Origin of the sequence: Streptomyces hundungensis (assembly GCF_003627815.1) — a bacterium.
Lineage (GTDB): Bacteria > Actinomycetota > Actinomycetes > Streptomycetales > Streptomycetaceae > Streptomyces > Streptomyces hundungensis_A.
The window spans coordinates 6,456,617-6,913,981 of sequence record NZ_CP032698.1 but is presented as its reverse complement, the minus strand read 5'-3'; the positions used below and the strand labels follow the sequence as shown (position 1 = coordinate 6,913,981).

At 71.6% G+C, this 457,365-nt stretch carries 403 protein-coding genes, 1 tRNA gene, 3 rRNA genes, 8 pseudogenes and 1 riboswitch (2 of these 416 only partly in view); of the genes and pseudogenes, 154 read left to right on the top strand and 261 right to left on the bottom strand.

Annotated features, from left to right (window positions below):
- The 7 genes from cobT to DWB77_RS30655 all read right to left on the bottom strand — a co-directional run.
- Positions 1–526 carry the beginning of a nicotinate-nucleotide--dimethylbenzimidazole phosphoribosyltransferase gene (cobT, locus tag DWB77_RS30685; protein ID WP_120725109.1) on the bottom strand. The gene continues 2,981 nt to the left of window position 1, outside the view, so the window shows 526 of its 3,507 coding nt (coding positions 1–526); it begins with the start codon at positions 524–526; its stop codon lies off the left edge, out of view.
- 340 nt (positions 527–866) lie between these two features.
- Positions 867–2,081 carry a precorrin-6y C5,15-methyltransferase (decarboxylating) subunit CbiE gene (gene cbiE / locus DWB77_RS30680; protein WP_120725107.1) on the bottom strand — a complete coding sequence of 405 codons (1,215 nt, stop codon included), beginning with the start codon at positions 2,079–2,081 and terminating at the stop codon, positions 867–869.
- Positions 2,082–2,236: 155 nt separating this feature from the next.
- Positions 2,237–2,893, bottom strand: a complete 657-nt coding sequence (locus tag DWB77_RS30675) for a GNAT family N-acetyltransferase (RefSeq protein WP_120725105.1) — start codon at positions 2,891–2,893, stop codon at positions 2,237–2,239.
- 184 nt (positions 2,894–3,077) lie between these two features.
- The gene (locus DWB77_RS30670) at positions 3,078–3,929 is read right to left on the bottom strand and encodes a MetQ/NlpA family ABC transporter substrate-binding protein (RefSeq protein WP_120725103.1); all 852 of its coding nucleotides are present in this window, start codon (positions 3,927–3,929) and stop codon (positions 3,078–3,080) included.
- A 69-nt stretch (positions 3,930–3,998) separates the two neighbouring features.
- On the bottom strand, positions 3,999–4,667 hold the full coding sequence (locus DWB77_RS30665; RefSeq protein WP_120725101.1) for a methionine ABC transporter permease: 669 nt from the start codon (positions 4,665–4,667) through the stop codon (positions 3,999–4,001).
- Positions 4,664–5,719: a methionine ABC transporter ATP-binding protein gene (locus tag DWB77_RS30660; RefSeq protein WP_120725099.1), complete on the bottom strand. Its 1,056-nt coding sequence runs from the start codon at positions 5,717–5,719 to the stop codon at positions 4,664–4,666. Before DWB77_RS30660 ends, DWB77_RS30665 begins: the two co-directional genes overlap by 4 nt.
- Positions 5,720–6,083: 364 nt before the next feature.
- The gene (locus DWB77_RS30655) at positions 6,084–6,731 is read right to left on the bottom strand and encodes an HAD-IA family hydrolase (RefSeq protein ID WP_120725097.1); all 648 of its coding nucleotides are present in this window, start codon (positions 6,729–6,731) and stop codon (positions 6,084–6,086) included.
- A gap of 71 nt (positions 6,732–6,802) precedes the next feature.
- Here DWB77_RS30655 and DWB77_RS30650 point away from each other — a divergent pair, with 71 nt between their 5' ends.
- Positions 6,803–7,162 (top strand): hypothetical protein, encoded by a 360-nt coding sequence (locus DWB77_RS30650; RefSeq protein ID WP_120725095.1) that lies wholly within the window; start codon positions 6,803–6,805, stop codon positions 7,160–7,162.
- A gap of 2 nt (positions 7,163–7,164) precedes the next feature.
- Entirely contained in the window at positions 7,165–7,581 is a 417-nt protein-coding gene (locus tag DWB77_RS30645) for a hypothetical protein (RefSeq protein ID WP_246033686.1), read from the top strand.
- Between the two features lie 3 nt (positions 7,582–7,584).
- Here the strand turns inward: DWB77_RS30645 and DWB77_RS30640 are convergent, their stop codons facing one another.
- The 3 genes from DWB77_RS30640 to DWB77_RS30630 form a co-directional block, all read right to left on the bottom strand.
- Positions 7,585–8,088, bottom strand: a complete 504-nt coding sequence (locus tag DWB77_RS30640) for a GNAT family N-acetyltransferase (protein ID WP_120725093.1) — start codon at positions 8,086–8,088, stop codon at positions 7,585–7,587.
- Positions 8,089–8,124: 36 nt separating this feature from the next.
- Positions 8,125–8,628 (bottom strand): sigma factor, encoded by a 504-nt coding sequence (locus DWB77_RS30635; protein WP_120725091.1) that lies wholly within the window; start codon positions 8,626–8,628, stop codon positions 8,125–8,127.
- Positions 8,629–8,711: 83 nt separating this feature from the next.
- A complete protein-coding gene (locus tag DWB77_RS30630) occupies positions 8,712–9,869 on the bottom strand; it encodes a glycerophosphodiester phosphodiesterase (RefSeq protein WP_120725089.1) in 1,158 nt (385 codons plus the stop codon).
- A gap of 333 nt (positions 9,870–10,202) precedes the next feature.
- On the opposite strand from DWB77_RS30630, the gene DWB77_RS30625 reads away from it, so the two are divergent.
- On the top strand, positions 10,203–10,823 hold the full coding sequence (locus DWB77_RS30625) for a lysophospholipid acyltransferase family protein (RefSeq protein ID WP_246033685.1): 621 nt from the start codon (positions 10,203–10,205) through the stop codon (positions 10,821–10,823).
- Between the two features lie 553 nt (positions 10,824–11,376).
- On the opposite strand, the gene DWB77_RS30620 is transcribed toward DWB77_RS30625, so the two are convergent.
- From DWB77_RS30620 to argH, 3 genes are all read right to left on the bottom strand, one after another.
- Positions 11,377–12,870 (bottom strand): MFS transporter, encoded by a 1,494-nt coding sequence (locus tag DWB77_RS30620; protein ID WP_120728443.1) that lies wholly within the window; start codon positions 12,868–12,870, stop codon positions 11,377–11,379.
- A 38-nt stretch (positions 12,871–12,908) separates the two neighbouring features.
- The gene (locus DWB77_RS30615) at positions 12,909–13,460 is read right to left on the bottom strand and encodes a TetR/AcrR family transcriptional regulator (protein WP_120725085.1); all 552 of its coding nucleotides are present in this window, start codon (positions 13,458–13,460) and stop codon (positions 12,909–12,911) included.
- Between the two features lie 69 nt (positions 13,461–13,529).
- Positions 13,530–14,957 (bottom strand): argininosuccinate lyase, encoded by a 1,428-nt coding sequence (argH, locus tag DWB77_RS30610; RefSeq protein ID WP_120725083.1) that lies wholly within the window; start codon positions 14,955–14,957, stop codon positions 13,530–13,532.
- A 249-nt stretch (positions 14,958–15,206) separates the two neighbouring features.
- On the opposite strand from argH, the gene DWB77_RS30605 reads away from it, so the two are divergent.
- On the top strand, positions 15,207–15,896 hold the full coding sequence (locus tag DWB77_RS30605; protein WP_120725081.1) for a L,D-transpeptidase family protein: 690 nt from the start codon (positions 15,207–15,209) through the stop codon (positions 15,894–15,896).
- 48 nt (positions 15,897–15,944) lie between these two features.
- Here the strand turns inward: DWB77_RS30605 and DWB77_RS30600 are convergent, their stop codons facing one another.
- The 5 genes from DWB77_RS30600 to argC are packed head-to-tail and all read right to left on the bottom strand — an operon-like array spanning position 15,945 to position 20,790.
- Positions 15,945–16,487 carry an arginine repressor gene (locus DWB77_RS30600; RefSeq protein ID WP_053723584.1) on the bottom strand — a complete coding sequence of 181 codons (543 nt, stop codon included), beginning with the start codon at positions 16,485–16,487 and terminating at the stop codon, positions 15,945–15,947.
- A 7-nt stretch (positions 16,488–16,494) separates the two neighbouring features.
- Positions 16,495–17,691, bottom strand: a complete 1,197-nt coding sequence (locus DWB77_RS30595; RefSeq protein ID WP_120725079.1) for an acetylornithine transaminase — start codon at positions 17,689–17,691, stop codon at positions 16,495–16,497.
- Positions 17,688–18,608, bottom strand: a complete 921-nt coding sequence (gene argB / locus DWB77_RS30590) for an acetylglutamate kinase (protein WP_120725077.1) — start codon at positions 18,606–18,608, stop codon at positions 17,688–17,690. Before argB ends, DWB77_RS30595 begins: the two co-directional genes overlap by 4 nt.
- Entirely contained in the window at positions 18,605–19,762 is a 1,158-nt protein-coding gene (argJ, locus tag DWB77_RS30585; RefSeq protein WP_120725075.1) for a bifunctional glutamate N-acetyltransferase/amino-acid acetyltransferase ArgJ, read from the bottom strand. The genes argB and argJ overlap by 4 nt, the downstream gene beginning before the upstream one ends.
- Entirely contained in the window at positions 19,759–20,790 is a 1,032-nt protein-coding gene (gene argC, locus DWB77_RS30580; protein ID WP_120725074.1) for an N-acetyl-gamma-glutamyl-phosphate reductase, read from the bottom strand. Before argC ends, argJ begins: the two co-directional genes overlap by 4 nt.
- Before the next feature lie 172 nt (positions 20,791–20,962).
- Between argC and DWB77_RS30575 the strand changes: the two genes are divergently transcribed.
- The 3 genes from DWB77_RS30575 (at position 20,963) to DWB77_RS30565 (ending at position 23,483) form a co-directional block, all read left to right on the top strand.
- The gene (locus DWB77_RS30575; protein WP_120725072.1) at positions 20,963–21,181 is read left to right on the top strand and encodes a DUF397 domain-containing protein; all 219 of its coding nucleotides are present in this window, start codon (positions 20,963–20,965) and stop codon (positions 21,179–21,181) included.
- A gap of 43 nt (positions 21,182–21,224) precedes the next feature.
- The gene (gene sigJ, locus DWB77_RS30570; protein ID WP_120725070.1) at positions 21,225–22,169 is read left to right on the top strand and encodes an RNA polymerase sigma factor SigJ; all 945 of its coding nucleotides are present in this window, start codon (positions 21,225–21,227) and stop codon (positions 22,167–22,169) included.
- A gap of 105 nt (positions 22,170–22,274) precedes the next feature.
- Positions 22,275–23,483 (top strand): NAD(P)/FAD-dependent oxidoreductase, encoded by a 1,209-nt coding sequence (locus DWB77_RS30565; protein ID WP_120725068.1) that lies wholly within the window; start codon positions 22,275–22,277, stop codon positions 23,481–23,483.
- 60 nt (positions 23,484–23,543) lie between these two features.
- On the opposite strand, the gene DWB77_RS30560 is transcribed toward DWB77_RS30565, so the two are convergent.
- The 4 genes from DWB77_RS30560 to DWB77_RS30545 all read right to left on the bottom strand — a co-directional run bounded on the left by DWB77_RS30560 (position 23,544) and on the right by DWB77_RS30545 (position 27,268).
- Positions 23,544–24,803: an RNA polymerase sigma factor gene (locus tag DWB77_RS30560; RefSeq protein ID WP_120725066.1), complete on the bottom strand. Its 1,260-nt coding sequence runs from the start codon at positions 24,801–24,803 to the stop codon at positions 23,544–23,546.
- Positions 24,800–25,165: a YciI family protein gene (locus DWB77_RS30555; protein ID WP_120725064.1), complete on the bottom strand. Its 366-nt coding sequence runs from the start codon at positions 25,163–25,165 to the stop codon at positions 24,800–24,802. The genes DWB77_RS30560 and DWB77_RS30555 overlap by 4 nt, the downstream gene beginning before the upstream one ends.
- A gap of 141 nt (positions 25,166–25,306) precedes the next feature.
- Positions 25,307–25,738 (bottom strand): GNAT family N-acetyltransferase, encoded by a 432-nt coding sequence (locus DWB77_RS30550; protein ID WP_120728441.1) that lies wholly within the window; start codon positions 25,736–25,738, stop codon positions 25,307–25,309.
- Between the two features lie 78 nt (positions 25,739–25,816).
- Positions 25,817–27,268, bottom strand: coding sequence for a PLP-dependent aminotransferase family protein (locus tag DWB77_RS30545; RefSeq protein WP_120725062.1), 1,452 nt, complete (start codon positions 27,266–27,268; stop codon positions 25,817–25,819).
- Here DWB77_RS30545 and DWB77_RS30540 point away from each other — a divergent pair.
- Positions 27,267–28,193, top strand: coding sequence for a DMT family transporter (locus tag DWB77_RS30540; protein WP_120725060.1), 927 nt, complete (start codon positions 27,267–27,269; stop codon positions 28,191–28,193). The two genes, DWB77_RS30545 and DWB77_RS30540, sit on opposite strands and share 2 nt — an antisense overlap.
- Positions 28,194–28,271: 78 nt before the next feature.
- Here the strand turns inward: DWB77_RS30540 and DWB77_RS30535 are convergent, their stop codons facing one another.
- A complete protein-coding gene (locus DWB77_RS30535; protein WP_428985164.1) occupies positions 28,272–29,573 on the bottom strand; it encodes a glycoside hydrolase family 10 protein in 1,302 nt (433 codons plus the stop codon).
- A 165-nt stretch (positions 29,574–29,738) separates the two neighbouring features.
- On the opposite strand from DWB77_RS30535, the gene DWB77_RS30530 reads away from it, so the two are divergent.
- Together DWB77_RS30530 and DWB77_RS30525 are read left to right on the top strand one after the other, a co-directional pair.
- Positions 29,739–30,599 (top strand): 3-hydroxybutyryl-CoA dehydrogenase, encoded by an 861-nt coding sequence (locus tag DWB77_RS30530; RefSeq protein ID WP_120725057.1) that lies wholly within the window; start codon positions 29,739–29,741, stop codon positions 30,597–30,599.
- A gap of 193 nt (positions 30,600–30,792) precedes the next feature.
- Entirely contained in the window at positions 30,793–31,050 is a 258-nt protein-coding gene (locus DWB77_RS30525; RefSeq protein WP_120725055.1) for a hypothetical protein, read from the top strand.
- 10 nt (positions 31,051–31,060) lie between these two features.
- Here the strand turns inward: DWB77_RS30525 and DWB77_RS30520 are convergent, their stop codons facing one another.
- From DWB77_RS30520 to infC, 9 genes are all read right to left on the bottom strand, one after another.
- A complete protein-coding gene (locus DWB77_RS30520) occupies positions 31,061–31,597 on the bottom strand; it encodes an NUDIX domain-containing protein (RefSeq protein WP_120725053.1) in 537 nt (178 codons plus the stop codon).
- A 51-nt stretch (positions 31,598–31,648) separates the two neighbouring features.
- Positions 31,649–32,989, bottom strand: coding sequence for a transcriptional regulator (locus DWB77_RS30515; protein ID WP_120725051.1), 1,341 nt, complete (start codon positions 32,987–32,989; stop codon positions 31,649–31,651).
- Between the two features lie 369 nt (positions 32,990–33,358).
- Positions 33,359–35,887, bottom strand: coding sequence for a phenylalanine--tRNA ligase subunit beta (gene pheT, locus DWB77_RS30510; protein WP_120725049.1), 2,529 nt, complete (start codon positions 35,885–35,887; stop codon positions 33,359–33,361).
- Positions 35,887–37,017, bottom strand: coding sequence for a phenylalanine--tRNA ligase subunit alpha (pheS, locus tag DWB77_RS30505; protein WP_120725048.1), 1,131 nt, complete (start codon positions 37,015–37,017; stop codon positions 35,887–35,889). Before pheS ends, pheT begins: the two co-directional genes overlap by 1 nt.
- A 174-nt stretch (positions 37,018–37,191) precedes the next feature.
- A complete protein-coding gene (locus DWB77_RS30500; protein ID WP_120725046.1) occupies positions 37,192–38,316 on the bottom strand; it encodes a sensor histidine kinase in 1,125 nt (374 codons plus the stop codon).
- A 53-nt stretch (positions 38,317–38,369) separates the two neighbouring features.
- The gene (locus tag DWB77_RS30495; RefSeq protein WP_120725045.1) at positions 38,370–39,224 is read right to left on the bottom strand and encodes a TrmH family RNA methyltransferase; all 855 of its coding nucleotides are present in this window, start codon (positions 39,222–39,224) and stop codon (positions 38,370–38,372) included.
- Positions 39,225–39,632: 408 nt separating this feature from the next.
- Positions 39,633–40,016, bottom strand: a complete 384-nt coding sequence (rplT, locus tag DWB77_RS30485; RefSeq protein WP_003970214.1) for a 50S ribosomal protein L20 — start codon at positions 40,014–40,016, stop codon at positions 39,633–39,635.
- A gap of 104 nt (positions 40,017–40,120) precedes the next feature.
- Positions 40,121–40,315 (bottom strand): 50S ribosomal protein L35, encoded by a 195-nt coding sequence (gene rpmI / locus DWB77_RS30480; RefSeq protein WP_053723558.1) that lies wholly within the window; start codon positions 40,313–40,315, stop codon positions 40,121–40,123.
- Positions 40,316–40,418: 103 nt separating this feature from the next.
- Positions 40,419–41,087 (bottom strand): translation initiation factor IF-3, encoded by a 669-nt coding sequence (gene infC / locus DWB77_RS30475; protein ID WP_216826929.1) that lies wholly within the window; start codon positions 41,085–41,087, stop codon positions 40,419–40,421.
- A 372-nt stretch (positions 41,088–41,459) separates the two neighbouring features.
- Between infC and DWB77_RS30470 the strand changes: the two genes are divergently transcribed.
- On the top strand, positions 41,460–41,819 hold the full coding sequence (locus DWB77_RS30470) for a DUF1844 domain-containing protein (protein WP_120725041.1): 360 nt from the start codon (positions 41,460–41,462) through the stop codon (positions 41,817–41,819).
- Positions 41,820–41,865: 46 nt separating this feature from the next.
- On the opposite strand, the gene DWB77_RS30465 is transcribed toward DWB77_RS30470, so the two are convergent.
- The 3 genes from DWB77_RS30465 to DWB77_RS30455 all read right to left on the bottom strand — a co-directional run bounded on the left by DWB77_RS30465 (position 41,866) and on the right by DWB77_RS30455 (position 45,078).
- Positions 41,866–42,594: an SseB family protein gene (locus DWB77_RS30465; RefSeq protein ID WP_120725039.1), complete on the bottom strand. Its 729-nt coding sequence runs from the start codon at positions 42,592–42,594 to the stop codon at positions 41,866–41,868.
- A gap of 49 nt (positions 42,595–42,643) precedes the next feature.
- Complete coding sequence (mycP, locus tag DWB77_RS30460; RefSeq protein ID WP_428985163.1) at positions 42,644–43,870, bottom strand: type VII secretion-associated serine protease mycosin; 1,227 nt, start codon at positions 43,868–43,870, stop codon at positions 42,644–42,646.
- Between the two features lie 152 nt (positions 43,871–44,022).
- Positions 44,023–45,078, bottom strand: coding sequence for a hypothetical protein (locus tag DWB77_RS30455; protein ID WP_120725035.1), 1,056 nt, complete (start codon positions 45,076–45,078; stop codon positions 44,023–44,025).
- Between the two features lie 193 nt (positions 45,079–45,271).
- On the opposite strand from DWB77_RS30455, the gene DWB77_RS30450 reads away from it, so the two are divergent.
- Positions 45,272–46,474, top strand: coding sequence for an amino acid deaminase/aldolase (locus tag DWB77_RS30450; protein ID WP_120725033.1), 1,203 nt, complete (start codon positions 45,272–45,274; stop codon positions 46,472–46,474).
- Between the two features lie 69 nt (positions 46,475–46,543).
- Here the strand turns inward: DWB77_RS30450 and DWB77_RS30445 are convergent, their stop codons facing one another.
- From DWB77_RS30445 to DWB77_RS30425, 5 genes are all read right to left on the bottom strand, one after another.
- A complete protein-coding gene (locus tag DWB77_RS30445) occupies positions 46,544–47,470 on the bottom strand; it encodes a DUF2510 domain-containing protein (protein WP_120725031.1) in 927 nt (308 codons plus the stop codon).
- 22 nt (positions 47,471–47,492) lie between these two features.
- On the bottom strand, positions 47,493–48,776 hold the full coding sequence (locus tag DWB77_RS30440) for a haloacid dehalogenase-like hydrolase (RefSeq protein ID WP_216826875.1): 1,284 nt from the start codon (positions 48,774–48,776) through the stop codon (positions 47,493–47,495).
- A 119-nt stretch (positions 48,777–48,895) separates the two neighbouring features.
- Positions 48,896–49,711 (bottom strand): 3-oxoacyl-ACP reductase, encoded by an 816-nt coding sequence (locus DWB77_RS30435; RefSeq protein ID WP_120725029.1) that lies wholly within the window; start codon positions 49,709–49,711, stop codon positions 48,896–48,898.
- Positions 49,712–49,717: 6 nt separating this feature from the next.
- The gene (locus DWB77_RS30430) at positions 49,718–51,088 is read right to left on the bottom strand and encodes an aldehyde dehydrogenase family protein (protein ID WP_120725027.1); all 1,371 of its coding nucleotides are present in this window, start codon (positions 51,086–51,088) and stop codon (positions 49,718–49,720) included.
- Positions 51,089–51,096: 8 nt separating this feature from the next.
- Positions 51,097–52,461 (bottom strand): glutamine synthetase family protein, encoded by a 1,365-nt coding sequence (locus tag DWB77_RS30425; protein ID WP_120725025.1) that lies wholly within the window; start codon positions 52,459–52,461, stop codon positions 51,097–51,099.
- A 77-nt stretch (positions 52,462–52,538) separates the two neighbouring features.
- On the opposite strand from DWB77_RS30425, the gene DWB77_RS30420 reads away from it, so the two are divergent.
- From DWB77_RS30420 to DWB77_RS30405, 4 genes are all read left to right on the top strand, one after another.
- Positions 52,539–53,291, top strand: a complete 753-nt coding sequence (locus DWB77_RS30420; protein ID WP_428985162.1) for a FadR/GntR family transcriptional regulator — start codon at positions 52,539–52,541, stop codon at positions 53,289–53,291.
- Between the two features lie 209 nt (positions 53,292–53,500).
- Complete coding sequence (gene eat, locus DWB77_RS30415) at positions 53,501–54,952, top strand: ethanolamine permease (protein ID WP_120725023.1); 1,452 nt, start codon at positions 53,501–53,503, stop codon at positions 54,950–54,952.
- A 28-nt stretch (positions 54,953–54,980) separates the two neighbouring features.
- Positions 54,981–55,667 carry a gamma-glutamyl-gamma-aminobutyrate hydrolase family protein gene (locus DWB77_RS30410; RefSeq protein WP_120725021.1) on the top strand — a complete coding sequence of 229 codons (687 nt, stop codon included), beginning with the start codon at positions 54,981–54,983 and terminating at the stop codon, positions 55,665–55,667.
- A gap of 307 nt (positions 55,668–55,974) precedes the next feature.
- The gene (locus DWB77_RS30405) at positions 55,975–56,658 is read left to right on the top strand and encodes a GNAT family N-acetyltransferase (protein WP_120725019.1); all 684 of its coding nucleotides are present in this window, start codon (positions 55,975–55,977) and stop codon (positions 56,656–56,658) included.
- Positions 56,659–56,691: 33 nt separating this feature from the next.
- On the opposite strand, the gene DWB77_RS30400 is transcribed toward DWB77_RS30405, so the two are convergent.
- The gene (locus tag DWB77_RS30400; protein ID WP_120725017.1) at positions 56,692–57,621 is read right to left on the bottom strand and encodes a LysR family transcriptional regulator; all 930 of its coding nucleotides are present in this window, start codon (positions 57,619–57,621) and stop codon (positions 56,692–56,694) included.
- A gap of 70 nt (positions 57,622–57,691) precedes the next feature.
- Between DWB77_RS30400 and DWB77_RS30395 the strand changes: the two genes are divergently transcribed.
- Positions 57,692–58,804, top strand: a complete 1,113-nt coding sequence (locus tag DWB77_RS30395) for a TDT family transporter (protein WP_120725016.1) — start codon at positions 57,692–57,694, stop codon at positions 58,802–58,804.
- A 14-nt stretch (positions 58,805–58,818) separates the two neighbouring features.
- Here DWB77_RS30395 and DWB77_RS30390 read toward each other — a convergent pair whose 3' ends face one another.
- From DWB77_RS30390 to DWB77_RS30375, 4 genes are all read right to left on the bottom strand, one after another.
- Entirely contained in the window at positions 58,819–59,532 is a 714-nt protein-coding gene (locus tag DWB77_RS30390) for a helical backbone metal receptor (RefSeq protein ID WP_120725014.1), read from the bottom strand.
- 31 nt (positions 59,533–59,563) lie between these two features.
- On the bottom strand, positions 59,564–60,118 hold the full coding sequence (locus DWB77_RS30385; RefSeq protein WP_120725012.1) for a helix-turn-helix domain-containing protein: 555 nt from the start codon (positions 60,116–60,118) through the stop codon (positions 59,564–59,566).
- A gap of 201 nt (positions 60,119–60,319) precedes the next feature.
- The gene (locus DWB77_RS30380) at positions 60,320–62,122 is read right to left on the bottom strand and encodes an ABC transporter permease/substrate binding protein (RefSeq protein ID WP_120725010.1); all 1,803 of its coding nucleotides are present in this window, start codon (positions 62,120–62,122) and stop codon (positions 60,320–60,322) included.
- Positions 62,115–63,218: a quaternary amine ABC transporter ATP-binding protein gene (locus DWB77_RS30375; RefSeq protein WP_120725008.1), complete on the bottom strand. Its 1,104-nt coding sequence runs from the start codon at positions 63,216–63,218 to the stop codon at positions 62,115–62,117. The genes DWB77_RS30380 and DWB77_RS30375 overlap by 8 nt, the downstream gene beginning before the upstream one ends.
- Positions 63,219–63,550: 332 nt before the next feature.
- Between DWB77_RS30375 and DWB77_RS30370 the strand changes: the two genes are divergently transcribed.
- Both DWB77_RS30370 and DWB77_RS30365 read left to right on the top strand, forming a co-directional pair.
- The gene (locus DWB77_RS30370) at positions 63,551–64,459 is read left to right on the top strand and encodes a 5'-3' exonuclease (RefSeq protein ID WP_120728435.1); all 909 of its coding nucleotides are present in this window, start codon (positions 63,551–63,553) and stop codon (positions 64,457–64,459) included.
- 116 nt (positions 64,460–64,575) lie between these two features.
- Positions 64,576–65,421, top strand: coding sequence for a siderophore-interacting protein (locus DWB77_RS30365; protein WP_174248651.1), 846 nt, complete (start codon positions 64,576–64,578; stop codon positions 65,419–65,421).
- A gap of 180 nt (positions 65,422–65,601) precedes the next feature.
- Here DWB77_RS30365 and DWB77_RS30360 read toward each other — a convergent pair whose 3' ends face one another.
- Positions 65,602–67,821, bottom strand: coding sequence for an MMPL family transporter (locus DWB77_RS30360; RefSeq protein ID WP_120725005.1), 2,220 nt, complete (start codon positions 67,819–67,821; stop codon positions 65,602–65,604).
- Between the two features lie 259 nt (positions 67,822–68,080).
- Between DWB77_RS30360 and DWB77_RS30355 the strand changes: the two genes are divergently transcribed.
- From DWB77_RS30355 to DWB77_RS30345, 3 genes are all read left to right on the top strand, one after another.
- Positions 68,081–69,667, top strand: coding sequence for a sensor histidine kinase (locus DWB77_RS30355; protein WP_216826874.1), 1,587 nt, complete (start codon positions 68,081–68,083; stop codon positions 69,665–69,667).
- On the top strand, positions 69,664–70,371 hold the full coding sequence (locus DWB77_RS30350) for a response regulator transcription factor (RefSeq protein WP_120725003.1): 708 nt from the start codon (positions 69,664–69,666) through the stop codon (positions 70,369–70,371). Before DWB77_RS30355 ends, DWB77_RS30350 begins: the two co-directional genes overlap by 4 nt.
- A 155-nt stretch (positions 70,372–70,526) precedes the next feature.
- Positions 70,527–71,408 (top strand): hypothetical protein, encoded by an 882-nt coding sequence (locus tag DWB77_RS30345; protein WP_162952644.1) that lies wholly within the window; start codon positions 70,527–70,529, stop codon positions 71,406–71,408.
- A gap of 191 nt (positions 71,409–71,599) precedes the next feature.
- On the opposite strand, the gene DWB77_RS30340 is transcribed toward DWB77_RS30345, so the two are convergent.
- From DWB77_RS30340 to DWB77_RS30285, 12 genes are all read right to left on the bottom strand, one after another.
- Positions 71,600–74,428 (bottom strand): DEAD/DEAH box helicase, encoded by a 2,829-nt coding sequence (locus DWB77_RS30340; protein ID WP_120725000.1) that lies wholly within the window; start codon positions 74,426–74,428, stop codon positions 71,600–71,602.
- Positions 74,429–74,473: 45 nt separating this feature from the next.
- Positions 74,474–75,406 (bottom strand): diacylglycerol kinase, encoded by a 933-nt coding sequence (locus tag DWB77_RS30335; RefSeq protein ID WP_120724998.1) that lies wholly within the window; start codon positions 75,404–75,406, stop codon positions 74,474–74,476.
- A 37-nt stretch (positions 75,407–75,443) separates the two neighbouring features.
- Positions 75,444–76,397, bottom strand: coding sequence for a twin-arginine translocase subunit TatC (tatC, locus tag DWB77_RS30330; RefSeq protein WP_120724996.1), 954 nt, complete (start codon positions 76,395–76,397; stop codon positions 75,444–75,446).
- Between the two features lie 70 nt (positions 76,398–76,467).
- Positions 76,468–76,752, bottom strand: a complete 285-nt coding sequence (tatA, locus tag DWB77_RS30325) for a Sec-independent protein translocase subunit TatA (RefSeq protein WP_120724994.1) — start codon at positions 76,750–76,752, stop codon at positions 76,468–76,470.
- 214 nt (positions 76,753–76,966) lie between these two features.
- Positions 76,967–77,164, bottom strand: coding sequence for a hypothetical protein (locus DWB77_RS30320; RefSeq protein WP_120724992.1), 198 nt, complete (start codon positions 77,162–77,164; stop codon positions 76,967–76,969).
- An 11-nt stretch (positions 77,165–77,175) separates the two neighbouring features.
- On the bottom strand, positions 77,176–77,430 hold the full coding sequence (locus tag DWB77_RS30315; protein WP_120724990.1) for a hypothetical protein: 255 nt from the start codon (positions 77,428–77,430) through the stop codon (positions 77,176–77,178).
- Between the two features lie 15 nt (positions 77,431–77,445).
- Complete coding sequence (locus DWB77_RS30310) at positions 77,446–78,420, bottom strand: helix-turn-helix transcriptional regulator (protein WP_120724988.1); 975 nt, start codon at positions 78,418–78,420, stop codon at positions 77,446–77,448.
- A 16-nt stretch (positions 78,421–78,436) separates the two neighbouring features.
- Entirely contained in the window at positions 78,437–79,387 is a 951-nt protein-coding gene (locus tag DWB77_RS30305; protein ID WP_120724986.1) for a helix-turn-helix transcriptional regulator, read from the bottom strand.
- A 147-nt stretch (positions 79,388–79,534) separates the two neighbouring features.
- Complete coding sequence (locus DWB77_RS30300) at positions 79,535–79,906, bottom strand: FKBP-type peptidyl-prolyl cis-trans isomerase (RefSeq protein ID WP_120724985.1); 372 nt, start codon at positions 79,904–79,906, stop codon at positions 79,535–79,537.
- Between the two features lie 40 nt (positions 79,907–79,946).
- On the bottom strand, positions 79,947–80,960 hold the full coding sequence (locus tag DWB77_RS30295; protein WP_120724983.1) for an FKBP-type peptidyl-prolyl cis-trans isomerase: 1,014 nt from the start codon (positions 80,958–80,960) through the stop codon (positions 79,947–79,949).
- A 137-nt stretch (positions 80,961–81,097) separates the two neighbouring features.
- Positions 81,098–82,459 (bottom strand): Pup--protein ligase, encoded by a 1,362-nt coding sequence (pafA, locus tag DWB77_RS30290; protein ID WP_120724981.1) that lies wholly within the window; start codon positions 82,457–82,459, stop codon positions 81,098–81,100.
- Positions 82,460–82,468: 9 nt separating this feature from the next.
- Complete coding sequence (locus DWB77_RS30285; protein WP_120724979.1) at positions 82,469–83,728, bottom strand: MFS transporter; 1,260 nt, start codon at positions 83,726–83,728, stop codon at positions 82,469–82,471.
- Between the two features lie 103 nt (positions 83,729–83,831).
- On the opposite strand from DWB77_RS30285, the gene DWB77_RS30280 reads away from it, so the two are divergent.
- Positions 83,832–84,929, top strand: coding sequence for a LacI family DNA-binding transcriptional regulator (locus tag DWB77_RS30280; RefSeq protein ID WP_246033683.1), 1,098 nt, complete (start codon positions 83,832–83,834; stop codon positions 84,927–84,929).
- A gap of 48 nt (positions 84,930–84,977) precedes the next feature.
- Here DWB77_RS30280 and prcA read toward each other — a convergent pair whose 3' ends face one another.
- The 6 genes from prcA to arc form a co-directional block, all read right to left on the bottom strand.
- Positions 84,978–85,739, bottom strand: a complete 762-nt coding sequence (gene prcA / locus DWB77_RS30275) for a proteasome subunit alpha (RefSeq protein WP_120724975.1) — start codon at positions 85,737–85,739, stop codon at positions 84,978–84,980.
- A gap of 54 nt (positions 85,740–85,793) precedes the next feature.
- A complete protein-coding gene (prcB, locus tag DWB77_RS30270) occupies positions 85,794–86,639 on the bottom strand; it encodes a proteasome subunit beta (RefSeq protein WP_120724973.1) in 846 nt (281 codons plus the stop codon).
- Positions 86,591–86,809, bottom strand: a complete 219-nt coding sequence (locus tag DWB77_RS39660; RefSeq protein WP_428985161.1) for an endonuclease VII domain-containing protein — start codon at positions 86,807–86,809, stop codon at positions 86,591–86,593. Before DWB77_RS39660 ends, prcB begins: the two co-directional genes overlap by 49 nt.
- Positions 86,810–87,121: 312 nt before the next feature.
- A complete protein-coding gene (locus tag DWB77_RS30260) occupies positions 87,122–87,340 on the bottom strand; it encodes a ubiquitin-like protein Pup (protein ID WP_016325855.1) in 219 nt (72 codons plus the stop codon).
- 133 nt (positions 87,341–87,473) lie between these two features.
- A complete protein-coding gene (dop, locus tag DWB77_RS30255) occupies positions 87,474–88,985 on the bottom strand; it encodes a depupylase/deamidase Dop (protein ID WP_120724969.1) in 1,512 nt (503 codons plus the stop codon).
- A 235-nt stretch (positions 88,986–89,220) separates the two neighbouring features.
- Positions 89,221–90,987: a proteasome ATPase gene (gene arc, locus DWB77_RS30250; protein WP_120724967.1), complete on the bottom strand. Its 1,767-nt coding sequence runs from the start codon at positions 90,985–90,987 to the stop codon at positions 89,221–89,223.
- Between the two features lie 240 nt (positions 90,988–91,227).
- Between arc and DWB77_RS30245 the strand changes: the two genes are divergently transcribed.
- Complete coding sequence (locus tag DWB77_RS30245; RefSeq protein ID WP_120724966.1) at positions 91,228–91,506, top strand: ferredoxin; 279 nt, start codon at positions 91,228–91,230, stop codon at positions 91,504–91,506.
- 53 nt (positions 91,507–91,559) lie between these two features.
- Here DWB77_RS30245 and DWB77_RS30240 read toward each other — a convergent pair whose 3' ends face one another.
- The 3 genes from DWB77_RS30240 to DWB77_RS30230 all read right to left on the bottom strand — a co-directional run bounded on the left by DWB77_RS30240 (position 91,560) and on the right by DWB77_RS30230 (position 94,532).
- Complete coding sequence (locus tag DWB77_RS30240) at positions 91,560–92,141, bottom strand: hypothetical protein (protein ID WP_120724964.1); 582 nt, start codon at positions 92,139–92,141, stop codon at positions 91,560–91,562.
- Between the two features lie 187 nt (positions 92,142–92,328).
- Positions 92,329–93,216: a tRNA (adenine-N1)-methyltransferase gene (locus tag DWB77_RS30235; RefSeq protein WP_120724962.1), complete on the bottom strand. Its 888-nt coding sequence runs from the start codon at positions 93,214–93,216 to the stop codon at positions 92,329–92,331.
- A gap of 56 nt (positions 93,217–93,272) precedes the next feature.
- A complete protein-coding gene (locus DWB77_RS30230; RefSeq protein WP_120724960.1) occupies positions 93,273–94,532 on the bottom strand; it encodes a site-2 protease family protein in 1,260 nt (419 codons plus the stop codon).
- 178 nt (positions 94,533–94,710) lie between these two features.
- Here DWB77_RS30230 and DWB77_RS30225 point away from each other — a divergent pair, with 178 nt between their 5' ends.
- From DWB77_RS30225 to DWB77_RS30215, 3 genes are all read left to right on the top strand, one after another.
- Positions 94,711–95,568, top strand: a complete 858-nt coding sequence (locus DWB77_RS30225) for a RecB family exonuclease (RefSeq protein ID WP_120724958.1) — start codon at positions 94,711–94,713, stop codon at positions 95,566–95,568.
- A gap of 127 nt (positions 95,569–95,695) precedes the next feature.
- Complete coding sequence (locus DWB77_RS30220; protein WP_120724956.1) at positions 95,696–96,367, top strand: response regulator; 672 nt, start codon at positions 95,696–95,698, stop codon at positions 96,365–96,367.
- A gap of 237 nt (positions 96,368–96,604) precedes the next feature.
- Positions 96,605–96,952, top strand: a complete 348-nt coding sequence (locus DWB77_RS30215) for a VOC family protein (RefSeq protein WP_120724954.1) — start codon at positions 96,605–96,607, stop codon at positions 96,950–96,952.
- A 32-nt stretch (positions 96,953–96,984) separates the two neighbouring features.
- On the opposite strand, the gene DWB77_RS30210 is transcribed toward DWB77_RS30215, so the two are convergent.
- The 4 genes and pseudogenes from DWB77_RS30210 to metH form a co-directional block, all read right to left on the bottom strand.
- Complete coding sequence (locus DWB77_RS30210; RefSeq protein WP_174248650.1) at positions 96,985–98,574, bottom strand: ABC transporter substrate-binding protein; 1,590 nt, start codon at positions 98,572–98,574, stop codon at positions 96,985–96,987.
- Between the two features lie 71 nt (positions 98,575–98,645).
- Positions 98,646–100,247 carry an ABC transporter substrate-binding protein gene (locus tag DWB77_RS30205; RefSeq protein WP_120724950.1) on the bottom strand — a complete coding sequence of 534 codons (1,602 nt, stop codon included), beginning with the start codon at positions 100,245–100,247 and terminating at the stop codon, positions 98,646–98,648.
- 491 nt (positions 100,248–100,738) lie between these two features.
- On the bottom strand, positions 100,739–101,479 hold the full coding sequence (locus DWB77_RS30200) for an HAD family hydrolase (protein WP_120724949.1): 741 nt from the start codon (positions 101,477–101,479) through the stop codon (positions 100,739–100,741).
- 129 nt (positions 101,480–101,608) lie between these two features.
- Positions 101,609–105,120: pseudogene (metH, locus tag DWB77_RS30195) on the bottom strand (methionine synthase).
- Positions 105,121–105,407: 287 nt separating this feature from the next.
- On the opposite strand from metH, the gene DWB77_RS30190 reads away from it, so the two are divergent.
- From DWB77_RS30190 to DWB77_RS30170, 5 genes are all read left to right on the top strand, one after another.
- Positions 105,408–106,172, top strand: a complete 765-nt coding sequence (locus DWB77_RS30190) for an IclR family transcriptional regulator (protein ID WP_120724947.1) — start codon at positions 105,408–105,410, stop codon at positions 106,170–106,172.
- A 428-nt stretch (positions 106,173–106,600) separates the two neighbouring features.
- Positions 106,601–107,377, top strand: coding sequence for an MIP/aquaporin family protein (locus DWB77_RS30185; RefSeq protein ID WP_120724945.1), 777 nt, complete (start codon positions 106,601–106,603; stop codon positions 107,375–107,377).
- A 41-nt stretch (positions 107,378–107,418) separates the two neighbouring features.
- Positions 107,419–108,945: a glycerol kinase GlpK gene (gene glpK / locus DWB77_RS30180; RefSeq protein ID WP_120724943.1), complete on the top strand. Its 1,527-nt coding sequence runs from the start codon at positions 107,419–107,421 to the stop codon at positions 108,943–108,945.
- Positions 108,946–108,950: 5 nt separating this feature from the next.
- A complete protein-coding gene (locus DWB77_RS30175) occupies positions 108,951–110,579 on the top strand; it encodes a glycerol-3-phosphate dehydrogenase/oxidase (RefSeq protein WP_120724941.1) in 1,629 nt (542 codons plus the stop codon).
- Between the two features lie 143 nt (positions 110,580–110,722).
- Positions 110,723–111,394, top strand: a complete 672-nt coding sequence (locus DWB77_RS30170) for a FadR/GntR family transcriptional regulator (RefSeq protein ID WP_120724939.1) — start codon at positions 110,723–110,725, stop codon at positions 111,392–111,394.
- Between the two features lie 57 nt (positions 111,395–111,451).
- Here DWB77_RS30170 and DWB77_RS30165 read toward each other — a convergent pair whose 3' ends face one another.
- The 6 genes from DWB77_RS30165 to DWB77_RS30140 all read right to left on the bottom strand — a co-directional run bounded on the left by DWB77_RS30165 (position 111,452) and on the right by DWB77_RS30140 (position 119,302).
- Positions 111,452–113,326, bottom strand: a complete 1,875-nt coding sequence (locus tag DWB77_RS30165) for a serine/threonine protein kinase (RefSeq protein ID WP_174248649.1) — start codon at positions 113,324–113,326, stop codon at positions 111,452–111,454.
- Positions 113,327–113,503: 177 nt separating this feature from the next.
- Positions 113,504–114,502 carry an ABC transporter permease gene (locus tag DWB77_RS30160; RefSeq protein WP_246033935.1) on the bottom strand — a complete coding sequence of 333 codons (999 nt, stop codon included), beginning with the start codon at positions 114,500–114,502 and terminating at the stop codon, positions 113,504–113,506.
- A 32-nt stretch (positions 114,503–114,534) separates the two neighbouring features.
- Complete coding sequence (locus DWB77_RS30155) at positions 114,535–116,139, bottom strand: sugar ABC transporter ATP-binding protein (RefSeq protein ID WP_120724933.1); 1,605 nt, start codon at positions 116,137–116,139, stop codon at positions 114,535–114,537.
- A 2-nt stretch (positions 116,140–116,141) separates the two neighbouring features.
- Positions 116,142–117,176 (bottom strand): sugar ABC transporter substrate-binding protein, encoded by a 1,035-nt coding sequence (locus tag DWB77_RS30150; protein ID WP_120724931.1) that lies wholly within the window; start codon positions 117,174–117,176, stop codon positions 116,142–116,144.
- Between the two features lie 33 nt (positions 117,177–117,209).
- Positions 117,210–117,986 (bottom strand): SDR family NAD(P)-dependent oxidoreductase, encoded by a 777-nt coding sequence (locus DWB77_RS30145; protein ID WP_120724929.1) that lies wholly within the window; start codon positions 117,984–117,986, stop codon positions 117,210–117,212.
- A complete protein-coding gene (locus tag DWB77_RS30140) occupies positions 117,983–119,302 on the bottom strand; it encodes an enolase C-terminal domain-like protein (protein WP_120728429.1) in 1,320 nt (439 codons plus the stop codon). The genes DWB77_RS30145 and DWB77_RS30140 overlap by 4 nt, the downstream gene beginning before the upstream one ends.
- A 363-nt stretch (positions 119,303–119,665) precedes the next feature.
- On the opposite strand from DWB77_RS30140, the gene DWB77_RS30135 reads away from it, so the two are divergent.
- Complete coding sequence (locus DWB77_RS30135) at positions 119,666–120,649, top strand: PAC2 family protein (protein ID WP_120724927.1); 984 nt, start codon at positions 119,666–119,668, stop codon at positions 120,647–120,649.
- Positions 120,650–120,737: 88 nt separating this feature from the next.
- On the top strand, positions 120,738–122,144 hold the full coding sequence (locus DWB77_RS30130; RefSeq protein WP_120724925.1) for an NADP-dependent succinic semialdehyde dehydrogenase: 1,407 nt from the start codon (positions 120,738–120,740) through the stop codon (positions 122,142–122,144).
- Between the two features lie 86 nt (positions 122,145–122,230).
- Here the strand turns inward: DWB77_RS30130 and DWB77_RS30125 are convergent, their stop codons facing one another.
- The 5 genes from DWB77_RS30125 to DWB77_RS30105 form a co-directional block, all read right to left on the bottom strand.
- Positions 122,231–125,278 (bottom strand): NPCBM/NEW2 domain-containing protein, encoded by a 3,048-nt coding sequence (locus tag DWB77_RS30125; RefSeq protein ID WP_120724923.1) that lies wholly within the window; start codon positions 125,276–125,278, stop codon positions 122,231–122,233.
- A gap of 135 nt (positions 125,279–125,413) precedes the next feature.
- Entirely contained in the window at positions 125,414–126,643 is a 1,230-nt protein-coding gene (gene mshC / locus DWB77_RS30120; protein WP_120724921.1) for a cysteine--1-D-myo-inosityl 2-amino-2-deoxy-alpha-D-glucopyranoside ligase, read from the bottom strand.
- A gap of 554 nt (positions 126,644–127,197) precedes the next feature.
- A complete protein-coding gene (locus DWB77_RS30115; protein WP_120724920.1) occupies positions 127,198–128,019 on the bottom strand; it encodes an SCO1664 family protein in 822 nt (273 codons plus the stop codon).
- Complete coding sequence (locus tag DWB77_RS30110; RefSeq protein WP_053723476.1) at positions 127,983–128,573, bottom strand: DUF3090 domain-containing protein; 591 nt, start codon at positions 128,571–128,573, stop codon at positions 127,983–127,985. Before DWB77_RS30110 ends, DWB77_RS30115 begins: the two co-directional genes overlap by 37 nt.
- 83 nt (positions 128,574–128,656) lie before the next feature.
- Positions 128,657–129,343 carry a histidine phosphatase family protein gene (locus DWB77_RS30105; RefSeq protein ID WP_120724918.1) on the bottom strand — a complete coding sequence of 229 codons (687 nt, stop codon included), beginning with the start codon at positions 129,341–129,343 and terminating at the stop codon, positions 128,657–128,659.
- Between the two features lie 59 nt (positions 129,344–129,402).
- Here DWB77_RS30105 and corA point away from each other — a divergent pair, with 59 nt between their 5' ends.
- A complete protein-coding gene (gene corA, locus DWB77_RS30100; RefSeq protein WP_120724916.1) occupies positions 129,403–130,398 on the top strand; it encodes a magnesium/cobalt transporter CorA in 996 nt (331 codons plus the stop codon).
- A 189-nt stretch (positions 130,399–130,587) separates the two neighbouring features.
- Here the strand turns inward: corA and DWB77_RS30095 are convergent, their stop codons facing one another.
- Both DWB77_RS30095 and DWB77_RS30090 read right to left on the bottom strand, forming a co-directional pair.
- Complete coding sequence (locus DWB77_RS30095; RefSeq protein WP_120724914.1) at positions 130,588–131,376, bottom strand: ferritin-like domain-containing protein; 789 nt, start codon at positions 131,374–131,376, stop codon at positions 130,588–130,590.
- A 220-nt stretch (positions 131,377–131,596) separates the two neighbouring features.
- Positions 131,597–132,652, bottom strand: coding sequence for an LLM class F420-dependent oxidoreductase (locus DWB77_RS30090; RefSeq protein WP_120724912.1), 1,056 nt, complete (start codon positions 132,650–132,652; stop codon positions 131,597–131,599).
- A gap of 168 nt (positions 132,653–132,820) precedes the next feature.
- Here DWB77_RS30090 and DWB77_RS30085 point away from each other — a divergent pair, with 168 nt between their 5' ends.
- On the top strand, positions 132,821–133,804 hold the full coding sequence (locus tag DWB77_RS30085; protein WP_120724910.1) for an aldo/keto reductase: 984 nt from the start codon (positions 132,821–132,823) through the stop codon (positions 133,802–133,804).
- Positions 133,801–136,185, top strand: a complete 2,385-nt coding sequence (locus tag DWB77_RS30080) for an ATP-dependent DNA helicase (protein ID WP_120724908.1) — start codon at positions 133,801–133,803, stop codon at positions 136,183–136,185. Before DWB77_RS30085 ends, DWB77_RS30080 begins: the two co-directional genes overlap by 4 nt.
- A 68-nt stretch (positions 136,186–136,253) precedes the next feature.
- Here DWB77_RS30080 and DWB77_RS30075 read toward each other — a convergent pair whose 3' ends face one another.
- Entirely contained in the window at positions 136,254–136,916 is a 663-nt protein-coding gene (locus DWB77_RS30075) for a hypothetical protein (protein WP_120724906.1), read from the bottom strand.
- A gap of 47 nt (positions 136,917–136,963) precedes the next feature.
- Here DWB77_RS30075 and DWB77_RS30070 point away from each other — a divergent pair, with 47 nt between their 5' ends.
- Positions 136,964–137,149: a DUF5703 family protein gene (locus tag DWB77_RS30070; protein ID WP_120724904.1), complete on the top strand. Its 186-nt coding sequence runs from the start codon at positions 136,964–136,966 to the stop codon at positions 137,147–137,149.
- 92 nt (positions 137,150–137,241) lie between these two features.
- Here the strand turns inward: DWB77_RS30070 and DWB77_RS30065 are convergent, their stop codons facing one another.
- From DWB77_RS30065 to DWB77_RS30055, 3 genes are all read right to left on the bottom strand, one after another.
- Entirely contained in the window at positions 137,242–138,159 is a 918-nt protein-coding gene (locus DWB77_RS30065; protein ID WP_120724902.1) for a chaplin, read from the bottom strand.
- Between the two features lie 139 nt (positions 138,160–138,298).
- Positions 138,299–138,532, bottom strand: coding sequence for a chaplin ChpH (gene chpH / locus DWB77_RS30060; RefSeq protein ID WP_120724900.1), 234 nt, complete (start codon positions 138,530–138,532; stop codon positions 138,299–138,301).
- Between the two features lie 214 nt (positions 138,533–138,746).
- A complete protein-coding gene (locus DWB77_RS30055) occupies positions 138,747–140,078 on the bottom strand; it encodes a M20/M25/M40 family metallo-hydrolase (protein ID WP_120724898.1) in 1,332 nt (443 codons plus the stop codon).
- Between the two features lie 186 nt (positions 140,079–140,264).
- On the opposite strand from DWB77_RS30055, the gene DWB77_RS30050 reads away from it, so the two are divergent.
- A tRNA-Leu gene (locus tag DWB77_RS30050) sits at positions 140,265–140,352 on the top strand.
- 818 nt (positions 140,353–141,170) lie between these two features.
- On the opposite strand, the gene DWB77_RS30040 is transcribed toward DWB77_RS30050, so the two are convergent.
- The 4 genes from DWB77_RS30040 to DWB77_RS30025 form a co-directional block, all read right to left on the bottom strand.
- Positions 141,171–142,004, bottom strand: a complete 834-nt coding sequence (locus tag DWB77_RS30040; RefSeq protein ID WP_120724896.1) for a helix-turn-helix domain-containing protein — start codon at positions 142,002–142,004, stop codon at positions 141,171–141,173.
- On the bottom strand, positions 141,994–142,518 hold the full coding sequence (locus tag DWB77_RS30035) for a DUF6879 family protein (protein WP_120724894.1): 525 nt from the start codon (positions 142,516–142,518) through the stop codon (positions 141,994–141,996). Before DWB77_RS30035 ends, DWB77_RS30040 begins: the two co-directional genes overlap by 11 nt.
- Positions 142,502–142,711 (bottom strand): hypothetical protein, encoded by a 210-nt coding sequence (locus DWB77_RS30030; RefSeq protein ID WP_120728427.1) that lies wholly within the window; start codon positions 142,709–142,711, stop codon positions 142,502–142,504. The genes DWB77_RS30035 and DWB77_RS30030 overlap by 17 nt, the downstream gene beginning before the upstream one ends.
- 134 nt (positions 142,712–142,845) lie before the next feature.
- The gene (locus DWB77_RS30025) at positions 142,846–143,394 is read right to left on the bottom strand and encodes a GNAT family N-acetyltransferase (RefSeq protein ID WP_246033682.1); all 549 of its coding nucleotides are present in this window, start codon (positions 143,392–143,394) and stop codon (positions 142,846–142,848) included.
- Between the two features lie 83 nt (positions 143,395–143,477).
- Here DWB77_RS30025 and DWB77_RS38485 point away from each other — a divergent pair, with 83 nt between their 5' ends.
- On the top strand, positions 143,478–144,995 hold the full coding sequence (locus DWB77_RS38485) for an HNH endonuclease (protein WP_216826873.1): 1,518 nt from the start codon (positions 143,478–143,480) through the stop codon (positions 144,993–144,995).
- Between the two features lie 159 nt (positions 144,996–145,154).
- Here the strand turns inward: DWB77_RS38485 and DWB77_RS30015 are convergent, their stop codons facing one another.
- Complete coding sequence (locus tag DWB77_RS30015; RefSeq protein ID WP_246033681.1) at positions 145,155–146,681, bottom strand: beta-ketoacyl-[acyl-carrier-protein] synthase family protein; 1,527 nt, start codon at positions 146,679–146,681, stop codon at positions 145,155–145,157.
- A gap of 195 nt (positions 146,682–146,876) precedes the next feature.
- Here DWB77_RS30015 and DWB77_RS30010 point away from each other — a divergent pair, with 195 nt between their 5' ends.
- From DWB77_RS30010 to DWB77_RS29995, 4 genes are all read left to right on the top strand, one after another.
- Positions 146,877–147,827: a pseudouridine synthase gene (locus tag DWB77_RS30010; protein ID WP_120724890.1), complete on the top strand. Its 951-nt coding sequence runs from the start codon at positions 146,877–146,879 to the stop codon at positions 147,825–147,827.
- Between the two features lie 70 nt (positions 147,828–147,897).
- A complete protein-coding gene (locus DWB77_RS30005; RefSeq protein WP_120724887.1) occupies positions 147,898–148,842 on the top strand; it encodes an aldo/keto reductase in 945 nt (314 codons plus the stop codon).
- Positions 148,839–149,159 carry an L-rhamnose mutarotase gene (locus DWB77_RS30000; protein ID WP_120724885.1) on the top strand — a complete coding sequence of 107 codons (321 nt, stop codon included), beginning with the start codon at positions 148,839–148,841 and terminating at the stop codon, positions 149,157–149,159. The genes DWB77_RS30005 and DWB77_RS30000 overlap by 4 nt, the downstream gene beginning before the upstream one ends.
- Positions 149,156–150,106, top strand: a complete 951-nt coding sequence (locus tag DWB77_RS29995) for an amidohydrolase family protein (RefSeq protein WP_246033680.1) — start codon at positions 149,156–149,158, stop codon at positions 150,104–150,106. Before DWB77_RS30000 ends, DWB77_RS29995 begins: the two co-directional genes overlap by 4 nt.
- A gap of 502 nt (positions 150,107–150,608) precedes the next feature.
- Here the strand turns inward: DWB77_RS29995 and DWB77_RS29990 are convergent.
- The 4 genes from DWB77_RS29990 to DWB77_RS29975 form a co-directional block, all read right to left on the bottom strand.
- On the bottom strand, positions 150,609–151,244 hold the full coding sequence (locus DWB77_RS29990; protein WP_120724883.1) for an MBL fold metallo-hydrolase: 636 nt from the start codon (positions 151,242–151,244) through the stop codon (positions 150,609–150,611).
- Positions 151,244–152,332 carry an S-(hydroxymethyl)mycothiol dehydrogenase gene (locus DWB77_RS29985; protein WP_120724881.1) on the bottom strand — a complete coding sequence of 363 codons (1,089 nt, stop codon included), beginning with the start codon at positions 152,330–152,332 and terminating at the stop codon, positions 151,244–151,246. Before DWB77_RS29985 ends, DWB77_RS29990 begins: the two co-directional genes overlap by 1 nt.
- Before the next feature lie 59 nt (positions 152,333–152,391).
- Positions 152,392–154,035 carry an amidohydrolase gene (locus tag DWB77_RS29980; RefSeq protein ID WP_120724879.1) on the bottom strand — a complete coding sequence of 548 codons (1,644 nt, stop codon included), beginning with the start codon at positions 154,033–154,035 and terminating at the stop codon, positions 152,392–152,394.
- A 403-nt stretch (positions 154,036–154,438) separates the two neighbouring features.
- Positions 154,439–155,992, bottom strand: a complete 1,554-nt coding sequence (locus DWB77_RS29975; protein WP_120724877.1) for an APC family permease — start codon at positions 155,990–155,992, stop codon at positions 154,439–154,441.
- Positions 155,993–156,061: 69 nt separating this feature from the next.
- Between DWB77_RS29975 and DWB77_RS29970 the strand changes: the two genes are divergently transcribed.
- Positions 156,062–156,769: a TetR/AcrR family transcriptional regulator gene (locus DWB77_RS29970; protein WP_120724875.1), complete on the top strand. Its 708-nt coding sequence runs from the start codon at positions 156,062–156,064 to the stop codon at positions 156,767–156,769.
- Positions 156,770–156,836: 67 nt separating this feature from the next.
- Here the strand turns inward: DWB77_RS29970 and DWB77_RS29965 are convergent, their stop codons facing one another.
- Positions 156,837–158,294 (bottom strand): amino acid permease, encoded by a 1,458-nt coding sequence (locus DWB77_RS29965; protein WP_120724873.1) that lies wholly within the window; start codon positions 158,292–158,294, stop codon positions 156,837–156,839.
- Positions 158,295–158,502: 208 nt separating this feature from the next.
- Positions 158,503–159,204 carry a FadR/GntR family transcriptional regulator gene (locus DWB77_RS29960; protein ID WP_120724871.1) on the bottom strand — a complete coding sequence of 234 codons (702 nt, stop codon included), beginning with the start codon at positions 159,202–159,204 and terminating at the stop codon, positions 158,503–158,505.
- A 138-nt stretch (positions 159,205–159,342) separates the two neighbouring features.
- Between DWB77_RS29960 and DWB77_RS29955 the strand changes: the two genes are divergently transcribed.
- Entirely contained in the window at positions 159,343–159,852 is a 510-nt protein-coding gene (locus DWB77_RS29955) for a gluconokinase (RefSeq protein WP_120724869.1), read from the top strand.
- 11 nt (positions 159,853–159,863) lie between these two features.
- On the top strand, positions 159,864–161,270 hold the full coding sequence (locus tag DWB77_RS29950) for a gluconate:H+ symporter (RefSeq protein ID WP_120724867.1): 1,407 nt from the start codon (positions 159,864–159,866) through the stop codon (positions 161,268–161,270).
- Here DWB77_RS29950 and DWB77_RS29945 read toward each other — a convergent pair.
- From DWB77_RS29945 to DWB77_RS29930, 4 genes are all read right to left on the bottom strand, one after another.
- A complete protein-coding gene (locus DWB77_RS29945) occupies positions 161,267–161,965 on the bottom strand; it encodes a cytochrome b/b6 domain-containing protein (RefSeq protein WP_120724865.1) in 699 nt (232 codons plus the stop codon). The two genes, DWB77_RS29950 and DWB77_RS29945, sit on opposite strands and share 4 nt — an antisense overlap.
- The gene (locus DWB77_RS29940) at positions 161,907–162,572 is read right to left on the bottom strand and encodes a molybdopterin-dependent oxidoreductase (protein ID WP_120728421.1); all 666 of its coding nucleotides are present in this window, start codon (positions 162,570–162,572) and stop codon (positions 161,907–161,909) included. Before DWB77_RS29940 ends, DWB77_RS29945 begins: the two co-directional genes overlap by 59 nt.
- Positions 162,573–162,690: 118 nt before the next feature.
- Complete coding sequence (locus DWB77_RS29935) at positions 162,691–164,244, bottom strand: APC family permease (protein ID WP_120724863.1); 1,554 nt, start codon at positions 164,242–164,244, stop codon at positions 162,691–162,693.
- A 233-nt stretch (positions 164,245–164,477) separates the two neighbouring features.
- On the bottom strand, positions 164,478–166,133 hold the full coding sequence (locus tag DWB77_RS29930) for an FAD-binding dehydrogenase (RefSeq protein ID WP_120724861.1): 1,656 nt from the start codon (positions 166,131–166,133) through the stop codon (positions 164,478–164,480).
- Positions 166,134–166,299: 166 nt separating this feature from the next.
- Between DWB77_RS29930 and DWB77_RS29925 the strand changes: the two genes are divergently transcribed.
- The 6 genes from DWB77_RS29925 to DWB77_RS29900 all read left to right on the top strand — a co-directional run bounded on the left by DWB77_RS29925 (position 166,300) and on the right by DWB77_RS29900 (position 170,969).
- The gene (locus DWB77_RS29925) at positions 166,300–167,196 is read left to right on the top strand and encodes a DMT family transporter (protein ID WP_120724860.1); all 897 of its coding nucleotides are present in this window, start codon (positions 166,300–166,302) and stop codon (positions 167,194–167,196) included.
- A 94-nt stretch (positions 167,197–167,290) separates the two neighbouring features.
- Positions 167,291–167,806, top strand: coding sequence for an NUDIX hydrolase (locus DWB77_RS29920; protein WP_120724858.1), 516 nt, complete (start codon positions 167,291–167,293; stop codon positions 167,804–167,806).
- A 25-nt stretch (positions 167,807–167,831) separates the two neighbouring features.
- Entirely contained in the window at positions 167,832–168,224 is a 393-nt protein-coding gene (locus tag DWB77_RS29915; RefSeq protein ID WP_100577397.1) for a YidH family protein, read from the top strand.
- Positions 168,224–168,544, top strand: coding sequence for a DUF202 domain-containing protein (locus DWB77_RS29910; RefSeq protein ID WP_120724856.1), 321 nt, complete (start codon positions 168,224–168,226; stop codon positions 168,542–168,544). The genes DWB77_RS29915 and DWB77_RS29910 overlap by 1 nt, the downstream gene beginning before the upstream one ends.
- A 178-nt stretch (positions 168,545–168,722) precedes the next feature.
- Positions 168,723–169,745 (top strand): phosphotransferase family protein, encoded by a 1,023-nt coding sequence (locus DWB77_RS29905; RefSeq protein WP_120724854.1) that lies wholly within the window; start codon positions 168,723–168,725, stop codon positions 169,743–169,745.
- Positions 169,746–169,754: 9 nt separating this feature from the next.
- A complete protein-coding gene (locus tag DWB77_RS29900) occupies positions 169,755–170,969 on the top strand; it encodes an acyl-CoA dehydrogenase family protein (RefSeq protein ID WP_120724852.1) in 1,215 nt (404 codons plus the stop codon).
- A 12-nt stretch (positions 170,970–170,981) separates the two neighbouring features.
- Here the strand turns inward: DWB77_RS29900 and DWB77_RS29895 are convergent, their stop codons facing one another.
- From DWB77_RS29895 to DWB77_RS29885, 3 genes are all read right to left on the bottom strand, one after another.
- A complete protein-coding gene (locus DWB77_RS29895; RefSeq protein ID WP_120724850.1) occupies positions 170,982–171,578 on the bottom strand; it encodes a TetR/AcrR family transcriptional regulator in 597 nt (198 codons plus the stop codon).
- Between the two features lie 139 nt (positions 171,579–171,717).
- Complete coding sequence (locus DWB77_RS29890; RefSeq protein WP_120728419.1) at positions 171,718–173,370, bottom strand: class I adenylate-forming enzyme family protein; 1,653 nt, start codon at positions 173,368–173,370, stop codon at positions 171,718–171,720.
- On the bottom strand, positions 173,367–174,140 hold the full coding sequence (locus DWB77_RS29885; RefSeq protein ID WP_120724848.1) for an SDR family oxidoreductase: 774 nt from the start codon (positions 174,138–174,140) through the stop codon (positions 173,367–173,369). The genes DWB77_RS29890 and DWB77_RS29885 overlap by 4 nt, the downstream gene beginning before the upstream one ends.
- An 827-nt stretch (positions 174,141–174,967) precedes the next feature.
- Here DWB77_RS29885 and DWB77_RS29880 point away from each other — a divergent pair.
- From DWB77_RS29880 to DWB77_RS29870, 3 genes are all read left to right on the top strand, one after another.
- Positions 174,968–176,215 (top strand): exo-beta-N-acetylmuramidase NamZ family protein, encoded by a 1,248-nt coding sequence (locus DWB77_RS29880; RefSeq protein ID WP_120724847.1) that lies wholly within the window; start codon positions 174,968–174,970, stop codon positions 176,213–176,215.
- A gap of 116 nt (positions 176,216–176,331) precedes the next feature.
- Positions 176,332–177,699: an erythromycin esterase family protein gene (locus DWB77_RS29875; RefSeq protein ID WP_120724845.1), complete on the top strand. Its 1,368-nt coding sequence runs from the start codon at positions 176,332–176,334 to the stop codon at positions 177,697–177,699.
- Positions 177,700–177,784: 85 nt separating this feature from the next.
- Positions 177,785–179,095 carry a serine-threonine protein kinase gene (locus DWB77_RS29870; RefSeq protein WP_174248648.1) on the top strand — a complete coding sequence of 437 codons (1,311 nt, stop codon included), beginning with the start codon at positions 177,785–177,787 and terminating at the stop codon, positions 179,093–179,095.
- 16 nt (positions 179,096–179,111) lie between these two features.
- Here DWB77_RS29870 and DWB77_RS29865 read toward each other — a convergent pair whose 3' ends face one another.
- Positions 179,112–181,946, bottom strand: coding sequence for a penicillin acylase family protein (locus DWB77_RS29865; protein ID WP_120724844.1), 2,835 nt, complete (start codon positions 181,944–181,946; stop codon positions 179,112–179,114).
- 540 nt (positions 181,947–182,486) lie between these two features.
- Between DWB77_RS29865 and DWB77_RS29860 the strand changes: the two genes are divergently transcribed.
- Entirely contained in the window at positions 182,487–183,098 is a 612-nt protein-coding gene (locus DWB77_RS29860; RefSeq protein ID WP_120724842.1) for a hypothetical protein, read from the top strand.
- A 177-nt stretch (positions 183,099–183,275) separates the two neighbouring features.
- Positions 183,276–183,983: a 3-keto-5-aminohexanoate cleavage protein gene (locus DWB77_RS29855; protein WP_120728414.1), complete on the top strand. Its 708-nt coding sequence runs from the start codon at positions 183,276–183,278 to the stop codon at positions 183,981–183,983.
- Between the two features lie 70 nt (positions 183,984–184,053).
- Here the strand turns inward: DWB77_RS29855 and soxR are convergent, their stop codons facing one another.
- Complete coding sequence (soxR, locus tag DWB77_RS29850; protein WP_120724840.1) at positions 184,054–184,515, bottom strand: redox-sensitive transcriptional activator SoxR; 462 nt, start codon at positions 184,513–184,515, stop codon at positions 184,054–184,056.
- 169 nt (positions 184,516–184,684) lie between these two features.
- On the opposite strand from soxR, the gene DWB77_RS29845 reads away from it, so the two are divergent.
- Positions 184,685–185,146, top strand: coding sequence for a MaoC family dehydratase (locus DWB77_RS29845; RefSeq protein ID WP_120724838.1), 462 nt, complete (start codon positions 184,685–184,687; stop codon positions 185,144–185,146).
- 133 nt (positions 185,147–185,279) lie between these two features.
- Here DWB77_RS29845 and DWB77_RS29840 read toward each other — a convergent pair whose 3' ends face one another.
- The 3 genes from DWB77_RS29840 to DWB77_RS29830 form a co-directional block, all read right to left on the bottom strand.
- Positions 185,280–185,915: a TetR/AcrR family transcriptional regulator gene (locus DWB77_RS29840; RefSeq protein ID WP_120724836.1), complete on the bottom strand. Its 636-nt coding sequence runs from the start codon at positions 185,913–185,915 to the stop codon at positions 185,280–185,282.
- Positions 185,916–185,986: 71 nt separating this feature from the next.
- Positions 185,987–186,274 carry a YiaA/YiaB family inner membrane protein gene (locus DWB77_RS29835; RefSeq protein WP_120728412.1) on the bottom strand — a complete coding sequence of 96 codons (288 nt, stop codon included), beginning with the start codon at positions 186,272–186,274 and terminating at the stop codon, positions 185,987–185,989.
- A gap of 79 nt (positions 186,275–186,353) precedes the next feature.
- Complete coding sequence (locus DWB77_RS29830; RefSeq protein WP_120724834.1) at positions 186,354–187,505, bottom strand: acyl-CoA dehydrogenase family protein; 1,152 nt, start codon at positions 187,503–187,505, stop codon at positions 186,354–186,356.
- Positions 187,506–187,571: 66 nt separating this feature from the next.
- Between DWB77_RS29830 and DWB77_RS29825 the strand changes: the two are divergent.
- Together DWB77_RS29825 and DWB77_RS29820 are read left to right on the top strand one after the other, a co-directional pair.
- Positions 187,572–188,212 (top strand): annotated as a pseudogene (locus tag DWB77_RS29825) (TetR/AcrR family transcriptional regulator).
- A 96-nt stretch (positions 188,213–188,308) separates the two neighbouring features.
- Positions 188,309–189,307 carry a DMT family transporter gene (locus tag DWB77_RS29820; RefSeq protein ID WP_120724832.1) on the top strand — a complete coding sequence of 333 codons (999 nt, stop codon included), beginning with the start codon at positions 188,309–188,311 and terminating at the stop codon, positions 189,305–189,307.
- Positions 189,308–189,385: 78 nt separating this feature from the next.
- Here the strand turns inward: DWB77_RS29820 and DWB77_RS29815 are convergent, their stop codons facing one another.
- The 5 genes from DWB77_RS29815 to DWB77_RS29795 all read right to left on the bottom strand — a co-directional run bounded on the left by DWB77_RS29815 (position 189,386) and on the right by DWB77_RS29795 (position 196,426).
- On the bottom strand, positions 189,386–190,465 hold the full coding sequence (locus tag DWB77_RS29815; RefSeq protein WP_120724831.1) for a Zn-dependent alcohol dehydrogenase: 1,080 nt from the start codon (positions 190,463–190,465) through the stop codon (positions 189,386–189,388).
- A 41-nt stretch (positions 190,466–190,506) separates the two neighbouring features.
- The gene (locus DWB77_RS29810; protein ID WP_120724829.1) at positions 190,507–191,901 is read right to left on the bottom strand and encodes an aldehyde dehydrogenase family protein; all 1,395 of its coding nucleotides are present in this window, start codon (positions 191,899–191,901) and stop codon (positions 190,507–190,509) included.
- 89 nt (positions 191,902–191,990) lie between these two features.
- The gene (locus DWB77_RS29805; protein ID WP_120724827.1) at positions 191,991–193,379 is read right to left on the bottom strand and encodes a CitMHS family transporter; all 1,389 of its coding nucleotides are present in this window, start codon (positions 193,377–193,379) and stop codon (positions 191,991–191,993) included.
- Between the two features lie 122 nt (positions 193,380–193,501).
- Positions 193,502–195,727 carry a molybdopterin oxidoreductase family protein gene (locus DWB77_RS29800; protein WP_120724825.1) on the bottom strand — a complete coding sequence of 742 codons (2,226 nt, stop codon included), beginning with the start codon at positions 195,725–195,727 and terminating at the stop codon, positions 193,502–193,504.
- A gap of 78 nt (positions 195,728–195,805) precedes the next feature.
- Positions 195,806–196,426: a TetR/AcrR family transcriptional regulator gene (locus tag DWB77_RS29795; protein WP_120724823.1), complete on the bottom strand. Its 621-nt coding sequence runs from the start codon at positions 196,424–196,426 to the stop codon at positions 195,806–195,808.
- 102 nt (positions 196,427–196,528) lie between these two features.
- Here DWB77_RS29795 and hmgA point away from each other — a divergent pair, with 102 nt between their 5' ends.
- The 3 genes from hmgA (at position 196,529) to DWB77_RS29780 (ending at position 199,909) form a co-directional block, all read left to right on the top strand.
- Positions 196,529–197,854, top strand: a complete 1,326-nt coding sequence (gene hmgA / locus DWB77_RS29790; protein WP_120724821.1) for a homogentisate 1,2-dioxygenase — start codon at positions 196,529–196,531, stop codon at positions 197,852–197,854.
- Positions 197,855–197,877: 23 nt separating this feature from the next.
- A complete protein-coding gene (locus DWB77_RS29785) occupies positions 197,878–198,630 on the top strand; it encodes a GntR family transcriptional regulator (RefSeq protein ID WP_120724819.1) in 753 nt (250 codons plus the stop codon).
- A 79-nt stretch (positions 198,631–198,709) separates the two neighbouring features.
- Positions 198,710–199,909 (top strand): type ISP restriction/modification enzyme, encoded by a 1,200-nt coding sequence (locus DWB77_RS29780; protein WP_120724817.1) that lies wholly within the window; start codon positions 198,710–198,712, stop codon positions 199,907–199,909.
- A 24-nt stretch (positions 199,910–199,933) separates the two neighbouring features.
- Here the strand turns inward: DWB77_RS29780 and DWB77_RS29775 are convergent, their stop codons facing one another.
- Together DWB77_RS29775 and DWB77_RS29770 are read right to left on the bottom strand one after the other, a co-directional pair.
- Positions 199,934–200,467, bottom strand: coding sequence for a GNAT family N-acetyltransferase (locus DWB77_RS29775; protein WP_120724815.1), 534 nt, complete (start codon positions 200,465–200,467; stop codon positions 199,934–199,936).
- Between the two features lie 55 nt (positions 200,468–200,522).
- Positions 200,523–201,230, bottom strand: coding sequence for a TetR/AcrR family transcriptional regulator (locus DWB77_RS29770; RefSeq protein WP_120724813.1), 708 nt, complete (start codon positions 201,228–201,230; stop codon positions 200,523–200,525).
- A 64-nt stretch (positions 201,231–201,294) separates the two neighbouring features.
- Between DWB77_RS29770 and DWB77_RS29765 the strand changes: the two genes are divergently transcribed.
- The 3 genes from DWB77_RS29765 to DWB77_RS29755 are packed head-to-tail and all read left to right on the top strand — an operon-like array spanning position 201,295 to position 204,281.
- Positions 201,295–202,257 carry an ATP-binding cassette domain-containing protein gene (locus tag DWB77_RS29765; protein ID WP_120724811.1) on the top strand — a complete coding sequence of 321 codons (963 nt, stop codon included), beginning with the start codon at positions 201,295–201,297 and terminating at the stop codon, positions 202,255–202,257.
- Positions 202,254–203,036, top strand: coding sequence for an ABC transporter permease (locus tag DWB77_RS29760; protein WP_120724809.1), 783 nt, complete (start codon positions 202,254–202,256; stop codon positions 203,034–203,036). Before DWB77_RS29765 ends, DWB77_RS29760 begins: the two co-directional genes overlap by 4 nt.
- A 48-nt stretch (positions 203,037–203,084) precedes the next feature.
- Positions 203,085–204,281 (top strand): CaiB/BaiF CoA transferase family protein, encoded by a 1,197-nt coding sequence (locus DWB77_RS29755; protein ID WP_120724807.1) that lies wholly within the window; start codon positions 203,085–203,087, stop codon positions 204,279–204,281.
- 29 nt (positions 204,282–204,310) lie between these two features.
- Here DWB77_RS29755 and DWB77_RS29750 read toward each other — a convergent pair whose 3' ends face one another.
- Positions 204,311–204,574 carry a hypothetical protein gene (locus DWB77_RS29750; RefSeq protein ID WP_120724805.1) on the bottom strand — a complete coding sequence of 88 codons (264 nt, stop codon included), beginning with the start codon at positions 204,572–204,574 and terminating at the stop codon, positions 204,311–204,313.
- 288 nt (positions 204,575–204,862) lie between these two features.
- Between DWB77_RS29750 and DWB77_RS29745 the strand changes: the two genes are divergently transcribed.
- The gene (locus DWB77_RS29745; protein WP_162952642.1) at positions 204,863–206,485 is read left to right on the top strand and encodes a serine/threonine-protein kinase; all 1,623 of its coding nucleotides are present in this window, start codon (positions 204,863–204,865) and stop codon (positions 206,483–206,485) included.
- Between the two features lie 6 nt (positions 206,486–206,491).
- On the opposite strand, the gene DWB77_RS29740 is transcribed toward DWB77_RS29745, so the two are convergent.
- Positions 206,492–207,301, bottom strand: a complete 810-nt coding sequence (locus tag DWB77_RS29740; RefSeq protein WP_120724802.1) for an SGNH/GDSL hydrolase family protein — start codon at positions 207,299–207,301, stop codon at positions 206,492–206,494.
- Between the two features lie 365 nt (positions 207,302–207,666).
- On the opposite strand from DWB77_RS29740, the gene DWB77_RS29735 reads away from it, so the two are divergent.
- Positions 207,667–208,761, top strand: coding sequence for a DUF5925 domain-containing protein (locus tag DWB77_RS29735; protein ID WP_246033679.1), 1,095 nt, complete (start codon positions 207,667–207,669; stop codon positions 208,759–208,761).
- A 78-nt stretch (positions 208,762–208,839) separates the two neighbouring features.
- Here the strand turns inward: DWB77_RS29735 and DWB77_RS29730 are convergent, their stop codons facing one another.
- Positions 208,840–209,214 carry a GntR family transcriptional regulator gene (locus DWB77_RS29730; protein WP_120724798.1) on the bottom strand — a complete coding sequence of 125 codons (375 nt, stop codon included), beginning with the start codon at positions 209,212–209,214 and terminating at the stop codon, positions 208,840–208,842.
- A gap of 183 nt (positions 209,215–209,397) precedes the next feature.
- On the opposite strand from DWB77_RS29730, the gene DWB77_RS29725 reads away from it, so the two are divergent.
- Positions 209,398–209,898, top strand: coding sequence for a DUF402 domain-containing protein (locus DWB77_RS29725; RefSeq protein WP_120724796.1), 501 nt, complete (start codon positions 209,398–209,400; stop codon positions 209,896–209,898).
- A 102-nt stretch (positions 209,899–210,000) separates the two neighbouring features.
- Here the strand turns inward: DWB77_RS29725 and DWB77_RS29720 are convergent.
- Both DWB77_RS29720 and DWB77_RS29715 read right to left on the bottom strand, forming a co-directional pair.
- Positions 210,001–210,573: pseudogene (locus DWB77_RS29720) on the bottom strand (class I SAM-dependent methyltransferase); the annotation flags it as partial.
- A 41-nt stretch (positions 210,574–210,614) separates the two neighbouring features.
- On the bottom strand, positions 210,615–211,091 hold the full coding sequence (locus DWB77_RS29715; protein WP_120724793.1) for a GNAT family N-acetyltransferase: 477 nt from the start codon (positions 211,089–211,091) through the stop codon (positions 210,615–210,617).
- A 205-nt stretch (positions 211,092–211,296) separates the two neighbouring features.
- On the opposite strand from DWB77_RS29715, the gene DWB77_RS29710 reads away from it, so the two are divergent.
- Positions 211,297–212,358, top strand: a complete 1,062-nt coding sequence (locus tag DWB77_RS29710) for a lytic polysaccharide monooxygenase auxiliary activity family 9 protein (protein WP_120724791.1) — start codon at positions 211,297–211,299, stop codon at positions 212,356–212,358.
- A 75-nt stretch (positions 212,359–212,433) separates the two neighbouring features.
- Here the strand turns inward: DWB77_RS29710 and DWB77_RS29705 are convergent, their stop codons facing one another.
- Entirely contained in the window at positions 212,434–213,294 is an 861-nt protein-coding gene (locus DWB77_RS29705) for an esterase/lipase family protein (RefSeq protein WP_120724789.1), read from the bottom strand.
- Between the two features lie 400 nt (positions 213,295–213,694).
- Here DWB77_RS29705 and DWB77_RS29700 point away from each other — a divergent pair, with 400 nt between their 5' ends.
- The gene (locus tag DWB77_RS29700; RefSeq protein WP_120724787.1) at positions 213,695–214,336 is read left to right on the top strand and encodes a hypothetical protein; all 642 of its coding nucleotides are present in this window, start codon (positions 213,695–213,697) and stop codon (positions 214,334–214,336) included.
- Between the two features lie 7 nt (positions 214,337–214,343).
- Here DWB77_RS29700 and DWB77_RS29695 read toward each other — a convergent pair whose 3' ends face one another.
- From DWB77_RS29695 to DWB77_RS29685, 3 genes are all read right to left on the bottom strand, one after another.
- Positions 214,344–215,312 carry a DNA polymerase Y family protein gene (locus DWB77_RS29695; protein WP_120728410.1) on the bottom strand — a complete coding sequence of 323 codons (969 nt, stop codon included), beginning with the start codon at positions 215,310–215,312 and terminating at the stop codon, positions 214,344–214,346.
- The gene (locus DWB77_RS29690; protein ID WP_120724785.1) at positions 215,309–218,866 is read right to left on the bottom strand and encodes a DNA polymerase III subunit alpha; all 3,558 of its coding nucleotides are present in this window, start codon (positions 218,864–218,866) and stop codon (positions 215,309–215,311) included. Before DWB77_RS29690 ends, DWB77_RS29695 begins: the two co-directional genes overlap by 4 nt.
- A gap of 118 nt (positions 218,867–218,984) precedes the next feature.
- A complete protein-coding gene (locus DWB77_RS29685) occupies positions 218,985–219,773 on the bottom strand; it encodes a VOC family protein (protein WP_120724783.1) in 789 nt (262 codons plus the stop codon).
- 162 nt (positions 219,774–219,935) lie between these two features.
- Here DWB77_RS29685 and DWB77_RS29680 point away from each other — a divergent pair, with 162 nt between their 5' ends.
- A complete protein-coding gene (locus DWB77_RS29680; RefSeq protein ID WP_120724781.1) occupies positions 219,936–220,997 on the top strand; it encodes an ABC transporter permease in 1,062 nt (353 codons plus the stop codon).
- A 17-nt stretch (positions 220,998–221,014) separates the two neighbouring features.
- Here DWB77_RS29680 and DWB77_RS29675 read toward each other — a convergent pair whose 3' ends face one another.
- The 4 genes from DWB77_RS29675 to DWB77_RS39345 form a co-directional block, all read right to left on the bottom strand.
- Complete coding sequence (locus DWB77_RS29675) at positions 221,015–221,887, bottom strand: slipin family protein (RefSeq protein ID WP_120724780.1); 873 nt, start codon at positions 221,885–221,887, stop codon at positions 221,015–221,017.
- Positions 221,888–222,035: 148 nt separating this feature from the next.
- A complete protein-coding gene (locus DWB77_RS29670) occupies positions 222,036–222,827 on the bottom strand; it encodes an aminoglycoside N(3)-acetyltransferase (protein ID WP_120724778.1) in 792 nt (263 codons plus the stop codon).
- Positions 222,808–224,997, bottom strand: coding sequence for a radical SAM/SPASM protein FxsBH, inactivated beta-hydroxylase extension form (fxsBH, locus tag DWB77_RS29665; RefSeq protein WP_174248646.1), 2,190 nt, complete (start codon positions 224,995–224,997; stop codon positions 222,808–222,810). The genes DWB77_RS29670 and fxsBH overlap by 20 nt, the downstream gene beginning before the upstream one ends.
- Before the next feature lie 139 nt (positions 224,998–225,136).
- Positions 225,137–225,262: a hypothetical protein gene (locus DWB77_RS39345; RefSeq protein ID WP_281280047.1), complete on the bottom strand. Its 126-nt coding sequence runs from the start codon at positions 225,260–225,262 to the stop codon at positions 225,137–225,139.
- Positions 225,263–225,519: 257 nt separating this feature from the next.
- Between DWB77_RS39345 and DWB77_RS29660 the strand changes: the two genes are divergently transcribed.
- Positions 225,520–226,416, top strand: a complete 897-nt coding sequence (locus DWB77_RS29660; RefSeq protein ID WP_120724776.1) for a DUF4231 domain-containing protein — start codon at positions 225,520–225,522, stop codon at positions 226,414–226,416.
- A gap of 22 nt (positions 226,417–226,438) precedes the next feature.
- Here the strand turns inward: DWB77_RS29660 and DWB77_RS29655 are convergent, their stop codons facing one another.
- Both DWB77_RS29655 and DWB77_RS29650 read right to left on the bottom strand, forming a co-directional pair.
- A complete protein-coding gene (locus DWB77_RS29655; protein ID WP_120724774.1) occupies positions 226,439–226,918 on the bottom strand; it encodes a hypothetical protein in 480 nt (159 codons plus the stop codon).
- Between the two features lie 165 nt (positions 226,919–227,083).
- Positions 227,084–227,989, bottom strand: a complete 906-nt coding sequence (locus DWB77_RS29650) for a S1 family peptidase (protein WP_120724773.1) — start codon at positions 227,987–227,989, stop codon at positions 227,084–227,086.
- Positions 227,990–228,630: 641 nt separating this feature from the next.
- Between DWB77_RS29650 and DWB77_RS29645 the strand changes: the two genes are divergently transcribed.
- Complete coding sequence (locus DWB77_RS29645) at positions 228,631–229,068, top strand: cell division protein SepF (RefSeq protein ID WP_120724771.1); 438 nt, start codon at positions 228,631–228,633, stop codon at positions 229,066–229,068.
- A 94-nt stretch (positions 229,069–229,162) separates the two neighbouring features.
- On the opposite strand, the gene DWB77_RS29640 is transcribed toward DWB77_RS29645, so the two are convergent.
- Together DWB77_RS29640 and DWB77_RS29635 are read right to left on the bottom strand one after the other, a co-directional pair.
- Complete coding sequence (locus tag DWB77_RS29640) at positions 229,163–230,356, bottom strand: acyl-CoA dehydrogenase family protein (protein ID WP_120724769.1); 1,194 nt, start codon at positions 230,354–230,356, stop codon at positions 229,163–229,165.
- Positions 230,357–230,429: 73 nt separating this feature from the next.
- The gene (locus tag DWB77_RS29635) at positions 230,430–232,109 is read right to left on the bottom strand and encodes an MFS transporter (RefSeq protein WP_120724767.1); all 1,680 of its coding nucleotides are present in this window, start codon (positions 232,107–232,109) and stop codon (positions 230,430–230,432) included.
- A gap of 500 nt (positions 232,110–232,609) precedes the next feature.
- Here DWB77_RS29635 and DWB77_RS29630 point away from each other — a divergent pair, with 500 nt between their 5' ends.
- Positions 232,610–233,626, top strand: a complete 1,017-nt coding sequence (locus tag DWB77_RS29630) for a phosphatase PAP2 family protein (protein ID WP_120724765.1) — start codon at positions 232,610–232,612, stop codon at positions 233,624–233,626.
- 133 nt (positions 233,627–233,759) lie between these two features.
- Here DWB77_RS29630 and DWB77_RS29625 read toward each other — a convergent pair whose 3' ends face one another.
- Positions 233,760–233,975, bottom strand: a complete 216-nt coding sequence (locus DWB77_RS29625) for an I78 family peptidase inhibitor (protein ID WP_120724764.1) — start codon at positions 233,973–233,975, stop codon at positions 233,760–233,762.
- A gap of 458 nt (positions 233,976–234,433) precedes the next feature.
- Between DWB77_RS29625 and ctaD the strand changes: the two genes are divergently transcribed.
- Entirely contained in the window at positions 234,434–236,158 is a 1,725-nt protein-coding gene (gene ctaD / locus DWB77_RS29620; protein WP_120724762.1) for an aa3-type cytochrome oxidase subunit I, read from the top strand.
- A 7-nt stretch (positions 236,159–236,165) separates the two neighbouring features.
- Here the strand turns inward: ctaD and DWB77_RS29615 are convergent, their stop codons facing one another.
- Both DWB77_RS29615 and DWB77_RS29610 read right to left on the bottom strand, forming a co-directional pair.
- A complete protein-coding gene (locus DWB77_RS29615) occupies positions 236,166–236,990 on the bottom strand; it encodes a hypothetical protein (RefSeq protein ID WP_120724760.1) in 825 nt (274 codons plus the stop codon).
- Entirely contained in the window at positions 236,987–238,267 is a 1,281-nt protein-coding gene (locus DWB77_RS29610) for a glycosyltransferase family 4 protein (RefSeq protein ID WP_120728406.1), read from the bottom strand. Before DWB77_RS29610 ends, DWB77_RS29615 begins: the two co-directional genes overlap by 4 nt.
- 358 nt (positions 238,268–238,625) lie before the next feature.
- Here DWB77_RS29610 and DWB77_RS29605 point away from each other — a divergent pair, with 358 nt between their 5' ends.
- Both DWB77_RS29605 and DWB77_RS29600 read left to right on the top strand, forming a co-directional pair.
- Positions 238,626–239,399: a hypothetical protein gene (locus tag DWB77_RS29605; protein WP_120724758.1), complete on the top strand. Its 774-nt coding sequence runs from the start codon at positions 238,626–238,628 to the stop codon at positions 239,397–239,399.
- Positions 239,400–239,526: 127 nt separating this feature from the next.
- Complete coding sequence (locus DWB77_RS29600) at positions 239,527–239,910, top strand: hypothetical protein (protein WP_120724756.1); 384 nt, start codon at positions 239,527–239,529, stop codon at positions 239,908–239,910.
- A 48-nt stretch (positions 239,911–239,958) separates the two neighbouring features.
- Here the strand turns inward: DWB77_RS29600 and der are convergent, their stop codons facing one another.
- The 5 genes from der to aroH all read right to left on the bottom strand — a co-directional run bounded on the left by der (position 239,959) and on the right by aroH (position 244,378).
- Positions 239,959–241,407, bottom strand: coding sequence for a ribosome biogenesis GTPase Der (gene der / locus DWB77_RS29595; RefSeq protein WP_120724754.1), 1,449 nt, complete (start codon positions 241,405–241,407; stop codon positions 239,959–239,961).
- Positions 241,408–241,477: 70 nt separating this feature from the next.
- Complete coding sequence (locus tag DWB77_RS29590) at positions 241,478–242,167, bottom strand: lysophospholipid acyltransferase family protein (protein ID WP_120724752.1); 690 nt, start codon at positions 242,165–242,167, stop codon at positions 241,478–241,480.
- Positions 242,125–242,832: a (d)CMP kinase gene (gene cmk, locus DWB77_RS29585; RefSeq protein ID WP_120724750.1), complete on the bottom strand. Its 708-nt coding sequence runs from the start codon at positions 242,830–242,832 to the stop codon at positions 242,125–242,127. Before cmk ends, DWB77_RS29590 begins: the two co-directional genes overlap by 43 nt.
- A 101-nt stretch (positions 242,833–242,933) precedes the next feature.
- Entirely contained in the window at positions 242,934–244,019 is a 1,086-nt protein-coding gene (locus DWB77_RS29580) for a prephenate dehydrogenase (protein ID WP_120724748.1), read from the bottom strand.
- On the bottom strand, positions 244,016–244,378 hold the full coding sequence (gene aroH / locus DWB77_RS29575) for a chorismate mutase (RefSeq protein ID WP_120724746.1): 363 nt from the start codon (positions 244,376–244,378) through the stop codon (positions 244,016–244,018). Before aroH ends, DWB77_RS29580 begins: the two co-directional genes overlap by 4 nt.
- 154 nt (positions 244,379–244,532) lie before the next feature.
- On the opposite strand from aroH, the gene DWB77_RS29570 reads away from it, so the two are divergent.
- From DWB77_RS29570 to DWB77_RS29560, 3 genes are all read left to right on the top strand, one after another.
- Positions 244,533–244,868 (top strand): DUF952 domain-containing protein, encoded by a 336-nt coding sequence (locus tag DWB77_RS29570; RefSeq protein WP_120724744.1) that lies wholly within the window; start codon positions 244,533–244,535, stop codon positions 244,866–244,868.
- Positions 244,869–245,121: 253 nt separating this feature from the next.
- Positions 245,122–245,625 carry a Rieske (2Fe-2S) protein gene (locus DWB77_RS29565; protein WP_120724743.1) on the top strand — a complete coding sequence of 168 codons (504 nt, stop codon included), beginning with the start codon at positions 245,122–245,124 and terminating at the stop codon, positions 245,623–245,625.
- Between the two features lie 18 nt (positions 245,626–245,643).
- Positions 245,644–246,372, top strand: coding sequence for a nucleotidyltransferase domain-containing protein (locus tag DWB77_RS29560; RefSeq protein ID WP_120728402.1), 729 nt, complete (start codon positions 245,644–245,646; stop codon positions 246,370–246,372).
- A 12-nt stretch (positions 246,373–246,384) separates the two neighbouring features.
- On the opposite strand, the gene DWB77_RS29555 is transcribed toward DWB77_RS29560, so the two are convergent.
- From DWB77_RS29555 to DWB77_RS29495, 13 genes are all read right to left on the bottom strand, one after another.
- Positions 246,385–247,398 (bottom strand): ADP-ribosylglycohydrolase family protein, encoded by a 1,014-nt coding sequence (locus DWB77_RS29555; RefSeq protein ID WP_120724741.1) that lies wholly within the window; start codon positions 247,396–247,398, stop codon positions 246,385–246,387.
- Positions 247,395–248,174 carry an NUDIX hydrolase gene (locus DWB77_RS29550; protein WP_120724739.1) on the bottom strand — a complete coding sequence of 260 codons (780 nt, stop codon included), beginning with the start codon at positions 248,172–248,174 and terminating at the stop codon, positions 247,395–247,397. The genes DWB77_RS29555 and DWB77_RS29550 overlap by 4 nt, the downstream gene beginning before the upstream one ends.
- Positions 248,171–249,253, bottom strand: a complete 1,083-nt coding sequence (locus DWB77_RS29545; RefSeq protein ID WP_120724738.1) for an AAA family ATPase — start codon at positions 249,251–249,253, stop codon at positions 248,171–248,173. The genes DWB77_RS29550 and DWB77_RS29545 overlap by 4 nt, the downstream gene beginning before the upstream one ends.
- A complete protein-coding gene (pnuC, locus tag DWB77_RS29540; RefSeq protein ID WP_342778003.1) occupies positions 249,250–249,846 on the bottom strand; it encodes a nicotinamide riboside transporter PnuC in 597 nt (198 codons plus the stop codon). Before pnuC ends, DWB77_RS29545 begins: the two co-directional genes overlap by 4 nt.
- 159 nt (positions 249,847–250,005) lie before the next feature.
- Positions 250,006–251,160 (bottom strand): pseudouridine synthase, encoded by a 1,155-nt coding sequence (locus DWB77_RS29535; protein WP_120724736.1) that lies wholly within the window; start codon positions 251,158–251,160, stop codon positions 250,006–250,008.
- The gene (scpB, locus tag DWB77_RS29530) at positions 251,160–251,780 is read right to left on the bottom strand and encodes an SMC-Scp complex subunit ScpB (protein ID WP_120724734.1); all 621 of its coding nucleotides are present in this window, start codon (positions 251,778–251,780) and stop codon (positions 251,160–251,162) included. The genes DWB77_RS29535 and scpB overlap by 1 nt, the downstream gene beginning before the upstream one ends.
- Positions 251,777–252,811, bottom strand: coding sequence for a segregation and condensation protein A (locus DWB77_RS29525; protein ID WP_120728398.1), 1,035 nt, complete (start codon positions 252,809–252,811; stop codon positions 251,777–251,779). Before DWB77_RS29525 ends, scpB begins: the two co-directional genes overlap by 4 nt.
- A 62-nt stretch (positions 252,812–252,873) precedes the next feature.
- Positions 252,874–253,395, bottom strand: a complete 522-nt coding sequence (locus DWB77_RS29520; RefSeq protein ID WP_120724732.1) for a hypothetical protein — start codon at positions 253,393–253,395, stop codon at positions 252,874–252,876.
- A complete protein-coding gene (locus tag DWB77_RS29515) occupies positions 253,392–254,543 on the bottom strand; it encodes a ParA family protein (protein WP_120724731.1) in 1,152 nt (383 codons plus the stop codon). The genes DWB77_RS29520 and DWB77_RS29515 overlap by 4 nt, the downstream gene beginning before the upstream one ends.
- Before the next feature lie 403 nt (positions 254,544–254,946).
- Positions 254,947–256,062, bottom strand: a complete 1,116-nt coding sequence (ald, locus tag DWB77_RS29510) for an alanine dehydrogenase (protein WP_120728396.1) — start codon at positions 256,060–256,062, stop codon at positions 254,947–254,949.
- Between the two features lie 164 nt (positions 256,063–256,226).
- Complete coding sequence (locus DWB77_RS29505) at positions 256,227–258,254, bottom strand: tetratricopeptide repeat protein (protein ID WP_120724729.1); 2,028 nt, start codon at positions 258,252–258,254, stop codon at positions 256,227–256,229.
- Positions 258,255–258,447: 193 nt separating this feature from the next.
- Positions 258,448–259,074 carry an NUDIX domain-containing protein gene (locus tag DWB77_RS29500; protein ID WP_120724727.1) on the bottom strand — a complete coding sequence of 209 codons (627 nt, stop codon included), beginning with the start codon at positions 259,072–259,074 and terminating at the stop codon, positions 258,448–258,450.
- Between the two features lie 88 nt (positions 259,075–259,162).
- Complete coding sequence (locus DWB77_RS29495; RefSeq protein ID WP_120724725.1) at positions 259,163–260,839, bottom strand: CTP synthase; 1,677 nt, start codon at positions 260,837–260,839, stop codon at positions 259,163–259,165.
- Positions 260,840–261,263: 424 nt separating this feature from the next.
- Here DWB77_RS29495 and DWB77_RS29490 point away from each other — a divergent pair, with 424 nt between their 5' ends.
- Positions 261,264–263,072, top strand: coding sequence for a glycoside hydrolase family 15 protein (locus DWB77_RS29490; protein ID WP_174248644.1), 1,809 nt, complete (start codon positions 261,264–261,266; stop codon positions 263,070–263,072).
- 173 nt (positions 263,073–263,245) lie between these two features.
- Positions 263,246–264,886 (top strand): PucR family transcriptional regulator, encoded by a 1,641-nt coding sequence (locus tag DWB77_RS29485; RefSeq protein WP_120724721.1) that lies wholly within the window; start codon positions 263,246–263,248, stop codon positions 264,884–264,886.
- A gap of 16 nt (positions 264,887–264,902) precedes the next feature.
- Here the strand turns inward: DWB77_RS29485 and DWB77_RS29480 are convergent, their stop codons facing one another.
- The 6 genes from DWB77_RS29480 to DWB77_RS29455 all read right to left on the bottom strand — a co-directional run bounded on the left by DWB77_RS29480 (position 264,903) and on the right by DWB77_RS29455 (position 271,468).
- A complete protein-coding gene (locus DWB77_RS29480) occupies positions 264,903–265,982 on the bottom strand; it encodes a glycosyltransferase family 4 protein (RefSeq protein ID WP_120724719.1) in 1,080 nt (359 codons plus the stop codon).
- A gap of 566 nt (positions 265,983–266,548) precedes the next feature.
- Complete coding sequence (locus tag DWB77_RS29475) at positions 266,549–267,283, bottom strand: hypothetical protein (RefSeq protein WP_120724717.1); 735 nt, start codon at positions 267,281–267,283, stop codon at positions 266,549–266,551.
- A 134-nt stretch (positions 267,284–267,417) separates the two neighbouring features.
- Positions 267,418–269,163: a DNA repair protein RecN gene (gene recN, locus DWB77_RS29470; protein ID WP_120724715.1), complete on the bottom strand. Its 1,746-nt coding sequence runs from the start codon at positions 269,161–269,163 to the stop codon at positions 267,418–267,420.
- A gap of 224 nt (positions 269,164–269,387) precedes the next feature.
- Complete coding sequence (locus DWB77_RS29465) at positions 269,388–270,317, bottom strand: NAD kinase (protein WP_120724713.1); 930 nt, start codon at positions 270,315–270,317, stop codon at positions 269,388–269,390.
- Positions 270,314–271,129: a TlyA family RNA methyltransferase gene (locus DWB77_RS29460; protein ID WP_120724711.1), complete on the bottom strand. Its 816-nt coding sequence runs from the start codon at positions 271,127–271,129 to the stop codon at positions 270,314–270,316. The genes DWB77_RS29465 and DWB77_RS29460 overlap by 4 nt, the downstream gene beginning before the upstream one ends.
- A 48-nt stretch (positions 271,130–271,177) precedes the next feature.
- Positions 271,178–271,468 carry a hypothetical protein gene (locus DWB77_RS29455; RefSeq protein WP_120724709.1) on the bottom strand — a complete coding sequence of 97 codons (291 nt, stop codon included), beginning with the start codon at positions 271,466–271,468 and terminating at the stop codon, positions 271,178–271,180.
- A gap of 42 nt (positions 271,469–271,510) precedes the next feature.
- Here DWB77_RS29455 and DWB77_RS29450 point away from each other — a divergent pair, with 42 nt between their 5' ends.
- Complete coding sequence (locus DWB77_RS29450; RefSeq protein ID WP_120724707.1) at positions 271,511–271,858, top strand: SCP2 sterol-binding domain-containing protein; 348 nt, start codon at positions 271,511–271,513, stop codon at positions 271,856–271,858.
- Positions 271,859–272,519: 661 nt separating this feature from the next.
- Here the strand turns inward: DWB77_RS29450 and DWB77_RS29445 are convergent.
- The 4 genes and pseudogenes from DWB77_RS29445 to DWB77_RS29430 form a co-directional block, all read right to left on the bottom strand.
- A complete protein-coding gene (locus DWB77_RS29445) occupies positions 272,520–273,320 on the bottom strand; it encodes an ABC transporter ATP-binding protein (RefSeq protein WP_120724705.1) in 801 nt (266 codons plus the stop codon).
- A gap of 71 nt (positions 273,321–273,391) precedes the next feature.
- Complete coding sequence (locus DWB77_RS29440; protein ID WP_120728394.1) at positions 273,392–274,366, bottom strand: FecCD family ABC transporter permease; 975 nt, start codon at positions 274,364–274,366, stop codon at positions 273,392–273,394.
- Between the two features lie 50 nt (positions 274,367–274,416).
- Entirely contained in the window at positions 274,417–275,475 is a 1,059-nt protein-coding gene (locus DWB77_RS29435; RefSeq protein ID WP_174248643.1) for an iron chelate uptake ABC transporter family permease subunit, read from the bottom strand.
- 64 nt (positions 275,476–275,539) lie between these two features.
- A pseudogene (locus tag DWB77_RS29430) lies at positions 275,540–276,564 on the bottom strand (HAD-IIA family hydrolase).
- A 72-nt stretch (positions 276,565–276,636) separates the two neighbouring features.
- Here DWB77_RS29430 and DWB77_RS29425 point away from each other — a divergent pair.
- On the top strand, positions 276,637–277,920 hold the full coding sequence (locus DWB77_RS29425) for a DUF1015 domain-containing protein (protein ID WP_120724701.1): 1,284 nt from the start codon (positions 276,637–276,639) through the stop codon (positions 277,918–277,920).
- 216 nt (positions 277,921–278,136) lie between these two features.
- Here DWB77_RS29425 and DWB77_RS38480 read toward each other — a convergent pair whose 3' ends face one another.
- The 6 genes and pseudogenes from DWB77_RS38480 to DWB77_RS29390 form a co-directional block, all read right to left on the bottom strand.
- The gene (locus DWB77_RS38480; RefSeq protein ID WP_246033933.1) at positions 278,137–279,093 is read right to left on the bottom strand and encodes a tetratricopeptide repeat protein; all 957 of its coding nucleotides are present in this window, start codon (positions 279,091–279,093) and stop codon (positions 278,137–278,139) included.
- Positions 279,094–279,165: 72 nt separating this feature from the next.
- Positions 279,166–280,428, bottom strand: a pseudogene (locus tag DWB77_RS39475) (hypothetical protein); the annotation flags it as partial.
- 331 nt (positions 280,429–280,759) lie between these two features.
- Positions 280,760–280,876, bottom strand: a 5S ribosomal RNA gene (gene rrf, locus DWB77_RS29410).
- Between the two features lie 105 nt (positions 280,877–280,981).
- Positions 280,982–284,106, bottom strand: a 23S ribosomal RNA gene (locus DWB77_RS29405).
- 289 nt (positions 284,107–284,395) lie between these two features.
- Positions 284,396–285,921, bottom strand: a 16S ribosomal RNA gene (locus tag DWB77_RS29400).
- The 16S, 23S and 5S rRNA genes sit together here, the layout of an rRNA operon.
- A 547-nt stretch (positions 285,922–286,468) precedes the next feature.
- Positions 286,469–287,110 carry a DNA-3-methyladenine glycosylase gene (locus DWB77_RS29390; RefSeq protein ID WP_120724696.1) on the bottom strand — a complete coding sequence of 214 codons (642 nt, stop codon included), beginning with the start codon at positions 287,108–287,110 and terminating at the stop codon, positions 286,469–286,471.
- A 94-nt stretch (positions 287,111–287,204) separates the two neighbouring features.
- Here DWB77_RS29390 and DWB77_RS29385 point away from each other — a divergent pair, with 94 nt between their 5' ends.
- From DWB77_RS29385 to DWB77_RS29375, 3 genes are all read left to right on the top strand, one after another.
- Positions 287,205–287,987 (top strand): sporulation protein, encoded by a 783-nt coding sequence (locus DWB77_RS29385; protein WP_120724694.1) that lies wholly within the window; start codon positions 287,205–287,207, stop codon positions 287,985–287,987.
- Between the two features lie 70 nt (positions 287,988–288,057).
- Entirely contained in the window at positions 288,058–288,594 is a 537-nt protein-coding gene (locus tag DWB77_RS29380; RefSeq protein ID WP_120724692.1) for a YbhB/YbcL family Raf kinase inhibitor-like protein, read from the top strand.
- Between the two features lie 180 nt (positions 288,595–288,774).
- On the top strand, positions 288,775–289,290 hold the full coding sequence (locus tag DWB77_RS29375; protein WP_120724690.1) for an HNH endonuclease: 516 nt from the start codon (positions 288,775–288,777) through the stop codon (positions 289,288–289,290).
- Between the two features lie 69 nt (positions 289,291–289,359).
- On the opposite strand, the gene DWB77_RS29370 is transcribed toward DWB77_RS29375, so the two are convergent.
- The 4 genes from DWB77_RS29370 to DWB77_RS29355 form a co-directional block, all read right to left on the bottom strand.
- Positions 289,360–290,133 carry a sulfite exporter TauE/SafE family protein gene (locus tag DWB77_RS29370; protein WP_174248642.1) on the bottom strand — a complete coding sequence of 258 codons (774 nt, stop codon included), beginning with the start codon at positions 290,131–290,133 and terminating at the stop codon, positions 289,360–289,362.
- Positions 290,134–290,226: 93 nt separating this feature from the next.
- On the bottom strand, positions 290,227–291,198 hold the full coding sequence (locus tag DWB77_RS29365) for an SPFH domain-containing protein (protein WP_120724688.1): 972 nt from the start codon (positions 291,196–291,198) through the stop codon (positions 290,227–290,229).
- Between the two features lie 80 nt (positions 291,199–291,278).
- Positions 291,279–291,710: an NfeD family protein gene (locus DWB77_RS29360; protein WP_120724686.1), complete on the bottom strand. Its 432-nt coding sequence runs from the start codon at positions 291,708–291,710 to the stop codon at positions 291,279–291,281.
- Positions 291,711–291,793: 83 nt separating this feature from the next.
- Positions 291,794–292,585 carry an ABC transporter ATP-binding protein gene (locus DWB77_RS29355; RefSeq protein WP_120724684.1) on the bottom strand — a complete coding sequence of 264 codons (792 nt, stop codon included), beginning with the start codon at positions 292,583–292,585 and terminating at the stop codon, positions 291,794–291,796.
- Positions 292,586–292,733: 148 nt separating this feature from the next.
- Between DWB77_RS29355 and DWB77_RS29350 the strand changes: the two genes are divergently transcribed.
- Positions 292,734–293,519, top strand: coding sequence for a hypothetical protein (locus DWB77_RS29350; protein WP_120724682.1), 786 nt, complete (start codon positions 292,734–292,736; stop codon positions 293,517–293,519).
- A 263-nt stretch (positions 293,520–293,782) separates the two neighbouring features.
- Here DWB77_RS29350 and DWB77_RS29345 read toward each other — a convergent pair whose 3' ends face one another.
- Both DWB77_RS29345 and DWB77_RS29340 read right to left on the bottom strand, forming a co-directional pair.
- Complete coding sequence (locus DWB77_RS29345; protein WP_120724680.1) at positions 293,783–294,427, bottom strand: response regulator; 645 nt, start codon at positions 294,425–294,427, stop codon at positions 293,783–293,785.
- Complete coding sequence (locus tag DWB77_RS29340; RefSeq protein WP_120724678.1) at positions 294,420–295,619, bottom strand: GAF domain-containing sensor histidine kinase; 1,200 nt, start codon at positions 295,617–295,619, stop codon at positions 294,420–294,422. Before DWB77_RS29340 ends, DWB77_RS29345 begins: the two co-directional genes overlap by 8 nt.
- Before the next feature lie 195 nt (positions 295,620–295,814).
- Here DWB77_RS29340 and DWB77_RS29335 point away from each other — a divergent pair, with 195 nt between their 5' ends.
- The 3 genes from DWB77_RS29335 (at position 295,815) to DWB77_RS29325 (ending at position 298,558) form a co-directional block, all read left to right on the top strand.
- Entirely contained in the window at positions 295,815–296,537 is a 723-nt protein-coding gene (locus DWB77_RS29335) for an SDR family NAD(P)-dependent oxidoreductase (protein WP_120728390.1), read from the top strand.
- A complete protein-coding gene (locus tag DWB77_RS29330; protein WP_120724676.1) occupies positions 296,534–297,613 on the top strand; it encodes an S-adenosylmethionine:tRNA ribosyltransferase-isomerase in 1,080 nt (359 codons plus the stop codon). Before DWB77_RS29335 ends, DWB77_RS29330 begins: the two co-directional genes overlap by 4 nt.
- Positions 297,614–297,883: 270 nt before the next feature.
- Positions 297,884–298,558 carry a transglycosylase SLT domain-containing protein gene (locus tag DWB77_RS29325; RefSeq protein WP_120724675.1) on the top strand — a complete coding sequence of 225 codons (675 nt, stop codon included), beginning with the start codon at positions 297,884–297,886 and terminating at the stop codon, positions 298,556–298,558.
- Between the two features lie 78 nt (positions 298,559–298,636).
- On the opposite strand, the gene DWB77_RS29320 is transcribed toward DWB77_RS29325, so the two are convergent.
- Positions 298,637–301,159 carry an FHA domain-containing protein gene (locus DWB77_RS29320; RefSeq protein WP_246033678.1) on the bottom strand — a complete coding sequence of 841 codons (2,523 nt, stop codon included), beginning with the start codon at positions 301,157–301,159 and terminating at the stop codon, positions 298,637–298,639.
- A gap of 347 nt (positions 301,160–301,506) precedes the next feature.
- Here DWB77_RS29320 and DWB77_RS29315 point away from each other — a divergent pair, with 347 nt between their 5' ends.
- Entirely contained in the window at positions 301,507–303,240 is a 1,734-nt protein-coding gene (locus tag DWB77_RS29315) for a streptophobe family protein (protein WP_120724672.1), read from the top strand.
- Positions 303,241–303,366: 126 nt separating this feature from the next.
- Positions 303,367–304,608, top strand: a complete 1,242-nt coding sequence (serB, locus tag DWB77_RS29310) for a phosphoserine phosphatase SerB (RefSeq protein ID WP_120724670.1) — start codon at positions 303,367–303,369, stop codon at positions 304,606–304,608.
- 76 nt (positions 304,609–304,684) lie between these two features.
- Here the strand turns inward: serB and DWB77_RS29305 are convergent, their stop codons facing one another.
- From DWB77_RS29305 to DWB77_RS29295, 4 genes are all read right to left on the bottom strand, one after another.
- On the bottom strand, positions 304,685–305,203 hold the full coding sequence (locus DWB77_RS29305) for a SixA phosphatase family protein (RefSeq protein ID WP_120724668.1): 519 nt from the start codon (positions 305,201–305,203) through the stop codon (positions 304,685–304,687).
- 95 nt (positions 305,204–305,298) lie between these two features.
- Complete coding sequence (locus tag DWB77_RS29300) at positions 305,299–305,505, bottom strand: hypothetical protein (protein ID WP_120724666.1); 207 nt, start codon at positions 305,503–305,505, stop codon at positions 305,299–305,301.
- Positions 305,506–305,779: 274 nt separating this feature from the next.
- A complete protein-coding gene (locus DWB77_RS39335; RefSeq protein WP_261711291.1) occupies positions 305,780–305,896 on the bottom strand; it encodes an SGM_5486 family transporter-associated protein in 117 nt (38 codons plus the stop codon).
- A gap of 30 nt (positions 305,897–305,926) precedes the next feature.
- On the bottom strand, positions 305,927–307,219 hold the full coding sequence (locus DWB77_RS29295; RefSeq protein ID WP_120728389.1) for a CynX/NimT family MFS transporter: 1,293 nt from the start codon (positions 307,217–307,219) through the stop codon (positions 305,927–305,929).
- 85 nt (positions 307,220–307,304) lie between these two features.
- Here DWB77_RS29295 and DWB77_RS29290 point away from each other — a divergent pair, with 85 nt between their 5' ends.
- Entirely contained in the window at positions 307,305–307,988 is a 684-nt protein-coding gene (locus DWB77_RS29290) for a FadR/GntR family transcriptional regulator (RefSeq protein WP_120724664.1), read from the top strand.
- A gap of 67 nt (positions 307,989–308,055) precedes the next feature.
- Here DWB77_RS29290 and DWB77_RS29285 read toward each other — a convergent pair whose 3' ends face one another.
- From DWB77_RS29285 to fabG, 3 genes are all read right to left on the bottom strand, one after another.
- A complete protein-coding gene (locus DWB77_RS29285) occupies positions 308,056–308,421 on the bottom strand; it encodes a hypothetical protein (protein WP_120728387.1) in 366 nt (121 codons plus the stop codon).
- A 198-nt stretch (positions 308,422–308,619) separates the two neighbouring features.
- The gene (gene fabI / locus DWB77_RS29280) at positions 308,620–309,387 is read right to left on the bottom strand and encodes an enoyl-ACP reductase FabI (protein WP_120724662.1); all 768 of its coding nucleotides are present in this window, start codon (positions 309,385–309,387) and stop codon (positions 308,620–308,622) included.
- Between the two features lie 5 nt (positions 309,388–309,392).
- Positions 309,393–310,112: a 3-oxoacyl-[acyl-carrier-protein] reductase gene (gene fabG / locus DWB77_RS29275; protein ID WP_120724660.1), complete on the bottom strand. Its 720-nt coding sequence runs from the start codon at positions 310,110–310,112 to the stop codon at positions 309,393–309,395.
- Positions 310,113–310,322: 210 nt separating this feature from the next.
- On the opposite strand from fabG, the gene DWB77_RS29270 reads away from it, so the two are divergent.
- From DWB77_RS29270 to tyrS, 3 genes are read left to right on the top strand one after another with little or no spacing between them, the layout of a single operon-like run.
- Positions 310,323–311,834 (top strand): TldD/PmbA family protein, encoded by a 1,512-nt coding sequence (locus DWB77_RS29270; RefSeq protein ID WP_120728385.1) that lies wholly within the window; start codon positions 310,323–310,325, stop codon positions 311,832–311,834.
- The gene (locus tag DWB77_RS29265; RefSeq protein ID WP_120724658.1) at positions 311,831–313,225 is read left to right on the top strand and encodes a metallopeptidase TldD-related protein; all 1,395 of its coding nucleotides are present in this window, start codon (positions 311,831–311,833) and stop codon (positions 313,223–313,225) included. Before DWB77_RS29270 ends, DWB77_RS29265 begins: the two co-directional genes overlap by 4 nt.
- 52 nt (positions 313,226–313,277) lie before the next feature.
- Positions 313,278–314,546 carry a tyrosine--tRNA ligase gene (gene tyrS / locus DWB77_RS29260; RefSeq protein ID WP_120724656.1) on the top strand — a complete coding sequence of 423 codons (1,269 nt, stop codon included), beginning with the start codon at positions 313,278–313,280 and terminating at the stop codon, positions 314,544–314,546.
- A gap of 89 nt (positions 314,547–314,635) precedes the next feature.
- Here tyrS and DWB77_RS29255 read toward each other — a convergent pair whose 3' ends face one another.
- On the bottom strand, positions 314,636–314,911 hold the full coding sequence (locus DWB77_RS29255; RefSeq protein ID WP_120724655.1) for a GlsB/YeaQ/YmgE family stress response membrane protein: 276 nt from the start codon (positions 314,909–314,911) through the stop codon (positions 314,636–314,638).
- A 213-nt stretch (positions 314,912–315,124) separates the two neighbouring features.
- Here DWB77_RS29255 and DWB77_RS29250 point away from each other — a divergent pair, with 213 nt between their 5' ends.
- Positions 315,125–315,499, top strand: coding sequence for a DUF3099 domain-containing protein (locus DWB77_RS29250; RefSeq protein WP_120728383.1), 375 nt, complete (start codon positions 315,125–315,127; stop codon positions 315,497–315,499).
- A gap of 177 nt (positions 315,500–315,676) precedes the next feature.
- On the top strand, positions 315,677–315,934 hold the full coding sequence (locus DWB77_RS29245; RefSeq protein WP_120724653.1) for a hypothetical protein: 258 nt from the start codon (positions 315,677–315,679) through the stop codon (positions 315,932–315,934).
- Here the strand turns inward: DWB77_RS29245 and moaA are convergent.
- The 3 genes from moaA to DWB77_RS29230 form a co-directional block, all read right to left on the bottom strand.
- Positions 315,917–316,906 (bottom strand): GTP 3',8-cyclase MoaA, encoded by a 990-nt coding sequence (moaA, locus tag DWB77_RS29240; RefSeq protein WP_162952639.1) that lies wholly within the window; start codon positions 316,904–316,906, stop codon positions 315,917–315,919. The genes DWB77_RS29245 and moaA overlap by 18 nt on opposite strands.
- Before the next feature lie 200 nt (positions 316,907–317,106).
- On the bottom strand, positions 317,107–318,738 hold the full coding sequence (locus DWB77_RS29235) for a solute symporter family protein (protein WP_120724649.1): 1,632 nt from the start codon (positions 318,736–318,738) through the stop codon (positions 317,107–317,109).
- Positions 318,735–319,100 (bottom strand): DUF485 domain-containing protein, encoded by a 366-nt coding sequence (locus DWB77_RS29230; protein ID WP_120724647.1) that lies wholly within the window; start codon positions 319,098–319,100, stop codon positions 318,735–318,737. Before DWB77_RS29230 ends, DWB77_RS29235 begins: the two co-directional genes overlap by 4 nt.
- 374 nt (positions 319,101–319,474) lie before the next feature.
- Between DWB77_RS29230 and DWB77_RS29225 the strand changes: the two genes are divergently transcribed.
- The gene (locus DWB77_RS29225; protein ID WP_120724645.1) at positions 319,475–321,016 is read left to right on the top strand and encodes a S8 family peptidase; all 1,542 of its coding nucleotides are present in this window, start codon (positions 319,475–319,477) and stop codon (positions 321,014–321,016) included.
- Between the two features lie 50 nt (positions 321,017–321,066).
- On the opposite strand, the gene DWB77_RS29220 is transcribed toward DWB77_RS29225, so the two are convergent.
- The 8 genes from DWB77_RS29220 to DWB77_RS29185 all read right to left on the bottom strand — a co-directional run bounded on the left by DWB77_RS29220 (position 321,067) and on the right by DWB77_RS29185 (position 328,837).
- Positions 321,067–322,110 (bottom strand): zinc-dependent alcohol dehydrogenase family protein, encoded by a 1,044-nt coding sequence (locus DWB77_RS29220; protein ID WP_120724644.1) that lies wholly within the window; start codon positions 322,108–322,110, stop codon positions 321,067–321,069.
- An 18-nt stretch (positions 322,111–322,128) separates the two neighbouring features.
- Positions 322,129–322,812 (bottom strand): lysoplasmalogenase, encoded by a 684-nt coding sequence (locus DWB77_RS29215; RefSeq protein WP_120724642.1) that lies wholly within the window; start codon positions 322,810–322,812, stop codon positions 322,129–322,131.
- On the bottom strand, positions 322,809–323,732 hold the full coding sequence (locus DWB77_RS29210; RefSeq protein WP_120724640.1) for a sterol desaturase family protein: 924 nt from the start codon (positions 323,730–323,732) through the stop codon (positions 322,809–322,811). The genes DWB77_RS29215 and DWB77_RS29210 overlap by 4 nt, the downstream gene beginning before the upstream one ends.
- A gap of 159 nt (positions 323,733–323,891) precedes the next feature.
- Positions 323,892–324,605, bottom strand: a complete 714-nt coding sequence (locus DWB77_RS29205; protein ID WP_120724638.1) for a VIT1/CCC1 transporter family protein — start codon at positions 324,603–324,605, stop codon at positions 323,892–323,894.
- Between the two features lie 24 nt (positions 324,606–324,629).
- Positions 324,630–325,856: an amidohydrolase family protein gene (locus tag DWB77_RS29200; protein WP_120724636.1), complete on the bottom strand. Its 1,227-nt coding sequence runs from the start codon at positions 325,854–325,856 to the stop codon at positions 324,630–324,632.
- On the bottom strand, positions 325,853–327,139 hold the full coding sequence (locus tag DWB77_RS29195) for an amidohydrolase family protein (RefSeq protein WP_120724634.1): 1,287 nt from the start codon (positions 327,137–327,139) through the stop codon (positions 325,853–325,855). The genes DWB77_RS29200 and DWB77_RS29195 overlap by 4 nt, the downstream gene beginning before the upstream one ends.
- A 13-nt stretch (positions 327,140–327,152) precedes the next feature.
- Positions 327,153–328,037, bottom strand: coding sequence for an SDR family NAD(P)-dependent oxidoreductase (locus DWB77_RS29190; protein ID WP_120724633.1), 885 nt, complete (start codon positions 328,035–328,037; stop codon positions 327,153–327,155).
- A 2-nt stretch (positions 328,038–328,039) separates the two neighbouring features.
- Positions 328,040–328,837, bottom strand: a complete 798-nt coding sequence (locus DWB77_RS29185; RefSeq protein WP_120724631.1) for an acetoacetate decarboxylase family protein — start codon at positions 328,835–328,837, stop codon at positions 328,040–328,042.
- Positions 328,838–328,948: 111 nt separating this feature from the next.
- On the opposite strand from DWB77_RS29185, the gene DWB77_RS29180 reads away from it, so the two are divergent.
- From DWB77_RS29180 to DWB77_RS29155, 6 genes and pseudogenes are all read left to right on the top strand, one after another.
- A complete protein-coding gene (locus DWB77_RS29180; protein ID WP_120724629.1) occupies positions 328,949–329,575 on the top strand; it encodes a TetR/AcrR family transcriptional regulator in 627 nt (208 codons plus the stop codon).
- Between the two features lie 290 nt (positions 329,576–329,865).
- Positions 329,866–330,846, top strand: coding sequence for a DEDDh family exonuclease (locus DWB77_RS29175; RefSeq protein WP_120724627.1), 981 nt, complete (start codon positions 329,866–329,868; stop codon positions 330,844–330,846).
- 53 nt (positions 330,847–330,899) lie between these two features.
- Positions 330,900–331,133 carry a hypothetical protein gene (locus DWB77_RS29170; RefSeq protein WP_114036065.1) on the top strand — a complete coding sequence of 78 codons (234 nt, stop codon included), beginning with the start codon at positions 330,900–330,902 and terminating at the stop codon, positions 331,131–331,133.
- Positions 331,134–331,225: 92 nt separating this feature from the next.
- Positions 331,226–332,017, top strand: a complete 792-nt coding sequence (locus tag DWB77_RS29165) for an SURF1 family cytochrome oxidase biogenesis protein (RefSeq protein WP_120724625.1) — start codon at positions 331,226–331,228, stop codon at positions 332,015–332,017.
- A 30-nt stretch (positions 332,018–332,047) separates the two neighbouring features.
- On the top strand, positions 332,048–333,856 hold the full coding sequence (locus DWB77_RS29160) for a glycoside hydrolase family 15 protein (protein ID WP_120724623.1): 1,809 nt from the start codon (positions 332,048–332,050) through the stop codon (positions 333,854–333,856).
- Positions 333,857–333,861: 5 nt separating this feature from the next.
- Positions 333,862–334,611 (top strand): annotated as a pseudogene (locus tag DWB77_RS29155) (SDR family oxidoreductase); the annotation flags it as partial.
- A gap of 331 nt (positions 334,612–334,942) precedes the next feature.
- Here the strand turns inward: DWB77_RS29155 and amaP are convergent.
- From amaP to DWB77_RS29130, 5 genes are all read right to left on the bottom strand, one after another.
- Positions 334,943–335,521, bottom strand: coding sequence for an alkaline shock response membrane anchor protein AmaP (amaP, locus tag DWB77_RS29150; RefSeq protein ID WP_120724619.1), 579 nt, complete (start codon positions 335,519–335,521; stop codon positions 334,943–334,945).
- Positions 335,522–335,524: 3 nt separating this feature from the next.
- Positions 335,525–336,214, bottom strand: a complete 690-nt coding sequence (locus tag DWB77_RS29145; RefSeq protein ID WP_120724617.1) for a DUF6286 domain-containing protein — start codon at positions 336,212–336,214, stop codon at positions 335,525–335,527.
- A complete protein-coding gene (locus DWB77_RS29140; RefSeq protein ID WP_120724615.1) occupies positions 336,211–336,558 on the bottom strand; it encodes an iron-sulfur cluster assembly protein in 348 nt (115 codons plus the stop codon). Before DWB77_RS29140 ends, DWB77_RS29145 begins: the two co-directional genes overlap by 4 nt.
- A 3-nt stretch (positions 336,559–336,561) precedes the next feature.
- Positions 336,562–336,753, bottom strand: a complete 192-nt coding sequence (locus DWB77_RS29135) for a hypothetical protein (RefSeq protein WP_120724613.1) — start codon at positions 336,751–336,753, stop codon at positions 336,562–336,564.
- 81 nt (positions 336,754–336,834) lie between these two features.
- The gene (locus tag DWB77_RS29130) at positions 336,835–337,338 is read right to left on the bottom strand and encodes an Asp23/Gls24 family envelope stress response protein (RefSeq protein WP_120724611.1); all 504 of its coding nucleotides are present in this window, start codon (positions 337,336–337,338) and stop codon (positions 336,835–336,837) included.
- 88 nt (positions 337,339–337,426) lie between these two features.
- Here DWB77_RS29130 and DWB77_RS29125 point away from each other — a divergent pair, with 88 nt between their 5' ends.
- Positions 337,427–338,089 (top strand): hypothetical protein, encoded by a 663-nt coding sequence (locus tag DWB77_RS29125; protein ID WP_246033676.1) that lies wholly within the window; start codon positions 337,427–337,429, stop codon positions 338,087–338,089.
- 352 nt (positions 338,090–338,441) lie between these two features.
- Here DWB77_RS29125 and DWB77_RS29120 read toward each other — a convergent pair whose 3' ends face one another.
- From DWB77_RS29120 to DWB77_RS29105, 4 genes are all read right to left on the bottom strand, one after another.
- On the bottom strand, positions 338,442–339,242 hold the full coding sequence (locus tag DWB77_RS29120; protein WP_120724607.1) for an enoyl-CoA hydratase/isomerase family protein: 801 nt from the start codon (positions 339,240–339,242) through the stop codon (positions 338,442–338,444).
- Between the two features lie 148 nt (positions 339,243–339,390).
- Positions 339,391–339,612, bottom strand: coding sequence for a helix-turn-helix domain-containing protein (locus DWB77_RS29115; RefSeq protein WP_216826872.1), 222 nt, complete (start codon positions 339,610–339,612; stop codon positions 339,391–339,393).
- Positions 339,613–339,998: 386 nt separating this feature from the next.
- On the bottom strand, positions 339,999–341,597 hold the full coding sequence (locus tag DWB77_RS29110; protein ID WP_120724605.1) for an ABC-F family ATP-binding cassette domain-containing protein: 1,599 nt from the start codon (positions 341,595–341,597) through the stop codon (positions 339,999–340,001).
- 144 nt (positions 341,598–341,741) lie between these two features.
- A complete protein-coding gene (locus DWB77_RS29105) occupies positions 341,742–342,500 on the bottom strand; it encodes a hypothetical protein (RefSeq protein ID WP_120724604.1) in 759 nt (252 codons plus the stop codon).
- Between the two features lie 146 nt (positions 342,501–342,646).
- Here DWB77_RS29105 and ypfJ point away from each other — a divergent pair, with 146 nt between their 5' ends.
- Positions 342,647–343,537 carry a KPN_02809 family neutral zinc metallopeptidase gene (ypfJ, locus tag DWB77_RS29100; protein ID WP_120724602.1) on the top strand — a complete coding sequence of 297 codons (891 nt, stop codon included), beginning with the start codon at positions 342,647–342,649 and terminating at the stop codon, positions 343,535–343,537.
- Positions 343,538–343,575: 38 nt separating this feature from the next.
- Here the strand turns inward: ypfJ and DWB77_RS29095 are convergent, their stop codons facing one another.
- From DWB77_RS29095 to DWB77_RS29085, 3 genes are all read right to left on the bottom strand, one after another.
- Complete coding sequence (locus tag DWB77_RS29095; RefSeq protein ID WP_174248641.1) at positions 343,576–344,919, bottom strand: hypothetical protein; 1,344 nt, start codon at positions 344,917–344,919, stop codon at positions 343,576–343,578.
- 372 nt (positions 344,920–345,291) lie between these two features.
- Positions 345,292–346,419 carry an alpha/beta hydrolase gene (locus tag DWB77_RS29090; protein WP_120724599.1) on the bottom strand — a complete coding sequence of 376 codons (1,128 nt, stop codon included), beginning with the start codon at positions 346,417–346,419 and terminating at the stop codon, positions 345,292–345,294.
- Between the two features lie 140 nt (positions 346,420–346,559).
- Positions 346,560–347,213 carry a class II aldolase/adducin family protein gene (locus DWB77_RS29085; RefSeq protein WP_120724597.1) on the bottom strand — a complete coding sequence of 218 codons (654 nt, stop codon included), beginning with the start codon at positions 347,211–347,213 and terminating at the stop codon, positions 346,560–346,562.
- A 105-nt stretch (positions 347,214–347,318) separates the two neighbouring features.
- On the opposite strand from DWB77_RS29085, the gene DWB77_RS29080 reads away from it, so the two are divergent.
- The 8 genes from DWB77_RS29080 to DWB77_RS29045 all read left to right on the top strand — a co-directional run bounded on the left by DWB77_RS29080 (position 347,319) and on the right by DWB77_RS29045 (position 356,681).
- Positions 347,319–348,098, top strand: a complete 780-nt coding sequence (locus tag DWB77_RS29080; RefSeq protein ID WP_120724595.1) for a lysozyme — start codon at positions 347,319–347,321, stop codon at positions 348,096–348,098.
- 141 nt (positions 348,099–348,239) lie between these two features.
- Positions 348,240–349,505, top strand: coding sequence for an inorganic phosphate transporter (locus DWB77_RS29075; RefSeq protein WP_120724593.1), 1,266 nt, complete (start codon positions 348,240–348,242; stop codon positions 349,503–349,505).
- Positions 349,506–349,537: 32 nt separating this feature from the next.
- Entirely contained in the window at positions 349,538–349,768 is a 231-nt protein-coding gene (locus DWB77_RS29070) for a hypothetical protein (RefSeq protein WP_120724591.1), read from the top strand.
- Positions 349,769–349,869: 101 nt separating this feature from the next.
- Positions 349,870–350,008: riboswitch (cobalamin riboswitch) on the top strand.
- A gap of 96 nt (positions 350,009–350,104) precedes the next feature.
- Positions 350,105–351,061, top strand: a complete 957-nt coding sequence (locus DWB77_RS29065) for a cobalamin biosynthesis protein (RefSeq protein WP_120724589.1) — start codon at positions 350,105–350,107, stop codon at positions 351,059–351,061.
- The gene (locus DWB77_RS29060) at positions 351,043–352,548 is read left to right on the top strand and encodes a cobyric acid synthase (RefSeq protein ID WP_120724587.1); all 1,506 of its coding nucleotides are present in this window, start codon (positions 351,043–351,045) and stop codon (positions 352,546–352,548) included. The genes DWB77_RS29065 and DWB77_RS29060 overlap by 19 nt, the downstream gene beginning before the upstream one ends.
- Positions 352,549–352,600: 52 nt before the next feature.
- Positions 352,601–354,667, top strand: coding sequence for a putative cobaltochelatase (locus tag DWB77_RS29055; RefSeq protein WP_120724585.1), 2,067 nt, complete (start codon positions 352,601–352,603; stop codon positions 354,665–354,667).
- Positions 354,667–355,275: a cob(I)yrinic acid a,c-diamide adenosyltransferase gene (gene cobO, locus DWB77_RS29050; protein WP_120724583.1), complete on the top strand. Its 609-nt coding sequence runs from the start codon at positions 354,667–354,669 to the stop codon at positions 355,273–355,275. The genes DWB77_RS29055 and cobO overlap by 1 nt, the downstream gene beginning before the upstream one ends.
- Entirely contained in the window at positions 355,269–356,681 is a 1,413-nt protein-coding gene (locus DWB77_RS29045) for a cobyrinate a,c-diamide synthase (protein WP_120724581.1), read from the top strand. Before cobO ends, DWB77_RS29045 begins: the two co-directional genes overlap by 7 nt.
- 5 nt (positions 356,682–356,686) lie before the next feature.
- On the opposite strand, the gene DWB77_RS29040 is transcribed toward DWB77_RS29045, so the two are convergent.
- Positions 356,687–357,409, bottom strand: coding sequence for a ZIP family metal transporter (locus DWB77_RS29040; RefSeq protein WP_120724579.1), 723 nt, complete (start codon positions 357,407–357,409; stop codon positions 356,687–356,689).
- A gap of 88 nt (positions 357,410–357,497) precedes the next feature.
- On the opposite strand from DWB77_RS29040, the gene cobC reads away from it, so the two are divergent.
- A complete protein-coding gene (cobC, locus tag DWB77_RS29035; protein ID WP_120724577.1) occupies positions 357,498–359,048 on the top strand; it encodes an Rv2231c family pyridoxal phosphate-dependent protein CobC in 1,551 nt (516 codons plus the stop codon).
- Positions 359,049–359,555: 507 nt separating this feature from the next.
- Here the strand turns inward: cobC and DWB77_RS29030 are convergent.
- The 3 genes and pseudogenes from DWB77_RS29030 to DWB77_RS29020 all read right to left on the bottom strand — a co-directional run bounded on the left by DWB77_RS29030 (position 359,556) and on the right by DWB77_RS29020 (position 362,335).
- Positions 359,556–360,497, bottom strand: coding sequence for an SCO1860 family LAETG-anchored protein (locus DWB77_RS29030; RefSeq protein WP_246033675.1), 942 nt, complete (start codon positions 360,495–360,497; stop codon positions 359,556–359,558).
- A 311-nt stretch (positions 360,498–360,808) separates the two neighbouring features.
- Positions 360,809–361,045, bottom strand: coding sequence for a hypothetical protein (locus DWB77_RS29025; RefSeq protein ID WP_216826871.1), 237 nt, complete (start codon positions 361,043–361,045; stop codon positions 360,809–360,811).
- Between the two features lie 205 nt (positions 361,046–361,250).
- Positions 361,251–362,335 (bottom strand): annotated as a pseudogene (locus tag DWB77_RS29020) (amidohydrolase family protein).
- A 113-nt stretch (positions 362,336–362,448) separates the two neighbouring features.
- Here DWB77_RS29020 and DWB77_RS29015 point away from each other — a divergent pair.
- From DWB77_RS29015 to DWB77_RS28990, 6 genes are all read left to right on the top strand, one after another.
- Positions 362,449–363,546, top strand: a complete 1,098-nt coding sequence (locus DWB77_RS29015) for a pyridoxal-phosphate-dependent aminotransferase family protein (protein WP_120728377.1) — start codon at positions 362,449–362,451, stop codon at positions 363,544–363,546.
- A 377-nt stretch (positions 363,547–363,923) separates the two neighbouring features.
- Positions 363,924–364,403 (top strand): diaminobutyrate acetyltransferase, encoded by a 480-nt coding sequence (gene ectA / locus DWB77_RS29010; protein WP_174248731.1) that lies wholly within the window; start codon positions 363,924–363,926, stop codon positions 364,401–364,403.
- Complete coding sequence (gene ectB, locus DWB77_RS29005) at positions 364,400–365,668, top strand: diaminobutyrate--2-oxoglutarate transaminase (protein ID WP_120724571.1); 1,269 nt, start codon at positions 364,400–364,402, stop codon at positions 365,666–365,668. The genes ectA and ectB overlap by 4 nt, the downstream gene beginning before the upstream one ends.
- A 61-nt stretch (positions 365,669–365,729) precedes the next feature.
- On the top strand, positions 365,730–366,134 hold the full coding sequence (locus DWB77_RS29000; protein WP_120724569.1) for an ectoine synthase: 405 nt from the start codon (positions 365,730–365,732) through the stop codon (positions 366,132–366,134).
- A 2-nt stretch (positions 366,135–366,136) separates the two neighbouring features.
- Positions 366,137–366,997, top strand: a complete 861-nt coding sequence (gene thpD / locus DWB77_RS28995) for an ectoine hydroxylase (RefSeq protein ID WP_174248640.1) — start codon at positions 366,137–366,139, stop codon at positions 366,995–366,997.
- A gap of 153 nt (positions 366,998–367,150) precedes the next feature.
- Entirely contained in the window at positions 367,151–367,819 is a 669-nt protein-coding gene (locus DWB77_RS28990) for a hypothetical protein (RefSeq protein ID WP_120724567.1), read from the top strand.
- A gap of 58 nt (positions 367,820–367,877) precedes the next feature.
- Here DWB77_RS28990 and DWB77_RS28985 read toward each other — a convergent pair whose 3' ends face one another.
- The 3 genes from DWB77_RS28985 to DWB77_RS28975 form a co-directional block, all read right to left on the bottom strand.
- Entirely contained in the window at positions 367,878–368,927 is a 1,050-nt protein-coding gene (locus tag DWB77_RS28985) for an aminotransferase class V-fold PLP-dependent enzyme (RefSeq protein WP_120724566.1), read from the bottom strand.
- Positions 368,928–369,080: 153 nt separating this feature from the next.
- Positions 369,081–369,791 (bottom strand): DsbA family oxidoreductase, encoded by a 711-nt coding sequence (locus DWB77_RS28980; RefSeq protein ID WP_120724564.1) that lies wholly within the window; start codon positions 369,789–369,791, stop codon positions 369,081–369,083.
- A 93-nt stretch (positions 369,792–369,884) separates the two neighbouring features.
- Positions 369,885–370,844 carry a GlxA family transcriptional regulator gene (locus tag DWB77_RS28975; protein WP_120724563.1) on the bottom strand — a complete coding sequence of 320 codons (960 nt, stop codon included), beginning with the start codon at positions 370,842–370,844 and terminating at the stop codon, positions 369,885–369,887.
- Positions 370,845–370,914: 70 nt separating this feature from the next.
- Here DWB77_RS28975 and DWB77_RS28970 point away from each other — a divergent pair, with 70 nt between their 5' ends.
- Positions 370,915–372,294 (top strand): MFS transporter, encoded by a 1,380-nt coding sequence (locus tag DWB77_RS28970; RefSeq protein ID WP_120724561.1) that lies wholly within the window; start codon positions 370,915–370,917, stop codon positions 372,292–372,294.
- Positions 372,295–372,633: 339 nt separating this feature from the next.
- Here the strand turns inward: DWB77_RS28970 and DWB77_RS28965 are convergent, their stop codons facing one another.
- Positions 372,634–374,163, bottom strand: coding sequence for an aldehyde dehydrogenase (NADP(+)) (locus tag DWB77_RS28965; RefSeq protein ID WP_120724559.1), 1,530 nt, complete (start codon positions 374,161–374,163; stop codon positions 372,634–372,636).
- A gap of 154 nt (positions 374,164–374,317) precedes the next feature.
- On the opposite strand from DWB77_RS28965, the gene DWB77_RS28960 reads away from it, so the two are divergent.
- The 4 genes from DWB77_RS28960 (at position 374,318) to DWB77_RS28945 (ending at position 378,501) form a co-directional block, all read left to right on the top strand.
- Complete coding sequence (locus DWB77_RS28960; RefSeq protein ID WP_120724558.1) at positions 374,318–375,088, top strand: IclR family transcriptional regulator; 771 nt, start codon at positions 374,318–374,320, stop codon at positions 375,086–375,088.
- A gap of 17 nt (positions 375,089–375,105) precedes the next feature.
- Positions 375,106–376,326 carry a sensor histidine kinase gene (locus tag DWB77_RS28955; protein ID WP_120724556.1) on the top strand — a complete coding sequence of 407 codons (1,221 nt, stop codon included), beginning with the start codon at positions 375,106–375,108 and terminating at the stop codon, positions 376,324–376,326.
- On the top strand, positions 376,323–376,976 hold the full coding sequence (locus tag DWB77_RS28950) for a response regulator transcription factor (RefSeq protein WP_120724554.1): 654 nt from the start codon (positions 376,323–376,325) through the stop codon (positions 376,974–376,976). The genes DWB77_RS28955 and DWB77_RS28950 overlap by 4 nt, the downstream gene beginning before the upstream one ends.
- 64 nt (positions 376,977–377,040) lie before the next feature.
- Complete coding sequence (locus tag DWB77_RS28945) at positions 377,041–378,501, top strand: peptidoglycan D,D-transpeptidase FtsI family protein (RefSeq protein ID WP_120724552.1); 1,461 nt, start codon at positions 377,041–377,043, stop codon at positions 378,499–378,501.
- A gap of 72 nt (positions 378,502–378,573) precedes the next feature.
- On the opposite strand, the gene DWB77_RS28940 is transcribed toward DWB77_RS28945, so the two are convergent.
- The 3 genes and pseudogenes from DWB77_RS28940 to DWB77_RS28930 all read right to left on the bottom strand — a co-directional run bounded on the left by DWB77_RS28940 (position 378,574) and on the right by DWB77_RS28930 (position 381,861).
- The gene (locus DWB77_RS28940) at positions 378,574–379,362 is read right to left on the bottom strand and encodes an HAD family acid phosphatase (protein WP_120724550.1); all 789 of its coding nucleotides are present in this window, start codon (positions 379,360–379,362) and stop codon (positions 378,574–378,576) included.
- A gap of 392 nt (positions 379,363–379,754) precedes the next feature.
- Positions 379,755–380,899: pseudogene (locus DWB77_RS28935) on the bottom strand (hypothetical protein).
- Positions 380,896–381,861 carry a 5-dehydro-4-deoxyglucarate dehydratase gene (locus DWB77_RS28930; protein WP_120724548.1) on the bottom strand — a complete coding sequence of 322 codons (966 nt, stop codon included), beginning with the start codon at positions 381,859–381,861 and terminating at the stop codon, positions 380,896–380,898. Before DWB77_RS28930 ends, DWB77_RS28935 begins: the two are co-directional and overlap by 4 nt.
- A 265-nt stretch (positions 381,862–382,126) precedes the next feature.
- Here DWB77_RS28930 and DWB77_RS28925 point away from each other — a divergent pair, with 265 nt between their 5' ends.
- From DWB77_RS28925 to DWB77_RS28915, 3 genes are all read left to right on the top strand, one after another.
- Positions 382,127–382,936: an NAD-dependent epimerase/dehydratase family protein gene (locus DWB77_RS28925; RefSeq protein WP_120724546.1), complete on the top strand. Its 810-nt coding sequence runs from the start codon at positions 382,127–382,129 to the stop codon at positions 382,934–382,936.
- An 82-nt stretch (positions 382,937–383,018) separates the two neighbouring features.
- A complete protein-coding gene (locus DWB77_RS28920) occupies positions 383,019–384,245 on the top strand; it encodes a TerD family protein (RefSeq protein ID WP_120724544.1) in 1,227 nt (408 codons plus the stop codon).
- A 162-nt stretch (positions 384,246–384,407) separates the two neighbouring features.
- Positions 384,408–385,625 (top strand): beta-ketoacyl-[acyl-carrier-protein] synthase family protein, encoded by a 1,218-nt coding sequence (locus DWB77_RS28915; protein WP_120724542.1) that lies wholly within the window; start codon positions 384,408–384,410, stop codon positions 385,623–385,625.
- Between the two features lie 22 nt (positions 385,626–385,647).
- On the opposite strand, the gene DWB77_RS28910 is transcribed toward DWB77_RS28915, so the two are convergent.
- Both DWB77_RS28910 and DWB77_RS28905 read right to left on the bottom strand, forming a co-directional pair.
- Entirely contained in the window at positions 385,648–387,234 is a 1,587-nt protein-coding gene (locus tag DWB77_RS28910; RefSeq protein WP_120724540.1) for a TROVE domain-containing protein, read from the bottom strand.
- A gap of 312 nt (positions 387,235–387,546) precedes the next feature.
- Positions 387,547–388,998 carry a hypothetical protein gene (locus tag DWB77_RS28905; RefSeq protein WP_120724538.1) on the bottom strand — a complete coding sequence of 484 codons (1,452 nt, stop codon included), beginning with the start codon at positions 388,996–388,998 and terminating at the stop codon, positions 387,547–387,549.
- Between the two features lie 318 nt (positions 388,999–389,316).
- On the opposite strand from DWB77_RS28905, the gene DWB77_RS28900 reads away from it, so the two are divergent.
- On the top strand, positions 389,317–391,152 hold the full coding sequence (locus tag DWB77_RS28900; protein ID WP_120724536.1) for an endonuclease/exonuclease/phosphatase family protein: 1,836 nt from the start codon (positions 389,317–389,319) through the stop codon (positions 391,150–391,152).
- Positions 391,153–391,215: 63 nt separating this feature from the next.
- On the opposite strand, the gene DWB77_RS28895 is transcribed toward DWB77_RS28900, so the two are convergent.
- The gene (locus DWB77_RS28895) at positions 391,216–391,950 is read right to left on the bottom strand and encodes an SDR family NAD(P)-dependent oxidoreductase (protein WP_120724534.1); all 735 of its coding nucleotides are present in this window, start codon (positions 391,948–391,950) and stop codon (positions 391,216–391,218) included.
- A 119-nt stretch (positions 391,951–392,069) separates the two neighbouring features.
- Here DWB77_RS28895 and DWB77_RS28890 point away from each other — a divergent pair, with 119 nt between their 5' ends.
- Together DWB77_RS28890 and dapA are read left to right on the top strand one after the other, a co-directional pair.
- Complete coding sequence (locus DWB77_RS28890; protein WP_216826870.1) at positions 392,070–393,635, top strand: N,N-dimethylformamidase beta subunit family domain-containing protein; 1,566 nt, start codon at positions 392,070–392,072, stop codon at positions 393,633–393,635.
- A gap of 91 nt (positions 393,636–393,726) precedes the next feature.
- Positions 393,727–394,641 (top strand): 4-hydroxy-tetrahydrodipicolinate synthase, encoded by a 915-nt coding sequence (dapA, locus tag DWB77_RS28885; protein WP_120724532.1) that lies wholly within the window; start codon positions 393,727–393,729, stop codon positions 394,639–394,641.
- A gap of 527 nt (positions 394,642–395,168) precedes the next feature.
- Here the strand turns inward: dapA and DWB77_RS28880 are convergent.
- The 3 genes from DWB77_RS28880 to DWB77_RS28870 form a co-directional block, all read right to left on the bottom strand.
- A complete protein-coding gene (locus DWB77_RS28880; protein WP_120724530.1) occupies positions 395,169–396,083 on the bottom strand; it encodes an IS982 family transposase in 915 nt (304 codons plus the stop codon).
- Positions 396,084–396,141: 58 nt separating this feature from the next.
- The gene (gene dapD / locus DWB77_RS28875) at positions 396,142–397,134 is read right to left on the bottom strand and encodes a 2,3,4,5-tetrahydropyridine-2,6-dicarboxylate N-succinyltransferase (protein ID WP_120724528.1); all 993 of its coding nucleotides are present in this window, start codon (positions 397,132–397,134) and stop codon (positions 396,142–396,144) included.
- A gap of 236 nt (positions 397,135–397,370) precedes the next feature.
- Entirely contained in the window at positions 397,371–398,093 is a 723-nt protein-coding gene (locus DWB77_RS28870; RefSeq protein WP_120724526.1) for a GntR family transcriptional regulator, read from the bottom strand.
- Positions 398,094–398,228: 135 nt separating this feature from the next.
- On the opposite strand from DWB77_RS28870, the gene DWB77_RS28865 reads away from it, so the two are divergent.
- Positions 398,229–398,453: a hypothetical protein gene (locus DWB77_RS28865; protein ID WP_120724525.1), complete on the top strand. Its 225-nt coding sequence runs from the start codon at positions 398,229–398,231 to the stop codon at positions 398,451–398,453.
- Positions 398,454–398,566: 113 nt separating this feature from the next.
- Positions 398,567–399,448, top strand: coding sequence for a winged helix-turn-helix transcriptional regulator (locus tag DWB77_RS28860; RefSeq protein ID WP_120724523.1), 882 nt, complete (start codon positions 398,567–398,569; stop codon positions 399,446–399,448).
- A gap of 43 nt (positions 399,449–399,491) precedes the next feature.
- On the opposite strand, the gene DWB77_RS28855 is transcribed toward DWB77_RS28860, so the two are convergent.
- Complete coding sequence (locus DWB77_RS28855; RefSeq protein WP_120724521.1) at positions 399,492–399,815, bottom strand: DMT family transporter; 324 nt, start codon at positions 399,813–399,815, stop codon at positions 399,492–399,494.
- Between the two features lie 407 nt (positions 399,816–400,222).
- Between DWB77_RS28855 and DWB77_RS28845 the strand changes: the two genes are divergently transcribed.
- A complete protein-coding gene (locus tag DWB77_RS28845) occupies positions 400,223–401,248 on the top strand; it encodes a hypothetical protein (protein WP_120724519.1) in 1,026 nt (341 codons plus the stop codon).
- A gap of 6 nt (positions 401,249–401,254) precedes the next feature.
- Here the strand turns inward: DWB77_RS28845 and DWB77_RS28840 are convergent, their stop codons facing one another.
- From DWB77_RS28840 to DWB77_RS28800, 9 genes are all read right to left on the bottom strand, one after another.
- Positions 401,255–402,649: a DUF3616 domain-containing protein gene (locus tag DWB77_RS28840; RefSeq protein ID WP_120724517.1), complete on the bottom strand. Its 1,395-nt coding sequence runs from the start codon at positions 402,647–402,649 to the stop codon at positions 401,255–401,257.
- Positions 402,650–402,851: 202 nt separating this feature from the next.
- Entirely contained in the window at positions 402,852–403,190 is a 339-nt protein-coding gene (locus tag DWB77_RS28835; protein ID WP_100574411.1) for a metal-sulfur cluster assembly factor, read from the bottom strand.
- Complete coding sequence (gene sufU / locus DWB77_RS28830) at positions 403,187–403,651, bottom strand: Fe-S cluster assembly sulfur transfer protein SufU (RefSeq protein ID WP_120724515.1); 465 nt, start codon at positions 403,649–403,651, stop codon at positions 403,187–403,189. Before sufU ends, DWB77_RS28835 begins: the two co-directional genes overlap by 4 nt.
- Positions 403,652–403,662: 11 nt before the next feature.
- Positions 403,663–404,934 carry a cysteine desulfurase gene (locus tag DWB77_RS28825; protein WP_120724513.1) on the bottom strand — a complete coding sequence of 424 codons (1,272 nt, stop codon included), beginning with the start codon at positions 404,932–404,934 and terminating at the stop codon, positions 403,663–403,665.
- On the bottom strand, positions 404,931–405,695 hold the full coding sequence (gene sufC / locus DWB77_RS28820; RefSeq protein ID WP_120724511.1) for a Fe-S cluster assembly ATPase SufC: 765 nt from the start codon (positions 405,693–405,695) through the stop codon (positions 404,931–404,933). The genes DWB77_RS28825 and sufC overlap by 4 nt, the downstream gene beginning before the upstream one ends.
- Positions 405,696–405,702: 7 nt before the next feature.
- Positions 405,703–406,020, bottom strand: a complete 318-nt coding sequence (locus DWB77_RS28815; protein ID WP_120724509.1) for a bifunctional 3-phenylpropionate/cinnamic acid dioxygenase ferredoxin subunit — start codon at positions 406,018–406,020, stop codon at positions 405,703–405,705.
- Positions 406,020–407,198 (bottom strand): Fe-S cluster assembly protein SufD, encoded by a 1,179-nt coding sequence (gene sufD, locus DWB77_RS28810; protein ID WP_120724507.1) that lies wholly within the window; start codon positions 407,196–407,198, stop codon positions 406,020–406,022. Before sufD ends, DWB77_RS28815 begins: the two co-directional genes overlap by 1 nt.
- Positions 407,199–407,260: 62 nt before the next feature.
- Entirely contained in the window at positions 407,261–408,682 is a 1,422-nt protein-coding gene (gene sufB, locus DWB77_RS28805) for a Fe-S cluster assembly protein SufB (RefSeq protein WP_120724505.1), read from the bottom strand.
- Entirely contained in the window at positions 408,679–409,431 is a 753-nt protein-coding gene (locus DWB77_RS28800; RefSeq protein ID WP_120724503.1) for a helix-turn-helix transcriptional regulator, read from the bottom strand. Before DWB77_RS28800 ends, sufB begins: the two co-directional genes overlap by 4 nt.
- A 171-nt stretch (positions 409,432–409,602) precedes the next feature.
- Here DWB77_RS28800 and DWB77_RS28795 point away from each other — a divergent pair, with 171 nt between their 5' ends.
- From DWB77_RS28795 to DWB77_RS28780, 4 genes are all read left to right on the top strand, one after another.
- Positions 409,603–410,406: an aminoglycoside N(3)-acetyltransferase gene (locus DWB77_RS28795; RefSeq protein WP_120724501.1), complete on the top strand. Its 804-nt coding sequence runs from the start codon at positions 409,603–409,605 to the stop codon at positions 410,404–410,406.
- A gap of 111 nt (positions 410,407–410,517) precedes the next feature.
- Positions 410,518–411,498 (top strand): ABC transporter ATP-binding protein, encoded by a 981-nt coding sequence (locus DWB77_RS28790; RefSeq protein ID WP_246033674.1) that lies wholly within the window; start codon positions 410,518–410,520, stop codon positions 411,496–411,498.
- A complete protein-coding gene (locus tag DWB77_RS28785; RefSeq protein WP_120724499.1) occupies positions 411,495–412,262 on the top strand; it encodes an ABC transporter permease in 768 nt (255 codons plus the stop codon). Before DWB77_RS28790 ends, DWB77_RS28785 begins: the two co-directional genes overlap by 4 nt.
- A 107-nt stretch (positions 412,263–412,369) precedes the next feature.
- Positions 412,370–413,365 carry a COX15/CtaA family protein gene (locus DWB77_RS28780; RefSeq protein WP_428985160.1) on the top strand — a complete coding sequence of 332 codons (996 nt, stop codon included), beginning with the start codon at positions 412,370–412,372 and terminating at the stop codon, positions 413,363–413,365.
- Here the strand turns inward: DWB77_RS28780 and DWB77_RS28775 are convergent.
- The 3 genes from DWB77_RS28775 to DWB77_RS28765 form a co-directional block, all read right to left on the bottom strand.
- On the bottom strand, positions 413,345–414,433 hold the full coding sequence (locus DWB77_RS28775; RefSeq protein ID WP_120724497.1) for an amidohydrolase: 1,089 nt from the start codon (positions 414,431–414,433) through the stop codon (positions 413,345–413,347). The two genes, DWB77_RS28780 and DWB77_RS28775, sit on opposite strands and share 21 nt — an antisense overlap.
- Positions 414,434–414,510: 77 nt before the next feature.
- Positions 414,511–414,852 (bottom strand): hypothetical protein, encoded by a 342-nt coding sequence (locus DWB77_RS28770; RefSeq protein ID WP_120724495.1) that lies wholly within the window; start codon positions 414,850–414,852, stop codon positions 414,511–414,513.
- Between the two features lie 90 nt (positions 414,853–414,942).
- Entirely contained in the window at positions 414,943–415,896 is a 954-nt protein-coding gene (locus DWB77_RS28765) for a heme o synthase (RefSeq protein ID WP_162952638.1), read from the bottom strand.
- Between the two features lie 308 nt (positions 415,897–416,204).
- On the opposite strand from DWB77_RS28765, the gene tkt reads away from it, so the two are divergent.
- From tkt to pgl, 5 genes are read left to right on the top strand one after another with little or no spacing between them, the layout of a single operon-like run.
- Positions 416,205–418,292, top strand: coding sequence for a transketolase (gene tkt / locus DWB77_RS28760; protein WP_120724493.1), 2,088 nt, complete (start codon positions 416,205–416,207; stop codon positions 418,290–418,292).
- A gap of 35 nt (positions 418,293–418,327) precedes the next feature.
- A complete protein-coding gene (gene tal, locus DWB77_RS28755; RefSeq protein ID WP_120724491.1) occupies positions 418,328–419,446 on the top strand; it encodes a transaldolase in 1,119 nt (372 codons plus the stop codon).
- Positions 419,447–419,458: 12 nt separating this feature from the next.
- On the top strand, positions 419,459–420,982 hold the full coding sequence (zwf, locus tag DWB77_RS28750; protein WP_428985202.1) for a glucose-6-phosphate dehydrogenase: 1,524 nt from the start codon (positions 419,459–419,461) through the stop codon (positions 420,980–420,982).
- Entirely contained in the window at positions 420,979–421,998 is a 1,020-nt protein-coding gene (gene opcA / locus DWB77_RS28745) for a glucose-6-phosphate dehydrogenase assembly protein OpcA (protein ID WP_120724488.1), read from the top strand. Before zwf ends, opcA begins: the two co-directional genes overlap by 4 nt.
- Positions 421,995–422,777, top strand: coding sequence for a 6-phosphogluconolactonase (gene pgl / locus DWB77_RS28740; RefSeq protein WP_120724486.1), 783 nt, complete (start codon positions 421,995–421,997; stop codon positions 422,775–422,777). The genes opcA and pgl overlap by 4 nt, the downstream gene beginning before the upstream one ends.
- Positions 422,778–422,853: 76 nt before the next feature.
- On the opposite strand, the gene pgi is transcribed toward pgl, so the two are convergent.
- The 14 genes from pgi to DWB77_RS28670 form a co-directional block, all read right to left on the bottom strand.
- Complete coding sequence (gene pgi, locus DWB77_RS28735) at positions 422,854–424,506, bottom strand: glucose-6-phosphate isomerase (protein ID WP_120728368.1); 1,653 nt, start codon at positions 424,504–424,506, stop codon at positions 422,854–422,856.
- Between the two features lie 66 nt (positions 424,507–424,572).
- A complete protein-coding gene (locus tag DWB77_RS28730) occupies positions 424,573–425,796 on the bottom strand; it encodes an MFS transporter (RefSeq protein ID WP_246033673.1) in 1,224 nt (407 codons plus the stop codon).
- A 211-nt stretch (positions 425,797–426,007) separates the two neighbouring features.
- Entirely contained in the window at positions 426,008–426,343 is a 336-nt protein-coding gene (locus DWB77_RS28725; protein WP_003976875.1) for an RNA polymerase-binding protein RbpA, read from the bottom strand.
- Positions 426,344–426,456: 113 nt separating this feature from the next.
- On the bottom strand, positions 426,457–426,690 hold the full coding sequence (gene secG / locus DWB77_RS28720) for a preprotein translocase subunit SecG (RefSeq protein ID WP_120724484.1): 234 nt from the start codon (positions 426,688–426,690) through the stop codon (positions 426,457–426,459).
- Positions 426,691–426,798: 108 nt separating this feature from the next.
- The gene (gene tpiA / locus DWB77_RS28715; RefSeq protein WP_120724482.1) at positions 426,799–427,575 is read right to left on the bottom strand and encodes a triose-phosphate isomerase; all 777 of its coding nucleotides are present in this window, start codon (positions 427,573–427,575) and stop codon (positions 426,799–426,801) included.
- 6 nt (positions 427,576–427,581) lie between these two features.
- Positions 427,582–428,793 carry a phosphoglycerate kinase gene (locus DWB77_RS28710; RefSeq protein ID WP_120724480.1) on the bottom strand — a complete coding sequence of 404 codons (1,212 nt, stop codon included), beginning with the start codon at positions 428,791–428,793 and terminating at the stop codon, positions 427,582–427,584.
- A 119-nt stretch (positions 428,794–428,912) separates the two neighbouring features.
- Complete coding sequence (gene gap / locus DWB77_RS28705) at positions 428,913–429,923, bottom strand: type I glyceraldehyde-3-phosphate dehydrogenase (RefSeq protein WP_120724478.1); 1,011 nt, start codon at positions 429,921–429,923, stop codon at positions 428,913–428,915.
- A gap of 210 nt (positions 429,924–430,133) precedes the next feature.
- Positions 430,134–433,082: a M14 family metallopeptidase gene (locus DWB77_RS28700; protein WP_120724476.1), complete on the bottom strand. Its 2,949-nt coding sequence runs from the start codon at positions 433,080–433,082 to the stop codon at positions 430,134–430,136.
- A 231-nt stretch (positions 433,083–433,313) separates the two neighbouring features.
- A complete protein-coding gene (gene whiA / locus DWB77_RS28695) occupies positions 433,314–434,303 on the bottom strand; it encodes a DNA-binding protein WhiA (RefSeq protein WP_120724474.1) in 990 nt (329 codons plus the stop codon).
- Positions 434,294–435,316: a gluconeogenesis factor YvcK family protein gene (locus DWB77_RS28690; protein WP_120724472.1), complete on the bottom strand. Its 1,023-nt coding sequence runs from the start codon at positions 435,314–435,316 to the stop codon at positions 434,294–434,296. The genes whiA and DWB77_RS28690 overlap by 10 nt, the downstream gene beginning before the upstream one ends.
- Entirely contained in the window at positions 435,313–436,257 is a 945-nt protein-coding gene (gene rapZ, locus DWB77_RS28685; RefSeq protein ID WP_174248639.1) for an RNase adapter RapZ, read from the bottom strand. Before rapZ ends, DWB77_RS28690 begins: the two co-directional genes overlap by 4 nt.
- Complete coding sequence (gene uvrC, locus DWB77_RS28680) at positions 436,254–438,422, bottom strand: excinuclease ABC subunit UvrC (RefSeq protein WP_120724470.1); 2,169 nt, start codon at positions 438,420–438,422, stop codon at positions 436,254–436,256. Before uvrC ends, rapZ begins: the two co-directional genes overlap by 4 nt.
- Positions 438,423–438,940: 518 nt before the next feature.
- Positions 438,941–439,747 carry a hypothetical protein gene (locus tag DWB77_RS28675; RefSeq protein ID WP_120728362.1) on the bottom strand — a complete coding sequence of 269 codons (807 nt, stop codon included), beginning with the start codon at positions 439,745–439,747 and terminating at the stop codon, positions 438,941–438,943.
- 5 nt (positions 439,748–439,752) lie between these two features.
- On the bottom strand, positions 439,753–440,370 hold the full coding sequence (locus tag DWB77_RS28670; RefSeq protein ID WP_120724468.1) for a papain-like cysteine protease family protein: 618 nt from the start codon (positions 440,368–440,370) through the stop codon (positions 439,753–439,755).
- A gap of 238 nt (positions 440,371–440,608) precedes the next feature.
- Here DWB77_RS28670 and DWB77_RS28665 point away from each other — a divergent pair, with 238 nt between their 5' ends.
- Entirely contained in the window at positions 440,609–441,532 is a 924-nt protein-coding gene (locus DWB77_RS28665; RefSeq protein WP_120724466.1) for a hypothetical protein, read from the top strand.
- A gap of 18 nt (positions 441,533–441,550) precedes the next feature.
- Here DWB77_RS28665 and DWB77_RS28660 read toward each other — a convergent pair whose 3' ends face one another.
- A complete protein-coding gene (locus tag DWB77_RS28660; RefSeq protein ID WP_120724464.1) occupies positions 441,551–441,979 on the bottom strand; it encodes a Rieske (2Fe-2S) protein in 429 nt (142 codons plus the stop codon).
- Positions 441,980–442,187: 208 nt separating this feature from the next.
- Here DWB77_RS28660 and DWB77_RS28655 point away from each other — a divergent pair, with 208 nt between their 5' ends.
- Positions 442,188–443,081, top strand: a complete 894-nt coding sequence (locus DWB77_RS28655; protein WP_120724462.1) for a carbohydrate kinase family protein — start codon at positions 442,188–442,190, stop codon at positions 443,079–443,081.
- A gap of 500 nt (positions 443,082–443,581) precedes the next feature.
- Here DWB77_RS28655 and uvrA read toward each other — a convergent pair whose 3' ends face one another.
- Complete coding sequence (gene uvrA, locus DWB77_RS28650) at positions 443,582–446,572, bottom strand: excinuclease ABC subunit UvrA (protein ID WP_120724460.1); 2,991 nt, start codon at positions 446,570–446,572, stop codon at positions 443,582–443,584.
- Positions 446,573–446,794: 222 nt separating this feature from the next.
- Here uvrA and DWB77_RS28645 point away from each other — a divergent pair, with 222 nt between their 5' ends.
- From DWB77_RS28645 to DWB77_RS28635, 3 genes are all read left to right on the top strand, one after another.
- A complete protein-coding gene (locus DWB77_RS28645) occupies positions 446,795–447,484 on the top strand; it encodes a maleylpyruvate isomerase family mycothiol-dependent enzyme (protein ID WP_120724458.1) in 690 nt (229 codons plus the stop codon).
- Between the two features lie 21 nt (positions 447,485–447,505).
- Positions 447,506–448,162, top strand: a complete 657-nt coding sequence (locus DWB77_RS28640) for an MBL fold metallo-hydrolase (RefSeq protein ID WP_120724456.1) — start codon at positions 447,506–447,508, stop codon at positions 448,160–448,162.
- A gap of 230 nt (positions 448,163–448,392) precedes the next feature.
- On the top strand, positions 448,393–449,673 hold the full coding sequence (locus DWB77_RS28635) for an MFS transporter (protein ID WP_120724454.1): 1,281 nt from the start codon (positions 448,393–448,395) through the stop codon (positions 449,671–449,673).
- Between the two features lie 41 nt (positions 449,674–449,714).
- On the opposite strand, the gene DWB77_RS28630 is transcribed toward DWB77_RS28635, so the two are convergent.
- The 5 genes from DWB77_RS28630 to DWB77_RS28610 all read right to left on the bottom strand — a co-directional run bounded on the left by DWB77_RS28630 (position 449,715) and on the right by DWB77_RS28610 (position 456,855).
- Positions 449,715–450,695, bottom strand: a complete 981-nt coding sequence (locus tag DWB77_RS28630; protein ID WP_120724452.1) for a TerC family protein — start codon at positions 450,693–450,695, stop codon at positions 449,715–449,717.
- 312 nt (positions 450,696–451,007) lie between these two features.
- Entirely contained in the window at positions 451,008–452,936 is a 1,929-nt protein-coding gene (locus DWB77_RS28625) for a TerD family protein (protein WP_120724450.1), read from the bottom strand.
- Between the two features lie 124 nt (positions 452,937–453,060).
- On the bottom strand, positions 453,061–453,639 hold the full coding sequence (locus tag DWB77_RS28620; protein ID WP_120724448.1) for a TerD family protein: 579 nt from the start codon (positions 453,637–453,639) through the stop codon (positions 453,061–453,063).
- 177 nt (positions 453,640–453,816) lie between these two features.
- Positions 453,817–455,940, bottom strand: coding sequence for an excinuclease ABC subunit UvrB (uvrB, locus tag DWB77_RS28615; protein ID WP_120724447.1), 2,124 nt, complete (start codon positions 455,938–455,940; stop codon positions 453,817–453,819).
- A 51-nt stretch (positions 455,941–455,991) separates the two neighbouring features.
- Positions 455,992–456,855, bottom strand: a complete 864-nt coding sequence (locus DWB77_RS28610) for an MHYT domain-containing protein (protein ID WP_120724445.1) — start codon at positions 456,853–456,855, stop codon at positions 455,992–455,994.
- Positions 456,856–457,090: 235 nt separating this feature from the next.
- Here DWB77_RS28610 and DWB77_RS28605 point away from each other — a divergent pair, with 235 nt between their 5' ends.
- Positions 457,091–457,365 carry the beginning of a methylated-DNA--[protein]-cysteine S-methyltransferase gene (locus DWB77_RS28605; RefSeq protein WP_120724443.1) on the top strand. It continues 277 nt past the right edge of the window, so 275 of the gene's 552 nt are visible here — the first part of the coding sequence; the start codon lies at positions 457,091–457,093; its stop codon lies off the right edge, out of view.

The window sequence follows — 457,365 nt, the reverse complement described above, 5'->3', positions numbered from 1 at the left end:
GCTGGGCGGCCGGCTCCTCGCGCGGGATGTCCAGATACTCGGGGCCCGCGGCCGGCGGGCCCTGGGTGCGCGCGGCCGTCGGGTTGCCCGGGGTGCCGGCCGGGCCGCGGTCGGCAAGGGAGCGTACGACGCCCCCGGAGGCGTCCGGGACCTGGGGACCGAGGTGCAGGGGGCGGCGGGACGGCGGCGCGGTGGCGGTGGGTGCCTGCGGCGCGCGGACGGCGCCGAGTTCCACCGAGCCGGTGTCACGGCCGCCGGCCTCGTGCGCGCCGGGCTCGGCCTGGCCGGGCGCGGGCGCCATGGCAGGGGCGGGCGCCTGAGCGGGAGCGGGAGCCTGGGCGGGCGCGGACTGCGGGTCGATCCAGGCGCCCTGGGCGCCCGGCATCAGCAGCAGATCGTCGTCGTCCGCGGGGTTCTCGGAGGGGTCGAGGAAGGTGTAGGCGCCGGGAGCGGGGACGCCCGGCTGTTCCACCATGCCTGCGTTCTCCGGCAGTCCCTCGCCCGGGACCTGGCCGGTGTCAGTCATGCGTACCCCTCGCCCATCTGTAGTGCTCCTTCGGCCTGCGCCCGGGGAGCCGCGCTCACGTCACGCGCGCGGCACCCGTCGCTCGCGACGAGTGCGCCGCGGTGGCGAGCTGCCCGCAGGCATCAACGACACCATGCATTGTCGCGGGCCTCCGCCGCCGTGGCGGTCCATCTCGGCCACGGACCGTGTGGGCTGCGCCACGTTGCGCGTCCCCCGGATGTGCCGTACCGCCGACGGTGCCAAAGGGGGCCCCTTTTCCGGCCTTTGACGAGGTGAGCGCCGAACGGCCGGGTGCGGTACAACGATCGGCCAGCCTACCCCCCGCGACGCGCCGGAGGAGTCACGGGGATCTTTCTTTCCGCCTTCCGGAGAGCAGGAAGGCGACCGCGCGTTCGCGCTCCGTCCAGGCGCTCGTGTCGAGGTCGACCGATTGCAGCAGCGCGCACTCGACGTCGTACCCGCCGGCGCTCAGCGCCGCTCCCACGGCCTCCGCCTCGTCCCGGGTGGCCGCGTGCGTCACGATGCGCTCCGGCCTGCGGTCGGCGCACGCCTCCACGACGGCGGCGCCGCCTCCTCCGACGCGTACGACATCGGGTTCGGGCAGCGACTCCAGGACGTGCGGGGCCCTGCCGTGGACGGCCTGGACCTGGACGCCGAAGCGGCGGGCGGTGGACTCGGTACGCGAGCAGGCCTCCGCGTCGGCGTCGACGGCGATGACGGCGGCGCCGAACCGGGCCGCCTCCGCGGACAGGGCGCCGCTGCCGCAGCCGATGTCCCAGACGAGGTCGCCGACGCGCGGCCCGAGCCGGGCGAGTTGGGCGGCGCGCAGTTCGGTGGACTCCCCCGGGCCGAGCCCAGCGCCGTACTCGCGGTCGGGCAGCGCCCAGCCGCGCGGGGCGGAGGGATAGCCGGGGGCGGGTCCGGCGAGCCAGCCGTCGCCCTCGGTGGCGGGGCCGCCGCCGAGGACGATGACCACGTTGGGGTCGCGCCAGGCGTGGTCGGCGGCGTTCTCGGAGGTGAGGACGGTGACCTGTTCGCGGTCGCTGCCGAGTTCCTCGCAGATGACGAACGTGCGGTGGACGCCTTCGAGGAGCAGCGCGAGTTCGGCGGGTCCGGCGCCCGGCGAGGTGAGGACGGCGACCTTGCCGTGGGCGCGGCAGACGTTGACGGCGCGGCGCAGGGTGCGGGGGTGGGCGACGACGATCCGGGCGTCGTCCCAGGGCATCCCGGCGCGGGCGAAGGCTCCGGCGACGGACGGGACGGCGGGCACGACCTCGACCTCGAGCCCGTGCTCGGGGTCCCTGAGGGTGCGCACCACGCCGAAGAATCCGGGGTCGCCGTCGGCGAGGACGACCGCGCTGCCGCGGTGGCCGGCGATGCGGCGGGCGGCCAGGCCCACGCTGCCGAGGCGGATGCGCTCGGCGCCGGGCGGTACTTCGGGGAGTGCGAGGTGGTGGGCGGCGCCGGCCACCAGGGTGGCCGCGGAGAGGGCGGAGGTGGCCGCGGGGGTGAGGGGCGAGCCGTCCCAGCCGATCACCGTGACGCGGTCGGCCATCTTCGTCAGACTCCAGGTGTGGTCGCGGGGCGGCGGAGGTGCCGGGGTACGGAACGAGGGTAGTCGGGGACGGTCCATACGGGCCTCGCGGCCGTCAGCGGTGGGCCGGTTCCCGACGTGCGCGGGTGGATCGGCTCCCGGCGTGCCCGGGTGGATCAGTTCCAGTCGGTGTAGGAGGCGTAACCGGCGTCCGCGAGCTGGTCGGCGATTCCGTCCAGGTCCTCCGGGAGCAGGCTCCACACGATGAGGTCGGTGCGGATGTCCGTCCAGCCGCCGTCCTCGGTCTGCGTACGCGCTATCCAGGCGTTGCGCAGCACGCCCTCGCTGATGCAGCCGATCTTCTGGGCGACCTGCTGGGAGGCGGTGTTGTCGGCGGCGGTGCGCAGTTCCAGGCGCTCGAACCGCTGGTCCCTGAACAGCCATTGCGCGGTGGCGAGCACGGCCTCTGTGGCATAGCCCTCGCCGCGCGCCCAGGGCGCCACGACATAGCCGACCTCGGTGGCCAGGGTGCGCCAGTTGGTGTTCTGGAGGTGGACGATGCCGACGAGGCGCTGGGTGAGGAACTCGGTGACCGCCAGAACGATTCCTCGGCCCTCGGTGCGCTCGCGCGGGGCGATGTGGCGGACCCAGTCGTCGGCGTCGCGGGCCGTGTAGGGGTGGGGCACCGCGGTCCAGGCGACGACCTGCTCGTCGTTCATCATCTCGATGAGCGCGGGGCTGTCGGCATCCTCGAAGGGGCGCAGCACCAGGCGGTCCGTGCTGATGGAGATGTCCGGGAACACCGGAAAGGGGGTAGTCATGTGCCGCTCCATGCCGTGGACCGCCGTGGGGACCTCGGGGCCCCTGGGGCCCGCGTGGCCCGTCAACCGATAAGGACCGTAAAGGCACAGCATGCAGCATCGGGCCGTCCGCGCGCATGGCCGGGTGGCCGTGGCGACGAAGGCCCCGGACACCTGACGGGGTGTCCGGGGCGTTCGTCCGGCCTTGCGGGGAGCGCTACTTGGCGGCGCCGAACGCGGGGACGACGGAGCCCGCGTACTTGTCGGTGATGAACTTCTTCACCTCGTCGGAGTTCAGGAGCTTCGCGAGCTTCTGGACGCGCGGGTCGTTCTCGTTGCCCTGCTTGACGGCGAGGAAGTTGGCGTAGGGATTGTTCTCCGCCTTCTCCAGGGCGAGGGCGTCCTTGGCCGGCTTGAGGTCGGCCTCGATGGCGTAGTTGCCGTTGATGACGGCGGCGTCCACGTCGTTCAGGGCGCGGGGCAGCGTGGCGGCCTCCAGCTCCTTGAACTTCAGGCCCTTGCTGTCCTTGATGTCGGAGAGCTTGGCGCCGGAGCCGGCCCCGTCCTTCAGGGTGATCAGGCCGTTGGTGGCGAGGAGTTGGAGGGCGCGGCCCTCGTTGGTGGTGTCGTTGGGGACGGCGACCGTCTGGCCGGAGGTGAGGTCCTTGAGCGACTTGACCTTGTGCGAGTAGAGGCCGAGCGGCTCCAGCTCCACGTTGACGACGGGCACGATGTGGGTGCTGTTCTTCTTGTTGAAGTCGTCGAGGTAGGGCTTGTGCTGGAAGAAGTTGGCGTCGACCTGGCCCTGCTCGGTGGCGGTGTTCGGCAGGACGTAGTCGGTGAACTCCTTCACCTCCAGCTTGAGTCCGGCCTTGGCCGCCAGGTTGTCCTTGACGTACTTCAGGATGTCGGCGTGCGGGGTCGGGGACGCCGCGACGACGAGCGCCTTGGACTCGTCGGCCTTGCCGCCGGCCGTCTTCGGGTCGGAGGAGGAGCCGCAGGCGGTGAGGCCGACGGCGAGCGCGGCGGTGACGACGGCGACAGCGGTGATCTTGGTGTTCTTACGCACGAAAAGTGCCTCTTTCCGGTGGTGCGGTGTGACGCCCGGACAAGGAGTGCGGGCCGTTGGGGAGAAGGGTCAGGAGGTCCGGCCGCGGCGGGCGAGCAGGCGTACCACGCCGTCGCCGAGCAGCTGGATCACGGTGACGATGGCGATCAGGACGGCCACCGTGATGAGCATGAAGTTGGTCTCGAAGCGCTGGTATCCGTAGGTGATGGCGACCGAGCCGAGACCGCCGCCGCCGACCGCGCCGGCCAGCGCGGAGTAGCTGACGAGGGTGATCACGGTGGTGGTGATCGCGGAGACGAGCGAGGGCAGCGCCTGCGGGAGCAGCACCTTCCACACGATGGTGGGAATGCCGCCGCCCATCGACTGGACGGCCTCGACGAGCCCGTGGTCGACCTCGCGCACGGCCGTCTCCACGAGCCGCGCGAAGAACGGGACGGCGCCGATGGAGAGCGGCACGATCATCGCGCTGGGGCCGATGAAGGTGCCGACGAGCCAGGTGGTGAAGGGGATCAGGGCGATCAGCAGGATGATGAAGGGCAGCGAGCGGCCGATGTTCACGATCACGCCGATGACCTTGTTCACCGGGCGGTTCTGGAGCAGGCCGCCGGTGTCGGTGAGCACGAGCAGCACACCGAGCGGCAGCCCGAGCCCGATGGTCACCAGGGTCGCCCAGAGCACCATGTAGAGGCTGTCGTACGTGCCCTGCGACAGCAGCGGCTGCATTTCCGACCAGCTCACTTGGCACCTTCCTCGACCAGGTCGAGCGCCTGGCTGTCGTTGGGGACGCTTGTGTCCACGACGTCCACCTGGAGGCCCTGCTCGCGCAGGAAGCCGACGGGGACGACGTTCTCCTCGTAGCGGCCGGGCAGTTCGATCCGCATCCGGCCGATCTGCTTGCCGGCGACCGTGTCCATGGCCGCGCCGAGGATCGAGATGTCGATGTTGTACGTCCGCGACAGCTGGGAGATGACCGGCTGGGTGGCGGCCTCGCCGTGGAAGGTGACGTCGATGACGGTGCGCTCGGGGCCGGTGGCCTCGCCGGTCACCGGGAAGAGTTCGGCGGCGAGTTCGGAGCCGGGGGTGGCGAGCAGTTCGTTCACCGTGCCGGACTCGATGACGCGTCCCGCGCGCATGAGCGCGGCCGAGTCGCAGACCGTCTTGACGACGTCCATCTCGTGCGTGATGAGCAGGACGGTGAGGCCGAGCTGCTGGTTGAGGTCGCGCAGGAGCTGGAGGATCGAGCGGGTGGTCTCGGGGTCGAGGGCGCTGGTCGCCTCGTCCGAGAGCAGCACCTTCGGGTCTCCGGCCAGGGCGCGGGCGATGCCGACGCGCTGCTTCTGGCCGCCGGAGAGCTGGGCGGGGTAGGCCTTGGCCTTGTCGGCGAGGCCGACCAGGTCGAGCAGTTCCAGGGCCTTGCGGGAGCGCTCCTTGCCGGAGATCCCGAGGATCTCCAGGGGCAGCTCGACGTTGTCCTGCACGGTGCGCGAGGACAGCAGGTTGAAGTGCTGGAAGACCATGCCGATGCGCGAGCGTGCCCGGCGCAGGTCCTTGCCGGCCCGTCGGCCGCGGCCGGCGAGCGCGGTCAGGTCGATGCCGTCGACGGTCACCGTGCCGGAGGTGGGGCGCTCCAGGAGGTTGACGCAGCGGATGAGGGAGGACTTGCCGGCACCGCTCTGGCCGATGACGCCGTACACCTCGCCCTCGCGCACATGCAGGTCGACGCCGTCGAGCGCGGTGACATCTCGTCCGCGCGACTGGTAGACCTTGGTCAGGCCCGTTGTGGTGATCACAGGTTTTCCGTCACTGTCGAGTGCGCGGCGCGGGGTGGGCCGGGCACGGGGCAAACGTGTTCGGGACGCGGCTCGGCCTCATCGGTGGATACCGGGGGCACGGTGCGCGGGGCAGGCCGATCCGTAGCTCGTGGTACGGAGACGGGCGCGGCCGACGTGGTCTCGCTTCGGGGCGCGAGGCTCAGGCGGGGGCCCTCAGAAGGCGCACATTCGACACAGACAACGAGCACCGGGCGTCGTGATCGCCTCGGTCGCAAGGGTGCGGCTGCTCGTCGTGGTCATGGCGCAAGTAAAGCAGAACCGGTCAGGAAGCAATCAGGGATGTCCGAATACCGGACATCCCTGGACCGCCCTGTGGACGGTCTCACTCCGCCGTGGTGATCTCCACTCCCCCGGCCGTGACCAGCGCGGAGACGGCCGACAGGTCCTTCACCACCACGTCGGCGACGAGCTCGTCGGCCCGGTGCGTTGTGGTCAAGGCCACGGTGGTCATGCCCGCGGCCCGGCCGGCCGCGAGCCCCGCCGGTGCGTCCTCGAACACCACGCAGCGGGCCGGATCCGCGCCGAGTCGGGCGGCCGCGAGCAGGAAGGGCTCGGGGTCGGGCTTGCCCCGGGTGATGTCGTCGGCCGAGACCAGGTGCTTGGAGCGGATGCCGGCCTCGCCGAGCCGGGCCTCGCCGAGCCTGCGGGTGGCGGAGGTGACCACCGCCCAGCGGTCCGCGGGGATCGAGGCGAGCAGTTCGAGGGTGCCGGGCAGCGCCACCACTCCCCCGGTGACGTCCTCCACCTCCAGCTGCTCGATCCGGGCGAGCGCGGCCGGTACGGCGTCGGCGGGCAGCAGGTCGGCGACTATCTCGGCGGCGGGGCGGCCGTGCAGCTCCACGCGGGCGAAGTCCTCGGCGGTGATCCCGTACTCCTTCGCCCACCGCGTCCAGCAGCGGGTGACGGAGTCGAGGGACGAGACGAGCGTTCCGTCGTTGTCGAACAGGAGGGCTTCGGCGTGGATCTTCATGCTTCCCGAGCCTACGGGCGGGGGTGGGGGTGAGCGCATCGGGCCTTTCGGCCCGTAATACCCTCGACCCCATGCTCGATGCCCTGACGATCGCGGTCACCACCGCCGCGCTCGCCCTCGCCGCCTGGTGCGGACTGGCCGCCTACCGGGACCAGGCCACCAAGGACTGGCACTTCATCGGCATGGCCGTGGTCGCCGTCCTCGCGCTGGCCCAGCTGGTCGTCGGGCTCGTTCAGCTCGGCCGCGGCGAGCGGCCCGAACAGGGCGTCGCGATCTTCGTCGCCTATCTGGCAGGAGCGTTCGCGGCCGTCCCGGCGGCGGGCTTCCTCTCGCTCTCCGAGCGGACCAAGTGGGGCTCGGTGACCGTGTCCGCGGGCGCCGTGGTGCTCGCCGTGCTCGAAGTGCGTCTCTACGACATCTGGGGAGGCTGACCGTGACCGAGTCCGCCACTGACACCACGCCCGCCGATCAGCTCGGCTCCGGGCCCGGCCGGGTACTCGTCTGGTTCTACGGGGTGTTCACCGTGGCCGCGGCGTCCCGCTCGATCGTCCAGATGATCATGGACTTCGGCAAGGCCCCGCTGGCGTACGTGCTGTCCGCGATCGCGGCCTGCGTCTACGGGTTCATCACGTACTCGCTGGTGCGCGGTGGCGAGAAGGCCCGCCGGGCGGCGCTGGTGTGCTGCGCGGCGGAGCTCCTCTTCGTCCTGGTCGTCGGCACCTGGACCCTGGCGGACGCCTCCGCCTTCCCCGACGCGACGGTCTGGTCGGACTACGGCATGGGCTATCTCTTCATCCCGGTGGTCCTGCCGGTCCTCGGCATGCTGTGGCTCAGGCGCGCCAAGCGCTGACGCTCACGCGCTGGCCGCGAACTCCGCGGCCGCCGCGTCCTTTTCGAGGGTGATCAGCGAGAGCCGCGCGCTCACGGCCTCGGTGGCCACGGTCGCGTATCCGTGTCTGCGGCAGAGGCGCAGGTTCGACTCGCTGCGATGGCCGCTGAACAGCCGGAACCGCTTGGCGTCGAGTTCGGCCGCGCAGTGGGCCTCGATGGCGTTGAGGAGCCGGCCGCCCAGGCCGTGCCCCTGCATCCGGGGGTGCACGATCAGCTTGTCGATGCGGCCGGTGCCGGACGCGTCCACGCGACCCCGTACCGAGGCCACGATCTCGTCGCCGAGCCGGGCCACCAGGGCGTATCCGGTGGAGAGTTCGGCCCGCAGCTCTTCCAGGGTCTGGGTCAGGGGCTGGATCGAGTAGTCGCCGTAGAGCTCGGCCTCGCGCTGATAGCACAGGAATTGCAGCTTCAGTATCTGCTCGGCATCCTGTGCGCCGGCCGCAGAGATGGTCACGCTCATGCCCATGTGTGCATGCCTCTCGCTCAACTGGTCCCCGATTGTCTACCGCTCCTTTCCCCCGTGTTCAGGAGCGGCAACCTCCGCCGCCAGCATTCTGCGCAGGCATCCCAGGCAACGGGAACGCATCGGCCCCAGGCTGCCCTGTGAGATATCCAACTCCCCTGCGATTTCCCGGTAGGTGGGGTCCTCGGGCGAGAGCAGCGCGGTCAGCAGCCGGGGGCAGTTGCCCGGGGTGCGGCCGACCGCGGCGCGCAGGGTGCGGCGCCGCTCGGCGGTGAGGGCGGAGAGTTCGGGCCCCGGCGCCGGGTCGGCGGCGGGCGCGCTGCCGTAGGGGCTCTCCCGGCGGCGCACCCGGCGGGCCCGGCGTGCCTCGGCCCGTACGGCGGTGCGCACCCAGCGCGCCGGGACCGTCGCGCCGGAGGGTCGCTGTTCCAACAGCCTGAGCCAGACGGCCTGTTCGAGGTCGGCGGCGTCGACCCCGGTGCCGGCCGCCTCCGCGGCGGCCTCGGCGGCGAGGAGCGGGCTGAGCTCTGTGACGAGATCCATGCCGGGCGGGACGCGCCCGTCGCGCCGACCGGTTTCCGCGACGGGCACTTCTCACTCGTACGGGGACGCAGGGCGCCCCGCGGTCAGCGCGCGCGGAAGTCGGCCGCGGCGAGCAGCGCGGTGTCCGCGTTGTCGGAGAACACCGCGTCGATACCGGTGGCGAAGTACGTCCTGAAGGCGCCGAAGGCGTCGCCGTAGGCGTTGGGGTCGGTGCCGCGGCGGAAGTCGGCGGGCAGGAAGGTGTTCTCGTTGCGCATCGTGTAGGGGTGCAGGATCAGCCCGTGCGCGTGCGCGTCGCGGACGAGGGTGGTCGGCCGGGTCAGCCTGCCCGCCGCGTCCTTGGGGATGATCAGGTCGAGGGTGGGGCCGATGCCCTGGGCGTACGAGGCGATCCACCTCAGGCCGGCGGGCTTGACCAGGTCGTCGACGGTACGGGGGTCGCCGCTGACCACGAAGTCCCAGGGCTTGGTGCCCGCGTTGGAAAGCAGCACCACCGAGGGAGTGTCGACCAGCTTCGCCAGGCGCTGGATGCTGCTGGGCTCGAAGGACTGGAGGAACTGCGGGGAGTCGGCGCGGTGGCGTCCGTAGCGGCGCAGCAGCGAGGCGAGCCGGTCCTCCAGGGGCAGCCCGATGCCACGGAAATAGGTGGGGTGCTTGGTCTCGGTGTGCAGCCATATCCGGCGGCCCAGGCGCCGGCCCTGCTCCTGCGCCCAGCGCAGCACCTCTTCGAAGGTGGGGACGTCCCAGCGGCCGTCGTAGAGCGTGTTGCGCTGGCGGTTGGCCGGGATGCGCTCCTTGGCGCGCAGCGTCTTGAGCTCGGCGAGGGTGAAGTCCTCGGTGAACCAGCCCGTGAGGGAGACCCCGTCGATGCTCTTGGTGGTCTTCCGGGAGGCGAACTCGGGGTGGTCCGCGACATCGGTCGTGGCCGTGATGTCGTTCTCGTGGCGGCACACCAGATGCCCGTCCTTGGTGGGCACCACGTCCTGCTCGATGACGTGCGCCCCCAGGTCGAGGGCGTGCTGGTAGGAGCCGAAGGTGTGCTCCGGGCGGTAACCGGCGGTCCCCCGGTGCCCGATGACGTACGGGACGGGAAGGTCGCGGTAGCCGGGCTCCCGGCCGTGGCGCTCGGCGGCCGAAGCCGGTGCGCCCGCGAACCCGGTGGCCGCGGTGGCGAACACGGCGGCGCCCGCCGCCCCCAGCACGCTGCGCCGTCCGGGGCTCATCCGCTCACCCTCAGTCATGAACACTCCTCAGTCATCAGGTCCCGCGCGCGTTCCCGCACGCCGGTCACGCTTTGTCCCGCACCTGCCAGGGCGAGGAGTCGAGCGTAGGCAAAGGGAGCTGAAGAAAGGGATGCTTTGGGGGTACCCGGAGGCCAACGCGGGCGGAAGTCGGCGCGAACACATGTCAACAGCGCGTATCCACTTCGTGAACCCGATGTGCGATCAGAGGTGACCCGCGAGTATCGTCCTCACCTGCACACATCCCACCCACCCAGACCCCAGACGACCCCGGAGGGCCCGTTGTCCCGCTTCGCGCTCATCAAGGCAGTGCTCGGACCGATCATGCGCCTGATGTTCCGCCCACAGGTGGAAGGCGCCGAGAACATTCCGGGCACCGGTCCAGTGATCCTCGCCGGCAACCACGTGACGTTCATCGACTCGATCGTGCTGCCCATCGTGTGCGACCGGCAGGTCTCCTTCATCGGCAAGGACGAGTACGTCACCGGCAAGGGTCTCAAGGGTCGCCTCATGGCGTGGTTCTTCACCGGGGTCGGGATGATCCCGGTCGACCGGGACGGCGCCAACGGTGGTGTGGCGGCGCTGATGACCGGCCGCCGCGTCCTGGAGAACGGCCAGATGTTCGGCATCTACCCGGAGGGCACCCGCTCCCCCGACGGCCGCCTCTACCGCGGCCGCACGGGCGTCGCCCGCCTCACCCTGATGACGGGTGCGCCGGTCGTGCCGTTCGCGATGATCGGCACGGACAAGTTGCAGCCGGGCGGTGCGGGGATGCCGCGGCCCGGCAAGGTGACGGTGCGGTTCGGGGAGCCGATGGAGTTCTCGCGCTACGAGGGCATGGACCGGGACCGCTATGTGCTGCGGGCCGTCACGGATTCGGTGATGGCGGAGGTCATGCGGCTGTCCGGGCAGGAGTACGTAGACATGTACGCCACGAAGGCCAAGGCGGCGTAAACCCTGCGGGGCACACCCCAACCCCCAGCACGCCCCGGGGACTTGCTCCCCCAGCCCTGCCAGGGGCGCGGGGAACTGCGCGACCAGCCACACACGACCCGCGGACGAAAGCGGGTTCAGGGGCGCGGGGAACTGCGCGACCAGCCACGCACGGCCCGCGGATGAAACGGGGTTAGGGGCGCGGGGAACTGCGCGAACGGCCCCCGCGGACCCGCACCCGAACCATCAGCCTCCCAGGGCGCAGCCCAATGCGTTGTCGTCTGCGGACCGTGGCGGGCTGGCCGCGCAGTTCCCCGCGCCCCCAAAGGGCATTGACGCCGAGGCCATCGCGCCCCAAAGGGCGTCACCGCCCAAGCCCCCGCACCCGTTAAGGGCGTTGACACCCAGGCCCCGCACCCGTTAAGGGCATTGACGGCCAGACCCCCGCATCCGCAAAGGCCGTTGACGCCGAAGCCATCGCGCACCAAAGGGCATTGACGCCCGGGCCCCCGCGCACCAAAGGGCGTTGACGCCCAAGCCGCAGGGTTGAAACGCGGGCAGCCCGGCCGGGAGGTCAGTCGGAGGGGGATTCCGCCAGGCGCTGGCCGCGGAGGAGGAACCACGCCGCCAGCGCCGTGGCGAAGAGGACGACCGACCCGACCGCCGCCGCCGTCTGGAACCCATCCGTGAAGGTGGCCCGAGCCGCCACGAGCATCGCGTGCGCCTGGTCCGCCGGAAGCTTCGCGGCCGCCTCCACCGCCCCGCCCAGCGAATCGTGCGCCTCCGCCGCGACGTCCGCGGGGACGCCGGCCGGGGCCTCGAAGCCCCGGTAGATGCCGGTCACCACCGAGCCGAGCAGCGCGATCCCGAGCGCCGCGCCCAGTTCGTACGCGGTCTCGGAGACCGCCGACGCCGCCCCCGCCTGCTCCTTCGGCACGCTGGAGAGGATGACGTCCGCCGTCACCGTGAAGGCCAGGCCCGCGCCGAGCCCGCCCACGAACAGGGCGATGCCGAGCGAGATGACCCGCGTGTCCGCGCCGAGCACCACGCAGGCGGCGAGGGAGAGTCCCACTGCCGCGAGTCCGCCGGCGACGGCGCTGCGTACCGAGGCCCGCCGCGCGATGGTGCCCGCCGCGAGTCCGGCCCCCACCGCACCGACCGCGGCGGGCAGTTCGATGAGCCCGGCCTCCAACGGGGAGCGGCCCTGGACCAGTTGGAGGAACTGGGAGAGGAAGAAGACGAGCCCGGACAGGCCGAGGATGGTCAGCAGGTCGGCCAGTACGGCCCCGGAGAAGCCCCGGTGGTGGAAGAGGCGGATGTCCAGGAGGGGCGAGGCGAGCGTGCGCTGACGGCGTACGAACCAGACCAGCGCGGCCACGCCGAGCACGCCCGCCGCCAGGATGTCCCAGCGGAACCCGCTGACCGCGGCCTCCTTGACGGCGTACACCACGGCGACCACGCCGACCAGGGAGAGACCGACGCTGATGAGGTCCCAGGGCCCGGGGTCCGGGTCGCGCGACTCGGGGAGCAGTTTGATGCCGACCAGCACCAGGACCGCCATCACGGGCAGGTTGATGAGGAAGACCGAGCCCCACCAGAAGTTCTCCAGGAGGAACCCGCCGACCACCGGGCCGACGGCGGCGCCCGCCGAGGCGGCCGCGCCCCAGATGCCGACGGCGAGGCTGCGTTCGCGGGGGTCGTGGAAGATGTTGCGGATCAGGGCGAGCGTGGACGGCATCAGGGTCGCGCCCGCGACGCCGAGCAGCGCCCGGGCCAGGATCATCATCTCGGGGCTTGAGGCGTAGGCGTTGAGCACGGACACCGCGCCGAACGCGACGGCGCCCATGAGCAGCAGCTTCTTGCGGCCGATGCGGTCGCCGAGGCTGCCCATGGAGACCAGCAGTCCGGCGATGACGAAGGAGTAGACGTCGCCGATCCACAGCAGCTGGGTGCCGGACGGCTTGAGGTCCTCGCTGAGGAAGGGCGTGGCGAGGCCGAGCACGGTGGCGTCGACGGCGACGAGCAGCACGGCGAGTACGAGCACCGCGAGCGCGAGCCAGCGGCCCATCGGGCCGACGGCCTGGGGCGCCCGCTGTTCGGTTGCGGTCACTTCTCCACGCTCCGCCGTACGCCGCCGAGCAGCAACTCGGCGATCATGTACTGGAAGTCCTTGGCGGCGACCCGGCCGTCCTGGACGGCCCAGGCGCCGGACCCGATCAGCCCGTACAGGGCCTCGGTGAGCCAGGCGGGGGTGAGGTCGATGCGGAACGCGCCCTGCTCCTGGCCGCGCCGGAACAGCGCGGAGACCCGGGCGTCGATGCGGGCCCAGCCCTGGTTCATCTGCTCGCCCTCGAAGAGCTGGTTCTCGGTGACCAGGAAGGCGAGCAGGCCCGCGACGGGCTCGACCGCGGCGACCAGGCGGCGCAGTGCGTCGGGTGCGCCGTCCTCGTCGAGCCTGGCCGTGTCCAGGGCGGCCTCCAGCTCGCGGATGCCGAGTTCTTCGAGCGCTCTGACCAGGGCCTCGCGCCCGGCGAAGTGGCGGTGGAGGGTGGCACGGCCGATTCCGGCCGCGCGGGCCACCTCGTCCATGGTGGCGGTGGCCTTGCGGGTGAGGAGGGCTGCGGCGGTGCGGAGTACCTGGTCTCGATCCACGGTCATGAGACAACTCTAGCCCCGATGAGACAGTGACGTCTCATCGGGGCTGGAGGGACCGCCCGCCGACCGGGGCTACTTCTTGGCGTTCGCCCAGGCGTGCTGCACCGTCAAGTCCGCCTTGACCTCGGCCAGTTGGGCCGCCACCGCGGAGGGCGCCGTGCCGCCGCGGCCGTCACGGGAGGCGAGCGCGCCCTGGACGTTGAGGACCGTACGGACCTCGGGGGTCAGGTGTTCCGAGATCTTCGCGAACTGTTCGTCGGTGAGCTCGTCGAGCTCGATGCCGTGCGCCTCGCACTCCTTGACACAACCGCCCGCGACCTCGTGCGCGACCCGGAACGGCACGCCCTGCTTGACCAGCCACTCGGCGATGTCGGTGGCGAGCGAGAAGCCGGCCGGGGCGAGCTCCTCCATGCGCTCCCGGTGGACGGTGAGCGTGGCCATCATCCCGGTGAAGGCGGGAAGCAGCAGCTCCAGCTGGTCGCAGGAGTCGAAGACCGGCTCCTTGTCCTCCTGGAGGTCCCGGTTGTACGCCAGCGGCAGCGCCTTCAGGGTCGCCATCAGGCCGGTGAGGTTGCCGATGAGACGACCCGACTTGCCCCGCGCCAGCTCCGCGATGTCCGGGTTCTTCTTCTGCGGCATGATCGAGGACCCGGTGGAGAAGGCGTCGTGCAGGGTCACGAAGGAGAACTCCTTCGTGTTCCAGATGATGACCTCCTCGGCGATCCGCGAGAGGTTCACCCCGATCATCGCCGTGATGAAGGCGAACTCGGCGACGAAGTCCCGCGAGGCCGTGCCGTCGATGGAGTTGCCGACCGAGCCGTGCTCGAAGCCGAGGTCGGCCGCGACCGCCTCCGGGTCGAGCCCGAGTGAGGACCCCGCGAGCGCCCCGGAGCCGTAGGGCGAGACCGCGGTGCGCTCGTCCCACTGACGCAGCCGCTCGGCGTCCCGGGACAGCGCCTGCACATGGGCGAGCACGTGGTGGGCGAAGAGGACCGGCTGGGCGTGCTGGAGGTGCGTACGGCCCGGCATGGCGACGTCCGGATGCGCCTCGGCGAGGCCGACCAGGGCGTCCTGGAGCTCGGCGAGCAGGCCGGCGATGGTGCGGGCGTGGTCGCGCAGATACATCCGGAAGAGCGTGGCGACCTGGTCGTTGCGGGACCGGCCGGCCCGGAGCTTGCCGCCGAGGTCGGCGCCGAGGCGCTCCAGGAGGCCGCGCTCCAGGGCGGTGTGACAGTCCTCGTCGGCGACGGTGCCGACGAACGAGCCGTCGGCGACGTCGCTCTCCAGCTGGTCGAGGCCCGCGATCATGCGCTGGAGTTCGTCGGCGGTGAGCAGGCCCGCCGTGTGGAGCGCCCGGGCGTGGGCGCGGGAGCCGGCGATGTCGTAGGGGGCGAGCCGCCAGTCGAAGTGGACCGACGCGGACAGCTTCGCCAGCGCCTCGGCGGGACCGTCGGCGAACCGGGCGCCCCAGAGCCGGACGTCACCGTTGTTGCTGCTCACAGCTCAAGCTCCTCAGAAGTGGATGTGCCGCCGCCCCGCCGCGGAGGAACGGGGAGGCGGACGTTCAACGACTCGCGCCCACCTGAGGTCGCGCGGGCGACCCTCTCGATGTTGGGCATAACTATGCAGTCCTCCGTATGTTTTGTCAACGCGTCGCCCGACCCGCGCCGACCGGCGGGCATCGCGCGTACGGAGCAACTCCGGCCGGTCCCCACGGCTGGACGGGGAGGCGGCGCATACGGTCCGGACATGCGCCTCACCGCCCTGCTCCTCGCCTCCCTGCTGGTCCCGCTCGCCGGGCCCGCGCCCACCGCGCCACTGCCCGAGCGGATGGCCCGTACCGGCCTCGGCAGCCAGCTCCTGACCGCCGAGGCGCCGACCCTCGCGGCCACCGAGGGCCGACTCACCTGGTGGGACCGGCGCGGCCGGCACTGGGTGGCGGCGGGGTCGGCGCCCGCCAGGTTCGGCGCCAAAGGCCTGGTGGAGGGCGCGAAGCGGGTCCAGGGCACCGACACCACGCCGACCGGTCTCTACGCACTGCCGTACGCCTTCGGAGTGGTGGCCGCGCCGCCCGGCACCCGCTATCCCTACCGGCGCGCGACGGACCGGTCCTGGTGGTGTCAGGACAACGACTCGCACGCCTACAACCGCTGGGTGGAGGGGCTGCCCCGGGACTGCCGGGCGAGCGAGTCCGAGCATCTGGCGGCGTACGCCACCCAGTACGCCCGGGCGCTGGTCATCGCCTTCAACTACCGGCGGCCGGTGCGCGGTCGGGGCGCCGGGATCTTCCTGCACGTCAACGGGAAGGGCGCGACGGCCGGTTGCGTGTCGGTGCCCGCCGAGGCGATGGAGCGGGTGCTGGCCTGGGCCGACCCCGCACGGTTCCCGCACATCGCGATCGGGACGGAGAGCGGACCGACCGCGATCACCCGGTACTGAATGCGCCCTGGGCGAGCGGGAGTTGGGGGCGCCGGCCCCCAACCCGGCTCAGCGGTGGTCGTTCTGGGCCAGCCGCAGCAGATGGTCGGCCAGCGCCTGGCCGCCGGAGGGGTCGCGGCTGATCAGCATCAGGGTGTCGTCGCCCGCGATGGTGCCGAGGATGTCGTGCAGTTCGGCCTGGTCGATGGCCGAGGCGAGGAACTGGGCGGCGCCCGGCGGGGTGCGCAGGACCACGAGGTTGGCGGACGCCTCGGCGGAGATGAGGAGTTCCGCGGAGAGCCTGCGCATCCGCTCCTCCTTCGCCGACTCGCCGAGCGGCGCCTTCGGGGTGCGGAAGCCGCCCTCGCTGGGCACCGCGTAGATCAGCTCGCCGCCGGTGTTGCGGATCTTGACCGCGCCCAGTTCGTCGAGGTCGCGGGAGAGCGTCGCCTGGGTGACGCTCAGCCCGTCGTCCGCGAGGAGCTTGGCGAGCTGGCTCTGGGACCGCACCGGTTGCCGGTTGAGGATGTCCACGATCCGGCGGTGGCGGGCGGTGCGGGTCTGCGGTACGGCGGGGCCGCCCGGCTCGAAGTCCTGCGCCTCGTCGGTCATCGTCGTCTCATTCTCCGGATCGTCCGTCCCCGCCTGCTGCGTCGAGAACACCGGGCAGCGCCTGGAGGAACGCGTCCACCTCCGCGTCACCGATGATGAGCGGCGGCATGAGCCGAATGACATCGGGGGCGGGTGCGTTGACCAGGAAGCCGGCATCCTGAGCCGCCTGCTGCACCCGAGGTGCGAGGGGCTCGTTGAGCACGATACCCAGCAGCAGCCCCGCACCACGGACATGGGAGACCAATGGGTGCCCCAGCGCCTCGATTCCGCCGCGCAGCCGCTCCCCGGTCCGCTTCACCCGGTCGAGGGCTCCGTCGGCCGACAGCGTGTCCAGGACGGCGAGTCCGGCGGCGCAGGCGACCGGGTTCCCGCCGAAGGTGGTGCCGTGCATTCCGGGCCGGAACAGTTCGGCCGCGGCGCCGAAGGCGACCGTCGCGCCGAGCGGGAGGCCGCCGCCGAGGCCCTTGGCCAGGGTCACGACGTCCGGGTCGACGCCCTCGTGCCGCTGGTACTCGAACCAGGCACCGGTCCGCCCGATACCGGTCTGCACCTCGTCCAGGACGAGCAGGGTCCCGGTGGCGCGGGTGATCTCCCGGGCGGCCTTGAGGTAGCCGGCCGGCGGGACGACCACGCCGATCTCGCCCTGGATCGGCTCGATGACGACGAAGGCGGTCTCCTCGGTGACGGCCGCCCGCAGCGCCTCCACGTCTCCGAAGGGAACGTGGGTGACGTCGCCGGGCAGCGGCACGAACGGCGTGCGCTTGCCCTCCTGCCCGGTCAGCGAGAGCGCGCCCATCGTGCGGCCGTGGAAGCCGCCGTGGGTGGCGACCATGTGGGTGCGCCCGGTCAGCCGGCCGAGCTTGAAGACGGCCTCGTTGGCCTCGGCACCGGAATTGCAGAAGTACACGCGGCCGGGCCGGCCGAAGAGCGTCAGGAGACGCTCGGCGAGCGCCACCGGCGGCTCCGCCACGAACAGGTTCGAGACATGGCCGAGCGAGGCGATCTGCTCGGACACCGCGGCCACGACGGCCGGATGGGCGTGACCGAGCGCGTTGACGGCGATGCCGCCCACGAAGTCGGCGTACGCGGTGCCGTCCGCGTCCCACACCGTCGCCCCGGCGCCCCGCACCAGCGAGAGCTTCGGCGTGCCGTAGTTGTCCGTCATGACCTGCTGCCAACGCTGTGCGAGTTCCTGGTTGGTCACCGCACTCCCCCTTGTCCGTCCGTCACGCCTCTGCCGTCCGGCACGACCATCGTGCCGATGCCCTCGTCGGTGAAGATCTCCAGCAGGATCGAGTGCTGGACCCGCCCGTCGATCACGCGCGCGGTGTTGACCCCGTTGCGCACCGCGAACAGGCAGCCCTCCATCTTGGGGACCATGCCGCTGGAGAGCTCGGGCAGCAGCTTCTCCAGCTGCGTGGCGGTCAGTTTGCTGATCACTTCGTCGCTGTTGGGCCAGTCCTCGTAGAGGCCCTCGACGTCGGTCAGGACCATCAGGGTCTCGGCGCCCAGCGCAGCCGCAAGTGCCGCAGCCGCCGTATCAGCATTGACGTTGTAGACATGTCCGTCGTCCTGGGAACGGGCGATCGAGGAGATGACCGGGATCCGGCCGTCGTCCAGGAGCGCCTTGATGGCGCCCGGGTCGATCGCGGTGATCTGACCGACCCGGCCGATGTCGACCAGTTCGCCGTCGATCTCCGGGCGGTGCTGGGTGGCGGTGATGGTGTGGGCGTCCTCGCCGGTCATGCCGACGGCGAGCGGCCCGTGCTGGTTGAGCAGCCCGACGAGCTCGCGCTGCACCTGCCCGGCGAGCACCATGCGCACCACGTCCATGGCCTCGGGGGTGGTGACCCTGAGGCCCGCCTTGAACTCGCTGACCAGGCCGTGTTTGTCGAGCTGCGCGCTGATCTGCGGTCCACCGCCGTGCACGACGACGGGCTTGAGGCCGGACTGGCGCAGGAACACCACATCCTGGGCGAACGCGGCCTTCAGCTCCTCGTCGACCATGGCGTTGCCGCCGAACTTGATGACGACGGTCTTGCCGTGGTGGCGGGTCAGCCAGGGCAGCGCCTCGATGAGGATCTGCGCCTTGGGCAGGGCGGTGTGTTTGCGAGTGCTCATGAGCTGTACGCGCTGTTCTCGTGGACGTAGTCGGCGGTGAGGTCATTGGCCCAGATGACGACGGGCTCGCAGTCGCCGGCCGCGAGGTCGGCGGTGATCCTGACCTCGCGGTAGCGCATGTCGACCAGGTCGCGGTCCTCGCCGAAGGAGCCGTTCTTGCAGACCCACACGTCGTTGATGGCGACGTTGAGGCGGTCCGGGTCGAAGGCGGCCTTCGTGGTGCCGATGGCGGAGAGGACCCGGCCCCAGTTGGGGTCCTCGCCGTGGATGGCGCACTTGAGGAGGTTGTTGCGGGCGATGGACCGCCCGACCTCCACGGCGTCGTCCTCGCTCGCGGCGTTGATCACCTCGATGCGGATGTCCTTGGAGGCGCCCTCGGCGTCCCCGATGAGCTGGCGCGCCAGATCGTCGCAGACGGTCCGTACGGCCTCGGCGAACTCGGCGTACGACGGGGCCAGTTGAGAGGCTCCCGAGGCGAGCAGCAGCACGGTGTCATTGGTGGACATGCAGCCGTCGGAGTCGACCCGGTCGAAGGTCTGGCGCGTGGCGTCGCGCAGCGCCTTGTCCAGGGTGGCGGCGTCCAGGTCGGCGTCGGTGGTGAGCACGACGAGCATGGTGGCGAGCCCGGGGGCGAGCATGCCGGCCCCCTTGGCCATGCCGCCGACCGTCCAGCCGCCCTGGGTGACCACGGCGGTCTTGTGGACGCTGTCAGTGGTCTTGATCGCGATGGCGGCCTTCTCGCCGCCGTGCGGGGAGAGTTCGGCGGCGGCCCGCTCGATGCCCGGCAGGAGCTTGTCCATGGGCAGCAGTACGCCGATGAGACCGGTGGACGCGACGGCGATCTCGCCCGCGCTGTGGCCTTCGAGCACCTCGGCCGCCTTCTCCGCGGTGGCGTGGGTGTCCTGGAAACCCTTGGGTCCCGTACAGGCGTTGGCACCACCGGAGTTGAGGACGACGGCGCTCACCTCGCCGCCCTTGAGCACCTGCTCCGACCAGAGGACGGGGGCGGCCTTGACGCGGTTGGAGGTGAAGACGCCTGCGGCGGCGCGGCGGGGCCCGGTGTTGACCACGAGGGCCAGGTCCGGGTTGCCGTTCTCCTTGATCCCGGCGGCGATGCCCGCCGCCGTGAACCCTTGCGCTGCCGTCACGCTCACGGCGCAACTCCGATCGTGGTCAGGCCCAGGGTCTCTTCGAACCCCAGGGCGATGTTCATGCTCTGCACCGCGCCGCCGGCGGTGCCCTTGGTGAGGTTGTCGATGGCGCTGACCGCGATGACGCGGCCCGCGCTTTCGTCGAGGGCGACCTGCACCTGAACGGCGTTGGACCCGTATACGGAGGCGGTCGCGGGCCACTGCCCCTCGGGGAGCAGGTGCACGAACGGCTCGTCCGCGAAGGCCTTCTCGTACGCGGCCCGTACGCTCTCGGCGCTCACGCCGTCCCCGGCCTTCGCGGAACAGGTAGCGAGGATGCCGCGGGACATGGGCGCGAGGGTGGGCGTGAAGGACACGGTGACGTCCCGGCCGGCCACGGCGCTCAGGTTCTGGATCATCTCGGGGGTGTGCCGGTGCCCGCCGCCGACCCCGTACGGGGACATGGAGCCCATGACCTCGCTGCCGAGCAGGTGCGGCTTGAGCGCCTTGCCCGCGCCGGAGGTGCCGGTGGCGGCGACGATGACGGCGTCGGGCTCCACGAGCCTGCTCTGGTACGCCGGGAAGAGCGCGAGGGAGACGGCCGTCGGGTAGCAACCGGGCACCGCGATCCGCCTGGTCGACCCCAACGCGGCGCGTGCGCCCGGCAGTTCGGGCAGCCCGTAGGGCCAGGAGCCGGCGTGCGCCGAGCCGTAGAACTTCTCCCAGTCCGCCGCGTCGCGGAGCCGGAAGTCGGCTCCCATGTCGACGACGAGGACATCGTCGCCGAGCCGTTCGGCGACCGCCGCGGACTGTCCGTGCGGCAGCGCGAGGAAGACGACGTCGTGCCCGGCGAGGACCTCGGCCGTGGTGGGCTCCAGGGTGCGCCCGGCGAGCGGCACGAGATGCGGCTGGAGCGAGCCGAGCAGCTGCCCGGCGTTGGAGTTCGCGGTCAGCGCCCCGATCTCGACCCCGGGGTGCCCGAGCAGCAGACGCAGCAGCTCTCCGCCCGCATACCCACTGGCCCCTGCCACTGCCGCCCGTACCGCCGCCATCGAATCCTCCTCGGTGATGGCATGACTATACGCAGCTATGCAGTTTTATGCAAAGAGTTGGTCGCCTTCACCACCCGGGTTCCCCGTTGTCGCCCGGGCTCCCCCGCCCGCGGCCGGATGTGCGCCGGGCTCGGGTGGGGCGCACGGTGGAAAGGGACGGAAGGAGACCATCATGCGCGAGCGGGATCTGTACGAGCGGGAGCTCTCGAAGGCCTTGTGGCGCAGCAGCACTTACAGCGAAGGCGGCGCCAGCTGCCTGGAGGTGGCCGACCTCGGCGGCGGGGCCGTCGCCGTGCGGGACTCCAAGGACCCCGGGCACGGCGACCTGCGCTTCGCCGGGCCGGAGTGGGCGGCCTTCCGGGAGGGGGTGCGCGACGGCCGATTCGGCTGACGGCTCTGGGCGGTCACCGGGCCGGCGGAGCTAGGATCCGGGCATGGCTCTGACCATGAGGGACGTGGACCGGTTCGAGGCCGCCAGGCCCCGGCTCGAAGCGATCGCCTACCGGCTTCTGGGCTCCGCGAGCGAGGCCGAGGACGCCGTGCAGGAGACGTTCCTGCGCTGGCAGGCCTCCGCCGTCGAGCAGATCGAGGTCCCCGAGGCCTGGCTCACCAAGGTGCTCACCCATCTGTGCCTCAACCAGCTCACGTCGGCCCGCGCGCGGCGCGAGACCTATGTGGGCCAGTGGCTGCCGGAGCCGCTGCTCGCGGGGGACCCGATGCTCGGGCCCGCCGACACCGTCGAGCAGCGCGATTCGGTCTCGTACGCGGTCCTCGCCCTTCTGGAGCGCCTGTCCCCCAACGAGCGGGCGGTGTACGTCCTGCGGGAGGCCTTCGGTTACCCGCACCGGGAGATCGCGGAGGTCCTCGACCTCACCGAGACCGCCAGTCAGCAGATCTTCCACCGGGCCAAGAAGCACGTCGCCGAGGGCAAGCCCCGCGCCGAGGTCGACGCGGCAGCGGCACGCCGGATCGTCGAGGAGTTCCTGGCCGCGGCCACCAGTGGGAGGACCGAGCCGCTGGTGCGGCTGCTCACCGCCGACGCCGTAGCGATCGGCGACGGGGGCGGGAAGGTCCCGGCGCGTGCCAAGGCCTTCGAGGGCGCGCTCGCGGTGGCGACGTTCATGCGGGGCCTGTTCAAACCCGGCAAGGCCAAGCGCGCCCTGGTCGGCGGCACGGCCGAGATCCACGCCACCACCGCCAACGGCGGCCCCGCCGTCGTGGCGGTCGTGGAGGGCCGGGTCGTCGGCGTCATGTGCCTGGATGTGGGCGCCGAGGGCATCGTCGCGTTCCGCAACCAGGTCAATCCCGACAAGCTCGAACGTGCGACCAGGAGCTGGGCGGCCACCGAGCATGGCGAGCCCCTGTTCCGCGCCTTCTGATCCGTACTCCGGCGATGGTGTGAGGTGCTTCACATCGTCTTCCTGTCAGGAACAGGCGGGCTGCCCGGTTCAAGGGGCGAAACCGCGCGAGACAGGAGCAGGGACATGCAGCACCGCATCATCGTCCTCGGAGCCGGCTATGCCGGAGCCACCGCCGCCGGGCGGCTCGCCAGGCGGCTGTACCGCGAAGACGTGGCCATCACGCTCGTCAACGCCGAGCCCGATTTCGTCGAGCGGGTGCGGTTGCACCAGCTCGCGGTCGGCCAGGGCCTCAGCCCCCGGCCTCTGAGCCTCATGTTCGCGGGCACCGGCGTCGAGCCGAGGATCGCGAGGGTCACCGGCGTCGATGTCGAGCGCGGGACCGTCACGGTGGTGGACGCGAGCGGCGCGCCCGGCGAGGAGCGCGAGCTGGAGTACGACACCCTCGTGTACGCACTCGGCAGCGGCTGGAGCGACCAGGGCGTTCCCGGCAGCGCCGAGCACGCCCACGAGATCGCCTCGCGCGCCGGGGCGCTGCGGCTGCGCGAGCGGCTGGCCCGGCTCGACGCGGGACGGTCGGTGGTCGTGGTCGGCGGCGGCCTCACCGGTCTGGAGGCCGCGACCGAGATCGCCGAGGCCCGCCCGGACCTCCAGGTCGCGCTCGCCGCACGCGGCGCCCTCGGTGACTGGTTCTCGCCCAGGGGCCGTCGTCACCTGCGGCACGTTTTCGACCGGCTCGGCATCAGCGTCCACGAGCACGCCGAGGTCACCGGCGTCCGGGACCATCGCGTCGTCCTCGCGGACGGCACTTCCATCGAGGCCGCGGTCACGGTGTGGACCACCGGCTTCGCCGTGCATCCCCTCGCCCGGGCCACCGCCCTGGAGGTCACCGAAACCGGCCGGATCGCGGTGGACGCGACGATGCGCTCGTTCTCGCACCCGAACGTGTACGCCATCGGCGACGCGGCCGAGGCGATGGGCCCGGGCGACAAGCCGCTGCGGATGTCGTGTGCCTCGGGCACACCCATGGCCTGGCAGGCCGCCGACGCGATCGCGGCCCGCCTGACCGGCGGAAACCTCCCCGACGTGCCGCTGCGCTACGTCAACCAGTGCGTCTCGCTGGGTCGCAGAGAGGGCCTCATCCAGTACGTCACCGCGGACGACCGCGCAGTGGGGGCGGCCCTGACCGGGCGCTTCGCCGCCCTCTACAAGGAGCTGGTCTGCAAGGGCGCTGCCTGGGCCGTCGCCCATCCGCTGCTGGGGATGCCGGCCCGGCGGCGCCACGTGGTGCGCGAGCCGGTCCGGTCGGCCCCGACGGTCAGGGCCTCGGCCTGACCCATCGGCCGCCCCGGCCGCCGGGACACCCCGCTCGGTCCCACCTGTCGGCCGGTGCCTTCAGACCTCCGGCCGACCGCCCACTTCCGCCAATCTCCGCTCCAGGAAGGCGCGTTCGGCCACGTTGGTGGTGCGGTCGAGCGCCTGGGCGTAGGCCAGGGCGGCTTCCTGGCCGCGGCCGAGGCGGCGCAGCAGGTCCGCACGGGTGGCGTGGAAGAGGTGGTACGCGTCGAGATCGAGCGCGTCGACGAGGGCGAGGGCCCGGCCCGGCCCCTCGGTCTCGGCGACCGCGACGGCCCGGTTGAGCGCCACGACCGGCGTGGGCGTGAGGGCGAGCAACTGGTCGTACAACAGCCGGATCTGGCGCCAGTCCGTCTCCTGTGGCGTTCGCGCGTCGCTGTGCACGGCGTTGATCGCGGCGAGGATCTGATACGGGCCCGGTCGGTCGCGGCGCAGGCAGTGGCGGACCAACTCCTGTCCTCGGGCGATCAGTTCGGGATCCCAGCGGGCGCGGTCCTGGTCGGCGAGGAGGATGAGTTCCCCGTCGGGGGTGGACCGGGCGGCCCGGCGGGACTCGGTGAGCAGCATGAGGGCGAGCAGACCGAGCGCCTCCGGTTCGTCCGGCATCAACTCGACGAGCAGCCGGCCCAGCCGCACCGCCTCCGCGCAGAGGTCCTCCCGTACGAGGTGCTCGCCCGAGCTCGCCGCGTACCCCTCGTTGAAGATCAGGTAGATCACGCCCAGGACCGCACGGAGGCGGTCGGGGAGGTCGGCCTCGCGCGGGACGCGGTACGGGATGCGGGCGTCGCGGATCTTGCCCTTGGCCCGCACCAGACGCTGGGCCATCGTCGGCTCGGGCACCAGGAAGGCGCGGGCGATCTCGGCGGTGCTGAGGCCGCCCAGGAGGCGGAGCGTCAGGGCGAGTTGGGCCGTGGGGGCGAGCGAGGGGTGGCAGCAGGTGAAGATCAGTCGGAGCCGGTCGTCGCGCACGGGGCCCTCCTCCACGGGTTCCGCGGTGGCTTCCAGCCGTTCCCGGCGGACCGCCTCGGCCTGCCGGTCCGCGCGGGTCGCCTCCCTGCGCAGCCGGTCCACGGCGCGGTTGCGGGCGGTGGTGATGATCCAGCCGGCCGGGCTGGGCGGCGTTCCGTCCCTCGGCCATCGGGCGACCGCCGTCGCGAACGCCTCCTGGACCGCCTCCTCGGCGAGGTCGATGTCCCCGAGGAGGCGGACCAGAACGGCGACCGCCCGGCCGTACTCGGCGCGGAAGACCCGTTCGATCGCGGCGTCACCCTCCGCCTCGCCGGACTCCGGTCGCCTCATTCGTCGACTTCGCCGTAGAAGGGCCGGACCTCGATCGGCAGGGTCGTCGCACGCAGCGCCTTGCGGCCCCACTCCAGGGCCGCGTCCAGGTCGGGCGCTTTCACGATGCACAGGCCGCCGAGGTACTCCTTGCTCTCGATGTACGGCCCGTCGGTGGTCAGCACCTCGCCGTTCTTGTCGCGCAGCACCGTGGCCGTACTGGGGGCCGCGAGGCCTCCGGCGAAGACCCAGGCCCCGGCGTCCTTCAGTTCCTGGTGGTAGGCCTGGAGGTTCTCGGTGATCCGTGCCATCCCCTCGGCGTCGGGCGGGGTACCCCCGGCCGGCTGGACCACGCTGAGCAGGTAGTACGCCGCGTTCGTCATCACGATCTCCTCGGACGGTGGCGGCCCCGGCGGGGCGGCCCTCACCATCTATACGAACGGGGCCCCGCCGGATCGACACGGAACGCGCACGCGCGCCGATGTTTTTCCAGCGCCCCCCCCAGCCGGCCGACCCGCGGCGGTCTACTGCACGCCGAGCGCCATCCACTTGTCCGTGGACTCCAGCGCCCGGAAGCCGATCTTCTCGTAGACCCCGTGGGCATCCGCGGTGGCCAGCAGGATCCTGCGCAGGCCGACCGGTTCCAGGTGGTCGCGCACGGCGGTCACCAGCGCCGTACCGAGGCCCTTGCCGCGCGCGCCGCGATCGACGTACACGTCGCACAGCCAGCCGAAGGTGGCGTAATCGGTGACGATCCGCGCATAGGCGACCTGCTCCCCCGAACTCCCCTCGTACGCACCGAAGTTGAGGGACGCGGCGATGGCGGCGTCCTGCTTCTCGCGGCTGCGGCCGAGCGCCCAGTACGCGTCCGTGGAGAGCCAGTGGTGGACCCGGGCCGCGTCGAGGCGTTGGGGGTCGCTGGAGATCGTGTAGTCGCCGAAGATCACTTCACTCATGACGGGAGCCTGCCAGGCGGTGGGGCGATTGTCAGTGGCGGGGGCCACGTGAAAGGACGGGCGCCAGAACGCCCCGGGTCATTGGTCCAGCGGCCGGGCGAGCACGCCGTCCAGGGCGGTGCGCAGTCTGCGGACGGCCTCGGAGATCTCCACGCGGCCCGTCACACCCGCGAAGCTGAGGCGGAGGTGGCCGGCGGTGGGTTCGGCGCTGAAGTAGGGGCGGCCGGGGGCGACGGCGACGCCCGCGCGCAGCGCCGCGGAGAGCATGGCGCTCTCGGGGAGGCCGTCGGGCAGCCGGAGCCAGAGGTGGTAGCCGCCGGAGGGAACGTGCGGCAGGGCGAGTTCGGGGAGGTGGTGCAGGACGGCGGCGGCGAGGGCCTCGCGGCGCGCGGTCAACTCGGCGGACACGGCGCGCAGATGACGGCTCCAGGCCGGGGAGCCGACGAGTTCGAGGGCGGTCTCCTGAAGGGGGCGCGGCACGAAGAACGAGTCGACGACCTGGATGGCGCGCAGCCGTTCCAGTACGGGCCCGCGGGCGGCGAGCGCGCCGACGCGCAGGCTCGGTGAGGTCGCCTTGGTGAGGGAGGAGACATGGACGACGACGCCGTCCGGGTCGTCGGCGGCGAGCGGCGCGGGCAGCGGGCCCGCGTCCTCGTGGGCGAGCCGGCGGGCGAAGTCGTCCTCGACGACGAACGCGCCGCACGCGTGCGCGATGCGGACCACTTCGCGGCCCCGGTCCGGGGCGAGCAGGGCCCCGGTCGGGTTCTGGAACAGGGGTTGGCAGACGAGGACGCGGGCGCCGGTGGCGGCGAAGGCCCGGGCGAGGAGTTCGGGGCGCAGGCCGTCACCGTCCACCGGAACGGGGACGGGGCGCAGGCCGCTGGCGCGGGCGATGGCCAGCAGGCCGGGGTAGGTGGGCGATTCGACGAGGACGGGCGCGCCGGGCGCGGCGAGCGCGCGCAGGGTGGTGGTCAGCGCGGCCTGGCCGCCCGCGGTGACCAGGACGTCCGCGGCGGTGACCCCGCCCCCGATCTCGCGGGCGAACCAGGAGCGCAGATCGGTGAGCCCCTCGACGGGCGGGCGGCTCCAGACGCCGGGGCGCCGGCCTGCCCGGCCGAGGGCCGCGGCCATGGCGCGTTCGGGCTGGAGGCCGGGGTCGAGATAGCCGCCGCTGAGGTCGATGACGCCGGTCGGCGGGACCGCGAGCGTGGCGAGGACCCCGGTGGCGTCGACGGCGCGCGGAGCGGCCTCGGTCGCGCCGTCCGCGCTGAGCGCGACCTCCTGCCACGAGGTGTCGCCGGTGCGCGGGGTGGCGTCGCGCGGCTCGGCGCGATAGGCGCCCGCGCCGGGCCGGGTGACCACGAGGCCTTCGGCGACGAGCTGGGCGAGCGCGCGCGAGACCGTCACCGGGGAGACCCGATAGCGCTCCACCAGGGCGCGACTTGACGGCAGCTTTCCACCTACCGAGTAGCGGTCCAGCTCGTTCCGCAGGGATGTTGCCAGCTCCGCCACACTGCTACGCTCATGCATGACAGCACACGATAGCGCTACTCTCCCGATGACGATAGCGGTCGACACCGAGCGCCGGATCGGTTCCGTTCTGCCGCGCGGGGGGCTGCTCGCCGCACTCGGCGTGATCTCCTTCTCCCTGACCTTCCCCGGCACCGCCTGGGGTCTGGAGAGCTTCGGCCCCTGGTCCCTGGTGTCGCTGCGCATCGCGCTGTCCGCGCTGATCGCGAGTGCGCTGCTGCTCGGGCAGCGGGTTCCGGTCCCCGACCGGGCGCACTGGGGCGGCCTCGCGGTGGTGGCGGGCGGCTCGCTCATCGGGTTCCCGCTGCTCACCACGCTCGCCCTGGAGACCTCGACGACCTCGCACGCCGCCGTGGTGATCGGGCTCCTTCCGCTGGCCACGGCCGCGCTTGGCGCGGTGCGCACCGGGCGCAGGCCCTCGCGGGCGTTCTGGACGGCCGCGCTCGCCGGGGCCGTAGTGGTCGCCGTGTTCACGGTGCAGCAGAGCGGCGGGGCGCTGTCCGCCGGGGACGTGTACCTCTTCGCCGCGCTGCTGGTCTGCGCCGCCGCCTATGTGGAGGGGGGCCGGCTCGCCGCGGTCATGCCGGGCTGGCAGGTGGTCGGCTGGGCGCTGGTGCTGTGTCTGCCGTTCGCCCTCGCAGGGTCCGCGGTGGCGCTCGCGTACGAGCCGTGGCGGCTCACCGCGCACGGCCTGGCCGGTCTGCTGTGGCTGGCGGTCGGGTCCAACTGTTTCGGCCTGTACGTCTGGTACCGGGGGCTCGCCGCGGTAGGGGTGACCAAGGCCAGCCAGCTCCAGCTCGCCCAGCCGCTGCTCACCCTCGTCTGGTCGGTGCTCCTGCTCGGCGAGCACCTGTCGCCCGCCGCCCCGCTCGCGGCGGCCGGCGTCCTGGTGTGCATCGCGGTCACCCAGCGGGCCAGGTCCTGACCCACCGCCGGCGCCCGCACGCGCGGCCCGCACCCACACCCGCGCCCGCCGCCCGTACCCGCACGCGCCGCCCGGCCCTCAGCGGGCTCGGTCCGCGTAGTGGTCGGCGACGACCCGGGCCATGGCCCCGACCCGGTCCTCCGTGACCTCCTTCGCGGCGAAGAAGCAGTGGCCGCGCACCGAGGCGTACCGTCCGGCCAGGGTCAGATGGCGGGACAGCTCCGCCGGGTCCTGCCAGGCCGAGGGCTGCGCCGGGTCGCCCGCCTTGTACAGGGCCTCGCCGATGTACAGCTCGACGCCGGTCCCCCGCACGACCTCGTCCCACCAGGGCACCAGGACCGCGTAGTCGGCCGCGGCAAGCCCGATGTTCCAGTACAGCTGGGGGCAGATGTAGTCGATGAGCTCCTCCCGCACCCAGCCGCGGGTGTCGGCGTACAGGTCGTCGTAGGTCTGGGCGCCGGCCGTCGTCGCCGAGCCCCGCGGGTCGCTCGCCGCGTTGCGCCACACCCCGAACGGGCTGATCCCGAACCGGACTTGGGGCCTGATCTCCTTGATCCTCGCGGCCGTCTCCCGCACCAGCCGGTCGATGTTGTCGCGCCGCCAGGCGGCCCGGTCGGAGAAGCCCCCGCCGTGCCGGGCGTACGCCGCGTCGTCGTCGAAGCTCTGGCCCGCCACCGGATAGGGGTAGAAGTAGTCGTCCCAGTGGACGCCGTCGATGGCGTAGCGGCGGACCGCGTCCAGCATGGCGTCCTCGACGAACCGGCGGACCTCGGGCAGGCCCGGGTTGTAGTAGAGCTTCCCTCCGTACGGGACGACCCACTCCGGGTGCACGCGTGCGGGGTGGGAGGCGATGAGACGCGCGGGGTCGGTGTGGTTGGCCACGCGGTACGGGTTGAACCAGGCGTGCAGGGCGAGCCCGCGCCGGTGCGCCTCCTCGACGGCGGTGCCCAGCGGATCCCACCCCGGCTCCTGGCCCTGCACCCCCGTCAGCCACTGGGACCACGGCTCGTACGGGGACGGCCACAGCGCGTCGGCGGTGGGGCGGACCTGAAAGACCACCGTGTTCAGGCGCCGCTCGGCCGCCCGGTCCAGATGGGCCAGGAGCTCGACCCGCTGGGCCGCGGCGGGCAGGCCCGGCCGCGAGGGCCAGTCGCGGTTCACCACGGTCGCCAGCCACACTCCGCGGAACTCGCCCCCCGTGCCGTCGCCCGCCTCCCGCCCCACCCGGGCCCGCGCCTGTGGGCGGCCCGCAGCCGCATCCCGCACGGCCCGCTCCAGGGAGCCGTCCCGGTCCGCGGCGGCCGTGCCACCCGCGGTGATCAGCCCGCTCAGCGCCCCGGCCGTGCCCGCCACGAAGCCCCGCCGCGTGATTCGCCCCACGTTCGCCCCTCGCTCAGGTCCCATGAGCCCAGGTGTACCGGACGGCGTGGCCGCCCCGGACCCACGGGCCCGCGCGCGTTCGGAGTAACGTCAGGGGCCGAAGGCGGGCGCCGGAATCACACGGGGGACCTGCCCGGGGACTTGCAGTAGAGCGAAAGGCACGATGTGACCGACATCGAACGCGTCGGAATTGTGGGCTGTGGCCAGATGGGCGCGGGCATCGCGGAGGTGTGCGCCCGCAGCGGCCTGGACGTCATGGTCGCCGAGACCACCGGCGAGGCCCTGGAGATCGGCCGCACCCGGCTGCACAACTCCCTCTCGAAGGCCGCCGAGCGCGGCAAGATCTCCGAGGAGGAGCGCGACGCGACGCTCGCCCGTCTGAGCTTCACCACCGACCTGGGCGAGTTCGCCGATCGCGATCTCGTGATCGAGGCCGTCGTGGAGAACGAGCAGGTCAAGACCGAGATCTTCCAGATCCTCGACCAGGTGGTGACCCGCCCGGACGCGATCTTGGCGTCCAACACCTCCTCCATCCCGCTGGTGAAGCTCGCCGTCGCCACCTCGCGTCCCGACCAGGTCATCGGCATCCACTTCTTCAACCCGGCCCCGGTGCAGAAGCTGGTCGAGCTGATCCCCGCGCTCACCACCTCCGAGGGCACCATCAGCCGGGCGCAGGTGCTGGTGGAGAAGGTGCTCGGCAAGCACGCCATCCGCGCCCAGGACCGTTCGGGCTTCGTGGTCAACGCGCTGCTCATCCCGTATCTGCTCTCGGCGATCCGGATGTTCGAGTCGGGCATCGCGAGCCGTGAGGACATCGACAACGGCATGGAGCTGGGCTGCGCCCACCCGATGGGTCCGCTGAAGCTGTCCGACCTCATCGGCCTGGACACCGTCGCCTCCGTCGCGGACTCGATGTACGACGAGTACAAGGAGCCCCTGTACGCCGCTCCCCCGTTGCTCCAGCGGATGGTGGACGCCGGACGCCTCGGCCGCAAGACCGGGTCCGGTTTCTACTCGTACGCCTGAGCAGGGTGGCGTACGCCGGTATACGCGGGTGTACGCCTGAGAGGCGTGGGCCGGGGCTCGCGCCGCGCACACCCGGTGTGCGACACGAGCCCGCATATGCCCATCGCACACGCTCCCGCCCCTGGTACACGGCGAGTTGACTCTGAGCCAGCACATTCCTGGCACGTCCGGAACAGGACTAAGGAGCCACACCGTGTCCACCCACTCGGGACATTCGACCAGCGTCGACGAACTGGCGGAGTTACGCCGCCGCCTGGAAGTCGGCATGGCCCACATGGACGGTCAGCTCGCGCTGCTCGCCCAGCGGGGCGAGCAGACGGAGCGTGAACTGACCGAGACGGCGGGACGGGTGGCGGCCCTCGAACATCTGAGGTGGCCGCTCCCCGCCCTCACCGTGCTGACCGCCATGGGCGCGCTCTCGCTCGCCGTCTGGCAGGCCCTGGGTCGCTAGGGTCGCGCGGCTAGCCGTCGGCCAGTCGCAGATGGTGCAGGAGGAGGAGTCCGGCCGCCATGTTGGCGGCCGGGACCTCCCCCCGGGCGACCATGTCGGGCACCAGCTTGAGGGGTATCCACTCACGGCGGGACGACTCGAAGTCGTCCTGGGGGTGGCCGATGTACTCGGCCGACTCGGACCAGAACAGATGGTGCCGGGCGTCGATGAGCCCGTTGGCGGGCTCGACGGTGAGCAGGGGTTTGAGCGGTCCCGGCCGCCAGCCGGTCTCCTCCTCCATTTCCCGGGCGGCGGCGGCCTCGATGTCCTCGCCGTCCTCGACGACTCCGGCGGCCAGTTCCCAGCCCCAGCTGTCGGTGATGAAGCGGTGCCGCCACAGCAGCAGCACCTCGTTGGCGGCGTTGACGACGGTCGCGACGGCGACCGGCCGCAGCCTGATCAGGAAGTGGTCCAGGTGTCGCCCGTCCGGAAGCGCCACGTCCGCGAGGTTGACCCGAAACCAGCGATTCTCATACACAGTTTGTTCGTTCAGATTCGTCCACTGCACGTTTCTGCCACCTTCCGACAAGTCGATGGCAATATCGCAGCAGGCTGACGGTTACAGGGGAACGCGAAGTGCCCCGTCGATCAGCTCGGCGGCCTCGTCGGCGCCCGCGCAACCGCTCGCGATCAGGTGCTCGCGCACCAGCCGCAGCCGGTCACGCAATCGCTGCGACTCCATCCCCCGGGCCCGCTCCGCCATCTCGACCGCGGTGGCCACGGCCCGGTCGGCGTCGCCCTGCCGCAGCTCGATCTGCGCGAGCATCGCAAGGCGGTGCACCCTGCCCCTGTCGTGGCAGGGTGCGTCGGCCGCGAGGGCGGCCTGTTCGCGCGCGGCCGTGAGATCGCCGAGGCTGAGCAGGGCCTCGGCCACCTGGACGTTCACCAGGCCGGGCTGGACGTAGCCGGTCTCGGCCGGCTCCTGGCCCGGCCTGATCCGCCCGGCGGCCGACTCCGCGCTCCTGATCGAGGACAGCGCGCTGTGCCCGTCTCCCAGATGCGCGTACGCCTTGCCCTGCATGGCGTGCAGATCGGCGGCGAGCGCGGGGCTCAGCCGGCCGCCGGCCGCCCGCAGGGCCGCCTCCGCGAAGGCGACCGACTGGCGGTAGTCCCGCATGAACAGGGACTGGTTGACGAGCAGCGCGATCACATAGGCCCCAAGTGCCGTGTCCCCACTGGCCTTTGCGAGCCGCAGCGCCTGATGGAAGTAACGCTGCGCCAGGCCCTGGGCGTTGGAGTCGTACGCGCAAATCCCGGCGATGGCCACCAACCCCCCGGTGGCGCGGTGGAGTTGGCGCCCGGTGGCGTCCGTGTAGCCACCGCGCAGCAGGGGGGCGGTCTCGGCGTTGAGGAAGCCGACGATGCGGGAGCGGGTCGCGATGCCGCCCGCCTTGCGGTACATCAACTCGTAGTGCTCGCGCGCCGAGCGCAGCATCTCGATGTCGGACTCGCTCACCGCGGTCTGCCCGTCGCGGGAGACATCGGTGTCCTCCGGCGGGTTCTCCCACTCCCACACGGGCATGACGGCGGGGGTTCCGGTGACGGCCGGGGCGTCCAGTATGTGGGTGCGCTGCTGTTCGTCGGAGCGCCACAGGGCGGTGGCCCGCTCGACGAATCCGGCGAGCGGCGAACCGTGTACGGGGGCCGGCCCACCCGGCACTCCGAGGCCGATGTCGTCGAGGGTGACCCGTCGGCGCAGCCGTCCCGCCAGCACCTCGCAGAGCAGATCGGGCACCTGGCCGCGCGGCCGTTGGCCCTTCAGCCACCGGGCGACCGCGGTGTGTTCGTATCTGAGTGCGAGACCTCTGGCGCGTCCCGCCTGGTTCACCCGGGCCGCGAGCCCGGCGTGGGAGATCCCCGCCTCGTCCACCAGGGAGTCGAGCAGGGTATTGGGCTGCATGGGGCCCTCCGTCGGCTCGGTGGGGCCAGCCTAATCGAGGGCGGTTCACACGGGGTGTGAAGCGAGTACCCGCATTTATGCGCCGCGCTCTCTGCCCGTGAGCGCCCCCGGTCGGTTGACTCTGAACCGCCTCCCGTTGAGGCGAACGGGCCGCCGGCTCCCCCTCGAACAGTGCGGCGGCCCGCTCCCGGCGCCGTCCGCCCTGTCCGCGCTGCCCGGCACTCCCGGCAGGGCGACGGCGCCTCACCACCCGGGCGGCCCCCTGCGCGACCCGGCCCCAACGGGCTTGGCGGCAGGGCCCGTTCACCACGACGTGAGGGGCACACCGAGAACTCCCGGTGTGCCCCTCACGTCGTGGTCTCGCGGGGATCACGCCCCGCGCAGCACCGCGCCCGTCAGCTCGCCGGCCCGGGCGACCGCGGCGTCGCGGGCGGCCGAGGCCTCCTCGACGGTCAGGGTGCGGTCGGCCGCGCGGAACCGCAGCGCATAGGCGAGCGACTTCCTTCCCTCGCCGACCTGCTCGCCGCTGAAGACGTCGAACAGGCGGATGGACTCAAGGAGTTCACCGGCGCCGGAGCGCAGCGCGTTCTCCACCGAGGCGGCCGGCACGGAGGCGTCGACGACGAGCGCCACATCCTGGGTGGCCACCGGGAAGGAGGAGATGCGCGGCGCCTGGACCACACCCTCGACGGCGCGCTCCAGGGCGTCGAGGTCGAGCTCCATCGCACAGCTGCGGGCAGGCAGAGCGAACGCCTTGACGACACGCGGGTGCAGCTCACCGGCGTGCCCGACCAGGGTCTTCACCCCACCGGGGAACACATACAGCTCGGCGCAGCGACCCGGGTGCCAGGGACCGTACTGGCCCTGCTCCACAACGAGTTCGAGCCCCGCCTCGGCGGCCACGGTACGCGCCGCCTCGACGGCGTCGGCCCAGTCGGCCGGGCGGCCCTTGCCCCACCAGCCGGCCTGCTCGCGCGCACCGGCCAGGACGGCGCCCACGTGGCGCGGCTGCACGGGCAGCACGGCGTCCAGCGCGGCGATCTCCTCGTCGGTGGGGCGGCGGTCGACGGGCAGCCGGGCCGCGACGCCCGGGTTCGGCGACGGGTGGAAGACCAGGCCCGTCTCGAAGAGCGCCAGGTCGTGGCTGCCGCGGCCGACGTTGCGGCGCAGCGTGGCAAGGAGCCCCGGAAGGAGCGTGGTGCGCAGCGCCGGCTCCTCGTCGCTGAGCGGGTTGACCAGCTTCACGACGTCGCGGTTGGGGTCCTCGGCGTCCAGCTGGAGCTGGTCGAAGACCGACTCGGCGACGAACGGGTAGCTCGGCGCCTCGGTGAACCCGGCCCCGGCGAGCGCCCGGCCGACCCTGCGGTGCAGGCGCTGACGCTCCGTCAGACCCCGTCCGGCGGGCGGCTTGGGCAGCGTGGAGGGCAGGTTGGCGTAGCCCTCCAGGCGGATGACCTCTTCGGCCAGGTCGTTCGGCTCGGTGAGGTCGGGGCGCCAGGACGGCACCGTCACGACGAGCTCGTCCTGCCCGTACGCGTCGCAGCCGACCTCCTGGAGGCGGCGTACGACGGTCTCGCGGCCGTACTCGATGCCCGCGACGCGGTCCGGGTGGTCGGCGTGCATCGCGATGGTGCGCGGTGCGGACGGCGAGACGATCTCGGTGACGCCGGCCTCGGCCGTGCCGCCCGCGAGCAGCACGAGCAGGTCGACGGTCCGCTGGGCGGCGGCGGCCGCAGCCTGCGGGTCGACGCCGCGCTCGAAGCGCTTGGACGCCTCGGAGCTCAGCTTGTGGCGGCGCGCGGTGCGGGCGATGGCGACCGCGTCGAAGTGGGCGGCCTCGATGACGACCTCGGTGGTGCCCCTGACCTCACCGGTCTCGGGGTCCGTGACCGAGTCGGCGATCTCGGTGTTGGCTCCGCCCATCACCCCGGCGAGGCCGATGGGACCCCGGCTGTCGGTGATGACGAGGTCGGCGGCGTCCAGCTTGCGCTTCGTGCCGTCCAGCGTGGTCAGCAGCTCGCCCGCCTCGGCGCGGCGCACGCCGATGGGGCCTTCGACCTGGGTGCGGTCGTAGGCGTGCAGCGGCTGGCCGAGCTCGATCATCACGTAGTTGGTGATGTCGACGGCGAGCGAGATCGGGCGCATCCCGGCCTTCTGGAGCCGGCGCTGGAGCCAGATCGGGGAGCGGGCCTCGGGGTCGAGACCGGTCACGGTGCGCGCCGTGAAGCGGTCGCAGCCGATCGGGTCGGCGACCTTGACCGGGTAGCCGTAGGAGTTGGGCGCGGGCACGTCGAGCAGCGCCGGGTCGCGCAGCGGCAGACCGTAGGCGATGGCGGTCTCGCGGGCCACGCCGCGCACCGACAGGCAGTCGCCGCGGTTGGCGGTGACCGCGATGTCCAGGACCTCGTCGACGAGTTCGAGCAGCGCGATGGCGTCGGTGCCGGCCTCGTGCTCGGGCGGCAGCACGATGATGCCGCCCGAGGGGTCCGGGCCCATGCCGAGCTCGTCGCTGGAGCAGATCATGCCGTGCGAGGTCCGGCCGTACGTCTTGCGCGCGGCGATCGCGAAGTCGCCGGGCAGCACGGCGCCGGGCAGCACCACGACCACCTTGTCGCCGACCGCGAAGTTGCGGGCGCCGCAGACGATCTCCTGCGGCTCACCGGTGCCGTTGGCCATGCCGACGTCCACGGTGCAGAAACGGATGGGCTTCTTGAAGCCCTCCAGCTCCTCGATGGTGAGGACCTTGCCGACGACGAGCGGGCCCTTGAGCCCGGCGCCGAGCTGCTCGACGGTCTCGACCTCAAGGCCTGCGTCGACGAGCTTGGCCTGCACATCGCGGCCGGTCTCGGTGGCGGGGAGGTCGACGTACTCCCGCAGCCAGGAAAGCGGGACCCGCATCAGATCTCCATCCCGAACGGCCGGGTGAACCGAACGTCACCCTCGACCATGTCTCGCATGTCTTCTACGTTGTGGCGGAACATCAGCATGCGCTCGATGCCGAAGCCGAAGGCGAATCCGCTGTACTTCTCGGGGTCCACACCGCAGGCGGTGAGCACCTTCGGGTTGACCATGCCGCAGCCGCCGAGCTCGATCCAGCCCTCGCTGGAGCAGGTGCGGCAGGGACGGTCCGGGTTGCCGACGGACGCGCCGCGGCAGACGTAACAGACCATGTCCATCTCGGCGGACGGCTCGGTGAAGGGGAAGAAGTTCGGCCGCAGCCGCGTCTCGATGCCCTCGCCGAAGAGCGCCTTGACCATGTGGTCGAGGGTGCCCTTGAGGTCGGCCATGGTCAGGCCCTCGTCCACGGCGAGCAGCTCGACCTGGCGGAAGACCGGGCTGTGCGTGGCGTCCAGCTCGTCGGTGCGGTAGACCCGGCCGGGGCAGATCACGTACACCGGCGGCTCGCGGTGGAGCAGCGAGCGGATCTGCACGGGCGAGGTGTGGGTGCGCAGCACGACGCCGGAGTTGGCGGCGCCCTCGGTGCCCTCCCGGCCCTGCACGAAGAACGTGTCGTGCTCGGTGCGGGCCGGGTGGTCCGGGCCGATGTTGAGCGCGTCGAAGGTGAACCACTCGGCCTCGGCCTCGGGGCCCTCGGCGACCTCGTAGCCCATGGCCACGAAGACGTCCTCGATGCGCTCGGAGAGCGTGGTCAGCGGGTGGCGGGCGCCGGCCGGCACACGGTCGTGGGGCAGGGTGACGTCCACCGCCTCCTCGACCAGGACCCGGGCGTCCCGCTCGTCCTCAAGCTCGGCCTGGCGGGCGGCCAGGGCCTTGTTCACGGCGCCGCGGGCCATGCCCACGAGCTTGCCGGCGGCGGCCTTGGCCTGCGGCGGCAGCGCGCCGATCTCGCGGTTGGCGAGCGAGAGGGGCGAGGTGCCACCGGTGTGCGCGGTCTTCGCCTGGGCGAGTGCGTCGAGGTCGCCGGCGGCCGCGAAGGCGGCGAGCGCCTCGTCCCGCATGCGCTCGATCTCTTCCGGTTTCAGCGCCTCGACCTCAACAGGGTCGTACGACTTGTTAGGTGCCGACATCTCTTCCCGTGCTTCCGATTGTCCCCCAGCTGACGCTGGGAGGTGCCCCCAGGCCGGGGGTCCCCGCGACCGTGACTGCGATTCCGCGATGGCGCGCGGACACAAACGCGCCAAAAGTCGAGTCTAACGGGGTGCGTGCATGCGGTTGCGCCCGTGGGCGGCTCGAAGGGCGATCTACTGGAGATACGCCGGAGCGCCGACGGGCAGGATAAATCGGAACTGGGCGCCGCCGCCGGGCCCCCGCCCGACCGCGATGGTGCCGCCGTGCGCCTCGACGATGCCCTTCACGATGTACAGGCCGAGCCCGGTCCCGCCGCGCTTGCTCCCCCGCCAGAAGCGGGTGAAGACACGGCCCATCGACTCCTCGGGGATGCCGGGACCTTCGTCGCTCACGGTGACGGCCGTTCCCTTCTCGTCGTGCTCGTCGATACGGACCGGCGCGGGCGCCACCTCAATGGTGACGGTTCCCTCGCCGTGGCGCACCGCGTTTTCCAGCAGGTTGCCGAGGATCTGGTCGATCTTGTCGGGGTCGGCCCACAGATCGGGCAGCGGCCGCTGTACGCGCACCAGGAAGCGGTCCGGGGTCTGGCCGGAGGCGACGTGGGCCTGGAGGTGGCGGCCGACGGCGGCCGGGATGTCGACCGGCTGACGGCGCACTTCGAGGCGGCCCGAGTCGATGCGCGAGATGTCCAGGAGCTCGGCGATGAGCCGGGTGACGCGGTTGGCGTCGGCGTCGACCGTCTCCAGCATGAGCCGCTTCTGGTCGTCCGTGAACCGCTCCCACTTGGCGAGCAGCGTCGCGGTGAACCCCTTGACGGAGGTCAGGGGAGAGCGCAGCTCGTGGGCGACGGTGGCGATCAGCTCGGCGTGCGACCGTTCCGTACGCCGCCGGGCCTCGGTGGAGCGCAGGCTCACCACGACCCGGCGCACGGGTCCCCTCGGACGTTCGCGTACGTAGCGCGCGGAGACCAGCACTTCGCGGCCGCCGGGCAGCAGCAGATTGCGTTCGGGCTGGCCGACCCGGATGGCGAGGCCGCCGTAGGGGTCGGTGAGCTGCCACCAGCGCCGGCCCTTGAGGTCCTCCAGGGGCAGCGCCCGCTCCAGCGGGAAGCCGACCGCCTCGTGCTTCGCGATGGCCGTGATCCGCACGGCGGCGGCGTTGAAGCAGATGACCCGGCCCGTGTCGTCGGCGACCACGATGCCGTCGGGCAGGTCGTCGGGGTCGAAGCCGAGGACGTCGGGACCGCCGGACGGACACAGCGCGATGCTGTTGCCGTTGCTGCTCATGCCGACAGCCATCCCCCTATCCCACCTCCCGAAGCGCTGAGTGGGCCCCCGGGCCCGCAACACTACTAGTACGAGGTCACGGAGCGGCACCCTCCGGCAGCACGCTGCGCACGAGCGGAGGCGTAGAGGCACACGGCCGCGGCGGTGGCGAGGTTGAGGCTTTCGGCCTTGCCGTGGATGGGCACGCGTACCACGGCGTCCGCGAGTGCGCGGGTCTCCTCGGGCAGGCCCCAGGCCTCGTTGCCGAAGATCCAGGCGGTGGGGCCGCCCATCGTTCCCGCGTCCAGCTCGGCGTCGAGGTCGTCCTCGCCCGCGCCGTCGGCCGCCAGGATGCGGACGCCCGCGTCCCGCAGCCCCTGGACGGCCTGCTCCACGGGGACGCCCACGGCGACCGGCAGATGGAAGAGCGAACCGACCGAGGCGCGCACGGACTTGGGGTTGTAGAGGTCGACGGAGGCATCGGTCAGAACGACCGCGTCGGCGCCTGCGGCGTCCGCGCAGCGCAGTACGGTGCCGGCGTTCCCGGGGTCGCGGACGTGCGCGAGCACGGCGACGAGCCGGGGCTCGGCGCGGAGGATCTCCTCGAACGGCGAGTCCAGGAAGCGGCACACGCCGACCAGGCCCTGCGGGGTGACGGTCTGCGAGACCTCGGCGAGCACCTCGTCGTCGGCGTAGTGGACGCGGGCCCCCGCCTCCAACGCGGCGGCCACGATGTCGGCGTACCGCTCGGCGGCCTCCACGGTGGCGAACAGCTCGACGAGCGTGGCCTCACCACCACTGCGATGCCCCACGGCCTCCCGAACGGCCTGCGGCCCCTCGGCGATGAACCGCCGCTCCTTCCCCCGAAAATTACGCCGCGCGAGCCGCCGTGCGGCGGCGACGCGGGGGGAGCGCGGGGAGATCAGCTCGGGGCTGGACATGTAAGCGGTCTCTCTACGAGGTGGGTCGGAAGGGACGGCCCCTGGGCGTGGGGCACCGAGCAACGCGAGCTTTCCAAGGGCCACGAGGAACCGCGCGACAGCCAAAAACGGGGTTAGGGGCGCGAGGAACTGCGCGACCAGCCACAAGCGACCCGCAGCCAAAAACGGGGTTAGGGGCGCGAGGAACTGCGCGACCAGCCACAAGCCGGCCCGCAGCCGAAAACGACGCTAGGGGCGCGGGGAACTGCGCAACAAGCCACCCACAACCCGCAGGCGAAAACGGGGGCGCAGGGGACGCAGTCCACGGAGGGGGTCCGGGGGCCAGGCACCCGGAGATGCCCGGAACGCACCCGGACCCGCAGGCCAACGGCCTGCGGGTCCGGTCCGGCTCAACCAGCCGTCAGGCGCTTACGCGGCCTTCGGAGCGTTGACATCGCTCGGAAGCGCCTTCTGGGCCACCTCGACGAGCGCCGCGAACGCGTTGGCGTCGTTGACGGCCAGCTCCGCGAGGATCTTGCGGTCCACCTCGATGTTGGCGGCCTTCAGACCCTGGATGAGGCGGTTGTAGGTCATGCCGTTCTGGCGGGCAGCGGCGTTGATGCGCTGGATCCACAGCTGACGGAAGTCGCCCTTGCGCTTCTTGCGGTCGTTGTAGTTGTAGACCAGCGAGTGGGTGACCTGCTCCTTGGCCTTGCGGTACAGGCGCGAACGCTGACCACGGTAGCCGGAGGCCGCCTCGAGAATTGCCCGGCGCTTCTTGTGGGCGTTGACTGCCCGCTTGACGCGTGCCACTTGTTAACTCCTTGTAGCGGGGCCGTGGTTGGACTCACACGACCCGAAATCGAATAGGTCCCGGTCTCGACGTTCCGCCTCCGGCGAGCGGAGGCGGAGGAACGTCACTTGCCGAGAAGCTTCTTGACCTTCTTGGCGTCGGCCGGAGCCAGGACGACCGTGCCCGTCAGCGAGCGGGTCTTCTTGGACGACTTGTGCTCGAGCAGGTGGCGCTTGCCGGCACGCTCACGGAGCACCTTGCCGGAGCCCGTGATCTTGAAGCGCTTGCTGGCACCGCTGTGCGACTTGTTCTTCGGCATAGCGCCGTTATCTCCTCGTCAGTGGCGCTCCCAGCCGGTCCGGGGACCGGCGCTCGGGAGCGTCATATGTATCGGTTGATATCCGGAACGGGCTGTCCCGGAATCAGGCCTCGGCGGGGTGTTCCTCGGCCACGGCTTCGGCGGCGGGCGCCTCGGCCACGGACTCGTCCTCGACGGACTCGTCCGACGTGGCCGCCTGACCCTGGCGCTCCGCCTTGCGGGCCGCCTGGGCCTCGCGGGCTTCGGCCATCGCCTCGGTCTTCTTCTTGTGCGGACCGAGGACCATGATCATGTTTCGGCCGTCCTGCTTCGGGCTGGACTCGACGAAGCCGAGGTCCTCCACGTCCGAAGCGAGGCGCTGGAGCAGTCGGTAGCCGAGCTCCGGCCGGGACTGCTCACGACCACGGAACATGATCGTGATCTTGACCTTGTCGCCCTGCTTGAGGAACCGGACGACGTGACCCTTTTTGGTGTCGTAGTCGTGCGGGTCGATCTTCGGCCGGAGCTTCATCTCCTTGATGACCGTGTGCGCCTGGTTCTTGCGCGCCTCACGGGCCTTCATGGCCGACTCGTACTTGAACTTCCCGTAGTCCATGAGCTTGCACACGGGCGGACGGGCGGTCGCCGCGACCTCGACCAGGTCGAGGTCATACTCCTGGGCGAGCTCCAGGGCCTTGGCAAGCGGAACAATTCCGACCTGCTCGCCGCTGGGGCCGACAAGTCGGACCTCGGGGACGCGAATCCGGTCGTTGATGCGGGGCTCGGCGCTGATGGATCCTCCTCAGTAGCACCACACGACTGTCTGGGGGACAGCCGCGTATGTCTCTAGTGACGTGACCAACCGCCGGAAGGCACAAAAAATGCCCCGGACGGACACAGGCGGGGCTCCAAGAAAACCGGAACACCGCCGCGGTCCACCGCGGGGCGCACATCGGGCGGCTCCATCGTCCGTACGGAACGATGGGGGCCACCTGACCGGAAGACCCGCCTCCCGTGAGGGTGGTCGGGTGGGAGATCGGAGCCTCCACTTGTGGGCCGGGCACACGTGCCTGGCCGGTCGTTACACAAGGCTAGCAGCAACGGGACGGGCGGGCTAATCGAGTGCGCGGGAGGAGGGGGCGCGCGCACCGCATATCGTGTGGGCATGAGTGAGACGCCCCCCAATGAAACCGCAGACTTCGACACCATGGCCCGCGACATCGCGGAGGTTCCCGCGGTCGAGGTGATCGTGACGGTCGCCGTCAACCTGATGAGCGCCGCCGCCGTGAAGCTCGGTCTGACCGAGGAGGGCGACCAGTACAAGGACCTCGACGAGGCCCGCAAGCTGGTGCACGCCCTGGCCGGGCTGCTCGACGCCGGGGCGACCGAGATCTCGTCGTTCCACGCCGCCCCGCTGCGGGACGGCCTCAAGTCGCTTCAGCTGGCGTTCCGCGAGGCGTCCATCGTGCCGGACGCGCCGGGCCAGGGCCCGGGCGAGAAGTACACGGGCGCCGTCTTCGGCTGAGCCCGCCCACCCGCCTGCCTGCCTGCCGAACGGGCCGCTCCTCACCTCACCGGGTGAAGAGCGGCTCGTTCGGCTGTGGGGCGCCGGGCGGCAGCAGAGCGAGGTCGAGGCCCTCGACGAGGCGGGCGCGCAGGGTCTCGTCGGCGGCGATCAGCTCGGCCACCCGGCGCCCCGCCTCGGCGGGCACCGCGCCCTCGGCGAGCACCAGGGCGAGCGTGCCGTCCGCGCTGCCGGGGCCGAGGTGGGCGCGGACCACGGCGGGTACGGCGGCCACCGCCGAGCGCACCGCCTCGATCACCGAGGGGTCCTGGAGCGGGTCCGCGCTGTCACGTCCCTCCGCGAGGGCGAGCAGGGCCGCGCCCTTCAGTTCGTACGCCACCGGGCCCGCGAGGTCGATGACCACGGTGTCCGCCTTCTCGTGCACGGCCGCCGCGAGGGCCTGGTGCAGCGGCACGGCGACCGGCCGGGCCGCGGGGTCCCACAGCGCCAGCGCCTCGATCGAGGTGAACGCGGGCAGCGCCGTGCGGTCGCCCGCCTTCAGCGTGGGGACCGCCATGTCGCTGGTTTTTTCGCGCTTCAGGCCGTTCTCGTCGATCTCGCTCTCGCCGAGCATCGCCACCACGGGCACGAGCAGTCTGGCCGTGCGCAGGGCGGCGAGGACCCGCGGCTCGGCCGATCGGTCCTTCGTCCAGGCGGCCAGCGCCTCGGTCAGTTCGGGGGCGGCAGTGCCGTCGTCGTCGGAGAAGCCGGAATCCGGAATGTTCTTGAGCGCCACGTCACGAGCCTAGCCGGGCCCTTTCGCCGTGCTCCCGCGGCCCGTCGGCTCAGAGCCACTCGCGCGGGGTCCTGACCCGGGTGGAGCGCCAGAGCGCCACCCCGGCGCCGAGCAGCAGGACGCCGCCGCCCGCCGAGAGGGGGGCCAGCCAGTTCGCCGGGTCGTCGGAGGCGACGGCCGCGTCCGGGCCGCCCCCGAGGTACGTCGTGCCGTACGCCGCGGACTCCGGGCGCAGCCCCGCGGGCTTCAGCTCGGCCGCGGCGGCGAGGGCGGCGGCCGGGTCGATCATGCCGTAGCCGCGGGCGTCGTCGCGGCCGCCCTCGGGGGCGTTGCGGGCGGTGTCCTCAAGGAGCTGCTTGATCTGTGCCGGGGTGAGTCCGGGGTGCGCGGCACGGACCAGGGCGACGGCGCCGGAGACGAACGCGGAGGCGGCGCTGGTGCCCCAGCCCTCGTAGTACTTGCGGTCCGGGTCGGCTATGACGACGTCCACGCCGGGGGCGCTGACGGTGGCGTACCAGCGCCGGGTGGAGAAGGAGGCGTGGGTGCCGTTCTTGTCGACGGCGGCCACCGCGATGACGCCCGGGTAGGCGGCCGGGTAGGAGATGTGGTCGCCCTGGTCGCCGCCGTTGCCCGCGGAGGCCACGACGACGGCGCCCTTGAGAAGCGCGTACTGGATCGCGGCGTCCTCGCCGGGTTCGGGGTGTGCGGACGCGCTGTCGTCGCCGAGCGAGAGGTTGATGACGTCGGCGCCGTTGTCTGCGGCCCAGCGGATGCCCGCGGCCAGGGCGCCGCCCTTGGTCTCGCGGGCCTGTTTGCGGGCCGGGTCGGTGGACTCCAGGATGACCCGGACCGGCAGGATCTTGGCCTCGGGGGCGATGCCGAGGACCCCCGCTCGGTTCCCCGTGCCGTGGCCGTGGCCCGCCACGATGCCGGCCATGGCGGTGCCGTGCCGGGCCCAGTCGCGGCTGCCCTGCCCGGCCCCGAACCCGATGAGGTCGTTGCCGGGCAGCACCTGCCCGGCGAGGTCGGGATGGCTGCCGTCGACCCCGGTGTCCAGAACGGCGACGGTGACGCCCGCGCCCTTGGTCGTACGCCACGCCTGCTCGGTGTGCATGGCCGCCAGCTCCCACTGCCGGTCCCGGATGCCGTCGGCGTGGGCCGGCGCGGCGGAGAGCAGCAGGGTGAGCACGGCCACCGAGGCGAGGGCGGCGACGCGGCGCGGCAGCCGGGGGGCGGAGCCGGCCGGAACGGACGCGGGCCAGGAGGGCGCGGTCACGCCAACGGAGGCCCCGGTCGCGGAGGTTCGGGCCCCGGTGGTTCGGGCCGCGGAGGCCCCGGTCGCAGAGGTTCGGGCCCTGGAGGTTCGGGTCCTGGAGGTTCGGGTCCCGGACGTTCCGGGCGCAGAGGTCCCGGTCGCGGAGGTTCGGTTCATGGGGCGGGCTCCGGGCTGGCGGCGGCCTTCTTGCGCAAGCCGCGTTCGACGGTGTCGGCGATGCCCTTGGCGTCATGGCCGAGACCCGATTCGGCGACGGGTCCGCTCGCGCCGCCGGCCGTGGCCTGCTCGGCGGACTGGGGGGCGGCGAAGCGGCGGCCGTCGGCGAAGCCGGAGGTGGCGGTCACCACCACGGGCGCGTCGGTGAGGACCCGGATCGTCCAGCTCGCCCGCTGCTTGTCGCCGAACGCGGCGGCGGCGGTGCCCTTGACGGGGTAGGCGCGCGGCATCAGATCGGAGCGGGCGCCCAGCTTCTCGGTGCTGAACCGGTTCGCCAGGGCGGCCATCGCGGCGGGTTCGCCCTCGGTGAAGACCAGGCCGACGGTGGTCACCCCGCTGTGGGTGGCATCGGTGTAGGTGGCGCGCACCATGCGGGCGCAGCCGACCGGTTGGAGGACCGTGAGCAGCAGCGGGTCGAGGGCGTCCGCGCATCCGCTGTCCGGCGCGACCCCGACGCGGGTCCACTCGCGGTCGGCGCCCCCGGGGCCCGCGCCTGTGCCGCGGATGGTGCGCGGGAAGAGGGTGTCGACGGGCACGCTGTGCCACAGCTCGCGGGCGGCCGTGTAGGTGTTGGTGGCGGTGGGCCCGTCGGAGTCGTGGTCGAGCCAGGTGCCGGCGGCGGCCCCGCCGATGAGGCCGGTGCCGAGCACCGCGCAGATCATCGCGGCCGCCACGCGCCCGGGCCGGCGCGCGGGCACCGGCCGCAGCGGGCCCGGCTCGTCGGAGAGCGGCTCCGGGGGGAGCAACGGCCTGGGCGGGGCGGCGGGCGGCGGGGGTATCGCGGGAGGGCGCGGGGCCGAAGGCGCGGGCGATATGGGGGTGTTGGGCAGGACCGGTCCCGGATCGATCAGGTCGAGGGCGGAGCGGAGGCGGTCCGCCGCCTCTTCGGACGTCGGTGCCGGGGCACCCGCGGCGGGGGCGTCGAAGGGCTGCGCTTGTGGTGCGGGCGGCGGTGGTTGAGGGGAGCTCGGGGGTCGTGCGTCGGTGGTCATCCGCCCCCCTTGTGCCCCTCTTGCCGTCCAGCTCAGCCCGTTACCGCCAGGGCGTCACTCTACGGGCTGATCCCGTGCGAACGCAGACCGGCCGGGATCCGCGTCCGCATCGACCCCGGCCGCCCGCCACCGCCGGGCACATCCGCCCCGTCCTCCCCTACCTTGTGGTAACCCGTTCTGGCAGGCTTCCGCCATGACACCCCGCGCCGCTGACCGCGCCCGGTACGACCGGACGACCGCTCATCTCGATGCGCCCCTGGCCATCGTCGATCTGGAGGCGTTCGACGCCAACGCGGACGACCTGGTCCGCCGGGCGGCCGGCAAGCCGATCCGGGTGGCCAGCAAGTCGGTACGGTGTCGTGCGCTCCTCGAGCGGGTGCTGACGCGGCCCGGGTTCGCCGGGATCATGTCGTTCACGCTCGCCGAGTCGCTGTGGCTGGCGCGGGCCGGGTTCGAGGACGTGCTGCTCGCCTATCCGTCCGCCGACCGGGCCCGCTTCGCCGAACTGACCTCGGACCCCAAGCTGGCCGAAGCCGTCACGGTGATGGTGGACGATCCGGCCCAGCTCGACCTCGTGGACGGGGCGCGCGAGGGCGGGGGCCTGGAGGTGCGGGTCTGTCTGGAACTGGACACCTCGCTCCAGCTGTTCGGCGGCCGGGTGCGCGTCGGTGCCCGCCGCTCCCCCCTGCGCACCCCCGCCCAACTCGCCGAGCTGGCCCGCGCGGTGGCGCGCCGACCCGGGTTCCGGCTGGTGGGTCTGATGGCGTACGAGGGTCATGTCGCCGGGGTCGGGGACGCGGTGGCGGGCAGTCCGCTGCGCTCGCGCGCGATCCGTCTGATGCAGAGCGCGGCACGCAAGGAGCTGGCGGCGCGTCGCGCCGAGGTGGTGCGTGCGGTGCGGGCGGTCGCACCGGACCTGGAGTTCGTCAACGGCGGCGGCACCGGCAGTGTGCAGCACACCGCGGCCGAGGCGGCGGTGACCGAGATCGCCGCGGGTTCGGGGCTCTACGTGCCGCGCCTCTTCGACAACTACACGTCGTTCAGCGGGCGTCCGGCCGCGCTGTTCGCCCAGCCGGTGGTGCGCCGGCCGGGTGTCGGTGTCGTCACCGTGCTCGGCGGGGGCTATCCCGCGTCGGGTGCGCCCGGCGCGGACCGGCTGCCGGTGCCGTATCTGCCGGAAGGGCTGCGCTATGACGGGCAGGAGGGCGCCGGTGAGGTGCAGACGCCGCTGCTGGGGTCCGCGGCGGACGATCTCCTGATCGGCGACAAGGTGTGGTTCCGGCACGCCAAGGCGGGTGAACTGTGCGAGCGCTTCGCGCAGTTGAGCCTCGTCGAGGGCGACCGGGTGACGGCGACCGTGCCGACGTACCGGGGTGAGGGGCAGACCTTCCTGTAGGCCCGCCGGTCACGGGGACGGAGCCTGTAGGCCCGCCGGTCACGGGGACGGAGCCTGTAGGCCCGCCGGTCACGGGGACGGAGGGGGCAGGCTGGTGCCGACTCCGCCGTTCCCGCCGCCGCCGAGGGGCACGATGCCGCGCGTGATGGTGTCCATGAGCGCGAGCGGCGGTCCGTCGGGACCCGCGTCGAAGGCGAATCGCGCGATGACCATCGCCTCGCTGCCCACCGTGGAGGGGAAGGCGAGCGACTCGACGTAACCGCCGGGTCCCGAGCCGGTCGTGACCTGCCAGCGCACCAGGTATCCGGTGCGGCCGTCGACCACCACGGGGCCGGACTTCACCTCGTGGTGCGCGGTGATGCCGTTGTAGAGGCGGGTGCCCACCGCGTCGTGGTCGTAGGCGTCGTTCGCGGCGTCCGCGATGTCGTGCCGGGCGACGGCTTCGGCGGTCTTGAGGTCGCTCGCGGTCGCCGTCGACGTGGTGACCTTGCCGTGGTGGCAGAACCCCGAGCCGCCGGGGCAGTCATAGGTGTCCTTCGTCACCATGGTGAGGAGTTCGCCCACCATGTCGTCGCTCTTCTCCCAGCCGTCCGGGATGGGCAGGGTGATGCCGTTGAGCTGGTCGACCAAGGTGTGGGGATCGTCCGAAGGCCCCGAACCAGGGCGCGCGGACGGGGAGTTGACGACCTGCGGGGCGGTGGCGCTCCTGCTCGCGCCGGTGGTGCGCGGTTCGTCGTCCGGGCCGCCGAGGACGGCGAACCCGCCGGCGACCGCGGCCGCCAGGACCACGGCGGCGAACCCGGCGACCACCAGCGGCCGGCGTCGCCGTACGGCGGGCGCGGTCACCGCGGTCACCGGCGTGACCGGCTGCGGCGGCCCGAAGGACCGGCCCGCCACCGGCCGGGTGTGGGCGCTCCAGGTGGCGCCGTCCCACCAGCGTTCGGTGCCGGGCGCGCCCGGGTCCGGGTACCAGCCGGGCGGGGTCGTCATGCTCATGGCCCACACCCTAGGACCGTGCTCAGCCGCCGTACACCGTGTCCCGCTGGTTCGGGACGACCGAGCCGTCGGCGCGGCGCACGGGGGCCGCGGTGCCGTCGTGGTCGGTGTAGCCGGTGGTCGCGCAGGGGTAGGGCGCCGCTTTTTGGCCCTTGGGCTCGATGAACATCGGGTTCACGATCCAACGGCCGTCGCTGTCGTCGTACGCCCGGCACATCAGCTCGTTCTTGTTGCGGTTCAGGACGAGCCGCAGCCCGGTGGCGTCGCGCAGGAAGGAGACGTCGGTGTCGGAGTCGCCGGCCGCGAACACCTGGCGCCTGGTGGCGGGTTGGACCTTCTCGGCGGCGGCGCCCCGCACGCCGAAGATCTCCTGGTTGATCCAGCAGCGCTTGCCGTCGATGTAGGTGATCATCGAGTCGTCGCCGTCCTTGGCGGCGCCGCAGCCCTTGAGGTGGGAGGTGATGCGGCCGTGCTCGGTGGTGGAGCGGATGCCGATGGCGTGGTCCGGCTCGACGCCCGCGCCGCGCGCCCAGGCGTCGACGACGGGCTCGGGCGAGGCGGAGGTGATCCAGACGTCGAAGCCCGCCTTCTTCAGCGTGCGGATCAGGTCGCGCTGCTGGTCGTAGTAGCGCACCCACGCCGTCGCCCTGGTGTTGCTGCCCACGGTCTGGACGGCGTCGGCCGGCGCGTTGAGGTTCTGGGTGCGGGCCGCGCTCGCGAAGGCCCTGACCTGGGCCGGGGTCCAGCCGTGCAGGAGCTGGGCGAGCCAGGCGTAGGAGGGCTCGATGGTGCGGCGGTCGTAGCCGGCGAAGGCGGGGGCGCCCTTGCCGGTCCTGCCCTCGCCGTAGACCGCGAGCATCTCATCGGCGCACCGGGTGTCGGTGGCGGTCGGCAGGGTGGTGGAGCGGCCGGCCGGGCAGGCGGCGGCGAGGGACGTCGCCGCGTCGTCGGTCAGATAGCGGCTGGTGGTGTGCCAGTCCCCGCGCACCGGGCGCTGGATCTTGGAGTTGCGCAGCAGCCAGTACATCGTGGCGTCGCCGACGTCGTTCTTGACGACGGTGTTGTCCCAGTCGAAGACTGCGACCGGCTTCTTGCCGTGGCCCGCGCCCGCACCGCACGTCCCGTAGGTGTCGATCAGGTCCTGGATGCGGGCCTGGTTGTCCCCGTACCACCCGTCGGAGACGGTCAGTTGGGGACAGTGGGGCGTCCGCGCCTCGGCGGGCTGGGCGGCGGCAAGGCCGGCGGCGGCCAGGGAGAGGGCCGCGGCGAGGACCGGCAGGCGCCGGGCGGTGCTGGACGTGGACACGCTGGCGGACTCCTGTCGTCGGGTGGATCATCGCGGACGGTAGACAGCACAGCCGGGCGTCGTGCGACGCCCGGCTGCCGGGTGGGTGACCCCGGGGTGAACAACCGGGGTGGACGGTCCTAGAGGGGGGTGACGTACGCCCCGGAGATGCCGCCGTCCACCAGGAAGTCGGTGGCGTTGATGAACGAGGAGTCGTCGCTGGCGAGGAAGGCGACGGCGGCGGCGATCTCGTCGGCCTCGGCGAACCGGCCCGCCGGAATGTGCACCAGACGGCGCGCCGCGCGCTCCGGGTCCTTGGCGAACAGCTCCTGGAGCAGCGGGGTGTTGACCGGGCCCGGGCACAGCGCGTTGACGCGAATGCCCTCGCGGGCGAACTGCACACCGAGCTCGCGGGACATGGCGAGCACGCCGCCCTTGGAGGCGGTGTAGGAGATCTGCGAGGTGGCCGCGCCCATGACGGCCACGAACGAGGCGGTGTTGATGATGGAGCCCCGGCCCTGGCGCTGCATGTACGGCAGCGCGGCCTTGCAGCACAGATAGACGGAGGTGAGGTTGACCTCCTGGACGCGGCGCCAGGCGTCGAGCCCGGTGGTGAGGATGGAGTCGTCGTCGGGCGGCGAGATGCCCGCGTTGTTGAACGCGATGTCGACGCTGCCGTAGGTGTCGAAGGCCGTCTTGAAGAGGGCCTCGACCTGCTCCTGGTCGGTGACGTCGACCCGGACGAAGGTGCCGCCGACGGCTTCGGCCGCGGCCTTTCCGGCGCGCTCGTCGATGTCGCCGCACACCACGTGGGCGCCCTCGGCGGCCAGGCGCCGGGCGGTGGCGAGGCCGATGCCGCTGCCGGCTCCGGTGATGACGGCGGTGCGGCCGACCAGGCGGCGGCAGACGGGGGTCCGGGGGGAGCCCCCCGAGGTCGTTGCGGTGTCGTCGGTCATGGGTGCTCAGGCCTCCGTGCTGATGAAGACGTTCTTGGTCTCGGTGAATGCGGTGAGGGCGTCGGGGCCGAGCTCGCGGCCGAGGCCGGACTGCTTGTAGCCGCCGAAGGGGGTCGAATAGCGCACGCTGGAATGGGAGTTGACGGAGAGGTTGCCGGCCGCGACGGCCCGCGAGACGCGCAGCGCGCGGCCCACGTCCCGGGTCCAGATCGACCCGGAGAGCCCGTACTCGGTGGCGTTGGCGAGCCGCACCGCGTCCTCCTCGTCCTCGAAGGGCAGGACGACCGCGACCGGCCCGAAGACCTCCTCGACGGCGGCGGGCGCGTCCGGGTCGAGCCCGGTCAGGACGGTCGGCGGGAACCAGAACCCGGGCCCCTCGGGCGCGCTGCCGCGCAGGCCCGGCGCGTCGTCGGCGACATAGGAGCGGACCCGCTCCAGTTGGACGCGTGAGATCAACGGGCCCATCTGCGTCTTCTCGTCCGACGGGTCGCCGACCACGATCTGCTCGATCCCGGGGCCGAGCAGGTCCATGAAGCGGTCGTACGCGGTGCGCTGGACCAGGATGCGGGTGCGGGCGCAGCAGTCCTGGCCGGAGTTGTCGAGGAAGGACATGGGGGTGGCGGCCGCGGCCGCCTCGATGTCGGCGTCCGCGAAGACGATGTTGGGGCTCTTGCCTCCGAGTTCGAGGGTCACCCGCTTCACGCGCTCGGCGCACGTGGCCATGATCTGCTTGCCGACCCGGGTCGAGCCGGTGAAGACGATCTTCGCGACGCCGGGGTGTTCCACCAGGGCGTTCCCCGCGATGGCGCCCGCTCCCGGCAGCACCTGGAAGAGGCCTTCGGGAAGCCCGGCTTCCAGGGCGAGTTCGGCCAGGCGAAGGGCGGTGAGCGGGGTGGTCTCGGCGGGCTTGAGGATCACCGCGTTGCCGGCCGCGAGCGCGGGGGCGGTTCCCCAGGCGGCGATCGGCATCGGGAAGTTCCAGGGGGCGATGACGCCGATCACGCCGAGCGGTTCGAGGAGGGTGATGTCGAGGCCTCCCGCGACCGGGATCTGACGGCCACTCAGGCGCTCCACTCCCCCGGCCGAGAAGTCGAGCAGATCGCGGACGTTGCCGGCCTCCCAGCGGGCGTTGCCGATGGTGTGGCCGGCCTCGCGCACCTCCAACCGGGCCAGTTCCTCGACGTGTTCGTCGACGAGGGCCGCGAAGCGGCGCAGCAGCCGGGCCCGGTCGGCGGGGGCCGCGGCGGCCCAGCGGTGCTGGGCGGCGCGGGCCCGTACGACCGCGGCGTCGACGTCGGCCGGGGTGGCTCCCGGGACGGTAGCGATCACTTCCTCGGTGGCCGGGTTGAGCACCTGAAGTTCGTATGCGGTGGACACGTCGTTCCTCACAGGCGTTCGAAGGAGCGGCGCAGCTCCCAGTCGGTCACCGCGGCGTCGAACGCGTCGAGCTCGACCCGCGCCATGTTGCGGTAGTGCGCCACGACCTCGTCCCCGAAGGCGGCCCGGGCGATGGGGCTGTTCTCCCACAGCTCGGCGGCCTCGCGCAGGGTGGTGGGGACGTGGGCGTAGTCGCCGGTGTAGGCGTTGCCGGTGCAGGCCTCGGGCAGCTCCAGCTTGTTCTCGATGCCGTACAGGCCGGCCGCGACGAGTCCGGCGACGGCGAGGTGCGGGTTGACGTCGCCGCCAGGGAGGCGGTTCTCGAAGCGGGTCGCGGCGCCGTGGCCGACGACGCGTAGGGCGCAGGTGCGGTTGTCGTGCCCCCAGGCGACGGCGGTGGGGGCGAAGGAGCCCGGCTGGAAGCGCTTGTAGGAGTTGATGTTCGGCGCGTACAGCAGGGAGAAGTCGCGCAGCGCGGCGAGCTGTCCGGCCAGGAAGTGGCGCATCACCGGCGACATGTGATCGGGTCCGTCGCCCGCCATCACATTGCGGCCGTCCTCATCGGTGAGCGAGAGGTGGATGTGGCAGGAGTTGCCCTCGCGCTGGTCGTACTTGGCCATGAAGGTGAGCGACACGCCCTCCTGGGCCGCGATCTCCTTGGCGCCCGTCTTGTAGATGGCGTGCTGGTCACAGGTGACCAGGGCCTCGTCGTAGCGGAAGACGATCTCGTGCTGGCCCGGGTTGCACTCGCCCTTGGCGGACTCGACGGTGAGCCCCGCGGCCTGCATCTCGTTGCGGATGCGGCGGAGGAGCGGCTCGATGCGGCCGGTGCCGAGCACCGAGTAGTCGATGTTGTACTGGTTGGCCGGGGTGAGGCCCTTGTAGCCGGCGTCCCAGGCCTGCTCGTAGCTGTCCTTGAAGACGATGAACTCCAGCTCGGTGCCGACCTGGGCGGTGTAGCCGAGCTCGGCCAGACGCTCCAGTTGGCGGCGGAGGATCTGGCGGGGGGCCGCGACGACCGGGGTGCCGTCGTTCCAGCCGAGGTCGGCGATGAGCATCGCGGTGCCCTCGTTCCAGGGCACGCGGCGCAGTGTGGCCGGGTCGGCGCGCATGGCGAAGTCGCCGTAGCCGCGCTCCCAGGACGACATCGCGTAGCCGTCGACCGTGTTCATCTCGGTGTCGACGGCGAGCAGGTAGTTGCAGCCTTCGGTGCCGTGGGCCAGGACCTCGTCGAGGAAGAATCCGGCGGCGAAGCGCTTGCCCTGCAACCGCCCTTGCATATCGGGGAAGGCGAGGACGACAGTGTCGATCTCACCGCTCGCGACGAGGGCGCGCAGCTCATCGAGCGCGAGCGGGGGTGTGCGGTCTGCCACGGGAAGCTCCTCCTTGGGTCAGCCGAGAGCCATAAGGTATGGGGTAGAACCATTGATTGGGAAGGGGAATCCACGACGTGGCGAAGAAGATCGACTCGGCGGGGCGCCCGCAGGGCCGCGCACCGGACCCGTTCGTCCCCGTGCTGCGCACCGTACGGGCCGGGAACGGCTTCGAGGAGGCGCTGGAGCAGATTCTCCAACTGCTGCGTCTGGGTCTCGTCCCGGCCGGTGAACGGCTGCCCGCCGAGCGGGAGTTGGCCGAGCGGATGGGGATCAGCCGGGTCACCCTGCGCGAGGTGCTCAAGGTGCTCCAGGACCAGGGCCTGGTGGAGAGCCGGCGCGGCCGGTACGGCGGCACGTTCGTGCTGCCCCGGCCGGACGGGGGCGGCGAGGACGAGCTGCGCCGGCGCGTCGCCTCGGTCGACGTCGAGGACATCCTGCGGTTCCGGGAGGTCCTGGAGGTCGGCGCGGCCGGGCTGTGCGCGGCGCACGGGCTCGACGGGGCCGGCGCCGAGCGCCTGCGCTCCGCGCTCACCGCCACCCACGACGCCGAACTCACCGACTACCGCCGCCAGGACACCCTGCTCCACCTCACGCTGGCCGAGCTCTCGGGTTCGCCGACGCTCACCGCCCAGTACGCGGCGGTGCGGGCCACCGTCAACGACCTCCTGGACTGCATTCCGCTCCTGGTGCGCAATCTGGAGCACTCCCAGCACCAGCACACCGCGCTGGTCGAGGCGGTGCTCGACGGCGACGCGGATGGGGCGCGCGAGGTGATGCGCGAGCACTGCGGGGGCACGGCGGCGCTGCTGCGCGGCTTCCTGACCTGAGCGGTCGGGCCGCACTCCCGCCCGGGCCGCGCTCCCACCCGGGCGAGATCGCCACCCGCGTGGCCGCCGCGCCGAGCCGGGTCGCGCGCCCCGGCGTTTTCCGTAACCGCGGTTTTACGTCCACCCCTTGCGCATCCCCCTGCCCTCCAGCAAAGGTATGCAGCCGAACCATTGACCTGATCTCTCTCGACGATCATCTGGAGCGGCTCATGGCCGAGCGCACCGACCTCCGCACCGCACCGCCCACCTCCGCCGAGGACGACTATCTGCACCGGCGCACCCTGCGGCGCGGCAGCGCCGGGTGGCTGCTGCTCACCGGGCTCGGCGTCGCCTATGTGGTCTCGGGCGACTTCTCCGGCTGGAACATCGGACTGTCCAAGGGCGGCTTCGGCGGGCTCGCCACGGCCACCGCCCTGATGGGCGTCATGTACGCCTGCCTGGTGTTCTCGCTGGCCGAGCTCTCCGCCATCCTGCCCACCGCGGGCGGCGGTTACGGCTTCGCGCGCCGGGCGCTCGGCACCTGGGGCGGCTTTCTGACCGGCACCGCGATCCTCATCGAGTACATCCTGGCGCCCGCCGCGATCTCGCTCTTCATCGGCGACTACGTCGAATCGCTCGGCCTGTTCGGGCTCACCTCCGGCTGGCCCGTGTACCTCGCCTGCTTCGCGATCTTCATCGGGATCCACTTGTGGGGCGTGGGCGAGGCGCTGCGCTTCAGCCTCGTGGTCACGGCGATCGCGGTCGCCGCCCTGCTGGTCTTCGCCGTCGGCGCCTTCACCGACTTCGACGCCTCCCGGCTCAACGACATCCCGGTGGACGCCTCCGCGCTCGGCTCCAGCACCTGGCTGCCGTTCGGGGTGCTCGGCATCTGGGCCGCGTTCCCCTTCGGCATGTGGTTCTTCCTCGGCGTCGAGGGGGTGCCGCTGGCGGCCGAGGAGGCCAAGGACCCGGTGCGCTCCATGCCGCGCGCGCTCGCCATCTCGCTTTCGGTCCTGGTGCTGCTGGCCGTGGTCACCTTCTTCGCGGCGACCGGGGCACACGGCTCGGCCGCCCTCAAGGACGCGGGCAACCCGCTGGTCGTGGCGCTCCAGGGCGACGGCGGCCCGACCGCCCTGAGCCGCTTCGTCAACTACGCGGGGCTCGCGGGCCTGGTGGCCTCGTTCTTCTCACTGATCTTCGCGGGTTCGCGCCAGCTCTTCGCCCTGTCCAGGGCGGGCTATCTGCCCCGCTTCCTCTCCCTGACCAGCCGCCGCAAGTCGCCCTATCTGGGCCTGCTGATCCCCGGCGCGATCGGCTTCGCGCTCGCGGCCTGGAGCGGCAACGGCGGCCGCATGCTGAACGTGGCGGTGTTCGGCGCCACCATCTCCTACGCCCTGATGGCCCTCTCGCACCTGGTGCTGCGCCGGCGCGAGCCGGACCTGGAGCGGCCCTACCGCACCCCCGGCGGCGTCCTGACCTCCTCCGTCGCCTTCGTCCTCGCGCTCTTCGCGCTGGTGGCCACGTTCCTGGTGGACCGGGACGCGGCCTTCATCGCGCTGGGTGTCTACGCGATCGCGCTGGCCTACTTCGCCTTCTACAGTCGCCACCGTCTGGTCGCCCACGCGCCCGAGGAGGAGTTCGCCGCCCTGGCCGCCGCCGAGGCCGAACTCGCCCGGGACTGAAACCGCCCACCGAACGGAGACCGCCGCCGTGCCCAAGCCGCTCATCGGCATCAGTACGTATCTGGAGCCCGCCCGCTGGGGCGTGTGGGACCTGCCCGCCGCCCTGCTGCCCGCCGGATACCCCCGGCTCGTCCGGGCCAGTGGCGCACTCGCCGCGATGCTGCCGCCCGACGAGGGGCCGACCGCGGCGGCCGAGGTGGTGGCGCGCCTGGACGGGCTGATCATCGCGGGCGGCGCCGATGTGGAGCCGGTCCGGTACGGGGCTGAGCCGTCGCCCCGTACCGGGCCCCCCGCCCGCGAGCGGGACGCCTGGGAACTCGCCCTGATCGACGCGGCCCTGGCCTCGGGCACCCCACTGCTCGGCATCTGCCGGGGCCTCCAGCTCCTGAACGTGGCACTCGGCGGCACGCTGGTGCAGCACCTGGACGGGCACACCGGCGGCCGGGGCGTGTTCGGCGAGCACACGGTCAAACCGGTGCCGGGCACGCTCTACGCCTCGCTCGTGCCCGAGGCGGCGGAGGTTCCGACCTACCACCACCAGTGCGTGGACCGCCTGGCGAGCCCTCTGATCGCCTCGGCCCACGCGGAGGACGGCACCGTGGAGGCGGCCGAATTGCCCGGCGCCGCCTGGGTCCTGGGCGTCCAGTGGCACCCCGAGATGGGCCGCGACACCCGCGTCACCGAGGGCCTGGTCCGGGCCGCGGCCAGGCGCTGAGACCCTGCTCGGGGCCCTGGGCGAGGGCCCTCGGCCCGGCCGGGAGGAGCGGACCGACACGCCCGGAAACCCGCGCCCCGGCGAGGGGGTGACGATTGAGGGATCGGCCGGGTATCTTCCTCTCGCCGCCCCTATCAGGCGGATTCTCCGAGACTCCTCGCCTTCACCTGGCCGCTCGTTCCTCTTCCCGCACTCGTTCCTTCCCTGGCCATTTCACGGACACATCCTGACCGTGTGTTCCTCCGTGTCCCCGCTCCCCGCCCACCGGTGGGAAAGCTCCGCCGCGCCCCGAAGGACCGAAGGCCCCGTGCCCGCACCCGTCATCCTGTCGGGCCGTTCCGTACGGCTCGAACCGCTCGCCCCCTGCCACGCTCCGGCCCTGGCCGCCGCCGCGGCGGCCGATCGGACCTCGTACGCCTTCACGCCCGTGCCGCACGGCCTGGACGCGGCGTATGCCTACATCCACAGCGCGCTGGCCGACCAGGAGGCCGGCCGGACGCTGGCGTTCGCGACCGTACGGGCCGCCGACGGCCTGGTCGTGGGCTCGACCCGGTTCTGTGAACTCGACTACTGGGACGGGCCCGTGGTGTGGCCGCCCGCGCCGCGCGGCCCGCTGACCGGCGCGGCCGACGCGGTTCCGGACGCGGCCGACATCGGCGGCACCTGGCTCTCCGCGCACGCCCAGGGCACCGGCATCAACACCGAGGCCAAGCTGCTCATGTTCCAGCACGCCTTCGACACCTGGCGGGTGCGCCGGATCTCGCTGCGCGCGGACGCCCGCAACACCCGCTCGCGGGCCGCCATCGAAGGTCTTGGCGCGGTCTGCGAGGGGGTGCGCCGGGTCCACACCCGGGGCCTGGACGGACTGGTGCGGGGCACCGCGTTCTACTCCGTACTCGACGAGGAGTGGCCGACGGTGCGCCGCACCATCGAGGAGCGCCTGGCCCGCGCCCGTCGTGAGGTCAACGGCCGCCGCCTGGTGCCTGCCTGACGGCCCGTCAGCGAGGATGGGCCGGGCGATCGGTCAGGCCGGGCGGGCGAGCGAGAGCAGATCGCGGGCGGGGCCCGCGGGCAGCGGGCCCCGGCGCCACACCGCGCGCAGATCGCGCCGCAGCCGTACGCCCTCGACCGGGATCCGCACCAGGCGCCGGGCGGCCAGCTCCTCGCCGAGGGCGAGTTCGCTGAGCACCGACGGCCCCGCCCCGCTGACCACGGACGCCTTCACCGCGGTGGTGGAGGACAGCTCGATGAGGGGTTCGGCGAGCCCGCCGTGGGCGGCCAGCGCCGCGTCCAGGACCTGGCGGGTGCCCGAGCCCTGTTCGCGCTGGATGAGCGGGGTGGCGGCCAGTTCGGCCGGCGAGAGCGGGTGCTGTCGCCGGGCCCAGGGGTGCGAGGGGGCCGCGACCACGACGAGCCGGTCGTGGCCGATGACCGCCGAGTCCAGGCCTGCGGGCACCCCCAGGCCTTCGACGAAGCCCAGGTCGGCCTCGTCGCCGAGCAGCCGCTCCGCGACCACGGCCGAGTTCCCCGCGCTCAGCGACACCGCGGTGCCCGGCCAGCGCCCGCGCAGCGCGATCAGCCAGCCTGGCAGCAGATACTCGGCGATCGTCATGCTAGCGGCGACCCGCAGCCGCGAGTCCCGGCGCCCGCGCAGCGCCTGGGCGCCCGCGTCGAAGGCCTCGGCCGCCTCCACCACGCGCCGCGCCCAGTCCGTCACGAGGACCCCCTCGGCGGTGAGCCGGGAGCCGCGCGGGGAGCGGTCGACGAGGGTGACCCCCAGAAGGCGCTCCATCGAGCGGACCCGGCTGCTCGCGGCGGGCTGGGTGATGCCGAGGTCGCGGGCGGCCCGCCCGAGGCTGCCGTAGCGGGCGACCGCGAGCAGCAGCTCCATCGCCCCCAGGTCCGGCACCCGGTGGGCGAGGGGGGCTGTGTCCTCGGGGCCGCTCACGCTCATAAACCCAGCTTATGGGCTCATAGCTCCAAGAGGCGTGGCGGGGGCCGACGGCCGCGACGAAGCTGGATGCATGGCCACCCTCACACCACCCCGCGCCCACACCCGAGCACCCGTCGCCGTCCGCCGGCCCGCACTGCGCCACCTCGGGCCGAACTGGTACGCCGCGGTCATGGGGACGGCCGTCGTCGCGAACGCGGGCGCGGGCCTGCCGTTCCACGTGCCGGGCCTTTCGGTGGTCTGGGCGCTCTCACTGGCCCTGCTCGTGGTGCTGCTGGCGGCCCGCGCCGGGCACTGGCTGCACCACCGCGACCAGGCCCGCACCCACCTCCTCGACCCCACCGTCGCGCCGTTCTACGGCTGTATGTCGATGGCGTACCTGGCCGTCGGCATCGGCTCGCTGTCCGTCGGCGCCGACCTGATCGGCGAGAGCGCGGCGGTGCCGCTCGCGTGGGTGTTGTACGGCGTGGGCACCGTGACGGGTCTGGTGGCCGCCGTGGCCGTCCCGTATCTGATGGTCGCCCGGCACGACGTCGCTCCGGGCAGCGCCTCCCCCGTCTGGTTGCTGCCCGTGGTCGCCCCCATGGTGTCGGCGACGCTCGGCCCCCTGCTCGTCCCCCACCTGCCCGCGGGTCAGGCCCGCGAGGCGATGCTGCTCGGCTCGTACGCGATGTTCGGGATGAGCCTGCTGGCGACCCTGGTCATCCTGCCCGTGGTGTTCTCGCGTCTGATCCACCGGGGCGCGCTGCCGCTCTTCCTCACCCCGACCCTGTTCCTGGTGCTCGGCCCGCTCGGCCAGTCCACCACCGCCGTGAACAAGCTGGCCGACGTGGCCGGCGGTGCGATCGGCGCCCCGTACGCCAACGGCATGGGCGCCTTCGCCGTCCTGTACGGCGTGCCGGTGATGGGCTTCGCCCTGATGTGGCTGGCGCTCGCGGTGGCCATGGTCGTCCGGGCGGCCCGGCGCGGCATGGGCTTCGCGATGACCTGGTGGGCCTTCACCTTCCCCGTCGGCACCTGTGTCACCGGCGCCGAGGGGCTCGCCCGCCACACCCAACTGCACGCCTTCGACTGGCTGGCGGTCGCCCTGTACGTCCTGCTGGTGACGGCCTGGCTGGTGGCCGGGTTCCACACCGTACGGGGGCTGGTGAACGGAAAGCTGCTCGCGGCGCCCGTGACGAAGTAAGCCCTCGTGCGCCCTTACGCGACGGTCCCGAGCGCCGCGCCGAGCACGGCCGGCGCGGTCACCAACGACGGCCCGTACCAAGTGAGTTGGCGGCCGTCCACGAGGGCGGCGGGCAGCGCGGGGAAGGCCTCGGGGCCGTCGTCGGGGGTGAAGCGGTAGGGCTCGTCGGGCAGCACGACGAGGTCGGCGCCCGCCGCGTTCAGCGCGTCGATGCTGATGCGGGGATAGCGCTCGGCGTGTCCGGCGTAGACGTTGTGCACGCCGAGCCGGGCCAGCACGTCGCCCGCGAAGGTGTCGCGGCCGAGGACCATCCAGGGGCGCCGCCAGATCGGCACGACGGCCCGGCGTCCAGGGCCCGGGCGCACCCTCGCCCACGCCCGCTCGGCGTCGTCCAGCCAGCGGGGCCGGGCGAGGCCGCAGCCGTCCACGAGGACCCGCTCCAGTTCGGCGAAGGCCCCCGGCAATGTGCGGACCTCGGTGACCAGGACGTCGAGCCCGGCGGCGCTCAGGGCGGCCAGGTCGGCGGGCCGGTTCTCCTCCTCGTTGGCGAGGACGAGATCGGGGTCGAGCGCGACGATCCGCTCCACGTCCGGGTTCTTGGTGCCCTTGACCCGGACGGCGTCGAGCCCGGCCGGATGGGTGCACCAGTCGGTGACGCCGACCAGGAGCCCGGGGGCGGTGACCGCGACCGCCTCCGTCAAGGACGGCACGAGCGAGACCACCCTCATCGGTGGCGCGCCCTCTCGCCTGCCTCGCCCATCAGTGGCGGGTCTCCTCGATGGCCTCGATGTGGTCGGCGACGGCCACGATCAGGATGCGGGTGCCGGGCAGCGCCGCCCGCCAGCGGTGGCGCACCCCGCCGGACAGACACAGGGTGTCGCCGCGCTCCAGCCGGTAGGCGCGGCCCTCGGCCTCGACCTCGGCCGCCCCGTCGGCCACGTACATGACCTCGTCGTTGCGGTGCTGGAACTCGCGACCGGTGTCCTGCTCGCCGGTGAACTCCATGGCGTGCAGTTGGTGGTGGCCGCGCAGCAGCTGCCGTACACCGGAGGTCTCGCCCTCGGGTTCGGCCCGTACGACGTCGACGGTGCGGGCGCAGTCGGCGGCGTCGTACAGCTCGCCGACGGTGGTGTTCAGGGCGTCCGCCACGCGCTGGAGGGAGCGGGCGCTGGGACGGGCGCGCTCGTTCTCGACCTGGCTGAGGAACGGCACCGAGAGGCCGCTGCGCTCGGCGACCACGGCGAGGGTGAGGCCGAGGCCGCGGCGCAGACGCCGCACCGCCACTCCGACCCGAAGAGTTTCCTTGTCGTCCATCTCCCGGGCTCCCTCCCCGTTCACCCGGTCCCGTTCGCACCGGCTGCGTGCACGTCACCCTACGCAGCTTCGGGCCCCGAGGGGACCGTCCCGCCGAGATCGTCAAGGGTCGGACGGGTGATCGGGCCGGATCCTCACGTCCGCGGTCGCGGCCGGAAGTCCGGCCGCGACCGCGGAAAGGGGAGGTGGAAGCGGGATCGGCTAGGACGCCACCGGGGTCCACTTGTCGGCCAGACCCGGGTTCTCCTTCAGCCAGTCGCGCACCGCGTCCTGCTCCTTGCCCTTGCCGGTGGACTGGATCTTCGCTTCGAGGCTGGTGAGCTGCTTCTCGTCCATGTGGAAGTTCTTCAGCCACGCGCCGACCTCGGCGTTGTCGGAGGCGAAGCCCTTGCGGGAAAGGGTGTGCACGCCGTCGCCCTTGCCCCAGACGCCCTTGGGGTCCTTGAGCTTCTTCAGGTCGTAGGTGTTGTACGCCCAGTGCGGCGACCAGAGCGGAACCACGATGGGCTCCTTCTTGGCGTACGCCCGCTTCAGCTCGGCCAGCATGCCCGGCGTCGAGCCGTCGACGACCTTGTACTCGCCGTCCAGGCCGTACCCCTTGAGGATCTTGTCCTTCAGGATGCCGGTCTCACCGGCGCTCGGCTCGATGCCGACGATCCGGTTCTGGAACTGGGAGCCCTTGCCCTTCAGGTCGGCGAGGGTGTTGACGTCCTTGACGTAGGACGGCACCGAGAGCTCCAGGGAGGTGGGCCCGTACCAGGAGCCCAGGTCCTCCAGCTTGTCCTGGTACTTCGCCCAGTACTGGGCGTGGGTGGTGGGCAGCCAGGAGTCGGTCTCGAAGTCGATCTGGCCGCCGGCCATGCCGGTGTAGAGCGCGCCCGCCTCGTACTGGCGGGCGTCCACGGTGAAGCCGCGGCGCTCCAGGAGCTCCTTCCACAGGAACGTGGAGGCGACGCCCTCGTCCCACGGGATGTAGCCGAGCGAGATCTTCTTGCCCTTGCCCACGTCCTTGGCGCCGGTGGCCGAGGCCTCGCCGGAGGAGCCGAACATGTTCATGCCGCCCGCGACGAGGGCGAGGACGACCACGCCGACGAGCGCGACGACGGGTTGCGGACGGTGGTTCCAGATCCTGAGGCCGCCGGCGCCGGACTTCGCCTTGGCCAGCGCGCGCCGGCCGAGCGGGGAGACCTGGCGGCTGAGCGCGCCGGTCATCCGGTCCAGGTACATGGCGAGCACGACGATGGAGATGCCGGCCTCGAAGCCGAGACCGATGTCGACGTTGCCGATGGCCCGGTAGACGGCGCCGCCGAGGCCGCCGCCGCCCGCCATGCCGGCGATGACGACCATGGAGAGGCTGAGCATGATCACCTGGTTGATGCCCGCCATGATGGTGGGCAGCGCCAGCGGCAGCTGGACCCGCACCAGCGTGTTGCGCGGGGTGGTGCCGAACGCCTCGGCCGCCTCGACGAGTTCACCGTCGACCTGGCGGATGCCGAGCTCCGTCATGCGCACGCCCGGGGGCAGCGAGAAGACGATGGTGGCGATGATCCCGGGGACCACGCCGACGCCGAAGAAGATGATGCCGGGGATCAGATAGACCATCGCCGGCATGGTCTGCATGAAGTCGAGGACGGGCCGCAGGACGGCGCTGACCGTCTTGGAGCGCGCGGCCCAGATGCCCAGCGGGACCGCCACGACCAGCGTCACGATCGCCGCGACCAGCACCAGCGACAGCGTCGACATGGTGTCGTCCCAGAGCTGGATCGAGTCGATCAGCGCGAAACCGGCGAAGGTGAGCACACCCGCGGACAGGCCGCGCAGCCACCAGGCGACGAGCGCGAGGATGCCCGCGAAGAGCAGCGGCTGCGGTGCGTCGAGCACCGTGTTGATGCCGTCGTACATGCCGTTGACGACCCGCGTGATGGCGTCGAACAGCCAGGAGAAGTGGCTCTGGAGGAAGGTGACGGCGCTGTCGACCCAGTCGCCGAGGTGGAGCCTAGGCATGCGTGGCCACCTCCTTCATCGAGCAGACGGCCGGGCCTTGCGTGTCGTCCCCCAGGAAGGCGATGAGCCGCTCCTGCGGCACGACGCCGAGCAGCGCGCCCTCGCGGTCCTTCACCGCGACCGGGTGCGGCACCCGGGCGGCCACGGCGCAGACGTCGGCGACGGGGGCGTCGGGCAGCACGCTCTCGCAGTCGCACTCGCCCGCGTCGGGGCGGTGCGGGACGGTCATGACGGAGACGGCGGTGAGCACCCGGGAGCGGTCGACGTCCTGGATGAACGAGCTCACGTAGTCATTGGCCGGGGTGAGCAGGATGTCCTCGGCGGTGCCGAGCTGGACTATGCGTCCGTCGCGCATCACGGCGATGTGGTCGCCGAGCCGCATGGCCTCGTTGAGGTCGTGGGTGATGAAGACGATCGTCTTCTTGAGGCGCTTTTGGATTTCGAGCAGCTGGTCCTGCATGTCGCGCCGGATCAGCGGGTCGAGCGCGCTGAAGGACTCGTCCATGAGGAGCAGGTCCGCGTCGGTGGCCAGGGCGCGGGCCAGGCCCACGCGCTGCTGCATACCGCCGGAGAGCTCGTCGGGCCAGGAGTCGCCCCAGCCCGAAAGGCCGGTCAGCTCCAGGGCCTCGGCGGCACGTTTCTCCCGCTCGGCACGGGGCACACCCTGTACCTCGAGGCCGTACGCGGCGTTCTCCAGGACGCTGCGGTGCGGGAACAACGCGAAGTGCTGGAACACCATGCTGATCTTGCTGGAGCGCACCGTACGCAGCTCGCGCGCGGGCAGGCTGGTCAGGTCCTGGCCGTCGAACAGGACCCGGCCCGAGGTGGGTTCGAGCAGCCCGTTGAGCATGCGCAGCAGGGTCGATTTCCCGGAGCCGGAGAGACCCATGACCACGAAGATCTGACCGGGTTCCACCGTGAACGAGGCGTCGATCACCGCCGCGGTCGTCCCGTCCGCACGCAGCTCGTCGCGGTCCGCGCCGCCTTCGAGCTTGCGGACGGCTTCCTCGGGTCGTCTGCCGAACACCTTGTAGAGCTGCTCGGCTTGCAGCCTGGACACATACACCTCACGGGTCGAACTGAAAACGGCCCGCATCCCCCACGGGCGGGCCGTGGAGCGGCGCGGATTCGGTCCGCAGCCCGAGAAATTGTTGAAATCCATACTTGGGTCCGCTCCGGCGACGCGCCTGCCCCCTCGGTCCGGGAGCAAACACAACAGTGACCCAGTTCACGTGTTCACGAGCGGGGGTGCGCCCGAGCGGGGCGGGCCGAGCGCGGCGGCGAGCAGCGGGGCGGGCCGAGCGCGGCGGCGAGCAGCGGGGCGGGCCGAGCGCGGCGGCGAGCAGCGGGGCGGGCCGAGCGCGGCGGCGAGCGGCGCGGTGGGTGTCAGTGGGGTGCGGCATCATCGGGGGTGTGACGCGACGCCTGATGCTCCTCGACACCTCGTCCCTCTACTACCGCGCCTATTTCGGGGTTCCCGACACGGTCAGGGCGCCGGACGGCACGCCGGTCAACGCCGTGCGCGGCCTGCTCGACTTCATCTCCCGGCTCGTCCACGACCACCGCCCGGACGACCTGGTGGCCTGTATGGACGCGGACTGGCGGCCGCAGTGGCGGGTCGACCTGATCCCTTCCTACAAGGCGCACCGGGTGGCCGAGGAGACGCCGGCCGGGCAGCCCGACGAGGAGGAGACCCCGGACACCCTGGCTCCTCAGGTCCCGGTGATCGACGCCGTCCTGGACGCGCTGGGCATCGCCCGGGTCGGCGTCGCGGGCTACGAGGCGGACGACGTCATCGGCACCCTGTCCGGCCTCGCGTCGGGCCCGGTCGACATCGTCACGGGCGACCGCGACCTGTTCCAGCTGGTCGACGACAAGCGCGGGGTGCGCGTGCTGTACCCGCGCAAGGGCGTGGGCGACTGCGACCTGGTCGACGACGAGCTGATCCGTACGAAGTACGGCGTACGGCCCGATCAGTACGCGGACTTCGCAGCCCTGCGCGGCGACACCAGCGACGGGCTGCCCGGCGTCAAGGGCATCGGCGAGAAGACGGCGGCCCAGCTCATCAACGAGTACGGCGACCTGGCGGGCGTCCGCGCGGCCGCGGCCGACCGGTTCTCCCGGCTGACCCCAGCCAAGCGCAGGGGAATCCTGGAAGCGGCCGACTATCTGGACGTCGCGCCGAAGGTGGTGCGGGTCGCGATGGACGTGGCGCTGCCCGCGTTCGACCCGACGCTGCCCTCGGAGCCGCTCGACCCGGCGACCCTGGAGGAGCTGGTGGCCCGGTGGGGCCTGGCGGGCGCGACGGGGCGGCTGCTGGCGACGCTGCACCGCTGAGCGCCCCCACCCTGGGTGCGCCGTGCCTCGGGCAGGTCCTTTTTCTCTGAGGATTCTTCCTCTTCGAGGTGTTAACTTAGGTAATCCTAAGCAATGGTGGATCAGGGGAGCGCACTGTGGCAGAACGCCCGTCTCGCAAGGCACCGAAGATCAACGAGGCGCGGGTGGTGCGCACCGAGCGCCTCACGCCGCACATGGTGCGCGTCGTACTCGGTGGCGAGTCGCTGGCCGGCTTCGGCGTCGGCGAGTACACGGATCACTACATCAAGCTGCTGTTCCCGGCGAAGGGCGTGAGCTACCCGGAGCCCTTCGACATGGAGCGGATCCGTGCCGAGTTCCCGCGCGAGCAGTGGCCGAGCACCCGCGCCTACACGGTGCGCGGCTGGGACGCCGAACTCGGCGAGCTGACCGTCGACTTCGTGGTGCACGGCGACGAGGGCCTCGCCGGGCCCTGGGCCACCCGGGTCAAGGCCGGGGAGACGGTCCGCTTCCTCGGCCCCGGCGGCGGGTACGCCCCGGACCCGGCGGCCGACTGGCATCTGCTCGTCGGCGACGAGAGCGCGCTGCCCGCGATCGCGGCGGCCATGGAGCGCATGCCGGCGGGCGCCGTGGTGCACGCCTTCGTCGAGGTGGCCGGCCCCGAGGAGGAGCAGAAGATCAGCACCCCCGACGGCACCACGGTGACCTGGCTGCACCGCGGCGACGCCACGGTGGGCTCCCAACTCGTGGGCGCGGTAAGGGACTTGGAGTTCCCGGCGGGCGAGGTGCACGCCTTCGTCCACGGCGAGGCCGGCTTCGTGAAGGAGCTGCGCGCCCTGCTCCGAGTCGAACGGAACATCCCGCGCGAGCGCCTCTCCATCTCGGGCTACTGGCGCCTGGGCCAGGACGACGACGCATGGCGCGCGGTGAAGCGGCAGTGGAACGAGCAGGTGGAGCGCGAGCAGGAGGCCGGCGCCGCGTAAGTGACTTGGCACCGCGAAGAAGACCTCGCCGGGGCCGCGTAAGTGACCTGGCGCCACGTAGACGACCTCGCCGACGCCGCGTAGGCCACACCCGGGCCGCATGCACGGCCTCGCCGGCGTCGAGCGGCGGACGCGCCGTCGGTGGGGATGCCCGCCGACGGCGCGTCTTGCGCGTCGGCCTCAGTACGACGTGACCCGCTCCGGCTCCCAGGCCGCCTCCTGCGTACGGTGCGGAGGGCGGCCCGCCCTGGCGTGGGCGGCCCCGGGGCGGACGGGCCACCACAGGCCCCGCCCCAGGAGCGCGGCCAGGGCCGGGACGAGGACCAGCGACAGGACCAGCGCGGAGAGCAGGATGCCCAGCGCCATCGCGAAGGCCATCTGCTCACTGCCCGGCATGGTGGCGAGCCCGGCGAAGGAGCCGGCCAGCACCACACCCGCCGTCGCGATGGCCGGCGCCGTGAACCGCACCGCGCGGGCGACGGCAAAGCGGGCGGACCCCGGGCGCCGCGTCTCCTCGCGGATGCGGTCGGTGATCAGGATGTTGTAGTCGGTCCCCAGCGCCACCACGAACAGGAACAGCACCAGCGGCAGGGTGAAGTTGACGCCCGGTTCGCCGAGCCCGTGCTGGAAGAGCAGGGTCGCGGCGCCGAGGGTGGCGGCGAAGCCGAGCCCGACGGAGAGCATGAGGGCCAGCGGGGCGAGCAGGCTGCGCAGGAGCAGCAGGAGGATCAGCGCGATCAGCGCGGCGGCGACCGGGAACACGACCTTCAGGTCGTGGTCGACGGCGGTCGAGATGTCGGCGAGGATCGCGGCCGTCCCGCCCACATGGGCCGAGGTCCCGGCGGGCGCGTGCTGGGCGACGGCGGCCCGGAGGGGACCCGAGGCCAGGTCGCGGGCTTCCCGGCTTCCCGGGTCGGCGGTGGGATAGAGGTCGATCCGGGCGGCGTGACGGTCCTCGTTGAGGACGGTCGGCGCGACCTTGCCCACGCCCTTGACCTCGCCGAGCGCCCGCACGAGCCCGTCGAGTCGGCCGGTGGTGAGCGTACCGCCGTCGTTGTCCGTGACGAAGACGCTGGTCGGGTCGGAGACTCCGGCCGGCAGCGTCCGCGCGATCTCGGCCGCCGTGTCCGCCGCCGCGGCCCGGGTGCCGGAGTGGCCGTGGCCGTAGTCCATGCGGATGCCGATCAGCCCGGCGGTGAGCGCACCCAGCAGCGCGACGCAGGCGAGCAGCATCGCCGCGGGACGGCGTGCGATCAGCGCCCCCAGGCGGCCGGCTCGGCCCTCGCGCGCATCCTGGCGCAGGGCCGCCTTGGAGGGCCAGAACATTCTGCGTCCGGCGGCCGCGAGCAGCGCCGGCATCAGGGTGAGACTGCCGAGCAGCATCACCAGGACCGCGGCGGCGATCGCGGGGCCGAGGGAGCGGAACTGGCCGAAGGTCGCGAGGCCCAGCGTGGCGAACGCGGCGACGATGGTGAGCGCGGCCGAAGTGATGGCGGTGCCCACCCGGGCGCAGACCTCTCCGGCCGCCTCGCGCGCCAACTGCTGGGGCCGGTCGCGCAGTTGCTCGCGGAAGCGGAACAGCAGGAACAGCAGGTAGTCGATGCCTATGCCGAGCAGAACCACATTGAGGAGGGCCGGGGTGCTCGCGTCGAGCTTGAGGCCTGTGAGCACGGCGGCCCCCGCGACGGCTCCCGCCGCCACGAAGCCGATGAAGGCGACGGCGAGCAGCGGCAGCACGGCCGCGAGCACGCTGCGGAACACCAGCACATGGAGGAGGATGATCAGCACCGTGACGAGCGCGCCGCCGATCTTGGTGGCGAGCTCGTGGGAGTCGGTGGTGTCGACGCTTTCGGCGAGCGCGCCGGTGAATCCCGTACGCATGCCCGCCTCGGCGAACTCCGTCCGGGCGGTGTCGCGGAAGGCCCGGTAGACGCCCTGTACCCCCGGGTCCGACGCATTTCCGGCGAGCTCGACGGAGAGCAGTTGGAAGCTGCCGTCGGGCGCGGTCAGGGCCGGGGCGACCCGGGGTGTCTGGGAGCGGTCGGGGACCATGAACGCCGGCATGTCGTTCTCCCGGGGCATGATCACCCGGCGGTTGCCCAGCTTCGCCGCCCCGCTCTCGATCCGCCGCCGGTCGTCGGCGCCGAGGACCTTGCCGTCGGAGCGGGCGACCAGGACCGTCACCGTGATGGCGTCGGGGTTCATCCCGAAGCGTTCCTCGGCGATGCCCAGCGCGGCGGCCGAGTCGTAGGTGCGGGGCAGGAAGTTCCCGGCCTGGTTCTGGGTGACGCGGGCGAACAGGGTCGGGGTCAGGGCGCTCAGGGCGACCCCGAGGACCGCCCACAGGGCGATCACCTTCCAGGGATGTCGGGTGGAGTATCCGGTCAGGGCGCGGATCACGAGGTCCTCCGGCGGACGGGCTTTCGTGACGTCTGCCGGGGGCTCCCGGCCTCCGTCCAGACCATCATCGCGAGGGGCCGTACGGCGTCCTGGCCAGGGAGGATCCGCGCCGGGGCCCTGGGTCCCGCCCCCGCCCCGGACCAGGACCGTGGTCCTGGTCCCGCCCCCGACCCATGGCCGGTGCCCCACCGGAGCCGCTGTGCGAGGCTGTTGCGGCGGGACAGGGGCGGACACGGACGGACACACAGGGAGACCAGCGATGCGCACGAGCCAGCAGTCCGGGCGTCCGGAGCCGGACGGCGCCCGTGAGCCGACACGCTCCGAGGGTGTACGCACTCACGCCCTCGCGGCCACCCGCACGGACACCCCGCCCCCGCTCGACCACCCCGAACCGCCCGAACCGCGAGCCGATCAGTTCGGGGGCCAAGACGATCGGCTCGGGGGCCGCGGCGATCAGCCCGAGGACCACAGCCATCAGCTCGGGGACCACAGCAATCAGCTCGGGGGGCGCGGCGATCAGCTTGAGCACCACAGCGATCGGCTCGATGGCCACGGCGAGCAGCCCGAGCACCACAGCGATCGACTCGATGGCCACAGCGAGCAGCTCGGGGGCCGCGGCGAGCAACTCCGGGGCCGCGGTGGCCGATTCGGGGGCCGTGACAAGGCCGTACGTGCCGGCGTGACCGAGCCGCCCTGGACGCGGAACGACGCGCTCGTGGCCGCCGGGGCCTGTGCGATCAATCTGCTCAGCTATGTCTTCGTCGACGATCCCGGCGGTCGGGGCGGGGCGAGCGTCGCGGGGTTCCTGCTCATCGCGCTGGGGGGCGCGCCGCTGCTCGCCCGCCGCACCTGTCCGGTGGCGGTGCTCGCCACGACCCTGGCACTCGACTCGGCGGCCTCGCTGGCCCTGCACCTGCCCACCCACTTCGGGGCCGTTCTGATCGTCGCCCTGTACTCGGTCGCCCGGGCCCGCCCCGGCCGGGTGACGGCGCTCGCGACCGTCGCCACGGTGGCGCTGACCCTGCTCTGCCAGCGCACGGGCGGGATTCCGCCGTGGCAGGCCGCCCTGTCCGCGGTCCTGTCCCCCGTGATCGTCGTCGGCGCCGCCCTCGCGGTCGGCCGCTGGCAACGGGAGGTGGACGCCAACCGCAGGCTCCTCGCCGACCGTGCGGTCGCCGACGAACGCCGCCGCATCGCACGGGAGTTGCACGACATCGTGGCCCATCACATCACCACCATGCAGCTCATGGCCGGCGGGGCCCGGGCCAACCTCGCACGGCCCGAGGTGGCCCGGGACGCCCTCGTCACCCTGGAGGCCTCCGGGCGGCTCGCGCTCGGCGAGATGCGCCAACTCCTCGACGTCCTGCGGGCCGACGACGAACCACGGGACGCGCCGTCGCGACCGCAGCCCGACGTCGACGACCTCGAACGGCTGGTGTCCGAGTCCCAACAGGCAGGCCTGGAAAGCGAGTTGAGCGTGCGGGGTGAGCGTCGCCCGCTGCCGCCGACCGTCGGCCTCACCGTGTTCAGGATCGCCCAGGAGGCGCTCACCAACGCCCGTAGGTACGCGGGCCCGGCCCGCGCCACCGTATGCCTGACCTACCGTCAGGACCGGGTCACCATCGAGGTGCGCGACGACGGTGGCGGCGCCCCGCCCATGGAGGCGGGCACGCCACGCCCGGGTGGGTACGGCCTGATCGGCATGGGCGAGCGGGTCGCCCTGCACGGCGGCACCCTCAGCGCGGGCCCGCTCCCCGAGGGGGGGTTCGCGGTGGTCGCCGAAGTTCCGGTGACCCAGGACGAGACGGCCGAGGCGGCCGTCCAGCGCGAAGGGGCGCTGCGATGAACGACTCCGGACGCGGTACGCCGCCACCGATCAGGGTGCTGATCGCGGACGACCAGCCGCTGGTGCGGCGCGGCCTGTCGCTGATCCTCTCCCCCGACCCGTCGTTCGAGGTGGTCGGCGAGGCCGAGAACGGCGCACAGGCCGTCGCCCTCGCCCGCCAACTGCGCCCGGACGTCGTGGTGATGGACATTCGGATGCCCGTCCTGGACGGGGTCGCCGCGACCGGCGAGCTCGCCACCGCCGTACCCGACTGCCGAGTCCTGGCGCTGAGCACCTTCGACATGGACGAGTACGTGGTGGGCGCCCTGCGCGCCGGGGCCTGCGGGTTCCTGCCCAAGGACAGCTCACCGGAGGATCTGGCTGCGGCGATCCGTACCGTCCACGCGGGCGATGCGGCGGTCGCGCCGCGGCTGCTCACCCGGCTGATCTCCACTTACGTCACCGCCCCGCGCGCGACGCGGCCCGCCTTCGGTGGCGCGGGCGACCTCACACCCCGGGAGGTCGAGGTGTGGCGCCTGATGGCCGGCGGCCTCGACAACGCGGGCATCTCCCTCGCCTTGGACATCAGCGTGTCCACGGTCAAGAACTACATCACCAGCATCTTCGACAAACTCGCCGTACGCGACCGCGCCCAGGCGGTCATCGCGGCCTACGAATCCGGCCTCGTCACGGCCGGGGACCCGGCGGGTGGGGAAGCGCGCTGACCGATCCGGCCCCGGCCCCTCCCCGACCGTCCTGGGTGTCCGATTGACGCGGTCCCTGGCCGACTGACGCGCTGTCGCCCGCGATACCCGTCATCGAGAAAGGTACGACTCACCGGGGCCTTATCAACTCCCTTGCCCCGCCCTACCTTTGGGGCATGGAGACTCCGCATCCCGGCCCGCCGGCGGACGTTGCGGCACCCGTGTCAGCCGGATGGCGGCTGCTGGTCGTGCCCAGCCGGACCCGGGAGCTGGCCGTCGCGCTCGGTTCGAGCATCATGGTTCCGTCGGCGATCGCCGCCCCTCTTCTGCTGGTCGCTCTGGTGGTCGCCGTGATCTCGGGGAGCGCCTTCATGTGGGGCTTTTTCTGGGTCCTGCTGGTGCTCACGGTCGTCACGGTCGTCCTGCTCGCCGCGGCCATGGTGTTCGTCACGCTCTCCACCAGGGTGCGGTGGGTCGAGCTCCAGCCCCTGGGAACTCCCGCCCAGGTCGTGATCGCCCGCTTCCTGCGATCGTCGCCCCTGGCCATGGCCGATCTGCGGCGCGTCGTCGTCATCGAGCGACTCAGCCTGGGGCAGCGACAGTCGATCAAGGTGGTGTTGCACACACGCGGCGAGACGGTGGAGTGCGAACCGGGCATGTCCGCACCGCTCTCCCGGGTCGACGCACAGGCGCTGACCGACTGGCTGACCGAGCAACTCGGCCCGGTGCAGGTGGTGGTGGAGCGCCGGACGGAGGTCAGGCGAGACTTCGTGCGCCCCGACGAGTGGTGGACCCCGTCCCGCACCGCCGAGCTGTGGCAGGTACCCGTCGACGAGGTCGCCGGCATAGCCGCCCAGCACGGCGTCGAAGCCTATGGGTACACGCCCCGGGCACACGCGCTGTACAGCCCTGGTACTTCGGCCATCGTCTATGACCCGGGGCGGGCCTACGAGGTCGCCGAAGAACTCCGCGCGGCACGCGCCAGGGGCCGGGCCAGGGCCGCCAACCGCAGGGCAGCCCCCGGCCGGGCCGAGAACGACGCACCGGATCCCCACTGATCCGGTCGTGCCGGTCCTGACCCCGCTCAAAGACCGGCCCCTCGATCCCCCCCCAACCGTGCCGCACACGGGCGAAGACGAGGACGGCCCCCGCCGGGTGGTCCGGCGGGGGCCGCTCGCGCCGCGGGCGTACGGAGGTCCGCGACGCCGAGGTCACAGGTGTCTCGGCCCACTGAGCTGTCTCGGTCGTCTCAGCCGACCGAGCTGTAGGCGACGACTCCCCTCAGGAGCGAGTCGACCGCCTTGCGGGCGTTCTTGGCGACGGTGCTGTTCTCGCGCGGCGCCGCGGCAGCGATCTGGCCGAGGACGTCGATGACCTGCTTGCACCAGCGGACGAAGTCGCCCGCGGGCATGTCGGCCTCGCGCAGCACCTCGTCCAGGCCCTTGTCGGAGGCCCATTGGTAGGCGGCCCAGGCGAAGCCGAGGTCGGGCTCGCGCTGGCCCACGCCCTCCGTCTGGTTGATCTTGTGGTGCTCTTCGAGGGCGTCGAGCCGACCCCAGATCCGCACCATTTCCCCGAGCGCGGCCTTGGCCTTGCCGGAGGGGGTCTTGGGCGCGACGGCATCGTCCGCCTGGCGCGCCTCGTACACCAACGCCGATACGCAGGCGGCGAGTTCGGGCGGGCTCAGGCCTTCCCAGATCCGTGCGCGCAGGCACTCACTGGCCAGGAGGTCGAGCTCGCCGTAGAGACGGGCCAGCCGCCTGCCGTGCTCGGTGACCTCCTCGTCGCGCAGGTAGTCCAGCTCGGTGAGCAGGGCCACGATGCGGTCGAAGGTGCGCGCGATGGTGTTGGTGCGCCCCTCGATGCGCCGCTCCAACTGCTGAGTGTCGCGCTGGAGACGGTGGTAGCGCTCGGCCCAGCGGGCGTGGTCCTCGCGCTCGTCGCACCCGTGGCAGGGGTGGGCGCGCAGGGCGGCGCGCAGCCGGGTGATCTCGCGGTCGTCGACCGCCTCCGAGCGGGCCTTGCGGTGCCGCTCGGGGACGATGTGTCCGGCCTTGGTGCGCAGCGCCGACGCCAGGTCCCGGCGGGACTGCGGGGAGCGCGCGTTGAAGGACTTCGGGACGCGCATCCGCTCCAGGGCCTCTACGGGCACCGGGAAGTCGATCGAGGCGAGCCGCTTGACCTGCCGTTCGGCGGTCAACACCAGCGGGCGGGGCCCGTCGTGCTGCTCGAAGCCGCGGTGGCCGTTGGTGCGCCCCGCGGGCAGCCCGGGGTCCAGGACCAGGGCGAGCCCGGCGAACTTGCCGGTCGGCACATGGATGATGTCGCCCGGCTTGAGCTTCTCCAGGGAGGCCGCGGCGGCCACCCGGCGCTGGGCCGCGCCGTGCTTGGCGATCTCGGTCTCGCGGTCCTTGAGGTCGCGCCGCATCCGCGCGTACTCCTCGAAGTCGCCGAGGTGGCAGCGCATGCCCTCCCGATAGCCTTCGAGGCCCTCCTCGTTGCGCTGGACCTGGCGCGAGATGCCCACGACGGACTTGTCGGCCTGGAACTGCGCGAAGGAGGTTTCGAGCAGCTCGCGCGAGCGGTGCCGGCCGAACTGCTGGACCAGGTTGACGGCCATGTTGTACGAGGGCCTGAAGCTGGAGCGCAGCGGGTAGGTGCGCGTGCCGGCCAGGCCGGCGAGGGCCGCCGGGTCCATGCCGCGCTGCCACAGGACCACCGCGTGGCCCTCGACGTCGATGCCGCGCCGCCCGGCCCGCCCGGTGAGCTGGGTGTACTCGCCGGGGGTGATGTCGGCGTGCTGCTCGCCGTTCCACTTGACGAGCTTCTCCAACACCACCGAGCGCGCGGGCATGTTGATGCCCAGGGCGAGGGTTTCGGTGGCGAACACGGCCTTCACCAGACCGCGGACGAAGAGCTCCTCCACCACCTCCTTGAAGGTGGGCAGCATTCCGGCGTGGTGGGCGGCGATGCCCCGCTCCAGGCCTTCGAGCCATTCGTAGTAGCCGAGGACGTGCAGGTCCTCGCCGGGGATGGAGGCGGTGCGCTCCTCGACGATCTCGCGGACCTTCTGGCGCCCATCCTCGTCGTTGAGCCGCAGCCCCGCGTACATGCACTGCTGGACGGCGGCCTGGCAGGCGGCGCGGCTGAAGATGAAGGTGATGGCCGGCAACAGGCCTTCGGAGTCGAGCCGTTCGATGACCTCGGGGCGGCCGGGCGTCCAGATCCGGGAGCGCGAGCGGCGCTCCCGCTCGCGGTCGGCCTCGCGCACCATCTTGCCGCGGCGCCGCTCACGCGGGTTGTACGTCCGCTGGTTCTCCATCCGCGCCATGCGCAGCAGGTCGGGGTTGACCTCGCGCCGGGCGACGCCGCGGCCGCCGTGGTCGGACTCCTCCTCGAAGAGGTCGTACATCTTGCGCCCGGCCATGACGTGCTGCCACAGCGGCACCGGCCGGTGCTCGGAGACGATCACCTGGGTGTCGCCGCGCACGGTGTCCAGCCAGTCGCCGAACTCCTCCGCGTTGGAGACCGTCGCCGAAAGGGAGACCAGCGTGACGGAGTCCGGAAGGTGGATGATCACCTCTTCCCACACGGCGCCGCGGAAGCGGTCGGAGAGGTAGTGAACCTCGTCCATGACCACATATCCGAGCCCGCTCAGGGCCTGTGAGCCCGCGTACAGCATGTTGCGGAGCACCTCGGTGGTCATCACGACCACCGGCGCGTCCGCGTTGACGCTGTTGTCGCCGGTCAGCAGGCCCACCTTGTCGGCGCCGTAGCGGCGGGCGAGGTCGGCGTACTTCTGGTTGGACAGCGCCTTGATGGGCGTGGTGTAGAAGCATTTGCGGCCCTGCCCCAGGGCCAGGTGCACGGCGAACTCGCCGACGATGGTCTTGCCGGAGCCGGTCGGGGCGGCGACGAGCACGCCCTTCCCGGCTTCGAGAGCCTGACAGGCCTCGATCTGGAACGGGTCCAGATCGAAGTCGTACAGGTCACGGAAGGGTGCGAGCGCGGTGGCTTGCTCGACGGCGCGGAGCCGGGCAGCTGCGTACGCTTCGGCTGGTGAGAGGTCCTCTGTCATCTTGTCTTCGAGCCTACCCGCCGCCTCTGACAGAGGTCGCGATCTTTATGGGAGGCCGCTGTGGACGGCCTTCCGGCCGGGTGCCGGTAGGGGTGCCAATACCCGTACGGCGCCGCGCACACACTCCGCGGTGAGCGGGAGCGGACCGAGCCGTTCCCCGTCGGCGTACCCCGTGACGCCGTCGGCGGCGAGCGTGATCGAGGCGACACGGTAGGTGGTGACCTTGGGGTGGCCGAGGTGGGTGCCCCGGTAGACCCGCGGGAAGACCTTGATGAGGGTGGCGCGCGAGCAGTCGCCGACGACGGTGACGTCGAAGAGCCCGTCGGTGAGATCGGCGTCGGCGCAGATGCGCATGCCTCCTCCGTAGGAGGAGGCGTTCCCGACCGCGACGAGAGTCGCCTCGACCTCACGGGTCTCGCCGTCGTCGAGGGTGATCTTGTACGGGATGGGCTTGAAGGCGGCGAGTTCGGCGAGCATCGCGAGGTCGTACTTGAAGCGGCCGCCGGGCCATCGCATGCGGTTGCCGCGGTCGTTGACCTTGGAGTCGAAGCCGGAGGCGAGGACCGTGGCGAACCAGCGCTCGCCGATCCGGCCGAGATCGACGTCCGTGCCGTGGCCGCCCTTGAGGGCCCGGGCCGCGAGTTCGCCGGCCCGGGCCGGGTCGCGTATCGGCAGGCCCAGCGCCCGGGCGAAGTCGTTGCCGGTGCCCGCGGCGACGACGCCGAGCGGGGTGGCGGTGCCGGCGACGGCCTGGAGCGCGAGGTTGACCATGCCGTCACCGCCGACGGCGATGAGCGCCCCGGTGCCCCCCTCGACGGCCTCCCGCACGCGGCGCAGGGCGTCGTCGGCGTCCTGCCCGAGGACGGTGCGTACGGAGAAGCCTGCGGCCCGCAACGCGGAAGCGGCCGGCTGCGCGGCGTGCGCGCCCCGGCCGCGTCCCGCGGTGGGATTGACGAAGAGGGTGATCTCGCTGGTCACCCGCCGGACCCTACAAGCTCCGGCGATCTCGTCAAGGTCAGGTGATGTCGTCGTACCCGTTGAGCTTGGCGGAGCGTCCCCCGTCGGACTGCTCGGGCAGCCCCGGCCCGGCACTCACGGGTTCGACCGCGCCGACGTCCTCGGGGGTCAGATCCAGCTCGGAGGCCTCGTCGTCGGCCGGACCGGCTTCGGCACGCTCCCTGCGCCGCTTGTCGTTCAGGATCGAGATGATCACGGCGATGAAGTACAGGCCGACGATCGGGGTGGCGAGCGAGAGCATCGAGACCGGGTCGACGGTCGGCGTCGCGAAGGCCGCGAAGACCGTCACACCCATGATCATTCCGCGCCACCAGCCCAGCATCCGGCGGCCGGTGAGAATGCCGCTGAAGTTGAGCATGACGAGGAAGAGCGGCAGCTCGAAGGAGAGGCCGAATACGATGATCATGCGCGTGACGAGGTCGATGATCTCGTTGAGCGGCAGCAGGTTGGTCACGCCCGAGGGCGTGAAGCCGAGCAGCACCTCGGCCGCCGCGGGCAGCACGTGGTACGAGAACCAGCCGCCGGCCACGAAGAGCGGGACGCCCGCCGCGACGAAGCTCAGCGAGTAGCGCCGCTCGTGCTTGTGCAGGCCCGGCGAGACGAAGGCCCACAGCTGGTAGAGCCAGACCGGGCTGGCCGCGACGACGCCCGCCACCATCGACACCTTGATCATCAGCGTGAACGGCCCCATGAGGCCGGACATCGTGATCTGGCCGCAGGTGTCCGCGTTCTTGCTGGTGAGCTCGTGGAAGTTGTCCGGGCAGCCGACCGAGCGCGTGATCGGCTTGGTGATCAGCCCGGCGATGTCCTTGTAGTAGAACGCCGCCACGATGGCGCAGAGCAGAATCGCGAACACCGCCTTGGCGAGCCGGTTGCGCAGCTCGCGAAGGTGGTCCGAGAGCGGCATCCGCCCCTCGGGGTCCCTCTGTTGTTTGCGGGCAGACTTGAGCAACCCACGTCCTCATCTCGTGCGGCAGGTCACTTTGGTCACAGAGGTGAACAGCGCCTGCTTCGGCCCGGTGTCAGCGCTGCGTGGTGTCCGTCGGCTCGTTCACCGGGCGGGCGCTGCTCACGTCACCGGGCGCCGACTGGATCGTGCGCTGGGCCGGCGGCTGCTCGCCGGGGACCGGCGGGTCGGCCGGAGCGGTCTGCTGACCGTCGGACTTCATGGCCTTGGCCTCGCTCTTGAGGATGCGGGCCGACTTGCCGAGCGACCGCGCCATGTCCGGGAGCTTCTTCGCGCCGAACAGCAGGACGACGACGATGAGGATGAGAATGATCTCGGGGGCGCCGAGCCTTCCGAACATAAGCGTTTACCTTCTCACCGAGGCTACAGAGTGGGGGCTGCTGCGGGGTGGCGACCGGACGGATGTCCGACCGCCTTACGTGCAGCGATCGTAACGCGCGGGGGTGAACGCCGGGCAATCCCCGTGCGTACTCCCGTTTGCGGACCGGGCCTCGCTTCCTGGGCCGCGTTGTGCAGCGTACCGCCCCGAAACGGGCGACATCAGAGCGCACCGGTCATCGCAGTGTTTCCCCGGCGCCCGCGAGGTCGACGGCGGCACGCTCCAGCTCCTCGGCGGCGCGATTGACCTTCCGGGTGGTGTCGGCCACTTGACGGCCGAGCCGCTGCGCCTCGACGAAGACCTTGATGGCGAGGACGCCGAGCACGGCGATCCCGAGGAAACCCAGGGCGATGGCGATCATCGGCCAGAACATGGATGCGGACCCTAGACGGTGGAGTGGAGACGGAGGGTGCGGACGCCGCCGCCGGTGAGGAGTTCGATGATGCGCTCCCCGGCCGGCTTGCGGACGGCCGAGCCGCACTCGGGGCAGGTGAAGGAGTAGAAGGTGGTGCGGCGGCTGGCGCCGATCGCGAGCCGGAGCGCGGCGGGGCCGAGCTCGAAGCGGGCCCGGCACTGCGGGCAGGCCGCCTTGAAGAGGACCGGGATCACCGGACGGGAAACACCGGGGAATACCGACATGTTCCGTGCGTCTCCTCAGCTGTGGTGGTCGGGCGCGGGCGATTCCTCATAACCGGCCAGCGCCTCACGGGCCGCGCGCCGGGCGCTCTCGGCGAGGTCGTCCGGCGTGACGATCCGGCCGTCCCGCCCGAGGCGCAGCGCCAGGCGCCGCAGCGAGGCGGGGTCGGGGGTGCGCAGCGTGATCCGCAGGCCCCCGTCGGCCAGCTCCTCGGCGCTGTCGTGCGGGTAGTACTCGGCGACCCAGCGTCCGCCGGGGCTCACCTCGACGACGACCTCGGGGTCCTCGGCGGACGGCTGGACCAGTCCCTCGGACAGGTCGCGCAGCTCCAGCTCGGGCGGCGCGGACGCCTCGTCGAGCAGCCGGATCTCGGCGACCCGGTCGAGGCGGAAGGTGCGCCGGGCCTCGGAGAGCCGGCACCACGCCTCCATGTAGGTGTGGCCGACGGCGAAGAGGCGGATCGGGTCGACCTCGCGCTCGGTGAGCTCGTCCCGGGCGGGCGAGTAGTACTTCACCCACAGCCGGCGGCGCTCGGAGATCGCCCGGTCCACCTCGGCGAAGACCCCGCCCTCGGACTCGAAGGTGACCGAGAGCCGGGAGCTGGCGCCGGCCGCCTCGCCGGCCGCCGCCTCCAGCTTGGCGGTGGCGCGCAGCAGCGCCTGCCGGTCGCCCTCGCGCAGGCCCGGCAGCGTGGAGACGGCCCGCGCGGCGACGAGCAGCGCGGTCGCCTCGTCGGCGGCGAGCCGGAGCGGCGCCGCGACGTCGTCGGGGTTGTGCCACCAGATGCGGTCGCCGTCGGTGTCGATGTCCAGGAGGTCGCCGCCCCGGAAGCTCGTGCCGCACATGGGCAGCACGTCGAGGTCGGAGATGAGTTCGTCCTCGGTGATGCCGAAGGCGCGGGCGACGTCCGCGACATGGGCGCCGGGGCGCTCCCGCAGATAGGTCACCAGCGACAGCATCCGCCGCGTCTGGTCGATGGCGTTGGCAGCCATGGTCGTACGGTCCCCCTCAGCCCTTGGCCACGGCACGCAGCCGGTCGATCACATCGGCCCGCAGATCGGCGGGTTCCAGCACGACCACATCGGGGCCGAACTCCACCAGGTGGGCATCGAGCCCGTGCCCGTACGGAATCTCCAACTCGTCCCAGCCGTCGCCGAGTTCACGTGCCGAGGTGGCCCGCGAGCGCAGCGGGTAGCCGGCGCCCGCGCGCAGCCGGATCCGCGCCGAGCGGGTCGCGGTCTCGCCCGCCCAGGTCTCCACGGTCTCGCGCACGGTGACGACATCGGGCACCGGCGCGGTGAAGGCGCCCGCGCGCGAGCGCACCCGGCCGGAGATGCGGCTGAGGCGGAAGACCCGCTCGGCGCCCCGGTCGCGGTCCCAGCCGGCCAGATACCAGTGGCCGCGCCAGCACTCCAGACCCCAGGGCTCGACGTGCCGGGCCTCGGGGCGCACGGCGGTCACCTTGCGGTAGTCGAAGATCACCGGACGGCGGTCGCGACAGGCCAGCATCAGGGGCTCGAAGGCCGCCTCGTGGACCGGGATGCGCGGTTCGATCGCACTGTGCTCATACGGATTGTCGGCTTCCGGCATCCCGGCGGCGCGCAGCTTCTGAAGTGCGCCGCTGGCCGCTCCCGCGAGCCGGGCCTGCTGCCACACGCGGGCCGCGAGCCCGAGGGCCGCGGCCTCCTCGACGTCGAGCTGGACCGGCGGCAGACGGTTGCTGTCGCGGCGGGCGAGATAGCCGGTCTCCCCGTCGAGGTTCTCCACGGTCTCGATCACCAGGCCGAGTTCCCGCAGGTCGTCCTTGTCCCGCTCGAACATCCGGTTGAAGGAGTCGTCGGATCCCGCTTCGAGATAGGCCTCGATGGACTCGCGCAGCTCCCGCTTGCTGAGTGCGCGCCGTGTCCCGAGCAGACACAACGCCAGGTTCATCAGCCGCTCGGCCTTGGCGATCGCCATCGATGCCCTACGCCCTCTCTCGTTGTGCGCTACGACCGTTGACCGTACCGCTCCGGGCTGCCGGGGCAAAAGCCGAGGGCCCATGCCGGCAGGCATGGACCCTCGGTGCGGTCGGCTCCGGTCACCCGGAACCGACCGGGGCGCGTCTCAGACGGCGACCAGGTCGCAGACGAAGATCAGCGTCTCGCCCGGGGCGATGGCGCTGCCGGCGCCGCGGTCGCCGTAGGCGAGGTGGGCGGGGATGGTCAGCCGGCGGCGGCCGCCGACCTTCATGCCCTGGATGCCCTTGTCCCAGCCCTCGATGACCTGACCGGCGCCCAGCTTGAACTCCAGCGGGTTGCCACGGTTCCAGGAGGCGTCGAACTCCTCGCCGGTGGAGAACGCCACGCCCACGTAGTGGACCTTGACGAAGTCTCCGGCCTTGGCGACGGCGCCGTCGCCCTCCCAGATCTCCTTGATCTCCAGGTCCGCCGGCGGCTGACCCTCGGGGAAGTCGATCTCGGGCTTGTCGATGCTCACGTAATGCTCCTACTAATCGCTATGGGCAACCGGAACAGTCTTACATTGCTCCGACGATGTCCACGACGAAGACCAGGGTGGAGTTCGCGGGGATGTCCTCGCCCTGCGCCTTGTCCTTGTAGCCCTGCTCCGGCGGGATGACGAGCAGCACCCGGCTGCCGACCTTCTTGCCGACCAGGCCCTTGTCCCAGCCCTCGATGACCTGGCCCTGGCCGATCACCGTCGAGAACGGGGCGCCGGTCTTCCAGGAGGTGTCGAACAGCTTCGCCTGGGGCTGACCCTCGTTGGGCTTCCAGGTGGCGCCGCTGTACTGCATGTAGACCGTCTGGCCGTTCTTGACCTCGGCGCCCTTGCCCTCGATGAGGACCTGGTCGACGAGCTTCTTCGGCGGGTCGTTCTTCGGGACGGTGATCGTGGCGGCCTCGTCCTTGTCCGCCTTGATCTGCGGCAGGTCGGACGGGATGGCGGCCTGGGTGCCCTCGACCTTCTTCGGCATCACGCTGTCGATGTCGAGGACGAAGACCAGGTTGTCGGCGGGGCCGACCCCGAGCTGCTCCTTGCCCGCGGAGCCGAACGCGGCGGCCGGCGGGGCGACGACCAGGACGCGGGCGCCGACCTTCTGGCCGAGCACCGCCTGGCTGAACGCCGGGATGTAGGTCTGCGAGCCGGCCGGAATGACCTGGGGCACGCCGTCCTTGTCATAGGAGCCGGCGAGGTCCTTGCCGCTCTTCCAGACCTTCCCGGTGTACTTGGTGACCGCCAGGTCGTCCTTCTTGACCTCGGGGCCGGTGCCCGCGGTCAGCGTCTTGATGACGAACTTCCCGCTCGGGTCGCCCTTGGGGATGGTGATCGTGGGCTTCTTGCCCGCGTCACCCTCGACGGTGGGCATCGGCGAGGCCTCGGACACCGGCTTGGGGGCCGAGGGCTGCGACGCCGAGTCGGAGGGAGAAGCGGACGCGTCCTTCTTCTTCGCTGCGTCGTCGTCACCTCCTCCGCAGGCCGCGGTGAGCATCAGGGCCGGCACGATGAGCACGGCAGCAAGTCGGCGTCGCACAGTGGTCCTCGGGGTAGCTGGAACGGTCGGAGCCGCCACTCTACGGCCCCACTCCCGTACCACAAGGCTCCGGCATGCCCGGGGGCCCCGTACGCAACCACGTACGGGGCCCCCGGAACAGCACGGCTGACGCCGGGTCACATGCCGGCGATCAGCTTCTCCACGCGGTCGTCCACCGACCGGAACGGGTCCTTGCACAACACGGTGCGCTGCGCCTGGTCGTTGAGCTTCAGATGCACCCAGTCGACCGTGAAGTCCCGGCGCTGCTCCTGGGCACGGCGGATGAAGTCGCCGCGAAGGCGGGCCCTGGTGGTCTGCGGGGGCACCGACTTGCCCTCGAAGATCTTCAGGTCGTTGCAGATCCTGGCGGCCTGCCCCTTGCGCTCCAGGAGGTAGTACAGGCCCCGCCGACGGTGGATGTCGTGGTAGGCGAGGTCTATCTGCGCCACCCGCGGATGCGACATGGTCATGTTGTTCTTGGCCCGGTACCGCTCGATGAGCTTGTACTTCATGACCCAGTCGATCTCGGTGCCGATCCGGTCGAGGTCCTCGGCCTCGATGGCGTCCAGGGTGCGGCCCCACAGTTCGAGGACCTGCTCGACGGTGCCGGTGCGGATGCCACGCCGCTCCACGAAGTCGACGGCCTTCTCGTAGTACTCGCGCTGCACTTCGAGGGCGGAGGCCTCGCGCCCGCTGGCCAGGCGCACCTTGCGCTGGCCCGTGATGTCGTGGGAGACCTCGCGGATGGCCCGGATCGGGTTCTCCAGGGTGAGGTCGCGCATGACCGTACCGGCCTCGATCATGCGCAGCACGAGGTCGGTCGCGCCGACCTTGAGCAGCATCGTCGTCTCCGACATGTTGGAGTCGCCGACGATGACGTGCAGGCGCCGGTAGCGCTCGGCGTCCGCGTGCGGCTCGTCCCGGGTGTTGATGATCGGACGCGAGCGGGTGGTGGCGGAACTGACGCCCTCCCAGATGTGCTCCGCGCGCTGGCTGACGCAGTAGACCGCGCCGCGCGGCGTCTGGAGCACCTTTCCGGCGCCGCAGATCAGCTGCCGGGTGACGAGGAACGGGATGAGGATGTCCGCGAGCCGGGAGAACTCCCCGTGCCGGGCGACCAGATAGTTCTCGTGGCAGCCGTAGGAGTTTCCCGCCGAGTCGGTGTTGTTCTTGAAGAGGTATACGTCGCCCGCGATTCCCTCCTCGTGCAGGCGGCGTTCGGCGTCGACGAGCAGGCCTTCGAGAATGCGCTCGCCGGCTTTGTCGTGCGTGACCAGTTCGGTCACGTTGTCGCATTCGGGAGTTGCGTATTCCGGATGCGATCCCACGTCAAGGTAGAGGCGGGCGCCGTTCCGCAGAAAGACGTTGCTACTGCGGCCCCATGACACAACACGGCGGAAGAGGTAGCGCGCCACTTCGTCAGGAGACAGTCGGCGCTGTCCCCTGAACGTGCACGTGACGCCGTACTCGTTCTCCAGCCCGAAAATGCGGCGGTCCATGAGGGAACATTACGCCTGATGGCCTGAGCTGAAACCGGGTTCGACGGCACGGTTTCGATCATTTTCGTCAACTCCTACCACCTGGCGCGAACCCGCGGGAGCCGCGAGCACCCTTTGCGTCGCGAGCAGGACCACCAGCGCCGCGATTCCACCGCCGCCGGCGACCGCGAAACTCGCGCCCGTTCCGCCGAGTTCGACCGCGGGACCGGCCGCAGCCGTGCCGAGCGCGGTGCCCACGCCGAAGGCCGTCACCAGCCAGGAGAACGCCTCGGTCACCGTGCCGCGCGGGGCGTGCCGGTCGACGACGATGAACGCGCAGGCGATGGACGGCGCGAGGAAGAGTCCGGAAACGACGGTGAGCGCGGCCATCGCGGGCAGCCCGGGCACGAGCGTGAGCGGCAGATAGCCGACGGCGAGCAGCGCCACGAGGATCCGCAGCCGCTTCTCGGGGGCACCGCTCCACTGCCGGGCTCCGTAGACGAGGCCGCCCAGCAGGGCGCCGAGTCCGTTGCCCGCCATCAGCCAGCCGTAGATCGTGTCGCTGCCGTGGTCGTCGGCGTAGGCGGAGGCGGCCACGATGATGGCGCCGAGCGCCAGGCCGACGAAGAAGAACGAACCGAGCAGCGCCAGCAGCCCGGGCGAGCGCAGCGCGCCGAGCCAGTGCGCCTCGCGGGGCGCCGAACGCCAGGTCCTGGACGGCCGCGAGAGGACGACGCTGAGCGCGCCGACCACCCCGAGCGCGTTGATCAGGACCAGTGCGGCGGCGGGCGACCAGAGCGCGATGGAGACGGTGACGAGCAGCGGGCCGACCGTGAACATCACCTCCTGGGCTATCGCGTCCATGGCGTACGCGGTGTGCACCTGGTCCTCGCGCTTCAGGACGCTGGGCCACAGGGCACGCAGGCCGCCCTCCAGGGGCGGTGTGGCGAGCCCCGCGACGAGGACCGCCGCGTACGCCACACCGGCGGGCCGGATGCCGACGGCGGCCGGCACGACCATGGCGAGGGCCGACAGGACGGAGGCGGGGAGCATGACGCGCGGCTGGCCGTACAGGTCGACGGCCCGCCCGAGCAGCGGCTGGCCGACGGCGGTGGCCACGCCGTAGACGGCGGTCAGGGCGCCCGCGAGCGAGTAGCTGCCGCCCTCGGCGCGGACGAAGAAGACGATCGCGATCGCGGCGGTCGCGTTCGGCAGGCGTCCGGTGAGCGTGCCCGCGAGCAGCCGCGCGGCATGCCTGGTCCGAAGGATCTCCGCGTACCCCGCCGCCATGACCACTCCTTCAGTGTTACGTATAACGTCCGACGTCATACGTACCATGTGGCGAGCGCGCGGGTCCACCCCGCGCCCCTTCGTCACCCGCCCTGGAGGACCCGTGACCAGCCCGGACGCCCCGGAATCCGTTCCGGTCCCAGCACGGGCGGGGGTGCGCGCCGCGCGCGCCGCGCTCACCGGCCGCGCCGCCGGTGCCCGTCCGCCCACCAGCCGGGACGTGGCGAGCGCCGCCGGGGTCTCCCAGGCCACCGTCTCGCTGGTCCTCGGCGACAAATGGCGGGGCCGGGTGTCCGAGCGGACCGCAGAGCTGGTCCGGGAGGCCGCACGCGAGCTCGGCTACCGCCCCAATCTCGCCGCCCGCAGCCTGCGGCTCGGCCGCACCAGGACGGCGCTGCTCGTGGTGCCGGCCATGACCAGCGAGTTCTTCGCCCAGGTCTACGCGGGCGCGGCCAAGGTCGCCGCCGAGCACGGCTTCGGCGTGGTGCTCTACCCCTCCCCCGAGGGCATCGGCCCCGCCCGCGACCCCTTCGACTCCGCGCGCACCGCACTCGACGGCGTCATCGCCTCCTCCATGGCCGCCGGCGCGCTCGCCTCCATCCGCGGCAGCGACCTGCCGCTGGTGATGCTCGACAGCGACCCCGAGGAGCCGGGGCCCGCGGCCCACGTCAACCTCGACATCGCCGACGGCGTACGGCGCCTGACGGAGCATCTGCTCGATCTCGGCCACCGCCGCTTCACCCACATCGCCGCCGATGTGGACTCCTGGACCTTCGTCGTACGGGCCCGCGCCCTCGCCGACACGCTCGCCGCGGTACCCGACGCCGAGCTGCGCACCGTGCGCGCCGGACTCAGCGTGGACGGCGGCAGACGGGCCGCACAGCGCGCCCTGCACTCCCCCGGCCCGCACCCCACCGCGCTGGTCTGCGACGACGACTTCCTGGCGGCGGGCGCCTGCAAGACCGCCCACCGGCTCGGGCTGCGCATCCCCGACGACGTGTCGGTCACCGGATTCGACGGCCTCACCCTCGCCACCGCCCTCGAACCGGAACTGACCACGCTCACCCTCCCCGCCGAACAGGTCGGCGCCCGCGGCATGGCGGCGCTGCTCGCCGTCCTGGAGGGGCGGCCCGCGGAGACCGGGGACCTGCCGGTGTCGCTGGCCGTACGGGGGTCCACGGCCGCGCCCCGGCCCGCCTGAGGCGGAACCGGGGCGCGCGAGGGACCGGGATTGCTTGAGGGGCGGGGACTACTCGTCCTCCGTCTCCTCCAGATCGTCCGAAGGGGCCTCGGTGGGCTCGGTCTTGGCGACATCGGACTGGAGCAGCCGGGAGAGCTGCCGCCCCACGATCCGCTTGAACTTCCGCTGCTGCGGCCGCGTCCGGTCCAGGACCGCGACCTCGAGACGCTCCGCGGGGATCTCCCGGTCGGCGCCATTGGTCTGGCTGGAAAGCGCCTGCACGGCCAGCCTCAGCGCCTCGGCGAGCGACATGCCGTCCTGATGGCGCTGGTCCAGGAAGGTGCTGATCTGCTCGGCATTGCCACCGACCGCGACCGAGCCGTGCTCGTCCACGATCGAGCCGTCGTGCGGCAGCCGGTAGATCTGGTCCTCTTCGGGCGTGCTGCCGACCTCGGCGACGACCAGCTCCACCTCGTACGGCTTCTCACCGACACTGGAGAAGATGGTGCCCAGCGTCTGCGCATAGACGTTGGCGAGCCCACGGGCCGTCACATCGTCACGGTCGTAGGTGTATCCGCGCAGATCCGCGTAACGGACGCCGCCGATGCGGAGGTTCTCGTACTCGTTGTACTTGCCGGCGGCCGCGAAGCCGATCCGGTCGTAGATCTCGCTGAACTTGTGCAGCGCGCGGGACGGGTTCTCACCGACGAACACGATGCCGTCGGCGTACTGGATCACAACCAGGCTGCGGCCGCGGGCGATGCCCTTGCGGGCGTACTCCGCACGGTCGGCCATGGCCTGCTGGGGTGAGACATAGAACGGGGTCGACACCGGCTAACCGTCCCTTTCTGTCAGTGGCTGGGTCATCTCGGGCCTGCGCGGGCCTCAGAGGAGGGAGGCCCGGGGGCCGTCGGGCTGCTCCAGCCGCCGTTCCAGGATGGAGCGGGCCAGCGCGGAGGACTCCGCCTCGGTGAGCCGGCGGAAGCCGTCCTCGGTGATGACGGTGACGATCGGGAAGATCCGGCGCGCCATGTCCGGGCCGCCGGTGGCCGAGTCGTCGTCGGCGGCGTCGTAGAGCGCCTGGATGACCAGGGTGGTCGTCTCCTGCTCCGTCAGGTCCTCGCGGTAGAGCTTCTTCATGGAGCCCCGGGCGAAGATGGAGCCGGAGCCGGTGGCCGCGAAGCCGTGCTCCTCGGAGCGGCCGCCGGTGACGTCGTAGGAGAAGATCCGGCCCTTCTCACGGTCCACGTCGTACCCCGCGAAGAGCGGGACCACGGCCAGGCCCTGCATGGCCATGCCCAGGTTGCCGCGGATCATCGTGGAGAGCCGGTTGGCCTTGCCCTCCAGGGAGAGCGTGGTGCCTTCGACCTTCTCGAAGTGCTCCAGCTCCAGCTGGAAGAGCTTGACCATCTCGACCGCGAGACCGGCGGTGCCGGCGATGCCGACGGCCGAGTACTCGTCGGCCGGGAACACCTTCTCGATGTCGCGCTGGGCGATCATGTTGCCCATCGTGGCCCGCCGGTCACCGGCCAGCACGACCCCGCCGGGGAAAGTCGCGGCCACGATCGTCGTGCCGTGCGGGGCTTCGACATGACCCTGCACGGGCGGCAGGACGCGCTTGCCGGGGAGCATCTCCGGCGAGTGGTCGGACAGGAAGTCCATGAATGAGGAGGAGCCGGGCGTCAGGAAGGCAGCTGGTAGACGCCCGGTGCCACGAGTGTTGGCTTCCACGAGGTTCCTTCCAAGTAGGCGGCAGCGCGACGGACGGTGTCGGGATCGTCTCCCAACTTGCCGATGGCCGAATTGCAGTTGAAGCAGAGTACGCCTCGGACCCTACCCGTCTGGTGGCAGTGATCCACGTGAACGGCGGGAGCAGAGAGGCAGGTTACGCAAGGGCCCATCTGGGACTCGGCCTTACACGACTTGCAGAGCGTTGCGAAGCCGTCTGACGACCGGCGGTTCCGGGACCACTCACTGTGCGGCTTGGTTGTTCCGCAAGTGCGGCAGAACTTGTGGCCTTCCGGGGCCGTCACCCTAGGCCGTACGTTTTTACCGCGAGCCACCTGGCGCTGCTGGTGATATGAGGCCGAGCATTCGCGACAGTAGACCTGGTACCCATCGCGGGAAGCCCTGTTTTTTGCGAAGGCTTCCCACGACAGCATCCGTTCACAGCGTGAGCACCGCTTCACCCCCGACGCGTTCACATCCGTGGACTACTGTCCACCCTTCTGAACGAAGCTTCGCACGAAGTCCTCTGCGTTCTCCTCAAGCACGTCGTCGATCTCGTCCAGAACCGAGTCCACGTCGTCCGACAACTTCTCCTGGCGCTCCTTGAGGTCCTCCGAAGCCTGCGCGTCCTGCGCCTGCTCCTCGACCTCCTCGGTGGAACGCGTCGCCTTCTGCTGTCCGCCGCCGGTGTCCTTGGTCGCCATCTACCTCACCCCGCTCGGTTCGATGTACGTGATCAGAGTCCTTGATCAGACCCTACAAGCCGGGTCCGACATCGGCCCCGCAGTTGGTGCAATGTGTGGGGCCTACCTCTGTGTTTCCCACACCTCAGGGCTTTCAGCCCCCCGAGAGCACCCGCACCAGATCTTCGGCCGTCCGGCACCGGTCCAGCAGCGCCTTCACGTGATTACGCGTTCCGCGTAGGGGCTCCAGGGTTGGCACCCGCTGGAGCGAGTCGCGGCCCGGCAGATCGAAGATGACCGAGTCCCAGGAGGCGGCCGCGACGTCGTCCGCGTACTGCTCCAGGCAGCGGCCGCGGAAGTACGCCCTGGTGTCCTCCGGGGGCTTCGTCTGGGCCCGCAGGACGCCGGGATCGTCCAGGAGGCGCTTCATCTTGCCGCGGGCCACCAGGCGGTTGTACAGGCCCTTGTCGGGCCGTACGTCGGCGTACTGGAGGTCCACCAGATGCAGGCGGGCCGCGTCCCAGTCGAGGCCGTCACGGCGCCGGTAGCCCTCCATCAGCTCCCGCTTGGCGATCCAGTCGAGCTCCCCCGACAGGCTCATCGGGTCGTTCTCCAGCCGGTTCAGGACGTCCTCCCAGCGGGCCAGGACGTCCTTGGTCTGCTCGTCTGCGTCCGCGCCGAAGCGCTCGTCGACGTACTTGCGCGCCAGCTCGAAGTACTCCATCTGAAGCTGCACCGCGGTGAGGGTGCGACCGCTGCGGAGGGTGACCAGGTGTCGCACGGTGGGGTCGTGCGAGACCTGGTGCAGGGTGCGGACCGGCTGGTCCACGGCCAGGTCGACGTTGATGAACCCGTCCTCGATCATGGAGAGGACCAGCGAGGTCGTGCCCAGCTTGAGGTAGGTGGAGATCTCCGACAGGTTGGCGTCGCCGATGATCACGTGCAGGCGGCGGTACTTCTCGGCGTCCGCGTGCGGTTCGTCGCGGGTGTTGATGATGGGGCGCTTGAGCGTCGTCTCCAGGCCGACCTCGACCTCGAAGTAGTCGGCCCGCTGGCTGATCTGGAAGCCGTGCTCGTGGCCGTCCTGGCCGATGCCGACGCGTCCGGCGCCGGTGATGACCTGGCGCGAGACGAAGAACGGGGTCAGATGGCGCACGATGTCCGAGAACGCGGTCTCCCGCTTCATCAGGTAGTTCTCGTGCGTGCCGTACGAGGCGCCCTTGTTGTCGGTGTTGTTCTTGTACAGGTGGATCGGCTGGGCGCCGGGCAGCTGGGCCGCGCGCTCGGCGGCCTCGGCCATGATGCGCTCGCCGGCCTTGTCCCACAGGACGGCGTCACGCGGGTTGGTGACCTCGGGCGAGCTGTACTCGGGGTGGGCGTGGTCGACGTACAGGCGTGCCCCGTTGGTGAGGATGACGTTGGCGAGGCCGATGTCCTCGTCGGTGAGCTGGCTGGAGTCGGCGGCCTCGCGGGCGAGGTCGAAGCCGCGGGCGTCCCGCAGCGGGTTCTCCTCCTCGAAGTCCCAGCGGGCGCGGCGCGCCCGGTGCATCGCCGCCGCGTAGGCGTTGACGATCTGGGACGAGGTGAGCATGGCATTGGCGTTGGGATGGCCGGGGACGGAGATCCCGTACTCCGTCTCGATGCCCATTACTCGCCGTACGGTCATGCGGCCCTCCTTGCCCGGCGGCGCTCCCCCGCGGGAGCGGCGCTCAAGTACCGCTGGTTCTCCGGTGCGTGTGCGGTGCCCGTCCCCGCACTGCGCGACTAGGCGGTACCGAAAAGCCTAGAACGCCTTTGCGCTCGTGGGGAGATCAATTCCGTCATTGCTCTTGCGCTGTTCGTGGCCTGAAAAGCAGTCGGCTGCGGGTGCCCGCCCGGGCACCCGCAGCCGGCCTGCCTTTTTACAGGTACTGACCGGTGTTGGCCACCGTGTCGATGGAGCGTCCGGTGTCCGCGCCCTGCTTTCCGGTGACGAGGGTGCGGATGAATACGATCCGCTCGCCCTTCTTTCCGGAAATCCTGGCCCAGTCGTCCGGGTTGGTGGTGTTCGGCAGGTCCTCGTTCTCCTTGAACTCGTCCACGCAGGCCTGGAGGAGGTGGGAGATGCGAAGGCCCTTCTGGTTCTGGTCGAGGAAGGCCTTGATGGCCATCTTCTTGGCCCGGTCCACGATGTTCTGGATCATGGCGCCGGAGTTGAAGTCCTTGAAGTAGAGGACTTCCTTGTCGCCGTTGGCGTACGTGACTTCCAGGAAGCGGTTCTCTTCGGACTCCGCGTACATCTGCTCCACCACGGACTGGATCATCGCGTGGGTGGTGCCGTCCTTGTCCCCGCCGTGTTCGGCGAGGTCGTCGGCGTGCAGCGGCAGGGAGGACCTGAGGTACTTGGCGAAGATGTCCTTCGCCGCCTCCGCGTCCGGGCGCTCGATCTTGATCTTCACATCGAGCCTGCCGGGCCGCAGGATCGCGGGGTCGATCATGTCCTCGCGATTGGAGGCGCCGATGACGATGACGTTCTCCAGGCCCTCCACGCCGTCGATCTCGGCGAGCAGCTGCGGGACGATGGTGTTCTCCACGTCCGAGCTGACGCCGGAGCCGCGGGTGCGGAAGAGCGATTCCATCTCGTCGAAGAAGACGATGACGGGGGTGCCCTCGCTCGCCTTCTCCCGGGCACGCTGGAAGACCAGACGGATGTGCCGTTCGGTCTCGCCGACGTACTTGTTGAGGAGTTCGGGGCCCTTGATGTTGAGGAAGTAGCTCTTCCCCGCGGGCTGGCCGGTCACCTCGGCGACCTTCTTGGCAAGGGAGTTGGCGACCGCCTTCGCGATCAGCGTCTTGCCGCATCCCGGCGGGCCGTAGAGCAGGATGCCCTTCGGCGGCCGCAGTTCGTGCTCCTTGAAGAGGTCGGGGTAGAGGTAGGGGAGTTCGACCGCGTCGCGGATCAGCTCGATCTGGTTGCCCAGACCGCCGATCTTGTCGTAGTCGACGTCCGGGACCTCTTCGAGGACGAGCTCCTCGACCTCGCTCTTGGGAACCACTTCGTAGACGTAGCCGGACCTGGGTTCCAGCAGGAGCGCATCGCCGGGGCGGATGGTGATGTCCAGGAGCGGCTCGGCGAGCCTCACCACCCGTTCCTCGTCGGTGTGCCCGACCACCAGGGCGCGCTCGCCGTCCTCGAGGATCTCCTTGAGGGTGACGATGTCCCCGGCGCGCTCGAACTCCATGGCCTCGACCACGTTGAGCGCTTCGTTGAGCATGACTTCCTGGCCGCGCCTCAGGTCGTCGAGTTCGACGCTGGGGCTGACGTTCACCCGGAGCTTGCGGCCCCCGGTGAAGATGTCGGCGGTGCCGTCCTCGTTGGCGTGCAGGAAGACACCGAAGCCGGCCGGCGGCTGTGCGAGCCGGTCGACCTCCTCCTTGAGGGCCACGATCTGGTCGCGGGCCTCACGGAGGGTGTTGGCGAGCCGCTCGTTCTGTGCGGACACGCCCGCCAGGCTGGTCTGCAACTCGACGATCCGCTCTTCGAGAATCCTCGTATGACGCGGAGAGTCGGCGAGCTTGCGTCGCAGGACGGCGATTTCCTGCTCTAGATAGGCAACCTGGCCGGCTGGGTCCTCAGACCCCCGCCCGGGCCGGATGCCGCGGTTGATGTCGTCGTCGTGGGCTGCCACGGTCCTCACCTCCTCCAAGGGGAGCTGGACGCTTCCTGACCCTACCTGGGCTGGTGGTGATTGAAACCCCTAGATCACAAAGACTCTGGGGTGTGTCCGATCTTCACCCTTGCGCTCTCCCTCACCACAGGGGAATACCCACCCAGCAACATCGGAAAGCGGGCGGTTGTTATCGTCGATGGAGTCAACACCCTTCAGGGCTGGCACCGATTGATTCACTCGCGCAGGAACGGCAGGCACATGAACGAGGCTCTCGAAGTCTGGATCGACCAGGACCTGTGCACCGGCGACGGCATCTGTGTCCAGTACGCGCCCGAGGTCTTCGAGCTGGACATCGACGGGCTTGCGTATGTGAAGAGTTCCGACGACGAGTTGTTGCAGTCGCCGCGGGCCACGACGCCCGTCCCGCTGCCGCTGCTCCAGGACGTCGTGGACTCGGCCAAGGAGTGCCCGGGCGACTGCATTCACGTACGTCGGGTTTCGGACAGCGTCGAGGTGTACGGCCCCGACGCGGAGTGATGTTGGGGTGACCGGACGCCGTGTCCGGTCCTCCCGGGCCGGTGTCGCGGGGCTCAGACGCCCCTCGCGGCGGCGCCGGTCGAGCGGACGAACTTCCCGCCCCGCCAGCGCCACTTGACGTCCTGGCGGACGTCGGGCCTGAAGCGCGGCACGTCGTCGGAGGAGTAGCCGAGCAGTGTGGCCGCCACCACACCGTCGTGCACCGCGAAGTCGGTGACGGTCCGCCGGTCCTCGGGATCGAGCAGTGTCGCCACCAGGCGGGGCGGCGCTCCCTTGAGGGCGGGCCGCGTCAGGACGTAGACGCCGTGCGGCGGGGTGCCGCCGCCGGCTTTGCAGTGCACGACCGCCACGGTTTCCGGCACGCCGTCGCCGTCGAGGTCTCCGGTGGCCTGTTTCTCCACCACCGTGCCCACGTTTCCACAGTCCAGGGGGTAGGTGACCGTGCCCGGATCGGGGGCGGCCACCGTCGTCAGGGGGGCGCCGGCGCCTGGGGCCGCCGTCTGGGAGGCGGTGGCCGCGTCCGGCGTCAGAAAGCCCGCGAGGGCGACCACGCCCGCCATCGCGGTCGCGGTGGCGATCCAGTGCAGGGGGCGGGCGTGGGTGTGCGCGAGCTCAGGGACGGCGGCATTCTGCACGCGGAAGGTCTCCTGTGAAGGGCGGTGCGGGTGGTGGGGTGGCCAGCATCGTGCCACACGTCACAGGTGGGCGGAATACCGGGGCAAGAGGCACAACGCAAAGGCGCCGCCGCCGAGTTCCCGTGTCGGTCCGGGAACTCGGCGGCGGCGCCGGTTCGTTGTACGAGGCCCAGCCTCAGAACTGGGGTCAGTCCTTGTTGGGGCCTTCGTAGTCGTCGCCGTACGCGCCCTTGGCGGGGCGGCGGCGGCGCATCGGGGGTTCCACGCCGTCGGCGAGGCGGCGGGCGGTGACCAGGAAGCCGGTGTGGCCGATCATCCGGTGGTCGGGGCGCACGGCCAGTCCCTCGACGTGCCAGTTGCGGATTATCGACTCCCAGGGCTGCGGCTCGGCGAAGCAGCCGATCTCGCGGATGGACTCGACGGTGCGCGAGAGCTGGGTGGTGGTGGCCACGTAGCAGCACAGGATGCCGCCGGGGACGAGCGCCTTGGAGACGGCGTCCAGGCACTCCCAGGGGGCGAGCATGTCCAGGATGACGCGGTCGACGTCGGTGTCCGACAGGTTGTCCTGGAGGTCGCCGACGGTGAGCTGCCAGGCCGGGTGGGGACCGCCGAAGTAGCGCTCCACGTTCTGCGTGGCGATCTCGGCGAAGTCCTCGCGGCGCTCGTAGGAGTGCAGCATTCCGTGGTCGCCGATGGCGCGCAGCAGGAAGGCGCTGAGCGAGCCCGAGCCGACCCCTGCCTCGACGACGCGGGCGCCGGCGAAGATGTCGGCGAAGGCCAGGATCTGCCCCGCGTCCTTGGGGTAGACCACGGCGGCGCCGCGGGGCATGGACAGGACGAAGTCGGGGAGCAGGGGGCGCAGCGCGAGGTAGGCGACGTTTCCCGTGGTACGGACAACACTGCCCTCGGGAGCACCGATCAGCTCGTCGTGCGGGAAGGAACCCTTGTGGGTGTGGAAATTCTTCCCGGCTTCGAGCGTGAAGGTGTAGTGGCGTCCCTTGGGGTCGGTGAGCTGGACCTGGTCCCCGACCTTGAAGGGCCCGCGACGGCGGGCGGCACCGGTCGGTTCGGACATACGACCAGAGTACCGGCCGTTCCAGGTCTCGAACGCCACGGCGGTGGCTGCCGGAACTAGGAGCCGGGCCGCGCCATGGCCGCGACGAATGCCTTCTCGACGTCGGCCGCGGAGAGCACCCCGTAGATCTCGCCGGTCTCCTCGACGACCAGGTACTCGCTGGCGGGGGTGGCCCGCAGGAGGTCGAGCAGGGGCTCCCCGGCGAGTTCGGCCGGGACGCGCATGCCGTCGGTGAGGTCCTGGGCGAGGCCGCTGACGGCGACCCAGGGGCGGCGGTGTTCGGGGACGCCCACGATGGCGGCCTCGCGCACCAGCGCGGTCGGGTCGCCGTGTCCGTCGACCACGACCAGGGCGCGGGCGCCCGCCTCGTTGGCGCGGCGCAGCGCCTCGGAGAGCGGGGTGGTGGACTCGACGGGGACGGCACGCCGGGTGAGGGTGCGGGCGCGCAGCTCGGGGAGGTGTTCGCGCAGCCGGGCCATCCGCAGGCTGTTGCCGGCGCCGGTCCAGATGATCGCGGCGAGGATGGCGGCGAGCAGCGCGTCGGTGACGGTGTCCATGCCGCTGACCTCGTCGGGCGAGTTGCCGAGCACCCCGGTCTGGGTGAGCATCGGCAGGCCGATGAGGACGGTGACGGCGAGGGCGCGGCCGACCCAGGCGGCGGCGATGGTGCCGGTCATGGGCTTGCCGGTGATCTTCCAGACGACGGCGCGGAGCATCCGGCCGCCGTCCAGGGGCAGGCCGGGCAGCAGGTTGAAGGCGGCCACGATGAGGTTGGAGATCATCAGGCCGGCCAGCAGGACGCCGGGGACGGTGCCGGGTTCGACGGCCTTCATGCCGAGGTAGAAGACGCCGGACAGGACGAGCGAGAGCAGGGGGCCGACGAAGGCCAGGACGAATTCGCGGCCCGGCTCCTCGGTCTCCTTCTCGATCTCGGAGACGCCGCCGAAGAACTGGAGCTGGATGCGGCGGACCGGCAGTTTGAAGCGGAGCGCGGCCACCGTGTGGGCGAGTTCGTGGACGAGTACGGAGGCGTAGAAGGCCACCGCGAAGAAGAGCGAGACGAGATAGCGGGCGGCGCCGAGTTCGGGCAGGACGCGGTCGAGCTGACCGCCGAAGACCCAGGTGATGAGGGCGGCGACCAGGAACCAGCTGGGGGCGACGTAGACGGGCACTCCGAACGGGCGGCCCATCAGGATGCCCCCGCCGGGGCCGGGGCGGGGCTGCTTGCCCTTACCCGGGCCACCACCTCGGGGCTTGTTGTCCTGTGCGCCGGACCGCGGCCGTCCGCGCTCGCCGCTCTCGCCGCTGTCTTCCACGGGTTCCCTTCGTCGGTACGATGCCTGTTCCGGGCAACCTGCCCCGGAGCCCCGGCCGGACTCTCCTCGTCCGCCGAATGTTCGCTGCATGGTGCGATGCCACGATCATGCAGGGTGAGGGCGCCCGTCGTCGATGGTATTCCGCTCGCTGTCAGTGGCGGGTCGTAGGGTCTGAGTCATGAGTGAGAGCACCGGTGGGGCCGCGGCCGCACAGCAGCCCACGTCGCTGTCGCCGTCGCGGGCGAACGACTTCATGCAGTGCCCGCTGCTGTACCGGTTCCGGGTGATCGACCGGCTGCCCGAGAAGCCGAGCGAGGCCGCCACCCGCGGCACGCTGGTGCACGCCGTCCTGGAGCGGCTTTTTGACGATCCGGCGGCCGAGCGCACCGCGCCGCGCGCCAAGTCGATGATCCCGGCGCAGTGGGACCGGTTGCTCGAAGCGAAGCCGGAGCTGACCGAGCTGTTCGCCGACGATCTTGGGGGCGAGCGGCTCAGCAAGTGGCTGGGCGAGGCCGAGCGGCTGGTGGAGCGGTGGTTCTCGCTTGAGGACCCCACCCGTCTGGAGCCGGTGGAGCGGGAGTTCTTCGTCGAGACCGAGCTGGAGTCGGGGCTGCGGCTGCGCGGTGTCATCGACCGGGTGGATGTGGCGCCCACCGGTGAGGTGCGCATCGTCGACTACAAGACGGGCAAGGCCCCGCGTCCGCAGTACGCGGAGGGCGCGCTCTTCCAGATGAAGTTCTACGCGCTGGTGGTGTGGCGGCTGAAGCAGGTCGTGCCACGGCGGCTCCAGTTGGTGTACCTGGGCAGTGGCGATGTGCTGACCTACGACCCGGTCGAGTCGGATCTCGTCCAGGTGGAGCGGAAGCTGCACGCGCTGTGGGAGGCGATCCGGCTCGCCACCGAGACGGGCCAGTGGCTGCCCCGGCCGACCAAGCTGTGCGGCTGGTGCGACCACCAGGCGGTCTGTCCGGAATTCGGGGGGACTCCCCCGGTTTACCCGCTGTCCATCACCGCGGCGCCGGAGACGGCAGGCTGAGGTACGGCCGTTCTCGGCCCGGTGCGCGTCGGGCGTGGCGGCGGCCGGTGGCCCGCGCCCGGCCGAACCCACCATCGGTGAGCAGGGCAGAATGGGCCCGGTCCAGCAATCCTGATGAGGAGTACCCGTGGCGATCCGCGTCCTACTGGTCGACGACCAGCCGCTGCTGCGCACCGGCTTCCGGATGATCCTGGAGGCCGAGCAGGACATCGCGGTGGTCGGCGAGGCCGGTGACGGTCTCCAGGCCCTCGATCAGGTGCGGGCGCTCCAGCCCGATGTGGTCCTGATGGACATCCGGATGCCGCGGATGGACGGGGTGGAGGCGACCCGCCAGATCAGCGGGCCCGGCAAGGACGGCCCCGCGAAGGTGCTCGTCCTGACCACGTTCGATCTCGACGAGTACGTCGTGGAGGCGCTGCGGGCCGGGGCGAGCGGCTTCCTTCTGAAGGACGCGCCCGCCAACGAGTTGGTGCAGGCGATCCGGGTGGTCGCGGGCGGCGAGGCGATGCTGGCGCCCTCGATCACACGCCGGCTGCTCGACAAGTACGCCGACCATCTGCCGTCCGGCGAGGAGCCGGTGCCGGACACCCTGCACACGCTGACCGACCGCGAGGTCGAGGTGCTGAAGCTGGTCGCCCGCGGGTTGTCCAACGCGGAGATCGCGGCGGATCTGTTCGTCAGCGAGACGACGGTGAAGACGCATGTGGGGCATGTGCTGACGAAGCTGGGGCTTCGGGATCGGGTGCAGGCGGCGGTCTATGCGTATGAGAGTGGGTTGGTTCGGCCCGGCGCGCAGTGACGGGGGTGGCTCCCTGAGGCACCGGGGCTCCGCCCCGGACCCCCTACCCCGGTGGTGCGGGCGTATTTCGACCACCGGTCGTGTGTGGCTGGGCGCGCAGTTCCTCGCGCCCCTGGCGGGGCGGGGGTCGGCGGGGTGGGACGACTGCGGTGGTGCCGGGACCGATGAGTTCGGGGTTCGGATGGTGTCTGTAGGAGAGACGGCATCAAGAACGCGCTCTGGAAGCAGGTGGTTCTCATGGACGTGACTCGCGTACTGATGGTCGCTCCGGTACGGGACATCGACATCGCGGTGGCCTGGTACGAGCGGCTGCTGGGGCGCCCGGCGGACCGCCGGCCGATGGCATCGCTGGCCGACTGGCATCTCACCGCGAGCGGTTGGCTCCAGGTCTTCGAGGACCCGGCCCACGCCGGCTCGACCCTGCTCAACCTGGAGGTGCCTTCGCTGGACGAGGCTCTGTCCGAGGTGGCGGAGCGCGGTCTTACGGCGGGGCCGGTGCAGACCGGCGGTGTGCGTACCCGGTTCGCCGCCCTGGAGGACCCGGACGGCAACCGCGTAACGCTGCTGGAGAACCCGGTGGCGTAGTCCCTGCCGGCGTGGCGGGGACTGCCCGCCGTTCAGCTCTTCTTGATCTCCCAGAAGCGGAAGACCGTCGAGGCGTCCAGGGTCCACTCCAGACCGGTGATTCCGGTGCGGGCCACCGCGTACTGCTTGCCCTGCCACAGCGGGAGGACGGGGAGTTCGTCGGCGACGATGTCCTGGAGCTTGGCGAAGTCCGTCTCGGTGGCGGCGCGGTCGGCGGTGGCCGCGGTCGAGGGGAGGATCTCGTCGGTGATCTGCTTGTTGGTGTAGTGGTTGGACAGCACGTTGCCCTTGCCGAAGAACGGCAGGGTGAAGTTGTCCGGGTCCGGATAGTCGGGGACCCAGCCCTTCACGTAGACGCCGTACTTGCCGGCCTCGATGTCCTTCTCGTACTGCTTGAACTCGACGGACTTCACATCGGCGTCGAACAGGTCGCTCGCGTTGAGCTGGCTCGCGATCGCCTTCAACTCCTCGTCGGTGGACGGCCCGTAGCGGCTCGGCGTGGACCACAGGGTCAGCTTGACCTTGCCGTTGATGCCCGCCGAGTGCAGGGCCGCCTTCGCCTTGGCGGGCTGTGGGCTGCCGCCGTACTCGTCGAAGAGGGCGGTGCTGTGGGCGGTGATGCCGCTCGGGACGACCGAGTACAGGGGGCTGGCGGTGGACGAGTACACGTCGCGCACCAGGGCTTCGCGGTCGACGAGGTAGGCGATCGCCTTGCGCACGCCGATCTTGCCCGCGACCGGGTCCTTCATGTTGAAGACCAGGTCCTGGACCTCGGCGCTGGTGCCCTCGATGACGTTGATGCCCTGCTTGTCGGCCGTCGTCGAGGTCTGGAGGGCGGCGATGTCCTTGGCGGTGAGGCCTCGGTAGGCGAGGTCGATGTCGCCCTTGTTGAGGGCGGCCGCCAGGTTCTTCTGGTCGCCGTGGAAGAGCTTGAGGGTCAGGCCGGAGTTCTTGGCCTTGACGGTGCCCTTGTAGGAGGAGTTGACCGAGAAGACGGCCTGCTTCTCGGCGAAGGAGTCCAGCTTGTAGACGCCGGATCCGATCGCCTTGCCGTCGGTGCGCAGCTTGTCGGCGGGGTACTGCGCGTGGTCGACGATCGAGCCGGCGCCCGAGGCGATCTTGCTGGGGAAGGTGGCGTCCGGGACCTTGAGGTGGAAGACCACCGTCTTGGCGTCCGGCGTCTCTACCTTGCCGAGAGTGGCGAGCATCGGCGCGGGACCGTTGTCGTCATTGATCTTCAGCACGCGCTCGAAGGAGTACTTGACGTCCTCGGAGGTCAGCGGGTCGCCGTTGCTGAAGGTGAGGCCGGGGCGCAGGGTGCAGCGGTAGACGGTCGAGCCGCCCTTGTCGAAGCTGCACTCCTGCGCCGCCTCGGGCTGCGGTGTGGAGCTGCCCTTGGGGAAGCTGAGCAGGGACTGGAAGACGTTGTTGAACAGCAGCCAGGAACCGGGGTCGTAACCCGAGGCGGGGTCGGTGGCCAGGATGTCGTCGGACATCCCCATGACCACCGCACCGTCGTCGCCGGACGAGGCGCCGCCCTGTTGCGTGCCGCAGCCGCTCACCAGGCCGGCCGCCACCCCCGCCGCGAGCGGGGCCGCCAGCCATCGGTTCCGTATCTTCACGCGCACGTGCCTCACAGTCATGCTCAACAAAAGGTCCGCCCGGCGCGGCAGGGCCGCGGCCGGGCCCTGCGTTACTTCTTGCCCCGCCCGAGCTCCCAGAGCTGGAGGTCGGAGGAGGAGTTGATGGCCCACTCGGTGCCGGTGATGTCGCTGCGGGCCGCGACGTACTGCTTGCCCTGCCACAGCGGGACGACCGGGACGTCGTTGGCGACGATGTCCTGGATCTGCTCGAACGTCTTGGAGGCCTGGTTGCGGTCGGCCGCCACCCGCGACTGCGGGATCAACGTGTTGCGGATGTCGTTGCTGACGTAGGGGGTGTTGAGGAAGTTGTCCTTGCCGAAGAACGGCGCGACGAAGTTGTCCGGGTCCGGGAAGTCGGGGAACCAGCCGAGGCCGTAGACCGCGTACTCGCCCTTCTTCTGCGCCGGGCGGAACTTCGACCACTCGGTGCCCTGGACGGTCGTGCTGAACAGACCGGTCGCGTTCAGCTGCGCCGACAGGTTCTTGAACTCGTCCTCGGTGATCGAACCGTAGTGGTCCTTGGTGTAGTTGAGGGTGAGCTTGACGGGCGTCTGGATTCCCGCGCTCTTCAGGATGTTCTGGGCCTTGGCCTTGCTGCTCTCGCCGTACTTGTTGAAGAACGAGTTGGTGTGCCCGGCGATCGAGGTGGGGATCAGCGAGTACAGCGGCTCGGCGGTCTGCCCGTACACCTTGCTCACCAGCTGGCTGCGGTCGATGGCCTGGGCCAGCGCCTGGCGCACCGCCTTGTTCTTCACCGACGGGTCGTCGGTGTTGAAGCCGAGGTAGCGGATCTCCAGGCCGGGCATCTCGACCAGGTTGACGTCCTTGTTCGGGCTGACCTGCATCTGCTGGATCTGCCCGGGCGTCATGGCGCGGGCCATGAGGTCGATGTCGCCCTTGGCGAGGGCGGTGCCCATCGCCTCGGCGGTCGGGAAGGAGCGCAGCTCGACCTTGTCGTTCGCGAACTTCACATCACCCTGGTAGTTCGGGTTCTTGGTGAAGGTGAACTTCACGACCTGCTCGTTCTTGACCTCGGCCTTCATGGTGTACGGCCCGGAGCCGTCCATCTCGAAGCCGTCGCGGAGCTTCTTCGGCTGGTACTTGTCCTTCGGCACGATTCCCGCGGCGGGCGTCGCGAGCTTGTACGGGAAGGTGGCGTCCGGCGTCTTCAGATGGAAGACGATCTCGCCTTCACCCTTGGTCTCCATGGTGTCGATGTTGTCCAGGAGACCGGCGGGGCCGTTGTCGTCCTTGATGTCGAGCACGCGCTGGATCGAGTACTTCACGTCATCGGCGGTCACCTTGGTGCCGTCGGCGAACTCGAGGCCGCTGCGCAGGGTGCAGCGGTAGCTCTCGTTCTCCTTGTCCGTGAAATTGCACGTGGAGGCCGCGTCGGGAACGGGCAGGCCACCGCCGCGCGGAACGTGGACGAGCGACTGCGTGCTCTGCCGCATCACGTTCCAGATGCCCGTCTCATAGGCATGCGCGGGATCGAAGGGGGCAGGGGCGTCCTTGGTTGCCACGAACTGGTCCGTGGTGCCCACGACGATGGTCTTGCCGCCGTCTCCTCCGCTCTCCGATCCGCCGCAGGCGACGAGTACGGGAGCGAGCAGGCCCACTACGGCCGACAGCACCAAAGTCTTGCGGTTCATCCTGGACGATCTCCCTTGTCCGGCACTTTGGGGTACAGCTGTGTACGGGACACTCCGCCGCGGCCGCCCGTTCGGGGCGGGGCGATCGGGCCGGGTTTGTGCGATCGGACCTGCGTTCCCGTCCACTTGGTGTGCGGCGGGGCAGATGAGGGTGCGGCGAAGTTCTCGGACGAGATTAGTGGTCGCCGCGGGAAAAGCTGGAACTGGCGTCGGCACGCGGGGAATCGGGTGGTCCGGCTCAATACCGGCCCACCGATATAGAAGTGCCGGAATGTTTCGTACACCGGCTCACCAAACGGGACACAAGGGTGCCTCCGAGGGGCCCGGAGTGTCCGGATCGGGCTCCTGTCGACCCCCCGTCGGGTGACGAACGTCACCACGGGGGTCCCTTTGACGGGGTGTGAATTCGGGCGCCCACGAGGTCACGCAAAATGAACGCCCGGCTGCGATGTGTTTCTGTCGTATTCAACGACACACGCTGGGTGAACAGATCAGTTCAGGCGGGTGATCAGCGCCCGCAGAAAGGCCAGGTCGATCTCTTCGAGAGAGTCGACCACGACGCGGCCCCCGGTGGGCGCGATGGCGGCGACCGAGGGCACCGCGACCACCCGGCAGCCGGCCGCCTCGGCGGACGCGACCCCGGTCGCGGTGTCCTCCACGACCGCGCATCTGGCCGGGTCCGCGCCGAGCCCGCGGGCCGCGATCAGATACGGGTCGGGGTGCGGCTTGGTGCGGGCCACCTCGTCGCCGGCGACGGTGAGGGCGAAGTGGGACGGGCCGAGCGAGTCCACGATCTTGTCGATGATGCGCCGGTGCGAGGCGGAGACCAGGGCGGTCGGGATGTCATGGGCGGCGAGCTCGTCGAGCAGCCGGGCGGCGCCCGGCATCAGCGGCACCCCGCGCGCGATCCGGGCCTCGAAGTGGTCGTTGAGCAGTACGGTCAGCTCGGGCATGGAGATGTCGGCGCCCGTGGCCTCGATCAGGAAGCCCGCGCTGCGCGTCATGGGGCCGCCCACCACGATGTCCCGCCACGACTCGTCCAGGACGTGCCCGAGGGTCGCGAACGCCTCGCACTCGGCCTCCCACCAGAAGCCCTCGGTGTCGACGAGGGTGCCGTCCATGTCGAGCAGGACGGCCTGGAGCGCACCGCCCTCGCCCGTCGCGCTCTGCCGCGTCCGGGTGGCGTCGAGAGCTGGGGAACCTGCGACGGCAGCGGGGACCGTACTGGTCATCGGCACACCTCCTGGAGGGACGAGAAGGCCGGCCGCCTTCCCCAGCTGGGAAAAGCGACCGGCCTCGTCTGGGCCGACCAGTGTACGTCGGACCCGCTGAACACGCGCTGAATTACCGGGGGCGCCCCGTCATCGGGCGTTGAAGTACTTGGCTTCGGGGTGGTGGATGACGATGGCGTCGGTGGACTGCTCCGGGTGGAGCTGGAACTCCTCGGAGAGGTGGACGCCGATCCGCTCCGGTTCGAGCAGCTCGGCGATCTTTGCGCGGTCCTCCAGGTCGGGGCAGGCGCCATAGCCGAGCGAGAAGCGCGCGCCGCGGTACTTCAGCGCGAACATGTCGTTCACGTCCGCGGGGTCCTCACCGGCGAAGCCGAGCTCGGAGCGCACCCGGGCGTGCCAGTACTCGGCGAGCGCCTCCGCCAACTGCACGGACAGGCCGTGCAGTTCGAGGTAGTCGCGGTAGGCGTTGGCCTCGAAGAGCTTGGCGGTCTCCTCACCGATGCGGGAGCCGACGGTGACGACCTGGAGGCCGACGACGTCGGTCTCGCCGGACTCCTCCGGGCGGAAGAAGTCCGCGAGGCACAGCCGGCGGCCGCGGCGCTGGCGGGGGAAGGTGAAGCGGGTGCGCTCGGAGCCGTCGTCGTTGAGCAGGATCAGGTCGTCGCCCTTGGACACGCACGGGAAGTAGCCGTGGACGACGGCCGCTTCCAGCAGGCCCTCGGTGTGCAGCTTGTCGAGCCAGCCGCGCAGGTGCGGGCGGCCCTCGGTCTCCACCAGCTCCTCGTACGTGGGCCCGCCCTTGCGTGCCTCCTTCAGGCCCCACTGGCCCTTGAACAGGGCGCCTTCGTCCAGCCAGGACGCGTACTCCTTGAGCGGGATGCCCTTGACGACGCGGGTGCCCCAGAACGGCGGGGTGGGCACCGGGTTGTCGGTGGCCACGTCCGAGCGGACCGAGCCCTCGGGCTCCTCGACGTCGGCCGCCGATGTCACGGGGCGCTGGGGGACGCGGCGCTGCTTGAGCTCGGGCAGTACGGCGCCGGGCACTCCGCGCTTGACGCCGATCAGGGCGTCCATGAGCCGCAGCCCCTCGAACGCGTCGCGGGCGTAGCGGACCTCGCCCTCGTAGATCTCGTGCAGGTCCTGCTCGACATAGGCCCGGGTCAGGGCCGCGCCGCCGAGGATGACCGGGTACTCGGCCGCCAGCTTGCGCTGGTTCAGCTCCTCCAGGTTCTCCTTCATGATCACGGTGGACTTGACCAGGAGGCCGGACATGCCGATGACGTCGGCGCGGTGCTCCTGCGCGGCGTCGAGGATCGCGGAGACCGGCTGCTTGATGCCGAGGTTGACGACGTTGTAGCCGTTGTTGGACAGGATGATGTCGACGAGGTTCTTGCCGATGTCGTGGACGTCGCCGCGCACGGTGGCCAGCACGATGGTGCCCTTGCCTTCGGCGTCCGACTTCTCCATGTGGGGCTCCAGATGGGCCACCGCCGTCTTCATGACCTCGGCGGACTGGAGCACGAACGGGAGCTGCATCTGGCCCGAGCCGAACAGCTCGCCGACCACCTTCATGCCGGCGAGCAGGGTGCTGTTGACGATGTCGAGGGCCGGGGTGGACTGGAGCGCCTCGTCGAGATCGGCCTCCAGACCGTTCTTCTCGCCGTCGATGATGCGGCGCTTCAGGCGCTCCTCCAGCGGCAGGGCCAGGAGTTCCTCGGCCTTGCCCGCCTTCATGGACTTCATGTTGACGCCCTCGAACAGCTCCATGAGCTTTTGGAGGGGGTCGTAGCCCTCGCTGCGCCGGTCGTAGATCAGGTCGAGGGCGACCTTGACCTGCTCGTCCTCCAGGCGCGCGATCGGCAGGATCTTGGAGGCGTGCACGATCGCCGAGTCGAGGCCGGCCTTGACGCACTCGTCGAGGAAGACGGAGTTGAGCACGACACGGGCGGCCGGGTTCAGACCGAAGGAGATGTTGGACAGGCCGAGCGTGGTCTGCACGTCCGGGTGGCGGCGCTTGAGCTCGCGGATCGCCTCGATGGTGGCGATCCCGTCCTTGCGCGACTCTTCCTGGCCGGTGCAGATGGTGAAGGTGAGGGTGTCGATGAGGATGTCCGACTCGTGCACCCCCCAGTTGCCGGTCAGGTCCTCGATGAGGCGCTCGGCGATCGCGACCTTCGTCTCGACGGTGCGGGCCTGGCCCTCCTCGTCGATGGTCAGCGCGATCAGGGCGGCGCCGTGCTCGACGGCCAGCTTGGTGACCTTCGCGAACCGCGACTCGGGCCCGTCACCGTCCTCGTAGTTGACGGAGTTGATGACCGCGCGGCCGCCCAGCTTCTCCAACCCGGCCTGGATGACGGGGAGTTCGGTGGAGTCGAGCACGATGGGCAGGGTGGAGGCGGTGGCGAAGCGGCCCGCGAGTTCGGCCATGTCGGCCACGCCGTCGCGGCCCACGTAGTCGACGCACAGGTCGAGCATGTGGGCGCCCTCGCGGATCTGGTCGCGTGCCATCTCCACACAGTCGTCCCAGCGGCCCTCCAGCATGGCCTCCCGGAACTTCTTCGAGCCGTTGGCGTTGGTGCGCTCGCCGATCGCCAGGTAGGAGGTGTCCTGGCGGAAGGGCACCGTCTGGTAGAGCGAGGCCGCGCCGGGCTCGGGGCGCGGCCGGCGCTCGCCCGGCACCGCCCCGCGCAGCCGCTCCACGACCTGGCGCAGGTGCTCGGGGTCGTACCGCAGCAGCCGCCCACCAGGGACAGGCCGTAGTCGCGGACGAAGTTCTCCTGGGCGTCGGCCAGACCTTCGGGGCCGAGCGGGAAGTGGGCGCCGTCGCGGGTCAGGACGGGCAGGCCGGCGTTGGGCATGCAGAGCAGCGGGATGCGCGAGTGCCGGGTCAGATAGCGCAGGTGCTCGCTCATCTCGGCGGGCCCGGTCGAGCAGTTCAGGCCGATCATGTCGACGCCGAGCGGTTCGAGCGCGGTCAGCGCGGCGCCGATCTCGGAGCCGAGGAGCATGGTGCCGGTCGTCTCGAAGGCGAGCGAGACCACCAGCGGCAGTTCGGCTCCGGCCGCCTCCATGGCGCGGCGGGCGCCGAGGATGGCCGACTTGGTCTGGAGCAGGTCCTGGGTGGTCTCGACGATGAGGGCGTCGGCGCCGCCCGCGATCAGCCCCTCGGCGTTGGCCTGGAAGCCGTCCCGCAGGGTGGTGTAGTCGACGTGGCCCAGGGTGGGGAGCTTGGTGCCGGGGCCGATGGAGCCGAGCACCCAGCGCTGCTGTCCGGTCGAGGCGGTGAACGCGTCGGCGACCTCGCGGGCGATGCGGGCGCCCGACTCGGAGAGCTCGAAGGCGCGCTCGGCGATGTCGTACTCGCTGAGCGCGGTGTGGTTGGCGCCGAAGGTGTTGGTCTCCACACAGTCCACGCCGACCGCGAAGTACGCCTCGTGGACCGAGCGCACGATGTCGGGCCGGGTCACGTTGAGGACCTCGTTGCACCCTTCGAGGTCCTGGAAGTCCTCCAGGGTCGGGTCCTGTGCCTGAAGCATGGTGCCCATCGCACCGTCGGCCACCACCACCCGGGAGGCGAGTGCCGCGCGGAGGGCGTCGATACGGGTCCGGCTGTCAGCGGAGGGGGTCGGCAACGAGGCCATGGTTGTGCTCCCTGGAGTGCGACGGCTGTCGGCTTTGCGCCGTCCGGAGGGAGGGCGCACGCGGCCAGCGTAACGGGCGGCCCGGGGCGGCGCGCGGCTGTATCAGGGGGCGGACGGCTCGCTCCGGGCCCCCTGACGGCGCCCCGAACTCCGGCCGGGGGCGACGGCCACGGTGACACGAGGTCGACAACGGCCGATACTGTTCAGCATTGTCGAACCAGTAGATCTCAGAGCCGGTCGCTCCAGCGGCGCCGCCGGTTCAGCAGTGCCCCAAGGGAGGGAGCGCGATGGCGCGCAACATTCAGTCGCTCGAACGGGCGGCCGCCATGCTGCGACTGCTCGCGGGGGGCGAGCGACGGCTCGGCCTCTCCGACGTGGCCTCCTCGCTGGGCCTGGCCAAGGGCACCGCACACGGCATTCTGCGCACCTTGCAGGCCGAGGGCTTCGTGGAGCAGGACCCGGCGTCGGGCCGCTACCAGCTGGGCGCCGAGCTGCTGCGCCTGGGCAACAGCTATCTGGACGTCCACGAGCTGCGGGCCCGCGCGCTGGTGTGGACGGACGACCTGGCCCGCTCCAGCGGCGAGAGCGTGTACGTGGGGGTGCTGCACCAGCAGGGCGTGCTGATCATGCACCACGTCTTCCGGCCCGACGACAGCCGGCAGGTCCTCGAAGTGGGCGCCATGCAGCCGCTGCACTCGACGGCCCTGGGCAAGGTGCTCTCGGCGTACGACCCGGTGGCCCACACCGAGGCGGTGGAGAGCGTGCGCGAGGCGTTCACCCCTCGCACGGTGACCGCCCAGGACGGCTTCGAGGGCGTACTCGACCTCATCAGGGCGCGCGGCTGGGGCTCGGACGTCGAGGAGACCTGGGAGGGCGTCGCCTCGGTGGCGGCGCCCATCCACGACCGGCGCCGGATGCCGGTCGGCGCGGTGGGGGTGACGGGCGCCGTGGAGCGGGTCTGCCAGGACGGCGAGGTGCGGCCCGAGCTGGTGGCGGCGGTGCGCGACTGCGCCCGCGCGGTCTCCCGGGACCTGGGCGCCGGGCGCTTCTAGGACCATGAGCGGGGCCTCGCGGCGGTCCGCGCGCCCGTGCCGCCGGTCGCTCCACCGTTCGCCCTGACGCGCGGCCACATGCCCCCTGGACGGCCCAGTGCGCGGGCCCGGCGTACCCCCGGCGGTATCCGCGTCCGAGGGCCCCATACCAGTACATGATCTTGCTCTCGCGCCCGGGTCGGCGTTTGGGGGTTCGTACCACCTGGTAACGATCCGGGATCCCGGTCACACAAAGTCTTGACGTCCCCATGACCGCGGACAAAACTGCCGTGCAGCGGTCGGCATTGTCGAACACCTACCGGCAATACGAGTTAGAGTGTGACAACGCCATGGGCCAGCAGCTCTCACCTGAGAGCGCGGATCACCGGAGGAATCCGGCGCTCTGCTTGTTGGGGTTTCCCCCTGGACGAAGGACAAAGGAGTCGCGGGTGTCCAGCCACGACATCTTCATCGGCGAGATCATCGGTACCGCCGTTCTCATCCTGCTGGGCGGCGGCGTGTGCGCCGCCGTCACGCTGAAGCGCTCGAAGGCGCGTAACGCCGGATGGCTCGCGATCACCTTCGGGTGGGGCTTCGCGGTGCTGACCGGCGCCTACATCTCCGCTCCCCTCTCGGGCGCCCACCTCAACCCCGCGGTGACCCTGGGTCTCGCGATCGAGGGCGGCACCAAGTGGAGCGACGTCCCCGTGTACCTCGGCGGACAGATCCTCGGCGCCATGCTCGGCGCGGTGCTGGTGTGGCTGGCCTACTACGGCCAGTTCCACGCCCATCTGACCGACCGCGAGATCGTCGGTGACGCCAAGTCCGTCGAGGCCCGAGAGAGCGAGGCCGGCCCGGTGCTCGGCGTCTTCTCGACCGGCCCGGAGATCCGCAACGTGGTCCAGAACCTCGTCACGGAGATCATCGCCACCATCGTGCTGGTTCTCGCGATCCTGACGCAGGGCCTCAACGGCGATGGCAAGGGACTCGGCGTCATCGGTGTCCTGATCACGGCGCTCGTCGTGGTCGGCATCGGCCTCTCGCTCGGTGGCCCGACGGGCTACGCGATCAACCCGGTCCGCGACCTCGGCCCGCGCATCGTGCACGCCCTGCTGCCGCTGCCCAACAAGGGCGGCTCCGACTGGGGCTACGCGTGGATCCCGGTCGTCGGCCCGCTGATCGGCGGAGCGATCGCCGGTGGCATATACAACATCGCCTTCGCCTGACGAGACGCGACGACTTCCCTTCGGACTTCCCAGGAGCACCCATGAGCGAGATCCACTCCTCCGGCCCGTTCATCGCGGCCATCGACCAGGGCACCACCTCCAGCCGCTGCATCGTCTTCGACAAGGACGGCCGGATCGTCTCGGTCGACCAGAAGGAGCACGAGCAGATCTTCCCCAAGCCGGGCTGGGTCGAGCACGACGCCACCGAGATCTGGACCAACGTCCAGGAGGTCGTGGCGGGCGCGATCGACAAGGCGGGCATCACCTCCGCCGACGTCAAGGCGATCGGCATCACCAACCAGCGTGAGACCACGCTGATGTGGGACAAGAACACCGGCGAGCCCGTGCACAACGCGCTGGTCTGGCAGGACACCCGTACCGACGCGCTCTGTCGCGAGCTCGGCCGCAACGTCGGCCAGGACCGCTTCCGCCGCCAGACCGGCCTTCCGCTCGCCTCCTACTTCGCCGGCCCCAAGGTGCGCTGGCTGCTCGACAACGTCGAGGGGCTGCGCGAGCGCGCCGAGCGCGGCGACATCCTCTTCGGCACCATGGACTCCTGGGTCATCTGGAACCTGACCGGCGGCACCGACGGCGGTGTCCACGTCACGGACGTCACCAACGCCTCGCGCACCCTCCTGATGAACCTGCACGACATGGCGTGGGACGAGAAGATCCTCCAGTCCATGGACATCCCGGCGGCCGTGCTGCCCGAGATCCGCTCCTCCGCCGAGGTGTACGGACACGCCAAGGGCGGCGTCCTGGACGGCATCCCCGTCGCCTCCGCGCTCGGTGACCAGCAGGCGGCCCTGTTCGGCCAGACCTGCTTCTCCGAGGGCGAGGCCAAGTCCACCTACGGCACCGGCACCTTCATGCTGATGAACACCGGTGACAAGCCCGTCAACTCCTACAACGGCCTGTTGACGACGGTGGGTTACCAGATCGGCGACCAGAAGCCGGTCTACGCCCTCGAAGGCTCCATCGCCGTCACCGGCTCGCTCGTCCAGTGGATGCGCGACCAGATGGGCATGATCAAGACCGCCGCTGAGATCGAGACCCTGGCCTCCTCGGTCGAGGACAACGGCGGCGCGTACTTCGTGCCGGCCTTCTCAGGCCTGTTCGCCCCGTACTGGCGCCCCGACGCCCGCGGTGTGATCGCCGGCCTCACCCGGTACGTCACCAAGGCGCACATCGCGCGCGCCGTCCTTGAGGCCACCGCCTGGCAGACCCGCGAGATCAGCGACGCCATGACGAAGGACTCCGGCGTCGAGCTGACCGCGCTCAAGGTCGACGGCGGCATGACCTCCAACAACCTGCTGATGCAGACCCTCTCGGACTTCCTGGACGCGCCGGTGGTGCGTCCGATGGTCGCCGAGACGACCTGCCTCGGCGCCGCCTACGCCGCCGGCCTCGCCGTCGGCTTCTGGCCGGACACCGACGCGCTGCGCGCCAACTGGCGCCGGGCGGCGGAATGGACCCCTCGCATGGACGCCGACAGGCGTGACAGCGAGTACAAGAGCTGGCTCAAGGCCGTAGAGCGGACCATGGGCTGGATCGAGGACGAGGAGTAATCGACATGACCACCTTGCAGAGCGTCCCTGCCCTCGGGACGCACCCGGCTTCCGGCTCCACTGTGTCTTCCTTCAAGGCAGTGGGCCGCGCCGAGACTCGGGAGCAACTGTCCAAGGCGACGTACGACCTCCTGGTCATCGGCGGCGGCATCCTGGGCATCTCCACCGCCTGGCACGCCGCGCAGTCCGGTCTGCGGGTGGCCCTGGTGGACGCCGGCGACTTCGCCGGCGCCACCTCCTCCGCCTCCTCCAAGCTGCTCCACGGCGGTCTGCGCTACTTGCAGACCGGCGCGGTGAAGCTGGTGGCGGAGAACCACTTCGAGCGGCGTGCGGTGTCCCGTCAGGTGGCCCCGCACCTCGCCAACCCGCTCACGTTCTACCTGCCGGTGTACAAGGGCGGCCCGCACGGCGCCGCCAAGCTGGGCGCGGGCGTCTTCGCCTACTCGGCGCTTTCCGCCTTCGGTGACGGCGTCGGCCACCTGCTCTCCCCCGCCAAGGCCGCGGCGGACGTGCCGGAGCTGCGCACCGACAACCTGAAGGCCGTGGCCGTGTACGGCGACGACCAGATGAACGACGCCCGCATGGCCCTGATGACGGTGCGCGCCGCCGTCGAGGCCGGCGCGGTCGTCCTCAACCACGCCGAGGTCACCGGGCTGCGCTTCACCAAGGGCCGGGTGACGGGTGCGGACCTCAAGGACCGCATGGACGGCGAGGAGTTCGGCGTCGACGCGCGGCTCGTCCTCAACGCGACCGGCCCCTGGGTCGACCACCTGCGCAAGATGGAGGACCCGAACTCGGCCCCCTCCATACGCCTCTCCAAGGGCGCGCACCTGGTCCTCAAGCGCACCGCGCCCTGGAAGGCGGCGCTGGCCACCCCGATCGACAAGTACCGGATCACCTTCGCGCTGCCGTGGGAGGACATGCTCCTGCTCGGCACCACCGACGAGGAGTTCGAGGGCGACCCGGCGGATGTGAAGGTCACCGAGGCGGACACCGCGCAGATCCTGGACGAGGCCGCGTTCTCGATCCGCGACCAGCAGCTGTCCCGCGATCTGATCACCTACTCCTTCGCCGGTCTGCGGGTCCTGCCCGGCGGTCCGGGCGACACCTCCAAGGCCAAGCGCGAGACGGTCGTCACCGAGGGCCGCGGCGGCATGCTGTCGGTGGCCGGCGGCAAGTGGACGACCTTCCGCCACATCGGCCGCACCGTGATGAAGAAGCTGGAGCAGCTGCCGGGGCACCCGCTCGGCAACGACTTCGAGCCCATCTCCGAGCTCCCCGGCAAGATGCCGCTGCCCGGCATCGCCAACCCGCGTGCCGTCGCCCACCGCCTGATGGTGGACGGCGCGTCGTCCGGCCCGCACATGGCCGCCGACACCGCCAAGCACCTGGCCACGCACTACGGTTCGCTCTCCTTCGACATCGCCCGCCTGGCCGCCGAGGACCCGGCGCTGGCCGAGCGCGTCCACCCGGACGCCCCCGAGATCTGGGCGCAGGTCGCCTACGCCCGTGACCACGAGTGGGCCGAGACCGCGGACGACGTGCTGCGGCGCCGTACGACCCTGACGATCCGGGGTCTGGCCACGGACGAGATCCGTGCCAAGGTCGACGATCTGCTCGGCGAGAAGAACTGACGGTACGTCACATAACGGCGAAGGGGCGGCTCCCGCGAGGGGCCGCCCCTTCGGCGTTCCCCGGGCACTTCGGGGAGTACGGCCGCGGCGGCCCGGGGACGCGCATAATGGGGGCCGATACATCGGATGTCTGGAGGTCGCCCATGGCTGTCACCGACGAGGCCATCGAGAAGATCAAGGAAATGATCGTCTCCGGTGCGCTGCGGCCGGGCGACCGGCTCCCCAAGGAGAGCGAACTGGCGGCGGAGCTCGGCCTGTCGCGCAACTCCCTGCGCGAGGCGGTACGGGCGCTGTCCCTCATCCGCATCCTCGACGTCCGCCAGGGCGACGGCACCTATGTCACCAGCCTGGATCCCCAGGTCCTGCTCGAGGCGATGAGCTTCGTCGTCGACTTCCACCGCGACGACACGGTCCTGGAGTTCCTCGCGGTACGCCGCATCCTGGAGCCGGCCGCCACCGCGATGGCGGCGCCCCGGATCACCGAGCCCGAACTGGCCTCGCTGGACGCGCAGTTGGCGGCCCTGGGCGATGCCCCCTCGGTGGAGGAGCTGGTCCTCGCGGACCTCGAATTCCACCGGGGCATCGTGGCGGCCTCCGGGAACTCGGTGCTGTGCTCACTGCTCGACGGGCTTTCCGGGCCCACCACCCGGGCCCGCATCTGGCGGGGCCTGACCCAGGAGGACGCGGTGGGCCGGACGCTGCGCGAACACCGGGCGATCCTGGCCGCGTTGCGGGACCGGGACGCGGAGGCGGCCCGGTCCTGGGCGACGGTGCACATCGCGAGCGTGGAGCAGTGGCTGAGGTCGACGCTCTGACCGCCCCGCGCGGCCCCTGGTGAGCCCGGGGGCCGCGCGGCACCAACGCGCCGGGCCTCAGGAGGACTTCTTGGGGTCCTCGGCGTTGCGCCAGACCGTGAGGTCCAGGGTGATGTAGGTGCTCGGGTCGTTCGCGCCCGACTTGCCGCGGTAGGTCATCACCGCGATGTGGCCCGCGTCGCTGAGCACACAGACCTCCGACCCGTCCGTGAGCTGGTCGAGGCCGACCTTGTCGGTGTAGCGGGTCTCGGCGCGGCAGGTCGCCAGCGAACCCTTCTCCGAGTTGTTCAGCACGACCAGCTTGCCGTTGTCGGTGCCGAGCTTGGTGTCGCCGAAGAGGCTGTCCCGGTAGAAGTAGAGATCTCCGTGGTTGTACATCACCCCGGCGTTGCCGCCGGAGCCGGGGCGCGGCGGGTTGTCGGCCAGCATCAGCTGGTAGTTGGCCGTCAGGTTGATGCCCTGGTACGAGGCCGGCTTGGGGTCGGAGCGCTGCTGCCCGCTGTTCTGGGAGCCGCCGGTGCTCCCGTTGCGCTTGGCGCCCGAGGAGGAGGCGGGTACGGGGGAGCTGCTCTTGGCCTTGTCGTGGGAGCCGCCCTTCGGCAGCAGAGCGCCGATGATCACGAGGCCGGCCACCGCCGCCACGATGGACCCCGCGATGATCAGGCCCTTGCGCTTGCCGTTCGCCGCGGGCGCCGGATGGCCGGGGTGGTGGCCCGGCGAAGTCGCCGGGTAGCCGGGGCCGTATCCGGGCGGCGGCGTCTGGTATCCGGGGTGGGTCTGGTATCCGGGGTGGGTCGGATAGCCGGGCTGTTGGCCGGGCGGCGGTGTCGGGTAGCCGGGTCCCATCGCGCCCGGAGCCATGGGGGCGTGCGACGGGCCCGTGGGGACGCCCTGGGTCGGCGCGGCGGCGATGCCGTGACTGGTCGGCAGGTACGCGTTCGGATGCGCGCCCTGCGTCGGGGGCTGGGCGGAGACCTCGGTGGGGGTCGGCGCGACGGCCGGCCGGGGCGGCGGGGTCTTCGCCGGTTCCGGCAGCTTCAGGCGCTCGGTGATGGAGCCCGCGACCGCCTGGGGCAGCCAGTCCTCGCCCTGGCGCAGCGGCACCGGGGAGAGGTCGTGGCACAGCTGGATGACCTCGGTCAGGGAGGGCCGGTCCGCCGGGTCACGGCTGAGGCAGCGCGTCACCAGGGGCCGCAGCTCCTCGGGCAGCGCGCTGAGGTCGGGCTCCTCGTGCACGATGCGGTACAGCACCGCGTGCGAGGACCCCTCGCCGTAGGCGGGCGCGCCGATCGCCGCGAACGCCACGATCTGGCCGAGCGCGAAGATGTCGGTGGCCGCCGTGACCGTGCCGGCGGCGGCCTGTTCGGGCGCCATGAAGGCGGGCGTGCCCACGCTGACGCCGCTGCCGGTCAGCGAGGTGGCGTCCGCCGCGCGCGCGATGCCGAAGTCGATGACGCGGGGGCCGTCGCCGGCCAGGAGCACGTTCGCCGGCTTCAGGTCACGGTGGACGATGCCCGCGCCGTGGATGACGTGCAGCGCCTCGGCGACGCCCACGGCAAGGAGCAGCACGCTGCGCAGCGGCAGCCGCCCGTGCCGGGCCACCGCGTGCGCGAGGGAGGGACCCGGCACGTAGGCCGTGGCCAGCCAGGGCTGGGTGCCCTCGGTGTCGAAGTCGATGACCGGGGCGGTGTAGAGGCCCTGCACCCGCTGGGCCGCGCGCACCTCCTGCTGGAAGCACCGCCGGAACTCGGGGTCCTCGCTGAACTCGGGCCGGATCACCTTGAGGGCGATGGGCCGGCCGCCCGGCGTGTAGGAGAGGTACACCTTGCCCATGCCGCCCGCGCCGAGGACCGCGGTCAGCCGATAGCCGCCCACCGCGTCCGGGTCGTCGGGCCTGAGCGGCTGGAAAAGGTCGGTGGAAGGTGCACTCATGAAATCCATCCCCTGTCACGGCAGTTCGGCCCGCCGGCGCCCCGAAGTCAACCGAGAGGGTACCCAACTCCGTGGCGCGTTCCGCCCCCCGGCCGCCCACCGCCCCGCGCCCGCTGCTCGGCGGGCCCCGGGGCCGGTCCCGCGGATCTTGTCCGTGACGCGCGACGCGGAGGGACCTCAATCCTGCTTCTCTCCGCTCGCGAAGCGGCTGATCACCAGGGCCACGATGATGATCGCTCCGTTGAGGAACTGGTTCCAGAGCGCGGGGACCCCGCCCAAGGTCATGACGTTGACCACCAGTTGGAGTGTGAGGACGCCCGTCAGGGCGCCGAAGAGGGTGCCCCGGCCGCCCTTCAGGGAGATACCGCCGATCACCGCGGCCGCGAACACCTGGAAGATCCAGCCGTTGCCCTGGTTCGCCGCGACCGAGCCGTAGTGCCCGGTGTAGAGGATCCCCGCGAACGCGGCCAGCAGGCCGCCGACGGCCAGCACGGTCCAGGTGACCCGGTCGACCCGGATGCCCCCCGCCCGGGCCGCCTCCGGGTTGCCGCCGATCGCGTACAGCGACCGCCCGTGGCGCAGCCACGCCAGCGCCGCCCCGCCCATCGCGAAGAGCGCGAGGCAGATCCAGACCGCGGCGGGCACGCCCAGCCAGTCCGTCATCCCGAGGTAGCGGAAGGACGGCGGCATGTCGATGATGGAGCGGCCCCCGGTGATGCCGATGTGCAGTCCGCGCAGCATCGTCAGCATCCCGAGCGTGGCGATGAAGCCGTTCACGTTCAGCCGCAGCATCAGGAAGCCGTTGAACGCGCCGATGGCCAGGCCGACCAGGAGGCAGACCGGGATCGCCGTCCAGCCGGGCAGCAGGCCGACTCCGGTGAAGCGCCCGGCCCCCGCCGAGGACGGAAGCACCAGCCACATCGCGATGACGGGCGCGATGCCGATCGTCGACTCCAGGGACAGGTCCATGCGGCCGCAGATCAGGATCAGGGCCTGTCCCAGGACGAGCAGGCTCAGCTCGGAGGACTGCTGGATGACGCTGATCAGGTTGTCCGAGGTGAGGAACACCGGCGAGACGACGAAGCCGATCACCACCAGGACGAGGATCACGGGGACCAGCGAGAAGTCGCTCCAGCGGATGTGGGAGAAGCGTCCGAGCGGGCTCGTGTCCCGCATCCCTGCCGGTGCCTCGGTCACCGTGTCGGCCATCACCGCTCCCCCTCGCCGCCGTTGGCGCCCGCCTCGTTCATGCCGTCCACACCGTGCCTGCCTTCCCCACCGTGCATGCCTTCCATCGCGGCGACCAGTTCGCCGTCGCTCCATCCGCTGTCGTACTGGGCCACGACCCGGCCGTGGAACAGGGCGAGCACCCGGTCGCACACCCTCAGGTCGTCGAGCTCGTCCGAGATGATCACCGCCGCGCTGCCCCGGTCGGCGACCTGGCGCACCACGCCGAGGAGCGCGTCCTTGGACTTCACGTCCACGCCCGCCGTGGGGCGCACCGCGACCAGCACGGCCGGTTTCCGGGCCAGGGCGCGAGCGACCACGACCTTCTGCTGGTTGCCGCCCGACAGGCCCGAGACGGGTTGCTCGGGGCCCTGGGTCCTGATGTCGAGCGAGGAGATCATCGCGCGGGCGAACTCCCGTGTCCTGGAGGGCAGTACGGTCCCCCACGGCCCGAGCTGGTCGGTGACGGTGAGCGTGGCGTTCTCGGCGACCGAACGCTCCGGCACCAGGCCCTGGCGGTGCCGGTCCTCGGGGATGTAGCCGATGCCCGCGTCCAGGGCGTGCGGCACGCTGCCCGGTCTCACCGTACGGCCGCGCACGGTGACCCGGCCGGCGGTGGCCCGGCGCATCCCGACGAGGGTCTCGCCGAGCGCCGTGTTCCCGCTGGCCGCGGCGCCGGCCACGCCGAGCACCTCACCGGGGCGCACCGCGAGGTCGAGCGGCTCGAACGCGCCGTCAAGGGCGAGCCCCCGGGTCACCAGGACCGGTTCCGCCGCCGTCGTGGCCCTGGTGGCGGCCCGCCAGGAGGAGGTGCTCGCGCCGGGCCGCTCCCCCGTCATCGCGGCGACCAGCTCGTCCTTGGGCAGGTCGGCGACGGACGCCGTCAGGATCTGGCGGGCGTCGCGGTAGACGGTGACCGTGGTGCACAGGTCGTACACCTCCTGGAGGTGGTGCGAGATGAACAGGAACGCCACGCCCTGCGACTGGAGTTCGCGGAGCTTGGTGAACAGGCGCTGGATGCCGCGCGCATCGAGCTGGGCGGTGGGCTCGTCCAGGACGATGAGCCGGGCGCCGAACGACAGGGCCCGGGCGATCTCGACGAACTGGCGCTGTTCCACGGGGAGTTCGCGTGCCCGGGCGTCCGGGTCGACGTTCACTCCGTACTCCGCGAGGAGGTCCGCGGCGCGGCGGCGCAGCCGGCTCCAGCGGATGCGCTCGCCCTCGAAGCGGTTGAGGAAGAGGTTCTCGGCGACGGTCAGGTCCGGGACGACCATGGACTTCTGGTAGACGCAGGCGATCTTGGACTGCCAGCCGGCCCGGTCCCCGAAGGCGGGCGCGGGTGCGCCGGCGAAGGTGACGGTGCCCGCGTCCGGCCGGTGCAGTCCGGTGACCACGCCGACGAGGGTGGACTTCCCGGCGCCGTTGCGTCCGACGAGGGCGTGCGACTGTCCGGGCCGGACCGTCAGGCCCACGCCGTCCAGGGCGCGGGTGGGTCCGAAGCGTTTGACGATGCCGTGGGCGTGCAGCGCGGCCGCGGGCTCGTCCGCCGCGGCCCGGGGTGCCGGTGCAGGGTGTTCGGGGGCCATCGTCAGCCCTTCCTCAGCTGGTTGGCCCACAGCGAGGCGTCGTCGACATTGGCCTTGGTGACCAGCGGGGCGGGCAGCTGGTCCTCGTATCCGTTCGGAATCTTGACGATGGTGGAGCCGTGGTCGGTGGGGCCCTCCTGGAACGTCTTGCCGTCCAGAGCGGCCTTGGCGTAGAAGAGGGCGTACTTGGCGTAGAGGTCGGCGGGCTGGGAGACGGTCGCGTCGATCTTTCCGGCCTTGATCGCGTCGAACTCCTCGGGGATGCCGTCGTTGGAGACGATCGTGATGTGCCCGGCGCTGCCCGGCGGCAACAGCCGGCCCTTCTGCTGGAGCAGGGCCAGGGTCGGCTGGAGGAAGACGCCGCCGGCCTGCATGTAGATGCCGCCGAGACCGGGGTGCCCGGCGAGGGTGGACTGGAGTTTGGCGGAGGCGATGTCGCCCTTCCAGTCGGTGGCGAGTTCGTAGACCTTGATGCCGGGGTAGCTCTTGTCCATGCAGGACTTGAAGGCCTCGGAGCGGTCGCGCCCGTTGATGGAGCTCAAGTCGCCCTGGAATTCCGCCACTTCGCCGGCGCCCTTGAGCTGCTCGCCCAGGTACTTGCATGCCTTCTCGCCGTACGCCTTGTTGTCGGCGCGCACCACCATGTAGACGTCGCCCTTGTCGGGGCGGGTGTCGACGCTGATCACGGGGATCTTGCGCCGGCTCAGGTTCTCCAGGGTCGAGGCGATCGCGCCGGTGTCCTGCGGTGCCATCACGATCGCCTTGGCGCCCAGGTCGGTCAGGGCGGTGACGTCGGAGACCAGCTTGCCGACGTCGTTCTGGGAGTCGGTGGGCGGCAGCGCGGAGACCTCGCCGGCCTTGACGCCCTGCTCGATGTAGCGCTGGTAGGAGTTCCAGAAGTCGCTGTCGCTGCGCGGCAGATCGATGCCGACCTTCTTGCCGCCCGAACCGCCGCCGGACTCGCGGTTGCAGCCGGTGAGCAGGGCCAGCGCGACAAGTGCGGCGCAGGCGGCGGCGGTTGTCGTACGCACTCTCATGGTTCCGTCCTTGGTGGATTCACGGCGGAGCTCTCAGGTACTGGGGCGCAGGCGCAGACCCTGCATGCCGCCGTCGACCGCGAGGGCCGTGCCGGTGACGGCGGCCGCGTCGGGGCTCGCGAGATAGGCGATGGCGGCGGCGACCTCGGCCGCCGAGACCAGCCGGCCCATCGGCTGGCGGGCCCGCAGCGCGGCGCGCTCGGCGTCGGGGTCGTCGGCGCGGTCGAGCAGCCGGGCGACCCAGGGGGTGTCCGCCGTGCCGGGGTTGACGCAGTTGACCCGGACTCCCTCGCGCACGTGGTCGGCGGCCATCGCGAGGGTGAGGGAGAGGACGGCGCCCTTGGCGGCGCTGTACAGGGCGCGTTGGGGAAGACCGGCGGTGGCGGCGACGGAACAGGTCTGGGTCAGGGACGCGCGGCCGGGCCGCTCCCCGGCCGCGCGTCGTAGGTGGGGCAGCGTGTGCCGGGCGACCCTGACCATGCCGACGACGTTGACGTCCAGGACGCGGTGCCATTCGGCGTCGTCGTTGTCCTCGACGGTGCCGACGGCGCCGATGCCGGCGTTGGAGACCACGGTGTGCAGGGCGCCGAACGCGGCGACGGCCCGCCCGACCGCGTCCCGTACCCCCGTGTCGTCGGTGACGTCGGCCTCCAGGGCGAGGACGCCGTCCGGGGCGCCCGCCACGTCCCGGTCGAGGACGGCGACGCGCGCGCCGCGTGCCAGGAGCAGCTCGGCGACGGCGGCGCCGATGCCGGAGGCGCCGCCGGTGACGAGCGCCGCCATGCCGTCGAAGTCCTGGGTGGGGCTCATGAGGCGACCTCCTGGGCCGGTCGGCGGGCCCGCCACAGGGGCCCGTCCGGGTAGCGGTGGGCGGCGATGCTGGCGGGGTGCATCCGGGCGGAGAAGCCCGGGGCGGTGGGGGCGCGGTAGCGGCCGGCCTCGACGACGGCGGGGGTCACGAAGTGTTCGTGGAGGTGGTCGACGTACTCGATGACCCGGTCCTCGCGGCTGGCGGAGACCGCGACGAAGTCGAACATGGCCAGGTGCTGGACGAGTTCGCACAGGCCGACGCCGCCCGCGTGCGGGCAGACCGGCACGCCGTACTTCGCGGCGAGCAGCAGGATCGCCAGGTTCTCGTTGACCCCGGCCACCCGGGCCGCGTCGATCTGGACGAAGTCGACCGCGCCCGCCTGGAGGAGCTGCTTGAACACGACGCGGTTGGCGGCGTGTTCGCCGGTGGCGACCTTCACGGGCTGCCCGGCCCGCACGGCGGCGTGCCCGAGGATGTCGTCGGGGCTGGTCGGCTCCTCGATCCAGTGCGGCTGGTACGGGGCGAGCGCCGCCATCCAGCGGATCGCGTCGGGCACGTCCCAGCGCTGGTTGGCGTCGACGGCGATGCGGATGCCGGGGCCGACGGCGGCGCGGGCAAGGCCCAGCCTGCGGACGTCGTCGTCGAGGTCGGCGCCCACCTTCAGCTTGATCTGCGCGAAGCCGTCCGCGACGGCCTCCTTGGCGAGGCGGACCAGCTTGTCGTCGTCGTACCCGAGCCAGCCGGGCGAGGTGGTGTACGCGGGATACCCCTCGGCGCGCAGCAGCCGGGCCCGCTCGGCGCGTCCGGGTTCGGCGGCGCGCAGGATGGCGAGTGCCTCCTGCCGGGTCAGCACGTCCGTCAGATAGCGGAAGTCGACGAGCGAGACCAGTTCCTCGGGGGTCATGGCGGCGAGGAACTCCCACACCGGAAGCCCCGCGATGGTGGCCGCCAGGTCCCAGGCGGCGTTGACGACGGCGCCCGCCGCCATGTGGATCACCCCCTTCTCCGGCCCCAGCCAACGGAGTTGGGAGTCATGGGTGAGGTCGTGGTGCAGGGCCGCGAGGTCCGCCGCGCCGACCGGCACGGGGCGGCCGACGACGTAGGGTCGCAGCGCCTCGATGGCGGCCGCGGTCACCTCGTTGCCGCGGCCGATGGTGAAGACGAAGCCGTGACCCTCGTGGCCGTCCTCGGTGCGCAGCACGACATAGGCGGCCGAGTAGTCGGGGTCGGGGTTCATGGCGTCCGAGCCGTCGAGCCGTTCCGAGGTGGGAAAACGGATGTCGTGTACCTCGAACGCCGTGACGCTCGGCCTCATGCACGCCCCCTGGATGAACGCATGGATCTCCCCATGGATCTGCACCTGGATCAACGCCCGGATGAACCGCTGAACGAACGTCCGCGCAACCGTCCGCGGGAAGCCCGTCCGTGTGGACATCGGATCTCTACCGGTCATCCGATGTATATCCCCGCCTGAGCGGCACCGTCCAGGGTCGTGCCGAGATTTCCGGCCCACAGCTCGGATGAATCAGGGGCGGCCACCGTCTTCGGCCCCTTCGCCGCCCCTCCCTTCCCGCGCCACTTCCGGCCCGGGAGGGCTGTGCACGGGGGCTGCGGCGGGGTAGGTCTGAAGCCGTAAGGTTGGGGCGTACACATGGGGAACTTCGTAGGGAGGCACTGGGTGATCGAGCTGGAGGGCGTTCCCGAGCTGGTCGACCCGGTCATGATCGCCGCGTTCGAGGGCTGGAACGACGCGGGCGACGCCGCCTCCTCCGCGGTCGCGCACCTGGACGGGGTATGGAAGGGCGAGGTCTTCGCGGCGCTGGACGCGGAGGACTACTACGACTTCCAGGTCAACCGGCCCACGGTGTGGCTGGACGGCGGGGTCCGCAAGGTCACCTGGCCCACCACCCGGCTCTCCGTGGTGCGGGTGGGCGGCGACAAGCCGCGCGACCTGGTGCTGGTGCGGGGCATCGAGCCGTCGATGCGCTGGCGCTCGTTCTGCAACGAGATCCTGGGCTTCGCCCATGAGCTGGGCGTGGAGATGGTGGTGGTCCTGGGCGCGCTGCTCGGCGACACCCCGCACACCCGGCCGGTGCCGGTCAGCGGTGTGACCTCCGACCCGGATCTGGCGCGGACCATGGATCTGGAGGAGACCCGGTACGAGGGCCCCACGGGCATCGTCGGCATCCTCCAGGAGGCGTGCACCCATGCGGGCGTCCCGGCGGTCAGCCTGTGGGCCGCGGTGCCGCACTACGTGTCGCAGCCGCCCAACCCGAAGGCCACGCTCGCCCTGCTCAACCGCCTGGAGGACCTGATCGACCTCAGGATTCCGCTCGGCGAGCTGGCCGAGGACGCCCGCGCCTGGCAGCTCGGCGTCGATCAACTGGCCGCCGAGGACAGCGAGGTGGCCGAGTACGTCCAGACCCTTGAGGAGGCGCGGGACACCGCGGATCTGCCCGAGGCGTCCGGTGAGGCCATCGCCCGCGAATTCGAGCGGTATCTGCGCCGGCGCGACGGCGGCCCCGGTCCGGGACAGGCCACCGCGGGCGGCCCCGCCACCGAGGCCGACGGCTCCTACCTGCGGGACACCTCCAGCGGGCGCACCCGGCCCCCCAAGCCCCCCAAGACGGACGACCCCGGCGAAGAATCCTCCGAGGAGTAGCCCGGGGCGGGGCCGACGTTCGCGTTGCGGCGCCTCCTGACGCGCGGGAAGGTCGAGGGACCAGTGCCTTCAGGAGGTGTCGTACGTCATGGCCATCGCCACGGTGAATCCGGCTACCGGTGAGACGCTCAAGAGCTTCGGGGCCATGGGGCCCGAGGAGGTCGAGCGGCGCCTGGCCGCGGCCGAGTCCGCCTTCGCCGGCTGGCGCACGACCCGCTTCGAGGAGCGCGCCCGGCTCGTGCTGCGCGCGGCGGACCTGCTCGACGTCGACCGGGACGACATCGCGCGCACCATGACGGTGGAGATGGGCAAGCCCGTCGTGGCGGCCCGCGCCGAAGCGGCGAAGTGCGCCAAGGCGCTGCGCTGGTACGCCGAGCACGCGGCCGAGCTGCTCGCCGACGAGGAGCCCTCCGCGGACGACGTCCGCGACTCGGGGGCCGAGCGGGCCCGGGTCCACTACCGGCCGCTGGGCGTGGTGCTGGCCGTGATGCCGTGGAACTTCCCGCTCTGGCAGGTCGTGCGGTTCGCGGCGCCCGCGCTGATGGCCGGCAACGTCGCCCTGCTCAAGCACGCCTCGAACGTGCCCCAGACCGCGCTGTACCTGGAGGACCTCTTCCGCCGGGCCGGGCTCCCCGAGGGCTGCTTCCAGACCCTCCTGATCGGTTCCGACGGCGTCGAGAAGGTGCTGCGCGACCCCCGGGTGGCGGCGGCCACGCTGACCGGGAGCGAGCCCGCGGGCCGCTCGGTCGCGGCGATCTGCGGCGACGAGATCAAGAAGACCGTGCTCGAACTGGGTGGCAGCGACCCCTATCTCGTGCTCGCCTCCGCCGATGTGGAGCGGGCCGCGGTGACCGCGGTGACCGCCCGCACCCAGAACAACGGCCAGTCCTGCATCGCCGCCAAGCGCTTCATCGTCCACGCCGACGTCTACGACGCCTTCGCCGAACAATTCACCGCCGGAATGCGGGAGTTGACGGTGGGCGACCCCCTGGACGAGGGCACCGCCATCGGCCCGCTGGCCAGCGAGCGGGGCCGCGCCGACCTGGAGGAGCTGGTCGAGGACGCCGTACGCAAGGGGGCGACCGCCCTGTGCGGCGGGAGCCGGCCCGAGGGGATGGACCGGGGCTGGTTCTATTCTCCGACCGTGCTAGCCGGTGTCACCGCCGACATGCGCATCCACCACGAGGAGACCTTCGGGCCGGTCGCCACGCTCTACCGGGTGCGCGACCTGGACGAAGCCCTCGCGGTCGCCAACGACACGCCGTTCGGGCTGAGTTCCAACGTCTGGACCCGCGACGACACCGAAGTCGAGCGCTGTGTACGCGACCTCCAGGCGGGCGGGGTGTTCTTCAACGGCATGACCGCCTCCCACCCGGCCCTCCCCTTCGGCGGCGTCAAGCGCTCCGGCTACGGCCGCGAGCTCTCCGGCCACGGCATCAAGGAGTTCTGCAACGCGACGACGGTGTGGTTCGGCGCGGAGCCCTCGGACTCCTGACCCACCACCCGCGAGCCGCTCCCACGTCACCCCACCACCCGAGGGCGCCGGACGGGGAACGCCCCCGCCCCGCGCCCGCCGGCCGGCTAGGCGCAGCTGAACTTGGCGCCGGCCCAGTCGCCGTGGTCACCGGACTTGGCGTTGTTGGTGTCGGTGACCTTGAGATGGACATGGCGCGCCCCGCCGAGCGCGACGTTGACCGGCACGGTCGCCGAGGCCCCGGTCACCTTCGGCGAGGTCCACAGCACCTTGCCGTCGGCCTCGACGGAGAACGCCACCTCCCCGTAGCCGTTGATCTCGTCGTCGATGCCGACGTCGGCGGTGAAGGCGGTGCACCGGCCGCCGGTGTAGACCTCGATGTCGGAGTCGGCGTGGGCTCCGATGCCCTTGGCGTAGCCGGTCCCCGCGAGCGTGAGGGGGTGGCCGTCGGCGGCCCCCGACTCGCCGTTGGAGCGGTCACGCTCCGGCGGACCGTATCCGTTGGCCGAGGTCAGCCAGACCATGTCACTGGCCCAGGTGTCGCCCGAGGGCGGCGCGGGCATCACGGAGACCGCGATCCGCTGCTGTGAACTGCCGCCGCCGTACGTGGAGTTGGCGGTCAGGGTGGATTCGCCGGGCGCGGCGTCCTTGGCCGGGGTCACCCCCACCTCGACGCGCCGGGTGGTCCCGGCCGGGATCCGGTCGAGCGCCGCCGACGGGGTCACGGTCCACCCGGCCGGCGCGGCGAGGGACACCCGTACGCCGGTGGCGTCCGCGCTCCCGGCGGTGACGTCCACGGCCACCTTGCCGGGGGCGCCCGCCGCGAGTTCCTGCCCGGTGGGGGCGGCCAGCGTGACGGCCGCGCCCGGGGCCCTGCCGCCCACGGCGCTGGTGTCCTTCAGCCGCACCTCGAACGCCCGGTCCGTGCGCAGGCTCGCGGTCTTCACCAGGACGACCCCGCCCCGGTCGCCAGCGTCGTAGAACCAGCCGGTGGCGGCCTTGTCGTACGCGGCCTTCGAATCCAGCCGCGCGAGCCGGTGGCCCTGGACCTCCACCGTGGCGGGCGCGCTCCCGGTGTGCAGGGTCAGATGGTAGGGGCGGGCCTGCTGCTTGCCCGTGAACTGCCCCTTTTCGGCGCCGACTTGAACGGTCACGTCGCCGGGTCCGCGCTGCGGGGCGAGGACGTCGGCGCGCTGGGTGGCGAAGGCGCCGGTGCGGTGGGCGCGGGTCACGCCGTCGTCCTCGTACAGCTGGAAGGACGAGCGGCCCTGGGGGTAGATGTCCCAGGCGAGCGGCGAAGAGGCGGTGCGGTCCTGGTAGGAGCGGATGCCGGGCCACATCGGCACGGCGGCCCCGGCCTTCACGAACAGGGGCAGGGTGTCGAGGGGCGCGCTGTAGCCGTCGATCGTGGTGGGGCCCTGGTAGGTGCGCCCGCTCCAGTAGTCGATCCAGGTGCCCTGGGGCAGATAGATCCCGTCGCGTACGGTCGTGTCCCGGTAGACCGGTGCGACGAGGAAGTCCTCGCCGGTCAGGAACTCGTACTTCGCGGCGTCGGTCGCCGCTTTCGGGTCGTCGGGGTATTCGAGCGCCAGCGGCCGGACCGGCCCGACGCCGGTCTTCGTGGCCTCGTGGGCGTAGGAGTACATGTACGGAAGGAGCGACTCCTTCAGCTTCAGATAGCTCCGGTTGATCGACGTGTAGGGCTCGCCGTACTGGTAGGGCTGCTTGTCGCTCGCGGCCCAGCCGTCCATGGTCATCACGGCGGGCAGGAACGACTTCCACTGGAGGTCGCGGGTGTACGTCTTGGGGCTGCCGCCGAAGATGCCGTCGATGTCCCCGCTGGTGTAGGCGAGGCCGGACAGGGTCGCGCCCGCGTAGGTCGGGATCTGCCAGCGGATGTAGTCCCAGCTGCCCGACTGGTCGCCGGACCACTGCACGCCGCAGCGCTGGGCGCCCGACCAGCTCTCCGGCGCCCAGGTGAAGCCGCGGGCGTCGCTGTTGGCCTCGATGCCCTGGTAGGCGGCCTTGCAGCCGTCGAGCGCGTGCTGGTAGCCGTCGCCGACCCAGGCGACGTCGAGCTTGGCCACGCGCTGGCCGGCCTTGACCTGGTCGGCGAGCTTGTCGAGGCCGTCCTCGGTCCACAGGCCCATGTGCATCGCGTCCTTCTGGAGACCGGCACTGGTCTCGGGAAGGTTCTCGTAGCCGCAGCCGTAGCCGTCGTTGACCAGCATCCAGCCGTTGGGCATGTCATGGGTCTTGTACGCGTCGGCGACCGCGACCGCGTCGAGGGTGTGGCGCTCACCGCGGTTGGCGTTGTGCAGATAGCAGTCGGAGTCACCGGGTTCGAGGCCGTAGACCGGCGGCAGGAACGGCTTGCCCGTCAACTGGGTGTAGTCGCCGATGACGTGCTTGGCGTCACCCGCGAAGTAGTAGGCGTCGAAGCGCTGTTCCTTGGCGCTCGTCGTGACGGGCTGCCCGAAGACGTACGTATTGGGGGCGTACGTGTTGCGGAAGACGCCGTAGCCGGCCGTCGAGAGGTAGAACGGCACGGAGTTGGGGTGCCCGCCGTCGTTCCAGTTGTCGTCGACGCTCACCTGGACGGTCCGGTCGCGGTGCGAGGTGTTGCCCCGGCCGTTCTGCATGCCGCCGCCGTAGAACTGCTCGGCCGCGCCCCGCGACAGGGTCTGGGTGGTGGTGTCCTTGGTCCAGCTCAGCGGCTTGGTCTCGGCCCAGAGCTGCGTGCCGTCCGCCTTGTACAGGGCGAAGCGCAGCGGGGACTTGAAGGCGCGCAGGGTGACTTTGGCGGTACTCAGCTCATAGCGGTCGCCCCGGTCCTTCCAGCGGGTGGCGGGCGGACTGCCCTGCGGCAGGACGATGTCGGAGCCGGTCGGGTCGGTGAAGTCGCCGTTCGGGGCGAGTTCGATGCGGAAGGTGTCGTCCGCGACGAAGCTGACGCGTGCCTCGGCCGCGCCCGCGCGCAGCGTAAAGACGGAGCCGGACGCGGCTTCGAAGCCGGTCACGTCCCCCACGGAGGTATCGGTCGGGGGGTCTGCCGCGACGTCGGCCTGGGCGCTGCCCGGACCGGCGAACACCGCGAGCAGACCGAGCACGGCCGCGCCGACGAGAGCCACTCTCGTGCGTATTGGTGATTGCATAGAGCGTGTTTAGCGCACAAACGAGCATCGGACCATGGGGTGGGCCCAGGAAACATGCGGTGGGGCCCGGGAAAAACGAAACCGCCCCCGGACTCACGCGGAGTCCAAGGGCGGTTCGGGGTCGGCGCGTTGGCGCTACAGGGCGACGCCGAGCAGGGCGTTGACCGTACGGGACACGAGACCGGGGGCGGCCTCGTCCGTGCCGCCCTCCGCGTCCTGGCGAGCGGCCCAGCGGTCGACGGCGGCCAGCGCCGAAGGGGCGTCCAGGTCGTTGGCGAGGGCCTCGCGGACCTCCTCCACCAGCGCGTCAGCGGACGGCCCGTCGGGCCGCGACACGGCGGCCCGCCAGCGCCCGAGGCGCTCGACGGCGTCCTGGAGCACCTGGTCGGTCCACTCCCAGTCGGCCCGGTAGTGGTGGGCGAGCAGCGACAGGCGGATGGCGGCGGGATCGACGCCGTCGCGGCGCAGCTTGGAGACGAAGACGAGGTTGCCCTTGGACTTGGACATCTTCTCGCCGTCCAGGGCGACCATGCCGGCGTGTACGTACGCCTTGGCGAAGGGGTGCTCGCCGGTCAGCGCCTGGGCGTGCGAGGCGCCCATCTCGTGGTGCGGGAAGACGAGGTCGGAACCGCCGCCCTGCACGTCGAAGCCCATGCCGAGGTGGTCGAGGGCGATGGCCACGCACTCGATGTGCCAGCCCGGGCGGCCACGGCCGAGCGAGGCGCCGTCCCAGCTCGGCTCGCCCTCGCGGGCGGCCATCCACAACATCGGGTCCAGCGGGTTCTTCTTGCCGGGCCGCTCGGGGTCGCCACCGCGCTCGGCGGACAGCGCGCGCATGAGCTCCGCGTCGTAGTGGGACACCTCGCCGAAGTGCGGGTCGCTCTCGACGGAGAAGTACACATCCCCTTCGAGCTCGTACGCCGCGCCCGCGTCCCGGAGCCGCTCGACGAGCGGGACGATTCCGGGTATCGCCTCGACGGCGCCGATGTAGTGCTGCGGGGGAAGCAGCCGCAGGGCGGTCATGTCCTCGCGGAACAGCGCGGTCTCGCCCTCGGCGAGCTCGACCCAGTCCTTGCCGTCGCGGATGGCTCGCTCGAGGAGGGGGTCGTCCACGTCCGTCACGTTCTGGACGTAGTGAACCTGCCGCTTGGTGTCGAGCCACACGCGCTGAACGAGGTCGAACGCGTTGTAGGTCGCCGCGTGACCCATATGGGTCGCGTCGTACGGGGTGATCCCGCAGACGTAGATACGGGCGACGGGACCGGGGTCGAGGGAGACCAGTCCGCCGGTCGCGGTGTCGTGGATCCGGAGGTCGCGGCCCTTGCCGGGCAGGGCGGGGACCTCAGAAGCGGGCCAGGCATGCATGTCTTGAGCGTAACCGGACGCACGTTCCGGATACGAACCGGATCCCGCTCTTGGCCGAATCCACCCCCTTGCACAGAACTCCCCGAACCTGCTACCCCTGGAGCTCCGCCCCAGACCCCGATCGCGCCTAAAGGGCGCTCGTCCTCAATCGCCGGACAGGCTGAAGGTGCCCCAGCACCGGCACAGCTAAGGGGCGCGGGGAACTGCGCGCCCAGCCACGCACGGTCCGCAGCCAAAAGCCCCTGGGGCTCCGCCCCAGACCCCGATCGCGCCTAAAGGGCGCTCGTCCTCAATCGCCGGACAGGCTGAGGTGGCCTGTGCTGGCCAGCACCGGTCCTGTCAGGGGCGCGGGGAACTGCGCGACCAGCCACCCACGGTCGGCAGACGAAAACGGGTTTCCAGGGGCGCGAGGAACTGCGCGAGACGCGGGCACGGTCCGCAGACGAAAGCGGGGTTAGGGGCTCGGGGAACTGCGCGAGACGCGAGCACGGGCCGCGGGTGACGGGCGGGGCGCCCCCGTCCAGGGCAGGGCGCGGCACGGCACGGCAAACCCCTCAGACCGGTGGCCAGGGAATCGCAGGCCACTCCCCCGACGGCGCGGGGTGAACCCCGCTGTCCAGGAGCGCCGCCACCCGAGCCCGCACCGCCCCCACCTCCGCCTCAGTGATCAGCGAAGCAAGCCGCACCGCAAGCACCCCCCGGGGTCGAAGGGCCTCGGCCAGGCCCTTCAAGGCGCCCACCGCCTCCGAGGTGAGCGGCTCGCCCGCCCACCCCCACAGCAGCGTCCGCAACTTGTCGTCCACGTTGAACGTGACCCCGTGGTCGATCCCGTACAGCCGCCCGTCGGGCGCGGGCAGCAGATGCCCGCCCTTGCGATCCCCGTTGTTGATCACCGCGTCGAGCACCGCGAGCCTCCGCAGCCGCTCGTCGTCGGCGTGCACGAGCAGCGCGGTGCGCCCCTCGCCGACCTCCGCGAGCGCGACCGCCTTCCAGCCCTCGGCCGGCTCCTCGTCCTCGACGAGGGCGAGCAGCCCGGAGTCGCCCTCCGCCGTCTCGATCCACAGCTGGACCATGCCCTCGCCGTAGGGGCCGTCCCGCAGCACGGTGGGCGGCACGAGGTCCCAGCCCGTCGCGCGCGACACCTCGTACGCGGCGACCTCGCGCTGGGCGAGCGTGCCGTCGGGGAAGTCCCACAGCGGCCGCTCCCCCGCGACGGGCTTGTAGACGCACTCCGCGCTCTCGTCGCCGTACGCCACCGAGCAGTACAGGACCGCGTTGGACGCCTCGCGGATCCGTCCGAGGACGGTGAGCTCACCCTTGGCGAGGAGCTCGGCCGAGGTCAGGCTCCGCGGCGGTATCCGTTCTGGCGCGGGCATACGTGTCCTTCCGGGTCGAGCGGGAGGCTGCACAGCGGGCAGGGCGGGCGGCCCGCGTTCACGACGTCGAGGGCCCGCTTGGCGAAGGCCCGGGCCTGGGCTCCGGTCAGGCGCACCCGCAGCATGGGCGGGCCGTTCTCCTCGTCCTGGAGCATGCGCTCCTCGGCCTCGGCGAGGTCGTCCTCGGTGTCGGCGTCGAGCTCGACCAGGGCCTGCGCCTCGATGATCATGCGCTGTTCGTCGCCGTCCCAGGCGAGCGCCATGGTGCCGACCCGGAACTCCTCCTCGACGGGCGAGTCGAGCGGCGCGCTGTCGGTGACGTCGGGCGGGGCGACGGCGGGCACAGGAGCGTTTCCTCCGGTCCTGCGCACGACCTCGTCGAGGAGCTCGTCGATCCGCTCGGCGAGCGCCGCGACCTGGGTCTTCTCCAGGGCGACGCTGGTGGTGCGACTGCCCGCGGACGCCTGGAGGAAGAACGTCCGGCGCCCGGGGAGCCCGACCGTGCCGGCCACGAAACGGTCCGGCGGGTCGTAGAAGAACACCTGACGGGACACGTTCTGGTCTCCCTAGTTCGGAGTTGGAGCAGTCGGAGGTGGAGCAGCGGTTTTCGGCGCGTCCACCCTACTGCGCCGAGCGATCACGGTGCTCCCGCACCGCCACCGACCTCGGCCTGTTCCTCGGCGGGGGTCGCGCGCGGCATCAGCGAGGCGAGGTCCCCGGTGTCGCCGAGCCGGACCAGGTAGGGACGCAGGCGGGTGTAGCGGATCACGGTGAGGGAACACGGTTCCACCGAGATCCGCTGAAAGAGGTCGAGATGCATGCCGAGGGCGTCCGCCACGACGGACTTGATGATGTCGCCGTGCGAGCACATGGCGTAGACCGCGTCGGGGCCGTGCTCGGCCTCGATCCGCTCGTTCCAGTCCCGTACGGCACCGACCGCGCGGGCCTGCATCGCGCGCATCGACTCGCCGCCCGGGAAGGCCGCATGGGAGGGGTGCTGCTGCACGACCTCCATGAGCGGTTCGGCGGAGAGTTCGGCGAGGGGGCGACCGGACCAGTCGCCGTAGTGGCACTCGCCGATCAGGTCCTCGGGGTGCAGCGGCAGACCGGGACGGGCGTCGAGGAGCGGCTGGACCGTCTCGCGGCAGCGTTGCAGGGGGCTGGTGACGACGGCGGCGAGTGGCACCCCCGCGAGCCGGTCGGGCAGGGCGGCGGCCTGGGCGTTGCCGCGTTCGTCGAGGGCGACGCCCGGCGTCCAGCCGGCGAGCACCCCCGCCGTGTTGGCGGTGGAACGTCCGTGACGTACGAGGATCAGCGTGGCCATGGTCGTCAGCCTAGGCGGCCGGTGCCGCCCGGATGCGGGCGGCTCCCTTTCACGGGAGAATGCGCGCAATGATCGTTGACTGCGCCATCTACCACGACGGCCGCCGCACCGAGGGCCCGAAGGATTTCTCGGACGCCCTCCGCCAGGCGCGCGCCGAAGGTGACAGCTTCCTCTGGTTGGGACTCCATGAGCCGACGGAGGAGGAGTTCGAGCTGGTCAGCACCGAGTTCGGGCTGCATTCGCTGGCGGTGGAGGATGCGCTGAAGGCGCATCAGCGGCCCAAGCTGGAGGTCTACGACGACTCGCTGTTCATGGTCCTCAAGCCGGTCGTGTACGAGCCGCGGAGCGACACGGTGTCCTCCGGTGAGCTGATGCTCTTCGTGGGCGAAAGTTTCGTCGTGAGCGTGCGGCACGGTGAGGGCGCGCCACTGAAGGTGGTGCGCCAACGCCTGGAGTCGGAGCCCGAGTTGCTCAAGCACGGGCCCACGACGGTCCTGTACGCGGTGAGCGACGCGGTCGTCGACCACTACACGGAGGTGGCGGCCGAGCTCCAGAACGACTTGGAGGAGCTCGAAGCGCAGATCTTCTCGCCCTCGGGCGGCCGCGACACGAAGGGCACCGCTTCGCGGATCTACACCTTCAAGCGGCAGCTCCAGGAGTTCCGCCGGGCGACCGGCCCGCTGGCGCAGCCGGTGCAGCGCCTCGCGAGCGCGGGGGTGCCGTTCGTGCACGCCGAGTCCCAGCCGTTCTTCCGCGACGTGGACGACCACCTGATGCGGACCAACGAGTCGGTGGAAGGCCTGGACCGGCTGCTCTCGGACATCCTCTCGGCGCATCTGGCGCAGGTCAGCGTCCGGCAGAACGACGACATGCGGAAGATCTCGGCGTGGGCGGCGATGGCGGCGGTCCCCACGATGCTGGCCGGCGTCTACGGCATGAACTTCGACCACATGCCCGAGCTCCACTGGGCGTGGAGCTACCCGGCGCTGATCGTGCTGATGGTGCTCCTGGAGCTGGGTCTGTACGGCCTGTTCAAGCGGCGCGGCTGGCTGTAGCTAGGGCCTGTCCGGCGGATCTGGTCGCCGCCGGGGTGCCTTGGCCTTGTGGTGCTGGTGAGCGGGGGGCTGGTGCGTCCAACTGCAAGGCGGAGGAGGGCGGCGACGCGGAGCGTCGGCAACCGACGACAACGCCGCAGATGGGCGTGGCAGCCCCCCGCGTCCCAGACAAGATCCGCCGGACAGGCCCTAGGCGAAGCCGGGCGCGGGGAGGGCGGGGCCGCCGAGCGCGTCGCGCCGCTGCGGCATGGCGAGGTCCACCATCCGCCGCCACCCGGCGAGGCGTTCGTAGGCGTACACGGTGTGGATGCCGGCCGCCAGGAGCGCCGCCTTGGGGCGCGGCCAGCCGAGGATGCGTCCCATGTGGGCCATGACGGCGAGGCTGACGTCGCGGTAGACGCGGATCTCGGCGAGCGCGCACCGGCGCAGCGCCCGCTGGATGGCGGGCCCGTGTCCGGCGCGGGCCAGCCGCAGCAACTCCTCGTGGCAGTACGCCAGATGGTTGTCCTCGTCGGCGGAGATCATCCGGACGGCGCGTCCCAGATCGGGATCGGCGCCGAAGTGCTTGCACAGCAGCGCCATCTGTTCCGAGGCGCGCTGCTCGGTGACGCGGCTGTGCGCGAGGTAGACCACGACGTCCCGTTCGGTGAGCGGCTCCTCGCTCCTGAGCCGCGCGTGGCCGAGCCCGATGCCGATCCGTTCGAGCAGCATCGTGTAGTTGGTGTCGTCGGGTACGTCGACGGCGCTCAGGCCCCGCTTCTTCATCAGCGCGTGGAAGATCCGCCCGTGCTTGTCCTCGTCGGCGCCGTGCCGGGCCACCTTGGGGGCGAGGGCGCGGCACTGCGGGGGAAGGAGGGCGGCGATCCGGCCGTTCTCCCAGCCGCCCTGGGACTCGCCCCCGGCCGCGATGGAGCAGAAGAGCCGGAACGACTCGTCGTGGTCGAGGATCTCCTGGAACAGGCTCTTGGCCGAGAGCATCGTTGCCGTACCTCCGGGTGCGCGCAGGACTCTGCGCAACCGAGTCAAATGCGGCGAACCGGCCGCGGCAACAGGGGTCGCGCCCCACTGGGCCGAACGAAGGAATGTGCGGTGCCCCCACCGCCGTAACCGCCCGCCGCGGCCCGGCGTTGTAGGGCATGACGGCCGTGGCGGGGAAGACCCCCCGAGCCCCCACCACGGCCGCTGAGACCAATCCCCCTTATGCGAGGTCCGCGCGCTCCAGCGCCTCGGTGCCCGCGCGCAGCGAGGCCAGCCGCTCGTCGAGCGTGAAGCCGGCCGGGGCCAGTGTGAGCGTGGTGACTCCGGCCTCGGCGTAGGCCTTCATCCGGTCGGCGATCCGCTCCACCGAGCCGAGCAGCGTGGTCGAGTCGATGAGCTGCTGCGGCACCGCCGCGCCCGCCCCCGCCTTGTCGCCGGACAGGTACTTGTCCTGGATCTCGGCGGCTTCCTTCTCGTACCCCATGCGCTGCGCGAGCTGGTTGTAGAAGTTCTGCTTGCGGCTGCCCATGCCGCCGACGTACAGCGCGGTGTATGGGCGGAACATGTCGGCGAGGGCCGGCACGTCCGCGTCGGCGCCGAGCGCGATCGGCAGCGTCGGGCAGACGTCGAAGCCCTCCATGGTCAGACCGGCCTTCTCGCGGCCCGCGCGGATGTGGGAGAGCGCGGTGGCCTCGATGTGCTCGGCGGCCGGGAAGATCAACAGCGCGCCGTCGGCGATCTCGCCGGTCTGCTCCAGGTTCTTGGGTCCGATGGCGGCGATGTAGAGCGGGATGTGCTCGCGCTCGGGGTGCACGGTCAGCTTGATGGGCTTGCCGGGGCCGCCGGGCAGCGGAAGCGTCCAGTGCTCGCCCTCGTAGGAGAGCCGCTCGCGGGTCATCGCCTTGCGGACGATCTCGACGTATTCGCGGGTGCGGGCCAGCGGCTTGTCGAACTTGACGCCGTACCAGCCCTCGGAGACCTGCGGTCCGGAGACGCCGAGGCCGAGCCGGAAACGGCCGCCGGAGAGCGAGTCCAGGGTGGCGGCCGTCATCGCGGTCATGGCGGGCTGGCGGGCGGGGATCTGGAGGATGGCGGAGCCGACGTCGATGCGCTCGGTCTGCGCGGCGACCCAGGCGAGCACGGTCGGCGCGTCCGAACCGTAGGCCTCGGCCGCCCAGCAGACGTCGTAGCCGAGCCTGTCCGCTTCCTTGGCGACGGCGAGGTTGTCGCCGTCCATTCCCGCGCCCCAGTAGCCGAGGTTGATGCCGAGCCGCATGGCCGATCCCCTTACTCGTCGTGACGCGTACGCACGCGTCCACTCCCGCGTCTTACTCATGAGTAACGTTCCTGTGCCGGGACTCTAGCGCGCGGTGGCGCGATGCGGCAGGGTCGAGTTGTCCACAGGCTCTCTCGCCGTGGGCCCCTGGCCAGTAATCTCGCGCCCATGGAGCAGAGGCATCTCGGCCGCACGGGCCTGCGCGTATCCCGGATCGGGCTCGGCACCCTGACATGGGGCCGGGACGTCGGCGAGCAGGACGCCGCCGACCTCCTGAAGGCGTTCTGGGAGGCGGGCGGCACGCTGATCGACACGGCGGACGTGTACGGCGGCGGGGACGCGGAGTATCTGCTCGGCCAGTTGATGGAGCGGCTCGTTCCGCGCCGGGATCTGGTGATCGCGACCAAGGCGGGCAGCGTGCCCGACCCCGACCGCCGCTTCGACGGCTCGCGCGGCCATCTGCTGAGCGCCCTCGACGCCTCCCTCCAGCGCCTGGGCACCGACCACGTCGACCTGTGGCAGGTGCACGCCTTCGACTGCGGCACGCCCCTGGAGGAGACCCTCCAGGCCCTCGACCTCGCGGTCAGCAGCGGCCGGGCGCGGTACGCGGGCATCTCCAACTTCAGCGGCTGGCAGCTCGCCAAGGCCGCCACCTGGCAACTCGCCGCGCCCGGTGTGCGGACCCGGCTCGCCAGCACCCAGATGGAGTACTCACTGCTCCAGCGCGGGGTGGAGCGCGAGGTCCTGCCGGCCGCCCTCGACCTGGGGGTGGGGCTGCTGCCCTCGTCGCCGCTGGGGCGGGGCGTGCTGACGGGGAAGTACCGGCACGGCACACCGGCCGATTCGCGGGGCGCTTCGGAGGGCCTTTCGGCATTTGTCGCGCCCTACCTGGACGACGCGGCGAGCCGCATCGTCGACGCCGTCTCGATAGCCGCGGACGGCCTCGCCACGACACCCCTTCAGGTGGCGCTGGCGTGGGTGAGGGACCGGCCGGGAGTGGTGGCGCCGATCGTCGGCGCGCGCAACGCGCACCAGCTCGCGGCGGCATTGTCAGTGGAGGCCCTTAGTCTTCCTGACGAGATCTGCCAGGCGCTCGACGACGTGTCGGCGCCCGTGCACCGCTATCCCGATCAGGACTGGAGCACGCTGTGACTGCGCTTCCCCAGGGCTCGGCCCCTGGATCCACGGCCGACGAACCCGCCGGGGCGGAGGTGGCACCCGACCCCGCGCAGGACACCGCCAGCACGGGCGCCGACTCCGTCGGCGAGGCCGCCGTGGAGGTCGCGGAGGGTACGGAGGACACGGAGGCATCCGGCCCGGGGACGGCCGACGCCGCTGAACCCGAGCACGAGCGCGCCGACGGCGGTCCGGACCCCGAGGCCGGTCGGCCGGAAGGTGCCGAGGCCGGCGGTGCGAGCGAGACCGGTACGGAGGACGGCGGCGAGAGCGAGACCGGGGGCGAGGCCGGCGGTGCGAGCGAGACCGGTGCCGATGAAGGCGACGGCTCGCCCGGAACCGGTGACGCCAAGGCACCCGAACTCTCCGAAGCCGCCGCCGAGTTGGCCGCGCAGCGCGAGTTGCGGGCCAGGATCGAGCAGCGCAGGGCCGAGCGGGAGGCACCCATCCCGGCCGGCACCAAACTGAGCGGGCAGGCCGCCGACCTCCTCGCGGCGGTACGGGCCGTGGAGAGCGGCGAGAAGTCCGGTACCGCCTTCTTCGCGGGCCCGCCGCCCGCCCCCCGCAGGCCCGCCCCCGGCCCCGCCCAGGAAGCGGCCCCGGCGCGGCCCCGCGCGCCCGAGCCCGCGCAGGCGCCCGCCACCTCCGCCGAGACCCTCGCCTCCGTACGGGACGTGCTGACCCGGGGTGGCGCGCCCGAGGCGCTGGCCGTGCGGGTCGCGGGCGCTCTGGGTGAACAGGCGGCGCAGCGGCTCGGCGCGGACCCCTGGCAGCTCCTCGCCGTCCCCGGAGTGCGGCCCGAGCAGGCCGACGGCTTCGCGCGGGCGCTGCTCGGCGCCGAGTGCCGGCCGGACGACGAGCGCAGGGCGGCCGCGCTTGTCGGCTGGATCCTGGAACAGGCGGCGACCCAGGGGCACACGGCGCTCTTGGCCGACGATGTGCGCAAGGCGCTGGCCGCGCGGTCGGTGCCCGATCCGGACGAGGCGGTGCAGCAGGCCGTCGCCGAGGGCGTGGTGCTGGTCTTCCAGGACGGCCTCGCGCAGGAGTCGGCCGACGTGGAAGACGCCGAGGACGCGGAGGACACCGAAGAGGCGGCGGAGCCCGCCGAGCCCGCCGAGGTGCTGCTCGGGCTCGACCGGTACGCCCTCGCCGAGGAAAGCCTCGCCGACGCTCTCGCGCGCCTGCTCAACTCCCCGGTGCGGGACGACGGTTCGGTGTGGCCGGAGGGTGGTGAGCTGGTCCGCGCGGTCGCGGCCAGTGGCCTCGTGGCGCACACCGGCGGCGAGGCCGCGCGCGCCGAGTCGGCGGCGGTGGTGACGGCGGCCGCGGCGGCCGGGCTGCGGGCCGCGGGCGCGGCGCACACCGCGGACGGACAGCGCCGACTGGCCGAACTGACCGGCCCGCTGGCCGCGTTCACGGTGGCGGGGCTGCTGTCCGGCGAGGGCCCCGGTCGGGACGCGGACGGCGCGCTCGCGCTCGACGTGCTGGTGGTGCAGGACGCGACGCAGCTCGATGTGGAGACCGCGGCCGTCCTCGTGGAGTCGCTGCCCGACGGCTGCCGCCTGGTGCTGAGCGGGGACCCCGGGGTGCTGGGGCCGGCCAGCGCGGGCCGGGTCTTCCACGATGTGCTGACCGCCCGGATCTGTCCGGTGGTGGCCTCGCGACTGCCCGACCCCGGGCCCGTCGGCGAGCTGGTCTCGGGGATCGGCATCGGCGAGCTGAACCAGGTCGAGGCGCCCGGCAAGGAGGTCGTGATCGTCCCCGTGCGGGACGCGGGCGAGGCCGTGCACCGCTGTGTGCAGCTCCTGGCGGACTCGATCCCCCGGGCGTTCGGCATCCCCGCCGAGCAGGCCCAGGTCATCACGGTGGGCCACGGCGGCTCGGCGGGCACCCGCGCCCTGAACGCGGCCCTGAAGGAGCGCCTGAACCCGGGCCCCGGCCGCTTCGGCGGTTTCGACCCCGGTGACCGGATCGCATACGCCCAGGCCCCGGGCCGTACGGTGACCGGCACGGTGATCGGGGCGGACGCGGAGGGCCTCAGGCTCGACTGCTCCGGAACGCCCGTCCTCGTACCGAAGGACAGGGTCGAGTCGGCGCTGCGGCACGGCTGGGCACTGACCGCGCACCAGGCGCTCGGAATGCGCTGGCCCGCGGTGGTCGCGGTGCTGCCAGGAGACGCGGCACAGGGGCTCAGCCGGGCCTGGGTCTACACCGCCTTCGGCCGCGCCGAGCGGCACCTCTCCGTCGTCCACGGTGTGGACCAGGCGCTCCCCCGGGCCGTCGCGGAGGTCCTCCCGGCGCCGCGCACGACGCGTCTCGTCCCGCTGCTGCACGGCCTCCTGAAGCCCGCGGAGTAGGACGGACCGACGAAAAGAGGCCGCGCACCCCGTCGGGGAGTGCGCGGCCTCTGTCGTGACGCCCGGGGTCAGGGGGTGGTGCGCAGGCCATCCTCCTCGTCGAGGTCGTCCTCCAGCTCCTCCTCGTCGAAGACGGCGCTCACGTCGAACCGGCACACCACGCGCTGGGGATCGGCGTGGTCGAAGGGCGTGCTCAGCCACTCGCCGGGTTCGGGAAGCTCGTCGGCGGCCGACACCCACAGCGTGGAGTCGCCCTCCTCCAGGCCGAACTCCTTGTGCCGGGAGGCGATTTCATCCGGTTCGTACTCGCCGAAGAGCACGCCGAGCGCCGCGTGGACGCTGCTGCCGACGGCCGGGACCGTGCTTTCGTCCGTGTCGGGGTCGAGGTCGGTGATCCGCTGGGCCTGGGCGAGCAGCCGCTGTGGCTCGGCCACCGCGTAGTCGCGCCGGATCAGGACGCTCAGGGCATGGGGTTCCTCCGGGCCCAGATAGGGCGGCAGCGAGTCGTCGGCGCCGGGGATCTCGAAGGGGGTGACCTCGTCGTAGCGGTCGTAGAGCCGCTCGTCGTAGGCCTCGGCGGCCGCGGCGAGGGCGTTGAACGCCTCGTACACCTGGGGGTCGTCGTCCCCCGTGCGGCGTTCCACCGCATCGAGGTGACGGTCCAGCGCGGCTTTGACCGCCTCGGCGGCGGCACGTACCTCGGCAGCGGTGGGCTGCGCAGCATCAGACATAGTGCAGACGCTATCCGTACCGGGCCCGTGCCCGCACAATAGATGCGATGCCGGAATACGAATTTGTCGACGTGTACGTCCCGCGCGGGGTGTCCCGCAAGGAGGCCACACGTCTGCTGACCGACCATGCCGAGTACGGACACTGGGAGTTGGACCGACTGAGTCTGCACCGGGACGGCAGCCGCAGAGTGCGGCTCCGCAGGCGGATCATCCGCCAGGTGCGAGCCACGTAGTGAACGTGGGCTCATGACGGAGCGGGCCCCGCCCGTGCGGGGCCCGCTCCGTCATGAGCGCCGAACGCGGGGGCCTCGGCGGCCCGCTGCGGCTACTGCGCGGCCCGGCCCCGGCGGTAGAGCACCGCTCCCCCGAGCAGCAGTCCCGCGGCGGCCGGAACGGCGAAGCCCATGCCGTCGGAGCCGGTGGTGGCGAGCGCGGCGGCCGGGGCGTGCGGCGCGGTCACGGCCGGGGCGACCGGAGCGCCACCCTGGGCGGGCGCGGTGGGCCGCGCGTGCTTGCCCGGCTGGTGCGCCACCGGGCTCACCGGGTGCTGGGGAACACCGGGGTACTGCGGCTGGTGCTGGCCGGGGTGCTGCGGCTGGTGCTGGCCGGGGTGGCCGGGGTGCTCCGGCTGGCCAGGGTGGCCCGGCTGCCCGGGGTTGCAGGGCGGCTGGTGCTGGCCGGGGTGGCCGGGGTGGTGCGGGGTGCCCGGGTGGTGGGGCTTGCCCGGGTGCTGCGGCTGGTGCTGGCCCGGGCGGCCGGGGTGCTGGGGGTGGCCCGGGTGAGCCGGGTGGCCCGGGTGCTGGGGGTGGCCGGGGTGGCCGCTCTCGTCGTTGACGCAGTCGTTGCCGAACACGGGGTTGCCGACGCCCACCACGTTCACGCCGTTCCCGCAGAGGTTCAGCGGTACGTCGATGGGCGCCTGGATGTGGTTGCCGGAGCCCACACCGGGCGACTGGGAGGCGTGGCCACGCGCGGCCGCTCCGCCGCTCCGGTGGCCGCCGCCCTGGTTGGCGCAGTGATCGGCGAACGCCGGATTGAGCGCGCCGACCACGTTCACCGTGTTGCCGCAGGCGTTGACCGGCACGTGCACCGGGACCTGGACGGCGTTGCCGGACAGCACGCCCGGCGAGTTCGAGGCGCCGCCCCCGGCGGCCGAGTCGGCGTGCGCCGCGCCGCTGCCCATGGCGATGACGCCGCTCGCGGCCGCCATGGTGATCAGTCCCTTGCGGGTGACCTGTCGCATAGATTCGTTCCCTGCCTTCTGCCTTCCGGAAAGCCCGGCTGCGCCGTTGCGCCCGGGCTGAAATGCCCGGCGGCCCCGGAGTGCATGGCGCGCACTCCGGGGCCGCCCGGCTCAGACCCTCATGGGTTGAGGCACAACGTCACTTGTTGACGCAGGTGTTGCCGAAGGCGGGGTTCAGCAGCCCGATCACGGAGACCGTGTTGCCGCACACGTTCACCGGCACGTGCACGGGGACCTGGACGACATTGCCGGACAGGACGCCCGGGGAGTGCACAGCGGCACCCTGGGCACCCGCATCGGCGACAGCCAGACCCGCACCCGCGAGAACCAGACCACCAGTGACAGCCGCAGCAGCGACGACCTTCTTGATCATTACTTCCTCCTTGTTGGCATATGTGCGATCCCAGCCTCGGACCGCACACCCTGTAACGAGGGAGAAGTTATGGAGCTACGAGCATATGAGTGCATTCACTCTTTTCAGTCCGCCCCGTACGTTCAAACGATTATTGGAGTGCCGAGGTCGCGCAGGTCGATACGGGAGGCCCTTCCCGAGGCGCAGGGGGCCTCTGGGGGGGGCTGAAGGGGCCTCAGGAGGCGTCGATGAACCGGTCGAGTACGCGTACGCCGAACTTCAGGCCGTCGACCGGCACCCGCTCGTCCACGCCGTGGAACATCCCGGCGAAGTCCAGCTCCGGCGGCAGCTTCAGCGGCGCGAAGCCGAAGCCGCGGATGCCGAGGTCGTCGAAGGACTTGGCGTCGGTGCCGGCCGAGAGCATGTACGGCACGGCGCGGGCGATCGGGTCCTCCGCCTGGAGCGCGGTCTGCATCGCGTCGACCAGGGCGCCGTCGAACGTGGTCTCCAGGGCCTTGTCCGCGTGCACGTCCTCGCGCCGCACCCGGGGCCCCAGGATCCGGTCCAGGTCGGCGAGGAACTCCTCCTCGTACCCCGGCAGAAAACGCCCGTCGACGTGCGCGGTGGCCTGTCCCGGAATGACGTTGACCTTGTAGCCGGCGCCCAGCTGCGTCGGGTTGGCGGTGTTCTGGAGGGAGGCGCCGATGAGCTTGGCGATGCCGCCCAGCTTGGCCAGCGTGTCGTCCATGTTCTCGGGGTCGAGTTCGGTGCCGAGCGCGTCCGAGAGCTCGTCGAGGAAGTGGCGCAGCGTCTTGGTCACCCGCACCGGGAACTTGTGCCGGCCGAGCCGCGCCACGGCCTCGGACAGCTCGGTGATGGCGTTGTCCTTGTGGATCATCGAGCCGTGTCCGGCGGTGCCGTCCACGGTCAGCTTCATCCAGTGCATGCCCTTCTGGGCGGTCTCCACCAGGTACAGCCGCAGCTTCTCGTTGACGGTGAACGAGAAGCCGCCGACCTCGCTGATCGCCTCGGTGACGCCCTCGAAGAGTTCGGGGTGCTTGTCCACCAGGAAGCGCGCCCCGTAGGTGCCGCCGGCCTCCTCGTCGGCGAGGAAGGCGAGCACGATGTCGCGCGGGGGCTTGCGGCCGCTGCGCAGCCGGTCGCGTACGACCGCCAGGGTCATCGCGTCCATGTCCTTCATGTCGACGGCGCCGCGGCCCCAGACACAGCCGTCGGCGATCTCACCGGCGAAGGGGTCGTGGGTCCAGTCGTCGGCGTTGGCCGGTACGACGTCGGTATGGCCGTGGATGAGCAGCGCGGGCCGCGAGGGGTCCTCGCCCGCGATCCGGGCCACGGTGGAGGCCCGGCCCTTGTGCGACTCGAAGATCTTCGGCTCCAGGCCGACCTCGGCGAGCTTCTCCGCGACGTACTCCGCGGCCGCGCGCTCACCGGGACCGGAGTGGTCGCCGTAGTTGCTGGTGTCGATCCTGATGAGATCGCGGCAGAGGTCGACGACCTCGTCCTCACCGGTCACGCCGCCGGTCCGGGTCGTGCTCGACTCGCTCACGCTGCTTCCTCCCGCTGTCGCTCACTGTGGTCCGCCTCCATCCTCCCCCGCGTCCCCACGCCACCCAAGGGCGGCTTCCCGCCGTCACCCGGAGTTCATGCAGGCCAGGGGGGTGATCGAGCACCCCGGGATGTTTGCTATTGTTTTCCACGTCGGAACGGGCACGGCCCGCGAGACAGACACCTTGTCCGGGTGGCGGAATGGCAGACGCGCTAGCTTGAGGTGCTAGTGCCCTTTATCGGGCGTGGGGGTTCAAGTCCCCCCTCGGACACCAGCGAAAACCCCAGTTGATCTGGGGTTTTCTGCGTTTCTGGGGTGCGGCGTGACCAGCCACGTGACCGACAGCCCGGAGAGTTCCCGGGTCGACCGCGGAACGGCTGGAGCCGACAGATCGACCGGTGACCGTCTTCACACTCTGCGGTGACGGTTTCCCCCACCCCGCCCCACGCCCCGGCACCGTGGCTCACTCCAGCGGCGGCCTGCGCGCTTCCCAGCACGCCATGCACCGCATTACCCCGGAGTGCGCGGGGTCGCGCTCCGTGCCACCACCGCACAAGGGGCATTGCCGCATGACAACTCCCTACGCCGTGACGTCGAACTCCCCCAGCTCGGCACCGGGGAGGAAGCCCGCCCACTCCTCGGCGGTGAACTCGACCATCCGGCACGTCGCGGAGTTGCGGCTGTGACCGTACCGGGAACGTTGGTCGCCACCTCGACGCACAGCGTGTTGTCGTTCTCGACTTGCACGCGCTGGACGTGCGGAATTCGAACTCGGGCCTGCGCTCAGCGTGCCCATCCCTTCGCCGCGTGAGGGTGGTTCCGTACCTCTGCCGCAGCGTCGTACGCCGCACTCCATTTCTCCGCGGCCTTGGCTTCCCCCAGCTCCTTTACGAGAGCTGCGCACACACCACACCCTTCCACCGGGGTGCAGTCATACAGATATGCCTCCACCGCTCCCGCCAACTCCACCGGCGGTCGTGGGTACTTGAGCGGACTAGTCATGGCTTCCTCTCGTCGGTGTCTCTGGCGCCCGACAAGTGTCGACCCGATACTGCATAGAACTCGCACTTATTGGCGTTGTGGGGTAAATGATCACGCGCGGCAGTCCGCGGCCCACCGGCCGAGCAAAGCTCTGACTTCGTCACCGAACAATGCGTGACGCTCGTACATGCGGAAAACTTCGAGGTGTTCCGCAATATCCCTGGCGTCCTGGAAAACGATACGGCCGGTGAATGTCTCGACAGTCGCTAGCCGTTGGTCATAGACGGTGAAGGTGTTCATGGGCCCACGACCCACAACTGTCCCTGTAGGGATGACCCCGATACGCACATTGGGCAGGTGCGAAATCGAGGCGAGCCGATCCATCTGTACGGCCATGGCTACAGGCGGGACGACGGCCCACCTGACGGCTTGTTCTGTCAGCAGGAACGTGAAATGTTTCGTGCTTTCGTAGAGGACTGCTTGCCGTTCCAGCTTCCTGGCGACCGTCTTGGTCGTGCCCACTGGAGAGTTGCTGAGGCTGGCCCTGATGTATTCAGGTGTGGCGAGGAGTCCCGTAACCATCGCAGGCAGGAAGTAGCGGAGCGCCGAGGCTTCCCCTTCAAGGCCGGCAAGCTCGGCTTGTCGCTTCTCCAGCCCTCTTCGCCATGACGCCCGCTTACCTTGCCACTCTGTATTGGCCAGCCGCGCCAGGGCGGTAACTTCGGCCAAGAGTTCCGGAGGCGCATCGAGGGCTCCAAGAATCAACTCGACATCAACAAGACCAGGGGTGACTCGACCAGTCTCGATATTGCTCAGCTTGGTCTGAGAAATATTGCAGCGCTGAGCGAGCCAGACTTGAGTACGCCCGGCTCGCTTTCGCATGCTGCGGAGAGTTTCTGCCAGGTCAGCTTTCGACTGGCCTAGCTCCTCAGGGTCAAGCGTCAAGGCCCCTCACGTACTCCTCGAAAGGTACTGCGTGCTCCAGGGCGACCCGTTTCCACTCCCGATAGGGGGCCGGATCACCTTCGTACGCTTCACGATTCATCTGAGTCCCGTCCGGGCGGAAGTTCAGGTGAGCGATGCGGGAATCGTCGAACATCCACCAGTCTCGGCCTGAGAGCGGCAACCCGAAGTCGCCGCGCGTCACATCCAAGATGCGGATGTCTTCCCCGGCAGAAATGTTTCCGGGAATGCCCCAGGCGAATTGATACCGCTGGTAGTCGGTGAGCGGCTGACGCACGATGCGGACACGTCCGATGTGCTTGCCGGATTCGATGTACCCGCGCACTCGTTCGTGCCAGCGGGCATTGTGGTCGGTGGGCTTGTCCTCACCGCGCAGGAAGCGGGCCACGTTCTCCTGCTCCTTTGGCATGGTGTACGTGGGCTGCGCCTCGAACCGCCATGCTTCGCGCTCGAAGGCGTCGAAGAAGCGGCGCCAGTCGTCACCATCCAAGAGCACGGACAGCCTCCCTCAAAATGTGCTCCGGGATCTCCACCAATCCCTCGCCCGAGGGCGGAGTGAACGCATCGGACACGTCGCCCTGGACGACGATCGAGCCGCCCTTTGTCCGGTAGACGTTCGGACAATCGTCGTCGTCACAGTTGGGTCCGCCGACGTTGCCGGTAAGGCGGGTCAGTTCCTCACGCACCAGGATTCCCTTCCTCGGACGCAGGGGCGTTCCCTGCCGCCATGAGGACGGTAGGCCGGGCCCGCATGCCAGGTCTATGGCACTTCGCCCATATTCGCGTTGTCGGGTAGACGATCTTGAGCGGGGTTTTCTGCGTATCAGGGCGGGGTGGGACGGTTCAGTCGCCAGACCACGTCGGTGCCGCTGCACGAGGGGGCGGTGGGCGGGCTTCCCGGTTCGCGCCGGACCTCGGTGAAGCCCAGCCGGCGGGGTATCGCGGCACTGGAGGCGTTGGACGCGTCGTGCGTGATTTCCAGGTACTCCACGTCCGGCAAAGTGAACATCTCCTTGACCAGGGCCGCCGTTGCCGCCGTGGCGATGCCCCGGCCGGTGGCTGCGGGGTGCAGCCAGTACCCCAGGTGCCGCCCCTGAGGTTCGGCCCCGCGATAGGTCTGGCACATGCCGAGGAGCGTGCCGTCCTTGGCGATGGCGTAGTTGTACACCTCACCGCTCGCCCACTTCGACTCGGACGCCGCGAGGAAATCACGGGTGTTCTTCGCGCTGTGGCGGGCGACCCACGACTCCCAGGGGCGCAGGTGGTCCAGGGACTCCTCGATCAACTGGTGTGCCGGAGCGAAGTCGTTCTGTCCCCGCCAGCGCCGCAGGACGAAGTCCCCGCACTCGATGAGCTGCCTCGGTCGGTCCATGGCGGCCATGGTTGCCCGTGGGGCTGTCCGCCGCAACGGCGTACGGAGAACGGGTTGTCAGTGGTGGCGGTTAGCGTGCGGTCATGGATGACGACCGACAGAAGCGGGGGCCGGCCCTGCGCGCCGGCGCCGACGGCACTGCGGGCCCGGCCCGTTCCGGGTCCGGGCGGCCCGAGGGTGGCGCACGTCCGAGGGGTGTCGCGCTCTATCACGACATGCGCGTCGAAGAGGACTTCACCAAGTGCGCCACCCGCCTCTTCTCGATCCTCAAGTCGGCCGCCGCGACCAGCCCCGGCGACCCGCGCTACGTCTATCTCGACATCCAGGGGCACCGCGACGCGGACGGCGACTACGACGCCGACGCACGGGAGATCATGCGGGAGTTCCTCCCCGGGTTCCTCGGGCCGTACCTCACGGAGATCGACACGCCGCTCTTCCACGCGAAGAACCCCGAGCCGCAGCGCGAGGACATCCCGGACGTCCTGACCATACGGGACCCCGACCGTGAACACGCCTACGACCACCGGGAGTTGCCCCTGCGCAACCGGGACAGCGAGCCCGACCGGCGCCGGTCCAGGCCGCCGGTCCGGGCCATCGCCGACTACCTCGGTCTCGATGAGCCGATCTGCCTCATCTGCTGGCAGGCGCCGGTGGAGAGGGCACATGTGGTCCCGGAGTCGCTCGGCGGCTCCAACGACGTGCGCAACTTCGCGCTGCTGTGCCCGCGCCACCACCGCGAGGCGCCCGACGTCGCGGACGCCGAGGCGTTCTGGTCCTGGGTCGACTACGCCTGTGAACGCGACGGCCACATGAAGTGGCAGGGCTTGCCGCCGGAGGTGCTGGCGCAGGCCGAACGCGTCGGCCTGCGCATCGACACGCGCGGTCCGGTGCGCAAGAGCCTGCGCCACTTCGACCGGGTCCGTGACGAACTCGTACGGCTCTACGGCTGGTGCCCGGAGGACTTCGCCGGCGGCTACCACTGGGGAGCGCTGATGGAGGAGTTCCACACCGTCATGGAGTCGGCCACCAGCACGCATTTCAACGTCCCCAAGAAGGCGTCGACCGAGGCATGGGCCTTCGAAGTGGCCCGCAGGCGCCTCCAAAAAGACGCCGGAGACGACGCCGTCGCTGGTACGGGGCATGAGCGGCGCGCGGGCGACGGGGAGCCGTCCGCGATGTCGAGCCGTCCCACGGTCGAGTTGGCGCACCTCACGGCCCGTAAGTCCTCCGCCGGCTCTGGTGCGCAGAGCCTCGTCGATGCCGCCCGGCGGGCCGACATCGCGATCGAGGCGGTGGCACTCGTGCGGGACCTCATCGACTCGACGGGCGTGGCGAGCGCCGAGGACGTGCTGCGGGGCGTACGCGAGGAAGTGGCGGACCGCACCGCTCAACTGGAGCGCCTGGCAACGGAGTTGATGGGTCAGGCGACCTGTCGGCACTGCGGCCACTCCATAGCCCGGATCGGGGACGCCGCCTGGCGCCACAGCGCTGCGGCCCCCATGTCCCGCGGCTGTCGGGCCGCGAGCTTCGACCGGAACGGCACCTGGGACGACTCCCTCGACCGCACGTGGAAGGCGACTCCGCCGAAGACGTATAGGTGAAGCCGGTGCGGATGCGTTCGCCGAGCGTAATTCCGTGGACCGGAGAACCCGTGGACCGGAGAACCCGTGGATCCGCGGGCGGGACGAGTCGCGGCGGGCCCGCCGATGCCAACTGCCGCCCCCATGGGGCGCTTTCGGCTCTCGCCGTCCGCGGTCGGCTCAGGCGCGTCTGAAGGCGAGGACCGCGTTGTGGCCGCCGAAGCCGAAGGAGTTGCTCAGGACGATGTCGCCGCAGGGTGGCAGCGGGCGGGGGGTGTCGCGGACGATGTCCAGGCCCATGCCTTCCTCGGGGTGGTCGCAGCCGACGGTCGGGGGGATGAGGCCGTCCCGCAGGGTGAGGATCGCGGCGACGGCCTCCACCGCGCCCGCTCCGCCCTGGAGGTGGCCGAGGGCGCCCTTGTTGGCGGTGACGGGGATGTCCCGGGTGTGGTCGCCGAAGAGCCGGCCGAGCGCGAGGGCCTCGGTGCGGTCGCCGTCGATGGTCGCCGTGGCGTGCGCGTTGACGTGGGCGACGTCGGCGGGTGTCGCCCCGGCGTCCGCGAGGGCGGAGCGCAGGGCTGCCTCGACGCCCCGGCCGCTCGGTTCCGGGGCCGCCATGTGGAAGGCGTCCGCGGACAGCCCCCAGCCGGCCGCCTCGCAGTAGATGCGGGCGCCGCGGGCCCGGGCGTGCTCCTCGTCCTCCAGGACCAGGATGCCGGCGCCCTCCCCCAGGACGAATCCGTCGCGGGCGTCGTCGAAGGGTCTCGACGCGTGTTCGGGCTGGTCGTTGCGGGTCGAGACGGCCCGCATCGCGGCGAACGCGGCGAGGATCTCCGGGGTGATCACCGCCTCGGTGCCGCCCGCGACCACGAGGTCGACCCGTCCGGCGCGGATGGCGTCGATGGCCTGCCCGATCGCCTCCGTTCCCGAGGCGCAGGCCGACACGAAGGTTCTGGCCTCGCCGCGGATGTCCAGGTCCTTGGATATCTGGGCGGCCGAGGCGGACGGCACGGTCATGGGGGTGGTGTACGGGGAGACCGCTCGCGGTCCGCGTTCGATGAGGGTGAGCCGGCTCTCCACCATGACGGGCGCGCCGCCGATGATCGTGCCCATGGACACTCCGGTACGGGTCGGACGCAGCCCGCTGGCGACGGTCCCGGCGGGGTCGAGTCCCGCGTCCAGCCACGCCTCGCGGGCCGCGACCAGGGCGAACTGCGCCGAGCGGTTCATCCGCCGGGCCATCGGCCTCGGCAGCAGTTCCGCGGGGTCGACCGCGGCGCGGGCCGCCAGACGCACCGGAAGCCCGTCGAAGCCCGGGCCCTCCATCACCGAGATCCCGCAGCGCCCTTCGAGCAGGCCGTGCCACAGCTCGGGCACGTCGCCTCCCAGGGGGCTCACCGCGCCGAGGCCGGTCACCACCACCCGGCGGCGCTCGGGTGCGGCCGGGCGCACCGGGTCCGGGACCTCGGCCGGGTCCACCCGCGTGGTGCGGACCACCTGGCGTTCGTAGCGCGGCAGTACGCGCTCCAAATCGGGGCCGCCGGTCAGCGGGCGCAGTTGCAGCCGGGTCCTGGTCTCGGTCGCGGGCGCGGTGCGCACCACGACGAGCCAGGGGCCGTCCGGATCCGTCGCGATGACGTCCCCGGGCACGAGTTCGCCCGTGGTGAGCAGACAGCACTTGCCGCCCATGACCGACTCTTCGCTCATCGTGAACCTTTGCCTCATTCGCGACGGATACGGATATTGCGCAGGTAATCCCTCTGGCAGCATGCCTCCGGAGCGGGAAGAAAGCAGGCCAGGGAGATTCGGCCCGTCCCCGGGGAGTACGGATGGTGCCGGAAGACACCGCGCTGACCTGGGCTTCTCTTGCCTTTGACGGGTGCGGTGGGGTTCTCTGGTTCGGTGAGACGCAGATCCAGGACCCCGGCCGCCCCGCTCGCACAGCGCGACGGCATCGATCCGGTACGTGTGCGGCTGCCCGCCGATCCGGAGGGGGCCTGGGCGACGATCGGTGATCACCTGCTGGGCCGGTTCGCCGGAGCGATCGGCGCCGAGCGGGTGGAGGCGATGCTGCGCGAGGGACGGTTCGTCGACTCCGACGGGGCGCTGAGCGGTGCGGAGGCGTACCGGGCCGGGGCGTTCGTCTGGTTCCACCGGGAGTTCGCGCCGGAGGTGCCGGTGCCGTTCGAGGTGGGGATCGTCTACCGGGACGAGCGCATCGTGATCGCGGACAAGCCGCACTTCCTGGCCGTCACACCGCGCGGCCGGCACATCACCGAGACGGCGGTGGCCCGGCTGCGGCGCGACCTCGGTCTGCCCGCGCTCCAGCCGGCCCACCGCCTCGACCGGCTGACGGCGGGCCTGGCGCTGTTCGTGGTGCGGCCCGAGGACCGGGGCGCGTACCAGAACCTGTTCAGCGGGCGCCGGGTACGCAAGGAGTACGAGGCGGTGGCCGCGTACGACCCCGGCGTGGAGCTGCCGGTGACCGTGCGGAGCCGGATCGTGAAGGAGCGCGGGGTCATCGCCGCCCGCGAGGAGGCGGGCGAGCCCAACGCCGAGAGCCGGATCGAGCTGGCCGAACGGCGCGGCACCCTCGGTCGCTACCGCCTGCTGCCCACGACGGGGCGCACCCATCAGCTACGGGTCCATATGCACCGGCTCGGCCTGCCGATCCTTCACGACCCGGTGTACCCGGTCGTCCTGCCGGAGCCCGAGCCGGAGCTCTTCGAGCGGCCCCTGCAACTGCTCGCCAGAGCGCTGGAGTTCACCGATCCGGTGGACGGCAGGGCGCACCGGTTCGAGAGCAGGCTCCGGCTCGGGGAGTGGCCCGACCCTCAGACATCGGACCAATAGGGGCCTCCAGTATGGAAATTGGGGCCTGAGGGGTGCCTGAACCCCGCAAAGGTCTGATAAATATGCGGACATGCGTGCTACCTCGCTGGGCGCGAGTCACTGTCCGGTGACCGCTCTGTCCCTGGGCGGCGCCGCCCTCGGCAACCTCTTCACGCCACTGTCCGACGAGACGGCCCGGGGCGCGGTCGACGCCGCCTGGGAGGCGGGCATCCGCTCCTTCGACACCGCCCCGCACTACGGCCTCGGTCTCTCCGAACGCCGCATGGGGCAGGCCCTGCGCGGGCGGCCCCGGGAGGCGTACACGCTCTCCACCAAGGTGGGCAGGATCCTGGAGCCCCGGGACGGCGGCGGCGACGACCTCGCCGCCGGCTTCGCCGTCCCCGCCACCCACCGGCGCCGCTGGGACTTCAGCGCGGACGGGGTGCGCCGGAGCATCGAGTCCAGCCTGGAACGCCTCGGGCTCGACCGGGTCGACATCGTCTATCTGCACGACCCGGACGACCACGCCGAGCAGGCGCTGCGCGAGGCGTACCCGGCGCTGGAACGGCTGCGCTCGGAGGGCGTCGTACGGGCCATCGGCGCGGGCATGAACCGGACGGGGCTTCTGACGCGGTTCCTGCGCGAGTCGGACGTGGACGCCGTGCTGTGTGCGGGGCGCTACTCGCTCCTCGACCAGGAGGCGGCCGACGAGCTGCTGCCGGAGGCCGCCGCGCGCGGCAAGAGCGTGGTGGTCGGCGGGGTCTTCAACTCGGGGCTGCTCGCGGATCCCCGTCCCGGCGCGACGTACGACTACGCCGCCGCTCCCCCGGAGCTCGTGGAGCGGGCGCTGAAGATCAAGGCGGTGTGCGCGGCCCACGGCGTTCCGCTGCGGGCCGCCGCGCTGGCCTTTCCCCTGCGGCACCCCGCGGTGGCCGGCGTCCTGGTCGGCGCGCGCTCGGCGGCCGAAGTCACCGACGCCGCCGCCCTGTTCGAGGCATCCGTACCCGACGCGCTCTGGGAGGAGCTGGGCCTGTGAGGGTCGCCCTGCACACCCGGGTCCGGCCCGACCGGATCGAGGAGTACGAGGCCGCGCACCGCGAGGTGCCCCAGGAGCTGACCGCCGCCATCAGGGCGGCCGGGGTCGCCTCCTGGACGATCTGGCGCAGCGGGGCCGCATTGTTCCACCTGATCGAATGCACGAATTACGCACGCTTGTTGAGCGAATTGTCGGAGCTTCCGGTGAATGTGGCGTGGCAGCTCCGCATGGGCGAGCTGCTCGATGTCGTGCACGACTATGCGGGCGAGGGGGCGGCGGAGGCGGGGCTGCCGGTGGTGTGGGAGCTGGGGCTGTGAATCCCGCCGATGCCGTCGAGGCCCGGGTGGTCCCTGAGGTCCTTGACGTCGTCGACGCGCACCATCATGTGTGGGAGCTCGGAGTGCGCGATCAGGACTGGATCCGTGGACCCGAACTCGCGCCGCTGCGCCGGGACTTCACGCTCGACGAGCTGCGCGGGGAAGCGAGGGCCGCGGGCGTGGGGGCGACCGTGCTCGTGCAGACGGTGACCGTGGCGGAGGAGACCCCCGAACTGCTGGCCCTCGCGGACGGCAGCGATCTCGTGGCGGGGGTGGTCGGCTGGACCGACCTCACCTCGCCGGGCGTCGCCGACGAGCTGGCCCGGCTGCGGGAGCTTCCCGGCGGCGACCGCCTGGTCGGGATCCGGCACCAGGTCCAGGGCGAGCGGGATCCCGCGTGGCTGCTGCGGCCCGATGTGCGGCGGGGCCTCGGTGCGGTGGCGGACGCGGGGCTCGTCCACGACCTGGTGGTCCTCCCCGGCCAGCTCCCCTCGTGCGTCCGGGCCGCCGCGCTCCATCCCGAACTCACCTTCGTACTCGACCACTTGGGGAAGCCGCCGATCGCTTCGGGCGCCCTTGAGCCCTGGTCCTCGGACGTGCGCGCGCTGGCGGCGCTGCCGAACACGGTGTGCAAGCTGTCCGGGATGGTGACGGAGGCGTCCTGGACGCGGTGGAGGCTCGCGGATCTTCGGCCGTACGCGGAGACGGTGCTCGACGCGTTTGGGGCGGGGCGGGTGATGTGGGGGTCGGACTGGCCCGTTTGCCGGCTGGCGGCGTCGTATGCGGGGGTGTTGGGGGCGGGGAGGGGGTTGGTGGCGGGGTTGGGGGTGGGTGAGCGGGGGGCGGTGTTCGGAGGGACGGCTCGGGGGGTGTACGGGTTGTCGCCTCCGGCGGGGTTCGCCCCACCCCACCCCTCCCCGAGACCCTCCGGGGGTGTGGGTGGCTGAGGCGCGCTCCCTGGGGCTCCGCCCCAGACCCCGCATCGCGCCTGAACGGCGCTCGTCCTCAAACGCCGGACGGGCTGAGGTTGCCCCTGCGGGCCAGCACCGACGCCACTCGGGCACACGCGACGCGCCGAAGACACCAGTGCGGCCCGCAGCCGATGTCACTCGGCACACGCGATGCGCCGAAGGCACCAGTGCGGGCCGGCGCCAGCCCTGCCAGGGGCGCGGGGAACTGCGCGACCAGCCACCCACGACCCGCGGACGAAAGCGGAGCTCCCTGGGGCTCCGCCCCAGACCCCGCATCGCGCCTCAAGGGCGCTCGTCCTCAAACGCCGGACGGGCTGAGGCTGCCCATGCGGGCCAGCACCGATCCGGCTAGGGGCGCGGGGAACTGCGCGAGAAGCGGGGACGGTCCGCAGGGGCGAGAGGGTTTAGGGGCGCGGGGAACTGCGCAAGACGTGCTGGGCCAGGGCCGCCCCGGGGGGGGACCCGGCGGGGGGACGGCTCAGTGGCCCCGGGCCACCCACCCCTCCAACCCCGACGCCTCCGCACCGACCGTCGTCCCACCCCCATGCCCCGTGAGGACAACCGTCTCCCCCGGCAGCGTCAGCAACCGCTCCCTGATCGAGTCGATGATCGTCGGGAAGTGGGAGAACGAGCGGCCCGTCGCTCCCGGGCCGCCGGCGAACAGGGTGTCGCCGGTGAAGACGGTGCCCAGGGCGGGGGCGTAAAGGCAGACCGCGCCCGGGGCGTGGCCGGGGGTGTGCAGGACCTTCAGGACCACGTCCGCGATCAACACCGCTTCGCCGTCGGCGAGTTCACCGTCGGGGAGCCGGTCCGGGTGGGTCAACTTCCACAGCGGCAGGTCCGCCGGGTGGAGCAGGATCGGCGCGCCCGTCGCCTCCGCCAGCGCCGGCGCCGCGTCGATGTGGTCGTTGTGGGCGTGCGTGCAGACGATCGCCCGGAGCGTGCGGCCGCCGAGCGCCGCCAGGATCGCCTCGGCGTCGTGCGCCGCGTCGATGACGACGGCCTCCTCGTCGTCCCCGACGATCCACACGTTGTTGTCGACGTCCCACGTACCGCCGTCGAGAGCGAACGTGCCGGACGTGACCAGATGATCGATACGTGCGCGAACGGACATCAGAGCACCACCACCGAACGCAGCACGTTCCCTTCCTGCATTCGCTCGAAGGCCTTCTCGACCTCGTCGAGCGCGATCGTCTCGGTGACGAACGCCCCGAGGTCGATCCGCCCCTGCTGGTGCAGATCGATCAGCATCGGGAAGTCCCGGGTCGGCAGGCAGTCGCCGTACCAGGAGGACTTCAACGCGCCACCCCGGCCGAAGACGTCCAGGAGGGGGAGCTCCAGGGTCATCTCCGGGGTCGGCACGCCGACCAGGACGACCGTGCCCGCCAGGTCGCGCGCGTAGAACGCCTGCTTGTACGTCTCGGGGTGGGCCACCGCGTCGATGACGACGTCCGCTCCGTTGCCCCCGGTCAGTTCGCGGATCGCCTCGACGGCGTCCTGGGAGCGGGAGTTGACCGTGTGCGTGGCGCCCATCGTCGTGGCCGTCGCGAGTTTGCGGTCGTCGATGTCGACGGCGATGATCCGGGCCGCGCCCGCGAGCCGGGCCCCCACGATCGCCGCGTCGCCGACGCCGCCGCAGCCGATGACCGCGACCGAGTCGCCCCGGCCGACGTTGCCGGTGTTGAGGGCCGCGCCGATGCCGGCCATCACCCCGCAGCCGAGCAGTCCCGCCACGGCCGGCGAGACGGCCGGGTCGACCTTGGTGCACTGGCCGGCCGCCACCAGCGTCTTCTCCGCGAACGCGCCGATGCCGAGCGCGGGCGACAGCTCGGCCCCTCCATCGAGGAGGGTCATCCTCTGCCGCGCGTTGTGGGTGTTGAAGCAGTACTGCGGACGGCCGCGCAGACAGGCCCGGCAACTCCCGCACACCGCACGCCAGTTGAGGATCACGAAGTCGCCGGGCGTGACGTCGGTGACGCCCTCGCCCACCGACTCCACGATCCCGGACGCCTCATGGCCGAGCAGGAAAGGGAAGTCGTCGTTGATGGCACCCTGCTTGTAGTGCAGGTCCGTGTGGCAGACGCCGCAGGCCTGGATCTTCACCACCGCCTCGCCGGGGCCCGGGTCGGGCACCACGATGGTCTCCACCCGTAGGGGCTGGTTCTTTCCCGGTGCGATGACCCCTTGGACCTGCTGCGCCATGCCGCCACTCCCTGCTGCGTACCGACCGTCGGATGAATCAGGTGAATCAGGAATACACCCTATGAGGTGGCATCGTGCACCCGTCGACCGCCGACGTAGGTCGCGAGGACCCGCGTCTCCCCGATCTCCTGTGCCGGCCCCGCGTACGGGTCCCGGTCGAGCACCGCGAGGTCGGCGAGCGCGCCCGCGCGGATCGAGCCCGTGTCGTCGAGGTGGTTCACATACGCCGTGCCCGAGGTGTACGCGGCGAAGGCGGCGGTCAGGCCGATGCGCTGCTCCGGCAGGAACACCGGACCCTTCTCGCCGGGTGCGATCCGGTTCACGGCCGTGTGGATCCCCTGCATCGGATCGGGGCTGCTCACCGGCCAGTCCGAGCCTGCCGCCACCGTCGCCCCGGAACGCAGCAGCGCCGCGAACGGGTACTGCCACCCCGCGCGTTCCGCCCCCAGGAAGGGGATGGTCAGCTCGTCCATCTGGGGTTCGTGGGAGGCCCACAGGGGCTGGATGTTGGCGGTGGCGCCCAGGGCGCGGAAGCGGTCGATGTCGTCGGGGTGGACGATCTGGAGGTGGGCGAGGTGCGGTCGGGTGTCGGTCCAGCCGTTCTTCTCGCGGGCCGCCTGCACCGCGTCGAGCGCCTCGCGCACGGCCCGGTCGCCGAGCGCGTGGAAGTGGGCCTGGAAGCCGAGCGCGTCCAACTCGGTGACGTACGAGCGCAGTTCGGCCGGGTCGACGAAGCTCGTGCCGGTGTTGGCGGTGGCGCAACCGCAGCTGTCGAGGTAGGGGCCGAGCAGGGCCGCGGTGCCGGTCTCCGCGACTCCGTCCAGCATGATCTTCACGGCTCCGGCTCGGAAGCGGCCCCCGCTCAACTCCCGGCGTCGCTCGACCAGTTCGGGGATCTGTTCGGCGCCGCGTTCGCGGTCCCACCACAGGGCGCCGACCACCCGTGCGGTCAGCGAGCCGTCGCGGGCGGCGGCCACATAGGCGTCGGCGGGGTCGTCCATCGAGCCGAAGCCGCCGATGATCGCGTCCTGCCAGGCGGTGATGCCGTACGCGTGCAGATGCGCCTGGGCGCGCAGCAGGGCCGCGAGGCGCTCCGCCGGGGTCGAGCGGGGGGTGAGCCGGCCGACCAGGTCCATGGCACCCTCCTGGAGCAGCCCGTTCGGCTCGCCCCCGGTGTCGCGCTCGATGCGGCCGTCGGCCGGGTCGGGGGTGTCCCGGGTGATCCCGGCGAGCTCCAGGGCACGGGAGTTGACCCACGCGCCGTGGTGGTCCCGGTTGGGCAGGTAGACGGGCCGGTCGGGCAGTACGCGGTCGAGGAGTTCGCGGGTGGGGCTGCCCCCTTCGAAGGCCTCCATGGACCAGCCGCCCCCGGTGATCCACTCCTGTTCCGGGTGCGCGTCGGCGTAGGCCCGTACGGCGGCCACGGTGTCGGTGGCCGTGCGCAGGCCCGTGAGGTCGCAGCGGGCCAGTTCGATGCCCGCGGACACCGGGTGGACATGGGCGTCCTGGAAGCCGGGGATCAGCAACTTGCCGGCCAGATCGACGACTTCGGTCGCCGGGCCGATCAGCTCGCGCACCTCGTCGTGGCCGACGGCGGTGATCCGGTCCCCGGTGACGGCCACGGTGGTGGCACGGGAGCGGGCGGCGTCCAGGGTCAGGACCGGGCCGCCGGTGAAGACGAGGTCGGCGGGGGCGTGGCGCATGGGGGGATCCATTCTGTGAGGGTGGGTTCGGTCGGGTGGATCGGGTCGCGTTCGGTCGGGTTGGGCTCGCGCGCCCTGGCGGGGCTGGGGCCGCAGGTGGCTGGTCGCGCAGTTCCCCGCGCCCCTAACTACTCGGCACTGGCCCGCACGGGCCACCTCAGCCCGTCCGGCGTTTGAGGACGAGCGCCGTTCAGGCGCGACCGGGGTCTGGGGCAGAGCCCCAGGGAGCTCCGCTTTCGTCCGCGGGTCGTGGGTGGCTGGTCGCGCAGTTCCCCGCGCCCCTGGCGGGGCTGGTGCTGGCCCGCATGGGCAACCTCAGCCCGTCCGGCGATTGAGGACGAGCGCCCTCAAGGCGCGAACGGGGTCTGGGGCGGAGCCCCAGGGCGGCAGGCACCGTTGGGGTTCAGGCGGTTTCGGGCGTTGCGCCGGGCGGCGGCGCCGGCTGGGACTCCGGGGGCGGCTGGCCGGGGACGAAGTAGGGGGACTTCCGCACCCACTTGGCCCAGGCCGCCGCAGCGACACCGCTGAGGACCATCACAGCGGGGCACAGCAGCATGAACCACCCGTTGTCGGGGCTGACTTCGAAGTGGTCGGCGGAGGCGTAGAACGTCCAGGCGAGGTAACCGCCGAGGCCGAGCAGGAACAGCGCGCTCAGGGCCGGGATCACGACGGCCCGCGCACCCTCGGCCACGCCGTCGCGCAGCGCACCGCGGAAGCGGCTCGCGGCGGCCAGGGCGGTCAGCGCGTAGTAGAGGGAGACGACGATCCCGATCGCGTTCACGGAGGCCAGGATCAGATCGCCGACCTTGGGGATGAGCAGCGAGAGGACGGCGATGGCCGCCGCCGCGCAGCCGATCGCGACCGTGCCGGCCGCCGGGGTCCCGTAGCGGGGGCTGACCTTGAGCCAGAGCGGGCCGAGCGTGCGGTCGCGGCTCATCGCGAACATGCCGCGCACGGTGGGGATCACCCCGGACTGGAGGGAGGCGACGGCCGAGAAGGTCAGGGCGACCAGGGGAAGGGCGGCGAGCGGTTGGCCGGCGAGCCGGTCACCGAAGAAGGTGAGGCCCTGGGCGCCGTGGCCGGTCAACTCCTCGACGGAGAGCACGCGTTGGAAGGCGAACGAGCCGAGCAGGAACAGTCCGAGCATGGTGAACAGGGTGATGAGTCCGGCTCTGGAGGCGTCCTCGGGGTCCTTGATCTCCTCGTTCACGCTGAAGGTGGACTCGAAGCCCCAGTAGCAGAAGACGGAGAGCAGCAGCCCCTGGGCGAGGGCCTGGCCGGAGGGGATGGTGAAGGGGTTCAGCCAGTCGAGGCTGAAGGGGTGGGGGCCCTCGATCAGTCCGTACCCGCAGAAGCCGAGGAGCACGGCGTACTCGAAGACCAGCAGCCACTTCTGGAGGGTGGCGGCCGAGCGGGTTCCGATGACCGCGGTGAAGGTGACGGCGATCAGGACCACGATGCCGATGGCGGTGGACTGGGCCGTGGAGTCGGGGTCGAGCCGCAGCCCGCCGAGCGTGTCCAGGCCCGCCTCGCCCGCCAGTTGGAGCAGGGCGGAGCCGGTGACGGCGGTGGTGTAGGAGAGGAAGACGACGGTCGAGACGATGCCGATCCAGCCGGTCAGGAAGCCGAGCCAGGGGCTGAGCGAACGGCCCACCCACACATAGCCGCTGCCCATGTTGGGCTCGACCTTGTTGAGCCGGGTGTAGGCGCTCGCGATGCCCAGGATCGGGAGGAACGCGAGCAGCATGACGATCGGCAGATGCAGCCCGACGGCGCTCGCGGTGACACCGAGTCCGATGCCGATGCTGGTGGTGGCCGCCGTGGAGGAGGCGGCGATGGCGACCCCGTCGACGACGCCGAGGCTCTTGCGCAGAACGGGTGGTGGGTCACTGCCGTAGGGAGTGCGCACAAGGGGCTCCTTCACCGAGGGGGCGCGTCGGCCCCGATGGCGGCACATCGAACTCCGGGTACGACGGTTGCGTCAACGCTGTTGTCATAAGGGCGCCCGGTTCGTAGGGTGCGGCCCATGAGCGAGCGAGTCGTGGCGGACGGAGAGCGGCGCCGACGGCGGCCCACCAAGGGCGGCACCGTCCTGTCCGAGGGGCTGATCGTGGAGACGGCGCTGCGGCTGATCGGTGAGCACGGCGCGGCGGCCCTGACCGTGCGCCGCCTCGGCACCGCCCTTGGCGCGGACCCCAGCGCGCTCTACCGGTACTTCCAGGACACCGACGATCTGCTGCTCGCGGTGGCGGACGAGCTCATCGGCCGCACGCTGCGCGCCTGGCGGCCGTCCGGCGAGTGGCGGGCGGACCTGCGTTCGCTCGGGCTGCGCATCCACGCCGACTACCAGGCCCATCCGCAGGCGGCGATGCTCACCTTCACCCGGGTGACCGGCCGGGTGCACGAGATGCGGTCGGTGGAGACGATCCTGGGGATCCTGCGCGAAGCCGGGTTCCCGGACGCCGAGGCGGTGCGGATATACCACGTCTTCGTCGACCAGACGCTGTCGTTCGCGGCGCTGGACGCCGCCGTGCTCACCCTGCCCGAGGAGTCCCGGGCGCTGGAGGAGCGGACCTGGCGGGACCGTTACGCGCGGCTGCCGGCCGACACCCATCCGCATGTGGCGGCGACCGCGCCGACCCTGGTGGCGGAGATGGGCCGCAGCGCCTATCCGGCCGCCCTGGACATGATGCTGGCGGCGGCCGCGGCCCGGTTGCGGCACGTACGGCCCTGAGGGGCGCGGACACGGAAGAGGGCGGCACCCCCGTGGCCGGGGATGCCGCCCTCTCAAGGCGTCGGGACTACTTCGCCGAGGCGAGCGCGACGACCCGCTTGCGCACGACGTACCAGCCGCCGACGAGCAGCGCCGCGATGATCGGCAGGCAGTAGATCGTGGTGCGGCCCACTCCCCCGCCGTACCACATCAAGAACGCGACGCTCGCGAGGAAGACCAGCGTCACGATCTGCGTGTACGGGGCCCAGGGCAGCCGGTAGGAGGGGCGTTCCAGGGCTCCCTCCTGGGCGCGGCGCCAGAACAGCAGCGAGCAGATCATGATCATCGCCCAGGTGCCGAGGATGCCGATGGAGGCGAAGTTCAGCACGATCTCGAAGGCGTCGTCGGGTACGAAGCCGTTGAGGGCGACGCCGAGGACACCGAAGAACGCGGTGAACAGGACGCCGCCGTAGGGCACCTTGCCCTTGTTCATGACGCCGACGAACTTGGGCGCGGAGCCCGCGAGCGACATCGAGCGCAGGATGCGGCCGGTGGAGTACAGGCCCGAGTTGAGGCTGGAGAGGGCCGCGGTGAGGACCACGAGGTTCATCACGCCGGCCGCGCCCGGAACGCCGACCTTGTCGAGGACGGTGACGAACGGGCTCTGGCCCTCGGAGTACTCGGTGTACGGAAGCAGCAGCGCGAGCAGGACCACCGAGCCGACGTAGAAGACGCCGACCCGCCACATGATCGAGTTGATCGCCTTGGGCAGGATCTTCTGCGGGTTCTCCGTCTCGCCGGCGGCGACACCGCACAGCTCGACCGAGGCGTACGCGAAGACGACGCCCTGGATGACGAGGAGCATGGGGAGCATGCCCATCGGGAAGATGCCGCCGTGGCTGGTGATGTTGGCGAAGCCCGGGGTGGAGCCGTCCACGTCGTGCTGGGTCACCACCAGATAGATGCCGACCAGCATGAAGGCGACCAGGGCTACGACCTTGATGATCGCGAACCAGAACTCCATCTCGCCGAAGTACTTAACCGAGATCAGGTTGGCGGTCAGGACGACGGCGAGCGCGACGAGCGCGCAGAGCCACTGCGGTACGTCGCTGAACATGGCCCAGAAGTGGGCGTAGGTCGCGGCCGCGGTGATGTCGGCGACGGCGGTGGTCGACCAGTTCAGGAAGTACAGCCAGCCCGCCGTGTAGGCGCCCTTCTCGCCCATGAACTCACGGGCGTAGGAGACGAAGGCGCCCGAGGAGGGGCGGTAGAGCACGAGCTCGCCGAGGGCCCTGACGACGAAGAAGGCGAAGACGCCGCAGACCGCGTAGGCGATCGCGAGCGAGGGGCCGGCCCCTGCCATGCGGCCGCCGGCACCGAGGAAGAGGCCGGTGCCTATCGCGCCGCCGATGGCGATCATGTTGATGTGGCGGGACTTGAGGTCCTTGCTGTAACCGGCGTCACCGGCGTCGATGTGGGGGGTACCCGGTGTCGCCCCCGCAGGGGCACTCTGGGGCTCGGCCGCAGGCATGGTGCGGTCACTCATGGAGTAGTTCGCCTTTGTGAGGGGTCATGCGGTCGTGCGGGACCGGCCGTCCTGGTGACGCGGGGCGTCACCTCGGCACGGGCCGGCGGCCCATAGTCCCGGCTGTCGGCACAGTTTGGCAGTGGCCAATGTCACGTACGGGCAGATTTGAGCTGTTTCTGAGGTAACCGAAAGGTATCCGGTGAGCGGTTTTTGTTGCTCAGGGTACCTAGGGTGCGAGGACGTCCAGTTCCTGGAGGGCGCCCACCGCGATCTCCCGGGTCAGCCGCTCGGCCTTCTCGGCGTCGCGTTCCCGGATCGCCTCGGCCACCCGCACGTGCAAAGTGACGGCGGCCGGATCGGGGTCGGGGAACATCACCTGGTGGTGGGTGCGCCCGGCGAGGACCTCGGCGACCACGTCCCCGAGCCGGGCGAACATCTCGTTGCCGGAGGCGTTGAGCACGATCCGGTGGAAGGCGACGTCGTGCACGAGGTACGCCTCCAGCCGGCGCCCCCGTGAGGTGGCCACCATCCCGAGGGCCTGCTCGGTGAGGTCGGCGCACTGTGCCGGGGTGGCCAGCCGGGCGGCGAGCCCGGCGGCGACCGGCTCGATCGCGGAGCGCAGCACGGTCAGCGAGCGGAGCTGGCGCGGCCGGTCGGCGCCCGCGAGCCGCCAGCGGATGACCTGGGGGTCGTACACGTTCCACTGCTCGGCCGGCCGTACCGTCACCCCGACCCGGCGCCGGGACTCGACCAGATGCATGGACTCCAGGACCCGGACCACTTCCCGGACAACGGTGCGCGAGACGTCGAAGCGCTGGGCGAGTTCATCGGTGCGCAGCACGCTGCCGGGCGGGTACGCACCCGCGGTGATCGCGAGACCCAGGCTGGTGAGCACATGCGTGTGGAGCCCCCGCGCCTCAGTCGTCATGGGCCAAGCCTACGGGTCACCATCGAGCGCTTAAAAGTATGACTTTTACATCACGGACTCTTGAATATGTCGTACCTAATGGGTTTGAGTGTGCGCGACGGACATCGATGTCGAAGAGGACAGCGAGGCACCACCCGTATGAACTCCCCCCTGACCATCGTCGTGATGGGTGTCGCCGGGACCGGCAAGACCACCATCGGGCCGCTGGTCGCCGAGCGCCTCGGCGTTCCCTATGCCGAGGGCGACGACTTCCACCCCGCGGCCAACGTCGCCAAGATGTCCGCGGGCATCCCGCTGGACGACGCCGACCGGTGGCCCTGGCTCGACGCGATCGGCGCCTGGGCGCACGGCCGGGCGGGCCTGGGCGGAGTCGTCAGCAGCTCCGCGCTCAAGCGGAGCTACCGCGACCGGCTGCGCGCCGCCGCCCCCGGGGTCGTCTTCCTGCACCTCACCGGCGAGCGCGGGCTCATCGAGCGGCGGATGGCCGAGCGCAAGGGCCACTTCATGCCGGCCGCGCTGCTCGACTCGCAGTTCGCCACCCTCCAGCCGCTCGGCCCCGACGAGGCCGGCGTCGCCGTCGACGTGTCCGGCACCCCCGAGGACATCGCACAGCGGGCCGCCGCCGCCCTGCGAACGCTCACCATTTAAGGATCCCCACCGTGACCAGACTCAGCGTCGAGTTCCTGGCAGCGGACGCCACGCAGCCGATCACCTCGGCCGGCAACGCCCAGTTGGGCATCGCCGTACTCGCGGGCATCGCCGTCATCGTCCTGCTCATCACCCGCTTCAAGCTGCACGCCTTCCTGGCCCTGACCATCGGCTCGCTGGCACTCGGCGCCTTCGCGGGCGCCCCGCTCGACAAGACCATCACCAGCTTCACCTCCGGGCTGGGCAGCACGGTCGCCGGAGTGGGCGTATTGATCGCGCTCGGTGCGATCCTCGGCAAGCTGCTCGCCGACTCCGGCGGCGCCGACCAGATCGTCGACACCATCTTGGCGAAGGCCGGCAAGTCCGGCGGGCGGGCGATGCCCTGGGCGATGGTGGCCATCGCCTCGATCATCGGGCTCCCGCTCTTCTTCGAGGTCGGCATCGTGCTGCTGATCCCCGTGGTGCTGCTCGTCGCCAAGCGCGGCAACTACTCGCTCATGCGGATCGGCATCCCGGCGCTGGCCGGCCTCTCCGTCATGCACGGCCTGATCCCGCCGCACCCGGGGCCGCTCGTCGCCATCGACGCGATCGGCGCCAACCTCGGAGTGACCCTCGCGCTCGGTGTCGTCGTCGCCGTCCCCACCGTGATCATCGCGGGCCCGCTGTTCTCCCGGTACGCGGCCCGCTGGGTCGACATCCCGGCTCCGGACAGGATGGTCCCCGCCCGACCGTCGGAGGATCTTCAGAAGCGGCCGAGCTTCGGCGCGACCCTCGCCACCGTGCTGCTCCCGGTCGTCCTGATGCTGGCCAAGGCGCTGGTCGACATCGTGGTCGACGACCCGAAGAACCACCTCCAGCGGGTCACCGACGTCGTCGGCTCGCCGCTCATCGCGCTGCTCGCCGCCGTCCTGGTCGCCCTCTTCACCCTGGGCCGGGCGGCCGGATTCACCAAGGAGCGGATCTCGACGACCGTCGAGAAGTCGCTCGCGCCGATCGCGGGCATCCTGCTGATCGTGGGCGCGGGCGGCGGCTTCAAGCAGACGCTGATCGATGTGGGCGTCGGCCGGATGATCCTGGACTTCTCCAAGGGCTGGGCGATCCCCTCGCTGCTCCTGGCCTGGCTGATCGCGGTGGCGATCCGGCTCGCGACGGGGTCCGCGACGGTGGCCACCATCTCCGCGGCGGGTCTGGTGGCGCCGCTGGCCGCCGACATGTCGACCGCGCACACGGCCCTGCTCGTGCTCGCCGTCGGCGCCGGTTCGCTGTTCTTCAGCCATGTGAACGACGCCGGGTTCTGGCTGGTGAAGGAGTACTTCGGGATGGACGTCGGCCAGACGGTCAAGACCTGGTCGGTGATGGAGACGATCATCTCGGTGGTGGCACTCGGCTTCGTGCTGCTGCTCTCGCTCGTCGTCTAGGTGCGGCCGGGCCCCGAACCGGCCGGGTCCGGCTCCTCGGCCAACTCCCGCTCCCACAACGGATGTTCACGCCTCGCCCAGGACCGCTCGACCGACCCGGTGCGCATGCCACGGCGTGCCTCCGGGTCGCCGATCGCCATCCACACATGTCCGGCGACGACGACGCCGACGGCCAGCGACAGCCAGTCGTGCACGAACGTGGACCCGATCCGCACCTCGATGGGCGCGAGATGGGTGAACCACATCAGCAGCCCGGTGCCCAGCATCACCAGGGCGGCCCCCGCGATCCAGCCCGCGTACACCTTCTGCCCGGCGTTGAACTTGCCCGCCGGACGCGGCTCCCGCTCCCGGCGCAGCGCGGTGCGCAGCCAGGTGCGGTCATAGGGGTGGAAGCGGTTGAGACGGCCGAGGTCCGCGCGGAACGCCCGCGAGGCCACGCCGAGCAGGACCGGTAGGGGCAGCAGCGCCCCGCAGATCTCGTGCACCCGCACCACCAGTTCGCGCCGGCCCACCGCCTCGGCGAACTGGGGGACGTACAGGATCGCCGCGGTGACCACGCAGGCGCCCATCAGCCAGGCCGTGGCCCGGTGCACCCAGCGCTGGCCGGGCGTGAACCTCCGTACGGTGCCCGGCAGTTCAGGTGGTGGGGGTGTCTTCGCGTCCGTTGGACCGGCCGACCCAGGCGTCGGTGTCATAGCCTCGCTCCTCCCAGAAGCCCCGCTCGACCGTGTGGGTCACGGTGATCCCGGACAGCCACTTCGCCGACTTGTAGAAGTACATGGGCGCCACATACAGCCGGACCGGGCCGCCGTGCGCGTGGCTGACCGGCTTGTCCTGCATGCTCAGGGCGATCAACACGTCGTCGCGGCGCGCCTGTTCGAGGGTGAGGCTCTCGCTGTACGCCCCGTCGAAGCAGGTGAAGCGGACCGCACCGGCGCCCGGGCGCACGCCCGCCGCGTCCAGGAGGCGGGACAGCTGGACCCCCGCGAAGGGGGTGCCCGGCACCCGCCATCCGGTCACGCACTGCACATCGCGCACCAGCCGTGTCTGCGGCAGCGCGCGCAGCGCGTCCAGGGTGTACGTGGCCGGCCTGGTGACCAGGCCGTCGACGGTGAGCCGGTAGTCGGCGGCGCTCTTGTCCGGCACCGAGGAGGCCACCGAGTAGTAGCGGAAGCCGCCGCCGTTGGGCAGCAGATTGGTGAGCCCCGTGGGGTCCTTGTCGGCGGCGGCGCCGAGGAAGGATTCGAGGCCGCCCTGGACGTAGCGCGCCGAGGCCACCCCGGCCACGCCGAGGCCGAGCATGCCGAGCACGAGCCGGCGCCCCACGGGTGTGCCGCGCGGGGGCGACGGTGTCGGTTCTGGTGTCACCCGTCGATTCGAACACCCGGGGGCCGGTCCTGCCAGGGGCCGCGGCCGTACGTCACCGTTCCGTCAGATGTTCCGTGGCCCGCTCCTGCCCGGTACCCGACCCGGGGGTGGTGCGGCGGGCCTCGTTGCCCCGGCCGATTCCCGCGTGCACCTCGGGCCTGCGCACCCGCAGCACCAGGCCCTGGACGAGGCCCCCCACCAGCACAAGCACCAGCAGACCGGGCAGCACCCGGCCTAGCGCGCCGTGCGGGTCGGCGCCGAGGAGCACCGGGAGCCGTTTCACGCCGTACGCGGCGATGCCGAGCAGGGCGAGCCCGGCGAGGCCCGCGGCGAGCAGCCGCCACCGCTGGGGCGCGGCCTCGCCCCGGCGCACGAAGTACACGATCGCGGAGAGGCAGGAGGCGGCCATCAGCACCACCACGCCGAGCCCGCCGAAGGCGCCCGTCCAGGCGCACATTTGGGTGACCGGGGCGGTCGGATCGCCCGGGGGCCGGCTGTCGGTGAGCGCGAAGGCCGCGACGAGGACCACCGAGATCGCCGTCCCGAGCAACGAGCCGGCCATCGGGGCCCCGCCGGCCGGGCGGGTGCGGCCGAAGCCCGCGGGCAGCAGACCCTCACGTCCCATCGCGAAGGCGTAGCGGGCGGCCACGTTGTGGAAGGCGAGCAGCGCCGCGAGGACGCCGGTCACGTACAGGACGTGGAGCACATCGGCGAAGGTGGCGCCCAGGGTGTTCCCGGCGAGGGCGAACAGAAGGCCGGACCCCTGTTTCTGGGCCGAGTCCACGATGTCCCGGGGGCCCGCCGCGAGGGTCAGCGCCCAGGAGCCGAGCACCAGGAGAGCGGTCACCGAGCCGACGGCGAGGAACAGGACGCGTCGGACGACGACCCCCGGGCGCCTGGTCTCCTCGGCGTACACCGGTGCCTGCGCGAAGCCGGTGAACGCGGCGGCGCACAGGCACAGGGCGGTGCCGACGCCGCCCCGGGCCAGCGTGTGCGGGTTGAGGGCGTGCGGCGAGAGCCGGTCGGCGGCCGGCTGGACGAGGGCCGCGGCGTCGAAGACGACGACGAGCGCGACCTCGACGAGCAGGAGCACGCCCAGCACCTTGGCGCCGAGGTCGACCCTCAGCCGGGCGAGCCCGCCGACCAGCGCCACCGCGAGCAGCGCGGGCACCCACCAGTCGATGGTGACATCGAAGCGGTGGTCGATCAGTTCGCAGACCCCGAAGCCGATCAGGCCGCCGAGGCCCGCCTGAAGCGCGCAGTAGGACGCGAGCGCCACATGGGAGGCTCCGGCGCCGACGGTGGGGCCGAGGCCGCGCGCGATGTGGGCGTAGAACGCGCCCGCGTGGTGCGCGCGGCGGCTCAGCTCGGCATAGCCGACGGTGAAGAGCGCGGACACCACGCCGAGGACGAGGAAGATCAGCGGCTGTCCGACGAGTCCCACCGTGGCGAACGCGGTGGGCATCACGGCGGCCATGACCGTCAGGGGCGCGCTCGCCGCCAGGACCGAGAACAGCAGCCCCGCGGTACCGAGGCGGTCGGCGCGCAGAGCACCGTCCTGTCCCTGGTCGGTGCTGGTCTCGGTCTCGCTGGTCCGGCTCGACATGCGCGGTGTGCCCTTTCGGAGTGCCCGGAGCGGACCGCCCCGTGGCGTCGTCCGTCGAGGGGGGCGCCGGGGCGTGGTTGTTCCCTGAACGCATGCGCGAGGGTCCCCGCCAGCAAAGCGGTGCCCGCCGTCGCACGTCAAGGCCGTTCGCCTCTTGCCGGCCCGTGAACTCGGCCCCCGCGCACAGGCGTTGGGGCCCCGGTCGGCGCCAGGAGACGGCCCTCGCCGGGTGCCTAGGAGACGGCCTTCGCCGCCGCGCGGCCCGCGGCCCGGCCCGAGAAGAGGCAGCCGCCGAGAAAGGTGCCTTCGAGCGAGCGGTAGCCGTGCACGCCACCACCGCCGAACCCGGCCGCCTCCCCCGCCGCGTACACGCCGGGCAGGGGCTCGCCGGTCGCGGTGAGCACGCGGGAGGACAGGTCGGTCTCCAGTCCGCCGAGCGATTTGCGGGTCAGGATGTGCAGCTTGACCGCGATCAGCGGGCCGGCCTTCGGGTCGAGGATGCGGTGCGGGGCCGCGGTGCGGATGAGCTTGTCGCCGAGGTAGTTGCGGGCCCCCCGGATGGCGGTGACCTGGAGGTCCTTGGTGAACGGGTTGGCGATCTCGCGGTCCCGGGCCACGATCTCGCGGCGCAGCGCCGCCTCGTCGAGGAGGGGCTCCTCGGTGAGCGCGTTCATGCCGCGCACCAGGGCGGCGAGGTCCTTCTCGACGACGAAGTCCGCGCCGCGGTCCATGAACGCCCGCACCGGGCCCGGCACATCGGCCCGGGCCCGCCCGATGACACCGCGCACGGACTTGCCGGTCAGGTCGGGGTTCTGCTCGGAGCCCGACAGCGCGAACTCCTTGCCGATGATCTTCTGGTCGAGCACGAACCACGTGTGGCCGTATCCGGTCTTCATGATGTGGTCGAGCGTGCCGAGGGTGTCGAAGCCGGGGAACAGCGGCACGGGCAGCCGGTTGCCGCGGGCGTCCAGCCAGAGCGAGGAGGGGCCGGGCAGGATGCGGATGCCGTGCCGCGCCCAGATCGGGTTCCAGTTCTGGATGCCCTCGGTGTAGTGCCACATCCGGTCGCGGTTGATGTGGTGGGCGCCGGCCTTCTCGGTGATGCCGAGCATGAGCCCGTCGACATGGGCGGGCACTCCGGACAGCAGATGCTCCGGCGGGGTGCCGAGCCGCTGGGGCCACTGGGCCCGTACGAGGTCGTGGTTGCCCCCGATGCCGCCGCTGGTCACGATGACGGCCTGCGCCGTAAGCTCGAAGGATCCGGTGACGGTCCGGGTGGACGCCGTCCCGCGTTCGGCGCCGGACGGTTCGAGGATCTCGCCGCTCACGGTGTCGACGACCCCGGCGCTGCGGCCGAGCCCGGTCACCCGATGGCGGAACCCGAACCGGACGAGCCCCCGGGCGGCGGCCTCCCGCACCCTCCGCTCGAACGGCGCGACTATGCCCGGCCCGGTGCCCCAGGTGATGTGGAAGCGGGGAACGGAGTTGCCATGGCCGTTGGCGTCGTAACCGCCCCGCTCGGCCCAGCCCACCACGGGGAAGAACCGCACCCCCTGGGCGTGCAGCCACGCCCGCTTCTCGCCGGAGGCGAAGTCGACGTAGGCCTCGGCCCACGCACGCGGCCATCGATCCTCGTCGCGGTCGAAGCCGGCCGTCCCGTACCAGTCCTGGAGCGCGAGCGCCCGGCTGTCCTTGATCCGCATGCGGCGCTGTTCGGGCGAGTCCACGAGGAAGAGCCCGCCGAACGACCAGTGGGCCTGGCCGCCGAGCGACTGCTCGGGCTCCTGGTCGAGCAGGATCACCTTCCTGCCGGCGTCCGCCAGCTCGGCGGTGGCCACCAGGCCCGCGAGCCCCGCCCCGATCACGATCACATCGGCGTCGTACGCCATGGGCCCGTCACTCCGCTCGTCCGCCACGTTACTCGTGCGTCAGATCTTGGGTGGGCGCTCATCCGGCGTCAACCGCCCGGGCCGGGGCGCCCGGGAGGCAGCCTCTCCCCAGGGGCGCTATCGTCGGCCAAGTCGGCGCCCCCCGGCCGTACTTGAGGTGCACGTCGTGTCGGTCCTGGTCCTCGTCCTCGCCGTGAGCGCAGCCTGCTGTCTGGGCTCGGGCTTCGTGCTGCAACAGAACGCGGCGCAGCACGCCCCGATCAGCGACTTCCTGTCGCCGCGGCTCCTGCTCGACCTGGTGCGGATGCCGCGCTGGCTGGCGGGGATAGGCCTGATGGTGGCGGGGATGGTGCTCAGCGCGCTCGCCCTCGGCTCGGGCGAGGTCTCCCTGGTCGAACCGCTGGTGGCGACCAACTTGTTCTTCGCCATGTGGCTGTCCCGCCTCCAGACCCGCCAGCCGCTGGGCCGCCAGGGCTGGGCGGGTCTGGCCCTGCTCGCGGGCGGGGTGACGGCGTTCATCGTGGCGGGCCAGCCGCACGGTGGCGTCGCGGAGGCGGGCGCGCTGCGGCACTGGCTGATCGTGGGTCTTGTGGTCGGCATCGCGCTGCTCATGGCGGGCCTCGCCAAACACGATCGGCTCAGCGTGGCGGCCCCCGTCCTGCTGGCCGTCGCGGCGGGCCTGCTGTACGGCCTCCAGGACGCGCTGACCCGGATCAGCGGACAGCGTCTTTCGGGCGGCGGCTGGTCGGAGCTGCTGACGAGCTGGCAGCTGTACGGGGTGATCGCGCTGGGGGTGACCGGGCTCGTCCTGGTGCAGAGCGCCTTCGAGACGGCGCCGCTGCGGATGTCGCTGCCCGCCCTGACGGCCGCCCAGCCGCTCGCCGGAATCGCCTGCGGGGTCGGCTTCCTGGGCGACCGGCTGCGTACCGACACGGGCGCGCTTGCCTGGGAGGCGGCGGGGCTCGCGGCGATCGTGACGGGGATCGTGCTGCTCGGTCTGCATCCGGCGATGCCCTCGGGCACGGCGTCCCCGGAGGAGTCCCGCGACCTCCAGCCGCACTGAGCCACCACCCGCCCGATGCCGCTGCCGGTCGGCCCGCCGACGGGCAGGGGCACCGAGCGGTCGGCGACCGGGGCGGCGGTGCTTTCATGGCCCCATGAATCCGGCTGACGAAATCCTGGACATCGTCGACGAGAACGACACCGTGATCGGCCAGGCCCGGCGCGCCGAGGTCTACGCCCGCGGACTGCGCCACCGCTGTGTGTTCATCCTGGCCCGGGACGCGGCGGGCCGGATCTTCGTGCACCGCCGCACCCCGGACAAGCTCGTCTTTCCCTCCCTGTACGACATGTTCGTGGGCGGGGTGGTCGGCGCGGGCGAGTCGTACGACGACGCGGCGCTGCGCGAGGCCGAGGAGGAACTCGGCGTCCAGGGGCTGCCCCGGCCGGCGCCCCTGTTCACGTTCCTCTACGAGAACGGCGAGCAGAGCTGGTGGTCCTCGGTGTACGAGGTGCGCTGCGAGGTACCGGTGCACCCCCAGGTGGAGGAGGTCGCCTGGCACACCTTCCTGCCGCTCGCCGAGGTGGAGCGCCGCATCGACACCTGGGAGTGGGTGCCGGACGGGCTCGCGGCCTGGCGGCGGCTGCGCGCCTCGGGGCTCGGCCCTTCCTGAGGGGCCGCCGGGTAGGGTGCGGCGGGTGATCACGATCGTGCAGACCCTGCGGCTGTGGTTCGCGCCCCAGCGCATCGGCGAGGAGGGCGAGACCCCCGACTACCGGTTCTCGCTCGCCAACGAGCGCACCTTCCTGGCCTGGATCAGGACCTCGCTCGCGCTGGTCGGCGGGGGTTTCGCGGTCGACCAGTTCCTGCCCGACCTGCGCTGGGGCGTCCGGGTCGCGCTCGCCCTCGCCCTGCTGGCGGCGGGGGTGCTGTGCGCGCTGCGGGCGGTGAACCACTGGGTGCGCTGCGAGCGGGCCATGCGGCGCGGCGAGGACCTGCCGGTCTCGCGCTTCCCCACCCTGCTGAGCCTCGCGGTCGCGGTGGTGGCCGTGGTGATGGTGGTGGTCGTCGTCTTCGGCTGGGCCGGCTGATGCCCTCGGCGGTCTCGGCGCGCGACCCCGGGCTCCAGCCGGAGCGGACCCGGCTCGCCTGGCGGCGTACCACCCTGTCCTGCACGGTGGCGGCCGTACTGGCCGCCAAACAGGCACTGCGGCAAGGGAGTTCACCGCTCGCGCTGGTCGCGGTGGCCCTCAGCGGGCTGGTGTGGCTCGGCTTCCTCGCCGTGGCGCACCGCCGCATCCAGGCCCTGAGCCACGGGGTGCGGCCCCGGATGCTGGGGGTGCGCTCGGCCGCCGCCGCGGCGCTGTGCACGGTGGCCCTGGCCTGCTTCGCCCTCGCCACGCTGTTCTGAGCGCGCCGGGCGGGACGTTGGAGACGTAGACGCGGCCGGGTGACCGCGACCCCGGTTTCCTCCGGCCGTGCCCGAGCGCTGCGCCACGCCGTAATCCGGGACTCACCCTGGACGGCATACCGACTGGTCGGTAGCGTGTCTTCGGACAGTCGCCCGACCCGTTCCGGAGGTGCCGCAGATGAGCACAGTCCCCCCGCCAGGCCTCGACCCGGAGACGCTGCGGGCCCACCTCGACCGCGTGCGGCCCGGTCTGGTGAGCGGACCGCTCACGGCCCGGCTGATCGAGGGGGGCCGCTCGAACCTGACGTATGTCGTCACGGACGGGACCGGCCAGTGGGTCGTGCGCCGGCCGCCGCTGGGGCATGTGCTCGCCACCGCGCACGACATGCGCCGCGAGCACCGGGTCATCAGCGCCCTGCACCCTACGGCCGTCCCGGTGCCGGAGCCGGTGCTGCTCTGCGAGGACGAGTCGGTGCTCGGCTCGCCGTTCTACGTCATGGAGTACGTGACCGGCACGCCCTACCGCACCGCCGAACAGCTCGCACCGCTGGGCCCCGAGCGGACCCGGGCGGCCGTGCTCGCGCTGGTCGACACGCTCGTGGAACTGCACGCGGTGGACCCGCAGGCCGTGGGGCTCGGGGACTTCGGGAGGCCCGAGGGCTTCCTCGACCGTCAACTGCGCCGCTGGGGCAAGCAGCTCGACGCCTCGCGCAACCGCGACCTGGCCGGCATCGACGAGCTGCACGCCGCCCTGGGACGCGCACTCCCCACCTCCCCCGCGCCCACCGTCATCCACGGCGACTACCGCCTGGACAACGTGCTCATCGGTGACGACGAACGGATCAAGGCGGTGCTCGACTGGGAGATGTCCACCCTGGGCGACCCGTTGACCGACCTGGGCCTCCTCGTGATGTACAGCGCGAAGCTGGAACTTCCCCACTCGCCGGTCTCGACCACGGCGGGCGCGGCCGGCCACCCCTCGCCCGCCGAGCTCATCGAGCGCTACGCGGCCCGCTCCGGCCGCGACACCTCCGCCCTCTCCTGGTACACGGCGTTCGCCTGGTTCAAGCTCGCCGTGATCCTCGAAGGCATCCACTACCGCTACACCCTGGGCCAGACGGTGGGCGCCGGGTTCGACCGCATCGGCGAACTGGTCCCCGTCTTCATCGAGCACGGCCTCACCACCCTTCAGGAAGGCTGAAAGCCCGTCATGGACTTCGCATACGACGCCCGCACCGAAGAACTGCGGGCCACGCTCCTCGCCTTCATGGACGAGTACGTCCACCCCGCCGAGGTCACCGCCCATGAGCAGCGCGCCCAGCTCGCCTCGCCGTGGGACACCCCCCAGGTGGTGGAGGACCTGAAGGCAGAGGCGCGCAGGCAGGGCCTGTGGAACCTGTTCCTCCCCGACGCCGAGCACGGCGCGGGCCTCACCAACCTCCAGTACGCCCCACTGGCCGAAATCACCGGCCGCTCCCCGCACTTGGCGCCCACCGCCCTCAACTGCGCCGCCCCCGACACCGGCAACATGGAGGCGCTCGCCCAGTTCGGCTCGGACGAGCAGAAGAAGCAGTGGCTCCAGCCGCTGCTCGCCGGTGAGATCCGTTCCGCCTTCGCGATGACCGAGCCCGAGGTCGCCTCCTCGGACGCCACCAACATCGAGACCCGCATCGAGCGGGACGGCGACGACTACGTCATCACCGGGCGCAAGTGGTACATCTCCGGCGCGATGAACCCGGACTGCGCGATCTTCATCGTGATGGGCAAGACCGACCCCGGCAACGCCGATGTGCGCCGCCAGCAGTCGATGGTCCTGGTCCCCCGCGACACCCCGGGCGTCGAGATCCGCCGCGCCATGCAGGTGTACGGCTATGAGGACCACTCCCACGGCGGTCACGCGGAGGTCGTCTTCCACGGGGCCCGGGTGCCCGCGAGCAACCTGATCGGGGAGGCCGGCGGCGGCTTCGCCATCGCGCAGGCGCGGCTGGGACCCGGCCGGATCCACCACTGCATGCGGCTGATCGGAATGGCCGAGCGGGCGATCGAGCTGATGTGCCGAAGGGCCGTGTCCCGTACGGCCTTCGGCAAGCCGATGGCTCAGCAGGGCGTGGTGCAGGAGTGGATCGCGGACGCCCGCGTCGCGGTCGAGCAGGTACGGCTGCTCGTCCTCAAGACGGCCTGGCTGATGGACACGGTGGGCAACCGCGGGGCGCACACCGAGATCCAGGCCATCAAGATCGCCACCCCGCGCACCGTCCTCGACATCATCGACAAGGCGATCCAACTGCACGGCGCGGGCGGCGTGAGCCAGGACTTCCCGCTGGCCGAACTGTGGGCCTCGGCAAGGACGTTGAGGCTCGCGGACGGGCCGGACGAGGTGCACCAGCGCTCGCTGGCCCGCCGCGAACTGAAGAAGTACCTGTAGCGACCGGGTAGTTCAGGGACGCAGGGCGCGCAGCAGCAGGTCGGCCAGATGATCGGCGACCTGCTGCTGGGTGAGCGGGCCGTCCGGGCGGTACCAGGTGGACAGGTGGTGGACCGAGCCGAAGTGGTAGTCCACCACCAGATCGGCCGGGGTGGCCGTGGAGAACACCCCGGCGTTCTGGCCCTCTTCGACGAGCGCACGGAACCGCTCGTGGTAGCGGCGGCGCTCCGCACGGACCTGCTTGTTCTTCTCCGGGCTCAGATGGTGCATCGAGCGGAAGAAGATCGCGGCGTCGTCGAGGTTGTCGATGGTGGTCACCACCACGTCGGCGGCCGCCTCGCGCAGCCTGCGCTCGATCGGCTCGTCGGCGTCGGCGAACGCGTCGAGCCGCTCCTGCTGGAGGCGCAGCACCCGGGCGTACACCTCCTGGAGCAGATCCTCCTTGGACCCGAAGTAGTGGTAGAGCGCGCCCTTGGTGACGCCGGCCGCCTCGACGATCTCCTGCACGGAGGTGCGGTCGTAGCCGTTCTCCGCGAACAGGCGGGTGGCGGCGGCGAGCAGCCGCTGGGGCACGGGGGTGGTGCCACTCGTGTCCGTCGCCTTGGCCATCGCCGCCACCTTTCTCTCGTACGTGTCTCTCGTACGCGCGTGAGGGATCGAGCCCTCGTCGTGTGCTCTTCGTGCTGTTGGTGCTGTTCGTGCTGTACCGGTCGTGCCGGGCGGGTCCGCCGGCCGGGGCCGGGGGGTACTACGCCTGGGTGCGCAGCTCCCGCCTGAGGATCTTCCCACTCGTGGTCTTGGGAAGCTCCGCCAGGATCTCCACCTCGCGGGGGTATTTGTAGGCGGCGAGCCGCTCCTTGCAGTACGCGGCGAGCTCGGCCGGGCCCGCCTCGGCGCCCGGGCGCAGACTGACGTACGCCTTGACGCTCTCCCCGCGGTAGGAATCCGGGATGCCCACGACGGCTGCCTCGCGGACCGCCGGGTGGCTGTACAGGACGTCCTCGACCTCGCGCGGCCAGACCTTGAAGCCGGACGCGTTGATCATGTCCTTCATGCGGTCGACCACATAGAGCCAGCCGTCGCGGTCCATGAACCCGATGTCGCCGGTGCGCAGTTCGCCGTCGGGAAACGCCTCGACGGTGGCTTCGGGCCGGCGCCAGTAACCGGGCACGACCTGGGGCCCGCGCACCACGATCTCCCCCTGCTCGCCGAAGGGGACCTCCTTGCCTTCGGGGCCGACGATCCGTACGACCGTCTCGGGGCCGGGCACGCCGACCGACAGGGTGCCGGAGACCGGGTCGACGGGCGCCTCCTTCTCGGGTGGCACCGAGGCACAGGGGGCGGTGCACTCGGTGAGGCCGTAGCCATTGCGGATGTACGGTCCGAAGCCCTCGCGGAACTTCTCGACGAGCGCGGGCGGCAGGGGCGCGCCGCCCGAGGAGATGAGCTTGAAGGAGGCGAAGTGCTCGGGGGTGGCTCCGGGGGTGGCCGCGAGCGCCATGAAGGCCGTGGAGGGTCCGACCGTGTAGGCGGGGCGGTGCTCGACGAACGCGTCCAGGACGACGCCCGGGTGGAAGCGGTAGGTCAGGACGAGGGTGCCCGCGTTGGCGACGCACGTCGCCAGCTCGCAGACCATGCCGGTGATGTGGAAGAGCGGAGCGAGCGCGAAGTAGCCCGCGCCCGGCGGTATCGGATGCCCGGTGCGCTGCCTCTCCGCCTGGTAGGTGATGCCGCGATGGGTGTTCATCGCGCCTTTGGGGGTCCCGCTGGTGCCGGAGGTGTAACTGATCAACGCCGTGTCCCCACCGCCGAGTTCCCGTCCCGAGGGGGCGGCGAGGCCCTGCCGGGCGACAGCGAGAAGGTCGTCGGCATCGGCGGCCACGGGCAGCCGCTCGAAGCCGAGGACCCGCTCGTCGTCGCGGCTCTGGAGGTCGAGCTCGCAGGCGGTGAGCGCGACGCGCACCGGGGAGTCGGCCGCAGTGTCGCGCAGATAGCCCTCCCAGGCGCGGTCGGAGCAGATCAGCGCGGCGGCCTCGGCGTCGTGCAGGACGTGCGCGACCTCGCCCGCCTTGTACATCGGGTTGAGCGGCACGACGGTGGCCCCGGCCTTCCACGCGCCGAGCAGGGCGATCACGAAGTGCGGGCTGTTCTGGAGCATGAGCGCGACCCGGTCGCCCCGCACCAGGCCCCGCGCGGCGAGGTGACCGGCCACGGAATCGGACAGCTCATCGACCTCGCGGTAGCTGAGCCGGCCGTCGAAGTAGGCGAGCGCGGTGTGTTCGGGGGCGCGGGCGACGGCGGCGCGGAAGGAGTCGAGCACCGTCTCCGGCGGGTCGATGTCCGCCCGCTGGGCGGCGCTGAGCTGGGAAAGCCAGGGTTTGGTCGCATAGATCGAGCTCATCCGGCGCTCGCCTCCCACTTCTGCTGAAGGTGGTTCATGCTGGTCAGCCAGCGGTCCGGGGTGGCGGCGCGGGCCGTGTAGTAGTCGGCGACCTCGGGGTGCGGCAGCACCAGGAAGCGATCCTCCGCCATCGCGGCGAAGAGCGCGTCGGCGACCTCGTCCGGCTCGATCGCGGTGGGCTTGAGCACGAGGTCACCGGCGGTCCCGGTGTCGGCCAGCATGTCGGTGCGCACCCCCTGCGGGCAGATGGCGTGGACCTGGATGCCGCGGTGGCGGTAGGTCAGCGACAGCCATTCGGCGAAGGCCAGCGCGCCGTGCTTGGTGACGCTGTACGGCGCCGCGCCGATCATCGTGAGCAGGCCGGCGGCGGAGACGGTCGACACGAAGCGGCCCCGTCCGCGCTCCAGCCAATCGGGCAGCAGCTCACGGGCCGCGCGGACGTGGGCCATCACATTGACGTCCCAGGCGGCGGCCCACACGTCCTCGGGCGCGGACTCCGAACCGCCCGAGCCCAGGCCCGCGTTGGCGCAGTAGACGTCGATGGTCCCGCCCAGGGCGTCGCGGGCGGCCCCCACGACGGTGGAGGCGTCGCCCGGCACGGCGATGGCGCCGATCTCCTCGGCGGTCCTGCGGGCCTTGTCCGCGTCCAGATCATTGACGACGACCCGGGCGCCCTGCGCCGCGAATCTACGGGCGAGGGCGGCGCCGATGCCGCCGCCCGCGCCGGTGACCACCACGGTGGTGCCCTCGGCCGTCTGTCCCGTGCTCATGGAGACCCGCCTCTCTGCGTGCCGGATGCCCCGACAGACTAACCGGTCGGTATGCCCCCCGAAACCCCCAACCCGCGAGGCCCCACGGCCTCCTCCCGACGGCCCGGGCGGCCACGGCCGGCCCCGCGCCACCACCACCCCCTACTGCCGCTCCGGCCCTGCGGCCCGTACCACTTCCCCGCGCCCCCAACCCCCTTGCGCCCTCACACCGTGCGTGGCTGATCGCGCAGTTCCCCGCGCCCCTAACCCCCTTGCGCCCTCACACCGTGCGTGGCTGATCGCGCAGTTCCCCGCGCCCCTTAGGTGCTCGGCCGTCCGCGGACCGTGCCCGCGTCCCGCGCAGTTCCCCGCGCCCCTAACCCCGCTCTCGGCCTGCGGGCCGTGGTCGCTTCTCGCACAGTTCCTCGCGCCCCTCAAAACCCGTTTTCGTCCTCGCACCGTGCGTGGCTGGTCGCGCAGTTCCCCGCGCCCCTAACCCCGCTCTCGGCCTGCGGGCCGTGGTCGCTTCTCGCGCAGTTCCTCGCGCCCCTGAAAACCCGTTTTCGGCTGCGGGTCGTGGGGGGCTGGTCGCGCAGTTCCCCGCGCCCCTAACTGCTCGGTGCGGGCCCGCGTCGGCCCCCTCAGCCCGTCCGGCGATTGAGGACGAGCGCCCTTAAGGCGCGATACGGGGTCTGGGGCGGAGCCCCAGGGGCCCGGGCTGTCCAACCCCCGTCACGGGCGGGTGGGTGGGCGAACCCGCGGGGTCTGGGGCGGAGCCCCAGGGGGTCAGGCCGTTCAACGCGCTGTACCGTGCCCACCCCACCCATCCCCCGGAGGAGGCCCCCCAAATGACCCTCCCCAGACGAACCCTCCTCACAGGAGCCCTAACCACCGGCGCCACCACCACAGCCCTCGGCACAAGCGCACCCGCGAGGGCGGCCGCCCCCACCCAAACCCGCACCGGCTTCGACCACCTCACCACCACCGCCTACACCGACCTCACCAACCAGAAGGTCGGCCTCGTCACCAACCCCACCGGAGTGACCCGAGACGTACGGCACTTCGTGGACGTCATGCACGCCGACCCCCGCGTGCACCTCGTCGCCGTCTTCGGCCCCGAACACGGCTTCCGCGGCACCGCCCAGGCCGGCGGTTCGCAGGGCCGCTACGACGATCCGGCGACCGGGCTGCCCGTGTACGACACGTACACCAAGAGCGGCCGCGCCCTCGCGGACATCTTCGGCGCCTCCGGCGTGGACACGGTCGTCTTCGACATCCAGGACGTCGGCGCCCGCTTCTACACCTACATCTGGACGCTGTACGACTGCATGGAGGCCGCGGCCCTCGCGGGCAAGAGGTTCGTGGTCCTCGACCGGCCGAACCCGGTGACGGGGCGAGCCGCGTACGGCCCGGTCCTGGACCCGGCGTTCGCCAGTTTCGTCGGACGCGTGCCCATCTCCCAGGCGCACGGGATGACCGCCGCCGAGCTCGCCCGCCTCTTCAACGCCGAGTTCCTGGGCGGGAAGGTGCGGTTGACCACCGTGCGCATGTCCGGGTGGCGGCGCTCGGACTTCTTTGACCGCACCGGCCTGCCGTGGGTGCCGCCGAGCCCCAACATGCCGACCCCGGACTCCGCCCTCGTCTACTCCGGCACCTGTCTGTTCGAAGGCACCAACCTGTCGGAGGGGCGCGGCACGACACGGTCGTTCGAGCTGCTCGGCGCCGAGGGGCTCGACGGCCGCTGGGCGGCCGCGCTCGACGCGCTCGCCCTGCCCGGCGTCCGGTTCCGCGAGGCGTACTTCGCGCCGACCTTCTCCAAGTTCGCGGGGAAGACCGTGGGAGGGGTTCAACTCCACGTCCACGAACGGAGGTTGTTCGACCCGGTCCGTACCGGCATCGCGGCCCTGGTGACCGCCAAACGCGTGTGGGCCGGCTTCGCGTGGCGTCCGGACCACTGGGTCGACAAGCTCACGGGCTCCGCCCTGGTCCGCACGATGATCGACGCCGGCGCGAGCACGGACGACATCGTCGCCGCCTGGCAGCCGGGGCTCAGGGCGTTCCGCGCCCTGCGCGCGGAGCATCTGCTGTACGACTGAGCCGCCGACAGGGGGAAGGACGTGCTGGCCGAACCCTGTGAACTGGTGCTAACCCCCGCCTCGTTGGTGGGGGTGCCACGCTGGGAAAGGGGCCTCGCGACCGACACCCTTGATCCATGAACCTCTTCACGGAAACTCTCCACCGGTCGAGGCGGTCCCCCCTGTCGGGGCGGGGGGCCGTGCTGCTCCTGCTCACCCTGTGCCTCGGCCTACTGACCACCGTGCCGCCGGCCCGCGCCGCTCCCCTCCCCGCCGGCCCCGCGCTGCCCTCCGATCCGGTACGGGAACTGGCGCGCGGCGCCGTGCCGCTGAGCGATCCGCGCCCGCTGGGCCGCATGACGGCAGGGGCGGACATCGTGGGCCTGGGCGAGGCCACGCACAACTCGCACGAGTTCTTCGCGACCAAACAGCGCGTCTTCCAGTACCTCGTCGAGCAGCGGGGTTTCACCACCTTCGCCCTTGAGGTCAGCTGGAGTTCGGGCCTGCGCGTCAATGACTACGTGCGGTACGGCAAGGGCGACCCGGAGCGCGTCGTGCACGAGGAGTTCCAGGGGTCGTACACCGTGTGGGACACCCAGGAGTATCTGGACCTGATCCGCTGGATGCGGGGCTACAACCAGCACCACCCCGCCAACCAGGTGCAGTTCATGGGGGACGACATGGGCTACGCGGGTCCGGCGCTGTTCGACCGGGTGACGGCGTACACGGCGCGGCACTACCCGAAGCTGCTGCCCGAGATCGACCGGCTCTACCGGCAGTCACGGCCCACGGCGGGCGTCGGTGACACGATGATGTCCTACCTCCGGCGCCCCATGAACGAGCGCCAACGGATGGCCGCCGACACCGCCCGCGCCTACGCCCTGCTGTCGGCGCAGCATCCGGGCGCGGACGCGGAGGCATTCGACTGGGTGGTGCAGGACGCCCGCACCATCGCGCAGACGGGTCAGCAGTTCGGCTACGACTTCGACGACCCGGAGCAGTTGCGCGCGTCCCGGGGCTACCGGGACCGGGTCATGGCGGAGAACACGCTGTGGTGGCAGCGGCACACCGGGCACCGCATGCTGTTGTCCGCGCACAACGGTCACGTCGGCTACGAGCCCACCGGCGACGGCGAATACCCGAAAATGCAGGGCGCCTTCCTCCGGGAGGCCATCGGCAGCCGGTATGTGAGCATCGGCTTCACCTTCGGGCAGGGCTCGTTCAACGCCTTCGACCTCACCGACCCGGCCGAGCCGATCCGCACCTTCTCGGTGCCTCCGCTCGGCGCGGGCAGCAACGAGGAGGTCCTGGAGCGGGTGTCGCCGCGCGACTTCTACCTGGATCTGCGTGCCGCCTCCCGGCCCGCCCGCGCCTGGCTGGCCGTGACCCGGCCGACCCGTTCCATAGGCAACGCCTGGCCGGCCGAGGTCGAACGGACCCGCCTGGGGGCCTCGTTCGACATCCTGATCCATCTGCACCGGGTGCGGGCTGCCGACCGGCTCTGACCGCCTTGGTCCTCCGTATGGTCAGCTCCCCGGTCCGGCGGGACGATGGGCTCGCTCATCGTCGAGCGGACCGGAGGTCGGGGTCATGGCGGACATCGGAGTCGAGCCGTACCGGGAGATCACCTTTGACGCGGACGGCGACGCCGATCCCGCCGAGCGCACGGCCCTGACCGGCGTGGACGCCACCGATCTGGTGCTGTTCGCGCACGGCTGGAACAACACCCCGGACACGGCCCGGGGCCTGTACCGGGCCTTCTTCGCACCGTTCCCCGCGCTGCTCTCGGGCACGTCGGGGGTACGGCTGGGGTACGGCGGGGTGACCTGGCCCTCGATCCGCTTCACGGACGAGACCATCCCGAACTTTCCGCACGCCACGCAGACCGACCCCGCACCAGGGCTCGACGAGAGGACCGTGGCCGCACTCAAAGGGTTCTTCCCCGGCCAGGACGCGGACGTCGACCGGATCGCCGCTCTGCTCGCCCAACGGCCGGACGCGCAGGAGGCGTTCGAGGAGTTCGGGCTGCTGAGCCGGCGGCTGGTGACGACCGGGGCGGGCAGAGCGGGGGCCATGGGTGACCTGGCGGCGGAGAACGGCCAGGGCGTCTCGGCCGCGATCCTCACCGACGACACGCTGACGCTGTGTCAGAGGTTCACCGCGGCCCTCGCGGACACCGGGATGCCCGTGGAGGCGGGGCCGCCGGGGCCCTCGTTCTCGATCGGTGGCTCCCTCAAGCACCTGTGGGACGGGGCGAAGGAGGTGTTGCGTCAGCTGACGTACTACGAGATGAAGCATCGGGCGGGCACAGTGGGCCAGCTCGGTCTCGGTCCCCTCATCGGCCAACTCTCCTTGTCCAGGCCGGACTTGCGCATTCATCTCGTGGGACACAGCCAGGGGGCCCGGCTGGTGGCCTTCGCCCTCAAGGGGCTGCCGCGCGGGGCGCGCAATGTGAAGTCGGTGACCTTGCTCGAAGGGGCCTTCTCCCATTACGCCTTCGCCGAGCGGCTGCCGGACGGTCTGCCGGGGGCGGGTGCGCTGAGCGACGCGCAGGACCGTGCCGACGGCCCGGTCGTGTCCTGCTACTCGCGCTCCGACACCGCACTGGGCGTCATCTACCCGCTGGCCTCCGCGCTGTCCGGGGACTACGCGAGCGAGCTGCCCGGCCTGGACCGGCGGTGGTGGGCGATCGGTCACGACGGTATCCAGGCCGTGACCCCCTGCACCACGCTCACGCTCGCCGAGGCGCTGCGCGACGGGGTGCCGGACTCGGGCTGTGTCAGTGTCGACGCGTCCTCGGTGGTGAAGGCGGGCGGGCCGCCGTCCGGGTCGCACAGCGACATCTGCCATCCGGAGCTCGCCCGGCTGGTGCTGGCCGCGGGCCGGATCGTGAGGATCTGACCCGCGGCCGCCCCGGCTAGCGGTGGCTGGGGAACTCGACGACCTGCTGGTAGGTCGGCCGGTTCTGCCAGTTGATCACCGACTGGGTGATGCCGCCCAGCGGGCGCTGGACGATGCTGTCGGCGCACCACTGGTCGCCCGCCGAACAGCCGGCGTCCCCGGGGTAGACCTGGGCCGGGGTCTTGGCGGCGGCCTGCTTGAGCGTGCCGAGCAGGCTGTCACGGCAGGCGGCCGGCTTGCCGTCGCCGCAGAAGGCGCGGCCCAGCGGGCCCTGCACGGGCTCGCCCAGGACCGTCCGCAGATCCTTGTCGACATAGCTCCACCAGCCGTACTGGAAGGCGGAGCCCGCGTGGGAGCCGGTCGGGCCGTGGCCCGCCGAGGGGGCCTCGTCGATGCCCAGGTTGGTGGTCAGGGCGTTGTAGAGCGGATCGCCGAGTCCGGGCCGGAACTCGGCCTCGACGAGCAGCGGCCACCAGGCGTCCATGAGGCGGACGGCGTCGGGGTGGGTGTAGGTGTGGGAGCCCTGAGAGGTCTCGCGGCGCTGGGTGCCGTCGGCCTTCCAGGCGTCCAACTGCTGGACGGCGGTGGCCAGTTGGGGGTCGGTCACGGGCGCGCTGTGCAGCACCTTGAGGAGTTCGGGCAGCACGTCCTCACCGCGCAGGTCGGTGACGGCGGCCTGGGCCATGGCCCGGGTCAGCGAGGAGCGGGTGACACCTCCCTGGGCGACCAGTGCCTTCACCCGGTCGTCGAGGAGGTTGGCCCGGTGCACGGAGCCGTCGCCGAAGCCGGCCGTGGAGTACTCCTTGGCCTGCTTGTTGTTCCAGGACACGTAGTAGTCCTGGCCGATCGACTGGGGGTGCTGGGCGGGCGGGGTGTAGCCGGCCGTGTTGGAGGTGGGGTCGAAGCCCTGCCATTCGTAGGCCTGCTCCGCCTTGACGGGAAGCGACGGGTCGACGTCGGGGTTGCGCACCGGGTTGAGGCCGCTGTTGTAGTAGGCGGCGGTGCGGGAGTCCGCGTAGAACCAGTTGAAGGTGTAGTCGACGGAGCGGGCCGCCTCCTGGAAGGACTGGGCGTCCTTGACGAAGGTGGGGTCGTTCATCATCTGGAAGCCGATGATCGAGTCCGCGTCGTGGCGGTAGGTGGAGCGCAGCGAGGTGTAGGCGACGGGCTTGCCGCCCACGGTGGCGCGGGCCGTGACGATGCCGTAGTTCGTGCGCCAGACCTGCATCCGGTAGGAGCCGGCCGCGGTGGTGTCGGCGACGGTCGGCTTCCAGGAGTTGGCCTTCTCCATCTTCTCCATGGGCGTGCAGGTGCCGCGGTAGAGGTAGTGGGTGGCGTCCTGGCACAGCTCCACCGCGTAGGTGTCGGTGATGTCCTGGCCCGCGGAGGTGGCCGACCAGGCGTAGTCCTGGCCGCGGCCGAGCTGGACGTACATGCCGACGCCGGCGAAGGAGGCGCCCCGGGCGCTGATGCCGGGTCCCTGGATCTCCTGGAGCATCAGCAACTGTGGCGCGAAGTAGCCGGTTTGGGGACCGAACACGGCCACGGGGTGGCCGCTCGCGGTGTGCGAGCCGGAGACCACGAGGGCGTTGGACATGCCGCGCGGCTTGCCGAGGTCGATGCCGGGCAGCACGCCGTTGTCGTACATGCCCTTCAGTGGCGCGAGCTTCGGCGGGGCCTTCACGTCCGCCTTGGCCTGGGTGTTGGCGGAGCCGGTGCGGTCGTAGACGAGCTGTTCGGGGACGACGGAGCCGGGGTCCGGCAGCGCGGTGCCCCGGGCGTTGGCGGGCTTGCCCGCGTACGGGAAGCTGGTGCCGTCGTGGACGGTGAGCACGGCCTCGGGGTCGTCGCGCTCGCGGAAGGACTCCCAGACCTTGGTGCCTTCGGCGACGCCGTACTTGGCCTGCGCGGCCTGGAGCGAGAGCGCGGCCTGCACCTCCCCGCCTCCGCCGCCGCCGAACAAGCCGCCCACGACGGAGGCGAGCGCGATCAGGTCGGTGAGCTTGAAGGGCTGGATCTCCCCCACGTTCGTTATGGAGTCGATCTTGCCGGTGAGGACGTACTCGCCGGGGAAGTAACGGCCGTCCTTGGACTGCTTGGCATAGGCGTTGATGCCGTCCACATAGGCCTGGGCGTCGGCCATGGCCTGTTCGCCGCGGGCGCCGTTGCCGGTGCGGATGCGGTCGACCTGCGCCTGGAGATCGGCCTCGGTGTACGGGGCCTGCGGCCAGAACTCCTGTTCAAGACCCTGGTTGGCGAGGGCGCCGCCCGCGAAGGAGGTGAGTTCGCCGCGTCCGATGTGCCGGAAGAGGTCCATGAGCCAGAGCCGGTCCTGGCCCGCCGCGTATCCGGCGCCGTACTCGGTGCCGTAGCGCGTGGTGCCCTTGATGTGCGGCACGCCCGTCGCCTTGTCCCGGGTGATGGTGACGTCGGGGCGGGGTGAACTGGTCGACTGTACCTGCCCGCTGGGCACCCCGAAGGAGGCGTCGTTGAAGAAGGCGTTGAGCTTGTCGTCGGTGAGCGAGGACTGGCCCGCGACCAGTGCGTCGTACTTGCCGAGCTCGTCGTCGCTGTGGGCGGGGTGGGTCCCGAACAGCTTGTTGCCGAGGATCTCGACGAGGGTGGCGTTGCCGTTGGCGCCCGGCGGCAGGATGTCGGAGCACTGCCCCTGACAGTGGTCCCCGTCGGCGGGCTCGGCGGCGCCGGCCGGGATCGCGGGTCCGAGCAGGGCGGCGGAGAGGGCGATGACGGTGGCGGCACAGGCGGCGGCTCTGCCGCGTCCGATGCCCTTGACCCGTCGAAGTCTGTTGGTGGTGGCGGCTGTTGTGAGCCGTGCGGTGCGTCGTCGCATGCGCGCTCCTAGTGGGGGCCGATGCGCCGGACGCTACTGGGGGGTACGCCGCGCCGTAAGGTGAACATGCGTCACCTTCTCCGAATCCCCACACGCCCGCCCGATCGGCTTCGCGTTCCGAAGGCGTACCACCGCACGCCGTATCCATGCCGCCTCCGTCGGTGCGCGTATCACCTTCGGACTGCGCGGTGTTGGGGGAGGTCGAGGAATACCGGTCGGGTCGTCGGGGCACAAGTGACCACGGCGAGCGGAGGTGTTGAAGGGATTCATGAGGCGTCCGACGGTGCGGATCACCTGGCGCGTTGCGAACCCTCCCGGGCCTCCCGCGACCTGGCACTTCGACCGTTCCAGCAGGTCGGCGGCGTGACCGTCGGGTATGGGCCACCTTCTGAGGAGTTCGTGAGAATCGGATTCCAACGGTTGGGACAGGGTAGGCGAATCCCCCGTAATGGACCTCATCGGAAATTCGATGGAGCCGGATCGTCTTCCGGTACGTCCATTCCTCGACGCCGAAGTACGAGCGACGGAGGTGGCAGGGCCATGGCTGGATTCCGCAGTCTGGCGAGACAGGTGCGCGACCCGAGGAACGATCTCGCGTTGCGGCGCTATTCGCTGCGCAAGTGTCTGGAGCGGTTCGCCCCCTACGGGCACCGGGCGACCTGGGACCATCTGTGCCGCAGGCACCGCATCGGGCCCGAGGACCGGGCCCCCGATCCGGCGCGGCTGGTGGCCGCGCTGGAGGAGTTGGAGGCGGCCAGGGCCGTCTGGCTCGCCTACGAAGTGGAGTTCGCGGCGCGCAGGAAGCGCGAGAAGCACGCCGGACTGCGGCGGCCGGGTTCCTTCGACGACTGGCACCGGCGCACCTGGGGCGGTTTCGGAGTGGCGTGGTGCGACGACCCCCGGACGCATCCCGTCGAACCGCTGGCCGTGGTGCTCGGCCGCATGATCGCGGCGCTGCGGGCCCAACCCGGCACGCTGTGCCCGGTGTGCCGGGAGAGTCGGCTGGTGTGGAGCCAGGACCTGTCCCACGAGCCGTGGTTCGGCCCGGTGTGCTCGGGCTGCGGGATCCTGGTGCCGCAGCCGGTACTGACCCCGGAGGCACTGTCCCGGGCCAAGGCGGCACGTCGCGGAGAACTGGCATCGGTGGCGTGAGCGGCGCGGGGGCGAGCCGACTCTCCCCCGCGGTGCCACCCGACCCCTCGCCTCCTGCGTCCTCTTCCTCCGTTCCCGATTCTTCCGTCCCCGATTCCTCCGTCCCCGGGGGATCACGATGATTCCCGTCGGCCCCTTCCGGCGTCGATGTCAGTGGGCTCTGGCACCCTCGAAGACATGATCCAGGTCTGTCTGAACGGCGCCCGCGGCGCGGCCGACGGCGCGATGGTGCCGTTGTCCCCGGCCGCCCTCGCGCGCTCCGCGGCCGATGCGGTGGCCGCCGGCGCCGCCGAGATCCACGTCCACCCCAAGACGCCCTGCGGCGACGACTCGCTCTCACCTGGTGTGGTGGGACCGGCGCTGGAGGCGATACGGGCCGTGGTGAGCGTGCCGGTGGGCGTCACCACCGGCGCCTGGGCCGAGCCCGATCCGGCGCGCCGTGTGGAGCGCGTCAAGTCCTGGACGGTGCTGCCCGACTACGCCTCGGTCAACTGGCACGAGGAGGGCGCCGAGGCGGTGGCGGCCGCGCTGCTCGACCGGGGGGTGGGCATCGAGGCGGGCATCTGGTCCGGCACCGACGCGGCCCGGCGCTTTCTCGCCTCCCCGCTCGGGCCGAGGGTGCTGCGTGTTCTGGCCGAGGTGACCGACCCCGCGCAGGGGGCCGCCGAGCCGACGGCCCGCGCCCTCCTCGCCGAGCTCGGCGCCGCGCACGGCAGGCCCGTGCTGCTGCACGGCGAGGACGACCACGCCTGGCCGGTGCTGCGTCTGGCGCTCGCGCTCGGCCTCGACACCCGCGTGGGCCTGGAGGACGTGCTGGTCCTGCCGGACGGTCAACGTGCCGCCTCCAACGCCCAGTTGGTGAGCGCGGCGCTGGGCCGCGCGTAGGTGTACCGGGCCCGCACGACACCCGGGGCCCAGCCGTTCCGCGCCCCGGCGTGCGCGACCGGCCGGAAGGTCAGGCCTTGCGTTCGGCGAGGAGGCGGGAGCCGGTCCTGCTGGTGCCGAAGACGTCGTCCGGATTGGACAGCACACAGGTGTCGAGGGACAGACAGCCGCAGCCGATGCAGTCCGAGAGATGGTCGCGCAACCGGCCCAACTGGCTTATCCGCCGGTCGAGTTCGGCACGCCAGTTCTCGGACAGGAGCGCCCAGTCCTCCTTGGTCGGGGTGCGCTCCTCGGGAAGCGCGGCCAGGGCGTCCCGGATCGTGGCCAGCGGAATGCCGACGCGCTGCGCGGCCCGGATGAAGGCGACGCGGCGCAGGGTGTCGCGGCCGTAGCGGCGCTGGTTGCCGGAGGTCCGGCGGCTGACGATCAGGCCCTTGGTCTCGTAGAAGTGCAGGGCGGACACGGCTGCGCCACTGCGCGCGGACAGCTGGCCGACCGTGAGCTCGTGGATCTTCTCTGGAATCTGCGGCACCCCTCGAACCCTACTGGCCGCCGGGCGGGCCCTCGGGGCCGCCCGGGACATCGTTGACAGGACCGGCGGTCCCGCCCATGCTGAGCTTGCTGAGCAAGCGCTTGTACAGGAGCGTGCGCAGGCGGTTTCCATGACGGTGAGAGCGTCGCGAGAGGCAGGGACCAAGGACATGGCAGAGCCGAGGATCTTCACGTCCGCCGAGGAGTTGAAGGCCGGGGTGGGCGAGCAGCTCGGGCACAGCGACTGGCTGGAGATCGACCAGAAGCGGATCGACCTGTTCGCCGACGCCACCGGCGACCACCAGTGGATCCACGTCGACCCGGCCCGGGCCGCGACCGGACCGTTCGGGACGACGATCGCGCACGGCTATCTCACCCTGTCGCTGCTGCCGACGCTGGTCCCGCAGGTCCTGCGCGTCGAAGGCATGAAGATGGGCATCAACTACGGCACGAACAAGGTCCGTTTCCCCTCCCCCGTGCCGGTCGGCTCGCGGCTGCGCGCCACCGCGGAGCTGACGGAGGTCGTGGAGGCGGGCGGCGGCGTCCAGGTCACCGCGAAGGTCACCGTCGAGCGCGAGGGCGGCGACAAGCCGGTGTGCGTGGCCGAGTCGGTCTCGCGCTACTTCTTCTGAGCGGCCCCGGATTTTTCCCGGCACCTCCCCGCCCGACGGGCCTGCCCGCCCGGCCGATGCCCCTGACCGCCGGGCCGGACCTCCCCGCCGACACCCGCCGGCCCCGCACGCCCCAAGTGCCCCCGGGCCGCCGCTACTTCTGGGCGCCCACCATGCGCAGTACGAGGTCGGCGTAGAGCGCGCCGACCTCGTCGGGCGTCCGGCGTCCCTCGGTGTTGAACCAGCGCGCCACGTCGATGCAGAGCGACAGCACGGCGAGGGTGGTGCCCGGCACGTCCGGGACGTCGAACTCGCCCGCGGCCACACCGTCGCCCAGGATGCGGCGCACCGCGGCGTCGCTCTGGCGTCGCAGTTCCACGATCTCGCCGCGGTGCTCGGCGCCGAGCGCGTCGAGCTCGTACTGGACCACGCGCGCCGTCATGTGGTGCCCCGCGTGCCAGCGGACGAAGGAGCGCACGGCGGCGGAGAGCCGCTCGGCGGCGCTGCCCTCCCCTTCGGCCGCGGACCGCAGGATCTCCAGGGCCTTGTCGTGGCCGATCCGGCTGATCCGGTGGAGCAGCTCTTCCTTGGTCTTGTAGTGGATGTAGAGCGCGGCCGGGCTCATGCCGGCCCGGCCCGCGATGTCGCGGGTGGTGGTGGCGTGGTACCCGCGCTCGGCGAAGGCCTCGACGGCGGCGACGAGCAGCCTCCTGGCGGCCTCGGGCGTGACCTCGCCCCACGGCTTCTCCTCGCCGCCGGCCGTCTCCTCGGTCACGTCAGCCGTACCCATCGCTCGCCCCTCTCGTCCGTCCGCGCTTCGTTCAGCAGGACGAACACCATACCCCGAGGGTGAGCAAGCGCTTAGAGCTTCTGGAACGGGTCGTGTTCGGCCAGGAGCTTCTCCAGGCGGGCCTGGTCGACCCGGCTGACGATCTGGCCGGCCTCCTGCCGGTCCCTGATCACCTTGGCCAGCGTGAAGGCGGAGGTGACGAGGTAGAGGACCGCCATGGCCAGGAAGGCGCGGACCCAGGCGTCCGCCTGGAGGCGGAGGATGCCGATCGCGGTGGCGACGAGCGCGATCGAGAAGGCGGCGACGGCCTGTCCGTAGTACGCCGCGGTGTTCTGCTGCTTGACCGGTGTCTCACTCATGACGGACAGCATGGAGCGGACGTGGCGTGCGCCACATCCGCTCCCGTACTCAGTACGTACTCAGATGACCCAGTGACCCTCAGAACGCCGAAATCCCGGTCTCCGCACGGCCGATGATGAGTTTCTGGATCTGGCTCGTGCCCTCGTACAGCGTCATCACCCGGGCGTCCCGCAGCAGCTTTCCGACCGGGTACTCGTCGATGTAGCCATATCCGCCGAAGACCTGGAGCGCGTTGTTGGCCGCGCGCACCGCGGCCTCGGAGGCGAACAGCTTGGCCTTGGAGGCGGCGGTCGCGAACTCCTCGCCGCGGTCGATGAGGTCGGCGACCCGCCAGGTGAGGAGCCGGGCGGCGTCCACGTCCACCGAGATGTCGCTGATCAGCTCCTGGACGAGCTGGTAGTGGGCGATCGGCTTGCCGAACTGCTCGCGTTCGCGCGCGTATCCGACGGCCGCGTCCAGGGCGGCCTGGGCGATGCCGACGCAGCCCGCCGCGACCGACATCCGCCCCTTGGCGAGCGCCGACATCGCGATCGAGAACCCCTTGCCCTCGGGGCCGAGCAGCGCGCCCGCCGGGACCCGTACGTCGTCGAGGACGAGCTCGGCGGTCGCCTGTCCGCGCAGTCCGAGCTTGCCGTGGATGGTGCGGCGGGTGAGGCCGGGGGTGTCGGTGGGGACCAGGAAGGCGGACACACCGCGGTGGCCCGGGGTGTCGTTGGTGCGGGCGAAGAGCAGCACCACATCGGCCCAGGTGCCGTTGGTGATGAACATCTTGGCGCCGTTGATCACATACGCGTCGCCGTCGCGGACCGCCTTCGTGGTGAGGTTGCCCGCGTCGGAACCGGTGCCCGGCTCGGTGAGGCCGAAGCAGCCGATGGCGTCGCCCGAGGTCAGTCGCGGCAGCCAGGCCCGCTTCTGCTCCTCATCGCCCCAGGACGCGATCGTCTTGGTGACCAGGCCGAGCGAGACGGAGACGATGCCGCGGACCGAGGAGTCGCCCCGGCCGAGTTCCTCGGTGACCAGGCAGTACGCGAGGTGGTCACCGCCCGAGCCGCCGTACTCCTCGTCGATGGTGAGCCCGAGGAAGCCGAGCGCGCCCAGCTTCTTCACGATCGATTTGTCGACGTTCTCGGAGCGGTCCCACTCGACGACGTGCGGGGTGATCTCGCGCGCGACGAACTCCTCGGCCAGCCGCCGGGCCGCCGTCTGTTCCTCGCTCAGCTCCAGGTTCATGGTGACTGCACCCCAGTTTTAATTACCACTGCTAGTTTTTGGTTGGCAGGCCCTACTATGTGCCGCATGGCCCGACCGCGCAAGCCCCTCCTGAGCACCGACCGCATCGTCGCGGCGGCGAGCGCGCTGGTGGACGCGGAGGGCCTGGCCGCCGTGTCGACCCGGCGCTTGGCCGCCGAGCTCGGGGTCAGCGGGCCCTCCCTCTACAACCACTTCCGCACCAAGGACGAGATCCTGGAAGCGGTCGCGGACGCCACCTCCGCCCAGGTCGACCTGTCGATGTTCGAGGCGGACGACGACCGCGACTGGCGTACCGCCCTGCACGACTGGGCGCTCGCCTACCGCTCCGTCCTGACCCGCCACCCCCACATCGTTCCGGTCCTGGCCCAGGGTCCCGGCCGGCGCCCGGCGGGCCTGCGGCTCGCGGACGCGGTGTTCGGCTCGATGGTCGCCGCGGGCTGGCCCCCGCCCAGGCGACCCGGATCGGCGCGCTGATGCGGTACTTCGTGATGGGGTCGGCGCTCGGCTCCTTCGCCCGCGGTTTCGTGGACGACGAGGCGGCCTACGATCCGGCGGACTATCCCCATCTCGGCCAGGCGCACCTCCTGGCCGAACGGCAGCAGGAGATCGACGAGGGCGCCTTCGAGACGGGGCTGCGGGCCCTGCTCGACGGGCTCTCCCTCCAGTACGAGGCGCTCGCCCGGTAGTCGGCCCGAACCGCCCCTCGCGCCCGGGCGCCCGGGGTGGCCGGGCCCGCCGAAAATTCGGCCGGATCCAGACCCCGCTGCGCTTACTGTCCTCGCATGACCCTGACGAACTTCTCGCCCGAGCGCCGTTCCGCTCGGCTCGCCCTGGCCGCGGTGGCGGTCTCCGTCGTGCTGTGGGCCTCGGCCTTCGTGTCGATCCGCAGCGCGGGCGCGGCCTACTCCCCCGGCGCCCTGGCCCTTGGACGGCTCCTCGCCGGGACGCTCGTGCTCGGTCTCCTGCTGCTCATACGCCGTGAAGGGCTGCCGCCGCGCGCCGCCTGGCCCGGCATCGTGGCGTCCGGAGTGCTGTGGTTCGCCTGCTACACGGTCGCCCTGCTGAACTGGGGCGAGCAGCAGGTCGACGCCGGTACCGCCGCGATGATCGTGAACATCGGCCCCATCCTCATGGCCCTGCTCGCCTCGCGCTTCCTCGGCGAGGCACTGCCGCCGCGGCTGATCGCCGGCATGGCCGTCTCCTTCGCGGGCGCGATCGCCGTGGGGCTCTCCATGTCGGGCGAGGGGCACGCCTCGGTGCTCGGGGTGGTGCTGTGCCTGGTCGCGGCGGCCACCTACGCGGCCGGAGTCGTCCTGCAAAAGCCCGCGCTGCGGCACGGCAGCCCGCTCCAAGTGACCTTCTTCGCCTGCCTGGTGGGGGCCCTGACCTGTCTGCCGTTCAGCGGGCAGCTGGTCTCGGACGCCTCGCACGCGCCGGCTTCGGCGACCCTCAACATGGTCTACCTCGGCGTCTTTCCGACCGCCCTCGCCTTCACCACCTGGGCGTACGCCCTTGCGCGCACCTCGGCCAGCCGGATGGGCGCGACGACCTATGTGGTGCCCGCCCTGGTCGTGCTGATGTCCTGGGCGGTGCTCGACGAGGTGCCGGCCGCGCTCACGCTGGTGGGCGGCGCGATCTGCCTCGCGGGTGTGGCGGTCTCCCGCTCCCGGCCCGCCGCACGCGAGGGCGGCGGTGTCGCCGCGACGGGCGTGCCCGCCCCCACCGCCGAGCCCGGAGCGGTCCCGCCCGCGCCCGACGGCTCGGCGGAGCGGGTCGACTGAGGACCGGCCGGGTCCCTCAGAACACCATGAGCTCCCGGCCGGGTCCCTCAAGACACCACCGGGACCCGGCCGGGTCCCTCAGAACACCACCAGCGCCCGGCCGCCCTTGCCCGCGAGCATGGTGTCGAAGGCGGCCGGGATGCCGTCGAGGGTGATCCGCTCGGACACCATCGAGGTGAGGTCGAGGCGGCCGGAGCGGATGTGGTCGGCCAGGACCGGAAGGTCGGCCGCGGGGTCGCAGTTGCCGTACACACAGCCCGCGAGGGTGCGGCCCCAGTGGAAGATCTCCAGGGCGTTGAAGGTGACCTGCTGGTCCTTGCCCCCGATGCCGACGACGGTGGTTCGGCCGCCGCGCCGGGTCGACTCCCAGGCGGTGCGGATGGTGACCGCGCGGCCCACGCACTCGACGGCCACATCGGTGCCGTGGCCGCCGGTGAGCCGGCGGATGTCCTTGGCCGTGGTCTCGGAGGCGACCACGTAGTCCGTCGCGCCGGCCCGGCGGGCCAGCTCCTCCTTCTCGGGGGAGACGTCGACGGCGATGATCTGCCCGGCGCCCGCGATCCGGGCGGCCTGAAGGGTGGCGAGGCCCACGCCGCCCGCGCCGAACACCGCCACGGTCTCCCCCGCGCGCACCCTCGCCGAGTGGTGGATCGCCCCGTACCCGGTGAGGACCGCGCAGCCGAGCAGCGCGGCCTCGGTGAGCGGTATCCCCTCGGGCAGCGGGATCAGGCAGTTCTCGGCGACGACGGTCTCCTCGGCGAACGCGGCCACGTTCAGGCCCGGGTGCAGCTCGGCGCCGTCCGCCGTGCGGGCGTACACGGACGCCGCGCCGTTCAGGGCGTTGACGCAGAGCCACACCTCGCCGAGCGAACACGGGTGACAACTCCCGCAGGACGGGGCCCAGTTGAGGACGACCTCGGCCCCCGGGGCGACCGAGGTGACGCCCTCGCCGACGGCGACGACGGTGCCCGCGCCCTCGTGCCCGAGGACGGCCGGGACCGGGACCCGCATGGTGCCGTTGGTGAGGGAGAGGTCGGAGTGGCAGACCCCGGCGGCGGCCAGGCGGACCCGCACCTGGCCGGGGCCCGGCTCGGGCAGGTCGATGTCGGTGATCTCCAGCGGAGAGCCGACGGCGGGCAGTACGGCGGCGCGAACCATGGCGTGCGTGACTCCTGAACGGTGGGAAGGGCTGAAGGGGCTCAGAACTGGAGCGACTTGGTCTGGAGGTACTCGGTCAGACCGTGGACGCCGAGTTCGCGGCCCACCCCCGACTGCTTGTAACCGCCGAACGGAGCGAGCGGGTTGAAGCGTCCGCCGTTGATGTCGACCTGGCCGGTGTCCATGCGGCGCGCGAAGGCCACCGCCTCCGCTTCGTCGCCCGCCCAGACGGCGCCGGCCAGGCCGTACACGGTGCCGTTGGCGATCCGCAGGGCGTCGTCCTCGTCCTCGTACCGGATGAGCGAGACGACCGGGCCGAAGATCTCCTCCTGGGCGATGGTCATCTCGGGGGTGACGTCCGCGAAGACGGTCGGCGCGACGTAGTAGCCCCGCTCCAGGGGTGCCTCGGAGCCGCCCGCCACGATGCGCGCGCCCTCCTCGACGCCCTTGTCGATGTACCCGCGCACGCGCGTCAGCTGCTTGGCGTTGACCAGTGGGCCGACGCGGTCGCCGACGGTGTACTTGGCCGCGGCGGCCGAGGCGAGCTCGACGGCCTCGTCGTACTGGTCGGCGTGGACCAGCATCCGCGTCCAGGCGCTGCACGTCTGGCCGGAGTTGCCCATGACGTTGGCAACGCCCACGTTCACGGCCTTGGCCAGGTCGGCGGAGGGCAGGATCACATTGGCGGACTTGCCGCCGAGCTCCAGGGCGACCCGCTTGACGGCGGCCCCGGCGGTGGCGCCGATCTGCCGTCCGACGGCGGTCGAGCCGGTGAAGGAGACCAGGTCGACCCCGTCGTGCTCGGCGAGTGCCTGGCCCGCGACCGGGCCGAGACCGGTGACGAGGTTGAACACCCCGGCGGGCAGGCCGATGTCGTGCACGGCCTCGGCGAAGAGCTGCGCGGTCAGGGGCGTGTCCTCGGCGGGCTTGAGGACGACCGTGCACCCCGCCGCGAGGGCGGGCGCCACCTTGTTGACGATCTGGTGCAGCGGATAGTTCCAGGGCGTGATCGCGCCGACGACGCCGACCGGCTCCAGATGGACGGTGGAGTTCCCGATCTTCTCCTCGAAGGCGTAGGAGGCGGCGAGGTCGGCGTAGGAACCGGCGACCGCGATCGGCAGTCCCGTCTGTACGGCCTGTGCGAACGGGAGCGGGGCGCCCAGTTCGGCGCTGATGGTCGCGGCTATCTCGTCCTTGCGGGCAAGCAGCCCGTCCCGCAGCGCCGCGAGCTTGGCGGCGCGCTCGGCGGGCGGGGTCGCGGCCCAGGCCGGCAGGGCGGCGCGGGCGGCCCGCACCGCGGCGTCGACGTCCTCGGCCGTGCCGGCCGGGACGTGGTCGATGAGCTGCTCGTCGACCGGGTTGAGCACGGCGATGGTGTCGCGGCCCGCGGCGGCCCGCCATTCACCGTCGATGTACATGCCGTCGTGGGCCTTCATCACATTCCTCCCGAGCTGCGCAGGCATCGTCCGCCGATCAAACTAGCGCCGTTAGTTTTTGGGCGCCAGGGGTGGCCGGCGGGACCGGCTCAGATGATGCCGAAAAGAATGCCCGCCCCCAGCACCACCATCGAGGTCAGGGCCGCCCATTTCACCGTGAACCGGGTGTGGTCGCCGAACTCCACCTTGGCCATGCCGACCAGCACGTACACCGCCGGGACCAGCGGGCTCGACATGTGCAGGGCCTGGCCGACGAGCGAGGCGCGGGCGATCTCCAGGGAGGACACCCCGTGCGCGGCGCCGGCCTCGGCGAGCACCGGCACCACACCGAAGTAGAAGCCGTCGTTCGACATGAAGTAGGTCAGAGGGATGCTGAGCACCCCGGTGACCAGGCCCATCTGCGAGCCCATGCTGTCCGGCACCACCCCGACCAGCCAGTCCGCCATGTGCTTGACCATGCCGGTGCCGTTGAGGACACCCGTGAAGACGGCGGCCGCGAAGACCATCCCGGAGACGTTGACGACGTTGTCGGCGTGGGCGGCGATGCGGGCCTTCTGGGCCGGGATGTGCGGGAAGTTGACGGTCAGGGCGAGGGCCGCGCCGATGAGGAAGAGGACCGGGATCGGCAGCCACTCCATGATCATGGAGGTGAGCAGCGCGACGGTGAGCAGCGCGTTGAACCAGTACAGCTTGGGCCGCAGGGTCTCGCGTGCGGAGTCGAGCCCCTGGAAGTCGTCGCCGTCCAACGGGCCGGTACCGGCGTCACCCACCGGGCGGTGGGGGGACGCGTCGGACCCCGAGGTGCCCACGAGCACGGCTTCGGTGCGGGGCTCCAGAACCGTCTCGATGGACTCGATGGAAAGGTGGCCCACCCGCTTGCGTTCGCGGATGCCGAGGACGTACGAGAGGACGAGCACGGCGACCAGGCCGACCGCGAGGGCCGGGATCATCGGCACGAAGATGTCGGAGGCGTCCAGCTTGAGGGCGGTGGCGGCGCGGGCGGTGGGGCCGCCCCAAGGGAGCGTGTTCATCACGCCGTTGGCCATCGCGGCGACGCCCGTCATCACCACCAGGCTCATGCCGAGCCGCTTGTACAGGGGGTACATCGCGGACACGGTGATCATGAAGGTGGTGGAGCCGTCGCCGTCGAGCGAGACGATCGCGGCGAGCAGCGCCGTGCCGACGACCACCCGCATCGGGTCGGCCTTGCAGAAGCGCAGGATGCCCCGCACGATCGGGTCGAAGAGGCCCACGTTGATCATCAGGCCGAAGTAGATGATCGCGAACATGAGCATCGCGGCGGTCGGCGCCAGCGAGCCGACGCCTTTGATGACGTAGTCGCCGAGATGGGCTCCCTTGCCGACGAAGACGCAGAAGAGAGCGGGGATCAGAACCAGCGCCGCGATCGGCGACATCTTCTTCAGCATGATCAGGACCAGGAAGGTCGCGATCATGCCGAAGCCGAGGATGGTCAGCATGGAGGACACCTAACGTTCACCCTTGAACTCCCACCAGGGGCTGGCGGTGCGGATGACGTTAGGTCGCCGTTTCGATCCTTAACAAGATGTTGACACCTGAGCAATACGAGCAAAAGTCCAGGTCACGCCAGGGGTGTGAGCTCGACGGGGAAGCCGTTGAGCACGGCGGTGCCCGACAGCGGGTCGAGCCGTGAGCCGTCCAGGAGCTGGTTGACGTTGACGCCGGGGCGTTCGGCGGCGACCGCCAGCCTGCTGCCGGGCCTGCTGTGGCCCCAGCCGTGCGGCAGGCTGACCACACCCCGGCGCACACTGTCGGTGATCTCCACCGGCGCCGTGACCGCTCCGCCGTCCGCCGTGACCCGTACGTCGGCGCCGTCGACGAGACCCAGCCGGGCCGCGTCCTCGGGGTGGATCTGGAGCGTGCACCGGTTGGAACCGCCGCTCAGGGCGGGGATGTTGTGCAGCCAGCTGTTGTTGGAGCGCAGATGGCGCCGGCCCACCAGGACCAGGGAGGCGGCCGGCTGGTCGAGTGCGGCGCGCAGTCGGGGCAGGTCGGCGGCGATGGGCGCGGGGAGCAGTTCGATGCGGCCGCTGCGGGTCCTGAGCACCTGTGCGAGGCGTGGTTTCAGCGGCCCGAGGTCGATGCCGTGGGGGTGGGCGAGCACGCGCTCCAGGGTGAGGCCGTCCGGGTCGGCGCCGAAGCCGTCGCCGTAGGGGCCGAGCCGGAGCATCAGGTCCAGGCGCCGCTCGGGGCCGCTCGCGCCGGTGAGTTCGGCGGCGAGGGCCGCCGCGTCCCGGCCGTGCACGGGTGAGTGCGGGTCGGCGACGGCCTGGGAAAGGGTGCGCTCGACGACCATCGCGTCCACGGCGTCGGGGGCGGCGCCGTGCAGGCCGCTCACCGCGAGCACGAGGCGGGCGTGGATCTCGCACTCGTCCATCCGGCCGTCGGCGAGCGGCACGGCGGGCCGGGTGTAGCGGACCTGGTCGCGGACGGCGAAGCCGTTGAAGGCGAAGTCGAAGTGGGCGCTCTGGGAGGGCGGCGGCGGGGGCAGCACGACATCGGCGTGCAGCGAGGTCTCGTTGAGGTAGGGGTCGACGCTGACCATGAAGTCGAGCCCGGCCAGCGCCCGGTCGAGGCGGTCTCCGTCGGGCGCGGACAGGACGGGGTTGGCCGCACTGGTGATGAGCGCCCGGATCCGCCCCTCGCCCGGTGTCTCGATCTCCTCGGCGAGGGCGGCGAGCGGCAGTTCGGACTTCACCTCGGGGTGGCCGGAGACCCGGCTGTGCCAGCGCCCGAGCGCGAAGCCCTTGCCGGGGCCGGCGGGCCTGGGCGTCCGGTCGGTGGCGGAGAGCGGGAAGAGGGCGCCGCCCGGCCGGTCGAGGTTGCCGGTGAGGATGTTAAGGACGTCGATGAGCCAGTTGGCCAGGGTGCCGTGCTCGACGGTGCTGCTGCCGATCCGTCCGTACACCGCCGCGGTGGGCGCGGCGGCGAGTTCGCGGGCGAGGGCGCGGATGGTGTCGGGGTCCATGTCGCACCGGGGGCCGACCCTCTCGGGCGTGAACTCCTTTACGGCGTCCGCCACTTGGGCCAGTCCTTCGAGGTGTGGCTCGGTCTCGCCCGGGGCGGTGAGCTTCTCCTCGAAGAGGACCTGGGCGATCGAGGCGAGGAGCAGCGCGTCGGTGCCGGGCCGGATCGCGATGTGCCGGTCGGCGAGTTTCGCGGTGCGGGTGCGGCGCGGGTCGACGACGGTGAGGGTGCCGCCGCGTCGGCGCAGGGCGCGCAGTTTTCCGGGGAAGTCGGGGGCGGTGCACAGGCTGCCGTTGGACTCCAGCGGGTTGGCGCCGAGCAGCAGCAGATGGCTGGTGCGGTCGAGGTCGGGCACGGGGATGGCGAACGGGTCGCCGAACAGGAGCCCGCTGGAGACGTGCTTGGGCATCTGGTCCAGGGTGCTCGCGGTGAAGAGGTTGCGGGTGCGCAGCGCCTGGAGGAGGGCGGGCGGGTAGAGGGCGCCGGCCATGGTGTGGACGTTGGGGTTGCCGAGGACCACCCCGACCGCGTTCGGCCCGTGCTCTTCGACGATCGGGCGCATCCGGGCCGCGATCAGGTCGAAGGCCTCGGCCCAGCCGGCCTCGCGCAGGACCCCGTCGCGCCGCACCAGCGGCCCGGTCAGCCGGTCGGGGTCGGCGTCCAGCTCTCCGAAGGCGGCGCCCTTGGGGCAGATGAAGCCCTGGCTGAACACGTCGTCCGCGTCCCCCCGGGCGCCGGTCACCCGGGTGCCCTCGATGGTGAGGCTCAGCCCGCAGGTGGCTTCGCAGAGCGGGCAGATACGCAGGGCGGTGCGGGACATTCGTCCTCCCAGGGCGACGGCGCGCGGGCCCTTGGAGCATACCGACCGGTAGGCATGTGCGGGAGGTCCCGGCCGGGGTCAGTCCAGGGTGCGGGCGAGATAGGCGTGCAGCAGTTGCCGGGTCTCGGCCACGATGCCCGGGTCGCCCTGGGGATCCGTACGGAAGGCGAGGCGCAGGGTGGCGTCGGCCGCCTCCACGGCGACCAGGATGACCCGGCGCAGCTCCGCGTCCAGGGTGCGGCCGAACTGGGCGGGGAGGAGTTCGGCGAGCCGGGCGGCCAGGAGGTGGTTGGCGTCGGCGTCCGGGTCGGGCACCGGCTGGGGGCCGCCGAAGTCGACCAGGTTGAACCCGGGAACCGTCTGCTTCAGCACGAGGTACTCGTCCAGGACCGCATCGACCGCGCCCCGCCAGTCGGCCGCTTCGATGGTGGCGAGGCGGGCGTTGATCATGCCGGCGTAGCGGTCGAGGTTGCGGGCGGCGAGCGCCTCGGCCATGGCGCGCTTGTTGCCGAAGAAGCGGTAGACCGAGCCGATCGGCACGCCCGCGCGTTGGGCCACGGCCCGGGTGGAGAGGTCCTCGTAGCCGGTCTCGTCGAGGAGTTCGGCACAGGCGTCGAGTATCCGGGAGAGCCGCTCGGCGCTGCGTCGCTGCACGGGCGCCCGGCGGAGGTTGGCGTGAAGATCAGGAGCAGGAGGCACCCGCCCATCATCCCCCGAGCGGCCGGTTTTCCCGTTGACGCGACCGCATCGTAATCCTACGGTTGAGCATAGGATTTCGGCACGGGAGCAGGAGAGCGCACGATGACGACACCCAGCGGCGACCAGGCGCGAAAGATCGTGGAGGGCCTCGGTCACTCCCGGGGATTCGGCAATGAGCACAGCTCGGAGGCGGTCCCCGGCGCTCTGCCGCACGGCCGCAACGCGCCGCAGCGCGCCCCGCTCGGTCTGTACGCGGAACAGCTCAGCGGTTCCGCCTTCACCGAGCCCCGCGCGAGCAACCGCCGCTCCTGGCTGTATCGAATCCGGCCATCGGCCGCCCACCCGCCGTTCACCCGGACCGACAACGGCCGGATCCGTACGGCGCCCTTCACCGAGACCGTGCCCGACCCCAACCGGCTGCGCTGGAACCCGCTGCCGGAGCCCCCGGCGGGCACCGACTGGCTGGCCGGACTGTGGACGCTGGGCGGCAACGGCGACGCGACCCAGCGCACCGGCATGGCCGTGCACCTCTACCACGCCAACTCCTCGATGGATACGAGGGTGTTCAGCGACGCGGACGGCGAGCTGTTGATCGTTCCCGAGCGCGGCGGGCTGCTCCTTCGCACCGAGCTCGGGCTGCTCGCCGCCCGCCCCGGCGAGGTCGCCCTGATCCCGCGGGGGGTGCGCTTCCGGGTCGAGCTGCTCGACGAGAGCGCCCGCGGCTACGTCTGCGAGAACTACGGCCACCCCTTCGAGCTGCCGGAACTCGGCCCGATCGGCGCCAACGGCCTCGCCAACGCGCGGGACTTCCGAGCCCCGCTGGCCGCGTACGAGGACACGGAGGGCCCGGTCGAGGTGGTCAACAAGTTCTGCGGCAACCTCTGGAGCGCCGTCTACGACCACTCGCCGCTCGACGTCGTCGCCTGGCACGGCACCCACACCCCGTACGTCTACGACCTGCGCACCTTCAATGTGATCGGCAGCATCAGCTACGACCACCCCGATCCGTCGATCTTCACGGTGCTCACCTCGCCGTCCGACACCCCGGGTCTGGCCGGCGTCGACTTCGTGGTGTTCGCGCCGCGCTGGCTGGTCGGCGAGGACACCTTCCGCCCGCCGTACTTCCACCGCAACGTGATGAGCGAGTACATGGGCCTGATCGACGGCGCCTACGACGCCAAAGCGGAGGGCTTCGTGCCCGGCGGCGGCTCGCTGCACAACATGATGTCGGCGCACGGCCCCGACCGGGAGACCTTCGACCGGGCGAGCGCCGCCGAGCTGAAGCCGCAGAAGATCGACGACGGCCTGGCCTTCATGTTCGAGACGCGCTGGCCGGTCACCGCCACCGAGCAGGCGGCGACGGCCGACCATCTCCAGCGCGGTTACGACGACGTGTGGCAGGGTCTCCAGCGCCACTTCCGCTCCTGAGCACCACCTGATACGGAATCCCTGTGACCTCCTCCTTCGCACCCGACTCCCTGCTCCTGAACCGGAAGCTGCCGCTCTGGTACCAGGTCTCCCAGTCGCTGCGCGCCTCGATACTGGGCCGCTCCCCCGACGCCTCGCTGCGGCTGCCCACCGAGGAGCAGCTCGCGGCGCACTACGGGGTGAGCGTCCTGACGATGCGTCAGGCCCTCAAGGAGCTGGAGGAGGAGGGCCTGATCAGCCGGCACCGGCGGCGCGGCACGTTCATCGAGCCGGCCGCCCGGCGCGCGTCCCCGGTCCGGCTGCTCGGCTCGATCGACGCGATCGTGGCCCAGCAGTCGGGCGAGCGCACCACGATCCTGGACCACGGCCCGGAGCCGGTCCCCGGCGACCTCGCCGAGTACTTCCCGGGCTGCGCCGAGGTCGTGGCCTATCGGCGGCTGCGCTGCGAGGAGGAGAGCGGGGAGCCCACCAACTGGGCGTACAACGCGGTGCGTCCGGAGGTGGCGGCCGCGATCGACCTCGCGGATCTGGGCCGCTGGCCGATGACGAAGGTGCTGCGGGACGCGGTGGGGGTGGACATCGCGCGCATCACGGACACCGTGGAGGCCCGGCTCGCCGATCCGGTCACCGCCGAGCTGCTCCAGGTCCCCCTGCTCTCGCCGATCCTGCACTACACGGGCGTCACCTACGACCAGGACGGCCGGGTCGTCGACGTGGCCCGCATCCACTACCGGGGTGACCGCTTCTCGTTCTCGGTCACGGTCGAGGCCCGCTGACGCGTACGCGCCGACCGCCCCCACGCGGCCCGGACCGGGCGTCGAGACCCCGACCCCGACCCGCCGGGCACCCCCTAGCATGCTGGCTGTGAGCGATGACGTGCCCCTCCTCGACGACCTGATGCCCTGGTCGGTGGCCCCGCTGCGGCTGGGGCGCGACTGGGTGATGGCGCCGGACGAGCGGACCCTGCGGTCCCGCTGGGACCTGCTCCTGCGCTCCGAACCGGCCGAGCGGGAGCGCCTGTTCGGCCCGAGCCGCTCCCGTACGCTGCGCTCGATGGTCGCCGCCCTGCCCGGCCGGAGCGCGGGCACCGGGCCGCTCGCCCAGGAGCGGGGGGTCTGTCCGGATCCGGTCCGCGTCCAGCACGGCGCCTTCGACGAGCAGTGGCTGATACCGGACCAGCGTCTGATCGACGCCGCCCGGCCGGAGCTGTGGCGGGTGGCCGACGCCCATCAGCTCTTCGCGGTCGAGCAGGCCCCGGGGGCCAGGGCGGGCGGTCCCGCGCTGACCGTCTCCGCGCTGCTGCCCGACGGGCACTGCCCCACCGGGCGCCCCGGCCGCATCCGTCCGCTCCACCGCCGGCCCGGCGGCCTCGAACCCAACCTCGCGCCGGGCCTGCTCGCCTTCCTCACCACCGCCTACGAGAGCGAGGTCACCGCGCACGACGTGCTCGCCTGGGCCGTGGCGGCCACACGGCCGAGCGCCGCCGGGTGCCTGGTGCCGCTGCCCGAGGACCCTCAACTCTGGTCCACAGGTGTGGAGTTGGGGCATCGCATGAGTGCGCTGATGACGCGGGGGGCGCACGGCGGTGACAAGCCACGACTGCCCGGCGGGCGGCGGCCCTACGTCCGGGCGGCGCTCCCGGCCCGCCCCGTGGAGCTGCGCTACGACCCCGCGGAGGAGACGCTGCACGTGGGCGACGGCGGTCGTATCTCGCCGGTTCCGTCCGAGGCCTGGGAGTTCCAGATGGGCGGGGCGCGGGTGCTGGAGTCGTGGTTCCAGCAGCGCACCAGACCCGCCGAGGCGGGCACGCTGGCCGCGGTCGGCCCGGCGCGGTGGCCCCAGGAGTGGACGTCCGACCTGCTGGAACTGATCACCGTACTGGCGCTGCTCGCCGAACTGCGGCCGTGCCAGGCCGAGTTGGCCTCGGGATCCTCGCTGACACGGGAGCGGCTCACGGCCGCCGGAGTGCTGCCCGCCCCTGCCGGGGCGCGCCGCCCGGCCTCGGTGTTCGACCACCACGAGGAGGGCCCGGGCGGCCAGTTCGCCCTGGTGTGAGCGGGACGGGCGGGACGGGCGCGCTCAGCCCTCGTACTCGGTCAGGTCGATGGTGTGGATGTGCTGCGGGGTCTTGTGCACCGGGTGCCGCACCTCGCTGGCGAGGTCCATGCCGAGCTTGCGCGAGATGTTCTCGGAGGCGGTGTTGCTCAGGTGGGTGATGCTGATGACGCCGTCCAGGCCCCGGTCCTGGAGGGCGAACTCCAAGGTGGCGTGGGCGGCTTCGGAGGCGTAGCCCTGGCCCCAGAACGGGCGGCCCAGGCGCCAGCTGATCTGTACGTCGGGCACGCCGGCGGGCTGGAACTCGGGCACGGACAGACCGGCGAAGCCGATCAGTTCACCGGAGGCGAGCAGTTCGACGGCGAAGAGGCCGAAGCCCTCCTCGTCCCACTCCTCCTCCCAGTTCTCGATGTCCTCGGCGGTCTGCTCCAGGTCGCGGACCGAGCCGTCGCCGATCCAGCGCATGACCTCCGGGTCGGCGTTGATGTCCGCCATCGGGACGAGGTCGTCGTCGGTCCAGCGGCGCAGCAGGAGGCGGGGGGTGCGGATCTCGGTCATGGGGCCATCCTGCACGGACCCGGCCCGAGCCGGAAATCCGCCGCCCGCGCCCCCGCTAGTCACCGAAGGCGTCGAGTGTCCTGGTCAGGGCCCGGACGAAGACCGCGTCGAGGTCGATGGGGCCCGAGTCCTCGGCGAAGGCGGCGGCCAGGCGGGGATAGCGGCCGGTGGCGACCTGGCCGAAGAGGTAGGCGATCCGTACGGCCTGTTCCTGCTCCGGTGTCCAGGGCAGGGAGCGGGTCCGTTCGGCGGTGGCGATCTCGTTGGCGACATACGTGGTGACGACGCCGTTCACGGAGGCGATGAGCTCCATCTTGGTGCCGTACGGCGTCTGAAGCGGGTCCAGACAGGTCATGCAGTGCTCCAGGTACCGCAGGGCATTGGGGCTGAAGCCGTACACGGGTGACATCAGACGCGGCAGCCAGGGATGGCGGTGCATCAGGGCGCGGGTCTGGTGGGCGAGGCCGAGCATGTCGGCCCGCCAGTCGCCGGTCGGCTCGCTCAGCTCGTACTCGGCGCTGACCGCGTCCACCATCAGCTCGTACAGGTCCTCCTTGCGCGGGACGTAGTTGTAGAGCGACATGGTTCCGCAGCCGAGTTCGGTGGCGACGCGGCGCATGGAGACGGCGTCGAGGCCGTCCGCGTCGGCGATCCGTACGGCGGCGGCCGCGATGTCGGCACGGCTGAATGCGGGCCTGGGGCCCCGTCCGGCGCGCTCGGGGCGCGCCCAGATCACTTCTGGTTCAGCAGGTCGCCCCGCCATGAATCATCACCTCGCCCTCCATCGTAGTTACGTACACCGTACGTAGTGCGCTATGGTGGGCCGCATGACAACTACGTACGCTGTACTTAGTGAAGGTCTGGAGAAGCGCTTCGGCGAGGTGCGGGCGCTGCGCGGCCTCGATCTCGCCGTCCCGGAGGGCACCGTCTGCGGGGTGCTCGGGCCCAATGGCGCGGGCAAGACGACCGCCGTCCGCCTGCTGACGACGCTGCTCGCGCCGGACGCGGGCTCCGCCCGGGTGGCCGGGTACGACGTGGTGCGCGAGCAGGACGCGGTGCGCCGGCACATCGGGGTGACCGGCCAGTCGACCTCCGTCGACGTCGAGCTCACCGGGCGGCAGAACCTCCGGCTCTTCGCCAAGCTGCACGGCGTGCGCGGCGCGGCGGGCCGCGGGCGCGCCGATGAACTCCTCGACCAGTTCGGCCTGTTGGACGCGGCCGACCGGGCGGCGGGCACGTACTCCGGGGGCATGCGGCGGCGCCTCGACCTCGCCGCGAGCCTGCTCACCCGCCCCCGGGTGCTCTTCCTCGACGAGCCCACCACCGGGCTCGACCCGGCCAGCCGCAACCAGATCTGGGCCGCCGTGCGCGCCCTGACCGCCGAGGGCACCACAGTGCTGCTCACCACCCAGTACCTGGAGGAGGCCGACCGGCTCGCCGACCACATCGTGCTGATCGACGAGGGCCGGGCCGCCGTGACCGGCACCCCCGCCGAACTGAAGGCCCGGATCGGGGCCTACGCCGAGATCGTGGTGGCGAGCGAGGCCGCCCTGCCCCAAGCCGCCGCCGTCCTGGACCAGTTGACGGGAGCCGAGCCCCAGCTCGATGCCCTGAGGCGGACGGTGGGAGCCGTCTCCATGGACCCGACGCTCACCCTGCCCCGCATCGTGCGCGAACTGGACGCGGCCGGGGTCCCGATCCTCGACGCGGGCCTGCGCCCGCCCACCCTCGACGAGGTGTTCCTGCGCCTCACCGACTCCGCCAACTCCCGCAAGGAGCTTGTGACATGAGTTCGCTCGCCTACGACAGCACGGCCCTGCTCGGCCGCCAGCTCCAGCGCATCAAGCACGCGCCGGGGGTGCTGATCCTCACCCAGACCATGCCGATCACGATGCTGCTGTTCTTCGGCTACGTCTTCGGCAGCGCGCTCGCGGTACCGGGCGAGCAGTACCGCGCCTATCTGGTGCCCGGCCTGGTGGTGGCGACGGCGGCCAACGGCCTGATGACCGGGATGTTCCAAGCCGCGCAGGACTCGCACCGCGGGGTGATGGACCGGCTGCGCACCCTGCCGATGAGCCGGGCCGCGGTGCCGGTCGGCCAGAGCGCGGCCGACCTGCTGACCACCGCGCTCGGCATGATTCCGCTGATGCTGGTGGGACTCGCGGTGGGCTGGCGGATCGAGCGGGGGATTGCGGGCGCGCTCGGCGCCTTCGGGCTGGTGATGCTGCTCCGCCTCGCGACGACCTGGGCGGGCTCGTTCCTCGGGCTGCTCACCCGCAGCGAGGAGGCCGCGGGCCAGCTCGGCTCGGCGACCTTCATCCTGCCGCTCCTGTCGAACGCGTACATCCCCACCGACCGGCTCCCCGGCTGGCTGCGCACCATCGCCGAGTGGAACCCGATCAGCGCGGTCGCCTCGGCCGTCCGCGACCTCTGCGGCAACGCCTCGCCCGCCGCTGACGCCGCCTGGCCCGTCGCCCACCCGGTGGCGGGCTCGCTCGCCTGGTGCGCCGTGCTGCTGGTGGTCTTCGTGCCGCTCTCGGTACGCCGCTACGCGCGCTCGGGCCGCTGAACAGCGCCAAGAAGTGACAAGGGCACCCCGCACGCGATAGGTACGGCTATGAGCACTCAGCCGCTGCCTCTCGAAGGCATCACCGTCGTCGCCGTCGAACAGGCCGTCGCCGCACCGTTCGCGACCCGTCAGCTCGCCGATCTGGGGGCCCGCGTCCTCAAGGTGGAGCGCCCCGACGGCGGCGACTTCGCGCGTGGCTACGACACCGCGGCCCGCGGCCTCGCCTCGCACTTCGTGTGGTGCAACCGGGGCAAGGAGTCGGTCGCGCTGGACCTGAAGGACCCGCGCGGCCTGGACATCGCGCACCGCCTGATCGCGGACGCCGACGTGTTTGTGCAGAACCTGGCGCAGGGCGCCGCGGCCCGGCTCGGCCTGGACGCGGCGTCGCTGTGTGCGGCGCACCCGCGGCTCGTGGCCGTCGACATATCGGGGTACGGGGCCGAGGGGCCGTACGCGCACAAGCGGGCCTACGACATGCTGGTGCAGTGCGAGGCGGGTCTGGTGTCGGTCACCGGGACCCCCGAGCAGCCCGTCAAGGCGGGGATCCCGGCCGCCGACATCGCGGCCGCCATGTACGCCTTCTCGGGCGTGCTCGCGGCCCTGGTGCGGCGCGGCACGACGGGGCGCGGCGGCCCGGTGGAGATCTCGATGCTGGAGGCGCTCACGGAGTGGCTCGGGCATCCCCTGCACCATGCGATGCACGGGGGCACCGAACCGGCGCGCACCGGTGTCGCGCACGCCGTCATCGCCCCCTACGACGCCTATGCCACGGCGGACGGCGGTCAGGTGCTGCTCTCGGTGCAGAACGACAGGGAGTGGCGCCGCCTCGCCGAACTCGTCCTGGCGCGGCCGGAGTTGGCGCACGACGCGGCCTTCGCCACCAATGCGGCACGGGTCGCGCACCGGGCCGGCACGGACGAGGCGGTGGCGAAAGTGCTGGCCGGACTCACGGCCGCCGAAGCGGTCGGCCGTCTCGAGTCGGCGGGCATCGCCTGCGCCCGCCTGAACACGGTCGACGACGTCGCCGCTCATCCGCAACTGGCGGCACGGGACCGCTGGCGGGAGGTGGAGTCACCGGTCGGAAAGCTGCGGGCGCTGCTGCCGCCCATCAATCTGGGCGGCAGTCAGGAGGCACGGATGGGTGCGGTGCCCGCGCTCGGCGAACACACCGGCACAACGCTGCGGGCCCTGGGAATGACGGACGAGCAGGTGGCAGAGTTGCGCCGGGACGGCGTGATCGCCTGAGCGGGGTACGCGTGGAGTCGGGAGTGGATTCAGCCGCGGCTGCCGAAGAGCGAGCGGCGCAGGCGCCGCAGCGGCGCGAAGAGCGAGACGCGAGCGCTCTTGCTCCTGCGGGTGTGCGCGACGTCACGCGAGGTCAGCTCCCGCATCAGCAACGTGGCCTCGGCCGCCTCGCGGTGCGGGACGGCGGGGCCGCCGAGCACCGAGAGATGGCGGTCGAGCCGCGAGCTGGTCGCGCTGCTCCCGCAGGTGATGGCAGGCACTCGCGCCCTGCTGCGCACTGTTATCTGTTCCATGTCACTCCCCACCCGTACGAGGGCACCCGGGCCCGGGCAGGTTAACCCTATCGCCCCGACATCACACTCGTGTATCCCGCCGGCGGGATTCACCTCACAGCGGCCAGGTTGACGACTACGCTCCGAATACAACTGATTCCAGGGCGAGTTGGACAGATCCCTGACGTCGCGTCACGCAGCGTCGCGACCTGTGTTCGCACGTGAGGCGCAATGCCGTTCAAGGGGGCGGCAGCGGCCCGGCCCTGGGCTAACTTGTAAGGGTTTCTCCGTCGCGGAGGGGGCCCGCCAGTGAGCGAAGTGCCGGGCAGTGAGCAGCGATTGATCGCGGGGCGCTACCGGCTCCTCTCGCCCCTGGGCCGGGGCGGCATGGGCGTGGTGTGGCGCGCGCGGGACGAGGTCCTGGGGCGCGAGGTCGCCGTCAAGGAGGTCCGAGCGCCCGCCGCGCTGGACGCCGCCGAGGAGGCACGGCTGTACGCGCGCCTGGAGCGGGAGGCGTGGGCGGCGGCCCGGGTCTCGCACCGCAATGTGGTGACGGTGTACGACGTGGCGACCGAGGACGGCCGGCCGTGGATCGTCATGGAGCTGGTGCGCGGGCTCGCCCTGTCGGACGTACTGGACGCGGAGGGGCCGTTGAGCCCGCAGCGCACCGCGCGGATCGGCGCCGAGGTGCTCGCCGCGCTGCGCTCCGCACACGACGCGGGGGTGCTGCACCGCGATGTGAAACCGGCGAACGTGCTGCTCGCCAACGACGGCCGGGTGGTCCTGACCGACTTCGGCATCGCGACGGTGGCGGGGACCCAGACGCTCACCCTGACCGGCGAAGTCGTCGGGTCGCCCGAATTCCTCGCCCCCGAGCGGGCGTTGGGGCGCACGCCCGGGCCCGCCTCGGACCTGTGGTCGCTGGGTGTGCTCCTGTACGCGGCGGTCGAGGGCAACTCCCCGTTCCGCCACGACACCCCGCTGTCCACGCTGCGGGCGGTGGTCGACGACGCACTGCCGCCGCCGCGCCGGGCGGGCCCGCTGGCTCCGGTCATCGAGGGTCTGCTGCGGAAGGACCCGGCGGAGCGACCGCCTGTCGAAGAGGCGGAGCACCAGTTGCGGCTGGTCGCGGCGGGCGGCACGGTGCGCCCGGTGCCGGGCCGCTTCGAGGCCACGACGGTGGCGGTCGGGCCGCCCGCGATGGCGCCGACGTCCGTACTGCCGCGGCCCGCGGCCGGATCCACCGGCGCCGGCACGGTCACGACCGGCGAGGACGACGGCCGTCGGCAGCACACCGGGGCGGTGGTGCTGGCCGGGGTGGTGGTGCTGCTGCTCGTGCTGGGTTTCCTGGTGTACGCGCTGGTGCGGGACAAGGGGCGCGATGACGGCGGGGGTTCGCCGAGCGCCTCGCGCGCGCCCTCCCTTCCGCACTCCGCGCCGCCCGCGACCGGCGGCGGCACGCCCGCGGGCACGTCTCCCGCCCCTTCCCCGTCCACCAGCGGCGCCTCCCCGAGCCCCTCCCCCTCGTCGCCGCCCCCGCAGTCGGTGGAGGTCGACCTGCACGTCGTGCGCGGGAGTTACCAGGGGCGCTGCCCGGCGCCGAGCGCGTCGGCGCCCTCGATGGTCGCCGCGTTCACGGTGGGCCGGACACCGGCGGACGTGGAGTACCGCTGGGTCACCCGGGACGGCCGTTCCGGCGACCCGGCCTGGCAGACGCTCTCCTTCGCCTCGGGCGGGCCGAGGACCCGGCAGGTCGCGCACACCGAGTCGCCGTCGCGCAGCGGTTCCAACGAGGTCCATGTCGAGGTGCGCGGGCCGGTGAAGGCGTCGTCCGGTGCGGTGGCGTACCGGGTGACGTGCGAGGAGGAGACCCCGACGGGCGGGGCCTCCTCCTCTTCCTCACCGACGGGCTCGGCTTCGCCCTCCGGCTGAGCGGTTTCAGGCCGCGCGGGTGAAGGCGGGCAGGTAGGCGCCGGACTGGCCGGCGGCGGTGGGGTGGTAGGACTCGCCGATGTTGGTCCACACGACGCTGTTCAGCCACGGGCTGCTGGTGCAGATCTCGTGTCCGGTGAAGCCCGAGACGACCTCGGCGAAGCTGTAGCCGTGGTCGGCCGCGCGCTTGGCGGTCACCGTGTTGAGCTCGTCGGCGGCGCCGTTGATCGCCGAACGGGACGTGTCGCTCAGGCCCGCGATGCAGCTGCCGCCGATCTTGTAGAAGTGCGGGTAGCCGATGACGACGACATGGGCGTTGGGGGCCTTGGATCTGATCGCCGAGTACACCGAGTCGAGCAGTCCGGGCAGCGTCGAGTCGACGTAGGCGCGGGCCGCCGCCACCTTGCTGAGGCAGGTGGACTCCGAGTACAGGACGCAGCTGGTCATGACGTCCGAGAAGCCGGCGTCGTTGCCTCCGATGCTGATCGAGACGAGGTCGGTGGTCGAGCTGAGCGGGCCGAGCTGGCTCGACGTCACATCACTCGTACGAGCGCCGGAACACGCGGTGAAGTTGAACGAGGCGGGTGAGTGCGCCGCCGCCCACAGGGCCGGGTAGGCCTTCGTGGAGCGCTTGCAGCTGCCGCTCGCGCTGTCGTAGCTTCCGGCTCCGACGCCGGAGGAGTACGAGTCGCCGAGCGCCACGTAGTGGGATCCGGCCGCCTGGGTTGCCGCAGCCGCCACGCCGGCCCCGGTGAGGGAAAGCGCGACCGTCAGCACGAGCGCCCATGCATAAGCCGCGATTCGGGACAGTTTCATGGAACCTCCTTGTAGCGGGTTTTCCGCCACGGCAGTGGTACCAGCCCCCACTCGGCGCGGGAAGTGTCCATGCCAAGAACAACTGACGGACATCCACGGCTATCTGGTGATCCGTCAGCAACTCGCGAGTAATCCTTCACCGGAGCACCACACTCCGCTGACAGTGTGTCAACTGCCGTGTCCCGTATGCGAATCGGCGTGGGTACAAGGCTGCCGGGGGCCCTCGACGAGGTTTCGTCCCGGGCGGCGGGTCGGTGGCAGGTGTCATTCCGGACGGTTTCGCCGGAACGGGGGCAGAACGTCCCAGGAGCGTCAACGGGACAAAACACGTGCGCACGCGGGCGCGTTGCCGGATCATGGGCGCCATGTCCGCACACCCTGAGGCCGCGCTGCCGATTCGGCTGACCATGGACGACAGCGACTCACCGTCCGACGTCGTCGACGCCCTCTTCCTCGGCCGCTTCGCCACGGGCGAGCAGCCGTTCTCGCACAGCTCCTCCATCGACCGGGTCAAGAAGGGCCTCACTCTGCTGCCGCCCGCCGCGAAGGTGCTGCGCGCCGCCCGCGACGACGACCGCAGCGCGACGCTCGCGGAGGGCCCGGGCTGGACCCTGCTCGTCTCGCGCTGGAACCGGGGCGCGGACGTCACCGTGACCGCGACCAGCGAGGAGCTGGCCGAGCAGGTACTGAAACAGGCCACCGACGGCGCCGAGGACGAGCCGGAGCCACAGCCCGAGAACGTCACGATGGGCTTCTGGTACGTGTCGCCCCGGCGCGGCCCGCACCGCACGACGCGGCAGATCGCGGCGGGCACCTGGGACGAGGTGCGGCCCAACTACACGGCGCCGGTGGCCGACGCGCTCGACCGCCTGATGAAGATGACCCCGGACGACATCGCGGGGCGGCTGCTCCTGCTGCACGGGCCGCCCGGCACCGGCAAGACCTCGGCGCTGCGCACGCTGGCCCGGTCCTGGCGCGACTGGTGCCAGGTGGACTGTGTGCTCGACCCCGAGCGGCTCTTCAACGACGTCGGCTATCTGATGGACATCGCGATCGGCGAGGACGACGGCAGCGCGAAGGGCCGCTGGCGCCTGCTGCTCCTGGAGGACTGCGACGAGTTGATCCGCGGCGAGGCCAAACACACGGCGGGCCAGGCCCTTTCGAGGCTGCTCAACCTGACCGACGGCCTGCTCGGCCAGGGCCGCAACGTGCTGGTCGGCGTCACGACCAACGAGGACCTGGAGCGCCTGCACCCGGCGGTGGTCCGGCCCGGCCGCTGTCTGGCCCGTATCGAGGTCGGCCCGCTGACCCGGTCGGAGGCGGTCGGCTGGCTCGGCACGGAGGAGGGCGTCGCCCATGACGGCGCCACCCTGGCCGAGCTGTACGCACTGCGCCGAGGCACTTCCCCGGCCTCGGTCCCGGACCAGCGCGCGGGGGCGGACGCGGGGCTGTATCTGTAGGACGCGATCTGTAGGGCGCGATCTGTAGGACGCGGAGGGGGGCGGCCGGGCCGGGGCTTCTCTCCCCGGCCCCGGGGCCTACTTGTCGTATGCCGCCCGTAGCGCTTCCTCGATCGCGGTGCGGGCCGCTTCGCGGCTCAGGCCGAGCCTGCGGGCCTCCCCCGCGTAGGTGGCGGCGGCGGCCGCGGCGAGACGCTCCGACGCGTCCCCCGCCGCCGCGATGAACGTCCCGTTGCGGCCCCGGGTCTCGATGACCCCGTCCGCCTCCAGGGCCCGGTAGGCCTTGGCCACCGTGTTCGCGGCCAGGCCGAGGTCCTCGGCGAGGCCGCGGACCGTGGGCAGCTTGAAGCCCACCGGCAGCTTCCCGGAGCGGGCCCGGTCGGCGATCTGGGCGCGCAGTTGCTCGTACGGCGCGGTGGTCGCGCCCGGGTCGATCACGATCTTCAGGGTCACCGTCCGATTCTCCCCCGCGCCGGAACCGGACGAGAACGCGCCGGGCCCCCGTTCACCCGCGCCGGGCCGACCCGGGTCCGCCCGGCGCGGGTCCGAAATGGGGAGGCGGCGGTGCCGGGCGGCCGCGTAGCGTGCGGCGGAGGTCGAGGTCGGCCCGCGCAGTCCCTGCCACGGAGGTATGTGATGTCCACGAGCTCGGCCGAGGCCGACGCCCGTATCGAGATCGTTCTGGTCAAGTCCGGTCGTACGAAGCTGCGTTACCCCGCGTCGGTGATCGCCGACGACGGAACCCGGCTGAGCGTGCGCGCGCCCTGGGCCGCGGACGGCGTCCGTGACTTCGGCTTCGTACGGTTCGAGCCCGGCGACGTCTTCACCGAGCACTACTGGCGCGACCGCTGGTACGCGGTGAAGGAGGTCCGGGACGCCGACTCGGTGCTCAAGGGCTGGTACTGCGACATCACGCGGCCCGCGGTGGTCCGGGACGGCGAGGTGCTGGCCGAGGACCTGGACCTCGACCTCTGGCTCTCGGCCGACGGCGCGACCGTACTGCGCCTGGACGAGGACGAGTTCGCCGAGAGCGGGCTCGCCGAACGCGACCCCGAGGCGGCGGCCCGCGCGCTGGCCGCCCTGGAGGAGCTCGAACTCCTCGCGAAACTGGGCCGGTTCACCTCGCTGATCGACTGAGCCGTTCCCCGGGGCCGGGGGGTCACGCGGCCCGCCGCCGCGCTGTGGGCGGCCGACCGGAGCATGCCCACCGCCCTCCCGCACCGCCGGCTGGCGTCAGGGCGCCGTGGCGACCACCACGTACCGCTCGTCGTCCACCTCGCGCCCCCACAACCGCGCGTCCCCCGAAAGACGTTCGTAGCGCGGCTCGGCGTTCAGCTGCGCGAGCGCCGCGGTGAGGCGCTCGGCGGGTATGCCGGTGCCGCCCCACACCCCCTCGACCAGGACGAGCCGGCCCCCCGGGCGCAGCAGCGACCACCAGTGCCGCAGCGCCGCCTCGTGGTCGGGCAGCGCCCACACCACGTGGCGGGCCAGCACCACGTCGAAGGCGCGCCCCTCGACGGGCGGCCGTGCCGCGTCGCCGGTCAGCACCTCGGCGCCGGTGCCGGCCAGCTTGGCGCGGGCCCGCTCGGTCATCCGGGGCGACAGGTCGACGCCCGTGACCCGAAAGCCCCGCTCGGCGGCGAGCAGCGACAGGCTGCCGGTGCCGCAGCCGAGGTCGAGGAGGTCACCCGGGCGGTCCGGCAGCCAGCCGCCGAGGCGCTCGTCCCAGGCGGTCCGCACCACGGGGTCGCGCAGGCCGTGGTCCGGCTCCCGGTCGAAGGTGTCCGCGGCGTCGTCCCAGTCGATGTCCATGCCCCGATGCTGCCAGGCACCACTGACAATCGATCCGGCGATCAGTCGCGGTCCTGGCCGGCCCCGGCGGGCGGGGCCAGCACCTTGCGGTAGTGGAAGCGGTCGTACGGGCCTCGCACCCGCCGCTCGACGAGTTCGTATCCGTACCGCGGATAGATCTTCTGGTTCTCCCACATCATCGCGTTGGTGTAGAGCCGGACTTCGGGCAGTCCGAGCGCCCGCGCGTGGTCGTCCACGAAGTGCAGCAGCCTGCGTCCCAGGCCCGTGCCCTTGACGTCGGGGTGGACGGCGATCGAGTCCAGGAAGAGATGGTCCGGCTCGGCGATCAGGACGAGCACCCCGACGACCGGGTCGCCCGCGACGAAGACCCGCCCCGCCGCCACGTCGGCCGCGTGGTCGGCCTCCATGGGGACCGGCACGACGCCGATGCGTTCGATGTAGGGGCGGTAGGCGGCGTCGGTGACCTCCTTCACCCGGGGTACGTCGTCGGGGCGGGCGAGCCGGATCTCATCGTTCATGGGGACACGGTACGTCGCGGGCGCCCGCGTTCTTAATGCGTTCTGAGTGGCCTCTTAACGCGACCATAAGGATCGCCATCACCCGCTCCCAGCAGGGGATTTCACGGTTTCGCGGGGCTAGCGTGCTGAGCGCCGGACGGGATGTCCGACCGTCGCACACCCCCACGCGCCCCATGCCCGCGCACCGTCGAAGGAGTACCTCACGATGACCTTCCCCCACCTCTCCACCGCGTCCGAGCAGCGGGTGCCGCGTCGGCGCGGGGCCGCCGCCGTCGCCGTCGCCGCCGTGGGGTTGGCGCCGCTCGCCCTGACGGGTCTCGCGGCCGGGCCCGCCGCGGCTCACGGCTCCATGACGGACCCGGTGAGCCGGGTCTCGGCCTGTTACGCGGAGGGCCCCGAGAGCCCCAAGTCGGCCGCGTGCAAGGCGGCGGTGGCGGCCGGCGGGGCGCAGGCCCTCTACGACTGGAACGGGGTGAACATGGCCAACGCCGCGGGAAAGTCGAAGCAGATCATCCCCGACGGCAAGCTGTGCAGCGGAGGCAACGACAAGTACCGGGGCCTCGACCTGCCGCGCGCGGACTGGCCGGCCACCACGCTCTCGGCGGGCGAGCACACCTTCCGCTACAAGGGGACGGCGCCGCACAAGGGGTCGTTCGCGCTGTACATCACCAAGGCCGGCTACGACCCGTCGAAGCCGCTCAAGTGGTCGGACCTGGAGGCGACCCCGTTCGCCGAGGTGGCCGACCCGCCGATGCGGGGCGGCGACTACGTCTTCGAAGGGAAGATCCCGGCTCGTTCGGGCCGCCATCTGATCTATTCGATCTGGCAGCGCTCCGACAGCCCCGAGGCCTTCTACACCTGCTCCGACGTGGTGTTCGGCAAGGACGGCGGCGCGGGCGCGCCCGCGCCGAAGGCGTCCGCGCCCACCGACCAGGAGATCGCGGACGGCGCGGCCAAGTCGACGGTCCAGCACCACCACGGCGCCGCGACGCCGGGCACCCGGCCGAGTTCCGCCCCGGCGGCGAACGCCGCGGCCCCGGGCAACCGGCCGGCGCCGGACGAGGCCGCGGCGGCCACCCCGGTCGGCCCGCCCGGCGGCGCCGCCACCGCGGACACGACCGGCACCCGCAACCTCGCGGAGACCGGCGGCGACGGCAGCACCTCCTATCTCGCCATCGGCGGCGCGGGGGCGATCGCGCTGGGCGCGGCGGCGCTGTTCGCGACGCTCCGCCGCAAGAGCCTGGCGGCCGGCCGGCACAGCCGCTGACCCGTACGGCACACCGCCCCCTCCCGGCTGCCGGGAGGGGGCGGTGGCGTGGGGCCGGGCGGTTCTACGTGGGGGTCAGCCGACGACGGAGGCGCAGGTGGTGGGGGTGGCGTGCGCCGGATCCAGCGCGTTGGCCACCTCGTGGTAGGCGACGCGGTCGGTGAGGCCGATCGCCACGTGTTCGGAGAGGTCGAGCGCGCACTTGTCCTGGATCAGGACGTTGTTGACGTCGGGACCGCTCAGGAACTGGGAGCGGTAGGGGGTGACCACCTCGTCGTACGTGGACGCGATGACCGTGTAGTGGACTCCGGGTACGGTGTCGCCGCCCTGGTTGAGCTTGGTGACGAAGGGCGAGCCGGCGATCTGGTCCGCGAGTCCGGGGGTGGCGAGCGTCAACAGGTCCTGTGCGCCGGGGAAGTAGGGCAGGAGCCGGGTCAGGCCGTCCAGCGTGGTGCCGTGGTTGTCGGGGGCGATGCCGACGAGGGCGTTGACCTTGGCGGCGCCGCCGAGGAACTTCAGGTACCAGCGCGGCATCATGCCGCCCTGGGAGTGGCCCACCAGATCGGCCTTGGCGGTGCCGGTGGCGGCGAGCACCGTGTCGACGAAGGTGGCGAGCTGGCCGGCCGACTTGTCGATGGGGCCGAGGCCGTCGAAGAGGGGGACGCCGGGGAGTTGGCCGTAGTCGAGGGAGAAGACGCAGTATCCGCGGTCGACCAGATACGGCGCGAGGGCCAGCCAGTTGTCGGTGCCGTTGCCGAAGGTGCCGTGTACGAGGACGACGGGCCGGGGGTGGGCGGCGGAGGGTCGGCAGGAGTAGTTGTTCCAGCCACTGCTCGGCGCGGACTGGGCGTGCGCGGCGGTGGCCGGGGCGAGCGAGGCCGCGGCGGCCAGCAGGAGCGCCGACAGCGGTCTGAGCACACGTTTCCAGGGCAGCATCGGGTGATCTCCTTGCGGCTCAAGGGAGTTGCGATGGGGGATTCGCCCTGCGGCCCGGACCACAAGTGAGGTGCCGTACGGGGTGATGTACGGAGCGTGCTCATGCCAAATTACGCACGGGTAGTCCAGGAGTGAAGTTACGCGTCGGTAAAAACTGCGGTGCCGGAAGGCGGCGTGCCCACGTCGGTCCTGGGCCCGTGCCCCGCCCCCCTCTCACTCCGCCTCCTCCGCCGCGGACCCCGGGCCCGGCCGCTCCGTCCCGGCCGCTCGACCACCGCGTCCCGGTTGCCGGGGGTTCGCAACGGCGGCGCCCCCTTTCGTCCCAGTCCGGTCACTTCACGCTGGGTGTCCCCGGCATCGCGGTACGTTCACGGCGAGTGTCACAGCCTTGGGGGGAACCATGCGCAAGATCCTGCTCGCGAGCGCCGCAACGGCCTGTCTCGCCCTGACCGCCTGCGGCCCGGGCGGCGGCTCCGACCACCGGCCCACCACCACCGCGCCCACACCCACGAGCACCGCCAACGGCCGCTCGGCGGCGCCGAGTTCGGGGGCCGGGGCCGAACAGGGCGCGCTGGAGTTCGGCACCCCGGTCCGGACGGTGGGGGTCAAACTCGTCGGCATCCTGGAGATCACACCGACGGCCGTCGTCCACACCCGGCAGGCGGACGGGGCGACCTCGCGGTTCGGCACCTTCGTCGTCATCACCACCAAGGACGCCTCGCTCACCGCCAACGCGGCGGACGAGGAGCCCGCCAACGGCCTGGAGCGAGGCTGGCGTTGGATGGCCGCCGGCGGCCAGGGCGTCGCCGAGAACAACGGCAACGCGTCCAAGGTCCTGGTGACCGGTCATGACGGCGTCGGCACGATCGAGCCGGGGACCTCGCAGGCGCGCTCCGAGGTCTTCGACCTGACACCGGAGCAGGCCGGGCCGGGCGGCACGCTCGTCTACACCGACGCCACCGGCAGCGAGAGCCGCTGGAGGGTCCCGGCCGCCGACGCCGGGCCCGAGGTGGCGGACGTCAAGAAGCGGCTGGCTTCCTGACCCTCGCTCAGGCCGCCTTCGACAGTGATCCCGGGATGATGGCGTGGGGGCCGAACTTGGCCCGGGCCCGGTCGGCCACCTCCTCGATGCGACGGGCCCGCTCGTCCTCGGGGGCGAACGTCAGCTGGTGCGCGGCGTGTTCGGCCGCCATGAGCCCCTCGGCGCGCAGGGAGATGCCGCGCACCCTGGCCCGTTGCAGACCGAGGGCCGAGTGGAGGGCGTAGGCCTGCTCGGCCAGCGCGGGCGAGTGGGCCGACGGCTCGCGCAGGGCGCGGGTGCGGGTGGTGGTGGACCGGTCGGCGTAGCGCACGGTGAGGCTGAGGGAACGGCACACCTGGTCGGCGCCGCGCAGCCGGACGCCCAGCTCCTCCGCGAGGGAGAGCAGCGCCCTGCGATGGCGTACCGGGTCCAACTCGTCGCGGGGGAAAGCCCGTTCGGCCGCGAGCGAGCGCGCCGAGGCGTTCGGCACGACGGGGGTGCGGTCGATGCCGCGGGCGCGCTCCTGGAGGTCGCGGCCCTGCCGGGCGCCGAGGATCCGCTGGACGGTGCCGGGCGGGGCCGCGGCGAGGCGCCCCGCCGTGTCGAGGCCGTACGCGCACAGGGTGCGGGCGGTCGAGCGGCCGACGCCGTCGAGCGCGCGGACCGGTTTCGTGGCGAGGTAGCGGTCCACCTCGTCGGGGCGCACCGTGCGGGTGGTGCCGGGTCCGGCGTCCCGGGCGGCCATCCCGGCCAGCATCGGGTTGGGCGCGAGACCGATCGCGCAGTCCAGGCCGAGGTGGGCGAGGGCGCGGACCCGCAGGACGGCGGCGAGCTGTCCGGCGTCCTGCCCGAAGTACTTCTCGGCGCCCGCGAGGTCGGCGAGGAGGCCCTCGGGTGGCAGGGCCTGGACGACCGGGGTGAGTCCCTCGGCGAGGGCGACCAGCGCGGGGAGCGCCGCTCCCGTGTCGGCGAGGACGAAGCGTGCACAGAGGATCATCCGGCGCTCCCCGGGCTCGAATGCCACAACTTCCGCCCGGTGGCGACCCCTTCGCCCGCCGGGCGCAGGTCGGCCCAGGGGTTCAGTTCATAGCCGGTGGACAGGTGGATGCGGCGGCCGTGGTCGGTGGCGGGGCCGGGCGCGGTGTCGGTCCCGGGTCCGGTGTCGGTCCCGGGTCCGGTGTCGGTCCCGGGTCCGGCCGGGGTGTCCGCCCGCGTCCCGGGTGCGGTCTCGGTGGTGGGGGCGGACGGCTCGGGCGGGGCCGCGAGGCGCGCGGAGACGGCGTCCAGGCCGCCCTCGCGGCGCAGTTCGGCGAGTTCGGCGAGGTTCCAGGCGCGGGCGCCCACCACGCTGAGGCTGCGCGGGCCGCGTCGCTGCACCACGCCCCGTACGAGGAGCAGCCAGGAGTGGAAGACGGTGTAGGCGCAGGCGTCGTGGCTGTCGTCGAAGAAGGCCAGGTCGACCAGGCCCGTGCCGTCGTCCAGGGTGCTGAAGACGACCCGCCTGCCGGAGCGGATCGGCGGGGTCTGGGTGGCCGCCTTGGCGCCCGCGACCAGGACGGTCTGTCCGTGTTCGGCCTCGCGCAGCCGCTTGGCGGAGAGGACGCCGAGCTCGTTCAGGAACGCGGTGTGGTCCTCCATCAGATGGCGGGAGGCGTCCATGCCGAGCACGCCGAGTTCGGCGCTGAGCCGCTCCGCCCCGTCCAGGTCGGGCAGCCCGGCAGGGGCTGTCAACTGGCCTCCGTCCAGCGGGAGTTGGCCGCCCGCCGCGCGGCGGGAGCCGTGCAGTTCGGACAGGTGGAGCAGCAGGTCGCGCCGGTTGGCGCCGAACGCGTCGAGCGCGCCGATCCGGGCGAGCCGTTCGGCGACCGGACGGCCGGGCCTGGCCCGCTGCCAGAAGTCGCGCAGTGAGGCGTAGGGCCGGCCGGCCTCGATGCGGGCGCTCTCGGCCTCGCTGATGCCGTGGACGTCGCAGAGGGCGAGCCGCACCCCCCAGGTACCGGACACCAGTTCGATTGTGTGGGCGACCGAGGACCGGTTCACATCCACCGGCAGGATCGGCACCCCGCGCCGCCGCGCGTCCGCGAGCAGCAGGCGCTTGGGGTACATCCCGGGGTCGTGGGTGAGCAGCCCGGCGTAGAAGGCGGCCGGGTGGTGCGCCTTGAGCCAGGCCGACTGGTAGGTCGGCACGGCGAACGCGACGGCGTGCGCCTTGCAGAAACCGTACGACCCGAAGGCCTCGACGATCTCCCAGGTGCGGGCGATCACCTCGGGCGCGTAGCCGCGCTCCTCGGCGCGCTGGGCGAACCAGACCTTGATGCCCGCCTGCGGCTCCGGGTCGGAGAGCCCGCGCCGCACCCGGTCGGCCTCGCCCCGGCCGCAGCCGGTCATGATGTTCACGATCTCGATGATCTGCTCGTGGAAGACGACCACCCCATAGGTGTCGCGCAGCGCGTCCGCCAGGTCGGGGTGGGGGAAGCGGACCGGGGCCCGGCCGTGCCGGGCCTCGATGAACGGGCGCACCATGTCGGCCGCGACCGGCCCGGGGCGGAACAGCGAGATGTCGACGACGAGGTCGTGGAAGGTGGACGGCTGGAGCCGGCCGACCAGGTCGCGCTGGCCGGGCGACTCGATCTGGAAGCAGCCCAACGTCTCGGTGGACTGGATGAGTCGATACGTCTTCTTGTCGCCCGGCGGGACCTGCGCCGGGTCGTCGAGGTCGAGCTCCTCGCCGGTGGCCCGGCCGATCTCGGCGACCGCGTGGGCCATCGCGGACTGCATCCGCACGCCGAGGACGTCCAGCTTGAGCAGGCCGAGGTCCTCCACGTCCTCCTTGTCGAACTGGGACATGGGGAAGGGGGCGCTTCCCTGGCCGTCACCCAGGGGGATCTCGCCGCTGGTGGGCACCACGGGGGTGCGGCGCAGCAGCGAGGCGTCCGAGAGGAGCACGCCGCACGGGTGCATGGCGATGCCGCGCGGCAGGGCGTCCAGCGCCTCGACGAGCTCCCAGAGCTTGCCGTACTTCTCCATCTCCCCTGCCAGGGACCGCAGTTCGGGCAGTTCCTTCAGGGCGGTGCGGGCGTCGCGGGCCCGGATGTGCGGGAAGGACTTGGCGATCTTGTCGATCACCGCCGGGTCCATGGACAGGGCGGCGCCCACGTCCCGGATGGCGTGCCGCACCCGGTAGGTCTCGGGCATGGCCACGGCGGCCACCCGCTCGGTGCCGAAGCGGTCGATGATCGCGCGGTAGACGTCGAGCCGGCGGGCCGACTCCACGTCGATGTCGATGTCGGGCAGCACCGGCCGCTGCTTGGACAGGAAGCGCTCCATCAGGAGCCCGCTCTCGACCGGATCCGCGTGGGCGATGCCGAGCAGGTGGTTGACGAGCGAGCCCGCGCCGGAGCCGCGCGCCGCGACCCGGATGCCCATCTCCCGTACGTCGTCGACGACTTGGGCGACGGTGAGGAAGTACGAGGCGAATCCCCAGTGCGCGATGATGTCCAGCTCGTGGTGCATCCGCTCCCAGTACGCGCGCCGCCCCTCGTACCCGCGCAGCACCATTCCGGCCGCGGCCCGGGAGGCGAGGACCCGCTGGGGGGTGCGGTCGGCCGCGCCGACCAGATGGGGTTCGGGGAAGTAGGCGAAGCTCTTGATGCCGAGGTCGTCCTGGGGGTCGACCAGGCATTCGGCGGCGGTCTCCTCGGTCATGGCGAGCAGCCGGTGGGCGACGTCGCGCCGCCAGCCGGCCGCCTCTGCGACCCGTTCGGCGATCTTGAACATGGCGTCCGGCCCCTTGAGCCAGCGCTCCCCGCTGTCGAACGGCGGCCGCACCGGCACCAGGCGCCGGGCCGCGTCCAGCACATCGGCGACCGGGCCCTGGCCGGGGTCGGCGTAACGGGCGGCGTTGGTCAGGACGGCGCGTACGCCCTGTTCGGCGGCGAGGCCGACGGTGCGTGCGGCGAGCCGCAGGGAGCCGGGGCCCGTCCCCGTGAGCCCGTGGTGGACGGCTTCGAGGCGGAGCGCGTCGCCGTAGAGCTCCCGCCAGGGTGCGAGCAGCTTCGCGGCCCGGTCGGGGCGCCCGGCGCTCAACGCGCGGCCGACGTCGGAGGCCGGGCCGAGCAGCACGGTGAGCCCCTGGGCGGGCAGGTCGGCGTGGGCCAGGAGGGGGCGGCCCCCGCCGGTGTGCGCGGCGCTGACCAGACGGCAGAGCTCGGCCCAGCCGGCCGCGCCGTCCCGGGCGAGGAAGGTCGCCCGGGGGGCGGATTCGTCGAGGAAGGCGCCGCCGCGCACGGGTGTGCGCCGGGCCTGGCCCCGGGCGGGCCCGGGGCCGCCGAGGTGTTCCGGCACCGCGAGCTCGGCTCCGAACAGCGGCCGGATGCCGGCCTTGGCGCAGGCCTTGGCGAAGCGGACCGTGCCCGCGAGGGTGTCCCGGTCGGTCAGCGCGAGCGCGTCCATGCCGCGTTCGACGGCACGCTCGGCCAGCCGCTCCGGGTGGGAGGCCCCGTACCGCAGGGAGAACCCGGACACGGTGTGCAGATGCGTGAAGCCGGTCATCCGCACCTCCTACCGATCCGTTCTCACCTCCCCCTCCCTTCCACCATAGACCAGTTCGAACGTGCGTGCGACACACCTGTTCGAATACCCGTCCGGGGAGCTCGGCGGGCGTTCGAGGTCAGCCCGTGGCGCTGGTGATCACCGCGAAGGGGGCGCCGAACGGGTCGAGCAGCATCGCGATCCGGCCCACCCCCGGGGCGTCCATGGCCGCGATGATGAGGGTGGCGCCGAGCCCCTGGGCGGTGGCCACCATGGCGTCGCAGTCCTCGACCTCGAAGTAGGGGTGCCACTCGGAGATCGAACCGGCGTCCAGGTTCGCCTGGGGCAGCTGCATGATGCCGCCGTGCATGGTCCGCTCGCCGCCGCCCGCGGGCCCGGCGATGGCGTAGCCGAGGCCGTCGCCCATGGGCATGTCACGGGTCTCCCACGACAGGACGCTGCCGTAGAACGCCTTCACCGCGGCCGCGTCGGTGGTGTACAGCTCGATCCAGCTGACGCTGCCGGGCTCGTTGACGAGCTCCAGGCCGTCGGTCTCCCCGGGCTCCCACACCGCGAACTCGGCGCCCGCCGGGTCGGTGAAAGCGGCCATCCGGCCCTCCGTGAAGACGTCCATCGGCGGGACGCGGACCGTGCCGCCCGCCTGCTCGACGGCCTTGGCGGTGGCGTCGGCGTCCACCGTGCGGAAGTACACCGTCCAGGCGGAGCGCGCGCCCTCCTCGGTCAGCGGACCGATCGCGCCCAGCGTCCTGCCGTCCTGGCGCAGAAAGCCGTAGCCGCCGGCCTCCGGCCCCGCGGACTGGAACCGCCAGCCGAACAGGCCGGTGTAGAAGGCGACGGCCGCGTCGATGTCGGGGGTCCCGAGGTCGAGCCAGTTCAGGCCGCCCGGTACCTGAGTGGAGGTCAGCATGGTGGTGCTCCTGTCGCGTGCGGTGCGCTGCCCGGGGCGACGGCCCCGGCTCCCGATCCCAGCGTGGCAGCGGGCGCCCCGCCCCGACAGCGGGACGCTCCGGGTCAGCCATTCGGCCCCGCCCCGCCTGCGGGGGCGCACGGTGCGGCAGAGCGTAGGGGCATGACTTTCGTCGACGAGGTGAAGACCGCCGTCTCCGTGCGGGCCGCCCTGCTGGTCATCGGCGTACTGGGGCTGATGGTCGCCTTCATCGCGTCGTACGCCGGCGCCTTCCACAACCCCGAGCCGAAGGACATCCCCTTCGCCGTGGTCGCGCCCCAGCAGATCAGCGGGCAGCTCGTCCAGCGCCTCGGGGCGCTGCCCGGCGATCCGCTCGACGTACGCACGGCCAAGGACGAGGCCGACGCCACCCGGCAGGTGCGCGACCGCAGCATCGACGGGGCCCTGCTCGTCGACCCGCGGGGCACCACCGACACGGTGCTGGTGGCGAGCGGCGGCGGCGCCTCGCTCGCGCAGGCCGTGGAGGCGATCACGACGGCGGCCGAGAAGGCACAGCAGCGCACCGTCAAGGTGGTCGACGTCGCGCCCGCGGCGCGGCAGGACTCCCGGACGCTGTCCGCGTTCTACCTCGTCGTCGGCTGGTGCGTGGGCGGCTATCTGTGCGCCGCGATCCTGGCGATCAGCGCGGGCGCCCGGCCCGCCAACACCCATCGCGCGCTGATCCGGCTCGCGGTGCTCGCGCTGTACTCGATCGCCGCGGGACTGCTCGGCGCGCTCATCATCGGGCCGGTCCTCGGTGCGCTGCCCGGCAGCTATCTGGGCCTCTCCGGGCTCGGCGCGCTGGTCGTGTTCGCGGTGGGGGCCACCACCCTCGCCTTCCAGGGCCTCGCCGGTGTCATCGGCATCGGCCTGGCGATCCTGGTCATCGTCGTGCTCGGCAATCCGAGCGCGGGCGGCGCCTACCCGTACCCGCTGCTTCCCCCGTTCTGGCGGACGATCGGGCCCGGGCTCCCTCCGGGCGCCGGCACCTGGGCGGCCCGCTCCATCGCGTACTTCAGGGGCGAGTCGATCAGCGGACCGCTCCAGGTGCTGTCGATCTGGGCGCTGCTCGGGGCCGTCGTCACGCTGGTCCTGGCCGGGTTCCGCCGCGAGTCGGGCGTCGCGCCGGTGGGCGCGGGGGCTTCTCCCGTCGCACCGGACGAGCCCAACAGGCCTGCGCCGTAAGGGAGTTGGGCGCTCCCTCACGCGCCGCCGCTGTCCTCTCCCACGATCTCGGAATGCGCCTGCGCCGCCGGCACGTCCGCGGCGGCGGGCTTCGCCGGCTCGGCCGCGGGTTTCGCCGGCTCGGCGATGGGCTGCTGGGCGCGTTCGAGGAATCGCAGGAGTTCCACCGGGAACGGCAGCACCAGCGTCGAGTTCTTCTCGGCGGCCACCGCCACCACGGTCTGCAACAGCCTCAGTTGGAGGGCGGCGGGCTGCTCCGACATCACCGCGGCCGCCTCGGCCAGCTTCTTGGAGGCCTGGAGTTCGGCGTCCGCGTTGATGACCCGCGCCCGGCGCTCGCGGTCGGCCTCGGCCTGGCGGGCCATCGAGCGCTTCATCGTCTCCGGCAGCGACACGTCCTTGATCTCGACCCGGTCGATCTGTACGCCCCACCCCATGGCCGGGCTGTCGATCATCAGCTCAAGGCCCTGGTTGAGCTTCTCCCGGTTGGACAGCAGATCGTCCAGGTCGCTCTTGCCGATGATCGAACGCAGCGAGGTCTGCGCCATCTGCGAGACCGCGAACTGGTAGTCCTCGACCTGAATGACCGCGTCCGCGGCGTCGATCACCTTGAAGTAGATCACCGCGTCGACCCGGACCGTGACGTTGTCCCGTGTGATGCCGTCCTGCGCGGGCACCGGCATCGTCACGATCTGCATGTTCACTCGGCGCAGCCGGTCGACGAAGGGCACGATCAGCGTCAGACCGGGCCCGCGCACCGAATCCCGCAGCCTGCCGAGCCGGAGCACCACTCCGCGCTCGTACTGCTTGACGACCCGCGCCGCGGCCAGCGCGTAGACGACGCCGGCTGATCCGGCGGCGATGCCGGCCGCCACCAGTGCCTCGACCATCACGGCCCCCAAGGGTCCGAATCGGACGTGTACCTCGACGGTAACTCCGTGGCTCCCCCAAAGGGAGACCCCGTACGGCAGGGAGGCCCGGTACGGCAGGGAGGCCCGGTACGGCCCCCGCCCCCGGGGCCCTCCTCGCGGCCGTCGCTCAGCGCCGTTCCCGTGCCATCCAGGCGGCCGCGTGCTCGACGGCCACACCGATCGGGAAGAGCAGCGCGTCCCGGCTGCCCAGCGGGCCGCCGCGCAGGTGCTCGGCGGGGAACGCGGCGCCGATGCGGGCGAAGTCGCTGTCGTCGAGCGCCGCGTCCCGGTACTCGAACCAGGTGGTCGCGCCGCTCTCGTCCCTGATCACCGCGCGGTAGGTGCGGCTCGGAGCCGGCAGCAGGTACTCGGCGTGGTGGAAGGCGGAGCACACCGCGAAGCCCACATTGACGAGGAGGACCTGGGCGTCGGCCGCGACGAGCTTGGCCAGGGGGGACTCCGCGCCGAAGTGGCAGTCGAGCGCATGGCCCTTCATCAGCTCGGCGGCGCGGAACCCGAGCGCCGCGAACGAGGTCTGCGGGTGATCGCTGCGGACGGCTCCCGGGGTGGTCCTGACCCGCGCGGCCAGGCGTCCCGTCCCCGGGGAGGGGGTGTGGTCGGGGTCGAAGGGCGGCATCGCGGCGCGGAAGGCGACCGGGTCGGGGGCCCGGCGCAGACGGGCCAGATGGGCCGGGGAGGTGTCGGAGTTCTCGGGGGTGAACGCGGGCACCACCAGCGTCCCCTCGGGCCCGAGCACGGTGCGCAGCGCGTCCAGGAGCACGGCGCTGCGCAGCCCGGTGCCGCGCAGCGAGGCGTGCACCAGGAGGATCCCGCCCTCCCGCACCCCGAGGGCGCGCAGTTGGCCGACCGGATCCCCCGCGGGGTGTTCTCCGGGGTGCTCAGCGGTGTTCTCGGGCACGCGCTACCTCTTCCCACTCCTGGCGCACGGTCCGCACCAGACGTTTTCCGGCGATGGTGAGTTCGGCCGCCCGCTCGAGGGCGTCCAGCGCGGAGCCGAGCTCCGCCGGGGCCGTCCCGCCGTCGAAGGCGGCCAGCGCGACCGCTTCGTACGTCTCGGCGAGCAGCCGGGAGACCGGGAGCGGCCCCCAGGGCGACGGATGCCGCCAGGCCCCGTCCATGTCGTACAGGTCCTCGACGTCCAGGAGGGCGCGCAGTTTCGCCCGGCTCCCCCCGCGCACCAGGGCGGCGGCGAGCGGGCCGTCCGCGAGGTCGAGGGGCAGCGCGAGGGCGCCGGGCCCGTGGCGCCCCACTTCGGGCCCCTCGCCCCGGGCGAGCGGTGTCAGCGTGGTGAGCAGGTCGGTCGGGGCGAGGTGCGGCACGCTCCGGTCCAGCCGGGCGCGGGCCCGCGCCACCCGGCGCCCCCACTCCCCCGCCGCGCGCGGCCCGAGCCGGGGCAGCACGGGGCTCTCGAAGCAGTCGCGGTACGGGTCGAGGTCGTCCAGGACCAAACCGTCGACCCGGGTCAACGGCCGCCAGTGCGGGCCGGGTTCGGCGGGCCGGGCGATGCGGTGCTCGGCGCCGGCGTGCCGGACCGTGAAGCCGTGGCCGGCGACGGCGACCTCGGCCACGCCCTGGTCGGCCGGGGCCGTCGGGCGCAGTTCGCCCAGGGTGGGCAGGTGCAGCCGGCCGCCGGTCCAGGGCACGGGGAGGGTGAGTTCGGCTCCGTCGTGCACGGCCGCGGCGACCGTGTACGCGGCGAGGCGGTGGGCCCTCGCCATGGCGTCGGGGTGCGCGCCGTCGAGCGCCTCCAGGGTCGCGAGCAGCCAGCGGCGGGCGTACGGGTCGGCCAGGACCGTGTCGAGCCCCGGGCCGTCGAGGCGGGTGGCGAGTTCCCAGGCCCGTGCCCAGCGCGCCCCTCCTCGCCCGTCGAGCGCCGCGTGCAGACGGGCCAGCAGCATACGGTTCAACTCAAGCCCCGCGTCGGCCAGTTGGGCCGCGCCGGGCAGGTCGGGTATCGGGGTGCGGGCCTCGATGCCGCGTACCAGGGCCATCAGGTCGGGGCAGTACACCGACGGGTTGTCGAAGCCGTGGTCCGCGTCGTAGCGGTGGGTGTAGTGGCCGCCGCCGCAGGAGCGGACGACCGGGCAGCGGCGGCACTGGTCGCCGACGCCGGACAGGCCTCGCTGGCGGGCGCGCACGCCGGGGTGGGCGGCGACCGCGTCGAAGTCGTCCCGGAACACGGAGAATCCGGTGGCGGCGGCGCCTTCGTAGGCCGACTTGAGCGAGTCGACCTGTTCCAGGGAGCCGTCGGTCTCCACCACGACGATGTCGGCGGGGGCAAGTCCCAGCGACTCGGTGAGGCTCGGGCCGCCGCGCAGGGTCGAGAGCACCGAGTCGAAGAGCCGGACCGGGACGGTGCGGCCCTGCTGGTCCCAGCGGTCGAAGACGGCGAGCAGCCAGTCGGCGTACGGGCTCGCCGAGCCGTCGGGCCGGTTCGGCGGGCTCTGCCAGGTGGCGTGCGGCAGCAGGTAGTCGATGCGGGGCGGGTCGAGCCCGACCAGCGCGTCGTGCACGGCGAGCGGGTCGTTGGCGATGTCGACGGTGCAGAGCAGACCGAGGAAGAGCGGGCGGTAGCGCGCTTGTTGGAGCAGGGCCACGGCGGCAAGGACCTGGGAATGGCTGCTGCGGCCGTCGGCGTAGCGCCGGTGACGGTCGTTGGCGGCGCGGTCGCCGTCGAGCGAGATGCCGACCTGCACGCCGAACTCCTCGAACAGGTCGAGGAAGCGCGGGCCGAGGAGCACCCCGTTGGTGTGGATGCGCAGATCGAGCCGGGCGACGGGGGTGATGGTGGCGGTCAGCTCCTCGCAGACGCGGCGCAGCCGCCCGGGCCCGGCGAGCAGGGGTTCACCGCCGTGCAGAATCACCGAAACGGAGGGGAGCCGGTGTTTTTCGGCGTGCTCGGCAAGACGTCGAGCGGTATGGGAAATGACCTGTTCGGAGACGGCTCGGGGCCGACCGCGCCAGCTCTGGTCTGCGGCTTCGTACACATAGCAGTGATCACAGGCAAGATCGCATCTGCTGTGCACTTTCAGAACGATCTCGCGGAATGGGACCAGGGGCCCTGTCATTGCGCCAGTTTAGCGAAAAGGGGAATTCGGGTGTCCGGTACGGGAGTTCGCGGGCCGCTGCCCGGGCGGGCCCGCCCGTCCCGTCCGCCACCCGCTCCCCGCCGGGCACACCCGGCGGGTGCGGGCCACCACATGCTTGTCAGAGCGCTGAGCTGAAGAGGGATCCCGCCGGGGGCCGGTGGCCGCCCGGCCCGCGCAGCACCCTGTCGAGCGCCTTGTCGGTGACCTGATCGGCGTCCCTGGAGGCCAGTTCGGCCAGGGGCACCCGGTTCTTCTTCGCGGCAGTGAATGGGGCTGTGTTTACGGAGGTTTTCACGTTCGTCCCTGGGGTGAGTGATAACCGCGCGTGGACAGTGGCACCGGCACATGCACCGTTGCAGTGTCGGCAGGACGACTTTACTCTCATCCCCACCGGCGTAAGGAGTGCGCAAAGGGAGCGCACAACTGCCGCATGGTGCAGGGATGAAAGCAAAACCGCAGACGGGGGTGCATGTGACGGCGATTCCCGGCCCATTGCAGAGCATGGTCTTCCGGAACGCGGATCTACCGGGCCTCTTCCACCACGCGGACGCGCTGGCGATCGGCCGGCAGCAGTCGGCGCTCAAGCTGACCCGGACCCAGCTCTCGCTGCTCGTCGTCGGCGCGGTCGCGGCGGCGCTGCCGGGGGTGGAGGCGGGCGGGGACTTCCAGTTGCTCAGCGCGCTGAGCGCGCTCGCGTACGCCGGGGTGCTGCTCGCCGGTTTCGGGGCGGCCCGGCGTCATGCCACCTCGCACTGGCAACTCAACCGCTCCGCAGCCGAGTTCATCAAATCGATGTGCTGGCGCTACGCCGTGCACGGAGCCCCTTTCGACCTCAACGCCCCCGATCCGGACGGGCTGTTCGTGGCCCGGGTCGAAGAGGGGCTGCGCGAGTTGAAGAAGGTGGGCTGGCGCGACCCCCGGGACGGCGCGGAGCCCCCCTCCGGGGAGTTGGTGACGCCCGGCATGCGGGAGTTACGGGGCAAGTCGTTCACCGTGCGCAAGGAGACCTACGTACGGGACCGGCTCATCGAGCAGCGCAACTGGTACCGGCGCCGCCAGGAGACCTCCCGGCGCGCCACCAGGCTGTGGTCGACGGCGATCACGCTGCTCACCCTGCTCGCCCTTGTCTTCGCCACGCTCCAGACCTTCTCGGTGGCGCGCGGGGTGGACGTGGCGGGTCTGCTGTCGGCCGCGGCCGCGGCCTGCCTCGCCTGGAGCGAGATCCGCCGTCACCAGCCGCTGATATCGGCGCACTCGCTGGTGGAGCAGGACCTGATGGAGATGCATGTGGCCATGGAGAACATGGTCACCGAACGGCAGTGGCCGCAGGCCGTGTACGAGACCGAGCGCATCGTCTCGCCCCAGCACACCGACTGGCTGGCGCGGCTGCGGAGTTGAGGCGCGGCATCGGGCGCGGAGCTCAGGCGCGCCGGGCGCCGTCGCGCCAGACGACCGTGACGGGACGGCCGAGGCCCCGGGCGTACTGCACGATGTCGCCGGTGCCGCCGAGGCCCCGGGCCGGCAGTCCGTCCCACACCGCGACGAGCCGGTCGCAGTGGTCGGCGATGTAGGCCCCGGCCGCGTAGTAGGCCTCGTCCGTGGAGTGCGGGTAGTCGAGCGCGACCTCCTGGCTCGCCCGGCGTTTGAGGCCCCGGTAGCGGGCCAGTTCGGCGGCGTTGGCGAAGCCCCTCTCGTAGTCGCCGCTCGGGATCACCACGGTGAGGGAGGCCCCGCAGTCCAGGGCGATCGAGGCGAAGAGCTGGTCGGCCCCGGTGGCGAGGCTGGACAGCGCCTCCAAGGAGCCGTCGTGGTCGCACAGCACCGCGCGCAGCCGGTCGCGGATCTCCTCGACGGCGTCGGGCGGGATGTCCCGGTGACCGGTCACTCCGATGCGCTTCACTGCGTCTCACCCCGCGTGTCCGGTTGCGGTCACCGGCGGACCCGTGTTCCGTCCCGCCCCAGCACATCCTCTCAAAACAGCGCATCACGTCCAGCCGGAAGCCCCCGTCCGGTTGCCGGTGGACGGGGGCTCGGGCGCGGGCGGCCGCCGCGGGGTGATGCCGTATCAGAACAGGGTCACGCCATAGGCGTTCATGGCTTCGACCACGGGCTGGAAGAACGTCGTACCGCCGGAGGAGCAGTTGCCGCTGCCGCCCGAGGTGAGGCCGAGCGCGGTGGAGCCGGCGTAGAGCGGGCCTCCGGAGTCGCCGGGCTCGGCGCACACGGTGGTCTTGATGAGGCCGGAGACGATGTCGCCGCTGCCGTAGTTGACCGTCTGGTTGAGCGCGGTGACCTTGCCGCTGTGGATGCCGGTGGTCGAGCCGCGCCGGGTGACGGTCTGGCCGACCGTCGGGTTGGCGGCGCTGGTGATGGGCTGGCTGCCGACCGCGCTGGGGTGCGCGAGGGAGGTGTTGGTGTACTGCACGAGGCCGTAGTCGTTGCCCGGGAAGCTGGTGCCGACCGTCGGGCCGATGCTCGTCGAGTGCGAGGAGCTGGTGTAGTAGTTCGGGTAGCCCTCGGTGCAGTGACCCGCCGTCAGGAAGTAATAGGTGGACCCCTTCTTGACGTTGAAGCCGAGCGAGCAGCGCCAGCTCGTGGTGTAGATGGCGTCGCCGCCGGAGAGCAGCTTGGTGAACTTGCCGGGGGTGCGCTCGATGCGTATCGCGCCCGCGTTGGCTCCGGCCTCGTGTCTGATTTTGTTGAGATCGGCGGCCGAGACGGTCGAGTCGGCGGTGACGACGACCTTGCCGGTGGCGCTGTCCACGCTCCAGGCGGTCCCGGCGACGTCCGCGACGCGTACGGCGTCACTGGCGGCGTTGAGCGCCGCGGCGTCGAAGGTCCGCGTGGGGGCGGCGTCGGCGTTGGGGATGGCGACGGCCACCGCGGCGAGCAGACCGGTGGCGACGGCCGCGAGCCTGGTGCGTCTCGCGAGAGTGGTGGGGGATGTGGGGGTGGTGCGCTTGATCCTCACTTCTTTTCCTCCCGAGGGGAATCGAGGGGCCCGGTAACAGGGGGGACCCCGTGAGGCGCAGCCGGGGAGGACGGCAGCGCGACGAGACGCCCAGCCGTGCTCCTGACAAGCGCTGCGGAGGAGTATTGGGGCGCCGGGACCGGCCGCGCAAGGGTGCCTACCGTGCGGGCTCGGCGGGGTCGCGCGCGCCCGGGTCGGGTGGTGCGGATGGTGCGTTCCCGGGCCCGGCCGGAAGGGCGCCGCGGCGGGCGGGAGTTGGCTGTCCGCCCCGGTGGGCCGCGCTCCGGTACCCGGGGCGGGCGCGAACTGAGCCTCCGTCAGGATTGGGGCGGGCGAAGGGGGGCACCCCCACCAGACATCGTTCTTCAGTGCGGCAGGCATCCTGTCGAGCCGCCCGTTCACCCGTACGACCGCTGCGTCACTCATGTGGAGGGACATTCATAATTTTGTTACGCCGGGTGTCGCGTACCGGGCGTATCCCAGAAGATTCCTGACGAATCGCCACATGATCTGTGCCAGTACCGTCACGAATCACCTGCGCGGCGACTATCCACTTGGCGCGGTATCCGCATCATGGACGACCATAGGGATAGGGAACTGAAGAAGACCCAAGAAGCAGACCGCAGTGAGAGGAGGCGTCCATGGGATCGGTGCGCAAGGCCAGTGCCTGGCTGGGGCTTGTCGAGGACAACGACGACCGCTACTACGACGACGAGTACACCGAGGGTGCCGCCGAGCCCGGCGAGGCCTGGGTGACCGATCCGCGGGTGCGGGTGGCCTCCGAGAGCGCCGAGGAGCAGGGCCGCCGGATCGCCACCGTCACTCCGGACGGCTTCCGGGACGCGCGCGGCATCGGCGAGCTGTTCCGCGAGGGCGTCCCGGTCATCGTCAACCTCACGGCGATGGACGCCGGTGACGCCAAGCGCGTGGTCGACTTCGCGGCCGGTCTCACCTTCGGTCTGCGCGGCTCCATCGAGCGGGTGGCGACGAGAGTCTTCCTGCTGACCCCCGCCGACACCGAGATCGTGAACGGCGAGAGCGCCGGCCGTCAGACCGGCGGCTTCTTCAACCAGAGCTGAACCGCGGTGAGTCGTCACCGAGGGCCCGGTCCGCGGCGCCCCCCGCGGACCGCGGCGAGGGGCGCCGAGCGCGGCGCCTTTCGGCCGGCCGTCCCTAGCGGAACGCGTCGAGCCCGGTGAGCGCCTTGCCCAGCACCAGCTGGTGCATCTCCACGGTGCCCTCGTAGGTCAGCACCGATTCCAGGTTCGTGGCGTGCCGCATCACCGGGTACTCCAGCGAAATCCCGTTCGCACCGAGGATGGTGCGCGAGGTGCGGCAGATCTCGATCGCCTCGCGCACGTTGTTGAGCTTGCCGAAGCTGACCTGTTCGGGGCGCAGCCGCCCCGCGTCCATGCGGCGCCCCAGATGGTGGGCGAGCAGGATCCCCTTGTGCAGTTCGAGGGCCATGTCGGCGAGCTTGGCCTGGGTGAGCTGGAAGCCGCCGATGGGCCTGCCGAACTGTTCGCGGCTCTTCGCGTACTCCACCGCCGCCTCGAACGAGGCCCGGGCCGCGCCCATCGCGCCCCAGACGATGCCGTAGCGCGCGTGCGAGAGACAGCTGAGCGGGCCCTTGAGGCCGGTGACGCCGGGCAGTACGGCGTCGGCGGGCAGCCGCACCTCGTCCATGACCAGCTCGCTGGTGACGCTGGCCCGCAGGGACCACTTGTGCTTGATCTCGGGCGCCGAGAAGCCGGGGGTGTCGGTCGGCACGGCGAAGCCGCGGATGCCGTCGTCGGTCTGGGCCCATACGACCGCGACGCCCGCCACCGAACCGTTGGTGATCCACATCTTGCGGCCGGTCAGCACCCAGTCGGCGCCGTCCTTCTTGGCGTAGGTGCGCATCCCGGCCGGGTCGGAGCCGTGGTCGGGCTCGGTCAGGCCGAAGCATCCGATGATCTCGCCCGCTGCCATGCCCGGCAGCCAGCGCCGCTTCTGCTCCTCGGAGCCGAACCGCCAGATCGCGTACATGGCCAGCGACCCCTGCACGGAGACGAGCGAGCGGATGCCGGAGTCCGCCGCCTCCAGCTCCAGACAGGCAAGGCCGTACTGGACGTTGGTGGCGCCCGCGCAGCCGTAGCCGGTCAGGGACATGCCGAGCGCGCCGATCGAGCCGAGTTCGCGGGCCAGTTCGCGGATGCCGGGCAGCTCGCCGTTCTCGTACCACTCGGCGATGTGCGGCAGGACCCGGTCGTCGGCCCAGGAGCGGACGGTCTCGCGGATCGCGAGGTCCTCGGGGCTCAGCAGGTCGTCGATGCCGAGCGGGTCGCTCGCATCGAAGGGGGGCAGCTTGGAGGAAGGAGCGGACATGAGGGCGCCTCCGCGGCTCTCGCTCAACTAAAACTAGCGGTGTTAGTTATTACCTGAGCGCTGACGTTACGGGTCAGTGTCGCGTGCGTCCAGACTCCACGGCCGCCCCGTCGGAGGGTCGCGCCGGTGCGGGCAGCTTCACGCTGAGCCGGCGCGCCGGGCGGGGCTCCGGCTCGGCCGCGGGCTCCGGCTCGGCGTCCCGGGCCTGCCCGGCCACCGAGCAGTCCATGATCCGCGGCAGCCGCAGCCCGGCCACCGCGCCCAGGAGCAGCAGCGCGGCGCTGACGAACAGCGTGACGTGCACCCCGTGCACGAAGGAGTCGCGGGCAGCGGTGCGCAGCGCGTGGCCGGCCGGCCCGCCGAGGCGGGAGGCGACGTCGTAGGCCTCGCCGAGCGAATGGGAGGCGGCGGCCGAATCGGCGGCGGGGACCCCGGCGACGGAGGCGAGGCCGGGCGCGTAGGCGGCGTTCATGACGCTGCCGAGCAGCGCGATGCCCATGCCCGCGCCGAGTTGGTAGGAGGTCTCGCCGATGGCGGCCGCGCCCCCGGCCCGCTCGGGCGGCGCCTCGCTGAGCATCGACTCATAGGCGGCGAAGAGGGTGGTCTGGAGCCCGAAGCCGAGCGTCACGAACGAGACGATCATCAGCGCCGGCCAGTCGGTCTGCCCCATCGGAACGAGGAGCAGCACGGCGGCCGCCACCAGCACGAAGCCGGTACAGACCATGCGGCGCGGGCCGAGGCGGCGCAGGGTGTACGAACCCGTCGCGCCGGCCGCCATCGCGGCGAAGGTCAGCGGCAGCATGCGCAGACCGGTCTGGAGCGGGGAGAGTCCGAGGACGAGCTGGAGGTACTGGACCGCTATGAGCTCCAGGCCGACCAGCGCCAGCATGGCGACGATGATGCAGCCGACCGAGGTCGCGAAGGCGGGCCGGGAGAACATCCGGATGTCGACGAGGGGGTGCGCGCGCCGGCGCTGCCTGCGGACGAAGAGGGTGAGCAGGGCGGCGCCGAGGCAGAGGGTCGCCAGGGTGCGCCCGTCGAGGAGGCCCGCTCCGGCGCCGAGCCGCTTCACGCCGAAGACCACGGCGAGTATGCCGACGGCCGCCATGAGCGCGCCGAGCACGTCCCACGGCCCGTCGGAGCTGCCCTTGGACTCGGGCAGGAGCCACCGGCCGAGCGGCAGGATCAGCGCCATCAGCGGGATGTTGACGAGGAAGACCGAGCCCCACCAGAAGTGCTGGACGAGGAAGCCGCCGAGCACCGGGCCGGTGGCGGCTCCGATCGCGGCGACCGCCGTCCAGATGCCGATGGCGGTGGCCCGCTCGCGGCGGTCGGGGAAGACGACGCGCAGGATGGAGAGGGTGGCGGGCATGATCATCGCGCCGCCGATGCCGAGCAGCGCGCGGGCCGCGATGAGCACCGGCGCCGAATCGGCGAGCGCGGCGACCGCGGAGGCGGCACCGAAGATCCCGTAGCCGAGGAGCAGCACCCGGCGCCGGCCCACCCGGTCGCCGAGGGTGCCGAAGAGGATGAGGAGGGCCGCGCACACCAGGGGGTAGGCGTCGACGATCCACAGGAGTTCCACGGAGCCCGGCCGCAGGTCCTCGGTGACCGAGGGGATCGCGACATGCAGGACGGTCGCGTCGAGCGCCACGAACAGCAGGCTCACACACAGGACGACGAGGATGACCCAGCGGTTGGCGCCGCCGGCCTGGGCACGGGATCGCGCACCGGTCATGGTCGTCCCTGTCATGTACGTACCTCCCAGTACTGCGGACCTTCGGTCCGGGACGGCTGCGCCGGGGCGGACCGTGCCGTCACCACTCTCGCGCTCGGTGGGCCCGGTGGACCAGTGACCAGCCCTGATCGGGGTCCTTGGGGCCCGGCATCGACGGGCGAGTGATTCGCCAGCGTACGCGAGTTCGCCCCCGGCCCGCGTGGCCCACCTCTCACGTCACGGGGGACCGCGGTGTGGTGTGCGCCACGCCCGATCCCACCATCGAGTGATCTTTACGCTCCGTACCGGACCGGTGACCGGAGGATGAATTCCCCTCACCCGCCCGGCAAACGCAATTCCGCGGGATACAAACGGCCGTTGTGGAAGCGGGACGAATGAATAGAGGACAAGGGCCCGGGGTATTCGATGGGGCCCGGGGAATAAAGGCGGGCATGAGACATACTCCACATCACATCGTCATCACAAAGACCCCGGATCGGCCTGGGCCGTCACTCACTCGCTGTAACGTCGATTGAGTGCGTACTGACCGAATCTTCGCCCGCCTGGACCGGGAGCCCGAGCCACCGAAGATAGAGATCCCGCGGATGAGCCGTCACCGCGTGGTCCTCTTCGGCGCGACGATGGCGTTCTACCTCGCCATCGTCGTCGCTGTGCTGGCCTCGTCCTGGCTCGTCGAGCTGGACTGGAAGGTCATGCTGTACCGGCCGTACGAGCAGTGGCCGCAACTGCACGCCTTCCTGGACTACTTCGTGGTCCTCGGCCAGCGCGGGCCGACCGCGGTCATGGTCATGGCCTGGCTCGGCTGGCGCTCCTGGCGCCAGCACACACTGCGGCCGCTCCTGACCCTCGGGGCGGCCCTTCTGCTGCTCAACATGACGGTCGGCGCGGTCAAGCTCGGCCTGGGACGGCTCGGTCCGCACTACGCGACGCACATAGGGTCCGCCGAACTCTTCGCCGGCGGCGACATATTTCCCTCGGGCCACACCGCCAACGCGGTCGTGACCTGGGGCATCCTCGCCTACCTCGCCACCACGCCCCGGGCCAGACGCTGGCTGTCGGTCATCTCGGCCATGGTCGCCCTGGGAGTCGGGGCGACCACCGTCTACCTGGGCACCCACTGGGTGAGCGATGTGCTCCTCGGCTGGGCGGCCGGTCTGCTCATCCTGCTCGCCCTGCCCTGGGTCGAGCCGCTGATCGCCCGCGCGGAGGCCTTCGTCTTCGCGGTGCGCGAGCGGATGCGCGAGAAGGTGCGCGAGCGCCGGCGGACCCGTGGCGCGGGCGTCCCCGTCCCGGTGCCCGCCCCCGCGGCGCCCGCGATGGTGCCGCAGCGCGGCCACGACGCGGACGACGCACCGGTGCGCGAGCCGGTCGGCGCGGCGGCCGGCGGGCGGGGACCCGGCAGGCCGCTCCCGGCCCGCCCCCACCAGCCGGCCCGCTCCGAGCGGCCCGCGGTCCTCCCCCCGGGCACCCGGCGCTCCCCGCACACCGAGCGCGCGCCGCGCACCGCCCCGGCCCGCCCCCTGGGCGGCTGACGGCACCCGGCGCACCGTACGCACACGGCACGAAGGCCCCCGGCATCAGCCGGGGGCCTTCGTCGTGCCGGGCCGTGCCCCGGCGGGAAACGCGGGGCTCCGGGGGCAGGGGGGCTGTGGGAGGGCTGCGGGGTCAGCCGTGCCAGCAGCGCCGCACGCGGCCGTTCTCGACCTCGAAGTTCAGCCGGCCCGCCAGATACTCCATGGTGATGATCGAGCCCGGTGGCAGCGACCTCACCGTGGTCCAGCCACGTGATCGGGCGAGTCGCCCGGCGTCCTCGGCGTCGAGGCCGACATAGGACTCGGGGGCGTCGTCGGGATGGGCGGAGTGGGACGGTACGGGTGCCATGCACCCCACCGTAGGCGGGCCGCCACGCGGACGGAAGCGGGGGTCCGGGCCGGCCCGGAGGCCCGCGCGAACCCCCTCGTTGTCCGCCCCCAGTGCCTCACCAGTCACACTTCTGTCACAGGATCGGGACTCGTGTTCGCCTCGAACTCCGTCACTCGTACGGGCAGTTCCTGGCCGCTCGCCCAGTTATCGCACATCGCGTTTTTGGCCACGCGAACGCATTCCTTCCATTACCGGAATTGAAGCTCGGGACCCCTGGGTAATTCCCGGTCGGCGGGCCGCGGGACGCAATGGAAAGACCGTGGCGAATTCACCGCACCCTTACACAATCCCTACGTGTGACGCCCCGCACCGCTCCCCCGTGCCGTGCGACCGGATGACGTACGCCCTCTGTCGCGCCGGCCCGGACGGCGAGCATCATGGCCCCTGGCCTGACGCCGGACACCTCAGGGGGTGCGATGGGTACGGAGACGGTGACCCCGGCGGCGAAGCCCGCACGGCCGGGCCGGCCGGGCGCGGTGGTCGTCGCCTGGCTGACCACCACCGACCACAAGAAGATCGGGCATCTCTACCTGATCACCTCGTTCGTCTTCTTCCTGATCGCCGGCGTGATGGCCCTGCTGATGCGGGCCGAACTGGCCCGCCCCGGCCTCCAGCTCATGACCAACGAGGAGTACAACCAGCTCTTCACGCTGCACGGCACGATCATGCTGCTGCTCTTCGCGACGCCGACCTTCGCCGGCTTCGCCAACGCGATCATGCCGTTGCAGATCGGCTCCCCCGATGTGGCCTTCCCGCGCCTGAACATGCTCGCCTACTGGCTGTTCCTGTTCGGCGGCCTGATCGTGCTCGGCTCGGTGCTGCTGCCGACCGGGCCCGCGAGCTTCGGCTGGTTCGCCTACGCCCCGCTCAACTCGCTCACCCGCTCCCCCGGCGCCGGCGCCGACCTGTGGATCATGGGGCTCGCGCTCTCCGGCTTCGGCACCATCCTCGGCGCGGTCAACTTCGTGACCACCATCATCGGGATGCGCGCGCCCGGCATGACGATGTTCCGGATGCCGGTCTTCACCTGGAACGTCCTGTTCACCTCGATCCTGGTGCTCATCGCGTTCCCGGTGCTCGCGGCCGCGCTGCTCGTGCTGGAGGCGGACCGCAGGTTCGGCTCGGTGGTCTTCGAGGCGCAGAACGGGGGTGCGCTGCTGTGGCAGCACCTGTTCTGGTTCTTCGGCCATCCCGAGGTCTACATCATCGCGTTGCCGTTCTTCGGCATCATCACGGAGATCATCCCGGTCTTCTCCCGCAAGCCGATCTTCGGCTACACGGCCCTGATCGGGGCGACGGCGGCCATCACGGGTCTGTCGATCGTGGTGTGGGCCCACCACATGTTCGCGACCGGCGCGGTGTTGCTGCCCTTCTTCTCGTTCATGTCGTTCCTGATCGCGGTGCCGACGGGCGTGAAGTTCTTCAACTGGACCGGCACCATGCTGAGGGGCTCCCTGAGCTTCGAGACCCCGATGCTGTGGGCGGTGGGCTTCCTGGTGAGCTTCCTGTTCGGCGGGCTCACCGGCGTCATCCTCGCCTCGCCGCCGCTGGACTTCCACGTCACCGACTCGTACTTCGTGGTGGCCCACTTCCACTACGTGGTGTTCGGCACGGTGGTCTTCGCGACCTTCGGCGGCTTCGCCTTCTGGTGGCCGAAGCTGACCGGCCGGATGCTCGACGAGCGGCTCGGCAAGCTCCACTTCTGGACGCTGTTCGTCGGCTTCCACACCACGTTCCTGGTCCAGCACTGGCTGGGCGCCCAGGGCATGCCCCGCCGGTACGCGGACTACCTGGCGGCGGACGGCTTCACGGTGCTCAACACGGTCTCCTCGATCGGCGCGTTCCTGCTCGGCCTGTCCACGCTGCCCTTCCTCTACAACATCTGGAAGACGGCGAAGTACGGCAAGAAGGTGGAGGTCGACGACCCGTGGGGATTCGGCCGCTCGCTGGAGTGGGCGACGTCGTGCCCGCCACCCCGGCACAACTTCGTGACCCTCCCGCGCATCCGCACCGAGTCCCCGGCGTTCGATCTGCACCACCCCGAGTTCGCGCCGTTCCGCGACGACGTGGAGCGGCCGCAGGAGTCGGAGCAGCCGGTGGCCGTGCGATCCGCGGACGAGCCGGGGCCCGAGGCCCGATGAGCCCGGCTCAGCTCCGCGCCGCGTCGACCCGCACGCTCAGGTCGTTCGCGCCCGTGTAGTACGGGCGCACCACCGCGGGCCCCGCCTTGGCACCCGGGTACACGAAGATCGCCTGCTTCAGCGGGACGTCGTCCAGGATGCGGGCCAGGCGCACCGCGGGCCCGTCGCCGTCGGTGAGCAGCCACAGGTCCCAGAGCCACTCCTTGGCGTCGAGCCCGTCGGCGAGCGGCGCGTACGGCAGCGTGAAGGTGAAGCCTCCGGCTTCGGCGCTCGCCGCGACCCGGTGGACGCGGCCGCCACCGCCCCGCAGCCGCGCCTCGACGGCCGCCTCGGGGCCGAGCTCCGCTCCGTAAAGCCGTCCCTGAACGGTGACGGCGCCCGCGTCCAGACCGATGGTGCCGGTCTCGGCGTGCGGTCCGCGCAGCCAGCTGCGGACGACGAGAGCGCCCGAGCGGTCGGCGTGGGGGATGCGCACGGCCACCCCGTCGGCGTCCGGTCCCGGCTCCCGGTCGACGAGCGCGCGCAGGTCCCTCAGGCCGGGCTCCAAGCGCTGTTCACCGTCGTCCCCGCCGCCCAGATACGCCTCCCAGACGCCCTCGGCGAGCTCCACCGTGCTGGGCAGCACGGCCCGCAGCAGGCCCTCGGCGGCCGGGGTCAGCGGAAGGCGCACATCGGCGCCGGGGTGCGCGCCGTGCCGGCGCAGGACGAGGGCGGCGCCCGGCCGGTCGGCCGCGGTGACGTCGAAGGTCAGGCCGCCCGCGGAGTCGGCTATGCAGTCGGCGCGCGGCGCGGCCGACCGGCCGGTGTCCGGTGACTCGGCGGTGGTGGTCATGGGGTCTGCCCTTTCCGGAGCACGGAGGCGGCCTTGTGACGCAGGGCGTACGCCCCGTCGAGGGCGGTGCTGCGGGCCCGGTGCACCGAGCCTCGGAGCGCTCCGGCGGAGCGGCTGCCGCCGCCGCGGGCACACAGCTCGTCGAAGATCGCCTCGTGGCGTTCGGCGATCCTGGCCGGGTCGAAGCGCTCGGAGTTCGCCAGGGCCGCCTTGGCCATGCGGTGGCGCAGGGCGTCGTCCTGGATCAGTTCGAGCAGCCCGGCGGCGATCGCGTCGGCGTTGCCGGTTTCGACGAGCCGGCCGTCCACGGTGTCCTCGATGATTTCGCGTGGTCCCTGGGGGCAGTCCGTGGACACGACGGGCAGTCCACAGCGCATCGCCTCGACGATGGTCATGCCGAAGGACTCGTGGCTGGAGGTGACGGCCGCGAGGGAGCCCTTGACCCACTCGCTCTCGAGATCGCCTGCCAGGCCCATGAGGAACACATGGTTGTAGAGGCCGAGATCGTCGATGAGGTTCCGCAGGGCGTCGCGTTCGTTTCCGAAGGCGTCGCCGGAGCCGTGGATGCGGAGCCGCCAGTCCGGCCGTACCGCGACCACCTGCGCGAACGCCCGCACCAGCAGGTCGTACCGCTTGACCGGGGTGAGCCGCCCCGCCGCCACCACCAGCTTGGACTCGCCCGACGCGGGCTCCACGCGGGGCGCGGGCACCGCATTCGGCACCGCGTCGACTCGGACGCCGGGAAGGCGCAGCGCCCGGTAGGCCTCGGCGTCGGCGCGGGTGACCGTGGTGATCGCGTCGAGCAGGGGGTAGCAGTGGGTGATCTCGCTGCGCAGTCGGTAGCTGTGGCCGGTGAGGGTGAGGTGCTCCTGGCCGACGCGGACGACGCCGGGCCGGGTCCCGCGCGCGATGTGCGCGTTGAGGCCGGGCCGGGTGCCGATGACGACGTCCGCCCCGGTCGTCTCCAGATGGGCGCCGATCCGGGCGTCCGTGAGACGGCTGTACTGGCTGTGGCGTCCGTCACCGCGGGGGAAGACCTTGGCGGGGCGGGCGTGCTGGGCGTGGTCGCCGTCGTATGCGGGGCTGTGCTTCCGGAGGTCGACGAGGTGCCTGAGGCGGACGCCTTCGGGGGCGGCGAGGGTGGGTTCGTCGTGGTGGCGGAAGACGGAGACGATCTCGACGTCGTGCCGTTTGGCCAGCTCACCGGCGAGGTTGAAGGTGGACCGTATGGTGCCGCCCAGGCTGTACGCGTTGTGCAGCAGAAATGAAAGGTGCATGCGCCACGCGTCCCCTCGGTCGTTGGATCGGTCGATCATCCACTTGATCATTGGCCGATCGGTTCGGTCTGGGCCGAAACACTTCGGTCAGGAACGGACTCTACTTGTCCTGCCCCTCCCCCGTACCGCGAGCCGATCACCGCCGACCGGCCCGTCCGTGGCCCGCTGCCCCAACTTCCGTGGATCTTGGACGTGTTGACGGAAAGCGACGGGCCCAGGGGCGCGTTCGCTCACGGTCGGTGACGGTTCGATTCCGTTCGCCTTCGCGCGTGACCCAGGCCGCAGATCACCCGTTGTCGTCTGTACGAGAGAAGCCGGGAACCGCCCGGCGCATCCACTCAGTTCCTAGGAGCCACCCGTGCCGCGCATGCTCGACGTCAGTGAGGACGTCCGCGCCGAGATCGGCGACGAAGAAGCCGAGCGGCTGCTCGCCGGCGAGAACGCCCCGGGCAGCTATGACTGCACCTCCTGTCGCACGCCGGGCGACTCCGAGCAGGAGCGCACCAGCACCGTCCTGTTCGTCGGCGAGGAGACCGCCGTCCTCGCCTTCGCCCACGCCAGCTGCATCCCCTCCCAGGTCGTCCAGGTCGCCGAGGAGCAGCTTCAGGGAGCCGTGCGCTCCATCACCGGCGAGGAGCCGGCCGACGCGGGCCCCGGGCAGGCCGTGCTCGGCATCACCAGCGGTCTGGTGCTGATCGAGGGCGATCTGCACCCGGCGCTCGTCGTCGAGCCGACCGGCCCGATCGCCCGGCCCGGCTCGGGCGGCACCACCGACGAATTCCTGCCGCTCCTCATCGAGCAGGGCTTCGTGCCGGTCACCGACGTGGCCCGGCTGCCCTCGGTGCTTCCGGGCTGGTCCGTGCTGCTCGCGATGGGCCAGCTGCACGCGGTCCTCCAGCCCGGCACCGGCGGCGCCGGCAGCTCGGTGTCGTGGTGGCAGGCGCACCAGCCGCTCCAGGTGACGGAGGGCTGGCGCGCGGCCGCCAACAAGTTCCAGCGCGTACTGGTCTTCGCGGCCCCGGTCGGCATGATCGGCCAGCAGCCGCGCGAGGACCTGCTCAGGGACGCCCTGGAGAAGGCCGCGGCCGACGGCCGTCTGGTGGCCGCGGCCATGCCGCTCGCCGGCACCTGAGCGGTCCTCGCGTGCCCGTCCCGCCCGGCCGGGACGGGCACGCAAGGGGCGTGGGGCGTCCCGGCCCGCGCTACCGATAAGCGGGAACACCCCGCATCCCCGGCCCGACGGGGTCGTTGGCACATACGTGCACACATACGACCCCTCCCGCCCGTACCAGTCCTCGATCCCCGCCATGCGCCCCTCGGGCGACACGGCGGGCGCCCACTCCCCCACGCCGATCTACGACGCGTTGTACTCGGAGTACCTCCGGTCCTTCCGAGCCCTCCCCGGTGACCGGTCCGGCGAGGAGAACCTCGGATTCACCGGGTTCGGCGCACTCGGCGGGTTCGGGTCGGGGATGCACGCCGTCCGCACCGGCCAGCACTCCGGCCACCAGACCCAGCACTTCCCGGCGACGTACGCCGGGAACTGGCACGTGCACCCCGCGATGAACGCGAACGGGCGGCAGCACACCGGGCAGCACCAGCTCCCGGCGGCACTGCCGCCCGGCCCCCGCAGGGGGCTGTGAAACCTCTCCCGCGAGGGAGCGACTCCCCCGCGGGCTCCCGTGGGGGAGTTACTTCTTACGGCCGCGCTTCTCGCGCACCCGCACCGAGATGTGGATCGGGGTGCCGTCGAAGCCGAACTCCTCGCGCAGCCGGCGCTCGATGAAGCGCCGGTAGCCGGCCTCGATGAAGCCCGAGGCGAACAGGACGAACCGCGGCGGCTTGGTGCCCGCCTGCGTACCGAACAGGATGCGCGGCTGCTTTCCGCCGCGGATCGGGTGCGGGTGCCCGGCGACGAGCTCGCCGAGGAAGGCGTTGAGGCGGCCGGTGGGGACCCGGGTCTCCCAGCCCGCAAGCGCCGTCTCGATCGCCGGGACCAGCTTCTCCATGTGACGGCCGGTCAGCGCGGAGACGTTGACGCGGGGTGCCCAGGCGACCTGCTGCATCTCGGTCTCGATCTCGCGCTCCAGGTAGTAGCGCCGCTCCTCGTCGAGGGTGTCCCACTTGTTGTACGCGATGACGAGCGCGCGCCCGGCCTCGACGGCCATCGTGATGATGCGCTGGTCCTGCACGGAGATCGACTCGCTGGTGTCGATGAGGACGACCGCGACCTCCGCCTTCTCGACGGCGGCGGCGGTGCGCAGCGAGGCGTAGTAGTCGGCGCCCTCCTGGAGGTGGACGCGGCGGCGGATGCCCGCCGTGTCGATGAACTTCCAGGTGATTCCGCCGAGTTCGATGAGCTCGTCGACCGGGTCGCGGGTGGTGCCGGACTGCGCGTTGACGACGACCCGGTCCTCCTTCGCGACCTGGTTCAGGAGCGAGGACTTGCCCACGTTGGGACGGCCGATGAGGGCGATGCGGCGGGGGCCGCCGACCGTGGTGCCAAAACGCTGGGCGGGGGCTTCCGGCAGCGCCTTGAGGATCTCGTCGAGCAGGTCGCCGGTGCCGCGGCCGTGCAGCGCGGAGATGGGGAACGGCTCGCCGAGGCCCAGCGACCACAGGGCCGCGGCGTCGGACTCGCCGGACATGCCGTCGACCTTGTTCGCGGCGAGCACGACGGGCTTGCCGGCCCGGCGCAGCAGCCGGACGACGGCCTCGTCGGTGTCGGTGGCGCCCACCGTGGCGTCCACGACGAAGACGACGGCGTCGGCGGCCTCGATGGCGAACTCGGCCTGGGCGGCGACGGAGGCGTCGAGCCCGAGGACGTCCTGCTCCCAGCCGCCGGTGTCGACGACCTTGAAGCGCCGGCCGGCCCACTCGGCCTCGTAGGTGACGCGGTCGCGGGTGACGCCGGGCTTGTCCTGGACGACGGCCTCGCGGCGGCCGATGATGCGGTTCACCAGGGTCGACTTGCCGACATTGGGGCGGCCGACGACGGCGAGGGCCGGGAGCGGGCCGTGGCCGGCTTCGTCGAGGGCCTCCTCGATGTCCTCGGCGTCGAAACCCTCCTCGGCGGCGAGCTCCATGAACTCCGCGTACTCGGCATCGCCGAGCGCTCCGTGTTCGTGCTGGTCGTTCATGAAGTCCGTACCTCGTTCATCGTCGTGATCGGTGGAGCGCGATCGAGCGGTCCACTACTGAAAGTCTGGCCTAGCGCCCGGTCAGGCGCCTGGCGTTCTCCAGGTGGCCGGTGAGCCGGTCCTGGATGCGGACGGTGGCCTCGTCGAGCGCCTTGCGGGTGCGGCGTCCGCTGCCGTCGCCCGCTTTGAAGGCGTCGCCGAAGACCACGTCGACGCGGCCACGCAGGGGTGGCAGCCCCTTTATCAACCGTCCGCGGCGCTCGGTGCTTCCCAGGACGGCCACCGGGACGACGGGCGCCCCCGACCGTACGGCGAAGTAGGCGAGGCCGGCCCGCAGCGAGGCGAAGTCGCCGTCGCCCCGGGTGCCCTCGGGGAAGATGCCGAGGACGCCGCCCCGCTCGAGGACGGCGAGCGCCTCGGTGATCGCGGCGCGGTCGGCGACCGTCCGGTCCACCTTGAGCTGGCCGATGCCGTGGAGGAAGGTGCCGAGGGGCCCGATGAAGGCTTCCTTCTTGATCAGGAAGTGGGTGCCGCGCGGTGCGGTGCCCATGACCATCGGGCCGTCGATGTTGTGGGAGTGGTTGACGGCGAGGATCACCGGACCGCTCGCCGGGACCCGCCAGGCGCCCAGCACCCTGGGCCTGAACAGCCCGTACATCAGGCCGACGCCGATCCGGCGCCCGATCTCCGCGCCCCGCTCGGCGACAGGTACTGCTGTCACTTGGCGGCCCGCTTCTCCTCGATGAGGGTGACGACGCACTCGATGACCTGGTCCAGGGTGAGCTCGGTGGTGTCCACCTCGACGGCGTCGTCGGCCTTGGCGAGCGGGGAGGTCTTGCGGCCGGAGTCCGCCGCGTCCCGCTTGATCAGGGCTTCCTTGGTGGCCGTCACGTCGGCGCCCTTGATCTCGCCGCTGCGGCGGGCCGCGCGCGCCTCGGGGGAGGCGGTGAGGAACACCTTCAGGTCGGCGTCGGGCAGCACGGTGGTGCCGATGTCACGGCCCTCGACCACGATGCCCTGCCCGGCGCCCGCCGCGATGTCGCGCTGGAGCTGGGTGATCAGGGCGCGCACCTCGGGGACCGCGCTGACGGCGCTGACCTTGGAGGTGACGTCCTGGGTGCGGATCGGGCCGGAGGCGTCCTCGCCGTCGACGGTGATGGTCGGCGCCGACGGGTCGGTGCCGGAGACGATCACCGGCTTGGCCGCCGCTACGGCGATCTCCGCGGGGTCGTCGATGTCGATCCCGTTGCTGATCATCCACCAGGTGATCGCCCGGTACTGGGCGCCGGTGTCCAGGTAGCTCAGCCCCAGCTTGGCGGCGACCGCCTTGGAGGTGCTGGACTTGCCGGTGCCGGAGGGGCCGTCGATGGCGACAATCACTGCTGCCGGAGCGGTCCGGGCGGCGGTTTCCACGGTGACGGACACCTTCCTGGTACGGGGCGGGGGATGCTCGGGACGCAAATCCGCCCCGTACAAGGTTACTGGCTCGTGCGAGCCCCCCGTCCCGCCCGGGCGGGACGACCGCGTCACTGCCTGAGGGACCAGCCCCGCTCGCGCAGCGCGGCACTCAGGCCGGGGGCCGCGGCCGGCTCGACCATGAGCTGGACCAGGCCCGCCTGCCGGCCGGTGGCGTGCTCGATGCGGACGTCCTCGATGTTGACCCCGGCCCGGCCCGCGTCCGCGAAGAGCCGCGCGAGACCGCCCGGCTCGTCGCTGATCAGGACGGCGACGATCTCGTACGTGGCGGGCGCCGCGCCGTGCTTGCCCGGCACCCGGACCCGGCCGGCGTTGCCGCGCCGCAGCACGTCCTCGATGCCGGCGGCGCCGCCGGCCCGCTTGTCCTCGTCGGCGGACTCCAGGGAACGCAGGGCGCGCACCGTCTCGTCGAGGTCGGCGGCGATCCCGGAGAGCACGTCGGCGACCGGGCCCGGGTTGGCGGAGAGGATCTCGACCCACATCCGGGGGTCGGAGGCCGCGATGCGGGTGACGTCGCGGATGCCCTGGCCGCACAGCCGTACCGCCGTCTCGTCGGCCGCCTCCAGGCGGGCGGCGACCATCGAGGAGACCAGCTGCGGGGTGTGCGAGACCAGCGCCACGGCGCGGTCGTGGGCGTCGGCGTCCATGACGACCGGCACGGCACGGCACAGGGCGACCAGTTCGAGCGCCAGGTTGAGCACCTCGGTGTCGGTGTCCCGGGTCGGCGTCAGCACCCAGGGCCGGCCCTCGAAGAGGTCGGCGGTGGCGGCCAGCGGACCCGAGCGCTCCTTGCCGGCCATGGGATGCGTACCGATGTAGGAGCCAAGGTCGCAGCCGAGCGAGAGCAGCTCGCGGCGCGGGCCGCCCTTGACGCTGGCCACGTCGATGTAGGCGCGGGCCACGTCGCCGCGGATCGCCCCGGCCAGGGTGGCGGCCACATGGGCGGGCGGCACGGCCACGACGGCGAGGTCGACCCGGCCACCGGGGGCCTCGTCCGTGCCGGCGCCGAGCGCGGCGGCGGTGCGGGCCTGGGCGGGGTCGTGGTCGGCGAGGTGCACGGTGATCCCGCGGCTCGCGAGGGCCAGGGCGGCGGAGGTGCCGATCAGGCCGGTACCGATGACGAGGGCGGTTCTCACTGGGCGATGTCCTTGCGCAGGGCGGCGGCGGAGCCGAGGTAGACGTGGGCGATCTCGGCGCGGTCGAGGTAGGTCTCGACGTGGGCGAGGATCCGCACCACCCGGGGCATGGCCCCGGCGACGTCGAGTTCCTGCGCACAGATCAGGGGTACGTCGGTGATGCCGAGCTGGCGCGCGGCGGCGGCCGGGAAGTCGCTGCGCAGATCGGGGGTGGCGGTGAACCAGATGCTGATGAGGTCGTCGGGGGTCAGGCCGTTGCGCTCCAGGATCTCGGTGATCAGCACGCCGACCTGCTCGTCCATGTGACCGGCTTCGTCCCGCTCCAGCTGGACGGCCCCACGGACCGCTCGTACCGCCACGACGTACTCCTCGGACTTCGGCCTTCGACTTCGTTCCCGTTCAGCGTAGTCAGCGCGGTCGGCGCACGGCGGCGGCGGTCGCCCCTCGGGACGGGTCGGCCGCCGCGCCCCGGGGGGCGTCACCGCCGGACCGGGGCTGCGGTACAACCTACGGATGATCCTGCATGTGGTTCCTCTGGACGAGTGGTCGGCCGACCCGCACCTGCCCTACCGCCCGCCCTCGCTCGCCACCGAGGGCTTCGTGCACTGCTCGGCCGACGAGGCCTCGGCGCTGGCCGTCGCCGACGCCCGCTACCGGCAGGTCCCGGGGCCGCTCCTGGTGCTGTGTGTCGAGGAGTCGGCGCTGGCCGCCGAGGTCCGCTGGGAGGGCGTGGGAAGCGTCCTGTTCCCGCATGTGTACGGGCCGGTCGAGCGGGCGGCCGTGACCGCGGTCCTGGAGGTGCGCCGGGACGCCGAGGGCCGCGCGATCGGGCTCGCGGCACGCGGCTGACCCGAGGTCGCGCGGCCGACCCGGGGTCGTGCGGCCGACCCGGGGAGCGGCTTTGCCGGTCAGGCGCCGGGCAGAGCACGCACGAGGTCCTTGCGGGACGCGCGCGCACCGCCTGAGGCAGGCACGCGCGAGAGGGACGCACGAAAGGAGGCATGGGGCCCGTCGGTGCTTCGTCCCGGGGGCCCGCCGCGCCAGGATGCTTCTGCCGCGGCCCCTTCCGGGCGCCCGGCGTGAGACCTGAGGAGTGCACACCATGGAAGCAGTCAACAGCCGTCGCACGGTTCTCGTGGCGGCGGCGGGCGCGGCGGCCCTCGCGGGTTGTTCGAACTCCGGTGACGGCGGCGGCAGTTCGACGCCCACCCCGGGCGCGCCCAGCGGCGCCGCCTCCGCCGCGCCGGACCGGTCGAGCCCGCCGGCGGCGTCCGGTGAGCCGAGCGCGTCCGGTGAGCCGAGCGCGTCCGCCGGGACCGGCCGGGTCCTCGCCCGCACCTCGGACATCCCGGTCGGCGGCGGGAAGGTCTTCGCCGACCGGAAGGTGGTCGTCACCCAGCCCGTTGCGGGCACCTTCAAGGGCTTCTCGGCGATCTGCACCCACCAGGGGTGCACGGTATCCACGGTGTCGGACGGCACCATCAACTGCCCCTGCCACGGCAGCAAGTACCGGATCGCGGACGCCTCGGTGGCGCACGGCCCGGCCCCGCGTCCGCTGCCCGCCCAGCCGATCACCGTCGATAAGGGTTCGATCCTGCTGCCCTGACCGGCGACGATGGGTGTCATGACGCCCGAAGAGCTCGTCGCCGACCACACCGTCTACTCCTGCGTCATGGGCTCGCGCGCCTTCGGCCTCGCGACCGAGGACAGCGACACCGACGTCCGCGGGATCTATCTAGCGCCCACCGCGCTGTTCTGGGGCTTCGAGAAGCCGCCGTCCCATGTCGAGGGCCCGGCCCCCGAGCAGTTCGGCTGGGAGCTGGAGCGGTTCTGCGAGCTGGCCCTGCGCGCCAACCCGAACATCCTGGAGTGCCTGCACTCCCCGCTGGTCGAGCACATCGACGCCACGGGACGCGAACTGCTCGCCCTGCGCGAGGCGTTCCTGTCCCGGCGGGCCCACCAGACGTTCGTGCGCTACGCGCTCGGCCAGCGCAAGAAGCTCGACGCCGACGTCCGCCGGTTCGGCGCGCCCCGGTGGAAGCACGCCATGCATCTGCTGCGGCTCCTGACGAGCTGCCGCGATCTGCTGCGCACCGGCGCGCTCGCCATCGACGTGGGCGCCGAACGGGAGCGCCTCCTGGCGGTCAGGCGCGGCGAGGTGTCCTGGCCCGAGGTGGAGTCCTGGATGGCCCGCCGGGCGACCGAGGCCGACGAGGCGGCCACCACCTCTCCCCTGCCGCCCGAGCCCGACCGGGCCCGGGTGGCGGAGTTCCTGTTCCGCGTGCGCCGCGAGTCGGCCCTGAAGGCGGGGGCGTACGACGACGTCGTGCGGCACGGCGTGCGTCGTGGGTGACGCCGTTTGGGCTCACGCGTCCCAGAGCGCCCCTAGGGTCAGCAGTTCGCTGCGGTACTCGATGCGCTCCGCCCACTCCTTGGGCCAGGCCGCCACCCCGAGGTGGGCGCCGACGAACGCGCCGGTCAAGCAGGCGATGGAGTCCGAATCGCCTTGGGTGCAGGCCGCCCGGCGCAGCGCGGTGAGGGGTTCGTCGGGGAAGAGCAGGAAGCAGAGCAGAGCCGTGGCGAAGGCCTCCTCGGCCACCCAGCCGTCGCCGGTGTCCAGGCAGGGGTCGGTCTCGGGCGAGGGCGCGCGGAGCGCCTTCAGTACCCGGTCGAGGGCGTCGAGGCACTCGTCCCAGCCGCGCGCGATGAAGTGGCCCGGGGTCGGGTCCTGCGCCCGCGTCCACAGGTCGCCGAGCCAGCGGTCGTGATAGCGGCTGCGGTTCTCGTAGGCGTACGAGCGCAACTGGCCGACCAGGCCCATCGGGTCGGCGCCCTGGGCGAGCAGGAACACCGCGCGGGCGGTGAGGTCGGAGGCGGCGAGGGCGGTGGGGTGGCCGTGGGTGAGGGCGGCCTGCAACTGGGCGGCGCCCGCCCGCTGTTCCTCGCTCAAACCCGGCACGAGACCGATGGGCGTGACCCGCATGTTGGCGCCGCAGCCCTTGGAGCCGAGCTGGGTGGCCTGCTGCCAGGGCAGCCCCCGGTCCAGTTGGGCGCAGGCCACCAGGCAGGTGCGGCCGGGGGCGCGGTTGTTCTCGGGCGAGTGGTACCAGTCGACGAACTCCTCGCGGACCGGCCGCTCCAGGCGCAGCGGGCCGAGCAGCCCGCGGTCCATGGCGGTACGGATGCCGCGGCCGAGGGCGAGGGTCATCTGGGTGTCGTCGGTGACGATCGCGGGTGTGGGCAGCGCCATCTCGCGCCAGGGCCCGCACTTGGCGAGGATCGCCGGCACGTCGTCGAACTCGGTGGGGAAGCCGAGGGCGTCCCCCAGTGCGAGGCCGATCAAGGCACCGGTGGCCGTCTGTCGAGCGGAACGGTTCATGTTGGTCGTCCCTCCGGGCGCATCAGGGGCGGGTGCAGCGCGGTCGCGGGGCCCGCCCGGTAGAGCGCGGCCGGTTTGCCCCGGCCGCCGGTCAGCCGCGAAGCACCTGCCACCTGCTCGACGAAGCCGGGCGTGGCCAGCACCTTGCGGCGGAAGTTGGGGCGGTCGAGCGCGGTGCCCCAGACCGTCTCGTACACCTGCTGGAGCTCGCCGAGGGTGAACTGCGGCGGGCAGAACGAGGTGGCGAGGCAGGTGTATTCGAGCTTGGCGCCGACGCGTTCGTGGGCGTCGGCGAGGATGTCGGCGTGGTCGAAGGCGAGGCGCCCGCGGGTGCCGAAGGCGACCCACTCGGCGTGCGCCGCGTCGCCGCCGCCGCGCGGTTCGGGCAGGTCGGGCACGAGCGCGGTGTACGCGACCGAGACGACCCGCATCCTGGGGTCGCGGTCCGGCTCGCTGTAGGTGCGCAGTTGTTCCAGGTGGAGGGTGGCCACCACGTCGTCCGCGAGGCCCGTCTCCTCGGCCAGTTCGCGCCGGGCCGCGAGTTCGGCGGACTCGCGCGGCAGCACGAAACCGCCGGGCAGCGCCCAGGCGCCCGCGTACGGGTCCTGGCCGCGCCGGATGAGCAGTGCGTGCAGGGCGCCCTCGCGGACCGTGAAGACGGCGAGGTCCACGGTGACGGCGAACGGCGCGAAGGCGTGCGGGTCGTATCCCTCGGGCACCTTGGCCGCCGGCTCCCGGGCGCCCCCCTCCCGGGCCCGGGGGCCGACGGCGGTCATCGCCGCTCCGGCAGCGGGTCGGCGAGCTCCCAGCCCCGGTCGAGCAGCGCGTCCACGGCGGCCACGGCGGTCGCCAGGCGTTCCTCGTGCGGGCCGCGCACTTCGATGAACTCCCGTCCGGTACGGGTGAGTTCGGCCCGGAACCGGTCGGTCATCCAGGGCCGCAGCTCCTCCTCGTCGCGCAGCCCGTCGTCCTCGAAGGGCACCCCTTCGTGGTCGGTGAGCAGCCACAGGTGGTGGGCCGCGGCCCGTTCGGCGACCGCGTCGACGCGCGGGTCGCGCCGGCCCACGTAGCGCTCGTGCCACACGGTGGTGGCGAAGGAGTCGGTGTCGCAGAACAGCACGGGCGAGCCGAGTCCGGCCGCGGCGTTCTCGCGCTCGTTCTGCCGCTCGGCGATCACCGGGAACTCGTCCGAGCCGAACTCGACGTCCTCCCAGCACGCCTGCGGGTAGCGGGCGCGCAGCGCGGCCAGCTTGCCCTCGCTGTACTCGCGTCCGTACTCCTCGACCCAGCGGGTGCGCGCCCAGACCCCGCCGCGCGCGCGGTAGTGCGCGGCGAGGGCGCGGGCCAGGGTGGTGGTGCCGGTGGACTCGGCGCCGAGCACGACCACGCGCCGGGTGAGCCAGGCCCTCACCGGCGCGTCGAGGAAGTCCCAACTGCCCACCGGGTCCTTGCGCACGGCGGTGCCGGAGACGGGGAACAGGGTGCGGTCGAGGTCGACCAGGACGTGCTCGGCGCCGAAGCGGCGGGCGAGTTCGTCGCCGTAGGACTCGGAGGTGAACACCGCGTCGACGCGCTCGGGGACGGCGCCGCGGAAGACGGCCATGTGGGCGTCCCATATCACCGGGTCGTGCAGGTCCACCCCGATGTCGTCGACGGCGCCCAGGACGCGGGCGTCCGGATGTGCCGCCCGCATCCACCGCACTCGCTCGGCCAGCGGGATCGTCTCGACGGAGGCGGCGCACACCAGCACGGTGAGCCGTTCGCAGTGGGCGGCCGCGGTGCGCACCAGGTGGTGGTGGCCGGCGTGCGGCGGATAGAACTTGCCCAGGACCAGGCCGTGTTGATGCCGCTTCACACCGTCACCTCGTCAAGTCGCCGGGGCCTGAAGCCCAGTTCGCGCCGCCAGCCCCGCAGCCCGATCAGGCACAGGGCCAGGAAGCCGACGTACAGGAGCGAGGTCGCGTAGAGCTCCTTGTAGGCGTAGAGCGGGATGTAGATCACGTCCGCCGCGATCCACAGCCACCAGGATTCGAGGAGCTTCTCGCACTGGCCGTACGTCGCCGTCAGGGACAGGGCGGTGGTGAGCGCGTCCCAGAACGGGACGGTCGAGTCGGTGGCCGCGGCGAGCAGGAACGTCAGCGCCACGGTCCCCACCGCCCCCGCCGTGAGCAGCCCCAGCCACTCGGTGCGGGTCGTGCGCCGGACCGGAAGCGTGCCGGAACCTGGTCCACCCCCGTGGGTCCAGGTCCACCAGCCGTACCCGGCGAGGGCGATGAAGACGACCTGGAGTCCGGCGTCCGCGTACAGGCCCGCCTGGAGGAAGAGCACGATGAAGAACAGGTTGTTGGCGATGCCCACCGGCCAGTTGGCGACGTGCCGGCGGGCCACCAGCCAGACGCAGAGCGCGCCGGTGACGAACCCGAGTGTCTCGGTCCAGGTGAGGGACACACCGACCTCCTTAATGGTCGCTGTGACTATAAAGAGGTCAGGGGTGGGCGCACAAGGTTGTTCAGAAGGGCGCACAAAGTTGCGGGGGCGCACACGACGCGAAAGCCCGGCTCCCCCAGGACGGGGAAGCCGGGCTCCGGCGGCGGGTGTTGGGGGTCCTTAAAGCTCGACCTCGCGCATCAGCATGCCGACCTCGGTGTTGGTGAGGCGGCGCAGCCAGCCGGACTTCTGGTCGCCGAGCCCGATCGGGCCGAACCCGACGCGCACCAGCTTCTCGACCGGGAAGCCGGCCTCGGCCATCATGCGGCGCACGATGTGCTTGCGGCCCTCGTGGAGCTCGATCTCGACGAGGTAGTTCTTGCCGGTCTGCTGGATGACGCGGAAGGCGTCGGCCCGCGCGTAACCGTCCTCCAGCTGGATGCCCTCCTTGAGCCGCTTGCCGATCTCGCGCGGCAGCGGGCCCGTGATGGCCGCCAAGTAGGTCTTCTTCACGCCGTACTTGGGGTGGGTCAGACGGTGGGCCAGCTCGCCGTGGTTGGTGAGCAGGATGATGCCCTCGGTCTCGGTGTCGAGACGGCCCACGTGGAAGAGGCGGGTCTCGCGGTTGGTGACGTAGTCACCGAGGCACTGGCGGCCGTCCGGGTCCTCCATGGTGGAGACGACGCCGGCCGGCTTGTTCAGCGCGAAGAAGAGGTACGACTGGGTGGCGACGGTGAGGCCGTCCACCTTGATCTCGTCCCGCTCGGGGTCGACGCGCTTGCCCTGTTCGAGCACGATCTCGCCGTTGACCTCGACACGGGCCTGCTCGATCAGCTCCTCGCAGGCGCGGCGCGAGCCCATGCCGGCCCTGGCCAGCACCTTCTGCAAGCGCTCGCCCTCCTGCTCGGCGCCGGGGAAGGTCTTGGGGGTCTTCACGTCCGGCTTGTCCGCGTACCGGTCCCGGTTGCGCTGCTCGATCTTGGCGTCGAGCTCGCGCGGGCGGGCCTGGCCCAGGCGCTGGCCGTGCGGGCCGCGGCGGACCGGGGTGCCGCCCTGGGGCGCCTTGGGGCCGCCCTTGGCGCCGCCGCGCGCGGAAGCGCCGCGTCCACCGCGGGGGGCGTCGCCGCCCACGTCGTAGGTGCGCTCCTCGGGGCGCAGCGGACGCGGCTTGCCGCTGCCGCTCTGGCGCGGGCCGCCGCCCTGGCGCTGGCCGTCCCGGCCACCGCCGGATCCGCCCCGGCCGCCGCCACCGCCACTGCTGCCGCGGCCGCCGCTGTTGCCACCACGGCTCCCGCCGTTGTTTCCGCTGCTGTTCCTGCCGCTGCTGCTTCGCATCACATTTCCGTCTTGTCGTCTGCGGGGGTTTCCGGCGCGTCGGGCGCGTCCGGGTCGAACGACGGCACACCCTCCAGGGTCTCGGCCTCGATCGCGTCCGCCTCGGGGAGGAAGGGCGCCAGCTCCGGGAGCTCGTCCAGGCCGCGCAGGCCCATCCGCTCCAGAAAGTGGTTCGTCGTCCTGTACAGGATCGCACCTGTTTCGGGTTCCGTGCCCGCCTCGTCGACCAGACCGCGCTGGAGCAGGGTCCGCATGACCCCGTCACAGTTGACTCCGCGCACCGCGGAGACCCGCGAGCGGCTCACCGGCTGGCGGTAGGCGACGACCGCGAGGGTCTCCAGGGCGGCCTGGGTGAGACGGGCGTGCTGGCCGTCCAGGACGAAGCCCTCGACGGCGTCGGCGTACGCGGCCCGGCTGTAGAACCGCCAGCCGCCCGCGACCAGCCGCAGCTCGAAGCCGCGGCCCTGCGCCGTGTACTCGTCGGCCAGCTCCCGCAGGGCGTCCGCCACGGCCCTTCTGGGGCGTTCCAGGACCTTGGCGAGGTGCTCCTCGCTCGCGGGCTCGTCGACGACCATCAGGACGGCTTCCAAGGCCGGCTTCAGCTCCAGCTCCTCGCTCACGCCTGCTCCTCAGTCACCACGTGGTCGAACTCGTCGGTCACCGTCGGCGTCGCATCGCCCTCGCCGCCGCTCCAGCGCACCATCAGCTCCCCCAGCGCCTCGTCCTGGTCCAGGACGACGGCCTTCTCGCGGTACAGCTCCAGAAGGGCCAGGAACCGGGCGACCACGGTGAGCGTGTCCGGGGCGTCCTCGGCGAGCACCCGGAAGCTGACCTCCCCCGCCTCGCGCAGCCGCGCCACGACGATCCCCGCCTGCTCCCGCACCGAGACCAGCGGGGCGTGGATGTGGTCGACGTACACCTGGGGCGCGGCTCTGGGCTGCATGGCCTTGACGGCGAGCTTCGCGAATCCCTCGGCGCCGACGCTGATCACCACCTCGGGCAGCAGCTCGGCGAGGCCCGGCTCCAGGCCGACGGTGCGTGGGTATCTGCGCGCCTCGCCGTCCAGGCGCTCGCTGAAGATGTCCGCGACCCGCTTGTACGCGCGGTACTGCAAGAGCCGCGCGAACAACAGGTCCCGGGCTTCGAGCAGCGCCAGATCGGCCTCGTCCTCGACCTCGGCGGCGGGCAGCAGCCGGGCGGCCTTGAGGTCGAGCAGGGTGGCCGCGACGACGAGGAACTCGGTCGTCTGGTCCAGGTCCCAGTCCGGCCCCATGGCCCTGATGTGCGCCATGAACTCGTCGGTGACCTTGGACAGGGCGACCTCGGTGACGTCCATCTTGTGCTTGGAGATCAACTGGAGGAGCAGGTCGAAGGGCCCCTCGAAGTTGGCGAGCCGAACGGTGAACCGCCCGTCATCGGGAGCTTCGGCAGGCGGCACCCCTCCAGCCCCTCCGGCGTTCGAGGAGCGGGGGTCCGGGGGCGGAGCCCCCGGTGCCACCCCCTCGGCCGCGCCCGAATCCGACCCCCGGAGGGTCTCGGGAAGGGGCGGGGCGGGGAAAAAAGAACCCGGCCCCCGCCCGAGCGCACGGCGAGCCCCCCGCGCGGCGGGAGCGTCCGGTTCGTCGGCGGGGCTGGCCAAGGGGCTTTCCAGGGGGTGTGGAGCGGGCGGTGCGAAGCGCTGGCGGCCCACGGCCGCACGGCGCAGGCTAACGGCTAACGCCCCCGAAGACGCCGTACGAGAATGCTCGCGTCGCCCCGCGACTCCAGATCGGCGAGGACGACCGCGACGGCCTCCCGCACGATCCGCCCGCGGTCGACCGCGAGCCCGTGCTCACCGCGCAGGACCAGGCGCGCGTGCTCCAGGTCCATCAGCTCCTCGGCGGAGACGTAGACGGTGATCTTCTCGTCGTGGCGCTCGCGGCCGCTGGGCCGCCGGTTGGCCGCCCGCTGGCGGCGGCGCTGCTGCGCGGTGCCGGAGCCGCCCTGCGCGGGGGTGCGCCGCGCCTTGGCGGCGTCCGCATCGGCGGCGCCGCGGCTGCGCGGTTCGCCCGAGCCGGAGTCCTCCTCGGCCGCGCCGTGCTCCGCCTCGGGGGCGGACTCGGCGGCCACGGGTTCGCTCTCGCCCGCCGGCGCCGGCACCCGCGCCTCGCCACCGGGCCCCCGCCTGGGGGTGGACGGCGAGAGCGCCATCCCCCCGGTCGTACGGAACAGTTCGTCGGCCCCGGGCAGACTCACTCGGCGTGACACCGGGCGAGCACCTCCCTGGCGAGCTGGCGGTAGGCGGCCGCGCCGACGGAGTTGGAGGCGTACGTCGTGATGGGCTCACCGGCGACCGTGGTCTCCGGGAAGCGCACCGTGCGGCCGATGACCGTGTGGTAGACGTGGTCGTCGAAGGCCTCGACCACCCGGGCCAGGACCTCGCGGCTGTGCACCGTGCGCGAGTCGTACATCGTGGCGAGGATGCCGTCCAACTCCAGGTCGGGGTTGAGGCGTTCCTGCACCTTCTCGATCGTCTCGGTCAGCAGCGCGACACCGCGCAGCGCGAAGAACTCGCACTCCAGCGGCACGATCACCTTGTGAGCCGCCGTCAGGGCGTTCACGGTGAGCAGGCCGAGCGAGGGCTGACAGTCGATCACGATGTAGTCGTAGTCCTGCATCAGCGGCTTGAGCGCCCGCTGGAGCGTGGACTCGCGCGCGACCTCGCTCACCAACTGCACCTCGGCGGCGGACAGGTCGATGTTGCTCGGCAGCAGGTCCATGTTGGGGACCGCGGTCTTGAGCAGCACCTCGTCGGCCGACATGCCCCGCTCCATGAGCAGGTTGTAGACGGTGAGGTCGAGTTCCATCGGGTTCACGCCGAGGCCGACCGACAGGGCTCCCTGCGGGTCGAAGTCGACGAGCAGCACGCGGCGTCCGTACTCCGCGAGCGCGGCACCCAGGTTGATGGTCGACGTCGTCTTGCCCACGCCGCCCTTCTGGTTGCACATCGCGATGATCTTCGCGGGACCGTGGTCGGTCAGCGGGCCCGGGATCGGGAAGTACGGCAGCGGCCGTCCGGTCGGGCCGATCCGCTCGCGGCGCTGGCGGGCAGCGTCCGGGGCGAGGGTGGCCGCGTACTCGGGGTCGGGCTCGTACTCGGCGTCGGGGTCGTAGAAGTGCCCCTGGGGCACCTCGTCAAAGTCGGCGAGAGCGGCGGTGTCCCGGCCGCTCTCGTTGCCGGCCGTGGCGTTCACGTGTAGGCCGTCCATCATCCGTGGGGCTGTCGTCATGTGCTGGGTGGGGACCATCCCCGCGTGGGCGGGGACCGGTGTGGTTTCGAAGGCGCGGACCGCGACGGAGCCGACAGCCTCGGGCCCCGAAGGGCTCAGGCCCCGTACGGACATCCCCGCAGGGACTCCGGACTGACCACCTCCGGGAGTAAATGTCGACTCATTCACAAGTCGTCTTACCTCCTTGGACGTGACCAGGAAACTTTATCGATAGGTCAGCGTGGCACCATGCCGACGGTTGGCGACTCTATGGCGTGTCACCGGTCCGCAGCAACACAATCCGCCGGACCCGGCCCGATGTGTCGGCAACCGAACACCCCGCTGTCAAGGGCGTACGGGCATCGACGCGCACGTTTCACCAGTGCGCGAAACGGTTAAAGGGTTACGTTCGAGGCGAGTTGAGCGAGTCGTTCCGGGGCGGGCGGAAGTGTCGCGACACACATCCGGCCGGACCTTGGTCGACAAGGTCCGGCCGGGTGTACGCGGTTGACGGTCCGGTTGACGAACCGCCTTTTCACTAGCCGAGAAGCGCGTGCAGCTCGACCTGCTCCAGGCCGTGGGCCTCGGCGACCGGACCGTAAACGACCTGGCCGTCATGGGTGTTGAGGCCGAGCGCGAGGGCGGCGTCGCGGCGCAGCGCCTCGACCCAGCCGTTGTTCGCCAGCGACACGATGTAGGGCAGCGTGGCGTTGGTGAGGGCGTAGGTGGAGGTGTTCGGCACCGCACCCGGCATGTTGGCCACGCAGTAGAAGACCGAGTTGTGGACCATGAAGGTCGGCTCGGCGTGGGTGGTCGGACGCGAGTCCTCGAAGCAGCCGCCCTGGTCGATGGCGATGTCGACAAGGACACTTCCGGGCTTCATCTTGGCGACGAGCTCGTTGGTGACCAGCTTCGGGGCCTTCGCGCCGGGGATGAGCACCGCGCCGATGACGAGGTCGGCCTCGACGACGGCCTTCTCCAGCTCGTAGGCGTTGGAGACGATCGTCTGCACCTTGGTGCCGAAGATCTTGTCGGCCTCGCGGAGCTTGTTGATGTCCTTGTCGAGCAGGGTCACGTGGAAGCCCATGCCGACGGCGATCTGCGTGGCGTTCCAGCCGGAGACGCCGCCGCCGATGACGACCGCCTTGCCGGCGTGGGTGCCGGGGACGCCGCCGGGCAGCACGCCGCGGCCGCCGGCCGAGCGCATCAGGTGGTAGGCGCCGACCTGCGGGGCGAGCCGGCCCGCGACCTCGGACATGGGGGCGAGCAGCGGCAGCTGGCGGCCGGCCGTCTCGACGGTCTCGTACGCGATCGCGGTGGTGCCGGACTCAAGCAGGGCGTCCGTGCACTCGCGGGAGGCGGCGAGGTGCAGGTAGGTGAAGAGCGTCTGGTCCTTGCGCAGGCGGTGGTACTCCTCCGCGATGGGCTCCTTGACCTTGAGCAGCAGGTCGGCGGTGGCCCAGACCTCGTCCGCGGTGGCGAGGATCTCCGCGCCTGCCGCGACGTACTCGGCGTCCGTGATCGAGGAGCCCACACCGGCGCTCTGCTCGACGAAGACCTGGTGGCCGTGGCGTACGAGCTCGTGCACGCCGGCGGGGGTGATGGCCACCCGGAACTCGTTGTTCTTGACCTCGCGGGGGATACCGACCTTCACGTCGATCACGGTCCTTGACTCAGGGGGGTAAACGGGGGCAATGCCATACATACCCGTACGCGAACAGGCGCACCGGGGGCACCACAGGAGGCTGCGGCTCACCCAGTCTAATGAAGGTCCTCGCGCTGTCTACCCTTACAAAGCTTTAATCTTTGGCTGAAGCACTACGGATTTCGTAGGCCGCCTGGCTCCGATGGCTCATCTTCCAACAATCGATCGGCCGTGGACCGGTGCAACCGCGCGGCCGTGGGGTCGCCGAGCCGGTCCAGGGTGTCGGCGAGACGGAGCTGGAGCGCGGCCTGGAGGCGCAGATCACCGGCGTCGCGGGCGAGCTCCACGGCCTGGCGGCAGGTGCGCAGCGATTCCTCGGGGCGCCCCGCGTACTCCTGGACCCGGGCCACCTCGCTCAACGCCCGTGCCTGGCTGGGGAGATCACCGAGCCGGCGGTATCCGGCCACCGCGGCCCGCCAGCCGCGCAGCGCCTCGCCGTAGCGGCCCGCATAGGTGTGCACGGTGGCGAGGCGCCCGTACAGCCGGGCCTCGTCGGCGCGCTCGCCCCGCGCGAGCCGCTGGGACAGGGCGCGCCCGTACCAGTCGGAGGCCCGCTGCCAGTCCCCCAGCTCCTGGTGGGCGCCGCCTACGGATTCCATCGCCCGGCCCGTCGCGTACGGGTCGTTCGCGGCGCGGCCCGCGTCCAGGGCCGCCCGGTAGCGGGCCAGGGCCTCGGTGGTCCGCCCGGTCCGCGCGTCCAGGTCGCCCAGGTTCAGCAGCGCCGCGGCCTTCTCCCGGTGCAGCTCCCGGCGCTCGGCCACGTCGAGGACCAGCTGGTGCAGGCCGTACAGCTCGGGGGCGGCGGCCTCGGCGCCCCGGTGCGCGGCGAGCGCCCGCACCAGGGCGGCCACCAGGCGCCGGGCCAGGGTGTCGAGCTCGCCGTCCTCCACCGCGAGCCGGGCGGCCGCGAGCAGCGCGGGCCGCCGGCTGCTGAGCCAGGCGTCGGCGAGGGCCGCGTTCGGGAAGCGCAGGGCGCGCGGCAGCCCCGCGAGCTTCCGGCGGGCGGGCGAGCCCTCCGGCTCGGTGACCGCGCGGCAGGACTGGAGCAGCCGGACCGTCCGCTCCAGCATCCGGGCGCGGGCCAGCTGCACCTCGCCGGGCCGGTCGACGCTTTCGCACAGCGCGCGCAGCAGCGGCGCGAGGGCGCCGGGCACCCGGTACTGCTCGGGCGCGGCCGGGTCCCTGCGCAGCAGTCCGTACGCCACGAAGTCGGTCAGCGCCGCCTGGGCGCCGGTGACCGAGCAGCCGGCGAGGGCGGAGGCGGTGTGCGCGTCGGCGAGGCCGGCGGGGGCGAGGGCGAGCAGACGCAGTATCCGCGCGGCCGGCTGCGAGAGCGATGCGTGGACGAGCCGGAAGGCGCGGGCCAACGGCTGGGCGGCGATGGGGAGTTCGGCCGTCTCGTCGGTCATGGTGCGCAGTTGTTTGGCCACGTCGGCGACGGCGGCCTTGGGGCGGGCCGCGAGCCAGCCGCCGACCAGGACCAGGGCGGCGGGCTGCCCGCCGCAGGCCTCCACGAGGGACTCCGCGGCGCGCGGATCGACGGTGACGCGCACCGCGCCGGTGTAGCCCTCCAGGAGTTCGACGGCCGACTTCACGTCGAGCCCGCCCAGGGTGCAGGGGCGCACGTCGGGGATGCCGGTGAGGGGGCCTTCCGCGGTCGCCACGACCAGGCAGCGGGAGGTGTCGGGCAGCAGGGGGCCGACCTGTTCCGCGTCGGCCGCGTCGTCCAGGAGCACGATCGCCCGGCGGCCGGTGAGCGCCCCGCGGACCAGCTCGGCCAGCTCGTCCTGGCCGGCGCCGGGCGGCGCCGGGACCTCCAGGGCGTCCAGGAGGTCCCGGGCGACCCGGTCGAGGGGGACGCGGGTCCCGCCGGGTTCGGTGAGCGTGGCGCGCACGGCGCCGTCGGGGTAGTCGTCGGCCACCTGACGGGCCAGCTCGGCGGCGAGCGCGGTGCGTCCCGATCCGGGGCGGCCCGCGATCAGCAGGACCCGGGGCCGGGGCGACTTCTTCCCTGACAGGGTGTCAAGTCCGGCCCGTTCGATGTCGGCCCGGAGTTCCTTCAACTCGCGCTGCCTGCCCAGGAATTGATGCGTGCGCTGCCCGGCGGCAGTGCCACCCACGTCCACCGCCTGATCCGTCACGGGCCACGCTCCGTCCGCCTGAGCACCTGGAGACCGTGCGGGTCTCCGCACGGGCAGTCCGAGCGTAGTTCACGCTTCGTGACCGTTTGGGTGGAGCGCGGCGGAGATGTCGCCCGATCGGATCAGCAGATTTTCAGATCGGGTGAGACCGGACGTGATCGAAGGTGATCGGCGGCTGGGAACGACGCCGGTTCTACTCCTCGAAGGGGCGGGCCGGCCAGGGCGCCCCGGCCGGGCGCAGCGCCTCGACGCCGTCGCCCCGCAGGACGGCCGACAGCGCGAGCGCGCCGACCACCAGACAGGTGTTGTGCAGCTCCCCCGCGAGCACCCCCCGCACGAGGTCGTCGAGCGGGACCCGGGCCAGCTCCATGTCGGCCTCCTCCTCGGCGACCTCGAAGCGCTCGCCGTCCGCCTCGGACAGGTCCTGCGCCAGGAAGATCCGTACGGCCTCGTCGCTGCCGCCGGGGCTCGTGAACACATCGGTCAGGACGTGCCACCGCTCGGCCTTGACGTGGGCCTCCTCGTACAGCTCGCGCTGGGCGGCGTGCAGCGGGTTCTCGCCCGGCACGTCCAGGAGTCCGGCCGGGATCTCCCAGAGCTTGTGGCGCACCGGGTGGCGGTACTGGCGCAGCACCAGGACCCGGCCCTCCTCGTCCAGGGCCAGGATCGCCACCGAGCCGGGGTGGACCTGGTAGTCGCGCTGGTGCACCGCGCCGTCGGGCATCACGACGTCGTCGGTGCGCACGCTGGTCTTGTGGCCGGTGAAGGGGGTGGCACTCGCCACGACCTGCCAGTGTTCGGCGGTGTCCTCAAGGGCCATGGCGACGTCCTCCCACAGTGCGCGTACAACAGAAACCGGGGCACGGGCCCCGCAGGACCCGTACCCCGGCAACGTTAACGTGCACGGACTACTTGGCGGGCTTGCCCGTCTTGCGCTCGACGGCCGCCTTGACCAGGCCCGCGAAGAGCGGGTGCGGGCGCGTGGGGCGCGAGCGCAGCTCCGGGTGCGCCTGCGTGGCGACCAGGTAGGGGTGCACCTCGCGCGGGTACTCGACGTACTCCACGAGCTTGTTGTCGGGCGAGGTGCCCGAGAAGACGATGCCCGCCTTCTTCTCCAGCTCCGCGCGGTAGGCGTTGTTCACCTCGTAGCGGTGGCGGTGGCGCTCCTCGACGTAGGGCTGGTCGCCGTAGGCCTCGCGGACGACGGAACCCTCGGCGAGCTTCGCCGGGTACATGCCCAGGCGCATCGTTCCGCCCAGGTCGCCCGCGCCCTCGACGTAGGCCAGCTGCTCCTCCATCGTCGAGATGACGGGGTGGGCGGTGGCGGCGTCGAACTCGGTGGAGTTGGCGTCCGGGATGCCGGCCAGGTTGCGGGCCGCCTCGATGACGATGCACTGGAGGCCCAGGCAGATGCCGAGCAGCGGCACCTTGTTCTCACGGGCGTACTGGATGGCGCCGATCTTGCCGTTCACGCCGCGGTCGCCGAAGCCGCCGGGGACCAGGATCGCGTCCACGTCGCCGAGGTTCTTCTTGGCGCCGGCCGGGGTCTTGCAGTCGTCGGAGGTGACCCACTTGACCTTGACGCGGGCCTTGTTGGCGAAGCCGCCGGCCCGCATGGCCTCGGTGATCGACAGGTACGCGTCGGGCAGGTCGATGTACTTGCCGACCAGCGCCACGGTCACCTCGTGCAGCGGGTTGTGGACCCGGTCGAGGAGGTCGTCCCACTGCGTCCAGTCCACATCGCGGAACGGCAGGTCCAGCTTGCGGACGACGTAGGCGTCCAGGCCCTCGGTGTGCAGCACCTTGGGGATGTCGTAGATCGACTTGGCGTCGATCGCGGCGACCACGGCGGCCTCGTCCACGTCGCACATCAGCGAGATCTTGCGCTTGATCGACAGCGGCACCTCGCGGTCGGCGCGCAGCACGATCGCGTCGGGCTGGATGCCGATGTTGCGCAGGGCGGCGACCGAGTGCTGGGTCGGCTTGGTCTTCAGCTCGCCGGAGGGACCGATGTAGGGCAGCAGCGAGATGTGCACCACAAACACGTTGTCGCGGCCGACCTCGTGGCGGACCTGGCGGACGGTCTCCAGGAACGGCAGCGACTCGATGTCGCCGACCGTGCCGCCGACCTCGGTGATGACCACGTCGACGTCGTCGGTCGCCATCCGGCGGATGCGGTGCTTGATCTCGTTGGTGATGTGCGGGATGACCTGCACCGTGTCGCCCAGGTACTCGCCGCGCCGCTCCTTGGCGATGACCTGCGAGTAGACCTGCCCGGTGGTCACGTTGGCGGACCCGTCGAGGTCGACGTCGAGGAACCGCTCGTAGTGGCCGATGTCCAGGTCCGTCTCGGCGCCGTCGTTGGTGACGAACACCTCACCGTGCTGGAACGGGTTCATGGTGCCCGGGTCCACGTTCAGGTACGGGTCGAGCTTCTGCATCGTGACCCGAAGGCCCCGCGCCTTGAGGAGCGCACCCAGGCTGGAGGCAGTCAGACCCTTGCCGAGGGAAGAGGCGACACCCCCGGTGACGAAGATGTGCTTGGTCGTCGTGGCTGTGCTGTTTCGAAAAGCCTTGGGCTGCATGGCCAAGAGGGGGCTCCCGTGGTCGCGATCTGGAGTGCGTGCCGGTCACCCTGTGTGGATCTTGTGCGAATCCCGCGAGATCTCAGAGGGCGCCGTCGCTGCGGTTCGGGGCTTTTTTCAGCACCCGGCCACGGGCTACCAGGGTATCAGCGCCGGGGAGAGAGCGCGTCCGGCCACGCTCTGTATGCCGCTGGTCAGCCGTGCGTACGAGCCTCACTCGTTCGGCCCAGTGGCGTTCAATGGAGGCTCAAGCGGATCACTGAGGTGCGTCGTATCCTGCTCGGACACTCGCTTGCCGAGCCACCTGGTAGCACGGCGCCACCCCGTCCGTCATCGGGAACATGCGCTCGTTGGCGAACCCTTGACCGCTGTCGCTGTAAGCGCCCCCCGGGGGCGGACATGGCCGTTCGACTGGAGATTGCACGTGGCCGGGCGCATCGAGGATTACGCACTCATCGGAGACATGCAGACCGCGGCACTGGTCTGCCGGGACGGCACGGCGGACTGGCTCTGCCTGCCCCGCTTCGACTCGCACGCCGTCTTCGCCGGACTGCTCGGCACCGAGGAACACGGTTTCTGGCGGGTCGGACCGGCACACGGTGCCGACGAAGCACCCCCGGCGGCCGACCGCCGCCGCTATCGGGGCGACTCGCTCATCCTGGAATCGGAGTGGGACACCCCGCGCGGCACGGTCCGGGTGACCGATTTCATGCCGCCGCGCGACGGCGCCCCGCAGCTGATCCGCATCGTGGAGGGGGTCACCGGCCGCGTCCAGATGCGCTCCACGCTGCGCATGCGGTTCAGTTACGGCCGGATCACCCCCTGGGTGCACAAGGTCGACGACACGCGAACCGTCGCCGTCGCGGGCCCCGACTCGGTGTGGTTCGACACCGAGGCCGAGACGTACGGCAAGAACCTCACGACCTACTCCGACTTCACCGTCTCCCCCGGTGAGCGCGTCGCGTTCACCATCAGCTGGCAGCCCTCGCACCGCGAGCCGCCCGCACTGCCAGAGCCCGAGGCGTCCCTGGAGGCGACCGAGGACTTCTGGCGCGAGTGGGTGGAGCACTGCACCTATCACGGGCCCTACCGCGAGGCGGTGGTCCGCTCCCTGATCACCCTGAAGGCGCTGACCTACGCCCCGACCGGCGGCATCGTCGCGGCCCCCACCACCTCGCTGCCCGAGACCCTCGGCGGCGAACGCAACTGGGACTACCGCTACACCTGGCTGCGGGACGCCGCGATCACGCTCTCCTCGCTGCTGCGCACCGGCTACCGCGAGGAGGCCCGCGCCTGGCGCGAGTGGCTGCTGCGGGCGGTCGCGGGCGACCCCGAGAACCTCCAGATCATGTACGGGATCGCGGGCGAGCGGGAGTTGGGCGAGACCGAACTCGACTGGCTGCCGGGATACGAGAACTCGACCCCGGTACGGGCCGGCAACGGCGCCGCCCACCAGCTCCAGCTCGACGTGTACGGCGAGGTCACCGAGGCGCTGCACCTGGCGCACATGACGGGTCTGGCCCGCAACGACTACGCCTCGCTGCTCCAGCTCAAGCTGATCCGCTACCTGGAGACCCACTGGGACCAGCCCGACGAGGGCATCTGGGAGGTGCGCGGGCCGCGCCGCCACTTCGTGCACTCCAAGGTGATGGCCTGGGTCGCGGTGGACCGCACCATCAAGCTCATCGAGTCCGGCGACGCCGACGGCCCGCTCGACAAGTGGCGCCAACTGCGCGACGACATCCACCGGGACGTCTGCGAGAAGGGCTACGACAAGGAGCGCAACACTTTCACCCAGTCCTACGGTTCGCAGGAACTGGACGCCTCCCTGCTCCTGATCCCGCAGATGGGCTTCCTGCCGCCGGACGACAAGCGGGTGATCGGCACCATCGAGGCGATCCAGCGCGAGCTGTCCACGCCGGACGGGTTCATCCTGCGCTACCCCACGACCAGCGACGACACGGACAATTTGGACGGTCTGCTGGGCGAGGAGGGCGCGTTCCTGGCCTGTTCGTTCTGGATGGCGGACGACCTCGCGATGATCGGCCGGGTGGACGAGGCCCGCAAGCTCTTCGAGAAGCTGCTGGCGCTCCGCAACGACCTGGGGCTGCTCGCGGAGGAGTGGGATCCGCACCTCCAGCGCCAGGTCGGCAACTTCCCGCAGGCCTTCAGTCACGTTCCGCTGATCGACACCGCCCTGCGGCTGACCGCCTCGGGCGCGTACGCCGGCTGACGGGTGGGCCGGCACTGGCCGGCCTTCGCCCTGCTCCGGCGTGCCGTCGGACCGCCCCGCGTGACGTAGGCCACAAAGGGCGGTTTCCGGGACGTAACCGCAGGTAGCGTCCGCCGCATGCGGTGGCGTCCCGGGGTCGGGCTCCGGGTCCCGCAGGACGAGAGGTGGGCGCAGTGGACACGCAGGGCGGCATCACCGTGCAGCGGGCGCTGGAGCTGCCGGGGCTGCGCGGGGGTCTTCCGGAGGTCGTCGCGGGCGCCGAGCGGCTCCAGCGCACGGTGCGCTGGGTGCACGCGGGCGAGGTGCCCAACATCGCCTCGCTGCTCAAGGGCGGCGAGCTGCTCCTGACGACCGGGCTCGGCCTCGGTACCCGCCCCGCCGAGCAGCGCGCTTTCGTACGACGCCTCGCCGACCGGGGCATCGCCGCCCTCGTCGTGGAGCTCGGCCCGCGCTTCGCCCGACTGCCCGCCACTCTCGTGGAGACCGCGCGGGCCGCGGGCCTCCCCCTCGTCCAGCTCCACCGCGAGGTGCCGTTCGTCACGGTGACCGAGGAGATCCACACCGAGATCGTCAACGGCCACTACGCCCTGCTGCAACGCGCCGAAGAAGTCCACCGGAGGTGCACCGAGGCGCTGCTCGGCGGCGGCGGAATCCCCCAAGTCCTCGGCATCCTGGCCGACTTCACCGCCAACCCGGTCTTCCTGGAGACCCCCGACGGGCAGCTCCTGTACGCCGCCGCCTGCGAGACCGGCGAGGCGGCCGCCGACCCGCTCCAGATCTGGGAGGGGCTGCGCGGCCAGCGCGAGGCCCGCGCCTCGGGGCCGCCCACGGGCGCGGTCCTGGTGGACGTGCCCGGCGGCGGGCCCGGCGCGGGCTCGGTGCGGGCCCGTCTGGCGCTGCTCGCGGTCGGGCCGCCCCTGCTGCCGGTGCACCGCATGGCCGCGGAGCGGGCGGCGGGCATCCTCGCGGTCGTGCTCATGCAGGCCCGCCAGGAGGAGGAGCTGGCCGCGCGCGGCCGGGGCGACTTCCTGACCGACCTCGCCGAGGGCCGCATCACCCCCGAGGACGCCCCCGCCCAGGCCAAGGTCCTCGGCTTCAAGCCCGGCGAAGGCCCGCTCCTGCCGGTCGTGATGCGGCTGGCCGCCGAGCTCGCCCCCACGGGCAACTGGGCGGTCCTGGCCCGGGCCGTCCTCGAAGAGCTGTCCTCGGTGGGCGTACCGGTCCTGCTCGGCGTACGCCCCGTCGAGGGCCGGGTGCCGCTGCTGCTGGGGCTGCGCTCGGAGTCGGAGCGCACCGCGGTCGCCGACCGGGTCGCGGCGGCCCTGCGGGCCGGCGTCGAGCGCGCCGGGCTCATGGGGGCGCGGGCCGGGACGCAGCCGGTGGTCGTGGTGGGGATGGCGGGCGGCTGGGCGGCGGCCGGCGCCGGACTCAGGCACGCGGCGGAGACCGCGGCCGCGGCCCAGGGCCTGCCCGAGCGGCCCTGGTACGACGCCCGCCGCCTCGACATCGACCTGCTGCTCTGGCGGCTGCGCGACCACCGCGACCTCGCGGCGTTCGTGGAGCGGGCGATCGGCCCGCTCCAGACCCACGACCGCGCCTCACGGCCGCCCCTGCTGCCCACCCTGGAGACCTATCTCGCACACGCGGGCCGCAAGGCGGAGACCGCCCGCGAGCTCCATCTCAACCGGCAGACCCTCTACAACCGCCTGGCCCGCATCGCGGACCTCCTCGGCACGGACCTGGACGACCCGCAGACCGTGCTCGCCCTGTCCCTGGCCCTGCGGGCCCGCCGACACGCGGGCGCGCAGGGGTAGGCGGCGTCCGGCAGGGTCAGGATCCGGCCAACTCGTCGTAGATGGCGAGGACTTGGGCCACCGTATCGTCCTCGGTGGGCCAGGTCCGGGCCTGTACTTGACCGGCCTCGGCGAGCGCGCGGCGCGCCCCGGGGTCCGCGAGGAGGCCCACCACCGCGCCGGCCAGTGCCCCGGCGTCCCCGTACGGCACGAGCAGGGCCGCGTCCCCGACCAGCTCGGGCACCCCGCCCACGGCCGTCGCGACCAGCGGCACGCCCAGGCGCAGCGCGTCCTGGGCGAGCAGCGAGCGGGCCTCCCAGCGGCTGGGCAGGACGGCGACATCGGCGGCGGCGAGCAGCGCGGTGATGTCGTCGCGCCGCCCGACGAGCCGGACCGGCAGACCCTCGCTCTCGATGCGGTGCTGCAACACGGGCCGGCCGGGGCCCTCCCCCGCGATGACGAGCAGCGGTACGGGATCCAGGTCGCGCCAGACGCGGGCGGCGTCCAGGAGCACCTCGTAGCCGCGGTGGGCGTCCAGACTGCCCACGGCCATCAGCAACGGCCGTTCCACCGCGCCGAGTTCGGCCCGTGCCTTGCCGTCGGGGAGCCCGAAGGGCGGGCGGGGCGCGGGGATCGCGACCGGGGCGAGCCGGGCGTCGCGCGCGCCACGGCTGCGGGCCCGGTCGACGAGGTCGGAGGAGGTGGCGAGCACCACCGCCGCGGCGCGCGCGACCCGGCGCTCCACCAGACGCAGCACCTGCCCGCGGGCGCCCTCGGCGTGCGAGCGGGTGTGCCAGGTGACGACCAGCGGGACGCCCTTTCTGCCGCGCAGCGCGAGGGCGGCGCGGACGGCGGCGTGCAGCCCGTGCGCGTGGACCACGCCGGCGTCGGCGCAGGCGGCCCGCAGGGCGCCGACCGACGCGGGGTCGCCGCGCCGCGCGACCGGTACGAAGCGGGCGCCGGAGGCGGCGAAGTCGTACGCCCGCTCCAGTGCCGCCGGGGCGCAGACGGTGACCCGCACACCCCGCGCGACCAGGCCGGCCGCGAGCGACCTGACGTGCGCGCTGCTGCCCGCGCTGCCGCCGCCGAGCACTTGCACCATACGCAGCTGTGACACGTGAACAGGCTCCCGGAACGGCCGAGTCGGCGGTGGAGGTCGATGATGCCCGGCCAAGGATGCCAGCCCGCACGGACGTTCCGGCACCGCTCGCGGATTCCTGCCGTGTCGCGCGGGCGGGGCCCCGCCCCCAAAACACCCCCAAGGGTGAACCAGGCAGTGGGGTTGCCCACGCCCGGCCCCCTGGGGCACCTCGCCCACCCACCCGCCCGTAAGCGCAGGGTTGGAGAGCCCGGGCCCCCTGGGGCTCCGCCCCAGACCCCGTTCGCGCCTAAAGGGCGCTCGTCCTCAATCGCCGGACAGGCTGAAGGGGTGCCCAGCGCCGAGTAGTTAGGGGCGCGGGGAACTGCGCGAGAAGCGGGCACGGTCCGCAGACGAGAACGGGGCTAGGGGCGCGGGGAACTGCGCGAGAAGCGGGCACGGTCCGCAGACGAGAGCGGGTTTCAGGGGCGCGAGGAACTGCGCAAAAGGCGTCCACGGCCCGCAGGGGCGAGCGGGTTCAGGGGCGCGGGGAACTGCGCGACCGGCCACCCGCGGCCCGCAGCCGCAAGACGCCCCCAAACCCCTCAGCCCCCCAAAACCCCCCACTCCCCCCACCCCGCAACCCCAAGCACCCCCACCGCCCCCACCACAAGCCCACCCCGCCCCGCCCCCTCCGCGAGGGCCACCCCCAGCGCCGCCCCCAGCGCATGCGCACCCCCGTCCCCGATCATCGTGCGCTCGCCGAGATCATCGGCGAGGACGGCCGCCGCCGCCCCCATCGGGACCCCCGCCGCAACCCCCCGCCACAACCCCGCCGCGCCGAGCGCGAGCACCGCGCCCGTGGCCCGGCCGGGCCGCAGGTCGATGAGGTTGACGAAATGCGCGGTGCCGGCCACGACGATCCCGGCGAGCACCTTGTCCAGGGGCCGCTCCTTGAGGAGCGCCCCGGCCACCAGCCCGGCCCCGCCGATCCCGATCAACTTGACCGCCCCGCTGGTGAGTTCACCGCCGCGCAGAGCGGCGAGGTGCGCCCGGAACCCGCGCCGGTGATCACCGCGGACGTCGTCGTACGCCCCGCACACCGCGCCCGCCCCGACCGCGAGGAGCCCGGCCGCCCGGGCCCGCGGGGCGGACAAGGTCGCGGCTCCGGCCAGCGCGCCGAGCGCGACCGCGGGCCCGGAGTACAGGTCGACGGTGCGCCCGGCATAGTTCTCGCGCTCGAAGCGGCCGTCACGCCGGGTCCTGAGCGCCGCGTAGACGCCCCGCGCCACCCCACCCGCCACACCGAACGCCCGTATCCCGCCCGCCACATCAGCCATACGGGTCACCCTACGAGAACCGCGGGGCGGCCCGTTCAGGGGCAGATCCGGGGGTGGATCCAGGCGGATCCAGAGGCGGATCCGGGGGCGGCCCGGGCGGGGATCGCCGCCCGGCCACCCGGCCGCCCAGGGGGCTAGCCGTCCGCGCGGGCCGTGGCGAGGAGTTCCTCGGCGTGCGCCCGGGCCGTCTCCGAGTCCTCCTGGCCGGCCAGCATCCGCGACAGCTCGCGCACCCGGTCCTCGCCCTCCAGAACGGTGACCCCGGACCGGGTCACCGTGCCGTCGCTGGTCTTCTCGACCAGGAGCTGGCGGTCGGCGAACGCCGCCACCTGCGGAAGGTGGGTGACGACCACGACCTGCGCCGACTTGGCGAGCTTGGCGAGCCGCCGGCCGATCTCGACCGCCGCCTTGCCGCCGACGCCCGCGTCGACCTCGTCGAAGAGATACGTCGGCACCGGGTCCGTACCGGCGAAGACGACCTCCACCGCGAGCATCACGCGCGAGAGTTCACCGCCCGACGCGCCCTTGGCGATCGGCCGGGGCGGGGCGCCCGGGTGGGGCGCGAGCAGCAGCTCGACCTCGTCGGCGCCGGTCGGTCCGTAGGCCACGGTCCGCCCGCCGACGGCCACGCCCGAAGCCTCGTCGGCGGACTCGCTCTGGCTCACCGAGAACGACACCCGCGCGTGCGGCATCGCGAGGGAGGCGAGCTCGGCGGTGACGGCTTCGGCGAACCGGGCCGCGGCCTCGGTGCGGGCATCCGTCAACTCCTGTGCCAGCACCGACAGTTCGTCGCGCAGCCCGTCCCGCTCGGCCGTGAGCTGCTCGATCCGGTCGTCGTCACCGTCGAGTTCGGTCAGGCGTGCCGCGCCCTCCTGCGCCCAGGCGAGTACGGCCGAGATGTCCTCGCCGTACTTGCGGGTCAGGGCGGTCAGGGCGGCCCGGCGTTCCTCGACGGCGGCGAGCCGCAGCGGGTCGGCGTCCAGGTCGTCGGCGTATCCGGCGAGCTCGCCCGCCACGTCGCCCAGCAGGATCGCGACCTCGCCGATGCGCTCGGCGAGCGCCGCGAGCGCCGGGTCGTGGGAGCGTACGGCGTCCAGGGCCCGGTGCGCGCCCGCGACCAGCGTCGTGGCGTCCACGCTCTCCGGGTCCTCGGGGTTGCCGGCCAGCGCGGCGTGCGCGACGGCCGCCGCCGAGGCGAGCGCCTCGGCGTGCCCGAGCCGTTCGGCCTCGGCCGCGAGCTCGGCGTCCTCGCCGGGCAGCGGTTCGACGGCGGCGATCTCGTCGAGCCCGAACCGCAGCAGATCGGCTTCCTGGGCACGCTCGCGCGCCCGGGTGATCAGCTCCTCCAGCTCGACGGCGACGGCCCGAAGCCGGCGGTAGGCGCCCGCGTACTTGGCGAGGGGGCCCGCCACCGCGTCACCCGCGTACCGGTCGAGGGCCTCGCGCTGCCTGGCCGGGCGCAGCAGCCCCTGCTGGTCGGTCTGGCCGTGCACCGCGACGAGTTCGTCGGCGAGTTCGGAGAGCACCCCGACCGGCACCGACCGCCCGCCGAGGAACGCCCGCGAGCGGCCCTCCGCCGAAACGGTACGGCTCACCAGCAGCGCACCCTCGTCGAGCTCGGCTCCGGCCTCCTCGGCCCGCAGGGTCGCCGAGCTGCCGGGCCGCAGCGCGATCCGCCCCTCGACGACCGCGGCCTTGGCGCCGATCCGCACCAGGGCGGGGTCGGCACGTCCGCCGAGCAGCAGCCCCAGGCTGGTCACGACCATGGTCTTGCCCGCGCCGGTCTCGCCGGTCACCGCGGTGAAACCGGGTGACAGCTCCACGACAGCGTCGTCGATGACCCCGAGCGACCGTATCCGCATCTCCTCCAACACGGACACGACCTTACGAGGTCCGGAGCCCTGTGTGCGACGCCCCCCGTGTCGTCACCCTCTCGTGGGGTGTGAACCGCCGGTGCGGGGGACGGCCCCGGGGTGATTGAAAAACCGGCCGGACACCCCGGCCATCCCCGCCATGGACACGACAGAAAAGATCCGCTCACGGAGGCGGCAGCACCCCCGCGCGGACGCCCCCGCCCACCACACCACCGGCTCCCCCACTCAGGTCAATGCGGTGCGCCGCGCCAACCCTGCACCGGCAACGCGAACTTGGCGACGAGACGGTCGGTGAACGAGGCGTGGTGCAGCCGCGCGAGCCGTACCGGAACGGCGCCGCGCCGCACCTCCACCCGTGCGCCCGAAGGGAGTTCGACGGTGCGTCGCCCGTCGCACCACAGCACGCCGTGCGGCGTGTGCGGCTGCACCTCGACCGCGAGCACCGAGTCGGGCGAGGTGACGAGGGGCTTGGCGAAGAGCGCGTGCGCGCTGATCGGCACCATGAGCAGCGCCTCCACCTCGGGCCACACCACGGGCCCCCCGGCCGAGAAGGCGTACGCGGTCGAACCGGTCGGCGTGGCGCACACGATGCCGTCGCAGCCGAACCCGGTCACCGGGCGGCCGTCGATCTCCAGGACGACCTCCAGCATCCGCTCGGGCGAGACCTTCTGGACGGCGGCCTCGTTGAGGGCCCAGTCCTCGTGCACCACGTCGCCGTTGTTGCGCACGACGACGTCGAGGGTCATCCGCTCCTCGACCTCGTAGGAGCGCGTCACGACACGGTCGACGACCTTGTCGAGGTCGTCGCGCTCGGCCTCCGCGAGGAAGCCGACGCGACCCAGGTTGACGCCGAGCATGGGCACCCCGGAGGCGCGGGCGAGTTCGGCGCCGCGCAGCAGGGTGCCGTCACCGCCGAGGACGATCAGCAGCTCGCAGGCGTCCAGGCATTCGGGGCTGGCGTCCTCGACGATCTCCGCCTCGGTCGGCAGCGGCAGGTCGGCCGCCTCCGCGCGCAGCACCCGTACGCCGATGCCGCTGCGCAGCAGACCCCTGACGACCAGCTCCGCGCTGCGGATGGCCGCGGGTCTTCCGGTGTGCGCGAGCAGGAACACGGTACGAGTGGCCGTGCCGCTCTGCGGGTTGTTCTCCGACGGGTTCAACGGGGTCCCTCCGCCACTGCGCGCTCCACGTCCGCAGGATCGAGCGCGGGCGCCCCGGCCCGCAGCCACAGAAAGTACTCGACGTTGCCGGACGGGCCGGGCAGCGGGCTGGCGGTCACGCCGACCACGCCGAGCCCGAGCGCCGCCGCCTGCGCCGCCACCGTCCGCACCGTCTCGGCGCGCAGTTCGGGGCTGCGCACGACGCCCCCGCTGCCGAGCCGGTCCTTGCCGATCTCGAACTGCGGCTTGACCATGAGGACCAGGTCCGCGTCGGGCGCCGAGCAGCGCACGAGGGCGGGCAGGACCAGGCCGAGCGCGATGAACGAGAGGTCGCCCACGACGAGGTCCGCCGACGCTCCGTCGAGGTCGTCGAGCGTCAACTCGCGGACGTTCGTACGGTCCTTCACGGTGACCCGTTCGTCACTCTGGAGGGACCAGGCGAGCTGTCCGTAGCCGACGTCGACGGCGACCACGTGTGCGGCCCCGGCGCGCAGCAGAACGTCGGTGAAGCCACCGGTGGAGGCGCCCGCGTCGAGGGCGCGGCGGCCCTCGACCTTCAGCCCCCGGGGGACGAACGCCTCGAAGGCCCCGGCCAGCTTGTGCCCGCCGCGCGAGACGTAGTCCGGATCGCTGTCGTCGTCGACCACCACGATGGCGGCGGCGGTCTCGACCTGGGTGGCGGACTTGGTGGCGACGGTCCTGCCGACGCTCACCCGCCCCGCGGCGATCAGCTGGGCGGCGTGCTCCCGCGACCGCGCGAGTTTCCGGCGCACCAGCTCGGCGTCGAGGCGGCGGCGTGCCACTCCTGCCACGTTCGGTTCAGCTCCTGTAGTCGTAGTGTCGGGCGGCCCGGCGGGCCGTCAGGGGCGTCGCTCGGCCAACGGCCGGGCCGGTCCGGATGTTCCCGGCGCCGCCCCCGGGGAGGGAGGGTGCCCTGGGCGGGCGTCCAGCGCGCTCAAGGAGTCGCGCAGCCCCCGGTGCACATCCTCGTACACCTCCAGGTGGCCGTCCGTACCGAGGTGGTCGACGTCGCCGAGCCGCTCGACGAGGGCGTCGACGGCGGCGTCGCCGGTGGGGGCGCGGGGCACGTCCAGGGGTACGGGGCCGCCCACCTCGGGTTCCGCCGCGTCGGGCGGCGTCGAGTCGCTCATGCCACGACGCTACCGCGAAGCCCTGGGGTACGGTCGGTCACGATGGCGACCACGGAGGAGTGCCGCGCGGCACTCGACAAACTTTCGGACAATCTGGCCCGCGCGGAGGGCGATGTGCATGCCGCCGCCGCGCTGGACCGCTCGTTGAGCTGCCACATCACGGACCTGGACGTCACGTTCTCGGGCCGGCTGAGGGGCGGCCGCGTCGAGGTGCACGACACGGTGCCGGGGGTGCCCGCGGAGCGGGCGCAGATCCGGTTGGCGATGGCGGGGGACGATCTGGTGGCGCTGGTGGGGGGCGAGCTGAACTTCGCGAAGGCGTGGGCGTCCGGGAGGGTCCGCGTGGAGGCCGGCTTCCGCGACCTCCTCCGCCTCCGCACCCTCCTCTGACCCCGGCCCCCTGCGCGGTTCCCCGCGCCCCCAACCCCTCCCACGCCTGCGGACCGTGCCCGCTTCTCGCGCAGTTCCCCGCGCCCCTAAGCCCTTCGGTCCGCGGACCGTGCGTGGCTGGTCGCGCAGTTCCCCGCGCCCCTGGCGGGACTGGTGCCGGCCCGCACCGGCATTTCCGGGCCCGTGTGCCCGAGTGGCGTCGGTGCCGGCCCGCACCGGCATTTCCGGGGCACCGCGTGTGCCCGAGTGACGTCAGTGCCGGCCCGCACCGGCATTTCCGGGGCGCCGCGTGTGCCCGAGTGACGTCAGTGCGGGCCCGCACCGGGCATTTCAGCCCGTCCGGCGATTGAGGACGAGCGCCCTCAAGGCGCGAACGGGGTCTGGGGCGGAGCCCCAGGCTTTCGGCTGCGGACCGTGCCCGCTTCTCGCGCAATTCCCCGCGCCCCTGGCGGGGCTGGTGCCGGCCCGCACCGGCATTTCCGGCGCACCGCGTGTGCCCGAGTGGTGTCGGTGCTGGCCCGCGCCGGGCATTTCAGCCCGTCCGGCGATTGAGGACGAGCGCCCTCAAGGCGCGAACGGGGTCTGGGGCAGAGCCCCAGGGAACCCGCCTCAGCCACCCACGCCCCCGGAGGGTCTCGGGAAGGGGCGGGGTGGGGAGGAATCAGCCCGTCAAAGCCGCCCGCCGCCTCCCCACCGGCACAACCAACGGCGTCCCCGTCTCAGGATCAGCGATCACCTGACACCGCACCCCGAACACCCGCTCAACCAACTCCGCCGTGACAACGGAGGACGGCTCCCCCTCCGCCACCACCTCCCCCTCCCGCATGGCAATGAGATGCGAGGCGTACCGCGCCGCCTGGTTGAGATCGTGCAGCACCGCCACCAACGTCCGCCCCTGCTCCTCATGGAGCCGCGCACACAGGTCCAGCACCTCGATCTGGTGCTGGATGTCGAGAAACGTCGTCGGCTCGTCGAGCAGCAGCAGAGGCGTCTGCTGGGCCAGCGCCATGGCGATCCAGACGCGCTGGCGCTGCCCGCCGGACAGCTCGTCGACGTACCGCTCCCCGAGCCCGCCGACCCCCGTCGCCTCCATGGACTCCTGGACGATCCGCTCGTCCTCGGGCGACCACTGCCGCAGCAGCCCCTGGTGCGGATAGCGCCCGCGCGCGACCAGGTCCCCCACCGTGATCCCGTCCGGCGCGACCGAGGACTGCGGAAGCAGCCCCAGCGTCCTGGCCACCTTCTTCGCGGGCAGCGAATGGATGCTCTGCCCGTCGAGCAGCACCTGCCCCCGGCTTGGCTTGAGCATCCGGGACAGGGCCCGCAGCAGGGTGGACTTGCCGCACGCGTTGGGCCCGACGATCACCGTGAAGGAGTGGTCGGGGATCTCGACCGACAGATCCTTGGCGATCACCCGCTGGTCGTAGCCGAGGGTGACCGATTCGGCGCTGAGGCGCTGCATGCTCGTACTCCTGCCAGAAGAACCGTGAGCCGTAAGGGAGTTGGGGCCGGGGCCGGGCCGGGGAGAGCCGCTCATATCCGCCCCGCCCGCCGCTCCGTGACGAGCAGCCACAGCAGATAGACGCCGCCGACCATGCCGGTCAGCACCCCCACCGGCAGCGTGCTCTCGCCGAACAGCCGCTGGGCGCCCCAGTCGGCGACGACCAGCAGGGTCGCGCCCATGCAGGCGGAGGCGATGACGTTGGGCCCGGTGGCGCGGGTGAGGCGGCGGGCGAGTTGGGGCGCGGTCAGCGCCACGAAGGAGATGGGCCCGGCGGCCGCGGTCGCCGAGGCGTTGAGCAGGACGGCCGCGAGCATCAGGACGGTACGGGTGCGCTGCACCGGCACGCCGAGCGCGTACGCCGCGTCGTCGCCCATCTCCAGCATCCGCAGGGGCCGCCCGTAGGCGAGGACCACCGGAAGCAGCACCGCGAACAGGGCGAGCAGCGGCCAGACCTGCGCCCAGTCCCGCCCGTCGAGGGAGCCGGTGAGCCAGACCATCGCCCGGGTGGCGTCGACCAGGGTGGACTTGGTGAGCAGATAGTGGATGCCGGCGGTGAGCATGGCGGCCGCGCCGATGCCCACCAGGACGAGCCGGTAGCCGTGCACCCCCTTCTTCCAGGCGAGGAGGTACACGGCGAGGCCGGTGGCGAGCCCTCCGATGAGCGCGCCGAGGGAGACGGCGACCGCGCCGCCGTGGAAGAACACGATGACGGTGAGGGCGCCCACCGAGGAGCCCTGTCCGAAGCCGATGACGTCCGGACTGCCCAGCGGATTGCGGGAGATGGACTGGAACAGGGCGCCGGAGATGCCGAGCGAGGCACCCACCAGGAGCGCGACCAGCACGCGCGGCAGCCGCAGTTCGTTGATGATGAAGTCCTGCGCGGGGGTGCCCGATCCGAGCAGGCTGCTTACGACGTCGCCGGGCGCGATGGTGAAGTCGCCGGTGCCGATCAGGACGACACCGGCGGCGAGTGCCACCGCGGCGAGCCCGCCGACCACGGCCATCGCGCGCGGCTCGGCCCGGAAGGAGAGGCCGCCGGGGGTACGTATCGCCTTCACAGCTGGGCCATCCTCTTGCGCCGTACGAGACGGATGAAGACGGGACCGCCGATGAGCGCGGTGACGATGCCGACCTGGAGCTCGGCGGGCCGGGTCACGACCCGTCCGACCACGTCGGAGCCGAGGAGCAGCACGGGCGAGAGCACCGCCGCGTACGGCAGGATCCACCGCAGGTCGGGCCCGGTGATGGCCCTCACGATGTGCGGCACCATCAGGCCGATGAACACGATGGGCCCGCAGGCGGCGGTCGCGGCGCCGCACAGCAGGGTGACCACGACCATGGACGCGATCCGGGTGCGGGTCAGCCGGGTGCCGAGCGCGCGGGCCGTGTCGTCGCCCAGCGCCATCGCGTTGAGGGGCCGCGCGAGCAGCAGGGCCACGACGAGCCCGACGAGGATGAACGGCGCGACCTTGCGGACGGTCGTCATGTCGGCCGCGGCCAGCGAGCCGACCTGCCAGAACCGCAGTTGGTTGAGGGCAGCGGAGTCGGTGAGCTGGACGGCGTTGATGTAGCCGTAGAGCGCGGCGCTGGCCGCGGTCCCCGCGAGCGCGAGCCGTACGGGTGTCGCGGCGCGGCTGCCGCCGAGCAGGTACACCGCCGCCGACACCACGCCGGCCCCCAGGAACGCGAACCACACATATCCGGTGAGGGAGTTGACGCCGAGGAAGCTGATGGCGGAGACCACCGCGGCGGCCGCTCCCGCGTTGACGCCGAGGATTCCCGGTTCGGCGAGCGGGTTGCGGGTGAGCGCCTGCATCACCGCGCCGGCCAGGCCGAGCGCGGCCCCCACCAGCAGCCCGAGCAGGGTCCGCGGCACCCGGACGTCATGGATGAGGACGTCGTCGGCGGTGCCGGAGGCGTGGAAGAGGCCGTGCCAGACATCGCCCGGCGCCATCGGTTTCGCGCCGATCGCGATGCTGGCGACGGCGACGAGCGCCAGCGCGCCCACGGACACGAACAGACCGGCGGCACGCACCGTACGGCGCTTCACGGTCGGGGCCGGGGGCGCGGGCGAGGTCCCGTCGCGCGGCTGAGGAGGGCTGTCTACCAACACGGAGGTTAGGTTAGCCTACCCTCCGCTGTATGTGGTCCCGGGATGTGGTCCCGGGTGCTGGGCTTCAGAGCCCCAGACGCGCCAGCACCTTCGCCGCGTCCAGCTCACAGACACCGTCCCCGGCCCGGCTCCAGGCCGCCGCGCACAGCGCCCGCAGCCCGTCCATCGCCTCCCCGTCCCCGTCGAGCGCAAACTCCCCGTCCGCGGACGCGGTCCATCCGCCACAGGTGAACCGGCCGTCCTCGCCGCCCACTTCGGGCTGCCCGGTCAGCAGACCCCGCAGATCCGCGTCGACGAAGGTGGGCCGGTGCTCGGGCCGGGCGGCCAGCAGCCGGGCGCCGTCCGTCACCCCGGTCAGCACCAGCAGCGAGTCGACCCCGCCGTTGTGCGCGCCCTCGATGTCCGTGTCGAGCCGGTCCCCGACCACCAGCGGCTTCTTCGCGCCGGTCCGCAGCACCGTCTCCCGGTGCATCGGGGCAGCGGCTTGCCCGCCACCTGCGGCTCGGCACCGGTCGCGATGCGCACGGCCTCGACCGCCGCGCCGTTGCCGGGCGCGATGCCCCGCCCGCTCGGAATCGTCAGATCCGTGTTGGACGCGAACCACGGCACCCCGCGCGCCACCGCGTAGGAGGCCTCCGCCAACCGCGACCAGGTGAAGTCCGGCCCCCCGTACCCCTGCACCACGGCGGCCGGATCGTCGTCGGCCGACTCGACCGGTACGAGCCCTCGCTCCTCCAGGGCGACTCGCAGCCCCTCACCGCCGATGAGCAACACCCTTGATCCTTCGGGCAGTTGATCGGAGACGAGCCGGGCCACCGCCTGCGCCGAGGTGATCACGTCCGTCGCCTCGGCCGGCACCCCGAGCTCGGTCAGATGCGCGGCCACCGCGTCCGGCGTCCGCAGCGCGTTGTTGGTCACGTACGCCAGGTGCATGCCACCGTCCCGCGCCTCGGCGAGCGCGTCCACGGCGTGCGCGATCGCGGCGCCGCCCGCGTAGACCACCCCGTCCAGATCCAGCAGGGCGGTGTCGTACGCCTCGTTCAGCGCCCGCTCGCTGCCGCTCGGCTTGATCCGGCCGGTCTGGCTCATCTTCATCCACTCCTCGATCGATGCTCTCCCCCCGATCATCGCGTATGCCCGAACCCCACATACCATGCACGGATGAGCACAACTGGGCGTGCGGACCCCGGGCTGCGCCTGATCCCGTTCCGCGGACTGCGCTATGTTCCCGAGCGGGTGGGCAGCCTCGCCGCCGTGACCTCGCCGCCGTACGACGTGGTCGTACGCCCCGACGGTCTGCTGCACCTGGAATCCGCCGACCCCTACAACATCGTCCGGCTGATCCTGCCGCAGGCCTCCTCACCGGCCGCCCGCAACCAGCAGGCCGCCCTCACCCTGGACGACTGGCTCGACGAGGGCGTCCTCGCCCCCGACCCCGTGCCGGCCCTGTACGTGTACGAGCAGGAGGGCGACGGCATCCTGCAACGCGGGCTGATCGGCGCCCTCGCGCTGTCCGAACCGGCCGCGGGCGTCGTCCTGCCGCACGAGGACGTGATGCCGCACGTCGTCGAGGACCGCGCGGCCCTCATGCGGACCACCGCCGCCCACTTCGAACCGCTGCTCCTGACCTACCACGGCAGCACCACACCCACCGGCGCGACCGGCGTCATCGAGCGCGCCATCGAGGGCGAGCCCCTCCTGCGCACCACCACCGAGGACGGCTTCCGCCACCGCCTGTGGGCGCTCACCGATCCGGCCGACCTCGCCGAGGTCCAGGCCGACCTCGCGGCCCACCAGGCGGTGATCGCCGACGGCCACCACCGCTGGGCCACCTATCTGCGACTGCGCGACGAGCAGGCATCGCCCGGCCCGTGGGACTTCGGCCTCGTCCTGCTCGTGGACACGGCCCGCTACCCGCTGCGGGTCCGCGCGATCCACCGCCTCCTGCACCGCGTTCCGGTCTCCAAGGCCCTCGCGGCGGTCACCGCGTCCGGCGCCTTCCGCGTCCGCACCCTCGACGTCCCGCTCCCCAGCGCCCTGGAGGCCCTCGGCGACGCGGCCTCGCGGGGCAACGCCTTCCTCCTCGCGGGCGACGGCCGCTTCCACCTTCTGGACCACCCGGACGAGGCACTGCTGGCCCGTACGATCCGCGCCGACCGGCCGCCGGCCTGGCGCTCGCTGGACGCGACGGTGCTGCACTCGACCCTGCTCGACGACATCTGGCGGATCCCGGACACGCCCGACGAGATCGCGTACATCCACGACACGGCCGCCGCCGTCGAACAGGCGGAACGCCACGGCAAGACGGCGGTCCTGATGCACCCGGTCCGCGAGGAGGTCGTACGGGACCTGGCCCGCCAGGGCGTCACCATGCCCCGCAAGTCGACCTCCTTCGGCCCGAAACCGGCCTCGGGCCTGGTCCTGCGCAGCCTGACGGTGAACTGACCCGACGCGATCCCACCCGCCGGGCCCGGTGACCGCAGCCGCGATCGCCCTACACGGGTGCCCCCTTAGGGGCGCGGGGAACTGCGCGACCAGCCCCGCACGGTCCGCAGACGAAGAAGTCGCCCCCTCCTCAGGGCACCAGAACGAAAAGAGGCGGCGCCCCGACCGGGGGCACCGCCTCTTTCCTCTTCCTCAACGCTCAGACATCACCCGACGTCAGGCGTCCTTGTCGCTCTGCTCGCTCCGGCCGCTCTTGTCGACCTTCTCGTCCTTGTCGGCCTTCTCGGCCTTGTCGGCCTTCTCGGCCTTGTCCACCGACGGAACGGCCTCGTTCGGCGCGGACTCCACCAGGTCGGCGTCAATGACCTCGTCCGCGTCGACCACCTCGGCGGCGCGGACGACATCGGAGTCGTCGCCCTCGAAGTCGTCCTCCTCCTCGCCCTCGTCGTCGAACTCAGGGGCGTCCTCGACCTCACCACGCGCCGCGTCGAGGTCGTCGTCCGCTTCGAGCTCGGCGTCCGCGTCGACGTCGTGGTTCTCGGCCATCGCGTCGACGAAGTCGACCCCGTCCAGCTCGGCGAGCCGGTCGGAGGCGTCGGTCGAGCCGTCCTTGTCCGCCTCAAGCGCCTTGGCGAACCATTCGCGGGCCTCGTCCTCACGGGTCGCGGCCAGCAGCGCGTCGGCGTACGCGTAGCGCAGTCGCGCGGTCCACGGCTGTACGGAGTTCGACGCGAGCTCGGGGCTCTGGAGGGTCACGATGGCCGCGTCCAGCTGCCCCATGTCCCGGCGCGCACCGGCCGCGACGAGACGCATCTCGACCTGGCCGGGCTTGTCGAGCTTCTGCACCTCGGGCTCGCCGGCCATCGCCAGCGCCCGCTCGGGACGACCGAGGCCGCGCTCGCAGTCCGCCATGACGGGCCACAGCTCGACCGAGCCGGTCATCCGACGCGCGGCACGGAACTCCGCGAGCGCCTCCGAATACTTCTGGGTGGCGTACGCGGCGAAGCCGGCGGCCTCGCGGACGGCGGCGACGCGGGAGGCGAGCCGCAGCGCGATGCGGGAGTAGGCGTAGGCCTGCTCGGGCTCGTCGTCGATGAGCCGCGCCACCATCACCAGGTTGCACGCCACTTCCTCGGCGAGACCCTTGGGCAGGCTCATCAGCTCCTGACGCACATCGGCGTCGATCTCGTCACCGGTGACGTCCTCGTCGATCGGCAACCGCTTGACGGGCTCGCGGTCACGATCCCGGTCCCGGTCGTCCCGACGCCCGTAGCCACCCCGGTCGTCGTCGCGACGGGGGGCCGGACGGTCCTCACGCCCACGGTAGCCACCGCGGTCGCCCCGGTCGTCACGGCGGAACCCACCACGGTCGTCGTCGCGGCGCGGAGCCGGACGGTCGTCACGCCGGGCGCCGTAGCCACCCCGGTCGTCGTCCCGACGGGGAGCCGGACGCTCATCGCGACGTCCGTACGAGCCGCCGCCAGCACCACGGTTGTCATCACGACGGAACCCACCACGGTCGTCGTCACGGCGCGGCGCCGGACGCTCATCGCGACGGAACCCGCCACGGTCGTCATCGCGGCGCGGGGCGGGACGGTCGTCGCGACGCCCGTACGAGCCGCCGCCGCCACGGTTGTCGTCACGGCGCGGCGCCGGACGGTCATCACGACGGAAACCGCCGCCACCACCGCGGTTGTCGTCACGACGGAACCCACCACGGTCATCATCGCGACGCGGGGCGGGACGGTCGTCACGACGCCCGTACGAGCTGCCGCCACCACCGCGGTTGTCGTCGCGGCGCGGGGCCGGACGGTCGTCACGACGCCCGTAGGAGCTGCCACCACCGGCAGACCCACCGCGGTTGTCATCACGACGGAACCCACCACGGTCATCGTCCCGACGCGGAGCCGGACGGTCATCACGACGCCCGAAGGAGCTGCCACCACCGGCAGACCCACCGCGGTTGTCATCACGACGGAACCCACCACGGTCATCGTCCCGACGCGGAGCCGGACGGTCATCACGACGCCCGAAGGAGCTGCCACCACCGGCAGACCCACCGCGGTTGTCATCACGACGGAACCCACCACGGTCATCGTCCCGACGCGGAGCCGGACGGTCATCACGACGCCCGAAGGAGCTGCCACCACCGGCAGACCCACCACGGTTGTCATCACGACGGAAACCGCCGCCACCACCCCGGTTGTCGTCACGACGGAAACCGCCGCCACCACCACGGTTGTCGTCACGGCGACCGTAGGAGCCGCCGCCACCACCGCGGTTGTCGTCACGGCGCGGGGCGGGACGGTCGTCACGACGCCCGAACGAGCTGCCACCACCGGCAGATCCACCCCGGTTGTCGTCACGACGGAAACCGCCGCCACCACCGCGGTTGTCATCGCGACGGAAACCACCACGGTCGTCATCGCGACGGGGGGCCGGACGGTCGTCGCGACGGCCGTACGAGCTGCCGCCGCCGGCGGGGCGACCGCCGCGGTCGTCGCGGCGGGGGTACCCACCGCCGGAGGAGCCACCGCTGGGCGCGCCACCGCGACTGTCGTCACGACGCCCGCCGTAGCAACCGCGGTCGTTGTCACGACGCGGACCGCGGTCGTCTCGGCCACCGCGGTAGCCGCCCCGGTCGCCACCATCCTGACGGCGCGGCTCGCGCTCCGGACGATCGTCGGGAGAGTTGGTGGACATCGTGACTCCTAGTCTTCGGGTACTACAGTCATTCTCGCGCAGTCGGCTGCCCGACGCGCTTCGGCAAAACAAAGCGGAAAAACAAAAAGACCCTTGGTCCCAGCGTGAACGCTGGGACCAAGGGTCCATAAATATTGTTCGGCGGCGTCCTACTCTCCCACAGGGTCCCCCCTGAAGTACCATCGGCGCTGAAAGGCTTAGCTTCCGGGTTCGGAATGTAACCGGGCGTTTCCCTAACGCTATGACCACCGAAACCCTATCGGTTTCGAGCGAACAAGCACACTTTTCAATTAAGTGGGTTCTGCTCAACCAGCAACTGTTCGTTGCTTCAGAACTAACACAGTGGACGCGAGCAACTGAGGACAAGCCCTCGGCCTATTAGTACCAGTCAGCTCCACCCGTTACCGGGCTTCCACATCTGGCCTATCAACCCAGTCGTCTACTGGGAGCCTTACCCTCTCAAGGAGGTGGGAACACTCATCTCGAAGCAGGCTTCCCGCTTAGATGCTTTCAGCGGTTATCCTTTCCGAACGTAGCCAACCAGCCATGCCCTTGGCAGGACAACTGGCACACCAGAGGTTCGTCCGTCCCGGTCCTCTCGTACTAGGGACAGCCCTTCTCAATGTTCCTGCGCGCGCAGCGGATAGGGACCGAACTGTCTCACGACGTTCTAAACCCAGCTCGCGTACCGCTTTAATGGGCGAACAGCCCAACCCTTGGGACCGACTCCAGCCCCAGGATGCGACGAGCCGACATCGAGGTGCCAAACCATCCCGTCGATATGGACTCTTGGGGAAGATCAGCCTGTTATCCCCGGGGTACCTTTTATCCGTTGAGCGACGGCGCTTCCACAAGCCACCGCCGGATCACTAGTCCCGACTTTCGTCCCTGCTCGACCCGTCGGTCTCACAGTCAAGCTCCCTTGTGCACTTACACTCAACACCTGATTGCCAACCAGGCTGAGGGAACCTTTGGGCGCCTCCGTTACTCTTTAGGAGGCAACCGCCCCAGTTAAACTACCCATCAGACACTGTCCCTGATCCGGATCACGGACCGAGGTTAGACATCCAGCACGACCAGAGTGGTATTTCAACGACGACTCCACAACCACTGGCGTGGCCGCTTCAAAGTCTCCCACCTATCCTACACAAGCCGAACCGAACACCAATATCAAACTGTAGTAAAGGTCCCGGGGTCTTTCCGTCCTGCTGCGCGAAACGAGCATCTTTACTCGTAGTGCAATTTCACCGGGCCTATGGTTGAGACAGTCGAGAAGTCGTTACGCCATTCGTGCAGGTCGGAACTTACCCGACAAGGAATTTCGCTACCTTAGGATGGTTATAGTTACCACCGCCGTTTACTGGCGCTTAAGTTCTCAGCTTCGCCACACCGAAATGTGACTAACCGGTCCCCTTAACGTTCCAGCACCGGGCAGGCGTCAGTCCGTATACATCGCCTTACGGCTTCGCACGGACCTGTGTTTTTAGTAAACAGTCGCTTCTCGCTGGTCTCTGCGGCCACCCCCAGCTCAAGCAGCAAGTGCTATCACCGGTGATGGCCCCCCTTCTCCCGAAGTTACGGGGGCATTTTGCCGAGTTCCTTAACCATAGTTCACCCGAACGCCTCGGTATTCTCTACCTGACCACCTGAGTCGGTTTAGGGTACGGGCCGCCATGAAACTCGCTAGAGGCTTTTCTCGACAGCATAGGATCATCCACTTCACCACAATCGGCTCGGCATCAGGTCTCAGCCTTAATGTGCGACGGATTTGCCTACCGCACGGCCTACACCCTTACCCCGGGACAACCACCGCCCGGGCTGGACTACCTTCCTGCGTCACCCCATCGCTTACCTACTACCACCTTGGGTCAGCGGCTCCACCACTCCCCTCAACTCCGAAGAGATCAGGGCGGCTTCACGGCCTTAGCATTAATGGGCTCGATATTGGGCGTTTCAAAGCGGGTACCGGAATATCAACCGGTTGTCCATCGACTACGCCTGTCGGCCTCGCCTTAGGTCCCGACTTACCCTGGGCAGATCAGCTTGACCCAGGAACCCTTAGTCAATCGGCGCACACGTTTCTCACGTGTGTATCGCTACTCATGCCTGCATTCTCACTCGTGAACCGTCCACCACTAGCTTCCGCTGCGGCTTCACCCGGCACACGACGCTCCCCTACCCATCCCAGCAGGCGTTGGCCCTATATGCTGGAATGACACGACTTCGGCGGTACGCTTGAGCCCCGCTACATTGTCGGCGCGGAATCACTTGACCAGTGAGCTATTACGCACTCTTTCAAGGGTGGCTGCTTCTAAGCCAACCTCCTGGTTGTCTCTGCGACTCCACATCCTTTCCCACTTAGCGTACGCTTAGGGGCCTTAGTCGATGCTCTGGGCTGTTTCCCTCTCGACCATGGAGCTTATCCCCCACAGTCTCACTGCCGCGCTCTCACTTACCGGCATTCGGAGTTTGGCTAAGGTCAGTAACCCGGTAGGGCCCATCGCCTATCCAGTGCTCTACCTCCGGCAAGAAACACACGACGCTGCACCTAAATGCATTTCGGGGAGAACCAGCTATCACGGAGTTTGATTGGCCTTTCACCCCTAACCACAGGTCATCCCCCAGGTTTTCAACCCTGGTGGGTTCGGTCCTCCACGACCTCTTACAGCCGCTTCAACCTGCCCATGGCTAGATCACTCCGCTTCGGGTCTAGAGCGTGCAACTCAATCGCCCTGTTCGGACTCGCTTTCGCTACGGCTTCCCCACACGGGTTAACCTCGCTACACACCGCTAACTCGCAGGCTCATTCTTCAAAAGGCACGCAGTCACGACGCACTGAGTAAACTCAATGCGCGACGCTCCCACGGCTTGTAGGCACACGGTTTCAGGTACTATTTCACTCCGCTCCCGCGGTACTTTTCACCATTCCCTCACGGTACTATCCGCTATCGGTCACCAGGGAATATTTAGGCTTAGCGGGTGGTCCCGCCAGATTCACACGGGATTTCTCGGGCCCCGTGCTACTTGGGTGTCTCTCAAACGAGCCGTTGATGTTTCAGCTACGGGGGTCTTACCCTCTACGCCGGACCTTTCGCATGTCCTTCGCCTACACCAACGGTTTCTGACTCGCCTCACAGCCGGCAGACTGTGAAAGAGAGATCCCACAACCCCGCATGCGCAACCCCTGCCGGGTATCACACGCATACGGTTTGGCCTCATCCGGTTTCGCTCGCCACTACTCCCGGAATCACGGTTGTTTTCTCTTCCTGAGGGTACTGAGATGTTTCACTTCCCCTCGTTCCCTCCACATACCCTATGTGTTCAGGTATGGGTGACAGCCCATGACGACTGCCGGGTTTCCCCATTCGGAAACCCCCGGATCAAAGCCTGGTTGACGGCTCCCCGGGGACTATCGTGGCCTCCCACGTCCTTCATCGGTTCCTGGTGCCAAGGCATCCACCGTGCGCCCTTAAAAACTTGGCCACAGATGCTCGCGTCCACTGTGCAGTTCTCAAACAACGACCAGCCACCCACCACCCCGAACCAACCGGTTCGAGTTCACTGGGGCCGGCACTGAAGGACTCAAGCCTTTCGGCCGTACCTTCAGATACCCAACAGCGTGCCCGGCTCTCCCCATCGTCTCGTTCCGTGTTCCACGCTCCGAAGAGCAGTACTTACGGCCCGAGTTGACCAGGAGTGCCGAATAGTCAACGTTCCACCCATGAGCTGACCGTGTAGAACATTTGTCTACAGACGGTGCTGTGCTCCTTAGAAAGGAGGTGATCCAGCCGCACCTTCCGGTACGGCTACCTTGTTACGACTTCGTCCCAATCGCCAGTCCCACCTTCGACAGCTCCCTCCCACAAGGGGTTGGGCCACCGGCTTCGGGTGTTACCGACTTTCGTGACGTGACGGGCGGTGTGTACAAGGCCCGGGAACGTATTCACCGCAGCAATGCTGATCTGCGATTACTAGCAACTCCGACTTCATGGGGTCGAGTTGCAGACCCCAATCCGAACTGAGACCGGCTTTTTGAGATTCGCTCCGCCTCGCGGCATCGCAGCTCTTTGTACCGGCCATTGTAGCACGTGTGCAGCCCAAGACATAAGGGGCATGATGACTTGACGTCGTCCCCACCTTCCTCCGAGTTGACCCCGGCAGTCTCCTGTGAGTCCCCATCACCCCGAAGGGCATGCTGGCAACACAGAACAAGGGTTGCGCTCGTTGCGGGACTTAACCCAACATCTCACGACACGAGCTGACGACAGCCATGCACCACCTGTATACCGACCACAAGGGGGCGACTATCTCTAGCCGTTTCCGGTATATGTCAAGCCTTGGTAAGGTTCTTCGCGTTGCGTCGAATTAAGCCACATGCTCCGCTGCTTGTGCGGGCCCCCGTCAATTCCTTTGAGTTTTAGCCTTGCGGCCGTACTCCCCAGGCGGGGAACTTAATGCGTTAGCTGCGGCACCGACGACGTGGAATGTCGCCAACACCTAGTTCCCAACGTTTACGGCGTGGACTACCAGGGTATCTAATCCTGTTCGCTCCCCACGCTTTCGCTCCTCAGCGTCAGTAATGGCCCAGAGATCCGCCTTCGCCACCGGTGTTCCTCCTGATATCTGCGCATTTCACCGCTACACCAGGAATTCCGATCTCCCCTACCACACTCTAGCTAGCCCGTATCGAATGCAGACCCGGGGTTAAGCCCCGGGCTTTCACATCCGACGTGACAAGCCGCCTACGAGCTCTTTACGCCCAATAATTCCGGACAACGCTTGCGCCCTACGTATTACCGCGGCTGCTGGCACGTAGTTAGCCGGCGCTTCTTCTGCAGGTACCGTCACCTTCGCTTCTTCCCTGCTGAAAGAGGTTTACAACCCGAAGGCCGTCATCCCTCACGCGGCGTCGCTGCATCAGGCTTTCGCCCATTGTGCAATATTCCCCACTGCTGCCTCCCGTAGGAGTCTGGGCCGTGTCTCAGTCCCAGTGTGGCCGGTCGCCCTCTCAGGCCGGCTACCCGTCGTCGCCTTGGTAGGCCATTACCCCACCAACAAGCTGATAGGCCGCGGGCTCATCCTTCACCGCCGGAGCTTTTAACCCCTCAAGATGCCCTGAGGAGTGTTATCCGGTATTAGACCCCGTTTCCAGGGCTTGTCCCAGAGTGAAGGGCAGATTGCCCACGTGTTACTCACCCGTTCGCCACTAATCCACCCCGAAGGGCTTCATCGTTCGACTTGCATGTGTTAAGCACGCCGCCAGCGTTCGTCCTGAGCCAGGATCAAACTCTCCATGAATGTTTACCCGTAATCGGGTGCACACATCACGTAAGAGCGGGACGGAACCACCGGAATAAGGTGGCCCGTCCACAGCGTCCTCGCTGTGTAATCGCCTGCCGACCGTGAAGGTCGACAGGACTTTTCAAAGGAACCTCGATCCACCGGAGTGGATACGGGGTTGTCAATCTGGCGTTGACTTTTGGCACGCTGTTGAGTTCTCAAGGAACGGACGCTTCCTTCGTACTCACCCTCTCGGGCTTTCCTCCGGGCGCTTCCCTTCGGTATTTCGTGTTCCCGACTCTATCAGACGCTTTCGTGTCCGATTCCCCGTCGGAATGGGGAACGCTTCGAGATCTTCGCTTTCGCGTTTCCCTTTCGGCGTGTCCACTACTTTAGCGGGTTTCCCCTGCTGTTCATAATCGAGTCATTCGAGTTCGAATTTCGGCATGCCGAAATTGAGACCCGTCAGGGTTCGATCGTAGGTAGTGGATGTCGCTTGGGGATGCTGAACAGCAGGGCCCGTCTCAAGCGGCTCGGGATACGTTAGGCGCCGCTCGAGGCCGAGTCAAGTTCGGCGTTTGCGGGGCTGATGGGCGCGATAGGGGCTCACCGTGGGGTCGTCCGAGATCCAGAAGCGCCAGGGGTGCGGAGCCCCGTCGCCGCCGACGCCGGTGCGGGGGCCGCTGCGTACCTGGTCGGGGTGGGGAGGGGTGCCCGTAAGGACGGAGAGCGGGGCCTCGGGCCCGTCGCACGCGTCCACGCCGTTCAAGGGGCGGCCGACATCGAGCGCGGTGGCCAGCCGGGCCGGGCCTTTGGCCAGTTCTTTGTCATGGCGGGCCGAGAGCCGCCGGGAGCGGGCCAGATCGGCGCCCACCACGATCTCCCCCGCCCTGAGCAGGACACCGCTCGCCCGCCCCGCCGGGCCGCACACCAGGTTGAGGCAGTGCCACATCCCGTAGGTGAAGTAGACGTACGCGTGTCCGGGCGGCCCGAACATCACGTCGTTGCGGGGCGTGCGGCCTCGGAAGGCGTGGGAACCGGGGTCGTTGGGGCCGTCGTACGCCTCGACTTCCGTCAGGCGGAGTTCGAGGGGCCCCTCGGGAGTGCGTCGTACCAGCGTGCGGCCCAGGAGATCGGGGGCGACCTCCAGGACGGGGCGGTCGAAGAAGTCCCGGGTCAGTGGCGTACGTTCGATGGCCGTGATCATGCCGTACGAGCGTACTTGACGGGCGGATGGAACCGCAGGTCGTGGCCACGCGTTCGTAGGGGCGAGATCGAGCGCGACAAGGGGAAGGACTGGCATGGGGTTCAAGCGGCTGCTGGCGAGTTTGGGGGCCGGCGGGGCTTCGGTGGAGACCGAGCTCACCGAGACCAATGTGGTGCCGGGCGGAGTCGTCCAGGGCGAGGTGCGGATCCAGGGCGGGTCGGTGGACCAGCGGATCGAGGGACTGTCGGTCGGGTTGCAGGCCCGGGTCGAGGTCGAGGGCGGTGAGCACGAGCACAAGCAGGACATCGAGTTCACCAAGCTCCGGCTCGGCGGGGCCTTCGAGGTGCGGGCGGGTGCGGTGCACGTGGTGCCGTTCGGGCTCGAAATCCCTTGGGAGACGCCGGTCACGGCCATCGACGGGCAGCAGCTGCGGGGCATGCACATCGGGGTGACGACCGAGCTGGAGATCGCGCGTGCGCTCGACTCGGGTGACCTCGACCAGATCCAGGTGCATCCGCTCCCCGCCCAGCAGGCGATCCTCGACGCGTTCATCCGGCTGGGCTTCCGCTTCAAGGGCGCGGACATGGAGAAGGGGCACATCCGCGGGACGCGGCAGCGGCTGCCCTTCTATCAGGAGATCGAGTTCTCCGCGCCGTCGCAGTACCGGGGTCTGAACGAGGTGGAGCTGACGTTCGTCGCGGACGACCGCGAGATGGACGTGATCCTGGAGATGGACAAGAAGCCGGGGCTCTTCAGCGAGGGCAGTGACTCCTACCGCTCGTTCCAGGTCGGCCTGCACGACTTCCAGGGGACGGACTGGGCGGCGTACCTCAATCAGTGGCTGGCCGAGGTCGGCGGGCGGCGGAACTGGTTCTAGGGGCGGACCCCCTAGGCTCGGTTCCGTCAGGTGACGCCGAACAGTTGATGCCGAATCAGGAGGTGCCGACGTGAGCGAGCTCAAGAGGCCGCCGCTTCCCCATGACTTCCACCCCGAGGTGCCGTCGTTCACCGTGGTGAGCGAGGACGTCGAGCCGGGTGCCGTGCTCAAGGACGCCCAGGTCTACGCGGCCGGGAACACCTCGCCGCAGCTGCGGTGGGAAGGGTTTCCGGCCGGCACGAAGAGCTTCGCGGTGACGTGCTTCGACCCCGACGCGCCCACGGGCAGCGGGTTCTGGCACTGGTCGGTGTTCGACATCCCGGCGTCGGTGACCGAGCTGCCGGCGGGCGCGGGCAGCGGTTCGTTCGAGGGGCTGCCGGTCGGCGCGGTGCAGGTGCGCAACGACTACGGGTCGAAGGAGTTCGGCGGCGCGGCGCCGCCCGCCGGGGAGACCCACCGCTACGTCTTCACGGTGTACGCGGTCGACACGGAGAAGCTGGGTCCGGACGCGGAGGCTTCTCCGGCCGTGGTCGGGTTCAATCTGCGGTTCCACACCCTGGGGCGGGCTCAGCTCATCGGTGAGTACACGGCCCCCGCGGAGAGCTGACCGTTCGTTTTCCGTTTGCCCTGCCCTGGTCTTGGAGAGATCAGGGCAGGGCATTTTTCTGTTGCCGGGACCGGAGCTCCTCCGGGCGGGGGCGCGGATATTGCGTTGTCCATCGTGGCGAGCCCGGCCAGAGTTGATCCAAGCCCGCGTCGGTGGGCCGGCGCTACGGAGGTGGGCACGATGAGGGAAACGCTGGTACTGAACGCGAGCTTCGAGCCGCTGTCGACGGTGACGTTGAACCGTGCCGTGGTGCTGGTGCTCCAGGACAAGGCCGTGGTCGAGCAGTCCCATCCGGGGCTTCGGGTGCGTGCGGCCGCCGTCGACATACCGGTGCCGCGGGTGATCCGGTTGTGCAGATACGTACGGGTGCCCTTCCGAAGACAGGCTCCGTGGTCGAGACGGGGGGTGCTGATCCGGGACCAGCACCGGTGCGCCTACTGCGGTCGGCGCGCGACGACCGTGGACCATGTGGTGCCGCGGGCGCAGGGGGGCCGGGACGGCTGGCTGAACACGGTGGCGTCCTGCGCCGAGGACAATCACCGCAAGGCGGACCGGACGCCGGAGGAGGCGGGGATGCCGCTGCTGCGGCAGCCGTTCATCCCCTCGCCCGCCGACGCGATGCTGCTGGCGATGACGTCCGGGGACCGTTCCGAGCTGCCCGACTGGCTGGCAGCGGGGGCGGCGCCGGCCGCGTAACGGGGTCGACTTCCGTGTGCGAAGCCCGCCTTCGGGGTGAAGGCGGGCTTCTTCGTGTGCGTACGGCTGCTACGTGAGCGTCAGTTGGAGGATCGCGACGATGCCGACGGCGATGATCACCGCGCGCAGCACCGCGGGCTTGAGGCGGCGGCCGACCTTCGCGCCGATCTGGCCCCCTATGGTCGAGCCGACCGCGATGAGCAGGACCGCCGTCCAGTTGAACTCGGCGACGAAGAGGAAGAAGACGGCCGCGACGCCGTTGACGACGGCGCCGAGGATGTTCTTGACGGCGTTGACGCGCTGGAGGCTGTCGGACAGGAGCAGGCCCATCAGGGACAGGTACAGGACGCCCTGGGCCGCCCCGAAGTAGCCGCCGTACATGCTGGCGAGGAAGAGGCCGACGAGCAGGGCCGCGCCGCCTTCGGGATGGGCCTCGCTGCCCCGGGCCTCGCGGCGGCGCTTGATGGTGGCGGCGAGGCGCGGCTGGAACAGGACGAGGACGAGGGCGAGTCCGACGAGGACGGGGACGATCGCGTCGAACGACGAGGACGGCAGGGCGAGCAGCAGGATCGCCCCGGCGAGCCCGCCGAGGAGCCCGGCGCCGCCGAGGCGGAGCACCCGGCCGGTCTGGCCGCGCAGTTCGTGGCGGTAGCCGATGGCCCCACTGATGGAGCCGGGGACCAGGCCCAGCGCGTTGGAGACGTTGGCGGTGATCGGTGGCAGGCCGGTGGCCAGGAGCACGGGGAAGGTGAGGAGCGTGCCGGATCCGACGATCGTGTTGATGGTGCCCGCGCCGATGCCGGCCGCGAAGACCGCGAGTGCTTCCCAGATGGACAAGGCCATCTCCTTACACGTTCAGTGAGTCGCCTCCCCGCCATGGAGGTCGAGGGGCCGCACTGATCATGCATGAACGGTGTATGGGGCAGTCAACTGCCGTCAGTCCAAGGGGGGTTGTTCGCGGCGCTCGGACGCGCCGTTGCCGGTGTTCCCGGAGTTGTTGCCGGAGTTGTTGCCGGTGTTGAAGCCGGGCATGCCGCCGCCGAGGTTGCCGAAGGCGCCGGAGAGGCCCTTGAGGGCGTCGCCGATCTCGCTGGGCACGATCCAGAGCTTGTTGGCGTCGCCCTCGGCGATCTTCGGGAGCATCTGGAGGTACTGGTAGGAGAGCAGCTTCTGGTCCGGGTCGCCGGCGTGGATGGACTCGAAGACCGTACGGATCGCCTGGGCCTCGCCCTCGGCGCGCAGGGCGGCCGCCTTGGCCTCACCTTCGGCGCGCAGGATCGCGGACTGCTTCTCACCTTCGGCGCGCAGGATCTCCGACTGCCGTACACCTTCGGCCTGGAGGATCGCGGCGCGCTTGTCGCGGTCGGCGCGCATCTGCTTCTCCATCGAGTCCTGGATGGAGGTGGGCGGCTCGATCGCCTTGAGTTCGACGCGGTTGACGCGGATGCCCCACTTGCCGGTGGCCTCGTCGAGGACGCCGCGCAGGGCCGCGTTGATCTCCTCGCGGGAGGTCAGGGTCCGCTCCAGGTCCATGCCGCCGATGATGTTGCGGAGCGTGGTGACGGTGAGCTGTTCGATGGCCTGGATGTAGCTGGCGACCTCGTAGGTGGCGGCGCGGGCGTCGGTCACCTGGTAGTAGATGACGGTGTCGATGTTGACGACCAGGTTGTCCTGGGTGATCACCGGCTGGGGCGGGAAGGGGACGACCTGTTCGCGCAGGTCGATCCGGTTGCGGATCGAGTCGATGAACGGGACGACGATGTTCAGGCCCGCGTTCAGGGTCCTGGTGTAGCGGCCGAAGCGTTCCACGATGGCCGCGCTGGCCTGCGGGATCACCTGGATGGTCTTGATCAGGGCGATGAAGACCAGCACCACCAGGATGATCAGGACGATGATGATCGGTTGCATCGCGTACCCCCGTGCCTTTCTTGCTCTCGGATGGCCCTGGAAACGTCGTGCGGTTCCGGACCCGATGATCCTGGCATGGTTCACATGACGATGGCAGTGGCTCCGTCGATCTCAACGACGTCGACCTGGTGGCCGGGTTCGTACACCTGCTCCGTGTCGAGCGCGCGAGCCGACCAGACCTCGCCGGCGAGCTTGATCCGGCCGCCGCTCCCGTCGACCCGTTCCAGGACGACGGCCTGACGGCCCTTCAACGCCTCGGTGCCGGTGGCGAGTTGGGGGTGCTGGGTGCGGTGGCGGGCGGCGATGGGGCGTACGACGCCGATGAGGGCGACCGAGACCACCACGAAGAGGAGGACCTGCGCGACGGCGCCGAGACCCAGGCTCGCGCCGATCGCGGCGGCGATCGCGCCGACCGCCATCATCCCGAACTCGGGCATGGCGGTCAGGACGAGCGGAATGCCAAGACCCGCCGCGGCTACCAGCCACCACACCCATGCCTCGATGTCCACCAGGTCATGGTAGATCCGGGCGTCCCCTCACCGACAGGGCACACGGCCCGGGCACGGGCGCGGGGCCCCGGGCACGGGGCGCGGGCTCAGCCGAGCGGGAGGCCCGTCGCCGTGTAGCGGTCGCCGCGGTGCTCGACGAGCAGCGGGAGGCCGAAGCAGAGGGAGAGGTTGCGGGAGGTGAGCTCGGTCTCCATGGGGCCGGCCGCGAGCACCTTGCCCTGGCGGATCATGAGGACGTGGGTGAAGCCGGGGGCGATTTCCTCGACGTGGTGGGTGACCATCACCATCGACGGCGCATACGGGTCGCGGGCGAGGCGGCCGAGACGGCGCACCAGGTCCTCGCGGCCGCCGAGGTCGAGGCCGGCGGCGGGCTCGTCGAGGAGGAGGAGCTCGGGGTCGGTCATCATGGCGCGCGCGATCAGGGTGCGCTTGCGCTCGCCCTCGGAGAGCGTGCCGAACTTCCGGTCCAGGAAGTCCGTCATGCCGAGCCGGTCGAGGAAGGCGCGGGCGCGGTCCTCGTCGACGGCGTCGTACTGCTCCTGCCACGTGGCGGTCATGCCGTACGCGGCGGTGAGGACGGTCTCCAGGACGGTCTGGCGCTTGGGGAGCTTGTCCGCCATGGCGACTCCGGCCATGCCGATGCGCGGGCGCAGCTCGAACACGTCGACCTTGCCGAGCTGTTCGCCGAGGATCCTGGCGGAGCCGGTGCTCGGGAAGAGGTAGCTGGAGGCGATGTTGAGGAGGGTGGTCTTGCCGGCGCCGTTGGGGCCGAGGATGACCCAGCGCTCGCCTTCCTTGACCGACCAGGAGACGTCGTCCACCAGAGCGCGTCCGTCGCGGACCACGGATACGTCCACCAGCTCCAGTACATCGCTCATGAGCGCGTTGTCTCCCCATGCCATCGTCGTGAGTTCGCGAGTGCGGTCCGGGGCGCGCCGGTGGGCGCGGTCCCCAGGGAAAACCTACGCCACTGGGGAAGTGATCCCGCCGCTAGGTCCGGTCGCGCGGCTTCCCTAGGCTGGGGGCATGTTCTCGGAACCACGTTCAGGTCGGCTGGTCGCATGGGGAAATGCCCTGTTGGCCGGAAATGTCTCGCCGGACGACGCGCAGCTCGCGATCGTAGGGGACGACGCGGTGCACCGCGTCGCGGGGCTGCCGGGCGAGTCCGCGCCCGTGGGGCTCACGCTGGCGCTCGGCCGGCTGCGCACGCTCGGGGTGGCCGGCTGGCGGCTCGCGCTCCCGGTGGCCGGCCATCCGCTGGGGCTCAGCGGACCCGCGGAGTTCAACGCGCGGGCGCTGGACGCCGAGGAGGCCGTGGTGGGGTTCGGGGCGCCGTACGGGCTCGTGCCGCAGGTGTACGAGGCGGGGCCCGCCGGGGATGTGCACGCGGAGGTCCTCTGGCACTGCCTCTCGGTGCGCGAGGCGCCGCCCGCGGACGTGCCCTCGCTCGGTGAGGCGGAGCGGGAGCTCGCGGAGGCGCTACGGGATGCGACGGCCGTGCTCACCCGGCTCGACGTGGCCGGTTCCGGTCCGCGCGCGGCCGCCGCGATCGACGCGTACCGGGCGCGGGCCGAGGGGCCCGACGAGGAGGTGCTCGCACCGGGCTATCCGCCGCGTGCGGTACGGGTGTTGGAGCTGGCGCGGCGGGTCGCGCTGCTGGTGGCGCTCGCGTACGAGAACGGGGACGGGGGGGCGGTGAGTGCCTCGGAGATCTCGGCACGGGGGGAGGCGTTGCGGCCGGTTGAGCGGGTGGCTCGGCGGGCGCGGGTTGCGGCGTACAACGCGTACGTGGAGCTGCGCGAGCGCGGCTGAACCCTCTGGGGCTCCGCCCCAGACCCCGTTCGCGCCTGAACGGCGCTCGTCCTCAAACGCCGGACAGGCTGAGGTGCGGGCCAGCACCGGTGCCGCTAAGGGGCGCGGGGAACTGCGCGACCAGCCACGCACGGCCCGCACCCGAAGGCCAAGCCTCCTGGGGCTGGGGTGCGGGCCAGCGCCGAGTGGCTAAGGGGCGCGGGGAACTGCGCGGGACGCGGGCACGGTCCGCAGGCGAAAAGGGGGGGTTCAGGGGCGCGGGGTTAGCCGGTTACGCCGTTGCGGACTGCCCATAGGGCCGCCTGCGTGCGGTCCGCGAGGTCCAGTTTCATCAGGATGTTCGAGACGTGGGTCTTGACGGTCTTCTCGGACAGCACGAGATGGCGGGCGATCTCGCGGTTGGAGCGGCCGTCGGCGATGAGCGCCAGGACCTCCTTCTCGCGTTCGGTCAGGGTCGTGCCGCGCCCGGTGCCGCCGTGTCCTTCGTCCTGGCTGAGCAGGGCCCCCGCGACCTCGGGCTGGAGCAGGACGTGCCCGGCGTGCACCGAGCGGATCGCTCCGGCCAGCGCGTCCGGGTCGACGTCCTTGTATACGTAACCGGAGGCGCCGGCGCGCAGCGCGGGTATCACCGTGCGCTGCTCGGTGAAGCTCGTGACGACGAGGACCCTCGCCGGGTTGGCGAGTTCGCGGAGCTTGCGCAGGGCCTCGATGCCGTCCGTCCCCGGCATCTTCACGTCCATCAGGACGACGTCCGGCCGCAGCTCCTCGGCGCGGGCCACGCCCTCGGCGCCGTCGGAGGCCTCCCCCACCACCTCTATGTCGTCCTGTACTTCCAGGAACGTGCGCAGCCCCCGGCGGACCACCTGGTGGTCGTCCACGAGCAGGACCCTGATCACCTTGTCAGCCACCGGGGACCTCCATCTCGATCGTGGCGCCCTCGCCGGGTGCCGATTGCACGGTGAGCCTGCCACCGACGCCGTTCGCCCGGTGCCGCATCGACACCAGGCCGAGGTGACGGCCCGCGCGCCGGACGAGGCCGGGATCGAAGCCCCGGCCGTCGTCGCTGACGCGCAGCACCGCGCCCTGGTCCCTGCGTTCCAGTACGACGTCGACCCGGCCCGCGCCGGAGTGGCGCAGCGCGTTGTGCAGGGCCTCCTGGGCGACCCGCAGCAGCGCCTCCTCCTGGGCCGGGGGCAGTGCGCGCACGCCGAGGTTGTCGAAGGTGACCCGGGCCGTGTGGGCGCGGTCCAGGACCTGGACGTGGGTGCGCAGGGTGTGCGCGAGGCCGTCCTCCTCCAGGGCCGCCGGCCTCAACTCCACGACGGCGGCGCGCAGTTCGTCGGCCGCCTCCGCCGCGAGGGCCGCGACCTGCTGGAGCTCGCCCTTGGCGCGGGCCGGGTCGCGGTCGACCAGGGCCGCGGCCGCCTGGGCGGTGAGCCGCAGCGAGAACAGCTTCTGGCTGACCGCGTCGTGCAGCTCGTGGGCGAGCCGGGAGCGCTCCTCGGCGATGGTCAGCTCGCGGCTGCGTTCGTAGAGGCGGGCGTTGGTGAGGGCGATCGCGGCGTGCTGGGCGAACAGGCGAAGGAGGTCCTCGTCGTGCTCGGTGAAGCCGCAGCGCTCGCCCCTGCGGGAGAGGGAGACCTCGGGGCAGCGCTTGTTGGCGAGGAAGAGGGCGCCGAGCGTCTCGTCCCCGTCGCGGATCGGCATGCCGAGGAAGTCGGACATGTCGGGGTGGGCCGCGGGCCAGCCCTCGAAGCGGGGGTCCTGGCGCACGTCGGCGAGGCGCTCGGCCTTCTCCTCGTGGAGCATCGCGGCGAGGATGCCGTGCTGGCGGGGCAGCGGCCCGATCGCCCGCCACTGCTCGTCGCTGATGCCGTCCACCACGAACTGGGCGAAGCCGCCGCGGTCGTCGGGGACGCCGAGCGCCGCGTACTCGGCGTCGAGCAGTTCGCGGGCGGACGCGGTGATCGTCTTGAGGACGTCCCCGACCTCCAGGTGCCGGCTCATGGCGAGCAGGGCGGTGCTCACCGCGGCGAGGCCCACGCTCGGCGAGGAGGCCCGGCCGGGCCGGGCGGCGGAGTGGGGTCCGGGACGGCTCATGTGATCACCGTACCGGCGGGGTGCGGCCCCGCGCCTCGGCCCGGGGACCAGCACCGCTTGGGTCCTGGGGCCTAGGCCGAAGGGCCTCGCCGGGGTGGGCCCCGCGTCCGAGGCGCCGCCCACGCCCCCGGCGCCACTGTGAACCCATCGACGGAGGAATTCGATGGAACTCGATGGACAGAGGGGTTGGACACCATGCCGGTCGCGATCATCACGGGCGCCTCGAAGGGGCTCGGAGCGGCACTCGCCGCGGCACTGGCCCGGCGGGGCTGGGACCTGGTCCTCGACGCGAGGACGGGACCCGTACTGGAGGAGGCGGCGCGTGGACTCGACGGGTATGGCACGAAGGTCGTGGCGCTCGCCGGAGATGTCACCGACGCCGGGCACCGGGCGGAGCTGGTGGCCGCGGCGGGGGACCTCGGCGGACTCGATCTGCTGGTGCACAACGCCTCCGCGCTGGGCGCCGAGCCGCTCGTACCCCTGGCGGAGCTGACGCTCGAAGGGCTGCGGACGGCCCTGGAGACCAATGTGGTGGCCGCGCTCGGGCTCGTGCAGGAGGCGCTGCCCCTGCTGCGGGAGGCCGCCTTCGGCGCGGTGGTGGCGGTCAGTTCGGACGCGGCGGTCGAGGCGTACCGGACCTGGGGTGGTTACGGGGCGTCGAAGGCGGCGCTCGACCAGGTGGCGGCGGTGCTCGCCGTGGAGGAGCCGGGCCTTCGGGTGTGGGCGGTGGACCCGGGCGATCTGCGCACGGACCTGTACGCGGCCGCGGTGCCGGGCGACGACTCCGGGCGGCCGGAGCCCTCGACGGTGGTGCCGGGCTTCCTGCGGCTCCTCGACGAGCGGCTGCCGAGCGGCCGCTACAGCGCGCCTTCCCTGATACCGGATCCGTCGGCGGCCGATGGGGAGGTGGCGCGGTGACGGCGCCGCTGGTGGTGCGGGTGCCCGAGGCGCTGCTGGCCTCGGTGCCCGCCGAGGTGCGCGGGGCGGGGCGCGACGACGTGCGGCTGATGGTGTCGCGCGGCACGGCGGTCACGCACCACCGGTTTCGTGAGCTGGCCGGGCAGCTGCGGGCGGGTGACGTCCTGGTGGTCAACACCTCGAGGACACTGCCCGCCGCGGTCGACGGCAGGGTCGGCGGCCGGCCGGTGGTGGTGCACTTCTCCACGCTCGGCCCGGACGGGCGCTGGGCCGTGGAGCTGCGCCGCCCGACGGCGTCGGGCAGTACGGAACGGCGCACCGGGGACCGGGCGGGCACGCGGGTGGTGCTGCCGGACGGGGAGCGCCTGGTGCTGGATGAGGCGCTGAGCCCGGACCGGCTGTGGTGGGCCCGGGTGTCGGCGGCCGACGTACCGGGGCTGATGCGGCGGCACGGGCGGCCCATTCGGTACTCCTACACCGAGCGGGACCAGCCGCTGGCGGCGTACCAGACGGTGTTCGCGCGGCCCGCGCCCGGCGGGCTCGGCTCGGCGGAGATGCCGAGTGCGGCACGGCCGTTCACCGAGGGCCTGGTCGCGGAGCTGGTGCGGCGCGGCGTGCGGTTCGCGCCGGTGGTCCTGCACACCGGGGTGGCTTCTGCGGAGGCGCACGAGCCGCCCTACCCGGAGCGCTTCGAGGTTTCGGCGGCCACGGCCCGGCTGGTGAACGCGGCCCGGGCGGACGGCGCCAGGATCGTGGCCGTGGGGACCACGGCGGTGCGCGCCCTGGAGTCGGCGGCCGGGCCCGGCCGGGTGGTGCGGGCGGCGGCGGGCTGGACGGATCTGGTGGTGACGCCGGAGCGCGGCGTGCGGGTGGTGGACGGACTGCTGACCGGCCTGCACGAGCCGGAGGCCTCCCATCTGCTGATGCTGGAGGCGATCGCGGGGCGCGAGGCGCTGGCCGTCGCCTACGACCAGGCGCTGAGCCGGCTCTACCTGTGGCACGAGTTCGGCGACGTCCACCTCATCCTTGCGGAGGAGAACCCTCACGCTGCGCATTGCTCCAGCAACGTGCGGTGAGATTGTTACGTGTCTGATGTGAGCCCGCGCATAGGACGCACATCACTTACGAAGCGGGCTAGTGGACGGATAAAGGCGGTGTGAGCCGGTCCGGAGTGGGTACGAGGCGCCTTTCGCGCGGCCCTGATCCACTACCCGGCTTCGTAAGTGGCAGCTTTGCCACCAGATTTTGCGGCCGCTAACAATGGCTCCCGTCGCACAGCACTGCGGCTCCAACGCCGCGGCGCTTCGATGCGCCGTCCCCCGCCATTCGGAAGAGGTCCAACCGCCATGCCCGAGTTCAGCAACCTGGGTCCTAGTCGTCTGCCCAAGACGCACAAGATCTCGATTGCCGGTGTCGCCGCCCTCGGCGCCGCCGCTCTCGCCCTCACGGTTCTCCCCGGCACGGGCGAGTCGGGCACGGCCGCCGCAGCCGCCGAGCCCGCCGCCTTCTCGGCGACCGTCGCCAGCACCAGGACGCTCTCCGAGAGCGTCACCAAGCAGCACGTCACCGCGGACAAGCAGGCCCAGGTCGCCGCGAAGGCGAAGGCCGCCGCGGACGCCAAGGCGAAGGCCGAGGCCGAGGCGAAGAAGCGTGACGCGGCCGCCGCCGCGAGCCGCTCCGCCGCCCGCAAGCCGGTCTACGCCAACAACCTCGACGGCTGGATCCGCCAGTCCCTCGACATCATGAAGAGCAAGGGCATCCCCGGCAGCTACGAGGGTCTGCACCGCAACATCATGCGCGAGTCGACCGGCAACCCGATGGCCATCAACGGCTGGGACATCAACGCCATCAACGGCGTCCCGTCCAAGGGCCTGCTCCAGGTCATCCAGCCGACGTTCAACGCCTACCACGTGCCCGGCACCTCGTGGAACATCTACGACCCGGTCGCCAACATCACCGCCGCCGCCAACTACGCGGCCGACAAGTACGGCTCGATGGACAACGTGAACAGCGCCTACTGATCCTTTTCCTGGCGTACGGGACGCGAGAAGGGCGGCACCCCCCACGGGGTGCCGCCCTTCTCCCGTGTCCGGGTCCGGCTACTTGCGCATGACCTCGGGCTCGTGGCGGCGCAGCAGGCGCGCGACCACGAAGCCGAGCGCGATGCCGATGACCAGCAGCACCGAGATGTCGGTGAACCACTGGGCGGCGTCGTGCTTCCAGAGCGGGTCGAGGTTGGTCGGGTCGCTCTGGTCCATCGGGCCCATCAGATGGGACAGGTCGAGCGTCGTGCCGACGCCCGCGATGGCCCAGCGCGACGGCATCAGCCAGGCGAACTGCTCAAGGCCGGGCGAGTCGTACACCTTGAACAGGATGCCGGTGAAGACGACCTGGACGATGGCGAACATGACGAGCAGCGGCATGGTCTTCTCGGAGGTCTTCACCAGCGAGGAGATGATCAGGCCGAACATCATCGAGGTGAAGCCGAGCGCGATGACGACCAGGCACATCTCGACCGCGGGCGGCATCACCAGGCCCTCGGCGGGCAGCTTGCGGGTCGAGAAGCCGATGACGCACAGGATCACGCCCTGGAAGGCGGTGATCACCCCGAGCACCAGGATCTTGGACATCAGGTATGCCGAGCGGGACAGGCCGGTGGCCCGTTCCCGTTCGTAGATGACCCGTTCCTTGATCAGTTCTCGTACGGAGTTGGCCGCGCCCGAGAAGCACATGCCGACCGCGAGGATCAGCATGATCGTGCCGGCGTCCCCGTTGAACCGGGACGGCGGCGTCGGCGGCGCGAGGCCGAACTTCGCCGGGATGACGACACTCACCGAGCCGATCACGGCCGGCAGCGCCACCGACAGGGCGAGGAAGCCCTTGTCGGATGCGATCACCGAGGTGTAGCGGCGCATCAGGGTCCACAGCTGGGAGAGCCAGCCCTGCGGCTTCGGCGGCTTCATCGACTGGGCCGGCGGCATCTGCACCGACTGCGGGGCGACGGCGTCGATGTCCGCGGCGTACATCTGGTAGTGCTGCGAGCCCTTCCAGCGGCCCGCCCAGTCGTAGTCGCGGTAGCTCTCGAAGGCGGAGAAGACATCGGCCCAGGTGCCGTAGCCGAAGAAGTTCAGCGCCTCCTCGGGCGGCCCGAAGTAGGCGACGGAGCCGCCCGGCGCCATCACCAACAGCTTGTCGCAGATCGCGAGTTCGGCCACCGAGTGGGTCACGACCAGGACGGTGCGACCGTCGTCGGCGAGGCCGCGAAGAAGCTGCATGACGTCGCGGTCCATGCCCGGGTCGAGGCCCGAGGTGGGCTCGTCGAGGAAGATCAGCGAGGGCTTGGTAAGCAGCTCCAGGGCCACCGAGACGCGCTTGCGCTGGCCACCGGAGAGGGAGGTGACCTTCTTCTCCTTGTGGATGTCCAGCTTGAGCTCGCGCAGCACCTCGTCGATGCGCTGCTGGCGCTCGTTCTCGGTGGTGTCGGCGGGGAAGCGCAGCTTGGCCGCGTACTTCAGCGCCTTCTTGACGGTCAGCTCCTTGTGCAGGATGTCGTCCTGCGGGACCAGACCGATGCGCTGGCGCAGCTCGGCGAACTGCTTGTAGAGGTTGCGGTTGTCGTAGAGGACGTCGCCCTTGTTGGCGGGCCGGTAGCCGGTGAGCGCCTTGAGGAGCGTGGACTTTCCGGAGCCCGAGGGGCCGATGACCGCGATGAGGGACTTCTCGGGGACGCCGAACGAGACGTCCTTGAGGATGTCCTTGCCGCCGTCGACCGTGACGGTCAGATGGCGGGCGGAGAAGGAGACGTCACCGGTGTCGACGAACTCCTCGAGCCGGTCGCCGACGATGCGGTACGTCGAGTGGCCGACGCCCACGATGTCCTGCGGGCCGAGCAGGACGCTGCCGCCCTTGGCGATCGGCTGGCCGTTGACATAGGTGCCGTTGTGCGAGCCGAGGTCGCGGATCTCCATCCGGCCGTCGGGCGTCGCGTGGAACTCGGCGTGGTGGCGCGAGACCTGGAGGTCGGAGACGACCAGCTCGTTCTCCAGGGCACGGCCGATGCGCATGACCCGGCCGAGCGCGACCTGGTGGAACGTGGTCGGGCTGCGGTCCCCGTAGACGGGCGGGGCGCCCGCGGCGCCGCCCTGCTGCGGGACCTGCGGCTGCGGCTGCTGTTGCCACTGCTGCTGCGGAACCTGCGGCTGTTGGGGGTGTTGCGCCTGCGGGGGGTGCTGCTGCGCCCAGCCGCCCTGCTGGGGCGGGGTCTGCTGCGGTTGCGGGTGGACGGGCGTCGCCTGCGCCTGCTGGGCGGGGGCGTGCGGTGTGCAGGCGGCGGCACCGGTGAGATTCAGCCGCGGGCCGTCGGTCGCGTTGCCGAGGTGGACCGAGGAGCCGGGGCCGATGTCCATCTGGTGGATCCGCTGGCCCCGCACATAGGTGCCGTTGGTCGATCCGTGGTCCTCGATGACCCAACTGCGGCCGCTCCAGCTGATCGTGGCATGCCGCCACGACACCCTGGCGTCGTCGACCACCAGGTCACCTTGCGGGTCCCGGCCGAGGGTGTACGACCTGGACGGATCGAGCGTCCAGGTGCTGCCATTCAATTCCAGTACGAGTTCCGGCACTCCAGCCCCACTTGTCGTCCCCCGAAAGACCTCCGCACCGGAGGCCCGTACTCCCGACACCGGGAGTCTAGGGTTGGTGAACATCGTGGGGAACTATTTCAGGCCCGGGCTCGTATCCGAAACCCGGGCCTTGTGAATTACGTGCACAGACCGGGCACAGTCCCGTCGCGGTCGTGCAACAGGGCCTCGGCGCCCGCCCGTTGACGTGGGCCAAACACCCCCCGAGAGTAGTAAGCACCCATGAGTGCGTACGGATCATGATGTCCGCCCATAAATGACCCGGCGGCGGTCGAAAATGGTCTCTCCGCTCCCAAAAGGTGCAAGTCGGCTCGTATCGGGGGGTCCTGATGAGCGTGGACGACAATGAGGTTCGGGGCGCGATCCGGTGGGGCGATGTCGTGCTCACCTCGATCGCCTCGGTGAGCTGGGCGCTGGTGGCGATGGCGGGCACGGCGGCGCTCGGGCTCCATCTGCTCGGCGCGGACGCGGCGGGGGCGCTCGGTCCGATGACGGCGGCCGTGGTGGTGCTCGGGGTGGGCGGCTCGGTCACCCCGTCCGGCGACGTCTCGGCATTCGGCCTGAGCGGCGCCCAGGCACGGACGGCCGTCGATGTCGCGCCGCTCGGCGTGGGCCTCGCGGGCGCGCTGCTGCTCGCGTTCTTCTTCCTGCGCTCGCTGCGGGCCGCCGGTACCCGGATCCGGGGCGCCGAACTGGCGGCCCGCGCGGCCGTGTTGGTGCTCGTGTTCGTCGCCGTGGTCGCCGGGCTCGCCCGGATCGGCCACGACCTGGTCACCCTCGACGGCACGGACCTCGTTCCGGGCGGCGCGAAAGTGCCGGGCATTCCCGGCATCGGGGACATCGGCGGCCTGTTGCCGGGCCGGCTCGCCGGGCTCGCGGACGCCGGGGCGAAGGTCGGCTTCCGCGTGGACACGCCCCGCTCGCTGACGGGCGCGGCCTGCTGGGTGACCGCGGTGCTGGCGATCGCCCTGCTCGCCTCGCGCCGCACCCCCCTGCCGCGCGGCTGGTCGGCGCTGCACCGAGGGGTACGGCCGGCGGTGTCCGCGCTGGTGACGGTGGCCCTGGTGGCGGTGGCGGCGGGTTTCGCGGCGGCGGCGTACGCGGCGATCGGCGACGCCCATCCGGGGCGGATCGCGGGCGCGGCGCTCCTCGGTGCGCCCAACGGGGCGTGGCTCGCGGTCCCGCTCGGCCTCTTCGTGCCGTGGAGCGGCCACGCCACGGGCACCCTCGCCACCCTGCTCCCGGACCCGCTCGGCCGGCTGCTCGACATGCGGGCCGACGAGCCGGTGACGGTGGCCCGGCTCGCCCAACTCGACGACAGAGCATGGCTGTTGGCCCTCGCGATGGCCTGTCTGATGCTGTGCGCGGGGGTGCTCGCCGCGGTCCGGACGCCGGTGGGCGGGCGTTCCGCCGGTGTTTTCGCGGGGCGGTGCGCGCTGTCGCTGGCCGCGGCCACCGCGGTGGCGCTCCCCCTGATGGTGTGGCTCACCGGAGTCTCCGCGAACGCCTCCCTCTCGGTGCTGGGCTTCGACGCGTTCGGGGCGGGCGTCGAGCTGCACGGCGACGCGGGGCTCGCCCTCGCCCTCGGCGCCGGGTGGGGGGCCGGCGCGGGCGCCCTGGGCGCGCTGCTGGCCCGGGCCTTCGGGGCGGCGGGCCGAAGGGCGGCGGCGCCGGCGGGGCTCGGCGGCGTGGACGTTCGGCGACGGTTCGCAGGGGCCAGTGGCGCGGACGTACCGCAACCGCTCGCGGACCCGGACGGCGCGGATGTACGACAACCGCTCGCGGGGCCCGGCGGCGTGGATGTACGACAACCGCTCGCGGACCCGGGCAGCGCGGACGTACCGCGACCGCGGGAGGAGCGGCCTCCTGGACCGTACGACCCGGCGCCCTCCTACCGGCCGCCGAACCCCGACACCAACCCGTATCTGAAGCTGCCGCCGGACCTGCACGGCTCCCCCACCCTGCCCGGCCCGGGGGGCGGGCCGCGACCGGCCCCTCGACCGCGCACGCCTCCGCACGAGGGCCCCCCTCCCCCGCCCGGCACACCACGGCGCGGCCCCTGAAGCGCGCCACTCCGTCGGCCGGAGCTTCACCAGGGCGGCCGTACGAGGGGCCGTACGAGGGGGCCCTGTCCGCAGGGCGGGACGGCGTGCGGGGACGGAGCGGCGTGCGGATACGGTGGGATCACCATGACGCCATCGCCCCTGCCCCCCGCCGGCCAGAACTCCGACGCCGGTCAGAGCTCTGACGTACCGACCCTCCTCGTCAAGATCTTCGGCAAGGACCGTCCCGGCATCACCGCCGGGCTCTTCGACACCCTCGCCGCCTACTCCGTCGATGTCGTGGACATCGAACAGGTCGTCTCCCGTGGCAGGCTCGTCCTGTGCGCGCTGGTCACCGAGCCGACCGTCGCCCCCCAGGGCGAACTGCGGGCCACGGTGCACAGTTGGGCCGAGTCGCTGAAGCTGGAGGCCGAGATCATCTCCGGCACCGGCGACAACAGGCCGCGCGGCAGCGGCCGTTCGCACGTCACCGTGCTCGGCCACCCGCTGACCGCCGAGTCCACGGCGGCCATAGCGGCTCGCATCGCCGGTACCGGCGGCAACATCGACCGTATCTTCCGGCTCGCCAAGTACCCCGTCACCGCCGTGGAGTTCGCGGTCTCCGGCGTGGCGACGGGAACGCTGCGCACCGCGCTCGCGACCGAGGCCGCCGCTCGTGGCGTGGACGTGGCCGTCGTCTCGGCGGGCCTGCACCGCCGGGCCCAGCGGCTCGTCGTGATGGACGTGGACTCCACGCTGATCCAGGACGAGGTGATCGAGCTCTTCGCCGCGCACGCCGGCTGCGAGGCCGAGGTCGCCGAGGTCACCGCCGCCGCGATGCGCGGCGAGCTGGACTTCGAGCAGTCGCTGCACGCCCGGGTGGCGCTGCTGCGGGGCCTGGACGTGTCGGTGGTGGACAAGGTACGGGCCGAGGTCCGGCTCACCCCGGGCGCCCGCACCCTGATCCGTACGCTGAAGGCGCTCGGCTATCAAGTGGGCGTCGTATCGGGCGGGTTCACCCAGGTCACCGACGACCTCAAGGACCGGCTCGGGCTCGACTTCGCCTCCGCCAACACCCTGGAGGTCGAGGACGGCAGGCTCACCGGCCGGGTCACGGGCGAGATCGTCGACCGGGCCGGCAAGGCGCGGCTGCTGCGGAGGTTCGCCGACGAGGCCGGGGTGCCGCTGGCCCAGACGGTGGCGATCGGTGACGGCGCCAACGACCTCGACATGCTGAACGCGGCGGGCCTCGGGGTCGCCTTCAACGCCAAGCCCGTGGTGCGCGAAGCCGCGCACACGGCGGTGAACGTGCCCTTCCTCGACACCGTGCTGTATCTGCTCGGCATCACCCGCGAAGAGGTCGAGGCGGCCGACGGCCTCGTCGACTGACACCCTCGGGCGCACAGGGGCCCCGGCGCGCGGTGTGCGCCGGGGCCCAGCCATGCGTAACGGGTCGGGCGTGCGGTCAGGCGTGCGGGGCCCAGAAGTCGACGAGCCTGGCCACGCCGTGTTCCACCGACTTCCAGGGGCCGTCGAAGGTGAGCACGGCGATGGCGCTGGTCGGGAAGCCGCTGCGGTTCATCCGCGCGAGCAGGTCACCGTCCGCGTCGCCCGAGAGCGCGTCGGCCATCGCGTGCATACCGGGGTTGTGGCCGATGAGCAGCAGGTCCTCGACGTCGTCGGGGGTCTCGTTGACCAGCGCGATCAGTTCGCCGAGCGAGGCTTCGTACATGCGGTCCTCGTAGACCGTCCTGGGGCGGTGCGCCAGTTCCTGAACGGCGAGCTTCCAGGTCTCGCGGGTCCTCACCGCGCTGGAGCACAGGGCGAGGTCGGGGGCGATGCCGGTCTCGGCCAGTCGGCGGCCGGCGACGGGGGCGTCCGCCCTGCCTCGTTCGGCGAGCGGCCGCTCGTGGTCCGACACCTGGGGCCAGTCGGCTTTCGCGTGCCTCAGAAGGACGATCCTGCGGGGTGTGTCGACGCTCATGTTTCCCAGCTTCGCATGGATCGCGCCACCGGGCGCAGGGTCTCGGATGCTCCGCCGGCGAGGGCGACGGCCGTGCTCGCGGGGGCTGTCGGGCGCTAGCGGGAGAGGGTTTCCTGGATGCGCTCGACGAGGTGGGTGAGCGTTCCGTCGGCGGACACCGCGTGGGCGTCGCCGGATCCGACCACGAGCGCGAGGAGCGCGCAGAACGCGATCGCGGGCAGCAGGACGCCCCACCACGGCAGCTTGAAGTCGATGCCACCGGCGGCCTGTTGGGTGGACCTGGGGTGGGTGTGGGCCGACATGACCGCCTCCGTGGGGGTTCCCGCTTCGAGTTCCGCGGGCGGACGGGGCGTCCGTCGCGGTACCTCAAAACCTACGGATCCGGCGGGCGTCGTCCCATCCGGTGACCCACCCACTTGACCCTGACCCTGACCCCCTAGGGGATGGTGGGGCTAGCACCACCACCCTGGCGGGCCCGGTCGTCGTCCCGACCACTGCGGGGCGACGCGGGGACGTCGTCCAGGAGACGGGCGGGCGTCGGAACGCCCTCGCGGGGGATGTGCCCCCGGGCGTCGGTCAGGGGGAGGCGAGCGTCGCGATGACGGCGACGACGACCGTGACGGCGAGCATCGCGCCGAGCACGAGCAGAAGCTTCTTGTGGCTGTTCTGCGGATTGGGTTCGAGCACTGGCATGCGGCCAGTGTCGCATCCCGGTTTGGCCCGCTATCGCCGGGCCCCGACCTCGTCCTCGATCGTGCGGTCCCGGCCCGCCAGGATGCCCACGACGATCTGCGGCACCATGAGGGCGGCCATCAGCGCGATGGGCAGGTCCCAGCCGCCGCTGCGGTCGTGCAGGAGGCCGACGAGCAGGGGGCCCGGGATGGAGAGCAGATAGCCGACGCACTGGGCGAAGGCGGAGAGGCGTACGACACCCGCGCCGGTCCGCGACCGCTTGCCGATCATCGTCAGGGCGAGCGGGAAGGCGCAGTTGGAGATGCCGAGCAGCAGCGCCCAGGCCCAGGCTCCGGAGGCCGGCGCGAGGTAGAGCCCGGCGTAGCCGGCCAGGCCGCAGGTGCCGAGCGCGACCACGATGGGGCCCTGGCTGCGCAGCCGGTTGACCAGCCAGGGGATGACGAAGCCTAGCGGCACGCCCATCACCATGGTGATGGACAGGAGCAGCCCCGCGGTGCCCGCCGATACGCCCGCGTCGCGGAAGATCGTCGGCATCCAGCCCATGGTGATGTAGGCGCCGGTCGCCTGGAGTCCGAAGAAGCAGGCCAGCGCCCAGGCGGTGCCGCTGCGGGTGATGCGCGGGGCGGGTCCCTCCTCCTGCTTGGCGCTGACGGCCGGGCTCTCGCTCCCGGAGCGGTCGCGCGCCAGCGGGATCCACGCCGCCACGGCGAGGACCGCGAGCAGCGCCCAGATGCCGAGGCCCTGGCGCCAGCTGCCGCCGAGCGCATCGGTGAGGGGCACGGTGGTGACCGCGGCGAGCGAGGTGCCGGCGGCGAGCGCCATCGAGTAGAGGCCGGTCATGGAGCCGACCCGGTCGGGGAAGTACCGCTTGACGATCACCGGCATCAGGACGTTGCTCACGGCTATGCCCATCAGGGCGAGCGCGCTGGCCGCGAGGAAGGTGACGGTGCCTCCGGCGAAGGGGCGCAGCAGCAGGCCGGCGGTGATGGCGGCCATGCCGGCGAGGACCACGGCGCCCGGGCCGAAGCGGCGGGCCAGGCGCGGCGCCATGATGCCGAACAGGGCGAAGCAGAACGCCGGCACCGAGGTGAGGACGCCCGCGATGCCGCCGCTCATGTGCAGTCCGCCGGTGACCTCCTTCATCAGGGAGCCGAGGCTGGTGATCGCGGGACGCAGGTTGACGGCGGCGAGGACCAGCGCGAGCGGTACGAGCCAGCGCGCCCACGCCGGCACCCGGGCGGAGCCGGCGGGTGCGGGGGCTTCCAGGGGCTCGGTGCGGACGGTGGGCGCGGGGCTCAGCGTGGTGGTCTCTTCGTCGGCCATGTGGTCCATCATAGAATCATGGGATGATTGGTTGTCCAATCGTTCACGATCCCCTTTTCACGCCCCACATTCGGACTGGAGCACCATGACGCTGAGCTCTCCCCGGCGGTCCGCCCTCGCCGACCAGGTGATCGCGCAGTTGCGCAACCAGATCACCTCGGGCGAGTGGCCGGTGGGCGCGCGCATCCCGACCGAGCCGGAGCTGGTCGAGCAGCTCGGGGTGGCCCGCAACACGGTCCGCGAGGCGGTGCGCGCCCTCGCGCACAACGGCCTGCTCGACATCCGTCAGGGCTCGGGCACCTATGTCGTGGCCACCAGCGAGCTGGCCGGGGTGATGCAGCGCCGGTTCGCCGACGCCGACCCCCGCCATGTGGCCGAGCTGCGCTCCACGCTGGAGTCGTCGGCGGCTCGGCTCGCCGCCCAGCGGCGCACCGAGCGCGAGCTCAAGCAGTTGGACACGCTGCTCGAACGGCGCGAGCAGGCGTGGGCCTCGGCCGACCGGGAGGCGTTCATCGCGGCCGACGCGACGCTCCACCTGGCCGTCGTCGCGGCCTCCCACAACGACGTACTGACCGAGCTGTACGCGGACCTCGGGCATCTGCTGCGCGACTGGCTGCGGGACGACGTGGGCCTCGACATGACGCCGGAGAACCACATGGACCACGCCCGGATGGTCGACGCGATCCGGACGGGCGACGCGGAGAGCGCCGCCGCCGAGGCCGCGGCCCACGCCTTCATCTGCCTGCCGGACCGCCTCGAAAAACGCTGACCGGACCGCTCGCCGCCGCGAAAGCCGCTGAGCTCACCGCTCGGGCCCGGCCCGCCGAGGCGTGCGCTCAGGACACCTTCTCGTGGGTGACCCACACCGCGCGCACGTCCTTCCAGCACCGGTCGGTGAGCCGTACGGTCTGGCCGGGCCCGACCTGCACCGGCGCCGCGTCCGCGTCGAGGTCCCACCACATCGCGCAGTCGGTGTGCAGTCGCACCCGGTCGGCGTCCGGGTAGGGGTTGTGGCAGTACGCGATCACATGCGAACCCTGCACGGAGGGGCGGCAGTCGGCGCCGAACGGCTCGGGCTTCGCCGCCGCGGGCGGGGCGTCGGGGGCCGTGGCGGCCCGCACCACCGAGGGTGCGGCGAGCCCGGCCGCCGTGGCCAGCACCAGGACGAGCAGGGCCAGGGCCCGGCGCTGGCCGACCCGCAGGGGGTGGTCGAGGAGCGGGCGCACCCGGCGGGGGTGCGCCCCGGGGGGTCGTACACGCGAAGGACGCACGCCCCCACCTCTTCCCGGCCGACTGCCCGACATGTCCGTCTCGTTCAGTCTGCGGGGAAGTCGTGGTCCACGCACGGCGGCCGCCCACCGGAAGGTTCCGGTGGGCGGCCGCGGATCGTGCGGGAGGGGTCAGGCACCCACGGCGTGCAGGCCGCCGTCGACGTGGATGATCTCGCCCGTGGTCTTCGGGAACCAGTCCGAGAGCAGCGCGACGACGCCCTTGCCGGCGGGCTCGGGGTCGGCCATGTCCCACTCCATTGGGGAGCGGTGGTTCCACACGTCGGCGAGCTCGCCGAAGCCCGGGATGGACTTCGCGGCCATGGAGCCGATCGGGCCGGCCGAGATCAGGTTGCAGCGGATCCCGTCCTTGCCCAGGTCGCGGGCCATGTAACGGGAGGTCGCCTCCAGGGCGGCCTTGGCCGGGCCCATCCAGTCGTACTGCGGCCAGGCGTACTGCGCGTCGAACGTCATGCCGACGACGGCGCTGCCCGGGCCGAGCAGCTCGCGCAGCGCCATGGTCAGCGACTTCAGCGAGAACGCCGAGACGTGCATGGCGGTGGCGACCGACTCGAACGGGGTGTTCAGGAAGTTGCCGCCGAGCGCGTCCTGCGGGGCGAAGCCGATGGAGTGGACGATGCCGTCCAGACCGCCGAGCTCGTCCTTGACCAGGCCCGCGAGCCGGTCCAGGTGCTCCTGGTTGGTCACGTCGAGCTCGATGACCTTGGCGGGCTTGGGGAGCTTCTTGGCGATGCGCTCGGTCAGGGTCGGACGCGGGAAGGCGGTGAGGATGACCTCGGCGCCCTGCTCCTGGGCCAGCTTCGCGGCGTGGAAGGCGATGGAGGACTCCAGCAGCACACCCGTGATGAGGATGCGCTTGCCCTCGAGAATTCCGCTCATGGTGATCAGTGACCCATGCCCAATCCGCCGTCAACCGGGATGACGGCTCCAGTGATGTACGAGGCGTCGTCGGAGGCGAGGAACTTCACCGCGGCGGCGATTTCCTCGGGCTGCGCGTAGCGGCCCAGCGGCACCTGGGACACGATGCCCGAGCGCTGCTCCTCGGTGAGCACCTTGGTCATGTCGGTGTCGACGAAACCGGGTGCCACGACGTTGAAAGTGATGTTCCGGGACCCGAGCTCACGCGCGAGCGACCGGGCGAAGCCGACAAGTCCCGCCTTGGAGGCGGCGTAGTTGGCCTGCCCCGCCGAGCCGAGCAGCCCGACGACGGAGGAGATCAGCACCACGCGGCCCTTCTTGGCCCGCAGCATGGCGCGGTTGGCGCGCTTGACGACCCGGAAGGTGCCGGTGAGGTTGGTGTCGAGGACGGAGGTGAAGTCGTCCTCGGACATGCGCATCAGGAGCTGGTCCTTGGTGACGCCGGCGTTGGCGACCAGGACCTCGACGGGACCGTGCTTGTCCTCGATCTCCTTGTAGGCCTGCTCCACCTGCTCGGTGTCCGTGATGTCGCACCTGACGGCCAGACAGCCCAGTTCGGTGAGCGCGGCCGGCGGCTCTCCGGAGCGGTACGTGATCGCGACCTTGTCGCCGCTCTCGGCAAAAGCGCGGGCGATGGCGAGGCCGATGCCCCGGTTACCTCCGGTGACGAGAACCGAGCGGCTCAACGGATCACCCTTTCGATAGGCGGATTCGTACTCCCCGCAAACTATCGGTACCGCCCGACTTACGAGGAATCGGGCCCTGACAGTGGCGAGGAACGAGTGCTGTCGGGTCCCTACAGAAAGGCGTAGTCAGGGAGCGGGTCGGCGGTGAATGATCGGGGGCGTCCGGTCTCATACGACAGGGAGACAGTTGTGCCATCTGGGACCCATTCCATCGACGAAGCCTTCACGGCGCTGCCCTTGCGGGCGCTCGCCGACGCGGCGCTCGCGCGGGCCCGCGCGCTCGGGGCCGATCATGCCGACTTCCGGTTCGAGCGGGTGCGCAGTGCCGCCTGGCGGCTGCGCGACGCCCGGCCGGCCGGCTCCTCGGACAGCACCGACCTCGGCTACGCGGTGCGCGTGGTGCACGGCGGGGCCTGGGGCTTCGCTTCCGGAGTCGACCTGAGCATGGACGCGGCGGCCAAGGTCGCCTCCCGGGCGGTGGCGATGGCCAAGCTGTCCGCGCAGGTCATCGCGGCCGCGGGGTCGAACGAGCGGGTCGAGCTCGCGGACGAGCCGGTGCACTCCGAGAAGACCTGGATCTCCTCCTACGAGATCGACCCCTTCTCGGTCCCGGACGAGGACAAGAGCGCGCTGCTCGCCGACTGGAGCTCCCGACTGCTGGGCGCGGACGGGGTCGAGCACGTGGACGCCTCGCTGCTCACGGTGCACGAGAACAAGTTCTACGCCGACACCGCCGGCACCGTCACCACGCAGCAGCGGGTCCGGCTGCACCCCCAGCTCACCGCGATCGCGGTGGACCGTACGACCGGCGAGTTCGACTCGATGCGCACCCTCGCGCCGCCGGCCGGGCGCGGCTGGGAGTACCTGACGGGGACCGGTTGGGACTGGAACGCCGAACTGGAGGAGATCCCTTCGCTTCTGGCCGAGAAGATGCGGGCGCCCAGCGTCGAGGGCGGCCGCTACGACCTCGTGGTGGACCCGTCCAACCTGTGGCTGACCATCCACGAGTCGATCGGCCACGCCACCGAGCTGGACCGGGCGCTCGGCTACGAGGCGGCGTACGCGGGCACCTCCTTCGCCACCTTCGACCAGCTGGGCAAGCTGGCGTACGGCTCGCGGGTCATGAACGTGACCGGTGACCGGACCGCCGAGCACGGGCTCGCCACCATCGGCTACGACGACGAGGGCGTCGCGGCGCAGTCCTGGGACCTGGTCAAGGACGGCACCCTCGTCGGGTACCAACTCGACCGCCGCATCGCCAAGTTGACCGGTCTCGGCCGCTCCAACGGCTGTGCCTTCGCCGACTCCCCCGGGCACGTCCCGGTCCAGCGGATGGCGAACGTCTCGCTCCAGCCGGACCCGGGCGGGCTCTCCACCGAGGACCTGATCGGCGGGGTGGAGCGCGGCATCTATGTGGTCGGCGACCGGTCGTGGTCCATCGACATGCAGCGCTACAACTTCCAATTCACCGGCCAGCGCTTCTTCCGCATCGAGAACGGGCGCCTCGCCGGCCAGCTCCGCGACGTCGCCTACCAGGCGACCACCACCGACTTCTGGGGCTCCATGGAGCAGGTCGGCGGCCCCGGCACCTATGTCCTGGGCGGCGCCTTCAACTGCGGCAAGGCCCAGCCGGGCCAGATCGCGGCGGTCTCCCACGGCTGCCCCTCCGCCCTGTTCCGCGGCGTCAACATTCTGAACACCACGCAGGAGGCCGGGCGATGAGCTCCCGTACGACCAAGCCGCACGAGATCGTCGAGCGGGCCCTGGAACTGTCCACCGCCGACGGCTGTGTCGTCATCGCCGACGAGCACTCCTCGGCGAATCTGCGCTGGGCCGGCAACGCGCTGACCACCAACGGCGTCACCCGCGGTCGGACCCTGACGGTGATCGCCACGGTCGACGGCGCCCAGGGCACCGCCTCCGGTGTCGTGTCGCGCTCGGCCGTCACCGCCGAGGACCTGGAGCCGCTGGTACGCGCCGCCGAGGCGGCCGCCCGGGGCGCCGGGCCCGCCGAGGACGCCCAGCCGCTGGTCGGCGGGGTCCCGGTGGCGGCCGACTTCACCGACGCCCCGGCCGAGACCTCCTCCGCCGTCTTCACCGACTTCGCGCCCGCGCTCGGCGAGGCCTTCGCGCGGGCCCGGGCCGGCGGCCGCGAGCTGTACGGCTTCGCCAACCACGAGCTCAACTCCACCTATCTGGGCACCTCCACGGGCCTGCGGCTGCGCCACGACCAGCCCAACGGCACCCTGGAGCTCAACGCCAAGTCCCCGGACCGCACGCGCTCGGCGTGGGCCGGCCGGGCGACCGCGGACTTCAAGGACGTCGACCCCGCGGCCCTCGACGAGGAGCTGGCCCGCCGGCTCGGCTGGGCCGAGCGGCGCATCGAGCTGCCCGCCGGGCGGTACGAGACGCTGCTGCCGCCGACCGCCGTGGCCGATCTGCTGATCTACCAGATCTGGTCGGCGGCGGCCCGGGACGCGGCCGAGGGCCGGACCGTGTTCTCCAAGCAGGGCGGGGGCACCCGCGTCGGCGAGACCCTGTCCCCGCTGCCGCTGACGCTGCGCAGCGACCCGAACGAGCCCGGACTGGAGTACGCGCCGTTCATGGTGGCGCACTCCTCTGGCGACACGGAGTCGGTGTTCGACAACGGGCTCCCGCTGACCGCGACCGACTGGATGCGCGAGGGCCGTCTGGAGAACCTGGTCACCACCCGGCACAGCGCCGCCCTGACCGGACTGCCGCTCGCCCCCTCGCCGGGCAACCTGATCCTGGACGGCGGCGGCGAGCGCACCCTGGACGAGATGGTCGCGGCCACCGAACGCGGACTGCTCGTGACGTGCCTGTGGTACATCCGCGAGGTGGACCCGGCGACGCTGCTCCTGACCGGTCTGACCCGGGACGGCGTGTACCTCGTCGAGAACGGCGAGGTGGTCGGCGAGGTGAACAACTTCCGCTTCAACGAGTCGCCGGTCGACCTGCTGTCACGGGCCACCGAGGCGGGACGCACCGGGCGGACGCTGCCCCGGGAGTGGAACGACTACTTCACCCGGACCGCGATGCCCGCGCTGCGCGTGCCCGACTTCAACATGAGCTCGGTCAGCCAGGGCGTGTGACCCGCCTAGACTGGCGGTTCCACCCCGTACTACGCCAAGGAGACCCAGAACCGTGACGGACATCGTCGACGAGCTGAAGTGGCGCGGGCTTTTCTCGCTGTCCACCGACGAGGACGCACTGCGCAAGGCTCTCGCGGACGGTCCCGTCACGTTCTATTGCGGCTTCGACCCGACCGCGGCCAGCCTGCACGTCGGCCACCTGGTGCAGGTGCTCACGGTCCGCCGGCTCCAGCAGGCCGGGCACCGGCCGCTGGCGCTGGTGGGCGGGGCCACCGGCCAGATCGGTGACCCGCGCCCGACCGCCGAGCGCACCCTGAACGACCCGGAGACGGTCGCGAACTGGGTGGACCGGCTGCGCGGTCAGATCGAGCCGTACCTCTCCTTCGAGGGCGAGAACGCGGCCGTGATGGTCAACAACCTGGACTGGACCGCGGGCCTGTCCGCGATCGAGTTCCTGCGGGACATCGGCAAGCACTTCCGGGTCAACAAGATGCTCACCAAGGACTCGGTGGCCCGTCGCCTGGAGTCCGAACAGGGCATCAGCTACACGGAGTTCAGCTACCAGCTGCTCCAGGGCATGGACTTCCTGGAGCTGTACCGGCGCTACGGCTGCACCCTCCAGCAGGGCGGCAGCGACCAGTGGGGCAACCTCACGGCCGGGCTCGACCTGATCCACCGCCTGGAGCCGGACGCCGAGGTGCACTGTCTGGCGACGCCGCTGATGGTCAAGGCGGACGGCACCAAGTTCGGCAAGACCGAGGGCGGGGCCGTCTGGCTCGACCCGGAGATGACCACCCCGTACGCGTTCTACCAGTTCTGGCTGAACGTGGACGACCGGGACATCTCGACGTACATGCGCATCCTCTCCTTCAAGTCCCGTGAGGAGCTGGAGGAGATCGAGCAGCTCACCGAGGAGCGCCCGCAGGCGCGCACCGCGCAGCGGGCGCTCGCCGAGGAGCTGACCACCCTGGTGCACGGCGCCGACCAGTGCGCGGCGGTCATCGCCGCGTCGAAGGCGCTGTTCGGCCAGGGCGAGCTGGCGGATCTCGACGAGGCGACGCTGGCCGCCGCCCTGTCCGAGCTGCCGAACGCGAAGGTGACCGAGCTCGGCCCGGTCACCGATCTCTTCGCCGAGGTGGGCCTGGTGGCCAGCAAGTCGGCCGCCCGGCGCACCGTGAAGGAGGGCGGCGCCTACGTGAACAACGTGAAGGTGACGGCCGAGGACGCGGTGGCCACGGCGGAGGAACTGCTGCACGGGCGCTGGCTGGTGCTGCGCCGCGGCAAGAAGAACCTGGCGGCCGTCGAGGTCGTCGGCGCCTGACCGCACCCCGCGCCCCGGCACCCACCTGGCCGGTAAGCGCCCGAAAAGGGGGCGGCTCCTTCGCGGAGCCGCCCCCTTTTTCGTGTACGTCAGGCTCTCTGCTTGTTGCCCCGCATCGCCATGTAGAGCATGTCGCCCAGGAAGACGATGACGACGGCGGCCGCGATTTGCAGGCCGTGCCGGCCCCAGTCGATGCCCTTGGTCTCGGCGATGCCGATGGCCCGGGCGATCGAGTTGCCGACGATGCCGCCGATGATGCCGAAGATGGTGGTCAGCCACAGCGGACTGTGCTGCTTGCCTGGAATGATCGCCTTGGCGATGAGACCGAGCACGAATCCCACGATGATGGCCCACAACCAGCCCATGGCTGCCTCCTTGTACGGCTCGACGTGAGCAGGTTCAGCCAGTGTCGACCCATACCCCGTACGGCGCATGTCGGACACGTCCGTACGGGGCGGGTACCGCGGCACCCGGCAGGTGGGGGCCGCCCCGGTCTCGTGCCCGGCGGAGCCCCGGCGTACGGTGGAAGCAGTCCGGGCCGGGGAGAGCCCGCCGTGGAACTCGGGTGGTGGAACGTGATGCGGAAGCAGAGCAGCGGCCAGGTCTTCCGGATCACCGGAGCCCGCCAGGGGCTCGCCGAGGACGTCCGGGGCAGGCAGCGCCGCTATGTGATCTCGATGTCGATCCGCACCCTTTCGGTGGTGCTGACGGCGGTGCTGTGGAACGTCGAGCGTCCTGTCGCCATTGTGACGCTGGCCCTCGGGGCGCTGCTGCCCTATGTGGCGGTCGTGTTCGCCAACGCGGGCCGCGAGAACGTCACTTCGCTGCCCTCCACCTTCATCCCCGCCCCCGTGCGACCGGCGCTCGGCGCCGCCCCGGTGGGTGGCTCCGCGGAACCCCCGGCGGAACCCACCGCCGGTGACCAGGAGTGGCGTTCACGCGATCACGGCTGATCCGTCACCGTCCGCGAAGCTCAGGAAAACCTCAGATCAATCATGAAGTTCCGGTGCACCACACCGGGTCCCCCATGACATACTTCGTAAGCGCTCCGCATCCCCCGTCGGAGCGACGGACCGACGCCGGGCAGCTCCCCCCGTGGCTGCTCGGCGTCGCCTTTTGTACGGGGCCGTATGCCGCACAATGTCTCTGTGAGTGACGAGACCAGCGACGAGACCCCCGTGTGTTCCGCCAAGGGCTGCCGTGCCGACGCCGTGTGGGTGCTGGCCTGGAACAACCCGAAGATCCACACCCCGGAGCGCCGCAAGACATGGCTCGCGTGCGAGGAGCACCGCGAGCACCTCTCCCAATTCCTGGGCGTACGGGGCTTCTTGAAGGATGTCGTGACGCTCGCCGAGTGGCGGTCGGCCGGGTCAGCCGCCGATCGCTGACATCGGGCGGTCGGGCTGGAGGAACGAGGGGTCGTCCAGGCCGGAACCTGCCTTCTTGCCCCACATCGCCAGCTTCCACAGCCGGGCGATCTCCTCGTCACCGGCGTCCGAGCGCAGCGCCGCGCGCAGGTCGGACTCCTCGCGGGCGAACAGACAGGTGCGCACCTGACCGTCGGCGGTGAGCCGGGTCCGGTCGCAGGCCCGGCAGAAGGGGCGGGTCACCGAGGCGATGACGCCCACGGTGTGCGGGCCGCCGTCGACCACCCAGCGCTCGGCGGGCGCGGAGCCCCGCTCGTCGTCGCCCTCGGGGGTCAGCGTGAAGCGCGTGCGCAGCGACTGGAGGATGTCGCCGGCGGTGATCATGCCGTCGCGCTTCCAGCCGTGCTGGGCGTCCAGCGGCATCTGCTCGATGAAACGGAGCTCGTAGTCGTGCTCGACGGCCCAGGCCAGCAGGTCGGGGGCCTCGTCGTCGTTGAGGCCCGGCATCAGGACCGCGTTGACCTTGACCGGGGTGAGCCCCGCGTCGCGGGCGGCCGCCATGCCGTCGATGACGTCGTGGTGGCGGTCGCGCCTGGTCAGCGTCTTGAAGACCTCGGGGCGCAGGGTGTCGAGGGAGACGTTGACGCGGTCCAGGCCCGCCGCCTTCAGGGCGGCGGCGGTGCGCTTGAGGCCGATGCCGTTGGTGGTGATCGACATCCGGGGGCGCGGCTCCAGAGCGGCGCAGCGCTCGACGATGCCGACCAGGCCCGGCCGCAGCAGCGGCTCGCCACCGGTGAAGCGGACCTCGGTCACCCCGAGGTCGGTGATGGCGATGCGGATCAGGCGGACGATCTCGTCGTCGGTCAGCAGATCGGGCTTGGCCAGCCACTGCAAGCCCTCTTCCGGCATGCAGTACGTGCACCGCAGGTTGCACCGGTCGGTCAGCGAGACACGCAGGTCAGTGGCCACACGGCCGTAAGTGTCGATGAGCACTGTGAGCCCCCTCCCCTCGTCCTCGAACATCTGCCGGATGTGTATACACCCGAGCCTACGCGAGACGTACGACAACAGGGGAGGCCGATTGTCACGAGGTGCGGCGAGGCCGTGTCGTAGGGTCCTACGACACGGCCTCGGTCGTCCGCCGTGCGGATGTACGTGGGGAGGTACGTGCGGAAGGCGGTTCGGCGGCCGGCTCAGTGGGCGCCGACGCCGGTCAGGGACTTCACCTCGAGCTCGGCGTACTTGCCGCGGTCGGACTCCTCCTTGGACAACAGCGATCCGATCCAGCCGAGCAGGAAGCCCAGCGGGATCGAGACGATGCCCGGGTTCTCCAGCGGGAACCAGTGGAAGTCGACGCCCTTGAACATCGAGGTCTTCGGGTTGCCGGAGACGACGGTCGAGAACAGCACCAGGAACACCGAGCTGAACAGGCCGCCGTAGATCGACCACAACGCGCCCTGGGTGGTGAAGCGCTTCCAGAACAGGCTGTAGAGGATGGTCGGCAGGTTGGCGGAGGCGGCCACCGCGAAGGCGAGCGCGACCAGGCCGGCCACGTTCATGTCGCGGGCGAAGGCGCCGAGCAGGATCGCCACCGCGCCGATCAGGACGGTGGCCCAGCGCGCGGCCCGCATCTCCTCCTTCTCGGTCGCCTTCCCCTTGCGGATCACATTGGCGTAGATGTCGTGCGCGAAGGAGGACGACGAGGCGAGGGTGAGACCGGCGACCACGGCGAGGATGGTCGCGAAGGCGACGGCCGAGATCACCGCGAGCAGGGTGGCGCCGCCGGTGGTGCCGACACCGCCGCCCAGGTACTCGGCGAGTTGCGGGGCGGCCGTGTTGCCGGCCGGGTTCTGCGCCTTGATGGCGGCGGGTCCCACCAGGGCGGCCGCGCCGAAGCCGAGCGCGATCGTCATCAGATAGAAGGCACCGATGATGCCGATGGCCCAGTTCACGGACTTCCGGGCGGCCTTCGCGGTCGGGACGGTGTAGAAGCGGATCAGGATGTGCGGCAGACCCGCGGTGCCGAGGACGAGGGCGATGCCCAGCGAGAGGAAGTCCAGCTTGGACGTGCCGCTGACGCCGTACTTGAGGCCGGGCTCCAGGAACGCGGCGCCCTTGCCGCTCTTGGCGGCCGCCGAGCCGAGCAGGTCGGAGATGTTGAAGTGGAACTTGAGCAGCACCATGAAGGTCATCAGGAGGGCGCCCGCGATGAGCAGCACCGCCTTGACCATCTGCACCCAGGTGGTGCCCTTCATGCCGCCGATGGTGACGTAGACGATCATCAGGACGCCGACGAGGGCGACGATGAGGATCTTGCCCGCGTCGGTGGTGATGCCCAGAAGCAGCGAGACGAGCACGCCCGCGCCCGCCATCTGCGCGAGCAGGTAGAAGATCGAGACGACGATCGTGGAGACGCCGGCCGCGGTGCGGACCGGGCGCTGACGCATCCGGTAGGCGAGCACGTCGCCCATCGTGTAGCGGCCGGAGTTGCGCAGCGGCTCGGCGACCAGGAGGAGCGCCACCAGCCAGGCGACCAGGAAGCCGATGGAGTACAGGAAGCCGTCGTAGCCGAACAGGGCGATGGCTCCGGCGATGCCGAGGAAGGACGCGGCGGACATGTAGTCGCCGGAGACCGCGAGGCCGTTCTGGAAGGCGGTGAACTGGCGGCCGCCCGCGTAGAAGTCGGAGGCGTTCTTGGTCTGCCGGCCCGCCCAGACGGTGATGGCGAGGGTCGCGGCGACGAACACCGCGAACAGGGTGATGATCAGGGGCCGGTGCTCGGTGGTCGAGGAGGCCGCGGCGAGCGGGATCAGGGCGGGGCTCATGCGTCGGCCTCCATACGGGACTTGATGGCCGCGGCCTTGGGGTCGAGCTTGGCCGTGGCGTGGCGCGAGTAGAACCAGGCGATGAGGAAGGTGGTCAGGAACTGGGCGAGGCCGAACACGAAGGCCACGTTGATGTGGCCGACGACCTTGGTCCCCATGAAGCCGCCCGCGTAGTTGGACAGCAGCACGTACAGCAGGTACCAGGTGATGAAGGCGATGGTCAGCGGGAAGGCGAACGAGCGGTGCGCGCGGCGGAGTTCACCGAATTCCGCGCTCTGCTGCTCCGCGACGAATGCCTCGGTACTGGGCTGGGCCGGGCGGTGTTCCGCCCCGGCTTCGGGCGGCGGCGCGTCGGTGGCCACGGAATCTCCTCGCGATGCGGGTACGGCGGGTACGGAAAGTTCGGACATGGGGGTCCTCGACGGGGATGGGACGCGGTCCCCCTGACAACGGCACGGAGCGCGGGCCGTCTCGGTTCAGTCCGGCCGTTTTTTGTCGCGGCGCCTTCCACCGGCGCGTTGGTCCATCGGGGCGCGCCCGGCGGGTGCCCGGCGCCCTCCGCGCTCCCCCGGGGCGACTACGCGACTTTCTTCGCGAACTCGGCGCAAGCCGTTGAACCGCCGTGATGATCAGCGATAGCTTCACTCCTCGATGCGCCCGGGGCGCCCCGCCGGCCCCGGTCGCCGTCCCTCACGTCCGTACGTACCGAGAGCTCCGCCAACCCCATGGAGACCCCATGACGTTGCACATCTCCCGTACGCGCCGCGCCGTCGCCGTCTCGGCGGGTCTGGCCACCGCCGCCGCGCTCGCGCTGCTGCCCGGCACCGCGTCGGCCGCTTCCACCGGAGCCGGGCCGGCCACCGCGCGGACCGCTTCCAGCACCGGCCCGGAGCTCAGCTACATCGTCAACGTCCGCCCCGGGCAAGGCAATTCGGCCCGGGTACGCAGAGCTGTCGAGCAGGCGGGCGGCTCGGTGCTCCAGGCGTACGACCGCATAGGCGTGCTCGTCGTGCACTCCGCCAACGCGGACTTCGCCAAGACCATCCGTACGGTCAAGGGCGTCGACTCGGCGGGCGCGACCCGGACCGCGCCGCTGCCCGCGCAGTCCACCACCGATGTGGGCACGCCGAGGAACATCACCGCCGAGGAGCTCAGGACGCTGTCCGCCAAGGCGGCGCCCGGCGAGGATCCGCTGGAGCCGTTGCAGTGGGACCTGAAGGCGATCAAGGCGGACAAGGCGCACGAGAAGACCCTGGGCAGCTCCCGGGTCACCGTCGGCGTGATCGACACGGGCGTCGACGACACCCACCCCGACATCGCCCCGAACTTCGACCGCGCCAAGTCGGTCAGCTGCATCACCGGCAAGCCCGACACCACGGACGGCGCCTGGCGTCCGTTCACCACCGGCGGCTCCCCGCACGGCACCCATGTGGCGGGCGAGATCGCGGGCGCCAAGAACGGCGTCGGCATCACCGGGGTGGCGCCCGGGGTGAAGGTCGCGGCCATCAAGGTGTCGACGCAAGGCGGCAGCTTCTTCTACACCGAGGCCGTGGTCTGCGGGTTCATGTGGGCGGCCGAGCACCACATCGACGTCACCAACAACAGCTATTACACCGACCCCTGGTACTTCAACTGCAAGAACGACCCCGACCAGAAGGCGCTGGTCGAGGCGATCACGCGGGCCTCCAAGTACGCCGAGTCCAAGGGCACGGTGAACGTGGCGGCCGCCGGCAACGAGAACTACGACTTCGCGTCCGATGCGATCACCGACCCCGCCAGCCCGAACGACTCGACGCCGGGCCGCCGGGTCGTCGACCCGCACGAGTGCCTGGACATCCCGACCCAGCTTCCCGGTGTGGTGACGGTCGCCTCGACCGGCGCCAAGGGGCTGAAGTCGTCCTTCTCGAACTACGGCCTCGGCGTGATCGACATCGCGGCGCCGGGCGGCGACTCGACCGCGTACCAGCCGCCCCAGGCCCCGGCCACCAGCGGACTGATCCTGGGCCCGGTGCCCGGCGGGAGCTGGGCGTACATGGCGGGCACGTCCATGGCGACGCCGCATGTGGTGGGCGTCGCGGCCCTGTTGAAGTCGCAGCACCCGTACGCCTCGGCGTGGGAGATCAAGGCGCTGCTCGCGCTCGGGGCGGACCGTACGCCGTGCACCACTCCGTACGACATCGACGGTGACGGCAAGGTGGACGCGGTCTGCCAGGGCGGCACGTTCTACAACGGCTTCTACGGGGCGGGCATCACCAACGCCCTCAACGCCGTTCGCTAGCAGGCGAGTTGAGGGGGCCGTCCGCGCCGCGGGCGGCCCCCTTCGGCGTGCTACGGCTTGACGAGGACCTTCAGGGCGGTGCGCTCGTCCATCGCCCGGTAGCCGTCCGGCACGCCCTCGACGGAGACGGTGAGGTCGAAGACCGGGGACGGGTCGATGGTGCCGTCGAGGATGTCGGCGAGCAGTTCGGGGATGTAGGTGCGCACGGGGGCGACGCCGCCGCGCAGCGCGATGTTGCGGTCGAACATGACGCCGAGGTCGAGGCCGGTGCCGCTGCCGTGCGGGACGCCGACATAGCCGATGGCGCCGCCGTCGCGGGTGATGTCGACCGCGGTGCGCATGGACTGCTCGGTGCCGACGGCCTCGATGACGGCGTGCGCGCCCTGGCCGCGGGTGAGTTCGCGCACCGCGTCCACGGCGGCCTCGCCGCGCTCGGCGACGACATGGGTGGCGCCGAAGAGCTTGGCGATGTCGGTACGGGCCTGGTGGCGGCCGAGCGCGATGATCCGCTCGGCGCCGAGGCGCTTGGCGGCGAGCACCCCGCACAGGCCGACGGCGCCGTCACCGACGACGGCGACGGTCGAGCCGGGGGTGACACCGGCCCCGATGGCCGCGTGGTGCCCGGTGCCCATGACGTCGGACAGGGCGAGCAGCGCGGTCAGCAGGTGGTCGTCTGATGCGGCGTCGGCGGGCAGCTTGACGAGGGTGCCGTCGGCGAACGGGACGCGGACCGCCTCGCCCTGGCCGCCGTCGGAGCCGACCGAGCCCCAGAACCCGCCCTGCGGGCAGGACGTCGTGAGACCCTCGGCGCAGAAGTCGCAGGTGCCGTCGGACCAGACGAACGGCGCGACGACGAGGTCGCCCTTGGCGAGCCCGCGCACCTCGGGCCCGGTCTCCTCGACGATGCCGAGGAACTCGTGGCCGATGCGCTGCCCCGGCTGACGCGGTGACTCGCCGCGGTACGCCCACAGGTCGCTGCCGCAGATGCAGGCCCGCAGGACGCGGACGACCGCGTCGGTGGACGTCTGGATCCTCGGGTCCGGCACCTCCTCCACCCGGATGTCGTGGGGGGCATGGATGACGGTGGCGCGCATGGTGCGGGTCCTTGCCGGTCAGGGGGTGGTTCGGGGCCTCTCACGGTACGCCTGTGCGAGAAGGGCCTGCGCGCCGAGATAGGTCAGCATGATCCAGAAGTCGGGGCGCGGGGGCTGCGGCCAGTCGGCGACGCCGGTGGCGATGAGGGTGTCGGAGAGCAGGAACAGGGCGCCGCCGAGGCCGACGAGCGGGCCGAGCCGGGAGGAGCGGTAGGCCATCCCGGTGAGCAGCAGGCTGTAGCCGGCGACCGGGATCCGCAGCCCGCCCGGCAGGTCGCCCCAGAGCGCCGCGACGGTGGCGATCAGCGCGACCCCGTAGGCGGCGCCGAGCCCAAGATGCGTTCTGCCCCGTCCGAACAGCACGAGGTAGCAGACGTGTCCGGCGGCGAAGCAGCCCATGCCGAGCAGGAAGGCGGGGTCGGCGTCCGAGAGCAGGAACACATCGCCGCCCCAGCCGCACAGCAGCGCCGCGACGAGCAGCCGGGGTCCGCCGCGCGCGTACACGTGTCCGGCGAGCAGCGGCATCAGGAGCGGCTTGGCGAGAAGGTGGCCGGGGTGCCAGTGCGCGAGCAGCGAGCCGAGGTCGAGGAGGCAGACGAGCGCGAAGGCCGCGAGGAGCGGGGTGGCCGCGCCGGGGTGCGGCGGGGCCGGCGCGTCGGCGCCCGGGTGCGTCCCGCGCGCGAGGGCGCCCGGTCGTGTCATACGGCGCGCTCCGCGACGGCGGCGGGCCCGGTGGCCGACTCGCCCGCGGCTGCGGGGACGGGCTCGGCCGGGGTGGGCGCCAACGCTGCCTTCGGCTGCCAGCCCGGGCCGCGGAAGACCCGTCCGGCACGCTCGCGCCAGGTGTGCGCGGCGCGGACGTCGCGGGCGATGGCGGCGTACTCGTGGGTGGCGACGCGCAGCGGGTTGAAGGTGGAGATGTTCTTGGTGAGCCCGAACACGGGCCGCTCGGTCTCGGGCGTGAACGAGCCGAACATCCGGTCCCAGACGATCAGGATGCCGCCGAAGTTCCGGTCCAGATAGCCGCCTTGGGAGGCGTGGTGCACCCGGTGGTGGGAGGGCGTGTTGAGGACGAACTCGAACGGCCGGGGCAGCTTGCCGACCCGCTCGGTGTGCACCCAGAACTGGTAGACGAGGTTGGCCGACGAGCAGAACGCCAGGACCGCGGGGTGCACGCCGAGCGCGATGAGCGGCACGTAGAAGGGCCACACCGTCCAGGTCGTCCAGGGCTGGCGCAGGGCGGTGGTGAGGTTGAACTTGCGGCTGGAGTGGTGCACCACGTGGCAGGCCCACAGGATCCGGATCACATGGTGGCCGCGGTGGGACCAGTAGTAGAAGAAGTCCTGCCCGAGCAGCATCAGGGGCACGGTCCACCACAGGACCGGGATGGCGAGTGGCGTCAGCGCGTAGACGGCCGTGTAGATCGCGACGATGGGAATCTTCCACAGCGCGTCGAAGACCAGGCTGCCGAGGCCCATGCCGACGCTGGTGGCGGCGTCCTTCGTCTCGTACCCGGCGGCGTCCTCGTCCGGATGGAGGCGGTAGCTCACCATCTCGACGACGGTGAGCAGCACGAAGGCGGGTATCGACCACAGCACGACATCGGGCAGGTTCGGCGACATGCCTGCACCGTAGGGGCGGGGTGGCGGCCCCCGCTAGATGTTGTTACCGACAAGTATGCGAGACGCGTTGTCAGCAGGCTTTGGCACGTTCCGCCAATCGGCGGCCTTCGGTGCGTTCCGCCCGTCGGCGCTCGGGGGTCGGCGTACGATCGCCGGCCCCTACACCCCCACCGCCCCCAGCAGCGCCCCCGCCGCATAGGTGACCCCCATCGCCACCGCGCCCCCGCCCATGTTCCGCAGGACCGCGCGGTGGGCCGGGGCCGAGCCGAGGCGGGCGCTCCACCAGCCGGTCAGGGCGAGGGCGGCGAGGACCGAGCCGACCGTCACATACAGCCGGAGCGACAAGGGCGGCAGCACGATCGCGAGGAGGGGGAGCAGCGCGCCCACCGTGAAGGCGAGGAAGCTGGCCCAGGCCGCGTGCCAGGGGTTGGTGAGCTGGTCGGGGTCGATGCCGAGCTCGACGCTGGCGTGGGCGCGCAGCGCGTCGCGTTCGGTGAGCTGGACGGCCGCCTCACGGGCCACCTCCGCGCTGAGTCCGCGCCCGGCCAACAGGCCGGTGAGTTCGGCGAGTTCGGCCTCCGGCGACTCCTTCAGCTCCCGGCGCTCCAGGGCGAGGGCGGCCTTCTCTGAGTCGCGCTGGGTGGAGACGGAGACGTACTCGCCGGCCGCCATGGACATGGAGCCGGCGAGCAGTCCGGCCAGGCCCGCAGTCAGGAGCGCGGAGCGGTCGTCGGTCGCTCCGGCCACGCCGACGACCAGGCCGGCCGTGGAGACGATGCCGTCGTTGGCGCCGAGGACCGCGGCCCGCAACCAGTTGAGCCGCGAGCCCAGCGCCCCGTTGTGCGCCTCGTCGTGCTGGTCGGATGAGCTCATGCGGGGCAGGGTCTCACCCCGTGCTCACCACACGCGCACCGACCCGCCAAGGGCGAACGCGGGGCTCGTCGCCTCGGGCGGTATCTCCTTCAGGGGCTCGGCTATCTCCGCCACCGTGGGGCCGATCCGGGCCGCGATCCGGTCGAGGAAGGGCAGGTCGAAGCCGTAGACGCGGGCCGCGTTGCCGCCGACCATCGCCGCGACCTCCTCGCTCGGCAGGCCCGCGTAGGCGATGCGCAGGCCCTCCCGGGAGAAGGGAGTGGTCCCTTCGTCGTGGGGGTAGTCGCTGCCCCACATGATCTTGTCGAGGCCGATCCGGTCCCGCAGCGGCACCTCGTGCGGGCGCATGAAGCTGGCGCCCACGAAGCAGTTCTCCCGCCACACCTGGGAGGGCCCCTTGCCCATGGACTCGGCGAGGCCGCTGCCGAACTTGGACTCCGCGGTGGAGGCCTTCGTCGCGGCCGCCACCAGACGCCCGTGGTAGTAGTCCAGCATGTCGAGCACGCCGGGGATCCAGCCCGAACCCTGCTCGGTGAGCACGAGGTTGAGGGAGGGGTGGCGTTTGAAGACCCCGCCGAAGATCAGGTGCCACAGCGCCCGGTGCGAGAACCAGGTCGTCTCCACCATGAACACCGCCCGGGCCGCCGGCTCCTCCCCCAGCGGCGGGGAGGCGGAGCCCCCGTGGTGGTTGACCGGGATGCCCAGCTCCGCACAGGCCCCCCAGATCGGGTCGTACACCTCGGAGTAGAGCTCGGGCACCCCCGAGCCCGGCGGGGCGCCCGGCAGCAGGATCCCGCCGCTCAGGCCCGCTTCCCGGGTCCGGCGGATCTCGCGTACGGCCTCCTCCACGTCGTTCAGCAGGATCTGCGCGACGCCCGCCCGGCGGCCCGGCGCCCGGGCGCAGAAGTCGGCCAGCCAGCGGTTGTGGGCGCGCAGTCCCGCCCAGCGCTGCTCGAACTCCTCGCGGGTGGGGGCGGGCGCCATGAGGGAGGCGCTCGGGAAGAACGGCGGGATGGTGTTGGGGAAGACCACTTCCGCCACGATGCCGTCCGCCTCCAGGTCGGCCACCCGGCGCTCGGAGTTCCAGTTGCGGTCGGCCGCGTCGGCCAACAGGTCCTCGTAGGGGTTGACGTAGGTGGCCGCCCACGCGTCGAAGGCCTCGTGGTACTTCGACTCCAGATAGGGCCGGTAGTCCAGGAGGTCGGCGCCGGCGTGGCAGTCCGCCGAGATGACGGTGTAGCGCTCGGTCATCGCGTCACCCCGAGGACCGGGAAGTCGTGTTCGGTCAGCCAGTGGCGGCCCACCTCGCGCGAGCGCGCCCAGGACGCCTCCACCGCCAACTGGTCCTCCGGCTGGCCGAGTTCGGCCGGGGTCGGCCCGATCCGGCGGGCGATCGGCGCGAGCTTGCCGGTGTCGAAGCCGAACACCTCGGCGGCCGCGAGGCCCAGCATCCGGCGGGTCTCGGTGACCGGAATGTCATGGAAGGTGCTCTTCAGCCACTCCCGGGTACGGGGCCAGGTGCCCTCCGGGTGGGGGAAGTCGGAGCCCCACAGGATGTTGTCGACGCCGATCTCATAGCGCTGGGCCAGTTCGCGGCGCTTGGTGTTGGTGGCGCAGATGAAGAGCTGGCGGTCCAGGTACTCGCTCGGCGGCCGCTTCAGCTCGGCGAACGGGGAGAGCTTCTTGCCGCCGTGGGCGCCGAGGTAGAGCCGGTCCATGAACCACAGCAGATTGGGCAGCCACCAGCAACCCGACTCCGCCACCCCGAATTTCAGCCCCGGGTGGCGTTCGAAGACCCCGGACCACAGCAGGAACCACAGCGGCCTCGCCGGCCACCAGGTCACCTCGCTGACGTAGATCCCCAGGTGGTCGCCGTACTCGTGGCGCGGGGCCGCGCCCGAGTGGGTCACCAGGGGCATGCCGGTCTCGGCGGCCGCCGCCCAGACGGGGTCGTAGCGGCGGTCGTGGTAGGGCGCCTTGTCCACCCACATCGAGGGGATCATCAGCGCGCCGAGCCCGGACTCCTTGGCCCGGTGGATCTCTGCGACCACCCGGTCGACCTCGCCGGTGACGGGCAACAGGGCCACCCCGCAGTGCCGTTCGGGATTGTGGCCGACGAACTCGGCGAGCCAGCGGTTGTGCGCCCGCGCGCCCGCCATGCCGAGGTCGGGGTCCTGGTCGCCGGAGAGGCCGAGGCCCACGCCGAAGGGGGCGGCGGTGCGGCTGTCGACGGCGTCCGCGTCGGGGAAGACGACCTCGGCGGCCACCCCGTCGCCGTCGAGCTCCTTGAGGCGCTGCACCGCGTCCCAACCGCCGCGCAAACCTTGCTCGTTGTCGCTGAACCAGCGGTCGGCGAAGGCCTCGTTGCGTACGCCGAGCCGGGTCATCTCCTCGCGGCGGCGCTCGCGCCCCGCGAGGAACTCGTCGAACTCCCGGTGGAAGCGGGCGTCCAGATAGGGCCGGTACTCCTCGGTGGGGAGCCCGGCGTGGCAGTCGGAGGAGATGATCAGATACGGGTCGTTCTGCGCTGTCATCGCACGTCCCTCGTCAGTCCAGAATGAAGCTTTCCAGATAGCCCGGGTTCGACCGGTCGAGCATCGACTGCGACCGGGCCCTGATCTGGCGGTCGCTGTGCTCGCCGGCGGGCAGCATCCAGAACCGGTCGGCGCGGATCCCGTCGACGACCTCCTCGGCCACCGCCTCGACCGGGGTGAACTCGATCTCCTGGCCGGCCGCCTTCATGGCGGCCTCCCACTGGTCGAGACTGCGGTAGGGGGTCCTGCGCGGGCGCTCCTTGGCGTACCGCTCGGGCCGGTTGCGGTGCGACTCCCACAGTCCGGTGCGCAGCATGTGCGGGCCGGGGAAGAGCACCGAGGCGCCCACCCTGGCGCCCTCCGCCTTCAGATGCGCGTACAGGGACTCGGTCATGGTGACGACCGCCGACTTGGTGACGGCGTACACGGAGGCGGTGGGCAGCGGGGCGATCCCGCCGTCCCCGGACGAGGTGTTGACGACGCGCCCCGGCTCACCGCCCGCGATCATGCGGGGCACGAAGGCCTGGATGCCGTGGAAGACGCCCCACACATTGACCGCGAAGGCCCACTTCCAGTCGTTGACCTCGTGCTCCCACATGCGGCCCTCGGCGCCGGAGCCGACGCCCGCGTTGTTGCACAGCACGTGCACGGCGCCGAAGGTGTCGTACGCGGCGTCCGCGAGCGCGCTCACCGAGTCCCGTTCGCTGACGTCGACGACGCGGGCGAGCACCTGGGCCCCGTCCTCGCGCAACCGCCCCGCCGCCTTCTCCAGGGCGCCCTCCTCCACGTCGGCGAGGACCACCTTGAGGCCCTCGGCGGCGAACCGCCGGGCCATCGCGAGCCCGATCCCGCTCGCGGCGCCGGTGACGACGGCGACCTGCCCCTGCCCGAGCTCCATGGTCAGACGCTCCCCTCGGGCGGCCCGTCGAGGATCTGCGCGGGGTCGTCGTAGCGCTGGTGGATGTAGGGCAACAGGGCCCGGGCGCTGACGCGTTCGGCCACCCGGCCCCGCTGGTCGGTGGTCTTCTCGCCGATGGTGATCTCGACGACGCGGCGCACCGGCAGATCGGCCACGGGGTCGTACATCGACTCGCGCAGCACCACGTCGCCGGTGATCTTCTCCAGCTTGCGCACCTTCTCGTTGCGTACGCAGTGCACGAGGACGGGGTCCGCGTCGAAGCCCTCGCCGTCCACGGCGGGCAGGAACTTGAAGTAGAAGTCGGTCTTGGTCGTCGGCTCGGGCAGCGGCAGCGGGCCGTCCACCGCGCCGCGCACCTCCACGAACGCGATGTTGTGCCGGGCGAGCGAGGCCCGGACGACCAGGCCGTCCCGCTCGACGACCACCTCGCCGAGCTTCTTGGGCTCGCCGAACACCTCGCGCCCGCCGATCAGGGCCCGTTCATGGGTCATCGGCATCACCAGCGGATACCAGCCCTCCTGCCCGTCGTGCACGGCGGCGACCGCCACCGAGCCCGCGCCGAGCGGATAGCCGGGCAGGTCGACCTTGCTGATGTTGGCCCGCACCAGCGGACGTTCGGCGGGCTTCAGCGGCGGCGGAAGGACCGCCGCGACCGCGTCGGGGTCGCTCTCCCAGACGGCCACCACACCGGTCGACCAGATGTCGGGGAGCTTGGAGCTCGCGGTGCGCGCGGCCTGGATCTCGGCCTCGGTGCGCGCCCCGTACCGTACGCGTGCCATGTCGTACCACCCTTCTCGGGCTGTTCTCCTCGGGGGGTCTGTAACACAGTTACACTGCGGCGGACGAAGGGTAAAGGGCCGTGCGGCCACAGAATTGAGGGAGTGTCAGATATGACTCGCGCGTCGCTCACCCGTGAGGAGGTCCTGCTCGCGGCCGGATCCCTGGTCAGACGGCACGGCCCGGCCGCCCTCACCATGCGGGCGCTCGCCGCCGAACTCGGCACGGCGGTCACCTCGATCTACTGGCACGTCGGCAACCGCGAGTCGCTCCTGGACGCGCTGGTCGAGCGGACCGTCGAGGAGCTGGGCGAGATCGAGCCGCGCGGGCACACCCCGGCCGCGCGGGTGATGTCGGTCGCGCGCACCCTGCGCCGCGAGCTGCGCACCCGCCCGCATCTGATCGCGATGGTGCACGAACGCGGTCTGACCGAGCGGATGTTCCTCCCCGCCCAGCAGGCCCTGGTCCACGAGATGCACGCGGCGGGGCTGCGCGGAGCGCGCGCGGCCCAGGCGGTGCGGGCCGTCCAGTTCCAGGTGGTGGGGTACGTCCTGGTCGAGCGCAACCGGGAGCGCGCACCCCTCCAGCGCCCGGCCGAGGAGGAGCTGTGGCACGCGGCCGCGGCCGAACAGGACCCGGCGCTGGCCCGCGCCCTCGGCACACCGGTGGACCAGGACCGCTTGTTCGACGACTCGGTCAAGGCCCTCGTGGCGGGACTGCTCGTAGACCCGCGGGCGTGAGGAGAGGGGATTCGCGAGCGAGAGAAAGAGGCTGCGCGAGCGGACGAGAGGGTGCGCGAGCGGACGAGAGGGGCGCGCGGGGCTCGTCCCGACCGCCCCCGGGCCGCCGGGTGGTGTGGCCCGGCCCTCATCCCGACACCCGAGGGGGTGGCTTCCGCGCGGTCCGTCGGCCACCCATATCGGCTGTTCCGGGCGCCAGTTGGGGCACCCGGCCCGGCGGGAGCCGACCCCGTGCGCCCCGTCACGACCCCGGGCGCGGCCCGCGCTGTCAGTGCGGGCCCGTATTCTCTGTGACCATGCTCGACGACCTGACGACAGCAGCGACGTGGCCGACCGCCTACCCACCGGGGTACGCGGTCGTCGACGTCGAGACCACCGGCCTCGCCCGCGACGACCGGATAATCTCGGCTGCCGTCTACCGGCTCGACGCGCAGGGCAACGTCGAGGACCACTGGTACACCCTGGTCAACCCCGAGCGCGACCCCGGCCCGGTCTGGATCCACGGGCTGACCAGTGACGTGCTCGAAGGCGCCCCCCTCTTCCCGGAGGTCGCCGAGGAGTTCGCGGCGCGGCTCGACGGACGGGTCCTGGTCGCGCACAACGCGATCTTCGACTGGCAGATGATCGCCCGCGAGTACGCGCGGGCCACCCGCACCGCACCGGTCAAGCAGCGGCTGTGCACCATCGCCCTGTCCAAGGAGCTGGCGCTGCCGCTGCCCAATCACAAACTGGAGTCGCTCGCCGCGCACTTCGGCGTCGTGCAGCAGCGCGCGCACCACGCGCTCGACGACGCGCGGGTGCTTGCCGAGGCGTTCCGGCCGAGCCTGCACGCGGCGGCGGCCGGCGGGGTGCGTCTGCCGCTGCTCGAATGCCGCCCGCTCACCGAGTGGACGGAATCCCCCGCGACCCCCCGCATCGGCTACCAGGCCTCCTACCGCGGCGGCTCGGGCACCTGGCGCGCCTCGCGCAAACGCCCCGCCTGCCCGTACCCCAACCCGGGGCGCTACGAGCCGGACCGGCCGCTCAAGCAGGGCATGCGGGTGGCGTTCTCGGGCGACACCTCCGTCGACCGCGAGCTCCTGGAGGACCGGGCCGTCGAGGCGGGGCTGCACGTGGCGACCAGCGTCTCGCGCCTCACCAGCCTGCTGGTCACCAACGATCCCGACTCGGCCACCTCCAAGACCGTCAAGGCGAAGTCGTTCGGCACGCCGGTCGTCGACGAGGCCGCCTTCACCCAACTGCTGCGGGACGTGACACCGGCAGACGGGTGAGTGCCGGGCGCGGCGCCCACCGCCCGCGCCGCCCAGAGCCCACCCTGTGGCGCATGGCACGTTGCGAGGTCTGCGGAAACGACTACGGGATGTCCTTCGAGGTGCACGCGCAGGGCGCGGTGCACGTCTTCGACTGCTTCTCGTGCGCCATCCACCGCATGGCGCCCATCTGTGAACACTGCCGGGTCCAGATCATCGGCCAGGGGGTCGAGGTCGAGGGCGCGTGGTACTGCGGAGCGCACTGCGCCCGCGCGGAGGGAAAGGCGGGCATCGTCGACAAGGTCTGACCACCCCCTCCCCCCTCCTTCCCGCCGCCCCACCCGGCACTTCCCGCCACCCCACGCGGCGCACCCCATGACCCGAGTTGTACGGTCATGGGGTGTACCGCTTCCTGTTGTCCCGGCAGTGGGTGCTCGTCACCCTCCTGGCCCTGGCTCTCATCCCCACGATGATCGAGCTGGGCTTCTGGCAGCTGCACCGGCACGAGCACAAGGTCGCCCAGAACACGATCATCGCCGACAACCTGAAGTCCCGGCCGGTCCCGGTGACCGACCTCACTTCCCCCGGCCACACCGTCCCGCACGCGGACTACTGGCGCCGGGTCACCGCCACCGGCAGCTACGACACCGCGCACGAGGTCGTCGTGCGGCGCAGGACCGCGGCCGACGGCCGGGTCGGCTACCACGTGCTCACCCCGTTCGTCCTCGACGGTGGCGGCCCGACCGTACTGGTCAACCGGGGCTGGATCGCCGACAACGGCAACCAGAGCTCCTTCCCCAGGATCCCCCCGCCGCCCGCCGGAAAGGTCACCGTCACCGGCCGCCTGATGGCCGACCAGACCACCGCGGCCAGCGGCATCAAGGACGTCAAGGGCCTGCCGCCCCGCCAGGTCATGCTGATCAGCAGCGCCCAGCAGGCGAAGGCCCTCGGGCGTACCGTCCTTGGCGGCTACATCGAGCAGACCGGGCCCGAACCCGTCGACGGCTCCCCCGAGCTGATCCCGGCCCCCGACGACAGTTCGATCGGCCCGCACATGGCGTACGCCGTCCAGTGGTGGCTGTTCTCGGCCGCGGTGCCGGTGGGCTGGTTCATCCTCGTACGGCGTGAGAAGCAGGAGCGCCAGGCCGCGGCCGCCGCGCCGGTGGTGGCGCCCGAGCCCGCGACTGCTTAGCGAATTGTCCGGCCGGGAAGACGCCTTGGCGTGACCCAACGTACTCAACGCATCGAGGACTACGCCCTCATCGGCGATCTCCAGACCGCGGCCCTGGTCGGCCGCGACGGATCCGTCGACTGGCTCTGTCTGCCCCGGTTCGACTCCGCCGCCTGCTTCACCGCGCTGCTCGGTGACGAGGACAACGGCCACTGGCGGATCGCCCCCACCGAGGCCGGCCTCTTCGGGCAGTGTTCCCGGCGCGCCTATCTGGATGATTCGCTCATCCTGGAGACCTACTGGGAGACGCGTTCCGGCACGGTGAAGGTCATCGACTTCATGCCGCAGCGCGACACGGCGCCCGACGTCGTGCGCATCGTGGAGGGGGTCAGCGGCACCGTCGAGATGTCGTCGGTCCTTCGGCTGCGCTTCGACTACGGCCATGTGGTGCCGTGGATGCGGCGCTCGGACGGGCACCGGGTGGCGATCGCGGGCCCCGACTCGGTGTGGCTGCGCAGCGAACCCGAGGTCAAGACGTGGGGCCAGCACATGAGTACGCGCTCCTCGTTCACCGTCGACAAAGGGGAGAAGGTCGCCTTCGTCCTCACCTGGCACCCCTCGCACGAACCGCGCCCCGACCTCATCGACCCGCACGAGGCGCTGGAGCAGTCCCTCGCCGACTGGCGGGAGTGGGCGGCCCGCTGCCGCTACCAGGGGCCCTACCGGGAAGCCGTGATCCGCTCCCTGATCACCCTCAAGGCGCTCACCTTCGCCCCCACCGGCGGCATCGTGGCGGCCCCCACCACCTCGCTGCCCGAAGAGCTCGGCGGCATCCGCAACTGGGACTACCGCTACTGCTGGCTGCGCGACTCCACCCTCACCCTCGAAGCGCTGCTCTCGGCCGGCTATCTGGACGAGGCGGCGCAGTGGCGTGACTGGCTGCTGCGCGCCGTCGCCGGGGACCCCGCCGACCTCCAGATCATGTACGGCCTGTCGGGCGAGCGCAGGCTCCCCGAGGTCGAACTGCCGTGGCTGAAAGGCCACTTGGAATCCGCGCCGGTACGGATCGGCAACGCGGCCGTCGAGCAGCTCCAGCTCGATGTGTACGGGGAAGTCATCGACTCGCTGTATCTGGCGCGCCAGGCGGGTCTGCACAGCGAGTCCCACGCCTGGAACCTCCAGCTCAGTCTGCTCGGCTTCCTGGAGGCGCGGTGGCGCGAACCCGACGAAGGCCTGTGGGAGGTGCGCGGGCCGCGCCGGCACTTCGTCCACTCCAAGGTGATGGCCTGGGTGGCCGCCGACCGCGCGGTCCGCACCCTGGAGGCGGAACCGGAGCTGCGCGGGGACGCCGCGCGCTGGCGCAAGATGCGCGACGAGGTCCACCGGGAGGTGTGCGAGAAGGGCTTCGACCCGGTCCGCAACACCTTCACCCAGGCGTACGGCTCGCAGGAGCTGGACGCGGCCACCCTGCTCATCCCCCGGGTCGGCTTCCTGCCGCCGGACGATCCACGCGTGGTGGGTACCGTCGACGCGGTCGCCGCCGAGCTCGGCGGCAGCGGTTTCGTACGCCGCTACAGCACCGACGACACGACCGTGGACGGGCTCCCCGGCGACGAGGGCACCTTCCTGGTCTGCTCGTTCTGGCTGGCGGACGCGCTGCGCCTGACCGGCCGGGTGAAGGAGGCACGGGACCTGTTCGAGCGGCTCCTCACCCTGCGCAACGACGTGGGGCTGCTCGCCGAGGAGTACGACCCCGGGGCCGAGCGCCATCTCGGCAACTTTCCGCAGGCCTTCAGCCACATCGGCCTGGTCGCCACCGCCTGCGCACTGGAGCCGGACGGCGAGGACGAGGCAGGATAGGCGGCATGGATCTTGGACTGAAGGACCGTGTGTACGTCGTCACCGGGGCCTCGCGGGGCCTCGGCCTGGCGTCCGCCCGCGCACTCGTCGCCGACGGCGCGAAGGTTGTCGTCAGCGGCCGTGACGAGAAGACGCTCGCCGCGGCCGCCGCTGAACTCGGCCCCGGCGCACTCCCGTTGGCGTGTGACAACGCCGACCCGGCGTCGGCGGCCCTGCTGATCGCCACCGCGCGGCGGCACTTCGGGCGCTTCGACGGGGTGCTGATCAGTGTGGGCGGTCCGGCGCCGGGCTTCGTCGCGGACAACACCGACGAGCAGTGGCAGTCGGCCTTCGAGTCGGTGTTCCTCGGCGCGGTCCGTCTCGCCCGGGCGGCGGCCGAAGAGCTGGAGGAGGGCGGGGTGATCGGCTTCGTCCTGTCCGGCTCCGTCCACGAACCGATCCCCGGCCTGACCATCTCCAACGGCCTGCGCCCGGGCCTGGCGGGCTTCGCCAAATCCCTGGCCGACGAACTCGGGCCGCGCGGCATCCGCGTGGTGGGCCTCCTGCCGGCCCGCATCGACACCGACCGGGTACGCCAGCTCGACGAACTGTCCGGCGACGCGGAGGCGACTCGCGCGGCCAACGAGTCCCGCATTCCGCTGCGGCGCTACGGGGCGCCGGAGGAGTTCGGGCGGGTGGCGGCGTTTCTGCTGTCGCCTGCGGCGTCGTATTTGACCGGGGTGATGGTGCCGGTGGATGGGGGGGTCGGAGGGGGTTCTGAGGGGGTGCCCTCCGGGGGGCGGGGGGGCCGGGGGGGGAGCCGCCTGCCAACCGCGAAACGTGCGTGGCTGGGCGCGCAGTTCCCCGCGCCCCTTAAATGCTCGGTGCGGGCCAGCGTGGGCAACCTCAGCCCGTCCGGCGATTGAGGACGAGCGCCCTTAAGGCGCGAACGGGGTCTGGGGCAGAGCCCCAGGGCGCTCCCCTTTCGGCTGCGGATCGTGCGTGGCTGGGCGCGCAGTTCCCCGCGCCCCTAACTACTCGGTGCCGAGCGCCCTTTAGGCGCGGTGCGGGGTTTGGGGCGGAGCCCCAAGGAGGGGGGGGCCGGGGTTAGTTGACGCGGCGGGGGCGGTGTTTGACGGAGCGGAAGCGTACTTCCGCCGGCAGCTCCGCGAGCCCCGCCGAGTCCCGCGCATGCGCGAGCGTCTCCCCCTCGAGCCGCCCCAGCGCCTCCCCCGGCTGCGCATGCGGCTCAAGGAGCAGCGCGACCCGCGCGGCCGGCGCGGCCCGCCGGCCGACCAGTACGACCTGGGCCCGGGCCACCCCGTCAAGCCCCTCCGCCTCACCCGCGAGCACCGACTCAAGCGCCCGCCCCCGCAGCAGCGCCCCCTCCCCGTCCCCGGAGTCCACCAGGACCTCGGCGAGCCGGGCGCGACGGAGTTGGGCAAGCAGCCACCACAGGGCGAGCAGGACGGTGAGCGCGAGCACCGCGATCACGACCGGCCACCACCAGTCCTGCTCGTGCCAGCGGATGCGACGGGACCGGCTCAGGAGTACGTCGTGCTTGGTGCCCCAGGGCCACCAGGACGGCACGTCGAGGCCGAGTCCGGCGGCCAGGGCCGCACCGCCGGCGAGGAGCAGCACGAGCCCCGCGAGGCCGAGCACCACCCGGTTGACCGTCCTCAGCATGGCTCAGCCCTTCCGTTGTGGGCGGCTCACATGGACCGCGAGCCCGGGCGGCCCGGCAAGGCCCAGCTCCCGGATGCCCGCCCCCAGCGCCGCGTCCAAGTCGGCCCGTACGTCGTCGAGTTCACGAAAGTGCGACAGGGCCCGCACCACGACCCGGGTGCGCCCCATGCGGACCCGCGCCGACTGGATGCCGGCCACCTCCATCGCCCGGTCGCGCAGCACGAGCGCCGCCGCGTCCCGGTCGAGTCCGGCGCGTACGGCCGGTGACCGGCGCCGCATCGGCAGGATGCTGCGCAGACCGGGGGTGACCGCGAGCACGATCAGCCAGACGCCGAGCAGCGCGATGGCGCCCGCGCCGGCGAGGACCGCGATGTCGTCGACCGGGTGGTCGGCCAGCCAGCCGGCGAGCCCGGAGCGCCAGCGCATCGCCGAGCGGTGGGCCCGTACGGAGGCGACGTCGTAGAGGAGGAGGCCCGCGGCGGCCAGGATCAGCAGGGCGACCAGGCCCGAGGGCACGCGCCGCGTGGACCAGAAGCGCCCGGCCCGGCCGCCCGCGCCGTCCGCGAGGACCGGCACGGCGGCGTAGTCGGCGGCCGAGGCCGACTGGCCGAGCCCGGGTTCGTCCGCGTGGGCGCCCTGCTCGATCACGGGCAGCCGCTGGGTGTTGTGGTCGCCTTCGTACGGCTCGCTCATCGGATCCTCCCCCGGTTCCCGCCCGCGTCCGTCGCGTGCAGACGCTCGATCCGCACCGCCACTTCGGGCACCTCCATCCCCGCCAACGCCCGTACGCGCTCGGCGACTTGGCGGCGTACCGCGCCGCACTGGCCGCCGAGGTCGCCGGGGTAACCGAGTTCGACACTGACGTGTACCCGCGCCGAGTCGTGGTGAACGGTGACGGAGGCGCGAGGTGGGGCGCCGTTTTCGGGGACGTGGTCCAGGGCTTCCCTGGCCGCCCGTGCGGCGATCTTCGCCACCACCCGGTCGGCGATCCGGGTGGCTCCGCGCTCGGCGGGCTCGATCCGTGCGGCCACCGCCATGGGTCAGCGCCGCCGGTCGCCGCGGTCACGCGGGCGGAAGAAGTCTCCGGGGTCGAGGTCGCCGTCCACGAAGCGGCCCACCACGAAGCCGATGGCGCCGAGCGCCGCGATCAGCAGGAAGGCCCCGAATCCGCCGAAGTATCCGGCGAAGCCGAGTGCCATGCCGGCCATCAGACCCACCACCGCCATGCTCATGCCGAACTCCTCGGTTGGACGAATGCGTCGTGTCCGTGCTGGACCTGCGGCGAAGCCGTCAGGCGTTGCTTGCCGTACGCGTTACTGGAGGCGGGATTCCGGTTCCTCGTCCTCTTCGTCGGGCAGCTTCACATCGCTGACCGCGATGTTGACCTCGACGACCTCGAGTCCGGTCATCCGCTCGACGGCGGAGATGACGTTCTCCCGCACATCGCGGGCCACCTCGGCGATGGACACGCCGTACTCCACGACGATCTCCAGGTCGAGCGCGGTCTGCACCTCGCCGACCTCGGCCTTCACCCCGCGCGTGGCGGCTGACTTCCCTCCGCCCGGCACCCGGTCCCTGACCGCGCCGAACGTACGGGACAGGCCGCTGCCCATGGCGTGGACGCCCATGACGTCCCGCGCGGCGAGGCCGGCGATCTTCTCCACGACGCCGTCGGCGATGGTGGTGCGGCCCCGGCCTCCGGGGTCCGCCGCGCCGCCCCGCTTGGTCACGGAGGTCTTCTGGGCCTGGTCGGCCGCTTCGCCCGACGGTCCGTTCCCGGGGGCGCCGGGCCTGCGCTGTGCGGTGGTGTCGCTCATGTAAGTTCGTCCCTTCGCGCTTGGACTCCATTGCCCACATTAAGTGCGGTTGCCCCGACTCGCGCCCTCGATGCGGCAGGCTGGGGGAATGACGGGTGATGCGTGGAGCGCCGGGGTACGCCGCCGGCTGGGTCTGGGTCGACTACTCGCGCTGGGCGGTCCGCAGGACGGGGTGTGGATCTCCGAACGGGCGGCTGTCTCGGTGCTGGGGGCGGTGGCGGCGGCGCTGCCGGAGCTCGCCGTGACGTCGCTGCGGTTGGCGCCGGCGGACCCCGAGGGCCGGGCGGAGCCGTTGGTCCCGGCGCCCCCGAGCGCTCTGCCGCCGGGGCCGCTGCGGCTCACCGCGCGGCTGGAGGCGCTGGGCGGGCGGCCGCTGCCGGAGCTGACGGAAAGCCTGCGCGAGGCGTTGTTCGCGGCGGCGGACGCCCGGCTCGGCCTCGACGTCTCGGACGTCGATCTCCAGGTGACGGCCCTGGTGGACGCCCTTCCGGTTCCCCCGTTCGGCGGTCCCCCGCCCGGCCCAGCCGAGCCGCCCGCGACGAAGGCGGCGACGGCCGCGCTCACCACCCCCGGCGTGGCGCATCTGACGGCCGAGCTGGGCCCGCCGGTGCAGCTCACCGAGGACCACATCCGCGTGGAGCTGGCCACGACGGGCCACCCCCTGGAGGTGGCGCGCGCGGTACGGAACGCGGTGGCGCGGGCGGTGCCGGAGGCGGCCTCCGTCGGGGTCCTGGTCACCTGGGCGGGCTGACGGGCCGCGCGGGGCGAGGCCGGGCGGGGCGGCCCGGACAGGCGGGTCGGAAGGACGAGGCCGGGCCGGGCGGGGCGGCCCGGACAGGCGGGTCGGAAGGACGAGGCCGGGCCGGGCGGGGTGGCCCGGACAGGCGGGTCGGACAGGACGAGGCCGGGCCGGGCGAGCCGGGCCCCCGGGAGCAGGTCGTCGGTCGGCGAGGCCGAACAAGGCGCGCCGAGCCCCCGGGCGGGGCGCCAGTCGGCGAGGCCCGGCAGGGCCAGCCGAACAAGGCGCGGCGGGCCCCCGGAGCAGGTCGCCAGTCGGCGAGGGCGAGCCGAACAAGGCGCGCTGGGCCCCCGGGGGCGGGGCGTCAGTCGGCGAGGCCGGCCAGGTCGCGCAGGCGCCTGGCCTGGGCGGCCCGCTCGGCGACCCGCTGCTCCTCGTAGCCGCGCCCGCTCGCGCCGCGCAGCAGCGCCTTGGTCTCGACCACGGCGTCACGCGGCGCGGACAGCAGCGCACCCGCCAAGTCCCTTACGGCCGAGTCGAGTTCATCGGCGGGCACGGCGAGGTTGGCCAGGCCGACGCGCTCGGCCTCCTCGGCCCCGACGAACCGGCCGGTCGCGCAGATCTCCAGCGCGCGGGCGTATCCGACGAGCCCGACGAGCGGGTGGGTGCCGGTGAGGTCGGGGACGAGACCGAGGCTGGTCTCGCGCATGGCGAACTGCACGTCCTGCGCGACGACCCGGAGGTCGCAGGCGAGGGCGAGCTGGAAGCCGGCACCGATGGCGTGCCCCTGGACGGCCGCGATCGACACGATGTCGTTGCGGCGCCACCAGGTGAACGCCTCCTGGTACTCGGCGATGACCGCGTCGAGTTCCGCGTCGGAACCGCGCGCGAGGTCGAGGAACGAGGGCTCGCCGTCGAAGCCTTCGGGGGTGAAGGCCTGGCGGTCGAGGCCGGCGGAGAAGGACTTGCCCTCGCCGCGCAGCACGACGACGCGCACGCTGCCCGGGAGCGACCGTCCGGCCTCTGTCAACGCCCGCCACAGAGCGGGAGACTGGGCGTTGCGCTTGGCCGGACGGGTCAGGGTCACCGTGGCGACCGCGTCGTCGACGGACAGCCGGACGCCGTCCTTGTCGAATACCTCATGTACGGATGCGGGCGTAGCCATGGGGCGCCTCCGGGTCAGTGGCCGTCAGTGAACGACCGCCTCGGCGGTCATTAAGTGACTGCACAGTAACCACCCGGTCGACCGCACGGCCGACCGGGTGGCCACCACCGGACCCGGGGGGCCACAGAAGCCGTCCGAACCGCCTCGGTCAGACCGAGGTGGCCTTCTTGCCCCGTGTCGCTCCGCCGCGTCCACGGAGAGTGACCCCGGACTCGCTGAGCATCCGGTGGACGAATCCGTAGGACCGGCCGGTTTCCTCGGCCAGCGCCCGGATGCTCGCACCGGAGTCGTACTTCTTCTTCAGGTCTGCCGCGAGCTTGTCGCGCGCGGCGCCGGTTACCCGGCTGCCCTTCTTCAGAGTCTCGGCCACCCGTGCCTCCTCATGGGAAGTGCGCTCTGGACTTCTCATGATCACCCCTTCCGCGCTTCCTGGCCACCCATTCGGCAAGGTCCGTCCAACAAGCTTGGGAGCCCGGATGGTGGACCGCGGGGGCGGAACCTCACATTCCGACTGGGCGCGGACATATCCCGGCCCGAAAGTCGAGACGAAGCGCCAGGTCAGCGCTGTGTTCCGGGTCACACACGGAAAAAGGCCCGTCCCGCAGGGGGCGGACCTTGATCGCGTACCGAACACACCGGGGGTACGAGACGCACTCACTCAGATTGAGGATCACGTCTGAGCCGAATGATCCAGAGCGAGTGGATCAGCGGATGGATCATCCACCGATCCCACCCCAGGACACCGGCCCGGGCCGGTCAGGCGAGGGCGACCAGGTCCGCGTAGTCCGGGCCCCACAGGTCCTCGACGCCGTCAGGCAGCAGGATGATGCGCTCGGGCTGGAGCGCCTCGACGGCGCCCTCGTCGTGGGTGACCAGGACGACGGCGCCCTTGTACGTCCGCAGCGCGCCGAGGATCTCCTCGCGGCTGGCCGGGTCCAGGTTGTTGGTCGGCTCGTCGAGCAGCAGGACGTTGGCGGACGAGACCACCAGGGTGGCGAGCGCGAGACGGGTCTTCTCGCCGCCGGACAGGACTCCGGCGGGCTTGTCGACGTCGTCCCCGGAGAAGAGGAACGAGCCGAGCGTCTTGCGGACCTCGACCAGGTCCAGGTCCGGCGCGGAGGAGCGCATGTTCTCCAGGACCGTGCGCTCCGGGTCGAGCGTCTCGTGCTCCTGGGCGTAGTAGCCCATCTTCAGGCCGTGGCCCGGGGTGACCTCGCCGGTGTCCGGCTTCTCGGCCCCGGCGAGCAGCCGCAGCAGGGTCGTCTTTCCGGCGCCGTTGAGGCCGAGGATGACGACCCGGGAGCCCTTGTCGATGGCCAGGTCGACATCGGTGAAGATCTCGAGCGAGCCGTACGACTTGGAGAGGCCCTCGGCGGTCAGCGGCGTCTTGCCGCAGGGCGCGGGGTCGGGGAAGCGCAGCTTGGCGACCTTGTCGGAGACGCGGACCGCCTCGAGGCCGGAGAGCAGCCGCTCGGCGCGCTTGGCCATGTTCTGCGCGGCGACGGTCTTGGTGGCCTTGGCCCGCATCTTGTCGGCCTGCGAGTTGAGGGCCGCGGCCTTCTTCTCGGCGTTCTGGCGCTCGCGCTTGCGGCGCTTCTCGTCGGCCTCGCGCTGCTGCTGGTAGAGCTTCCAGCCCATGTTGTAGACGTCGATCTGGGCGCGGTTGGCGTCCAGGTAGAAGACCTTGTTGACGACCGTCTCGACGAGGTCGACGTCGTGGGAGATCACGATGAAGCCGCCGCGGTACGTCTTGAGGTAGTCGCGCAGCCAGACGATGGAGTCGGCGTCGAGGTGGTTGGTCGGCTCGTCGAGCAGCAGGGTGTCGGCGTCCGAGAAGAGGATCCGGGCGAGCTCGATGCGGCGGCGCTGACCACCGGAGAGGGTGTGCAGCGGCTGGCCGAGCACCCGGTCGGGCAGGCCGAGGGCGGCGGCGATGGTGGCGGCCTCGGCCTCGGCGGCGTACCCGCCCTTGGTGAGGAACTCGGTCTCCAGGCGCTCGTACTTCTTCATCGCCTTCTCGCGCGTGGCGCCCTTGCCGTTCGCCATGCGCTCCTCGTTCTCGCGCATCTTGCGCAGCACCTCGTCGAGGCCGCGGGCGGACAGGACGCGGTCGCGGGCCAGCACCTCGAGGTCGCCGGTGCGCGGGTCCTGCGGCAGATAGCCGACCTCGCCCGAGCGCGTGATGGTGCCGGCGGCCGGGATGCCCTCACCGGCCAGGCACTTGGTGAGGGTGGTCTTGCCCGCGCCGTTGCGGCCGACCAGGCCGATGCGGTCGCCCTTGGCGACACGGAAGGAAGCGGACTCGATGAGGACTCGGGCGCCGGCGCGCAGCTCGATGCCGGTGGCGGTGATCACGGAAAGACTCCAGGGCGGTATGGACGGCGGACGGGACGTCATGAGGCGCCACGCGCGGCGCGTCCCCGAAGGGGGGCGGCGGGCGGCGGAGGGCGTGGAGGTCGACGCCGCCTAATGCACGAGGAGAATTGCCATGGGCCAATTCTAACTGGGCCGTGCAACCCGGTTTCCGCCGCCGTCCGCACGGCGCCCACCGGGGAGATCGTTGCCCAGCGGGGTGCGTCCGGGGGTGATCTCGCCGAGGTCGTCGACCGCGACCAGTTCCTGGCTCCAGGAGCGGGAGCCCCGGCACGGCCGCCCGAGCAGCAGCACCCCCGCGGTGTGCGCCGTGCGCGCCGGGTCGAAGGCGCATCCCTCGCGCGCGGGCAGCAGCCAGCGCAGATCGCCGTCGGCGGACCGAAAGGCGCTGATCCGCTCGGGGGTGACGACGGCCAGCATGGTGGCGTCCTCGTCGAGCGGCTGGAGCACCCCGGCGGCGCTGGCGGGCGAGGCGGCCAGCCAGGCGCCGAGGCCGGGCACCGCCCGATGCCAGCGGACCCGGCGCGCATCGCTGTCTCTACCGGTGCCGGTGCCGGTGTGCGTGCCCGTGTCCGTATGTGTGTCCGTGTCCGTGTCCGTGACCATGCCGTCGGCCCAGAGCGCGACGGTGTGGCCGGGCGCGCGGAACAGGGCGAGCGGCCGGCTGCCCCGCCTGTCGTACGTCCAGCGCGGCGCGCCGGTGCCCCGGTCGTACGCCTCGACGGCCGCGCCCCGGATCCGTACCTCCACCGGGCCGGTCGACGAGGTGGCGAAGTGGTGGAAGTGGTCGCCGTACGGGGCCCGGTCGGCGTGCTGGGCCGCGGTGACCAGCGGAAGAGCGAGTACGGCGGCGATCGCGGTCAGCGCGAGACGGGTCCGGTCCATGACGCGCCGAGCGTATCGGCCGGGGCAACAAAACAGGCGTAGCGCAATGACCTGTCCCATACTCGGGGTGACCTTTTGATACTCGGGGTGATCATGCGCGGCCCGGCCGCCCTGACCGCCCCGGTGGAACAGACGGTGGTGCGCCCATGCAGTTCGACGACGACGCCGGTCTGGACACCTCCGAGGTCAAGGACGAGCGGGGCGGGATCCCGGGGGGCCGGGCCACCGTCGGCGGCGGCATCGTCGGTGTCATCGCGCTGCTTCTGGGCCTGTTCTTCGGGGTGGGCCCGGAGCAGCTCGGCCTCTCCTCGGGCGACACCGCGCCGGGGGCGCGTTCGTCGTCGCAGGCCCAGGTGAACCAGAGCTGCCGCACCGGCTCGGACGCCAACACCAAGGACGACTGCCGCATCGTGGCGGTGGTCAACAGCGTGCAGGACTACTGGAGCCAGGAGCTTCCGCGGCGCGGCGGCAGGTACTCCCCCGCGCAGACGGTCTTCTTCACCGGCCGGGTCAACACCGCCTGCGGGGCGGCCACTTCGGCGGTCGGCCCCTTCTACTGCCCGGGTGACCGGCAGGTCTATCTCGACCTCGGCTTCTTCGACGAGCTGCGCACCAAGTTCGGCTCCAGCGGCGGCCCCTTCGCGCAGGCGTACGTGGTGGCGCACGAGTACGGCCACCACATCCAGAACCTGCTGGGCACCCTCCAGAAGTCGCAGGACGGGCGGCAGGGCGCCAACAGCAACGCGGTGAAGGTGGAGTTGCAGGCCGACTGCTACGCCGGGGTCTGGGCGCGCCACGCGACGACCACCCCGGACAAGGCCTCCGGTCGCCCGCTGATCTCCCGCCTCACCGACCAGGACATCAAGGACGGCCTGGACGCGGCGGCGGCCGTCGGGGACGACCGGATCCAGGAGAAGTTCCAGGGCCGGGTCACCCCGGAGACCTGGACGCACGGCTCGGCCCAGCAGCGCCAGCAGTGGTTCTACACGGGATACCGGACGGGCGACATGGCCCGCTGCGACACGTTCGCGCGGTGAGCCCGGGCCGCCGGGGGAGGCGGCCGCTACGCGCGTCGCTATACGGAACCGTTGTGCACCTGGAAGGCGGCGCGGCGGACCGCCTTGGCGAGGGCCGGGTCGGGGTGGGCGGCGGCGAGGGCGACCAGGACCTGCACGGTGCGCGGGTGGCCGACGGCCCGTACCTCGTCGAGCAGGGCCGGGACCGTGCCCTGCACCGCGGAGTCGAGGTGGCGTACGAGCAGTTCGCTCTCGCCGTGGTCGGCCACGGCGGCGGCCGTGTCGACCCACAGCCAGGTGGACTCCTCCCGGGTGAGCACGCCGAGGACGTCCTCCGGATCGCCGCCCTCGTGCTCGGCGAGCCAGAGCAGCGCGTAGGGGCGCAGGCACGTCTCCGTCGCGGCGGCGCGCACCGCGGCCTCGGCGGGCGCTCCCACCACGCGCAGCGCCTCGAAGGCGAGCCCGCGCAGCAGGGCGTCGTCGCCCCGGGCGACGTCGAGGAGCTCGGTGACGGCGCTGGTGACGGTGCGCGCGGCGGTCCAGGCGCGGTACTCGGCGCGGGCCGGCCCCGGGGTGAGCCCCGCGCAGCCGCGCAGCATGTCCTCGGCGGGCTGCTCGATGTTGCCGGCCGGGCTCTGGGCGGCGACGCAGATCTGCTCCAGCTTGACCCAGACCGCCCAGTTGCCGAGCGGGGTCAAGGTGGCCTGGCCCGGGCCGAGGACGAGGGCGCCGACCGCGGCGAGCCCGGTCAGGGCCCAGTCGAGCAGCGCGGGAAGGAGGGGCGGCAGGGACACCGGGTCGGCCGGCGGGCCCAGGGGCACCTCGCAGCGTTCCTCGCGGAGTTCGGCGACCCGCTGCCCGAGCAGGTCGAGCAGGGCCGGCATGAGCACGGGCCCGTTGGAGAGCTGGAGGAGCGAGAGGACCTGGGGGACGGCCTCGACCACCTCGGCGACCGCGGTCGGGGCGAAGTCCTCCGGCGCGGGGTGGACGAGGGACCACGCGTCGAACAGGGCGACCCAGCCGCGCAGCACGGCCGCGTCGTCGCGGTCCCAGGCGCGCATGCGCCAGCCCGGCCGCACGGTGGCGCCGTGCAGTTCGACGAGGCCCGCGAGTCGGGCCCGGTCCCAGCCGGCCCGCACCTGAGCGGGCGTCAGGCCCAGTGCGGCGGCGGCCCGCTCGGCGACCGGCGCGGGCAGCGGGCCCGGCCGGCCGGGGGCGGGGGCGGCGCCGCGGGCGCGCTCGGCCTCGGTCCAGCGGGCGACACGTACGGCGTCGGAGAGCACCGCTCTGGCCTGGCGGGCCAGTTCGGCGGCGGCGGGGGTGCCCGCGGGCGGGCGCGGGGCCGGCCGGGTGCGCCGGTCGGTCACGGCCCTGCGGGCGGCGGCAAGGGGTCGGGCTTGCATCGGGTGCGGAGCGCGGACAAGCCGCAGTCTGGAGTCGCGCGGCAACTTCTCATCAGGCTTCCGGGACGTCACGCATGCAGTCTTCCCGGTCACTGCCCGAAAGCCCAAACGGAACCGGCCGCCTTCGCCGGGCCCGAACGCCGGTCGGGGCCCGGTATCGGGGCGTGAGGACCCGGACGAACACACTCCGTGCCCGGACCGGAGGCCGAAGCGGAACCAGCCCCGCGCCGTCGGCGCAGGCCGCGGCCGACCGCCGGGTGGCCGGGAGTCGCCCCTTGGACGCACACCCACCGGTGACCGGTCGAAACTCCAAGCGGAATCAGCGGTGCTCGCCCGGGGCCGACGCAGCGTCACAGGGGAGCCGACGCGGCGTCACATGAGAGGGGTGAGAAAACGCCGCAGGGTTTCTTCGTAGACCGTCGGGTCGGCGTTCCACATCGAGGCGTGCGGCGCGTGCCGCACGGTGTGCAGGGTGACCAGGTCCGGCCGCCGGTCGGCCAGTTCGCGGGACGGACCCCAGGGCGCGAGCGTGTCGTCGGGGCCGTGGAAGAGCAGCGTCGGGACACGCAGTGCCCGGGGGTCGACGGCCTCCCTCAGCCGGTCGCCGTGGATGCCGGTGCGGCCCTGGGCCGCCCGGACGGCGAGCGGCAGCAGGGGGCCCGGAGTGTGGCGGGCCGCGGCGAGGGCCTTGAGGGTGAACTCCCAGTCCAGTACGGGCGAGTCGAGGACGATGCCCTCGATGCGGTCGCGCAGCGCGGAGCGGGTGGCGGCGTGCAGCGCCATCGTGGCGCCGGTGGACCAGCCGTGCAGGATGACGCGCCGGGCGCCGGAGCGCAGCGCGTAGCGGATCGCCGCGTCGACGTCACGCCACTCGGAGTCGCCGAGGTGACCGAGCCCGTCCGGGGAGCGGGGGGCGCCCTCGTCGCCGCGGTAGGCGAGGGCCAGCACGGGCAGCTGAGCGCGGTGCAGGAACTCCGCGATGTTCAGGGCGTGTTCACGGGTGGTGCCGAGGCCGTGCACCGCGATCACCCAGGTACTGCGGACCGCGGGCATCAACCAGGCGGGCAGCGGCCCGAGTTCGCCGGTGATCTCGATGTCCTGGTGGTCGAGGCCGAGGGCGGTGCTCGGGGTGCCGCGGTGCAGTTGCGGGGTGAACCGCACCCGGTCCCCCGCCACGAGCGCGCCGTGGGTGACCCGTTCCAGGCGGCGCACCACGGTGTCGGCGGTGTGCGGGGCGTCGTCGAGGATTTCGCCGACGACGGCGTGCGCCCCCTCGCCCTCCAGGCCGTACACCCCGGGCCGCAGCGCGGCGAGCGAACGGGTCAGGGTGATCCGGCCGGGGGCCGTGGCGTGCACGGTCAGCCGGGGGTCGGCGGGCAGCGGGCGGCCGGGCGCCGCCTTGAGCGCGGCGTCGCTGGCGTGGCGTCCGGCCACGATCGCTGCCGCCCCGACGCCGAGGAGTGTGGTGACGGCCGCTGCCGTCTTGGTTGCAGGACGCACTCGTACAGTCTCGGGGCGAGTGGGCCCGGATGCCAGTGGGCGGGGCCCATCGGGGGCGGGGCCAGGGCCGTTCGGGGCCGGAGTGTCCAAGGCCAGGGCTGTCCAGGGCCAGAGCTGTCCGGGGCCGGGCCGGCCCGGAGCTAGGGCTGTCCGTAGCCCCGCAGGCGCTCGGCGACCTCGTCGAGCTGGTCCCTGCTGAGCAGCGACGGCGCCCGGCCCGGCAGGGCGGAGGCGGTGAGCCAGAGTCGGCACATCCACTCCAGTTGAGCGGTGCGGTCGTAGGCCTGGGCCAGGCCGGTTCCGTAGGTGAGGGTCCCGTGGTTTCGCAGCAGGCACCCGGTGCGGTCCTCCAGGGCGCGCAGCATGTGCTCGGCCAGCTCCTCGCTGCCGTACAGGGCGTACGGGGCGACCCGGACCGGGCCGCCGAGCGCGGCCGTCATGTAGTGGACCAGGGGCAGTTCGGCGACCAGGGTGGAGACGGCGGTGGCGTGCACGGCGTGGGTGTGGACGACGGCCCGCGCGTCGGTGTGGCGGTACACGGCGAGGTGCATCGGGATCTCGCTGGTGGGCCGCAGCACGCCCCTGACCTGACGGCCTTCGAGGTCGACGGCGACGGTGTCGGCGGGGCCGAGCCGGTCGTAGGGGACGCCGGTCGGGGTGACCAGGACCAGGTCGCCGACGCGTACCGACACATTGCCCGAGGTGCCGACCACAAGACCCTCCGCGGCCGTCCTGCGCGCGGTGTCGATCAGTTCGGCCCATGCGGCGGCGATGGCCGCCTCGTCGTCGCTCATGCGGGCGATCCTGCCAGGCGGGGGCGGCCGGGACAGGGGGTGGGGCGCCACTCTTCGCTAGCCTCCGGGGGGTTTGTTCCGTACACATGAGTTTCGGGGGAATTGATGGCTCGTGATCGCGCCCGGCTGCCGCGTCGGGTCCGGGTGCGCGTGCGGGTCGCGCTCTCGGCGTTGCCGGCCTTGCTGGCGCTCGGATCCGCGGCGCTCGCGGTGCCGGCCGGGGCGAGCGCCGGACCGGCCGGCCACGACGTCTCCTCGCACCAGAGGAACGTCGACTGGGCCTCCGCGAAGAGCCGGGGAGCCTCCTTCGTCTATGTGAAGGCGACCGAGTCCACGTCGTACCGCAACCCCTACTTCGGACAGCAGTACGGCGGCGCCCGGCGGGCCGGACTGGTCCGGGGCGCCTACCACTTCGCGGTGCCCGACCAGTCCTCCGGCCGCGCCCAGGCCGACTACTTCGTACGCAACGGGGGCGGCTGGTCGGGCGACGGCTGGACGCTGCCGCCCGCCGTCGACCTGGAGCACAACCCGTACGGCAAGGACGCCAAGGGCGGCAGCGGCGCGCCGTGTTACGGACTGAGCCCGGCCGCGATGACCGACTGGATCGCCGGGTTCAGCGACGAGGTGCGGCTGCGCACCGGCCGCCGGCCGGTGATCTACACGACGACCCTCTGGTGGAACGAGTGCACCGGCCGCAGCCGGGCGTTCGGCGCGGACCACGCGCTGTGGCTGGCCCGGTACGCAGCCGCGCCGGGCGCGCTGCCGACGGGCTGGTCCTACTGGACGTTCTGGCAGCACGCCGGCGGCAGCGGGAGGCTGCCGGGTGACCAGAATCTCTTCTATGGGAGTTTTGCGCAGTTGAGGCGGTTCGCAACCGGGCGCTGAACGGCCCCGGCGCCCGGCAGGGAACAACAAAGGGGACAACAAGGGGCTACGGACACCGATGCGCCCGCCCCAGTTCACCTTCCGTTCATTCAGGTTACTTACGTTCGTCCCGCCACTGACGTCGAACGATTGCCTGGGTAAATGGAACACATCACGCTGCTGCTCGCGATTGTGATCGTGACAGCTCTAGTGTTCGATTTCACGAACGGTTTCCACGACACCGCCAACGCGATGGCCACGACCATCTCGACCGGCGCCCTGAAGCCCAAGACGGCGGTCGCCATGTCCGCCGCACTCAACCTGCTCGGCGCGTTCCTGTCGGTGGAGGTCGCCAAGACGATCTCCGGCGGGATCATCGACGAGAAGGGCATCCGCACCGAGGTCATCTTCGCGGCCCTGGTCGGTGCCATCCTCTGGAACCTGTTGACCTGGCTGCTCGGACTGCCCTCCAGCTCCTCGCACGCCCTGTTCGGCGGCCTCATCGGCGCCGCCGTGATGTCGGCGGGCTGGTCCTCGGTCAACGGCTCCACCGTCGTCACCAAGGTGCTGCTGCCCGCCGTCGCCGCACCGGTCGTCGCGGGCATCGCCGCGATGCTGGCCACCAAGCTCACGTACCGGATCAACCGGAACACCGACGAGAAGGCCACCGCCAAGGGCTACCGGGCCGGGCAGATCGCCTCGGCCGGCCTCGTCTCGCTGGCGCACGGCACCAACGACGCCCAGAAGACGATGGGCATCATCACCCTCGCCCTGGTCACCGGCGGGGTGCTGCACCCCGGTGCCAACCCCCCGCTGTGGGTCATCGTCTCGGCCGGCCTGGCCATCGCGATGGGCACCTACCTCGGCGGCTGGCGCATCATCCGCACCATGGGCAAGGGCCTGACCGAGCTCCGCCCGCCGCAGGGCTTCGCCGCTCAGACCGCCGCCGCCACCGTCATCCTGGCCTCCTCGCACATCGGCTTCTCGCTCTCCACCACCCAGGTCTGCTCGGGTTCGGTCATGGGCGCCGGAGTCGGCCGCAAGGGCGGGGTGGTCCGCTGGTCCACCGCGTCCCGGATGGCCGTCGCCTGGATCCTGACGCTGCCGGCCGCCGCACTCGTCGGCGCGGGCGCGGAGTTCCTCACCCAGCAGGGCCCCTGGGGCATCGCCGCCGTCGCCGTCCTTCTGATCGCCGGCTCGGGCACCATCTGGAAGCTGTCGCGCCGCCAGCCGGTCGACCACCACAACGTCACCGCGGACGAGATCGGCGAGGTCCCGCAGGCCGAGCCCGCCGGGGTCATCACCACCGCGATCGCCGCGGTCACCCCGCCGCCGACGCTGGCCGCCGCGACCGCCGGCCTCACAGCCACCATCCCGGCCCCTGCCCCGGTGGCCCCCGCCGACCCGCCCACCCCGGCGACGGTCTGACCCCGGTCCTCCGGCACAGCTAAGGAATCCTCATGCACATCGACTGGGCAGCCCTCGGCTCCGTGTTCGGCGTCAGCCTCGCGGTGACCGTCGGCCTGGTGGGCCTGTTCACCCTCGGCATCGTGGGCCTCACCAAGCGGGAGGCCGCGGCCTCCGGCACCGGCAACCCCGGAAGCACGGCCGTGGCCCGCACGGGTGCGTACGCCTGCTTCGCGCTCTGCGCGGCGGCCGTCGCGTACGGGATCTTCCTGATCGTCGCCTGACCCACGGGCACCATCCGAACCGCCCTCCGGCCCGCGCCGGAGGGCGGTCGCATGCCCGGCCGCACGCTCTCTCGCGCCGCAGGTCAACGGCAAGTTGACGGGTGTTCTCGGCGCGTGGTGGACTGCACCGGCCAGCTACGGCGGCAGAAGAGGAAGCCGGTGCGAATCCGGCGCGGTCCCGCCACTGTCACCGGGGAGAGATCCCCGTGAGCCAGGAACTCTCACCGCCGGTCACGTCGAACCAGGGCGCGGACACCCTGAGTGAGGACATACCGCCATGTGTGCCTGCCTGCCCAGCCCTGCCGGTCCTTCCCGCCCCGCCCTGGCGCGCTGAGGATGCGGGCCGATCGCACCTTCGCCTACGGCGCCGCCGCCGGACTCGTCGCCGACCTCCTGCTCGGCGATCCGCGCCGCGGCCATCCGGTCGCCGCGTTCGGCCGGGCGGCCGGTGCCGTCGAACGTCTCCTGTGGCGCGACCACCGCGGCCGGGGCGCCCTGCACACCCTGGTGTGCGCGGGTGGCGCCGCCGGCGCCGCGGCCCTGGTCTCCCGTGCCGTACGCGGCCGCCCCGCAGCCTCCTTCGCACTGACCGCGGCCGCCACCTGGACGGTGGTCGGCGGCACCTCGCTCGTCCGTGAGGCGCGGGCCATCGGCGGCGCGCTTGCCGCGGGCGACGTGGAGGTGGCCCGCGAGCGGCTCCCGCATCTGTGCGGGCGCGACCCGCGGTCCCTGGACGCCGATGGCATCGCGCGCGCGGTCGTCGAGTCGGTCGCCGAGAACACCTCCGACGCCGTCGTCGGCGCCCTGGTGTGGGGTGCGCTAGCGGGCGTGCCCGGGCTCGTGGGCTTCCGCGCGGTCAACACCCTGGACGCGATGGTCGGGCACAAGTCGCCCCGGTACCGCCGCTACGGCTGGGCCTCGGCGCGGCTCGACGACGTGGCGGGCTGGCCCGGCGCACGCGTCACCGCGGGTCTCGCGGCGCTCGCGGGCCCCGACACCCGGGGCGCGTTCCGCGCCTGGCGCGCCGACGCCGACCGGCACCCCAGCCCCAACGCGGGCCCCGTGGAAGCCGCGTTCGCGGGCGCGCTCGGCGTACGGCTCGGCGGCACGCTCTCGTACGCGGGACGCGTCGAGCACCGGCCGGTCCTGAACGCGTCGGGGCGGCCCGTCGAGGTCGCCGACATCGAACGTGCGGTACGGCTCTCGCGCACGGTGGGCCTGCTGACGCTGGCCTGCGCCGTGGTTGCGGGGGCCGCTGTGAGAAAGGGACGTACATGGGTGGCGGGCTGCTGATCGCGGGCACGACCTCCGACGCGGGCAAGAGCGTCGTCACGGCCGGGATCTGCCGCTGGCTGGTGCGCCGGGGCGTCAAGGTCGCGCCCTTCAAGGGGCAGAACATGTCGCTCAACTCGTTCGTGACGCGCGAGGGCGCGGAGATCGGCCGGGCCCAGGCGATGCAGGCACAGGCGGCGCGCGTGGAGCCGACCGCGCTGATGAACCCGGTGCTGCTCAAGCCGGGCAGCGACCGTTCCAGTCAGGTCGTCCTGATGGGGAAGCCGGTCGGCGAGCTGAGCGCCCGCGGCTACCACGGGGGACGCCAGCAGGCGCTGCTCGGCACCGTCCTGGAGTGCCTTGCGGAGCTGCGGGGCACCTATGACGCGGTGATCTGCGAGGGGGCGGGCAGCCCGGCCGAGATCAATCTGCGGCGTACCGACATCGTCAACATGGGCATCGCGCGGGCCGCGCGGCTGCCCGTGGTCGTGGTCGGCGACATCGACCGGGGCGGGGTGTTCGCCTCGTTCTTCGGGACGACGGCGCTGCTGAGCCCCGAGGACCAGGCGCTGGTCGCGGGGTACGTCGTCAACAAGTTCCGGGGCGACGTGACGCTTCTGGAGCCCGGCATCGAGATGCTGCGCGGCCTCACCGGACGGCACACCTACGGGATCCTGCCGTACGCCCATGGCCTCGGCATCGACGAGGAGGACGGCCTCAGGGTCTCGATGCGCGGGGCCGTGCGGGAGTCGGTGGTGGCGCCGCCGGTCGGCGAGGACGTGCTGCGGGTCGCGGTCTGCGCGGTGCCGCTGATGTCCAACTTCACCGATGTGGACGCGCTCGCGGCCGAGCCCGGCGTGGTCGTGCGGTTCGTGGACCGGCCCGAGGAACTCCTCGACGCCGACCTGGTGGTGGTGCCCGGAACCCGCGGCACGGTCCGCGCCCTGGAGTGGCTGCGCGAACGGGGCCTCGCGGCCGAAATTGCCCGCCGGGCGGCCGCGGGCCGCCCGGTCCTCGGCATCTGCGGCGGCTTCCAGCTCCTCGGCGAGCACATCGAGGACGACGTCGAGTCGAAGGCGGGCTCGGTCGCCGGCCTTCGGCTGCTGCCCGTACGCGTGCGGTTCGCGGCCGACAAGACCCTGGCGCGGCCCGTCGGCGAGGCCCTGGGCGAACGCGTCGAGGGGTACGAGATCCATCACGGGGTGGCCCAAGTCCTGGGCGGCGAGGCCTTCTTGGACGGATGCCGGGTCGGCTCCGTCTGGGGCACCCACTGGCACGGCTCCCTGGAGAGCGACGGGTTCAGACGGCGCTTCCTCGAACGGGTCGCGCGCGACGCGGGCCGCCGGTTCGTGCCCGCGCCCGACACCTCGTTCGGGGTGTTGCGCGAGGAACAGCTCGACCGGCTCGGCGACCTGATCGAGGAACACGCCGACACCGACGCCCTGTTGCGCCTGATCGAGCAGGGCCCGCCCGCCGGGTTGCCCTTCATCCCGCCGGGGGCGCCGTGACCGCCCCCGCCCGTACGCCGCGTACCGCACCAATCCGAGGAGAGATCGGCCCATGAGCACCCGGTATCCGTTCACCGCCGTCGTCGGCATGGACGACCTGCGGCTCGCGCTGCTCCTGAACGCCGTCAGCCCGGCTGTGGGAGGGGTCCTGGTCCGGGGCGAGAAGGGCACCGCCAAGAGCACCGCGGTCCGCGCGCTCGCGGACCTGCTGCCCGAGGTGGCGGTCGTGCCGGGCTGCCGCTTCAGCTGCGACCCGGCCGCGCCCGACCCGCAGTGCCCGGACGGGCCGCACGAGAGCGGCCCCGGCACGGCCCGTGCCGCCCGCATGGTGGAGCTTCCGGTGGGCGCCTCCGAGGACCGTCTGGTGGGCGCCCTCGACATCGAACGGGCGCTGGGCGAGGGCGTGAAGGCCTTCGAGCCGGGCCTGCTCGCGGACGCCCACCGCGGCATCCTCTACGTCGACGAAGTCAACCTGCTCCACGACCACCTCATCGACCTCCTCCTCGACGCCGCCGCCATGGGGTCGTCCTATGTGGAGCGTGAGGGCGTCTCGGTGCGGCACGCCGCGCGGTTCCTGCTGGTCGGCACGATGAACCCCGAAGAGGGCGAGCTGCGGCCGCAGTTGCTCGACCGGTTCGGCCTGACCGTCGAGGTCGCGGCCTCACGCGAGCCCGCCCAGCGCGTCGAAGTGGTGCGGCGCCGGCTCGCCCACGACGACGACCCGGCCGCGTTCGCCGGGCGCTGGGCGGACGAGGAGAGCGCGCTGCGCCAACGGATCGTCGCGGCACGGGAGTTGCTCCCCTCCGTGACGCTCGGAGACGCGGTGCTGCTCCAGATCGCGGCCACCTGCGCCGCGTTCGAGGTCGACGGCATGCGCGCCGACATCGTGATGGCGCGCACCGCCACCGCGCTCGCCGCGTGGGCGGGCCGTACGGAGGTGACCAGCGACGACGTCCGCCAGGCCGCGCTGCTGGCGCTGCCGCACCGGCGCAGGCGCAACCCGTTCGACGCGCCGGGCCTCGACCAGGACAAGCTCGACGAGACCCTGGAGCAGTTCCAGGGCGAGGACGAGGGCGACGACGATCCGGACCCGGGCCCCGAGGGCCCCGGCGGCGGGGGCGGGGGCGGAGGCGGGGTGCCGCCGCAGGGCGACTCCCCCGAGAGCCCGGCCGACTCCCCCGACGCGTCCGAGCCGTCGGAGCCGTCGGAGCCGGCCGGGTCCCCGGACTCCCCCGACGCGGTGGAGCCGCCCGCCTCACCCGTCCCCAGTGGCCCCGGCGAGCGCGCCGCGGTGAAGTCCGCCGAGCCGTTCCGCACGAAGATGCTGAGCGTGCCCGGCCTCGGCGAGGGCGCGGCCGGCCGGCGCTCGCGGGCCCGCACCGAGCACGGCAGGACCACCGGCTCGCGCCGCCCCCAAGGGGCCCTCACCAAGCTGCACTTGACGGCGACGGTGCAGGCGGCCGCCCCCCATCAGCGGGCGCGCGGACGGGTGGGCCGCGGTCTCGTGGTGCGCCGTGACGATCTGCGCCAGGCGACCCGCGAGGGCCGCGAGGGCAACCTCGTCCTCTTCGTGGTGGACGCGTCCGGGTCGATGGCGGCCCGCCGGCGCATGAGCGCGGTCAAGGGAGCGGTGCTCTCGCTGCTTCTCGACGCCTACCAGCGCCGCGACAAGGTCGGTCTGATCACCTTCCGCGGCAAGGAGGCCGAGCTCGCGCTGCCGCCCACCTCGTCGGTGGACGCGGCCGCCGCCCGGCTCGAAACGCTGCCGACCGGCGGGCGCACCCCCCTCGCGGCGGGGCTCCTCAGGGCCCACGACGTGCTGCGGGTGGAGCGGCTGCGCGATCCTTCGCGCCGTCCGCTCCTCGTGGTCGTCACCGACGGCCGGGCCACGGGCGGCCCCGAGCCGGTGGCGCTCGCGGGGCGGGCCGCCCGGCTGCACGCCGCCGAGGGCATCGCGTCGGTGGTCGTGGACTGCGAGTCGGGCATGGTGCGGCTGGGGCTCGCGGGGGAGCTCGCGCGTGAACTCGGCGGCAGCGCCGTCACGTTGGACGAGTTGCGGGCGGACTCCATCGCCGGCCTCGTCAAGGATGTCCAGGGAACTTCGAGGAGGGCCGCTTAATGCCGCAGGGACAGGTCAGTGTCGTACCCGAGGACGGTCTGACGACACGTCAGCGACGCAACAGGCACCTGGTCATGGTGCACACCGGCGTCGGCAAGGGGAAGTCGACGGCCGCGTTCGGGATGGCTCTGCGCGCCTGGAACCAGGGCTGGCCGGTCGGGGTGTTCCAGTTCGTGAAGTCGGCGAAGTGGAAGGTCGGCGAGGAGAACGCGCTGAAGGTGCTCGGGGCGTCCGGCGAGGGCGGCCCCGTCGACTGGCACAAGATGGGCGAGGGCTGGTCGTGGATCCAGCGCGAGACCGCCGAGGGCGAGCCGACCCACGAGGAGAAGGCCCGCGAGGGCTGGGAGCAGGTCAAGCGCGACCTGGCCGCCGAGACGTACAAGTTCTACGTCCTCGACGAGTTCGCCTATCTGCTGCACTGGGGCTGGGTCGACGTCGACGAGGTCGTCTCGGTGCTCCGCGACCGTCCGGGCACCCAGCATGTGGTGATCACCGGCCGCAACGCCCCTGAACAACTGGTGGAGTTCGCGGATCTGGTCACGGACATGTCCAAGGTCAAGCACCCGATGGACGCCGGTCAGAAGGGCCAGCGGGGCATCGAGTGGTAGCACGTCTCGTCATCGCCGCCCCGGCGTCGGGCAGCGGCAAGACCACCGTCACGACGGGCCTGATGGCCGCGTTCACGGGCGCCGGGCTCACCGTGTCCCCGCACAAGGTCGGCCCGGACTACATCGACCCCGGCTACCACTCCCTGGCGACCGGGCGCCCCGGACGCAACCTCGACGCGTACATGTGCGGGCCCGAGCTCGTGGCCCCGCTGTTCGCGCACGGGGCCCAGGGGTGCGACCTCGCCGTGGTGGAGGGCGTGATGGGCCTGTACGACGGGGCGAGCGGTCTCGGCGAACTCGCCTCCACCGCGCAGGTCGCCAAGCTGCTGCGCGCACCGGTGGTGCTCGTCGTGGACGCCTCCTCGCAGTCGCGGTCGGTGGCCGCGCTGGTGCACGGCTTCGTGTCCTGGGACCCCGAGGTGCGCGTCGGCGGGGTGATCCTCAACAAGGTCGGCTCCGACCGGCACGAGGCGCTGCTGCGCGAGGCCATGGAGGACGTGGGGGTTCCCGTCCTCGGCGCGCTGCGCCGCGCGCCCCAGGTCGACACGCCGTCGCGCCATCTGGGCCTGGTCCCGGTCGCGGAGCGCCGCACCGACGCGGTGGACGCGGTGGCGGCGATGGGCGAGCAGGTGCGGCAGGGCTGCGATCTGGAGGGCCTGCTCGCACTGGCCCGCACCGCGCCGCCGCTGGGGGTGGAGGCGTGGGAGCCGGGCACCATCCAGCCCCTCCGGCGTTCGGAGAGCGGGGGTCCGGGGGCGGAGCACCCGGTCCAGGAAGGGGCGGGGTGGGGAAGAAGCGCCGCGCGGCGGCCCGTCATCGCCGTCGCGGGCGGATCCGCGTTCACCTTCTCCTACGCCGAGAACACCGAACTGCTCACCGCCGCCGGCGCCGAGGTCGTCACCTTCGACCCCCTCAAGGACGAGCAACTCCCGCCGGACACCGACGGGTTGGTGATAGGCGGCGGCTTCCCCGAGGTGTACGCCGCCGAGCTGTCCGCCAACGAACGGCTCCGCAAGGCCGTCGCCGAGCTCGCCCGTTCGGGGGCGCCGGTGGCCGCCGAGTGCGCGGGGCTGCTGTATCTGGCGCGCTCCCTCGACGGGCAGCCGATGTGCGGGGTGCTCGACGCGGACGCGCGGATGTCGGGCCGGCTCACGCTGGGCTATCGGGAGGCGGTGGCGGTGCGGGACAACAGCCTGGCCGCCGCCGGGACGAGGCTGCGCGGCCACGAGTTCCACCGCACCGTCATCGAGCCGGGCGCGGGCGCCGACCCCGCCTGGGGCCTGGTGCACCCGGAACGCCGCTTCGAGGGCTTCGTCCAGGGCGGTGTGCACGCGAGCTATCTGCACACCCACTGGGCGGCCCGCCCGGAGGTGGCCCACCGGTTCGCCGGGGCCTGCGCGCGATGACGTACTCAGCCGGCGACGCCCACCACCAGCCAGATGAACCCCACGCCCGCGACGGTGCACAGCAGCGTGGAGAGGGCGGGGTGCTCGTGGTGGGCCTCGGGGAGGATCTCGGCGGCGGCCAGATACAGGAGCACGCCGCCGAAGAACCCCAGATAGCTGCCGAGCAGCTGCTCCGGAAGGGTGAAGAGCAGGGTCGAGGCGGCGCCCACCATCGGCGCCAGCGCGTCCGCGAACAGCATCGCGAGCGCCTTGCGCTTCTCGTTCCCGTACAGACTGGTGATCGTGTACGTGTTGAAGCCGTCGGCGAAGTCGTGGGTGATGACGGCGAGCGCCACGGCGACGCCCATCCCGGCGCCGACCTGGAAGGCCGCGCCGATCGCGACGCCGTCCATGAGGCTGTGCCCGACCATCGCCGAGGCGACGGTGACGCCGACCTGCGGGGCCCGGTGCTCGCCCGCGCCGTGGGCGGCCTGGCGCACGGCGAGCACCCGCTCGACGACGTGCGCGAACAGGAAGCCGCCCACGAACAGGAGCAGGGCGCGGGGCACCCCGAAAAGGTCCTCGCCGGCCGCGTCCAGGGCTTCGGGCAGCAGGTCGAGCCCGACCACGCCGAGCATGAGTCCGCCCGCGAGCCCGAGCACCAGATGGCGCCGGTCGGTGACCCGCTGGGCGGTCCAGCCGCCGACCAGAGTCATCAGGAACGCGCCGAGCGCGACGAATACCGCCATGCGCCCTTGCTAACCGACGGGGCCCGCACTCCGCACGTCCACACCGGGGCCCGCCGCCGCCCCGGGGCGGCCTGAGAGGATCCCCGTCATGGCCGACGACGCCGCCTCGCCCGCCCGCGCCGCCGGGGAGCCGGCCCCTCTCGTGGTGGGCGTCGGCGCCTCCCGGGGGGTCCCCGCGGGCGAGGTGCTCGCGCTGATCGAGGCCGCTCTCGACGAGGCGGGACTCGGACGGCCGGCCGTCGTCGAGCTGGCCACCGTCGAAACCAAGGCGCGCGAACCGGGGCTCCTCGGCGCCGCGGCCCGGCTCGGGGTGCCGCTGGTCGGGTATCCGGCCCGTGAGCTGGCGGCCGTCCCCGTGCCGCACCGCTCGGCCGCCGCCCTCGCCGCGGTCGGCACCCCCTCCGTCGCGGAGGCCGCGGCCCTGGCGGGGGGCGGGGAACTGCTGGTCCCCAAGCGGAAGTCGAGCCCCGAGGGGCGCCCGGCCGGGGCGACGTGTGCGATCGTACGTCGGCCCCACCTCCGGCCGAACGCCGAGCAGGGCGACGGACCCCCCACGAGGAGCGAGGAAGCCATGTCCATCCCCACCACCGAGTCCCCCCACGATCTGCGCCACCACGGTGACGCGGAGGTCCGTGACGACGGCGGCGAGCTGACCGATCTCGCGGTCAATGTGCGCACCGGTACTCCCCCGGCCTGGCTGCGCGAGCGGATCGCCGATTCGCTGACCGCCCTCGCCGCCTATCCGGACGGCCGCTCCGCGCGTGCGGCGGTGGCCGACCGGCACGGCGTGGCCCCGGAGCGGGTGCTGTTGACGTCGGGCGCGGCCGAGGCGTTCGTGCTGCTCGCCCGCGCCCTGACGGTCCGTCATCCCGTGGTGGTGCACCCGCAGTTCACCGAGCCGGAGGCGGCGCTGCGCGATGCCGGGCACGCGGTACGGCGGGTCCTGCTGCGCGCCGAGGACGGCTTCCGGCTCGACCCCGCGCTCGTTCCCGAGGAGGCGGACCTGGTGGTGGTCGGCAACCCGACCAACCCCACCTCCGTCCTGCACCCGGCCGATGTCCTGGCCCAACTCGCGCGCCCGGGGCGGACATTGGTGGTGGACGAGGCGTTCATGGACGCGGTGCCGGGCGAGCGCGAGGCGCTGGCAGGCCGCACCGATCTGCCCGGTCTCGTCGTGCTGCGCAGCCTGACCAAGACGTGGGGCCTGGCGGGGCTGCGGATCGGTTATGTGCTGGCCGAGCCGGAGACGATCGCGGCCCTCCAGCAGGCCCAGCCGCTGTGGCCGGTGTCGACTCCGGCCCTGGTCGCGGCGGGCGCGTGCATGGAGCCCCGGGCGCTGGCGGAGGCCGAGGCGGCGGCCGTGCGGGGCGCCGAGGACCGGGCGCATCTGCTCGCGGGGCTCGCGGAGTTCGAGGAGGTGCGGGCGGTGGAGGCGGCCGAGGGGCCGTTCGTGCTCGTACGGATCGAGGGGGCGGATCGGGTGCGTCAGCGGCTCCGTACGCTCGGCTTCGCGGCTCGGCGGGGCGATACGTTTCCCGGGCTCGGCCCGGATTGGCTGCGGCTCGCGGTGCGGGACCGCACCACGACCAACCGCTTCCTCCAAGCCCTGGACCAGTCCCTGACCCTGACCCACCCCTAGCCCCCTCCGCCCACGGGGGGTTGGCCGGCCCGTGCCTGCCGGGGCTCGGCCCCAGCCCCTAGGCACCTCGCCCACCCACCCACCCGTGCAGCGAGCTGAAAGGTCCGGCCCCTGGGGCTCCGCCCCAGACCCCAGCGCGTTTGCCCACCCACCCGCCCGTAGGCGCGGGGTTGGATGGCTCCGGGCCCCCTGGGGCTCCGCCCCAGACCCCGTTCGCGCCTAAAGGGCGCTCGTCCTCAATCTCCCCCAAGGCCTTAAGGGCCAGGGGGGACCCCCATGACAGGCTGAGGTGCTGGCCAGCGCCGAGCATTTAAGGGGCGCGGGGAACTGCGCGACCAGCCACGCACGGCCCGCAGACGAAAACGGGTTTTTCGGGGGCGCGGGGAACTGCGCAAGAAGCGACCACGGCCCGCAGGCCGAGAGCGGGTTCAGGGGCGCGGGGAACTGCGCAAAAAGGCCCCACCCTCGGGTGGGCCGGGGTCGCGGCCCCGCTCCCCGCCCACCCCCTCACCCCCGCCCGCCGCGCACGCGAACAAGCACACCCGCCCCACCCACGAGCAACACCACCGCCCCGCCCACCAAATAGGGGGCGACCGACCCCCCACCCGTCCGAGCCAGTTCACCGTCGGAGACACCCCGCGCCGATACCCCGCTCGCGACCACCGGCGGCACCGTGGCGGACCGCGGCCCGGCCGGCACCTGCGGGGTCCGACACGTCGCCTCGGCCAGCGCGACCTCGCCCTTGACGTCGGCGACGTTCAGATCGAGCGGGTTGACCGAGACCGCAAGCCGCAGCGCGACCGCCGCCGCGGTGCGCGACGTGGTCGTGGCCCGCGAAAGGTCGAGGGTGACCTCGCCAACCCCCGGCACCCGCACCCGCGTCGTGCCGCCCGTCGACACGGTGACCTTCTTGCCGAGTACGGTCACCGCGCCCAGCACATTGGACGTGGCGACGGGCGCCCGGCCCGCCGCGCAGACCGCACTCGACGTCACCTCCCCCACCTCGATGAGCGAGAGCAGCGGAAGCCCGGGCAGGTGCAGCCGGGCGTGGACCAGCCGCGCCGAGGCCTCCGTCTTCTTCGCGTCGACGCTCGCCCGGGCGGTGGCGACGTCCGCCTTCAGCACGTCGACGGGCCGACCCCCGCCGACCCCGTCCAGCTTCACGGTCAGCGCGGTCTTCTCGGCCCCGGCGGGCGCCGAGACCTCGTTGAGCGTGGCTTTCAACGGCACGTCGACGGCCTTGTCGAGCAGGGAGACGTCGAGCCCGGTACGCAGCACCACGGCCCCCGCCCGGCCACCCCCGTCGCCCTCCACGCCGGTGGAGCCGGCGGCGTGCGCGGGCGCGGCGAGCAGGAACGGCCCGGCGGTGAGCGCCGCGCAGGCCGCGATGGCGGCGGACCGGCGGACGAGAGGACCGTGCGCGGGCAGGCGGAAGTTGTCGCTGTTCACGATGGTGGAACCCCCACAGGAGACATGGCAGCCCGGGCGCCCGCCACGGGGACTCGTGGGACTCGTGCGAATCGAGGGGCGCGCCGGCGACTTGGGACACCGCATCTTTACGCACGGAGAGTGAACTGACCGTCACACGAAGGGAGTTCACCCCAAGGGGTGGTTTCCGCCCGCACATTCGATTCCCCTGCCACCCCCACCCCCTTCGTCACCCCCGCAACCACCCTCCACTCCCCACACCGCCCCGCCCCCGGCGTACGCGTAAAGAATCCCAACGACCCGGCCGCACTGGACGTAACGGGCGGTCAACTTCAGGGCGTTCCGTGCAGAAGCGAGATCAGCTGGTCCAGTACGGCTCCTCCGCTCGTGCGCAGACCGTCGTGCTGGTAGGCGTCGGTGATCCAGGGCCGCAGTCCGCGGATGGCACCGGCGGTGCCGATCGCCAGGTCCCGGTCGAGGTACATGTCGTCCTGGTAGATCGCGGCGGCGACGGGCACGGTGTTGGCGCCCAGGCGGTCGACGTCGTAGAGGGCGGGACGTGCGGCCAAGCGACGCGCTCGGTGAGGGATCGGGCCTGTCGCTCCGCGCCTCACTCGGCCCCCACCGCCCGGCCGGGGCCCACGACTATGCGCGCTCCCCCAACTCCCGCGCTCGTGCGGCCCGTTGGTCCCGGGCGCCCGCGATGCGCCTCCGAAAGCCGCTGCCCCGGAGGCCGATCCACCTCAACTCACCTAGCCTAGCGGCCAGTTGAGGTCAGCCCACCACCCGCCCGCGCAACACCACACGGCTGGGCGCCGCGAGGACCCGGACGTCCGCTCGGGGGTCCTGGTCGTAGAGCACCAGGTCGGCGGGGGCGCCCTCCTCCAGGGCGGGGCGGCCCAGCCAGGAGCGGGCCCCCACGTCGTCGCGGAGAGCGCGTCGAGCGCCGGGATGCCCGCCTTGACCAGTTCGGCGACCTCGGCGGCGACCAGGCCGTGGGCGAGGGAGCCTCCCGCGTCGGTGCCGACGAAGACGGGTACGCCCGCGTCGTAGGCCGAGCGCACCGTGTCGTAACGGCGCGCGTGCAACTGCCGCATGTGGCCGGCCCATTGGGGGAACTTCGCCTCGCCGCCGTCGGCCATGTGCGGGAACGTGGCGATGTTGACCAGGGTCGGCACGATCGCGACGCCCCGCTCGGCGAAGAGCGGGATGGTGTCCTCGGTCAGGCCGGTGGCGTGCTCGATGCAGTCGATGCCCGCCTCGACCAGGTCCCTGAGCGAGTCCTCGGCGAAGCAGTGCGCGGTGACCCGGGCGCCGAGCCGGTGGGCCTCGGCGATGGCGGCCTCGACCTCGCCGCGCGGCCAGCAGGGGGTGAGGTCGCCGACCTCCCGGTCGATCCAGTCGCCGACCAGTTTGACCCAGCCGTCCCCGCGCCGCGCCTCCCGCGCGATGTAGGCGACGAGGTCGCCGGGCTCGATCTCATGGGCGTAGTTGCGGATGTAGCGCCGGGTGCGCGCGATGTGGCGGCCCGCCCTGATGATCTTCGGCAGGTCCTCGCGGTCGTCGATCCAGCGGGTGTCGGAGGGCGAACCCGCGTCACGGATCAGCAGGGTTCCGGCCTCCCGGTCGGTCAGGGCCTGCTTCTCGCTCACCTCGTCGGGCACCGGACCGTGCTGGTCGAGGCCCACGTGGCAGTGCGCGTCGACGAGGCCCGGCAGCGCCCAGCCGGTCAGGGTGAGTGCCTCGCCCGGGGGCCGCTCGTAGGTGATCCGCCCGTCCACGGCCCACAGTTCGTCCCGTACGTCCTCGGGCCCGGCCAGGACGCGCCCCTTCACATGCAGCACCATGCGATCGCTCATGGTCAGCACTGTACGAGGGTCTGGGTAGTCTCCCTCCAGAGGATCGAACACCGGGCTCGAACCCCGGCCCGAGCCTCGCCGTGACCCCCGAGCCGACCGAAGAAGGCACCCCCGTGACACACCCGCTCCTGGACCTGGCCCCGCTGACCGCCGACCACTTCGCGGCGATCGAGCGACGGGTGGCCGCCCTGCTCGCCACCGGTCAGGACGTGGTGATCATGCAGGGTGAGGCGCTGCTCCCGCTGGAGGGCTGCATCCGGGGCGCGGCGCATCCCGGCTCCACCGCGCTCAACGTCGTGACCGGCCCCTATGGGCAGACCTTCGGCAACTGGCTGCGCGACTGCGGGGCCCATGTGGTCGATCTGGAGGTGCCGTTCCACACGGCGGTCACCGCGGAGCAGATCGATCGTGCGCTCACCGATCACCCGGAGATCGATTTCGTTTCGCTCGTTCACGCGGAGGCGGCGACCGGCAATACGAACCCGGTCGCGGAGATCGGCGAGGTGGTGCGCCGGCACGGCGCCCTGTTCATGCTGGACGCGGTGGCGTCGGTGGCCGCCGAGCCGCTCCGGGTGGACGACTGGGGCGTGGACCTGTGTGTGATCGGCGCGCAGAAGGCGATGGGCGGCCCGGCCGGCGCCTCGGCGGTCTCGGTCAGCGCCCGCGCCTGGGAGCGCATCGCCGCCAACCCGAACGCGCCGCGCCGCTCCTACCTCTCGCTCCTCGACTGGAAGGAGCGCTGGATCGACGGCGGCCGCAAGGCCCTGCTGCACGCGCCCGCCCAGCTGGAGATGCTCGCCCTGGAGGCCTGCGTGGAGCGCATCGAGTCCGAGGGCCTGACGGCCGTGATGGCCCGGCACGCCTCGGCCGCGGCGGCGACCCGGGCGGGCGCGCTCGCGCTCGGCGGCGGGCTCGCGCCGTATGTCCACGAGGCGGCGGACGCGGCTCCGGTCGCCACGACGCTGCGTACCCCCGACGGGGTGGACGCCGGCGCGCTGGTCGCCGCGGCGCTCGCGGCCGATCCGTCGCTGCCGTTGATCGCCGGCGGCGGGGCGCTGGCCTCGACCATGATCCGGGTCAACCACTACGGGGTGGACGCCACGCGCGGCGCCGTCCAGTCCTCGCTCGCGGCGCTGGGTGCGGCGCTCGGCGAGCGCGGTGTCGCGGTGGACCTCGAAGCTGCCCGCAGGGCCGTTTCCGAAACCTGGTGACACCTTTTCCGCGACCCTGAGACGCGTAAAGCACAACTGAAGCACAGCCCAAGCACAACTGAATTCCACAAAACGTTCCACATAACGGGAAGCTGCTTATCCACCGCAGCTTCCCGTTTTCTTCTGCCCCGGCTTACCGAAGTCAAACACCTGAGTTTCAGCACGGTTTCCCGGCGGTCACAAGGGTGTGATCGACTCCACAACCACGCCCTTTTGTCCGGTAATTACCGGACAAACCGGTTCGCGCGCATGCTCGCGTGATAACACGAACGGCTTCCCTGCACACCCCCTGGCGGGAATGCGATTTCAATTTCCGATCGGTAAATTCCCTCGGCATGACCGCCGCGCAAACAGCAGTCCGTATCGAAAACCCACGAGTGGAGGACGGAGCCGCGATCTGGCGTATCGCCCGTGACTCCGAGGTGCTCGACCTCAACTCCTCGTACAGCTATCTGCTCTGGTGCCGCGACTTCGCCAGGACGTCCGTGGTGGCCCGGGACGACGACGGCGCGCCCATCGCGTTCATCACCGGCTACGTACGGCCGGACCGTCCGGGCACCCTCGTCGTGTGGCAGGTCGCCGTCGACCACGCCCACCGGGGCCAGGGGCTCGCGGGGCTGCTGCTCGAAGCGCTGACCGCGAAGGTGTCCACCTCGCACGGGGTGACCTGGCTGGAGACGACGGTCTCGCCGGACAACACCCCCTCCGACCGCCTCTTCGCCTCGTACGCCAAGCGCCGCGGCGCCAGCCTCGACCGTGAGCTCCTCTTCGACGCGGGCCTCTTCCCCGACGACGGGCACCAGCCCGAAGTCCTCTACCGAATCGGCCCCCTCCACCCCCAGGGAGAATCGCTGTGACCATCACCCCGCCCGCCCTCAGTGTCTTCGAGTCGCTCGAATCGGAGGTACGCAGCTACTGCCGCGGCTGGCCCGCCGTGTTCGACCGCGCGCAGGGTGCCCGCCTCACCGACGAGGACGGCCACAGCTATCTGGATTTCTTCGCCGGAGCCGGCTCACTCAACTACGGGCACAACAACCCGGTCCTGAAACGGGCGTTGCTCGACTACATCGAGCGGGACGGCATCACCCACGGCCTCGACATGGCGACCACCGCGAAACGGGCGTTCCTCGAAACGTTCCAGAACGTGATCCTGCGCCCGCGCGATCTGCCGTACAAGGTGATGTTCCCCGGCCCGACCGGCACCAACGCCGTCGAGTCCGCGCTGAAGCTGGCCCGCAAGGTGAAGGGCCGCGAGTCGATCGTCTCCTTCACCAACGCCTTCCACGGCATGTCGCTCGGCTCGCTCGCCGTCACCGGCAACGCCTTCAAGCGGGCCGGCGCCGGCATCCCGCTGGTGCACGGCACGCCGATGCCGTTCGACAACTACCTCGACGGCCGGGTGCCCGACTTCCTGTGGTTCGAGCGGCTCCTGGAGGACCAGGGCTCCGGCCTCAACAAGCCGGCCGCGGTGATCGTGGAGACCGTGCAGGGCGAGGGCGGCATCAACGTGGCGCGGCCCGAGTGGCTGCGCGCGCTCGCCGACCTGTGCCGCCGCCGCGACATGCTGCTGATCGTCGACGACATCCAGATGGGCTGCGGCCGCACCGGCGCCTTCTTCTCCTTCGAGGAGGCGGGCATCGTGCCGGACATCGTCACCGTCTCCAAGTCGATCAGCGGCTACGGCCTGCCGATGTCGTTGTGCCTGTTCAAGGGCGAGCTCGACGTGTGGGAGCCCGGCGAGCACAACGGCACCTTCCGCGGCAACAACCCGGCGTTCGTCACCGCGACCGCGGCACTCGACGCCTACTGGGCCGACGGCCAGATGGAGAAGCACACCCTGGCCCGCGGCGAGCAGGTCGAGCAGGCGCTGCTCGCGCTCTGCACCGAGCACGGCCGGCTCGGCGCGAGCTACCGGGGCCGCGGCCTGGTGTGGGGCCTGGAGTTCGCGGACCCCGCGCGCGCCTCCGAGGTCTGTGCCCGCGCCTTCGAGCTGGGTCTGCTCCTGGAGACCTCCGGCCCCAAGAGCGAGGTGGTCAAGCTGCTTCCGCCGCTGACCATCACCCCGGACGAGCTGGACGAGGGGCTGCGCTCGCTGGCCCGCGCGGTCGCCGCGACCGTCTGACCCAGCCGCCCGACCGGCGCCACAGATCCGACCGACGTAGACAGAAAGGCAGCAACTCACCGTGATTGTCCGCTCGTTCAAGGACATCGAGAACACCGACCGCCATGTGAAGGCCGCCTCCGGCACCTGGGAGAGCAAGCGGATCGTCCTCGCGAAGGAGAAGGTCGGTTTCTCGCTGCACGAGACCGTCCTGTACGCGGGCACCGAGACCTCCATGTGGTACGCCAACCACATCGAGGCCGTGCTGTGCACCGAGGGCGAGGCCGAGCTCACCAACGAGGAGACCGGCGAGACCCACTGGATCGAGCCGGGCACCATGTACCTCCTGGACGGCCACGAGCGCCACACGCTGCGCCCCAAGACCGACTTCCGCTGCGTCTGCGTCTTCAACCCGCCGGTCACCGGACGGGAGGACCACGACGAGAACGGCGTCTACCCGCTGCTGACCGAACCCGAGGAGGGCTGACCATGACCGTCCAGGATCTCTACCCCACGCGTGGCTCCGCCGAGGTGATCACGCCCCGCCAGGACCCGGTCGTCTGGGGACCGTCCGAAGGACTCGAATCGTTCGAGCAGGACGGCTTCCTCTCGATCCAGGACCTGCTGTCGGATGACGAAGTGGCGCTCTATCGCTCGGAACTTGAGCGATTGATCGCCGATCCCGCCATCCGTGCCGATGAGCGGTCGATCATCGAACCGCAGTCGCAGTCCGTGCGTTCGGTCTTCGAAGTGCACCGGATCAGTGAGGTGTTCGCGCGCCTGGTGCGGGACGAGCGTGTGGTGGGCACGGCGCGCCGCATCCTCGGTTCGGACGTGTACGTCCATCAGTCCCGGATCAATGTGAAGCCCGGCTTCGGCGCCTCCGGCTTCTACTGGCACTCGGACTTCGAGACCTGGCACGCCGAGGACGGTCTGCCGCGGATGCGTACGGTGTCGGTCTCGATCGCGCTGACCGAGAACCACGACACCAACGGCGGCCTGATGATCATGCCCGGCTCGCACCGGGACTTCCTCGGCTGCGAGGGCGCCACGCCGAAGGACAACTACAAGAAGTCCCTTCAGATGCAGGACGCGGGAACGCCGTCCGACGAGGCGCTCACCAAGATGGCAGACCGCCACGGCATCCAGTTGTTCACGGGCCGGGCCGGTTCGGCGACCTGGTTCGACTGCAACGCGATGCACGGCTCCGGGGACAACATCACCCCGTTCCCGCGCAGCAACGTGTTCATCGTCTTCAACAGTGTGGAGAACACCGCGGTGGAGCCCTTCGCCGCGCCGATCCGCCGCCCGGAGTTCATCGGGGCGAGGGACTTCACGCCGGTGCGCTGAACGACCTTCAGGCCGGGGGTCCGGGGACACCTCCCCGGACCCCCGGCCTGGGAGCCGTATCGGCGCCGCCCCCACGGGTCCGGTTCACCCGGACCGGTCCCCGGGCCCGTTGCGCACAGGTGGGTCCACAGAGATCGTTGGTACGGTCCCTCCATGTCCCTGGTCGATAAAACTCCCCGAACTCCCGTCACCGCCGCCGACGTCGAGCACGCGGTGCGGCTGTCCGTGACCGCGCTGCGCGCCGGGCTCGCCGCTGACTGGAGCGTGCCGGCCGGTTCGCTGGAGTGGGACTGCTGGGAGACCGTGGAACACCTCTCGGACGACCTCTTCGCCTACGCCGTACAACTCGGCCCCGCCCAGCCCCCGCTGGACGGCGAGGTGCCCTACCTGTGGGAGGCCAAGCGCCCCGGCGGCCCCCGCAACGCGGTGCACGCCGACCGCGCGGCCGGTCCGGCCGGCCTCTTGCAGACGCTGGAGGCGAGCGGCGCCCTGCTCACCGCGATGGTCCGCACCACCCCGCCCGAGGTGCGCGCCTACCACGGCTTCGGCGTCTCCGACCCCGAGGGGTTCGGCGCGATGGGCATCGTGGAGACCCTGCTGCACACCCATGACGTCGCCGAGGGCCTCGGCCTGACCTGGGCCGCTCCGGCCGGACTCTGCGACCGGGTACTGGCCCGGCTCTTCCGGGACGTACCCGAGGACCAGGACCGCTGGCGGGTGCTGTTGTGGGCATCGGGCCGGGCGGACCTGCCGGGCCGGCCCCGTCCGGACACCTGGCGCTGGTACGGCGAGCCGGTCGGCGCGGGCGCGGCCACCCCCTGAGCCTCCCCGAGAACGACCTACGCAGGCCGGGAGCCGACCGCCCGGCCGCTCTCCCCCGTCAGCGGGCGGGCAGCAGCTCCAGGAGCCGGTCCACGTCCTCGGCCGCGGTGTACAGGTGGAAGGACGCCCGCATGTTGCCGGCCCGGTTGGACAACTCGACGCCGACGCCGCTCAGTTCCTCCTGACGGTGGCCGAGGCCGGGCACCGAGACGATCGCGGAGCCGGGCGCGGCCACCGGCTCGTGCCCGAGCGGGGCGAGCCCGGCACGGAAGCGGTCGGCGAGCGCGGTGTTGTGCGCGTGGATGCGTTCGATGCCGAGTTCCTCGACGAGGGCCAGCGAGTGCCGGGCCCCGGTGTACGAGAACAGGGCGGGACTCTCGTCGAACCGCCGCGCGGAGTGGGCGAGTTCCTCGATCGGGCCGTAGCAGGAGTCCCAGGGCCGCTCGCCCGCGACCCAGCCCGCGAAGATCGGGTTCAGGCCGCCGAGGTCGTCGGGGACGGTCAGGAAGGCGACTCCGCGCGGGGTGGTGAGCCACTTGAAGCCGACGGCCACGGTGTAGTCGTACGCCCCCGCATCGAGGGGGTACCAGCCCGCGCCCTGGGACATGTCGACGAGGGTCCGGGCGCCGTGGGCGCGGGCGGCGTCACGGATGGCGCCGAGGTCGGCGATCCGGCCGTCGGCGGACTGGACCGCGCTGACCGCGACCAGCGCGGTACCCGGCCGCACCGCCTCGGCCAGGCGCTCCAGCGGGGTGGTGCGCACCTTCAGGTCCTGGCGCATGTGGAACGGATTCACCACGGAGCTGAAGTCGGCCTCCGCGAGGAGGACTTCGGCCCCTTCGGGCAGCGAGGCGGCGACGAGCCCGGCGTAGACGGCGACGGAGGCGCCGGCCGCCACGCGTCGCACGGGGACGCCGACGATCCGGGCGTACGCGGCGCGAGACGCCTCCACGTCGGCGAACATGTCGGTGGGGCGGCCGGCGGCCGATGCGGCCAGGGCCTCACTCATGGCGGTCACGGCCCGGGCGGGGAGCAGCCCGGTGCTCGCGGTGTTGAGGTAGGTGGTCTGCGGCGCGAACTCGCCGCGCGCGAGGGAGTCCAGTTCCATGGCTCCACACTGAATCCCCGGCATTCCCAAGTCAATTGGGTAAAATTGACCGATACACCCAAGCGATCCTTATGTATCGGCCGCCGTGTCCGCACCGCGGAGGCTCGGCCGCGGTGCGTCGACAGCGGATCCTCAACCCGCGCGGGATCGCCGTCAGCGGCGCGGAACCTCGCACCCCTCGGGCCCGCACGCCTCCGCGTCGCCCTCGATCGTCTTGAGGGCCGGGGTGTGCGCCTGCCAGGCCTGTTCGAGGGCGCGGGTGAAGACCTCGGCGGGCTGGCCGCCGGAGATCCCGTACGTCCGGTCGAGCACGAAGAACGGGACGGCGTTCGCGCCGAGCTCGGCCGCCTCGCGCTCGTCGGCGCGCACCGCGTCGGCATAGGCGTCCTGGTCGGCGAGGACCGTACGCGCCTCCGCCTCGTCCAGGCCCGCCGCGACCGCGATCTCGACCAGGACCTCGGCGTCGAAGACGGAACGCTCCTCGGCGAAGTTGGCCCGGTAGGCGAGGTCGAGCAGCTCGTTCTGGCGCCCGCGCTCCTTGGCCAGGTGCAGCAGCCGGTGGATGTCGAAGGTGTTGCCGTGGTCACGGCCGTCGGCGAGGTAGCCGAGCCCCTCGGCGTGCGCGTTGGAGGCGACGTTCGCCTCCATCTGCCGAGCCTCTTCCAGGGTGCGGCCGTACTTCTCGGCGAGCATCGGGATCACCGGGCCGACGTCGCCCTTGGGCCGGTTCGGGTCGAGCTCGAAGGAGCGGTGGACCACCTCGACATCGTCCCGGTGGGCGAAGTCGGCCAGGCCCTTCTCGAAGCGGGCCTTGCCGATGTAGCACCACGGGCAGGCGATGTCGCTCCAGATCTCGACGCGCATGTCACTTCTCTCACGTTGTTGAAGGCTGTACGTCCCCCACAACGCGCACGCCCCGTGCCCCATTCCCGCCCCCTTCCCACCGGGTCGGCCCGCTCAGGCCGCCGTGGTGAGTCTGGTGAAGGCGGCCCGGTAGGCGCTCGGGGTGAGACCGGTGCGGCGTACGAGGTGGGCGCGGAGGGAGTCCGCGCTGCCCAGGCCGCTCGCTTCGGCGATCCGGTCCATGGGGAGCGTGGTCGTCTCCAGGAGTTCCTTGGCGCGCTCCACGCGCTGGTGCAGCAGCCATTGCAGCGGGCTGACCCCGCTCTCGGCGTGGAAGCGGCGCGTCAGGGTGCGTACGCTCACGCCGGCGTGCCGGGCCAGGTCGGTGAGGGTGAGCGGCTTGTCGAGGTTGCGCATCGCCCAGCCCCGGGTGTCCGCGCAGACCACCCCGCGCTCCGCGGGCAGCGGGGTCTGGGTGAACTGGGTCTGTCCGCCCGGGCGGACCGGCGCGACCAGCGCCTGGCGGGCCACCGCGTTGGCCGCGGCGGCGCCGTAGTCGCCACGGATGATGTGCAGGCACAGATCGATGCCGGCCGCGTACCCGGAGGACGTCATGACATTGCCGTCCTGGACGTACAGGACATCGCCCTGGAGATCGAGCGCGGGGTAACGCCTGCGCAGTTCCTCGGCCAGCTCCCAGTAGGTGGTGGCGCTGCGCCCGTCGAGCAGTCCCGCCTCGGCGAGCACGAAGGCACCGCTACAGATGGAGGCGATGCGTACGCCCCGCGCGGCGGCCGCCCCGACCGCGGCCACCGTGCGCGGATCGGGCTCGTAGCGCCGGCCCGTCCCCGCGACCAGGACCGTGTCGGCGTCCTCCACCGCGTCCAGGCCCCGGCCCACATACAGGTCGAGCCCTCCGGTCGTGGCGACCGGGCCGGGCTCGGGGGTGCACACGACCACCTCGTACGCCGGTCGCCCCTCGACCTCCACCTTGCCGAAGAGCAGCTCGGGGATGGCGAGGTTGAACAGGGAGACGGGCGAGGGCGCGATCACGGCGACCCGGTGCAGCGGCATGGCCAGAACCTCCGGACGTATGGCATTCGGGCCACTACTGTACGCCCCGGGCGCCCGCCAGGCTGGGGGCATGTCACCGAACGCCTCCCTCCAAATCTCGCCCACCGAACGCCGGTTGACCCCGCGGGCGCCGCGCGTCTCCTCCCCCGCCCTCACCCTGACGGCCGCCCTGCTCGGCTTCGCCCTGATCACCCTGGACGCCTCCGTGGTGAACGTCGCCCTGCCCGCGGTCGGCACTGATCTCGGCGGCGGCATGTCCGGCCTCCAGTGGGTGGTGGACGCCTACACCCTCGCCTTCGCCGCCCTGATGCTGTCGACCGGCGCCTTCGCCGACCGGGTCGGCTCGGCGAGGGCGTACGCGCTCGGCACGGTCGTCTTCACCCTGGCCTCCGCGGCCTGCGGCCTGGCCCCGACCCTCGGGGCGCTGATCGGCGCGCGCGTCCTCCAGGGTGTGGCGGCCGCGGTGGTCCTGCCCGCCTCGCTCGCCCTGGTACGCCAGGCCTACCCGGACCCGGAGCGCGGGGCCAGGGCGGTGGCGCTGTGGGCGGCCGGGGGCTCGGTGGCCGTCGCGCTCGGCCCGGTCGCGGGCGGCGCGCTGACCACGCTGTGGGAGTGGCGGGGCATCTTCTACATCAACCTGCCGCTCGGACTCGCCGCCCTCGCCCTCACCACCCGCGCCCCGCGCACCGGACGCCGGCCCGCGCCCCTGGACCTGCCGGGTCAGCTCGCGGCCGCCGTGGCGCTCGCCGCGCTCGCCTTCGCGGTGATCGAGCACGGCACGGTACGGATCGTGGCGGGCCTCCTCGCGCCGGCGGCCGGGGTCGCGTTCTGGTGGATCGAGCGCCGCGCCGCGCACCCGGTGGTGCCGTTCGGCCTGTTCCGCGGCCGGACCGTGGCCGTCGCCCTGGGCGCGGGCGCCACGGCCAGCGTGGCGTTCTACGGCGTGATCTTCGCCTTCAGTCTCTACTTCCAGCGGGTGCGCGGTGAGTCCGCGCTGACGGCCGGGCTGATGTTCCTGCCGATGACGGCGCTGATCCCGGTCATGAACGTGCTGTCGGGCAAGCTGTCCAACCGCTTCGGGCCGCGCGTGCCGATGCTGGCCGGTCAAATCATCGCGCTGGCCGGTTTGTTGATGCTGCTGCTCGCCGACGAGCGGACCCCCACGCTGCTCGCCGCGTTCCTGCTGGTCCCCCTCGCGCTCGGCTGCGGCCTTGCGGTGCCGGCGCTGACCGCCGCCATGATGGAGGCGCTGCCGCGGGAGCGGGCGGGGCTTGCGGCGGGGGTGCTCAATGCCGGGCGGCAGGTTGCGGGGGCGCTCAGCATCGCGGTGTTCGGTGCGCTGGTGGGGGGTGGGGTGGGGTTCGTGCCGGGGTTGCGGGTGAGTCTGCTGATCGCGGCGGCCCTGCTCGCCCTCTCCGCCCTGACGACACTACGACTCCGCCGCCCCTGACCCCGTGCCCCGGTCCCCCTGGGGCTCCGCCCCAGACCCCGTATCGCGCCTGAACGGCGCTCGTCCTCAAACGCCGGACGGGCTGAGGTGGCCCGTGCTGGCCAGCACCGAGCCTTTAAGGGGCGCGGGGAACTGCGCGACCAGCCACACACGGCCCGCAGCCGAAAACGGATTTTGGGGGCGCGGGGAACTGCGCAAAAAGCGGGCACGGCCCGCGGCCGAAAGCGGGGTTAGGGGCGCGGGGAACTGCGCGAAAGGGGGCCGCGGACCGCGCGGGTCAGGGTGGATGGGCCGGCCCGAACGGCCGTGGGGCTAAGGGCCGTTCGGGGCGGCGCGGGGTTATCCCGGGGTGCCGTTCACGCGACGCGGCAACCCCAGCGGATTGTCGTCCCGCAACTCCGGCGGCAGCAGCGCCTGCGGAGTCGACTGGTAGGTGACCGGCCGCAGCCAGCGCTCCACCGCGGTCGCGCCGACCGACGTCGAGGTGGAGGTGGACGCGGGGTACGGACCGCCGTGGTGCTGCGCGGGGGCGACCGCGACACCGGTGGGCCAGCCGTCGACGAGGACACGGCCCGCCAAGTGGGTCAGTTCCGCGAGGAGTTGGTCCCCGGAGCCCTCACCCCGCGCCTCCGCCGAGGAGAGCTGAAGGGTCGCGGTGAGGTTGCCCGGCAGCCGGGAGAGCACCGCGCCGATCTCCGCCTCGTCCGCGTACCGGGCGACGACGGTGACCGGTCCGAAGCACTCCTCCAGGAGCAGATCGTGCTCGCCCTCCTCCGCCAGCAGCGCCGCCGGCACGGTCAGAAAGCCGCCGCTCACCGTGTGCTCGCCGCCCGCGCCGGGCGTGACCGGGGCCTCGACCCCGGGCAGCGCGGCCCGTTCGGAGACACCGGCGACGAACGCGTCGCGCATGCGGTGGTCGAGCATGACGTTGGCGTCGGTGTCGCTGACGGCGGCCGTCAGGGCCTTGAGCAGGGCGTCGCCCGCCTCGCCCCGCGGGGCGAGCACGAAGCCGGGCTTGGTGCAGAACTGGCCGACCCCCAGGGTCATCGAGGCGCCGAGCCCGGCCCCGATCTGCTCGCCGCGCTCCTCGGCGGCGGCGGCCGTCACCACGACGGGGTTGAGGGAGCCGAGCTCGCCGTGGAAGGGGATGGGCGCGGGGCGCGCGGCCGCCGCGTCGAACAGGGCGCGCCCGCCGCGCACCGAGCCGGTGAAGCCGGCCGCCGACACCAGCGGGTGGCGTACGAGTTCGACGCCCGCGGTGAAGCCGTGCACCAGGACGACGACGTCCTCGGGCAGGCCGACCCGGGCCGCCGCGCGGCGCAGGAGCGAGACGCAGAGCTCGGAGGTGGCCGGGTGGTCGGGGTGCGCCTTGACCACGACGGGGCAGCCGGCCGCGAGCGCGCTCGCGGTGTCGCCGCCGGGGACGGAGAAGGCGAGCGGGAAGTTGGAGGCGGAGTAGACGGCGACGACCCCGAGCGGGACCTTGATCCGCCTGAGGTCGGGCCAGGGCGGCGTCCGGGACGCGTCGGCGTGGTCGATGCGTATGTCGAGGAAGGCGCCTTCCTCGACGGCCTCGGCGAACGCCCTCAACTGGGCGGTGGTCCGCGCCAGTTCGCCGCGGAGGCGGACCGGGCCGAGCGCCGTCTCGGCGTCGGCGGCCTCCACCACGTGGTCGGCGGAGGCGTCCAGGAGGTCGGCCGCGGTCCTCAGGAGGACGGCGCGTACGCTCAGGTCGGCCAGCGCCCCGCGGGTGGCCCAGGCGGCCCGGACCGCCTGATCGACCTCTTCGGGCGTGGCTTCGACCGCAACCTCTTCACGCGGCTTCCCCGTACGGGGGTCGACACTCCAGACTGGTGCTGCTGCGCTCACCGCGTTGTCCTTCCACTGCCCGGTCCGCTCCTGCCACCCACCAGGACTTGTTCGGTATTCTGAACAGAGTTCCCGATGCTGAATATGCTGGGACTCTATTAACGGGCGTTCCGCCTTGGCAAGAAGCCTCGGCGAGAAGGAGCGGGGTGCTGGGATGTCGGCTGCCGATTCAGGTGGAGCACAGGTCAAGTCCGCGGTGCGGACGGTCGAGTTGCTCGAGTATTTCGCAGGACGGCCCGGAATGCACTCCCTCGCCGCGGTCCAGGAGGCGGTGGGCTACCCGAAGTCCAGTCTGTACATGCTCCTTCGCACCCTGGTGGAGCTCGGCTGGGTGGAGACCGACGCCACGGGCACCCGGTACGGCATCGGCGTCCGCGCCCTGCTGGTGGGCACCTCCTACATCGACGGCGACGAGGTGGTGGCGGCGGCCCGCCCCACCCTGGACCGCCTCTCGGACGACACCACCGAGACCATCCACCTCGCCCGCCTCGACGGCACGAACGTGGTCTATCTCGCCACCCGCCAGTCGCAGCACTACCTGCGCCCGTTCACCCGGGTCGGCCGCCGGCTCCCCGCCCACTCCACCTCGCTCGGCAAGGCGCTGCTCGCCACCCACAGCGACGAGCAGGTGCGCAAACTGCTCCCGGAGAACCTCCAGCAGCTCACCGAGCACACCATCACCGACCGGGAGAAGCTCATCGAGGAGCTGCACCTCGTCCGGGAGCAGGGCTACGCGGTGGACCGCGAGGAGAACACGCTCGGGCTGCGCTGCTTCGGTGTCGCGATCCCGTACCGCACCCCGGCGCGCGACGCGATCAGCTGCTCGGTGCCGGTGGCCCGGCTCACCCCGGCGCACGAACAGATGGTGAAGGACGCCCTGTTCGACGCGCGGGACCGCCTGACGCTGGCCACCCGTCGGCTCTGAAGGCTCGTCACGCCGTGATGCGCGCGCTGTTCGGTGCCCGGGCGCGGCACCGCTGGGTCCATCTGGTCATCGGCGGGGCCCTGTTGATGCCGTACTTCCTCGTTGGCACGGTCGTCGTGAGCCCTGTGGCGGGCGGCGTCAGCCCGTTCACGTCCTTCCCGCTCGCGCTCGTGTCGTTCGCCGTCGCGCTGCCGTTCGCCGCCGTGTCCGGTCTCGTGCCGATCGCCCGGCCGCTGCTGGTGTTCGGCGTCCGGGCGCTGGGCGGGGTGGATCCGGCGGCGCTCGCCGACGGGCCCGCCCGCTCCTGGGAGGCCCGGCTGCGCGTCTCCGCCTGGTACACCACGCATGTCGCGGTGGGCGGGATCCTGAGCGGGATGAGCCTGGCGCTGCCCCCGTTCACCGTGTTCCTGATCGTGCTGCCCTTCTTCCCGGGCCTGCGCCACACCGCGTACAGCAGCGGCGGCCCGCTCTCCACCGGCTGGGGCATCGCGCTCGCCCCGATGGCGGGGATCGCGATGCTGTTCGGCCTCGCGGCGTGTTCGGCGGCGGCCGGGGCGCTGCTCGCCCGGCTCGCGCCGCTCCTGCTCGGGCCCGCTCCCGCCGACCGGCTGGCCGCCGCCGAGCGGCAGGCGGCGGAGCTGGCCGTGCGCAACCGGCTCGCCCGCGAGCTGCACGACTCGGTGGGCCACGCCCTGAGCGCGGTCACCCTTCAGGCCTCGGCCGCCCGCCGCGTCCTGGACTCGGACCGCGCGTTCGTGCGCGAGGCCCTCGCCGCCATCGAGGAGACCGCCCGGCGTACGGTGGACGAACTCGACTCCGTACTGGGCCTGTTGCGCCAGGACGACGGGGATCCGGCCACCCCGGACCTCGCCGCCTTGCAGGGGCTGGTGTCCCGCACGGGCCTGAAGGTGGCGTACTCCCTGGAGGGCGATCCATCCTCGGTGCCCGAACTCGTCTCGCGGGAGGCGTACCGGATCGTCCAGGAGGGACTGAGCAACGCCCTGCGCCACGGCGGGAGTTCACCCGTCGCCCTGCAAGTCGCCGTCGGCGACGGAGAGTTGGTCCTGGTGATGGAGAACCCCCTGCCGTCTCGGGCGCCGGTGGTGCGCCCCGGCGGCGGACGCGGCCTGCGCGGGATAGCGGAACGGGCCGCGCTGCTCGGCGGGCACGCGTCGGCCGGCACCGAGGACGGCCGCTGGCGGCTGCGTGCGTGCCTTCCGCTGGGCGGTGCGCGATGAGCGGCACGGTCCGGGTGGTGGTGGCCGACGACGAGCGGATGGTGCGCACCGCGCTGCGGGTGATCATCGACGCGGAGCCGGATCTGGAGGTGGTCGGCGAGGCCACGACGGGCGCCGAGGCCGTCGCGGTGGTTTGCGACCGGCTGCCCGACGTGGTCCTGATGGATGTGCGGATGCCGGAGATCGACGGGATCCGCGCCACCGAGCAGATCCTGGCCACGCTCGCGGCGCCGCCGAGGATCGTGGTGGTCACCACCTTCGAGAACGACAGTTACGTCTATGACGCGCTGCGCGCCGGCGCCTCCGGGTTCCTGCTGAAGCGGGCCGCCGCCGAGGAGCTGATCCAGGCGGTCCGTCTGGTCGCCCGCAGCGACTCGCTCCTGTTCCCGGCGAAGGTCCGCGAGCTGGCCGCCCGGCACGCGCCCGAGCAGGCCGCCCCGGCCTGGACGGCCCGGCTCACCGAGCGGGAGGCACAGGTGCTCCGGCTGATGGCGACCGGCCTCACCAACGCGGAGATCGCCGACCGGATGGGCGTGGGGCCGGCCACGGTGAAGACCCATGTCGCCTCCGTGCTGGCCAAGACGGGCACCCGCGACCGCACCCAGGCGGTGATCGCGGCGTATGAGTCGGGCTTCGTCCGGCCCCGATGAAGGTTTCCTGAGAAACCGGGACAACAGGAACTCCACGCTCCGGCCCGTCCGTCCTGCATACGGGATGAACAAGACAATCAGGCGCGCCTCGGTCTTCTGTCTGCTGATGGTGCTCGCCCTCCTCGGTCGAGCCACCTATGTGCAGTTCTACGAAGGCCAGGCCCTCGCGGACGACAAGCTGAACCGGCGGAACACCATCGCGGAGTACGCGCAGCCGCTCGGGGACATCATCGTGGCCGGTTCGCCGGTCACCGACTCGAAAAGGACGAAGAGCGGCGACCTCGCCTACCAGCGCGGCTACAAGGACGGGCCGCTGTACGCGCCCGTCACCGGCTTCGCGTCACAGGCGTACGGATCGACGCAGCTGGAGGGGATCTACTCCAAGGTCCTCGACGGCAGCGACCCGCGCATGCAGAACCCCCTGGACGCGCTCACCCGGCAGCGGTCGCCCGGCGGCGACGTGTTGACGACGATCGACCCGGCGGTGCAGAAGGCCGGCTATCAGGCGCTCGGCAACAAGGAGGGCGCGGCCGTCGCGATGGACCCGAAGACCGGCCGCATCCTCGGCATGGTCTCCACGCCGTCCTACGATCCCTCGAAGATCGCGGGGTCCTCGTCGGCGGACGGTGCGGCCTGGAAGCAGTTGGAGCAGGACCCGAGCAAGCCGATGCTCAACCGGGCGCTGCGCCAACCGCTGGCGCCGGGCTCCACGTTCAAGCTGGTGGTGGCGTCGGCCGCGCTGGAGAACGGGCTGTACTCCTCGATCGACGAGAACACCGCGAGCCCCAACCCGTACCGGATGCCGGGCACCACCACGGATCTGCGCAACGAGTCGGCGTCCGCGCCCTGCGAGAACGCCTCGATCCGTACGGCGCTCGAATACTCCTGCAACAACGTGTTCGGCAAGATGGCCGTGGACCTGGGCCAGGACAAGGTGCGGGCCATGGCCGAGAAGTTCGGCTTCAACGACGCCGAGCTGGACGTGCCGGTCCGCGCGGCGACGAGCGTGTACCCGAAGAACATGGACAAGTCGTCGACGGCGCTCTCGGGCATCGGCCAGTTCGATGTGACCGCGACCCCGATGCAGATGGCCATGGTGTCGGCCGCCCTTGCCAACGACGGCGTCATGTCCTCGCCCCATATGGTGTCCAAGGTGACCGACTCCAAGGGGAGCACGCTCCAGTCCTACCCGGACTCGGACGGCACCAGGATCCTGTCCTCGAAGACGGCGCGGGCGATGTACAGCGCGATGATCTCGGTCGTCACCGACGGCACCGGGTCCAACGCGAAGATCGACGGCCTGGAGGTCGGTGCCAAGACGGGCACGGCCCAGCACGGCGTGGACAACTCCAAGAAGCCGTACGCCTGGTTCACCTCGTTCGCCAAGGACCCGGCGACCGGCAAGGACGTCGCGGTGGCCGTGGTCATCCAGGACTCCGACGCCGACCGCTCCGAGGTCAGCGGCAACGGCCTGGCGGGCCCGGTCGCCCGGGCGATGATGAAGGCCGCGCTGGCGTCCGACTGACGCGGTGGAACCCGGCCCGGGGCGCGCGTGGACGGCGGGCGCCCCGGACCGGAGCGGGGCGGGACGGGCGGGTTACGGCAGGAAGTACATCGGGTTCGGGATCTTGTACGTCTTGTCGGCGTGGCCGCCCGAGAGGTCGGTGTACTGGTCGCCGAGGTTGGCCACGATGTGGTAGCCGAGCGACTCTATGTGCTTGCGGGTGCCCGCCTTGTAGTCCACCGTCGAGCAGGTCCAGGTGGGCTTGCCGCAGCTCAGGTAGGCCGGCGCGTTGACCTTGTCCTTGAGGAAGAAGTGCGCGGGGTCGACGGGGACGTTGTAGCCGGCCTTGGTCAGGTTGACGGCGCTGGCGTCGCGCTGCGAGACGTCGCGTCCGGTCAGGAAGAAGACCGTGACGCCGTTCTTGGCCGCGTAGTTGACCAGGTCCGGCATGCCGAACACGGCGATCGAGCGTGCGCTCTGTACGTACGCGTCGAAAGCGGCGGCGTTGTAGGCGAAGCCGTTCTTCTTCTCGTAGTCGTACGTCAGCAGCGTCGTGTCGTCGACGTCGAGCACGATGGCGGGCTTGCGGCCGTCCCACCCCGGGTGCTCGGCGGCGTGCTTGATCTGCCGCTTGGCGCGGGCCTCGATGTCGGCGACCTGCTTGGCGTAGTTGCTCGTGGGCGACGCCTGGTAGCTCCCGGAGGCGTCGGGGGCGCCGCCGTAGTACGCGTTAATCTTGTCTTCGACCTTGGTGACATTGGGGATCTCGCGGTCCGACTTCGGCGCGGCGTTGTCGGCGGAGGCGGCGCCGACGCCGTAGAAGGCGACACCGGTCACGGCGAACGCGGCGGCGGTGGCGGCGGCTTTGGTAAGAGTGCGCATGGCCGCCTGTCTACGCGCATCACACGCGCCCCGCCAGGGCAAACCCCCAAATCTTTGCCGCACCGTGTCCTACCGGGGGTAGGGGGCGGGGGGTTGGGGGCGGGCCAGCACGGGGCCCCCTGCGGGGTGGCTCGGGGGGGTGCGGGGTGGGCCACCGCCGGGCCCCCTGCGGGGTGGCTCGCGGGGGTGGGGGTGGGGCATCACCGAGCCCTGCGGGGTGGCTCGGGGGGGCGGGGTGGGCCTCCACCGAACCCTGCGGGGTGGCTTGCGCAGTTCCCCGCGCCCCTAACTACTCGGTGCCGGCCAGCACCTCAGCCCGTCCGGCGATTGAGGACGAGCGCCGTTGAGGCGCGATACGGGGTCTGGGGCGGAGCCCCAGCCCGCGCCGGGCATCAGCCCGGGACGCCCGATCTCCGCACCATCGCCAGATCCCCGTCCGAAGCCAACCCCACGTGATAGAGCCGAAGTTCCGTCGCCCCACCCCCCCGCACCCGCTCCGCCTCCTCCCCAGCGCCCCCGGCCTCCCCCCCATCCCCGACACCACCGTGACATTCGCGGCGATCACCGAACCCCCCGCCGCCCGCGCGGCGAACCCCCGCAGCAGCTCCGTCCCGCCCGCCCCGCCCGGCACCACCACCCCATCGGCCACGCCAAGAACGTGCCCGGCGTCGACGCCCACGTTCGCCCCGCACCGATCCGGCCGGGGATCCGCGTGCAGCAGCACCTGGAACCCCGCCCCCGCCCGCCCCCGTACCGCCGCGACGGCCGCCTCCTGGAGCTCCTGGGCGACGCGCGTGCGGAACGGCAGCGTGGCCGCGAGGAGCTCCGCGCCGGACGGGTCCAGCGGGCCACCCCGCCACACCGGCTCCAGCGCCCGCCGCACCCACTCCCTCAACTCCTCGGTCTTCAGGCCCACTTCCTCGTAGCCGTACCCGCAGGAGGGACAGAAGCAGAGCGACATCAGGTACTGCGCGGTGTCCTCCAGGGCCACCCCCGCGATCTTGTCGTGGCCGTGCAGATGGGCGAGGCCGTACCAGCCACAGGATTCCAGCTCGACCCCGAGGGCCCCGGGCCGCACCGCCGCCTCGGCCGCGAGGGCGACGAGGTAGCCCCGGACCCGGGGTTGAGCGATGCAGGGGGCCCAGGGGTAGCGGTCGCCGTAGGCGTTGACCACGGACGTCGCGGGGTGTTCCGCGCCGAGCCGGGAGTTGTGCGCGAGCACCACCCAGGAGTGCACGTCGAGCCCGGCCGCCGCGAGCGCTTGAGCGGCCTGTCCGAAGGCATCGCCGGGCGCCCAGGACCCGGAAGCGTACGGCCTCAAGTCCCGTCCCCGCCAGTACAGTTCGCTCGGCGGATAGAGCACTGCCGCATGCTCGGCGGTGACGATGCGGTGGCCGGGGTGACGTGGCGTCAGGGCGCGGGTCGAGTGGTAGGCGGAGGCCAGCGTCACCTGCCGGACCCCGAGGTCCGCGATGCGCGCCGGGGCGTCCGGATCGCCCAGGACGTCCCAGGGGTAGAGAAACGCGGAGGTCTTCACACGCCCGCCCCACGAACACCGGCCGCACCGGACGTACCCAACAGCGCCCGCCCCCGCTCGATCAGCGCGGCGAGCTGCTTGATGTGGTCGTCGTCGGGCTCGGTCAGTGGGGGGCGGACCTCGCCGACGTCCAGGCCGCCGAGCCGTACGCCCGCCTTGACCAGCGAAACGGCGTACCCACGGCCCTGGTTGCGCAGTTCGACGAGCGGCACGAAGAAGCCGTCGAGCAGCCGGTTGGCCAGGGCGTCGTCGCCGGATTCGAGGGCCCGGTGGAAGGCGAGCGCGATGTCGGGGGCGAAACAGAAGACGGCCGAGGAGTAGAGGGTGATGCCGATGCCCCGATAGGCGAGACCGGTGAGTTCGGCGGTGGGCAGGCCGTTGAAGTACAGCGGGGCAAGGCCCGCGGAGCGTACGGCGCTGACGATGCGCTGCATCAGGTCGAGGTCGCCCAGGCCGTCCTTGAAGCCGATGATGCCGTCGACACGGGCCAGCGCGACGGCGGTCTCGGGGGTGAGGACCGCGTTGTCGCGCTGGTAGACGATGACGTCGAGCGAGGTCGCCCCGGCCAGCTCGGTGTAGTGGCTCAGCAGGCCCGCCTGGTCCGGGACGACGAGGTAGGGCGGCATCGCGAGCAGCCCGTCCGCGCCGGCCTCCTCGGCAAGCCGCGCGTACTGGACGGCGAGGGCGGTGCCGTATCCGGCGCCGGCCACCACCGGGACGCGGCCCGCGCTCTCCTCGACGGCGGCGGCGACGCAGTCCCGGAACTCCTGCGGGGTCAGGGCGTGGAACTCCCCCGTCCCGCAGCAGGCGAAGACCGCGGTCGCGCCCGCCTCGATGCCCTGGCGCACATGCACCCGGAAGGTGTCGAGGTCGAGGCTCCCGTCCGGCCCGTACGCGGTCACGGGGAAGAATAGGGGTCCGCTGACGTGAGTGAGACGGGCGGCGAGCGGGGCTGAGGTCACGGGTGCTCCCTGGGCAAGGACCGTCGTGCACAATTCTGACTGGCGTCTATATTTCTGAACGCCTCAACGCTAAGGCAGCGCCCTTGCGCAGGTCAAGGCGAACAACCCCGACCCGCAAGCGGATTGAGCCCATGGCGCGCCCCTTGACGTGGTTCGGGCGCGCTCCCTAGCGTGTCCACGCATGTGAATGATGTCCATGGATGCATCGGGTCGACGAACGGTGCCCCCTGATCCGCCCGGACAGCCCGCACCCCGAGGAGAGCCCATGCCCCGACCCCGCACCGTCCTGCTCACCGGCGCCGCCGGCGGGCTCGGCACCCTGATGCGCGGGCTGCTTCCGGCGTACGGATACGAGCTGCGCCTCCTGGACGTGCTGCCGATCCCGGACGAGCCGGCCGCCATCACCGCCGACCTCGCCGACAAGGACGCGCTGCGTGCGGCCGTGCACGGGGTCGACGCGGTGCTCCATCTGGCCGGGATCTCCCTCGAAGCGTCCTTCGACAAGATCCTGCGGGCCAACATCGAAGGCACGTACAACCTTTATGAGGCGGCGCGCGCGGAGGGCGTGCGGCGGATCGTGTTCGCCTCCTCCAACCACGCGGTCGGCTTCACCCCCCGCCCGATGGGCACGGACCCGCTCATCCCGGTCGCCACTCCGCACCGCCCCGACACCTTCTACGGCCTGTCCAAGGCCTTCGGCGAGGATCTGGCGCAGTTCTACTGGGACAAGCACGGCCTGGAGACCGTCTCGGTGCGCATCGGCTCCTGCTTCGCCGAGCCCACCTCCGTACGGATGCTGTCGGTCTGGATGAGCCCGGACGACGGGGCCCGGCTGTTCGACGCGGCCCTGACGGCCGAGCGCGTGGGGCACACCGTGGTGTACGGCTCGTCCGCCAACACCCGCCTGTGGTGGGACCTTGCCTCGGCACGGGCCCTGGGCTACGAGCCACGGGACGACTCCGAGCCGTACGCCGAAAAACTCCTCGCCGAACAGGGCGAACTCGACCCGGAAAGGCCCGAGCACGCCTGCCTCGGCGGCCACTTCACCACCGACCCGCCGATCTGGCCGCACTGACCTCCCCGCGCGAAAGGAACGCGGCGGCGACATTCGGCCGAGGTTCAAGGAACCGCAAAGCCGCGCCGCTCGTTTCCGGGGCATGACCGCAATGACCCCCGGCTCGAACCTTCCGCTCCCGACCACCCGCGTGACGGTGGACGTCACCGCCCCCGTGCGGCTCGACGTCTCGGGCCTGCTGCTCACCGCCGACGGCAAGGTGCGCTCGGACGACGACTTCATCTTCTACAACCAGCCGCAGGGCCCCGGCGTCACCCACCGCTCCGGCGGCGGGTCCGCGGCCGACGCGATCGTCGTCGACACCGCCGCCGTGCCGCCCGGCATCGAGAAGATCGTGGTGACCGCCAGTCCGGACGCGGCGGGCCAGACCTTCCAGGGCATCGAGCCCACCGCCACCCTGCGCAACGGCGACGACGGCAGCGTGATCGCCTCCTTCACGCCCCCGCGCCTCGGCAGCGAGACGGCGCTGGTGGTCATGGAGATCTATCTGCGCGGCGGCGCCTGGAAGGCCCGCGCGGTGGGGCAGGGGTACGCCAACGGCCTCGCCGGGATCGCCACGGACTTCGGCGTCTCGGTATCGGAGCCCGCCACACCCGCCGCGCCCTCCGCACCGACCACACCCACCGCGCCGCCGATGCCGTCCACCCCTCCGGCCGATCCGCGCCTCGCGGCCCCCGCCCCGACCCCGGCGGCTCCCGCGGCACCGGCCGCCCCCGCTCCGACGGCCGGCGGAAAGATCAACCTGGACAAGGGCCGGGTCAACCTCCAGAAGAACCAGACGGTGTCCCTGGTCAAGGGCGGCCGCCCGCTGCTCTCCCAGGTCAAGATGGGTCTTGGCTGGGAGCCCGCGTTCCGCGGCAAGGACATCGACCTGGACGCCTCGGTGATCGCCTACGGCCCGCAGCGCAACCACCTGGACACCTGCTACTTCGGCAAGCTCTCCATCCTGAACGGCGCCATCAAGCACTCCGGCGACAACCTGACGGGCGAGGGCGCGGGTGACGACGAGGTGATCGTGGTCGACCTCGGCCGCATCCCCGCCGAGGCCACCGGCCTGGTCTTCACCGTGAACTCCTTCTCCGGCCAGAAGTTCAGCGAGGTCGCCAAGGCGTACTGCCGGTTGATCGACGCGGCGAGCGGCGAGGAGCTCGTGCGCTTCGACCTGACCGGCGCGGAGCCGCAGACCGGCGTCATGATGGCGAAATTGATCAAGCAGTTCTCGGGCGAGTGGGAGATGACGGGGCTCGGCAGCTTTGTGAAGTCCCGTACGGCGCGCGGCATGGTGAAGCCGGGGGCGGAGGCTCTGTAGCGGCGCCGGAGGGCGGATCCTTCGACGACCGAGCGCGGCGGGGCCCCGGGTCCCGCCCTCCGCATCGCACATCCGCCCTATAGGAACCCCACAAACCCTCCGGGACAAATCGCTACCTTGACGCTCTCACCGCGGCCTCCGTTCGGCTGACAGGGTCGAGGCATGAATGATCTTGGAGAAGTACTCGTCACCGGTCTCGGCGCCCTCACCCCGCTCGGCGCCGATGCCACCACCACCTGGGCAGCCATGCTGGCCGGCACCTCCGGAGTGCGGCGGTTGGAGGAGGACTGGGCGGCGGAGCTGCCCGTATCGGTGGCGGCCGGCCTCGCCGTGGACCCCCTGTCGCTGCTGGCCCGGGTCGAGGCACGCAAGCTTGATCATTGTGAACAACTCGCGATGATCACCTGCCGTGAGGCCTGGCAGGACGCGGGCGCCCCGGAGGTGGCTCCGGAACGGCTGGCGGTGGTGATCGGTACCGGCGCCGGTGGCGTGCTGAGCACCCTGAACCAGGACGACACGTTCGAGAAGAGCGGCTCCCGGCGCCTCTCCCCGTACGCCGTGCCGATGCTCATGCCGAACGGGCCGGCCGCCTGGGTGTCGATGGAGCTCGGCGCGCTGGGCGGGGCCCGCACCCCGGTCAGCGCCTGCGCCTCCGGTGCCGAGGCGATCGCGATGGGCCTGGACCTGATCCGTGCGGGCCGCGCCGATGTGGTGGTGGCCGGTGGCACCGAGGCCTGTCTGCACCCCTTCACGCTCGCCGCGTTCGCGCAGATGAAGGCCCTGTCGACCGAGGACAAGGATCCGGCGGCGGTGTCGCGCCCCTTCGATGTGGACCGCAGCGGTTTCGTGATGGGCGAGGGGGCGGGGCTGCTCGTCCTGGAGCGGGCGGAGTTCGCGCGGGCGCGGGGCGCGCGGGTGTACGGGTCGGTGGCGGGCGCGGCCGTGACGTCCAGCGCGGACCACATCACCGCCTCGGACGTGGCCGGGCAGGTACGGGCCATCGAAAACGCGCTGCGCGACGCCGAGTTGGGCCGCTCCGACATCGGCGTCGTGCACGCGCACGCCACCTCCACCCCGCCGGGCGACCTCGCCGAGGCGCAGGCGGTGGCCCGGGCCATCGGCACGCATCCGGTGGTCACCGCGACCAAGTCGATGACGGGGCACATGTTCGGCGCCTCCGGTGCGATCGGCGCGATGGCGGCGCTGCTGGCGCTGTACGACGGCACGGTGCCGGCCACACGCAACCTGGACCGCCTCGATCCGGCGGTCACCCTGGATGTGGTCGCGGGCGAGAACCGCACCGGCTCCTGGGACGCGGCGCTCGCCAACTCCTTCGGTTTCGGCGGGCACAACGTGAGCCTGGTGCTCAAGCGGGCCTGAGCACCAGGCGTGAGGGCGGCCGTCAGCCCCGCTGCCACGGCCAGTCGGCCGAGCGGCCCGCCTCCAGCAGCGGCACCATGCGGAACGCCGCGTCGGTCAGGCCCCCGAAGACATGCCGGTGGGCCGTGCCCGACGGGCCGTGCCCGGTCCGGTATCCGGCCAGGTTCCAGGTGTAGACGGGCACCTGCGCCGGGATCTGCTCCGTCGGGCCGCCGTCGCGGTGGTGGGCGCTCTGTTCGTCGGTCACGATCAGCACCCGGTCGTGGCCCCGGTAGTGCCGGCGGACCGCTTCGGTGGTGCGGGTGCCGCCGAGGTCGCCGAAGCGCGCCAGGACCTTCAGGACGGACTCCTCCGTCCGGTACGCCACGGGTGCGCTGTGGGAGCCGAACTGCACGAGGTCCGCGTCGTCGGCCCGTACCGCGAGCGCCGTACCGAAGATCGCGGCGGCGTCGGCCCGGTTGAGCCGGGAGCGGTCCGAGAGCGGCGCCCACATCGAGCCCGAGCGGTCGACCAGGATCAGGGTGCGGCCGCCGAGCGCGGGCACGTTGGCCAGCGAGTGGCCGAGCGCCCGCTCCAGCGGGTAGGACCAGCGCAGCGAAGGCGCGTGGCGGTGGGCGGCGAGGTAGCGGAACGGGAACTGCCGTGACGCGGCGACGACTTCGGGGTCGGAGATCTTCGCCGCCACCCGTGCGGCGACCTCGTCCGAGACGCCCGCCGCATCGAAGTTGCGCAGGTTGCGCACGAGCGCCATCGGGCCCATTGACGGAATGACCGCCTCCCAGGCCCGCTTGTCCATCGGCCCCTGCAACCAGCCCGCGAGCGCCTCCCAGGTCAGCCCGGCGGCGGCCAGCCGCTCGGCGCCGTCGGGGGCGTGCAGCACCGCGCGGCGGCGCTCCTTGACCGGCAGCGCCATCAGCGCCCGGTGCGCGCTCAGTACGGAGTTGCCGGGCGGTGGCACCGCCGTGTCCGGGTGGTGCCGCCGGTCCAGCGCGTACCGGAACAGCTCGCCCTGCCACGGCTTGGCCGGGTCGGGCGCCGCGTGCACCAGGTTGAGGATGTCGCCGAAGCGGTACCCCTTGGACGCGGTGTCGTACTTGAGCAGCGCCCTGCCGCTGTACAGACGGCGTACGGCGTCGGCGATGCCGCGCTTCACGGGCTTGGGCACGTTGCGGCCGTAGCGGGACGTCCAGTAGCCGAGCAGTTCGCCGGGCTCGTCGGGGCGCAGCAGCACGGAGGCGATGACAGCGCGGTTGGCGGGGCCGTCGGCGGCGCCCGCGTCGAGGCGCGCCTTGACGTATTCGGCGGCGCCGACGAGGGAGGCGGTCCGCAGCCCGCCCTCGCCGCGCAGCCAGCCGAGCAGGCCCGCGGTCCACTCGGGGTCCTCTACGGCGAGCCCGCGCACCAGCGTGGCGAACCGGTCGTCGCGGTCCGCACCGGACTCGTAAAAGCTCTGCTGGGAAACGAAGTTGGCGACGGCGAGCAGGAACAGTTCCGAGCGGGCGTCCCGCAGGTGGCCGCGGCCGCCCTCGTGGGTGGGGGCGAGGACGCCGGTGGACGCCACCGGCGAGGTGGTGCGCGCGGTGGTGGCGCGCGTGTTGAACCGAGCCATGGTGAATGGCCTCCCGAGATCGGATGCGGCGACGGCGCATTTCATACGAGGAAGGAGCCGTTGCCTGCGCACCGGGACGAGTTCGACCCTAGGCGCGGGGTGCGAAGGCCCGCCACGGATTTTCACGGGCGCGGGCAGGGGCGGATGCGTGGGCGCGACCTTCACGGGGCCCGGCGGCACCGGCCCGAACGAAGCTCAACTCGCTGCCGCACAGCCCGAGTTGGCGGACACGGAGCGTCCGGGCATGACTCCGCCCGGCGGCCGTGGAGGACGCCGGGCGGAGAAGAGGGCGAGAGGGCGAGTGCGGGAAGGTCAGGTGCGGGAGCGGGCCTTGAAGGCCGCCTTGCGGGCCTCCTTGGCGGTGGACTTGTCGGGGTGGAGGCGTCCCATCGCCTCCAGGACGTCCGCCGTCGCGGGGTGCTCCACCCGCCAGGCCGCGTCGAAGAACCCGCTGTGCTGGCCGACCAGGCCCTCGACGAGTTCCTGGAGCTCCTCCAGGTCGCCCTCGACCGCGAGTTGGGCCGCGATGGTGTCGATGGCCAACCAGAAGATCATGGTCTCGGAGGGCGGCGGCACGTCGGGGGCGCCGCGCTCGGCGAGCCACACCCGGGCCAGGCCTCCGAGTTCGGGGTCGGGAAGGACCGCGCGCACGGCGGGTTCGGCCGAGGCTCCGGTCAGGGCGAGCGCCTGCTGGCAGTGCAGCCGTCGCAGCGGGGCGCCGGCGTCGCCACCCCGGGCGGCCGCGAGCAACTCCCCGGCCGCTTCGGCCGGTTCGCGCCGGGCCAGCCACTGCTCGGTCTCGGCGCGGGCGGAGAGTTCGGGGAAGTAGGCGATGCCGTCGAGCAGCGCGTCGGCGCCCTTGTCGGCCAGGTCGCCGACGGCCGGCGCGTCCACGCCCGCCTCCAGCATCCGGGCCCGTACGCCGTAGAGGCCGAGCGGGGTCAGCCGGACCATGCCGTAGCGGGACACGTCCTCGTCGTCGACGGGCGGGGTGGGCTCGTCGCCGACCTCGGCCATCAGCGCCTCGTCGACGGGCTCGTACTCGACCAGGCCGATCGGCTCCAGGATCCGGAACTGGTCGTCGAGGCGCATCATCGCGTCGGAGACCTGCTCCAGGATGTCGTCGGTGGGCTCCCCCATGTCGTCGGGGACGATCATCGAGGCGGCGAGCGCGGGCAGCGGCACGGGCCCCTGTGAGGTGCCGGACTCGCTGACGGTGAGCAGATACAGGTTGCCGAGGACGCCTTCGAGGAAGTCGGCCTCCTCCTCGGGGTCCCATTCGAGGCGCTCGAAGTCGATCTCGCCGTCCTCGCCGACGAGGTCGGCGAAGTCGTCGATGACCGGGGCGGTGGCGTCGGCGAAGATCACGTCGAAGGCGTCGAGCCAGAGGGCGAGGACGTCGTGCGGCGATCCGGCGGTGAGCAGGGACAGGTTCTCGCCGGCGGAGGCGGTGCCCTCGGCGTCGTCGTCCTCGCCGGCGGCCGGGGCGTCCTCGATGTCGACGAGGCCGGTGTCGACCGCGACCCGCCAGGCCTCGCTCGCGTACGCCGGGCCGTCCTGGTCGTCCCCCAGGCCGAGTTCCGCGGCGGCCGCGGGCAGCTGCTCCTCGACGAGTTCGCCGCCCGCACCGACCCGGGTTTCGGGTCCGGCCCAGCGGGCGAGCCGCACGGCGCGGGCGAGCAGCGGGGCGGACAGGGCCTCCCGGGCCAGCTCCGCCTCGGAGTTCAGCCGTACCGGCGGCAGGGTGGGGCGGTCTCCGGACATCTGGGGGTACTCCTCGGCCGTACGGTCTGGGCGCTCCGGTCCCACTGGGTCAGCGGTGGGCGAGCGGCACCCAGCGTAGACGCATTTCACCGGGTTTCGTTGCGCCGGCCGTGCGCTCGGCCGCCGACGCCCCGGCCGCGGGGCTCACCGTGGGCCGGCCGCGACGGGCACCGCGCCCGGCGCACCGGAGATTCACTTACTCGTCAGTAGTCGTCCACCGCGAACTCTTGACAACTCACCACCCCAGACAAGAGATTGACGCGCGTAGAACCGCACCGCCGCACGCACCTTTCCTCCCTCATCACCCGGAGTACGTGAATGCCCGTTCCCAGAACCGCCGCCGTGTCCGCCGTGGTCGCCGCAGCGCTCGCCGCAGGCCTGATCTCTGCCGCCTCCTCGCAGGCGGCCCCCGCCGCCCCCGTGCCGGCGAAGATCCATGACGTCCAGGGCACCACCCGGATATCGCCGCTGGCCGGCCAGCAGGTCACGGGCGTGACCGGCGTGGTCACCGGTGTGCGCGCCTATGGCTCCTCCAAGGGCTTCTGGTTCCAGGACACCGCGCCCGACAAGAACCCCGCCACCAGCGAGGGCATCTTCGTCTTCACCGGCTCCAACCCGACCGTCGCGGTGGGCGACGCGGTGGACGTCTCCGCCACCGTCACCGAGTACGTTCCCGGCGGGCTCTCCTCGGGCAACCAGTCGCTGACCCAGCTCTCGAAGCCGACCGTGACGGTCCTGTCCTCGGGCAACGCGGTGCCCGCTCCGGTCGTCATCACCGCGCGCTCGGTGCCCGACCGGTACACGCCGAACGGCGACCCGGCGGCCGGCAACAGCGTCAACGGCCTCGCCCTGCGCCCCAAGACGTACGCCACGGACTACTACGAGTCCCTGGAGGGCATGAACGTCCGCATCGGCACCTCGCGGGTCGTCGGCGCCACCGACCCGTACTCCGAGCTGTGGGTCACGGTGAAGCCCCACGAGAACCGGACCGCGCGCGGCGGCTCCCTGTACGCCTCGTACACCGACCAGAACACCGGCCGGCTCCAGATCCAGAGCCTGATGCCGAAGGACCAGCAGCCCTTCCCCACCGCGAACGTCGGCGACACGCTGACCGGGACCACCGAAGGCCCCCTGGACTTCAACCAGTTCGGCGGCTACACGATCACGGCGCGCACCCTCGGCACGGTCAAGGACAACGGCCTCAAGCGCGAGATCACCCGCAAGCAGCGCACGGGCGAGCTGGCGGTGGCCACGTACAACGTGGAGAACCTGGACCCGTCCGACCCGCAGTCCAAGTTCGACGCGCTGGCGCAGGGCGTGGTGACCAACCTGGCCTCGCCGGACGTCGTGGCCCTGGAGGAGATCCAGGACAACAACGGCGCCAAGAACGACGGCACGGTGGACGCCTCGGCGACCGTAAGGAAGTTCACGGACGCGATCGTCGCCGCGGGTGGCCCGGCCTATCAGTGGCGTTCGATCGACCCGGAGAACAACAAGGACGGCGGCGAGCCCGGCGGCAACATCCGCCAGGGCTTCCTGTTCAACCCGGCCAGGGTCTCCTTCACCGACCGCCCCGGCGGCGACTACAAGACCGCCGTCGCCGTCACCGGCACCAAGGGCCACCCGGCGCTCACCGTCTCCCCCGGCCGGATCGACCCGGCCAACCCGGCATGGCAGGACAGCCGCAAGCCGCTGGCCGGCGAGTTCGTGTTCAAGGGCAGGACGGTCTTCGTGATCGCCAACCACTTCGCGTCGAAGGGTGGCGACGAGGGCCTGCTCTCCCAGCACCAGCCGGTGCCGCGCTCCTCGGAGACCAAGCGGCTCCAGCAGGCGCAGGCCGTCAACGCCTTCGTGAAGCAGCTGCTCGCGGTCGACAAGCACGCGGACGTGCTGGCGCTCGGCGACATCAACGACTTCGACTTCTCGGGCACCACCAAGGCCCTGGAGGACGGCGGCGCGCTGCGCTCGGCCTACCGGACGCTGCCGAAGAAGGAGCGCTACTCCTACGTGTACCAGGGCAACACCCAGGTCCTGGACCAGATCCTGACCAGCCCCGCCGTCCGTGGCTTCGACTACGACAGCGTGCACATCAACGCGGAGTTCGCGAACCAGACCAGCGACCACGACCCGCAGGTCATCCGCTTCCGCCCGTAGCGGGTGGCGTCCGGACCGGGAGGTTTTCCTCCTCCCGGTCCGGACGGCCCCCCTGGACCGGGCTCACACGAGGTTGCCGCCGCCGTCCACGAACACGACCTCGCCCGTGATGTACGGGGCGTCGACGAGGTGGGCGATGGCGTCGGCCACGTCCTCGGCGCTTCCGGTACGGCGCAGTGGCACCACGCTCTCCACGTGCCGCTTGGTGTCGGCGAAGCCTTCGGCGCCCTCGTACCAGGGGGTCTCGATGAAGCCGGGCGCCACCGCGTTGACGCGGACCTCGGGGCCGAGCGTCTTGGCGAGCAGCCGCGTCATGTGGTTCACCGCCGCCTTGGAGACGGCGTAGGGGATGGAGCTGCCGTTCGGCCGGACGCCCGCCTGCGAGGACACGTTGACGACGGCGCCGGAGCCGCTCGCCTTCAAGTGCGGGGCGGCGGCGGTGATGGTCTGCCACACGCCGAGGACGTTGACGTCGAAGATGTCCCGCCAGACCTCGGGGCTCGCGGCCGCGAGGTCGTCGTGCGGGATGAAGCGGGTGGTGCCGGCGCTGTTGACCAGGATGTCGAGCCGCCCGAAGGCGTCGATGACGCCCTGGACCAGCCGCTCGGCCTCCCCGTCGACCGAGACGTCCGCCTGGATGTAGCGGGCGCCGGGCAGTTCGGCGGCGAGTTCCTCCCCCGCCTCGGGCGACCGGGAGTTGATCACGACGCGGACCCCGGACGCGGCGAGCCGGCGGGCGGTGGCGGCGCCGATGCCGGAGGAGGAGCCGGTGATCAGTGCGACACGTGCTGCGCTCATACTGCTGTTTTCCTCAATCGCGGTTTTCAGCCGCGCCCGCGCCCGATCATGCCACGGCCGGGTGCGGCTCCCGCACACTTGGTCCCCGCAGGGACCGGACGGCAGAGCGGAGTTGTGCGATGGACCGCGCGGCATTCAGTCGCAGGGCCTTCCTCGGGGCGGCCGGCGTGGCCGCCACGGCGGGAGCGGCGGGAACGGCGGGCTGTGCGCCCGGCGGTGACCGGGGCGGCAAGGACGCCGCCACCCACTCCCCCTCCCCCCAACCGCCGGCGCAGGAGAACGACCGCCCGGGGACCGCGAGTTGGCGGCTCACCGGGCGCGGCGCCGAGCACGAGGTCGAGGGCTACGCGGACCGTACGAGCGTGGCGCCCGGCGACTCCTTCCGCCTCCATGTGCACACCACCGCGAAGACGTATCGCGCCGAGGCGTTCCGGATGGGCTGGTACGGGGGCGCCCTGGCCCGCAAAGTGTGGGAGTCGGGGCCGCTGAAGGGCATACGCCAATCCCCCGCGAAGGTCGATCCGGGAACGTACACGGTCACGGCGGCCCACTGGTCGCCCGGCCCCGAGATCACGACCGGAAACTGGCCCGAGGGCTCGTACCTGATCCGCCTCACCGCCGACAGCGGCGGCCAGCGCTACGTCCCGGTCACCGTCAGGTCGGCCACCACCCGGGGCCGGGTGGTGATCGTCAACGCGGTCGCGACCTGGCAGGCGTACAACGAATGGGGCGGCCACAGCCTCTACAACGGCCCGAGCGGCGACGACGGGGACCGCTCGCGCGCGGTGAGCTGCGACCGGCCCTACCACCAGGACGGCGACGGCCTCTTCCTCACCTATGAGCAGCCGGTGGTGGCGCTGGCGGAGAAGCTGGGCCTGAACCCGGCGTACGTCACGAACATGGACATCGACCGCGACCCACGCCTACTCGACGGGTCAACTGCCGTGCTGTCTTTGGGACATGACGAATACTGGACGCAGGCGATGCGCGACCGGGTCACGGCCGTGCGCGACCGGGGCACGAACATAGCCTTCCTCGGCGCGAACGCCTGCTTCCGCCGCATACGCCTGGAGAACACCGCGCTCGGCGATCACCGCCTGATCGTCTGCTACAAGAACGACTGGCCCAAGGACCCGGGCCGCCGCGAGGGCGAACCTCCCACCACCAACTTCCGCGAGCCCCCGCACGCCCAGCCGGAGAGCTCCCTGACCGGCACGTTGTACGAGTCGAACCCGACCACCGCCGACTATGTGGTCACCTCCCCCGACCACTGGCTGTTCGAAGGGACGGGCGTCCAGCGGGGCGCGAAGTTCCCGGGCCTGGTGGGCACGGAGTACGACCGGGCGAACGGCACGGAGACGACGCCGCGCCCGATGGAGGTGATATCCCACTCGCCCCTGACCTGTCGAGGAGTACGCTCCTTCGCCAACTCGGCGTATTACACGGCGAGTTCGGGGGCGAGCGTCTTCAACACGGGGACGATGCGATGGGTGCAGTCGACGGTGGGGGCGGGCGGCCACGGCATCGACGGGACGACGGCGACGTTCACGTCGAGGGTCACGGAGAATCTGCTGCGCGCCTTCGCGGCGGGCCCGGCGGGCCGCAGGCATCCGGCGAAGGACAACCTGGATTCCTTCCACCCGTACGCGGGGGATCCGACGTGGTCGAAGCGGAACTTGTGGTGACGGGGGCCGGGCACTCTTCAGCAGAGCTAATCCCAGAACCCAGACAATCTAAGTAGACGTTAACCGTAGGGCGGGGCAAAACTGCCCACCCATGAAGACAACTTTCGGGCGGGCGCTGTGCGCCATGGTCACGCCGTTCACCGCCTCGTACGAACTCGATCTTCCGGCCGCGCAGGAGCTGGCCGCGCACCTGGTCGACAACGGCTGCGACGGGCTTGTCCTGAACGGCACGACCGGCGAGTCGCCGACGACGTCCGACGAGGAGAAGACCGCGCTGGTACGGGCCGTGGTGGAGGCGGTCGGCGACCGGGCCGCGGTCGTGGCGGGCGTGGGCAGCGCGTCGACCGCCCACACCGTGGAGCTGGCCCGGGCGGCCGAACGGGCGGGCGCGGACGGCCTGTTGGTGGTGACCCCGTACTACAGCCGGCCCCCGCAGGACGCGGTGGAGGCCCACTTCCGCACGGTGGCCGACGCGACGGGGCTGCCGGTGATGCTGTACGACATCCCGGGCCGCACGGGCACGCGCATCGAGGTCGACACGATGCTGCGGCTCGCGGAGCACGAGCGTGTCGTGGCGGTGAAGGACTGCGCGTACGACCTGCTCGGCTCGACCAAGGTGATCGGCCGTACGGCGCTGGCGTACTACTCGGGGTGCGAGGAGCTGAACCTTCCGCTGTACGCGGTGGGGGGCGCGGGCTATGTGAGCACGGTCGCGAACGTGGCGCCGGGGCCGCTGCGGGCGGTGCTGGACGCGTACGACGCGGGGGCGCCGGCCGAGGCGGCTCGCCTCAACCAACTGGTGCTGCCGCTGGTGGAGTTGATGATGGCGTCCGGCCTGCCGGGCACGGTAACGGCCAAGTCCCTCCTGAACCTGCCGGTCCGGGCGCCCCTCCTTCCGGCGTCCCCGGGGGAGGTTGCGCGGCTGGGGGTGGCGCGGGATGTGGTGCTTGCGGGGAGTGCGGGGCCGGGGGGTGCGGGGTATGTGCGCAGTTCCCCGCGCCCCTAACCGGCCCTTGGCTGCTTTGGCTGCGGGCCGTGGGTGGCTGGGCGCGCAGTTCCCCGCGCCCCTGAAAAGGGCGCTTGGGCTTGGCGGATTCGTCCGGGGTGGGCAAACCCGCACGGGGGTCCAGGGGGCGGAGCCCCCGGCGGGGGCAAGGGGCGGAGCCCCTGGAACCTCGCCTTCCCACCCCCGTCACGGGCGGGCGGGCGGGCAAACCCCACGGGGGTCCAGGGGGCAAAGCCCCCGGCCGGGGCAAGGGGCGGAGCCCCTGGAACCTCGCCTTCTCACCCCCGTCACGGGCGGGCGGGTGGGCAAACCCCACGGGGGTCCAGGGGGCAGAGCCCCCGGCCGGCGCAGGGGCGGAGCCCCTGGAGCCCGACCTTTCCACCCCCGTCACGGGCGGGCGGCTGGGCAAACCCCCACGGAGGCAACCCCGGGCGGACGCACGGCAGGGGTCCGGGGGTGGACCCCCGGTGACGCCGACTGCCGGGCGACTCCGGCTAGATGAATGAGTCCAAGGGGTGTGGTTGCGGTCAGTGATCGTAGGCAGTCAGTGATCGTTTGACTGGCTGTCCGGTCTTGTCGTTGTGCCAGATCGCCGCTGTGAGTGCGAGGATCCGGCACAGGACGCGGACCGCGACCGCGGCCGGGCTCTTGCCGCCATGTCGCTCCAGGTCGAGCTGCCCTTTGAAGGTCTGGTTGATCGACTCGATCACTTGCCGCAGCGGCTTGAACAGGTGCGCCCCGGCCCGCTCGGTCTCCCCCTTGCGGGCCGGCCGCAGCAACTCGAAGTGACGCTCAGCAAGGTCGTGCTCGAACTCGCGGCCGTAGTAGTTCTTGTCGCCGATGATCGTCTGGCCGGGATGGGAGACGGCAACGTCGGGCGCGGTGTCGAGCATGTCGCGCAGCGTTTCGCGTTCATCGGCCTTCGCGCCGGTGAGCGCGAACAGGATCGGCAGTCCGCCGAGCGTGCACACCAAATGCAGCCGCAGCCCCCAGAAGTACCGGGAATGCGACGCGCAGTAGCCGTACTGGGCCCAGCCGGCCAGGTCCGATCGTTTGGCTGTCTCGCGCGAGCAGCCGCAGCCCACGGGGGTGGAGTCGACCAGCCACACGTCGTCGCTCCACAGCGAGGTATCCACCGCCAGGATCCGGATCATGCTGGTGACCAGCGAGGACGCGCCGCGTAACCGCTTGTTGTAGCCGGACTGCTGGGGCACATAAGGGAACAGGTGGCCGAAGTCCCGCTCGACGCGGCGCAGCCAGCGCCGCTCGGAGGTGTAACCGAGCAGCGCTGACATCACCGCGAGAGTGACCAGTTCAGCGTCACTGAGCGTAGGACCGATCCCGACGGCCGGCCGCCACGGAGCCAACCGAGGCGAAGCCTTCAACTCGTCGTCGATCCGGGCATAGAGTGCTGTCGCGAGGGTGTCTACGTCTGTCTTCACACACTGACAATGGGCACCCTCGTGCCATGTCCGCAGGCCACCCCTTGGACTCATTCATCTAGTTGTGCGCGTGCAGCACCTCGTTCAGCCCACCCCACACCGCATTGTTGGGCCGCGCCTCAACCGCCCCCGTGACGGAGTTCCGCCGGAACAGAATGTTGGACGCCCCCGACAGCTCCCGCGCCTTGACGATCTGCCCGTCCGGCATCGTCACGCGCGTACCGGCGGTGACGTACAGCCCCGCCTCGACGACGCACTCGTCCCCGAGCGCGATCCCGACGCCCGCCTCGGCCCCCACCAGGCACCGCTCCCCGATGACGATGCGGACGTTGCCGCCGCCCGAGAGCGTGCCCATCGTGGACGCGCCGCCGCCGATGTCGGAGCCATCGCCGACGACGACGCCGGCCGAGATGCGCCCCTCGACCATGGACGTGCCGAGCGTGCCGGCGTTGAAGTTGACGAAGCCTTCGTGCATGACGGTCGTGCCCTCGGCGAGGTGGGCCCCGAGGCGCACCCGGTCGGCGTCGGCGATGCGTACGCCCTTGGGCGCGACGTAGTCCGTCATGCGCGGGAACTTGTCGATGGACGTCACCTGGAGGTGCAGCCCCTCGGCGCGGGCGTTGAGGCGCACGGTCTCGACGTCGTCCACGGCGACCGGGCCGAGCGAGGTCCAGGCCACGTTGGCGAGCAGGCCGAAGAGTCCGTCGAGGTTCTGGCCGTGCGGCTTGACGAGCCGGTGGGAGAGGAGGTGCAGCCGCAGATACGCGTCGTGCGCGTCCAGCGGCTTGTCGTCGAGCGAGGCGATGACCGTGCGGACGGCGACGACCTCGACCCCGCGGCGCTCGTCGGCGCCGACGGCCTTGAGCGCACCCGCGCCGAGCAGTTCGGCGGCGCGCTCGGCGGAGAGGCGCTCGGTGCCGGCCGGGCCGGGCTCGGCCACGGTCACGAGCTCGGGGGCGGGGAACCAGGTGTCCAGGATGGTGCCGTCGGCGGCGATGGTGGCGAGTCCGGCGGCCGCGGCGCCGGTCGTAGCGGTAGTCGTGTCGGTCATGCCCCAAAACCTAACCGGCCACGACCCGCCGGGGCGAACCGGTCTCAAGTGCCGGTCCCGTGTCCGCCCCCGCCCGCGGGGCGCGGGCACCCGCCGCCGAGGTACGCGTGCCCGACGTCGCAGCCCCGGCACCGGACACCCTGCCCGTGAGCTCCGCCCTCGCGACGGCGAGATCCCGGTCCGCGCTGGACCCGCCCTCGCGAGGGCGCGCCCTTCGCGTGTCCCGCCGCCCCCGGTCAGGGTGTGTACTCGTAGCCGATCGTGAACCGTGGCGGGAGGCACCACTCCCCGTACTCGATGACACCCTCGTCGTCGGACCAGCGGTGGACGCCCGCCAGCACCGGAGCGCCCACCGGCAGGGCCAGGGCGCTTGCCTCGCGGGCGTCGGCCTGGCGGGCGTGCATGTCGTCCCTGGCGTGTGTGATCGTGCGGCCCGTCGCTTCCAGAATCCTGGCCGTGAGCCCGTGGTTCCGGCCGGGCGAGGTGTTGAGCAGGTCCGGCACCAGGACGGCGAACGGCGCCGGGTACCACGTCACGGCGAACACGGTGCGGGTCTTGCCGCGCCCGGCGAGCCACTCCCTCCGGATGACTTGGTCCCCGGCCTCCAGGTCGAGGAGGTCCGCGACGTACAGCGGCGGCTTGACGAGTTCGGCCGCCGTCACCCGCGACGTCTCGCCGTCGGCAAGGAAACTCCTGACCCGCTGCACGCGCTCCAGGCGGTCCTTGGGCGTGAGGGTCCACACGGGATCGTCCGCCACGAACGTTCCACGCGGGGTGGTCCTGATGTACCCCTCGACCTGGAGCGCCTGTAGTGCGCGCGACACCGTGGCCGCGGCGGTCTGCCAGTTGCCGGCGATCTCCCGGTTGGTCGGCAACCGGTCCCCCGGCCCGAGCTCCCCCGACATGATCCGTTCGCGGAAGTGGCCGGCGATCTTCGTGAACGTCTTCTCTCCGGGCATCTGCCGTTCTCCTCACGGGAGTTGAGCCGTCCTGGCACTCGGCACCCTAGTGCACTCGCCACCCTTGTGGAGTGCTTCCAACACTTCGGAGACTGCACTAGTACACAGACGAGTGAGGACGAGGGGAGCACCCGAATGTTCGCGAGCCAACCACCCGGGACCGGCTATTACACGATGCCGCTCGCAGAGGCACCGCCCCAGGACGCCGAGGAGTGCGGAGCGTGTACCGCCCTCACCGCGCGGCTCCGCCTGGCGGTGCGGGAACGCGACCAGTCGGCCGAGGTCGACGCCCGTGTGCGGATCAGGCGACACATGCGTCAGGAACACGACACGGAGATCCCGCTCCCGTCGACCCCTTGAGGCAGCGGGTTCCCAGAGGGAACTGACTATGGCAGCATGATCCCCGCAGGTCGGCGGCGCGCGAGCCACTCGGGGAGCCATTCCGGCGCCCAGCCCCGCGAAAGGATGGGCACATGCCCCAACGCACTCGGCTCGACGGCGAGCACTGCGCCATCGCCCAGGCCCTGGACGTGGTGGGCGACTGGTGGACCCTGCTGATCGTGCGCGACGCGGCGCGCGGGGTGCACCGCTTCGACGCGCTCCAGCGAGAGCTCGGCATGTCCCGCAAGGTCCTCGCCGAACGGCTGAAGCTCCTGGTGGAGTGCGGGGTTCTGGTGCGCGAGCCGTACCAGGAGCGCCCGGTGCGCCACGAGTACCGGCTCACCCCGCACGGCCGCGCCCTGCTGCCCGTACTGATCGCGCTCCAGGACTGGGGAGACACCTGGGTGCTGGGAGAAGGAGAGACGATGGCCACCTCGACCGAGACGTCCGGCGAGACCGAGCGGGTCCGGGAGCTGGTCGGCACCCGGGTGCCGGAGCTCCAACTGACCGATTTCAACGGGGAGTTGACGGACCCGGTCGCGCCCTCGGCCCCGTACACGGTCCTGTACTGCTTCCCCGGCGCCTACGCCCGCGCCGAGTCCTACCCGCCCGGCTGGGCCCAGATCCCCGGCGCTCGCGGCTGCACCCTGGAGTCCTGCACCTTCCGCGACCAGCTGGCCGAGTTCACCGCCGCGGGTGCGAGCGTGCGCGGGGTGTCGACCCAACGCCCGGACGAGCAAAGGGCGTTCGCCGACAAGGAGGCCCTGCGCTTCCGGTTGCTCTCGGACGCCGGTCTCGACCTGACGGCGGCGTTGCGGCTGCCCACCTTCCGCGTGGCGGGGGTGACCCGGCTCAAGCGCCTGACCCTGGTGGTCGACCGGGACCGTACGGTGGTCGAGGCGATCTATCCGATCACCGACATCGAGGCGAGCGTGCGGGCCGCGCTCGCGGCGGTCCTGCGCGCCGGTGCCTGAAGCGGCACTCGGTGAGCGCGCCCGCCGAGGCGCGCCCGCCGCCTCAGTGCGCCGCGCCACCCAGGTTGAGCAGCACCACTCCGCCGATGATGAGGGCGATCCCGGCGATCTTGGCGGCGGTCATCGCCTCGCCCATGAACACCATGCCGACGGCGGCGATGACCGCCGTGCCCACGCCGGACCAGATCGCGTACGCGGTGCCCACGGACAGGGACTTCAGCGTCAGCGACAGGAGGAAGAACGCGAGCAGATAGCCGACGCCGGTGATCAGTGAGGGCCAGAGCCTGGTGAACCCCTCGCTGTACTTCAGCGCGGATGTCGCGACGATCTCCGAACCGATGGCGCAGGCGAGCAGGACGTAGGGCATGCGTCCAGGATATGAGCGCACGCGCGGCCGGGGAGCAGTGCCCGGAGGCGGTTGCCGCCGTCCAGGGCGCAACGGCGGGCCCTCGGCGGGCTCCCGTTGTTCCGGCCGGGTCACAGAGCACGCCCCGAGCCGAAGCCGCAGGCCGCGCGGGCTACGGTAAGGCGATCGATCAGGGGACGGGACGTGCGGAGACGTACGGGAAGTGTGAGGTCGCGGTGGCGCAGGACATGGGGTGGGGGCCCGGAGCCCAGGGCGGACCGCCGGGGCCCCCGCCGGGACCGCCGGGGCCCCCGCCGGGACCGCCGGGGCCCCCGCCGGGACCGCCGGGACCGCCGCCGGGCTGGGGCTTCCAGGGTGGGCCGCCCGGGCCGCCGCCGGGCTGGGGGCCGGGCTGGGGCGGTGGCTGGATGCCGCCCCCGCCGAAGCCGGGTGTCATTCCGCTCGGGCCGCTGAGCCTCGGCGACATCCTCGGCGGCGCCTTCTCGGCCCTGGGCCGCCACTGGAAGCAGCTCTTCGGGATGGCCCTCGTGGCGTACGGGCTCGCGGCGTTGGCGATGTGCGGGGCGGCGGCGATCGCCGTGGCCGCCGTGCACGACCATCTCGTCCTGGTCTTCGACACCACCGGCCGGGTGGCCCCGGCGCGCTCCGACGTGCAGCCGGTGGTGATCGCGGGGGCCGTCGTCGTGGTCGTCGCGATGGTGATGTGGCTCGTCGCGATGGCCTGGGTGTACTCGGCCGTCCCGGCCGTGCTCCAGGACGCGGTCCTGGGCCGCAGCACCACCTTCGCCACCGTGTGGCGCAAGGCGTGGTCCAGGTTCCCCGCCGTGCTCGGCGTGGTGGCGGTCCAGTGGGCGGCCATGCTGGCCATGGCGCTCCTGTTCGTGGTGGCGCCGACGGCGATGTTCCTGTCGACCTCCCGCCACCACGCCCCGTCGCCCGTGCCGATGCTCCTGTTCGCCCTGGCCGCCCTCGTCCTGATGCCGGTCGGCACCTGGCTGTGGGTGCGCTACGGCTTCGCCCCCGCGATCGCGGTGCTGGAGAAGCAGCGCCCCGTGCAGGCGCTGCGCCGCTCGGCCCACCTGGTCAAGGACGCCTGGTGGCGGAGCTTCGGCATCCTGATCCTCGTCACCATGATGAGCGGCGTGATCGGCTACTTCATTCAACTGCCGTTCACCTACGGCGGGTTGTTCGCGGCGATGCCCCTGACCCTGGGCGACCACTCGACCGGCGGCCTGGTCTCGGCCGTCGCCATCATCGTGGTGCTGTATCTGGTCGGCATGGTGATCAGCCAGTTCGTGTCGACCACGCTGCCCCAACTCGCCGCCGGTCTGCTCTACATCGACCAGCGAGTGCGCCGCGAGGACCTGGCGCCCGCGCTGGCGGACGCGGCCGGCGTCCCGCGGGCACCGGCCGGCCCGACGGGCACCTGGTAGTCCGGGTCAGCCGGTGACCGTGAACCACGTGGCCCGGGACTTCTTCCACTCGGGGTGGAGGAGGTCCTTGGCCTCGGTGCCGTCGCCGTAGAGGTCGGCCGAGCCGTCGTCGGTGATGAACTGCGCCTTGGCGCCCGCCTGGTTCAGGTCCGGGACGTCCACCACGGCCTCCCAGCCGCCCGGGTCACTGGTCGGCAGGTCGGCCCGCTTGACGGGGGCGTGCTGGGCCACTCCGTCCCAGGAGTAGACCGCGTACGGGTCGGAGTTGTCGTCCGCGGCCCAGGAGCCGGCCACGATCAGATACTGGTCGGCCGCGTTCTTGCGGATGTCGCGGATGCTGAGCCCACCGAGGTCGAGCTGGATGGCGGCGCCGAACACCGGCTTGGCGCCGCTAGCGAGGACCTTGTCGAAGTTGGTGACGGGCACGATCAGCGCCTTGCCGCCGTCGACCGGCGGCGCGAGCGGCGCCCGGAACCCTATGTACGCGGTGCTGGTGGAGCCGGGCGCGAACTCCAGGCCCTCCACGTTGAACCCGTCGATCTGCTTGGGCGCCTGGCCGTCGGCGGTCGCGGCCGCGAAGCCGAAGCGGTCCCCGTTGGCGTGGTCCCAGGCGACGAGTCCGTCCCGCAGCTTCTTGTACGAGCCGCCGAGCGTGAGGCGGGTCGCGGCGCCCGAGCCGGTGACGGTGGTCGTGAAGACGGTGTTGCGGTCCGCCTTGTACGCGCCGTCCTTGTTGTTGCCGAGCGAGCCGGTCCAGTAGATGGTGTCGCCGACCCGGGCCGCGCCCTCGATGTCGATCTCCTTCGACACCCCGAGCGCAGAGCTGAAGTCCCAGCTCCGCACGGGCGCTCCGGAGGCCGAACGGTCGTACAGGCGCAGCGTGTTGGACTCGTCGTCGGCGACGACCGCATAGCCGCCCCCGACGTCCACGGCGGCCGATGCGTCGCTGGAGCCGGTGAGGTAGCGGGTGTCGGCGGCGCCCTGCACGGCGGCGGAGGCGGCGTAGTGCAGCGTCTTGGTGGCGCTCTTGCCGCCGAGTCCGGTGACCTTGAGGGTGAGGTCGGTGTAGCCGCGCCCGTGCGCGGTCACGGACAGCTGCCGGGCGGCGCCGGTCCCGGTGACCTGAACGTCCCCGGTGCCGGCCACGGACGACGTGGAGCTCGCCGAGGCGGCCACGGTGAGCGCCGAGGCGTCGGCCCCGCTCTGCCCGACGGTCACGGTGACGACCGGGTCCCCGGTGGCGCCCACGGCTCCGGACAGGTAGGAGGCCGAGAGCCCGATGGTCGGGGTCCCGTAACTCACCGCGTGCGCCGGGGGGTTGAGCCCCAGGCCGGCCAGCGCGAGGACTCCGGAGGCGGCCGCGACGGCCTTGGTACGGCGGAGCGGCGGGTGATGCGGCACGGGGAGGCCTCTCGTCGGCGGGGTGTCGTCGAGTAGGTTCCGGCCGTCCCGCCACGCGCGGGCGTACGCGATCCGTACAGCAGACGAACGTCAGCCGATCAGCAGCCGCCCGCCCCTGGCACCTGGAACCCGTTTCCGGCACCCTGCCATGCGAAGGCCCCCGGCACCAGAGGTGCCGGGGGCCTCGACGTGCGGGCGGAGCTCAGACGTTGAAGCCCAGCGCGCGCAGCTGCTCGCGGCCGTCGTCCGTGATCTTGTCCGGGCCCCACGGCGGCATCCAGACCCAGTTGATCTTCAGCTCGCTGGCGATGCCGTCGGTCGCCGACTTCGCCTGGTCCTCGATCACATCGGTCAGCGGGCAGGCCGCCGACGTCAGGGTCATGTCCAGCGTGACGACGTTGGAGTCGTCGATGTGGATGCCGTAGATGAGGCCGAGGTTGACGACGTCGATGCCCAGCTCGGGGTCGACGACGTCGTACAGCGCCTCGCGGATCTCTTCTTCGGTCGCCGGCTTGATCGCCGCCTGTGCGTTCTCGGTCATGCCGTCTTCCTTTCGGCGACGTCGCCCAGAGCCTGGGCCGTCGCGTCCTTCCACGCCATCCAGCTCAGCAGAGCACACTTCACACGGGCCGGGTACTTGGAGACGCCGGCGAAGGCCACCGCGTCCTCAAGGACCTCCTCCATCGCGTCGTCGGGCTCCAACTGGCCCTTGGACTGCATCAGCTCCAGGAAGGTCTCCTGGATCCGCTGCGCGTCGGCCAGCTCCTTGCCGACCAGCAGGTCGTTGAGGACCGAGGCGCTGGCCTGGCTGATCGAGCAGCCCTGGCCCTCGTACGAGACGTCCTCGATGCGCGAGCCGTCGTACTTCACCCGCAGGGTGATCTCGTCGCCGCACGTCGGGTTCACGTGGTGCACCTCGGCGTCACCGTCCCGCAAGCCCCGGCCGTGCGGGTGCTTGTAGTGGTCCAGGATGACGTCCTGGTACATCGAATCAAGCTTCACGTCGGTAACCCCTAGCCGAAGAAGTTTCGTACGTGCTCCAAGCCGTCCACCAGGGCGTCGACCTCGGCGGGCGTGGAGTACAGATAGAAAGACGCTCGCGTGGTCGCGGGAATTCCGTAGCGCAGGCACACCGGGCGCGCACAGTGGTGGCCGACGCGGACCGCGATGCCCTCCTCGTCGAGGACCTGGCCCACGTCGTGCGGGTGGATGTCCCCGAGCGTGAAGGAGATCGCCGCGCCGCGGTCCTCGGCCGTGGTGGGGCCGATGATCCGCAGATCGGGCACCTCCAGGAGGCGCTTGACCGCGTACTCGGTGATCGCGTGCTCATGCGCGGCGATCTTGTCCATGCCGATCGCCGAGAGGTAGTCCACCGCGGCGCCCAGGCCCACGGCCTGCGCGATCGGGGGCGTGCCCGCCTCGAACTTGTGCGGCGCCGGGGCGTAGGTGGAGGAGTGCATCGAGACCGTCTCGATCATCTCGCCGCCACCGAGGAACGGCGGCAGGTCCTCCAGGAGCTCCTGGCGGCCCCACAGGACGCCGATGCCGGTCGGGCCGCACATCTTGTGGCCGGTGAAGGCCACGAAGTCGGCCTGGAGCGCCTGTACGTCCAGCGGCATGTGCGGGGCGGCCTGCGAGGCGTCGATGCAGACCAGCGCGCCGACCTGCTGCGCGCGGCGGACGATCGCCTCGACCGGGTTGTGGGTGCCGAGCAGGTTGGAGACGAGCGTGAAGGAGACGATCTTCGTCTTCTCGGTGATGATCTCGTCGATGTTCGACAGGTCGAGCCGGCCGTCGTCGGTCAGGCCGAACCACCTCAGCTTCGCGCCGGTGCGCTGCGCGAGCAGCTGCCACGGCACGATGTTGGAGTGGTGCTCCATCTCCGTGATGACGATCTCGGTCTCGTTGTCCACGCGGTAGGGCTCGTCGGCCCAACCCAGCATGTTGGCAACGAGGTTGAGCGACTCCGAGGCGTTCTTGGTGAAGATGACCTCGTCGCGGCTGGGCGCGTTGATGAACCGGGCGACCTTGTCACGGGCGCCCTCGTACAGCGCCGTGGCCTCCTCCGCCACCAGGTACACGCCACGGTGGACGTTGGCGTTGTGCCGCTCGTAGTACTCGTTGAGCGCGTCGAGCACCTGGCGCGGCTTCTGCGAGGTCGCCGCGGAGTCGAGGTAGACGATCTTCTTCCCGTCGTGGACCACACGGTCCAGCAAGGGGAAGTCCTTGCGGATCGCCTCGTCCAGGAGAGCGGACTGAGTGAGGAGGCCCGGCAGCTGTGTCACTCGGAAGCGCCACCCTTCGTGTACGACTCGTAGCCCTCGGCCTCGAGCTTGTCGGCGAGCTCGGCGCCGCCGGACTCGACGACGCGGCCGCCCGCGAAGACGTGGACGTAGTCGGGCTTCACGTAGCGCAGGATGCGGGTGTAGTGGGTCACCAGGAGGGTGCCGACCTCGCCGTTCTCACGGACGCGGTTGATGCCCTCGGAGACCTGGCGCAGCGCGTCGACGTCGAGGCCGGAGTCGGTCTCGTCGAGGATCGCGATCTTCGGCTTGAGGAGCTCCAGCTGGAGGATCTCGTGGCGCTTCTTCTCACCGCCGGAGAAGCCCTCGTTGACGTTGCGCTCGGCGAAGGCCGGGTCCATCTGGAGCTGCTCCATCGCGGACTTGACCTCCTTCACCCAGGTGCGCAGCTTGGGGGCCTCGCCGCGGATCGCGGTGGCGGAGGTGCGCAGGAAGTTGGAGACCGAGACGCCGGGGACCTCGACCGGGTACTGCATGGCGAGGAAGAGGCCGGCGCGGGCGCGCTCGTCGACGGACATCTCCAGGACGTCCTCGCCGTCGAGCGTGACGGTGCCGCTGGTGATCGTGTACTTGGGGTGCCCGGCCAGCGAGTACGCCAGGGTCGACTTGCCGGAGCCGTTGGGGCCCATGATGGCGTGGGTCTCGCCCTGCTTCACGGTCAGGTCGACGCCCTTGAGGATCTCGCGGGGGCCGTTCTCGGCCTCGACGGAGACGTGCAGGTCGCGGATTTCAAGCGTTGCCATGGGGAACTCAGGACTCCTGGGTGACGGAGACGAGCACATCGTCCCCTTCGATCTTGACGGGGTATACGGGGACGGGGCGCGTCGCGGGAAGACCGGACGGCTTGCCGGTGCGGAGGTCGAAGCTGGAGCCGTGCAGCCAGCACTCGATGGCGCAGTCCTCGACCTCGCCCTCCGACAGCGACACGTTCGCGTGCGAGCAGATGTCGTTGATCGCGAACACCCCGCCCTCGGTGTGGACGAGGGACACCGGCGTGCCGTCGATCTCCACCCGCTTGGGGGTGTCGCTCTCCAGCTCGCTCAGCGCACAGGCTTTGACGAAGGCCATCAGACGGAAGCCTCCAGCTCCGTCTCGATCTTCGCCAGCAGGCGCGCCTCGACGTCCGGCAGACCGATCTGCTGCACGAGCTCCGCGAAGAAGCCGCGCACGACCAGGCGGCGGGCCTCCATCGGCGGGATGCCGCGGGACATCAGGTAGAAGAGCTGCTCGTCGTCGAAGCGGCCGGTGGCCGACGCGTGACCGGCGCCGGCGATCTCGCCGGTCTCGATCTCCAGGTTCGGCACCGAGTCGACGCGGGCGCCGTCGGTGAGAACCAGGTTGCGGTTCATCTCGTAGGTGTCCGTGCCCTCGGCCGCGGCCTGGATGAGGACGTCACCGATCCACACCGCGTGCGCGTCCTCGCCCTGGAGGGCGCCCTTGTAGACGGCGTTGGACTTGCAGTGCGGGGTGTTGTGGTCGACCAGTAGGCGGTGCTCCTGGTGCTGGCCGTGGTCGGTGAAGTACAGACCGAAGAGCTCGGCCTCGCCGCCGGTGCCCGCGTAGGAGACCCGCGGGTGCAGCCGCACCAGGTCGCCGCCGAAGGTGACCACGAACGACTTGAAGGTGGCGTCGCGGCCGATCAGCGCGTTGTGCTGGGCGACGTGGACGGCCTTGTCGTCCCAGTCCTGTACGGAGACGACGGTCAGCTTGGCGCCGTCGCCCAGGAGGTAGTCGACGTTGGCGGCGACGACCGCGTCACCGGTGTGGTCGATGACCACGACGGCTTCGGCGAAGGCGCCGAGCTCGATGACCTGGTGCCCGTAGGCCACGCCGCCCTCGCCGTGCACGGCGATCCGGATCGGCTCGGTGAGCACGGTGTCCTTGGGGACGGTCACGACGGAGGCCTTGTCGAAGGACGAGTACGCCTGGGCCGCGACGCGGTCCACCGGCGTGCCGGCCTTGCCCAGCCGGGCGTCGTCGCGCCCGACCGCCTCGACGGTGACGCCCTCGGGCGCCTCGACGGTGACCGTGATCCCGTCACCGTTCGCGACGGCGGTGCCGTCGTGCAGCCCGCGCAGCCGCTCCAGCGGCGTGAACCGCCACTCCTCCTCGCGACCGTGCGGGACCGGGAAGTCACCGACGTCGAAGGACGGGGGCGCGCTCATGCGGGTGGCGACGGTCGACTCGGCGGCGACCGCGATGGATCCCGCGGTGGTGGAGCCCACCGGGATGTTTGCCTCAGCCATGGCTGTCGTAGTGCTCTCTTCCTAGATCAGAAACTGCTCAACTGCCGGACGGGGAACGGTCGTTATCCGACCGAGCCCTCCATTTGCAGCTCGATCAGCCGGTTGAGTTCCAGGGCGTACTCCATGGGGAGCTCCTTGGCGATCGGCTCGACGAAGCCGCGCACGATCATCGCCATCGCCTCGAACTCCGTCAGACCGCGGCTCATCAGGTAGAAGAGCTGGTCCTCGGAGACCTTGGAGACGGTCGCCTCGTGGCCCATGGAGACGTCGTCCTCGCGGACGTCGACGTAGGGGTAGGTGTCCGAGCGGGAGATGGTGTCGACGAGCAGGGCGTCGCAGAGCACGTTCGACTTGGAGCCGTGGGCACCCTCGCCGATCTCGACGAGACCGCGGTAGGAGGTGCGGCCGCCGCCTCGCGCCACCGACTTGGAGACGATGTTGGAGGAGGTGTTCGGCGCCATGTGGACCATCTTGGAGCCGGCGTCCTGGTGCTGGCCCTCGCCCGCGAAGGCGATGGAGAGCGTCTCGCCCTTGGCGTGCTCGCCCATCAGGTAGACGGCCGGGTACTTCATGGTGACCTTGGAACCGATGTTGCCGTCGATCCACTCCATGGTCGCGCCCTCGTACGCCACGGCGCGCTTGGTGACCAGGTTGTAGACGTTGTTCGACCAGTTCTGGATCGTCGTGTAGCGGCAGCGGCCGCCCTTCTTGACGATGATCTCCACGACGGCGCTGTGCAGCGAGTCGGAGGAGTAGATCGGGGCGGTGCAGCCCTCGACGTAGTGGACGTAGGCGTCCTCGTCGACGATGATCAGCGTCCGCTCGAACTGGCCCATGTTCTCCGTGTTGATGCGGAAGTAGGCCTGGAGCGGGATGTCGACGTGGACACCCTTGGGCACGTAGATGAACGAGCCGCCGGACCACACCGCGGTGTTCAGCGACGCGAACTTGTTGTCGCCGACCGGGATGACGGTGCCGAAGTACTCCTGGAAGAGCTCGGGGTGCTCCTTCAGGGCGGTGTCGGTGTCGAGGAAGATGACGCCCTGCTCCTCCAGGTCCTCACGGATCTGGTGGTAGACGACCTCGGACTCGTACTGGGCCGCGACACCGGCCACCAGGCGCTGCTTCTCCGCCTCGGGGATGCCGAGCTTGTCGTACGTGTTCTTGATGTCCGCGGGCAGGTCCTCCCAGGACGCCGCCTGCTTCTCCGTCGAGCGCACGAAGTACTTGATGTTGTCGAAGTCGATGCCGGAGAGGTCGGAGCCCCAGTTCGGCATGGGCTTCTTGTCGAAGAGGCGCAGGCCCTTGAGGCGCAGCTTCAGCATCCACTCCGGCTCGTTCTTCTTCTGCGAGATGTCGCGCACGACAGCCTCGGAAAGACCGCGCTTGGCAGCGGCGCCGGCCGCGTCGGAGTCGGCCCAGCCGTATTCGTACGTGCCCAGGCCGTCGAGCTCAGGGTGGGCAGTCTCCGTGGGGAGCGTCATGCGGGGTTCCTCCCGGCCGTGCTTGCGGATGCTTGCGGGTGTGTGGTCTGTGGTGGCGCGCCGTGCGGGACGAACGTGGTGCAGACGCCGTCGCCGTGGGCGATCGTCGCCAGGCGCTGCACGTGCGTTCCCAGGAGGCGGGAGAAGAACTCCGTCTCCGCCTCGCACAGCTGCGGGTACCGCTCGGCGGCGTGGGCGACCGGGCAGTGGTGCTGGCACAACTGCTCGCCCCGCTGGGGAAGGGGCGCGCTGCGCGCCGTAGCAGCGTACCCGTCGGCACTCAAGGCCTTGGCCAGGGCTTGGGTGCGCTCTTCAGGGTGTACGGCCTCGATCGCGTCCCTGTACGCCCCGGCTTGAGCCTCGACGCGGGCCCGCGCGAACGCCGCGACGGCCTTCTCGCCGGCCTCGCCACCGCCCGCCGACCGCTCGATCCAGTCCAGGGCGTCGACGGCGAGCTTGTCGTAGGCCTGCTCGAAGGCGTCCCGGCCGCAGTCGGTGAGCGCGAAGACCTTGGCCGGCCGGCCGCGGGTCCGCGCGCCGTACACCCGCTGCTCGCGGGGGACGACGACCTCGTCGGCCACCAGCGCGTCGAGATGGCGGCGCACGGCGGCCTGGGTGAGACCGAGGCGGTTGGCCAGGTCCTGGGCGGTCGAGGGCCCGTGGTCCAGGATGGAGCGCGCGACCCGGTTGCGGGTGGACCGCTCACCGGTCGCGAGTTCCTCCTGGGGAGCCTCGCCGATGTTTTTCACAACGCCATTGTTGCGTAATTCCTCAAAGCCTGACAACCCACCTCGGGATCACCGGCGGTGCGCTGCATCACTTAGGCATACCTAAGCTGACCTGCGGAAACGATCTTTGATCGATCGGCGGCCGGAGAAATCCCTGGCCGCCCCGGTCAAGGTGCGGCAGACTCCTCGACCATGCCCACACCGCCTGTGACCGGCCCTTTGTGCACGCGCGACACTCTCGCGGCCGACCTGCGCGCCCTGGGCGTGCGGGACGGCGAGACGCTGCTCGTGCACTCCTCCCTGAAGTCGCTCGGCTGGGTCGCCGGAGGCGCCGTCGCCCTCGTCCAATCCCTTCTCGACACGCTGGGCGAAACGGGCACGCTCGTGGTCCCCACGCACTGCGGGGACAACTCCGATCCCGCGCACTGGGGCCGCCCGGCCGTACCCGAGGAGTGGTGGGAGCCCATCCGGGCCGCCATCCCCGCCTACGACCCGCTCATCACGCCGAGCCGGGGCGTGGGGGTGGTCCCGGAGACCGTGCGCACCTGGCCCGGGGCCGTGCGCAGCGCGCATCCGCAGACGTCGTTCGCGGCGATCGGCCCGGGCGCGTCGCGGATCACCGAGGGCCACGCCCTCGACTGCCTCCTGGGCGAGCGCAGCCCGCTGGCCCGCCTGGAGGAGACGGACGCCCGGGTGCTGCTGCTCGGCGCCGGATACGACTCCTGCACCTCCTTCCACCTGGCGGAATACCGGGTGCCGGGGCCGGTGGCCCAGGTGTCCTTCGCCGCGGCGACCCCGCACGGGCGGCGCTGGGTGACCGTCCAGGACACCGCCCTCGACAGCGACCGCTTCGACGAGCTCGGCGCCGACTTCGAACGGGACCGGCCCGTCGTGCGCGGCCGGGTCGGCGCCGCGGGCTGCCGCCTCTTCCCCGTCCGGGACGCCGTGGCGTACGCGCGGCGCTGGCTGGAGACGCACCGCCCCCACGACGCCTAGGAACGCCGGCGCGGCCGATCGACGTGGCACTCGAGCGGCCCGGGGCCCACACGGGAGGGAGCCGGGCCCCGCGCCCGGGGACCCCGCGGCACCGGCCTAGACTTGCCGTCCATGAACAGCGAGCCCGCCCTGCCGTCTCCCGGCCGCCGCCCCTCAGGGAGACCCTGCGGGTCGCACCCCGTCGTCGAGGTCACCGGACTGGTCAAGCGGTACGGAGCCAAGACCGCCGTGGACGGTCTCGACCTCACGGTCGGCGCGGGCACCGTGACCGCCGTCCTCGGCCCCAACGGCGCCGGCAAGACCACCACCGTCGAAACCTGCGAGGGCTACCGCAGGCCCGACGCGGGCACCGTCCGCGTCCTCGGCCTCGACCCGGTCGCCGACGCCGCGCTGCTCAAGCCGCGGATCGGCGTGATGCTCCAGTCCGGCGGGGTCTACTCCGGCGCCCGGGCCGACGAGATGCTCCGCCACATGGCGAAGCTGCACGCTCACCCGCTGGACGTGGACGCGCTCATCGAGCGCCTGGGCCTCGGCAGTTGCGGACGCACCACCTACCGCAGGCTCTCCGGCGGCCAGCAGCAGCGCCTCGCGCTCGCGATGGCCATCGTGGGGCGGCCCGAACTGGTCTTCCTGGACGAGCCGACCGCCGGGCTCGACCCGCAGGCCCGCCGCGCCACCTGGGACCTGGTGCGCGAACTGCGCGCCGACGGCGTCTCGGTGGTCCTCACCACGCACTTCATGGACGAGGCCGAGACCCTCGCGGACGACGTGGCCATCGTCGACCTCGGCAAGGTGGTCGCCCAGGGCTCCCCCGAGCAGCTCTGCCGGGGCGGCGCCGAGAACACGCTGCGCTTCACCGGCCGCCCCGGCCTCGACCTCGGCGCCCTCCTCAAGGCCCTGCCGGACGGCACCGCCGCAGCCGAGCTGACACCCGGCGCGTACCGCATCACCGGCGCCATCGACCCCCAACTGCTCGCCACCGTCACCACCTGGTGCGCCCAGCACGGCGTGATGCCCGAGGGCATCGCGGTCGAACGCCACACCCTCGAGGACGTCTTTTTGGAGCTGACCGGCAAGGAGCTGCGCGCATGAGCGCTGGTACGTACGCACCGAAGCCGGGCGCGGCGCCGCTCGGGCGGATGATCGGGGCGCAGACCGCCCTGGAGACGCGGATGCTGCTGCGCAACGGCGAGCAACTGCTGCTCACCGTGATCATCCCGAGTCTGCTGCTCGTGCTGTTCTCGACCGTCGACATCATCGACACCGGTGCGGGCAAGTCCGTCGACTTCCTGGCGCCCGGCATCCTCGCGCTCGCCGTGATGTCGACCGCCTTCACCGGCCAGGCCATCGCGACGGGCTTCGAGCGGCGGTACGGGGTACTCAAGCGGCTCGGCGCCTCACCGCTGCCGCGCTGGGCGCTGATGACGTCCAAGACGCTCGCCGTGCTCGTCACCGAGGTGCTCCAGGTCGTCCTGCTCACCGTGATCGCCCTCGCGCTCGGCTGGTCCCCGCACGGCAACCCGCTCGCGGTGCTGTTCCTGCTGGTCCTCGGCACGGCCGCGTTCTCCGGGCTCGGGCTGCTCATGGCCGGCACCCTGAAGGCCGAGGCGACGCTCGCCGCGGCCAATCTGGTGTTCCTGCTGCTGCTCGTGGCCGGCGGGGTCATCGTGCCGATGGACAAGTTCCCGGGCGGCGTGCGGTCCGTGCTGGAGGCGCTTCCCATCTCGGCCCTGTCCGACGGGCTGCGCACGGTGCTCCAGGACGGCGCCTCGATGCCGTGGGGGGACCTCGGGATCCTCGCGGTGTGGTCGGTCCTGGGCCTCGGCGCGGCCGCGCGGTTCTTCCGCTGGGAGTGAGCCGGGGGCCGTACCCGGGGGCGGCGCGGGGGTGACGTTCCTCCCGTCCGGGCACGGCGGGGCCCCCTAGTGAAAACATGCACAAACAGGCGCCTACGATAGGGCGCATGCCGAAAGTGACCCGAGCCGACGTGACCGCGGCGGCCCGCAATCCGCTCCTCTACATCGCGCAGCGGTGGACCGCCTCCCCCGCGGTCGTGCGGCGCGCGGCCCTCATCGCCCTCGTCATGGCCGTGGCCATCGTGGTGACCGGAGGAGCGGTCCGGCTCACCGGCTCCGGGCTCGGCTGCCCGACCTGGCCCAAGTGCACCAGCGACAGCCTCACCGTCACCAGCGAGATGGGCTTTCGCGGCGTCATCGAGTTCACCAACCGGATGCTGACCTACGTGCTGTGCGCCGCGGTCGGCTGGGCGATCATCGCGGCCCGCTCCGCGAAGCCCTGGCGGCGCCCGCTGACCCGGCTTGGCTGGGTGCAGTTCTGGGTGGTCATGGGCAACGCGGTCCTCGGCGGCATCGTCGTCCTGGTCGGGCTCAACCCGTACACCGTGGCCGCCCACTTCCTGCTCTCCAGCGCGCTCATCGCGGTCGCGGTGGTCACCTGGCAGCGCACCCAGGAGGGCGACGGCGCCCCAAGGCCCTTGGTGGGCAAGGCAGTTGTGCAGCTGACCTGGCTCCTGGTGGGTGCCTCGGCGGCGCTCATCGCGGTCGGCACGATCGTGACCGGCACCGGACGCCACCCCGGCGACTCCAAGGACGTGCCGCGCATCCCGCTGGACTGGACGATGATCACGCAGCTCCACGCCGATCTGGCCTGGGTGGTGGTGGCGCTCGCCGTCGCGCTCTGGTTCGTCCTGAAGGCCGTCGACGCCCCCGTCGGCCCACGCCACCGCGCCCGTGACCTGTTCCTGGTCCTGATGGCGCAGGGCGTGATCGGTTACGTCCAGTACTTCACCAAGACGCCGGAGATCCTGGTCGGCCTGCACATGCTCGGCTCGTGTCTGGTGTGGATCGCCGTGCTGCGCGTCCCGCTCGCGCTGCGCGAGCGCCCCGAGGTCCTGGTCGAGGTACCGGACCGGACGGACTCAGCCCTCAGCCACGCCTGACAGGCCGTAGACACGGCGGGCGTTGCCCGCCGCGATCATCCCGGCGACCCGCTGCGCGTCGCCGCGCGACCAGGCGCCGTCGCCCACCCAGTCGCCGAGCACCCGACCGAGCGCCTCCGAGAACAGCCGCGCGCCCACCACGTGCAACTCGGGCAGCCCGCGCGCCCCGCTGGAGTAGAGCAGCTTCCCGAACGGGGCCAGTTCCAGGATCTCGGCGAGCACGGCCGCGGCCCGCGCCCCCGTCCGCACCAGGGCGGGCCCCACGTCCGCGTACACATGCGGATGGACGCTGGCCAGATGGGCGGCCTGGCGGTGGTACGGATAGCCGTGGAGCAGCACCAGATCGGTGCCGAGCCCGCACGTCGCTTCCGCGAATCCGGCGAGCGGCATGGGGTCGGCCATCCCCACCTGGAGCTGGAGCGGGCGCCCGCAGGCGACGGCGCTCCACAGCAGATGACGCAGGAGCACCGGGTCCCGCAGGCGGCCGTGCTTGCGCCGGCCGTCCAGCCACCGCCCGGCCGCCCCGCGCACCTCCCCCGGGCCCGGCGGCCGCGGGTCGAGCCCTTCGGGTGCGCCGGTCACCGAGGCGAAGGCGACGGCGGAGGCGGCCGCGGTGTGCAGGGCCTCGGCGAGGTTGGCGAGGAAGGACTCGACGGTCCCGGAGGTGTCGGCGACCTGCTCGGCGAGGAGTTCCAGGCGCACGATCTCGTGGGCGTCGGCGGCGCCGGCCGCGGCGATCTCGTGCGGGGCGGTGAGGTCTCCGGGCAGCCCGGTGTCGACCAGATAGGTGGAGATCCCCGATCCCCTCAGCAGCCGTCTGCCCGACTCCAGTACGCCGAGCTCGCGACGGCGGGCCAGATAGCGGGCCGGGGCGCAGTGCGGCTCCAGGCCGAGGAGCGGGGGGCACCAGCGGCGTACCGCGAAACCGGTCTGGGTGTCGAAGAAGGTGGTGCCGGGCGCGGGCAGGGTTCCGGTGCGGCCGAGCGCCGTCTCGAAGGTGCCGAGGCCGAGCTCGGTGCGCAGCACGCCGTGGCAGTACTGGTCCACCAGGCTCGGGGTGTCGATCATCCGGGGCTCCCAGGGGGTGGAGGCGCTTGTACCCCTCCTAACGGGTGAGCCCCGGATCGGTGTTGCTCGGGTGCCGCTCAGCTGTTCTTCGGACCGCCGAGCTGGATGCCGGCCATGCGCGACCACTCGTAGGGGCCGGTCTTCACCTTGGCCGCGAACTCCCCGTCGAAGTCCTCGTGGACGGTGATCCCGGCCTTCTCGACGGCGCTCATCGCGACGGCGTGGCTGGGGGCCACCAGGTCGCCCCAACCCCCGTCCTCGCCTACGAGCACGATGCGGGCGCCCTTCTGCCCGATGTACGCGACCTGGCCCTCGGCGCCGCCGTGCTCCTTGGCGAAGGAGTCGATCCGGCGGGCCAGCTTGGCCGCGTGCCGTTCGGCCGCCGCGGCCTGCTTCTCGTCAACCTGGGTGTCTGCCATGCCGCGATGCTACTAGCGGGTAGATCCAGGAGCGACAAGAGGGGCCAGTGGCTTGCGCCACTGGCCCCTCGGAGTCTGTCGACGGTCGGGTCAGCGCAGGAACGGGTCCACCGCGACGGCCACGAACAGCAGCGAGACGTACGTGATCGACCAGTGGAAGAGCCGCATTTCCTTCAGCTTGGTGCCGGTCGCCTCGTTCTTGGCGCGCGACTGGAGCGCGTGCGCCTCCCACAGCCACCAGCCGCCGGAGACCAGAGCCACCGCCGTGTAGAACCAGCCGGTGTAGCCGAGCGGGGTGAGCAGCAGCGAGACGGCGACCATCACCCAGCTGTAGAGGACGATCTGGCGCGCCACCACCTTGTTGGAGGCGACCACCGGCAGCATCGGCACGCCGACCCGCGCGTAGTCCTCCCTGACCTTCATGGACAGCGGCCAGTAGTGCGGCGGCGTCCAGAAGAACATGACGAGGAACAGGATGACCGGCGCCCAGGACATCGAGTTGGTGACCGAGGACCAGCCGATGAGCACCGGGAGGCAGCCCGCGATGCCGCCCCAGACGATGTTCTGGGAGGTGCGCCGCTTGAGGATCATCGTGTACACGACGACGTAGAAGAGCAGGGCGCCGAGCGAGAGGGCGGCCGAGAGCCAGTTGACCAGCAGCCCGAACCACAGCGTGGAGACGACGGCGAGCGAGATGCCGAAGACCAGGCACTCGCGCGGCGAGACCATGCCGGTCACCAGGGGCCGCTGGGAGGTGCGGTCCATCAGCGCGTCGATGTCCCGGTCGATGTACATGTTCAGGGCGTTTGCGCCGCCCGCCGAGAGGTACCCGCCCAGTGTGGTGGCGAAGACCAGCCACAGCGGGGGAACGCCCTGCTCGGCGAGGAACATCACCGGAATGGTGGTGATGAGGAGCAGTTCGATGATCCGTGGCTTGGTCAGCGCCACAAAGGCCTTGACGCGGGCCCCGAATGGCCGATGGCCCCCCGGGCTGGGAGTCAAGACGACCCCTGCGGGTCGGGACTCGACGGCCGTCACGCACACCCCTGACAGAGAATTCCCAGCAAGTCCCCCGGTGATCCGGGATGTTCCCGGACGTGAAGGCCCGGTAAAGACTTGCGCGTACCACGCCACTCTAGACGTTGCCCCTACGCCGTCCTCCCCGGGGGTGGGGTCGTGTTGGGGGTTGTTCGCCGGGAGGCGGATTTCGCCGCTCCCCGGCACGCTGGAGCTGTCCGTCTCAGCGTGCAAGCAGTCGAAAAAGTGAGCGTTCGGGCAGGGGTAGGCTCGACAACGCCCGGTGCGCCCTCAGTCACCGGGATACGACATGTGGAGAGGAGCCCTGACTCAGGGTGAGCACCAAGCCGACCACCACAGACCTCGAGTGGACCGAGCTCGACCAGCGGGCCGTAGACACCGGCCGCGTCCTGGCCGCGGATGCTGTACAGAAGGTCGGCAACGGCCATCCAGGTACGGCGATGAGCCTGTCTCCGGCCGCGTACACCCTCTTCCAGAAGGTGATGCGGCACGACCCGGCGGACGCCGACTGGGTCGGACGCGACCGCTTCGTTCTCTCCGCGGGCCACTCGTCCCTGACCCTCTACATCCAGCTCTACCTGGCCGGTTTCGGCCTGGAGCTCGATGACCTCAAGGCGTTCCGCACCTGGGGTTCCAAGACCCCCGGCCACCCGGAGTACGGCCACACCACCGGCGTCGAGACGACCACGGGCCCGCTGGGCCAGGGTGTCGCCAACGCGGTGGGCATGGCGATGGCCGCCCGCTACGAGCGCGGCCTGTTCGACCCGGAGGCCGCCCCCGGCACCTCCCCGTTCGACCACTTCGTGTTCGCCATCGCCGGTGACGGCTGCCTCCAGGAGGGCATCTCCTCCGAGGCCTCCTCGCTGGCCGGACACCAGAAGCTCGGCAACCTGATCCTGCTGTGGGACGACAACCACATCTCGATCGAGGGCGACACCGAGACCGCGGTCTCCGAGGACACCGTCAAGCGGTACGAGGCCTACGGCTGGCACGTCCAGCGCGTCGCGCCCAAGCCGGACGGCGACCTGGACCCCGAGGCGCTGTACGACGCGATCGAGGCGGCCAAGGCGGTCACCGACCGGCCGTCGTTCATCGCGATGCGCTCGATCATCGCCTGGCCCGCGCCCAACGCCCAGAACACCGAGGCCGCGCACGGCTCGGCGCTCGGCGACGACGAGGTGGCGGCCACCAAGCGCGTCCTCGGCTTCGACCCGGAGAAGTCCTTCGAGGTCGCCGACGAGGTCCTCGCGCACACCCGGGCGGCCCTGGACCGCGGCCGTGAGGCCAAGGCCGAGTGGGAGAAGTCGTTCGCCGCCTGGCGCACCGCCAACCCCGAGCGCGCCGCCGAGTTCGACCGCATCAACGCGGGCGAGCTGCCCGAGGGCTGGGAGTCGCACCTCCCGGTCTTCGAGACCGGCAAGGGCGTCGCCACCCGCGCCGCCTCCGGCAAGGTGCTCCAGGCGCTCGGCGCGGTCATGCCCGAGCTGTGGGGCGGCTCCGCCGACCTCGCGGGCTCGAACAACACGACCATCGACAAGACGTCGTCGTTCCTGCCGGCCGGCAACCCGCTGACGGAGGCCGACCCGTACGGCCGCACCGTGCACTTCGGCATCCGCGAGCACTCCATGGCCGCGGAGATGAACGGCATCGCGCTGCACGGCCACACCCGCATCTACGGCGGCACCTTCCTGGTGTTCTCCGACTACATGCGCAACGCGGTGCGCCTGTCCGCGCTGATGCACCTGCCGGTGACGTACGTGTGGACGCACGACTCGATCGGCCTCGGCGAGGACGGCCCGACCCACCAGCCGGTGGAGCACCTGGCCTCGCTGCGCGCGATCCCCGGCCTCAACGTGGTGCGCCCCGCGGACGCCAACGAGACCGCCATCGCCTGGCGCGAGATCCTCAAGCGCTACACCAAGGTGTTCGGCAAGGGGGCCCCGCACGGCCTCGTGCTGACCCGCCAGGGCGTGCCGACGTACGAGGTCAACGAGGCCGCCGCCAAGGGTGGTTACGTGCTGGTGGAGGCCGAGGGCGGCGACGCCCAGGTCGTGCTCATCGGCACCGGCTCCGAGGTCCAGCTCGCCGTCGGCGCGCGCGAGGAGCTCCAGGCCGCGGGCATCCCGACCCGGGTGGTCTCGATGCCGTGCGTGGAGTGGTTCGAGGAGCAGGACCAGGCGTACAAGGACAGCGTGCTGCCGCCGTCGGTCAAGGCGCGGGTGGCGGTCGAGGCCGGCATCGGTCTGACCTGGCACCGCTTCGTGGGTGACGCGGGCCGCATCGTCTCGCTGGAGCACTTCGGTGCTTCGGCCGACGGCAAGGTCCTCTTCCAGGAGTTCGGCTTCACCGCCGAGCACGTGGCCGCCGCCGCCCGGGAATCCATCGACGCCGCCCAGCGCTGACGCCGGTATACGAACTAGTAGGAGATGCAATTCTCATGACAGACGCACTCAAGCGCCTCTCCGACGAAGGCGTCGCGATCTGGCTCGACGACCTGTCGCGCAAGCGGATCACGTCCGGCAACCTGGCCGAGCTGATCGACCAGTCGCACGTGGTGGGCGTCACCACCAACCCGTCGATCTTCCAGAAGGCGATCAGCCAGGGTGACGGCTACGACACCCAGCTGACCGACCTCGCGGCCCGCAAGGTGACCGTCGAAGAGGCCATCCGCATGATCACGACGGCTGACGTGAGGGACGCCGCCGACATCCTGCGCCCGGTCTTCGACGCGACCGAGGGCCAGGACGGCCGGGTCTCCATCGAGGTCGACCCGCGCCTGGCGCACGACACCCGCGCCACGGTGGCCGAGGCCAAGCAGCTGGCCTGGCTGGTGGACCGGCCGAACACGCTCATCAAGATCCCGGCCACCGAGGCGGGACTGCCGGCGATCGCCGAGACCATCGGTCTTGGCATCAGCGTCAACGTGACGCTGATCTTCTCCCTCGAGCGCTACCGCAAGGTCATGGACGCCTACCTGACCGGCCTGGAGAAGGCCAAGGAGCGCGGCCTGGACCTCTCGAAGATTCACTCCGTGGCGTCCTTCTTCGTGTCCCGCGTGGACACCGAGATCGACAAGCGGATCGACGCGCTCGGCACCGACGAGGCCAAGGCCGCCCGCGGCAAGGCCGGTCTCGCCAACGCGCGCCTCGCCTACCAGGCGTACGAGGAGGTCTTCGCCTCCGACCGCTGGGCGGCGCTCGACAAGGCGCACGCCAACAAGCAGCGCCCGCTGTGGGCCTCCACCGGGGTCAAGGACAAGGCGTACAAGGACACCCTGTACGTGGACGACCTGGTGGCCCCCAACACGGTCAACACCATGCCGGAGGCCACCTTGGAGGCCACCGCCGACCACGGTCAGATCACCGGTGACACGGTGACCGGGACGTACGAGCAGGCCCGCGCCGACCTCGACGCCGTCGAGAAGCTGGGCATCTCCTACGACGAGGTCGTGCAGCTCCTGGAGGACGAGGGCGTCGAGAAGTTCGAGGGCGCCTGGAACGACCTGCTCAAGTCCACCGAGGCGGAGCTCAAGCGCCTCGCACCCTCGGAGGCGTAAATCTTGACTGCGATTCGCCAAGCGAATCCGCTTCGTGACGCCGCAGACCGACGGCTCCCGCGCATCGCGGGGCCGTCGGGCCTGGTGATCTTCGGCGTCACGGGCGATTTGTCCCGTAAAAAGTTGATGCCCGCCGTCTATGACCTCGCCAACCGCGGTCTGCTGCCGCCGGGCTTCTCCCTGATCGGCTTCGCCCGCCGCGAGTGGCAGGACGAGGACTTCGCGCAGGAGGTCCACGACGCGGTCAAGGCGCACGCCCGTACGCCGTTCCGCGAGGAGGTCTGGCAGCAGCTCATCCAGGGGATGCGCTTCGTGCAGGGCGACTTCGACGACGACGAGGCGTTCGAGACGCTGAAGTCGACGATCGAGGAGCTCGACAAGGCGCAGGGCACCGGCGGCAACTTCGCCTTCTACCTGTCCGTGCCGCCGAAGTTCTTCCCCAAGGTCGTCCAGCAGCTCAAGAAGCACGGCCTGGCCGACCAGAAGAACGGCGCCTGGCGCCGTGCGGTCATCGAGAAGCCGTTCGGCCACGACCTGGTCTCCGCCGAGGAGCTCAACCAGGTCGTGCACGAGGTCTTCCCGCCCGACGAGGTCTTCCGGATCGACCACTACCTGGGCAAGGAGACCGTTCAGAACATCCTCGCCCTGCGGTTCGCCAACACCATGTTCGAGCCGCTGTGGAACCGCTCCTACGTCGACCACGTGCAGATCACCATGGCCGAGGACATCGGCATCGGTGGCCGGGCCGGCTACTACGACGGCATCGGCGCGGCCCGTGACGTCATCCAGAACCACCTGCTCCAGCTCCTGGCGCTGACCGCGATGGAGGAGCCCGCCTCCTTCGACGCGGACGCGCTCGCGGCCGAGAAGACCAAGGTGCTCGGCGCCGTGCGGCTGCCCAAGGACCTCGGCAAGGACACGGTGCGCGCGCAGTACGCGGCCGGGTGGCAGGGCGGCGAGAAGGCCGTCGGCTACCTCCAGGAAGACGGCATCGACCCCAAGTCGAAGACCGACACCTATGCCGCGATCAAGCTGGAGATCGACAACCGCCGCTGGGCGGGCGTCCCGTTCTACCTGCGCACCGGCAAGCGGCTCGGCCGGCGCGTCACGGAGATCGCGGTGGTCTTCCAGCGCGCCCCGCACTCCCCCTTCGACCACACCGCGACGGAGGAGCTGGGCCAGAACGCCCTGGTCATCCGGGTGCAGCCGGACGAGGGCGTGACCGTGCGCTTCGGCTCCAAGGTGCCGGGCACCTCGATGGAGGTCCGGGACGTCTCCATGGACTTCGCCTATGGCGAGTCCTTCACGGAGTCGAGCCCGGAGGCCTACGAACGCCTCATCCTGGACGTCCTGTTGGGCGACTCCAACCTCTTCCCGCGCGTGGAGGAGGTCGAGCTGTCCTGGAAGATCCTCGACCCGATCGAGCAGTACTGGGACAAGCACGGCAAGCCCGCCCAGTACCCCTCGGGGACCTGGGGTCCCGACGAGGCGGACGAAATGCTCGCACGAGACGGACGGAGCTGGCGTCGGCCATGAAGATCGACCTTACGGACACCACGGCCAGCAAGATCAACAAGGCGCTCGTGCAGGGCCGCCGCGCGGTCGGCACGCCCGCCGTCGGCATGGTGCTCACCCTCGTCATCGTCACCGACGAGGAGAACGCCTACGACGCCCTGCGCGCCGCCGGCGACGCCTCGCGCGAGCACCCCTCGCGCACCCTCGTCGTCATCAAGCGCGTCTCTCGCTCGCCCCGCGACCGCACGAGCTCGCGCCTCGACGCCGAGGTGCGGGTCGGCGCGGACGCGGGCACCGGCGAGACGGTGATCCTCCGGCTCTACGGCGAGGTGCTCAACCACGCCCAGTCGGTGGTCCTGCCCCTGCTGCTGCCGGACGCGCCGGTCGTCGTGTGGTGGCCGGTGAACGCGCCGGTCGACCCGGCGCAGGACCCGCTGGGCGCGCTCGCCCAGCGCCGGGTGACTGACACCTACACCTCCGAGCACCCCATCAAGGAGCTGACGGCCCGCGCCGAGGCCTACACCCCCGGCGACACGGACCTGTCGTGGACCCGCATCACGCCCTGGCGCTCGATGCTGGCCGCGGCCCTCGACCAGGTCGCCTGCAAGGTGACCTCCGTCGAGGTGGAGGGCGAGGAGTTCAACCCGAGCTGCGAACTGCTCGGCATGTGGCTCGCCGACCGGCTGAACGTGCCGGTCAAGCGCTCCCCCTCGGGGGGTCCCGGCCTCACCGCGGTACGGATGGAGACGGACTGCGGCCCGATCGTCCTGGACCGCGCCGACGGCTCGCTGGCCACGCTCTCCATGCAGGGCCAGCCGGACCGCGCGGTGGCGCTGAAGCGCCGGGAGACCGCCGAGCTCATCGCGGAGGAGCTGCGCCGCCTCGACCCGGACGACACCTACGCCTCCGCGCTGAAGTACGGCGTGGACCGGCTCGGTGACGGCGCCGGGGCCAAGGCCGCCGCCAAGGAAGACGCGGAGGTCCAGCAGGCTCCCGCGAAGAAGGCGGCCCCGGCCAAGAAGGCAGCGGCCAAGTGAGCACGCCTCAGCTCGTCGTCCACCGCGACAAGGAGCTGATGGCGCAGGCCGCCGCGGCCCGGCTGATCACCAAGGTCGTGGACGCCCAGGCCGCGCGCGGCTCGGCGTCCGTGGTCCTGACGGGCGGCCGCAACGGCAACGGGCTGCTCGCGGCGCTGGCCTCCTCCCCGGCGCGGGACGCGATCGACTGGTCGCGCCTCGACCTGTGGTGGGGCGATGAGCGTTTCGTCCCCGAGGACGATCCGGAGCGCAACTACACCCAGGCGCGTGCGGCGCTGCTCGACGCGGTGCCGCTCGATCCGAAGCGGGTGCACGCGATGCCGGCCTCGGACGGCGCGCACGGCACGGACGCGGACGCGGCGGCCGCCGCCTACGCGGCGGAGCTCGCCGAGGCCTCGGGGCCCGAGGACCACGGGCAGGTCCCGACGTTCGACGTCCTGATGCTGGGCGTCGGCCCGGACACCCATGTGGCGTCGCTCTTCCCGGAGTTGCCCGGGGTGCGGGAGACCGAGCGGACGGTCGTCGGGGTGCACGGCGCTCCGAAGCCGCCGCCCACCCGGATCTCGCTCACCCTCCCGGCGATCCGGGCGGCCCGCGAGGTGTGGCTGCTCGCGGCGGGCGAGGACAAGGCGCACGCCGCGGCGATAGCCCTGTCGGGCGCGGGCGAGGTGCAGGCCCCGGCGGCCGGCGCCTACGGCCGGGCCCGCACGCTCTGGCTCCTGGACGCGGCGGCCGCCTCCCGGCTGCCGCGGTCGCTGTACCCCCCGGCGTCCGCCTGACGTCTGACGCGAACGGCCCGGCCCGCCCCTTCGGGGAGCGGACCGGGCCGTTCGTCATGGTGAGTGCCTCAGGGCCTCAACGGCCGCGCAGCGAGCGGTACTTGGCGACCAGCGCCTTGCTGGACCCGTCCAGACCCGGCACGTCCGCGCCCTCGGTCAGGGCGGGCTCGACCCGCTTGGCGAGCACCTTGCCGAGCTCGACGCCCCACTGGTCGAAGGAGTCGATGTTCCAGATGGCGCCCTGGACGAACACCTTGTGCTCGTACAGCGCGATCAGCTGGCCGAGGACCGAGGGGGTCAGCTCCTTGGCCAGGATCGTGGTGGTGGGGTGGTTGCCCCGGAACGTCTTGTGCGGGACCAGCTCCTCGGCCACGCCCTCGGCGCGCACCTCGTCCGGCGTCTTGCCGAAGGCCAGCGCCTGTGTCTGGGCGAAGAAGTTGGCCATCAGGAGGTCGTGCTGGGCGACCAGACCCGGCAAAAGGTCGGCGACCGGCTCGGCGAAGCCGATGAAGTCGGCCGGGATGACCTTGGTGCCCTGGTGGATCAACTGGTAGTAGGCGTGCTGCCCGTTGGTGCCGGGGGTGCCCCACACCACCGGCCCGGTCTGCCAGTCGACGGGGTTGCCGTCGCGGTCCACGGACTTGCCGTTGGACTCCATGTCCAGTTGCTGGAGGTAGGCGGTGAACTTGGACAGGTAGTGCGAGTACGGGAGCACCGCGTGCGACTGGGCGTCGAAGAACGCCCCGTACCAGACCCCCAACAGGCCCATCAGCAGCGGCACGTTGGACTCGGCGGGCGCCGTGCGGAAGTGCTCGTCGACGAGGTGGAAGCCGTCCAGCATCTCGCGGAAGCGGTCCGGGCCGACCGCGATCATCAGGGAGAGCCCGATGGCGGAGTCGAAGGAGTAGCGGCCGCCGACCCAGTCCCAGAACCCGAACATGTTGGCCGTGTCGATGCCGAACTCGGCGACCTTGTCCGCGTTGGTCGACAGGGCCACGAAGTGCCGGGCCACCGCGTCCTGGTCGGCCTTCAACTCGCTGAGCAGCCAGTTGCGGGCCGAGGTGGCGTTGGTGATGGTCTCGATGGTGGTGAAGGTCTTGGACGCGATGATGAACAGCGTCTCGGCGGCGTCGAGGTCACGGACGGCCTCGTGGAGGTCGGCGCCGTCCACGTTGGAGACGAAACGGACCGTCAACTCCCGGTCGGTGAAGGCCCGCAGGGCCTCGTACGCCATCGCCGGGCCGAGGTCGGAGCCGCCGATCCCGATGTTGACGACGTTCTTGATGGGCTTGCCGGTGTGGCCGGTCCACTCGCCCGAGCGGATCTTCTCGGAGAAGGCGGCCATCTTGTCGAGCACGGCGTGCACTTCGGGCACCACGTTCTCGCCGTCGACCTCGATCACCGCGCCCCGGGGGGCACGCAGCGCGGTGTGCAGCACGGCGCGGTCCTCGGTGGTGTTGATCTTCTCGCCGCGGAACATCGCGTCCCGCAGTCCGGCGACGTCGGTGGCGACGGCCAGCTCGCGCAGGAGCGCGAGGGTCTCGTCGGTCACCAGGTGCTTGGAATAGTCGAGATGGAGATCGCCGACTTGCAGGGTGTATGCGGTGCCGCGACCGGGCTCGGCGGCGAACAGCTCCCGCAGATGGGTCTCGCCCCACTGCTCCCGGTGCTTGCTCAGTGCGGTCCACTCGGGCATCTGGTTGAGCCTGGTACGGCTTCCTGCGTTCATCTCCGACATCAGCCCACTTCTACTCGTACGTGCGTACCTGCCCCGCTGCCCCTCCAACCTAATTGATCAGGCCCTGCGGGCAGGAATCAGCGCGGCGACCGCCACCACGAACAAGCCGGACGCCAGCAGCGCCGGAGTGTTGAGCCCCCAGGACGCGGCCGCCGCGCCGCCGGCCAGCGCGCCGAGGGGCGCGCCCGCCACGGCCAGCGTCCGGAACGCGGCGCTCACCCGCCCGAGCATGGCGGCCGGCGAGCGCTCCTGCGTCAGCGTCGTCAGATTGACGTTCCACACCATCCCCATCAGGCCGAACAGCGCCAACGCGGCGACCGCCACCCCCAGGACACGGACCGTGCCGATCGCCGCCAGAGCGCCGGTCTGGACGATCCCGGCGATCAGCACGGCGCGTATCCGCCCGAACCGTCGCGCGAGCCGCTGGGCGATCAGCCCGCCCGCCACACTGCCGGCCCCGTACGCCGTGATGGCCGCCGCGTAGCCGCTCTGCCCGGCGCCCAGCCAGCCGGTGATGTGCAGGACGAGGGTGGCGATGAGGGCGCCCATGCCGATGTTGCACACCGTGGTGGCGGCGCACAGTCCGCGCAGCGCCCGGTCGGCCCACAGGGTGCGCAGGCCCTCGGCGGTCTCCGCCCGCAGCGTGGACCCGGGTTTTCTGGGCGCCCGCTCGGGGGCGCTCGGCCGCAGTGAGGCGACCAGCGCCGCGGCGAGGACATAGCTCGCCGCGTCCACTCCGTAGGGCGCCGCGGCCGACACCGCGAGCAGCACCGGCACCAGCGGCGCCGCGAGGAAACCGCCCGCTATCTGCTGCCCGGTCATCACCCGGGCGTTGGCGCTGCCCAGCGCGCCACGGGGCACGAGGGAGGGCAGCAGGGCGGTGGCCGCGTTGTCGAAGAGGGTGCCCAGGGAGGTCAGCGTGAAGGCGAGCACCATCAGCAGGACCAGGGAGGCGTGGCCGGTGGCGACGGCCACGGCGAAGGCGGCCATCAGGGCGCCGCGGAGGATGTCCACGGCCCACATGGCGCGGCGCTGGTCCACCCGGTCGGCGATCGCGCCGCCGAGCAGTCCGAACAGCAGCCAGGGCACGTAGCCGCAGGCCGTGACGAGGGCGATGAGGAACGGGTCGGAGGTGAGGGTGGTGGCGAGCAGGGGCAGCGCCGCGGTGCGCAGCGCGTCACCGAAACGGCTGACGACGGCGGCCGTCCACAGCCGTCCGAACCCCCCGCGCCAGGCGGGCTTCGTGGGTGCCGCGCCCTCCACGGCCTCGACAACGGTCACAACTCCCCCTCGTGAGCGATTGCTTCACAAGGTAGAGGGCACCACTGACAATCGTCCGTGACCGGTGCCTTCACCCCGCGGGGCGAGGTCGTGCGGCATGAGGTCGTACGTCGAGACATCGTGCGGCGCGAGATCGTGCGGCCGGGAGTGGCCCGGATGCACCGAAGGGCCCTGCGGATGAACCGAGTTCACCGTGCGGGCCCCTCAACTGTCAGATCTCGCCGCGGAGTTTGGCGAGCGCCTCCGCGAGGATCGCCTCGCCGTCCGCGTCGCTGCGCCGTTCGCGTACGTACGCGAGATGCGTCTTGTACGGCTCGGTGCGCGGCGGGTCCGGCGGGTTGTCCCGGTCCTGTCCTGCGGGGAACCCGCAGCGCGGGCAGTCCCACGTCTCCGGAACCTGTGCGTCGCTGGCGAAGCTCGGCTGCGTCTCGTGCCCGTTCGAGCACCAGAAGGAGATGCGCAGGCGCGGCGCGGACTCGCCCCGCTCGGCCTCGCCCATCGGCCCCGCTCCGACCCGGCTTCCCCGGATCGCGTTGCCACTTGCCACGGTCGTAACTCCCTGCGTGATGGTGCTCGAAGATGCCCCAGTCTACGTAAGGCCCAACGCGCGTCCAGTGATTGGAGTTACACCCCACCCCCGAAACGCCGAACGACGACGGCTTACTTGTACTTCATCAGCAGACCAAGCACGACAATGCACGCGAACCACAGCAGACCGATCACGATGGTGATGCGGTCGAGGTTGCGCTCGGCGACCGAGGAGCCGCCCACGGAGGACTGCATGCCACCGCCGAACATGTCGGAGAGGCCGCCGCCCTTTCCCTTGTGCATCAGCACCAGCAGCATCAGCAGCAGGCTGAAGACGATCAGGGCAATCGAGAACCCGACAATCACGGCTGGACCAACTTCCTAGGACTGATATGACGACGGGGGCCGGGGGGACATTCCACAATCCCTGTTCCGGCCCCCGCAAGGGTACGACGGATCCGCGCTACCGCATACTTACTGGTCGCGGAAGCGGACGATCTTGACGAACTCGTCGGCGTCCAGCGCCGCGCCGCCGACCAGGGCCCCGTCCACGTCGGGCTGAGCCATGATCGCGGCCACGTTCCCGGACTTCACCGAGCCGCCGTACTGGATGCGCACCTTGTCGGCGAGCTCCTGCGAGTACAGCTCGGCGAGACGGCCGCGGATGGCGCCGCACACCTCCTGCGCGTCCTCGGGGGTCGCGACCTCGCCGGTGCCGATCGCCCACACCGGCTCGTACGCGATCACGATGGACTCGGCCTGCTCGGCCGGGACGTCCTTGAGGCCGCCGTCGAGCTGGGCCAGCGTGTGCGGGACCTGCTGTCCGGCCTTGCGGACGTCGAGGCCCTCGCCGACGCAGAGGATCGGCGTCAGGCCGTGTCGGTAGGCGGCCTTCACCTTGGCGTTGCAGAGCTCGTCGCTCTCGGCGTGGTACTGCCGGCGCTCGGAGTGGCCCACGGCGACATAGGTGCACTTCAGCTTCGCCAGCATCGCGCCCGAGATCTCGCCGGTGTAGGCACCGGATTCGTGCGCCGAGATGTCCTGGGCGCCGTACTTGATCTTGAGCTTGTCGCCGTCGACGAGGGTCTGCACGGAGCGCAGGTCGACGAAGGGCGCCAGGACCGCGACCTCGACGGCGTCGTAGTCCTTGTCGGCGAGCGCGAAGGCGAGCTTCTGGACGTGTGCGATGGCCTCGAGGTGGTTGAGGTTCATCTTCCAGTTGCCCGCCATCAGCGGGGTACGGGTGCTCACGGGTGTTCAGTCCTCCAGTGCGGCGAGGCCGGGAAGCGTCTTGCCCTCGAGGTATTCGAGGGAAGCGCCGCCGCCGGTCGAAATGTGGCCGAAGGCATTCTCGTCGAAGCCCAGGTTGCGGACGGCCGCGGCGGAGTCGCCGCCGCCGACCACGGTGAAGCCGTCGCAGTTGAGCAGGGCTCGTGCGACGGCGGTCGTGCCGCCGGCGTAGTCGGGGTGCTCGGCGACGCCCACGGGGCCGTTCCAGAAGACGGTCTCCGAGTCGGCGATCTTCGAGGCGAAGACCTCGCGGGTCTTGGGGCCGATGTCCAGGCCCTCCTGGTCCGCGGGGATCCGGTCCGCCTCGACGGTGTCGAAGTCGGCGGGGGCCTTGGTCTTCAGGTCGGGGAAGTCCTTGGAGACCAGGACGTCGACGGGGAGCACGAGCTCGACGCCGTTCGTCTCGGCGCGCTTCATGTACTCCTGGACGACCGGGATCTGGTCCTCCTGGAGCAGCGAGATGCCGACCTCGTACCCCTTGGCCTTCAGGAAGGTGTACGCCATGCCGCCGCCGATGAGGAGGCGGTCGGCCTTGCCGAGCAGCTCGTCGATGACGGCGAGCTTGTCGGAGACCTTGGCGCCGCCGAGCACCACGGTGTAGGGGCGCTTGACGTCCTCGGTCAGCTTCTTGAGGACGCCGACCTCGGTGGCGATGAGGTAGCCCGCGTAGTGCGGCAGGCGCGCCGGGAGGTCGAAGACGGAGGCGTGCTTGCGGTGTACGGCTCCGAAGCCGTCGCCCACGTAGACGTCGGCGAGGGCGGCGAGCTGGTCGGCGAAGGCGGCGCGCTCGGCGTCGTCCTTGGCCGTCTCACCGGCGTTGAACCGCAGGTTCTCGATGACCGCGACCTGGCCGGGCTGAAGCCCGTTCACCGCGTCGTGGGCGGCGGCGCCGACGGTGTCCTGGGCGAACGCGACCGGGGCGCCCAGGAGTTCACCGAGCCGCTCGGCGGCCGCGAGCAGCGAGAACTGCGGGTCCGGGGCGCCCTTGGGGCGGCCCAGGTGCGAGGCCACGACGACCTTGGCGTCGGCGGCGACGAGCGCCTTGATGGTGGGCAGCACGGCGCGGATGCGGCCGTCGTCGGTGATGCGGCCTTCTGCCAGCGGCACATTGAGGTCGGCGCGGACGAATACCCGCTTGCCCGCGACCCCTTCGGCGAGAAGTTCGTCGATCGTCTTCATGTGTGGGTGACTCCTTGGAGCTACGTGACGGGCGGTCAGGACAGGCGACAGGGCCCGTACAGCGCGTCGTTGCGCTGCCCGAGCCCTGTAGCTCACATCAGGTGCCTACCGGACCGAGGTCAGAGCTGGCCGCCGACGAAGACGGTCAGGTCGACGAGGCGGTTGGAGTAGCCCCACTCGTTGTCGTACCAGCCCAGGATCTTCACCGTCTTGCCCTCCTGGACCATGGTCAGGGAGGAGTCGAAGGTGCAGGAGGCGGCGTCGCCCACGATGTCCGAGGACACGATCGGGTCCTCGGTGTAGAACAGGACGCCCTTGAGGTCACCGTCGTCGGCGGCCTTCTTGAACGCGGCGTTGACCTCGTCCTTGGTGACCTCGCGCTGGAGCTCGACGACCAGGTCGGTGGCCGAACCGGTCGGGACCGGCACGCGCATCGCGATGCCGTCGAGCTTGCCCTTGAGCTGCGGCAGGACCAGGGCGGTGGCCTTGGCGGCGCCGGTCGTGGTCGGGATGATGTTCTCGGCGGCGGCGCGGGCGCGACGCAGGTCCGAGTGCGGGAAGTCCAGGATGCGCTGGTCGTTGGTGTACGCGTGGACCGTCGTCATCAGACCCTTGACGATGCCGAAGTTCTCGTCGAGGACCTTGGCCATCGGCGCCACACAGTTGGTGGTGCAGGAGGCGTTGGAGATGACGTGGTGGTTGGCCGCGTCGTACTTGTCCTGGTTGACGCCCATCACGATGGTGATGTCCTCGTCCTTGGCCGGAGCCGAGATGAGGACCTTCTTGGCGCCACCGGCGATGTGCTTCTCGGCGTCGGCCTTCTTGGTGAAGATGCCGGTCGACTCGATGACGATGTCGACGCCCAGCTGACCCCAGGGGATGTCGGCCGGGTTGCGCTCGGAGAGGACCTTGATGGTGTGGCCGTCGACCGTGATGGTGTCGGCGGTGTGGGTCACCTCGGCCTTGAGGCGGCCCAGAATGGTGTCGTACTTCAGCAGGTGGGCGGTGGTCGCAGTGTCACCCAGGTCGTTGACAGCCACGATCTCGATGTCCGCACCCTGCTCAAGGAGCGCGCGGAAGTAGTTGCGCCCGATGCGGCCAAAGCCGTTGATGCCTACGCGGATCGTCACGAACCGATCTCCTCGTTAGGTACGCCGGGTTTCTCGACGCCGGCGAGTTGTATGGGATGTCCCCGACCGGTTACGACCCTACCTCCCCGGGGACGGCGAAGTGACATCGAGCGCGTCCGGATGGTTCCGAAATGCCGCCCGGGACGGCCCGGTGGCCCGTACCTACCTGCGGGTACGGGCCACCGGGACCTTCGGCCCCACTACCCGGTGTCAGCGGTGCAGTGCGCTGAGCGCCTTGGCGACCAGGTGCTTGCGGTCGACGGCCGAGGGCACGTTCTCCAGACCGAAGCCGAACAGGACGGTGTCGCGGGTGGTGACGGCGGCCGAGGAGTGGAACAGCGCCTGGGAGCGGGCCCAGTCGGCGCTGTTGCCGGGGCTGCCGGCGGGCGGCCCCGGCACGTTCCAGGGGCCGAGCGCGGTTTCGAAGCCCTCGGCTCCCGAGGCCGCGCCGCCCAGGACCAGCCGGGTGTCGTCGACGAAGGCGCCGAGCCCGCCGGTGCCCGGGTCGGACACATAGGAGACGGCGACCTCGACCTGCTTGCCGGCGTACGCGGCGAGGTCGACGGAGACCTGCTGCCAGCCGTTGGACGAGCCGGTGAAACGGTTCCAGGCGCCGCTGCTGCCGCTCGCCGCACAGGCGGACGCGCCGGGCGTGAGGTAGTGCGTCAGGAAGGGGTGTTCCTTGAGGAGGAAGCCCTGTTCGCACTGGCTGGGGGCGCTGGTGGTGCTGCCTCCGTTGAGGTCCGGCAGGGTCGTCCAGTCGTCCTGGCCGACGGTGTGGGCCTCGATGATCACCTGGTCGTAACCGGGTTCGGTGTCGTAGCTGAGCTGGAGGTCGAGGCTCGGCTTCTGGGCGGCCGTCGCCCCGGTCAGGTCGACGGTGCGGGCGAGCCGCATATAGGCGTCGTCGCGGTGCTTGGCCGCGGCGAACCAGGAGCCCTCGGCCGGTTCGAACGGGGTGCGGACCCCGGGATAGTCACCCGCGGAGGCGCTTGCGAACTGCGGGAACCGGTCGGGCTTGAGGGTGTCGGAGGTGATGGTGTACGCACCGGCCGCGGTCAGCGGGCTGCCGGGAGCGGCGGCCAGCGAGGCCTTGGCTCCGGCGAGCCTTCCGGCACCGGCGAAGGCGGGCGGCGACTTGAGGCCCGCCTTGTTGTAGGCGCCGAGGTAGTACTGCGAGAAGTCGTCGGACAGGGCGCCGTCGCCGAGGTCGACGCTGCCGCCGGCCTGTTCACCGGCGTTGATCAGCTTGCCGCCCTCGTTGACGAAGTCGCGTACCGCGAACATGGTGGCCGCCGACGGCTGGGCGTCGCCGGTGTACCAGAGGACGTTCCGGAAGTGGCTGAGCACGCCGAGGGCGCTCGGGGTGCCCTGGGTCGCCACGTCCCAGACCGCGGCCTTCTTGCCGTTGTCGGCGAGCGCCCTGGTGTAGAGCGCGGCGTTCTTGGCGGGTGCGGTGCCGCCCTCGTCGGCGAGGACCAGGGTGTCGCCCTTGGGGCGCTCGGCCACGGTGTACGTGAACGGTGTGCTGGAGGTCGGCTGTCCCGCGGCGGTCCGCCCGGTGAACCACACCTGGACCCGGTCGCCGGCGTCGGCGTCCTCGACCTTGGCGCGGTACTGGTCGAAGCGGATGTTGTCGTGCCCGCCGAAGACCTTCCCGCCCTGCCAGGGCTCCAGCTCCTCGGTGTGCCTGCGGCCGCCGTTGATGCGGTAGTTGAGGGTCTTGTCGCGCACCGACTTGCGTACGGTGACGGCGACCTCCTGGTCGTCGTCGCGGGTGTACGAGGTGGCGAAGGTGTCCGGGGTGAAGTCCGGGGCGTCGATGCCGACCGAGGAGGACGGCCGGTCGGGGTGGGCTGCGGTCTCGGCGACGGAGAGCGCGAAGGGGATGTTCTTCTGGAACTCGGCCTGGATCAGCTTCTCGCTGTCGGGGAAGTTGAAGTCCGAGGGGCAGTCGGCCGGATTCCACTCGTCGGTGGGGTCCGCCTTGGACACGGTGGTGCAGGTCGACATCTCGGGGGTGAACATCATCGTGCCGTTGACGTTCGCCGCGTGCCCGTCGGCCTCGCCGTTGGTGGTGTAGAGCGCGGAGGAGACCTCCGAGTGGTAGCCGGGGATGGCCGGCTTGTCGGGGGTGCCGGCGAGCGACTTGTAGATGACGTCGTCGGGGGTCGGCGTCGCGACCTGCCAGCCCACTCCGTACAGCAACAGCTCCGCCGCGGAGTGGTAGTTGATGGCGTAGTTGAAGTGGACCCGCTTCTCGAAGGAGTCGAGCGCCTTGGTCTCGGGTTCGCTGCCCGCGCTCGGGCCGCGGTAGGTCTCGCTCGTCGGGTCGGGCGAGGAACCCTCGTCGTCGTAGCCCCACTTGTACGGGAAGTTGCGGTTCGGGTCGACGCCGTCGGCCGAGGTGATCTTCCCGTCGCCGTTGTTGTCGCGGAGGTTCTTGCGCCACAGCCGGTTGCCGGGGGTGAACGTGTAGTCGTAGCCGTCCGGGTTGGCGGATATGACGAACCACAGCTCGGTGGAGTCCACGATCTTGGTGATCCGCGGGTCCTTGCCGTAGTTGTCGAGGTAGTAGTGCATCAGCCGCCGGGTCATCTCCGGGGTGATCCACTCCCGCGCGTGCTGGTTGGACAGGTAGAGCGTGGCGGGCTTGGAGCCGTCCCTTGACTTGGTGGCGCCCTTGGTCAGCTTGACGGCGAGGATGTCCTGGCCGTTGACGGTCTTGCCGATCGACTCGACCTTGGTGAGGTCCGGGTGGGCCCTGCCGGTGTCGAGGATCTCCTGCTTCAGGCCGTTCCGGCCGCTGTAGGGGCGGAACACCCCGTCACCCGCGGCCTTGAGGCGGTTCTGGGCCTGGGCGGAGACCTTGTGCTCGGTGAGGTCGACGCCCTTGCCGCGCAGGGCCGCGGCCTGGGACTTGGTGAGGTAGAGCTCGACTCCCGCCGAGCCCTTGGCCGGCAGTGCGGCGCCCAGTTCCTGGGCGTCGGCGCCGGCCTCCAGGAGCAACGGCAGTTGTGCGCGGCTGACCTGGGCGTTCCAGACGACGATGCCCTCGCCGTCGGCTCCGCTCGGACGGGCCTGAACGGCGGGCGCCGCCACCACTCCGGCCGTCAGCAGTGATGCAGTGGCGAGGATCGCTCTCGCTCTGCGTCTCATGAGCCCCCCTTGCTGTTGTCTGCCACGAAAGTGGACAGACGCCAGGCTCATGACTGTTCATGATCATGTCAATACCGCGGGAGCCTGCGCGGGCACCGTGCGGACACAGTGCCGGGCAGGGGGCGGGCAGGGCGCGGGCTCGGCGCGGGGCAGGGCGCGGGCAGGGTGCGGAAAACGAAACCGGCGCCCACCAAGTGGGCGCCGGTGCACGGCAGTTGAGGGCGGGCCGACTCAGCCGACCAGGCCGTCCGCCATCTCCTCCGTCAGATTGGACTCGGTGCCGGGGATCCCCAGGTCCTGGGCCCGCTTGTCGGCCATCGCGAGCAGCCGGCGGATCCGGCCCGCGACGGCGTCCTTGGTCAGCGGCGGGTCGGCGAGCGCGCCCAGCTCCTCCAGGGAGGCCTGCTTGTGCTCCATGCGCAGCCGGCCGGCCGCCGCGAGGTGTTCGGGGACCTCGTCGGCCAGGATCTCCAAAGCACGCTGGACGCGGGCTCCGGCGGCGACCGCGGCCCGGGCCGAGCGGCGCAGGTTGGCGTCGTCGAAGTTGGCGAGGCGGTTGGCGGTGGCCCGCACCTCGCGGCGCATCCGCCGCTCCTCCCAGGCGAGCACCGACTCGTGCGCGCCGAGCCGGGTGAGCAGCGCGCCGATCGCGTCACCGTCCCGCACGACCACCCGGTCCACACCGCGGACCTCGCGTGCCTTGGCCGCGATCTGGAGCCGCCGTGCGGCACCGACCAGGGCGAGGGCCGCCTCCGGGCCCGGGCAGGTCACTTCGAGGGACGAGGAGCGGCCCGGCTCGGTCAGCGAGCCGTGCGCCAGGAACGCGCCGCGCCAGGCGGCCTCCGCGTCACAGGTGGCCCCCGAGACCACCTGGGGCGGCAGACCGCGGATGGGACGGCCGCGGCCGTCGACGAGCCCGGTCTGGCGAGCCAGCTGATCGCCGCCCGCCACGACCCGCACGACGAAACGTGAGCCTCTGCGCAGGCCGCCCGGGGCCATCACGATCAGCTCGGAGCTGTGCCCGAAGATCTCCAGAATGTCCCGCTTGAGCCGACGTGCCGCCATCGCGGTGTCCAGCTCCGCCTCGATCACAATGCGGCCGCTCACCAGGTGCAGCCCGCCCGCGAATCGAAGAATCGCCGAGACCTCCGCCTTCCGACAGCAGGTCCGGGTGACGGGCAGCCGGGAAATCTCGTCCTTCACCGCCGGCGTCATCGCCATGGGCCGATCCTTCCATGCATCCGAAAAATACGGTCGTACGCGGCGGCCAACAGCTCCGGATCGTGCTTCGGAGAACCATCGGGCCTGGCCACGGGCGCCAGCTCGACCTCGGCTCCGAGCCGTTTCGCGGCTTCGGTCAGGCTCCCCCGGTCGGGCACGGCGGCCACATCGGCCAGCACCACGTCGAAGGCGAGTTTAGGGGCGTGTCGTCCCAAAACCTCCAAATGACGCTGCGGTGAGAAGCCATCGGTTTCACCCGGTTGTGGCGCGAGGTTCAGCGAGAGGACCTTGCGGGCCTTGGTCTCGGTGAGCGCGTCCAGCAGTTCGGGGACCATCAGATGCGGGATGACGGAGGAGAACCAGGAGCCCGGGCCGAGCACCACCCAGTCCGCGTCGAGCACCGCGGCGACCGCTTCGGGGACGGCCGGCGGGTCGTGCGGGACCAGGTGCACGGAGAGCACCTCGCCGGGCGTGAGCGCCACCGTGGCCTGCCCGCGCACGGTGTCCACGTCATCGGGGCGCGCCACGTCGTGACCCCGTACGAGGGCCTCCAGCTCCAGCGGCACCGCCGACATCGGCAGCACCCGGCCCTGCGCGCCGAGCAGCTTTCCGACCAGGTCGAGGGCCTGCACATGGTCGCCGAGCTGTTCCCACAGGGCGACGATCAAGAGGTTGCCCACGGCGTGCTCGTGCAGCTCGCCCTGGGACTGGAAGCGGTGCTGGATGACCCGGGCCCAGGTCTGGCCCCAGTCGTCGTCGCCGCAGAGCGCGGCCAGGGCCTTGCGCAGGTCGCCCGGCGGCAGCACGCCCAGTTCCTCGCGGAGCCGGCCGCTGGAGCCGCCGTCGTCGGCGACGGTGACGACGGCCGTCAGGTCGCCGGTGATCCGGCGCAGGGCGGCGAGCGAGGCCGACAGGCCCATGCCGCCGCCGAGCGCGACGACCTTGGGCTGGGCGCCCCGCTTGCGACCGGTGCGCAGCACCGGCCCGGCGGTGCGCCGGCGGTACACCTTCACTCGCGCCCCATGTCCCGGTGGACGACGACGGTCTCGATCCCCTCGGAGGCCAGGCGGGCGGCGAGCTTCTCGGACATGGCGACCGAGCGGTGCTTGCCGCCGGTGCAGCCGACCGCGATCGTCACGTACCGCTTGCCCTCGCGGCGGTAGCCGGCGGCGATCAGCTGGAGCAGCTCGCTGTACTGGTCGAGGAACTCCTTGGCACCCGGCTGCCCGAAGACATAGCCCGACACCTCCTCGTTGAGGCCGGTGTACGGACGCAGCTCCGGCACCCAGTGCGGGTTGGGCAGGAAGCGGCAGTCGACCACCAGGTCCGCGTCGACCGGCAGGCCGTACTTGTAGCCGAACGACATGACGGTGGCGCGTAGCTCCGGCTCCTCGTCGCCCGCGAACTGGGCGTCCATCTTGGCGCGCAGCTCATGGACGTTGAGGCTGGAGGTGTCGATCACCAGGTCGGCGTCGCCGCGCAGCTCGCGCAGCAGGTCGCGCTCGGCGGCGATGCCGTCGACGATGCGGCCGTCGCCCTGGAGCGGGTGGGGGCGGCGCACCGACTCGAAGCGGCGCACCAGGGCGTCGTCGGAGGACTCCAAAAAGACGATCCTGCGGGTCACCTCCTTGGCGTCGAGGTCGGCGAGCGACTCGCGGAGGTTGTCGAAGAACCTGCGGCCGCGCACGTCGACGACGACGGCGATGCGCGCCACGTTGCCCTGGGAGCGGGCGCCGAGCTCCACCATGGTGGGGATCAGCGCGGGCGGCAGGTTGTCGACGACGAACCAGCCGAGGTCCTCCAGGCACTTGGCCGCGGTGCTGCGCCCGGCGCCCGACATACCGGAGATGATCACCAGCTCGGGGATGGGCGCATCGGCCCCGCCGGCCTCGATCGTCGTGCCCGTACTCACGTCTACTCCCGCGTCTCGGTCTTCTTCGTGCTGGTCGGTCATGTCGTGCTGCCCCCGTCGTCCTCTTCCATGATCTCTCCTGTCGCCGTATTCACGGCGGGCGCGGCCGGAACCGCTTCGGCGAGGGCCGCGGCAACGGTCTCGGCCGTCTTGCGGCCTATGCCGGGGACCTCGCAGATCTCGTCGATTGTCGCCGACCGGAGCCTCTTCACCGAGCCGAAATGCTTGATCAGAGCATGCTTGCGGGTGTCGCCGAGGCCGGGCACCGCATCCAGCGGCCCCGCCTTGAAGCGCTTGGTCCGTTTGGCCCGCTGATAGGTGATGGCGAAGCGGTGGGCCTCGTCACGCACCCGCTGGAGGAGGTAGAGCCCCTCGCTGGAGCGGGGCAGCACCACCGGGTCGTCCTCCTCGGGCACCCAGACCTCTTCGAGCCGCTTGGCGAGGCCGCACACGGCGATGTCGTCGATGCCCAGCTCGTCCAGGGCCCGCTTGGCGGCGGCGACCTGGGGGCGGCCGCCGTCGACGACCAGGAGCTGGGGCGGGTAGGCGAAGCGCTTGGGCCGGCCGTCCTCGTCCTGGAGCGCGGACACCTCCCCCGAGTGCGGGGCGGGCGCCGGGCCGGCCGGATCGCCGGGGCCGCCCCGGCCAGGCGCGTCCGTCGGTCGGCCGGACGCGTCCACCAGCTCACCAACGCTCTGGAGTTCACCGTGGGGCTGGAGTTCATTGACGGTCTGGAGTTCACCGACGGTCCGGCCGGACGTGTCCGCGCCGCCCGAACTCTCCTCCTCGACCCACTCCCCCGTACGCGCCTTCTCCGACAGATAGCGCTTGAAGCGGCGGCTGATCACCTCGTGCATCGACCGGACGTCGTCCTGGCCCTCGAAGCCCTTGATCTGGAAGCGTCGGTACTCGCTCTTGCGGGCGAGGCCGTCCTCGAAGACGACCATCGAGGCCACCACGTCGTCGCCCTGGAGGTGGGAGATGTCGAAGCATTCGATGCGCAGGGGCGCGCTGTCCAGCTCCAGGGCGGTGGCGATCTCCTCCAGGGCCCGCGAGCGCGTCGTCAGGTCCGAGGCGCGCTTGGTCTTGTGCAGGACCAGGGCCTGCTGGGCGTTGCGGGCGACCGTCACCATCAGGGCCTTCTTGTCGCCGCGCTGGGGGATGCGCAGCGAGACGGCCGAGCCGCGGCGGCTCGCCAGCCAGCCGCTCACCGCGTCCGCGTCCTCGGGGAGCGCCGGGACCAGGACCTCCTTGGGCACGGAGTCGCCGGTCTCCTCGCCGTACAGCTGCTGGAGCGCGTGCTCGACCAGACCCGCGGTGTCGACGGCCTCGACCTTGTCGGTGACCCAGCCGCGCTGGCCGCGCACCCGGCCGCCGCGGACGTGGAAGATCTGGACGGCCGCCTCCAGCTCGTCCTCGGCCACCGCGATGAGGTCGGCGTCGGTGGCGTCGTTGAAGACGATCGCGTTCTTCTCCAGGGCCTTCTTGAGCGCCCCCAGGTCGTCCCGGAGCCGGGCCGCCCGCTCGTACTCCATGTCCTCGGCCGCGGCCATCATCTGCTGCTCGACGCGGCGCAGATAGGCGCCGGTGCGGCCGGCCATGAAGTCGCTGAAGTCCTCGGCCAGTTCGCGGTGTTCCTCGGGGGTGACGCGGCCGACGCAGGGGGCCGCGCACTTGCCGATGTAACCGAGCAGACAGGGGCGGCCGATCTGGGCCGAGCGCTTGAAGACGCCCGCCGAGCAGGTGCGGACCGGGAAGACGCGCAGCATCAGGTCGACGGTCTCGCGGATCGCCCAGGCGTGGCTGTACGGGCCGAAGTAGCGCACGCCCTTCTTCTTGGCGCCGCGCATGACCTGGACGCGCGGGAACTCCTCGTTCATCGTCACCGCGAGGTAGGGGTAGCTCTTGTCGTCGCGGTACTTGACGTTGAAACGCGGGTCGAACTCCTTGATCCAGGAGTACTCGAGCTGGAGCGCCTCGACCTCGGTGGCGACGACGGTCCACTCCACGGAGGCGGCCGTGGTGACCATCGTGGCCGTGCGCGGGTGCAGGCTCGTCAACGGCTGGAAGTAGTTGGCGAGCCGCTGGCGCAGGGACTTCGCCTTCCCGACGTAGATCACCCGGCGGTGTTCGTCGCGGAATTTGTAGACCCCCGGCGAGTCGGGGATCTGTCCCGGCTTGGGGCGGTAGCTGGAGGGGTCTGCCATGGCCACCACCCTACTGGCGGCCACCGACAACGCGGCCGCCACCGACCCCGTCCTCAATCGCCGGACGGGCTGGGCCTGCCGATGCGGGCCGGCACCCGTCCTGCCAGGGGCGCGGGGAAGTGCGCGAGACGCGGGCACGGTCCGCAGCCAAAGCCCCTGGGGCTCCGCCCCAGACCCCGTATCGCGCCTAAAGGGCGCTCGTCCTCAATCGCCGGACGGGCTGAGGCGGCCGATGCTGGCCCGCACCGAGCGCCTAAGGGGCGCGGGGAACTGCGCGCCCAGCCACCTGCGGCCCGCAGCCGAAAACGGGTTTTCAGGGGCGCGAGGAACTGCGCGAGAAGCGACCACGGCCCGCAGGGAGAGCGGGTTTCAGGGGCGCGGGGAACTGCGCGAGAAGCGACCACGGTCCGCAGGATCGAGAGGGTTTAGGGGCGCGGGGAACTGCGCGGGACGGGGTCCGGTCCGCCGGGGTGGGGGTGGGCCGGGGCGGGGCGTTGGGCCCCGCACCGGCCCGGTCGCTACGCCCGCACCGCCCCACGCCGGCGAAGCCGCCAAGCCGCACCCAGACCGAGCACCAGCACAACCCCCGCCCCGGCGGACACCGGACCCAGAGGAGTACCACCCCCGGCGGCGGCAGCCGGAACCAGAGGACTGCCGACCCCGGTGGCGGCGGGCGCCTCGGCGTACCCGCCCGCCTCGCCCGCCCTGTCATACGCCGACCCCGGCAGCTTGTCCCCATAAGCCCGATGGACGCGCTGACGGTATCCGGCGAGGCTGGTGCCACCCGCGCCGATCGCCTTGACGGCGTCCTCGTCGAGGGGCAGCACCTTGCTGTCCTTCGCCACGTACCAGGCGTTGATCTGCGGCTCCTGGAACACGGTGCCGCCGGGGAGTTTCGCGGCGCCGGCCGTGGCGTAACGGGACTCGTCGTCGCCGGTGGCTATGTTGACCACCTTCCAGGACGAGCCCTCGGGGACCGTCCACAGGGATGCCTTCTGGCCGTCGGAGGCGACGGCCGTGGAGGCGAGGTACTCCAGTTGCGCGACGGGGGCGCCCGCCTTGCCCGCCACGAACTGCGGCGAGAGCGTGTAGACGGGTACCGCGTCGCCCTCGATGTGCGGGGCGGCGGCCGTGAGCGCCACCTTGCCGTCCCGCGCGAAGAAGCGGGAGAGCGTGTCGAGGGTGGCGGGTGCGGACGCGGCCTGGCGGGCCGCGGCCCGGGACTGCGCGGAGGCGTTCGGCGCCTGGTCGGCGACGGCGTGCGGGGCGGCCAGTGCGACAAGCGCGACGGCGACGGTCACGGGTGCGAGGCGGGTCACCTTCATCGTCGTCACGCCCCGATCCGGTACAGCGAGTGGGTCCAGGAGAAGGAGTTGTTGTTCACGTACCAGTCGTGCGACGCCCAGTTGTAGCGGGTGCTGGAGGGCCAGGGGTCGCCCCAGTACACCCAGGTGCTGGCGTCGTCGTAGCCGTACACGACGTGCATGTGACCGCCGCCGCTGGACCACTGGATGCGGGTCTCGATCGGACGGTTGTTGTTGATCTCGGTCTGAACGGTCGAATAGCGCAGCCAACCGGTCACATAGGAGCCCGAGTTGATGCCGGCCCAGTCGAGGGCGGTCTGCACATTGCCCAGGTTGGCCTGCCAGTTGGGGCAGTCGTAGCCCTGCGTCCGGCCGAACGCCGCGTTGCAGAACTGGTTCTGGGTGTAGGAGCGTCCGAACCAGGTGGCGATGGTGTTTCCGCTGCCGGCCCAGCACCAGTTGTCCTTCTGCTGGGACTGCATGGTGATGTTGAGGCGCTTGGAACCGGCAGCGCTCGCCGCGGCGGCTGCGGCGGGCACCGGCTTGTCGTTGTGCGGGGCGGCGGTGGCTGTTGCCGTGGGGGCGGCAAACAGGGCCGCCACCACGAGGGTGAGGGCGGACAGCCGTCTGTTCTTGCTGCGCATCGCGTTCCTCCCATGGCGGGGTGGGGGGTTGGGGATGGTGGAGGATCGCGTCCGGACGCTTGTTGTCGAGCATCGCCCGTTGTCGAGAACAGGTCAACGCGCTTCAATGCGGGGTGGGACGCGGGTGTGAACGAAGTGGCCGGAGTGTGAACAGCTCCTTCCCCGCCACCAGGTTTTCCCCGACCTGTTGCCGCCCCGCGTCCGCCCCCCACCGTGAACGTTCACTGAGGAGTCCCCCATGCTCCACACCGAGGCCGACCTGAAGCAGGTGCTCCACACCGGCCCGTTCCATCTGGCGCTGCGCGCCGCGCTGTCCGTACGGGGCCTGCCGCTCCAGCGCGTGCAGCACCATCTCGCCGGACGCGGCATCAAGGTCGGTGTCACCAGCCTGAGTTACTGGCAGCAAGGGGCGCGCCGGCCGCAGCGCCCCGAGTCGCTGCGCGCGGTCCGCGGGCTCGAAGAGGTGCTCGGTCTGCCCGCGAACTCCCTGCTGCGCCTGCTCGACGACACCTCGGCGACCGAGGTGGAGCGCCCCGCGGGACGCTCCTACCGTTCGCTCGTCGAGGCCTCGGGGGTGGTGGAGCAGCTCATCGCGGGGCTCGAAACCCCGGTGGACGGCGGTCTGCACACCGTCGGCCACCACGAACGCGTCCGTATCGGCGCGGCCCGGGAACTGCGCGGCCGGGACTCGCAACACGTCGTACGGGCCCACCGCGACGGCGTCGACCGCTATCTGGCCATCCACCGCGGGGACGCGGGCTGCGATCCGGCCCGGGTGGAGGTGCGCGCGGGCGAGAACTGCCGCACCGGGCGCGTCCGTTGGGACGCGGCCAGCGGAGTCCTGGTCGCCGAGCTGCTCTTCGACACCCGGCTGCGGGCCGGCGAGACGTATCTGTTCGGCTACGGCTTCGAGGACGGTACGGGCGGTCCGAGCCGGGAGTACGTACGCGGCTTCGCCTTCGCGGGCGGCCAGTACGTCCTTCAGGTGCGGTTCGACGAGCGGGCCCTGCCGGCCCGCTGCCGCCGCTTCGCCCAGACCTCCACCGGCGCCACCCGCTCCGGCCGCAGCGACCTCACCCTCAGCGGACGCCACCGTTCGGTGCACCTGGTGGAGCAGGGGGTACGGCCGGGGATCCTAGGGGTGGACTGGGACTGGGAGTGAGCGCGGGGGCCTGTCGGGTCAGGCGTCGGGGCCGGCTACGAGCTGGCCGTCCTTGAGCTTCACCGGCACCGGGGGCAGCGGCACGGTGGCCGGGCCGTGGACGGGCTTGCCGGTCATCACGTTGAAGCGGCTGCCGTGGCAGGGGCAGTTCGCGTGGCCGTCCTCGATCTTGTCCAGGAGGCAGCCGGCGTGCGTGCACTGGGCGCTGAACGCCTTGTACTCACCCTTGGCCGGGCAGCTCACCATGACCCGCTGCTCGCGGTAGAGCTTGGCACCGCCGACGGGGACCGCGTCGGGCGAACCGAGCGGCTCGGGGGCGGTGGGGGTGGGGTTCTCGGCGTGGCCGAGCTTGGAGTCGGTGGAGCAGGCGGCCACGCCGATCCCCACGGCCCCGCCGAGGGCGGCGCCTTTCAGCACGGTGCGACGGGCGGCGGGCTTGCCGGTCATGGGCTGTCTCCACTGATCACTGGTCTTGTCCTGGTCGGCCGTGCGGCGACCGACCCGGCCGCCACAACCGACCGGGGTTGCCCGATCGACGATACCGGCGCGGATCGCCCGCTCGGCGCCGGGGCTCCCCGGCGGCGGGGCTGCCCGTGCGGCGGGGCTCCCGGCGGCGGGCTGCCCGTGCGCCGTGGGATGGGTTACGTTCTGGGCCGTGATCGTCGTCGCCGGAGAATCCCTCATCGACCTGGTGCCGCGGCACCCCGAAGATCCCCTGGGGCCGCTGGCACCCCGGCCCGGCGGCGGCCCGTACAACACCGCGGTGGCCCTGGGGCGGCTCGGGGCGCGGGCCGCCTTCTGTTCCCGGGTCTCCACGGACGGCTTCGGCGAGGCCCTGCTGGGCGGGCTACGCACGGCCGGGGTGGACACGTCCCTGGTGCAGCGCGGTCCGGAGCCGACGACGCTCGCCGTGGCGAACGTGGCCCCGGACGGCTCCGCGGGATACGGCTTCTACGCGGACGGCACCGCCGACCGCCTCTTCGCACTCCCCCCTCAACTGCCGCCCGCGGCGACCGCGTTGGCCCTCGGCACCTGCTCCCTGATCCTGGAGCCGGGCGCGAGCGCCTATGAGGCGCTGCTGCGCCGGGAGTCCGGGCGGGGCCTGCTCACCCTGCTCGACCCCAACATCCGTCCACCCCTGATCCCGGACCCCGACGCCTATCGCGCCCGGTTCCGCGGCTGGCTGCCGTACGTCTCCGTCCTGAAGCTGTCCGAGGAGGACGCGGAGTGGCTGGGCGGAACGCCTGAGGAGTGGCTCGCGGCGGGACCCCGGGCGGTGGTCCTGACGAAGGGCGCGCGGGGCCTGACGGCCCACACCAGGGAGGGTGCCGAGCACTCGGTTCCCGCCGAGCGGGTGGAGGTGGTGGACACGATCGGGGCGGGCGACACGGTGAACGCGGCGCTGCTGCACCACGTCCCGAGCGTGTCCGCGCTGGCGGCGGCGGACTGGCCTCGTGTTCTGCGTTACGCGGCGAGGGTGGCGGCGCTGACCTGTGCGAAGGAGGGGGCTCAGCCGCCCATGGCCGAGGAGCTCGGCCCGCTCTCCTGACCCTGGCGGCCCTGGCGCGCCGGGTGCGGCCCTGGCCGCGCGGGGGTTCGGCGCCGGCCGCGCCGGGGCTGTTTGCGCAGTTCCCCGCGCCCCTATCAGGTCCGTTCCCAGCTGGCCGCCGTATGTGGCTGATCGCGCAGTTCCCCGCGCCCCCAAACAACAGGACCGCTCCCGGCTGACCGCCGCACGTGGCTGATCGCGCAGTTCCCCGCGCCCCCAAACAACAGGACCGCTCCCGGCTGACCGCCGCACGTGGCCGGTCGCGCAGTTCCCCGCGCCCCCAAACAACAGGACCGCTCCCGGCTGACCGCCGCACGTGGCCGGTCGCGCAGTTCCCCGCGCCCCCAAACAACAGGACCGCTCCCCGCTGACCGCCGCACGTGGCCGGTCGCGCGGTGCCTCGCGTCCCTAGGGGGCGGGGGTCCCGCGGGGCCTTGGGGGAGAGGGCGTTCCGCGCCTCTTCCCCGCCGCGGGGGGGTGGGGAAGAGGCGCGGTGTGGCTCAGGCCTTGCGGGCTCGGGCTGTTTTCTTTGCCGGTGCTGCCTTCTTGGCCACCGCCTTCTTGGCCGGTGCGGCCTTCGTCGAGGCCGGCTTGGTGGCCGCCCGCTTCGGGGACTTCCGTCCCGGCGACGACGCGGCGTCGCTGATCCGGTCCGCCCCCAGGATGTCCCTCAGGAACTTGCCCGTGTGGCTGGCCGACTCCGAGGCCACCTCCTCGGGCGTGCCCTCGGCGATGACCAGGCCACCCCCGCTGCCACCCTCGGGACCCATGTCGATGACCCAGTCCGCCGTCTTGATGACGTCCAGGTTGTGCTCGATGACGACCACCGAGTTGCCCTTGTCGACCAGCCCCGAGAGCACCTTGATCAGCTTGGAGATGTCCTCGAAGTGGAGCCCGGTGGTGGGCTCGTCGAGCACGTACACCGTGCGGCCGGTGGAGCGCTTCTGGAGCTCGGAGGCGAGCTTCACCCGCTGGGCCTCGCCGCCCGAGAGCGTGGGCGCGGACTGCCCGAGCCGGACATACCCGAGCCCGACCTCGTTGAGCGTGCGCAGATGGCGGGCGATCGTCGGAACGGCCTCGAAGAACTCCAAGCCTTCCTCGATCGGCATGTCCAGCACCTCGGCGATGGACTTGCCCTTGTAGTGGACCTCCAGGGTCTCCCGGTTGTAGCGCGCCCCGTGGCAGACCTCGCACGGGACGTACACGTCCGGCAGGAAGTTCATCTCGATCTTGATGGTGCCGTCGCCCGAGCAGTTCTCGCAGCGACCGCCCTTGACGTTGAAGGAGAACCGTCCCGGCAGATAGCCCCGGACCTTCGCCTCCATCGTCTCCGCGAACAACCGGCGGACGTGGTCGAAGACGCCGGTGTACGTCGCCGGGTTGGACCGCGGGGTGCGGCCGATGGGCGATTGGTCGACGTGGACCACCTTGTCGACGAGGTCGTCCCCGTCGACCCGAGTGTGCCGGCCGGGCACGCTGCGCGCCCCGTTCAGCTCCCGGGCGAGGTGCGTGTAGAGGATGTCGTTGACCAGCGTCGACTTGCCCGAGCCGGAGACGCCGGTGACCGCGGTCAGCACGCCGAGCGGGAACGAGACGTCGATGTCGCGGAGGTTGTTCTCCTTGGCTCCGTGCACGGTGAGCCGGCGCGAGGGGTCGATGGGGCGCCGCACGTCGGGCAGCGGGATCGACTTCTTGCCCGCCAGATACTGGCCGGTCACCGACTCCTTGTTGCTGAGCAGCTGCTTCAACGGCCCGCTGTGGACGACCTTTCCGCCGTGCTCACCGGCGCCGGGGCCGATGTCGACGACCCAGTCGGCCACCTTGATGGTGTCCTCGTCGTGCTCGACGACGATCAGGGTGTTGCCCATGTCGCGCAGGCGCACCAGCGTCTCGATCAGGCGGTGGTTGTCGCGCTGGTGCAGACCGATCGAGGGCTCGTCCAGGACGTAGAGCACGCCGACCAGGCCGGAGCCGATCTGGGTGGCGAGCCGGATGCGCTGGGCCTCGCCGCCGGAGAGCGTGCCGGCGGCGCGGTTGAGCGAGAGGTAGTCGAGGCCCACGTCGACCAGGAACTTCAGCCGCTCGTTGACCTCCTTCAGGACCCGCTCGGCGATCTTCTTGTCGCGGTTGTTGAGCTTGAGCTCGGCCAGGAAGTCCGCGCAGTCGCTGATGGACATCGCGGCGACCTCGGCGATGGACTTCTCCATCACGGTGACCGCGAGGACCAGGGGCTTGAGGCGCGTGCCCTCACAGGTGGGGCAGTGCACTTCGCGCATATAGCCCTCGAAGCGCTCGCGGGCGCCGTCGCTCTCCGCCTCGGAGTGGCGGCGCTTGACGAACGGCACCGCTCCCTCGAAGGCGGTGGTGTACGCCCGCTCCCTGCCGTACCGGTTGCGGTAGCGGACCTCGATCTGGGTCTTGTGGCCGTAGAGCAGCGCCTTCTTGGCGCGCTGCGGCAGACCGGCCCAGGGGATGTCGGTGCGGAAGCCCAGCTCGGCGGCGAGCGCGCCCACCAGGCGGGCGAAGTAGTCCTTGGTGTGGCCGAGCGACCACGGCGAGACCGCGCCCTCGTCGAGGGACTTGTCCTCGTCGGGGATGATCAGGTCGGGGTCGACCTCCATGCGCGTACCGATGCCGGTGCAGTCGGGGCAGGCGCCGAACGGCGAGTTGAAGGAGAAGGAGCGGGGCTCCAGCTCCTCGAAGGAGAGGTCGTCGTACGGGCAGTAGAGGTGCTCCGAGTACATCCGCTCGCGCTCGGGGTCGTCGGCCGCGAGGTCGACGAAGTCGAGCACGACCATGCCGCCGGACAGGCCCAGCGCGGTCTCGACCGAGTCGGTGAGGCGGCGCTTGGCGCCGTCCTTCACCGTGAGGCGGTCGATGACCACCTCGATGGTGTGCTTCTCCTGCTTCTTGAGCTTGGGCGGCTCGCTGAGCTGGATGGTCTCGCCGTCGACCCGGGCCCGGCTGTAGCCCTTGGTCTGGAGGTCGGCGAAGAGGTCGACGAACTCGCCCTTGCGCTCGCGGACCAGCGGCGAGAGCACCTGGAAGCGGCTGCCCTCGGGCAGTTCGAGGACCTTGTCCACGATGGCCTGCGGCGACTGGCGGGTGATGGGCCGGCCGCACTCGGGGCAGTGCGGCTTGCCGATGCGCGCGAACAGCAGGCGCAGGTAGTCGTAGACCTCGGTGATGGTGCCGACCGTCGAGCGCGGGTTGCGCGAGGTCGACTTCTGGTCGATGGAGACCGCGGGCGACAGGCCTTCGATGAAGTCGACGTCCGGCTTGTCCATCTGGCCGAGGAACTGGCGCGCGTACGAGGACAGCGACTCGACGTAGCGGCGCTGTCCCTCCGCGAAGATCGTGTCGAAGGCGAGCGAGGACTTGCCCGACCCGGACAGACCCGTGAAGACGATGAGGGAGTCACGTGGCAGGTCGAGCGAGACGTTCTTGAGATTGTGCTCGCGCGCGCCACGGACGATGAGACGGTCGGCCACGCCGGTCCGCACCTTTCTAGAGGGAGCGAGGGGGCTCCAGGAGCCCCCGTCCCAGGGTATGGGGGGCGCCACAGTGATGTCGTTGATTCTTGGATGAATCCGGACAGGTTCCACAACGGTTTTGAGGGGGGACCCATTCCCGAGCGTATAGCACGCACATTCGAATTATGGACTCGTCCAGCCACCTTCACCCGATTGAGTGGCGGGGCTATCGTCGGCGCCATGATTGATCACGCGCGCGACCTGGCCTCTGTACGCGAAGCCACCGAACGGCTGCTCAGCGCAGCCGCCGCACTGGACAACGGCTCCGTCGCCGAGCCGTCACGGCTTCCCGGCTGGAGCCGCGGCCATGTGCTCGCCCATATCGCACGGAACGCGGACGCGCTCGTCAATGTGCTGGCCGGGCGGCCCATGTATCCGAGCGCCGAGGCCCGGGACGCCGACATCGACCGTGATGCGCCCCGCCCGCTGGACGTCCAGCTCGCGGACGTGCGTGACAGCGCGGCCGGCTTCCAGGCGGAGGGCGATCGGCCCGCCGACTGGTCGCGCACGGTCGAGCTGCGCAACGGCGTGACGGACACGGCGGCCCGAGTGCCGTTCCGGCGCCTGGTCGAGGTCGAACTGCACCACGTGGACCTCGGGATCGGCTATGAACTCGAAGACCTCCCCGCGGACTTCGTGCGGCGCGAGAGCGCCTTCCTGGCCGACCGGTTCGCCGGCCACAAGGACCTGCCGTCGATCACCCTGAACGACGACGCCGGCGGGACGTGGACCACCGGAGGCGGCGGCCAGGGCGACCCCCTGCGGGTGAGCGGCCCGGCGGCGGAGCTCGTCGGCTGGCTCGCGGGCCGGCGTGACGGCGCCGCCCTCAAGGTGACCGGCGGGGCCCTGCCCGCACTGCCCCCGCTGTGACCCCGGCGATAGGCTGAGCCCATGACGTACAGCGGAGCGGTGAAGGCCGGCGGTCCTGCCGACGTGCACGAGTTGACGGACCTCATGATCTCCAAGGTCGAGGTCGGCTCGATGGGCAACAACGCGTATCTGCTGCGCTGCCGGAACACCGGCGAGCAGCTGCTCATCGACGCGGCCGCGGACCCCGCGACGCTGCTCACGCTGATCGGTGACGACGGCATCGCGTCCGTCGTCACCACGCACCGCCACGGCGACCACTGGCAGGCGCTGGCCGAGGTCGTCGCGGCGACGGGCGCGCGCACCTACGCGGGCCGCCATGACGCCGAGGGCATCCCGGTCCCGACGGACGTCCTCGTCGAGGACGGCGACACGATCACGGTCGGCCGTGTCGAGCTGACCGCGCGCCACCTCGTCGGCCACACCCCCGGCTCGATCGCCCTCATCTACGACGACCCGCACGGCCACCCCCATGTGTTCACCGGCGACTGCCTCTTCCCCGGCGGCGTGGGCAACACCTGGAAGGACCCGGCCGCGTTCGCGAGCCTGCTCCGCGACGTCGAGACCAAGCTCTTCGCCGCCCTGCCCGACGAGACCTGGGTCTATCCCGGCCACGGCAAGGACACCACCCTCGGCGACGAGCGCCCGCATCTGCCGGAGTGGCGCGAGCGCGGCTGGTAGCCACCGGGCGGCGGCTCGCGCCACCGCTCCCGGCGAGGAAAACCGCCCTCGTGCCGCACCGAAGATGTCCATGCCTCGATGGTGGCACCCGCCACTGACAATCGACCCGGACCGCGTGCGCCCGCCCGCCTCTCGATGAGCTCCCGCACGCCCCGTAACGGCCGTTCACGGTGGGTAGTTGGCGCGATATGCGCCCCTCCCCTCCCCCGCATCCGCCCGGTTCCCCGTCGATGCTCCGCCTCGCGGCCGCCTCGCTCGCGGGCACGGCCATCGAGTTCTACGACTTCTTCGTGTACGGGACGGCGGCCGCCCTCATCCTGGGCCCGCTGTTCTTTCCCACCTTCTCCGCACTCGCGGGGACCCTGGCCGCCTTCGGCACCTTCGGGGTCGGCTTCCTGGCCCGCCCGCTGGGCTCGGTCCTCTTCGGACACGTCGGCGACCGCTACGGCCGCCGGCCGGTCATGTTCGCCTCGCTCGCGCTGACCGGCCTCGCGACGGTGGCGGTCGGTTGTGTTCCCTCGTACGCCACGATCGGCATCGCGGCGCCCTCACTCCTCCTGGTGCTGCGCTTCCTCCAGGGGCTGGGGCTGGGTGGCGAGTGGGGCGGCGCGGTGCTGCTCACGGCCGAACACGCGCCCGCCCACCGGCGGGCCCTGTGGACGAGCTTTCCGCAGATCGGCCCCTCCATCGGCTTCCTGCTCGCCAACGGGCTCGTCCTCGCCCTGTCCGCCGGGCTGACCGACGCCCAGTTCCACGACTGGGGTTGGCGGGTGCCGTTCTGGGCCGCCGGGCTGCTCGCGCTGGGCGGCCTGCTGCTGCGGACCTCACTGGCGGAGACCCCGCACTTCCGCGAGATGGGCGAACCGGCCACGCTGCCGCTGCTCGAAGTGGCGCGCGGCCACTGGCGGTTGGTGCTGCTCACCGCGGGCGCTCTCGCGGTCGGGTACGCCCTGTTCTACGCGGTCACCACCTGGTCGCTGGCGTATGCGACACAGCGGCTCGGCGTGGACCGCACGGTGGCTCTGGTCTGCGTCATGGCCGCGGTGGCGATCATGGGCGCGGTGACCCCGCTGGCGGCGCTGCTCGGTGACCGCTACGGACGCAGACCGCTGTGCCTGGCGGGGTGCGGTGCGGCGGTGGTGTGGATGTTCCCGATGGTGGCGCTGCTCGGGACCGCCGAGCCCCTGTGGATGTTCACCGGATTCCTCGGCGCGATGCTGGCGTTCATCACCATGTTCGGGGTGATCGCGGCGTATCTCCCGGAGCTGTACGAGCCGAGGGTGCGCTGCACGGGGGCCGCGGTCGGCTACAACCTGGGCGGGGTGGTGGGCGGCGCCCTGACGCCGATCGCGGCGACGGCACTGGCCGGCCGCGACGGGCCGCCGTGGGGCGTCGCCGCGTATCTGGCCGGAGTCGGGCTGCTGAGCCTGGCCTGCTTCGCGCTGCTGCCGGAGACTCGCCCGGTGGTGCGGCGCGTTACGGGGACGGAGTCGGAGGCGGCCCCCGCATAGGGGGCCGGGAGGGCCAGGGGGGGCCGCCTCGATCCGCGCGCTCAGGCGCCGATGCTGTCCTTCTCGGGCTCCTGCGCCGCCGCCTGCTTACGGGCGGCGACGAGGCTGGTGATGGTGGTGATGACCAGGACGCCGCAGATGACACCCAGGGAGAGCGGGATGGAGATCTCGGGGACGTCCACCCCGTTCTCGTGCAGGGCGTGCAGCACCAGCTTTACGCCGATGAAGCCCAGGATCACCGACAGGCCGTAGCTGAGGTGGACCAGCTTCTTGAGCAGGCCGCCGATCAGGAAGTACAGCTGGCGCAGTCCCATCAGCGCAAAGGCGTTGGCGGTGAAGACGATGTACGGGTCCTGGGTGAGGCCGAAGATCGCCGGGATCGAGTCCATCGCGAAGAGCACGTCGGTGGTGCCGATGGCGAGCATGACGACCATCAGCGGCGTCATGATCTTCTTGCCGTTCTTCGCCACGAACAGCTTGGTGCCGTGGTAGCGGTCGGCGACGCCGAACCTCTTCTCGACGGACTTCAGCAGGCGGTTCTCCTCGAACTCCTCCTCCTCGTCGCCGGAGCGCGCTTCCTGGATGAGCTTCCAGGCGGTGTAGATCAGGAACGCGCCGAAGATGTAGAAGACCCAGGAGAAGTTGGCGATCACCGCGGCACCGGCCGCGATGAAGATCGCGCGCAGTACGAGGGCGATCAACACGCCGAAGAGCAGCACCCGTTGTTGCAGCTGCGAGGGCACCGAGAACTTCGCCATGATCAGGATGAAGACGAAGAGGTTGTCGACGGAGAGCGACTTCTCGGTGATGAAGCCCGCGAAGAACTCGCCGGACGCCTGGCTGTGGCCGAAGAACAGCAGGCCGAGGCCGAACAGGGCCGCCAGCACGATCCAGACCACGGTCCAGACGCCGGCTTCCTTGACCGACACGTCATGGGGCTTGCGCCCGATGAAGAAGTCGGCCGCGATCAGGGCACACAGACCAAGGATGGTCAGTACCCACAGGGTCATTGAAACGTCCACTGCGCCTCCGGCGTCGTACGGCTACTGATCAGCGTCGTCGCTGCCGGAGGTCTCTTCCACCCGGGCGCCTTCCCTCGCGCCGCGGGCCGGCGCCCCGGGACCCGTCCCGTGGGTCCGTATTGACGGGAACGCCGCAGTCGGGAGTACTCCCCTCCGCTGCAAGCAGCCTACCCGATTGACCAAGAGAAGGTAAAGAGATGGGTAAAGACAATACAAAAGGCCAGGTCAAAGAGGTCTGGCTCATCACGCATGGCGGAGCCGACGCTCCCCTGGCGCGGGCGGTCCGTTCACTCCCGTGGCGCGCGCGGTCCGCTAACGGGGCCAAGCGGCGCGGGCCTCCCCGACCTGTCCGAGCACCTGCTCCAGGACCCGGCTGCCGGACGGCGCGAGCGGCGGCTCGTACGTCCAGGCATGCCCCACCCACGGGTCGGCGAGGTGGTCGTCGGGGGCCGGGGTCAGGCGCAGCAGCGAACGCCACAACGGCTGGAGGACCGGACCGTACTCACTGGCCTCCTCGCGGTCGGCGATCATGAGCAGATGCACGCCGACCGAGGGCCCCTCGTCGGCGAGGTAGCGCAGTTGGTTGAGGGCGCGGTCGTCGAAGCCGTGCGGGAAGTCGTTGACGATGAGGAGCTGCTCCGCGGTGTCCATCCCCGGCGGCAGCGCGTCGACGCCCGCCCCGGCCCGTACCGCCATCTGGACGAGGTCCACCCGCTCGGTGAGCCTGGCCAGCACTTCGGACACTCCGGCGGCGCCGGCCGCGGGCGGCGCCGCGAGCACCCCGGAGCGTGTGAGCGGGGCGAGCCGGGCGGCGGCCGCGCCCGCCGGGTCGATGACATGGAGCGTGAACTCATGGGCCGGGTACACCGCGAGCAGACGTGCCGCGACGGCCACCGCGGTGTCCACCGCGAGGCCCTTGGCCTGGTCGGGGTCGAGGAAGGCGGCCGCTTCGAAACCGCTGCGGCCGGAGTCGATCCACAGTCCGCGCTCAAGGGGCAGCCGGATCAGCATCGGAATGCGCAACTGCGGCTGCTCGGGCAGATGGAGGTCCCCGATCCGCAGCGCCATCGGGAGTTCCATCGGCACCCGGTAGCCGTGCCACACCGGGTTGTCCCAGCGGGCGTACGCGGGCGGCAGCGCGGGCTCGACGACCTCCGACTCGGCGGTGAGCTGGGCCAGGTCGCGGTCGAGCGCCTCTCTGGCCCGGTCGACGAGCTCCTCCCGCTTGACGCGGGCCTCTTCGCGCGCCCGGTCCCCCGAGGAGCCCAGGCGGTCGCGCGGGTCGGACAGGGCCCGGTCGAGCTCTTGCTCCAGCCGCGAGTCCGCGAAGTCGACGGCGCTGCGGTAGGCGGCGACGGCGCGGGCCAGGTCCTCGAACATGCCCCACACCTGGTTGTAGAGCCGCTCGTCCATGGACCAGCCGCTCGCGTCCCCGGCGACCGGCCGCGCGGGCTCGCCGGGGGCCGCGGGCGGTGCCACGGGGGCCGGCGGCGGAGGCGTGCTGGTCTGGCGCCGCGGATGCGCGTAGTTGATGGGGCCGCCGTCGCCGACCGCCTGCTGCGGCACGGCGGCGGGCGGTTCCGGGTCGGCGGGCGCGGGCCCGCCGGGGGCTCCGGTGGCTCCGGGGCCGGGCGTACGCACCCGGGTGTCGTCGCTCGTACGCGGCGGGGGCGCCGACACCGAGCGGGAGACGCCGAGCGTGACCGCCTCCTGGATGGCGGCGGCCACCTGTCCGGCCTCGGCCAGGCCCTGGTCGGCGAGGAGCGCGGCGAGGCCGCCCTCGTACCCCTGGCCGATGGCGCGGATCTTCCAGGCGCCCTGGCGGCGGTAGAGCTCCACGGCCACCACCGCCGACTCGACGCCGAGACCGGTGAGGGTGAAGCTGGCGATCTCCGTGCCGTCCAGGCCGGTCACGGCGACGAAGGGCGCGGCCACCGCGGCGAACCGGCTGGGCCCCGGTGTCCCGAACGGAAGCGCCAGCAGCACATTGACCCGGTGAACGCCCTCGTCCAGGGCCTCCAGGTCCACCGCGAGGCGGTGGTCGGCCGCGGCCTGCCGGGAGACTTCGAGGCCGGGCAGCGTCGGCGAGCCGGGGTGGGCGACCTGCTCCACCGCCCGCACCCTGCCCTGCTCGTCGCCGAGCGTGGCGGCGGCCACCACCGGGGTGCCGGCCGACACCCGGATCTCCAGTCGGGTCCCGGGCAGGGGGTGGTTCTGCCCCCGTACCAGCTCGGCCGTCATCGCCTCTGTCCCCTCGTCGAGTTGATGGTGGTGCGTGCGGTGCCTGTGTGATTGCGGTGCAGCTCCCGGCGGCGTCGTGCCTCCGGGAGCTGCGGTGGTGCGGTGGCGCGGTGGTCCGGTGCGCTCAGAGCTGCGGCAGGATCGCCGGCATCAGGTCCTGGAAGGTGCGGCCGTTGGCCGGGTTGCCGATCGCGGTCATCTGCCAGCCGGCGCCCGAGCGGTGCACCTTGGCCATGATCTGCGCCGTGTACTGGCCGCCGCCGTCCAGCGTGTACCGGGCCAGCTCCTGGCCGTTGGTCTCGTCGACCAGACGGCAGAACGCGTTCTGCACCTCCTGGAACGTCTGGCCGGTGAAGGAGTTCACCGTGAAGACGATCTGGTCGATGTGGACCGGCACGCGCGAGAGGTCGACCAGGATCGACTCGTCGTCACCGCCCTGGCCCGCACCGCCCACGAGGTTGTCACCGGTGTGCCGTACCGAACCGTCGTCGCTGACGAGGTGGCGGAAGAAGACCACGTCGACGGGCTGCTTGTCGGCGAACAGCACCGCCGACGCGTCCAGGTCGATCTCCTGCGTCCGCTTGCCGAACAGGCCCCGGCGCGGGGCCGCCTGCCAGCCGAGCCCCATCCGCACCGCGGTCAGGGTGCCGCCACCCTGCTTCTCCAGGCTGATGGCCTGACCCTTGGACAGATTGACCGTCACGCGCTGTCCCCTCTCCCCTGTTGTCGTGCTTGACATGCCACGTTGTCGTTCTTGACATGCTTTGCGTCGGTGTACGTTCTCGGGCCCGACCCTACGCAGTGGCACGGGCCGCGCGCTTCGGCGGGGGCGCTTTTGTGGCGGTGTTGCAACACACCGTCCACGCGCGGCGTCCGCGGGTCAGGCGAGGCCCGCCTCCCTCATCTGACGGAGCTCCTTCTTCAACTCGCCGACCTCGTCCCGCAACCGGGCCGCCACCTCGAACTGCAAGTCCGCTGCGGCCGCCCGCATGCGGTCGGTCATCTCCTCGATGATTCCCGCCAGTTCGGCCGCGGGCCGGTCGGTGAGCTCCTGCTTGGCGCCCTTGGCCGACTTCGCCGCCTTGCCGCCGAGGGAGGGCACCGGAGCCTTGGCCTGCTTGCCGTCCTTGCCCTTGCGGTAGCCGCTGCCGAGCAGTTCCTCGGTGTCGATCTCCTCGCGCGCGATGCTCGCGGCGATGTCACTGATCTTCTTGCGCAGCGGCTGCGGGTCGATGCCCCGCTCCTTGTTGTACGCGATCTGCTTCTCGCGGCGCCGGTTGGTCTCGTCGATCGCCTTCTCCATCGCCGGGGTGACCCGGTCCGCGTACATGTGGACCTGGCCCGAGACGTTGCGGGCCGCACGGCCGATGGTCTGGATCAGCGAGGTGCCCGACCGCAGGAAGCCCTCCTTGTCGGCGTCGAGGATCGCCACCAGGGAGACCTCCGGCAGGTCGAGGCCCTCGCGCAGCAGGTTGATGCCGACCAGGACGTCGTATTCGCCGGCCCGCAGTTCGCGCAGCAGCTCGATGCGGCGCAGGGTGTCGACGTCACTGTGCAAGTACCGCACCTGGATGCCGAGTTCGAGGAAGTAGTCGGTGAGGTCCTCGGCCATCTTCTTGGTCAGGGTGGTGACCAGGACCCGCTCGTCCTTCTCGGTGCGCTGACGGATCTCGTGCACCAGGTCGTCGATCTGACCCTCGGTCGGCTTGACCACGACCTCCGGGTCGACCAGGCCGGTGGGGCGGATGATCTGCTCCACGAAGCCGTCGCCGCGCGAGAGCTCGTACTTCCCCGGGGTGGCCGACAGATACACCGTCTGGCCGATGCGGCCGAGGAACTCCTCCCACTTCAGCGGCCGGTTGTCCAGCGCGGAGGGCAGCCGGAAGCCGTGGTCGACGAGGGTGCGCTTGCGGGAGGCGTCGCCCTCGTACATCGCGCCGATCTGCGGCACGGTCACATGCGACTCGTCGAGGACCAGCAGGAAGTCTTCGGGGAAGTAGTCGATCAGGGTGTTGGGCGCGGTGCCGGGGTCGCGGCCGTCGAAGTGCATCGAGTAGTTCTCGACGCCCGAGCAGCTGCCGATCTGGCGGAGCATCTCCAGGTCGTACGTGGTGCGCATGCGCAGCCGCTGGGCCTCCAGGAGCTTGCCCTGCTTCTCCAGCTCCGCCAGGCGCTGCTCCAGCTCCTTCTCGATGCCGTTGACGGCCTTCTCCATGCGCTCGGGGCCCGCCACGTAGTGGCTCGCGGGGAAGACGTAGAGCGACTGGTCCTCGCTGATGATCTCGCCGGTGACCGGGTGGAGGGTGGACAGGGCCTCGATCTCGTCCCCGAACATCTCGATGCGGACGGCCAGTTCCTCGTAGACCGGGAAGATCTCGATGGTGTCGCCGCGCACCCGGAAGGTGCCGCGGGTGAACGCCATGTCGTTGCGGGTGTACTGGATGTCGACGAAGCGGCGCAGCAGCTGGTCCCGGTCGATCTCCTCGCCGACCTTCAGCGGCACCATCCGGTCGACGTACTCCTGCGGGGTGCCGAGGCCGTAGATGCAGGAGACGGAGGCGACCACGATCACGTCGCGCCGGGTGAGCAGCGAGTTGGTCGCCGAGTGGCGCAGCCGCTCGACCTCCTCGTTGATCGAGGAGTCCTTCTCGATGTAGGTGTCCGACTGCGGGACGTACGCCTCGGGCTGGTAGTAGTCGTAGTACGACACGAAGTACTCGACGGCGTTGTTGGGCAGCAGCTCGCGGAACTCGTTGGCCAGCTGGGCGGCCAGCGTCTTGTTCGGCGCCATCACCAGGGTGGGGCGCTGGAGCTTCTCGATCATCCAGGCAGTCGTCGCCGACTTTCCGGTGCCGGTCGCGCCGAGGAGGACGACATCCTTCTCACCTGCACGGATGCGCTTCGCCAGCTCGGCGATGGCCGCCGGCTGGTCACCGCTGGGCTGGTAGGGACTGACGACCTCGAAGGGCGCCACCGTACGTTCGATCTTGGAAACGGGCCGCATGCAACCACCGTACGACCCGCCACTGACAACCGGCGTGCGATCGGGGTCCGCTCACCAGTCGTGCGGCGAGGCGGAGCCCTCGCGCGGGGGCTCGGACGCCGCCCAGCTGGTGCGCTCGGGGAAGGACGGGCGGTGCCGGGGCAGCGGGATCGCGCGCGGCGGGCGCTTCTCCCAGTCGGGCTTGCCCATCACCACCAGCGGGTCGAACATCACGACCACCCCGGCGATGATCAGGAAGGCGACGGGCCCGATCAGCATGGGCGCGAGCAGCGCGGCGGGCGTCTCCCCGCCGGCCGCGACGCCGGAGGCGCCGTGCAACCGGACGCTGAGCGCCGCCATGCCCGTGTAGTGCATGCCGCTGACGGCGACGCCCATGACGAGGCTGGCCAGCAGGCTGGCCAGGAATCCGTGCACGGAGACGGCGGCCCACAGGGCGGCGGTGGCGGCCACCACCGCGATCACCACGGAGATGCTGACCACCACGGTGTTGTACTCGAACTCGCCGTTCATCCTGATCCCGGCCATGCCCAGGTAGTGCATGGTGGCCACCCCGAGACCCGTGATGGTGCCGCCGGTGACCAGCGCCATGGGGGTGGCGCCCCGATAGCCGACGATGAAGATCCCGATGCCGACCATCACGATCGCGACGGCGAGACTGGCGAAGGTGATGCCCCGGTCGTAGCCGAGCGGCGCCTCGTGGACCGAGAAGCCCATCATCGCGATGAAGTGCATGGTCCAGATGCCCGACCCTATGGACGTGGCGCCCAGCGCCAGCCAGGCCGCCTTGAAGGACCGCTCGGTCCGCAGCGACCGCGCCGTGCAGCGCAGTCCCAGGGCCCCGCCGAGGCAGGCCATGATGAACGCCGCCACCGGCGTGACGAGGCCGTAGCTGAATCCGTCGACCGTCCCGTGCATACTCATGTGCCCTTCGCCCCGTGCCGACTGAAGAGGCCCTACTCCTGTGGCGACCCTGGTGGGGGCGACATTAGGGCTCGCTGCGCGACAGGCAAACATTTTCCGGGCAATTTATCGACTCCGGGCACTTGGGGCGTTCCCATCTGAGGGGATCCGTTCGCATTGGTGCCCATGCCGCCGGGCCCGGAAGGTCCGCCCGGCCGCGTTGTCAGTGGGCGGTCGTACGGTGGTCGCCATGGACAGCAACGCGCAGTTCGTCGAGTGGGCGGTCGTTCGCAGCGACATCGGCCCGCTGTTCCTGGCCGCCACAGGACAAGGCCTGGTGAGCGTGGTGTTCCACGCCGATGAGCCGGTCCGGGCCCGGGCCGTGCGGGCCCTCGCCGCCCGGTTCGCCACCGAGCCCACCCTGGCGGCGCCCGGCGGCCCGGGCCTCCTGGAGGAGCCCATACGTCAGATCGAGGCCTACTTCGACGGTTCGCTGCGCGCGTTCACGCTGCCGCTCGACTGGTC

Bases quoted from the DNA above. Each gene is read 5' to 3' on its own strand.
- DWB77_RS29695 (WP_120728410.1), bottom strand. From the start codon at position 215,312: ATGATCCTCTGTGCACGCTTCGTCCTCGCCGACACGGGAGCGGCGCTC.
- cobO (WP_120724583.1), top strand. From the start codon at position 354,667: ATGCCGCAGGGACAGGTCAGTGTCGTACCCGAGGACGGTCTGACGACA.
- DWB77_RS28845 (WP_120724519.1), top strand. From the start codon at position 400,223: ATGCCGCCCCCGCCGAAGCCGGGTGTCATTCCGCTCGGGCCGCTGAGC.
- DWB77_RS30175 (WP_120724941.1), top strand. From the start codon at position 108,951: ATGACCACCTTGCAGAGCGTCCCTGCCCTCGGGACGCACCCGGCTTCC.
- DWB77_RS30515 (WP_120725051.1), bottom strand. From the start codon at position 32,989: ATGCAGCCCAATACCCTGCTCGACTCCCTGGTGGACGAGGCGGGGATC.
- eat (WP_120725023.1), top strand. From the start codon at position 53,501: ATGGCCGAGCGCACCGACCTCCGCACCGCACCGCCCACCTCCGCCGAG.
- DWB77_RS29450 (WP_120724707.1), top strand. From the start codon at position 271,511: ATGGCGACCACGGAGGAGTGCCGCGCGGCACTCGACAAACTTTCGGAC.
- DWB77_RS29910 (WP_120724856.1), top strand. From the start codon at position 168,224: ATGCCCTCGGCGGTCTCGGCGCGCGACCCCGGGCTCCAGCCGGAGCGG.
- sufB (WP_120724505.1), bottom strand. From the start codon at position 408,682: ATGACGCTCCCCACGGAGACTGCCCACCCTGAGCTCGACGGCCTGGGC.
- DWB77_RS28895 (WP_120724534.1), bottom strand. From the start codon at position 391,950: ATGAGCGCAGCACGTGTCGCACTGATCACCGGCTCCTCCTCCGGCATC.
- DWB77_RS28900 (WP_120724536.1), top strand. From the start codon at position 389,317: ATGCCCGTTCCCAGAACCGCCGCCGTGTCCGCCGTGGTCGCCGCAGCG.
- uvrB (WP_120724447.1), bottom strand. From the start codon at position 455,940: ATGCGGCCCGTTTCCAAGATCGAACGTACGGTGGCGCCCTTCGAGGTC.
- fxsBH (WP_174248646.1), bottom strand. From the start codon at position 224,997: ATGACAGGGCCCCTGGTCCCATTCCGCGAGATCGTTCTGAAAGTGCAC.
- DWB77_RS30350 (WP_120725003.1), top strand. From the start codon at position 69,664: ATGAACGACTCCGGACGCGGTACGCCGCCACCGATCAGGGTGCTGATC.
- pheT (WP_120725049.1), bottom strand. From the start codon at position 35,887: ATGCGGGTCCCGCTTTCCTGGCTGCGGGAGTACGTCGACCTCCCCGCC.
- DWB77_RS30495 (WP_120725045.1), bottom strand. From the start codon at position 39,224: ATGTCCAGCCCCGAGCTGATCTCCCCGCGCTCCCCCCGCGTCGCCGCC.
- DWB77_RS30675 (WP_120725105.1), bottom strand. From the start codon at position 2,893: ATGGAGCGGCACATGACTACCCCCTTTCCGGTGTTCCCGGACATCTCC.
- DWB77_RS30445 (WP_120725031.1), bottom strand. From the start codon at position 47,470: ATGAGCATGACGACCCCGCCCGGCTGGTACCCGGACCCGGGCGCGCCC.
- DWB77_RS28920 (WP_120724544.1), top strand. From the start codon at position 383,019: ATGACCGCAATGACCCCCGGCTCGAACCTTCCGCTCCCGACCACCCGC.
- DWB77_RS30245 (WP_120724966.1), top strand. From the start codon at position 91,228: ATGAACGAGGCTCTCGAAGTCTGGATCGACCAGGACCTGTGCACCGGC.
- DWB77_RS30065 (WP_120724902.1), bottom strand. From the start codon at position 138,159: ATGCGACAGGTCACCCGCAAGGGACTGATCACCATGGCGGCCGCGAGC.
- DWB77_RS29865 (WP_120724844.1), bottom strand. From the start codon at position 181,946: ATGCGACGACGCACCGCACGGCTCACAACAGCCGCCACCACCAACAGA.
- DWB77_RS29200 (WP_120724636.1), bottom strand. From the start codon at position 325,856: ATGACCGAGCGCTACACCGTCATCTCGGCGGACTGCCACGCCGGCGCC.
- DWB77_RS29645 (WP_120724771.1), top strand. From the start codon at position 228,631: ATGGGATCGGTGCGCAAGGCCAGTGCCTGGCTGGGGCTTGTCGAGGAC.
- DWB77_RS29375 (WP_120724690.1), top strand. From the start codon at position 288,775: ATGAGGGAAACGCTGGTACTGAACGCGAGCTTCGAGCCGCTGTCGACG.
- glpK (WP_120724943.1), top strand. From the start codon at position 107,419: ATGAGCGAGATCCACTCCTCCGGCCCGTTCATCGCGGCCATCGACCAG.
- cobC (WP_120724577.1), top strand. From the start codon at position 357,498: ATGGCCGACGACGCCGCCTCGCCCGCCCGCGCCGCCGGGGAGCCGGCC.
- DWB77_RS28985 (WP_120724566.1), bottom strand. From the start codon at position 368,927: ATGGAACTGGACTCCCTCGCGCGCGGCGAGTTCGCGCCGCAGACCACC.
- DWB77_RS29830 (WP_120724834.1), bottom strand. From the start codon at position 187,505: ATGAACCTGGAGCTGAGCGAGGAACAGACGGCGGCCCGGCGGCTGGCC.
- DWB77_RS39335 (WP_261711291.1), bottom strand. From the start codon at position 305,896: ATGCCAGTGCTCGAACCCAATCCGCAGAACAGCCACAAGAAGCTTCTG.
- DWB77_RS29425 (WP_120724701.1), top strand. From the start codon at position 276,637: ATGAGCACAACTGGGCGTGCGGACCCCGGGCTGCGCCTGATCCCGTTC.
- DWB77_RS29815 (WP_120724831.1), bottom strand. From the start codon at position 190,465: ATGGTTCGCGCCGCCGTACTGCCCGCCGTCGGCTCTCCGCTGGAGATC.
- DWB77_RS30160 (WP_246033935.1), bottom strand. From the start codon at position 114,502: ATGCGGGACACGAGCCCGCTCGGACGCTTCTCCCACATCCGCTGGAGC.
- DWB77_RS29190 (WP_120724633.1), bottom strand. From the start codon at position 328,037: ATGGAGCTCGGGCAGGGGCAGGTCGCCGTCGTCACCGGCGCCGCGAGC.
- DWB77_RS30310 (WP_120724988.1), bottom strand. From the start codon at position 78,420: ATGGCTGCCAACGCCATCGACCAGACGCGGCGGATGCTGTCGCTGGTG.
- DWB77_RS30075 (WP_120724906.1), bottom strand. From the start codon at position 136,916: ATGTCTGATGCTGCGCAGCCCACCGCTGCCGAGGTACGTGCCGCCGCC.
- DWB77_RS30025 (WP_246033682.1), bottom strand. From the start codon at position 143,394: ATGGACCGACCGAGGCAGCTCATCGAGTGCGGGGACTTCGTCCTGCGG.
- DWB77_RS28890 (WP_216826870.1), top strand. From the start codon at position 392,070: ATGGACCGCGCGGCATTCAGTCGCAGGGCCTTCCTCGGGGCGGCCGGC.
- DWB77_RS30130 (WP_120724925.1), top strand. From the start codon at position 120,738: ATGGCCATCGCCACGGTGAATCCGGCTACCGGTGAGACGCTCAAGAGC.
- DWB77_RS29325 (WP_120724675.1), top strand. From the start codon at position 297,884: ATGCCCGAGTTCAGCAACCTGGGTCCTAGTCGTCTGCCCAAGACGCAC.
- tal (WP_120724491.1), top strand. From the start codon at position 418,328: ATGACAGACGCACTCAAGCGCCTCTCCGACGAAGGCGTCGCGATCTGG.
- DWB77_RS28785 (WP_120724499.1), top strand. From the start codon at position 411,495: ATGAGCGCTGGTACGTACGCACCGAAGCCGGGCGCGGCGCCGCTCGGG.
- DWB77_RS29550 (WP_120724739.1), bottom strand. From the start codon at position 248,174: ATGACCGCCGTCGGCCCCCGGGCCCGGGAGGGGGGCGCCCGGGAGCCG.
- argB (WP_120725077.1), bottom strand. From the start codon at position 18,608: ATGAGCACTCGCAAACACACCGCCCTGCCCAAGGCGCAGATCCTCATC.
- DWB77_RS29180 (WP_120724629.1), top strand. From the start codon at position 328,949: ATGACTCGCGCGTCGCTCACCCGTGAGGAGGTCCTGCTCGCGGCCGGA.
- DWB77_RS30575 (WP_120725072.1), top strand. From the start codon at position 20,963: ATGCGCGAGCGGGATCTGTACGAGCGGGAGCTCTCGAAGGCCTTGTGG.
- DWB77_RS29750 (WP_120724805.1), bottom strand. From the start codon at position 204,574: ATGGAACAGATAACAGTGCGCAGCAGGGCGCGAGTGCCTGCCATCACC.
- DWB77_RS29660 (WP_120724776.1), top strand. From the start codon at position 225,520: ATGGTCTTCCGGAACGCGGATCTACCGGGCCTCTTCCACCACGCGGAC.
- DWB77_RS29315 (WP_120724672.1), top strand. From the start codon at position 301,507: ATGAGCGTGGACGACAATGAGGTTCGGGGCGCGATCCGGTGGGGCGAT.
- rapZ (WP_174248639.1), bottom strand. From the start codon at position 436,257: ATGACCGACCAGCACGAAGAAGACCGAGACGCGGGAGTAGACGTGAGT.
- serB (WP_120724670.1), top strand. From the start codon at position 303,367: ATGACGCCATCGCCCCTGCCCCCCGCCGGCCAGAACTCCGACGCCGGT.
- DWB77_RS30375 (WP_120725008.1), bottom strand. From the start codon at position 63,218: ATGCGGGCCGTTTTCAGTTCGACCCGTGAGGTGTATGTGTCCAGGCTG.
- DWB77_RS30470 (WP_120725041.1), top strand. From the start codon at position 41,460: ATGAGTGAGACGCCCCCCAATGAAACCGCAGACTTCGACACCATGGCC.
- DWB77_RS29440 (WP_120728394.1), bottom strand. From the start codon at position 274,366: ATGGCCGTGGTCGGCGGGCTCGCCGCGGTGGCACTCGCCGCCGGTGTC.
- DWB77_RS29210 (WP_120724640.1), bottom strand. From the start codon at position 323,732: ATGTCGCCGAACCTGCCCGATGTCGTGCTGTGGTCGATACCCGCCTTC.
- DWB77_RS29895 (WP_120724850.1), bottom strand. From the start codon at position 171,578: ATGGCCAAGGCGACGGACACGAGTGGCACCACCCCCGTGCCCCAGCGG.
- DWB77_RS29140 (WP_120724615.1), bottom strand. From the start codon at position 336,558: ATGGCGGTGGCCGCACGGATCGAGCCCGCCGAGCGCGGAGCCACCCGG.
- DWB77_RS30540 (WP_120725060.1), top strand. From the start codon at position 27,267: ATGACAGCACACGATAGCGCTACTCTCCCGATGACGATAGCGGTCGAC.
- DWB77_RS28955 (WP_120724556.1), top strand. From the start codon at position 375,106: ATGCGCGCGCTGTTCGGTGCCCGGGCGCGGCACCGCTGGGTCCATCTG.
- DWB77_RS29370 (WP_174248642.1), bottom strand. From the start codon at position 290,133: ATGGCCTTGTCCATCTGGGAAGCACTCGCGGTCTTCGCGGCCGGCATC.
- argC (WP_120725074.1), bottom strand. From the start codon at position 20,790: ATGGCGGCGGTACGGGCGGCAGTGGCAGGGGCCAGTGGGTATGCGGGC.
- DWB77_RS29215 (WP_120724642.1), bottom strand. From the start codon at position 322,812: ATGACACGACCGGGCGCCCTCGCGCGCGGGACGCACCCGGGCGCCGAC.
- DWB77_RS30200 (WP_120724949.1), bottom strand. From the start codon at position 101,479: ATGACCAGTACGGTCCCCGCTGCCGTCGCAGGTTCCCCAGCTCTCGAC.
- DWB77_RS30015 (WP_246033681.1), bottom strand. From the start codon at position 146,681: ATGAGCGAAGAGTCGGTCATGGGCGGCAAGTGCTGTCTGCTCACCACG.
- DWB77_RS28865 (WP_120724525.1), top strand. From the start codon at position 398,229: ATGTTCGCGAGCCAACCACCCGGGACCGGCTATTACACGATGCCGCTC.
- DWB77_RS29715 (WP_120724793.1), bottom strand. From the start codon at position 211,091: ATGAACGATGAGATCCGGCTCGCCCGCCCCGACGACGTACCCCGGGTG.
- DWB77_RS29900 (WP_120724852.1), top strand. From the start codon at position 169,755: ATGGACTTCGCATACGACGCCCGCACCGAAGAACTGCGGGCCACGCTC.
- DWB77_RS30600 (WP_053723584.1), bottom strand. From the start codon at position 16,487: ATGACCGACGAGGCGCAGGACTTCGAGCCGGGCGGCCCCGCCGTACCG.
- DWB77_RS29235 (WP_120724649.1), bottom strand. From the start codon at position 318,738: ATGAGCCCCGCCCTGATCCCGCTCGCCGCGGCCTCCTCGACCACCGAG.
- DWB77_RS30155 (WP_120724933.1), bottom strand. From the start codon at position 116,139: ATGGCCCCCGAACACCCTGCACCGGCACCCCGGGCCGCGGCGGACGAG.
- DWB77_RS29055 (WP_120724585.1), top strand. From the start codon at position 352,601: ATGAGCACCCGGTATCCGTTCACCGCCGTCGTCGGCATGGACGACCTG.
- DWB77_RS29740 (WP_120724802.1), bottom strand. From the start codon at position 207,301: ATGAAACTGTCCCGAATCGCGGCTTATGCATGGGCGCTCGTGCTGACG.
- DWB77_RS29780 (WP_120724817.1), top strand. From the start codon at position 198,710: ATGCTGGCTGTGAGCGATGACGTGCCCCTCCTCGACGACCTGATGCCC.
- DWB77_RS28950 (WP_120724554.1), top strand. From the start codon at position 376,323: ATGAGCGGCACGGTCCGGGTGGTGGTGGCCGACGACGAGCGGATGGTG.
- DWB77_RS29700 (WP_120724787.1), top strand. From the start codon at position 213,695: ATGCGCAAGATCCTGCTCGCGAGCGCCGCAACGGCCTGTCTCGCCCTG.
- DWB77_RS28700 (WP_120724476.1), bottom strand. From the start codon at position 433,082: ATGAGACGCAGAGCGAGAGCGATCCTCGCCACTGCATCACTGCTGACG.
- ypfJ (WP_120724602.1), top strand. From the start codon at position 342,647: ATGCAGTTCGACGACGACGCCGGTCTGGACACCTCCGAGGTCAAGGAC.
- DWB77_RS30635 (WP_120725091.1), bottom strand. From the start codon at position 8,628: ATGGATCTCGTCACAGAGCTCAGCCCGCTCCTCGCCGCCGAGGCCGCC.
- DWB77_RS29870 (WP_174248648.1), top strand. From the start codon at position 177,785: ATGGCGGACATCGGAGTCGAGCCGTACCGGGAGATCACCTTTGACGCG.
- DWB77_RS29300 (WP_120724666.1), bottom strand. From the start codon at position 305,505: ATGTCGGCCCACACCCACCCCAGGTCCACCCAACAGGCCGCCGGTGGC.
- DWB77_RS29890 (WP_120728419.1), bottom strand. From the start codon at position 173,370: ATGAGCTCGATCTATGCGACCAAACCCTGGCTTTCCCAGCTCAGCGCC.
- DWB77_RS30345 (WP_162952644.1), top strand. From the start codon at position 70,527: ATGGAGACTCCGCATCCCGGCCCGCCGGCGGACGTTGCGGCACCCGTG.
- DWB77_RS29755 (WP_120724807.1), top strand. From the start codon at position 203,085: ATGAGCACTCAGCCGCTGCCTCTCGAAGGCATCACCGTCGTCGCCGTC.
- DWB77_RS29770 (WP_120724813.1), bottom strand. From the start codon at position 201,230: ATGGCGGGGCGACCTGCTGAACCAGAAGTGATCTGGGCGCGCCCCGAG.
- DWB77_RS28640 (WP_120724456.1), top strand. From the start codon at position 447,506: ATGACGTACAGCGGAGCGGTGAAGGCCGGCGGTCCTGCCGACGTGCAC.
- DWB77_RS29265 (WP_120724658.1), top strand. From the start codon at position 311,831: ATGAGCTCCCGTACGACCAAGCCGCACGAGATCGTCGAGCGGGCCCTG.
- DWB77_RS29340 (WP_120724678.1), bottom strand. From the start codon at position 295,619: ATGAGCCGTCCCGGACCCCACTCCGCCGCCCGGCCCGGCCGGGCCTCC.
- DWB77_RS30500 (WP_120725046.1), bottom strand. From the start codon at position 38,316: ATGGCTGTCGGCATGAGCAGCAACGGCAACAGCATCGCGCTGTGTCCG.
- fabI (WP_120724662.1), bottom strand. From the start codon at position 309,387: ATGAGCGGAATTCTCGAGGGCAAGCGCATCCTCATCACGGGTGTGCTG.
- opcA (WP_120724488.1), top strand. From the start codon at position 420,979: ATGAAGATCGACCTTACGGACACCACGGCCAGCAAGATCAACAAGGCG.
- DWB77_RS28910 (WP_120724540.1), bottom strand. From the start codon at position 387,234: ATGGCTCGGTTCAACACGCGCGCCACCACCGCGCGCACCACCTCGCCG.
- DWB77_RS29705 (WP_120724789.1), bottom strand. From the start codon at position 213,294: ATGCTGCCCTGGAAACGTGTGCTCAGACCGCTGTCGGCGCTCCTGCTG.
- DWB77_RS28905 (WP_120724538.1), bottom strand. From the start codon at position 388,998: ATGTCCGGAGACCGCCCCACCCTGCCGCCGGTACGGCTGAACTCCGAG.
- DWB77_RS30385 (WP_120725012.1), bottom strand. From the start codon at position 60,118: ATGGACGACAAGGAAACTCTTCGGGTCGGAGTGGCGGTGCGGCGTCTG.
- DWB77_RS28980 (WP_120724564.1), bottom strand. From the start codon at position 369,791: ATGCGCGTCGAGATCTGGAGCGACATCGCCTGCCCGTGGTGCTACATC.
- DWB77_RS30145 (WP_120724929.1), bottom strand. From the start codon at position 117,986: ATGAGCCCCACCCAGGACTTCGACGGCATGGCGGCGCTCGTCACCGGC.
- DWB77_RS29955 (WP_120724869.1), top strand. From the start codon at position 159,343: ATGAACTCCCCCCTGACCATCGTCGTGATGGGTGTCGCCGGGACCGGC.
- DWB77_RS29555 (WP_120724741.1), bottom strand. From the start codon at position 247,398: ATGAACCGTTCCGCTCGACAGACGGCCACCGGTGCCTTGATCGGCCTC.
- DWB77_RS30395 (WP_120725016.1), top strand. From the start codon at position 57,692: ATGGCCACCCTCACACCACCCCGCGCCCACACCCGAGCACCCGTCGCC.
- DWB77_RS28780 (WP_428985160.1), top strand. From the start codon at position 412,370: ATGCCGAAAGTGACCCGAGCCGACGTGACCGCGGCGGCCCGCAATCCG.
- DWB77_RS29335 (WP_120728390.1), top strand. From the start codon at position 295,815: ATGCCGGTCGCGATCATCACGGGCGCCTCGAAGGGGCTCGGAGCGGCA.
- DWB77_RS28665 (WP_120724466.1), top strand. From the start codon at position 440,609: ATGCTCCACACCGAGGCCGACCTGAAGCAGGTGCTCCACACCGGCCCG.
- DWB77_RS29735 (WP_246033679.1), top strand. From the start codon at position 207,667: ATGTCCGCACACCCTGAGGCCGCGCTGCCGATTCGGCTGACCATGGAC.
- uvrC (WP_120724470.1), bottom strand. From the start codon at position 438,422: ATGGCAGACCCCTCCAGCTACCGCCCCAAGCCGGGACAGATCCCCGAC.
- DWB77_RS29535 (WP_120724736.1), bottom strand. From the start codon at position 251,160: ATGCGAAGCAGCAGCGGCAGGAACAGCAGCGGAAACAACGGCGGGAGC.
- pafA (WP_120724981.1), bottom strand. From the start codon at position 82,459: ATGGACCGCCGCATTTTCGGGCTGGAGAACGAGTACGGCGTCACGTGC.
- pgi (WP_120728368.1), bottom strand. From the start codon at position 424,506: ATGAACGCAGGAAGCCGTACCAGGCTCAACCAGATGCCCGAGTGGACC.
- DWB77_RS29990 (WP_120724883.1), bottom strand. From the start codon at position 151,244: ATGTCCGTTCGCGCACGTATCGATCATCTGGTCACGTCCGGCACGTTC.
- DWB77_RS29940 (WP_120728421.1), bottom strand. From the start codon at position 162,572: ATGCTCGGCCTCGGCGTGGCCGGGGTGGCCTCGGCGCGCTACGTCCAG.
- DWB77_RS30125 (WP_120724923.1), bottom strand. From the start codon at position 125,278: ATGCAATCACCAATACGCACGAGAGTGGCTCTCGTCGGCGCGGCCGTG.
- DWB77_RS30555 (WP_120725064.1), bottom strand. From the start codon at position 25,165: ATGACGAACGCGGCGTACTACCTGCTCAGCGTGGTCCAGCCGGCCGGG.
- DWB77_RS29560 (WP_120728402.1), top strand. From the start codon at position 245,644: ATGACGCCCGAAGAGCTCGTCGCCGACCACACCGTCTACTCCTGCGTC.
- DWB77_RS29120 (WP_120724607.1), bottom strand. From the start codon at position 339,242: ATGGCTACGCCCGCATCCGTACATGAGGTATTCGACAAGGACGGCGTC.
- DWB77_RS30005 (WP_120724887.1), top strand. From the start codon at position 147,898: ATGCGTGCTACCTCGCTGGGCGCGAGTCACTGTCCGGTGACCGCTCTG.
- DWB77_RS29610 (WP_120728406.1), bottom strand. From the start codon at position 238,267: ATGCACCTTTCATTTCTGCTGCACAACGCGTACAGCCTGGGCGGCACC.
- DWB77_RS39660 (WP_428985161.1), bottom strand. From the start codon at position 86,809: ATGGGCCCTTGCGTAACCTGCCTCTCTGCTCCCGCCGTTCACGTGGAT.
- DWB77_RS30235 (WP_120724962.1), bottom strand. From the start codon at position 93,216: ATGTCCGAACCGACCGGTGCCGCCCGCCGTCGCGGGCCCTTCAAGGTC.
- DWB77_RS29205 (WP_120724638.1), bottom strand. From the start codon at position 324,605: ATGAGCTCATCCGACCAGCACGACGAGGCGCACAACGGGGCGCTGGGC.
- DWB77_RS29170 (WP_114036065.1), top strand. From the start codon at position 330,900: ATGGCACGTTGCGAGGTCTGCGGAAACGACTACGGGATGTCCTTCGAG.
- sufD (WP_120724507.1), bottom strand. From the start codon at position 407,198: ATGGCTGAGGCAAACATCCCGGTGGGCTCCACCACCGCGGGATCCATC.
- DWB77_RS29040 (WP_120724579.1), bottom strand. From the start codon at position 357,409: ATGGCGGTATTCGTCGCGCTCGGCGCGTTCCTGATGACTCTGGTCGGC.
- DWB77_RS29295 (WP_120728389.1), bottom strand. From the start codon at position 307,219: ATGGCCGACGAAGAGACCACCACGCTGAGCCCCGCGCCCACCGTCCGC.
- DWB77_RS30545 (WP_120725062.1), bottom strand. From the start codon at position 27,268: ATGCATGAGCGTAGCAGTGTGGCGGAGCTGGCAACATCCCTGCGGAAC.
- tatA (WP_120724994.1), bottom strand. From the start codon at position 76,752: ATGTTCGGAAGGCTCGGCGCCCCCGAGATCATTCTCATCCTCATCGTC.
- DWB77_RS29980 (WP_120724879.1), bottom strand. From the start codon at position 154,035: ATGCGCCACGCCCCCGCCGACCTCGTCTTCACCGGCGGCCCGGTCCTG.
- DWB77_RS29250 (WP_120728383.1), top strand. From the start codon at position 315,125: ATGCGGAAGCAGAGCAGCGGCCAGGTCTTCCGGATCACCGGAGCCCGC.
- DWB77_RS30165 (WP_174248649.1), bottom strand. From the start codon at position 113,326: ATGAGTGCACCTTCCACCGACCTTTTCCAGCCGCTCAGGCCCGACGAC.
- DWB77_RS28645 (WP_120724458.1), top strand. From the start codon at position 446,795: ATGATTGATCACGCGCGCGACCTGGCCTCTGTACGCGAAGCCACCGAA.
- DWB77_RS30390 (WP_120725014.1), bottom strand. From the start codon at position 59,532: ATGAGGGTGGTCTCGCTCGTGCCGTCCTTGACGGAGGCGGTCGCGGTC.
- DWB77_RS29885 (WP_120724848.1), bottom strand. From the start codon at position 174,140: ATGAGCACGGGACAGACGGCCGAGGGCACCACCGTGGTGGTCACCGGC.
- DWB77_RS29635 (WP_120724767.1), bottom strand. From the start codon at position 232,109: ATGACAGGGACGACCATGACCGGTGCGCGATCCCGTGCCCAGGCCGGC.
- DWB77_RS30115 (WP_120724920.1), bottom strand. From the start codon at position 128,019: ATGCCCGCGCCAGAACGGATACCGCCGCGGAGCCTGACCTCGGCCGAG.
- DWB77_RS29385 (WP_120724694.1), top strand. From the start codon at position 287,205: ATGGGGTTCAAGCGGCTGCTGGCGAGTTTGGGGGCCGGCGGGGCTTCG.
- DWB77_RS28975 (WP_120724563.1), bottom strand. From the start codon at position 370,844: ATGCCGCTGCACCGGGTCGCCGTGATCGCGCCCTCGCCCGTCTCCCTG.
- DWB77_RS29810 (WP_120724829.1), bottom strand. From the start codon at position 191,901: ATGAAGGCCCACGACGGCATGTACATCGACGGTGAATGGCGGGCCGCC.
- DWB77_RS30260 (WP_016325855.1), bottom strand. From the start codon at position 87,340: ATGGCGACCAAGGACACCGGCGGCGGACAGCAGAAGGCGACGCGTTCC.
- DWB77_RS29445 (WP_120724705.1), bottom strand. From the start codon at position 273,320: ATGCAGCGCCTCAGCGCCGAATCGGTCACCCTCGGCTACGACCAGCGG.
- DWB77_RS30615 (WP_120725085.1), bottom strand. From the start codon at position 13,460: ATGACCGTGGATCGAGACCAGGTACTCCGCACCGCCGCAGCCCTCCTC.
- corA (WP_120724916.1), top strand. From the start codon at position 129,403: ATGCGCGCAATGATCGTTGACTGCGCCATCTACCACGACGGCCGCCGC.
- DWB77_RS29455 (WP_120724709.1), bottom strand. From the start codon at position 271,468: ATGAGCGACTCGACGCCGCCCGACGCGGCGGAACCCGAGGTGGGCGGC.
- DWB77_RS29255 (WP_120724655.1), bottom strand. From the start codon at position 314,911: ATGGGCTGGTTGTGGGCCATCATCGTGGGATTCGTGCTCGGTCTCATC.
- DWB77_RS29970 (WP_120724875.1), top strand. From the start codon at position 156,062: ATGAGCGAGCGAGTCGTGGCGGACGGAGAGCGGCGCCGACGGCGGCCC.
- DWB77_RS29495 (WP_120724725.1), bottom strand. From the start codon at position 260,839: ATGCAGCCCAAGGCTTTTCGAAACAGCACAGCCACGACGACCAAGCAC.
- DWB77_RS29725 (WP_120724796.1), top strand. From the start codon at position 209,398: ATGTCCACGAGCTCGGCCGAGGCCGACGCCCGTATCGAGATCGTTCTG.
- DWB77_RS30070 (WP_120724904.1), top strand. From the start codon at position 136,964: ATGCCGGAATACGAATTTGTCGACGTGTACGTCCCGCGCGGGGTGTCC.
- der (WP_120724754.1), bottom strand. From the start codon at position 241,407: ATGAACGACCAGCACGAACACGGAGCGCTCGGCGATGCCGAGTACGCG.
- DWB77_RS29185 (WP_120724631.1), bottom strand. From the start codon at position 328,837: ATGGCACGCGTACGGTACGGGGCGCGCACCGAGGCCGAGATCCAGGCC.
- DWB77_RS30285 (WP_120724979.1), bottom strand. From the start codon at position 83,728: ATGGCGGCGGGGTACGCGGAGATCCTTCGGACCAGGCATGCCGCGCGG.
- DWB77_RS29135 (WP_120724613.1), bottom strand. From the start codon at position 336,753: ATGAGCATGGCGGTGGTGGGTCTGATGGCCGGCATGGCACTCGGCTTC.
- DWB77_RS29855 (WP_120728414.1), top strand. From the start codon at position 183,276: ATGATCCAGGTCTGTCTGAACGGCGCCCGCGGCGCGGCCGACGGCGCG.
- DWB77_RS30190 (WP_120724947.1), top strand. From the start codon at position 105,408: ATGGCGCGCAACATTCAGTCGCTCGAACGGGCGGCCGCCATGCTGCGA.
- DWB77_RS30620 (WP_120728443.1), bottom strand. From the start codon at position 12,870: ATGGGCCGCTGGCTCGCGCTCGCGGTGCTCGTACTCGCCGTGCTGCTC.
- thpD (WP_174248640.1), top strand. From the start codon at position 366,137: ATGACCGTCCAGGATCTCTACCCCACGCGTGGCTCCGCCGAGGTGATC.
- DWB77_RS30150 (WP_120724931.1), bottom strand. From the start codon at position 117,176: ATGAGAGTGCGTACGACAACCGCCGCCGCCTGCGCCGCACTTGTCGCG.
- DWB77_RS29975 (WP_120724877.1), bottom strand. From the start codon at position 155,992: ATGTGCCGCCATCGGGGCCGACGCGCCCCCTCGGTGAAGGAGCCCCTT.
- cbiE (WP_120725107.1), bottom strand. From the start codon at position 2,081: ATGGCCGACCGCGTCACGGTGATCGGCTGGGACGGCTCGCCCCTCACC.
- DWB77_RS30625 (WP_246033685.1), top strand. From the start codon at position 10,203: ATGTTCCGCCCACAGGTGGAAGGCGCCGAGAACATTCCGGGCACCGGT.
- DWB77_RS28675 (WP_120728362.1), bottom strand. From the start codon at position 439,747: ATGAAGGTGACCCGCCTCGCACCCGTGACCGTCGCCGTCGCGCTTGTC.
- DWB77_RS29930 (WP_120724861.1), bottom strand. From the start codon at position 166,133: ATGGCGTACGACGCCGATGTGATCGTGATCGGGGCGGGGCTCGCGGGC.
- DWB77_RS28660 (WP_120724464.1), bottom strand. From the start codon at position 441,979: ATGACCGGCAAGCCCGCCGCCCGTCGCACCGTGCTGAAAGGCGCCGCC.
- sigJ (WP_120725070.1), top strand. From the start codon at position 21,225: ATGGCTCTGACCATGAGGGACGTGGACCGGTTCGAGGCCGCCAGGCCC.
- whiA (WP_120724474.1), bottom strand. From the start codon at position 434,303: ATGGCGATGACGCCGGCGGTGAAGGACGAGATTTCCCGGCTGCCCGTC.
- DWB77_RS29225 (WP_120724645.1), top strand. From the start codon at position 319,475: ATGACGTTGCACATCTCCCGTACGCGCCGCGCCGTCGCCGTCTCGGCG.
- DWB77_RS29070 (WP_120724591.1), top strand. From the start codon at position 349,538: ATGCACATCGACTGGGCAGCCCTCGGCTCCGTGTTCGGCGTCAGCCTC.
- DWB77_RS30140 (WP_120728429.1), bottom strand. From the start codon at position 119,302: ATGAGGCCGAGCGTCACGGCGTTCGAGGTACACGACATCCGTTTTCCC.
- DWB77_RS30225 (WP_120724958.1), top strand. From the start codon at position 94,711: ATGAGTGAGAGCACCGGTGGGGCCGCGGCCGCACAGCAGCCCACGTCG.
- DWB77_RS28915 (WP_120724542.1), top strand. From the start codon at position 384,408: ATGAATGATCTTGGAGAAGTACTCGTCACCGGTCTCGGCGCCCTCACC.
- DWB77_RS30320 (WP_120724992.1), bottom strand. From the start codon at position 77,164: ATGTTCTGGCCGATGATCGCCATCGCCCTGGGTTTCCTCGGGATCGCC.
- DWB77_RS28925 (WP_120724546.1), top strand. From the start codon at position 382,127: ATGCCCCGACCCCGCACCGTCCTGCTCACCGGCGCCGCCGGCGGGCTC.
- rpmI (WP_053723558.1), bottom strand. From the start codon at position 40,315: ATGCCGAAGAACAAGTCGCACAGCGGTGCCAGCAAGCGCTTCAAGATC.
- DWB77_RS29845 (WP_120724838.1), top strand. From the start codon at position 184,685: ATGGCAGAGCCGAGGATCTTCACGTCCGCCGAGGAGTTGAAGGCCGGG.
- DWB77_RS29945 (WP_120724865.1), bottom strand. From the start codon at position 161,965: ATGACACCGACGCCTGGGTCGGCCGGTCCAACGGACGCGAAGACACCC.
- amaP (WP_120724619.1), bottom strand. From the start codon at position 335,521: ATGCTGAGGACGGTCAACCGGGTGGTGCTCGGCCTCGCGGGGCTCGTG.
- DWB77_RS29220 (WP_120724644.1), bottom strand. From the start codon at position 322,110: ATGCGCGCCACCGTCATCCATGCCCCCCACGACATCCGGGTGGAGGAG.
- DWB77_RS28990 (WP_120724567.1), top strand. From the start codon at position 367,151: ATGTCCCTGGTCGATAAAACTCCCCGAACTCCCGTCACCGCCGCCGAC.
- DWB77_RS30630 (WP_120725089.1), bottom strand. From the start codon at position 9,869: ATGACTGAGGGTGAGCGGATGAGCCCCGGACGGCGCAGCGTGCTGGGG.
- DWB77_RS30305 (WP_120724986.1), bottom strand. From the start codon at position 79,387: ATGGCGATCGCCAAGGCCGAGCGGCTGATGAACCTGGCGTTGTGTCTG.
- DWB77_RS30605 (WP_120725081.1), top strand. From the start codon at position 15,207: ATGCGCCTCACCGCCCTGCTCCTCGCCTCCCTGCTGGTCCCGCTCGCC.
- DWB77_RS29065 (WP_120724589.1), top strand. From the start codon at position 350,105: ATGCGGGCCGATCGCACCTTCGCCTACGGCGCCGCCGCCGGACTCGTC.
- DWB77_RS30205 (WP_120724950.1), bottom strand. From the start codon at position 100,247: ATGAACCGCAAGACTTTGGTGCTGTCGGCCGTAGTGGGCCTGCTCGCT.
- DWB77_RS28940 (WP_120724550.1), bottom strand. From the start codon at position 379,362: ATGCGCACTCTTACCAAAGCCGCCGCCACCGCCGCCGCGTTCGCCGTG.
- DWB77_RS29145 (WP_120724617.1), bottom strand. From the start codon at position 336,214: ATGAGCGAGCCGTACGAAGGCGACCACAACACCCAGCGGCTGCCCGTG.
- DWB77_RS28625 (WP_120724450.1), bottom strand. From the start codon at position 452,936: ATGACGGCCGAGCTGGTACGGGGGCAGAACCACCCCCTGCCCGGGACC.
- DWB77_RS28795 (WP_120724501.1), top strand. From the start codon at position 409,603: ATGCCCACACCGCCTGTGACCGGCCCTTTGTGCACGCGCGACACTCTC.
- DWB77_RS30400 (WP_120725017.1), bottom strand. From the start codon at position 57,621: ATGAGCGTGAGCGGCCCCGAGGACACAGCCCCCCTCGCCCACCGGGTG.
- ctaD (WP_120724762.1), top strand. From the start codon at position 234,434: ATGGGTACGGAGACGGTGACCCCGGCGGCGAAGCCCGCACGGCCGGGC.
- DWB77_RS29060 (WP_120724587.1), top strand. From the start codon at position 351,043: ATGGGTGGCGGGCTGCTGATCGCGGGCACGACCTCCGACGCGGGCAAG.
- DWB77_RS29905 (WP_120724854.1), top strand. From the start codon at position 168,723: ATGAGCACAGTCCCCCCGCCAGGCCTCGACCCGGAGACGCTGCGGGCC.
- hmgA (WP_120724821.1), top strand. From the start codon at position 196,529: ATGACGACACCCAGCGGCGACCAGGCGCGAAAGATCGTGGAGGGCCTC.
- DWB77_RS30085 (WP_120724910.1), top strand. From the start codon at position 132,821: ATGGAGCAGAGGCATCTCGGCCGCACGGGCCTGCGCGTATCCCGGATC.
- DWB77_RS28790 (WP_246033674.1), top strand. From the start codon at position 410,518: ATGAACAGCGAGCCCGCCCTGCCGTCTCCCGGCCGCCGCCCCTCAGGG.
- DWB77_RS28960 (WP_120724558.1), top strand. From the start codon at position 374,318: ATGTCGGCTGCCGATTCAGGTGGAGCACAGGTCAAGTCCGCGGTGCGG.
- DWB77_RS29565 (WP_120724743.1), top strand. From the start codon at position 245,122: ATGGAAGCAGTCAACAGCCGTCGCACGGTTCTCGTGGCGGCGGCGGGC.
- DWB77_RS28775 (WP_120724497.1), bottom strand. From the start codon at position 414,433: ATGATCGACACCCCGAGCCTGGTGGACCAGTACTGCCACGGCGTGCTG.
- DWB77_RS30380 (WP_120725010.1), bottom strand. From the start codon at position 62,122: ATGCCTAGGCTCCACCTCGGCGACTGGGTCGACAGCGCCGTCACCTTC.
- DWB77_RS30560 (WP_120725066.1), bottom strand. From the start codon at position 24,803: ATGAGGCGACCGGAGTCCGGCGAGGCGGAGGGTGACGCCGCGATCGAA.
- DWB77_RS30355 (WP_216826874.1), top strand. From the start codon at position 68,081: ATGCGCACGAGCCAGCAGTCCGGGCGTCCGGAGCCGGACGGCGCCCGT.
- DWB77_RS29985 (WP_120724881.1), bottom strand. From the start codon at position 152,332: ATGGCGCAGCAGGTCCAAGGGGTCATCGCACCGGGAAAGAACCAGCCC.
- DWB77_RS29805 (WP_120724827.1), bottom strand. From the start codon at position 193,379: ATGCTGACCATCCTCGGCTTCGGCATGATCGCGACCTTCCTGGTCCTG.
- DWB77_RS29835 (WP_120728412.1), bottom strand. From the start codon at position 186,274: ATGAGTGAGACACCGGTCAAGCAGCAGAACACCGCGGCGTACTACGGA.
- DWB77_RS29675 (WP_120724780.1), bottom strand. From the start codon at position 221,887: ATGGTCGAGGCACTGGTGGCGGCCGGCATCGCCGCCGGATCAGCCGGC.
- DWB77_RS30565 (WP_120725068.1), top strand. From the start codon at position 22,275: ATGCAGCACCGCATCATCGTCCTCGGAGCCGGCTATGCCGGAGCCACC.
- DWB77_RS29245 (WP_120724653.1), top strand. From the start codon at position 315,677: ATGCCGCACAATGTCTCTGTGAGTGACGAGACCAGCGACGAGACCCCC.
- DWB77_RS29935 (WP_120724863.1), bottom strand. From the start codon at position 164,244: ATGTCGAGCCGGACCAGCGAGACCGAGACCAGCACCGACCAGGGACAG.
- DWB77_RS28835 (WP_100574411.1), bottom strand. From the start codon at position 403,190: ATGACCGAGAACGCACAGGCGGCGATCAAGCCGGCGACCGAAGAAGAG.
- DWB77_RS30095 (WP_120724914.1), bottom strand. From the start codon at position 131,376: ATGCTCTCGGCCAAGAGCCTGTTCCAGGAGATCCTCGACCACGACGAG.
- DWB77_RS29515 (WP_120724731.1), bottom strand. From the start codon at position 254,543: ATGTCCGTACGGGGCCTGAGCCCTTCGGGGCCCGAGGCTGTCGGCTCC.
- DWB77_RS28970 (WP_120724561.1), top strand. From the start codon at position 370,915: ATGTCACCGAACGCCTCCCTCCAAATCTCGCCCACCGAACGCCGGTTG.
- DWB77_RS29690 (WP_120724785.1), bottom strand. From the start codon at position 218,866: ATGACCGGCTTCACGCATCTGCACACCGTGTCCGGGTTCTCCCTGCGG.
- DWB77_RS29685 (WP_120724783.1), bottom strand. From the start codon at position 219,773: ATGCTGACCTCCACTCAGGTACCGGGCGGCCTGAACTGGCTCGACCTC.
- DWB77_RS30090 (WP_120724912.1), bottom strand. From the start codon at position 132,652: ATGCGGCTCGGCATCAACCTCGGCTACTGGGGCGCGGGAATGGACGGC.
- DWB77_RS30455 (WP_120725035.1), bottom strand. From the start codon at position 45,078: ATGACCACCGACGCACGACCCCCGAGCTCCCCTCAACCACCGCCGCCC.
- DWB77_RS38485 (WP_216826873.1), top strand. From the start codon at position 143,478: ATGGATGACGACCGACAGAAGCGGGGGCCGGCCCTGCGCGCCGGCGCC.
- DWB77_RS29350 (WP_120724682.1), top strand. From the start codon at position 292,734: ATGTTCTCGGAACCACGTTCAGGTCGGCTGGTCGCATGGGGAAATGCC.
- DWB77_RS28855 (WP_120724521.1), bottom strand. From the start codon at position 399,815: ATGCCCTACGTCCTGCTCGCCTGCGCCATCGGTTCGGAGATCGTCGCG.
- DWB77_RS29920 (WP_120724858.1), top strand. From the start codon at position 167,291: ATGAATCCGGCTGACGAAATCCTGGACATCGTCGACGAGAACGACACC.
- DWB77_RS29625 (WP_120724764.1), bottom strand. From the start codon at position 233,975: ATGGCACCCGTACCGTCCCACTCCGCCCATCCCGACGACGCCCCCGAG.
- DWB77_RS30340 (WP_120725000.1), bottom strand. From the start codon at position 74,428: ATGACAGAGGACCTCTCACCAGCCGAAGCGTACGCAGCTGCCCGGCTC.
- DWB77_RS29500 (WP_120724727.1), bottom strand. From the start codon at position 259,074: ATGGCCCTTGAGGACACCGCCGAACACTGGCAGGTCGTGGCGAGTGCC.
- DWB77_RS28870 (WP_120724526.1), bottom strand. From the start codon at position 398,093: ATGCCCGGAGAGAAGACGTTCACGAAGATCGCCGGCCACTTCCGCGAA.
- DWB77_RS29800 (WP_120724825.1), bottom strand. From the start codon at position 195,727: ATGTCCCGCACCGCCCTGCGTATCTGCCCGCTCTGCGAAGCCACCTGC.
- DWB77_RS30650 (WP_120725095.1), top strand. From the start codon at position 6,803: ATGCTCGATGCCCTGACGATCGCGGTCACCACCGCCGCGCTCGCCCTC.
- DWB77_RS29095 (WP_174248641.1), bottom strand. From the start codon at position 344,919: ATGCAAGCCCGACCCCTTGCCGCCGCCCGCAGGGCCGTGACCGACCGG.
- DWB77_RS29105 (WP_120724604.1), bottom strand. From the start codon at position 342,500: ATGGACCGGACCCGTCTCGCGCTGACCGCGATCGCCGCCGTACTCGCT.
- DWB77_RS28610 (WP_120724445.1), bottom strand. From the start codon at position 456,855: ATGCACGGGACGGTCGACGGATTCAGCTACGGCCTCGTCACGCCGGTG.
- DWB77_RS29960 (WP_120724871.1), bottom strand. From the start codon at position 159,204: ATGACGACTGAGGCGCGGGGGCTCCACACGCATGTGCTCACCAGCCTG.
- chpH (WP_120724900.1), bottom strand. From the start codon at position 138,532: ATGATCAAGAAGGTCGTCGCTGCTGCGGCTGTCACTGGTGGTCTGGTT.
- DWB77_RS29710 (WP_120724791.1), top strand. From the start codon at position 211,297: ATGACCTTCCCCCACCTCTCCACCGCGTCCGAGCAGCGGGTGCCGCGT.
- DWB77_RS28635 (WP_120724454.1), top strand. From the start codon at position 448,393: ATGCTCCGCCTCGCGGCCGCCTCGCTCGCGGGCACGGCCATCGAGTTC.
- DWB77_RS29365 (WP_120724688.1), bottom strand. From the start codon at position 291,198: ATGCAACCGATCATCATCGTCCTGATCATCCTGGTGGTGCTGGTCTTC.
- DWB77_RS30550 (WP_120728441.1), bottom strand. From the start codon at position 25,738: ATGAGTGAAGTGATCTTCGGCGACTACACGATCTCCAGCGACCCCCAA.
- DWB77_RS29080 (WP_120724595.1), top strand. From the start codon at position 347,319: ATGGCTCGTGATCGCGCCCGGCTGCCGCGTCGGGTCCGGGTGCGCGTG.
- DWB77_RS30370 (WP_120728435.1), top strand. From the start codon at position 63,551: ATGCTCCTCGACACCTCGTCCCTCTACTACCGCGCCTATTTCGGGGTT.
- DWB77_RS28670 (WP_120724468.1), bottom strand. From the start codon at position 440,370: ATGCGCAGCAAGAACAGACGGCTGTCCGCCCTCACCCTCGTGGTGGCG.
- DWB77_RS29765 (WP_120724811.1), top strand. From the start codon at position 201,295: ATGACAACTACGTACGCTGTACTTAGTGAAGGTCTGGAGAAGCGCTTC.
- DWB77_RS29880 (WP_120724847.1), top strand. From the start codon at position 174,968: ATGACCCTCCCCAGACGAACCCTCCTCACAGGAGCCCTAACCACCGGC.
- DWB77_RS30435 (WP_120725029.1), bottom strand. From the start codon at position 49,711: ATGACCGACGACACCGCAACGACCTCGGGGGGCTCCCCCCGGACCCCC.
- DWB77_RS29195 (WP_120724634.1), bottom strand. From the start codon at position 327,139: ATGACAGCGCAGAACGACCCGTATCTGATCATCTCCTCCGACTGCCAC.
- DWB77_RS29965 (WP_120724873.1), bottom strand. From the start codon at position 158,294: ATGAGTGACCGCACCATGCCTGCGGCCGAGCCCCAGAGTGCCCCTGCG.
- DWB77_RS29125 (WP_246033676.1), top strand. From the start codon at position 337,427: ATGACGGGTGATGCGTGGAGCGCCGGGGTACGCCGCCGGCTGGGTCTG.
- DWB77_RS29860 (WP_120724842.1), top strand. From the start codon at position 182,487: ATGGCTGGATTCCGCAGTCTGGCGAGACAGGTGCGCGACCCGAGGAAC.
- DWB77_RS29475 (WP_120724717.1), bottom strand. From the start codon at position 267,283: ATGGCTGATGTGGCGGGCGGGATACGGGCGTTCGGTGTGGCGGGTGGG.
- DWB77_RS30655 (WP_120725097.1), bottom strand. From the start codon at position 6,731: ATGAAGATCCACGCCGAAGCCCTCCTGTTCGACAACGACGGAACGCTC.
- pheS (WP_120725048.1), bottom strand. From the start codon at position 37,017: ATGTCGGCACCTAACAAGTCGTACGACCCTGTTGAGGTCGAGGCGCTG.
- DWB77_RS29570 (WP_120724744.1), top strand. From the start codon at position 244,533: ATGATCCTGCATGTGGTTCCTCTGGACGAGTGGTCGGCCGACCCGCAC.
- dapD (WP_120724528.1), bottom strand. From the start codon at position 397,134: ATGACCGACACGACTACCGCTACGACCGGCGCCGCGGCCGCCGGACTC.
- sufC (WP_120724511.1), bottom strand. From the start codon at position 405,695: ATGGCAACGCTTGAAATCCGCGACCTGCACGTCTCCGTCGAGGCCGAG.
- DWB77_RS30215 (WP_120724954.1), top strand. From the start codon at position 96,605: ATGGACGTGACTCGCGTACTGATGGTCGCTCCGGTACGGGACATCGAC.
- DWB77_RS30640 (WP_120725093.1), bottom strand. From the start codon at position 8,088: ATGGGCATGAGCGTGACCATCTCTGCGGCCGGCGCACAGGATGCCGAG.
- dop (WP_120724969.1), bottom strand. From the start codon at position 88,985: ATGACCGTACGGCGAGTAATGGGCATCGAGACGGAGTACGGGATCTCC.
- DWB77_RS29875 (WP_120724845.1), top strand. From the start codon at position 176,332: ATGAACCTCTTCACGGAAACTCTCCACCGGTCGAGGCGGTCCCCCCTG.
- DWB77_RS29840 (WP_120724836.1), bottom strand. From the start codon at position 185,915: ATGGGTACGGCTGACGTGACCGAGGAGACGGCCGGCGGCGAGGAGAAG.
- DWB77_RS28945 (WP_120724552.1), top strand. From the start codon at position 377,041: ATGAACAAGACAATCAGGCGCGCCTCGGTCTTCTGTCTGCTGATGGTG.
- DWB77_RS30315 (WP_120724990.1), bottom strand. From the start codon at position 77,430: ATGTCGGTATTCCCCGGTGTTTCCCGTCCGGTGATCCCGGTCCTCTTC.
- DWB77_RS28770 (WP_120724495.1), bottom strand. From the start codon at position 414,852: ATGGCAGACACCCAGGTTGACGAGAAGCAGGCCGCGGCGGCCGAACGG.
- DWB77_RS30170 (WP_120724939.1), top strand. From the start codon at position 110,723: ATGGCTGTCACCGACGAGGCCATCGAGAAGATCAAGGAAATGATCGTC.
- DWB77_RS29775 (WP_120724815.1), bottom strand. From the start codon at position 200,467: ATGACCGAGATCCGCACCCCCCGCCTCCTGCTGCGCCGCTGGACCGAC.
- DWB77_RS29820 (WP_120724832.1), top strand. From the start codon at position 188,309: ATGACCCTGACGAACTTCTCGCCCGAGCGCCGTTCCGCTCGGCTCGCC.
- DWB77_RS29640 (WP_120724769.1), bottom strand. From the start codon at position 230,356: ATGTCCGCTCCTTCCTCCAAGCTGCCCCCCTTCGATGCGAGCGACCCG.
- DWB77_RS29615 (WP_120724760.1), bottom strand. From the start codon at position 236,990: ATGACCACCACCGCCGAGTCACCGGACACCGGCCGGTCGGCCGCGCCG.
- DWB77_RS29075 (WP_120724593.1), top strand. From the start codon at position 348,240: ATGGAACACATCACGCTGCTGCTCGCGATTGTGATCGTGACAGCTCTA.
- DWB77_RS29305 (WP_120724668.1), bottom strand. From the start codon at position 305,203: ATGAGCGTCGACACACCCCGCAGGATCGTCCTTCTGAGGCACGCGAAA.
- DWB77_RS30450 (WP_120725033.1), top strand. From the start codon at position 45,272: ATGACACCCCGCGCCGCTGACCGCGCCCGGTACGACCGGACGACCGCT.
- DWB77_RS30105 (WP_120724918.1), bottom strand. From the start codon at position 129,343: ATGGCCACGCTGATCCTCGTACGTCACGGACGTTCCACCGCCAACACG.
- mshC (WP_120724921.1), bottom strand. From the start codon at position 126,643: ATGCATGCCTGGCCCGCTTCTGAGGTCCCCGCCCTGCCCGGCAAGGGC.
- DWB77_RS29760 (WP_120724809.1), top strand. From the start codon at position 202,254: ATGAGTTCGCTCGCCTACGACAGCACGGCCCTGCTCGGCCGCCAGCTC.
- DWB77_RS29390 (WP_120724696.1), bottom strand. From the start codon at position 287,110: ATGATCACGGCCATCGAACGTACGCCACTGACCCGGGACTTCTTCGAC.
- DWB77_RS28710 (WP_120724480.1), bottom strand. From the start codon at position 428,793: ATGAAGACGATCGACGAACTTCTCGCCGAAGGGGTCGCGGGCAAGCGG.
- DWB77_RS29130 (WP_120724611.1), bottom strand. From the start codon at position 337,338: ATGAGCGACACCACCGCACAGCGCAGGCCCGGCGCCCCCGGGAACGGA.
- dapA (WP_120724532.1), top strand. From the start codon at position 393,727: ATGAAGACAACTTTCGGGCGGGCGCTGTGCGCCATGGTCACGCCGTTC.
- DWB77_RS29290 (WP_120724664.1), top strand. From the start codon at position 307,305: ATGACGCTGAGCTCTCCCCGGCGGTCCGCCCTCGCCGACCAGGTGATC.
- DWB77_RS29355 (WP_120724684.1), bottom strand. From the start codon at position 292,585: ATGAGCGATGTACTGGAGCTGGTGGACGTATCCGTGGTCCGCGACGGA.
- DWB77_RS29680 (WP_120724781.1), top strand. From the start codon at position 219,936: ATGACTTTCGTCGACGAGGTGAAGACCGCCGTCTCCGTGCGGGCCGCC.
- DWB77_RS28860 (WP_120724523.1), top strand. From the start codon at position 398,567: ATGCCCCAACGCACTCGGCTCGACGGCGAGCACTGCGCCATCGCCCAG.
- DWB77_RS29085 (WP_120724597.1), bottom strand. From the start codon at position 347,213: ATGAGCGACGACGAGGCGGCCATCGCCGCCGCATGGGCCGAACTGATC.
- DWB77_RS28815 (WP_120724509.1), bottom strand. From the start codon at position 406,020: ATGGCCTTCGTCAAAGCCTGTGCGCTGAGCGAGCTGGAGAGCGACACC.